Genomic DNA, 461373 nt, shown 5'->3' with positions numbered 1-461373 from the left:
GGCCGCCGACGTGCCGGTGTCACGGGCGACGTCACCGAGCGCGGGCTGAATCGCGTAGTTGTTGGCCAGAGCGATGCCCGCCGTGCAGGCGAGCAGGGGGACGGGGCCACGGGGCGGGCCGCTCACGGCGCATCCCCACGCACCAGGACGACCGCGTAACGGCATTTGTCGCTGGTGGAGTTGATGAAGACGCAGGGTGAGGGAGGGCCCAGCTCGACGGTGTCGCCGGCGTCCAGCTCGTGCACCGACTCGCCCTCACGGAAGGTGAGATGACCTTCGAGCACCCAGATGAGCTGCCGGTGGAACGCGAACGCGGCTGCGGGGTAGGGGACTTCGGCCCCTGCGGGCAGCAGGATCTCCGCCATCTCGGCCGGGAATCCGGGCCCCGAGATCTGCCGTCGCGCGTAGCCGGTGCCCGGGTCGAGCCATTGGGGCGCCTCGTCGGCGCGCCGCACCCTCCCCGCTCCCGTCTCCGGGTCGAGCAGGGTGGCGACGCTCAGCTGGAACGCCGCTGACAGCTTGCCCAGGACCACTGCGGTCGGGTTGCTCTCGCCGCGCTCGATCCGGTTGATCATCGCCCGCGAGACCCCCGATTCCTGCGCCAGCTCGACGAGCGTCCAGCGGCGCCGGTCCCGCTCCGCGCGGATGCGTGCGCCGATGCGCTCCACCAGGGGGTCTACGATATTAGACATGCATCCACTATACGAGAATGACGTGCGGGCGGTGACGGTCCGCCCTGCACTGCCCAGCGACCTGGACACCGTCCTGGCTATCCGCAACCACGCCATCGAGCACGGCACGGCACTGTGGACAGACACGCCGCAGTCCCGCGACGAAGGAGCGGCCTGGCTCGGCGCGCACCTGGAGCGCAGTTCGGCGTACGTGGCCGAGCGGGGCGGAGCAGTCGTGGGATTCGGCGTCTACGGCCCCTGGAAGGACTACTCCGGCTTCCGGCACACCATCGAGAACTCGGTGTACGTCACCGAGGGCCACCACGGCCACGGCATCGGCTCCGCGCTCCTGGGCACACTGGTCACCTCCGCCACGACAGCGGGCCTGCACGTCATGATCGCGGGTATCGAGGCGGGGAACACGCCGTCCGTCCGCCTCCACGAGCGCCACGGTTTCAAGCACGCCGGCACGGTGCGCGAGGTGGGCACGAAGTTCGGCCGCTGGCTCGATCTCACGCTGATGCGCCTGCAACTGAACTGACCGCATCCCGTCTGGTCGCACGTTGATACGCCTCGTGGGCATTCTCGAGGTCCGGTGGGAGTCTGCCATGGGCAGGATTGCGGCCTTCCCCTCATCGCGGGCCTCTCCCGTCACACCCCAACAGTGCTCCGAGAGGGGACCCGGATCAACGACTTCGTCAAGCGCCTGCCCTACTCCACGAAGGACGCCTGGGACAGGGCCCGCGACAAGGCCATCGCCCTCGGGCAGGGCCGTAGTGGTAGCCGGATATGTGGGTGCGCTCCAGCACCAGGGGCAGGACGCCCGGCAGCTACGACGCCGCGGGCCGCGTAGTGGAGACGGTAGGTCCCGACGGCGCGCTGTCCTCGCCCCTGGCCCCCGGGCGTCTCGACGTCGAGGGCCGTGACCCGGTAGCCGCCGGAGGAACGCCTCGCAGCGCTCTGGCCGCACTGCGACGCTCCAGGTAGACGAGGCCTCCGACCAGCGCAGACCCTGCACCCGCCATAACGGTCTGCACGAGAACGACATGCGCCTTCGTCACTCATGTCAGTACCGGATCGGCACCGCACGTCAGTGCCAACCACCAGGTCACCTGGCTTGTGCCACTGACACCTAAATGACGATCTCCGACCTCCTGCAGACCATCAGTGCCGCATCAGGCAACGTTCGCCCTGCCGATGGCTACTCTGACGACGTGGCCGATGAAAAGGACAGTGGGAGCGGCTCGATCCGACGCCCCTCGTGGGACCACCCGGTAGTGGCCACCGTCGCGCTGGAACTGGGCGGCCTTGCCGTCTCCGGGTTGATCGCTCTGGTGGGATGGCCGTTCGGGTGGCTGCCCGACACTGATGTCGTCCTCTTCGTGACGGGCTTCATCGCGATCGGGCCTGCGGCTGAGTTGTACAGCGGGGCGGGCCCGCCGCGTCGGCTTGCTGTTGTCGCCGCTCTCCTTGCGCTGGCAGCGGTGAGACTGCTCGTGACTGCAGCAGTGAACTGGGCCTTTCCTGCGCTGGCTGATCCGGGCCTCGGTATCCTCGTCGGCTACCTTGTTGCGTTGCCCATCGGCGTGGCTGTGTTGGCTTGGTTCCTCACCAGGGCGAACGCTGCCTGATGCGGCACTAGAAGAGGTTGGCCGAGGTGCCCTGCGTGAGGTTCTCGAGGATCGTGCGCAGCCACGGGCTGCGCACGGCTGGTAGCCGGACCAGGGTGTGCTGAAACGTTCCCCGGTCGGCCTGGAACAGGGAGTTGGGGAGCAGCGGGAGCGGGTCGTCGCGAAGGACGTCTTGGGGTATGCGGCCCGACGCGGGAACTGGCAAGTACGGCTGGGGCGAGACCAGCCACAGCCACACCCCCAGCGGCAGAGGCACCAGGTATGCCGACGCAGTCGGGTCGGCAGGGGTCCAGGTCCGACCCGTCTGGGGATGGACCGGCACGAGGAGAATGTCGACGCCCGCGTCAGGGGAGGGCAGTCCCGGTCCCGCCAGGACGGCGCGCCGCTTTGGGGGACCTGCGGGCAGCAGGGCGTCGAGCGGGCGTTGGAACATGTCGGCGGTCAGAGCGCCCGGGACCCTCAGCGGCTGCCCTTGGGAGGCCGCAAGCAGGTGGGCGAGGGCATGGCCGGCTGCCGCCTCCCACTGCGGGCTCCACGACCAGCGGTGGTTCGACTCCAGCTGTCCCCACCTGGCGATCGGCTCGAGCAGGGGCGTTTTCTCCCCCTCCTCTGTCAGCTCCGCCCAGGAGAGGGGCGCAGCGTGGATGCCGTCGATGGGGACACGGTGCACGGCGTTTGGGCTGAGCCGCACCGCCTGCCAGAGCGAGCAGTCGTCGACCCTGGTCGCCACGGGGAGGTCACATGCCTGGCAGGCCATGTTGGGCCCGTCGGCTCCGTCGAGACCACAGCAGGCACCGCCGCGCTTCTCCGGAATCAGCCGGGTTCCGCGGATGTCGCCGGGCGCGATGACACTCGCCCCGGGCGTGCTGTCGGACAGGGCGTAGACGGATGCGTAGATGCCGCGTGCTTCTGCCTCGCCCGGATCGATCTCGTCCCACATCCGCCACGGTCCTCCCCAGGGGTCCGGGTCCACGGCAAACGTCCCTGACTGCATGAGCACCGGAAGCTGGATCCCGTTCCCGTACACCTGACGGGCATGGACTGGCAGTGCGACCTGGGACAGCGGGGTGGTCAACTCGGCACCGCAACCCGCACACACGAAAACGAACAAATGTCCTCCGCCTGGGAAACAGGCGCATCGTCTCAGCTCGCCGGCGGCCCGGCCAACAGGATTTCTCATCCGCTGCGGGAACGGCGCCTGCCACCGGCGTGGAGTATCAACGCAGTGCGGGCAAGTGCCAGCCGCTGCCTCTGACTGCGGCGAGCGGCTCACTCGGTGTTCGAATTCCCGGGGTGCTGTGGCGTCTCCCGAAGTGGTGGACATCTGTTGCCGATTCTCGTGAACGAACCCTCCGGGCCGATCACTTGCCGAGCTGCTGATCCAGGCGAAGGAGTCTCCTGTGACACCGGTGGGCGGTGCAGGTTCTTGCTCGAGCAGGGTGACCGGGACGCCCCGACGTGCCAGGTGGTAGGCCACTGAGGAACTGACGATTCCTGCCCGCGACAGCAACGGCGGCTGGCATGAGGTCTTTTCGGCAGGGAAGCGATCGTTGCGGCTGTGGCTGCATCTTTCCTGGTCGAGGCGGCGCAGTGGCTGATCAGCGTTGCGAAGGTGCCCGCGGGGCTGCCCGACGTCGTCGAGGCGGCCTGGGAAGGACGCTTCGCCCGTCCTCTCCTGCAGGTGGAGCTACGCCGTCTTGCAGGGCGTGCAGAACGGCTGTCGGTCAGAGGTCGAGGACGGCGCGTAGGGCCTGGTCGACGCGGGCCATGGTGGCGGCCTCGACGGTGCCGCGGTGGGTCGCCTCGGCGAGGTGGACGGTGCGCAGTTGCTGGAGGTTCACGGCGACGGCGGTACAGGGGATCGGGGTGTCGATGACGACGGACATCGCGGTGTCGGGGTAGCGGCCGGCGGGGTCCAGAACGAGTCCGAGGACCGCCCCGTACGCCTCGTCGAGGCCGGACAGGGAGACCACCAGGACGTGACGGTCATCGGGCAGGGTCCAGAGGTCCCCGCGCTTGATCTCTCGGGTCACAGACTGTCGCCCTCGCCCGCCAGGTCCTGGGCGAGGCCGAGGGCTGCGAGCTGGTGGCCGGCGTCCAGGGTTGCGGCGCGGCGGGCGGCCCGCACGATGTAGGCGGCGCACCAACAAGGAAGGGCGCCGATCGAAGTCGATGCGAAATCCTCAACAACACCCCGATACGGAAACAGAAAAGGCCCGGCAATGGCCTACCTCTTAGGATGCACTTTCGGCATGATCCGGATCTCCGCATTCCCCGGCGCCATTATAGGAAGCGGCGGAGTCATTCACTCCGAATGGGCGCGCGGAGGCAGGAGTTGAAAAACTGCTCCCTGCGGACGTGCGACAGCGGTCGGCACTGGCGGTCTGTCGCGAGGTGGGTCTCGGTGGCCAAACTTCCGCGGAAGCGGCCCAGTTCGACCACGCGGAACCTGGCACCGCGGCGCCAGGCGCGTGCGGCGGCGTATTTCGCACGCTGCCCGAGGCCGAAAATGCTCTGCCTTGACATGCCGATCGATGCAAGAATCCGTCCGTCGGCAGATGTTGATCAATTCAGCCTTTAAAGCTAGGAGATTTCATGTCCGCACGCTCATTTCTCCGTCTCGGCGCCCTGGCTGCTGCCACGCTGGGTGTGGTCGGTGCCGTGGCGACCCCCGCAGCTGCCGACTACAACTACGGCAAGGTTTTGGACGGTGGAAACTACATCGGGACGGTTTACTGGAACCGTGACCCGTGGAACTCCACTCCGGGCGACTCAATGCAGATGTGCGACACCTACAAAGACGGCTTTGGTCTCGAAGCACGCCTGATCGTCAACGGTGCGGTCGATCGTGTCGCCACTACCGCTGGCCACAACTCCCCCTACTGCAGCCCGTGGAAGTCCGGCGACCTGCCCGAGGGGCACTGGTACACAGTGAAGGTGTACAAGGTCAAAGGTGGTGTCTACACCTACCTAGATGACTACCTCTTCATGAGCTGAGGTCAAGCCGTATGTCTTCTACGGCACCCAGCACCTGAGCGCGTCAGGCCCTACGGCGGCAGGGGTGTTCTCACTCCCGCACGGCATCAACGACGGTGACGCCGTCGTACTCATGCAGCATGTCGGGCAACAGGGCCGCACAGAACCGGGTCCGTCCGGCGATCTACGTCGGGATAAGGACGGTAAGCCATTCCGCTTCACGTGGCCGATATCCGTAACGATCCCACAGCCCCGACACGATCGCCGGGACGTGGCCGGCTCCGTAGACGATGGCCACCCGGATCGGCTCGTCGCTGCGCTCCGCGTGGATCTCGCCGAGCGCGTCGAGCAACCGCTGGTCGCGCCGACCAGTCATCGCGTGCTCCACAGGACCGTCGGCCATCATCTCCGCCCGCAGCGTCGACGGCAGATCCTCGACCACCAGGTCTTCATCGAGGAAGGCGCGCGGACCGCGCAGCGCGAACACCAGGCCCATAACAGGAGCCGCGATCATGAGCAGCAAGTACATCCACCGCGGCAGTGACTTCAGGTCCGCGATCGCCTCCGCCGCGGTCACATCCGGGTTGATAACCTGCACGGCCTCGGGAAGCAGCAACTCTTCGCGCTGCTCCTGCAGGCCGTTGCGCCGCCAACGTGGGGCGAACCGGTAAGCAAGCGTGAGTGCACTCACTCCGACCGAATTCCCTCGGATTCCCTCGATGACTATGAGGTCGCATTCCCTGAGCCTGATGCGGACCTGGGAGTAGAACGTCGGCGAAGCCACATGCAGCATCGGGAAGATCACGAATTCAAGTGGCGTCCCTGTCCGTCTCATGGTGATCACAGCAGATCGGACGGCATACCCGGTCACCTCGATGATCTGCATGATTCCCCCGCGAACCTCGCCCGGCTTACCTTCCACCCATACCAGGACACGAGCCCACCCAGGGCCGTGGTTCCCTCCCGGCGCAACCCGTCGGCGGACTGCGCAGACACTCCCCCGACACCACCCGGCCGCCAACCACCCTCGGCATCACGTGATCAAACCGGCCACAACGCGAAAACGACGCAGCCCTGGGCAGCTGACGGAGAGTCGATGTTCCAACCGTGCTGTATTCCCCGCTGCCGGGGCATCAGCCCCGGACGTGGTTCCGACGACGAGCGGGCGGCATGGTGCGACCGGCCGCAGCTGTGCCATCTTGAATGCCTGTTCTTGACGGTCCGTCATAGGGGTGGTGGATGGGTTCGTTGGAAGTGCCGTCGGGGGGACGTCACGTGCGAGACGTCGTCCGTGATGTTGTCGTGCAGGTGGCGCCGGACGAGATCGTCCTTGTGGAGGGATTGCTGCTGCTCGACGACGCATCGGTCGTACGACGACTGTCGGGGCGCGACAGGCAGGAGCCGCTGGGGTTCGGTCTGGCCGAGGCGGCCGCGCTGGTCACGCCCGTGGTGTGGCTGGTGCTGAACCAGGTCGCGTCGACGCTCGCCGGTGCGGCCGCAGAGGGCGCCGTACGGCGGTCGGGCCGCTGGCTCAAGCGGGTGGTAGGCCGGCCTCTGCCTCCGGCCGTCCTGCCGCCACTGGACCGGGACCAGCTGGCGGAGATCCATCGGCATGTCCTCGATGCGGCCGTCCAGCGAGGTGCTGCCGTCGAACGCGCGCAAGAGCTCGCGGACGCCGTTGTTGCCGCGCTGGTGCTGGCGGAGCCGGACCCGTCCCCGCCCGACGCGCCGGAGGAGGACGATCCGACCGTCGGCTCCCTGCCGTGAAAACCGCCGTTCCCCAACCCGGCATCGACGAAAGGGCGTTGGGGCCCGGTACGGGTGCGCGCTTCGCCGTGCTGGTCGTTGTGATGCTGGTCGCCACCGGTGCGATGGCCCTGACGGTCGTGTCGGCCCTGCACGCCGCCGACGGAACCGGCTGTCTGCTCGCCGCCGGGATGGACCCGGACCGGGCCGGCACGGCAGGCGAGACACTGCGCCTGTTCGCCCAGTGGATCCCCTTCTGGGCTTGCATGGACCGGTCCGTGCCCATCCCGCCCTGGTGGCAGATCGCCCTCGTGCCGGGGTTGCTCGCGGTCACGGCTGCGCTGATCTTCCTGCTCCTTCCCGTATGGAAGGTGCGACGCCACCGCCTGGTCGACCTGCGCACCGTCGATTCCGACGGCACCGTCCTTCGGCTGGTCGAGGAAGCGGCCGCGGCATCAGGGTTGGCCGGTGTCCCGCGAGTCGTCGTCGACCGGGCCACGCCGACGGCCGGAGCCGTGGTCTTCGGCCGTACCAGCCGACCGGTCGTCAGCCTGCACGGCGGTCTGATCGCCTGCCGAAGCACCGATCCCGGACACCTTCGCACCGTGCTGCTGCACGAGTTCGCCCACATCTCCAACCGTGACGTCACCGTCACCTACGCCACCGTCGCCCTGTGGCGGGCCTTCGCAACCCTCGTCCTGCTCCCCTACCAGGTGTGGGCGGTGTTTCAGGTCGGCGGCTTCGGAGCACCGGCCTGGCTCGAGCTGTCGCCGTTTCAGATCCGCACGCTCGTGCTGCCCCTGGTCCTGGCGGCCCTCGTCCACCTGGCGCGGTCCGACGTGCTGCGGGTCCGGGAGATCCATGCCGACCTCACGGCCGCCCGCAGCTGCGCGGACGTGCACCGTGCCGTCGCCGCGGCTTCGGCACCCAGGGGCCTTCGTGGCGCCGCCAACTCGCTGAAGGTGCTGTGGAGTACACATCCTGCGGCGCAGGTCCGCCGTTCCGCCCTGACCGATCCGGCACCGGTCTTCGGGCTGCACGCGTTGCCGGCCCTGCTCACGGGCGCGAGTGCGGTGCTGATCCACGGCCATCTTCTGGGCTACCTCGGCACGTACCGCCGGCTCAGCCCCTGGATTTTCCAGGGCACGGCGCTGCTCCCCGCTGTGCTGGTGTGCGGGGTGATCGGAACGGCGCTGTGGCGGTCGGTGGCCTACGCGGTGGTGACGGGCAGGCCGGCCCCGACCGGAGTGCGCACCGGCCTGTGGCTGGGGGCGGGGCTCGGAGCGGGAGCTCTCGTGGCCGGTTTCGGCTCCGGAGTGTCGCAGTGGTGGATCGGCGGACTGGTCGGGCTACTGCTGGTCGTGGCCTCCGGTGTCGCCTTCACCGTGTGGCTCACCCTGTGTGCCCGCCTGTGGGCCGGCACGTGGCGCGGAAGATCCCTGCGGCCCGCTCTCACCCTGTGCCTGGCCGCCGCCCTGGTCGTCTCGACAGTCTGGTTCGCCTGGCTGACGACCCAAGGGCTCTACGGGGTGTTCTGGCAGATGGTCACGCCCGGTTCGCGCCGGCTGATCCAGCAGGCGAGCGGCACCGGCGTGGGGCAGTCCACCGTCTCGGCCGTTGCGGCGGTGCTCCCCGCGCTCCTGGGCTCGATGAGGTGGCCCCTGTTCACCGCTGCGGCCGCCGCCGCCTGGATCGTTCCGGCCCTGGCCCTCGCCCTCGGGCCGCCCGGCGGTCATGCTCCCCGCTGGGTGGTCCGCGCCCGACTCGCCGGCACTGACCGGCCCTGCGGCCGGGAGGCTCCTCCTGCGCTACGCCGGGCCCTGGCGCCCGGGTTGCTCGGCGGTGCAGTGAGCTGGCTCGCAGTCGCCGGTGCTCTCGCGTACCTGCACACCGGGCGGGGATGGCAGGCGGGCGCCGGCGGGAGTGGAGGACTGCGCCTCGAGGTCTGGGTGTTCCTGGCGTCGGCCGGGGCGGTGGCCGTCGCGGCGCTGGCGGCGATCGGCGGCCGGCACCCTCTCGTCCCCCTCGTCGCGGCCCAGACCGCGGCCACGGTCGGCCTCGCCGGCACAAGCCTGCTCACTTCCGTCGACGGCTGCATCACACCGCTGAGCGTCCGCACCAGCACCTGCGGCTGGCACCCCGTGTGGCAAGCCTTCTCCGCCTTCGACGTGTTCGCCTTCGTCAACGCCGTCCTCATGTTCGCATTCCTCGCCGCGGCGGCGGCTGTACTCCTGCAGCAGGTGGCGAGGAAGGCCCGCCGCAGCAATGGGGCCGGGGACGGGCAGCCGTCCGCCGCGCGGCCGGCCGCCCGCTGGTCCGCAGTGGCCCTGCCCGCGGCGCTGGTGCTCGTCCTGGCCGTCGCGGAGCCCCTGGCCCTGGCCACCTACCAGGCCGCCGTCCCAAACTACGCGGCTGGTCAGCGCAACTTCCAGCACCTTCTCGCCGACCCGCCGACGGCATCCGCAGCCACGAGAGCCAAGCAGGTCCGCGCCTGGTACCGCCATGGCGGCCAGTACCTCCTGACCAACGCTGTCCGCTCCACCGGCCAACTGCATGCCCTCAACGTCTCGCCGGACGACGATCCGGTGGCGCGTGCCGCTGTGCTGGCCCAAATCCGCACGCTCTGCACGGACATTGCGTCACTCGGCTCGTGGGAGGACGGCTACTACTTCCGCGTCCCCGACCCCCAGGCCCAGTCCGACTGGCACGAGTTCGGCACCGGTGCCCGTGACGGCAGCCGCAAGTGCCTGGCAGCCGTGGACCGGCGGCCCTTCGACGTCGACGCCTTTCTCGGTCTCGCGACCGCCAGGTACGACCTGGACGTCGCCGGATCCTACGCCGCCAGCACCGACCGCGCCGTCACCAACATCCTGACGGAGGCGGGCTACCGGATCCACTGAACCCCCGGCTCAGGACCCGCGCCGCAGGGCGTGCCCGACCAGAGCCCAGGAACACATCAACGAGGTCATGGAGGACCGCGCCGTGACAGGACGGTTCGTGGTCCGACTCAAGGGCGATGACCCGTACCTGTTCGGTTGTGGCTTCGAGGAAGTGTCCGCCTGCGCCAAGGCGGGCGTGCCGGTGACCGTCGTGCCGGGAGTGAGCAGTGCGCCGGCTGCACCGGCGCTCGCCGGAATTCCGGTAGCCCAAAAGGGCATGGCCCAGGAAGTGACCATCGTGTCCGGGCACGTACCCCCCGATCACGCCGGCGGCCTCGTCGACCGGTCCGCTCTCGGCCGGCTCAAGGGCACGCTGGTGATCCTCATGGACGTCACGCACGTGGCCAAGAGCAGCGAGTTGCTGATACGAGCGGGCCGGGACGCGGCAACACCGGTACTCGCCGTCCAGGACACGGCCACCCGATTCCAACGCGTACTGCGGTCCACCCTGACCGACCTCGCCCAGGACTGCGCTACTCACCGCGTCGTGCCGCCCGCCGTGTTCGTCATCGGCCCGACGGCAGGCTGGAGTTACCCCGGGCAGCTGCCACGGCCGAAGCCACACACACACGCGCGTGTCCTGAGCCCAGATCCGACCGTGAGCCGCGAGACACCCTCTGCGGATGAAGGAGCGGCGGCCGCGCCGGTTCGACGACGTCGCCCTGGTCCTGGTCGTGCTCACCCATGCCCCCATCGTCCTGCGCACCGGCAGACCAGGCCAGGGCATACGCACGCATCCGGCGTGAGGTCAGCGGTCGGTGGCCTTGGGGTGGCCGGTGCAGGCGCGGTCGATCCAGACCGTGCGGCGCTCGACGTCGAGCAGGTACCAGACGCGACCGCCGGCGGTGACCTCGATCTGCCGGCGGTCCATCGTCTCGCCGCGGTGCTCGCCGCGGGCCAGCTCACCCTTGAGCCGATGATGATGGCGCTCGGTGCGGGCAGCCGGGGCCGGGGCGGTCCGCATCAAGTGCCAGGCGGCGCGGGTGTTGCCCACGGCCTGGGCACCCAACTGCTCCCATCCCTTGGCGGCCTCGCCGCCTGCGAAGCGGATGCCCCACTCGTCGGGGCCCGGCGGCGAGGCGGCGCGGTCTTGGCGCTTTGGGCTCACGCGGCACTTCCGGGCTCGGTCACCGGTCCGTAGTCCTCGCCTGGCTTTGCTCACGGGTAGCGACAGCAGTTGTTCACGGGTTCGGGCTCTGGCTCACTTTCCGTGGAGGGCTGACTGAGTGTGATGTCAGTGGGTTGTGGTGGGATGGCCCGACTCTGCTGCCGTGACCTGCTGGGAGTCCGCCTTGATGTCCGTGTACTCGTCTCTGACCCATGCCCTGGCCGAGGCCCTAGTCGACGTCCTGTGGTTCATCGAGGGCAGTGAAGACGAGCAGATGGATCCGGACGACGCCGTCAAGGTCCTGGAGGGTGTCGCTCACCTGGTCAGCAAGCTGTCGAAAGGCCAGCGGAGCGAATTGATCGACCTGCTCGGGGCGATGGCCGAGGCCGAGTCCGACCCCGCTCGGCGGGAGTTCCTGGAAGGGTTCCCGGAAGGCTTCGGGCTCCATGACGACGCGGTCTGACCTGCGCTTCACGAGTAGAGCAGGACGCGCTTGCGGAGGAGATGAAAGCCGGCCCGGCCGAACATCTGGCGTTTGAGCATCTTGATCCGGTTGACGTGGCCTTCAACGACGCCGGAGCTCCAGGGCAGGGTGAGGCCGGCGATGACTGCATCGCGGTCACGGTCGATGCCTGCGGCGAGCGTGTGGAGGCTGGGGAGGTCGTCCCGCCGGACGGCGTCGAGCCACTGCGGCAGCCGTTCGCCCTGGCGCTCGGTGAGCATCTGGCCGAATGAGCGAACGTGGCCGGTGAGGGCGTCCAGTTCAGGGCAGTGGACCAGAACGGCTTTGAGCCGAAGGCGCTCGGTCTCGGTGAGGGTCTCGGGCCGGCGGAGGATCCATCCGGCGACGACGCGGGGTGACGGTGGCCGAGCTGTGACGGGGCCCGGCGAGAGCCGCTTCTCCCGGAAGTAGGCACGAACCCGCTGGTAGCTGCCCTGATAGCCGAGCGGCGCGATCTCCTCCCACACCCTCCAGGCGTTCGTGCAGCCTTGGTTCCAGCGGTCATCCAGGTAGGGCTTGAAGGCGTCGAGTTTGGATGGCCGGCCCTGCCACTGTCCGTGGAACAGGTCCTCCGGGGTGGCTGCGTCGGCGAAGAGCTTGACGGGTCCGGGAGGTCATACGAAGTTGGCGGCCGATCGCTCTCCGGCTGAGCCCGGCTGCTAGTAATTCGTGGACCGTCGCGTGGTGGGCACGGGTGCGGTCAGCGAAGCGGTGTCCCCTTGGCCAGGGCGAGCCGGAGAGGTCCTCCGACTTCTCCGGTTCGGGGGCAGGCTGCGCTGGATCTGGCACCAGGACCTGCAGACATCCGCGGTGGTCTGCGACGCACCGCTCGGCGGCCTCGCTCAGGTTGTGCCAAAGATGCCACCTGTCCGCGACCTGCACTGCCTGCGGGGCCCCGGCCGTGGCACCTTCGGCGAAGAACGGTGCCCGATCGCGGCAGACCACCTCCACCCCGGGCCGTTTCGCGAGCCAAGCTGCGAGGCTGGATGCCTCCCGGTCGGGCAGCAGGTCCAGTGGACGCCGGCTTTCGACGTCGACCAGGACAGTCCCGTAGTGACGCCCTTTGCGGGTCGCGTACTCATCGACGCCGACCACCCTCGGGGCTGGAACTTCGGGGTCGGGTAACGCTTCGACCAGCCGCAGCACCGTGCTGCGGCTCACGGACACGCCGAAGACGCGCGCCAGGCGGGCACCTGCCCGACCGGCGAGCGCGAGGCCGACCGCAGCCAGTGTCGACCGCAGGCGTTCGGTCCGTCGGCCGTACCGACGGGTCAACCCTGGCAGCTGTTCGGCGAGGGTCCGCCTTCCGCACGAGCTGACCGGGCAGAGGAACCTGCGGACGCGCAAGCAGAGAGCGACCCGTCTGCCTCCGCTGGGCACATCAGCGGGAAACCGCAGGTAGGAGCTGTGAATCCGCCGTGACCAGCTCCCGCATCCGGGACAGAGGGCCCCAGCCGCTGTGCTTCGGGCCTCTATGCGTACCGCCTCGTCGTTCACGGCGACCGAGAGCACCGCCACGTCGGCGATCGACGGGAACAGCAACTCGTCCAGCCGGAGCACCACTTCTTCCACGGGCCGCACTGTCGGCCACACTGCGCCCGGTACGGGCCAATTCCAGGCAACTTACCCAAGGCCGACTCGCCCGAGACCCGTCACTCAGCGTGCATGCTCCACGGAAAATGAGCCAGAACCCGAGCTTTGACAGCACTGCGGTTCTTGCCAGGGCAGCAGTGGGATGCTCATGGTGAAAGGTGCTGTTCATGCCCGCAGATGTCGAAAGTCGTGCTCGAGCCGAGGCCGGGGCCGGCTAGCTCTCGCCACGACAGTCAGCCACCTCACCAGAACTCACGGGGAGCTGGCCGCCGGTCCGTCAGATCGCAGCGCGGACCGCACCTCATCGAGGGTCGGGGGGCCGGGATCAAGAACGGGCTGACCGACCTCAGATGGCCAATTGGGACGGAAACGTGTCTCGGAATCTGCGAAGTCATTCCGCTGATACCGAGAGTCCAACGGCCGCAGCCGGATCTGTTGACGGCTGTCTGCCCACCAGATCTCGAAATCCGCAACCGTGCCTTCCGCCGGCCAGTCATCGCTCTGTTCCGGAAGCCACAGGACGTCGACGAAGCCTCCGACGCTCAGGCCGATGTCCACGAAGATCCCAATCGCACCGGGCCGGGGAACCTTCACCACGGTGCCCTCGAAGACCTGCCCGAAGCACAACCCCCGGCGAATCCCAGCCCACTCGGCATCTGTCACCACGAACGCATCTTCGCACTCTCGTCCGGGTCATGAGCAACTACACCCGAGCGGCAGGGTCCAGTCACGGACGTCGATCACCCGCCCGTCTGGGCGACACAGCACTGTCGTCACTTCTCGTGACCATACCCCGACAGGCGAACGCTCGACTGCTGCTGAAACTCATCGACAAACGCTGTCGCTGACAGTGAACGAAGCCACTCGCCCTCAGGCGACGGCCGAACCAACGAACCTGAACACCCGTCAACCCGCTCTGACCAGCTGATCAGCAACTCCCCAGCAACGGGGGAACCTCAACCAGCACGTCCAGCGTCGCGTATCACCTGCGACGGCTCAGGGAGCGAGGCCTGGTGGTACAGACGCGGGGCCGGCTCAGCGGCCGGTGCCCGCACTGCGGGCAGTGACGGCTCTGGGTCGTTGCGCCCGACGCACCAGGCAGTTCACCGGGCCGGCGCGTTGTGGCAGGCACAGATGCACTGGGCTTCGCAGAACTTGCAGCGTCCTGGCCGCTTTTCGCCCTGGTACCCCGTCATCGACTGGCAGTAGGCGTGTTCCTCGTGCAGGGGATGAGGTTCCAGCATGCGATCTGAGCTCTCCAGGCGGCACGTTCGGTTCTCCTTGAGCAAGACGAGTCGCAGCAAATCCCGTTGCGCCTTCCCGGCAGCGGCCTGACTGTGGTTCTACGGCTGCCGCCACAGCCTGAACGGTCGTTGGCCTATCGAAGAGGGACCTCATGTCAGCCGTTGTTGTTGTCGGTGCGGGAATCGTCGGCTCCTCAGTGGCCTACCACCTGGCCCGTCGGGGTGTCCCGGTGACGCTGCTGGAACAAGGACCTTCACCGGCCACCGGGGTCACAGGAGACTCCTTCGCCTGGATCGGCGGTGCGGGAGGCGACTGGCCCGGCGGAGCGCAGGACCTTCGCGAGTACGTCCTGGCCGACTACCAACGCCTGCAGAACGAACTGCCGCATATCACCGTCCGCCGGACCGGCTCGCTGTCCTGGGCCAGCACACAGGCTGAGGACTCACGGCCGGGGCCGGGCCAGTTCCGCATCGGACGAAGTGACATCGCAGCCCTGGAGCCCCACCTCCGACACCCACCCGACCAGGCCATTCACATCCCGAGCGACGCAGGCGTCGACCCAGCGGCACTGACCCACGCACTCGTGGCAGCCGCCGTCGCTCACGGAGCAACCGTGCTCCACAACACCGCGGTCACTTCCTTGCAGGTGGCAGGCGGACGCGTCGAGGGAGTGCTGACCTCGACCGGCTTCCACGCCGCCGCAACCGTCGTACTCGCTGCCGGAACACGGGTCCCCAAGCTCTGCGAGCCGCTCTCGGCCGACCTGGCCATTGCCGCCTCCCCCGCCACCCTCGCGCGGGTCACTGCACCGCCTGGCCTGGTCAAGACGATCGTGGCCGGCCCTGATTTCGAGGTCCGAGAAGTTCGGGAAGGCGACTTCTTGCTGGTCGTGCCGCATGTCGAAGGCACAGCAGCACTTGAACGGTCCGTTCAAGACGCGTTCCAGCGCATGAAGGCGGCCTTCCAAGGAAGCGACCAGTGCCGCCTGCTGGGCTACCACACCGGCCAACGCCCCATGCCCGCGCACGGACCCGTCATCGGATACGCGACAAACGATCGATCCGTCTACGTCGCCGTCATGCACTCCGCCATCACCCTGGCACCCACCGTCGGACGGCTCATCGCAGACGAACTCGTGACCGGCAGGCCGGCCCCCGAGCTACGGCGTTGCCGCCTCCGCACCCACTGACACCACTTCTCCACGACGTTGATCAAGAACATCGGAGCTCAGCGACTGGCGAAGTCATCGCGAAACAGCACCCGCACCCGCAGTCACAGTCACAGTCCGCGCCTTCGTTCACCGCTTCGAGAAGGGCGGGCTGGACGGGCTGCCGGATGCTCCCCGAGCAGGTCGGCCCGCCCGGATCCCGGGCCCCGAGGACCGCGCCGAGCCGGCCGACCTGCTGGACGCCTCGGCGGCCACGGGTATCACCTGGACCGCCCCCGCCCTGCGCAACTGGCTCCGAGCCCGCACCGCGGACCCCGGCCAAGCCCATCACCAAGCGGACCCGCCACGTCAAGGCCGTCCCCGTACCCGCCGGCCGACCCCACCTGACCCACTTCGGTCGGCAAGCACCGAGACCTCTCGCCGCGGCGTCGACCCGGTCGCCGGCGTCGCACCCAGCCCCATATTGGGGCCAGTAGTACCATCGGTACCATGGCGAAGAATCCGAAGGCCCTGAACCTGCGGTTCCCCGACCCGGCGCAGCGCGCAGCAATCGAAGCGGCGGCCCGGCAGGAAGGGATGAGCCTGCAGGAGTACATCCTCTCCGCCGCCGTTGATAAGGCGACTGCAGTCGAGCGGAAGTTCCTGGCGGCATTCGAGGAGTCCATGGCCCGCAGCGGTGACGCTTTTCGCGCCGCGTCCGACAGCTTGGATCCGAGCCCGGAGCACCGGGCGGCCGAACAGCGCGCGCGGCGTGATCTCGATGGGCACGGGCAGGAGCACGCCGCGTGACCCAGCCCGTCCCCGTGCATCCGCTCGACGTGACCTTCCTGCTCCACGCCGCCGAGCTCCTCGATGGCGACCCCCAGGTCGACGACTACGGGCCGCTGTACGCGGCCGTCGCACGCGTCAATGCGCGCGCCCTGGAGCACGACATCTACGCAACGCTGAACCTGAAGGCGGGCGCACTCCTTCAGACCCTGGCACGGCTCCCCTGCCTCGAGCACTCGAATGCTGCTTTCGCCTGGCACGCCACTGAGGCGTATCTGATCCTCAACGGAAACCGCCTCGACTACCCCGTCAAGGCTGCAGTCGATCTCGTCCGCGACGCCGCTTCCACACAGCTGAGTGTGGCCGGCATCGCTCGCTGGCTCCGCGACTGGACTGTCAGCTGATCCCCCACAGGGCGTCGCAGCGGGCGCCCCGTCCTCGGCCCAAAGGCGCGCCCTTGTCTCTGCGCCGGCGGGCTGACCAGAGTCCCAAAGCGGCCGGCCGCAGAAAGCCGGCAGGTTGCGGGCTGCGGGTGGGGCTGGAGGACCGGCACTGGCGGGGAGCGAGCCGAGTGGGCTCACTCCCCGGGGACAGTGTTGGCGCGTGCCGGTACTACTAACGACGTGGTGCGCGATTGCGCGGTTGAGGGTGGGGTGTGCTGGCCTGGCGGTTCGGCTTGGGGTGGTCACCTCTAGGCCCTGCGGTCGGAGACCAGGCCGGCGATGGCGAGGTGGGTCTGGTCGTAGTAGTCGCGGCGGCCGAGGTAGCGCTGGAGGGGGCGCCACTGCTTGTGCTCGGCGTTCGCGTGCTCCACGCAGATACGCTCGCAGGACTGCCGGTGGCGTTCCTTCTCGTACGCTGCCCATTCCTGGGCCGGGGCGTTCTTCTTCGGCTTCAGCGGCGGGGCGCTGACCTGGTCGGGGAACTGCTTGGCCAGGCCTCGGTAGCCGGAGTCGACCTTTGCCTTGACGTCGGGGAACTGTTCCAACAGGTCGGCGATCCCTTCCGTTCTCACGGCGCTCTGGTCGTGCATCCGGCCGCGACACGGGTCGGGCTCGGAGAGGTGACCGGCTGGGTGGTGCCGGACACGCGAGTTGTACCAACCGTTTGACACAAGCTCCCACTGGGCCGCATCTTGTACTCACCGCTTGATACAAGCGGTGAGTACAAGTGCGAGCACACGGGGGTTTCTCATGCACGAACTCGGCACCGTCCCACGCCCGACCGCCACCGACCGCTATGCGCGCTGGGCCGGGCTGCTCGTCGGACTCGTCGCCGCCCGCCTGGTCGGCTCGAACGACGGCCTCGGCGTCGGCATCCTGTACGCCATCCTGGTGTTCGGGCTCTGCGCGGTCGCCGGCGTCCTGGTGGGCGACGCGCTGACACCGCCGCCGCGGGGAACCGTCCGCACGGCCGGTCTCGCGCCGCGCCGCATTCGCGACTACGCGCCACCGCGCATGACCCTGCTGCTCCTCGCCGAGGCCGCCGTCCTCGTCGTCCTGCTGGCGGTGGCCGCCGTGGCCGCCTCGCCCGACGACATGGGCCGCGCCGGGCGCTCCCTGACCGTGACCTGCCCGGACGGAAGCACGGCGAGCACGAGCCCCTGGCCGGGCCTCTTCTACGGCCTGCCCATCCTCGCCGCCCTCGCCGTCTCCACCACCGCGTGCGTCTGGTCCCTGACCCGGATCGCCCGCCGCCCCGGCGACGAGCAGACCCGCCGCGACCGGTCGCTGGCGATCGTCGCCGCATGGGGGCTGCTGGTCTCCGCGCCCCTTCTCGGCGCCGCCTCGACGGCGTCGGGCGCGCTGATGGACATCGGCTGCGACGGCACGGTGGGGCGCCTCGCGAACTGGGCACTGTGGCCCACGGCCCTGGTCGCCCTCGTCACCGTGCCGTGGTGTCTGTTCACGGTGATCGCGCCCAAGGCCGGGGTGCGCCGGTGAACGGTCCCGCCGTCCACGTCGACACCGCGAGCCCCGTCCCGCCCTACGAACAGATCCGCGCCCAGCTGGCCGCACTCATCACCACGGGCCGCATGCCGGAGGGGGAACGCCTACCGACGGTGCGCCAGCTGGCGGCCGACCTGGGCCTGGCGGCGGGCACGGTGGCGAGGGCCTACCGCGAACTGGAGGCGGCGTCCCTGATCCGCACCCGCCGTGGGGCGGGGACACGGGTGGCCCCGCTTCCGGCACTGACCCGGACACCAGACCCGGCCAAACTGGCGGAACTGGCCCTCCGCTTCGTGACCGAGGCCCGGGGCCTGGGCGCGGACAGGGAGACGGTGCAGCGGGCGGTACGGGACGCGCTGGACGAGTAGCGGCTGTACGGGGGGGCGGGCCCTGCAACCGCCGGCGCGGAGGGACGACGGTGCCGCCGCGGCCCTCGTCCCGCGTACGACGTTGTGCGCGATGGTCGCGGAGTCGGCCCGGGAAGATGACAACAGCCGTGCGAGTTGGGGCTCTTGTGAGACAACTCCCCCACGGCCTTGTCGCATCGGATCTGCACCGGCATCTCCCGCAAGCACCTGGGCAAGCTGCTCGCCGAGCTGACCGCTCCGTGGACGGCAGCCGAGGAGGGCCGGTTGCACAACCGGCGAGGTCACAGCCGGCTCCGCGCCGCGGGAGCGGGCCCGGACCACCAGCTGGTGTTCACCGATCGAGTGATCGCGACACTGGTCATCCTGCGTTTCCAACTGCCCCACGCGGCCCTGGCCGTCTTCTACGGTGCGGACCGCTCCACGATCACCCGCGCGGTCCACGAGGTGCGCCCGCTGCTGGCCGCCCGCGGCTTCGCCGTCCCCGGCGAGCCCCACGTGCGCCTGCACACCCTGGCCGACGTCTTCGCCTACGCCCGCGCCAAGGTCGTCGAACTGCGGCTGGACGGCACCGAGGTGAAGGTGCGCCGCCCCAAGGCCAACAAGCCGGGACGGCGCGCCTTCGTCTCGGGGAAACTGCGGCAGAACACCAAGAAGGCCACCGTGGTCAGCGACGAGGCGGGCCGGACCCTGTGGACCGGCGCGATCCGTGTCGCGGCCGGATGCACGACCAGAGCACCGTGAGAACGGAAGGGATCGCCGACCTCGTGCCTGCTCGGCGCCCCGGTGTCGGTGACGGTGTTGTCGTGCTGGGAGCTGTACCGGCTGCGGAAGTACCACAACCTGACGGTGCGACAGGCCCTCGGCCGCCAGGTCGTCTCCGCGTCGCTTACGCCGTCCTCCTCAACGACCGGGGAACGGTCACGGGAGACGGCGTTCCGGACCGTTCGGCACGGGCCCGGCGAAGGGCGGCGACCTCGGTCGCCGCGCCCTGGCGGCGGCGCTGGACGCGGGCCGCCAGGGCGCGGCCGGCGCATCGTCTGGCACGGTCTCGGGTTCGGGGAACGCTCGACGGCTGAGCTCGCGCATCGCGGTGGTCTGCCGCTCGACTGCCTGCGCGATGGCCGGGTCCACCCGGGACGGCGGCGCGGCCCGGCGATGCGCTTCGAGGGCTCGGCGGCAGCCGTCCGATGGGGCGGGGCACACACTGGGCGCGGTCGCTCGCGGGGCCGGGGCAGCCGCCGGGGCAGTGGCTGTGGCCGTGGCCGGACATGCCTTCACGGGGGCGGACGCCAGGACGTGCACGACGCCCAGCCCACGGTCAACCCGACTCCGAACCCGACCCCGGACGACCAGCCCGCCACCGACCCGATCCCCGCCCCCACCGGCGACGCGGTCACCGTGGTCACCCAGGATGCCGGTACGCAGTGAGACGGTTACGCGGAGCACATCCAGGTACTCGGTTCCAGACAGCGCACAGCCCAGGCAACCCGGAGAACCCGGAATGAGGAGGTATCGACGTGCACTCGATCAGGATGAGAAGGATTGCGGTCCTCTTGGGCGCCGCCGTCTTCTGCCTCGCCGCTGCGGCCCAGTCGTTCGCCGATTCCGGCACGGCCCCCAAGGCCGCCTACTGCGGGACGGATAAGGCCACCGGGCTCGCGGTGTCAGCGACCGGGAACGTGCCCTGCCGGGCCGCACTGCAGGCGGCGGCCGCCTACACCAAAGCCTGGCACGGCACAGCGGCCAAACCCGTCCAGGTCCGCAGGGCGGGCACCACGTGGCAGTGCCAGGAGCGGCCGGGCGACCCCAACCCCTACCAGGCCTGCGTCGACACACAGGACCACACCCGGCTGGTCACACTGTCGTCCTGACCCGACCGGCTCCGCCACCGAAAAGCCCTCCCCCATGATGGCCCCGCGACTGCCGTCGATCACGGCCGGCGCCCTGGTGGTGCTCGCGCTCGCGGAACGTTCGGCGGTACTGCCGGTGGGGTGCGGTGGTCTTGCCGGTGTTGTTGGCGGCGGGGGCGTTCTTCTTGAGCGGAGACAGCAGTGACCGGCCGGGGGCCTCTCGCGTGCCCGGAGAGCCACGCGGGTCGACCCCCGGCCGGTGTCTATGCTCGGCTACCGGTGGGACGACACCGTCGGGTCGGTGTCCGGCGTGCGCGTACCGCCTGCGTGCTCGCTCTGCGCCTTGAGGTGGCGGGCCTGGTCCTTCAGGCGCTGACGCTCCTGCGGGTCAGTGGCGCGTTCCGCGGCCTGCTCGAGGTCCTTAGCCCGGGCACGCATCTGCTGGGCACGACCGGACTCGCCTGCAACGCTCATGATCACTCCTTGGGTGATGAGGAAGAGCGGGCCACATCAGCGAAACAGGCCTCGCCACCCCTGGCATCTCGATCAATCACCCACTGTTATCTGCGCAGTTGGGAACGCTCTCGCGGAACGACTTGTGTGCCGGACCCTGCTCACGTCGTGGGGTGCCTCGCTCAGTGGCCCTTGTCCCACAAGATCGGATACGAGATGGTCGGCGTCGGCCGCGGCCTGTCCCAACCCGGGAACCTCACTGGATGCACGGCCGTCGACCGTGGCCGGGGCCTCTGCTTGATGAAGCCGTCTGCGCTGGGGCTGCCTGTGGTGCCGGCGAAGCCGATGGCTTCGTTCACGTTCAGCAGCAGCGTTTGCCGATGAGTTTCAACGGCAGCCGACGATCAACACGCTCGCAGATGTTCACGGGAAATGACGGCACTGTCGTCAGTGAGGGCGTTCGCTTCGATCACGGAAATATTCGGCGCCTCCAGGGGATCAGGCGCAGTAACGTCGGGCCATGCCCGAGATATCGGTGGCGCACTTCTACGACGAACTGGCTGACAACTACCACCTGATCTATTCAGACTGGGACGCGAGCATTCGTCGGCAGGGGGACGCCCTGGACACCCTGATCGGCCAGGATCGTGCGGCGGTACTCGACTGCTCCTGCGGCATCGGCACGCAGGCCATCGGCCTGGCGCTGCGCGGGCACCGAGTCACCGGGACCGACCTCAGCCCCCGCGCCACCGCCCGCGCTGCCCGCGAGGCCACCCGCCGAAGCCTGCGTATACGCACGGCCGCCGCCGACATGCGACACCTCCCGTTTCCTGACGGCCGGTTCGACACCGTCGTCTGCGCCGACAACTCGCTGCCTCACCTGCTGACCGAGCAGGATGTGCTCGCCGCCCTGGCCGAGATGCGCCGCGTGCTGCGTCCCGACGGACTGCTGCTGGTCAGCACACGCGACTACGACAACCTGCTGCGCGACCGCCCGGCTTCGACCTCTCCACAAGTTCACCAGAGCGCGGACAGCAAGGAACGAACCGTCACCTTCCAGCTCTGGCACTGGCACGACGACGGCGAGCACTACGACTTGGAGCACTTCCAGCTCCTTCCGGCAGGCAGAAAATGGCGCGTCCAGGTCCGCCGGACCACCTATTGGGCGCTCAGCCACGACCGGTTGGCCGGCCTCGCGGTGGAGGCCGGGCTTGTCGACCCCGAGTGGCGGACGCCGCAGGAGACTGGCTTCTTCCAGCCGCTGCTCGTGGCCCGCGCCTGCCAGTAGGTGACTCCATTTCTCGGCGTGGGAGAGCAGGCATCAGCCGGCCTTGGCCGCCTCCTCGGCACGATCGAGAACACACCTCGCCGGATTCTCAACAGACTTGGCTTCGGGGGAATCCCTGATGACCGTCACTCGCCCTCGGCTGGGCCGGGCACCATGGTGGGGTGATGAGTACCGAAGCTGAGCCGGTTGAACACCATGACCGGTGGATCTTGAATCTCCGAGGGTGGGGCGTTGCTGGGATCACTGTCGACTACCGCCTCACGCTGGCCCTCGACGAAGGTTGGGAAGTCGTACTCGAAACGCCTGCTCGGCTCTCATCCGGGGCGGCCCACACCAATCCCGGTGTGCTTCTGGTGCCGGAGACTCAGGACGTGGCCGCAGCCCTCCCGCTCTTCGGGACGAAGGTCGTCTCTGCGGTCGCCTTCAAGTCCGGCACGCTTCGGATGGTGTTCGAGGATGGCACGCATCTGACGTGTCCAACCGATGAGGCGTTCGAGGCATGGCAGATCACAGGACCTGGAGGATGGCGGTTCGTGTCCCTGCCGGGAGGCGACCTCGGCGTCTGGTCTGCCTCCGCGGCGAATGAGAATCCGCAAGGTCGGTCTGCAGAGCATTGAGAATCTGCCAGCCGGAGTGCGACGGGACAGGCATGGTCGCCGGGCGCGAGCCGCTGACCTGCGGAGTCTCACGAGCGGACACCGATTAGGACATCCGCCGTGAGATTAGGACACGGTTCGTGAGACGCCACAATGGTGTCAGGCGCCGATGCCGACGGAGGACACCTATGCGTAGGCGGCGTAGTCGCTGTCGAGGTCGGTGATGATGTCGTCCCAGATCTCATCCATCAGGCTGGCGTCCTGGTCGGCCCAGGCATCGACCATGTCGGCCCACACGTATCGGACCGTGATCGAGCGTGCGGTGATGTTCGTCCGGGCGCGGCTGGGGGTGACGGCAGACTGGTCGACGGGGTAGATCTCCATGCGGCGACCCTGGCCGTCGTTGTCGAGGTGGCGCTTGAGCCAGCCGGAGCGGATCAGGTTCTCGCGGCGGCGGACCCAGTACGCACTGTCGAGACCAACAGGGTGAGCAGCAGGACGCTCTGCCCGGTCCCAGGCACAGGCACAGGCGAAGGGACCATCTACACAGTGGTCCCCCTTCCTCATGCGAGAACGCGCAGCGACCGGACTGGCTCTATTCACGTGTTGTGAAGCCGGTTGTTCATGGGTTTGGAAGGCACCAGATTCTCGGTCGGGTGATGTTCACGAGTTTCGAAGTCACTGGGGTGCTTGCCAGGGCAGCATCGGGATGCTCCTGGTGAAAGGTCCTGGTCATGCCGCAGATGTCGAAGGTCGAGTTGTACGCGGCGATCCGGCGTGATCACCGCAGCGGCATGAAGATCCGGGAGATCGAGCGCAAGTACAACGTGTCGTGGCGGACGGTCCGCAATGCCGTGGACTCGGTCTGGCCCGCGCCGAGGAAGCAGCTTCCGCCGAGGCAGAGCGCGCTGGATCCGTACAAGCCGGTGATCGACGGGATGCTCCGGGCGGATCTGGACGCGCCTCGCCGGCACCCGAGCCCGCGCCGAGCAGGCAGCCAAGGCTGGCTGATCCCTCCCACTACCCGACGGCCTGCCGCGTGGGCCGGCCGTCCTCGCGGGCCCCAGTCGCTCCACCCGGCAGGCTCACTTAATCCACCGCCCGTGAAGCGGCCGCTTCGATGCCTGATGCCCGCAGCTTCCGGGCCAGGAGCTCCATCTCGGGCATAGTCCCTGAGTACTGCCCGGCCAGGACCTGCTCCAGCACGGCCCGGACGCCGTCCAGGCCGATGCCGAGTTCCGCCCGCAGCACCCGCATGATGGCGGCGTTCCTCGTCGGCGGGGCTACCTGCAACCTTGCCCGCCCGTGCTCGGAGAGCAGTCGGCCCCGCAGTTCCTCCGGCAGATCACCACCACAAACAGCCAGGGCAAACCCGCAGGCCGGACACGTCGACTCAACATCCCACCGCAGTTCCTCACCCACCAGCGCCTGGACACCGCACCACTCTGCTTCGGCGCCGCATCCCTGGCACACAGCGGAGTACCTGATGGAGTCGACCAAGATCGAATTTTCCATAATCCCACCCCCAAGAGGAAAGGTTAGAGGGCAAGCGGCGAACGTCTTTCCGGAGCGCCAACATCGCGCAGAGGGGTGGCAACAGGGCAGTGGCGAGGCGCCGGGCGCGGGCAGCCGCCAGGATGCCGCCCCGAGTGTGAGGACCGGGGTAACAAACCACCAGATCGCGCTGGTGTGGCGTCTCCAGGGCACTGTGCAGGGGCGGCACAGTTCGGGGCCGCCTGCCAGTGTGCGCAGTTGGTGGCCGACCGCGACATGCCAGCCGATGCCGCCCTCGATGGTGCTGGCGCGGTGCAGCCGTGCGGCCACGCCGCCGTAGGACAGGTACGCCTCGCCGACCCACTGCGCGCCGCCCAGCGCGAGTCCGGCGACGAGGGCGGCAAGCAGTGCCGGGCGCCGCCAGCTGCGTACCCCCAGCCCGGCGGCCGCCATCGGCAGGGACAGCCGCAGTGCATCCGTGGGGCGAAAGAGCGCCGCGGCTGCGAGGGCGAGACAGAGCCCGATGAGTGCCCGCCGATCGCTGTGGTTCGCGGCAGCACGCAGGAAGCAGCCGACCGCGGTGAGTGCGCTGAGGGCCGTCCATAGGTTCGGCATGGCCTGCGGTCCGTAGAGCTGGGTCACCCACAGGCCGGCGAAGAGTGTTCCGGCCAGCGCGAGCACTGGCATGGGACGCGGCCGCCGCCACACCCATAGGGCGACGAAGAGCCCGGTGCCGGACAGCACGGCGAGATAGACCCGCAGCGCGAGTGTGGACGAGGTAAGGAGGGTGAGAGGTGCGATCAGCACGGGCAAGCCGCGGGCGCGCGGCGCGCTGAAGTACGCGGAGGGGACGTGCGGGGCGACCTGGCTGGTGTACACCGACTCGTCCCAGGCCAGATGCAATCCGGGGCCACGAACAGTAGTTGGGACAGCAGGAAGGCGAGTGCGACCGCCGCCAGCGGCAGAGCGCTGCCGGCCGCGATCCCTTCCCGGGTGGGGCGGGGCCGCGGCCGCAGCGGCACGTCCGAGAGCACGGCGGAGGCTACTTCCCGGCGCCCGACGTGGCGGCGGCGTTTTGGAAGTAGTCGCCGACGAGGTCGCCGACCAGCGTGCCGGCAGTGATGTCACTGTTCACGTGACCGGCCATGTAGAGGCGGGAGTAGAGGACCTGGGCGGCCATCGCCTTGTAGTCCTCGGCGCGGTGCGGGGCCCAGTCGCCGAGGAGGGTGACGGCGGCGGCGGACTTGGCGGCGTGCCGCGAGGGGTAGGAGTAGGGGCCCTTTTGCCCGGCCGTCACGTGCTTGTCGGGGCGCAGGGACGGGTCGAGGACGTAAGGAGCGGGCTGCTTGTCGCGGGCGGCCACCTTCTCGGTGATTGCCTTGGCCAGCTTGAGGGCGGTCTTCAGCTCGGTCTTGTTAGCGGCCCCTTGCTCCTTGGGCAGCAGCTCACGCTGGTCGTGGCCGTAGAGCTTCCAGATGTCGCTCTTGCCGTGGGTTTCGAGCCAGGTCGCTGCCTTCTTGCCGGCGGCGGTACGGGTCTTGGCGAGAGCTTGCACCTGGTGCAGTTCGGCGGTGCGCTCCGCCTTGCCCGGAGGGGCCGGGACCTGCTGCGTGGCCCAGGTCAGGAACGCTTTGTCGTCGCGGGTGGAGCCGTGCGCGGCCTTCCACTTGGCGAACAGCGCGTCCGCGGTGTGCTTCTGCGCCGCCTGCTGCTTGGCGACATCGGCGACCTGGGCGTCGGTGAAGAGCACGGGCGGCGGGTCGGCCTTGATCAGGTCGGTCGCGCCGGGCTTCTTCTTCGCCGAGGCGGAGGAGGCGGCCGGGGCTGCGTCGGTGGCGTGGACCAGGCCGAAGGCGGCGGCGCCGGCGGCGACGACGGCGATCAGGGGGTACTGCCACTTCAGTCGGCGGGGGCTGTTCATGCGGGGGAGTTCCTTCCGGCGCGGGACGCTTCGGTGTGCGGGAGGGTGTGGAAGCGGGTGCGGGCGAGGCGGCGGACGTCGTTGTCGGGCAGTCCCGGTACGAGCAGAGACAGGCCGACGATGTACTTGCTGATGGACACCGGCCTGGCGCCCAGGCCGAGCAGGAGCCGGTCGGCGCGGGCGGGACGGGCTGTGCCCTTGGTCTCGACCAGGAAGTAGCCGGGGTCCAGCTCGGCGGTGCGGTCGTCGCGGTGGCAGGAGAGGGCGCCGTCCAGCGTGAGGCGGGTGCCGGCTTCGAGGTCGGCGAGGGCGGCCCTCAGGTAGCGGATCTCGCCGGCCGGGGTGAGTTCGGCGGCGGTGACCTCTATCCCGCTGTCGCAGAGCACGCGGTCGACGAAGGCGGCGGCCTCGGTGCCGGCCTCCAGGCGCCCGTAGGCGCCCGCGTCGACGGTATGGGCGTGCTTGACGGTGGCGCCGCGGCCGTCCTTGGTCTTGACCTCCGTGCGGCACAGCCGGTCCTCGGCATACAGCCGGGTGCGCACCTTCCACCGCCGGCGGCGCCCCTGCATGTGGGCGCGCCACGCGGCCAGGTGCTCGGTGTCGAAATAGGTGGTGCGGTAGGCAGTGGTACGGCGTCCGTGGATGTCCAGGACATGGTGGGTCTCGGCCAGTTGGGACATCAGCTGCTCCGCCGAGTAGGCCGGTATCAGGTACTTGCGGTCCACCCGGTGCTGGAGGGCGGCCGCGCCATCGATCTCGGCGAGTGAGGCCGGTCGCAGCCCTTCCAGGTGCAGCAGCTCGGTGATCCGTGCGCGGGGCAGGACCGCCACCCCGGTATCCGATGCCACGGTGGGCGTCATGGTCACAGCGACTTCCCTCCACCGGCCGCCGGATCGACCGGAGCCGGCGAGAAATCCTGCCCGTCCCGCTGCCCGGGGACGAAGACCCGCTCGCTGTCCTCCACGACGTAGCGGGCGGAGACGCGGGTCGTCTCCCGTACGTAGTCGATCTCGTCGACCTCGACGGCGAGTGGTGTGGTGCCGAGCCGTGCCGTCAGGTCGGCGCGGATGTCCTCGGCGTTGCGGTAGACCCGGTCGAGGGTGACCTTCGTGACGCGGGTGGGCTGGTGCGAGGCAGGGGAGTCGATCACCAGGACCGCGAGGAGCAGGACAGCGTCGATGCCGATGATCATCCAGGTTTCGCGCTGCGGCAGTCCGTTGCTCAGCGCGATCACCAGCGCAATGAAGGCGTAGGCGACGTCGCGGACCGTGAAGGCGGCGCTGCGCAGCCGGACCAGGGAGAGAATGCCGAACAGACCGAACCCGACACCGGAGGGGAACTTGCCGGCGCTGATTGCGGTCATCGCGGCGAACAGACCGAGGTTGAGCGCAGCCAGGGCCAGCGGCATCTCCGGCACAGACCGGCGGCGCCGGTAGAGCCAACCGACCAGCACCAGCAGCACCAGGACATCCAGGCCGGCGCGGGCCATCAGGTCTGCCGGCGTGAGTGCCGAGGCGAGGGACTTGTCGGCGAGCAGAAGGGTCGCGGCGTGCATGATTATGGTCTCCGTTCCTGGCAGTGGCCGCCCTGATGGCGGTCGAAGCCGGCTGCTGCCGTAAGGCGACGCACGCTAGAGAAGTTGCATTAACAGACCATGAAGCCTTGGCGGTGCCCTGGAGTGCCGACGAGCGCGCGGCGGCTGACGCCGACCGGGTTACCCTTCGGCGTGCACTTTCTGGTTGTCGAGGACGAGGTTCGGCTGGCCGACCTGATCGTCCAATACCTGCGTGAATCCGGACATACCGCCGAGGGGTGTTATGACGGGCCCAGCGGGCTCGACGCGGCCCGCGATCCGCGGGTGGACGCCGTCGTCATGGACGTGATGCTGCCCGGCATGGACGGCGTCGAGGTGTGCCGCACGCTGCGCCGAGAGGCCAACGACGTCCCCCTGGTGCTTTTGACGGCCCGCAGCGCGATCACCGAACGCGTCGCAGGACTGGATGCCGGCGCCGACGACTATCTCGTCAAACCCTTCGCTCTGGAGGAACTGAGCGCGCGGCTGCGCGCGATCTCCCGCCGCCGGCCCGCCCTCGGCGCCCGGCTCGAGGTCGGCGACCTGGTCCTCGATCCCGATGAACGGCGCGCGTGGCGGGCCGGCATCGAGCTGGATCTGTCCCGGCGCGAGTTCGCCGTCCTGGAAATCCTCATGGAGAACGCCGGCTGGGTGGTGAGCCGGACACGGCTGCTGGAAGAGGCATGGGACGGCGAGGCCGACCTCACCAGCAACTCCGTCGACGTCCACATCTCCAAACTCCGCGCGAAGATCGACAAGCCGTTCGGCCGGGACACCATCACCACCCTGCGCGGCACCGGCTACCGCCTGGAGACCCGGACGTGAGCGCGCCGCCGCCTGCGACACCGCACGTGGTGGCCGCCCCGGCCGGCCGACCACGAGGCCTGCGGCGCTGGCAGCGGCTGCCGATCGTGCAGCGCCTGGTCCTGGCTGTCGCCGTCACCATGTCCGTCGTCCTGGGCGGAGCGACCGGCCTGGTGTACTGGCGAGTCCAGCACGCCCTGGACGAACAGCTTGACGCGGACCTGGCCACCTACAACCACGACCTCCTCAACGACCTCCATGCCGGGCGGAAACTTGGCGGCCCGGACGGCAGCGCCTACCAGATCCTGGACAGCCACGGGCGGATCGTCGAGGCCAGCAGCCTCGTCCGTACGAAGCAACTGCTCTCCCCCGCCGACATCACCTCCGTCACGGACGGCGCCACCATTCGCCGTGACATCGGAGGGCTGCTGCCACTCGACCCGCACACGCTGCGGATCAAAGCCCAGCAGGTGCAGCTGCCCGACCACCGCAGGGTGATCGCCGTCGCCGCGTTGCGCCGCGGGCACCGCGACGAAGCTCTGCGCGAACTGCTCGCCCAGCTGGCCATCGCCGCGGGCCTCACCCTGATCGCTGCCTCCTACGTCGGCTACCGCACGGCCCGCGCGGCCCTGGACCCCGTGGAGCGCTACCGTCGGCACGCCGCGAGCCTGGCCGACGGCACCTCCGGCCTACGGCTGCCCGTTCCCGAGGACCGCGACGACGAACTCACCCGGCTCGGGCACACCCTGAACCACATGCTCGCAAGCCTCGAAGCCGCCGCCGAACGCGAACGCCGCTTCCTCGCCGACGCCAGCCACGAACTGCGCACCCCGCTCTCCCTGCTGCGTGCCGAACTCGACGTCGCCCTGCACCGCCCCCGCTCCGCCACCGAACTGACCGGGACCCTCCGCTCGGTGGACACCGAGGTCCAGCGCCTCATCGACCTCACCAACGCCCTGCTCGACCTCGAACAGCTCGGCGCCACCGACGACGTCACCCGCGCCCCCGTGGACCTGGACGAACTCATCGCCTCCGCCGTCAACCCCCACCGACCGGCCGCCGCACGCGACCGCCGCACCATCACCGTCAACGCCGCCCCCGCGACCGTCGCCGTGGACGCCTCATGGATCCGTCCGGCCATCGGCAACCTTGTCGACAACGCCCTGCGCCACAGCCGCGGCGACGTCCACATCACCGCGACCGCCCACGACGGACACCTGCGTGTCACCGTCACCGATGAAGGCCCAGGATTCCCGGCCGACTTCCTGCCCAAAGCCTTCGAACGCTTCACCCGTGCCGAGGCCAGCCGCACCAGCCCCGGATCCGGCCTCGGCCTCGCCTTCGTCGCCGCAGTCGCCTCCTCCCACGCCGGCACAGCCCACGCCGAGAACACCCCGAACGGTGCCGCCGTCACCCTCGACATCCCCTGTTGACCCCAGGGCAGCCGCAGCTGCACACAAGCCCTGTACGGCCCCGCCCTCTCCCCCTAGTGACAGCCATACCTTCACGTGATGTAACGGATGTTACTTTTGTCTGGTGACTGGCGAATCGCTGACGCAGTGGGTGGTGCTGGTGCTGCGGCTTCCCTCGCAGCCTTCGAGACACCGGGTCGCGGTGTGGCGGGAACTGCGCCGGGTCGGCGCACTCTCGCTGGGCCAGGGCGTGTGGGCGGTGCCCGAGGTGCCCGTATTCGCCGACGGAGTGCAGCGGGCGCTGGAACTGACCGAACGCGCGAACGGCGAGGCCCTCGTGCTGCGGGCCAGCGGACGCGAGGCAGATGATGCGGCCCGTTTCCAGGCCCTGTTCACCGCCGCCCGCGAGGAGGACTGGGCGGAGTTCGTGGCGGACTGCGGCAAGTACGAGGCGGAGATCGACAAGGAGATCCGCACCGCCAAGTTCACCCTCGCCGAACTCGAAGAGGAGGAGCAGAGCCTGGAGCGGCTGCGGCGCTGGCACCGCGACCTCAAAGCCCGCGACGTGTTCGGGGCCCCTGGCGCCGCCGCCGCCGAGCAGCGGCTTGCCGAGTGCACGCGGCGGTGCGAGGACTACACCGAGCGGGTCTTCACGGCCCTGCACGCCTTCGGGCCGGGCACGGACGGCGGCCGGCCATGACCACGCCCTCAATGAGCAGGGACAGCGGAGAGATACCCGCACCCGGGGCATCGCGGAGGATGTGGCCGCTGTACGCGGCCGGGTTCACCACTGCCTTCGGAGCCCACGGGATCGCCGCCAGCCTCGGTCAGGCGGACGCCGACCTGACCCGCTCACTGCTGTACCTAGGACTGCTGCTGGCCCTGTACGACGGGGCGGAGGTGATCCTCAAGCCAGTGTTCGGCACGCTGGCCGACCGTATCGGCGCCCGGCTCGTCCTGCTCGGCGGGCTGGCCGCATTCGCCGCCGCCTCCGTGGTCTTCGTGATCGTGCGGGATCCGAGCTGGCTGTGGGCTGCCCGACTGGGACAGGGAGCGGCCGCCTCCGCGTTCTCCCCGGCCGCCTCCGCCCTGGTCGCCAGGCTCAACCCGCAGGCCAAGCACGGCCGCGCGTTCGGCACCTACGGCTTCTACAAGAGCCTCGGCTACACCGCAGGCCCCCTGCTGGGCGGCCTCCTGGTCTGGGCCGGCGGCCTGACGCTGCTGTTCGCTGTCCTGGCGGTGCTCGCGGCCACAGTTGCAGGGTGGGCGGCCCTCGCGGTCCCTTCCCTACCGCCCCTGCCTCGCGCCCGCCAGACCGTCCTCGACCTGGCCCGACGCCTGGCCGATCTCGCCTTCCTGCGGCCCACCATGGCGCTGGCCGCCGCCACCGCCGCCCTGTCCATCGGCGTGGGCTTCCTGCCCGTCTCCGGAGCCGCCGCCGGTCTGGGCCCACTCGCCACCGGCGCCGCCGTATCCGTCCTCGCAGCCTGCGCCGCACTCGTCCAGCCCCGCGCCGGCCGGGCACTGGACGCAGGACGACTAACCTCCCGCACGGGCCTGCCCCTGGGCCTGCTCATCACCGCCGCCGGACTGGCCGCCGCGATGCTCCCGGGCCTGACCGGCGTCCTGCTGGCCGCCGCCCTGATCGGAACCGGCACCGGACTGATCACCCCGCTCGGCTTCGCTTCCCTGGCCGCGGCAACCCCGCCCGAACGCCTCGGGCAGACCATGGGCGCAGCCGAACTCGGCCGCGAACTCGGAGACGCCGGCGGCCCCCTGCTCGTCGCCACCATCGCCACCGCCGCTTCCCTCACCAGCGGCTACGCCACACTCGCCCTCCTCATCGCTGCACCCGCTCTCATCACGACCATAAGGATCACCGTCCGCCCCGCAAGAGGCGAAAGCCGCTGACCAACACTCAGCTCACAGCGTCCTCGGTCGTAGCCATCGCCAGGACGGTTAAGGCTTGTCCCGTAAATGATCTTCGACGTGGTCGGAGTGTGGTTGGCTCCTGTTGAAACCTGTCGGCTATCCGGCGAGGTTGAGGTTGTGCAGGCGGGCGATGCCGAGCATGGCGTGGTGGACGCCGTCGCCTTCGAGGCGGCAGTCGCGGAGGATTTTCCAGGTCTTCATGCGGGCGAAGACGTGCTCGACTCGGGCCCGGACCTGTTTGTGTGAGCGGTTGTGTTCCCGCTTCCAGTCGGGCAACTCCTCTCCAGGAGTGCGGCGGTGGAGCATGAGAAGACCGGTGCCGGGATAGCCGCCGTCGGCCATGACCAGAGCTCTGCCCACGGCGGCCTTCGCGCCGTATTCCGACCATGCCTTGCAGTCGTTGCGGTTGCCGGGCAGGGGGTCGCCGACCACGACGACCAGGCGGGTGTCGGCGTCGATGACGATCTGGTGGTTGGTGGAGTAGCGGTAGTTCTTGGATTGCTCGGCGATCCTGTGGTCGCGGGTGGGGACCAGGGCGCCGTCCACGATCAGCACAGCGTCTCTCGCGAACCGGTGCCGGGGCGGGAACGCGAGGAGTGGGCCGAGCTCGTCGATGATCCGGTCGGCCGCTGACTTCGATACCCCGAAGAGCGGCGCGAGTTGGCGCATGGTCAGGTTGGTTCGCCAGTACGCGGCGACCAGCAGTACCCGGTCTTCCAGCGATAGTCCCCACGGCCGGCCGCGCCGCACCCGATCCGCGCCCTCCCGGCGCAGCACGGTCACCAACTTCTGGCGTGGCACTGAGCTGGTGGCGCGATTGCCATTGCCGAGCTGGCCGTGAATGCCGCGGCCCCAGGCGTAGACCTTGCCGCTCTCCCCCGTCGAGGTCAGGGCGGCGCCCAGCCTGACCGTCGCCACCTCGGGCACGTCGAGATCGTCAAGAAGGGGCAAGGCCAGCAGGAGGCGGGCGGCCGGGTCTTCGACACCTCCGGCCGAAGGGGAGGGGCTGTCAGCGAGGCGCACCAGCTCGCGCCATGACAGTCCGCTCCCCGACAGGTCCCCCTCCCAACCGGCGACCTGCTGGGCGTGGCTCCGTGCTGACCGACTACCGCAGACTCAGCCCCCGCTTCGAACACCAACCCGCCAACTACCTGGCCTTTTTCGGACTTGCAACCGCGCTCTGCTGCAAACGACTCTCGAAGCTCACCATGTAGGACGCCGTCCACATGACGATGCCCAACCGGCTCTCCCGCAGACCATCAGCTGGTGAATACGTGGAGGAGGCTTCAGGCCGAATGAGGCAGGCCGCTGATGCGAGGGCGGGCCGCGTCGGCCCGTCGCGCAAAGGGGCTTCGGATCTGGGTTGCATGGCCCCGCTGCGGACCCATCCTCTCGGCGCGCCCCGTGCCTTTCGCGGTGCTCCGCTACGGCACCTGATCCCAACGCCAGCCGTCGGTCGGCAGTAACGGGCCACGGGTGACCGTGGCCGATGTCACGAGATCAAAACGGACATTTGATGCCATCATCAAAGTCATGCAAGATTCAACCATTCGGCTGGGGCGCACTCCGGTGCCGGCAGCGGGGCCGCTACGCCGCCTCGCCGGCCGGCTGAGCACCAAGCGGGCCGGCCATGTGGTGCACGGCGCCAAAACCCTCATCGCGGCAATGCTCACCTGGAGCATCGTGGCCCCCTGGTCCCCCGAGGGCCGGCCCTACCTGGCGGTCGCCACGGCTCTGCTCATGGTCAACGCGTCCACGGTGTACCAGTCCGTGACCAAGGCGGCACAAAATGTGGTGGCCAGGGTCGCCGGGCTGATCCTCGCCCTCGCGACGGCCCGGCTGCTGGGACCGACCGCGGGCGCCGTCGCGGTCATCGCGGTCCTCGCGGTCATCGTGGGCCCGCGCCGCACCGCTGACGACCGTCTCCAGGTCGCCTCCACCGCAGTCATCGCTCTGGCCGCCACCGCAACCGACCCCATGGGCAGTCTCATATCCCCCGCACTGCAGACACTCACGGGCGCGGCGGTGGGCATCGCGGTCAACGCCCTGGTCCTGCCACCGCTCTACCTGAACGAGTCCGATTCCGCCGTACGCGACCTCGCCCGCTCGATAGGAACACTGCTGCACGACATGGGTACCGGCCTCTCCGGGCGACAGCTCGCCCCCAAGGCCCACACCTGGCTCCACCAGGCGCGCAGCCTGGACAAACGCCTCACTCGTGCAGAGGAACAGGTACAGCAGGCCGGCGAGAGCCTGCGGTGGAACACACGCTGCGTCGCGCACACGCGACGCAAGGAGACGACCTTCGACGACACATTCAGGGTCTTGCGCGGGGTGTCGATCCAGGTGCGCGGAATCGCACGGACCCTCGCCGACAACGCGCACGACAACCACTCCGACCACCACCTGGGACACCAGTTCCTCGACCAGTACGCCGAAACCCTCCAACTGGCGGGAGCAGCCGTCCAGGCATTCGCCGAACCCGGCCGGGCAACCGGCTCACCGGACACATCCCCCCGCGAACGCTTGCGCGCAGCGATCGACGGCACGCTGGCCTGGCACGACACCATGACCGACACCATCGCCCGCGGCACCCTCACCAAGCCCGGCGCCTGGCACGTCTACGGCTCACTCATGACCGACGCGGAAAGGCTGCTCGCCGACCTCGACCGCACGGATACGCACTGACCCACGACGCAGGCGGCCACGTGGTGTGGTGCGCGGCGCGTGAGCACCATCACCCCGCCCGTGCCGGTCACCGGGCAGTGGTGCGCGGCCTTGCCGGCACACGCCCCCTCCAGAGCCCGGCCACTGGCGCCTGCCTTGTCAATCGTTTGGCCGGCCCTGCACACGGCCGCACCCTCGTGCGCCCTTGACCACCGCACAGTGGCCCCAGGAATCATGAACCGGGGGCTGGCGACACACACCGGCGGCCGAGGCCACCGGTGCGCACCGTGACGTGCCCGAGCAGGCGGGCGGGGCCGTGAACGCCATCCAGCCGCAGACCGTCACGCAGACCTGCATCGCCCTTGGGAGCCGTGAGGAATCACGGCGTTGCCTCCGGCCGCGGCCGTCAGTTGATCCGGCATGGCGCGTGCGACGTAATCCGCGGTCAACCGGCCGCGCGTTCGATGGCGTTGCGTTGCTGCCTCCCTTGAGCGAACGACAGTGCCGGCCGGAGCCGGCGACCGGAGTAGGGCGGCCGGGGCGCGGCGGTGTACGAACCGTTGCCCGCGCCACTGGGGCGAGCACCGCTGTCCGCACCGACAAGAAGAGGGAGCCGCTGCGCCAACTCCCCAGCCCCAGGCAACCGATACGGGCCACCGGAACATCCGACGTAACGACTTCCGGGACATGACGCACCTCACCCCCCAAGTAGTTCATCGTTCAACCACTTCGGGGTACTGTCGTCAGTGCCTGATCAAAGGCAAGCCCTCGCGGCCTGTTATGCAGGTCACGGGATAAGCAAGGAGGAAAAGATCATGGTTTTCACCATTGCGCAGCGTGCTGCTCTCGGGGCCGCTTCCGTCACGTTCGCAGCCGCGGGACTCCTCGCGTCGGCCGGTCCCGCGTCGGCAGCGACCCACCCGGCCAACGACCGGACAGCCATCGTTTCCCACCACGTTCAGCTCCTGGACACCCATGACGACGGCCGCAGCCAGGACGCGGTACGAAACAGCAACGACGACGACCGCCGCCGCTGGGTCAGCGACCAGATCGCATGGACCCTGCACCACGACCAGGCCAATCACCCGATGAACAACGACGACAGCCTCCGCCGCTGGGTCAGCGACCAGATCGCATGGACCCTGCACCACGACGGACCTCACCACTGGACACCGCAGTACGAGGGGCCCTCATACCGCTGAGGCGGCTACCTCCGCTTCCCCGGAACACCACGGACGCAGACTTCGATCACACATGGCCGCAGACGCCGCAAGCACTGCAACGGGCTTCGGCGCGGCCGGTCCGCTCGGGCCGCCGGCATCAAGGACACGGTCGCCTTCGAGACGAAAGCGGTCACCGCCAAGACGACGGTCCGCCGGGCAATCGCACACAACGCCCCGTTCAGGCGGGTGACCGTGGACGACGCCGCCCATGGGCTTCCCCACAGGCCGGCGGACCGAGCTCGAACGGGCCGATACCTTCCACCTCATGGCCACACCTGCCACGACACCGCCGTCACTCCGGGCCATCGCCCCTCCCGCACGACCTGTTTCCCGGGCTGCCCCGGCAGAAGCAGAAACGCCGTTCCTGCGGCAACGGCGCCCATGGGCCGCGTGTCCACAACCGGGAGAGGGCGCAGATCCGTCCCTGGCGCCGCGAAGACCGCCGCCATGCAGCGATCGCCCGCAGCAGCGTCAGCCAGCCCCAACAGATCTCCTACTACGCCGCCTGCTACCCGGCAGCCACCACGCTCGACGGCCTGATCCACGTCGCCGACAGCCGCTGGGCCACCGACAAACGCTTCCGGACCACGAAACAGGGCTGCGGCCTGGACGACTACCAGGTCCGCCGCTACCCCGGCTGGCACCGCCACCTCACCCTCGCCATGACGGCCCACGCCTGCCCTATCGCCCTGCCGGACCACTCACTCGATGCCGGAAAAGCAAAACGGATCCTCCCAGCAAGAGTTGAGCCACGCCGAGCCCGGCATGAGTGGCCCAGAGAGCACGCGCCATACCACGCTTGGACAGCGGGCCCTGCCGGGCTGCCCGGGGAAGCAGGAGACCGGTTCCCGAGTCCCGGTCCTTGAGCAGGTCGTCCGCCGGATCCGGCAACCGAATGGTCAGCAGGGCCAATTGGACCCGCGCCCCGTCGTGGGTCAATGCCTGCCAGGAACGGGTGATCTTCTGCAGGATCGACGGACCGCCATCGCCGCTCAGTTCGAACAGGTACTCCTCCCCCACCGCGACCGACGCGTCCACCGCGTACTTGACCTGCGCGTAGCGGGTCGGTCCCCATCCGCGCGGTAGTAGACGACATCGTCCACGCCGCCGGCCGCGGTGACCTCGACACCGATCGCCACCGCTGCTGCGGGGACACCCTCCATCGAGTCCTTGTATGCCTGGATGCACCCCTCCCACACGAAAAGCCACGGGCAGGTGTCCCTGGCCACGCGCACACCCGTAGCACGGGGAGGAGGAAGAGCCGGCACCCGCACCCCTTACGAAGGAACCCGCACCCCTTACGAAGGAACCCGCCCCGACAGCGGAACCCTCAAAGCCCACAAGGTCTCACCGACATGCGATATCAGCTCACACCATCACCCTCCCCCGCACAGGCATCCCCAGGCCAGGCCGCCGGATTCCCTGTAGTAGACGGTGACAGCCCTTACGTACGCCGGAGCGGTCCTCTCGCGAAAGACGGCCAGGAAATCGAGGGCGCCGTGTCGCTGGTGCGTGGAGGAGACGGTTCCAATGAACCCCTGCAGCTCCATCGCGGCGCTGGCTTCCTCGTGACTCATGCCGAATCGGAGCGGGCCTACGCTGTCGAAGGGGGTGTAGTGCCACTGCACTCGATCGGAGTCGTTCACGACAGACCACATAGTCCGGCCATCTCACCACACGCCACTGACGTCACGCTCAGTCAGCCATCCACTGGAAGTGAGCCAGAACCACTACTCGTGAATAGAGCCGCCGATCGCCTCGTCGAACTTCTGGCGGGTCGTCAAGCAGTGGTGGAGCCGGCCGAGCATGCGGTTGAACAGGCGGCGGAGGGCGGCGTAGTGGCGATCCCCTGCGTCTCGTCTGCGCTTGTAGTGAGCGTGGGCTCCGCATGAAGCGGTATGCGCTGCATACAGACCAGACGTCTCACCCGGCACCTGCCAGGACTGACCCAATGGCCAACCCACGACGCCTATGAGCCGTATCAAGGCGCCGGCGGACCCGTCCGCGTACCGTTTCGAGGCCGCCGCCTCAAGCGATGGAAGCGCCGTCACGACACCACTCACGCCAAGATCCGCTGCATCGGCGAGCAGGCCATGACCACACTCAAGCGCTGGCGCCTCCTGCGAAATCTCCGCTGCAGCATCAACCGAATCACCGACGTGGTGAAGGCCGTCCTCGTCCTTCACCACGCATCAGCGTGAGATTGGAAAACGCTCACTGTTTCGCTGTCGTAAATAAGCGACTGCGTTTTCGATCACGCTTCGGACACTTCGTGAAAGCCCGAGGCTAACGCCCAGTCAGGAAGACACACAGGCGGCTCCACCGCTACTGGGCTATCACGCTCCCAACCCTTGCCATACATCCCCCGGAAAGGTTCTCACCGCGCCCGACGCCCCTCATGACTGGATGCTTCGAACGCCTTCTCGAGCCGACACCGCTGGCGATAATTTATGCGAGCAGAGTCAAGTCCGAACCCCAACCGACAACCATGCCGCAATTATCCCCCTTACCATACAGACATACTACGGAATACCCATACCCACCACAGGAAACCATGCGGTACGATCCGACCATGGCTCAAAAGACAATCATCATTTACACGGACGACCTCACCAACCAGGAATCTGAGGAGGTATCGACTCATACGTTCTCACTGAACGGAGTGAATTACGAGATCGACCTCTCCCCGGAGAGCTACGACAAGCTCGCCGACGCATTGGGCCCATTCATTCAGGCCGGCCACAAGACCGGCCGCACCACCAAGAGCGGGGGCGGGAAGTCTCACGGCAGGACCACCCAGGATGGAGCGAGCGCCGAAGAGATCCGCAGGTGGGCCAGGTCGAAGGGCATTGAGGTCAATGACCGCGGACGCGTGCCGGCCACCATTCGCACGCAGTACGAGGCTGCCCATTAGACATCATTCCGGTCGGTGAGACTTTTCCAACCTGCTGCAAGGCGCACCGCGGTCGTCGCGAGCGCGGTGCTCGACTGTTTCATGCACCTTCGGTATCCAGTCGCTCCGCGGACTGGAGCAGGTACTCGGGCAGTTTTGAACTGGCAGCCAACACCTCGATGCCGATGAGGCGGCCCCGCTCGTCAAAGTCGAGGTTGATCATGCCGTCGACGTCCACTGGATCGCAGGGATACACGCGCGCCGACTTCACGCGGGCCTGCGGTTCGGTGAGGTATATGTACGCCGCGTCCACGGTCCTGTCGTAGGTGACTCTGACGTCTGCCACGGTGAGCGAGCTCCCTTGCTGTCGTTGATGGCGGCACTTTCCTTGTCCTGCCTCCGGCCGCAGCGACCTCAGGCTGCCGTGGCGAGGCGCAAGACCAGCACGGCCTTGACGATGTCGGTGATACGGACGGTGCTGCAACGCAATTTGCGCCGGAGGCGCCAACTCTTCAGGGTGGCGTTGGCCTGTTCTCCGACGGCTCGGATCTTGGCGTGGGAGGAGTTCACCGCCCGCTTCCCGGCTGGGAGCGTGCTCCAGCGGCCCCGGTAAGGCACCCGGATCGTCCCCCGAGCTCCCTGATATCCCCTGTCTGCCCACGCCCCGATGCCGGCTTGGGTGAGTGCTTCGATGATGCCGCGGGTGCGTGCGGCCTTGATGTCGTGGACGGCACCCGGCAGGGCAGGTGAGACCCACAGCAGGCGTCCGAACGCATCGGCGATGACCTGGACATTCATGCCGTGGCGCTTGTGCTTGCCAGAGTAGTAGGGGCGGTCGGCGGCAATGCGGTCGATGTGCAGCAGGGTGCCGTCCAGGATCACGAACGCCTTGTTGGCGGCGACGGTCATGGCCTGCTTAAGGGTGGGGGCGAGGGCGGCCAGGACCTCAACCGCCTCGGCGATGTATCGGTAGACGGTGGCCGGCCCGATCCCGAAGCCGGCCGCGAGCTGGGCGTACGTGTGCCCGCAGCACAGGCGGGCCAGCGCGAGCAGGGCCTGTCGGTCAGCAGTCAGTCGGCGCCAGCGCGTGCCGCGCTCACGGCGCCGAGCTGTCAGCAGGTCGGACAGGTAGCGCAGGGTCGAGCCGGACAGATCGATCCCCGATGGGTAGACAAGCACGTGAAGCTCCGGGCGGACAGGCTGATCTTGGTCGACAACTCATCTACCAGGAACTTCGCCTTCCCTCAACGCCGCCCTGGGCCAACCGCCTTGCTGCGCAGCCAGGTTGGAAAGGCCTCATTGCCGCCGGGCGTCAGGCGGAGTCAACTCGGCCGCCTGTGACGCGCTTGGGAGCTCTGGCGGCGCAGATCGCAGGGGAACCGCAGCTTAGGAGTCCTTCGAGACGAACACACTTTGCGAGGCCATCGGTCGCAGTTTGAGGCCCCGCATGGCCAGGATCGTCGCGAGCCCCCACGCGATTGTGGCGAGGCCAGCTGCGACCTGGCGGGCTTCCCCGGGCGTGCCGGACCACACCATGACGACGGTGGCGGCGGTGACCGCCTCCCCGACCGCGGAGGCGGCCCGGAGGTGAAGGATGGAAAAGGCCGGCGTGCGTGGGGCAGAATCCCGGGCATATGAGCCCACGGCAGTCCCGTCCCACGCACCTCGCGAACCTCGATCTCAACCTCCTGGTGGCGCTGCGAGCGCTGCTGCGCGAGCGGAACGTCACCCGGGCCGCCCGGAACCTCGGCGTCACCCAGCCCGCCGTCAGCGCCGCGCTGTCCCGGCTGCGCCGGCATTTCGGGGACGAGCTGCTCGCCCGGGTGCAGGGTGCCTACGTCCTGACGCCGCTCGCCGCGCAGCTGGCTGGGCAGGTCGAGACCGTGTGCGCGGCCGCCGAGAGGCTCTTCGCGACAGGCAGGGCGTTCGACCCCGACACCACCGAGCGGGAGTTCACGCTGCTGATGGCCGACTACCAGGCGACGGTCCTCGGCCCTGCGCTGTCACGGCTGTTCGACCGTGAGGCGCCGCATGCGGCGCTCCATGTTCAGCTCATCAGGGAGACCCTGGGCAGTGGCGCGGGCGACGCGATCCGGCTCGTCGACGCCATGGTCTCCCCGCCGCTGGGCCACTTCCGCACCCCAGGTGTCCACTCGGCTCCGCTCTTCCAGGACCGGTGGGTCTGTCTGGTGTCCGCCGACCACCCGCTGTGTGGGACCGAGTCGTTCGGCATCGAGGACCTGGCACGGCTGCCGTGGGTGGTGCCCTACCACCGGGACGAGGGCTACCCGTCGGCCGCTCCGGCGACCCGGCAGCTGAGCACCCTGGGCATCCGGCCACGGATCGCCGTACGCGTGGAGAGCTACCGGGCCGTGCCCGACTTCATCTCCGGAACGCGGCGGGTGGCGCTCGTTCCGGAGCGGCTCGCCGCGCCGCTGAGGTCCGCGCACGGGCTGCGCACGCTCGCCTGCCCGGTACCGCTCGATCCGCTGGAAGAGCATCTCTGGTGGGACGCGAGCCACGACGAGGACCCGGCGCACAGCTGGCTGCGTGACCTGGTGGCCCGGGCGGCGGCCTGCCTCGGACCATAAACGGAATTGATACCTCCCAGTCGAACGCTCTATTGACCTGGGCATTCCCTCCGGCGAGACGGTCCGCCTACGGTGCGGGGCATGCAGTGAGAGCCGCGTTCGCGGCACAACCCCCTTCCACAGGAGCCCTCGATGCCCCATGCCCTGACCGTGGCGCAGGTCACATCTGATCGACGGCCTGCCCATGCTCGGCGAGCATGTGGGGAGCTCCCTGATCGGCCCGTTCTTCCGGAGCGGCGGGCTTCTTCCAGGCGACCCGGCTCGCCGGCGCCGCACCCCTCGGCATGGCTCTTCGCGGCCATGACCGGAACAGCCGCGCTCGGCGCGGTCGTCACCCGTGTCCCCACCGTGACCGGTCCGGACCGGGACCCGCTGACCGTCATCCGAACCGGGGACCGGGGCAGCGTCGACGCCGGCCAGGGCATCGCCACGGCCCGCATTGACCCCGCACCCCGCCCCGCCCTCCCCTCAACGATGAGGAGACGTCCATGAGCGCCACACCACACCTCGTGGAACTGGCCCCGATCATCGAGCGTCAGCGAGCGAACCGCCGCTGGCTGTTGATGTACGCGGTCTGCTGTCTGATCACTTTCCTCGACGGCTTCGACTTCCAGATCCTGTCGTTCGCCGCCACCTACCTCAAGAAGGACTTCGGGCTCACCGAGACCCAGCTCGGCACCCTGGGCACGGTCGGCCTCTTCGGCACCATGATCGGTGCGCTGATCATGGGTTATCTGGCGGACCGGATGGGACGCCGTCCCACCATCATCGTGTCGGTCGCCGGATTCGGCGTCTTCATGCTCGGTTTCGCCCAGGCGGACACCTATGCACACCTGTTCGCCCTGCGCTTCATATCCGGGCTCTTCCTCGGCGGCGTACTCCCGCTGACCTGGGCGCTGGCGGCCGAGTACGCGCCGAAGCGGTTCCGGGTGACCGCCGTCTCCATCATCATGTGCGGCTACACGCTCGGCGGCGCTGCCGGCGGTCCCGTCTCCAACTGGCTGATCCCCGACTACGGCTGGCGATCGGTGTTCGTCGTCGGTGGTGTCTGCTCCCTGCTCACCGTCCTCGCGGTGCTGCCGCTGCTGCCCGAGTCGGTGAAGTTCCTGGCGCTGAAGGCCCGCCCCGACAGCGACGAGCGCATCTCCCGCATCCTGAGCCGCTTCCAGCCGGGCCTGTCCATCGAGCCCGGGACCCGCTTCACCACCGAGGCCCAGGAGCAGGCGCACTCGGGCAAGCGGTTCACCCCCGTCCAGCTCTTCCGCGGCCACCTCGCCGCCATCACTCCTCTGCTGTGGGTCGTCTACCTCCTTTCCTCGGCGCTGATCTACTTCCTGGTCTTCTGGGCCCCGATGATCAACGAGCGGATGGGCTTCAGCGTGAGCGCGGCCGCCACCATCGCCGCCCTGGCGAGCGTCGCGGGCGCCGTCGCGCAGCTGTTCATCAGCCGGTTCGTCGACCGCAAGGGCGCGGGCATCATCCTGTGGATGCCGCTCGCAGCCGTTGTCTGCATGGTGACGCTGGGCAGCGGAGCTCTCGCCCCGGCCGTCTACGTCGCCTTCGTCATCGGCGCCAAGATGTTCGTCAACGGCGGTCATGGCGGTATCACCAGCATCGCCGGCACCTTCTACCCGACGGCGATCCGTGCCAACGGCGCCGCCTGGGCGTCCTCGGTCGCCAAGATCGGCGCGATGGTCGGTCCCTGGCTCGGCGGTGTCATCCTCGACGCCGGTCTCGGGGCACAAGGCGCGTTCACCGTGTTCGCGGTCTGCCCGGCCGTGATGGTGGTGGTGCTGTTCGTGTTCGGCCGGGTCCAGCGTCGGCTGCCGGCCGAGGCCGAGGGAGCGATCTTGGTGGAGACACCCACGACCGGCGTGGCGCCGGTGAAGACGGCGGCCGCCTCCTGATGACGGACGCCCGCCTCAGCCACTTCGCACAAAAGCACCAGCAACAACCAGGAAAGAGTCGAGCGGTGTCCACCAAGCTGCGGAGCAACCATCCGATCGGGTCCTCCCGCTGGGCGACGACCCGCACGCAGTGGAAGGCGCTGGGTTACAACGACGAGGAGATCCGTCGGCCCAAGATCGCCATCGTCAACTCCTCCTCCGGGCTGGCGCCGTGCTTCGCCCACCTCGACAAGGTCGCGGAGGCCGTCCGCCAGTCGGTGTACGACGCCGGCGGGCTGGGCTTCGAGATCCGCACCGTCGCGCCGACGGACTTCAGCATGGCCGCCGGCCGGGGCGGCGGATATGTGCTCTCGGGCCGCGACCTGGTGTCCTACGACATCGAGTCGGTGGTCGAGGGCGCGCAGCTCGACGCAATGATCTGCCTGGCGTCGTGCGACAAGACGACGCCCGGCCAGCTGATGGCGGCCGCACGGACCGACGTCCCCACTGTGATCGTCGCCTGCGGATACCAGAGCTGCGGTGTCCTCGACAACGGTCGCCGTGTCGACATCGAGGAGGTCTTCGTCGACGCCGGCAAGCTCGCCGCGGGCGCCATCAGCTTCGACGACCTCTGCCAGATGTCCGACCGCGCCATCACCGGCCCCGGCGTCTGCCAGGGGATGGGCACCGCCAACACCATGCACATCGTCGCCGAGGCGCTCGGGATGGCGCTGCCCGGCTCCGCCCCGACCCAGGCCAACAGCGAGACGATGTGGGCGGCCGCGAAGGCCGCCGGCCCGGTCGTCATGGCGGCGATCGAGGCGGACCGGCGCCCCAGCACGGTGATGACCCCCGCCGCGTTCCGCAACGCGGTGACGGCGGTCATCGCGGTCAGCGGCTCGATCAACGCGGTCAAGCATCTGGAGGCGATCGCCGCGGAGTCGCCGTACGACATCGATGTCCACCGGCTCTTCGAGGAGATCGGGCGGGAGGTCGGGCCGATCGCGGCGGTCCAGCCCAACGGGCCCACGACGATCGACGAGTTCGACGCCGCGGGCGGCGCTCGCGGCGTGCTCCTCCAGCTCGGCGACAGGATCGACGGCTCGGCCATGACGGTCACGGGCAAGCCGATGGCCGAGGCCGTCGCCGGCGCCCCCGTCGACGCGGAGGTGATCCACGCCGAGCCGATGCGCGCCGAGTCCACCATCGTCTTGATGCGCGGCAACCTGTGCCCCGACTCCGGCATCGTGAAACTGTCGGTGACGGAGAACCGGGCCCGCACCTTCCGCGGCGCAGCGCGTGTCTTCGAGGCAGCGCCCGAGGCCACCGAGGCGATCGAGCGCGGCGAGGTGCTGCCGGGCGAGGTCCTCGTGCTGCGGGGGCTTGGCGTCACCGGAACACCGGGGATGGGGATGGCCTCCAACGTGGTCTTCGCGCTGAACGGCGCCGGCCTGAGCGAGCAGGTGGCGTTCGTGACCGACGGGCAGCTCTCGGGGCTCGTCAACAAGGGCATCGTCGTCGGCGAGATCTCGCCCGAGGCAGGCGTGCCCGGCCCGCTGGGCGTCGTCCGCACCGGTGACGAGATCGCGATCGACGTCCCGAACCGGACCGTCGACCTGCTGATCGACGACGAAGAGCTGAACCGCCGGATCGAGGCGTACGCCGAAACACGCGCGCCGCAAACCTGGCCGGCGCGGCCCGGCTCCTGGCTCGGCGTGTACGCCGACGCCGTTCAGCCGCTCGACCGGGGCGCCACGCTGCGCCGGACCGCCGCCAACTGACCAACGCTCTCAAGAAAGACGAACGACACCATGCCCCACGCCCTTTCCGATCTCGTCGTCCACACGGTCACCAAGCCGGCCGACCATCCGGCCGAACGGCTCGACGCCGACATCCTCGTCGTCGGTGCCGGCATCGCCGGGCTCTCGGCGGCCATCCAGGCGCGCCGCCTCGGCCGCGACGTCGTCCTCGTCGACGCGCTCCCGGTCCTCGGCGGCCAGTGCGTCAACTCGATGATCGGGCTCTTCTGCGGGATCTACGGCAACGCGCCCGACTACCGCCAGCTGACCTACGGGATCTTCGGCGAGCTCTTCGAGGCGATGGAGAAGACCAACGACATCTACTACCGCCGTACCCACACCCAGACGGTGGTCTACGACGAGGTGGCCCTCGGCCGCTGGTTCGAGAACATCGTCCAGGAGCTCGGCATCCGGGTGGTCCTCGGCGCCTGCGTCAGCGGCGTGGGGATCGAGGGCGGCGTCATCGAGCGGGTCGACTTCGCCACCCGCTTCGGCCCCGTGAGCGTCACCGCCCGCGGTGTCGTCGACGCGACCGGCGACGCTGCGCTCGCCTGGGAGGCGGGGCTGCCCTGCCAGGTCCCCGACCGTACCGTCTGGGGCTCCCAGCAGATCCGCCTGGAGGCACTCGACGAGTCCGGCAATCCGGAGCCCGCCGAGCTGGTGGCCCGGGTCGACGAGAAGGCCGGCGAGTACGGCCTCGTCCGCCGCGACGGGCTCGCGTTCTTCTTCCCAGGCCGCAACACCGCGGTGATGAACATGACCCACGTCGAGGCTCCCCTGACCGCCGTCGAGGCCGCCGACGCGCAGCTGCGGGGCCGCGCCCAGGCGGACCGGGTCGTGAAGTTCCTCCGGCAGGAGTTCCCGAAGGCGTTCAAGAACGCCAAGGTCCAGGCCTACGGATTCCCGGGGCGGCGCCAAGCCCGCTGGCTCGCCGCCTCCCACCAGCTGACCCTCGACGAGGTACGGCAGGAGACGAAGTTCGACGACGCCATCGCCCGGACGGCCTGGCCGGTCGAGCTGCACGACCGGGTCGAGGGCTACGTATGGGAGACCTTCGGCCCCGACCACGTCCACTACGTCCCGCTGCGCAGCATGCTCTCGCCGCAGGCGCACAACCTCGTGGCCGCGGGCCGCTGTGTCGACGGGGACGCCGCCGCCCTCTCCAGCGTCCGGGTGATGGGCCCTTGCTCGGCGATGGGCCTCGCCGCCGCGCACGCCCTCGACCTGACCCTGGGCGAGGACGTCCACCAGGTCGACCTCGGGGCGCTGCGCGACCGCGTCCGTGTGAACGTCCAGGACTGAGGAGGAGCCGATGGTCGCTCTGACCGACGAAGAAAAGGCCATGCGCGACGGCCGTGACGGCGACGCCGTCGCGGCGGCGATGGACCTGCTCATCAGGTACGCCGGCGCCCTGGGCGCCGAGCACCTGTGCGAGACACGCAATGTGGCGGGGACCAACACCCAGCCCTCGCCCGCCAAGACGAAGCTGTTCGAGGAGGGCGGCTGGTCGAAGGCGTTCGCGGTGATCAGCCTCGACTGCGACGACGACATCACGGTGCCGCAGATGAAGGTGCCGACCTGCCAGCTCCAGCACGGCTTCGGCAACGACGCGCTGGGGATCATGCCGTACTCCGAGCGCAACATCGAGCTGCAGGCCGACGCCGAGTCGTTCTACAGCTCCAAGGGCGTCAACGTCCTGGCCACGTGCACTCCGTACCAGGTGGGCAACCTGCCGACCTACGGCGAGCACGTCGCCTGGATGGAGTCCTCGGCGGTGGTGTACGCCAACTCGGTCCTCGGCGCGCGCACCAACTGCGAAGGGGGCGCCTCGACCGGGTCGGCGAGCATCACCGGCCGGATCCCCTGCTGGGGCAACCACCTGGTGGAGAACCGGTACGGCACCCATCTGATCGAGTCCGGGCTGCGGATGACCGGCTTCCAGGACTGGGGCATGTTCGGCTACTTCGTCGGCGACGCGGTCATGGAGGCGCGGCCGGTCATGGTCGGCGACCTCGGCCAGCCCGACCTGGCGGACCTGAAGCACTTCGGTGCGGCCGCCGCCTCCTCGGGCGGCGTCGAGATGTACCACATCCCTGGACGCACCCCCGACGCGCCGACCCTGGAGGCCGCCTTCGGCGGCGCCGCCGAGCCCGAGCCGCTGCACTACGGCGAGGCGGAGCGCCGCGCGATGTACGACTCGCTCAACTCCATCGGGAACAGCGAGGACGTCGACTTCGTGCTGATCGGCTGCCCGCACGCCTCGCTCGAGCAGATCGGCCGGGTCGCGCGGGCGCTCGAGGGCCGCACCCTGTCGGCCGGGACCGAACTGTGGGTCATGACGCCGCGCGCGCTGCGTTCCGTCGCGGACCGCAACGGGTGGACGGCCACCATCGAGGGCGCCGGGGGACGGGTCCTGACCGACTCCTGCCCGGCCATGTCGCGGGTGGCGCCGGCGGGCACCAAGGTGTTCGCCACGGACTCGGCCAAGCAGGCCCACTACCTGCCGGCGATCCTCGGCATCGAGGCCTGGTTCGGCACCACCGAGGAGTGCGTCGACGCCGCCGTGACCGGCCGCTGGCGCGGCTCGCTGGCCCCCGCGGCGGTGGTCCGATGACCAGCGTCGCAGAACCTGGGCGGCTTGTGCTCCGCGGCCGCGGCATCGTGCCGGGGCGCGTCGAGGGCGAGGCCCTGGTCTCCCACGAGACCATCTCCGGCTGGGGCGGGATCGATCCGGCCACCGGCACCATCGTCGAGCGCAGGCACGAGCTCTACGGCGTCTGCTTCACCGGCAAGGTGCTGGTCTTCCCGGGGGCGAAGGGCTCCTCGGGCTGGTCCGGCTTCTTCCAGTCGACCCGCCTCATGGGCACCGCGCCGCTGGCGATGGTCTTCACCCACCTGACCACCAAGGCCGCCCTGGGCGCGATCGTGACCCGCGTCCCCACGGTGACCGAGCTCGACGACGACCCGGTCGCCAGGATCGCGACTGGCGACCGCGTCGAGGTCGACGCCGACAACGGGCTGGTGGTGGTGCACGGCCCGTGGCCGCGGGCAGATCATCCGCGGTGACGAGTCCGCGCCCCGCCCGCGGCTCGGGGTCGTCACCGACTTCACCGGTGACGGCCCCCGAGGCGCGGGTGACCGGTCGGACACCCTCGGCCCAGGCCGCCCGGCGACCTGGGCGGGGCCGTACGGTAGCCCTCATATCGCCCCGCGCCCGCCGGTACACGATCGGGCGCGCCTTGCTCCCGGCCCTCTCCCGCCAGGAGCCCGAGCATCCCGGAGCCGCAAGGTGCCTGGTAAAAGCGCAGCGACGGGCGGGCGCGACGCCCGTTCCCTCAGCGTCCGCACACTCGACGTGCTGGGCGCTTTCGGCGCCGCCCGCCCGCGGCTCACCCTCTCCGAGCTGTCCCGGGCGAGCGGCCTCTCCCTCACGACCACCCACCGCATCGCCACCGACCTCATCGAGTGGGGCGCGCTGGAAGAGGCCGACGGTGGCTACCAGATCGGACTCCGGCTCTGGGAGGCGGCGTGCGCGGCGCCCCGCGGGCTCGCCCTGCGGGAGACCGCGCTGCCCGCGCTGGAGGACCTCTACGAGGCGACCCACGAGAACGTGCAGCTGGCCGTGCGCGAGGGGCTCGAGGTCGTCTACGTGGAGCGCATCACCGGCCGTGGCGCGATCCGGGTCCTCACCAAGGTCGGCGGGCGCTTCGCCCTGCCGGCCACCGGCGTCGGACTCGTCCTGCTGGCACACGCTCCTCGGGAGGTCCAGGAGCGGGTGCTGGCCGAGCCGTTGCGGCGCTGGACGCCGTACACCGTCACCGACCCCGCGGTGCTGCGCAAGATGCTCGCCGAAGTGCGTGGCGCCGGGTCGGCCCTCAGCGACCGTCAGGTGACCGAGGACGCGTTGTCGGTCGCCTGCCCCGTGCGTGGCGCGGGCGGCGAGGTGGTGGCGGCCCTCTCCGTCGTGGTCCGCTCCGACGGCCCCCTCACCCCGACGGCGCTGACCCCCGCGGTACAGGCGGCGAGCCGCAGCATCTCCCGCGCCCTGGGCTGGGAACCGACCCGGCCGACCCGTGGCCGGCGTCTGCTGGACGCGGGCTGAGGTCCGTGGGCGTGGGCTGAGGGCCCGCGCGACGCGAGCTGAGAGCCCGTCGGGCGCGAGGTCACATTCCTCGCCGGGCGCTGCGGCCCGGTTTCTTGCGTGCGCTCCGCGCCCGTTCCCGTGGCGATGCTCCGCTTCGCTACCACAGGATGCGATTCCTCCCGGGGGTGAACCCCGGGGTTCCTCACAAGAGCACGCTCAAATTCCTTTCCTTCCGTACATCGGAAGTGCCCTGGGCCGCAGAGGGCCGCGTCGGTCAACGTGAGGCAACCCGGTCGTCGCACCGGACCCCGGACGGGGTTCAGCCGGGCGAGAGACCGACAAGGAGACACCGATGCCCAGTTGGCCTGTGAACCAGTGGTACGTCGCCGCCTACAGTGAAGAGATCGGCGACGGCCTGCTCGGACGCACGATCTGCGCAGAGCCGCTCGTCTTCTACCGGACCGGCGAGGGCGAGGTCGTCGCGCTGGCCGACCGGTGCGTGCACCGCCGGTACCCGCTGTCGCTCAGCCACCTCAAGGACGACCAGATCGTCTGCGGCTACCACGGCTTCACCTACGACAAGACCGGCGCCTGCGTCGCCGCACCGGCCCAGAAGCGGATCCCGCGCACGGCCCGCGTCCCCGCCTGGACGGTCCGCGAGCAGGACTCGCTGGTGTGGGTCTGGATCGGTGACCAGGAGCTGGCCGACGAGGCGCTGATCCCGCGGGCGCCGTGGCTGGACTCGCCCAACTACACGGTCGTCCGCGGCATGGAGCCGCTCAAGGCGCGCTACAGCCTGCTGGTCGACAACCTGATGGACCTCTCCCACGAGACCTACCTCCACGGCGGCTACATCGGCACGCCGGAGGTCGCCCAGACGCCGATCACGACCGAGGTCGACGAGGACGCCAACGTCGTCTACGTGAGCCGCCACATGGACGACGCCGAGTGCCCGCCGTTCTACTCCAAGTCCACGGGCATCGATGGCCGGATCACCCGCTGGCAGGACGTCGAGTACCACGCGCCGTGCCTCTACCTGCTGCACAGTCGGATCGCCCCGGCCGGCGTCCTGCCGCCGCAGGAGGGCCCGGACGACAAGGCCTTCCACGTCGAGGTGACCTACGGGATCACCCCGTCGACCGAGCACGAGACCCTGGACTTCTGGATGGTCTCGCGTGACTTCGCGCTCGACGACGAGGAGGTCACCGAGTTCCTCGCGACCAACAACCACACGGTGGTCATGCAGGACGTCGTCGCGCTCGACCTGCTCGAAAAGGTCGTCGAGGGCGAGAAGGAGAACTACCAGGAGCTGTCGATCAACATCGACACCGGCGCCCTGGCCGCCCGCCGGATCCTCACCAAGCTCCTCGCCCAGGGCGAGGAGAGGACGGCCGCGGCGAAGGCGGTGACCGCGCCATGAGCAGCCCCGACCAGGCCGCTCCCGCCGCCCCCGTGCGCGCGGACCTGCCGGCGCCGACCAAGATGCTCAAGGGGCGGACCGTCTACCGGGTGGTGTGGAAGCTCAACACCGACGTGCTCGTCGGCTACTGCTGGTGCGGCACCACCCACGAGGACACCGACCCCATCGCCCTGTGGGAGTGGCTCCTGGCGCACCCCGACACGCACGGCGGCGGCCGGACCGACTCCGCCGTACCCGACCCCGAGCCGGAGCTGGTGGACGCGTGAACACTGAGATCGAGCTGGAACTGGTCGTCGCAGCCGCCACGGAGCCCGCCGCGGACGTCCGGCTACTCGAACTGCGCAGCCCCGACGGGGCCGAGCTGCCTGCCTGGTGTGCCGGGGCCCACATCGACCTGCTGCTCGACGACGGGCTGGTGCGGCAGTACTCGCTGTGCGGCGATCCGGACGACCGCAGCAGCTGGCAGGTCGCCGTGCTGCGCGAACCGGAAAGCCGCGGCGGTTCGGCGCACGTCCACGACAAGCTCGGCGTGGGCGATCCGATCAAGACACGCGGTCCGCGCAACAACTTCGAGCTGGAGCCGGCGGCGGCATACGTCTTCGTGGCGGGCGGCATCGGCATCACGCCGATCCTCCCGATGCTCGCCTCGGCCGACGCAGCCGGTGCCGACTGGCGGCTCTACTACGGTGGCCGCACCCGGGGCTCGATGGCCTTCGTGGACGACCTTGTGGCGCGCCACGGCGACCGCGTCGTCGTCCGCCCGCAGGACGAGACCGGACTCCTCGACCTGGCCGGGATCGTCGCAGGCCGTCCGGACGGCGCGCCGATCTACTGCTGCGGGCCGGCGCCGCTCCTCAACGCCCTGGAGTCCGTGTGCACGCCCCTGCCGTCCGGCACGCTGCGCACCGAACGGTTCACGGCACTCGAGGCCGACCCGGACGCCGTCTTCGAGGGTTTCGAGGTCGAGCTGACCGACTCCGGACAGGTTCTACAGGTGCCTGCCGACAAAACGATCCTCGACGTGATGGAGGAGGCCGACATCGAGGTCCTCTCCTCCTGCCGGGAAGGCACCTGCGGCACCTGCGAGACCGGCGTCCGCTCGGGCACGATCGATCACCGCGACGTCCTGCTGACACCCGACGAGCGAGCGGCCAACGATGTGATGTTCGTCTGCGTCTCCCGGGCCGCCCCCGGCTGCTCGAGACTGGTCCTCGAACGCTGACGGCAGTCACCGCAGCCACACAACGACGAAGGTCCCGCCCGATACCGGCCGGGACCTTCCGCCGCGCGCAGCCAGGAGCAGGCCACCCGCTGAACCCGCCCCAAAAACCGCGCTTACCGCGTTCATCAACCTGCGCGCCCTCAATCCCGAACACGAGCACTGGCGCCGCGGCATCGAAGCGGCTGTCATCTATCGCCGGGGAACACGGCGACCTGCGCGTGCCGTTCACGTACCGCGTCCCGGGCCGGGCAGGACGCGGCGGCACAAGAATGGCCGGCCTCGCTCACGAACTTCCCACGGGGCCAGCGGACCGCCGACACCCGTCGGTTCCACGCCCGCGGCACCATGGACCAAGACCGCGCCATGCAGCTGGAGAACCCCGGCATGATCTGGTCCCACTTCGACGTCGCCTGGGAAGAAGGCCTCACAGCCGCACGCGGATGGGCCGCCGAACACGGGCATCCCCTGGCCCCGCTCGACGCCACCCACCAGGGCTACAGGGGCCGTCCACGCTGGATCTCGACAGACAGCTCGCGCCGCACTGCGGTCACCAACTTGCCGAAGCAGCGCGGGCTCAGTCCGGTGAACGGGCCTATCCAAGACGGCTCTGACGCCGTGATCACACCAGCCACATCAAGATCATCCCAGTTGCCCACGCTGCCCCATGCCATCGATCCTGTGTGCACGTAAACAGGGAGGGCGCATGGGGCTGGTTCTTTTCCCGGGCGACGGAGACAACAGCAGTCCGGATGTCTCCTGGTCCTACAGCGGCTTTGCCGCGTTCCGGCGGCGTCTGGCTGAGACCGAGGGGTTCGCCCTCTCCGAGATGTGGGGCTTCGGAGGCGAGCGCCCGTGGAGCGACGTGTCCACCGCTTTGGAGCCACTCCTCGATCATCCAGATGACAGCGGTGACGATCTCTCGCCCGCCGAGTGCGCGTCGATTCTGCTTCGTCTGGAGGCGATCACTGACCAGTGGGCACGAGACGGCGGCGATGAGCTCCTTCAGCAACATATCGAGGACGCCCGTCAGCTGGCGGACGTCCTGCGGCTCTGCATCGACAAGGACGTCCCGCTGGCCTTCCTTTGACGCGGACCGAGCACGGAACCCACTTACGGGACAACTCTTAAAGACAGACGAAGCCAAACTCGGCACGGTCAGCTGTCCGCAGCCCCGTCCGGCCCGGAGCTTGTCAGCCGCGCCATGAAGCGTTCCACGTCGTCGAGCTCTTCGTCCATGACGTGGGAGCCGAAGTGTCGCTGTACTCCGGCGAGATGGGTGGCCGATGCCTTCCTCAGCAGCGCGAGACCCTGGCGGGTGAGTACGGCATACATGACCCGTCGATCCGACGGGGACGGCTCACGCTCCACCAGCCCGGCCTCCACCATGCGGTCGAGCAGCCGGGTAATGCCGCTGGTCGTGTACAGGACGGCCTGTGACAGTTCTCGCATGCGTAGGCGGCGGCCACGCGCCTGGGCCAGATGGTGCAGCACGTCGTACTCGGCCAGCGACATGGCGTGCGCCTCACGCAGCTCTTGTTCCAGTGCTGCCATGATCCGGCTGTGCCCTACCAGAAAATCGGTCCACACCGCCAGTCGCCGCTCGTCGGGCCGCAGGCCGGGTGACCTGGTGGATCGGGAACGCTTCGTCACACGGGCAGCATAGGCTCTTCCTCGGATGCCCTGGCCCTCCCTCTTGTTCCGGCCCCGGGCTCTCCTCGTGCTATTCAGCGCCGCGGCGGCCGCTCTGGTGTCAACGGTGCGTGGTGGGGATCGGCCCGAACTTGCCGCTCTGGTAGTCCTCGATGGCCTTTGCCACGCCTGAACGGTCGTTCATGACGAACGGTCCGTAGGCGAATGCCGGCTCGCGGATGGGCAAGCCGGAGTAGAAGACCAGCTGCGTGACCTGCGTCGCATGCACCTCGATGCCGGTCAGCCCCGGCTCGCCGGGCGGGAACCAAGCGGTATGGCCGTTCTCCACCGGCATGCGATCCGGACCGACGAGTACCGAACCTGAGACCACGTACAAGAAGCCGTTGTGGTCTCCGGGGATCTCGTGGGTGAAGCTCCCACCCTCCTCGTAGTGGGCGTGTGCCACCGTGACGGGGTGGTGCAGTTCCGCTGGGCCGTGCACTCCATTGATGTCCCCAGCGAAGATGCGCACTCGCGAGCCGGGGCCCTCCACCAAAGGGGCGCTGGCCGCTCGCAGGTTCTGGTAACGCGGCTGGGACATCTTCTTCCTCCGGGGCAAGTTGACCCAAAGCTGGAGGGTCTGCACGGGCCGGCGCCGGTAGGCGAGTTCGGCGTGGATGACACCGCTGCCTGCCGTCACCCACTGCAGGTCGCCGGGGTCTAGCACGCCGTGACCGCCCGCGTTGTCGTGGTGTTCGAGCTGACCTTCGACAACCAGAGTGACGGTCTCGAAGCCACGGTGCGGGTGCCAGTCAAAGCCGACTTTGGAGAACCATGCCTGGTCGAGCAGGACGAAGGGATCGGACTCTTTGAGGTCGTCTGGAGCGAGTACGAACGCCGAGTCATCGACCTGTTCTCCCGCCCCCTTGTGCAGGACACCTCCGATCCGCTGCGGGGAGCAGCGACGGTCGGTGCTGCTCGTGGGCTCGATGGCGGTGTCTGATCCAGTGCTGTCGCGGAAGCGGTCCACGGGATTACCTCTCTGTCAATATCTGAGACCTTAATAGTTGTTGTAACAACATCTGAAGCGATCTATTTCTGGCAGTCGGAGTGTTGTGTGTCACTCGGCATGAGCGGAGGAAAAAGAGCTGCTCACAAGGCCTTTTCAGGGAGAGTGTCAGCGACGGTGGGGCCTGCTGGGACGAGGTGCGGCAGCGCGCACGGAACGCCAGCGGCATCGATAATGCTCGCGCCCAGTGTTACGTTTCTGAGCGTTGAGCGCACCTATTCGGTTGGCTTCCGACGGCCGGTGGCGGAACCCGGAGCCGGCGTGTGCAGCCGCTATGGCGCTCACCCGTCATACCTCGAGGTGCATCCGCGCCAATGGCACGCTCCCGTCGGACGAGGGCGAACCACGGGGACTACGGGAAAGTTGCCGTTGACGCACGAGAGGACCGACCATGACCACCCCTGCGCCGCCGAGCACTTGGGATACCACTGACTTCCTGCCCGTTGAGCCCAGTGGGCTCGATGTGCCGGAGCAGGAGATCTGGCATGCGTACCGCGATGCCACGGCGCTGATTGAGGACACCCTGGATCACCAGATGCAGCGCTCGGCAGGGGTGCCGCACCTGTACTACCGGATACTCGCGCGACTGTCGCAGGCCCCTGTTCGCCAGCTGCGCATGCTGGACCTGGCAGCCGACACCAAAATCACCCGGCCTCGGCTCACACATGCCATCAAGCGACTGGAGAAGCTCGGCTGGGTGCGCCGCGACGTGTACCCCACCGACAAGCGCGGCCGGATCGCGGTCCTGACCGACACGGGATACGAGGTGTTGCAGCGAGCCACTCCCGGGCATGTTGCAGCCCTGCAGCACGGAATCTTCGATCGCCTCACGCCTGAGCAGGCCGCGCAGTTCGGCGAGTTGTGCCGGATCATCGCGCAAGGGCTTGAGTCGGCCAGCGGCGGGGCCGGGCTGCCCTGGCAGCGGCGGTGAGCCACTGTAGCGACGCCGCCCACTGCCTAAAAAGGTTGTCCGCAACTGGTGCGGCTGCTGATGCGTCGGCCAGCTTTCGGCGGGGTGTTCTCAGCGGCTGATACGAAGTGGATCGGGCCGGTGAGTGTGTCGCAGCGAGGTACTGGTGGCGCTGGTTCGCCGTCGGGACGGTGATTGCAGCGGGGCCGGCCGTGGGGCTTGCGGCTTGCGGACCAGATGCTGCCCGTGGCCACATGCTGGCGCACGAACCTTACGTGGCGACAGAGCCCGCTTTTCGGCATCTCGAAGTCGGCTGTCGCAGGGCATGTCCGAAGTGGTGGTCAAGAACCACGTAGCAGAGCACGATGTCGACGCTCGCATTGGACTCGCGGCCCTCGCACGGCGTGGCAAACGAACTCTCGCTCCCGGAGTTTGTCACCAAAGACGCCAAACGCTCACTCACGCTTCCGCAACACTCTCGCGGGTCCGTGCGCACAGATACGAGGCAATGCGGCGGGCCGCAGGCGAGGCCGCCAGACCGGCAGGGAGCACCAGGGCCAGTTCCCGCTCGATCTCCGCGCCCGCCAGCGGAACCAGACGAAGTTTCTGCCCCGGTTCCTCGTCGGTGGCGCCGACCTGACTCGGGGGGGCCAAGGCGATGCCGAGTCCGGCACGGACCAGGTCGAGCAGAAGCCGCCAATCGGCGACTTCGCAGGCGATGCGCCTGGTCAAGCCAGCTGCGGCGAAGGCTCTGTCGGTGCGGTGGCGGGTTGTCCAGGTGGGGTCGGTCTCGACAAAGGGCTCACGTGCCAGTCGGCGCAGGGTGACTGACTTCGTCCCAGCCAAGGGATGCCCGGCCGGGACTGCCGCCATGAGACGCTCGGAAACCATGGGCAGAACCTGCAACCCGGACAGGGAAGTGTCCAGTGGGTCGAGCAGAGCACAGTCGAGGCGGCCGTCGGCCACCATCTGTGTCATGGCCGGTCCGCCGGTCTGCCGCACCGTGATCTCCAGCGCTGGATGGGCACGGGCGAACCCGGCCAACCATGTCGGGAGCGGCAGGAAGTTGGGGTTGACCGGGTAGGTTCCGATGCGCAGGTGACCGGACAGCAGGCCACGTACGTCCTGGACGGCTTGGCGGGCCGCAGCGGCGGACTCCAGGGTGTGGCGGGCGACGGGCAGCAGGGCTTGGCCCTCGGCGGTCAGCCGCACAGGGCGGCTCCCGCGTACGAACAGCTCGGCTCCCACTTCCTTCTCCAGAGCGCGCACGGATGAGGAGAGGCCTGACTGGACGATCAGCTCCCGGGCGGCTGCCTGCGTGAAGCTGCCCTCCTCGGCGAGAGCGACGAAGTGCCGCAGATGACGGAGTTCCATGGAGACATCATCTCCCGGAGAGATGAACTGTATCTCTACCTGCTGCCTCAGAGTGGAAATGGCAGTGGCGCCAGAAGAGGTTGAGAGCAGGTGTACCGACCAGTCTCGGTCGGCACAGCTCGTTGTTTCTGTTTCCCGTACCAGCGGAAAGTAGTTTCCGATGCCCTCCCTCCTTTCGGCCCGCGATCCTGGTCTGGGGACCACGGCACCAGGTCCAGCCGCGCCGACGCGCAGCTTCTGGATCGTGGCCTTCGCCTTCGCCATACTTATGGCCTTCGGCACGCTGCCGACGCCTCTGTGGCCGTTGTTCGCCGCCCGCGATGATTTCGGCTCCACGATGGTCACTGTGGCCTTCGCAGCGATGGTTGTCGGCGCCGCCGCAAGCTTCCTGTTGCTGGGACACCTCTCTGACCGTCTCGGGCGCCGGCACATCATCGTCCCGGCGCTGCTCACCTCGGCCACCGCGGCTCTGCTGCTGATGGTGTGGCACGGCACGGCCGGCCTGCTGGTCGCCCGCATGGTGACGGGGCTCGGGACGGGGCTGATGGCCTCGACCGCCACGGCCTACCTGAGCGACCTCTACGTCCGGTCCCACCCGGAGCGGGCGGGCTCGCCTGTGCCCGGGCTGGTGGCCGCCGTTGCCAACCTTGGCGGACTGGCTCTGGGACCGCTGGCCGCCGGGGCACTGGCTCAGTGGGCGCCCGCACCGCTGACGACCCCATTTGTACTGTTCGGCGTCGTGCTGGTCGTGCTGTCGGTGCTGGTGCTGACCGGCCCGGAGACCGTGAACCGGCAGGCTGCGGGGGCGGCGCCCGCCCGCTTCGGGCTGCGCCCGGGAGGCGGCACTGCCTTCGCCGCCGCAGCCGGTATCGGCTTCTTCTCGTTCGCTGTAATGGGTTTCTTCTCCTCGCTCGGCGCGGTGATGGTCCGCGGCGTGCTGGGAATCTCCTCACCGTTCATTGCGGGCCTCGCCCCCTTCGCAGTGTTCGCGGCTTCTGCTGTGGCCCAGTTGGCGCTGGCCCGGCTGTCCGCTTCCCGGATGCTGATGACCGGCACAGTGCTCTTCCCGGTCGGCCTGGCCCTGACAGCTCTCGCGCTCTTCCACCCGGCACTGGCGCTCTTCCTCACCGCCGCGGCGATCACCGGCGCCGGAGCAGGACTGCTGTTCAAGGCATCTGTGGGCCAGAGCGTGGCGGCAGCCCTGCCCTCGTCCCGGGCAGGCGTGCTCGCGGTGTTCTTCGCCATCGCCTACGCCGGCATGGGGCTGCCCTCGATCGGATTCAGCCTCGTCTCCCACCAGCTAGGACTACGTCCGTCGATGATCGGCTTTGCCGTCGCCCTCTCCTTGGGTGCTCTGACCTCGGTCATCATCTCGCGCCGGCTCGAGGCACGCACGGGCGGAAGACACCGAGCTATGACGGCGTAATCCGCGTCCCCACACCGCCCGGCCGCGGCGGTGCATTCCAGTCACACATCATCTCTGCCGTAAGGAAGAACAACTGATCATGACCACAGACACCTCGCCTGCCGCCGACTCCGCGCACCGAAACGCCGCACGCGCGCAGGGCTTCAGTCCCGGCCGCCCCGTCGTCTTCCGTCACGCTACGGTGCTGACCGTGGATTCCCATGGTGTCATCGAGAACGGGGACGTACTGGTCATGGGAGACCGCATCGAGGCGATCGGCCGCGACCTGGCCGTTCCCGAGGGGACGGTCGAAGTCGACGCCACCGGCGGCATCCTGATGCCCGGCATGATCGACTCCCACCGTCACATGTACCAGACAGCACTGCGCGGCATCGGTGCAGACTGGACTCTCAGCCAGTACTTCGTCTTCTGCTATCTCAACTGGGGTCGGCTCTTCCGGCCTCAGGACGTCTACGCGGGCAACCTCCTCGGCGCCGTCGAGGCACTCGACGCCGGTGTGACCACCACGCTGGACTGGTCGCACGGGTTGCAGACCCTGGACCATGCCGACGCAGCAGTGGACGCCCTCCAAGCAACGCCCGGCCGCTTCGTGTTGGCTTATGGGAACCTGCTTGGAGCCCCTTGGGAATGGGCCACCAGCGCCGACTTCAAAGCATTCGCAAGTCGCCGATTCACTCCGGGCGACGACATGCTCGGCCTGCAGCTGGCCTTCGACGTCACCGCCGACCCGTCCTTCCCCGAGCGGAAGGCATTTGAAGTGGCACGCGAGCTGGAACTACGCGTGACCACGCACGCGGGCGTGTGGGGCGCCACCACTGACGACAGCATTCGGCTGATGTGGGAAAACGGCTTCATGACCCCCGACGTGACCTACGTCCACGCCACATCGCTCTCCCAGGACTCCTATCACCGGATCGCGGCCACCGGCGGGAGTGTCTCCGTCTCCTCCGAAAGCGAGCTCAACGCGGGCCAGGGCTACCCGCCCACCTGGCAGCTGCGCAAGCACGGCATACCGGTGTCCCTGTCCATGGACTCCAGCATGTGGTGGAGCGCCGACCTGTTCTCCGCGATGCGCTCCACTCTGAGCTCCGACCGGGCACGGGAGCACCTGGCAGCCCACAACCGCGACGAAACGATCGTCCACAACCATCTGCGCGCTGAAGACGTCGTACGGTGGGCAACGCTGGGCGGTGCGCAGGCCCTTGGCCTCGACTCGGTGATCGGCAGCATCACGCCGGGAAAAAAGGCTGACCTCGTCCTGATCAAGAACGACCGGTCACCCGCCATGCACCCGATCATCCACCCCTATGGACACGTCGTCTTCCAAGCCGGCCGCGGGGACGTCCACACCGTCATGGTCAACGGAAAGATCGTCAAGTACGACCATGCGCTGCTCCAGGACACCCTCACAACCGCCCGCGCGGCCACAGCGGAGACCGTCGAACACTTCCGCACCGCCATGGGCGAGAAGGAGTGGCAGGCAGCCCGCGAGCCTGAACTCCCGGACAGCGAGCGAATCTCCAACCCCTACACCTACACCTCATGGGACGGCGGCGACGACCGCCACCGGCCGGAGGTGTAGTGCCGCACTCGTGAGGTGACAGAGCAAAGACCAGGCTATGACAGAACTACGGCACCACAGGAACCTGCGCGTGCCGTAGAGGGCCGGTGGCGGGGCGATCCTGCCCCACCACCGGCCCTCCGGTCTGTTCGCGAGGATTGCAGATGAGAGCACCCCCTCTCGTTCTCGATCACGCCTCGGACAACCTCTCGACACCATCCGTGCAGCAGCGAGCCCCAACACAGCAAGGCACTCGCGCTGCCTGCACAGACCGGATCACAACACCGACCCGACTCAACACAGCCTCACGCCAACCACACACCAGGCCGTAAGCGCGACTGTCTGGACGGCAACGAGAAGCTGCGCACCTGACCCCAGCTGGCCTTACGGGCGAGTGGCCGTGGTCTACCGGGAGTCGATGGCGAAGCCCGTAATCGCCGACTACCGCGAAGTCACCAATGGCATGCGCTGCCGCGTCTGAACTGGCGGCCTGTCATGCCCGCCTGCCGTCCTATGGTTCCGGGATGAGCAACTCACCTGCTGCTGCCATCCTCACGACTGCAGATCTGGCCGAGGCAATACGCGCGGTGCGTACCTTGCTGGGCATCGCGGATGTCAGTGAGGGCGAGGTGGACTTCGAAGCCGTCATCAGGCCGCCCGATTGTCCTCGCGCACGGCACAAGGTCGCAGGCGGCTCTGACAGTGCCCGGTGCCGCGGGGGCTCAGTTGGTGGTGTCGGGGAGCCGGTATTCGTACTTGCGGGGCCTCAGGTCCTCCTCAGCCGGCTCCCAGTCGGTGAAGAGGGTGACCTTGTTGCCGCTGGCGGTGTAGGGGTCGGTGCAGGTGTCGACCTTGATGTCGCTGACGACATAGAGGTCGACGGTGTTGTCCTTGTCCCTGGCGTGCAGGACCTCGTTGATCGTCAGCTCCACGCTCGTCGCGGCCCCCGTGGTCCCTTTGACCTCGACATGGAGTTCCTCCGCGCCGCGGGTGCAGCGCAGGTCGTAGGGCTTGCCCAGCCTCTCGACCGTCCAGCCCTTCTCCTCGTAGTGGGCAACTGCGTGGTTCTCGGCGTGCAGTTCGATGGCTTTGCGCTTCTTGGGGTCGGAGATGTAGCCGGCGCCGCGGCGGCGCCGCTGGGGCTTCTTCTGGCCCTCAACCTGTTCCGCCGTGAAGCCCGGCGACTTGTCCAGGGGAACGTCTTCGGGCTTGTCGGGGTCGAAGGGGATCCCGGCGAGCTCCAGGAGACGTTGGGCGGGCATCTGGACGAGCTTGCCCATGCCCCGGTCGGTCCCTGAGCGGCGGATGGCATCGCTGCCGGCTTCGGTGAGCGGTCCCTTGGGACCCAGGGGGATGTTCTCGAGCCGGGCAAGGGGTTCGATGCCGAAGCGCTGGGGGTACTTCAAGCGCCGCTCGGCCTCTTCGTCGGGCCAGTGCCAGGACCGGCCCTCATAGAAGCCGCCGCGGACCTGGAAGAGGTAGAGCGTTGCGGTGTCCTGAAGCCAGCTCTCGAGCTGGACGCGCGGCGAAGCTCCAGTGGCCAGGAGCGCGAACTGCGGGTGGGCGTCCCTGTATTCGGGCTTCTCCTCGGGAAAGCCCCAGGACAGTGTCTCGATGCCGTGGATGAGATTGCGCTGCGCCTCGGTGCTCTGGCCCACGTGGACCATGACGAACGTCGAACTCTTCATGCAGGGCATCATAAGCATGCCCTTATCGAGGGGTCGATAGAGTTTGCGATTTGGTAGTGTGCTCTGGGTCAGGATCCAGCAGATGCCGTCAACTCGCAGACTAGGGACGGCCGCTGACAAACCGGCAGGTCCACAACCTCAAGCAGGTCAGGAACCAGGCCGGGCCTGGCAGGCGTGCGGTACAGGTGGCTGTGGGGGCGTGGAAACCCGGGGAAAGAGCGTGTCCGACCAGACGGCGACCATCCGAGCCCGACAGCCTCACCGTCCCCTCCCCCACGCCACGCGCCGGGCGCATCGGCCACGGGGGCGGCCGGGGTGGTGGCGTGTGCGGCGGCTGGCTGGGTGGGTGAGATCGCGGCCCGTGTCCGTGACGCTGCGTTCCTTCAGGCGTGCGCGGCCCGGTAGATGGCGGCCGGGTTCGGGATGCCGGAACCCCGCGGGGCAGCGAGCGGGCGCGGGCAGCAGGCGCGAGGACGTGATCTTTCGGGTGTCGGGGGTGCTACCTCTACCTCGTATCAGGCGCTCAGCCAGTCGTCCGTCTCGAACTGGTCCGGCTCGGCGACGTGCAGCTGGACCGGCAGCTCGTCCACCGAGGCGCTCTCCGCGATGTCCGAAGTGCCGTGCAGGAGCAGCAGTCCCCGGGCCTGTCGTCGCCCAGAGCGAGGGTCTGCGCGATCGACGCGCCGAGGGAGAAGCCCACGTACACCAGGCCTCGCTCGGAGTAGGGCGCAGCGGCGAGGACGGCGCGCTTGAGGAGCTCGTCCTTGCCGATCTCCTCGTTGAAGGCCATTGCCTCCTCCACGGTGTCGAAGGTGCGGCCCTCGAAGAGGTCGGGCGTTCACACCTCGTGCCCCGCGGCACGCAGCCGGTCCGCCGCGGCGCGCACCGCCGGCCGCAGCCCGTAGGTGGAGTGAAGAGCATGACGTTCGTGGGCTCCATGGTGCCAGCCTGGACCGACGACGCCGCACGGGCCCGCGTACGGACGGCTTCCGGCTCCAGGTTTGGACTGCGGCGGGCCGGTAACGGTCGGGTGCATGGAGAACGTACTGCGCCCGGTGATCGTCGTCGGCGGCTCGGTCATGCTCACGCTGCTCGTCGGGTGGGCCGTGGACCGGCTGCTGCGACGCGCGGACGGCCGGCACCACGAGACCCCGCTGTGGGGGCTGCTCCGTCGCGGCCGTATCCCCTTCCAACTCGTTCTGTGCACCGCCATGCTCAGAGGGTCCTACGCGCAGGCCAAGCTGCTGGAGGAGCACTCCATCGGCATCGGCCGGATCCTGACGCTGACCCTCATCGGCTCCACGGCCTGGCTGGTGGTGCGCATCGCCGCCGCCGCCGTGGAGACCTCGTACACCCGCTACGCGACCGCGCACCGCGACCCCGCCCGGGTCCGCCGGGTCCGCACCCAGGTGTCGCTGATCCAGCGGGTGGTGTCCGCGATCGTCGGTGTGGTCGCGGCCGCCGCGATGCTGCTCACCTTCCCGGCGATGCGGGCGGCCGGCGCCTCGCTGCTCGCCTCGGCCGGCGTCCTCGGCATCGTCGCCGGTGTCGCCGCACAGTCCACCCTGTCGAACCTCTTCGCCGGGCTGCAGATCGCCTTCGGCGACATGGTGCGCCTCGGCGACACGGTCGTGGTGGACGGCGAGTGGGGCACCGTCGACGAGATCACCCTGACCTTTCTGACGGTACGGACCTGGGACGAGCGGCGAATCACGATGCCCGTCTCGTACTTCACCTCGAAGCCGTTCGAGAACTGGTCGCGTGGCAGCGCCCAGATGACCGGCATCGTCTTCTTCCACGTCGACCACTCCGCGCCGGTGGAGGCCATGCGCGAGAAGCTGCGCGACATCCTGCGCGAGTGCCCGGCCTGGGACGGACGCGACTACAAGCTCGCCGTCACGGACTCCACTCCCAACACCATCCAGGTGCGCGCCCTGGTCACGGCCAAGGACGCGGACGACATATGGACGGTGCGGGTCACGGTCCGTGAGCGGATGATGCGCTGGCTGACCGAGGACCACCCCTACGCACTCCCCCGCGTCAACACGGCCGGCGCGGCACCGCCTCCGGGCAGGACCCTGCGGGGCCCGCGCCGCGACCAGGACGGCGCCGCGACCCACTCCTTCGAGCCTTCACGCACAGGCACAGGCCGCGGCTAGCCCCATGCCGAGGCCGCCACTGCCCCGCCACATCGCCGACTGCGCACCCCACGGCAGAGTCCAGCCGCCCGGCGAAGGGCCACGGCTGCTGCACACCCACCACGGCCAGAGCCCACCCGAGACCACCGACGGCGCGCACACCAGCAGCCGCAGCCTGCGCAGCGCATCTCGCGGCAGCCGGTGCAGCAGCGCAGCGAGGAACGCCCGGTCGGCGGCGTGAGCCGGACCCGCTCCCCGTCCAGTTGGCGCTCAAGTACTGTGATCTGGTGGCGCAGCGCCAGGATCTCGACGACCTGCCCCGGTCGCTCATCGAACGCAAGCGCAGCATCGCGAACGCGTTCGTCACACCGAAGTAGACCAGTCGCAGCAGCGTAGCGAATCATCATGCCGCGCTGATCGCCAACCTCGCGAGGGCTCCGGTGCCATCAGCCACAGCTGGCATGCCCCCGACCCCGCACACGGCTCCCATCAGGATGGATGAGTTTTCGGCAAGGGCAGGGCTGCGGTGCAGCGGTGGCACCTGCGCGGTTCGCGTCGTGCCACCACGGCGGGGTGACGGCTTCCGGGGAGAGCACCGACCAGCCGAGCGGCAGGGTTTCGGCTGAGGGCAGCAGCGCCAGCACCGGCACGGTCATTTCCGCCAGGGCCGCGCCGCCGTGGTAGCCGGCCTTGCGGGGGGGGTGTAGCGCTGGTCTTCGCGCCACAGCGCGGTGATGCTGCCGCCGCCCTCGAGTACGCGTGGGCCGGCCAGGTGGACCTCGTCGTCGCTGGGCTGATCTTGTGGAGGGCCGATGCGCCAGCGTGCCGACTCCACGCCCTGTGCGGGCAGCGGCCCTTCGGTGGTGCGGTCCAAGACGTGGCCTTGGTCGGCGACCAGCACGACGGGGCGGCCTTGGCCGCGGGTCGCGTCCAGTAGCTCGGACAGGTAGCGGACGCTGCCTACCGTCCAGTCGCCCTTGGAGCTCTCCTGGCCATGGTCGAGCGCGTCGTCAATGGTGTTGAGGACCACGCCGACGACGCCGTCGCCTGCACTGGCACGACGTCCCCCTCGCCGACCGCCGTCTCCATGTGCGCTGGTCCCTCACCGCCATCGGCAACAGCCTCCTCCACCTCGGCCCGCCGAAGACCCGGGCCAGCCGCGCCTGGTTCGCACTGTCACCCCGCGTCGCCGCGGCCCTGCCGTTGTCGCTGATGGGAGAGGGACATCGCGTACTCCTTCGTACCGAAATACATCCCTTGGTTGTCACGGAGGGGTCGCTGCTATACCCAGCCCCGTTGGGAAGCCCGCATCCCCAGCTGGAACCTGCTCGCCGCACCCAGCCGCTCCTGCAGCTCACTTACGCGCCGCCGCAGGGTCCGCAGGCTCACGCCCAGGTGGCGAGCCACCGCCTCCTCCTTCATTCCGGCCGCCAGCAGCCGGGTCAGCGTCCGCTCGCTCTCGGTGAGCCCACCGCCGTCGACCGCCTGACCCAGCGGAGCGGCCTGCTGCCAGGCCATGTCGAAGAGCTTCTGCAGGGCCTCGGTCACCGCCGAGTGCCACACCACGACGGCGCAGTAGCCGCCGGCCGCGGAGGCGGTCAGCGGCAGCAGCGCCCGGCATCCGTCGACCACAAGGAGTTTGAGGGGCACGGACGGCAACACGCGTGCCTGCTCGCCGAGTTCGACCATCCTGAAGGCGCGGGACAAGACCTTCGGATCCTCCAGGCCGGTCGCCGAGTAGATCCCTCGGGAGACGATTCCGCGACTGAGCAGATCGGCCTGGAGGTCTACCTGCGGACCGGCCGGGGCTAGATACGGCGGTGTGTCGAACAGGCACACCTCGTGCTCCGCGCGCGCATACATCTCCTCCAGGCGTGCCGCGATGGCGCCCTCGCCGGAGGCCACCTCGACCAGCCGGGACGGTTCCTCGCGCAGCAGCCCCGCCTCGAACACGCTCGCCATCTCCTCGGCGGTCGCGGCCAGCAGCTCGGACTCCGTCTCACGCCGCCTGATCAGCCCCCGGATCGCCACCCTGGGGTCGACGGCCCGTATCCCGCCCATGGAGTCCGGTGGTTGCAGCAGCCCGAGCGCGAGCAGCCGGTCGCACACCTCACGGACCCGGGCCGGGGAGGAACCCGTCAGCAGGGCCCAGCCGGTCACGCCGGCGTCGGGCTGGTTGAGGATGGCCTGGTACAGCCGCTCGTCGAATGCGGAGACCCCCACCGCGGCCCAGGGGCTCGCGGCGAGGGTCTGCCCGTCCTTGTCGTACGCCGTGGTCTCCATGACCCGGCACGGTAGACGATCTTTGTTAAGGCTGGGCCACTACTTCAGACCGAACGCCCGCAGCGCGGTCTGTTCGACCGCGTTGCCGTCCTGGTCGGCGGCGCGCACGCGCAGCGACACGGACTCGGCGCCCTTGGGGTGCTTGAGTTCCACCTCGCCGTGATCCACCTTCACCACCTTCCAGGACGTGCCGTCGTCGTAGGAGACCCATGCCTTCAGGTCCCCGGCCACAACGCCGCCCGACTGGTCCCGTACGGAGAGTGCGAGCTGCGATGTGTGCTTGCGGTCGGCGCGGTTGAGGAGGTCGAGCCCGTGCACGCCGTAGTCGACGGAGAGCACCGGCAGCGCCGTCCGCTGGTCCGTGTGGGCCGAGGCGAAGGACCATTCGGTGTGGGTGCTGGTGGAGTACGCGGCCCAGTCGGCGGTACGCCGCGTGTCGAGCACGAGACGGTACGAGGCCTTCGCCGCGGGGACGTCGAAGGTGCCGAGTCCACCGAGTTTGGTCTCGCCGACCAGCTGTCCGTCCGCGTACAGCTTGCCCTTCGCGGTGTCCTGGACGTTGTCCACCGACCCGTAGTGCCCCGGCGTGGAGTCGCTCAACTCCGGTATCGCGAAGGTGAGTTTGTCTCCGGTGCGCTGGGAGAGGCCGTAGCCCTCATTGGCCGCCGGGCGCACGACCTGGCGCAGCCAGTCCTCGGAGGGCACCGTGCCCGCCGTGTCGAAGGTCTGCACGGAATCCCACTGGGGCTTGGTCGCGTTCGAGTCGGGATAGACGGCGTGCCAGATCCGGTTGGCGGTGACGTTGTAGTACTCGGTGCGCTCCGTGCCGAGTTGAACGTTGTTGCTGGTCGCGATGTCGACGTTCTGCCAGGGACGGTACTGGTACACGGAGTCCTTGCCGACCTGGCCGGCTCGGCCCCCGTGGTAGCGAACCGTCTGCTTCACCGTGTTGGAGCGGTTCAGGTTGTACGTCTGGTCGGCCGATACGGCGCCCGTCTGCGGGAACATCACGCTGTACACGTACGGGCTGACCGCGGTGCCCGTCAGCTTCAGCCTGACCTGCTTCCCGCTCTTGAACAGGGCGCCGAGCTTCGCGCCGTCCTCGCCGGTCGCGGTCATCAGCGGGATGGACGCGCTGTTCACCCAGGAGATCCAGTAGCCAGGCGTCTCGTGGTAGGCGAGGACGTAGCCGGCCCCGGCCTCCGTCGCGTTGGCCAGCGCCTCGTCCGCCGTCTCACCGGCGCCCACCCGGACGACCGCTACCTTGCCCTTGACGTCGAGGCCGTCGAAGTCGGCCGTGGTGCCGCCGCCCGCGTCCACTGCCACGACCGTGCGGTTGCCGCTGATCTTCACCGGGAAACCGGTGTCGGTCTGCGCGTAGTCGAGGGGCAGCGCGTACTTCTCGGGGCTGGTGACGCTCGCCGTCAGCTCCTTGGCGTACAGACGGAACTTCGAGGAGAACTCGAACGTGCCCTGGGTGACCTTCTCGGTGGGCGCCACGTAGACGTGGTCGGTCCACCAGCCCTGGCTGTAGGTCAGCCCCCACGAGCTGCCCGGGCCCTCCCGGTGCCAGTTAGTGGTGAATCCCTGGAACTCGGAGTCCTCCTTGGTCTTTGGCTTGATCTCGACCGCCTTGCGGGCGTCGAGGACGACCTCGGTGTTCTTGTCGACCTTGACCTCCGGATCGCCGACGATCGAGGTGGCGACCTCAAGGCCGGCCGCGTCCCGCTGCGAAATCCACGACGCCATGTTGTACGTACCGGCCGGCACCTTGAACGTGTAGCCGCTGCCGAGGAACCCGTGCGTCTCCGGATACGCTCCGTTCAGTTCCGAGAGCATGAAGAGCGACGCCGAGGTGGACGGCTTGCCGTCCCGGCCCACCAGCGACACCTTGAGATCGTAGGTCTTCGCCAGCTTCTCGAAGCCGATGGCTGTGGTGACCTGGACGCCGTCGGCGCTCGCGGTGATGTGGCCCGTGTACCGGCCCGTCGCCAGGTCGGCAGGGTCGACCGCCGCCTCGACGGTGGCGGTGCCCTGCGCCGGGACGGTCACGGTGTCCGCGTTCAGGGCGGCATCGGGGAGGGACGAGGCGACCTTCAACTCCACCGCTTTGTCGGTGGTGTTGGTGTAGGTGACGTCCTTGGTGTCGATGTCGGCGTCGGTCTCCTCGTACTTGCCGAAGCTCAGGGTCGGTGTCGCGAAGACGCCCTGGTTGACGGCCCGTACGGCGTCGACCCGGCCGTCTCCCTGCTCGAACACGGAGTTGACGCTGTTCGTCTTCGCGGTGGCCGCCAGCGCCTGCTTGATCTGCCGTCCCGTCCAGTCCGGATGGGCCTGCGCGACCAGCGCGGCGGCGCCCGCGACGTGCGGGGTCGCCATCGACGTACCGCTCGACGTCGTGTAGTACTCGTCGACCGGCGTGCCCATGGTGGTGCCGGCCGCGCGGGCCGCGGTGATGGCCGCGCCCGGTGCGGTGATCTCCGGCTTGACCGCGTAGTCGCCGATGCGGGGGCCCCGGCTGGAGAACGAGGCCAGCGTGTCGGACTTGTCGACCGCGCCGACCGTCAGCGCCGAGTCGGCGATGCCCGGAGTGCCGACGGTCTGCTCGGACGGTCCTGAGTTGCCCGCCGCGATCACGAAGAGGGTGCCGGTGGACGCGGACAGCTCGTCGACGGTCTCGCTCAGGACGTCCGAGGGCCCGGACGCGTCACCGCCCAACGACATCGACACGATCTTCGCGCCGGAGTGGGCCGCCCACTCCATGCCCGCGATGATCCAGGAGTCCTGGCCGCGGCCGTCATTGCCGAGGACCTTGCCGACCAGCAGCTCCGCGCCCGGCGCCACACCCTTGCGCTTGCCGTCCGAGGCCGCGCCCGAGCCGACGATCGTGGACGCCACATGGGTGCCGTGACCGTGGCCGTCCTGCACCGCCTGGTCCGGCACGAAGCTCTTCGACTCGGCGATCTTCCCGGCGAGATCCGGATGACCGGCGTCCACGCCCGTGTCCAGGACGGCCACCTTGACGCCCTTCCCGTCGTAGCCCGACTTCCACACCTCGGGCGCGCCGATCTGCGGAACGCTGACATCGAGGGACGCCTCGACCTTGCCGTCGAGCCAGATCTTGTCGATCCCCTCGCCGAGCTGCCGTGCGGCCTTCGTGGTCGGTCCCGTGCCGAGCGCGGGGGCGATGTCCTTCCAGAAGGCAGTCGACTTCGCCGCACTGAGCGAGGCGCCGTCGATCGTGGGCAGCTTGAGCATCCGGCGAGCGCCGTCGGGAGTCGCGCTGCCCTTCGTGTACGTCGCGATCACCGGGATGTCACCGGTCCTCGCGTCGGCGTACCCCTGCTTCACCAACTGGGTGACATTGAAGAGGGACGGATCGAGGCGACCCGCGTTCACGAGCGGGATCGCGTCCGACGGCAGGACACTGACCTCACCGTCCTTCTCACTGGACACGAAGGTAGCGGCCTCGCGGCCCTTGCCGCGCTGCACGTCGACGGCGTACTTGCCGTCCGGCCCGGCGCTGAGGGTCACGGTGTCACCGGTGATGAGGGTGACGGTCTGCGTACGCGTCGCACCGGCCTGAGCGCCGCTGTGCACGGGCGTGGATTCCTGTACGGTGACCTGCGCCCCGGCACCGGCCGCGGCGGGTGTGATCGCACTCGTGAGCAGTCCGGCCGCTCCTGCCAGGGCCCAGAAGGCGTGGTGTCTTCGCATGGGTGGCGTCCTCCCCTGAACTGTGACGACGCATCCGGCCTGGTGACCGGAAGCCAGTGATCAGAGTGAGCTCCGCGCGGAAAGCGACTCAAGAGAATCCCGTGGCCGAGGAGTGCCAATGCTCTCTTCGGCCACGGACGGCGGCGGTCGCCGTCCGTGGCCCCTGCCGTCAACTCCCTTGCTGGGCCCACTCGGTGACCGCGCCCCGGTGCCCCTGCCCCTCGCGCCCGGCCCGCGGGTCGCTTCCGAGCGCCCACCACTGCCTGCCGTGAATTCCGAGGAAGAACACGGTGTGGTATTCCAGGCCTTGCTGCGGTGGGTGGTGAGCAAGACGACGGCATCGGCGGACTCAAACTCGTCGAGCACCACACCCCAGTCGTCTGCCCCGTCGAGCACCGTCTCAAGGCGCGCCTCGAATGCGTCGGTGACGAGATCGAACTCCTCACCGGGTGCCGAGGCCTTTACGTAGCGGCGCAGGGCCGCGCTGTCCACGAGATCGAGCACCTTTCGGACGGCGTCGGCCGCGGACGTGGTCGACGGAGGGTGGGCCTGAAGCCAGGCACGGAGCCGCCGGGTGGTCAGGTCACTCGCAGGACGCCGGTGATCCCGGAACGCGAAGAGCGAGGCGAGCGGTGGCATCCGGAGACGGCTCGCTGGATACTCACCATTGCCACCGGTCGGCCGCCGACCCTGCGGAAGCGCACTGCGTAGACCTGGACGACTAAACCTACCGATCGATGCAGCACGTTGGGCCGGACAGCTCGGCGAGCGTGTAGGGCGGGCCGCCCCCACTGCTCGCCATCGGGCGGCCCGCCCTGTCCCGCCGCCGGTCAGCTTCAAGCACCCGGCGGCGGGGGTCTCAGTCGGCTTGAGTCTCGCCCTCTCTGCGCGGCCACGTCGTGCCGACGCGGAAGCCGTTGCGGAGTTCGCCGCTGTAGAAGTGCTGGTGATCGCTGTAGTGCCCGGCGGACAGGGTGCAGCGCAGTACGCTCTCGGGCTGACGGATGAAGCAGATGCCAGGAATCTCCACGTGCTCCTGCAACGTCTTCCGCCTGGCGCTCATCGCCGTGCCTGCCGCATCACGAGTCGCACCCACGTGCCGTGCGCGCAGACCATCGGGTCGTCGGTGCACTGTTCGCAGTTCTGTGTGTGGTCGAACTGTGCGGGATAGACGTGCCGGAGAGCGCAGGGACGGCAGCCGCGGGGGAACCAGCGGGCCACCGTGCCGCGAAAGGAGGCCACGCGTTCACCGAGGTCGATGGCCGAGCCGGCGCCGAGGGTGACGGCACACCATACGCAGTCCCGCCCCCGGATCTGGGGTTCGGTGAGCCCTTCGGTGTCGGGCAGCAGAGGCGAAAGCGGATCCTCGACGAGGACTGTTCCGCCTTTTGCCGAAAGAGTGTGGCCCGTACTCTCGTCCATGTCGACGCTCCCAGGGTGTCGGCCGACCCCGGGGCCGTTCGCGCGGCTGCCGGGGTGCTTTCTTCGCGTGGCTACGCGATCGTCACGCCGGTCCCAGGACGTAGGAACCTCACGCAACGGGCACTTAGGGACGTCCCAAGAGGGGTAGAACGTCCCCAAGCGCAGTCGAGTTGGGGGCGGTACGGCGAACGAGAGACTACGAGCAGCCATGACGGCTAGAGGCTGGACCCACGAGACGCTCGCGGAGAAGGTCGAGGTCGACCCCAAGTCCGTTGAGCGGTGGGTCAACTTGGGGCGTGTTCCTCGCCAGGCAACCGCCCTGCGCGCGGCGGAGGCCGTGGGGGAAGACGTCTACGCCCTGTGGCCGGCGCTTCGGCAGCCCCGTAAGGCGCGCAGCATGAGCCCCGAACTCGTGGCTCTCTATCCTCAGCGCGCCGACCTCCCCGTGTCCGCGTTCGTGGACCTGCTGCGGCAGGCACGCGAGCGTATCGACGTCCTCGTGTACGCCGCGGTCTTCCTCCATGAGGCGTATCCCCGGTTCAACGAGCTGCTGGAGGAACGAGTGGCGGACGGCTGCCGAGTCCGGATCGCGCTTGGCGACGCCGACAGTGCGAACGTTCAGGCGCGTGGCCGCGAGGAGAGGTTCGGCCACGGCATCGAGTCACGCTGCCGCCTCGCCCTCCTGCACTACCGCAGTTTGGTGAAGTCGCCGGGCGTTGAGCTCCGCACTCATGGCACGACGTTGTACAACTCGCTTTACCGGGCGGATGACCAGCTCCTTGTGAACGCGCACGTCTGGGGCATGAACGCCTACGGCGCCCCGGTGTGGCATCTTCGGCGTACCGAGAACGGCGGCATGTTCGACACCTACGCGGACAGCTTCAACGCCGTGTGGGACACGGCCCGCCCGGTGGAGGAGTAAGCGATGGCACGCACTGAGTACTACGACGATCCGGAAGCTCCCAAGCCCAACAGCCTTGTCGTTGCGGCCTCTGCTGTAGTGACCGATGCGCAGGGACGCATCCTGCTGCAGCGGCGCCGCGACAACGATCTGTGGGCGCTGCCGGGCGGCGGCATGGACATGAGCGACTCCCTGCCAGGCACCGCCGTGCGGGAAGTGAAGGAGGAGACCGGCCTCGACGTCGAGATCACAGGACTCGTCGGCACGTACACCGACCCGCGGCACGTGATCGCCTACACGGACGGCGAAGTGCGCCGCCAGTTCAACATCTGCTTCACGGCCCGCGTCACCGGCGGGCACCTGGCCATCTCCGACGAGTCGACAGAGCTGCGGTTCGTGGCCCCCGACGAACTGGAGTCACTACCAATGCACCACACCCAACGCCTGCGGCTGCAGCACTTCCTGGAGAAGCGGCCGACGCCATACCTCGGGTAGATACGGACATGACGAAACGCTCCTGCATGGCCGCGATGACCACAGAGAGCGGCCGCCGTCTGGTGGTGCGCAACGGCTTCGGCTTCTGAGCCCACGTCGGGGGTTGTTCCTGACACAGCACGCCGCCCCCAAGGTGATCGCACGCCTCTGAAGCTGGCACCCTTGTCCGTCGTCGTGCTCATCGTCGTCCTGTGCGTGCAGGCCAGCTACAGCCCTCAGGACCTTCAGACGATCCTGATCACGCTGATATCCGTTCTGGCATCGTCGCCGTGACCACCCCCGCGGGCAATTCGGTCTAGCCGCGGCACCCGTGGCATAACAGCGCTGGCCCCTCGGATGATCACCGAGGGGCCAGCGCTGATGTGACCATGCAAAGGGCGAGCACGACTCGGTGGGCGGCTTCGGCTACAGGCCGCAGGAGCCGCGGTCCAGGTGGAAGTAGCGGGCATTGGCCCAGCGGCACAGTCGGATACCGACGATGACGCCGACGATGGTGACAAGCGCGGGCACGTAACCGCTGGCGACCTGGATGATCGGGATCGCCGGGCACCCGCCCGAGATCGCCCAGCCGGTTCCGAACAGCACGGCGCCGGGGATTACGCCCGCGTGGATGCGTCCCGGAGTACGGCGGATCCGCAGCAGAGCGAACGCGCACACGATGATCCCGACGGCACCCGCGAAGGAGAAGAACATCCGCAGGTCCTGGAAGGTGAACATGCGGTTCAGCTCGGTGTAGTCGCCGAAGCCGATACGGGAGACGGTGTAACCGAGAGCCAGTCCCGTGATGATGTTGGCCAGCAAAATCGCGCCTCGGGTACGCATCAGATCACCTTCCACAGAAGGAACGAGACCGCGACGGCGGTGCCGAAGAACACGGCGGTCGCGACCAGGCTGACCGGGCGCAGACGGCCGCAGCCGTTGAGTCCGTGGCCGGAACTGCAGCCACCGGCCAGCCGAGTTCCGAAGCCGACCAGCACGCCTCCGATGAACAGCAGGACGATCATGGTGGTCGGATTCGCGGTGACCACGTCCCGGAATCCCGGGCCCATGTCGAAGCGGAGGTGAAACTGGCCGGAGGTGAGCGCAGCGATCAACCCGCCGAGGAAGATCGACACCAGCAGGGCGGCCTGGGTGACCAGCGGGGCCGGGGCTAGGGCCGAGGTGTCCTCATTCACCGTTGGTTCGACGTCCGTCTGGACCGGCTGTGACGTGCCGTACGGAACCGGTGGCACGGTGGGCGCGGCGTAGTCGGTGCCGAAGTGCTCCGCCGTCGCTACGGCGAGAGCCTCGGCGAGCGCTCGCTCGTCGGTGAACTCCTCGTCCATGCGCTCGAGCCGACGCTCCCTGCGCCAGTGCAGGACGCGATCCCACGCGGACGACACCCCGAACGACCGATCCGTGGTGAGGGCGTAGTTGATGGTGATCAGAGCGAGCCCGGCAGCGCCGGCCCACCAGGGCCAGTAGCCACTCATGCGGGGCCTCCCATCCATTCGGTGAATCGAGCCCAGAGGCCGCGTTTCGATCTGGAGCTCTGCCCAGCGCGTCTGGACGGACGGTCTGCGGGCTGCGGAGCCCATGCGGACGATGACGGCGTGTAATGCGACGCCGAGATCGTCGGGGACGCCGGCCCGAACTGAGCCGCAGCATCCGATGCCGTGGTCACAGGTTCTGACGGCTCTGCCGGCCAAGCCGGTGCCGGCTGCGACCGGGACGGGTTCTCCTGCTGCCAAGGATTGGGCTGGGGGGGACGAGCCTGCTGGGACCCCTGCTCAGGTCCGGCGGCGCTGGACCGGTCCGCGCCCTCGGCCGTGTCTTCAAGGTGGCGTGCGCGGGCTCCATTGGGCAGGAGGCTGATCGGCACGCGCTCGCCGGTGAGTGACATCTGGTAGCGCGCACAGCCGAGCCATTGATCCTCGCTGTCGCAGTAATAGTCGCGCCACCCCTGCAAACTCGCCTTAAGCAAGGGGAAAAGGGGGCATCCTGCGGTGTGCGAGCAACCCACGTCGCTCCCTTCTGACCGGCGCGCACCACCCGTTTTATGAGGGGCGGCTGCCGTTCTCGGTCTCTTGCCCCGACGCGCCCACGTCGACGATGCCGAAAGCGCGTTGATGGCCTGTCACGGTGCGGAGCAGTGCCTTCCTGCCTCGACCGGGCGTGATGCAACCACTGTTTCGGTATCGCAAGCAATTCCGGACACGGCCGGACTCACTTGACACCGCCGAGCGCGAAATATCATGCAATATCGGGTGTACCGCGCCCACATGGTCGGCCTTTCTGCGTACAGAAGTAATGCTCCCGTGGAGCCTGTGCACACATGGGCTCCACTTATGACGAAAGCATGAATTGGGCTGTGACGAAACTGTTGATATTACTGGTCGTTAACGAGGGCGCGAAGGAAGGAGACCCATGTGCCAACGTGCTGTCTGCCAGTCATGCCGGAAGGTGACCTACGAGGGCTGCGGAGGGCATGTGGAGCAAGTGCTCGCCGGTGTGCCGACACCGCAGCGGTGCATGTGTGAGCCAGGGAAGCGCAAACCGGTACGCGCACGGGAGTTGATGACTCCGTCGGGGCCGAATCCGGGCAGGCCGAAGGATGGCCGGTGGGCCCGGCTCATCGCATGGATGAAAAGCGCTGCCTAGGGCCGGTCGGACGGCCCCTTCGAGGAAATCGGAAGACGCCGTGCGTGCAGGAATGGTCGATCCAAGCCACCTCCCCGCCGGGCTCGGGTGCTGGTGGTGGATGAGGCTCAGCGGTTGCCGGTGCAGAGGTCACGGCCGGGGGTGAGATCGGCATCCGCGACGCCGGACATGCCATCGCTCTCGAACGCGCGACGCTGACCCCCTTCTCCGGCAAAGCCCTCTGCTGTACCAACGACGAACGCGTGACCCGGTCCTCCTTTTCTGACCGCCTCCAGCGGATCTCTGCTCCACGGCCGCTGTCACTCCTGCCGACCCGGATCTGGTCAGACGAGGAATGGGAGCGCATTCAGCTGGGCTGCTGCTCCCGGGACATGGACGAGAAGTGGGACGTCTTCGCCGAGGAAACGTCGTCTTCTTGCACCGGAGCTGGACGGGCAATGGGTTCGTCGAGGCCATCTTTGGTTCCGTCGATGACGGTGGCTGGCGGGTTGCCCAGGCCCTGGTGGAACGTGATCAGGACCGCTGTCGGGGCAAGGACGACGAGTACGACTGCCTGATGCTGGAGCTGGTGCTCAGCGCGATCGTGCTTGGCCAGCCAGCGCAGGAACTCCGTTCGAAGCTTGTGGAGTTGACCCGAAAGGCGGCGGGTGCCGCAGACGTTCCCGCTGGGATTGTGCAGCACAGCGCCTTGGGCTGCGTCCGGGATCGTAGTTTCCGCCCGCCAATCAGGTGGGATCGCGTCGTGGGTACAGTGCGAGAACGTCGAGGCTCTCGCCACCGGCCACGCCAGGCAACGCCGCTCCTGGCGCCGGGGTGGTACGCCGCCTCCGGCGACCGCGCCGACCGGCACTTACTTCGGGCGCCCTGGTGTCGGAGAACTGAGTGTCTCTGTCTCCTTACAGGTGGGAGCGTCGCCCCCCACGGACATCCGCCGAGGACGATATCCGGACAGGGGCAGTGAGGAAGGGGTCCGAGGCTGCCTCGGCCCCCTTCCCTGGGTGTGGCGGGGCCGTCGCGCGAACGCGGCCTTGTCCGGACATCGTCCTCGGCGGGGCTGGCTTCCGCGAGCCACCGAAGTGCTCCTCGAGACCGGGGGCTCAGCGCCAGTCGACTCCGCCCGCGCCCGTGCCCTGGGTCAGTCTTGCCTCGATCTCCTCGCGCACCTTCTGCATCACGGTCACAATCCGCCGCTCGCGCTCCTCGGTGAGCCGTGCCACCGGGACTGAGCAGCTGATCGCGTCCCCTGCCGGCGCTTCGTCGTTCACGCGCAGCGCGAAGCCGAATCCGACGATGCCGGTGACCCCCTCCTCGCGGTCGATCGAGTAGCCGCGCGCCCGCACCTGCGCGAGGTCGGCAACGAGCGCGGCCTTGGTGGTGTGGGTGCGTGGGGTCAGTGCCTCGTACGGTGCGTCCGGCAGTGCCGCGTCCGGGTGTTCGGCCAGCAGCGCCTTGCCGAGTGCGCCCGCGTGGGCGGGCAGCCAGCGCCCCACTCGGCTGATGGTGCGCAGATACTCGTGCGACTCGCGGGTCGCGAGGTAGGCGATGTCCATGCCGTCGAGGCGGGCCAGATGGATCGTCTCGCCGAGTTGCTCCGAGGCATCGTCCAGGTATGGGCGCACCACGCGGACCACGGGGTCGGTGTCCAGATAGGTGGTGCCGGTGAGCAGTGTGCGCAGGCCGATTCCGTACAGCGAGGCGGTGGCGTCGGTGCGCACCCAGCCGCGTGCGATCAGGGTCTGCAGCAGCGCGTACATGGAGCTGCGCGGCACGCCCAACTCGTCGGCGAGTTCCTGCAGTCGGGCGGGCCGGTCACCACGGGCGGCGAGGAGTTCGAGCAGTTCGACCGTGCGAGCGGACGATTTCACCTCGCGCACTCCGGTTTCAGACGGCCGGACGGGCTCAACAGATTCGGACATGGGTTGATCGTACGTACTGTCACGACCTGCGCGTCCGCGTCCCCACTCCATGCCGAATCGCTTCCGCGAACCCATTGACGGGGTGGTTTCCCGAGCCTAGTGTCCATCCCCATGCGCGAACGCCATCTACATACGGAGACAGCATCGTGACTCGGACCCCCCTCACCGACACTGTGGCGCGGCTGCGCGACGGCATGGCCCAGGGCGTGCTGTCGTTCCCGCTCACCAGCTTTCACGCCGACGGGGCGCTCGACCTCGACGGCTTCCGCAGCTATCTGGCCGGGCAACTGAAGACAAACCCCGGCGCGCTCTTTCCGGCCTGCGGCACGGGGGAGTTCAGCGCTCTCGACGAGGACGAGTACGGTCAAGTCGTCGCCGCCGCCGTGGAGGTGACAGCGGGCCGCGTCCCGGTCGTGGCCGGTACCGGCTACGGCTACGCCCAGGCTCTGCGCTTCGCCCGTATCGCTGAAAAGGCCGGAGCCGACGCACTCCTCGTCCTGCCGCACTACCTCAACAAGGCCCCGCAGGACGGCCTGGTCGAGCAGCTCCGCAGGATCGCCGACCGCACCCCGCTGCCTCTCATCGCCTATCAGCGCGACCACGTGACGTACGACGCGGAGACCGTGCGCCGGATCGCCGCGATCCCCGGCGTCATCGGCCTCAAGGACGGCCACAGCGACCTCGACCGGCTTCAGCGCAGCACCCTCGCCGCCCCCGACGACTTCCTCTTCTTCAACGGCGCCCCGACAGCCGAGCTCCAGGCCCGCGCCTATGCCACAGTCGGCATCCCGGCCTATTCCTCAGCCGTCCACGCCTTCGCACCGGAGATCGCCAACGCCTTCTTCCAGGCCCTGTCGGCAGGCGACGACAGTCGCGTCGACAAGCTGCTCGCCGACTTCTACGTCCCCTTCGTGGAACTGCGCGACCGGCGCCCGGGCTATGCGGTGTCCCTGGTCAAGGCGGCAGCCCGGCTGCGCGGCCGCCCGGTCGGACCGGTCCGCGCACCCCTCACCGACCCGACCCCCGCAGATCTCGCAGACCTCGAAGCGTTGCTCACCACCGGCCTGAACCTCGTTGGAGCCCCCCGATGAACGACCTGACGATCACCGACGTCCGGCTGACCCCGATCCTCGTCGCCGACCCGCCGCTCCTCAACGCCCAGGGCGTGCACCAGCCGTACACCCCCCGCCTGATCATCGAAGTCACCACGGCGGACGGGATCACCGGCCTCGGCGAGACCTACGGCGACACCAAGTACCTGGAGCTGGCCCGCCCGTATGCCGAGAAGCTGGTCGGCCGGTCCGTCGCAGACCTCAACGGCCTGTTCACCCTCGCCAACGAGGTCGTGGTGGCCGAGGAGCGGGTGACGAACCAGGTGGACGTGGGCGGCCTGCGAGGCGTCCAGACCGCCGACAAGCTGCGGCTGTCCGTGGTCTGCGGCTTCGAGGTCGCCTGCCTGGACGCGCTCGGCAAGGCACAGGGCCTGCCGGTTCACGCCCTGCTCGGCGGCAAGGTGCGCGACGCCGTCGAGTACAGCGGCTACCTCTTCTACAAGTGGGGCGAGCACCCGAAGGGCGTCGAGTCCGAGGTGGACGACTGGGGCGAGGCTGTCGACCCGGCCGGCATCGTCGACCAGGCACGCAAGTTCACCGAGCGCTACGGCTTCCGCTCGTTCAAGCTCAAGGGCGGCGTCTTCGAGCCCGATCAGGAGATCGCGGCAATACGCGCCCTCGCCGAGGCGTTCCCCGGAAGCCCGCTGCGACTCGATCCCAATGGCGCCTGGTCCGTCGAGACCTCCGTCAGGGTCATCGAGGCGCTGCAGGACGTCCTCGAGTACATGGAGGACCCCACTCTCGGTACGCCCAACATGGCCGCCGTCGCCGCCCGTACCGACGTGCCGCTCGCCACCAACATGTGTGTGACGACCTTCGACGAGGTCAAGGAGGCGTTCCTTCGCGACGCCGTCCAGGTCGTCCTGTCCGACCACCACTACTGGGGCGGCCTGCGAAACACCCGCGAACTCGCTGCCATTTGCCGTACGTTCGGCGTCGGAGTGTCGATGCACTCCAATACCCACCTGGGCATCTCACTCGCCGCGATGACACACGTGGCATCCACGGTCCCGAACCTCCACCACGCCTGCGACTCGCACTACCCCTGGCAGTCCGAGGACGTGCTGGACGAGCGGATCACCTTCGCGGACGGCAAGATGACCGTCTCCGACGCCCCGGGCCTCGGCGTCACCCTCGACCGTGACAGGCTCGCCGTCCTGCACCAGCGCTGGCTGGACGACGACGGCACGATGCGCGAGCGCGACGACGCGGCCGCGATGCGCGTCGCCGACCCGGCCTGGGAAACCCCGGCCGTGCCCCGCTGGTGACACCAACTGCTCGACGGAAGCCGGGCGTTCGAACGTCCCGGCCCCCGGCTCTGGTTGCGGGAGTTCCCCCTGCCGGCGGCCCCCCGCCCCCGGTGACTCCCGCTCCTGCCGTACCCCGCATTCACGATCGGAGCCGCTCGTGTCCGCAGTACCCCAGAGCGCCGTCAACGGCGCAGTGCAGCACCCCCCGGCAGTCGAGTCCGCCATCAAGAAGATCTTCAAGCGCGTCATACCGCTGTTCTTCATCATGTTCGTCGTGAACTACATGGACCGGGTCAACATCGGCTTCGCCAAGGACGAACTGAGCGCCGACACCGGTCTGTCGGCCGCCGCGTTCGGCGTCGGCGCCGGCATCTTCTTCATCGCCTACGCGATCTTCGAAGTGCCCTCCAACATCCTCATGGAGCGATTCGGCGCACGTATCTGGCTCACCCGGATCATGGTCAGCTGGGGGGTCGTGGCCACCGCCATGGCCTTCGTGAACAGCGCCGAGATGTTCTACGTGCTGCGCTTCCTCCTCGGCGTCGCGGAAGCGGGCTTCTTCCCCGCGGTCATCTACTACTTCTCCCGCTGGCTCCCCGACTCCCACCGAGGCCGCGCCACCTCCATCTTCCTGATGGGCTCCGGCACGGCGACCGTCATCGTCGGCCCGATCTCCGGCGCCCTCATGGAAATGCATGGCCTCCTCGGTCACGCCGGCTGGCAGTGGATGTTCTTCATCGAGGGCCTCTTCTCGGTCGTCCTCGGCTTCGTCGTCTATCGCTTCCTGGACAACAGCGTCGAGAGCGCCGACTGGCTCACCGACGAGGAGAAGCAGGGCCTTGTAGCCACGATCGACGCCGAACAGGCCGCCCGCGAAAGCAAGCGCGGCACCGCGAAGGTCTCCCGCTGGAAGCTGCTCGCCGACCCCCAGATGCTGCTCTTCCTCTGGATCTACTTCGCGATCAACGTCGCCTTGTACGCGGTGACGTTCTGGCTCCCCTCGATCGTCGAGGACATCGGCGACCTCTCCGAGTTCCAGGTCGGCCTCCTCACCTCCATCCCCTGGCTGTTCGCGATCGCCGCCGTCTGGGTCTCCGGCCGGATCTCCGACCGCATGGGCAAGCGTCGCCCCCTGCTGATCACGCTGCTGCTCATCGGCAGCCTCGGCACACTCCTCGCCGTCTACGTCTCGCCATGGCTCGGCCTCGGCGCTCTCTGCATCGCCGCGGTCGGATTCAAGCCGGCTTCCCCCATCTTCTGGACCATTCCGCAGAACTACCTGGACGCCCGCGCCGCTGCCCCGGGCATCGCGCTCATCAACTCCATCGGCAACCTGGGCGGCTTCGTCGCTCCGACCGCCTTCGGCATCCTGGAGACCACGACGGGTTCCACCAAGGGGGGCTTGGTCGGCCTGACAGTGGTCGGAATTCTGGCCGCACTCAGCGTCCTTCTCGTACGAGGGGGCGGCCGGAACGACAGCGCAGGAGGCAGGGCGGCAGACTCGGCAGCCGATCCCAAACCCGCGTCCGCCTGACAGCAAGGATCGACCGCCGCATCGCCCGGAAGCCAGACTCTGCGCCTGACTGACGCTTCGACAGTCCCGGGCGGGAACCGCGAGGCTTCCGGTCCGTGCGCCATCCGGACGCGATTCCGCAACGCGGACTTCTTCACCGACCCGAGGCCCGCCTCGGCGACCCCAGACCTTGAGTGCGACTGGACAGACTAAAGGGTCGACGGTGTCGGCTCCGGCGCCCAGCCGCTGTCCATCAGGAAATCGAACCCATCCCGCCCGACCTGCTCGGCCCATTCCCGACGGACGTCTTCCCCTTTCGGGAAGCGGTAGTTGTCGACCTTGGCTCCATACCGCTCCACCCACGCTGGGCTGATCAACGGCGTCAGCCAGTTGGGGCGGCCGCGGCCAGCACCTCCAGCGCCGCCCGCAGAGTCTCGCCAACGAACTCCATCCGGTTCAGCGTGATCAACGAGTGGCTGTGATCGCTTCAGCCCCCTGCACAGACATCGAGGAAGCGAGCAGTTCCCGCACGAGTTCCACGATGAGTTGGGGCCGTCCGACGAACGGGGAGTGCCCCGTCTGCCACTCACGCACGTAGGTGCAGCGCGTGGCCAACGTCCGCTGCAGGCCCGGGTCGATCGCTCGGTCCTGAGCGCAGACGACGTAGGTCGAGGGAGTCTGCTTCCAACTCTGTTGCTCCGGGATGCCTCGCCCGCAGCCGGGAGCCTGCGCACGCAACAGGCCAACCGCCTGGGCTGTGAGGGGTTCGGAGCTGTCGCCGTAGAGAACGTCGGCAGCCCGGTCGGGGTGCAGACGCGTCGATCCGCCGGGCCCGGGGCAGATCGCTTCCTGGAGCTGCCGGGACGCCCCACCCAGACTGGCGGCGCTCTCGCCGACATCCGGCACGAAAGCCGCCAGATAGACCAAGTGTCCCGCTCCTCGCAACCCGGTGATCACTGACCCGCCGTAGGAATGACCGAGCACAATCGGAGGTTCCTGCAGCCCGTCGACGACCGCCTGAACCGCGGCGGTGTCAGCGGTCAATGATCCCCGGTGCAACTCGGGAACGACCACGCTGGTTCCTGTGGCTCGCAAGCCTTCGGCCACCACAGCGAAGTGCTCGGGGCGGTGATACAGGCCGTGAACGAGCAGTACAACTGCCACTTCGCCCACCCCTCAGGTCGACATCAAGGCAATGATCCTAGTTCCTGGCGGCATCCGGTGGTCATCCACAGCCTTTGATCCACTTTCGCAACGCGCCCTAGAGCGCTCCGGCAGACAGCGCCGACTTGACGGTCGCCATTGCTGCAGATGGGGCCCTATCTTCGGGCTCAGGTCGAGCGCCGGGAGGCTCAGGACGCCTGAGTGATCGATAATGGTTTGCTGCGTTGCTCCGCAATCGAAAGACTTCCGCTCATGCCCACGACTGCACGGGACCTGACGCTGGAACACTTCCGATGGATCGGTGGTCACGCGGATGTGTGGGCGATCTTTCGGGATGCCAAGACACTGGCCGCGATCGTCGCTGCTCTCGTTGAACCGTTCCGGGACGAGCGGATCACAGCCGTCTGCGGGATTGAGTCGCGGGGGTTCCTGCTGGGTGGTGCCGTGGCCGTTGAGCTCGGCGTCGGGTTTGTTCCTGTCCGGAAGGGCGAGGGCGTCTTCCCAGGAGACAAGGTCGCCCGTCAGTCGCCTCCCGATTACAGGCGCCTTCGTCACACGCTGCGGCTCCAGCGTTCCTCGCTGGGGTCGGGAGACCGCGTGTTGTTGGTGGACGACTGGATTGAGACCGGAAGCCAGGCTGCAGCTGTCCGGAGCATGGTCGAGGAGTGCGGGTCCACCTGGATGGGTTGCAGCGTCATCGTGGATCAGCTCACCGATGTGCCGAAGAACGCTCTCGGCACCGTTCGAGGCCTGCTGACCGCGCAAGATCTCCCACCGTGCGAATCCTGAGTTCAGCCTCTCGGCTTCGAACCGACCTCGAACAGGAGGCGAGTTTTCACAGTTCAGGGGACATGGGGGCGGCCTTCGTCTGATCCCACCGCGATCTGATCTGCCACGCTGGGAACTGCTGTCTTTCCGTGCAATACGCGAGGAATCGCACGGGCCGGTAGGGCGTCAGGACAACACTGTGATGGGACCTTTGGCCGGGCTATGAGGTCACAGGCGCTCGACCGGCCGCGTGCAGAGCGGCACCGCCCAGACCGCCGACGATTCCTGGAAAAGACAGCCCGAAGCGTCAATCGTTCGGTGGGTCAGGCCGCCGAACGGTGCCATGACCGATCCTCACAGTCGTTCGTACAGTGGCGCGCTCCACCTGGACGCCCGACACCGCGCCCGCTCCACGGTGTGTGGGTCGACGGCGGACGGGATGGGAGCTGGGGAGAGTGATGGGTGAGGTTGTGTCAAAAGCTGGCCTGGACCTATTGGCCGAGAGGCAACGCCCTGCTTTACTTCGCGCATGTTTTCGGCGATCTGCGCAGGCCTCGGCGCGCTACTCGGGACTGTGCTCGTCCGTAGGCGAGCGAAGCAGGCTATGGCTCGGGCCAATGCTGGGCAGGCAGTCCACTTCCCGATCGGGGCCAAGCGGCCGGACGTGGGTCACCGATGGAACTTGGGCCGAGTGCAAGCCAGTGCTGAAGAGTTCCGATGGGAACCTCGCTGGCCGTGGACGCGGCTGCGTGAACTCCCGGCAGACCTGCAGTGTGTCCGCACACGTGAAATGACCGTCCGCGAGATGCTGTGGCTCCCGGACGGCGCCTTGGTGATCGAGTGCGAATCGTCTGATGGACCCGTGTGGCTGTGGGTCATGTCCGTGCAGGTGAAGCACGTAATAGCGATGATCCGGCGTGGCTGGTGACTGTGCCACTCCCGTGCCAGAACGAGCGGGGACTCACGGGAACTCAGGAGCAACCCCGGTGTTGGTCAGCGGACTTGGCCCAGGTAGGACTCCGCAGGTCACGCCAGTGATCGCCCCACCTCGCTCCTAAAGCGGGTGTCGCAGGTTCGAATCCTGCCGGGGGCACCGACAGAAGGGCCAGTTCGGAGGCTTGATCCTCTCGAACTGGCCCTTCGTCATGATCGCAGCCGTGCCACAACGTGCGCTACGAGTCCGCGTCACCTCGCGCCTTGCGGATCATCGATCCGAGCCGATCGGCGATCTCCCAGTCACGGCCGCTGACCATGCAGGAGGTAGCGATCTTCGCGTTGATGTTGCTCGTCTACCTGCTCGGGTTCGCTGGCGGAAGTCGGACGTACACTGCGAGTGCCCCCAGGGCGCCTGACTGGTGCGACCGAAGATCCGTTGGCCTGAGCTGGCATTTCGTCAAGACCATTGCTGCAACGAGGCCGATCACCAGTTCACATCGAGAAGGGCAAGGGCTCGGCAGGCCCTTCAGCGACGTCGGCACCGCGGCTCGGGCTGTTCAGGTCACGAACAATTCGTCGTGCAGCGCCTCGGGCCACCCGACTCTGATCACGCCGTCACCGGCAGCCCGGACCGTGAGGCCAGTCCCAACGAAGCCGCGCGGCACTGTCATGTCCGGCAACCGCAGCCTGTGGAGCAGGTCTCCGCTGTGGGCGTCCAGGACGAGCAGATCGGCATGGAGGACCCGGCTCTCGTCCCCTTCGCAGATCGTCGAGTTCTGGACGACGTAGACCCGGCCGTCGGCGAACTTGGCGAAGCCGAACGAATGGCCTGCCGGAGCCCGGCGCTCCCAGGCACGCTTGCCGACCTGCGTGTCGTAGCCGGTCAGGACGGAGGCGCCGGCGCTTCCCGGCGATTCGGGGTTCCCGCCGGAGATGATGATGCCATCTCCTGCGTCGTCCGGGGCCCAGGAGTCGCTGGAGAATTCGGCCCGCAGTCTGGCGCCCTTCCTATCGACGTCCAGTACTTGGACGCGGGCCCTTTCGCGCAGCTGGCTGGTGGTGATCGGGGAGACTGTGACCAGGGTGTGATTGTCGGTCTTGTCAAGCTCTCGCCGGACAGCGCGCTTCCATAGCTCGGCGCCCGTACGGTTGTCGACGCCGATCGCCACGCCGTTCTGGTCGTCCGAAGACTCGCAGCCCAGTTCGACCGCGGTCAGATGCTCCGGCAGATCGTGCACAGCCCAGGGGTACTTGCAGGAACGGGGAAGTCGGAGCGTCCACAGCTTCTTCCCGCTGCGCTCCGAGAAGGCGGCAACACCACCCGGGGTGCGCGCGACGACCTGCCCCGCGCCCATGTGAATGTGCTGGAAGCCGCCGCGTGGGAATTCCGTACGCCATCGCACGTTGCCCGTGCGCAGGTCGATGCCCACCAGCTTGCCGTCATCGAACCAGGCCACCACCGTGGCGGCCGACACCTCGTCTGAGGGCATGTCGGCGCCCGCATCGCGCCGCTCGTAGCGCCAGTACTCCTTGCCCGTGCGCAAGTTCAGGGCCCGCACCCCGGAGTCAGTGGGGACGATGGACAGACCGTGGACGAGCGCTTCAGGGCGATAGGACTGGCGTGAGACGTGGGACGGCGCGACTGGAGCCTCACTCCCCAACGCCGCAGGGAAAGGTCCCTGGTTGCCGGTGATCACGTCCCGCTCCATGTACCACTCGACCAGCAAGCTCGACATCAGAACGACCAGAGCGGCCACCCAAAACACCATGCGCTTGCGCATCGCCGCCGGGTCCGGTTCCGTCAGCAGACGCGGTATTTGTGTCACAACACTTCCCCACCAGCCAACCCCCTGATCCTCGCGATCCGGAGGCGCAGCGATCTTCCCGCCCCTCTGCCGGAGAAACAAGGGTGAGGCAGATGACCGATCCACAGCAGGTCACAGCGTTGATCGATGACGTGACCGCAGGTCGGGAACCCGGCGTGTCACTTCTTGGGCTAGTGGTGGAAGTGGCCCGCCCGTCAACACGCGTGCCGTGCCCATGCCCATGCATGCTCTTACCCGGCCGGGACCGTGCCCGTTCCGGCGGGAGAGGCAGCGGGGACACACGGGGGGGCAGCGGTACCGACCACGCTCCGGCCCAGGTCAGGGACTCGCAGGTCAGCCGCCGCCCGCATACGGGGTCTTCCAAGGTTGCGTCCAGGGAAGTGGTGTATGGGTTCGACCTGATCCGGGGGTTTGCTCCGGCATCGGGATGGTGCCCGCATAGATGAACGGCCACCGGCTGATCTTCGAAGTGTCGAAGCCTCGAAGGAGATCAGCACGATGACCGCACCTGACAGTGTGCCCCTGCACGCCCTCGCGGAAGACAACCTCGCCGCGGCGAGTCCCGATCTGCTGCGCGCGATGGTCAAGACGTTCGCCGACGCACTCATGTCCGCAGAGGCCGACGCCCTGTGCAACGCCGAATACGGGCAGGTCAGCGACGAGCGCGTCAACCACCGCAACGGCTACCGCCCGCGCGAGTGGGACACCCGCGCCGGCACCGTCGAACTGGCCATTCCCAAGCTGCGCCAAGGCAGTTACTTCCCGCACTGGCTCCTCGAACGGCGCCGGCGGGCCGAACAGGCCCTCATCTCGGTGGTCGCCACCGCCTACCTGCTCGGCGTCTCCACCCGCAGGGTCGAGAAACTCGCCGGCTCCCTCGGCGTCACCCAGCTGTCCAAGTCCCAGGTCAGCGCGATGGCCAAGCACCTGGACGAGCAGGTCGCCGCGTTCCGCAACCGGCCGCTCGACGCCGGGCCCTACGCGTTCGTCTGGGTCGACGCACTGACCCAGAAGGTCCGCGAGGGCGGCCGCATCATCAACGTCCACGCACTGATCGCGGTCGGCGTGAATGCCGACGGGCACCGCGAAATCCTCGGCATCGACGTCGCCACCTGCGAGGACGGCGCCGACTGGCTCGCCTTCCTGCGCTCACTGATCGCCCGCGGACTGTCCGGCGTCCAGCTCGTCATCTCCGACGCCCACACCGGCCTCGTCGCCGCGATCGGCGCGGTCCTGCCCGGCTCGTCATGGCAAAGGTGCCGCACCCATTACGCCCGAAATTTGCTGAGCCAGGTTCCGAAATCGGCCCAGCCCTGGGTGGCGACGCTGCTGAGGACTGTCTTCGAACAGCCCGACACGGAGGCGGTCCAGGCCCAGATGCGGCACGTCCTGGATGCACTGGAGGCCAAGTTCCCCAAAGCTGCCGCCCACTTGGACGCTGCCCAACACGACCTGCTGGCGTTCGCCGCGTTTCCACGTGAGATCTGGCGGCAGATCTGGTCGAACAATCCGCAGGAGAGGCTGAACAAGGAGATCCGCCGTCGCACCGACGTGGTCGGGATCTTCCCCGACCGCACGGCCCTGATCCGGCTGGTCGGCGCGGTGCTGGCCGAGCAGAACGACGAATGGACCGAAGCCCGCCGATACATGGGCCTCGATCTGCTGGCCAAGGCCCGCCTCCACCCGATCGAGTCAGAAAATGACGACACCGCCCTGCCCACCGAACTCACCGCGTAGCCTCAAAACGAGATCACCGAGTGGCCGTCAGTACACCACTCCAGCGGACGTGACCTCTTCCAAACTGGTGCTCCAGGCTTGAAAGAATGGCCGCGCTTGTCAAGGCTGCGTGCGGCGGCTGACACCAGTGGCTGACACCAACAAGCACGAACAGCAGCGGTCGGCGCCGGACCTCAGTGGCCGATCGGCCGAGGCACAGGCCCGGTTGACCGACGTCGACGGTCCCCTGTGATCGACCTGATAAGGATGAGGCCACAGCTTCAAATCCTGCGGCTGGCCAGGGTCCCTCAACCCGACGGAAGAGAGCCTCTGCCTTGACCCCCTGTTGAGACTCCACCGACCTTCGCATCAACCCAGCCGCGTGTGAGACTGCTGTTCATGGCTCCCAGCCGAAAGGGCTATGCCGCGTAGTACTCCAGTCGGACTTCGTGACCTGGCATCCTGTCACGCGGCAGTGCCGCGCAGGCCCACACGCGAGCGACACACCCCGGCGACGTGACAGCCTCGTGAATGCGGATACGCGCGACAGGGGAGGTAGACGATATGACCACTGATGAGACCGGCCGGCGCAACCTCGAGCCGCGGCAGGACCTGGTGCAGCGCTCGGCACCGTTCCTGCCCGCCGGCAGCGAGATTCGCCAGGTGTTCATCTGCCAGAGCGCGCCGAACTTCTGGTTCTTCGTCATCACTTATCTCACCGGTCTGACGATGTTCTGGAACAAGTACCGGTGCTTGGCGGTCGCCCAGGACGCCATCTACGTGTTGGACAGCAGCAAGTTGTCCGGCGGCGCCAGTCCACAGCGTCTGGCGGGAACGATGCCACGCCATACCCGACTTGGTCCGGTATCCGGCCGATGGGGGCAGGTGATCCTCCTCGGCGAGCGTCATTGGGTCCACAAACGCTTCCACGACCAGATCGCTGCCGCAGACCGGGAGACCGGCTTCGCCTCATAGGTCACGACCTCGGATGGCGACCTGCTGTCACGGTCTGACGCGGCCGACGCGGGCTGCCGCAAGCACCGAATTCCGCATCGCCCGCAGTGGACCACGATTAAACTGGCTCACCGAATTCGCTGCCCGCCTGCCGGAGTTGCTCACCGAACGCCGGTAGGTCGTGATCTCGGTGGTGGGGGCTGGTGCGGGAATGGCTGCGGCCACCGGTGATCATCGTGAGTTGTGTGGACTGACGAAGAGACGGTGGCCGCAGGTAACAGCATAGAACCCGCTTGGTGGCGGGACGCGTTCGAGGGCCTGATGGGCCGGATCGCGGGGCGCTTCGCCCGGGTCGAACCCCGGGGCAGGGCGGCGCGGTTGGTGCTCGGTCTCTTGGCCGACCTGCCGCGCAAGAACTGCTGGACCATCGCGGAGTGGGCCGGCGAGACCACTCCGGACGGCATGCAGCACCTGCTGGGCAGGCCAAGTGGGATGCCGATCAGGTCCGCGACGACGTGTGCGGCTACGTGGTGGAACACCTGCAGGACGACCGGGCGGTCCTGGTCGTCGACGAGACCGGCGACGTGAAGAAGGGCACCGGCACGGTCGGCGTCCAGCGCCAGTACACCGGCACCGCCGGCCGGATCGCGAACTCCCAAGTCGCCGTCTACCTGGTCTACGCAGGTCAGCGCGGGCACGCCGCAGTGGACCGGGAACTCTACGTGCCGCGCTCCTGGACCTCCGACTCCGACCGCTGCCGCGCCGCAGGCCTTGCCGAGGAAACCACCTTCGCTACCAAGCCGGAGCTGGCCACTCGTATGGTCGCCCGGTTCCTGGACGCCGGCCATCAAGCTGCCTGGGTTGCCGGCGACGAGGTCTACGGCGGCAACCCGAAGCTGCGAACCGCACTGGAGGAACGCGGCACCGGCTACGTCCTCGCGGTGGCCTGCTCGCACGAAGTCACCACCGGTGCAGGGAAGTTGGGTCTGCTGCACGATCGGGTGACATCTGAACTGGCTTGCCCTGTAGGGCGGGTGGGAAGGATGTCGCTGTGCCCAAGCCTCGGAAGAGAGCGCGGGCGCGGGGGCGGCAGCGCCATGGCCTCTGCCGAGGCGAAGCCGTGCGGACCATCCCCGCAGGCACGGGGGCGACGCCGTCTTGGTCAGTGCCTTCATGGTCACGCTCGGACCATCCCCGCAGGCGCAGGGGCGACCGGCGACCTCAGGCCGCGCCAGATCATGTCCCGGGGATCGACCCCGCGGGCGCGGGGGCGACTGGCGGCCGGCGCCAGCCCCAACGGTGACGTTCGGACCATCCCCGCGGGCACGGGGCGACTCCAGGAGGATCCGGTACCGGGGGTCCCTTCGGGCGCGGGGACAACAGGACGATGCCGCCTGCGGTGAATCCGGCTGTCGGACCATCCCCGCAGGCACGGGGGCGACCTCACGCCCGCGTTGAAGACCCAGACCGGGCGGGGACCATCCCCGCAGGCACGGGGGGCGCCCGCGGGCTCAGTTCCATCAGGTGCTTGAGGCGCCGCTGTACGGTCCTGGCGCCGAGGCCCAGTTCACGCGCGATGCTCACATCAGTGAGCCCGATCAGGATCAGCGAGAGGATCTGCAGGTCCATGGCGGCCGGGCAGGGGTCCGGTTCCTGCTTCACACGGTCGCCCTCACCGAGCCGGAGGGGCAGCCCTTGGCGCCACAGCGACTCGAAGAGGGCCACGAGGGACACCAGCAGACCGCTGGAGTGGGCCACCACGGCGGCCGGCTCCGGCGCGGGGCCGGAGTGCACGAAAAGCAGCGCACGGGCTCCGTCGGCGATGACGAGTTTGGTGGGGACGGTGTCCACGACCCGGACTTGTGTGTCGCGCTGCAAGGCCGCGGTCAGGTACGCAGTCAGGTCCGCCACACGGTTACCGCTGCGGACACCACCGTGGTGATGGCCGCGAGCGATACCATCACCGTCCGCATGCGCTCAGCGAGACGGGCTGTCGAGTGTCGCCGGCACGGAGGATTGTTCCTTCCCGGTGGTCGGATCCTCCCGTCACGTTGAGGGCGCTCGGTGCCTGGAAGTAGGAGCTGTCGGCACCATGGGCAGTCGTTCTCGGGACTGCCCAGCCAGTAGGCGCCCCGCAGTAGTTGCGGGTGGGGCGCCGGGCGTCTGTCGTCGTCGCCTCTCATGTCACTCCATCGCGGTTTCCACCGAGTCATAGATCTGCAAGGACCGGTGCAGGTTGGTGATGTGGAAGATCTTGAGGACATTGGGGTTCGTGATCGCCAGCCGCAGGTCACCGGCTTGTGTACGGATCAGCTTGCCGATGTGGACGAAGAGCCCCAGGCCCGTTGAGTCCATGAACGGCACCCCCACGAGGTCCACGATGAGGTGATGCCGGCCCGCTTCGATACAGGCGCTCACGTACTCCCTGATTCGCGGGCCGATGGAGGCGTCGACCTCGCCACGGACCTCCACGACGGTCCAGCCCTTCTCGTCATGGTGGCTGATGGCAAATTCGGGATGCATGGACCGCCTAACGGCGATGCCCTGGGGAGAAGTTTCGGGCCGTGCCTGCCGCACGCTCGTTCCGCACATGCACGAACGACTGGCCATGACCTCACCCAGCAGCACACCCGTGCCCAAGGCCCCTCCTCCGCGAAGGCCCGACATGCCAACCGCGGATGCGCTACTGGGCGCGGTGCTCGGGCGAGCACTGCGAGCCGACGTGTTAGTCGTCCTCCTCGCAGTCGTGGCCGGACTCGACGACGGACCGGCCCAGGACCCGCGTATCTACCGGCGGCGGAACTCCAGGAGAAGGAGCGCGCGGAGGCTGAGGAGAGGCAGCGCCAGGCGGCGGAAGCGAACCGGCCCCGTAGTGACCACAACTGGCGTCCCGGTGTGTGCGCATCATGCGAGGCCGATGTGAGGCTCCGGGAACGTCTCCGTCATACGCCACCGGTCGTCCGTCAGCTTCTGTCCGCACCGCGTGCAGGACGGGCGCCGCGCCTCGCGCTGCGCCGCCTGCCGCGCCTGCTGCCGCTTTTCCTGCGCCTGCCGCTCCCTGTGTGCCTGAGCGCGCTGTCGAAGCGTGGCCTCCTCGCGGGGATTGCCGACCGCACTCCACAGGTCCTCACGGTGCTTCCTGCCGAATCGCCAGAACACCGGCCCGTGGGGCTCGTGCTCACGCAGCAGGTCCAGCCGGGTCTCCACGATCGGGATCTTCCCGCGGTAGGAGTGGAAGGCGCCCTCACGGTCGGGCCGGCCCTCCCAGTGATGGCGGGTCAGGGCCGCGATATTGCGGATCTGTGTGCGCGGAGCGGGCGCCGATCTCGTTGAACACCAGCAGAATGGGCGGCAGCGGATCTCTGTAAGGGCCGTGTCGTAGTTCCAGCGTATGGACCACAGCCGGGCTCCGCCGACAATGTCCTTGGCGGTGCGCTGGTAGAAGCGCGCGTACCGGTCGAACTTGGCGGCGATCGTCACATGGTCAGGGCGCCGTTCGCGGTGCCGGCGGTTTTGTAGTGAGCGTTGTGGGCTCCCATCCCGACCACCTTCGACCCAGGCAGAGCCGAGCAGTCGTGGCCCAGGGCGTCAAGGTCGTTCGTACAGTGGTGGGTTGAGGCAGTGGGGCGGTGTCGGCGATCTTCCAAACTGGTGACGTGACCATTACGCTCCGGAGGTCGAAGCGGTGGTCAGAGTGGGGGCATGGAGATGAGCCGTGGGCGGGCGTTACAATACATCCCCGCCGTGGTCGGCGGGAGCATATTGATCGGCTCTCTCGCTCGGCGCTTGGACAACTCGCAGGACCGGGGATTCGCGGCTGCGTTCCTTCTCGGCTCGTGCAGTGTCATCTTTCTCTTCGTCCAGTGGCGCAGCGAGGGCAACCGCGCTGCCAGCGCGTGGTGCCTCGCAGCCTTCGGTGTATGGGTGCTCGCGGTGATCGTGGACTCGGTCACCCGCGCTGCAGGACGCATCATTTTTGGGCTGTCGCTGGGTATTGGATTCGTCGGAGCCCTCACCACGCTCTTCCGAATGGCTCGCCAACGCAGGAAGTCGCGGGCTGCGACGCTCGATAGCAATCAAACCGACGACGGCTGACCGGGCGTGCCTCCCGGTGATTCTGTCGTCTCGCCCCCCATGGCAGCCAGCGAGTTGCTCTGGCAAGTCCGCATACGGCGGCTGACATCAGCGGCTGACACCAACACGCACGAACAACGGCAGTTGACGCCGAGCCTCAGCGAACTATCAGCCGAGGCGCACAGCCAGTTGGTCGACGTCGCGGGTCCGGCAGGATCGACCTGATAAAGATGAGGCCACACGTTCAAGTCCTGCGCTCCTCGCCATTGGGCCGCGCCTGAAGTGCACGCGCATCTGGTGGAGGACGCAAGCGTCTGCCAGGATCAAGCAGTGAACAAGCCTTCGATTCCCGCGAGATTGAACAGGGCCCTCGACTGGGCAGGGCTGCCTCTGTCCGCCCTTTTTCTTGCGATCGGCATCAGGGACTATCGCGATGGAGAGTCCGTGGGCTGGCCAATCGGCGGAGCGGTGCTTGTTCTGGTCAGCCTCTGGGTGATCTACCGCAGGATGCCTCGCCGGCGCTGACCGATCCGGCTTGAGCTACGGATCAGAAGTGCCCCGTGCCACAACCGCGCCAGATCGGGCGGGGACTCACGGGGAACCGCGGCTGCTGACAGTAGTCGAAGCCAGCAGATGCCGAAGTCGGCATCCCGCAGGTCAGACCTCAACTCGCCCCACCACGCTCCTAAAGCGGTACTCCCGCGTGACGCGAGGCCAGGGCCAGCACGCGCTACCCTCCGATCCCGAGCGACAGCCCCCTGTGATCACCGCCGAGTTCCGGCGGGGGCGCTCAGGCTCCAGGATGGCGGGGGCGCCATTCGCGAGTGCCGGCCGATTGGTGGCGTGTGCGGGGAGCTTCCCATCCCATCTGCCATCGACCCAGGCAGAGCCGAGCAGACGCGGCCCAGGGGGCCGTCTCCGTTTCCGGGAAGGCCCTGCGACCGCTGAACCAATCTGACGCACCGCACTGACAGTAGGTGCCCCTCGGGGTTTCAACTCACCCAAGGGCGCGGAGGCTTGACGGCAACACCTGCGCCGTGGCCATCAACCCATCCCGTCGCGGCACTAAGGTGCCGCAATGAGGCTACGCGGAGTGTTCATCGCATTTTTCCTGGTCCCGCTGGCGTGGGGGGTGATCACCCTGCTGAGGGCCGGGGCGGCCCACGGCGTCCCGGACTGCCCGGGGCTCCAGCTGGGCGAGGACGGCGAGGACCACCCCGGCCCCATGCGTCAGGGCTACACCTGCGCGCTCGACTACAGCGTCCGCGGCGGCGATTCGACCGGCACGGCCACATACGACCAGCTCAAGTACGCCCAGGAGGTGAAGCGCGGCGACCTCCTGGGCCAGGGCCTGCTGTACACGCTGTACGGAACGGCGGGCACGGCCGCCACCGTGATCGCCACCCGGAAGCGCGCCGACGGCTTGAGGCGATGAGGCGATCACCGCAGAGTGAGGCCGCGCTCCGGAGCGCCATCGAGGCGAGTGGACTAGCTTGATCTTTAACGTGCGGCGTCGAATGGTCCGTCGAACTTGATCACTCGGTTTGGTATCTGCCGGACATGAAGGCGGCCTTCGTCTGAACATGTGCTCCGACTAAGGAACACACACATTCAGCACGAAGGCCGTGAGGATGAGTCTGCCGCATCACGACGCCCGGCGAGAGTCGCTCGCACAACTGTCATGCTTCCGGGGCGAGTTCTATGCCTGCCTGACCTCCCGTTCGGACGTGTTGTTCGAGCTGGCTGATGCTGTTCTGTGGGGCGACGGGCCGGTGAGGTCGCTGGCCGAACTGTCTTCCACGGTCAGGTCTTGGCGCCGGCCGGTGGCCGGATCGTCTGCGTAGACGCGGGCCGATACTCCCGCTCGGCGGAGGAGGGCCTCGCCCGCCGGGGTGGTGAACGGGGCCCCGGCTGGGGCTTCGCGTCCCGTGGTGAGACACGCCTGGGCATCCTTGAGTTGGCGCTTGATGGCTTTGACCAGGGCTGGGAGTGCGGGAAGCAGGGTGCGGGTGCGCTGGTCCATAGCCGCTTTGCGGCGGGCGCGGTTCTTGCTGTGGTCGGTGTCGCTGTCGCGGATTGGGCATGGCGCCACCCATGGGCCCCAGCGGGCTGGCTCGTCGGCGGCCCAGCGGGCGAGGTCCTGCCAGAACGTCCGGACCCAGCTGAACACGGTGTGCGCGTTGACCCGCGTCCGGGTGGGGATGCCGTGCCGGTCACGGACCATGCGGACCCGCTTCCGCCAGGCGGTGACGGTGTCGGCGTCCAGCCGCAACGAGTCGTTGCCCGGGTGGTGTTTCTCCAGGTCACGCCAGAACAGTCCGGCCAGCGAGCGGGCCAGGTCCTCCAGCGTGGTGTAGTCGACGTCCACCGCGCGTTGGGTGAGGAAGTCGACCAGGAGGCCGCGTACCGGGGTGCAGGTGATGCCCTGGACACCACACCTGCCGAACCTTGCCCGCCACCACCACCGCGGGCCCCGCTCCCCCGGCCGCAACACCCCGTCCAGGACGCCCTCTTCGACTGACCCGACCACTCAGGCACGCAGGCAGACCGGCGCCGGTTCGGGCAGCACTGCTGACCAGCACACGGCTGGCCGCCAGCCGGCGCTTGCCGCCAGCCTCACAGCACTACCGGCCCCGGTGCCGCCGCCGTGCGATCACGGTCCTGTAGCACCAGGGCGTCTTTCGGATCTTGCATGATGGCTGGCATGAACACAGAAAGATGCGACCCGGTCGAGCTGGCCGCCCTCCGCGAGATCTTCGCGTCCCGTCCCGAGGCGGCGCCGCCCGCAGGCTGGGAGGCGGTGCGGTCCTTCGAGGCGGAGCACGGCATCGTGCTTCCGGAGCCGTACCGCACGTTCGTGGCGGAGATCTGCGACGGACTGCGCGCCGGACCGCCCTACTACGGTCTGCTGCCCCTCGCGCAAACGCCTCCGGACTGGGGCTCGGATCGCCCCGAACGCCTGCTTGCCAAGCCTTTTCCGCTCACGGAGGCATGGCTGTGGGAGGCGGAGGGAGACGAGGAAGCGCTGCCCCAGCAGGAGTTCGAGGCCCGGACGGACCCCGTGTTCGACCACGGCTCACTGCTGCTGGGCACCGATGGCTGCGGCATGTACTGGCACCTGATCGTCACCGGCCCGCAGCGTGGTCACGTCTGGCAGATCGCCGGCGAGGGCGCGATGCCCTTCGGTACCCAGTCGGCCAACGCTCTGATGCCCGGCGTCCCCGGTTTCACGGGTTGGGCGACCAAATGGGCCCAGGGCCGCGACTGGTTCGCGGACACCAAGGGGGACGGTCCAAAAGAAACGGCCTAAGCATGTGACGGGCGCAACTCAAGATCGAGCGTCTAGGGTCACGGCATGACCAGAACATTCATATGGTTTCTCGCGTGCGCCGGGTTCAGTGAGACCCTTTGGCTGCTGACCAGCGCACCCGACATCAGCTCGGGCTACCCCCTCTCCAAGTGCCACTCCGTCCTCGGCACCGAATGGACCCCCAATTACGGGTCGATGGAGAAGGGGGCGGAGACGACGTGCGCCTCTTTCCAGACACGACGCCTGGGATGGGCTGTGTTGGTGTCGGTGCCGACGGGGGTACTGGCGGCCGCGGGGCTGCGCAAGCGCGGCACCTGAGCCTGTTCATACTCACCTGGAAACCATAAGAGCGGGTGCCGTGCGGGGCAGTGCTGCGCCATGGTGTTCCGGCGAGGGCCGACACGCGGTACCGCGCGGGCGGTAGGAGCCACCCACACATCCGCGTTGCCTCCCCGTGTTCGGACGTCGCCTCATTGTGCTGCGCACTCAGGCGCGCAACCGCCCACGCGCCTGGCCGAGTTCGCCGGCCTTGCCCCGGCCCCTTGGGAGTCCGGGAATGTCAGCAGGAACCTGCGCAATGCCCCGCTGATACCCCCGCAGCCTCTACCTCTCCGCTCATGTCAGCTTGCTTCTTCTGCCCGGTCTCGAAGGCGTACTACGACCAGAACAGGAAGAAGGCAAAGGGCACAAGCAAGCCGTACTCGCCCTCGCACGCCGACGCGTCAACGTCCTAATTCCCGTGTACCGAGCGCATTTGTAAGGAAACTGATTTGCAGTAGGGGCCGCCAGGCGGCACCGCTGTCGAGCCGGCCGACCACGGTCTCGGCCCCTCCCGCGGCGGGCTGACCAGTACGAACGTTCTTGCTGTCGAGCAATTTCGGGGTCCGCGCCGGGCCGACGGTCGGATTGTCGGATCGCTGCGGCAACGATCACCGGCACCCCCTGCTCCGTTCGGATGTCATTCACGTTTCGCGGCAGGGAAACGGTGCGATTTTCCTGTGCACTTGCCAATGGCAATCCGACGCACAGGAGGAGGACGGCTGTGGCTCCAGGCGCAAAAGGGGGTGCTCTCCCCCTCATCTCAGGACCCGCGCAGTTCGCCGTTCGGTCGCGGACACTGCCCGGCGGGGAGGTGTGGTTCACGTGCGGACAAGCATGGGAATACGACTCCGAGGACGGTCCGGCCTACGCGATCAGCATGACGATGACACCGGTGAACTGGGACGGGAACCTGCTCTTGATTCCCATCGCGGAAGACCTCAGGTCGCATTCACATGACTGACCTGCCCACTTCTTGAAGGCCGGAAGGAATCACGTGCACGCCAGCGAGACCACTCACCTCACGGAAACCAGAACACCCGATGATGTCGACGGAGTCCTGGAATTCCTCTGGCTCGAACTGACGAACCGCTGCAATCTCAAGTGTGTCCATTGCTACACGGAGTCACATCCGCACAGTGGCGACCGCGACATCCTGACCGCCGACGACTACGAGGCGGTCATGGCCCAGGCCTACGACCTCGGCTGCCGCAAGGTGCAGCTCATCGGCGGCGAACCCCAGCTCAACCCGGAATTCCGGCGTCTGCTGCGCCGCAGCGTGGAACTCGGATTCGAGTTCGTCGAAGTGTTCAGCAACCTCACGATGCTCGACGAGGACACCATCACGTTTTCGTCCGAGAACGGAGTGCATTTCGCCACCTCGGTCTACGCCGACGAACCGGCCGCACACGATGCCGTCACCACCGTACGGGGCAGTCACCGGCGCACCATCGAGAACCTGCGTCGCCTCGTCCAGCGTGGGGTCCGCACCAGGGCCGCCGTCATCGACGTGAACCAGGACGCGGAGTCCGCGGAACGCACCGTGAAATTCCTGACCGACCTCGGCGTCAGCGGATCCACCCGGTCGTCCGAGGTGCGGGAGTTCGGTCGCGCGAAGGAACTCCTCGGGCAGGAATCGAGTCTGTCCGGCCTGTGCGGATACTGCTGGAGCGGAAAGCTCGCCGTCGCTCCGGACGGAAAGGTCTTCACGTGCGTCATGGCGCGGGACTGGCCGGTCGGAGACGTCCCCAGCCAATCGCTCGGCGAGATTCTGCACGGTGGCGAACTCGCCCGGATCCGCCGCGAGATCCACGAGACGGTGTGGCTGCCCGCTACCGCCGACAAGGAGCGCTGCCCCCAGACCTGCGGGCCGGACCTCGTCTGCCCGTGCGACCCCCTGCTCTGTCCCAAGTGCTGCGGCCCCACGCGCCTGAGGTGACCGACATGGCCCGTAGCGAAGACGAACCCCAGAGCAACCCCGTTCCCCCGTACGGCCCGCCTGTCCACGACGCGATCGCCACCAACAAGAGCGGGTGAAGGCAGTCGCCGAGGCTGCCAGAAAGGCCCTCTACGGGGTCGTTTTCACACCTCCCAGTGGAGCAGTACGACGAGGTGAAGGGCTGGCCGCCTCCGTACCGTCGGCCGCGCCGTACCCCTGTTCCCCGACGCGGCCCGCCAGCTCGCCGAGCACACCGCCGCCAGCCCCGGCCATCCATGGACCGGCGCGAAGTTCGCCTCGGCATGGGGCACTCGCGACGTCCTCGACACAACCCTGGTCCGCCCCGACCTCGTCGCGGAGATCAGTGCCGACACCGCCTCTCCCCGCGGAGAGTCGAGTTCGGGTGCGTGCCGACGGTTCAGCTCGACGCGAGTGTGCGCTGATGATCCCGGTCAGCGGCGGCCGGTGGCCAGGATGACGAGGAACTGCCCGCCGCCCGCCTCGATGTCGGCGGTCACCGGCAGCCCCGGTACCAGTCGGGAGAACCGGTCCACCAGCCAATTGGCCGCTTCTTGGGCGTCCTGCCTGGTCGGACAACGGCCCACCACCTCGCGGCCTCCCTTGCGCTCCAGCCGCGCGGCAACGGTGATCAGCGGCGCGGGTTCGGCCACGTACGGGCGGTCCGGCCAGGCGATGACCACCTTGACCGCGCCCTTGCGGGTGTTGCACCCACGGTGCGCGAGCCGCTCGGCGACCTTGGTCTTCCGGTCGGCGGTCCGGCTGTCAACGCTGGGCCCCCGCGGGTCGTTCACCGACTCGTCGGGGTCGACCGGTTCGTCACACACCCAGCACCGCCAGCCGTCACGCTCGGCCACATCATCAAGGAGACTCATCCGAGCAAACTAGCCTGCCCGGCCACCACCCCGCACACCAGGTGCTCGAGGAATGGGGCAGCCTGCCAGCACCCTGCACCGGCACCACGCCCAGATCTTTTGGCTGCCCGCTCCACGACGGTGGCACCCAGGCCAGGACACCACCGGACCGACGGCCCGGCCGCACGGGCCCGGCGGGCGCCGCCCGGCGGGCCTTCACCGTGAGCGTGGTGGCGCAGCAGGGCGGGCGGCGGAGTCCGGGTCCAGGGGCGAGGTCGGCTTCACCGCTCAGATGCACCGGTCTGGAAACGACTGCAGCCGGCAGACCCCACGGGCGTGATCCGATCACTGCGACCCAGCTCAGTACTTTCCCTGGAGCCCATCCGACCCGCGCGGCTCACCTCAGCACACGTCGGCGGGCAGATCCGCGGGAGGCGTAGCGGCGTAGAACCGGCGCAGCGGCTCCTCGATCTTGTTGCTGGCTACCTGGCGGGAGATCAAGGACCGGTCCAGTAGTTGGTGCTGCTGCTGGTGCGGTTGGGGCTGGTCCCGCTCCAGCAACCGCCGGCCAAGATTCCGACAACGCAGTGCAGCCCAGAGTCCATCGGCCAAACGGGAGATGGGCGCTGATCAACCTGCGCGAACACCAAGCAGAGGATCCGGAAGCAGGCGGGATACCACGCATGGTCGTCCGCGCCCGCCCGAGGCCGACGCCGAGGGGTGGCCAGCCTCGCTGATTGGACAGCGCTGCCCCCCGGCCCTGGAATCAGGTACTGCCGTGCGGGCCCGTCCACAACCTCCCGGTCAAAGGTTCGTTGAGCTCTCCGAACGTCCAGCCCATGAGCGGAAGGTGTCGTCGTGACCAGTGCCATCTCAGTGGAAGACCGCTGCATCGACGCCTTCAACGAGCTCAAAACCAGCCGGCACATCACCACCGTGCTCTATCGGCTCAACGACAACCTGGACACCCTCATCCTGGACTTCGAGGGGAACCTGACCCACGACGAACTCCTCAAAGCCCTGCCCTCCGATCCACGCCTCGTGGTCTATGAACTGCACTTCGCCGACCGGGACGGCAGTCGCAGAGCGGTTATCGTCCTGATCTCCTGGTCGCCCCAAGGCACCAGTCCCGAGCAGATGGCAGCGCACGCAGCGGTGTACGTCGCTCTCAGAAATCAGCTGGACGGCATCGACCTTTCCATCGAGGCCATGAGCCGCCCCGACCTGGAGTACGACCGGCTCGTACGCGCCGCCCGGACATAGCCCGGCTCCAGGAGGCTCAACCTGCGCCTGGTGAGCCGACTTCGCGGCGCCGGCCGCCCGCTGGAGCGCCCAGGGGCGTGTCGTGCCCGGACAGGTGGACCGGGAATGGGCCAAGCTGGCAGGCAGCTGCCCGTGGCCCAGCTCATAGACCAGCGCGGTGCGTGCCCGTCCATCCCGTGCCCGCACCCGCTGTACCGGCCAGCAGTATCGACCGCCTGCCCGGCCACCGAGGCTGCTGGACCGGCGCTTCAGCGTGCTCTTGCGGGGAACCCCGGGGGTTCACCCCCGGGAGGAATCGCATCCTGTGGTGGCGATGCGCAGCATCGCCGCGGCAACGGGCGCGGAGCGCACGCAAGAAACCGGGCCGCAGCGCCCGGCGAAAAATGTGCACTGTTCGAATGCCGGTACGTCAGGCGGCAGGTAGCGTCACGGTCGTGAAGTTGACCGTGCAGGTGAAACTGCTGCCGACGCCCGTGCAGGCGGCGGCACTTGAGGAAACCCTGCACGCCTGCAATCAGGCCGCCACCTGGGTGTCCCAGGTGGCGTTCGAGAAGGACATCAAGCGCAACTTCCCCCTGCGCGAGCACACCTACACGGCGGTCAAGGACCGGTGGGGGCTCGGCGCTCAAGCGGCCCAGCACGTCATCAAGAAGACCTGCGACGCCTACCGCACCCTCAAGGCGAACCTAAAGGCAGGAAACCTAGGCAAGCCCTCCTCCAAGCGCTACCGGCGGGCCGTCGAGAAACCGATCGCCTTTCGGCGGGAGGGCGCGCAGCCGTATGACGACCGGATGCTGTCCTGGCAGTACACGCAGAGCACGGTGTCCATCTGGACCCTGTCGGGCCGCATGAAGCAAGTGGCGTTCACCGCCGCCCCCGAACATTTGGCCCGCCTGGCCCTGTACCGCAAGGGCGAGTCAGACCTGCTGTACCGCGACGGCATGTGGTTCCTGACCGCCACCTGCGAGGTCCCCGAGGCCGAACTCAACACCAACCTGGTGGAGTTCCTCGGGATCGATCTGGGAATCGTGAACATCGCGACCACCTCGGACGGTCAGATCATGGCCGGACACCGACTGAACCGCGGACGCCTGCGCGAACGCACCCTGCGTCAGAAACTCCAGCGCAAGAACACCCCCTCCGCCAAACGACGCCTGAAGAAGCGGCGCCGCAAGGAGGCGCGGCGGGTTAAGGACATCAACCACAAGATCGCGAAACATGTGGTGGCCGAGGCAGAACGCACCGGTCGCGGAATCGCCCTGGAAGACCTCACCGGCATCCGCGCACGGGTACGGCTTCGCAAGCCCCAACGGGCCACCCACTCCTCCTGGGCCTTTGCCCAGCTCGGAGATTTCATTACGTACAAGGCCCGCAAGGCCGGGGTACCGGTGGTACACGTCAATCCGGCGTACACCTCCCGCACCTGCGCCGAATGCGGGCACATCGACAAAGCGAACCGGGCCAGTCAGGCCCGCTTCGTATGCCGGTCCTGCGGATTCGTTGATCACGCAGACCGCAACGGCTCCCGCAACATCCGCCACCGTGCGGAAGAGTTGTGGCGACGCGGGGCGCAGTCAACCGCCCCAGACCCACCCCCGAACACCGGGCGCGGGACAGGACGCAAACGCAGCACCACAGCCAGTGGCGCCCATTGCGCAAGCCCGGGACTTTCCAGTCCCGGGTGATTGACTTGGCCGGCCTGAGCGCGATGTCAGCCTCGGGTCGGTGGGCGACTGCCTCGTCGACTGCCTTGGTCAGCGGTCGGGCCCGTTACGCTCCCGACTCCGTCCTCATCCGGGTGGGCCAGCTACCCGCAACGGGCATCCGGTGCCGACGCGCTCGGTAAGTTCGGCGCGCAGGGTGGCGAGTTCGGCCATGCTTGCGTCGACGAGCTGGATCTTTTCCTCGAACAGCGTGGACAGCGCTTCCGCGGCGTCCGGCGCCCCACGCAGTTCCTCGCCGGTCCGCGCGATCTCCGCCAGAGAGAATCCGAGTGTCTGTGCCGTGCGGACATAGTGCAGCCAGGCCACTGCCTCGGGTGGGAAGTCGCGATAGCCGTTGGCCAGGCGCCGACCTGCGATGAGGCCGACCTTCTCGTAGAACCGAATCGTGTCCCTGGTCATCCCCGTCTGCGCGGCCAGCTCTCCGATGCGCATACCCCAGCGCCACCCCCTTCGGATGATGAACTTGACCTTGGACCGTACTCCACTGTTTAGCGTGAGGCGTCACTGACACCAGACCAGCCGGAGCCTCATCATGATCCGTCTCTCCGCCCCCGCACGTCCCGCCTATCTTCATGTCGTACGCGCGAGCGCATGGTACGACCTCGCGGTCACCGCGGGGTTCGTGACACCGTGGACGTACGCGCTGGTGCACGACGTGCTGTCCTCATTGGGCGACGCACTCGGGTGGGGCGTCCTGCCCGAACTCGACCCGTGGCAGACCCTGTACGCGAATCTGATGGGTTCGGTCGTGGTCGTCTGGGCCACCCTGCGCATCGTCCGGCCGCTGCCGGTGCATGGACTGTTCGACGGCATCGCGCGCATCCTGTTCTCAGCGTGGATGGCGTACGCACTGGCCCAGGGTGCCTCGCGGATACTGTGGCTGTTCTTCACCGTCGAGGTCGCGTGGGGCATTGTCCAGCTTGTGCCGTGGCGGCGGAACCGACACAGCAACGCCAGCTTTGAGCACCAGGCCGGCCAACTGGAACGCTCAGCAGCCAACTGAAGCGCTCAGTGTGCGACACGAAGTCGCACCACGTAAGTAAGGACAGCCACGTGAAGGCGCTGCTGTTCGCCCTCGGCCCCGTCGCCGCGGCCGAGCCCGACGCGGCCGTCACCGTGACCACTCCAGCTGCGAACTCCGTGCACCTGGCAGGCGGCAGCCTGTTCGTGGGCTGGGACAACAGCACCGGGCGGGAGGTGGACATGTGGCTCGTCCGGGGCGAGGCGGCCCGCGTGGTCCAGCTCGCCGCGAAGCTCACCGACGCCCCGTCGGGCGAGACGGCCAACGTCCTGCCGGACGTGCCCGAGGGCGCGGGCTACACGATCGAGATCGTCGCCCGCGACGGCGGCGAGCAGGGCTACAGCGCGCCCCTCACTGTGGGACAGGAGCCGCAGGGCGCGGCAGGCCCTGCAGCTCCTGCCGCGTTCTAGGAACGCAGCTCGACGTCGTGCCGCACCGTCCCCGACGGCCCGTCCACGCTGACCAGTTCGGCGCGCGGTGTGTGCCGGGAGGCGGAGATCACCAGCGTGTGCGTGCCCGGCGGGAGGGCTTCCACGGCGTAACTGCCCGCTGTCACCTGTGACTTGGCGAGCCGCTTGCCGCGGGCGCTGATCACCGTCACCCAGGCGGGGCAGCCTTCGGGGTGTGCGGCGCAGTGCACGCGGCCTTCGACGCGGGCCGTCCCGGTGGGCGCGGTGGCGCGGCGCTGCTGCGGTTCGTTCCAGGCCGCCATCAGGGCGCGGGTGCGCCGCTGCATGGGCGAGGCGGGTGTCTGCGCGGTGCGACCCTCTGCGGCGACCGGGAGGCCGGCCTGTTCGGCGTAGGCGGCGAGGGTCTCGTCGAGGGCGTCGAGTTCGCGCAGTGCGGTCCCCAGGCTGCGGGCGCGCGGTCCCTGCGGGGCCGGGGCGAGCTCTGCCTCCAGCTCGCGGATGAGCGGGCTCACCCGCCGCCAGGCGCCGGTGCCCTCCGCCTCGCCGCTCGCGAAGAACTGGTCGAGTTCCCTGAGGGACGCGGTCAGGGTGGCGGTGACCAGGCGGGTCCGTTCCGCCAGGCGCGGCGACAGGTCGACGTCGATGTCGGCGGCCACGGCCAGCGCGCGGGCGTGCCCCGTCGCCGTGGCGAGGAGCGCGACCCGGTGGTCGGCGGCGGGCCCGCGGACGCCGACCGGCATCCGCACCAGCGGCCGTACGACGCTCTGCACCTGGCTCAGCGCGGCGTCCACGGCGCGGGCCGCGCCACGCAGCCGCACGGGCTCGTCCGGGCTGGACCAGCGCTGTTCGACCTGCATGACGACCTGGGCGAGCGCGTCGACGTAGCCGCGTTCGGCCTCCTTGACGACGGTGCGACGGGACAGCGGGAAGATCAGCGCGGCGCAGGCGGTGGCGACGAAGATGCCGAGGCCGTTGTCGATGATCCGCTCCCCCAGCAGATGGTTCATGCCGTTGTCGGGCGTGGACAGGGCGTAGAGCTGGACGAGGGCGACGACCAGGCCGACCACCCAGCAGGCGTAGGCGCGTTGCATGCCCCAGGCGCCGAGGGTGAGTCCAGCGATGATGACGGCGAGCGTCGCGTACACGTGGTCGCGACCGATGAGGTGCAGGATGACGAGGCCGAGGACCGCGCCGACGGCCGTGCCCACCATGCGGTGCCCGAACTTGCGCAGGCGTTCATGCGTGGTGTTGGTGCCGAACAGTGTGATCATGACGCCGACCAGGCCCCAGTAGAAGCGGCCCGGGTCGATGGCGTCGGCGATCGGGCAGACGATGGCGGCGGCCACGGCGGCGTGCACGGGGATGCGGACGAACGGGATCACGCGGCGCCAGCCGGACTCCGAGCCCGCGGCGAGGACGCGCCGCGCGGGGCCGGCCGAGCCGGGCAGCCGGTTGTTCTCCAGGACGACGGTCGGCTGGAACGGGACGTCGCCCGGGCCGGTCGCCGTGGTGTGGCCGAGGGTGAGCCAGCTGCCCAGGGACGCGGCGAGCGAGTCGAGGAGGTGCCCGACGCGGCGGGCGAGGACGGCGGCCTCGACGTAGTCGGCCGGGGCGGTCGCGTCGCGCAGGATCGTCTCGGCGCGCTCCTGGATGTGGGCCTCGGCCGGACGGAGTCCCTCCGCCTGGCCGAGGGGGGTGTCGCGGGCCAGCACGAGGCCGACGGCGAGGGCCTCGCGCAGCGGCTCGGGGACGGGCAGCCGGGTCAGGTCGGCGGCGGCCTGGCCGATGCCGCGCAGGGCGAGTTCGGCGTCGAACAGGTGCCGGTGCAGCAGTTCGGCGGCGGCCGGGTCGGCGGCGACCTCGGGCTGGGCGAGGCGCCCGTCGATGGTGACGGTGGTGATGTTGAGGCGGCGCAGGGCGCGGTTCGTGCGGCGCACCGCGCGCTTTCGGTCGGCGTCGGGGTCGAGCGCGTCGACGGCGGCGTCGGCCACCCGCCGGGCCTCCACGACGAAGGCGCGCTGCGTGCGCAGAAAGTCCTCGCGGGGCATCGGGTAGCAGAGCAGCAGCCGGGTCACGAGAACGGCTGCGGCGGAGACCAGGGCGACGGCGAACGCCTTGCCGACGAGTGCCGCCGGGATGCCCGCGAGCATGCCGACCATCAGGCCGTTGAACAGCATCATGCCGGTGAGCAGGGCCATCGGCCCGAACCTGGCGAGGAAGAACGTCAGCGCGAGCGCCGCGATCATCAGCACCATCTGCGGCACGTGCTCGCCGTTCAGGGTCGCGCAGAGCCACAGCACGGCTGTGTAGGGGAACGGCATCCACAAAATGGCCCGGGCGAGCCGGTCCCAGCTGTTCTCGGCGACCGCGAAGGCGCTCATCAGGCCCATCATCCCGGCGACCATCATGCCGATCATGACCGGGATCGACAGGGCCTGGGCCATCCCGTAGCCGACGGCGAGGGAGGTGACCATGGCGACCAACGACCGCCAGCCCGCCTGGAGTTGACCGAGTCCGGGGTCGGCCGCGAGCACCCAGTCCCACCATCTGCGCGGTCCGGCGACCCGGTGGGGCGCGAGATCCGCGGCGGCGGTCTCGAATGCGGTGGAGGTGTCCGGCAGAGTGTCCGGGGTGGTCAACTGGTCTCCGATTCCATGGCGTTCGCAAGTACGGCGATGGCGTCCCGCGCGGCACCTACCGCACGCTCTGAGTCCTCGACGCCGCCGTCGAGAGCGGCGAGCAGCACGGCGGCCATGCGTCGGCGCCCGCCCTCGAGCAGATCGCGCCCGGCGGGCGTCAGGGTCGTCTCCACCGCGCGCCGGTCGGCGGCGCAGCGCTGCCGCTCGACGAGTCCGGCCTCTTCGAGCTTCTGCAGCATCACTGTGACCCGAGGCTGCACCATGCCTGTCGCGGCAGCGAGCTCGGTGACCCGGCGCGGCCCCGGTTCGAGCGCGTCGAGCAGGGCTGCCTGGCTGCGCGTGATCCCGAACTCCCCTGCCCGGAAGAGGGCTTGAGTCAGGTGCCCGAGCCCCCGCAACAGGCCGCGGGCGACGCCTTCGATGCGCTGGGCCTCGACGGCGTCGGGCGCCCCCGAGGATAGATGCATACTGAAAATATATACATGTCGCCGGCAACCATCCGACCGGGGCCCTGCTCCCGGCGACCGCGTGGCCCTACTCCCCCGACCCGCCCGTCTCCGCGTAGATCACCAGCGTCCGCTCCGGCTGTCCGGCCACGTGGAACGCGGTGTAGTCGTACGTGACCACGCCGCGCCCCGGACTCCGCAGCCGCTTGCGCCCGCCCCGGCGCGCCTCGACCTCGAACCGGGGCCACCAGTCCCGTACTTCGGGGCTGCCCTCGTGGAGTTCGTCGACGAGTCGCGCGTAGCGGGGATCGCCCGGATGCCCGCCGGCCAGCGTGCGCACCCGGGCGAGCAGGCCCCGCGCCTCGGGCTCCCAGTCGACCAGCACCTCCCGCGCCAGGGGCTCCAGAAAGACCCAGCGCACGAAGTTGGGCCGCCTGCCGTCCTCGGTGACCAGGCGCGGGAACACCTCTTCCGTCGCTCCGTTGTGGCTGAGCACGTCGTACGTGCCGTCGATGACGTACGCGGGATGCGGCTGGAGCAGCAGCGGGACGGCTGCGACCTCCGGGGCGAGCGGCTCCACGTCGGGGATGTCGGCCGCCGGCGCGCGCCCGGCGAGCTGGAACAGGTGGGCGCGCTCGTGCGGTGCGAGCCGCAGGGCCGTGGCGAGCGCGTCCAGGACCTGGTCGGAGGCGCGGATCTCGCGGCCCTGTTCCAGGTACGTGTACCAAGTGGCGCTCATCCCTGCGAGCAGGGCCAGCTCCTCCCGCCGCAGCCCCGGGGTCCGGCGCCGGCCGGTCGACGGCAGTCCCGCCTCGACCGGCGTGATCCGCGCCCGGCGGCTGCGCAGGAACGCACCGAGTTCACGCCGTCGCTCCGCCGTCTCGGACATGGTCCTACCACCTCTGGTTCCAGAATAAATGGGCTCTGGATACCAGGCTAAAGCCGGACCACACTGACAGAGAAGCCGGAGGAGAACCGGCGAGAAGTGAGGAGAAGGCGATGTCAGGCATCACGGGCAAGGTCGTGGCCATCACGGGGGCGAGCAGCGGCATCGGCGAGGCGACCGCACTGCTGCTCGCCGAGCGCGGAGCGCGCCTCGTCCTCGGAGCGCGCCGCTCGGAGCGGCTGGAGGAACTGGTCGCACGCATCGAGAAGGCCGGCGGCGAGGCCGTGCAGATCCGTACGGACGTGACCCGCCTCGACGACGTACGCGCCCTGGTCGGGCTCGCGGGCGAGCGGTTCGGCCGGCTCGACGTGCTCATCAGCAATGCCGGGGTGGGCACCATTTCGCCCCTGGACGATTTGCGCACCGCCGAGTGGGACCACATGGTCGACGTCAACATCAAGGGCGTCCTGCACGGCATCGGCGCCGCACTGCCCGTCTTCCGGGCCCAGGGCGGCGGCCACTTCGTCACGACGGCGTCCACGGCCGCGTTCCGCGTCGCACCGGCGATGGCCGTCTACGCAGGAACGAAGATCGCGGTGCGGGCCATCTGCGAGGGCCTGCGCCAGGAGGCGGGTCCCACGGTACGGGTGAGCACCGTCTCGCCCGGGGTGATCGACACGGACTTCCCCGAGGCGTCGACGAACGAGCGGGTCCGCGCCGAGATCGCCGGGATGCGGGACCGGGTCGCGATCCCGCCCTCGGCGATCGCCCGGGCCATCGCATTCGCGATCGAGCAGCCCGCCGACGTGGACGTCAACGAGATCGTCGTCCGGCCGACCGCGCAGACCTGAGCGGCGCACCCCTGCCGAAGACGTGCTGCGGGTCTCGGGCGATCGACGTATCCGACCCGCCCGACGCACCCGCCGGCTCCGACGCGGCGGGAGAATCCGGACGTGGGACGGGGGATCCTCGAGCGTGTCAATCCCGTGTTCTGCTCGGCCCTGCCGGTCGCCTCCCGCTCCGAGGGTGGTCGGCGTCGACGAGTACGCCAGCGCGTTTCCCCTTGCGCTCCGGTCGTACGCGCCGCCAGGTCGGCCCGCCAGGGCGAGACCGATCGCCTCCAGGGTCGAGCGGAGCCGCTCGGTCCGCTGGCCGTGCCTTCGGGTCAGGCCGGGTATCTGTTCGACGAACGTGCGGCGCGGGCACTCTGCGGTCCGACAGGCGAACCGGCGGACCCGCAGCTGGAGTACGACCCTTTGCCCCGCACTCGGGACGTTTCGCGTGGCGCTGTTCACGCCGGTTGCGCTTCTTCCGAGCAGGCTGGCGCGCTGTCGGTGACGCTGCGCACGGTCAACGAGGCCGGCATCCTGGCCAACACGGGGGTTGTGGTCACCAAGAACCGCCTCATCGGCAGGAGCGAGCAGTTCCTTGTCCTCGTCATCACAGGCGAGGGCACCGCTATCGATCATCAAGGAGTACGTCGACAACTAGAAACGTCCAGGCTGAGGTCCACCGTGCGGACCCGTGGGAACCTCACTGTCAGTGCAGTCCAGAGAAGCGCTTCCTCCCGGGCGTGAACGCCCAGGGTTCCGCGCTAGATCCTGCTGAAGAGTGCGGCGGTTGTGGCAGCGGTCGGCGGCGCGATGCTGGCCGGCGCGGGTGCCGCGTCCGCGGACGCCAGCGCTCAGGGCGTCGCGTGGGGCTCGCCGGGCGTCCTGTCCGGCGACGTCGTCCAGGTCCCGGTGCACATCCCTGTAAACGCCTGCGGCAACACCATCAACGCCATCGGCCTGCTCAACCCGGCCTTCGGCAACAGCTGTTCCAACGGCTTCGGCAGCCGGGTAGCCCGCTCCTGGGACGAACGCCGCATGGGCCAGCACGGCTCCATGAACCACCGTGGCCACATGGGCCGGCACGGCTCCATCAACCACGATGCCGACATGGGTTACGGCGACGACATGGGCATGTGAAAGCAGCCCTCCCTCCCCCGCTGAGCATCGCGTGATGCTCTGCGCTCAATGGAGTCCTGGCACCCCAGCGAACGGTGCCAGGGCTTCGCGCTCCCCGGCCGCATCCAGATGCACCCGGTTGGCCGGCAAGAGGATCACACCGTGGCCAAGGCCGGTCCCCGCCGCCGTAGTGGTCATGTCCCGAGTGGCCGTCGTGGTGCCGGCCCTGTCCTGGTCGGACGGCAGATTCTGGACGGCACGGTCGTGTGCTGCGGGGAGGCGGCCTGGGCCGCACCGGTCAGTGGCACAGAAGGGTGCAAGCAGTCCTGCGAGGATGGTGTGCACAGGCCACCGCCGCATGCAGCTGTCGTCCGCCCCGATCACCGTTGCCTCGGGCGGTACCCGTCCCGGCCGGGCCGCAGCCACATGTTGGGTTCCCGCCCGACCCCACGCGGGCAGACCGTGCGCACCGGGCGGCTTTCCGACGGATCCGCAGTGGGCGTAGTCGTGTCCGAGTCGCAGAACGAGGCAGCGTTCATCGCCGACAGCCTCCCTGCACCGCCCAAGGGCAAAGACTACGAATTGTGGTACGCGGAGAAGTCGGACGACCTGCGGCCAGCGGGCCTGCTGCCTCCCGCCGAAGACCGCTCCGCACGCCTGCTTGCTTGCCGGTCCTTTGGGTAAGGCGGTCGCCCTCGGTATCACTGTCGAGCCGGCTGGTGGATCTCTGCAGCCCACCACCAAACCACTCGGCATCATTTCCATCGATTCCTAATACGGTCCAGCAACTCCCCGAGTAGCTGAGTGCTCACGCCGCGGACCGGCAGCTTCATGCCCGGCATGACAAGATCCATAAAGCAGTGCTCTGGCTACAGACTGTCTCTGCCTTCGCCGCCTCCGCCGGTTCATAGGAACTGATGGACAAATTAACCCGCGCGATGCGTGTCTGGGACGGCGCCCGGAGCCCAATCGAGCACGCCCGTCGCTTCGTAACTGCTCGCCCTGCGCGGCCGGGGGACAGTCGTCGTTGCGCCAGCCTTGGAAGGCCACTCCCGCTGCGCACCCCTCAACCGCTCCCTGATCAACGGACCGGCTGGCGGCACGACAGATCCGCTCGGCCATCGGCCAGGAGAACCACAAGAGGTCCAGCGCTGGGCACTGAGCGGTCTGCGTCGTCGCGAGCGGTGCCGGCTGCTGTGCGGCACGGTGAGGCCGCCGGGGCACATCATGATCATGGATTCCGGCTCACAAAGCGGCCGCAAGACCAGAAGAACGTGCCGGACGGGGACTCACCCAAATACTTCCGCGCTCTCGAAGGATGAACGTTATCTGCCCATTCGCGTCGTTATATTCCTAAAGAGACGATTCGAGGGAGGCGTCATGGACGCCAGGCAGGCCGGCGAGGGGGAACCCCGTGACGACGGAGCATCCGAACCGCACCGTAGGGCCGAACCGCTCGACGCCTCGGACCAACCCGGCACAGCCCGTCCGGCGCGATCACAAGACACTCGCCCGGTCGGCTCCCAGCCGGCTTCCGGCCAAAGCGGTCCTCGGGTGAAGCGGCCGCCAGAGCGTAATCCGGCGCTTTCGGACTTTCTGCGCGATGGGCCGCCTGTAGGTCCGACCCGCCGGGGATTTTGGCGCAGTCCGCTGCGCGGGCCCTGGCTGACGTCGGTGCTCGGGGCGGTACTGCTGGTAGGCATCGTCGTGATGTTTGTGACGGGGCTGCTCTCGTACGCCGCCTACAACCCGGATCTCGGGGCCAACGACAAGACCCCGGACCGGGGCTGGCTCGGCTTCTATCTGTTCTCCTGGCCCACACACCCCTATTGGCTGTACCGGGTCACCCAGGGCGTCCACGTCACGCTCGGCATCGTCCTGATCCCGGTGCTGCTGGCGAAGCTGTGGTCGGTGATTCCCAAGCTGTTCTCATGGCCCCCCATCAAGTCGGCCAGTCATGCACTCGAACGAATCTCGGTGCTGCTGCTCGTGGGAGGCGTGCTCTTCGAGTTCGCGACCGGCGTGCTCAACATCCAGTTGGACTACATCTTCCCGGGCTCGTTCTACCCCCTGCACTTCTACGGTGCCTGGATCTTCATCGGTGCCTTCGTCGTCCACATCTGCTTCCGCATCCCACTCATGGTCCGGATGCTGCGCAGCGGCGATCTTCGCGACGAACTGCGCAGCCCGGCCAGAGCCGCGCAGAAGGACATGGCCAGTCTCACGGACTTGGTCACCCCGCGCCCTGCCGCCCCGACCATCTCGCGCCGAGGCGCGCTGGGCATGGTGGGGGCAGGCTCCCTCGTCCTGCTCGGCGTGACAGCGGGACAGAGCATCGGGGGATGGCTGCGGCCCACCGCACTGCTCGCGCCGCGCGGGCAGGATCCCGGGCCGGGCCCCAACGGATTCCAGATCAACAAGACCGCTGCCGGGGTGGGCATCAGGGCGCGCGATGTGGGGCCGGCCTGGCGTCTCATCGTCCGGGGACCAGGCCGGAAGAGGATCTTGACCCGGGACCAGGTTCTGGCGCTGCCGCAGCACCGGGCCGCGCTACCGATCGCCTGTGTGGAGGGGTGGTCCACCGAGGACCAGGAGTGGGGCGGAGTACGCCTCGCGGACCTGGCGGCCCTTGTCGGATTCACGGGAGAAGCGCCGGGCGTGTTCGTCCAGTCCGCCCAGCGGGCGGGGTCATTCCGTTCGACGACGTTGCGTGACAACCAGGTCAGGGACCCGCGCTCGTTGCTGGCGCTGCGGGTCAACGGGGCCGATCTGTCTCCGGACCACGGCTACCCCGCGCGGATCATCGTCCCGGCCAACCCAGGTGTCCACAACACCAAGTGGGTCACACAGCTGACCTTCGGGGAGAACGCGTGAACCGCTTCCGCACAGTCTACGGGGCCTCGCCGCTGCATCTGCTGCTGGTGCTCTGCTCGTTCGCCCTGACCGGCTACGCCGGCGTCCGGCTGCTGAGCGACGGCGAGCCCTGGAGGATCGTCATCTGGTTCGTCGGCGCCGCGCTCCTGCACGACCTCGTGCTGCTCCCCCTGTACACGGTGACCGATCGTGCCGCCCAGACCGTCCTCGGCGAGCGTCGTGAACCTGTCGACTCCGGCGGAGCCGCAACCACCCACCCGAGCCAGGGGTGGATCAACTACATCCGAGTTCCGGTCTTCCTCTCCGGCGTCCTGCTCCTCACGTACTTTCCGCTGATCCTGGGGCGGGTCAGCCACCGCTTCACCCTGTACACCACGCTCTCCGCCGACGTGTTCCTCGGCCGCTGGCTGCTCATCACCGCCGTCTTCTTCGCCCTTTCCGCCGTGGCCCTGCTGATCCGCATGCGGCGGTCCCGCTCTCGCAAGCAACCCCCGCCCGCGCCCCGCCCGCGCATAAATCTGCGTAAGCCGGACAAGAGCGGGCCGGACCCAGAGCCATCGCCGTAAGGGGCGGCGAGATGCCCGCGGCCGTACGGGGGACTTCGGCCCCCACCCGGCGGGGCAGGCGGATGGGGCGGCTGTGAGTACACGACCGATCGGCGACTACGCCCTGCTGTCGGACTGCCGTTCGGCGGGCCTGGTCTCCACCGACGGCTCACTCGACTGGCTCTGCCTTCCCTGATTCGACAGTCCTGCCGTCTTCGGCCGCCTGCTCGACGAGCAGGCCGGGCACTGGTCGATCCGCCCCAGCGCACCGAGTGAGGCGGTCCGCCGCTGATCGGGGAACGCTGGTGCTGGAGACCACCTTCCGGACCCCCTCCGGCACGGCCGTGCTCCTCGACCCCCTGGTGATGGGGCGCCGCGAACGCGGCCACGCACTGGGAAAGTCCTCACCCGGTGTCGTATTGCGTCAGATCACCTGCACCAGCGGCTCGATGGCCGTGGAGACCACCTTGGCGCCGCGGCCCGAGTACGGCCTCATCCGCCCGGCGATGTCCGCCGTGCGGGGCGGGCTCAGCGCGAACGGCGGCAGTCAACGCCTCACCCTGTCCGCACCGCTGCCCCTGCGCATCGATGGCTCGACCGCACACGACGGGACCGAGCGACAAGCCGGCCAGCGGCTCGACTTCGCCCTGTCCTCCACTGTCATAGGAGGCGAGGCAGCACCGGAACCCTGGCCAGGCAGGCGCATCCGTCGCCGGCTGAAAGACACCATGAATGGATGGCGCTCGTGGACACAGATCCACCAGGGCTACCGCGGCCCGTGGCAGAAGGAGGTCAGCCACAGCGGACGTGTCCTGCAGGCACTGACCTTCACCCCCACCGGGGCCATCGTCGCAGCGGCCACCACATCCCTGCCCGAGTGCATCGGAGCCGACCGCAACTGGGACTACCGCTACACCTGGGTCCGTGATGCCAGCTTCACCCTCCAGGCACTGTCCACTTCAGCCTGCGAGAAGGAGAAGGCCGCCTACTTCGGATTCCTCGCCCAGGCCGCGGCGACCCAGCTCGACCGCGGCGTCGACCTCCTGATCATGTTCGGTATCGGCAGTGAAAGGGACCTCAGCGAACGCACCCTCACCCACCTCTCAGGCTGGCGCGGCAGCACCCCGGTCCGCACCGGCAACGACGCGTGGCGCCAACGCCAGCTCGACGTCTACGGCGAGCTCCTCGACGCCGCCCACCGGACCCACCCACGCGACAGATGGTTCGAACAGCCCGTCCGCACCTTCCTCCTCCAGGAGGCCGAAACCGCCGCCCGCCGCTGGAACGAACCTGACCAGGGCATCTGGGAAGTACGGGGCCCCAGCCGCCACTTCCTCACTCCAAGCTCATGTGCTGAGTCGCGCTCGACCGCGCCATCGACCCTCGCATCCGGTCCACCGTGACAGCGATCGCGAACCGGCTGACTAACGCACGAGGCCAGGTACGCCGCTACCTGGGCGACGACTTCGCCTCCGACGAGGGCGCGTTCCTGCTCTGCATCCACTGGGCGACCCGTGGAGACAGTGGAGCCAGCCCTTCTCCCTCAGGGCCTCGTGCTTGACCCCGAGCTTGAGCAGCTCGGTGACCGTGGGGGCTTCGCGGCCGTAGGCGAGCAGGACCATCCTCAACGCTGCTGCCACACGCCCGGCTCTGGAGCATCTGGCCCGACCGCTTCCCCAACCTTGCTCTGGCACAGAAAGAGACAGCGGTCCCTCAGCATCCACGACTGGTACGACCCCGTCTCCTGAAGGGTGAGGAGCGTGCTGAGTTGGTCGGCGAGCGGCACCTCGGACCCCGGCACCTGCAGGCCATTGCAGAAGCGGTCGACGACCGGCCGTCGAACGGCTGGCCACGGTGCGCGCCGCCCGCCAGTCACAGGACGCGTGGTCGGTCACGCTCACCCGCGCGATCTGCGCGGTCAGAGACGGGACTTGCTCACCGGAAAGCGGACGGAGCGACAACGAACACCTCGACAACTGCATCGGCCTTCGGAACAGCCCCGAGCATGCCCGGTGATCACGCTGGCGCACCGGGAAATCCAAGATCCCCGACAGAGCTAAGCTCATGGACGGAGCCGCACCGATTGGCATTTCGGCGGCACGCTCGGACAGGATGACCCCGTGAAAACGATCTCCTTCCCCCAAACCGAACTTCGGGCTTCGAACGTCGTCCTGGGGCTGATGCGCATCGCCGGACTCGGTGACGAGGACATCCGCACCTTGTACGACAGTGCCCGGGACGCCGGGATCAATGCGTTCGACCATGCCGACATCTACGGCCCCACCCGCCACGCATGCGAGGAGCGCTTCGGACAGGCCGTCAAGCTCACCGCCACGGAGCGCGAATCGATCGTCATCCAGAGCAAGGTCGGCATCCGGCCCGGCTTCTTCGACTTCTCCAAAGAGCACATCGTGCGCACCGTCGACGAGTCGCTGGCAGCCCTGCGCACCGACTACCTCGACACACTGCTGCTGCACCGGCCCGACACCCTCGTCGAGCCGGAGGAGGTGGCTGCGGCGTTCGATGAGCTCCACTCGGCGGGAAAGGTCGTGAACTTCGGCGTCTCCAACCACACGCCGGGCCAGATCGAACTGCTGAAGACCGCGGTTCGCCAGCCGCTGGTGGCCAACCAGGTGCAGCTCAGCATCACCCACTGCCCGATGATCGCCTCGGGGATCGCCGCGAACATGGCGGGTCTCGACCAGTCGGTCAGCCGTGACAACGGACTGCTCGAATATTCGCGGCTCCACGGGATGATCTTGCAGGCGTGGTCGCCGTTCCAGAAGGGGTTCTTCGACGGGGTCTTCATCGGGGACATCGAGAATTACTCGGAACTGAACTCCGTGCTGGAGGAGCTGGCCGCCAAGTACGAGGTGACGCCGACCGGGATCGCGGTCGCGTGGATCACTCGTCACCCAGCGAACATGCAGGTGGTACTCGGCACCACCAACCCGGGCCGGGTCACCGAGTCGGCGGCGGGCTCGGCCCTACCACTCACCCGAGAAGAGTGGTACCGCCTCTTCCGCGCAGCCGGCCACACCCTTCCCTAGCACGCCACGCCTCCCGACCAGCCCTACCGGCGGTCGGACTCCTGCCGGGTCCGGCCCGATACGAGATGGGGCCGCGCAGTTGGCGGGACGCGACCCCAGGTGGCGGGGAGGGCCGACTCGGCTTGGCTGTCGACCCCAGCAAGATCATTTCCCGGTGGGGTCGACAGTAAGGCTAAACGGTGCCGTTCTCCCACCACCACGCCCGGCCTAGGTCCGCCCGACTGTCGACGTGCTGGTGGTCCGCGGTGTACGTCTCCAGGCCCGAGAAACCGCAGGTCTCCGCTCTCTGGTAGACGGTCTTGTTGGACACCCCAGAGACGGCGAGGTCGGCTGCCGTGCCGTAGAGATGCATGCTGTCGCTGGCCCCGCCGACGTCGGCGTTGTGCGCGATGCTGCGGAAACCGGAATTGACCGTGATCGGAACGTTGCCGAGCTTCTTGCGCAGCGCCTCCAGCTTGTACATCGCACGGCGGACGTTCTCCTTGACGTCGGCCGCGCTCAGTTTGCCGCCCGAGAAGGTGCCGCTGATCCGGTCGGTGAACTCGCCGAAGTCGAAATGCGCGGTCGAACTGTCCGACTGCTCAAGTGCGTTGAGCTGCACCTGGGTCGCGGGCCCGGCGCTGCCGTCGGCGGCGAGTCCGTAGGCGGCCTGGAAGCGGCGCACCGCCGCTGCGGTGCCGGAGCCGAAGTCGCCGTCCACGGCCACACGGCTCTGGCTCGCGCTGTCCGCAGCCCACCCAGCAACTCTGATCTGCAGCTCGGTCACGTCGGCACCGGTGGCCCCCTGGCTCAGGGTTCGCGACCAGGAGTAGGCCTGCGCGGCACCCGTCACCAGAACGGGGCCCAGTACGACGCCGATGCCGGCGGCCAGCGTCCCGCGCAGTGCCGTACGGCGGTCGAACGGGCGCGGAGCGGAAGAAGAGAGGAACGCGGAAGCCATCGTCGTCCTTTCACGGACCTGTCGCAGCAGTGTTGATGCGTGCTGATGGATGTCAGTGTCATGGACATGGAAACCAAAGGGAAGAGTGCAGGATCCGCCCCCAACCCCTCGGGATGCCGGCACCCACCGGAGCGATGAGTGCGGGCATCGGACCGTCCAGGACAGCTGGGTCCGCCTTGGACCTTGGTCTTCGCCGACATCGCGATCAAGGAGCGGGTATTCCCCGGTCGTTGGCGTTGGCCTTCCCGTTCCACCCGTGACGCCCCCCGAGCCGTACGACTGGACGTGCACCTGCGGCGCGGCCCAGTCCCTCCCCACGACGCACGGCGTGTTCCCCACCGCCTGGCGGCACACCCACCCCACCCGCTTCGACCAGCTGCGGCATTGGGCCGCCCGCCGGTTCCCCACCCGCACCACCCGCACCACCCGCACCACCCGCTGAGACTCCATCCGCTTTCCGAACGTGATCTTTTGATTCTGGCTGATGGCGCGTGAACTTCCTTCTCTGGCACGTTGGTTCGGGTGGTTCGTCTGCTCGTGTCGTTCGCGGAGGTGGCTATGCCGTCGGTGCCCGGATTGCTGGAGACCCGGGAGCGGAACGTCCGGGAGGAGGTGGCCTGGCTGCGGGAGGAGGCCGAGCGGGTGCAGGCCGCGCTCGGGGCGACTCAGGCGGAGTTGTCGCGGTTGGCCGACGCCCGGGCCACGGTTGCGGAGGTGCTGTCCCGGGACGGCTCCGCGGGGGCGGGCCCTGCGCCCGGTGCCGTGGCCGGTTCCATGGTGCCCGAGCGGATTGAGGGCATGGGGGCGCAGGTCCTCGCGGCGGAGTACCAGCAGATTCTGTCGGTGCTCGCCGATCCGGCGCCCGCGCAGAAGCGCCGCAGATTCGAAATCACCGCACCCCCGCCCCCTACCGCACTGGGCTGAACACTCACGGCAGGTCACCAGCCAGGCTTGACAACCACATTGGGAATCGTTTGGTGCCCCCCGACCATGGGCTTCAGCGCGAGGCTGTCGTGTGTGTTGGCGGCCGAGATGCCGACGATGAGGGTCAGTCCGTGCGCGTCCGACAGGACGTGCATCTTGGAACCCGGTTCTCCCCGGTCCATGGGGCTCGGACCTGTGAGTTCGCCCCTTTAGCGCGTACGTGGGCGGAGTCGAGGACGGCGCGTGACAGGTCGAGGAGGTCGGCGTCGCCAGGCGGTGCAGGATCTCCTCGTGCAGCCGGCCCCACACGCCGGCCCGCGACCAGATCAGGATCCGTCGGTGTGCCGTCGACTTCGATATCCCGAAGCACGGCGGCAATGCCCGCCAGGCACATCCACTCACCAGAGCGTAGATGATCGCGGCGAACAGCGTCTCGTCTGCACCGTCTGCGGCGAACCGACAAAAGAGCACCCGCGGGAGTTCGACTTCCTCACCGGAGAGCGCCACTAGGCCCCGGACGACCCGTGGGCTCGGTTCGCCGGCTGACCGCGCCCGGCTAGGCATGACCCACGCGTGATGTGGTCGAGAACGCGCCCGTATGCCTCAAGGAGTCTCACATCGCCTGGGCCGACTACCGACGGGCCCTTTGAGCCATCCTGAGGACTGACACAAATCAGGCCGTGCCGTGGCGAGTTGCCTTCACCGATATGCTCGATGCGTATGTGGAGGGCGGGTTGACGCAAGAATCGGGGTGCCGGTGGTGGACGACGCGGTGGAACTGGCAGACATGATCGCCCAGTTGCGGGGCGAGCTGAGCCGGGCCATGTCGGACGGCGACGGCGACGATTTGCGGTTCCGGGCGGAGCGTGTCGAACTCGAGCTCACCGTGGGGGTGGAGCGCAGCCGTGAGACCGGGGCGAAAGTGCGGTTCTGGGTGCTCGACGCCCAGCACGCCGCACGTTCGGCGCACACGTCCCTGCAACGGCTCACGCTGACCCTCCAGCCGGTGGACGGCGCCGACCCCGAGCGCTCCGCGCTGATCTCGGGCGATGAGCTGCCCGATGAGCTCTGAGCCCGGGCCCGCCGGGGCCGGACTCGATCCACACCGCATAGCCGAGATCATCGTGGAGGGCCGCGGCGGGCGGCGGCGGGGTTCCGGGTACCTGATCGCCGACGGCACCGTGCTGACGGCGGCTCACGTCGTGGCGGATGCGATCGACTTGGCCGTACGTTGCGATGCCGACCGGCCCACCCAGTGGTCGGCGCAGGCGACCGTGGCATGGTCGAACGCGGGCATCGACCTCGCCGTGCTGACCGTCGCGACACCCGCCGCACAGCAGTGGGCACCGGTGGGGTTCGGGCGGATCACCGACGACGAGGCCGTCGTCGTCGATGTGCACACGACCGGCTTCCCGTTGTTCAAGCGGCGCAGTCGCAACGGTGTCCCCTTCCGTGAACTGCACCATGCGGTGGGGACCGTCGCGGCGCTCTCCAACCTTCGTACGGGGACGCTGGAACTGACCGTGGCCCCGGCCGGGTCCGATCCCGACCCGGCCGCGTCGCCGTGGTCGGGGATGTCCGGTGCAGCGGTCTGGGCTGGACACCGCATCATCGGCGTGGTTGCCGAGCACCACCGGTGGGAAGGCGCGGGCCGGCTCACCGCGGTCCGCCTCGACCATGCACTGCGCGAGGTCGACGCCGACGAGCGGACCCGCCTCACCCGGCTGCTGGGCACGCCCGGCACCGGGCCCCTGCCTCTGGCCGTCCCCGGTGCCCCCGACCCCGCACAGGCCCCGGGCACACGGGTCGTGGGAGTCCCCGTCTCGTACGGCATCGAGCTGTTCAAGAACCGGACCGCCGAACGCGACGCCGTCGTCGGCTACTTGAGCGATCCCACTATCCGCATGGTGACGATCCTCGGGCGCCGTGGCATCGGCAAGAGTGCCCTCGCGGCGAAGGTCATGGACCTCCTCCACCGCGGGGAGTGGCCCATGGGCGCCGAGGGGCGGGCCCCGGTCGGACTGGTCAATCTCTCGACCCGGACCTCCGGGATCTCCCTGGAGCGGCTCTACTTCGACTGCGCACGGCTGCTCGACACCGACGGGGAGGAGCACCTGCGGAGGGTCTGGTCCGCGGGCGGATCCACCCAGCACCGGCTGGCGGAGCTGTTGCAGGCCCTCGGCGAGCGGCCCGTCGTCATCCTGATGGACAACGTGGAGGATCTGCTCCTCGACGACGGTGGCATCGCCGACCCGGACCTGGCGGTCCTGCTCGACTGGCTGTTTCGCGCGGGCAGCGGTCCACGGCTGCTCGTCACCAGCCAGATCCCGGTTCGCCTCGCACCCGAACTGCGGCGCTTCGCTGCTCAGGTGACCCTCTCCAAAGGTCTCAGTCCACCGGAGGCCGCGACGCTGCTGCGTGAGCTGGACCGGGACGGCAGTCTCGGCATATCCGACCTGTCCGACCGCGAGCTGCTCGACGCCGCCGTCCACGTCCACGGTGTTCCCCGCGCCCTCGAACTCCTCGTCGGCGCGCTCGCCGACGACGCGGTGCCCCTGCCCTCCTTGCACGACGTCCTGCAGGACTTCACCCGCCGTAAGGACGTGGTGGCCGCCCTCGCCCAGGACCGCTACGATCAGTTGGACGAGCAGGCGCGCACCGTCCTCGACGTCCTCGCGGTGCTCCGCAGGCCCGTGGAGCCGCACGCGGTCGAAGAGATCGTGCACGTCATCGACCCCCGCCTGCCCGTGCCCGCCGTGCTCGGCACTCTCGTGCGCGCCCGGCTGGTCGCCGCGGACCGGGCCACCCGCACCCTCGCTCTCCATCCGCTGGACGCGGACATCGCCCGCGATCAGATGCCCTGGGACGGCCCGCTCGGGAGGCAGACCATGGAACGACGCATCGCCGACTGGTACGGGGACCAGACGACGCCCGACGGCACCTGGCGTACCCCGGATGACCTCGAACCGCACCGGCGGCAGTTCGACCATCTCGTACGTGCCGGGGACCACGACGCCGCGGCGCGGGTCCTGACCGGGATCAGCAACTGGCTGGTCTGGCACGGGTCGGTACTGACGGCCCTGTCCATGCACCTCACCGTGGAGCCGCACATCACCGACGAGCGCGTACGCCTCGCCCACACCGTCGCGTTCGGCCACGCACGGTTGAGCGCGGGCCCCATGGAACAGGCGGTCACGCTGTTCACCACAGCGGCCGCGCTCGCCGAACGCCTCGGAGAACGGGCAGCGCTGCAGAACGCGCTCTTCGGTCTGGGCGATGCCCACCGGCAGCGCGGCGACCTTCCGGCCACCGTGGAAACCCTCACCCGCGCCGCCGAGTTGGCTCACGACCTCGGCGACACCGAGAACGAGGTCCACGCCTGGCTCTCGGTCAGCCTCACCCACAGCTACCTGCGCGACGGCGAGCAGGCCTTGGACGTCGCCGACCGGCTCGCCGCCCTCGCCGGTACGACGCGTGACCCGCTCACCCTCGCCCGCGCCGGCAACGCGCGCACAATCGCCCTTCTCACCCTGGGGCGCTGGAGCGAGACCATCTCCACGGGCGCCGATACGGTCCTCGCCTACCGCGCCGCGGGCAGTCAGGAGGCGATCGCGTACGCCCTCAATGCCCAGGGCATCGCCCACCTCGCCCTCGACGAACCGGCACGCGCGATCAGCGCACTGGAGGAGGCACGCAGGGAGGCGTCACAGATGCAGAACCCCAGGGCCGAGGGCGTATGCCTGCTCAATCTCGCCTGGGCGTACTGGTGCGACGACCGGATGGACGATTGCGCAGCCACCGCCGGACGCGCTGTGACCGCTCTGGAGATCGCCGGTGCCACACAGGCGGCAGCGGCCCAGGCCCTGGCCGAAGCAGCCCGCACCGTGAGCGCCTCTCCCCTGGCCGCGGCCGGCGCCCTGCGGCGCGCGGCCACCGCTCTCGACGGAAACGCCGAGGTCGTGTCCGCGGCATGGTTGCAGGAGCGGGCTCGCGGGTTGGGGGCCTGACTCCAGCCCTGGTGCTCCTGCTCCAGCGCGACCGTGGGCGGCTCCACGTCGGCGACATAGTCACCCGGATCCTGCGTCTGGCGAAGCACAGCGAACCAATGGCTCGGAGGCATCTGCGTGAGCTCCCCAGCAGCGGGCTCAACGGCCTGCTGATCCAGTTGCGGCGGCTGCGAACGAGGGAGCAGCAACTGCGGGTCGATGCCCGCGGCGACGAGCCCGGCCGGAGCCGTCTGTGCGAGGGGGACGCCGTAGCACGCGAGGCGCAGCGGCATCAGGGACTCGACGGGGGCTTTGCGGCGCCAGGCGCGGCCGAAACGGGACCGCAGCCGCGCCTGGTAGACCAGGCGCTCCTGCTCCAGCTTGATGACGGCCTCGTAGGAGCGCAGCTCCCACAGCTTCGTGCGGCGCCACAGCAGGAACGTGGGCAGCGGGGAGAGCAGCCAGCGCGTGAGGCGCACGCCCTCCATGTGCTTGTCGGCCGTGATGTCCGCGATCCGGCCCACCGCGTGCCGCGCCGCCTCGACCGAGACGACGAACAGGATCGGGATGACGGCGTGCATGCCGACGCCGAGGGGGTCCGGCCAGGCGGCCGCGCCGTTGAACGCGATCGTCGCCGCGGTCAGCAGCCACGCCGTCTGGCGCAGCAGCGGGAACGGTATGCGGATCCAGGTCAGCAGCAGGTCCAGGGCGAGGAGCACGCAGATACCCGCGTCGATGCCGATCGGGAACACGTAGCTGAAGTTCCCGAACCCCTTCTGGAGCGCGAGTGAGCGAACGGCCGCGTACGAACCCGCGAAACCGATGCCGGCGACGACCACACCGATGAGTATGAGGTGCGTCCGCGTCAGCTGTGGCGCGGCCACACCATCCTCCCGCCCTGCCGCATCGTCTCCCCGCCCCCGCACGCCCCGCAGTCCCCCGCCATCACTTGGTCAACTCACCCATCACGCTTCACTTTTGCGCACTCGGTCAGGTCACGACACAGGGAATCAACAACTGCCCCACTGCACACCGGTTGTTCCAGATACCAGCGCGCCTCCGGCGCAGGCCAGACATGCCTCGGCGTGTGCAAGACGAGGGCGCCTGATCGCGAGTGTGGGTGAGGTGGCTGGCATGGCAGGGCTGATGCGTTCTCAGGCTGTGAGATGAAGCTGGTCGAGCGCGTGCTCGGTCCGTGACCGATAGTGGTCGGCGGCAGCGATGAGGTTCGCCCAGTCGGCTTGGTGAAACCGCCCAGCAGCCGCCGGTCAGCGGAGCGCGGTGGCGGTACGGCGGCCACCTGTGACGCGAAGAAGGTCCAGTTTCCCCGCGTCGCTGCTTCCGGTCGCTGCCGTGTAGGTAACCATGCGCAAGTCGGCGCCGGGGACAATGAGGACGTCGCAGTCGAGCAGGATGTCGCCGATCTCCGGATGCCGGATCGTCTTACGGTCAGTCGTGTGCTGGGCGGCGGCCGTCCGCATGGCCCAGTGATGAGCGAAGGCGTCGGATATTTCTCGCAGTTCCTGCACGAGACGATCGAGCTGGGCGTCCGCAGGATAGCGGGACACGGCGTCCTTGAGGTCGGCGACGATCGACGCCTCGAAAGCATCCGGCCCGCGCTCGGACTGGACGGGAAGCATCGAGGCGTGGGCGGCGCCGTTGCCGAAGAGTGCGCGGGCAAGGTTGCGTTCGGCGGTCGGGAGGACGGCGGGGTCGCCGTGCAGGGCGCTCCACGTGGTGTTCCACCACACCAGGGTCCAGTCGGCGGTGAACACGCCGATCGGGACGTCGCCCAGGCGCGCGGCAAGCCGTTGGATGCCCGGGGGCACGTGGGTGCTGACCGTCCCGTCCCGTGGCGGCAGGAGCCCGACGCTTCGGTACAGCTGGTCGCGCTCGGCGCGGGAGAGCTGAAGGGCCCGGGCGAGGGCGCTGACAACCTGGGCCGAGGGGTTCTTCGCGCGTCCCTGTTCCAGGCGCAGGACGTAGTCGACGGAAAGCCCGGCCAGCTGCGCCAGCTCCTCGCGGCGCAGTCCCGGGGCCCGACGGCCGTCCGTCACGGTGAAGCCGGCGTCGGCCGGGGAGAGGCGGTCGCGCCAGGCGCGCAGGAGTGCGGCGAAATCGGAGCGGGAGGCAGCCATGGGTTCATTCTCGCAGTGCGGCGCCGCATCAGCCTGGGTACTGCCGGTCCTAGTGACGGGGACGGCACTGGTTGGCGGTGGCGCAAGCGGCGAACGTGGAGGGGCGCCCAAGCCGGGCGCCATCGGCTGACCAGTGAAGGAGCCTTCCATGAAGCACACCATCGTGATGACGGGCGCGAGCCGCGGGATCGGCCGCGTCGCCGCGGAGCACATCCTGCGCCAGTCGCCGGACGTGCACCTCCTGGTCGTTGCCCGCGGATCCTCCGGCGCGCAGCTCGCTGCGGACCTCGCCACGGGCGGGCACACGGTCTCGCACATCTCGGCGGACCTCGGCTCGCTGGAGAGCGTCCGCTCGGCCGGCACCGAGATCCGTGACCGGCTCGATCGCGGTGACCTGCCGCCGCTGCGCGGCTTCGTGGGCAACGCGGGCATGCAGTACACGAACGCGCTCACCGAGGGACCCGACGGGTTCGAGTCCACCTTCACGGTCAACGTGCTCGCCAATCACCTGTTCGTCCGCCTGCTCCAGGACCGCTTCGCCGCTCCCGCCCGGATCGTGATCACCGCCAGCGACACCCACTTCGGCGACTTCAAGCACAACATGGGCATGGTGCCCGGCCCGGCCTGGAAGTCCCCGGACGTCCTCGCCCGCACGGGCGCCTTCCCCAAGCCGGACACCGCAGCAGGCGGGCGCACCGCGTACTCGACGAGCAAGCTGGCCGCCATCTACCTCGTGCACGAGTACGCGCGCCGCCTGCCGGCTGGAATCGACGCCATCGCCTACAACCCGGGCTTCGTACCCGGCACCGGCCTCGCCCGCAACGCAGACCCCGTCTCCCGGTTCGCGATGCGCCGCATCCTGCCGGCGATGACCCTCACCCCGTTCGCCACCAGCCGCAACGCGGCGGGCCGCTACCTCGCCGACGTCGTCCTTGGCACGACCCACGCGCCGACCGGCTCCTACGTCGACCGCAGCCGTGCGGACCGCTCGTCGGAGGAGTCCTACAACCCGCGGCGTGAAGGCGAACTCTGGGATGCCGCTGAACGGTTCACCGCGGCGTGAGCAGCCAGGGCGGATGCGCTCTCAGGCGACGTGATGGGCGGTTCACCCCGATAGATCGAGCAGTGACCGAATGGCCCGGCTGGCAGCAGTGAACGCAGGGGCGGCGCGGACCACCGCCGTCCGGCGGGCGAAGTCTGCTGCTCCAGGTGTGCATCGCGCGGACGTGACAGGACGCGCTGGAACCCGGTTGTGAGGACCGGGCCCGGCCAATCTCGTCCTGCTCACCCCGCGCGCCGCCCCGGTGTGGCGCGCCCACCCGGAAAGACCACCTCCATGTTCGCTTCTTCTCGTTCCACCGTGCGCCGTCGGGCCCTCGCGGCGACCGGCACCGCCGCCGCTCTCGCGCTGACGCTGGCTGCGTGGGGCTCCTCCGGCGACTCCTCGATGCCTGGCATGGACCACGGCGCCAAGTCCTCCGCGTCCGCCTCGGCGAGCGCGTCGTCCTCGATGAGCGACATGCCCGGCATGGATCACAAGGCCGCCGGCAACGGTCTGTCCGACACCCAGGACGGCTACCGCCTCACCAGCCGGGACGCCAGCCTGCCGACGGGCAAGCAGAGTGCCTACCGTTTCACGGTCACCGGTCCCGACGGCAAGCCGGTGACCGACTTCGCGCTCGACCAGACCAAGCGGATGCACTTCTACGCCATCCGCTCGGACCTGACCGGCTTCCAGCACATCCACCCGACCATGGCCGCCGACGGCACCTGGACCGCCGACCTCGCCTCCCCCGCACCCGGCTCGTGGCGCATGTTCGCCTCCTTCACCCCCGACAGCGGCAACGGCAGCGGCAAGGACTTCGTCCTCAGCCGCACCGTCACCGTCCCCGGCACGGCGGCCAAGACCCCGCTGCCGGCGACAGCGGACTCCACCGAGGTCGACGGGTACGACGTCACCGTAAAGGGCAAGCCGATGGCCGGCATGGCCCACCCGCTGACCATCACCATCACCAAGGACGGCAAGCCCGTCACCGCCCTCCAGCCCTACCTGGACACCTACGCCCACCTGACCGCCTTCCACGAGGGCGACCAGGCATTCGCGCACCTGCACCCCACCACGAAGGTCAACGGCGACCACGGCGGCCAGGAACTGTCCTTCCACGCCGAACTGCCCACCTCGGGGAACTGGCGGCTGTTCCTGCAGTTCCAGACCGGCGGAACACTCCACACCGCAGCCCTCACCCTGAACGTCGGCTGACCCTGGCGGGGCACCCCCATCCGGGCGGAGCCCCGCATCTCCGGCCACCACGACACCAGCCGGGCTGGCCCTGTCGGCGCCCCAGGCTGCCGGAAGGCTTCCGCTAGGCACGCCGTACTGCACGCACTGTCCATCACCGGTTCCATGACCTGGGAGATCACCTGGGCCCTGATCCTCGGCTTCACCCTGTCCGCCCTCGTCCAGGCCGTCATCCGCAAAACGACCGTCGTCTCCCTGCTCGGCGACGACCGCCCCCACACCCTCACCATCGCCGCAGGCCTCGGCGCGGCCTCCTCCTCGTGTTCCTACGCCGCCGTCGCCCTGGCCCGCTCCCTCTTCCGCAAAGGCGCGAACTTCACCGCCGCCATGGCCTTCGAGATCGCCTCCACCAACCTCGTCGTCGAGCTCGGCGTAATCCTCGCCCTGTTGATGGGCCGGCAGTTCACCGCGGCCGAGTTCATCAGCGGCCCCATCATGATCATCGTGCTGCGAGAGTGCCTCACAGGCCCATTGACCAGGTGACAGGACCGATCCCTACACCCCAGGGGCGACAAGGTCACCCACTTCACCGACTGGGAACCGGCCGATCACCGGCCCGTCCCACAGTGGCCCCATGCCCCTGGTCCCGGGCGTGGAGTACCTCGTTGATGGTCAGTTCGACGCTGGTCGCGGCCCCGGTGGTGCCCTTGACCTCGACGTGGCGTTCCTCGGTGCCACGGGTGCAGCGCAGGTCGTAGGGCTTACCCAGTTTCTTGACCATCCAGCCGGCCTTCTCGTAGTGGGCGACCGTGTGGTCTTCGGCGTGCAGTTCGATGGCCTTGCGCTTTTTTGCGTCGGAGATGTGGCTGGCGGCGCTGGGGTTTCTTCAACTCTTCGCCTCGGCGACAAGGGAGGCACTGGCGCCCCGGAACAGGACGACTCTGCCGGACCCGGCCTCGTTCGCCCCCGGCCCTGGCGGCCGGGGGCGGTTCGGTACTACCAGTGGATGACGGCGTACCCAATGCCGCTGTCCTGGCCGTCAGTCCTCTTCCCTCCAGGGGACTTCCACCCCAAGCAATCTCCCATGCCGGGCATATTGAAGAGGGCGCGGGCGTTCCCGCCCGCGCCTTTTCTCAGCAGCCTCCTACGTAGCCGGCGGCGCTCAGGCGGCCATCACGCGCGCGTGCAGCTTGCTCACTGCCCGCCGCGCGGACGTGAACGCGCCGTGCTGCCACGCGTCTGTGTAGCTGAGCCAGTCACCGGCGAAGTAGACGCGCCCGCCGGGCTCGTTGAGGGACTTGTAGCGCGGGTCGTCGGGGCCGCCCGGGGTGTCGTGCCAGGCGGCTTCCAGGTGCGGGGTCTGGCGCCAGTGGTGCGAGAACGACGACGCCAGCTCCGTGCGGTACTTCTCGCCGTAGATCTTCACTCCCTGGGAGACCGCTCGTGCCTCGCGCGCGGCGGGGCCGAGCTTCGCGTACGCGTCGGCGTCACCGTCGTAGTTGTAATAGCCGATCATGACGCCGCGCTCGTCGTGGAATCCGTGCGACGGGTGCCAGATGTGGCTGAGGTCCATGTCGGTTTCGGTGATGCCGCCGTAGATCCGGTGATCCAGCTCCCACCAGCGGGACTTGTACTCCAGACCGATCTTCCCCGCGGACTGCGGGGTGATGGCCTCCAGTGCGCCCTGCACGCCGGAGCCGAGGTTGTTCGGGATCTTGGCGAGGATGTTGGGCGGCAGCGCGCCGACGCAGAAGTCCGCCTCGGCGACCTTGGTGCGCCCGCCCTGCTGGTAGGTGACGACGACCCCGTCGCCCTTGTCCGTGATCTTGCTGACGACGGCGCCCGTCTGTATGCTGCGCGCCCCTATCGCCTTGGTCAGCGCCTTCGGTATCTGATCCATGCCGCCGACCGGCTGGAACATCAACATGGCCTGGTCGAAGCCGAATTCGAAGGAGAAGTAGCGCCCGACGCCGCTGGCGAACACCTCGGACGCGGACGGCACGTCACCGAGCAGCACACCCGGGGTGCCGGTGGCGGCCGGCACGGTGGTGTACCCGCGCCGCTCCCCGCCTGCGTATGTCAGCTTGTCTCCCAGGTCGCCGAAGTCCTTCAGGAACTCGACGAGCCGGTCCTGGTCGGCGGCGGTCAACTCCTTGTCCAGCGCTCCCTTGCCGGAGGCCTTGGCGAGCAGCTCGGACAGGTACCCGTACACATCGGCCTTGGCGGTGCGGTACCGCATCGGCTTCGTCATGCCGGCCGACTCGTTGAAGAGGTAGGCGTCGGCGTTCGTGTTGGTGAACACCTCGATGGGGACGCCGAGTTCACGGCAGTATTCGAGCGTCACCATCCACTGCGGAAGCCGGGCCGGGCCCGCGTTCATGTACTGGCCGTCGCTGAAGCGCGCGGTCTGCGCGTTGCCGTACAGGTCGACGGTCGAATCCCCGCCCCGTACGGTGAAGTTGCGTCCACCGGTGCGGTCTCTGGCCTCAAGGACCGTACAGTCGTAACCCGCCTTGCCCAGCTCGTACGCGGTGGCGAGCCCGGCGATGCCACCGCCCACGATCACCACCTTCGCGGCGGCCCGCCCGCTGAGCGTGAAGTCCCCCGACTGCGGTGCACGGTAGGGGAGTTCACGCTGCGCGGCCTGCGCCGTGGGGGCGAGCCCGAGGGCGCCCATGGTGGCGAACATGGCGCCCGCGCCACCGGTGAGCCCCACATTGCGCAGGAAGCCCCGCCGACTGGTCCCCGTACCTGCCATCTGCTGCTGTGCTGCCATGTGCCCGGCTCCCCTCAGATCATGCGCGATCTCAACTGACCCGGGGATGGTGGCAACGCCGTGTTACGGCACGGCAGCAACTGTTGTATCGGCCACGTTTCCACTCCCCAAAGGGGCGCGGAAAACGGCGCGAGCAGCCACAACGAAAAAGCTACAAGAACGCCGGGCGTCAGTGGCGGCCCGAGGGCGAGCCGGTACCGGTCAAGACGCACGACCTCTTGGACCGGCAGCGACCAGGCAAGGCGATCCCGTACGGGATGTACGACATCGCCACGAACAGCGGAAGGGCCAGCATCAGCACCGACCACGACACCGCTACCTTCGCCGTTGCGAGGCGCTGGACCTGCCGCTGCTGCTCGTCGGCACGGTCCGTGAGATCGCGGACCAGGTGCGCGCAGCGCGACCGCTATGGTGGCAGACACGACTACCCGCAGGCCACACGTCTGCTGATCACCGCCGATGCAAGCGGCTCCAACGGCCACCGCACCCGCGCCCGGAAAACCGAACCCACAGCCCCGGCCTCCGAGACAGGCTCGGACATCACGGTCTGCCACATGCCGCCGGGCACCTCGAAGCGGAACCACATCGAGCACCGGCTGTTCTCCCACACCTCCATGAACCGGCGAGGCCGCCCGCTGACCAGCCACGACTTGCCTGGCCTCACTGCGGTCACGGAGCTGCCCCGAAAGCACACCACCACCGCACGCTCATGGCCCGCTACAGGCAGGCCATGAGGGTGCATAAAGGACAGCCACAAGCGCCCGACCGTCTCCCGCCTGGCCTACGCCCTGGCCGGGGCCGGTCCCCGTGCGCGCTGCTGCGATCCGGCGCGCGCACGCCGAAGTCCGGAAGCGAGTGATTCCGCCATCATCCGCGGCGGCACGATCGGCGGCGCCGACTGACCCAGCACGCCCCGATCGTGTGAAGCGCCCATCCGGCCCGAACCAGCAGCCGGGCGGGGCCTACAACGGCGCGCGCCGCCTGCCGGTGGTGCGCTGCGAGACCTACGCCGACCTGATGCGCCGGGATCTGCGGTAGCGGCGCAGCCGGCCGAGCCGGGCTAGCCTCAATGCCGCGTAGTCAGGGCCTGCCGCGGATCAAAGCCTTGCTTCCCGTTCTGGGCATCGCTGTTGTGGTGTGGGCACATCTGTGGAGGCCGAGGCGTCGTTGACGGCGAAGCTCGAGGTGCTGCGAAGTTCGAGGTTCTGTTCCCGCACTTGGACGAGCGACAACACCGTCTGAGAGCCGGGGCCGAGGCGGCAGCGCAACTCTGCTGAGTCACGCGCGGGAGCGATTGGGTGACCGGGCCGAACCGCGCATGCACGACGCGGAGAAGCCGCTGGACTTCATCGACGACGCGTCGTTCGAAGGGGTCGTGTGCGCATTGATGCTCCATCACCTCGCCGATCGGCCGCGTTGTAGTCCTGGGCGCGGGCGCGGCGATCCTGCCGGCCGCACTCACACACCTCGCGGCGGCCGACCCGCAGATCACGGTCACCACCAGCGAGGGCACCACGCCCACTCTGATCCGGGCGCTGCGCGCGGGCTCGCTCGACCTCGCCGTGCTGACGTCCCGCCCACCCCACCGCCCCTTCGACGGCGACTCGCCGCGCCTGCACGTCGAGACCGTCGCGGACACCGAACTGGTCGTGGCAGTGCCCTCGACCGGAGAGTTCGCAGGACGCACCACGGTGCACGTCGACGAGCTGGTCGACGCCGCGTGGATCGCCACCCCGTCATCGAGCTCCGAGCCGCTGCTCGGCGTCTGGCCCGGCCTGCCCGGCCGGCCGCGCATCATCCACTCCACGCGCGACTGGCTGACGAAGCTCCAGCTGGTCGCCGGCGGCTTCGACGTGACGACGGTGCCGTCCGGGCTCTCACCGGTGCTGCCGCCCGGGGTGAGCCTGCTGCGCGTCGACGGCGCACCCCCCGAGATCCGCAGGGTGCTCGTGGCACGCCTCCCCGGCCAATCCGCCCCGGCGATCACGACCGTCACCCGAGCGATCACTTCGACCGCCTGCACCGCCGCCAAGGCCGCGCACGATCGCGTGTACCCCTTTCCCCTCACGGATGGGGCACCGCGGTCACTGTCGGCCTGTTCTCCGCGGTACTGGCCCTCAGCCTCGCCGTCGTCACAGCCCTGCACGAACTCCTCGCGCCCCGCCGCCGCGCACAACGGCCGCCGGCAGCCGGCCTTCCGCCGAGGCAAGCGGCGCGCGCGTACCACGACTCGATCCGGCCGGTACCGATCAGCAACGACCACGACGGATGACACCCCGCCGGCGCCGCCGCAGCAGCCTTCACATACGCGCCCAGCACCACACCCGGTAGCCGTGGACCGTGCTCAACGATGTGCATGTGCCGGCGAGACGGGCTCGGCGATCGCATCATCGCAATCGTCGAGCCCGCGACGCACGTCAGCGTCTCATGGGCAGCCGCCGGAAACGGCTCGTCGGCTACGACACCTCAACGATGGTCTCGCGGGAGCCGCCGGTCGTGATCGAATCCGTGCACGGGAGCGTCGGACCGCCGTTGGTGTGTTGCCGTCCGCGGCCGTTTCGTCGTGTTGAGCAGCACCGACGCGTCCTTGACGAACGTCGCCGAGCTGTTGCTGTTGGCCGTGACGACATCGGGACGCCCGTCACCGTCGAGGTCGGCCAGCGCTGCGGCATACGGGTTGCTGCCGCCGTTGAGCCCGAATGCGAGCGGGCTGCCGAACGCACCCGTGCCGTCGCCCTCGAGCACCACGACTTCGTTCGAGCCGGAGCTGGAGACGACCAGGTCGACGTGGCCATCGCCATTCAGGTCGGACACCGACGCGGAGGTGAGGTTCGACCCCGCCGACAGGAGGCTCGCGGTGCCGAACCCGCCCGCGCCATCGCCGAGCAGGACGGCGACGCGCCCCGGCGTGCCGGGCGCCACGATGACGGCGTCCAGCTTGCCGTCCTCGTTGACGTCGGCGAGCTTGAGCTTGGACGGCAGTGTCATGCCGGCCGAGACGCTCGACGCCGCGCCGAAGCCCCCGTCTCCGTCGCCCAGCAGCACGGAGAGAGTCCCGGCCGATGAGTTCGACGTGACGAGATCCAGATGGCCGTCGCCGTCGAGATCGGCGGCCGCGGTGCCCTGCGGGCCGGTGCCGCCGCCCAGTGCGAACCGCGTCGCCGCGCCGAACGTGCCGTCCCCGTTGCCGAGCACTACCGCGACGTTGTTCGTGTTCGTGTTGGACGTCGCGAGATCCGGCTTGCCGTCCTCGTCGAAGTCACCGACGGCGACGTCGTTCGGCCAGCGCACGACACACGGGTTGTCGCCCGTGGTGTCGCACCCGGGCCTCGGGTTGAGTTGCACCGCCGCTCCCGCGCCGAGAGCGCCGGAGCCGTCGCCGAGCCAGACCAGAGCGACGTTGCCGCGCGCGTCCTGGCTGATGACGTCCTTGTGGCCGTCGCCGTTGACGTCGCGGATCACTGCCGAGTTGATAAAGAGGCTCGACCAGGAGGTGCGCGGCGCCGCGTACTTCGTTACGGCGCCGTAGCTGCCGCCGCCCGAGCCGAGGAACACGCCGAGGCCCTCGGTGCGGATCGCCGTCACGAGGTCCGGCGTCCCGTCGTTGTTGAGATCGCCGATCGCGACGGCGGAGCTGCCGCGGCCGTTGTCGTTGAGGTTCACCGCGGTACCGAACCTGGTCGTGTGGGCGACGGCCGCCGAGGCCGGGCTGCCGGCCGTCACGACGGTCGCTACCGCGAAGATGAGCGTCAGGACTCGGCGTGACCGACCGCGCGTGAACGCAACTGAGCGGCCGTCCGGCGTGAGGTGCCGACGTGGTGATCTGTACATGGGCGAGGCCCCTCCTCAGGGCCTGACGAACAAGAGTTGGTGACGCACTTCGGCAGTACGACTGCCGATTGGCAAAGTGCTGTGCCGGTCGTTACCGATCCGGCCCGTGCCGCCGGCGATGTCTCGATCGAGTGATCTCCGGTGGTGAAGGTGGCGGTCCGGTCGTGCGGCGGCCCGCCGGGCAAGGGGCCGCTGGGCGCTGGACCGGAGTGACCGCGCGGCACCGTACTCGTCGGCTGTGCCCCCTCAAGATCGCAAAAGTGGCCGCCTCCGGGCTACGTACGATCCAATAAAAAAGACCGTGAATTTCCGCCCGCATTTGTGGTCGGAACCTATGCCGGAACGGATAGGCGCACACCCCCAAGGGGCGGCCGTCATTCGTCGAACTGGCTTGAGATTTCCGGTCCTTGACTGAACGTTGAAAGCGTGAGGGACTGACTCGGCTCGGTGAGAGCGGAGCCGCGCCGATCCCGTGGATACCACGGCCGTGCGGCTTCTCCGGTCGATCGGCACAGCCCGGTACACCATCACCGTTCCGGCCGCCGATCCACTTTCCGGGCGTACGCCGGATTCCCGCTGCATCAGGCCCCGCCGGGGGCTCCGGTCAGGGAGTCCTGTCGACGCCCCGCGCAGCCGCGCGCCACCGAAGCCCGAACCCCCACCGGTACACCCGGCACCTTCGGCACGCCCGCAGCCGTGCCCCTGCCACTTCGCATCCGACCGCACACCGCACGGCCGGCCCCTCACGCACGCCCCTGGCTGCGTGTGCGGTGCCGATCACGCCACCGAACATGCCCACTCCAGGAGCGACCTGACCATGAACGAACCCCAGACACCCGAGGACGGGGCGGCCAAGCACCCCGTCGACCAGACCCTGCCCCCGGTCAAGTTGATCGGCGCCGGACTGCAGCACGTGGCCGCGATGTACGCGGGCGTCGTCGCGCCGCCCCTCGTCGTCGGCATCGGAGTCGGCCTGTCCACCGCCGACATCGCCTTCCTCATGAGTGCGAGCCTGTTCGCCGCCGGCATCGCCACGCTGCTACAGACCCTCGGGTTCTGGAAGGTGGGCTCCCGCCTCCCCTTCGTCAACGGCGTCTCCTTCGCGGGCATCGCACCCATGCTCGCGATCGCCAAGACACAGAGTCCCGAGGATGCGCTACCGATCATCTACGGAGCTGTCATCGTTGCCGGGGTCCTGGGATTCCTCCTGGCGCCCTGGTTCTGCAAGCTGGTCCGCTTCTTCCCCCCGATCGTCACCGGTACGATCATCACCCTCATCGGTGTCTCGCCGCTGCCCATCGCCTTCAACTGGGCCCAGGGCGGCAACCACAAGGCCGACGACTACGGAAGCCTCACCAACATCGGCCTGGCCGCCGCCAGCCTCCTGATCACGGTCGTCCTCCGCCGAGTGCGGGGCTTGCTGAAGCAGCTCTCGATACTCCTCGGCCTGCTCGCCGGCACCCTGATCTCCCTGCCCCTGGGCGCGGCCGACTTCAGCGGCGTCACCGACGCCGACCTGATCGGGCTCCCCACCCCCTTCCACTTCGGAGCCCCGCAGTTCTCCACCGCCGCGGTGATTTCCATGTGCATCGTCACGCTGGCGCAAGACTCCGCGATTGTCGACGCGCACCGCTGCCGCCCAACGGCAAACGCGTCGTGTTCGACCTGATTCACCAAGGCCCTGCGGACCGGACGGGCCCGCCGGCGGCCCCAGCGTCAGGCATACAAGCGTCAGCCCCGCTTCACCACACCCATGGTGATGATCAGCGACCGCGCCGTTCCCGGCCACTGGGAAGGCGACTGCATCGTCGGGACCAACCACGGCTCCGCCATCGGCACACTGGTCGAACGGACGACCCGCTTCACCGTGCTGGTGCACCTGCCCCACGGTCACCGGGCAGAGCACTTCCACCAGGCTCTCACCGTCACGATCAGTGAACTTCCGCCTCACCTGCGGCGGTCACTGACCTGGGACCAGGGCAACGAGATTGCAGGCCACCACCTCTTCTCCACCGCTACGGATATGCCGGTCTACTTCTGCAATCCCGGCAGCCCCTGGCAACGCGGCTCCAACGAGAACACGAAGGGCCTGCTTCGGCAGTACTTCCCGACTTGTATTGGGGCTAAGGCTTGTCCCGCAATGATCTTCGGATGAGTGTGAGCCGGTTGTGACGACCGACCTATCTGGAGAGGTTGAGGTTGTGCAGGCGGGCGACGCCGAGCATGGCGTGGTGAACGCCATTGCCCTTGAGACGGCAGTCGCGGAGGATCTTCCAGGTCTTCATTCGGGCGAAGGTATGCTCGACGCGGGCGCGTACCTGCTTGTGGGAGCGGTTGTGGTCCTGTTTCCAGTCGGGCAGTTCCTCGCCGGCCCGGCGGCGGTGCGGCATCAGGAGTCCGGTTCCTGGATAGCCGCCGTCGGCGATCGTCATGGTGTTGCCGACGGCGGCCTTCGCTCCCGATTCCTCCCAGGCTCTGCAGCCGTTGCGGTTGCCCGGCAGAGGCCGGCCGACCACGACGACGCGACGGGTGTCGGCGTCGATGACAACTTGGTGATTGGTGGAGTACCGGTAATTCTTGGATTGCTCGGCGATCGCGTGGTCTCGGGTGGGCACCAGAGTGCCGTCCACGATGAGGACGGTGTCCTTGGCGAAACGCTGTCTGGGCTGAAGCGCGAGAAGCGGGCCGAGATGGCCAATGATCCGGTCGGCCGAGGACTTCGAGACGCCGAATAGCGGGGCGAGTTGACGCATCGTCAAGTTCGTGCGCCAGTACGCCGTCACGAGCAGCACTCGATTCTCCAGTGTCAGGCCCCACGGCCGGCCCCGTCGTACCGTTTCCGCACCCTCGCGCCGCAGCGCGGTCACCAACCTGCCGAAGCAGCGCGGGCTCAGCCCGGTGAAGGGGGTTATCCAGGACGGCTCGGACGCCGTGATCACACCAGCCACACCAAGATCATCACATTGTGGCCAGGTGAGACTGCACGCGAAGCCTCACTCAGAAAGACGGAGGGCCCCGGCCCAACTGCCGCAACGAACCCGGCCGGAGGCGAAGGTGACCTCGAGTGCGATGCGCCCGGTCTTCGGCTCGAACTGTTCCCGCACCGCCAGGACGTCCTCCCCCAAGTGGGCGGCAAACGGCGTCCGGACCCCGACTGGAGCCACCTCTACGCGCCCCCAGCTGTCCATGTCGTATCCCTCATGCGGGCTCGAGGACTCCACAATCAGGCACCAGTCCGAGCCGGTTGTGATGTGCACGGAACTGCCTTGGCTGTCGATCAGCCACACGTCCAGCGGTTCTTCTTCCCCTTCCTCATCTCCGCTCCGATGCCACGCGGCGACGACCTCCTCCAGCCGGCACCCGACCAGGATCTCAGGACGTGCGCCGGACCCGTGCAACGGACACTGAGTCACCTTCTCGAACTCCACGCAACGACCGTACCGTCACTCAACGTCCCAGCTCACGCGTATAAACGGGACAACCCTTAGGGCCTGCCGATCATCAAGGTGTTGCTTTCAGCGCTGGGGCTCGTTGGTGTCGTATGCGCATCCCGGACGAGACTTGTGATCAACTTGCCGTGAAGTTTGCGGTGTTGTTCCCGCACCTGGACGAACGACAGCGGCGGCTACTGATGGCCGCGGAGGCCCGAGCGCTGGGACATGGCGGCATTCGGGCCGTGGCTCGGGCGGCCGGGGTGAGCGGGACAACGGTTCGCAAAGGCACGTCCGACCTGGAGGCAGGCGATCCTCTGGTGGGGCGAGTGCGGCAGCCGGGCGGCGGACGCAAACGCGTCGTGGACCTCGACCCTGGATTACGGACGGCACTGCTGAGTCTGGTCGAGCCGGGCGAACGCGGTGATCCGATGTCGCCGTTGCGGTGGACGACGAAGTCGACTCGCACGCTGGCGGCCGAGCTGACCCGTCAGGGGCACCGGGTCGGTGCGGACACCGTCGCCGGTCTGCTGCGGCAGGAGGGGTTCCGGCTGCAGGCCAACGCCAAGACGCTTGAGGGCAGTCAGCATGCCGACCGAGACGCCCAGTTCTGCTACCTCAACGAGCAAGCACGCGATCACCGGGACGCCAGCCAGCCGGTGATCAGCGTGGATACCAAGAAGAAGGAGCTGGTCGGCGACTTCCACAACCATGGCCGTTCCTGGCGGCCCACGGGCGATCCGGTGCCGGTCCGCGTCCACGACTTCGTCGATCCGCAGCTGGGCAAGGCCATTCCTTATGGCGTCTACGACTTGGCGGCCAACACCGGCTGGGTCAATGTCGGCACCGACCACGACACCGCTGCTTTCGCAGTGGAGTCGATCCGCCGCTGGTGGCACGGTCAGGGCCGGGGCGACTACCCGCAAGCTTCCCGGCTGCTGATCACCGCGGATGCGGGAGGCTCCAACGGCTATCGCACGCGGGCCTGGAAACTCCACCTCGCTCGCCTGGCCGCAGAAACGGGGCTGGTCATCACGGTCTGCCACCTGCCGCCGGGCACGTCGAAGTGGAACAAGATCGAACACCGGCTCTTCTCCCACATCACGATCAACTGGCGCGGTCGCCCTCTGACCAGCCACGAGGTCATCCTCGAATCGATCACCGCGACCACCACTCGCACCGGACTGCGGGTGAAGGCCGAGTTGGACACCAACACCTATCCCACCGGCACCGGTGTCGGCGACGCGGAAATGGCGGCCCTGCCACTGACCCGGCACACCTTCCACGGCGAGTGGAACTATGCCCTGCATCCCCAGCCGAGCCCGGCCATCCCGGCAGCCCGCAGCGGCCGAACATCGACATCGCAGTGGGATCCGGCGCTGTTATCCGATCCCGCCCTGACTGGCCTGGCCCCGCACCAGCTGCAGCACCTCATCCACACCCTGGCACCGGCAGGAGACACCCGGCGCGGTCGCCCACCCCGGCTCACCTTCGCCGACCAGGTCCTGGCCACCGTGCTCCACCTGCGCGTCAACCTAGCCGCAGAACCTCTTGCCGTGCTGTTCAACAGCAGCCGCACCGCCATGCACCGCACCCTGCTGAAGATCAGGCAACTGCTTGAAGAACAGAGCATCACCATCTCGCCGGCCGCCACCCCACCGGCCGTCCTGGCAGCCCTTCGAGCCAGAGTGGTCAGCCAAATCAGCAGCCCCAACTGCAAGATCAAGACGGCAGGTTAATGATCGGCAGGCCCTTAGCGGTGTTGTGATCGGGTTGGCCGCCCGTAACGTGCCGCAGGACGCCAGCTTTCGCGGGGCGCAGGCCGCAAGAACGACCGCATCGACGCGGCTGCGGCGGCATGCGTCGCCGCTCTCCAAGGCGACGCGAGGGCCGTCCAGCCTGAGGGCTCAACGGTTGCACTGGCACTGTTGGACGAGCGGCGCAGCAATCTCGCCCGGGCCAGAGTCCGCGCGGTGAACCAGCTCCACGCGCTGCTGCGGGCTCTCCTGCCTGGCGGCGCACCGCGCGACCTGTCCGCGGCCAAAGCCGAGCAGTTGCTGGAGTCTGTTGTCGCTGCCGGTCCGGCCGAGCTCACCCGCCACGCCCTCGCCGCCGACCTGATCGCCGAGGTCCGGACCTGGGACGTGAAGCTGAAGGACAACGCCAAGGCCATGGCCTCGCTGGTCTCAGAGTCCGACAGCCGGCTGACTGACACGCCGGGAATCGGGGCCGTGACTGCCGCCCGCCTCCTGGGCCGGACCGGGAACCCCACCCGCTTCCCTACCGCCAGCGTTTTCGCCCAGTACAGCGGCACCGCTCCCATTGAGATCGCCAGTGCGGAACGTGCACGTCACCGCCTGTCCCGGCGGGGCGACCGCCAGATCAACGCGGCGCTCCACACTGTGGCGATCACGCAGATACGCATGCCCGGCACACGGGGCCACGCCTACTACCAGGCCAAACTCACAGAAGGAAAGACGTCGCGTGAAGCCCAACGCTGTCTCAAACGCCGACTCGCTGACCACGTCTGGCGCACCATGATGGCCGACGAGCGCCGTCGCACCTGGACGACGGGCCCAGGAGGACAAGCGGGGGCGACTACAGCATCCAGCGCGGCCAGCCCAACCCCGACGGCCAGCTCTTCGGACAAGTCACTTCCCGGACCCGTCAGAAGCGAGCCTACGCCACCACCCCATGCAGCTTGACAAACACAGAGGCACCCAAAGGCACCGACCTGTCCCACTACAGCCACGAGGACCTGGACGCAGCCGCCGCCGAACTCAACAGCCGCCCACGCAAGACGCTCGGCTGGGAAACCCCAGCCGAGCGTCTCTCTAGACTTCTCGTCACCACACGTCAGTGATCACGTGTTGCGACGACCCTTGGAATTCGCCCCCCAAGGGGCGGGGGCCCTCAGCAAGTCCTATCGTTGCAGGTCAGGAGCACTTTCTGCTTTCCTGGTCGCCTACCGGACACCACTCGTGGTGAAAGCTCGAGGTTAAACAGCTCATCCTGCGCCTGACCCGGAAGAACAGCAGCTGGGGCCACCGCCGGATACAGGGCGAACTCGCCCGCCTCGGCTACCCGATCGCCCCGTCCACAGTCTGGGAGATCCTCCACGCAGCCGGCATCGACCCCGCCCCGCAGCACTCCGGCCCCACCTGGCGGCAGTTCCTGACCGCCCAGGCCCACGGCATCATCGCCGCCGACTTCCTGCACCTGGACACCATCTCGCTCAAGCGCCTGTACGCCCTGATCTTCATCGAACACGGCACCCGCCGCGTCCACCTCGCTGGCGTCACCGCCCCCCGCCGCCTCGTGGACCGTTCAGCAGGCCAGGAACCTTGCCATAGCGCAGGGGCGCCGGTTGGAGTCGCTGCGCTTCCTCCTCCGGGACCGGGACACCAAGTACACCCGTTCCTCGGAGGCCTGATCAACCAGTACGAGAGAACCGCCTGACCGAACGGCCTCGCCGCAGCTCACAGCACCGAATCGTATTTTCGAGCGGCACACGGTACTGGTGATGCCGGGGGCGGCGTCTCTCCTGCCCTACGGTCACCCCCCCGACGCGGCACGCCAGCCGTGCCACCGGCGGACGGCGATCACGAGCGCCGGACCGGTCGGCGGTCGCTGCCGGTACGGCGCGTACTTCTCCCGCAACAGGGCGACGGCCGCCGGGTATTCGCCCTGGGTGCCGGGCGGCAGCACGCGGGCGTCACCGTCCGCGCGGACCCACCACAGCCGCTCCCAGTCCTCGTCGTACGCGTCGACGAGCAGGCAGACAGCCGGGTGGGCCGCGATGTTGTCCAACCGTTTCAGCTGCTGCGACCTCTTCGGCTTCCAGTCGACGGCGGTGACGATCTCCTCGCCGTGGGCCGCGAAGACGACCGGCACCAGATGCGGGCGCAGGCCCGCATCCACCGTCGCCAGGCGCGCCACCCGCGCGGTCATGAACCGGCGGCGCGCCTCGTCCCCGGCCATATCCGGCACGGTCAGCTCCTATTCAGCGGCAGCCGCGAGCTGTCACCGGTGGCCGGACGTGGCCTCGGCCAGTTCGTCCAGGGTGCGCAGTGTCTCGTTCTCCGGCAGGGTCGGCAGATACAGCAGGACGCGTTCGACGCCGAGTTCGGCGTAGGTGTCGAGCGCCTTCCGGTCGTGCCGGCCCGCGTACACCACGACGGACGGGCGGTCACCGGCGGTCCGCCGCATACGCGCGATGCGTTCACCCAGCTTCTCGAGCGGCAGAGCGCTCGGCATCCACGCCGCACCGTACGCGGCGACGCGTTCGAAAGCGCGCTCGCTGTCGCCCCCGACCCAGATGGGCGGATGGGGCTTCTGGACCGGCTTGGGCCAGGCGTAGACGGGATCGAAGTCGACGAAGTCGCCATGGAACTCGGCCTCCTCCTTGGTCCACAGCTCGATCATCGCGCGGATGCGTTCGTCCATGAGCCGCCCACGGACGGCTGGATCCGTCCCGTGGTTGCGCATCTCCTCGCGGTTCCAGCCCGCGCCGACCCCGAACACGGCCCGGCCGCCGGAGATCAGATCGAGGGAGGCGACCTCCTTCGCGGTGTGGATCGGATCGCGCTGGATCACCAGAGCGATGCCGGTGCCCAGGAGCAGGTCACGGGTCACCGAGGCGGCCGCGGCGAGCGCCACGAACGGGTCGAGCGTCCGGTAGTAGATCCGCGGCAGCTCACCGCCCCCCGGGTACGGGGACTCCCGCTTGACCGGAATATGCGAGTGCTCGGCCAGCAGCAGGGAGTCGAACCCACGCTCCTCCAGGGCGGGTCCCAACGCCTTGGGGCCAATGCCCTCATCGGTGACAAATGTCGATACTCCGAACTTCATCCGCGACCACCTCGTCTCGTCGGCACACCTGCTGTCAGTGTGTCGCGGTCGGTCGCTCCTCGTCGGGCAGGACCTCCCGCGGCGTGGCGTCCGGACCCTATGCCCACTGTCACTGCCCGACCCACGCCTCCGCTGGCCGCTGCAGGGCCACCTCGCGCAGCGCCGCAGTGGTGAGGCGAGAACGCCGGCGATCGCACGCGGGTCGTGGTGAGGAGTTGGACGGCCGCGGTGAACAGGCGGAACCGCAGGCGGCGGGGCTCCCAGAGCCGGGCCTTGCCGGTCAGGGCGAGCATGGGCATCCAGGCCAGCAGGTCGAGAGCGATCTGGGACGATCTCCAGCCAGACCTTGTTCTGGGCTGTGTCGTGGAGGGGAAGGTTGCGCAGGCCGGTGGCCCGGGCGGCCCGGATGCGGTCTTCCGCGCGGGCCCGCAGCCGGTGACGAAGCTCGAGTTCGGCGATCGGCTGGCCGGCGGTGTTGGTCGCGAAGCAGGTAAGCCGCATGCTGTCGGCATCCGTGAACCTCAACTGGGCCCCGGGATGCGGCCGTTCCCTGCGGACGATCAGTCGCGATGGCCGGCAGCCCGTTGTCTGCCAACGTGCTCTGGGAGGTCCGGCTGCGCGACGGATCTCTCGCCGTTCTGAAGCTGATCGGCGAACCGCGGTCCGCAGAGGCGGCGACGTTGGCGGCCTGGACCGTGCACCGGGTGCCGTGCGCGCCGCTCCTCGACCACGGCGTCGGTACCCACGCCCCTGACGTCACACACCTGTTGCTGGGGAAGGTGCCGGGCGCCGCGTTGCCGCATGCCGAGATGGCCGCGGCCACGGCACAGGTTGTCGGGTTGTTCCGGCGGGCGCATCTGAAACCGCCGGCCGAAGTGGAGACCTTGCACGGCTTCCTCAGTCCCCGGCTCCATGAGGCCGTACAGATCTGGCGCGAGAGCGGACTGCCCTCACCCGATGACGCCTTGCGGGTTCTCACGGATCCGGACATCGAGCCCGTTCTGCTTCACGGTGACGCGGTCGGATTCAATCTTCTGAGATCCGGGGACGAGTTGGCGCTCATCGACCCCGCAGGCGTGTGTGGACCGGCGGAGTTCGACGCCGCACGCTGGGTGGCCCGATCTCTGGCCGTCACCGGCCCGGGCGCCCTTCACGGGCTGACCGAGGCCGCACTGTCCGCCGACCCGCTGCTGCAGCAGCCCCGGTTCGACGCGTGCGTCGCAGTCGAGCTGGTGATCGAGGTGCGGCATCGGATCACGAGCCCGCACGTGTTTCTCATCATCGGAGCACCGGCACAAACCTTCACCACCGACACCCGTCAGCTCGCTGAAGCAGCGACCCGTCGTCTGGCAGCCGCCGCTTAAAGCTTTAGGGAAGGAGCAGAGGAGGGCTGGCGCAGCGTACTCAAGGCCTACGACGACAACCTCGTGCTGTACAACCACGAACCCGGATCCCTGCTGGCCCTCGAGCAGTTGCTCCATGAGCGACCCGGCGGCTACATGGACACCCTCGACCAGCTGATCTGTCAGACGGCCCAGCAGTCCATCGAGGACGGCACCGAGGCCATCACCGAGGAGGGCCTCAACGACATGCTCGTGGGCCGGCAGGACTCCGAGGACGACTGGGCGTAGCGCCCGGCTCTCCAACACAGCCTCTACCAGGTTTCGCAGGTACGCACCGGGGCGCAGCTGCCGATCTGGGCTGTTTGCGCGGGCTGTTCTGCCGAGGCATCCCTCGGTCTACGCACGGCCGAATCCAAAATTCTTCGGGCGGCGGGGCGGTGCCACCTGGTTGAACATGATCAATGACCAGGCGGCCGGGCTCGGCGGGAAGGTCGTGGCGGGCACCCCGCGCGACTCACGGTATGTGCTGTACGACCGGGACGGCGGCAAGCGTCCCGACATGATAGTGACCGATACCGCCTCGTACTCCGACATTGTCTTCGGGCTCCTGACCTTGGCAGGGTTCACCTACGCGCCGCAGTTGGCGGACCTGCCGGATCAGAAGATGTGGCGCATCGACCGGACGGCGGACTACGGCGCGTTCCAGGACGCGGCCCGCGGCCGGGTCGGCCTGGCCCGCATCGAGCGCCACTGGGAGGACATTCTGCGGATCATCGACTCCATCCACAGCGGGGCCGTGCGGGCCTACGACGTGATCCGCATGCTGTCGCGCGACGACCGGCCGACCCCGCTCGGTGACGCGATCGCCCACTACGGGCGGATCGCCAAGACCCTGCACATCCTGCGCCTGGCCGACGAACCGGCCTACCGGCGGAAGATCAAAGTGCAGGCCAACCTCCAGGAGGGCCGCCACGCGCTCGCCCGGAAGATCTTCCCAGGACGGCATGGAGGAGCAGATCGGCGCGCTCGACCTGGTCCTCAACGCCCTGGTCCCATTCAACACCCGCTACATGGACGCCGCGGGCACCCAGCTCCGCGCCGACCGCTTCGGCGTCCGGGAGGCGGACGTGGCCCGGCTCTCGCCGTTCGTGCGGCACAACATCAACATGCTCGGCCGGTACTCCTTCCAGCTGCCGGAACTGCCCGGGGGCCTGCGGCCCCTGCGGGATCCGGGCGCCGACGACGACCGGTAAGTCGATCCGGCTACGGGCGCGTTGGTGCTGAGGCGCAAGAACTCTCGCGGGTTTCGGCGTTCACCGGTGTGCGCGGAAGAACTCGGTGAGGTCGTGCGCGAGGAGTTCGGGTTCTTCGTGGGCGGCGAAGTGTCCGCCACGGGGCATGAGGGTGTACCTCGTGATGTTGTACGTGCGCTCGGCCCAGCTGCGGGGCGGCTGGGTGAGGTCGGCCGGGAACAGAGCGAGGGCCGTGGGCACGTTGACCCGCTCCACCCGCCTCGTCAGCCGCTGGGCGTATTCGTAGTAGGGCCGGAAGGAGGTCGAGATGGTGCCCGTGAACCAGTAGAGCGACGCCTGCGTGAGGAGGAAGTCGTCGCTGAACCGAGACGACAGGTCACCACCGCAGTCGCTCCACGCACGGTATTTCTCGACGATCCAGGCAAGCAACCCGGTCGGCGAGTCGGCCAGACCATAGCTCAGCGTGAAAGGGCGGGTGCTCTGTTGGTGCTGGTACCCGCCCTCTTCCGCGGACCACACCGCGACGGAATCGAGGTACTCCTGCTCCTCGGGGGTGACACCGGCCGCGTCATAGGCGACTGGGCTGGCGATCGCCATCAGATGGATGCCCACCACGGCCTCGGGGTGAGCTTCGCCGAGCCTGGAGGTGATGCCGGCGCCCAGGTCGCCCCCGTGCGCGGCGTAGCGCTCGAAGCCGAGTTCGTCGTGCATGAGCCGGTGCCAGATCTCATGTGTCTGCGGTGGCTGAGCGAGCGAGGGCCGCTGAGGTGAGAAGGCGAATCCGGGCAGCGAGGGGACAATGACGGTGAACGCGTCGGCGGCGTCACCCCCGTACCGCGACGGCGTGGCTAGCCGGCGGGCGAGGGTGGTCAGTTCGAGGAAGGAACTGGGCCACCCGTTGGTCAGGACGATCGGCAGGGCGCCGGGGTGTTCGCCGTCGAAGCGGAGGTAGTGGACGGGGGTTCCGTCGATATCTGCGAGATGGGACGGCAGGGCGTTGATGGTGGCTTCGTGGGCACGCCAGTCGTATTCGGAGGCCCAGTAGGTGACGAGGCGTCGCAGTTCGCCGGAGTCGGTGCCGGCCTCCCAGCCGGTGGCGGGCCAGGGGGTCGGCCAGCGTGTGTTGAGCAGCCGTGAGCGCAGCTCGTTCAGTTCGGCCTCGGGGACTGCGATCGCGGGCGCGTGGCGGGTCATGGGGGTCTCCAAGGGGTTCGTTCTCACGTGACAGCGGTGCGTGCCTGGGTGTCGGAGCCGCTCTGTGTGCGGTTGTCGGGGGACCGGCGGGTGGTCCCGGCGATCACAGCGGACAGGGTCATGAGGATCGCGATGACGAGCAGGGCATGCCCGACAGTGGTCTGGTTTCCGAGGAAGCCGATGAGAGGCGGTCCGCCGACGAAGCCGCAGTATCCGATCGAGGTGATGACGCTGACGCGGCCGGCGGCACGAGCGGGCTCGTCGGCCCCGGCGCTCATGCTGACCGAGAAGCCAAGCGCCGCGCCCATCCCCCAGAGCAGACTTCCCGCGAACGCCAGTCCAGTGGACGGCCCAAGCGCGAAAAGGGCGACGCCGGTGGTGGTGACGGCGGCGGCTGTCCGAAGGACAGTGACTCGTCCGAACCGGTGGAGGACCGCTGGCCCGAGCCAGCGGCCGGCGGTGAGCGCGGTGAGGAAGGAGGCGTAGGCCAGCGTGCCGATCGTGGCGGTGACGTGGTGACGGTCGATGACCGAGACGCTGACCCAGTTACTGCCCGCCCCTTCCGCGACCGCGAAGGCCAGTGCGACGAGCCCGACCGCCACGGTGCGCGGTTCTCGCCACGCGCCCAGACCCGGGCGGGACATTCTCACCGGCGGTGGCACTGCGATGGGGCGCGCGGCGTGCTCAGGAAGGAAGTGCCGTGCCGCCGCGGGTACCGCCCCGGCGATGATCGTTGCGATCACGGCCACATGGATGCTTACCGGGACCCGCAGTGCGGTCATCAGCACACCGACCGCGGCACCGGCGACCGTACCGAGGCTGAACGCGGCAAAGAAGCGCGGCATGACGGGACGGCCGAGCTGTCGTTCGACCGCTGCGGCGTGCACGGTCATCGCGACGTCCCAGAAACCCGTAGCCGCGCCGAGCAGGAACAGCCCGGCCACCAGCAGGGATGCTGAGAGGGCGTATCCGAGTGAGATGACGCCGAGGCTCGCGCTGACGAACAGGACGACGACGGTGACGGCCCGGCGGGGGCCGATGCGTGTGCGGGGCGTGTCGCCTCAACCGACGCGCGCCGCCAACACTCCACCGACGAATACAGGTACGCGACGTCCGTCGGGGGCGCAGCCGTCGCGATCTCAGCGAGCAGCGGGGCGACTTCCTCGTTCACGCGGGCCTCTGCTACCCGCTCCCAGGACTGTTCGGCCCCGGCATAGTGCGTCGCCCAGCCCACGGGCGGACGCTCTCGGACAAGTGCGTGATGCCGCCGGACTCGGCGATACAGGCCGACGGGGTCAGGACGCTGACCAACTGGCTGCGGGTGTTGGCGGTGGGCGCGCTCATCACGGGGCCTTCTCGGGGTACGTTTTGGGCGCGGCGGGGGGGCCACTCCCCCGCCACAAGGGGGCCGGAGAAGCTGTCACCCCCGTCGACTACACCGCCGTCGGCGGGTCGATCGTCTGCGACAGCTCGCGGTCGATCGTGGCCGCCGCCGTGCGCAGGACCGCGACCGCCTGGTCGAGGAACGGGTTCGGGTCTCCCGCGCGGCGCACGGCGAACACCCGGCGCACGTGGGTGGGGTTGGCGAGGCGGATGAGGTGTACGTCGTCCGACTTGCTCAGGGCGAGTTCGGGCACGATGGCAACGCCGAGCCCGTTCCGTACGAGTTCGAAGGGCAGGTTGTAGTCGTTCGTGCGGAAGATGACTTCGGGGCGGAAGCCTCCCTCGGCGCAGATGTGGAACAAGGAGCGGGCCGCGTCGGTGTCTTCGCGGTAACAGATCCAGCGCTCGGCCGAGAGGTCTCCGACCCGGATGCGTTTGCGGCGGGCGAGGCGGTGTTTCTTGGGGATGAGGACGTACAGCGGCTCCTCGAGGATGAGGGTGCGCTCCAGGTCGGGTGGGTCGTTGCGGGGCACCGTGCCGTATTCGAAGATCACCGCCAGGTCGAGTCGGCCCTCGGCGACGGCGGGCAGGGTGACGGGTGGGTCGCCCTCCTCGTAGCGGACGTCGACGTGCGGGCGGTCGCGCAGGAAGTCGGTGAGGACCGCGGGCATCAGACGGAAGCCTGCCGACCAGAAGCTCCCGAGGTGCAGTCGTCCGCGCTCGGCCGCCGCGAAGGACCGCATCTCGTCCTCGGCTGCCTCCAGATCGGCGAGCAATCTGACGGCTCTGCGGGCGAGTTGGGCACCCGCGGCGGTCGGCCGGACACTGCGCGGCGACCGCTCGAAGAGGGGCACACCGAGGGCCCGTTCGACCGAGGCGATCTGCTGCGAGATCGCGGACGGTGAGTAGCCGAGGCGGCGGGCGGCGGTGCGCAGCGAGCCGGTGGCGACCACGTCTCGGATCGCCTGCAACTGCGTCGGGGTCAGCATCAGGTGAACTTAACAACCGGCCTGGTGCCGCCGCCAGAGTTCGATCCAGGAAGGTTCCCTGTGGGCAGGTGGAGGCCACGCTTCCACTGATTCTCCGCAGGTCGGAACGGAGATCGTCTCCCCTACGAGCAACAGTTCAGCTGAACGACGTGTGCGGCAACGTTCATTCTGCTTCATCTTGTATTGCCGTCCCCGCTGCCGCAGATTGAGCGGCATTGACCGGCCAGGACATGGCCGGCCGACCCAGGGAAGGGCACTGCCATGGAAATACGGCTCCCGGGGCTCCGAGCCCGCCGGTCGAAGCGCGCCGCATCCGCCGGTGTGGCGCTGGCCGGACTTCTTCCACTGCTCGCGGCGTGTGGTGGATCGCCCTCGGCCGACGCGGGAGGCAAAGGGCCCGCTGCCGACTCCGGCCCGGCCGCGCAGCGCAAGGACGCGAAGCTCGCGGCGCTCCTGCCGCAGAAGGTGCGCGACTCCGGTGAGCTGGTTGTGGCGGAGGGCGACGACTATCCGCCCCTGGTGTCCCTCGGCTCCGACAACAAGACGCTGATCGGCATGGAACCGGAGCTGATGACGGCGGTCGGCCAGATCCTCGGTGTCAAGGTGAAGTTTTCCAAGGCCAGCTTCGACAGCATCATCGGCGGTGTACAGTCGCGCCGCTACGACCTCGCCATCCAGGCCATGCTGGACAAGCCCGAACGGCAGCAGCACGTCACGTTCGTCGACTACTTCAAGACCAGCAGTGCCATCCTCGTCCAGCAGAAGAACGCCGAGTCCATCGGCTCGCTCGGCGACCTGTGCGGGCGGACGGCCGCCGTGGAGAACGGCACCGCCCAGGTCGACGACGTGGACGCGCAGGCCAAGAAGTGCAAGGCCGCGGGCAAGCCGGCCGCGAAGCCGCTCGTCTTCCCCGACTCCGTCGGCTGCTTCCAGGCCCTGTCCACCGGTCGCGCAGACGCCTTCGTCGGCGGAACGCCCACCGTCGCCTACCAGGCCGAGCAGTCCCACGGCCAGATGAAGCAGGTCGGCAAGCCCTACCGCTTCCTACCGTACGGAATCCTGGTGAACAAGCAGGACAAGAAGCTGGTCGAGGCGGTGCGGCAGGCCCTCCAGAAGGTGATGGACAACGGTACCTACGGGAAGATCCTCAAGCGCTGGGACGTCGAGTCCGGCGCCCTGGACCGCGCCACGGTGAACGGCGGCGCCACCGCATGAGCGAGTCCACTCTCCGCGGCACCGGCATCGCGAAGATGCCCGCGGTCCGCAAGGAGATCGACGCGGTGCCGCTGCGCCGTCCGGGCCGCTGGGTCGCGTCGGCCGCCCTGGCCTTCGTCCTCGTGTTCCTGCTCCAAGGGTGGGCCGCCAACCCGCGCATGCAGTGGGCGACCGTCGGCGACCACCTTTTCGCGCCCGTCGTCCTCGAGGGTCTGGGCACCACGCTCTGGCTGACGGCGGCCTCGATGGCGATCGGCATCGTCGGCGGTGTCGTCCTGGCTGTGATGCGCAGGTCGGACAACCCTCTCCTGTCCCGCCTGAGCTGGCTCTACATCTGGGTCTTCCGCGGCACACCCCTCCTGGTCCAGCTGCTGTTCTGGTACTTCCTCGCCGCGGTCGTGCCCCAGGTCGGGCTCGGCGTGCCGTGGGGGCCGACGTTCGTGGAGTTCGACACGAACCAGCTGGTGACCCAGACGTCGGCGGCCCTGCTCGGTCTCGGACTGCACGAGGCCGCCTACATGGCGGAGATCGTCCGCTCCGGCATCGCCTCCGTGGACGACGGGCAGTCGGAGGCGGCGAACGCCCTTGGCATGACGCATCGTCAGACCCTGCGCCGGATCGTGCTGCCGCAGGCCCTGCGCATCATCATTCCGCCCACCGGCAACCAAGTGATCTCCATGCTCAAGACCACGTCACTGGTCTCGGTGATCGCCGTGCCCGAGCTGCTGACCTCCATCCAGGCCATCTACTCGCGCAACTTCCAGCAGATCCCTCTGCTGACCGTTGCCTGCGCCTGGTATCTGCTGGCCGTGTCGGTCCTGAGCGTCGGCCAGTACTACCTGGAGCGCCGATACGGGCGCGGGGCGAGCCGTGACCTGCCGCCCACCCCGCTCCAGCGCATGCGCGCCACCTTCGCCGCGCGCCGGCCCGCACCTCTGGAGGAGCGATGAAGACAAGCACCGCGACGATGGTGCGCGCCAAGGGCGTGCACAAGAGTTTCGGCAGGACCGAGGTGCTCAAGGGGATCGACCTGAGCGTCATGGCGGGCGAGGTGATGTGCCTGGTCGGCCCGTCCGGCTCCGGCAAGTCCACGTTCCTGCGCTGCATCAATCGCTTGGAGACCATCGACGCGGGGCGTCTGTACGTACGCGACGAACTGATCGGTTACGAGGAGCGCGACGGTCGTGTGCACGAACTGAACGACGCGGCGGTGGCCCGCCAGAGGCGCGGCATCGGCATGGTCTTCCAGCGGTTCAACCTGTTCCCGCACATGACGGCGCTGCAGAACGTGATGGAGGCGCCGGTGCAGGTCAGGAAGGCGTCCAAGGTTGAGGCCAGGGAGCGGGCCCAGGCGCTCCTCGCCAGGGTCGGACTCGCCGACCGCGCGCACTCCTACCCCTCGCAGTTGTCGGGCGGTCAGCAACAGCGCGTGGCGATCGCCCGGGCTCTGGCGATGCGGCCCGAGCTGATGCTGTTCGACGAGCCCACCTCCGCCCTCGACCCCGAGCTCGTGGGCGAGGTCCTCGACGTGATGCGCGCCCTCGCCGACGAGGGCATGACGATGATCGTCGTCACGCACGAGATGGGCTTCGCGCGGGAGGTCGGCGACTCCCTCGTGTTCATGGACGGCGGTGTCGTCGTCGAGTCCGGCACGCCGTCGGACGTGCTCGGCTCCCCCCGCCACGGGCGCACTCGGGCGTTCCTCGGCAAGGTCCGCTGACCGGTCCCACGCCACGCCTCCCCCACTCTTCATCCACGCACCGCAAAGGAAGACCCATGCCCCGTGTCCTCGTCATCGGAGCCGGCGTGCTCGGCGCCTCCGTCGCGCACCATCTGGCGGCCGCCGGCGCCCACGTCACAGTGATCGAGGCAGGCGGTCCGGCCGCCGGCACATCCAGCGCCACCTTCTCCATCGACGTCACCCACCTCAAGACCCCGCACACCTACTACGCGTTGAACCGGCGCAGCGCCGAACTGCATGTGCGGCTCGGCGACGAGCTGGGCGGAGCCGACTGGCGTCACCCCGTGCCGCTCGTACAGTGGGGCCACACCGAGCGGGAGCAGCTCGTCATCCGCGAGCGCGCCGAGCGCCTGCGCGGCTGGGGTCACGCCTGCCAGGCCGCCGATCCGTCCGAACTGGCCGAGCTGGCCCCGGGCGTGAACCCTGACGCATGCCGGGCGGACGAGCTCGTCGTCCACGAGCACGCGTCCTGGTACGACGCGCCCCTGTTCGCCCGGCGCCTCTTGGACCGGGCGGCGCTCAACGGCGCGGACATCCGTTACGGGCTGCGGGTCACCGGGGTGCTGCGCACCGCTGACCGCGTCACCGGAGTGGTGGCCGAGGGTCGCCGTTTCGAGGCGGACTGGGTGGTCAACTGCGCTGGTCCGCAAGCAGGGCGTATTGCCGCGCTGGCCGGCGGGTCGCTGCCGCTCAACCGGGTGCCCGGGCTCGTGGGCGAGAGCACGCGGCTGCCGGATCAGGACCGCCTAGGCGCGATCCTGGCGACTCCTGGTGTCGATCTGAGGCCCGCACCCGACGGCCGCGTGGTGTCCATCTCCTGGCCGGTGGACGCCGTACTGCCGCCGGATGTCGAGGGAGCGTCGGACACGGCACGGCAGGCCGACCCGGCACTGGAACAGGAGCTGCACCGCCTGGGCCGCGAGGTGTACGCCCCCTTGCGCGCAGCCGAGATGGCCGGCGTCCGGCTGGGAATGCGTCCGGTCCCGGCGGACGGGCTGCCGCTGGTGGGCTGTTCGGCGGCAACGCCCGGTCTCTACACGGTCGTCACGCACAGCGGGGTGACGCTGGCGCCGGCGCTCGGCCTCCTCGCCGCGCAGGAACTCATCAGCGGCTCCAGCGTCCCGGACCTGGCGGGCTACAGCCCGGACCGCACCCCGGCCACGGACGTCCTCGACGAGAGCGTGCAGGTCATGAGCAACGCGGGGGCGATCACGGCCGCGTGAGGCGGATCCGACACTGCGCCGATCATGTCAGCGCGGACTGCGGGTGCGCTTCGGGTTCCCGACGTCGCCGCCAAGCTATACGAGACCAGGGCCGTAAACCGGCGTCGGGACCAACGGAACAGCCAGTAACGCTAAGCCGGTTTCCGCAGGTCGCGGCACGCCGACCGCGTCTCTCAGAACGGCTTCGCAGAACTCGGCGGTTGTGAGAGGGGTTCTGCGAGAACCGGCCTGGGCAAACGTGCTTGGCGCTGGCCAGCAGGAACGGTTCTCACAACCGGTCGTATCTGCGAGACCCACAAGCGGAACCGTCCCTACCGACAACCACTGTTCCGTTGGTCCCCACGGCCGCTGACGAACAGGTACGTCACGTACGCGACCTGCTCGCCCGCCCGGAGATCACTTAAGCCGCTTGGCGGACTGGCGCATCTGCGCCGTGCCCTCGCTTCAGATGCAGATCACGATCTTTCCGCGTGTGCGTCCGCGCTCAGCATGCGCGTGGGCGTCGGCGATCCGCTCCAGGGGGTAGGTCTGTTCGATACGGGGTGTGTAGCGGCCTTGCTGGCCCAGTTCCGCGGCCGCGGACAGGAGGGTGGAGTCGTTCTCCGCGTTGACCACATGCGTGCCCAGGCGCTGCCCGCCTGCGTGGTCGGCGACCGTCGCGACGTGTGTCGGGTCGCCCGTGATCGCGACGAGGTCGTCCAGGGATCCGGAGGCCGCGGTGTCGAGCGCGATGTCGACGCCGTGCGGAGCGAGAGCGGAGAGGCGCTGCGCGAGGCCGGGGCCGTAGGTGGTGGGAACGGCGCCTAGAGAGGTGAGGAACTCGTGGTTGCGTTCGCTGGCTGTCCCGATCACGGTGGCACCTTGTGCCACAGCGATCTCGACTGCCGCGCCGCCCACGCCTCCGGCGGCGCCCTCGACGAGAAGGGTGCGCCCCGCCAGGGAGCCGAGCGCGTTCAGGCCACGCATCGCGGTCACGGATGCGAGGCCGGCGCCCGCGGCCTGCTCGTCGTTCCACGTGTCGGGGGCGTGGGCCCAGGCTGAGAGGATGACCAGCTCTGCGGTTGCGCCGGTGACACCGCCCAGCCCGAAGACGCGGTCGCCGATGCTCACCCCCTGCACTCCGTCACCGATTTCGTCGACCACGCCGGCGGCGTCGCGCCCGGGGATGGCGGGTAGCTCCAGGGGAATCAGCTGGTGCAGGGCGCCGGCGCGCAGCTTCCAGTCGATGGGATTGACGCTGGCCGCCGCGACGCGGACACGGATCTCACCAAGTCCGGGGTGGGGGTCGGGGGCCTGCTCGATCACCAGGCTCTCCGCTCCGCCGTATTCATGGAAGCGGGCTGCACGCATAATGTCCTGCCTTACCTTTATAGGTCGAAATAATGGTGTTCATTCGACGCCTGTTACTGCACATCTGACGTTGCCTTGAGGTGCGGCAAGCCGACTGCCTTCCGGCCAGAGGAGGACGGATCGGTGAGGTTGTCGAGCAGTCGGGCAGCCACCCGCCCCGACAACCACGATCCTGCCCATCGTCGGAATACCTCCCGTTGAGTCGATGCTCCGGAAGATATCCAGAAGGTCGGTTACCAGCTGGATACCAAGACCTGAGACGGGAGACCCTCAATGACGCAACGGCCACCGCTGCCACCCGACTTGTTCGACGAGCTGTGCCCGTCCTCGCTGCTGCCTTTCCGCTTCGGTGACAAATGGGCATCCATGGTCCTCCGCTGCCTGGAGGACGGCCCGCGCAGATACTCCGAACTCCGCGTACCACTGAGTCGCGTCACCCCGAAGGCGCTCACCCAGTCGCTCCGCGGCTTGGAGCGGAACGGGTTCGTGTCACGCACCGTGCACGCCGACCCGAGACTGCGGGTGGAGTACGCGCTGACACCGCTAGGCCGCAGCACGCTGGAGCCGCTGGCCGCCGCGTGCCAATGGGCGGCCGAGCACTGGGACGAGCTACTCGACGCCCGCGAGGGCGGCATCTCCTCCATCGGCTGACTCGAACCTGCGTTGACGCGTGCCGCACCGGACGAGCCGCACCTCTGTGTTGACTCGGGGAATCGCCAACATCGGTGTCCGCGGCACCGGGGAGCTGCTGTCCACCGTGAAGTTCATGGTGCAGACCCTCAGCGCCGCCGGGGAGCTCCAGCGTGACCTCCAGCGCGAGCTGACTTACGACGGGCTGAGGGCGGCCGAGGCCAAGGGCAACAAGGGCGGCCGCCGCCCGGCCGTAGCGGTATGGAAGGTGGACGCCGTGCGCGCCGCATATCTGGAAGGCCGCTCCATCGCCGCCCTCGCCCGCGACCACGACGTCAGCCGCGGCGCCATCCGAACCGCCGTCGCCGACCTCCTGCCCCAGTACACGGCCGCTGCTCCGGACGCCCTCGACATGCCCGGCAAGGTCGCCGACTTCCTCCGCGCGGCCGACCTGGAGCCCGCCGAGCGTGCCACGCTCGACCAGGGCATCACCGTACGGCGTGGCCAGTGCGGCAAGGCGGTGGAAAGCCGTGGCCAGTTCGTGTCTCCAGGGCCAGGTCGCCGAGATCCGCAGGCGGAGGCGGCGTCCACCGCGGGTGAGGCGGGCGGCAACGTGCAGCAGTCGGTAGTGATGTTTCTTGGGTTCGGCAGCGGCCAGTTCGCCATCCAACAGAAGGACTCGGGCCCAGGCGAGGAGATCGATCGCTGCGAGGCTGAGTTCGAGCCAGGTGGCGTTGACGTCGAAATGGCGGGAGGGGATGCGTCCGAAGCCAGTGGTCTTACCGCACCGGATGTGGTCCCCGACGGTGGCGTGTCCGCGCTGGCGGACCTCAAGGAACCGTGCGGAGCCGCTGCCGGCGTAGGGGGTATCGGTCAGGAATGCCTGATGGTGCAGGCCCGCGTCGTGGTCGAACAGGGACAGTTGGGCGCCGGGGTGCGGTCGTTCGCGCCGCACGGTGATGCGGGTGCTGGCCGGGTGACCGGCGAGGTCGACCATGCCGGTCAGTTCGGCGACTTCGGCGCCGTCTCGCAGTGTCCCGTTCTGGTCCAAGGCGGGATGCCAGAGAGTTTCGGGCAGTGAGCGGATTGCACGACGGACCGGCTTGCTGACCGCGTATCCGTTCAACCCGTGCTCGCGCAAGTCCGGATGTGGGTGAGGAAGGTTTTCGCGGATCCGGCCACGGACTGATCATCAAGACGGTCGGCGTGCCCGGAGATACCTCGCCGGCAGGCCGGACACAGGCGTGCGCCGCGCTCCGGCGCACGTGGGAAAAGGTTCTCCCCGGCACGCTAAGGCCGCGGTTAACGCATACGGTCACCGCCCTGAAACCGGCCTCCGGCCAGGCTGACCACCATCAAGTTGTCGTCCACATAGGACTACCTGGAGGCTGACGGTGCTGGATTCCGCGATTGCACCCCTCACAAGTGAGGAGAGCCCACCGCCGCAGCGCCGCCGCGGTGGCAGACGGCGGACGCTGCTGGCCGGGACCGCCGTGCTGGCGATCGGCGGCGCAGGCGTGGCGGTGTAGGCGCTGCGGGACGGCAAAGAGGCCAACCACGAGACCGACACGACGCTGCCGACCGTGGCCGTGATCCGCGGCGCTCTGGCCAGCACGACGGAGGCGGACGGCACACTCGGCTACGCCGGGAGTTACACCGTGCTGGCGGGCGGCGGCGGCCGGGTCACCTGGCTCCCGCAGGCCGGCGACGTGATCCGGCGCGGCCACCAGGCCTACGGCGTCGACGGTCACCGAGTCCCCCTGTTCTACGGTTCGATGCCGTTCTGGCGTGAGTTGCAGCAGGGCATGTCGGACGGGTACGACGTACTGGAGCTGGAGCGCAATCTGAAGGCGCTCGGCTACGGCGACAACCTGGCCGTCGACCGGACGTTCACCTGGGCGACCGCCGAGGCCGTCGGGGGCCTTCAGGAGGCACAGGACGTGACCCGGACCGGGACGCTGTCGCCCGGCAGCGTGGTGGTCCAGCCGGGCGCGATCCAGGTGAAGACGCTCCAGGCGGCTCTGGGCGACGGCGCGGGCGGCGCCGCGTACGAGGCGACCGGCACCCAGCGGCGGGTCACGGTCAGCCTGCCGGTCGGTCAGCAGAACATCGCCAAGAAGAATGCCGTGGTGAGGGTCACCGTGCCCGGCGGGAAGACCGTGTCGGGGTACGTCAGCTCCGTCTCCACGGTGGCCACCTCGTCCGCCAAGTCCCAGTCGCAGACCGGCTCGGGGGCCGAGAACGCCAGGTTCCAGGTCGCCATCACGCTCGACAAGTCCGCCGACGTGGGCAGCCTCACGGGCGCCCCGGTCACCGTCGGATTCACCGGCAACGAACTCAAGAACGTGCTGACCGTGCCGGTCAATGCGCTGCTAGCCTCCGCCGACGGCGACTACTCGGTGAACGTCGTCGACGCGGCCGGGAAGGTCCGCTCCGTACCGGTGAAGCTCGGCGTCTTCGACGGCGCACTGCTCGGGGACTGATGCGGAGACGTCGGCCGGGCATCGGGCGGGCCAGAACCGCTCGGCCGATGGCGCCGACGAGGTCGATGGTGCTGTCCTCGATGATGCCGGCGGCCTGGATGAGCTGGTCGCGGGCGGTCTGTAGAGCGATGCTGAAACTGGCTCTGTCCGGGTCGGCACCTGCGCTGTCGGCCGCGTCGGTGATGGCAATTCGGATGGCCTGATAGGTAGTCAGGAGAGCGTAGATCTCCTGAGTGATCCCGGCCCAGGTCCTTGCACGAAGGACCCGCCGCCCCAGCATCGACTTCTTGATCTCGAAGTAGGCCGACTCGACCTCCCACCGCTCGTGATACAGCTTGACCAGGTCGAATGCCGGGTAGCGGCGGGCGTCGAGCAGGGTGGTGGCCAACCGGTAGACACCGGTGTTGCGTCCGCCGGATGTGGCGATGGTGATCTCGCACTCGATGATCCGGACTTCGAGCGGGCCGAACCGGGACAGGAAGGATCCGTCTTCGAGCCGACGCAGGCAGGGCGGCTTGCGGATGGCGCTGAGGCGGGCCAGGAAGTCGGCCCCGGTGGCGGCGACGGAGGCCAGGAACGCGTTGGTGGCGAAGCCGCGGTCCAAGAGCACGATCATGCGGTGGTGAAGAGAACGCGTGAGTTGTTGGCCGTAGACGGTCTCACCGCTGCTGCGGGGGCCGAAAGCCGCGTCGATGATGGCCCGGGTGCCGCAGGCGACCAGCGCAGTCAGGCAGATCTGCGGATAGCCGGAAGCCGCGGCGTACTGGTTGGAGACCTTCCCCAAATGGGCCCGGTGGGTTGGGCTGTCGGGAACATCGAGGTAGGTGCCGTCGATCGCGACGGTCAGCATTCCCCTCCAGCGGGCGCCACCTGTCCGGATCGCGGACGCTGGTCCACGAAGCAGATCGAACAGGTGCCGCACCGGCCCAGGTCCGAGGCGGGTTCGGGCATCCCATAGCGCTGTCGCTGTGACGGTGGGAATCGACGCAGCCTCCAGGCCGGCCGTGAGTTTGCGCCAGACGGCAAAGATAGCCACAGTCCTCGAACAAGGTGGCGGCCATCAGCAGGTAGACCACGACGCGGGCAGGCAGTTTTCGCAGCCGGCGCTGGCCGGCGCTGGTCTCGGCGAGGACGGCATCGACCATCTCGAACGGCACGATCCGGGTTAGTTCCCCCACATGTCCAGGCGCGAACACGCCCTCGGATACCACGATTTCACGAGTGATGACACACTGGCCTGACAGCGGAGCCTCCGGTGCTGTGAACGGCTTGTCTTGGCGGACCAGTCAGTTCTACCGGGGCTCCGCTTCCTGCGTTAGGCCATCACGCAGAACACCTTCCCACCAGCGCAAACACCCTTAACTTCATGGCCTTGCCCTAAAGGGCCGGGGCTCCTCGCTAGATCCCGCTGAAAACCGAGCTCGGCAACATCGGCAGCACGATTCTGAAGGAACTGAAGACCGGGTCCCCCGGCCCCACCGCAACATGGACGGCACCATGAACCTCCCCACCAACGGCACACTCGACGTCTTCCGCGTCATGCCGGACTTCGGCGACCGCTACAAGGGACTCCTCGTCGACGCACTCCCCCTCATCCGATGGGAGATCGACAGCAGCTCCCATCCGCTGCCCGGCTCGCTCGTCGCCGATTGGCACGGAAATGCCAGCGCCTCGGTGTCGGACTACCCCAGCGGGCACGTCGTCGCGCCGGTGTTCAGCCGGAAACTGGCCGACGAGACCCGCGCCGCCTTCCAGCCGTTCGGTACGTACATCCCTGTCCATGTGCCGGATGGCGGGCCTGACGACTTCTGTGCCTACATCCCCGAGGTCGTGGCCGACTGCCTCGACCACGAGGCGTCGTCGGCGCCGGACGAGGCCGGTGAGATCTGGCACGCCGTGTTCGTCCCTGACCGGATCCCCTCCGACGCTCCGTGCTTCCGTCTGACGGACAACAAGACGTTCGTCTACTGGAACGGCTGGGCGGCGCGCCTGATCCAGTCCCTCGCCGGCCCGGACAACGTCGAACTCCGCCTCGTCTGGTCGGCCGACCCCACCGCCGAGCCCCACCCCCGCCCGATGGGATTCTGACCGGCAGCCGACCCGGCCGACACACCACGACGCCGTTCGGTAACTGCGCGCCAGTTGACCTCTCGCAGCGAAGGTTGAGCGTTTCTGGCACCGGCGCCGAGAAGGGTCGTTGGTCGCGCCGCCCGTCGCCCCATTCATTCCGTCACCCCGGGTGGGCCATTTCGTCGGTCCCCCTGTCTCGGGGCGTGGGTTCGGGCGCAGCGATTGGGGTGGGACAAGCTCGGGCCTGTGCAGCAGTGGCTACTGGAAAGCAAGCTCGGTATCGAATAGGCCGGCGAAGAGGAGCGGCCGGTACGGCGCACGCAGAACGACAAGTGGGCATTTGACCTCGCCGCAGCCCGCCAGTTCCACGCCCGTGATGGGCATCTGCAGGTGTCCAGGAATCACGTAGGGACAGTCCCGGTCTTCTGCCGAACACCAGCGGCAGGACGGGAGAATGGCACTGACAGTGTCCCGGTGTAGCTCGGCATGTGGCTCGCCAACACCCTCCGCAGAGCCGACAGACTCACCGACGCCCGCCGCACCGACCTGAACCAACTCGGCATGCGCTGATAGGCGGCAGCACCGGGTACTCACTGCAGTCGCAGGCATGGCAGCAGTACCAGCGCGAGCTGATCAACTCGGGGCGGATCACCGACGCCATGCGCATGGACATCGACGACATCAAGCGGCGCTTCCCTGGCACCTACGATCAGCACATCAAGGACATGGTCGCCAGCCTGGATGACAACAAGCCCCTTCAGGACATGCTCAAGACGCGAGGATGGAACATCGACAAGGCCGCTCTTCTCGCATGAGGTCCGCGGCACGTCACTAGGGCATCGAGGAAGGCGAAGGACGGAACATGGCACTGGAACTACTGCCGCTGGTCGGTGTCGGGCCGCTGCGGCTCGGCATGTCGGCGCAGGAGGCGCGCGACGCGGTCCAGGCGTGGGGGCTGCTGCGGGTCGCCTCCAGTGATCTGGAGCCCGGGCAGATCCTGCTCAAGCACGACGCGTCCGGCCTGAACGTGATGCTCGGCTTCACCAAGGGCGCGCTGAGCGGCGTGGAGCTGTTCCGGTTCTTCGACGAGGACGCCGACGTACGGGTGCTCCTCGACGGTCTCGACGTCTTCCGCACCCCGAGTGTGGACCTCTTCGAGCTGTTCGCGGAGCGGGGCCACGAGATCACCGAGAACGGCCTCGGTTTCGACGAATTGCCGGAGCTGAAGATCGTCCTCGCCAACCAGAGCAGCTACGAGTACCCGGTGGACGAGGACGGGGACCCTCTCTACTACGACTACGTGCGCCTCGCGGACCAGATCTGACGCACGGTAGACCCACGGCAGAGCCCCGCTCGGCGCAGGCTCCGCGAGCCCCGAGCGCGACGTCCGTGCGCCGGTGGTCTCCTGCGCAGCGCGGGTCGTCCGCGGCGGCGTCGCCAACTTGCAGGTCGACTGCCTGGCTGCGGGCTGCCGCACCTAACACCTGCTGCTCCGCGCCGTCAGATCGTCGGCGGTCAGCATCGTCCCCTTCCCAGGCATCAACTCCCGCCGGTGAGCCTGTCGATACGCGGCGAGAGTGATCCTCTCCTCGTCATGCCCGCCGGGGACGAGGCGCCCCCGCTCTGCCACCGTTGGGCGATCTCGGTGACGATCGGCTCCGGACCAGGGCAGGGGACCGTTTCGCCATCGTCTCGCGGTCCGTCGATGACGGGCGTCGTCCTCGTGGTCGTACGGGTGGGTTACGTGGGGTGGCGGCGGCCATCGGATTGATCGCAAACACCCGCCGCCTGCCAACCTGACAGCGGGGTTGGCAGGTAGGCCCACTGCCATGTGTGTTCCCCGAGCCGCACGGGTCTAATGTGACGTAGCCGATGTTCCGCGGGCCAGGATTCAGGTTCGCCGACCAGGAGATTCCCCATGCCGCACCGTCCCGTTGCCCCGCCGGCCGCGCTGATCTGCCGCCGTATGCCGCCTCACGAGCAGCGCTGCCACGGCCTCGCACGCCGGCCGCGCACCGCGAGTGCGCTGTCCGGCGTCAAAGCCGACGGGCCCGTGCTGCTCCTGCGTGGCGCGTGCACGGCGGTCGCCCGATGAGGGCCGTCCTGGTGACCGGCGGCTCGCGGGGTATCGGCCGGGCCGTCGCGCTGGCGTTCGCTCATGGTGGTGACCGGGTTGCGGTGCAGTACGCGGGCAACCGGGCGGGCGCCGAGGAGACGCTGCGGCAACTGCCCGGCGAGGGACACGTGCTGCTGCAGGCCGACCTCGGCGAGCCGGACGCCGCCGAGCAGCTCGTCTCTCGGGCGGTTGCCGCTATGGGTTCGGTTGACGTCCTGGTCAACAATGCCGGTGTGGCGCCGACACAAGCCAACCGCCACCCGGTCGCCGACACTCCGATCGCTGACTGGCAGCGCGTGTGGCGGCGCATGGTCGACGTGAACCTGCTCGCTCCGGCTGATCTGTGCTGGTCTGTTGCCCGGCACCTGATCGGCCGTGGGGCAGGGGGCGCCATCGTCAACGTCGGCTCGCGTGGCGCGTTTCGGGGGGAGCCGGACTTTCCGGCTTACGGGACGACCAAGGCCGCCCTGCACGCACTCGGCCAGTCACTGGCTGTTGCACTGGCACCGCACCGTATCGCGGTCGCCTCGGTCGCGCCCGGGTTCGTGGCGACCGAGCGTCAGGCGGCCAAACTGGCGGGGCCGGAGGGCGGACGCCTGCGTGCGGAGAGTCCGTTCGGCAGGGTCGGCACACCGGACGAAGTCGCCGCCACCGTGCACTTTTTGGCCTCGCCCGCGGCGATGTGGGCATCGGGGACCATCGTGGACCTCAACGGCGCGTCCCACCTGCGTACCTGACAATGGGAGGGCACGCGCTCATGCGCACTCTTTACGTCGTCACCCATCCCGAGGCGACGCACCACGTCGAGGGCGTCGTCGGCGGATGGCACGACGCGCAGCTGACGCCCGCCGGCGTCCGTGCGGCGCTCTCCATCGCCCAGGCGCTGCGGGCTCGGATCCCGGACGGCGCCGGGGTGGAAGTGTTCTCCTCGGATCTGCAGCGCACCTCGCGGACTGCCGAGGAAGTAGCCGAACTGTTCGGCGTGAAGCCGATCCTGGATCGCAGACTGCGGGAGAAGTCTTACGGTGAGGCAGAGGGAAAGCCGCAGGAGTGGCTGGACCGGCGCTTCGTCCCTCCGCCGGCTGTCGGGGAGCGGATGGACCACGACGAGGGCGTGGAGGGTTCCGAGACCAAGGCCGCGTGGGCGCAGCGCGTCTACGCGGCCATGGACGAGATCCTGCAGAGCCCTTGCGCACACCAGATCATCGTGACGCACGGCGGGTCCCTGACGTTCGTCGTGGCGTCCTGGATCAAGATGCCGATCGAGTCGGCCGGCTACGCCAGTTTCCGGGCGCCCTCGGGCAGCATCACCACGCTGCACGAGGACGACTTCTTCCACAACCGCCACGTCGTCAGCCTCGGTGACACCCTTCACCTCGACTCCGCCCAAGCCCACTGACCCCAACTTGGCCCACCCCGCCGCCCCCACGGGGCCGCGCACCGGGCCTTGCAACCGCTCCCCCGGTCCGCCCCTGCGATGCTGCCCGGCGCCGCTCAGCTCGCCGCGCTCACCGTCGCCCCACACACCCGCCCCTGACAGCACCGCCAGCACCGACCTGGCCCCCCTCATGCACCGGTGCGGACAGACTCCCCAGCAACTGACCTGCCTGCCCGATCAACCGGCAGGTTCACACCTGCCGGCCTCCTGGCCCCAGAAAAGGGAAATCCTGTGACAACTTCCAGGCCGCGGACGAGCCCCACACCGCGCAAGCCTGTGAAATTACAGCGCTCCAGACTCTCGACGTCACATCGAAGGATCACTCGTGCCGCGCAAGAGGGTTCCCTCCAGAGCGGGCAGCGACCCACTCGAGCGGACCGCAGAGGTTGCGCAGCAGGTTCCGCCCCGCTGGAGATCATCCAGCGGAGCGCTGCGAAAGGGGAACACGGTACGAGCGGACCCACGCTTCACAGGTGGTGACTGTCGACATGCCAATCCTGGAGTACGGGTTGCCGGGCCGCGGCATGGAACCCAAAAGGGCCGCGGACCGGCCGATCGCCTTGCACCCGGGCGCCGTTTGGCAGCCCCTCGCGGTCACCGACGTGGACATGCGGGAACGGCACTCGCCGCAGTCCGCTCCCAACTGATGGTTTCAGAATGACTTGTGGTGTCTCGGGCGCAGACGGGCTTGTTCCGTATGGAGGGTGGCCCGACATTCGTAACGGATGTGGGGTGCGCCATCCATGGCGGACGCGCTGTTCGCCCGGGGCCTTGCGTGTCAGCCGCACTCGCTATCGTCCCTGCCATGACCTCAAGTGATCATCTGCTGGGCCTGATCAAGAACATCCCGGAGATCGACCTGCTGCTGCGGTCATCGTTCGGCTTCGACATCTGGCGGACGCACTACGGCGATGGCTTGAGGCTTGCCTCGGGTTCGCCGCTCGAGCCAATCGCCGGGGAGTCCGCCGGTGGGGCGTACTTCCTGTGTGCCGAGCAGGACGGTCGCCGGCCGGTAGTGTTCGCGAGTTCCGAAGGGGAGGGCGGGCTGATCGCCGATGACCTGGCGGACGCGCTGGAGATCATCATCGGCCTGGAATGGCAGGACTGCCTTGGGTTTTCCGGCGGCGGCGACGTGGAGGTCATGCAGGTCTCCGCCCAACACTTCGAACGGTCCCGTGACAAGCACAATCCGGAGATCTTCAAGGAAGGTGCCCGTGTGGCCGCAGCCCTGTCGCTACGTGTTCTTCCACTCCCCGAACTCGTCATCCGACTACACGAAGCCGCCTCAAGAACCGAACCGGACTACGTCGTGACCACCGACGATGGGGACGTCTACGACCCGCCGTTTGGCGAGCACTCGGAACCGCGCCACGGTGGCTGGCGCTGAGCCGGATGGATCTGGCTCGCCGTGGCCGACGGGCCACCGCTTCGCCGACAGAACCCGGCGTGACGAGTCCCGGGAGAAAATGCTAGGCGGGCTGGGCCTCGACGTCGGCGACGAGCCGCCCCGATTCCCCCTCCGACAAGCAGCGCCGCTGCGCCGGCCAGGACGGCGGAGCCGAACAAGGGGCGCCGATTGCGGCCGGTGATCCGCAGGGCCTCGGCCACAACGGGGGTGTCGACTGTCATTCCGGCAGCGTACGGAAGCCTTCCAGGGCAGGTCCCCGTACGCCACCGTCAGCGTGCCGTTCTTCTGCGTCACCGTCACGCGCAGCGCTGATGTGTCCTCGGTGAGAACCGTACGGCGGAGCGACGGTAACCCGTACGACTGGCCGCTCGACCGCCGGTGCGCCCGGCAGGGCACCGCCCTGCCGGGTAACCGGGTCGCGATCATCGATCCGCAGACCGGTCGAGTGCAGCCGCCCGGTGAACTCTGGGAGATCGTCGTCTCCGGGTGCGCGTCGCCGGGCTACCTCGGCCAGCCGGACGAGACCGCGGCGTCCTTCGATCCGGACGGCACGTTCTGCACGGGCGATCTGGGGCACCTCGACGCGGACGGTGAGCTGCACTTCGCCGGACGGGCGTCGGAGATGATCCGGACCGGCGGGATCAACGTCTCACCCCTCGAGGTCGAGGACTTCCTCCTCACGCACAGTGCGGTGGAGGAAGCGGTGGTGGTCGGCGTCGCGGACCCGAAGGCCGACCAGGTGCCGATCGCGTTCGTCAGGACAGCCTCGCCGCACGACACCGACGAGGCGACGCTGCTCGCCTTCTGCCGGGACCGGATCGCCGCCTACAAGGTTCCGCGACGCATCGTCCTGCGGACCGCCGCACTCCCGCGCACCGACCGGGAACCTGGTCCGCACCGCGCTTACGGAAGAGGCGCAAGCCCTCGGAAGGGCGCGGAGGGCTGACGCCGAGCCAGCCGAGGGCTGCCAAGTTAGCCGTGAGGCCTGCGGGTAAGGGTGTGTCAGGGCATGCTGGGGTTGGTGGTAGCCACCCCAACGCTTCCTGTCCGCAGTGCCTGGGCGTCGTGGACGACGACCACAGCGCCGTATACGGCGCTGCAGATCGGACTCGATCAGGTCTTCGGCGGCGATGCGCCGCGGCGGCACTGCCGAGTTCCCTGACACCCACGCGACTTGGCAACGCCACAGCCGGACGCGTCGGTGAGACGGCTCTTCCCTAAGCGACCGTAAGCACAATCTTGCCCTGGATGTGCCCCCGGGCGATGCGCTCGTGCGCCGCCCGGGCATCCGCGAGCGGGAACGTGCTGTCGATCGCGACGCGAATCTTCCCCGCGTCAACCAAGCTCTCCAGTTCTGCGAGCTGCGCGCCGCTCGAGCGGACCGACACGGCCGTGACCGTGACACCCAGCTCCGCGTTCTCCTCGTCGTCGAACTGGCCGAAGTACACCGGGTAGAGGGACCCGCCGCGCTTGAGGGTGCGCAGGAAGCGCCTGCTGCCTGGACCCCCGACGGTGTCCAGGACCAGGTCGACGTCACGGACGACCTCCTCGGGCCGCTCCTTGGTGTAGTCGATGAACTCGTCGGCGCCGAGCTCGCGCAGGAACGTCTCGTGGGCGCCGGAGGCCACGGCGATGACGCGGGCCCCCTTCCACTTGGCCAGCTGGAGAGCGAGGTGCCCCACGCCACCGGCAGCGCCGTTGATGAGCACCGTGCTCTCGCTGTCGAGTTCCCTCGGGCGGTGCTGGGCCTCTTGGAACGGCGAGGGATGATCGTGCCCGAGCTCGATCAAGAACTGCCACGCCGTCAACCCCGACATGACCAGGGCGGCGGCGTGCACGTGGTCGATGCCAGCCAGCTTGCGGGCGAGGTCGGATGCCGGCGCGGTGACGTACTCGGCGTAAGCGCTGCTCTGGAGAACGGTGGGGAAGCGCAGAAGGCCGATCACCTCATCTCCGACCGCGAAGCCCTTGACGCCAGCGGCGACGGCTTCCACGACGCCTGAGACGTCGGTCCCCGGAATCAGGGGGAGATGGAACTGAGGCCTGATCTCGGGGGGTATGTCGGGCATCCCCTCGCGCGCGTACCGGTCAGGAGGGTTGACGCCGACCGCGTGCACGCGCACGAGCACCTCACCCGGCCCCGGCACGGGAACCGGCACCTCCTCATGACGCAGCACCTCAGGGCCGCCGAACTCGTGCAGCCGGATCGCCTTCATGGTCTGTTTTGGCACAGCGCTCTCTCCTTCGTCTCTCGCGGGGGTAAAGTAAGTGAACCAATGGTCCGTTTTACCGGACCACTGATCCGAATATATGGACCACTGATCCGGTTAGTCAAGGGGGACAGATGCGGGCCGACGCCAAGAAGAACCGCGATCACCTGCTCGCAGTAGCGGGCACCGCCATCGCCGAGCAAGGCGTCGACGTGTCACTGCGCGACATCGCGCGCAGGGCCGATGTCGGACTCGCGACGCTGCTGCGTCACTTCCCGACGCGCGAGGCGCTGCTCGATGCCCTGCTCCACACGAGCTTCGACGAGCTGACCGCCAAGGCGGGCGCTCTCGAAACGTCCAGCTCGGCCGGCGATGCTCTCGTTTCGTGGCTACGCGACTGCGTCGCGTGGACGACGGAGTATCGGGGCGCGATCGTGCTGATGGCAGCCGCCATCGATGACACCGAGTCCGCACTCCACGCTTCGTGCGTCACTCTGCGCGCCGCCGGTACGCGGCTCCTCACCCGCGCCCAGGCCGCGGGCATGGCGCGGACCGACATAGACGGCGCCGACATGTTCGCGCTGGTAATGGCGCTCGCTTGGCTCGGCGATCAACGCTCGCTCGCGCCACGCGCCGATCACCTCTTCGATGTTGTCGCAAGCGCGATCCTGACCAGCACAGCGAGCAGCGATGCCGACGGGGAACGCCGCCCTCGCGCCCACTAGCTGAAACCGTCGCGCACGCGAACCAGCGAACTCGGCCGCGCGCTCGGCAAGAGCGGATCGACGCCGAGTTCGCCAAGGCGGTCAAGGTCACCGACATCGAACCGCGCGCTCCCCGGGGAGCGGACCGCGACCGGCGCGAAGCGGCCGACGAAGGCGGCGCGCACGAACAGTTCGAGGCCCAGGGCATCTTGTCCGGGACGGATGCGGACAATCCCGTCATCCACCAGTTCGTCGAGCCGGTTCGGCGCTGGTGCATCGAGTGCCGAGCCGTGCGCGGTCAAGCTCGCCTCCCGTCCCGCAGCGCGAGCATCGGCAGGACATCATGAGGCCCGCGCAGCCTGAGTCGAAACGGACTGCCGGCCCCTCGATGTGCGTCCACGCCCACGCCCGCCCGTACCGGAGATGGCCGGGAACTCCCGCGACCACTTCCGGTCGCCGTAATCCCGGCACCCGAACAAGTCGACGGACACGGCGATGCCCGTGCGATGGAGCGGGTGGAGGAGATCTCCGCGTTCGGACCGGGGCGGGTGAATCTGTCGCGGGTGCCGGTGAACCGGCTGAACACGCCGGCACAGTACGGGCAGCCGAGCCAGGCCCAGACGATCGAACGGGCGCCGCAGCCTCGGCACGGGGCCGGGCGACGGCGCCGCGCACAGGGTGACGTACGACGCGCGGAGTGCGGATTCGGTGTCATCGATGGCGGCTGCCATCAGCACGGCCACGCCCCGGCACTCGGTTGTCCGGTTGTCCACACGGCGCAGTCGCGTAGCCACGAGACGAGAGCACCTTCGGGCGAGCTCGACGTCTCGAACCCACCTGCCTTTGCCGCCAGTTCGTGCGGAGCAGGGCATCGAGCAGCGCCTCGCGCGTCGGGAAGTGACGCAGCAGTGTCGCGAGTCCGACATCGGCCCGGCGCGCGATGTCGCGCAGTGACACGTCGACGCCCTGCTCGCTCATGGCGGTGCCCGCTACGGCGAGCAGGTGGTCGCGGTTCTTCCTGGCGGCCCGCATCTGCCCCTCTTGACTATTCGGATCAGTGGTCCATATATTCGGATCAGTGGTCCGGCAAAACGGATCATTGGTTCAGATCGGACCGCGGTGGATGGGCCTCCCTCCTCCGGCCGTCATCGCCGGCCGCCGCAGCGGCTGAGGGCAACGAGGCGCCCCGGCCGCGATCACTGCCTGTTGAACCGGTAACGCATTGGATGCGGATTCACCGACGTCAAGACAAGGACAATCCCCATGAATCTGAAGCTTGAAATGATCGTGCTGCCCGTCTCCGACATCGACCGGGCCAAGGCCTTCTACGAGAAGGTCGGATTCCGCCTGGACGTCGACTACACGGCCAACGAGAACGTCCGGGTTGTGCACTTCACGCCGCCCGGTTCCGAGTGCTCGATCACCTTCGGCGAGGGGATGACCCCCATCGCACCCGGCTCGTTCCAGGGCCTGTACCTCATCGTCTCCGACATCGAGGAGGGCCACGCGGAGCTCGTCGGCCGCGGCATCGAGGTCAGCGAGATCTTCCACGACGCAGGCGGCCTCTTCCACGGCCACGAGGGCGGGGACGTCACCCACCACAGCCCCGGCCAGGAGCGGCTGGCCGGCCTGCACCCCGAGCGCGCCTCCTACGGCTCCTTCCTCACCTTCAGCGACCCCGACGGCAACGGCTGGGTGCTCCAGGAGGTCACACAGCGCCTCCCCGGCCGCTGACACCCCCCAAGCCGCCGTCCAAGGGCTGCAACGGGCCGTGTCCGGCCCGGATGGCAGCCCGTCCGGCCCAGCGGTTCTCGCGGGCCGGGCCGAAACGCGGGCACCGTGCCGCCGGGCGAGCGCAAGGGTGCCCTCCGCCGCCCGACGGTCCGGCTGCCACGGGCCGAGCGGCCGCCGCAGGCGCCGAGAGACGGCTTTGCCGCCGGGGCCGTCCCATCCCGTGTCCGACCGAGTCACAAAAGCAATGAGGAACGAAACAGTGATGAACGCAGCAGTGATGAACGAGACCACCCGCACCTACGACGTCATCGTCATCGGCGCAGGGCCGGTCGGCGAGAACGTGGCCGAACGCGCCCGCGCCGCAGGGCTCAGCACCGTGATCATCGAGCGCGACCTCCTCGGCGGCGAGTGCTCGTTCTGGGCCTGCGACCCGAGCAAGGCGCTGCTGCGGCCGGTGGTGGCACGTGCCGACGCGAGCCGCATACCCGGACTCAACCCGGCGGTGGCCGGCCCGCTGGACGTCGAGGCGGTCCTCGCACACCGCGACAAGATGTCCTCGTACTGGAAGGACGAGGACCAGGTCGACTGGCTGGACTCGGTCTGCGTCGACCTCATCCGCGGCCACGGCCGCCTCACCGGCCCCAAGCAGGTGGCCGTGCAGACTCCTGAGGGCGACACCATCGCCCTGACCGCCCGGCACGCCGTCGCCGTCTCCACCGGCACCCGCGCCGCCCTGCCCCCCATCCCCGGATTCGACACCGTGCGCCCCTGGACCAGCCGGGAGGCCACCAGTGCCGACAAGGTTCCCGGACGCCTCGCCGTCGTCGGCGGCGGTGTGGTCGCCGTCGAGATGGCCACCGCCTGGCAAGCCCTCGGCTCCCAGGTCACCATGCTCGTCCTCGAGAACGGACTCCTCGAGCGAATGGAACCGTTCGCCGGCGAACTGGTCACTGACGGACTGCGCGAAGCAGGCGTCGACATCCGCTTCAACACCAGCGTCACCTCCATGGCCCGCGAGGACGGCGAGGTACGGATCACGCTGTCTGACGGCGGACAACTGGCCGCGGACGAGATCCTGCTGGCGACCGGCCGCGCCCCGCAGACCCGCGATGTCGGGCTGGAGAGCGTCGGTCTCACCCCCGGCGACTGGCTGACCGTCGACGACACCTTCCGGGTCACCGACGTCGACGGCGGCTGGCTCTACGCCGTCGGCGACGTCAACCGCCGCGCCCTGATGACGCATCAGGGCAAGTACCAGGCCCGGATCGCGGGCGCGGTCATCGGCGCCCGCGCCAAGGGAGAGCCCATCGACGACGCCCCCTGGGGCGCGCATGCCGCCACCGCCGACCACTCGGCCGTCCCCCAGGTCGTCTTCACCACCCCCGAGGTCGCCTCCGTCGGCCTGACCAGCCGCGAGGCCGAGCACAGCGGGCGCAGCATCGAAATCGTCGACTACAACCTCGCCCACGTCGCCGGCGCCCACCAGTACGGCGAGGACTACCGCGGCCGGGCCCGCATGCTCATCGACACCGACCGCAACACCGTCGTGGGCGTCACCTTCGCCGGCCCCGGCGTCGGGGAACTGGTGCACTCGGCCACCATCGCAGTGGCCGGCGAGGTGCCCATCGACCGGCTCTGGCACGCCGTCCCCGCCTTCCCCACCCTCGGCGAAGTCTGGCTGCGGCTGCTGGAGACCTACCGCGGCTGAGCATGCTCCCGGCGGGGTGCGGGGCGGTCCCGGACCCCGGCGGCGCATCGACCGAGCCTGCACCTGCCCGTGCAGCTACAGGCCGATCCAGACCATGCGCCCTGATGGACAGACCGACGAGACATTCGCGGCTGTGTCCTGCGACGGCCCTGGCGGCCACTGTCTGCCTGTCCGCTTGCGCGGACGCGGACGCCGCCGTCATCTTCGCCCGAACACGCCCTTCGTTGCTGCCTCGAGGCAGCAACGAAGGGCGTGCACAGCAACGAGCCTCAGCCGTGCGGAGGGTCAGCCGTTGCGCGCCGGGGTCTGCTTCATGCCGTCAACGATCGCGCGCTGGGTGATGGCGCTGGTGAAGCGGACGGTACCGGGCTTCATCACAACGCCGTACTCGGTGACCTTCTTCACCTGCACGGTGCGCACACCGAGGAATGCATGGCTCTTCTTGTCGAAGATCCATTCCTCGCGTGCACCGCTGGTCTCATCCAGCCGTGCCACCGCAACCCCGCGCCGGCCGATTGCATCCCGAGCATCGTTGACCACGACCACGCCAGGGATCTTCGCCGCCGCCTTGAACAGAGCCGAGTTGAGCTCCGCGGGCGCATAGCTCTCCACGACCAGGTCCCCGATCGTGGCGAACGCCTGCTGGTCAGGGGAGTTCCCCTGCCCCTTGGTCTCCTTGTAGATCTTGGCCAGCAGCGCGTCGGGGTCCGTGGTGAGCTTGGACAGGTAGTCGTAGGACGGGCTTCCCAGGTGAGCCTTCGGGGTGTTGCCTTGTTCGTCGGGCAGGCTCAGCGTCTCGCCCTCGGGGCTACTGTTGACGGCCGGGTCGACGAGCCATCCCTTGGTACCGTCCGGGGACTCCCAGATCTGACGCTGGTGCAGTACGTGGCTGGCAAGGCCACTCTTGCCGTCCACGGTCTTCACGAAGGTGTTGGCCGTCTTGGAGGCGATGTAGACGTACTGGCCCGGCTTGACGACCGGGTGGGTGCTCTCCGCGGCCGCCAGCGAGATCTGGTCGAGCAGCTGCGGTACCCCCTCGGTGGTCGACGAACCAAGTGAAGTGGTCAGCGCCGGCCCGGTGGCAACGTCGGCCGATCCCCCGTCACCATCGATCAGCACCGACCCGACAGCCACCGCTCCAGCCAAGGTCAGTGCCATCGCGGGCAGCGTGAACGCCGGGCGCAGCAACCGAGCCCTACGGATCTTCGGACGGGCGGGGGAAACCACGGTGGTGCTTTCGTCCTGCTGAATGTGGGCCATCAGACGCTCCTTGTGGAACTGGTGACGGCCCGCAGGGAGATCACGCTCGGGCTGTGGGAGGAGCGAGGCACTCTCCTCCCACTCAGCCGGATTCTGCCGAGTCGCTTTCATCGGTTTCCCTCCGATACGGGCCGGATCGCGTGGATACGCTCATCTCTTGTCTGTCGCCCTGCCCGGCCGAGTTCCCGCATTTCTCGTACGAGTTCTTCCGCCTGCTCTGCGGCACATGGCGCCGACGTCGCTGCGTGTGTCGCGCGGAGTTCGGCTTCGGTGTGTTTGCGCAGCTTGGCGCGGGCGCGCGCGAGACGTGAGCGGACCGTCCCGACAGCGATGCCGAGCGCCTGGGCCGCAGCTGTGTACTCCAGCCCCTCCCACAGGCATAGAGCCAGAACCTCGCGCTCCGGCCGGCGCAGTGCGGCAAGGGCGCGCAGGGCAGCAGCGATGCGCCGCTGGTCATCGAGCCGCCCTGCGACCGTGTTTGCGTGGTCGGGCAGGGTCATTTCGGCCTGCGCAGCAGCCTGTGCAGCGGCCCGGTAGCGCCTGTTGCTGCGGTAATGGGAGCGGGCTACGTTGGTCGCCACACCCAGCAGCCAGGGCCGCAGGGAGCCGCCCTCGGCCTCGATCTGCTCACGCAGTCGCCAGGCTTGCGTGAAGGTCTCGGCCATCACGTCCTCGGCCGCATGCCAGTCGGGAGCCAGGCGGAAGGCATGGTTGTAGACCGTGCGGGCGTATCTGTCGTACAGCTCGGCGAACGCGCTCGGATCCCCGGCCCGCACCCGGGTACGGATGTCAGTGCTCACATGCATTACCTGCCGGACCGCTTCTACGGGTTCCCGTGAAACACATCACATAGCGGGAACGTGGCGGAGCGGTAGGGAGGCAGGGCCTGGCCGCGCCTGCCGGCAGCGCGAGCAGGTCGCGCTGATCACCTTTCATGGAGACAGTCCTCATCCAGGGATCCTCGATTCCGTCTGCCAGGTCCGGCGGCTTGTTGAGGCCGGGGTTGTGCCTGTCGTTGCGGTGCCAGGCCGTGGCAGGGGTCGGCATCGCACGTCGCGCAATGGCCGTCCGTGCCCGGCGGCGCACGAGGCTGGCCCGCGCCGCCGTCGCCTGGCGCCACGGCGGCGAGGCAGCACTCGCCACCCTGGACGGCGCCCACATGCCGAGCCCCGAGGCCGAAGCAGCCGCATGCCACCAGCTCCGCACGGTACGGCTATCGGAACGCTCCGCCCCGCCGCGCATCCGCCGGACCCGCGGCCGCCTGCAGCTCACCGGCGAGGGCATCGAACTGCGCTGGGGTCCCGACGAACGCTGGTACCCCTACCGCAAGGACCGCGGCCAGTGGTGGGCTGCCGGTCCACCCGCACACGACGCGGCCGAGGCACTGCGCGGCACGTTTGCCGCAGGGCGAACGTGGCGTTCCCCATTAATTTCTCGTACGCCGCGGTGCTCCGTGCGGCCTCGCCTGCTGGAAGAAGGGCGACGGCGAGATCCGGTGACCGGGCGCCAAAGCCCCCGTAAACGCTGGGCGCACGGTGGCGACGAGCACGAACCGACGAGCTGGGCGGGCCCTCCCTCCGGACCGCAGGGAGGGAGCAGGTGAACGGGGCGGAGGTCAACCGCCGTTCGACCTGAGGCGGTAGCGGATGTCGCGGTCGGAAACCAGGAGTTCGTCGGGGATGCCCTCGACGCGCCCGGGGTGCTCATCGCGGTCGGTGAGCGTGATCGTCACGTTGCAGCGCATCGCCTCCGCGATGCGTTCCAGCAAGGGCAGCGTGGGCACGTCGGTTCCCTTCTCGATGCGGGAGACGGAGGCTTGCTGCGTGCCCGCGGCGGCTGCCAACTCGGCCTGCGTGAGGCCGCGCCGGCGCCGCCATACGCGGACCTGCTCGCCCGGCGTCACCGCTCACTCCCGGCGTCGTAGCGCGGAAGGTCCGTCGTGTCGATCTTCCATTCGCCCACGGTGATCGTGTCGCCGTAGCGGTAGTGCTCCTCGTTCTCGTACGCAGGCTGTCCGCTCTGGGTGCTGATGCCCCAGTGGCGCACGGCGCTGCCCTGATCGCGCGGGTCCACGATCACGTAATGGGGCACGCCCATGCGGGGGTAGTCGGCGACCTTCTCGCGGTAGTCGTTCGAGGCATTCCAGCGCGAGACGATCTCGATGATCAGGTGAACGCTCCGCGGGTCGAGTGCCTCACGGTGAGCGAGGTCGGCCGTCTCGTCGACGACGACCAGGTCGGGAGTACGCAAGATGCCCAGCGATGCGTCTTCGACATCGGTCTCGACCATGAGGATGACGCCGTCCGGAAGCTGCGGCTCGAGCTGCTTGCGCAGGCGGTGACCGACGAACTGATGCCGGGCACGGGGGCTCATCATCATGATGAGCCGGCCGTCGGAGATCTCAGGCCATCGCGCACCGTGCTGCTCGGCCTGGGCCCCGAGCACGTCGCGGTAGTCACGCAGGTGCCGGTAAATATCCGTCTCGGTCATACCCTCACCGTACATGCGGATTTCGACATATGCGCGGTCCGATGCGGGGCGCCGCCCGCGCCGAGGGTGTCGAGCAAGGAAGGGGTATGCCGAGAAGAGCCGACTGCGGACTGATCGAATCAAGTCTTGCGCCAGTCCGAGATACGGGCTGACCACCCACCAGGGTTGGCACCCCCATGACGCGCCTTCGAATCGCCGTGGGCGATCCTGCGCGCAGCCTCGAATCAGTAGGCGACAGTACCCCCGGCCGGAGCGAGCCAGCGGGGGTTCTGCATCGCCTGTTCTGTCACACGCGTATCACGAACACCATCGACGCACCGGGATCACAAGGCCCGCACCTGCGCAAACGATGCGGCTCCGACCGCGGCCAGCTTGGCGACGAGCTGTTCGTAGCCACGCTCCAGATAGCGGGTTTCGGCGATGGTGCTCGTGCCTTCGGCGACGAGTGCGGCGAGGACGTAGCCGAAGCCGGCCCGAAGGTCAGGGATGACGAGGTCGGCGCCGCGTAGGCGTCGAGGGCCGCCGATCTTGGCGGTGTGCTGGAAGTCCCGTCCGTGGAAGCGGCAGGCGACCGCTCCCAGGCACCTGGTGGTGATCCTGACGAGGGCTCCACATGAGCACTCAAAACAGAACGTGAACGAACAATGGCGCCCCATGAGAGCCGTTCGACTGGTCGAACGTCAAGGGTTTTGGCGCTCCTCCCTTGGCGAATGGGCAGCGCGGGAGATCGGAAGAATCGACCCCGCTTCGCCCTACGGCCACCCAACCTGATCGACCCTCCTCTCGGAAAGCGCTTTCCTCAAACAGCCTTGGTTTGCGGCGAGTTGGCGCCGTGGTGGACGGAAGTCCAAGGCTGTTCGAGATTCGTCCATGGCGTCACCTGAGTCGCAGGGATAGAACTCAGCGGGGTCAAGCTCTGTCGGTTCGTAGCTTGACGCGGGCTTGGATGGCGTTGTCCACAGCCTCGTAATCCACCACAACCGAACATCGCAGTCGGTGTCTGACTTAACGATCACGTACTCCCTTCCATCTCGGAGTCGACATGACCTGGACAAGCAAATGGAGGCCGGCGCTGTTCGCCGCACTCCTGGCACTGCTCCTCGGTGCCGTGACGGGCTGGGGCGCACCGCGCGCCCAAGCGGCCACCAGTACGGCCGTCACTGTCGACGGCACCCAGCCCGGCCGCACCTTCGACGGCATCGGCGCGATCAGCGGCGGCGGGGGGAACTCGCGGCTGCTGATCGACTATCCCGAGCCGCAGCGCAGCCGGATCCTCGACTATCTCTTCAAGCCCGGTTACGGCGCGTCCTTGCAGTTCCTGAAGCTGGAAGTGGGCGGCGACACCAACTCCACCGACGGCGCTGAACCCAGCCATATGCACACCCGCGGCAAGGTGGACTGCAACAGCGGCTACGAGTGGTGGCTCGCCGAACAGGCCAAGGCCCGCAACCCCCACATCAAGCTGCAGGCCCTGTCCTGGGGGGCGCCGGGGTGGATCGGTAACGGCGAATTCTGGTCCCAGGACATGATCGACTATCTGATGTCGTGGTTCGGCTGCGCGAAGAAGCACGGGCTGACGATCGACTACGTGGGCGGCTGGAACGAGCGGGGCTGGGACGCCGACTGGTTCAAGCAGCTCAAGTCGACGCTCGTGGCGAAGGGTTACCGCACCAAGGTCGTCGCGGCCGAGAGCTTCGGCTGGGACGTCGCCGACGCGATGGCCAAGGACAGTGAGTTGAAGGACGCCGTCGACGTCATCGGGTCGCACTACCCCTGCGGCTACCAGAGCGCCTTTACCTCGTGCCCCTCCAGCGACGTGGCCCAGTCCATGGGCAAGCCGTTGTGGGCCAGCGAGAACGGGTCCCTCGACACCGACGGCGGCGCCGAGGCCGTGGCCCGCGCGATCAACCGCGACTACATCGACGGCAGGATGACGGCGTTCGTCAACTGGCCGGTGATCGCGTCGCTCTACCCGAACCTCTCTTTCTCCACGGACGGCATGTCGATCGCCAACCAGCCCTGGTCCGGCGCCTACCACATCGGCGCGACGACCTGGGTGAGTGCGCACACCGCCCAGTTCACCCGGCCCGGCTGGAGCTACATCGACTCGGCGAGCGGCTATCTGGGCGGTGACCGCTCCAACGGCAGCTACGTGTCGCTGAAGTCGCACGACGGCTCCGACTACTCCACCGTCATCGAGACGATGGACGCCACTGCGGAGCAGACGGTAAACCTCACCGTCCGGGGCGGACTGTCGACCGGAAGGGTCCATGTCTGGTCCACCGATGTGAAGTCGTCCGGTACCGATGACGACTTCGTCCGGGGCGCGGACATCACGCCCGTGGACGGCTCGTACTCGCTGTCCCTGGAGCCCGGGCACGTCTACACCCTCACGACGACCAGCGGCCAGGGCAAGGGCACGGCGACGTCGCCGGCCAAGGCCGCGCTGCAGCTGCCCTACTCCGACAACTTCGACAAGCGAGCCGCCTCGAAGAGCCCCCGGTACTTCACCGACATGAACGGCGCCTTCGAGACCACGGCGTGTGCCGGCCGCCGCTCCGGCACCTGTCTGCGGCAGATGGCGCCGACCAGCCCGATTCGGTGGACCGACGAGCCGTACAATGCCCCGTACTCGATCATGGGCGATGGGTCCTGGTCCAACTACACCGTCACCGCGGACGCCCTGTTCAGTGAGAAGGGCACGGTGGAACTCCTCGGCCGGGTCGGTCAGCAGGGCCGCAACAACAACGGCCTGAACGCGTACCACCTCCGCGTGAGCAACAACGGCACCTGGTCGATCGACAAGAGCGACACCACGTGGAAGTTCACCCGGCTCACCGGGGGACGGACCAGCACCCTCGGCCTGAACACATGGCACACCGTCGCTTTCACCCTGCAGGACACGAAGCTGACCGCCTCCGTGGACGGCAAGAAGCTCGGCAGCGTGACCGACTACTCGTTCAGCAGCGGCCAGGCCGGGCTCGGAGTGACGGGCTATCAGACCCAGCAGTTCGACAACTTCGACCTCACCCCGGGCGCGCCGTCGCCGCAGCACCTCGGCCCCGTCACCTCGGGTCTGACCGACACCTGTCTCGAAGCGGACAACGGCGCCGACGGCACCCGGGTCCTGGCGGGCGACTGCAACGGCAGCGCCGGGCAGACGTGGTGGTGGGGCAACGGCCAGCTGCGCCTGGGCAGTTCGACCGGCAAGTGCCTGGACGTCACCGGCGCGGGCACCGAGGCCGGCTCCCCGGTCGAACTGTGGGAGTGCAACGGCGGCGGCAACCAGCAGTGGGTGCCCCAGGCCGACGGCACGCTGCAAGGCCAGCAGTCGGGGCGCTGCCTTACGGCGCCCGGAGCCGAGACAGCGCAGCAGCTGGTGATCCAGGACTGCGACGGCGCGGCGGCCGACCAGCGCTGGACCCTGCCGTAGCGGGGCACGGGGCGCTCCTCTGCGCCTGACCCGATCGGCGTGGTGCGACGGCGGTAAGACGGTCCGGTCGTCGTCGCACCGCACCTCACCTTCTCCGGACCGCGCAGCAGAGGAGCAGACCCGTGATCGACAACTTGGATGGTGTGGGACGCCGGGGTGTGCTCGCCGCCGGCCTGGCCGGTGTGGGCGCCGCGCTGGCGCCGGCCGGGTGGGCCTCTGCCGAGCCGGGCGCAGGGGCGTCGTCCGAGCCCGACGGTGCCGGCCGGGGCGGGCGCCGGGTGCTGAACTTCAACACTGGCTGGGCCTTCTGGCGGGAGGACGTCACCGGCGCCCACAAGCCCGGCTTCGACGACGCGCAGTGGGCCGCGGTGTCGCTGCCGCACACGATGCGTCTGGAGCGCAAAAACCCGTCGGTGTACGACGCCTTCGCGGGGGTCGGTTGGTACCGGCGGTACTTCCGCCTCGATCCGCAGGACGAGGGACGACGGCTGACCGTGGTCTTCGACGGCGTTCAGACGGACTGCGTGGTCTATCTGAACGGTGAGAAGGTTGCCGAGCATCAAGGCGGCTACATGGGCTTCGTCGTGGACATCACCGGCAAGGCCCGCTTCGACGGTGACAACGTTCTGGCGGTCCGGGTGTCGAACGTGGACGATCTGCTCACCCCGCCCGGCAAACCCCGCACCCAGCTGGGCTTCCTCACCTTCGGCGGCATCTACCGAGGCGTCACGCTCCGGATGACGGAACCGGTGCACATCTCCGACCCGCTGCAGGAGGACCTGGTCGCCGGGGGCGGCGTCTTCGTCTCGTACCCGATGGCGACCACGCTCCGGGCGACCGCCCAGGTCAAGACGCACGTGGTCAACAAGACGGCCGATGCCGCCCGGATCAGACTCACCACGGTCCTGTACGACGCCCAAGGCACCACCGTCGCACACGCCACAGACACCGGGACGGTCTCAGAGAAGGACGGCCGCGCGTTCACCCAGACCCTGAGCGTGGCCAGGCCGCACCTGTGGCATCCCGACTCCCCCTATCTGTACCGGCTTGTCAGTCAAGTCTTCGTCGACGACCACCTGGTCGACACGGTCACCACGCGGACCGGAATCCGGCGTATCGACTACAAGGCGGACGGGTTCTACCTCAACGGCGAGCGCCTGTACCTGCGTGGCGCCAACTGCCACCAGAACTACGCCTACATCGGCGACGCCGCCCCGGCCTCGATGAAGTACCGCGAGGCGCTGCGCCTCAAGCTCGGCGGGTTCAACGCCGTACGGGCCGCGCACTACCCGCACGATGTGTCTTTCCTCGACGCCTGCGACGAACTCGGTCTCCTCGTCGTGGCCTGCGAGCCTGGCTGGCAGTACTGGAACGGTGACCAGACCTTCGTCTCCCGTACGTATCGCGACATCACCACGATGATCCGGCGGGACCGCAACCGGCCCTCGATGATCCTGTGGGAGACCTCGCTCAACGAGACCCACTACCCCCAGTGGTGGGCCAAGGAGGCCGACTTTGTCGCGCATGCCGAGATGCCGGGCGACCAGATGTTCACCTCGGCGGACTACGGCATCTGGGGCGGCGAGTACGACGTCGACTACAAGGTCGTCAACACCGACGGCTCGGATCCCGCACCGAACGTGCCTTTCCTCACCCGCGAATGGGGGGACTGGGAAGATCCCAGCCGCACCGACCGGGCGGCCGGCGAGAGCGCGATGGTGGACCAGGTCGTCACCCGCCAGCGTTACTTGAACGGCGACGGCTACTGGGACTGGGGCGGCCTCGACGCCAACCAACGCATCGGCGGCTACTTCCTGTGGGTCTTCGAGGACTACGGCACCAACGACGTGTACCAGAAGTCCGGCGCCGTCGACATCGACCGCTACCCCAAGTACTGCTACCACTGGCTCAAGTCCATGCAGTCGGCACACAATTCGAACCACGGTGGCCCGATGGTCTTCGTCGCCAGCGCCCACACCGCCGACTCCGAGAAGAAGGTGCGGGTCTTCAGTAACACCGACCGCGTCCTGCTGTACCGGAACGGCCGGCTCGTCGGCGAGCAGACCCGTGCCGACAACGCCGAGACCGCGCCGAACGTGGCAGCCAAGGGCGGCAGCCCGTACTACACGTTCACTCTGCCGCAGTTCGCCGCCGGCGAACTCAGCGCCGAGGGCTACCTGGGCGACAAGCTCGTCGCAACCCATCGTGTCAACACCCCCGGCGAAGCACACCACTTGGAGGTCGTCGCCGACGACGCGGGCGGTCGGGCCGCACTCACCGACCTGCTGGCCCTCGCCCTGGGCGACAGTTCGCAGGACGGGAAGAAGGCCGCCCGCAAGCTGCTGGACAAGGTCGAGCCCGGGCAGGCGGAGGCGCTCGTCGACCTGGCCGGTGCGCAGCGCCGCCGCGCCCTGTCAGCGAAGGAGGCCGCGAGCCTGCGCATGGTCGCCGGGCTGCTTGACCGCATCCGGCCCGTAGCCGACGGCTCCGACGTGATCCCTGTGTACATCAAAGTCGTCGACGCCGACGGCACCCTCGTCGCCGGCTCCTCCGCCACCCTCGACATCGAGGTGACCGGGGCCGGCACGCTGATCGGCGCGAACATCCCGCGGATCGCGGTTCAGACGCAGAAGGCGCGGGGCGGCATCGGCTACGCCCTGATCGCCACCGGCACCGCGAGCGGCGCCGTCACGCTCACCGCCACCTCGACCGGCCTGCACAGCGGCCACTACACCGTACGGACCAAGCCCTACAAGGGTGCGTACGTCACCGACGGCACGCACGCCACCTGGAAGAACATCGCCACCCTGGAGAGCCAGGGCGCCCAGAACCTGGCCCTGTTCAAGGAGGCGACCGCCGCCACCGCCCAGTCGGGACACGCGCCGGCCGACGCGGTGGACGACGCTTCGCAGTCCAAGTGGGTGGCGGACGGCCCCGACCCGGCCTGGTGGCAGGTCGACCTCGGGGCGCCGGCCGAGCTCGAGCAGTTCCAGATCCTCTGGGAGACCGATGAGACCGCGTACCAGTACCGGATCCTGACGTCCGACGACGGCGCCACCTGGACGACGTCGGTCGACGCGCACGACAACACCACGGCGGTCACGACCGCCGTCCATCAAGTGCAGGTCACGACGCGGTACATACGCGTCGACATCCTCGGCGCCGGTGACTGGTGGCCGTCCATCCGTGAGTTCCGCGCGGTCCCACCAGGCGGCAGCGGCGGCGTCCCTCCGGCCGACCCGGGGCCCAGGGTCGCCCGCGACCGGATCAAGACGGTCACGGCGTCCAGCACCGCCACCGGCTTCGAACCCGACAAGGTCTTCGACGGGACCATCACCTTCGGCACCGGATGGAGCGCCGCCTCCCCGGCAGTCCCCCAGACGCTCACCACGGAACTGACCGACGCCCACGACCTCGCCGGAGTGCGTATCCACTGGGGCAAGGACAGCAGCTGGTACACCTTCGACCTGCAGACCTCAACGGACGGCAACACCTGGGACACAGCGCTCTCCGGCCTGACACGGAGCGGCCAGTACACCCTCCCCGAGGTCTTCAAGGCACCGAACGTGCGCCAGATCCGTATCACCGTCACCCAAGTCAGCGGCGGGGGCGCGCAGACCGTCGCGGGGATCGCGGAGGTGATCCTTTACGGGGCGCCGGCCTGAGAGGGCGTCTGATGGCCCGCCTCCCCTGTTACACCTTCAGCCTTCTTGCGGGCGACGCGGTTCGGTGTCAGTGAGGCGGGCCGAAGTGTCCGTCGTCGTTCTCGCAGTCGTGGTCAGATGTGGCCACAGCGCCGTCCTCGCACGGGGCGTCGCCGCGCCGTCCGCAGCCGCCACACTGCGCCTGGGCCCAGCGCCCAGCGCCCACCGCTCCTGGCTCCTGCCGTGTGCTCTAGGTTCTTAAAGTTGGCGCCCTACGGCGGCGCTGTGGCCTGCGGCTACATCCGGTGTCGCACGCCATGTCCCAGCGGGTCTGTCACACGGTCGTGTCCGAATTCTCGGGTCGCTGGGGTCAAGCGGCTGACCGGCGGAAGGACAGCGGTCGTGCCCTTTCCTGACGCGGTGCCGTTGCCTGCGGCGTCACAGGGTGTCTCGCTCCTCGGCCAGATGAGCCTGTCTGGGCGCCGCGTCATCTCACTGGATGGGTGTTTGCTCATGCGTTGATCAGCCGGGTCCAGCCGGTACTCGCGCTGGCGGGGTTGAAGGGTCTGAGGGGCCGTGGACCATGAGGAGGATCATGTGAGCCACGCGGTACGCGCGAGCTCCTGAGGGGTGAAGTGAGGGGCTGCTACGCGTCCTGTTCGCCGCTGGCGACCGCATGGTCCGGTTGGCCGTCCTGGTCGAGGGTGGCGGCCCAACTGGCCAGGAGTCTGAGGCTGTCGTGGGCGGGGGTTCCGGGTTCGGCGCTGAGGGCGGTGAGGGTGAGGCCGGGGTCCGTGGGGATGGGCATGGCCTCGAAGGGGAGGACGAGTTCACCAACCGCGGGGTGGCGGAAGTGCTTGACGCCGGTCTGGTGCAGGCGTACGTCGTGGGCGGCCCAGAGGGTGCGGAACTTCTCGCTGCGGGTGGAGAGTTCGCCGACGAGGTCGGTCAGGTCCCGGTTGTACGGGTCGCGTCCTGCCTCGGTGCGCAGGAGCGCCACCGCGCCGGCCGCCTGGGACTCCAGCTGGGGCAGGAAGTCGGCCGCGGTCGGGTTGAGGAACTCGTACCTTGCAAGGTTCACGGGCCGAGCCGGGTCGGCGAAGACTGGGTCGTACAGAGCGCGGCCGAGCCGGTTGGTGGCGAGGATGTCGAGGCGGCCGTTGCGGATGAAGGCCGGGGCCTCGGTCATCGCGTCGAGCAGGTGCTGCAGGCTCGCACGGATCGGCTGCGGCGCACGTCGGCGGGGCGGGCGTCGGGTGGTGTTCGCGGTGCGCGCGAGGTCGTCGAGGTGGGCGCGCTCGGCCTCGTCGAGCTGGAGGGCGCGGGCGAGCGAGTCGATGACGGTTTCGGAGACGCCGGAGAGGTTGCCGCGCTCCAGGCGGGCGTAGTACTCGGCGCTGACGCCGGCGAGTAGCGCGACTTCTTCCCTGCGCAGCCCCTTGACGCGCCGGTTGCCCGTATAGGCGGGCAGCCCCGCCTGCTGCGGTGTGATCTTGGCGCGGCGGCTGGTCAGAAACTCGCGTACCTCGCTTCGGTTGTCCATGGCTTCGAGGCTACGTCGGCTTGTCCGGCCGTGTCTCCGGCCGTGGGGTGTACTGGCAGTACACGTATCAACGAGTCCTTCCATGCGCGTGTGACCTGCAGTTTCATCGGTAGTGACGCAAGCGGCAGCAAACTGGCTGGCCCGGTGGGCCAGAGCGGCGTCTGGTTGCCGGCGGCCGCTGCTTGCGGGCCGAACGAAACCCCTGGCACCGCGCTGCCGCCCCTGTGACGGGCGACCGCCGAGCGCCGCCGCGGCACGTGAAAGGACATGAACGATGACGGAGAAGACCCAGCCGGGCCCGCGCGACCTGTTCGGAGACGTCGCTCCCGCACTGGCCGGCTACAGCGAGGACGTGCTGTTCGGGCAGGAGTGGAAGAGCCAGGAGCTGTCCCCGAGGGACCGCAGCCTGGTGACCGTGGCCAGCCTGATCACCAGCGGCAGCAGCGAGCAGCTCACCTTCCACATCCCCTTGGCCAAACAGAACGGCGTCACCGAAGAGGAACTCATCGGGACGATCACCCACATGGCGTTCTACGCCGGATGGCCCAGGGCGATGTCCGCCCTGAACGTGGCCCGGGAACTGTTCCGCAAGGCATGACCCCCTCCTCACTCGCAGGTTCACCCACTACGGCCGCCCCGCGGCGGCCGACGCAAGGAGCACGTACCACCATGGAGATCCTCAAGCAGCCCGCCACCATGAAGCTGCCTCCCCACATGTTCGCCGGCGATGTCTGGGCGGATGTGATCTACCGGGGCGAGGAGCCCTCCCGGGCGCGGGCCAACATGGTCCGCTTCGCCCCCGGTGCCCGCACCGCCTGGCACAGCCACGGTCTGGGCCAGACCCTGCACGTCGTGTCCGGCCTCGCCCTGGTCGGCACCCGGGACGGTGTGATCATCGAGGCCCACCCTGGGGACGCCATCGGCTGCCCGCCCGGCGAGGAGCACTGGCACGGCGCGACGCCGGATCAGTTCATGGAGCACATCGCCCTGTGGGAGGGCGACGAGGTCAACTGGCTGGAGCACGTCACCGACGCTGAGTACGGCGGCCCGCGGACCAGCACTCGTGACTCGCACTGATCACAGCTGACAGGAGCGTGAGCTTCGGCGCCAGCTGCGAACGGGGACGACAGCCCCACACGACGGCGGTGATCACGCACGCGGGAGATCGCCAAGCGGAACCGCCACCCGCCTCCTCGACAACGCCGTGACGGCCGATTCGACGATGAGCGCCGCCGACCGATGACCTCGATGCGCCGCTCACGCCGCCCGGCGAGCTGACGGAACGCCGACTCGTTCCCCTCGTCGAGCTCCGGCAGCCGACGCCCACCCCGTTCAACCGTCCCCTCACTCTGGAATGAGCCATGCGCGCAACCGTGATCCACGCCCCCGGTGACATCCGGGTGGAGAACCTGCCCGAACCGAAGATCCTCGCCCCCACCGACGCGATCATCCGCACCGTCGCCGCCTGTGTGTGCGGCTCCGACCTGTGGGACTACCGCGGCATCAACGAAGTCGCCCGGCCCACACCGATCGGCCACGAGTACGTCGGCGTGGTCGAGGAGACCGGCGCCGAGGTGAAGGACATCAAGCCGGGGCAGTTCGTCATCGGCTCCTTCTTCGCCTCCGACAACACCTGTCCGATCTGTCGTGCCGGATACCAGACCTCCTGCCCGCACCGGGAGTTCGTCGGTGGCTGCCAGGCGGAGTACATCCGTATCCCGCTTGCCGACGGCACCCTGGTCGCCCTCGACGGGCAGCCCGACGAGAAGTTCGTCCCGAGCCTGCTCACCCTCTCCGACGTCATGGGCACCGGCTGGTACGCAGCCGTCGCCGCAGAGGTGAAGCCCGGCTCCACGGCTGTCGTGGTCGGCGACGGTGCAGTCGGCCTTTCCGCCGTCATCGCCGCCCGGGAACTCGGCGCCGAGCGGATCATCGCGATGAGCCGGCACGCCTCCCGGCAGCAGCTCGCGACCGAGTTCGGTGCCACCGACATCGTCGCCGAGCGCGGCGAGGACGGCGTGGCCCATATCAAGGAACTCATTGGCGGCATCGGCGCCGACTCCGTTCTGGAGTGCGTCGGCACGCAGGAGTCGATGCGTCAGGCCATCCAGGCCACCCGTCCCGGCGGCAACGTCGGCTTCGTCGGCGTCCCACATGATGTGGCCATCGACGGCCAGGAGCTGTTCTTCTCCCACGTTGCCCTGCGCGGCGGTCCGGCGCCGGTCCGGCGCTTCCTGACCGATCTGGTCGACCGCGTTCTCGACGGCCGTATCGAGCCCGGCAAGGTCTTCGACCTGACGCTGCCGTTGGACGAGGCCGCCGAGGGCTACCGGGCCATGGACGAGCGCCGCGCCATCAAGACGCTGTTGCGCCCCTGACACGCCGGCCGGTCACCGTCCACGTACACGATTGGAACCACACCCCATGAACCCGACGTACAACTTCGAGCAGCAGGTGGCCCTCGTCACCGGCGCGGCCTCCGGCATGGGCCTGGCTACCGCCCGCGCCTTCGCGAAGGCCGGTGCCGCAGTCGTCCTGGCCGACATCGACGAGAAGGCCGTCCAGCGTGCGGCCGAGGAGCTGACGGCGGCCGGTCACCGGGCGACCGGTGTCGTCTGCGACGTTACGGACGAGGAGCAGGCGGCCGCGATGGTCGACCGTGCGGTTACGACATACGGCCGTCTCGACATGGCGTTCAACAACGCCGGCATCCAGGTCCCGCCCAGTGACGCGGCCGACGAGACGGCCGAGAACTTCGACCGCGTCAACACCGTCAACCTGCGTGGCGTCTGGGCCGCACAGAAGCACGAACTGCGCCAGATGCGGCAGCAGGGCAGCGGCGCCATCGTCAACTGCTCCTCGCTGGGCGGTCTGGTGGGCCTGCCGGAACGTGCCGCCTACCACGCGTCCAAGCACGGCGTCATCGGCCTGACCAAGAGCGCCGCAGTCGAGTACGCCCCCAAGGGCATCCGCATCAACGCGGTATGCCCCGGGGTGATCGACACCCCGATGGTCGCGGACATGCTGGAAGGGCAGGCCGAGGCCATGGCCGAGATCATGAAGCAGCAGCCGATCGGGCGGCTCGGCCGGGCCGAGGAAATTGCCGCGGCCGTGCTGTGGCTGTGCAGCCCCGCCGCGAGCCTCGTCGTCGGTGTCGCCCTGCCAGTCGACGGCGGCTACACCACGAGCTGATCAGCCGACGTTCCGTGCAGCCGACACCAGAACGGCACGGACCTCACGCACTCGCAAAGGAGCGTCACCATGGAGTACACCCGTCTCGGCACCACCGGTCTGAAGGTGAGCCGGCTCGCTCTCGGCTGCATGAGCTACGGCGACCCGACCGTCCCCCGTGCCCACCCGTGGGCACTGACCGAGGACAAGGCCGCGCCGTTCTTCCGCCAGGCCGTCGAGCTGGGCATCACCTTCTGGGACACCGCCAACGTCTACCAGGCCGGCACCTGCGAGGAGATCGTCGGCCGTGCGATCCGCGAGTACTCCCGGCGCGAGGACATCGTCCTCGCCACCAAGGTCCGCGGCCCGATGCACGACGGTCCCGGCGGCGAGGGGTTGTCTCGCAAAGCGATCCTCGAACAGGTCGACGCGTCCCTGACCCGGCTGGGCACGGACTACATCGACCTCTACCAGATCCACCGCTTCGACGACGATGTCCCGGTCGAGGAGACGATGGAGGCACTGCAAGACGTCGTCAAAGCCGGAAAGGTCCGCTACATCGGTGCCTCGTCGATGTACGGCTGGCAGTTCGCCAAGCTCCAGCACGCCGCCGACCTCGGCGGCTGGACCCGCTTCGTGTCCATGCAGAACCAGTACAACCTCCTGCGCCGCCAGGACGAGCCCGAACTCATGGCCATGTGCGGCGACATGGGCGTGGGCTTGGTCCCGTACTCCCCGAACGGCAAGGGCCGCCTCGCCCGCCCCGTCGGCGAACAGAGCACCCGCTCCAGCACCGACCCCGTCGTGCAGGCTTTCGACAGTGAGTACGACGGGCCGGTCATCAACGCCGTACAGCGGCTCGCCGAAGCCCGCGGCGTCCCCATGGCCCAGATCGCCCTCGCCTGGGTGCTGCGCAACCCGCTGGTCTCGGCGCCCATCGTCGGAGCCACCAAGCCCCACCACCTCCAGCAGGCCGTGGACGCGCTCGCCGTTCACCTATCGGACGAGGAAGTGACAGCGCTGCAGGCGCCCTACACCAACATCGGGCCCTCCTGGTACTGACCACGGCCGAACTCCGAACTCCTCAGCCAGTCGCCCGGCTCTGCTACCACCCGCAACAGAAAGGCTCAGAAAGCCATGCAGTACCGCACCCTCGGCAACTCCGGCCTCGCCGTCTCCAAGCTGGCGTTCGGCACGATGAACTTCGGTACCGAGAACACGGAGGAAGAGTCCTTCGCCCTGCTCGATGCCTTCATCGAGGCCGGCGGCAACATGATCGACACCTCCGACGTCTACGGCGGCGGCCTCTCCGAGCAGACCATCGGCCGCTGGCTCGCCGCCCGCCCCCGCGAGATCACCGACCGCGTCGTGCTCACGACCAAGGGCCGTTTCACCACCGGCCCCGACGTCAACGACCTCGGCCTGTCCCGCCGCCACCTCCACCGCGCCCTGGACGCCTCCCTGAGCCGACTCGGCGTGGAGACCATCGACCTCTACCAGATGCACGGCTGGGACGCCCACACCCCCGTCGAGGAGACCCTGTCCTTCCTCGACGACGCCGTCCGCGCCGGAAAGATCCACTACGCGGGCCTGTCCAACTTCACAGGCTGGCAGCTCCAGCTGACCGTCTCCACCGCCAAGGCGATGGGCGTCCACGCCCCGCTCACCCTCCAGCAGCAGTACAGCCTGCTGTCCCGCGAGAGCGAATTCGAGATGGTCCCCGCGGCCCTGCACAACAACATCGGCCTGCTGCCCTGGTCGCCGCTGGCCGGCGGTTTCCTCACCGGGAAGTACCAACGAGGCGCCACCCCGGCCTCGGACACCCGCGCCGGTTCCGCGAACGAGCTGTACCAGTGGGTGTCCGCCGAGTACGCGGCCTCGGACCGAAACTGGGCCACCATCGACGAGGTCGTCCGCATCGCCAAGGAAACCGGCGCCACCCCCGCCCAGGTCGCCCTGAGCTGGATCGCCGACCGCCCGGGCGTGGTCGCCCCGATCTTCGGCGCCCGCACCCTGAAGCAGCTCCACGACGGCCTCGGCGCTGTCGCCCTCACCCTGGACGGCAGCGCCACCGCTGCCCTCGACAAGGTCAGCACCTCCACCCCAGGCGGCTACCCCTACGGCGCGTTCGGCACCAGTCAACGCGACCGCCGGCTCCAAGGCGGCGCCCAAGCCCTCGGCGACCTCGTCGGCAACGGCGCCGACCACCCCACCGGCCGCCGGTAGTTGGAGAATCTCGGCTTCGAGGACGACTGGCTCTCGGCGAAGCGCAGGACCGAATGCGGCGGCCCAGGCAGCCCGCGCTCCTCGGTGCCCCGACTCGTCGAGACTGATCCATCTGATGGTGGTCAATCACCCGGGACTAAAAGGTCCCGGGCTTGCGCAACGGGCGCCACTGGCTGTGGTGCTGCGTTTGCGTCCTGTCCCACGCCCGGTGTTCGGGGGTGGGTCTGGGACGGTTGACTGCGCCCCGCGTCGCCACAACTCTTCCGCACGGTGGCGGATGTTGCGGGAGCCGTTGCGGTCTGCGTGATCAACGAATCCGCAGGACCGGCATGCAAATCGGGCCTGACTGGCCCGGTTCGCCTTGCCGATGTGACCGCATTCGGCGCAGGTGCGGGAGGTGTACGCCGGATCGACGTGTACCACCGGTACCCCTGCCTTGCGGGCCTTGTACGCGATGAAATCTCCGAGCTGGGCGAACGCCCAGGAGGAGTGGGTGGCCCGTTGGGGCTTGCGAAGCCGTACCCGTGCGCGGATGCCCGTGAGGTCTTCCAGGGCGATTCCGCGACCGGTGCGTTCTGCCTCGGCCACCACATGCTTCGCGATCTTGTGGTTGATGTCCCGCGCCCGCCGCGCCTCCTTACCGCGCCGCTTCTTCAGGCGCCGTTTGGCGGACGGGGTGTTCTTGCGCTGGAGTTTCTGACGCAGGGTGCGCTCGCGCAGACGCCCACGGTTCAGGCGGCGTCCGGCCATGATCTGACCGTCCGAGGTGGTCGCGATGTTCACGATCCCCAGATCGACCCCCAGGAACTGAGTGACGCTGGTGTTGAGTTCGGCCTCGGGGACCTCGCAGGTGGCGATCAAGAACCACATGCCGTCGCGGAACAACAGATCGGACTCGCCCCTGCGGCACAGGGCCAAGCGCGCCAAATGCTCGGGGGCGGCGGTGAACGCCACTTGCTTCATCCGGCCCGACAGGGTCCAGATGGACACCGTGCTCTGCGTGTACTGCCAGGACAGCATCCGGTCGTCATACGGCTGCGCACCCTCCCGCCGAAAGGCGATCGGTTTCTCGACGGCCCGCCGGTAGCGCTTGGAGGAGGGCTTGCCGAGATTTCCGGCCTTCAAGTTGGCCTTGAGCGTGGTGTAGGCGTCGCAGGTCTTCTTGATGACGTGCTGGGCCGCTTGAGCGCCGAGCCCCCACCGGTCCTTGGCCTGGCCGTAGGTGTGCTCACGCAGGGCGAAGTTGCGCTTGATGTCCTTCTCGAACGCCACCTGAGAGACCCAGGTCGCGGCCTGATTGCAGGCATGCAGAGTTTCCTCAAGTGCCGCCGCCTGCACGGGCGTCGGCAGGAGCTTCACCTACACGGTCAACTTCACGACCGTGACGCTACCCGCCGCCCGACGGACCGGCATTCGAACAGGCACATTCCTCGCCGGGCGCTGCGGCCCGGTTTCTTGCGGGCGCGCCGCGCCCGTTGCCGCGGCGATGCTGCGCATCGCCATCACCGGATGCGATTCCTCCCGGGGGTGACCCCCGGGGTTCCTCGCAAGAGCACGCTGAAACCCTCGCGCAGCTCGTTCACGTGCTTAGCGCCCTCGCCGCCATCATCGAGATCCCTGCGGCCTGAGCCCTGTGCCTGAGGCATGATTCGGGTGCACGACAGGAGCGGGTCATCTCCTCCTTGGCCGGCCCGGATAGGACCCGGCGGGGCGGAGCGGGACGTCGTTCTTGAGGAAGGCCAGGCGCACAGTGGCGAGGCTGGTGCCTTCGCGGTCGGCGATGTCCTGGAGTGAGAGATGGCCTTGTTCGTAACAGGTGCACCACTGCCGGATACGGGTGGCGGTGTGCTGGGTGCGGCGGAACCGCGGAGGGCTTCGGGTGTCCGGACAACAGGTACATGACGTGGGCGGGTGTTGGTGTTCAACCCGCTACGTAACCCTGCGAGGAATCGGATGTTCTCAAGGAGCTGTGCTGACGGCCCGCTCCATACCTCGTAGCGCCACCAGCGTGCCTCCACTGCCCGTCGGGTCCATGCAAAGGTCGCGGCAACCTCGGACAGCGTCAGGCGTCGATACGGCCTGACGTCCACCAGAGTGCACCATGCAGAAGTTCGCCACCCCCTCCCCCGTCACCGCCGTCCTGGACATACCCGCGGGACGTATCCAGTTCATCGCCGCCGACCGGGCCGGCACCACCGTCGAGATCCGGCCCGCCGACACCTCCAAGGGCCGTGACGTGAAGGCCGCAAAACAGGTCACGGTCTCCTGCAGTGACGGTGTTCTGCGCATCGAGGCGGCCACCGCGAAGAACCGGATCCTGGGCAACTCCGGCTCCGTCGAAGTGACCGTCCAACTGCCCGCCGGCTCCCAAGTCGAAGCGAAGACCGCCGCCGAACTCCGCGGCGTCGGACGCCTCGGCGACATCACCTTCGACAGCGCAAAAGCCTCGGTCAAGCTCGACGAAACCACCAGCGCCCGCCTCACCCTCCAGGCCGGAGACATCCTCATCGGCCGCCTGAACGGCCCCGCACACATCAGCACCCAAAAGGGCGACCTCAACATCACCGAAGCCACCAGCGGCACCGTCGAACTGCGCACCGAGTCCGGCGACATCACCATCGGCGCCGCCCACGGAGTCTCCGCCACCCTCGACGCCGGCACCACCTACGGCCGCATCCACAACACCCTCAAGAACACCGACGGAGCCGACACCGGCCTGAACATCCAGGCGACCACCTCCTACGGCGACATCACCGCCCGCAGCCTCTGACCCACCCACAGGCCTTGACGGAGCGCCTTTCATGAGTGCTGTGGCCATCGATGCGAACGGGCTGCGCACGTCCTACAGAGGCAAGTCCGCGCTTCAGACGGCCCCGGACTCCTCCCTCGCACCAGGCGCACAGTAAGTGCGTCTTCGCTTCGTTGGTCAGCGGTTCGGCCGACGGTGAGGGAAGAACACCGTCACCAGCATCGGTGATCCAGCGCACCGCCTCGACGGCGGCCCGCTGTCCCGGTCAAGACCGGCGAGCGCCTTCTCGGCCACGTCACTGCAGACGGCGCGGGTGCGTACTCATGACTTCGTTGCATGCCGGCCGGGCCGGCCCAAGCCCGTGCGCATCTGACTAAACGGGCGGTGAGGCGGAGGGTTGTCCGGAAGGGGCCGGATTCTCCGGGTGACGTACGTCGCCACTGCCGAGCAGGACGCGGGCCCGGACCCGCATCGGCTCGTCCCCGCGCCGGGAGAGCACGACCAGCTCGTCGACCCCGGCCGTCATGGAGCCCAGGAGGGCCTCCACCTTGCGTGCCAGGAGGCGCGGGTTCGGGGTACGGCCGAGGGACAGGTGCGGGGTGAAACCGTGCGCGTGCGATCCGCACAGCGGGAAGCGGAGCGCCAGGCACTCCCGCAGCCGCGCCCAGGGCTCCTGGTCGGCGGCGGCCGGGTCGAGCCAGACGGTGGCGTCCTCGCGGTGTTCGAACCAGTGGACACCCGCCAGACGGGCAGGGAACGGCGGCGTCTCGGCAAGCGCTACGGCGACCAGCGGCAGGGCCCGGGCGAACTCGGCCTCGGGGACGAAACCGAAGAGCACGTTGACGTGCGGCGGCCAGCGGCGGATCTGCCGGTCGTGTTCGCGGCGAATGTGCTGGATCGGCGGCCACAACTCCGCTGGTGGCAGCCAGGCGACGGCGGTGCGGTTCGTCGACGGGACGGCAAGGACGTCGCCGGGGGCCGGGGCCGGCACGGGACACGGGGCCGGCACGGGACCGACCGGCCCGACGAGGGTCTCCTCGAGCCGGTCGACGCCCGAGGCGCGGTCCCAGACGACCTGGCCGTCCGCTTCGAAGAACACCACCCGGTGCCACGGGATCTCCCCGCCCGGCACGAAGTCGCCGAGCAGGACCCGCTTCGGCGGGGCCCCGCGCTCGGCGACCCCCATCACGAACCGCTCCGGGTCCAAGCGCGGATCCCACAGCACCCGGTGATAGATCTCGTCACTGGTACGCACGTCAGCACCTGCCCTCAACCACCAGGGTGACGCGCGCCCGACCGACCCTGCAAATCAACACCCGGCCCGCCCACCACGCCGCGGATACGGCACGAGAGCGGAAGACAGCAGCGGTCTTCGCCCCGGACTCCCACCTCGGACAGGGGACAGGTAACCCGCGAGTAGGACTGTCGACGCCCGCCGCTTGCCGACACTGCCGGCCTGCGGAAACTCTCTGGCCGGCTGAGTGTCGACAGACCCCTGTTTCCCGGTACTTGCCCATTGCGGCTGATGCCGGCGCTCCTCCCTCACCGTCGGCTGAACCGACGACCAGCGAAGCGAAGACGCACCTACCTTTGCGCCTGATATCCGAGACAGGAGTCCGGGGCCGTGTCGTCGAGGGCAGAGTCACGGACATCAAGGCGATCAAGCACCAAATGGCAGGCCGGGCCGGCTTCCCACCCCTCCGGAAACCCCGGGGGGCGCGGACGCGTGGGGCCAGGCAAGCGGCTGGCTCGGTTCCCGCACCCCTCGCCGAGGCTTTACCCGATCGGGGCACCGGACGGCACCCGGGCCTCTCCCGCGCCGCCATCGAGCCGCTCACGCAGGCACGCGAGCAGGACGCCCATCGGCGCCAGCGCCAAGGGCAGGAGCACAAGCGCTACCGCAACCGGGGTGATGATGACGAGGACGCCGGTAACCCACTGGTTGTCCCCGGTGGTGGCCAGCATGAACAGCCCCGCCCAGTGCGCCACGTACGTCCCGAGCCACTTCAGCACCATGAAGGCGACGGCGACCGCGACCGTACTCAGCAGGCAGATCCCGGTAGTGCGCAGACGTGCCGTACGGGTCAGCGTCCAGGAACGGCGCATCGCTGCCGTCGCCGAGAAACTGTCCGCCACCCGCACTGTGGTGGCCAGTGAGAAGCGGGCCAAGAGGACGAACCCGAGCGCCCAGATCACGACAGGCAGGATCCGGCCCACCAGGATGAACTGCACGGTCGCGGAATCGTGATACGTGGGCCACACGACCCCGGGCACCATCTCCAACTCGACGGCAACCAGGACGAGCAGGCCCGCTAGTCCCGGGACGAGCGCGCACACCAGGGTCAGCAACTGGACGCGGAGGGCGACCCCGAGGTGCGGACGGGAGCGGCGCCACAGCGCACGGAGGGTGAGAGCACCGGGGGCCGTGGCAGCGCCCGTGCCCGCCGCCGCGCGTTCCCGCGCGTACGCGACGGTGACGGCCTGGGCCGTGAGCAGCCAGGCGATCGAGACCATGGCGACGAGGAGCAGCAGCGGATACACGCAGAACGCGACCTTGACGAGGCCGTCCCACTGGTCGGCGTACGCAACGTAGGAGTCCTCGTCTTCGATGGCGAGCTCGGCGGCTCTTCCGGCTTCCAGGAAGAGGCCCCACGACGCGGCGAACGCGCCTGCCACAATCCCCCCTCCGACAAGCAGCGCCGCCGCGCTGGCCAGGACAGCGGAGCCGAACACGGGGCGCCGATTGCGGCCGGTGATCCGCAGGGCCTCGGCCACAATGGGGGTGTCGTCTGTCATTGGGGCAGCGTACGGATTTACTGCTGGTCCGGTGTCGGGGCCCGAGGATCCGAGAGGTCTGGCCCGTCGGCTCCTGTTGGTCGGCCGGCCCCGGAACCGTTCACGCGGTTGCCGGGGCACTGTACGACTCATGGAATCGGCGCGCTACTCAGGGTGACAGTGACGGGGCGCGCTAGTTTCTCGACGCTATGCGTCGACCCCCAGGAACTCGGCCAACGGCCGAAGCCCTGCAGGGTGGTTGGGCAGCGCCCACAGGTCGCGCACGATGGCTACCGCCAGGGTGTGATGCTGCATCCAGGTCGGCGCCACCCGGCGCAGTGACTCCAGGGCCTGCACCGCCCCCTGCGCGTCGCCCAGATCTGTATGGGCTCGGGCCACGTCCAGCAGCAGCCACGTCCGCCACGACGGCGGGATGTCCTTGCTCAGCCGCATCCCCTTCGCCAGCGTCAGGGCCTGATCGGGGTGCCCGTACTGCACGGCCAGCCGAACGCGCTCGATGCGCACCGACGACAGGCTAAAGACACTGACCATTCGGCTGTCGCTGCCCTGCGGCAGCTTGGCCACACGAGCGGCGTCCTCTCTGCGTGCTCCATCAACGCAGCGGCCGACGTGTAGTCGTTGCTGCGCGCGGCCGATGTGGCGGCCGACATCGTCAGCGCGCCCCAGACTTTCAGGCCGTCAGCGGTGCCCGTCAGTCCGCTCTCTTTCGTGTCGTCCGCGGCATGCAGGCGATGCTCAGGGCGTCACCGAGGCGCCCCTGCCGCTGGTAGGTCCACGCAACGGAGTTGATCATCATGGGGCGTAGCAGCGGGTCGGACGAGTGCCCCGCGGCATCTATGGCGCGCTCCAGGCCGATCAGGGCGAGATCGGTCTTCCCCATCCGTACGGCGACGTGCCCGGCCAACTGTAGGGCCTTGGCCAGCACCGCGAAACCGGCTCACCTCTCCGCACGGTCGGGCGACGCCGTGGCGGTGCGCGCGTCCGAAATCATGTCGGGAAGCGTCTTCATCACGGTGTCGAACTCGGCCGCGTGGTACTGCGTCCAGCCGTCCGCGATCTGCTCGCGCAAGTCGGACAGTGAGAAGCCGGGTCCGGGCGCCTCCGGCTCGGCCACCCAGAGCACCGGCATGATGGCGCGCCGCACGGCCACGAACCGTGGCCCGTCGTTCTCCCCCGTCGAAACGGCAGGAGGATCCCCCAACAGGGTCGTCAGCTCCACGCCGAGACCGTTCGCCAGCGCGCGCGTGGAGCGTGGGCAGACGTGCCGAGTGCTTACGCCCCTGCTCAAGCTGCCGGATCACGTCCACCGACACATCGGAACGCTCGGCCAACTCCTCCTGGGTCAAGGACGCCAGGCGCCACAGCCGACGCAGAGTTCGCCCCAGATCGTCGTTTGCCACGCAGCCACCGTAACGCCGACCCTGCGGCCAGAGAGAGTGCCCGTCTGGTGCCAGGTCACACCGTCCCGCACTACTGGGAGGCTGTTCTTGATCCTCCTGCTTGTGGAACGTCGTCGCAACGGTCACGCGGAGAGATCGAGGCGGCTCGCCTGGACTTGACGGAGGGTTCCCGCTTCCCACTCTCATGCCAAAAGCTGTGGGCAGGGTTGCGGGTGCCAGGTCAGAGCTGTTGTGGTCCGGGCGCGGAGGGGCCCAGGGCCTGTTGGAGTGCGGCCGGAAGCTGTTCGGACACCTCATCCCCCAACCGCTCGAACTCCCCTTTCAGGAGGGGCGTTGCCAGTCGCGCGATTCCGTGGAACTCGACATGCGCGCGGTAGGTGATCCGGGTGCCGCCTGAATGCGGCTCGAAGCGCAGATCGTCCGTCGAGGTAGCCGTCTTGTTGCGCCCGACGAAAGTGAGCCGGTCGTCGCTCATCCGCGTCAGTTCGTAGCGAAGCTCGGTGCGGCGTCCACGGAACGAGGAAACATTCAGCCACTTTGTGCCCACCCCCACCGGAGCGCCGGCGCTGAGGGGCCGACAGCTGATGGTGCCGGGGTCCCACTGTTCGGCGTGGGAGAAGTCGGCCATGTAAGCCACGATCTCGTCGCGCGGACGACCCGAGTACATGACACGTTCGACCTTGATCACTACGACTCCTGGGGGCACATCGTGTTCCGTGCCCGGCTGGGCACGACAGTCTTCCTTCCCCGTACACGATCATCGGACGCAGGTCATCTCGGCCGACCAGTGACGGCGGCCTCGCGCCGTAAGGACCATGAGGTGAGGGTGCGGTTCCGTCTCGGCTGCATCTGCCCAGCCGACTGGGCAATCAGGCCGGCAGAACCGCGTGGAGCACCTACGGCCGTTCTCCCGACGTGTGCGGCGGCTTCGCTCTGGCAACGCGCTCCACGTCGCCACCGGCATCCGCTTCCGCGCGCTGCCCCTGACGCCGGAGCGCATCTACAGCCGGCTCAGGGAAAACCGGTCGATACGGACGGCGCGTTGACGCCCCGGACCGGCGCGCCGGTCACCTGGCCCGGTCGCACGTCCCGTCACACGATGCCGGTCACCGTGATGGTGATCTGTGATGTCGCGGCCGGATCCCTGGCTTCCAGGAAGGTCTCGATGGCGGTGCGGGTGGCTCGGGTGACCTCAACGGCCCGCGCTTCGGCGCGTGTGACGATCTGGACCTCGATACTCCAGGGTTCACTGCCGCCGGTCCGGCTGACCCGCAGCCCGCCGGGCGGCGAGGCATGGCCGAGCCGGGGTACTGACAGCGCCGACCGCAGCCGCTGCGCCACGTCGGGCTTGAGGAAGGCAACACCGGGCACCCCCTGCACCGTCCTGGCAAGTGCCTCCGCCAAAGCGGCCTGCGCCTGCTGGTTCATCCTTCCCGGCCTCTCTCCGTGGGTGGCGGACGCATCCTGACCTGCCGGTGCGTCATCGCCGCTGGGCGCATGGCCGGCGGCGACGTCGCCGGCAGATGCTTCATCGCCGGGCGAGGAACTTGTCGAACAGCTCGAAGAACACCTTGAGGACGTGTGCTTCCTGCTCCGGTGTAAGGTCCCAGCCGCCCTCCCACCCCGGCGAGGCGACCTGCCGAATCTGGGCTTCCCAGACGAGGTTGCCGCTGACCTGGTAGTTCGCGATCAGCCATTCGCGCCAACCATCCAGGCCCGGCCCGCCATACCGTTGGGCTGCCTGGTCATAGCCCACCATGAAGGCCGTCGCACCGATGAGGGACATGCGGCCGATGAACATGCCGGTCCGCTTCGCGAACTGGGAGAAGTACTCGCGTTCGCTCATGTCGATCAGATTCGTCACCTCCGAATCCTTCCGCCCCGACTCCCCGTTGTCGATGAACATCTGGCACCTCGCCAGGACCTCAACATCAGCCCGGTCACTCACGCAGCTGGCGGCACTCGGACTGACATGGGCCGCAGCATGACATCGGTGAGGGACACAAAGCGACGGCTAACCGCACCGGGGCCGCGCCGAGGCAGGTTTCGAAGAGCGCACCAGTGAAAGCAAGTTCGAATCCGAGCAGCCGCGAGGCAGGCGGGGGCGGACTCCGGTGGCGACCTCAGTGCTGCGGGCGGCCGGGCAGTCGGCTCAGGAGTGCCACAGCGCACAGCACGGGGATGAGTGCGGCCAGCGTCCAGGTCAGGCCGGCGAGCTCGGCGGCCCAGCCGATCGCGGCGGGACCGAGCAGGGTCCCCGCGTAGGTGAAGGTAGTGAACCGGGAGATCAGCGTCGCGGCTTCCGGGCTGTCCGCCTTCGCCTGCCCGACCGCGCTGTAGGCCAGCGGGATCAGGACCGACGCGCCCGCGCCCGCGACGGCGAACCCTCCGATGGCCGCGATCGGGTTCGGCGAAAGAAGCGCCATCGCCAGGCCGCACGCCGCGACGAGACCGCCGGCACGGAACAGGACCGGGGCGCCGTAGCGCAAGGTCAGGCGGTCGCCGACCACCCGACCGACCGCCTGAGCGCCGGTGTACGCGGTCACCGCCGTGGCCGCAAGACCGAGCGACGCGCCCCGGGAGTCGTGCAGGAAGATCGCGCTCCAGCCGAGGGCGGCGCCCTCGCAGACCATGAGGGCCGTGCCGGTCAGGCCGAGTGCCACGACCTCGCGGCTCCAGCCGCCGCGCAGGCCCAGGCAGCGCGGCTCGGGCGAGGACGCGCGGGCGCGGTCCCCTGTGCCGGTCTCCACCAGAAGCGGCCCCAGCAGCAGGCCCCCGGCCATGAGCACGGCGGCGGCTGCCACAAGGTGCGTGGCGAACGAGATACCTGCACGTTCCAGGACAGCCGTGGCGAGTGAGGCTACGACAGCGCTGACGCTCCATGCGGCGTGGCAGCCGTTGAGGATGGGACGTCCCAGGCGCCGCTCGATCGCGACAGCATGGGTGTTCATGACTGTGTCGGTGGTGCCGTGCACGGCACCGAGGGCCGCGACCACCACCACGAGTTCCACGGCTCCTCCGACCACGCCGACGAGCGCCAGCAGTACGGGCATGACGAGGAGTGAGGTGCGCAGCACCGGCCGCGTCCCGACCCGTGCCGTCAGCAGTCCCACACCCTGCATGCAGGCGAGGGCCGCCACGGCAAAAACCATGCCGATGAGCCCGAGTTGACCGTCGCTCAGATGATGCTTGTCCTTCAGTGATCCGAGCCGGACGACGTACGTCGACAGCGCGAGCCCGTTGAGAAAGAAAACGGCTGTCGCCGGCCACCGTCCGGCGCTCGCCGCCCTGCCCGGCGGTGCCGACCCGGTCGAACCGCCCCCGGCCTGGTCGGCAGCCGTTGTCGTCTTGTGCGCCGCAGTCTGGTCCTCGGCAGTCATCGTGCGCGCTCCGTCGCGTTCCACCCGTGCTCCGAGGGTGCCCGGACGACAGATGAAATCTAATCAACTCTAGCCGCAGACCGCTGACATCGCCCGCCTGCGGGCGAGATAAACCCATGGGAAGATCACTTCCCGCACAGATGCCGCTCCTTACTGTTGCGCCAGCATCCCAGGCAGACGGTCGGTGGGTCGCCGCGGCGGCCGGCCTCCCGTGTTGCGGCGCGGATTCAGCAGCCTTCACCTCAGCGTCGTCACACCCCCAAGCCGAATCGAAGACGCCTTGCCCGTCGCCGCCGAGCACTTCGCCTTCTGCCCCGACAACATCTGGCAGGGCTCACACCCGGACCTGGCCTCCTATGCACAGGACCTCATCGACCTCAACTGCTGGGAATTTGGGCGGGACTCAACCCGCAGGGAACGGCGCGCGCAACGATCACCTCCTCAACGGGCAGCGACCTTCCCGATCTTCGCAACGCAGCACGTCAGCACTACTCGTGAACACGCCACCGCGTCATGGACAGCACGATGCTGCCTCCTTCTGCGGCGGTGCGGGCCGGGATCTCGGTGGAGATCTTCTCCACCGCCCCGTTGTTGACGGATGCGACCACCATCTCGAAGCCGGTGAGGTCCGCCCGCAGCGCACAGATGGCCGAAAGTCGTCCGCAAGGGTGAGCGGCCAGGTGGCCAGTCACTCGGATGAGGCAGTTCCAGCAACCCTTTCACGTACGGGACTTGGGCCGCTGTCCAGATTCGAACTTGCTTTTACTGGTGCGCCCTTCGAAACCTGCTTCGGCGCGGCCCAGGTGCGGTTAGCTGTCGCTCTGTGTCCCTCACCCACACCCCGCTGGAGGCCTCCATGCCGGTACTTTGCCCTGCCCCCGTACGGACCGCTCTCCTCGAACGTTGCCCTGCTCACGCCGTCCGTTCGACGTGCAGCTCGATGAGATTCGGCCGCGCCTCAGAGCGATCAGGCAGTGGCCGATGAGTCTGTGGCGTGCGCGGATGACGGAGCCGACCGTGTCGGCGGCCGAGGAGGAGCTGTTCGGCGGCGCGCTGCGGTACGACACGGCGTGGTCGGAGCACGAGCGGTCTCGTGTCGAGGTGACGCTGCTGTCGGCGTTGCGGTCGATGCCGCGACTGGTCGGGGCGACGGTGAGGCGGGCGTGGCGGGCGGACCGGTCGGGTCTGGTGGTGCTGGGGATCGCGGAGATCGGCCAGGGCATCGCAGCGGCGGCCGGGCTGCTGATCGTGAACGCAGTGATGCACGCACTGCTGGGCAGCGGGAACGCGTCCGAGCGGCTGCATCAGGCACTGCCGGCGATCGTGGCGGGGGCCTGCGCCGCGGTGGTGCGGTCGCTGCTCGCAGGGTTGTCCACATCGCGGGCGGGGCGGCTGGAGCCGCTGGTGGAGCGGATCGCGACGGTCCAGTATCTGATGGCTGCGGCCGAGGTAGAGCTGGAGGCGATCGAAGATCCGCAGTTCAAACGGCTCATGGATGTGGCCCAGTTCGGGGTGGATGCCTCCCGGAGGATGATCTCGGCGTGCGTCGCGGCCCTGAACGGGGTGATCTCCCTGGTGTCGGCGGCGGGTGTGCTGAGCATCTTGGACGTGCGGCTCTTGCCGATGCTGCTGTTGATCGCCGCTCCGCGTGGATGGGGGGCGATGCGTGTCGCGCAGGAGCGCTACGTCTCCCGGCTGACATGGGTCGAGCATGTCCGCGCATCCCGGCTGATCGGCAACCTGCTGACCGAGCGGACGGCGGCGCAGGAGGTCCGGGTGCACCAGGTCGGCCCATACCTGCTGGCCAAGTACGAGGAGATGGCCGCGACCGCCGAGTCGGAGCAGCGGCGTCTGGCGACCCGCAAGGCCATGATCGAGCTGGTGGCGGCCGGCTTGTCCGGGCTGGCGACGGCCCTGACCTATGCAGCGGTGTACGGCATGATCACGGCCGGGTGGATGAGCCTCGCGGTGGCGGGCACCGCGGTTGTGGCCATTCGGTCCGGATCGGCGTCCCTGGGCTCCCTGGTCATGAATCTGAACCAATTGAACGAGGAGGCCCTGTACGTCCGCGATCACGAGACTTTCGTGACCGGTGCCGCCCTGCGCGCGCTTCCCTCCGGCGGTGAGCCACTGGCCCATCGGCTCGGCGCGGTAGAGCTGGAGAAGGTCAGCTACCGGTATCCCGACCGTGACCACTCGGCGCTCCACGAGGTGTCGCTGCGCCTGGAGATGGGCCGGGTGATCGCGGTGGTCGGCGAGAACGGCTCGGGCAAGTCCACCTTGATGAAGGTCCTTTCGGGGCTGGTGAGTCCCGAGGCCGGGACGGTCCGATTCGGTCTGCAGGATCTGAGCGACGTCCATCGGCGCGATATCTTCGCGCGGGTCGCCGTGCTCACCCAGGACTTCCAACGGTGGCCATTGACTGCGGCGATGAACCTGCGCATCGGGCGGCCCGAGCACCGGCACACCGAAGACGGGCTGATGCAGTCGCTGCGGCACGCGGACGCCGACAGGCTGTGGGAGAAATTTCCCTCCGGTTGGCAGTCCTTGCTCGGACGGATGTTCCGGGGCGCCGCAGACCTGTCGGGAGGCGAGTGGCAGCGCATCGGCCTGGCTCGCACCCACCGGCGAACCGTCACGCAGGACGCGGACAGCATTCTGATCGTCGACGAGCCGACCTCTGCCCTCGATCCGGAGACCGAGATCGAGGCATTCCGGCGCGTACGGGCCCTGGCCTCGCCCCACCGGGTGGTGGTCCTGGTCACCCACCGCATGTCCGGAGTGCGGCACGCCGATGTGATCCATGTCCTGCACCAGGGGCGCCTGGTGGAGTCCGGCAGCCACACGACCCTGATGGATCGCCCTGACGGGCGCTACCGGGCGATGTTCTTAGCCCAAGCCGCCGAGTACACAAACGCCCCGAACGATGACTGCGTACCCGGCCCGCGCGGGACCGCGCCCTCCTCTCACGAGCAGCCTCAGTAGCCCGGACCCAGGTGCCAGGCTCGGCGCGCCACCAACACCTCCCCCACCGAAGGCGAGAACGACGTGCCGCTGGGCCACACTCACATCCGCAAGACCGTCGACGCGTACCTCGCCCGTCACCCTGACGAACGGGGCTCTCTTTCTGCCCTTCTGGATGTCTCAAGACCGCCCCCGAAAATGCTTCCAGCCGGACGACCCTGCCCGGCCACGTCACGTGCAGCGCGTGGTCATCGACCACGACCGGCGCGTCCTACGCATCCGGCATCCGTTTATTCGCCCCTGGAGGACATGTCGAGTCAGAGGATCGGACCCTGCCGGCGGCAGCGCTTTGTAAACTGGCCGAGGAGGCTGGCATCCCGCCGGGCGCGTTGTGCCTGACGCCTCGGTACCTGGGCGCCCCGATCGGCAGCGACGTTCACGACATCGAGGCCTCGCAGGCCAACGGCGAGCCAGGCACCGGCATTTCGACGTCCGCTACCTGTTCTTTCTCGTCGACGAGGGGACGCCGGATGTGACTTTGCAGGAGCAGGAGGTGTCTGGTGCCCGCTGGTTGGCATTGTCTGACGCCACCTCGCCGACCTTGCGCGCCATACTTCTGGACAGCGGCCTCGACGGCGGTCCGGAGCCGGTGAACGCCTCCGCGTTGATCCACAACGGGGCCGGGGCGTGCCTCCTCCATCTGCGCGATGCCCGCCCCGACATCCGGGAGCCCTGGACCACGGCTGGCCAGTCGGGTGCCAAGGTCTGCTGGCCCCACCTGCGGATGCGGCCTGTGGCGGGCTGTCGGGCAAGAGTCGTCCCTGTCAACCAGCCGAACTCCGCGTGACGGTCCGGCCTCGCAGACGGTAGAACCCGACGTGTGACCTTGTTCTATTGCGCCAAGTGCGGGACCGCGCTCACCGGGGACCTGGTGGCGCTCCCGGTCGTTCCGGACGTCGATGACCCAGATCAGGGCCGGGACAAGAAGACCGGTCGGGCTCGCTCCACCGTCCCCCTCGGGCGCTACGCCATCGACCCCGACCCGTGGGGCGCCCCGTTCGTCGTCGCCGCTGCATCCCGCCGCCGCGCCCGCAGCAGCGGGCGCGAGTTGCTGCGAGCCGGCACTGGGGTCACCGTGTCCGCCGGATGGCGTGACAGCTTCGTTGTCCACCCAGACGATGCCCTGCCACACCTCGAACCCTTCACACTCGGGGACAACTGGCTCGGGTGCTGCGGCCCTACCGGCGCGCACGGCCCCAACCTGGCCTGCTTCTGCGGCTCTCGCCTGGCCACCTGGGCCGCCGACTGCATGGGCCCCAATGAACTCCACCTCGACCGCGTCCGTGTCTACGCCTGGCATCAGGGCGGACCAGCAGACGGCCATTGACGAAGGTGTGCCCCCACCGTCCCCGGGCGGTCCGCTCCACTCCACGGTTGAACTATCAATGAAGTGGGGAACGAAGATCGAGCCTGGGCATTTTCACGATCGCCATCAGCACGCCAGGATCATGCTTGGCTGCATGCCGGCCCTCACCCGGTCCGCGCCCTCCTAGGTCTGCCCGCGCACGGATGCTGCTCCCTCATCCAGCCCCCACCCGGTCCCAGCTGACAGCCGTTGGCGTGAGAAGCCCGTCTCCGGCGTGAAACACAGTTGCGGAATCGCTCCCGCACCCCCAAAGATCGGCGTCATGACTGCCTCGCCGGCTTCCCAGACCACCCTGCGCCCGTACCGCCCCGAGGACCGCGATGCCCTCTTCGACATCTGTGTACGGACCGGGCACGAGGGCGGCGATGCACGCCACCTCTACCCGGACCCGGCGCTCCTGCCGAACATCTTCGCCGCTCCCTACGTGGTCCTCGAACCGGACCTGGCCTTCGTCGTGGAGGACGGCGGACGGGCCGTCGGCTACATCGTCGGTACGGCCGACACCGCATCCTTCGTCGCCCGCTACCGTTCCCAGTGGCTCCCCGGCCTGACGGACCGCTACCCGGCCCCCATACAGCCCCCGTCCACCCCGGCCGAGGTGATGACCGACTTGATGCACCGCCCGGAACGGATGGTGCTCCCGGAGCTGGAGGCATACCCGGCCCATCTCCACATCGACCTGCTGCCCTCCCACCAGCGCAACGGGTACGGGCGGCAGCTCATGAATGCTTTCCTCGCCGCCCTGCACGCCAAGGGTGTCGCGGCGGTCCACCTCTCCATGGTCACCAACAACACCCCCGCCCGCGCCTTCTACGACCGCGTCGGCTTCCACGAGATCGCCGTCCCGGACCCGGGGCCTGTCACCTACCTCGGCCGGACCACGACCAGCCCCTGACCCGACGGCCTGGAGAGCTCAACTAAAGACCGAGTCCGCCACGCTGATCAGTATCAGCGCATGTACGAACCGTTCCGGCTGCGCCGACGGGTGCCGCCACGCCAGCGGGGCAGGTCCGGCCGCCCAGCCCCCGGCGCAGATACGCAACTCATCCGGTTCTTCGTCGAGTTCAGGATCGTGGCCCCGGGCGCGTCCTCCCAGAAGCCGACCATCCGCCTAGGCGACATCGGCGACATCGGCGACATCGGCGACATCGGCGACATCGGCGACCAGATCCTCTCCCCCACCGCAGAAGCTGCACAATCTCGCCGGCTTGACCGGCCTGGGGCGAGTGGAGGACTGCGGCAGCTCGTTCACAACGAGCGTCGGCGTTCCGCTTCTTATGAGGAAACGGTAGCTGCGGTCAACGCGCGCTTACTCCGGGGAGTTTGGAGCCGGCGCAGGTGCGATCTGGCGATCGCACCTTGCCCGGCGGCCACCACGGCGGCAGACCCGCCTGGAGGATCACCAATTCACCAAGGGATACGCCGTGGCCGCGACAGCGGACACCGGGTCGGTCGGTGCGAACTCCACTCGTTCGGGCTCTGGTGCACAGAACGGGAGCAGCCCCGTCCAGCGGCCCGCCGATGAGCGTGGCGTAGGTCCGGTGCGGGAGCGGGCCCGGGTTGGGGTCGTCGTGGTCGTGGCCGTAGACCCGAACGCGCCGGCGAGGAGGAATGACCTTGCGGTCACTGTCGTGTGAGAGCGGCCGAGGGTCGGTCTGTGCGCACTGACGATCTCTGCGCAGTGGCGATGGTGGTTGTCACATTCGCGGGCCCGGCGGTGTCTTCATGCCGAACAGGCAAACGTCTAAGGAGAACACGATGGCGCTACGCGTCCCGAAGGCCGAGCTCCCCGCCGAGCTCCGCGAAAACCTGATCAAGCAGCTCGGCTCCGTGCCCGAGCCCAACGAGGTGCTGTGGAACAACCCCAAGCTCGCCGAGGCCAATCAGGAGTTCGCTGCGAAAGTGGGCACCTGGGACGCGGCCGACGCGGGCCTCAAGACGTTCGCGCACATGGCTGTCGCGGCGCAGGTCGGCTGCAGCTGGTGCCTCGACATCAACTACTTCGCGGCACTGAACCAGAACCTGGACCTGGCCAAGGCGAGCCAGGTGCCGCGCTGGCGGGAGTCGCAGGTGTTCACGCCGTTGGAGCGGGAGGTGATGGAGTACGCCGAGGCCATGACGAACACGCCGACGACCGTCACCGATGAGCTGTCGGCAACTCTGCTCGGCCGGCTCGGCCCGGCGGCGCTGGTCGAGCTCACCGTGTTCATCGGCTTCGCCAACCTGGCAGCCAGGTGCAACACGGCGCATGGGATCACCTCGCAGGGCTACTCCGATGCCTGCGAGATCCCGCTGGCTGCGCGTGGTGAGACGTCCGACGTAGCCTCGACGGCATGACTCAGGACCCGTTCGTCGCCCATCGCAGCCTGCTGTTCACGGTCGCCTACGAGATGCTCGGCTCCGCGGCCGACGCGGAGGACGTGCTGCAGGAGTCCTGGCTGCGGTGGGCCGAGGTCGACCAGTCGCGGGTGATCGACGCGCGGGCGTACCTCGTCAGGACCGTCACGCGGCAGGCGCTCAACCGGCTGCGGACGCTGGCGCGCAGCCGGGAGGACTATGTCGGCGAGTGGCTGCCGGAACCGTTGCTGACCAGCCCTGATGTCGCCGAGGACGTAGAGCTCGCGGAGAGCGTCTCGATCGCGATGCTGACCGTCCTTGAAACACTCGGGCCGACGGAGCGGGCAGTGTTCGTGCTCCGCGAAGTCTTCGAGCTGCCCTATGGCGAGATTGCCGAGGCCATCGGGAAGTCCGCGGCCGCAGTGCGGCAGATCGCGCGGCGAGCACGCGAGCACGTGGCGGCCCGGCGACCGCGGGTGCAGGTGAGCCGCTCGGAGCAGCAGGCCGTGGTGGACCGGTTCCTACTCGCTTTGCGCACCGGGCAGTTGCAGGAGCTGGTGGACGTCATGGCGCCGGACGTGGTGTTGATCGCCGATGGTGGCGGGCTCGCGGCCGCCGCTCTGGCTCCGATCCACGGGGTCGAGCTCGTAGCGAAGGTACTCGCACGCACGAACCAGGCGGAAAGGGTCGCGTTCGCGACAACGGCCGTGTGGCTCAACGGCGCACCTGCGGGCCGGATCGAGATCGACGGCGAGCTGGCCACGGCGGTGAGCCTCGTGGTGGAGAACGGGCAGGTCACCCGGGTCTACCTGGTGAGAAACCCGCGGAAACTGACGAGACTGGACGAACCGGCTGAACTCGCCAGGTAAGTCAGCTGCCGCTCTGATGGCGTGAGTGGTCCGGGCGAAACCGCCCGGACCACTCACCACCGCAAGCCGGGCCAGAGCCCGACGGCGGCCAGGACCAAGGATCCAGGACGGACACGGACCCCAAAACGCCCGAGTATCACCTCAGATGCGTGAGACGCCGCCCAGCCAAGCGAGAGCGGACGCACGAGTCCTGACGGACCGAACCATCTGGGCCGAGTCGGCTCAGATCACTTGAGACCGGGACCACCTCGCCAGGGACGGGACAGAGATCACGTGACACGCACAGATGCAGTCTGTCTCAACGAACCAGTCCACGCGTCTCACACAATCCAGTCCGCGCAGGTCAGCGCCACGCAGGCGACTGACTTCGATGAGACAGGACATCATCCGACATCAGCTGAGCCGGTACTCCCGCGAGCCAGCACCAGCACGCCGAAGGACGCCCGCCTCTTCCAGACGACGCAGTTGATACAGGACCGATGATGGGCTGGACAGGCCCACCGCCGCAGCGATCTCCTGGACCGTAGGCGCCTCAGCGCGATCGGCGATGTGGGCGCGCATTGCCGCGACAACCGACCGCTGCCGCTCCGGGACCGTGACCTCCCAGGACCACCGGACCCGCGTCATGACTCCTCCCGCCCGGCCCGGCACCGAGCCGTCCAGGGGATCACAGACCCACGGAAGGGCAAGGGCGCCGGGGTCCGGGATGTGGGGGCTCTGGCCGAATCAGGAACTCGAACCACTCACGCAAGATGCAGTCATCCATGCATCCAAGGGGCCCGTCTCGGGCGAAGTAGGCGTGTGGGAAGCAGCAGGACCAGCCCCGTCCCGTCCGCACTGCAGAGGTGAAACTCATGAATGTGACCGTCAGCCAGCCCCCGACGGCACTTTCACGGACAAGTTGGCAGGTCACCTCCCTGGGGCAGGGGATTCCTTCCAGATGAACGACGTCGGTGGTCTGCTCGCCACAAGAGCGCAATCGTCCGGCTCAATCGACTCCGTGCTGCTGCCCGAGCCCTGACAGGGACGCCGGTGAAAAGAGAACACGGTGACGCTGTCCTTCGGTAGAACTCGCGTCGCTACTGCCATTCCAGCAGTCCTGCCGCATGGCAGTCCGGACTCCAACCGGCACCTGCACCACTGGGCCGCTGCAGCGGCCGGAGCGACAGCCTCCACCCAACGGATCGCAAGACCTAGGAGCAGCCATGATCGTCAAGAAGCTCTTCGATGCCGGCCTGAGGAGCGAGCATGCCTACACGGCGGCGTTCGCCTCGATCGGCCTGTCCGCCGCCTCGTGGTTCGTCTCCGTCAAGGCCGAAGCCCGCGGCATCGAGCGGGCCGACCGCTGGGGCATCTTCGTGGGCGAATGGGCACCCACGTTCTTCGCCCTCGGTCTCGCGCTCGCCAACTACGAGCGCGACAACATAATCACCCCCGAGAAATTCACCGAGCGCGCCTACTCCTCATCCACCTCGGACGCGTAAGTCAGCCACGGGCCTCCTCACGGAGGCCCTGTACCCGCAAGGGAACGCCCTCCACCCGTCGGCGCCCGCTCGTTCAGCAACTGCAGCACGGCCTCTATCGGCCCCTGCGCGGGCAGCAGACCTGATCCGACCGCGAACATCCAAGCTCCGCAACCACGGCTTCGACAACGCGCCCTCGTCGAACAGTTCCCACAGGCCTCGGGTTGACACCCAAGGCACGGCACTCGGCCGGTCAGCTTCCACCTCGGCGGACAGACGCGTGGAGCTGTTCCGCGGCCGCCGGGAGCGGTCCGACAGGCCGGGCATGCCCTCCTGCTCGAACCGCAGCCGCCAAGTGGGCAGAGTCTGAAGCGAGGTGCCGTGCCGAGCCGCGCCCTCACCGATCGGAGACCCGCCAAGCACCTCACGGACGGCCCGGTAGCGGTACTCGGCCAACTGGTACACATCCACAACCACCGAACGGAAGCACCCCTGCCTCACCGGTGGCTGCGAAATGACGGAGTTCAGCCGAACGTGTCAACCATGTCCACAGCACGAACGGTCAAGCATGTCCTGAGACCTCACACCGACACCGTAGCCGGTGTCGTTGGCGGCGGAAGCGTTGTTCTTGAGTGGAGACAGCAGTGACCGGCCGGGGGCCTCTCGCGTGCCAAAAAGGCCACGGAGGTCGGCCCCCGGCCGGTGGTCTGTGCTCGGAACTGCCGGGACTACATCGGGTGGATGTCCGGCTTGCCCGCACTGCCTGCCTGCTCGCTCTGCTCCTTGAGGTGGCGTGCCTTGTCCTTCAGGCGCTGACGCTCCTGCGGGTCAGTGGCGCGCTCCGCGGCCTGTTCCAGGTCCTGGGCCTTGGCACGGATCTGCTGGGCACGACCGGACTCGCCTGCAGCGCTCATGATCACTCCTTGGGGGATGAGGAAGAGCGGGCCACATCAGCGAAACAGGCCCCGCCACCCCTTGCATCTCGATCAATCACCCACTGTTATCTGCGCAGTTGGGAACGCTCTCGCGGAACGACTTGCGTGCCGGATCCTGCTCACGTGGTGAGGTGCTCTCGCTCAGTGGCTCCGGTCCCACGGGATCAGATACGAGCCCGTCGGCGTCGGCCGGGGCCGCGGCCTGTCCAGCCTGGAAACTTCACCGGATACACGGCGGTCGACCGGGGCCGGGGCACCTTCTTTGTGGAGCCGTCTGCGCTGCCGCTCCCTGTGGTGCCGGCGAAGCCGACAACCACCGGGGCAATGGCGGCCAGGACACTCATCTCCCGCCGCGCACCGGCCGCCCACCGCGAGTGCGCCCGAACCTTCGTACCGTCCGCACGAACGTACTCCCTCACGTGCACCGCTAGCTGCTCCCCCATCCAGACCGGTGCGCCCCTCACGCACGGGACCCACCAGGAAAGCAGCCACCAGTGACAACACATCCGGCAATTGTGGGGAGTTGTGATTCTCAGGCACCAGATCCGGTCACGGCCTGATCCCGCGCACCCGCCACGCCTGACCTCCCCGGAAAACGCGGGGAGTTTCCGCGGAGTCGATCCGCGCGTACTACGCGCCAGAGGTGACCTAAGAAAGTAGCGGCACACGCATAAGGTGCTCTGCCGAGTAGCCGAGGGGGATCTCGCCCCTCGGCTCTCACAGAACCGTGCGTAACAGTCGCCCGTTACACGGCTCTTGCCGTTCTGATCATCAAGCCGATACGGCACCCGTGGTCAGGCGCCAGTGCGCGAACATGCGGGGGTATCGCCGGGCGATCTCCTGCATCTTCGCGAGGGCCTTCCGCTTGGCCGCGAGCCGTTTGTACTTCTGGCGGATCCAGCGCACCAGGTAGGCGTTGATGCGCATCACGAAGGGGATCAGCTCCCACGGCCTGAAGCGGCTGTAGTAGTTGAGCCAGCCCGCCACCACAGGGTTGATCCTGCGGGCGAGCTCATGGAAGGAGAGTTCCGAGCGGGTGTGCAGGTGCCAGGACCGCAGCTCCCGCCCCATCTTCGTCAGAGCGTCCCTGCTGATCGCCGGCTCGAAGGACAGGAACAGGTTCCCGTGTCGAGCCCGGTTCTTCCTGGCGCGGAACGTGTACCCGAGGAAGGTGAACGCCGTGTGCTCGTAGGAGCCGCGGCGGCTGCCGTCCTTGCAGTAGACGATCCGGGTCTTGTCCGGGTGTAGCTGCAACCCGACTTCAACCATCCTGTCCGTGAGCGCGGCCAGGACCTGGCGGGCCTGGCGCTCGGTGACGCAGTGCAGCACCGCATCGTCCGCATAGCGTTCGAACCAGATCGACGGGAACTCCCGTGACATCCAGACGTCGAACGCGTAATGCAGGAACAGGTTCGCCAGGACGGGAGACACCGGGGCCCCTTGCGGGGTCCCGCGTTCCCGTTCCAGCAGGGAGCCGTCGGGCATGACGAGCGGGGCGGCAAGCCACCGCCGCACGTACAACTTCACCCAGACGGCGTCGGTGTGCGCCTCCACCGCGTTGACCAGCAGGTCCCAGGGCACGCTGTCGAAGAACTTGGCGATGTCGAACTCCACCACCCAGTCCCGCTTCCAACAACGCTCCCGGCATTTTCCTACCGCGTCCAAAGCGGACCTCCCAGGCCGGTATCCAAAACTGTCCGGATGGAAAACAGGCTCCACCCTTCGCATCAGATGCCGGGCCACCACGGTCTGAGCCACACGGTCAGCGACAGCGGGAATGCCGAGCATTCTCTCACCCCCGCCATGTGGCTTGGGAATCGCCACCGCGCGCACCGGAGGCGGAAAGTACGAGCCCGACGACATCCGGTTCCAGACCTTGTAGAGATTGTTCCTCAGGTCTTTCTCGAAGTCGGCGATACTCTGTCCGTCCACACCGGGTGCACCCTTGTTACCCCTGACTTCCTCCCATGCCTCCTTGACTTCCCACTTCGAAATCTCAAACGGCTTGGTCGATGACTTCAACTGGCCCATCGGACTCCTCCCGGACATTGTCCGGTTGATGCGATCAACTCAGTCACGAACGGCCCGGCTCCTTCGCTCCACGCCTGTTACAGGGGCTTCATCACTACTACGAGCCGGTCCGCCAGCAGGACCCGCGTCGGTACTCGACCCCTTGCAGTGTCTGCTGCTTGGGGCACTCCCTCTCGCCCGCCGCTACGCGGCGGGCGGTATCGGGTCCTGCCTTCTCCTGTTCCATGCGGAAGCCGCAGACCGGACTCACGTCGCCTACATGCCGGACACCACCTGGCCAATAAGCGGGCACCCGCCAGGCTCATCCCGAAGTTCTGGTCACACCCCGGTTTCGATGTCGTCTGTTTTCCTTGCGACACGTCAGCAGCGATTCACTTGCGTTCGTCTTCCCGGTCCCCACCTGACGCCTCTTACGACGCCTTTTCCTCATCGCTCACCACGACGGTCTTCAGCCAACGCAGCATGAGGCGGTTTGAAGCCTCCCCCCGCAGGGCGGCTCCGAAGGGCCAAAACCTTCATCTTCCGCACAGCACCACGTCCAGAAGTTGCCCTACAACCAACTCCCTTTCATGTTCAGGACACAAGACCAGGGAAAACCCATGGGCGGCCCCCTCTGCGGAGGGGGTTTTCCCATGCCTAAGGCCACTCACGTACGCGCCCGGGCAGGACGAGGACGGCGATGGCCGCGAGGACTGACGCACCCTACGGCTGAGCCGGGAAAAGGGTGAGACGGGTGCCGCGGTCCAGCCGGCTGCTGAACGGCGCCACAGTGACTTCACTGATGTGCTCGACCAGTCATTCGCCGTCACCGATCTGGACGCAGCGCACCCGTCGATCTCCACGAGCAGTGCGGCGGGCTCCAGTCGCCTGTGGACGTGATCAGCGAAGGCGAGCTCACCGGCCTCCCAAGACCACGGGGGCCACGGCCCCGGGCTGGACCATGACCAACGATCGGCCCGGCGTGGGTCCGTTCTCGCCACCCATGGATCCATCAGGATCATCAATTACACGAGGAACAACCGACAGCATGTCGTTCCTCTCGGCTTGGAGGAGCTTTCCATGACTGCAGAACTGGACGGATCCACCGCTCTTGTCACCGGCGCCACCGCTGGCATCGGCCGGGCCATTGCCCTTCGCCTGGCAGCGTTGGGGGCCTCGGTTATCGTCCACGGGCGGGACGAGCAGCGAGGTGCTGAGACCGTCAAAGAGATCGCTGCCGCAGGCGGGAAGGCCCGGTTCGTTGCTGCGGATCTGAGTAGCTCTGAAGATGTCCTGCGTCTTGCCGCTGAAGCAGGCGAAGTGGACATTCTGATCAACAATGCCGGTATCTACCGGTTCGCCAGTACGCCGGACACTACCGCCGAGATGTTCGACGCTCACATGGCCGTCAACTCACGCGCGCCGATGCTCCTGGTCGGTGCCCTCGCCCCGGGAATGGCTGCGCGGGGGCGTGGCGCCATCGTGAGTGTGAGTACAGGGGCGGCTACCACGCCGGTGCGGGAGTCGGGCGCTTACGGGGCCTCCAAGGCTGCACTCGAACTTCTCACACGAGTATGGGCTGACGAGTTCGGCGCCCAGGGCGTCCGCGTGAACGCCGTGGCCCCGGGCCCCGTCTATACCCCCGGGACGGAGGAGATGGGAGGTGAATCCCTCCAGGCGATCGGGCGAACCACCGTACTGGGGCGGGTCGCAGACCCTGAAGAAATCGCGGAAGCGGTTCTGTTCCTTGCCTCCTCCCGCGCCAGCTACATCACCGGCGCGATTCTCGAGGCACGCGGCGGACAGCTCGCGATCGGCTGACTCTGGGCTGGACCACGGTGGACATGCCAAACCTGACACCCATGCCCATGATGTCCATGGACTGGTCGGCGCGCCCGACGGGAGAGGCCCCGGTGCTGACCGTGTTGCTCAGACCGTGTCCTCCCTGGCTATGGGCCGTTTTGAGATGAGAGAACAGGTGACCGCGAACGCTGGGGTGTACACGACGTCCACTTCCCCTCATCGGGAGCCGATCCGCATCGGCGTCGTAGGTCTGAGCGCGAGCGGCGGGTGGGCGGCCACCGCCCATGTGCCGGCACTGGCCGAGCTCGATGGATACGAGTTGCGGGCGCTGAGCGCCAGCAGCGCCGAATCCGCGCGTGCGGCCGGCGAGAAGTATGCAGTGCCGCTGGCCTACGGCAGCGTGGAGGAGTTGGCCCGCAGTGAGGAAGTCGATCTCGTGGTGGTGACGGTGAAGGTTCCTCATCACCTGGAACTCATCCGACCCGCGCTGGAAGCGGGAAAGATGGTATTCAGCGAATGGCCGCTCGGTGCCGACCTCGCGCAGGCCGAAGAGCTGGCCGACCTCGCGCACGGCAGGGGTGTGCTCACGGCCGTCGGCCTGCAGGCCCGGTCGGCTCCGCCGCTCCGGTACCTGCGGGACCTGGTCGCCGAGGGCTACGTGGGGCGGGTGCTGTCCCGGCACAAGAAGCCGGAGAACGTCCGCCGCTACTTCAAGCCCTTCCCGGAGGCGATCGCCGAGCTGACCAGCCTGCCCGCCCCCGGCGACGCCCGCCGTTGACCGCCTGCGCGCCGGGCAGGGCTGGCCGCAAGGGCGGGGAGCCGTTCAGCGCGGAGTCACCCAGCCTGGTGCCCAGGTCCCGGCAGCGTCTTGGCCGGCCGTCGTGGCGGCGAGGTGGGCGCGGAGGGCGGCCAGCGCCGGGTGGGGGTTGTCTCGGTGCCACAGGAGCGAGTGCGGGTACACGGGCGTCGGGTCGGTCACCGGGATGCGGCGCAGGCCGTGGCCGGCGGGCCAGACGAGGCGGGTCCGCGCGGTCGTGAGGGTGGCCAGGGCCGGGGTGTCGGCGACGGTATCGAGGAGTGCGTCGGAGCCGAAGTTGGGGCCGGTTGCCTCGATGGTGAGGCCGAACTCGGCGACGAGGTCGTCGTAGTAGGCGGCCCACTCGGTTCCGGGGGCGATGCCGGGCATCCAGATCCGGTGCCCGGTGAGCTGGGCGACGGTCACCGACCGGGCGCCCGCCAGCGCGTGGGCGGGACCGGTGAGGAGCTGGTGCGGCTCGTCGAGCACCCGGACGGACTCGACGTCCTCGGGCAGGGGGTGGCCTGGCATGGCGACGGCGCGGAAGGACGCGTCGATCGCACCGGACCGGATGGCGCCGACGGCCGTCTCGACGTCGAACAGCATCACCACGTCGAGGTCGATCTCCGGGTGCGCCTGGTGGAAGCCGCGCATCAGGGCCGACGGCGCGACGCGCGAAGCGATCACGTCGACACGCAGCGGACGGCGGCCGGGGCGCACGGACGCGCCCGCACGCTCTGCGACGCGCAGCAGCTCGCGTGCGTGAGGCAGAAACGCCTGACCATCGATGGTGAGCTCAGCGCCGCGTGGGGCACGGGTGAACAGCCGCACGCCGAGGGTGCGCTCCAGTGCGGCGATGCGTTTGGAGACGGCCTGCTGGGTGATCGACAGGTCGGCGGCGGCTTTCTGGAACTGGCCCGCTTCCGCGACGGCGACAAAGGTACGTACTGCTTCGAGGTCCACACGACTCACCTTAGTGAACAACTACTGGTTGTGGATTGTCGACGGGTCAGTTGTTTGACCTGCTGTTGTCCTTCCCGCTTACTTCTCATTGGTCAACGTCAGTTTGTTCAGATGGGATTTCAAGGGGAGTGCGCTGAGCATGGTGGGCAGGAGACGGCTGGGCCGGCAGTTCGGCTGGCTGTGGGCGTCATATGCGGTGAGCGCGTACGGGTCCGGGCTGGGGTTCGGGGCGTTGCCGCTGATCGCCGTGCTGGTGTTGCATGCCGGTCCCGCTGAGGTGTCCGCGCTGTCCGCGATGGGGCCCGCGGCGGGTGCGCTGATCGCGCTGCCGCTCGCGCCGTGGGTGGAGTTCCGGCGCAAGCGCCCGGTCATGATCATGATGGACCTGGCCCGGTTTGCGGCCATGGCGACGGTCCCCGTCGCCTACGCCTTCGGATGGCTCAGTTTCGTCCAACTGCTCGTGGTCTCGGCCGTGGCCTCCGCAGCCAAGATCGCCTTCAACGCGGCCAGCGGCGCCTACCTCAAGACCCTCGTGCGGCCGGAGGACCTGCTCGTCGCCAACGCGCGGTTCGAGTCCACGAACTGGAGCTCCATCGCGGTGGGGCCACCGCTGGGCGGGGCGGCGATCGGCCTGTTCGGGCCGGTCACCACCGTGGTGGCCGACGCGCTCAGCTACCTGCTCTCCGCGCTGGGCATCACCGCGATCCGCGGCCAGGAAGAAGCCTCGCAGGCGGCCGACAAGAGCCCGGTCCGGGCGGGCGCACTGCTCGACGGCTGGCGACACATCATGGGCCACCCCGGTCTGCGGGCGCTCTACCTCAACCAAATGCTCGTCGCCGGTCTGATCATGGCCACCGAACCGCTGCTGGCCGTGCTGCTCCTTCGTCAGCTCGGGTTCCCACCCTGGCAGTACGCCCTCGCCTTCGCCGCCCCCTGTCTCGGCGGACTCATCGGCTCCCGGCTGGCCCGTCGTGTCGTGGCCCGGTTCGGCCGGCACTGGGTCTTCCGGACCGTCGGCACCCTGCGCGCCATCTGGCTGATCGGCCTGGCCTTTGTCCGTCCCGGCGTCGTCGGCCTCGTCACCGTGATGGCCGTCGAGCTGGCAATCATCATCAACATGAGCCTGTACAGCCCGGTGCTCGCCACCTACCGGCTCGAACACACCCCCAAGCATCTCGTATCCCGCACCCTGTCGGCCTGGTCGATCGGCCAACAGGCATCCATCGCCATCCTCACCGCGCTCGCGGGGCTGCTCGCCGACGTCACCAGCCCACGCACCGCTCTCACGGTCGCAGGACTGCTCATCCTGACCACACCACTCCTGCTTCCCATACAGGACCAGACGTCGCAGCACGAGCCGGAACTGTCCCGCAGCCACTCATGAAGCACCACAACTTCCCACCCGCAGGCCGCGGCCAGTCCGCCGATGCGCGTCCGCGTCGACCTGGCACACCACCAGTTAAGGAGAACACTCGCGTGAGCACCGCCCCCACGCTTGACCCCACCCACACCGCGCTTCTCGTCATGGACTACCAGCCTGCAATCCTGGCCTCTGTGCCCGAAGGTGAGGACCGCAACGCCCTGCTCGGTCGCATGGAAGGGGCCATCGCCGACGTACGCGCAAACGGCGGCACCATCGCCTACGTACGCGTCGGCTTCACGGATGCCGACTGGGATGCGATCCCGGCCTCCAACAAGTCCTTCGCCCCGCTGGCCCAACACCGCCTCATGCACCACGAGGACTCTGCCGCTGCCATCCACGAGCGCCTGGCTCCCCAGGATGGCGACATCATCGTGCGCAAGATCCGCTACGGCGGCATGTCCACCACCGACCTCGACCAGCAGCTCCGCGAGCGTGGCATCACCACTCTGGTCGTCTCCGGCTTCAGCACCAGCGGCGCCGTCCTGTCCACCGTCACCGACGCGGCCGACCGCGACTACCAGCTCTACGTCCTGTCCGACGGCGTCGCCGACCCAGACACGGAAGTCCACAACGTCCTGCTCCACCATGTCTTTCCCTCACGGGCCCACATCATCGACACCGCTGAGCTGCACACCCTGCTCCGGGCTGACTGACTCGAACCAGGAGCCGGTTGTGCGAACGCCGCTTGGCGTGCACTTTCTCCAGATCCGAGTCATCCAGGAAAAGTACCGCTCCAGCTCCGCACGTGACGGCGCTCCATTGAACGCCGCGTACTGGGCTGCCTGTTGATCCGACAGAAACTCGACCGCCACCAGGTCCTCCGAAGATCGAAAACAGTGACCCACGAAGGCTGCGCCGCACGATCAGCAGGTCAAAGCGCCATTGGGGGCCGTGAGGGCTTAGCTTGACTCTGTCGGGGATCTTGGAACCGCCGAGGTCAACTGCCCAGGGTTCGCCAGGACTTCGGCCGGGGTATCTCGCGCTGGTCGAGGTAGTTCTGGAAGGCAGTCGGTCGGCGGGGTGTGAGGGCTTCTTCGGTTGCTGGCAGTCCGCTAAGGCGTTCGATGTTGACGGCGATGGCCGTCAGGACGTGCTGAATGTGGGCTTTTCCCTGTCCGCGGTAGCGGCAGCGTCGCATGCCGTATCCGTGGGCGAACTCGTTGACCGTGCCATCCACTCCGGAGCGGACCGCGAAGCGGGTCTTCCACTCGGGTGTCTGTTGCTCGGTGCGGACGCGAAGTTGCAGGTCGCGGAGTTCTCGTGGGGGAAAGCCCACGGTGCGGGTGCTTTCGCGGGAGGTGGTGCACTGGGTGCGGGCCGGGCAGGGCTGGCCCTGGCTTTTGGTGAACCTGGCCACGATCAGCGGGGCCGCAGTGGGTGAGGATGTCGGGTAGGGGCCGTGCCAGCCCTGGCTGACCTGGCCCTGGGGACAGGTGACCTGCTGGCGGTCGTAGTCGATGTGGAAGTCGCCCCGGGCGAAGCCCTCGTCCCGGCGGTGTTGCCGGGTGGGGTCGTCGGATCAGGATGCCGCCGCCCCGGACGGGGCGGCGGCATTGAGCTTCACACCTTGTTACAGGGTGTCATGCCCGTGGTTGTGCCTGGCGCTCGCGAAGGATGGCAACGCCGTCTCCATCGAGCGCATCGAGGTAGGACGCGCGACCGGCCATCGCCATGATCAGGGCCAGGGTCGTGCCGGACACGCGTGGCCCCTCGCCGGTGGTGAAGGGGCTGTCGGTGGCGGTCAGGCGCAGTTCGCGGATGCGGGTCTTGGTGAAGACGGGCAGATCGGTGCGCTGGTAGTAGTCGGCCAGGGTGGTCAATGTGCGGACGGGGTAGTCGCGTTCGATGCCGAGCGGCCGGCGGATGTCCTCGCCGTGCACGATGGTCTCGCCGAGCATGGCCACGGTCGAGGGGATCGGCTTCGTCGTGCGGGTGGCCACTCGGCTAAACCGGTCGAGCGTCTCGGCCGGGGTGGCGCCCAGCTGTTCGGCCAGCCGCATGGCGACCTGCTTGTCGAAGTCGAAGCGGCAGCGGATCACGCCCGCCATCCACCGCACCGGGTTGAGGCCGGCCGCCGAGGTCAGGTGCGCGAGCACCTCACGAGTGGTGAGCCCCTCGCACAGCGACGGGGTGGCCCACTGATGGTCGGTCAGCTGCGCGAGGTCGGCGGCCAGGGCGGTCCGCTCGGTGTGGATCAGTGGCCAGGTTCCGGTGGCGGATGTCGTCATGGGGGTGATGCTCCTGTGCGGTGGTCGGGCGGGCAGGGGACCGGTCAGCGGCTGATTAGGCCGACGTGGTTGCCGTCGAGATCGGTGAAGACGGCTATGCGGCTGGCGGGCGTGTCGGTCGGCGAGAGGATTCGGGTGGCGCCGAGCCGCTCGGCGCGGGCGAGCGCGGCAGCGACGTCGTCGACCGGGAAGTAAGCGACGAGCCCGGTGTACGGGCTGTCCGGGCCCGCCTGCCCGACCCCGCCGGTCGGTCGGCCGTCCTCGTCGCCGACCAGGGCGTAGGTGTCGTCCATCACGTGGACCGGCCAGCCGAACAGCTCCTGGTAGAAGCGGCGGGCGCGCAGCGCGTCGGGAGTGGAGATGTCGAACCAGGCGGCACTGCTCATCGGGGTCTCCTCGGGGTGTCGGAAACGATCGGTCGAAGAGGTGACTCCCGGAGTGGGGCAGAATCGTCCCTCGTGGGCGAGGAAATTTCGGCGGGATCCGCGACGGGCGACCTGGCCAGGGCGCGCAAGGGGGACGACGCCGCGTTCACCCGCCTGGTGGCGCCGCTGCGCCGGGAGCTGCACGCGCACTGCTACCGGATGCTCGGGTCGACCCACGACGCGGACGATGCACTGCAGGAGGCGCTGCTGCGGGCCTGGCGGGGCCTGGACCGCTTCGAGGGGCGTAGTTCACTGCGCGCCTGGCTGTACACCGTGGCCACCCGCACCTGCCTGGACGCCGTCGACCGGCGCGGCAGGCGGGCGATGCCCATCGACCTCGGCCCGGCCAGCGACCACGCGGTGGTCGACGCCACCCCGCTGACCGAGGTCGCCTGGCTGGGCCCCTACCCCGACGCGGGCCTGCCCGCCGGACCGGCCGGACCGGCCGCGCGGTACGAGCAGCGTGAGGCCGTCGAACTCGCCTTCGTCGCGGCGATGCAGCACCTGTCAGGCAACCAGCGGGCCGCGCTGCTCCTGTTCGACGTGCTCGGCTTCTCCGCCGCCGAGATCGCCACCATGATGGACACGTCCACCACCTCGGTGAACTCCGCCCTGGCCCGCGCCCGTCGGCTGCTCGCCGAGCGGGTCCCGGCGCGCTCGCAGCAGCAGACCCTGCGCAAGCTCGGCGACGCCCGGGTCCGCGAGACCGTCACCGCCTTCGCCACCGCCCTGGAAAGCGGCGACGCCGACGCCCTGGTCGCCCTGCTCACCGAGGACGTCGCCTGGTCGATGCCGCCGCTGGCCCAGTGGTACCGGGGCCGGGCCGCCGTCATGGACTTCGCCGTTGAGGTCCCGCTCACCCGCTGCCCGAGCTGGCGCTACCACCTCACTTCGGCGAACGGCCAACCGGCAGTGGCCTTCTACGTGGGCGCGAGCCGGTCGGCCCCGCACCTCGCGTGGTCGATCACGGTGCTGACCCTGCGCGGCGAGCTCGTCGAAGGCCTCACCTCGTTCCTGGGCGCGGAGCACGTGCAGCGGTTCGGGCTGCAGACGGAGTGGGCTTGAGCCAGCGTTAGCCCCCGAGGCCCCCAGGGTGTGGCTACGGCCGGGACCATTGACCATGCTGTCGCACCGCGAAACTCCAAGATCCCCGACAGAGTCAAGCTTAGTGGCAGGTGCCGCTGCCGGAGTCTTTGTACTGCAGTGCCGTGGAGTCGAAGCCTGGGCCGGGCAGGACGGGCTTGTAGTCCCAGCTGTAGCTGTGGGACTTGAGGGTGAGCTTCATGACGCCGAAGGCGCTGGCCTGGGCTGTGACCACGTTGGGGTTGTCGTAGTTGCCCGGCGTGCCGGCGAGGGTGTCGATGGCCTCGCCGCCAGAACCGACGATGAACTCCGGGATGCCGCGGCTCGGGTCGTACTGGCCGGCCGGGTTCATCGAGCGCAGCCGGGCGTACGCGTGCTCGTGACCGTTGAGGATGAGCGTGGCGTGGCGCTGGTATAGGAGTTTCCACCACGCATCGGTCGCTGCACCCTCGGTGCCGCCGGCACCCGGCGCGGACGCGGCCACCGTAGCGGTCGAGGCGGTCGTGGCGCTGAAGGTCGCCTGGTGCCAGTACGCGATCGTGCACGGACGCTTGTTGGCGGCCAGGTCCTGCGAGAGCCACTGGGTCTCTCGGCCGAGGAGGCCGTTGTCCGTCGTGGAGCAGTCGTGCTTGAACGCGTCGGAGTCGCATTCAGCATTGAGCGAGATGATGTGCCAGTTGCCGAGGTTGTAGGAGTACCACCCCTGGTTGTCGTCGGTGTCGTCGCCGGCCTGGCCCTGGGTGACCGGCGTGCCGGCCTGGTCGTGGCCGTTGAAGTAGCCGAAGTATCCAACACCGTTCTGCCCGGCCTCGTTGTCGCCCTTCTTGGCGTACGGGTAGTACTCGTGGTTGCCCGGCGCCGGACGCTCGAGCATCTTCAGTCCGCCCCAGGCCTGCTCGAAGGACTTCTCGAAGTCGGTCAGCTTGCCGACCTGGTACTGCTCGTCGCCCAGCAGCGCCACAGCATCGGGGTGCATGTCCGTGGCCTGCTTCGCGGTGGCGAACTCGGCGCTCATGCCGCCCAGAGTGGGGCTGCCGCACTTGAGCGACGTCGGGGTGGTGGCGTTCTCGTCGTCGTCGGGCTCACAGGCGATGTCTCCCACAGCCGCCAGGGTGTACGACGCCGCGCTGTGCTGGGCGTAGGGCCAGTGGTTGTCGCTGTGGTTCGCGGCGGCGACGGCGGTGCCGGTGGCCGCGAGGACGGCCAGGCCGGCAGCTGCGGCGGAGATCTTGGTGGCGCGTCTCATGTGCGGTGTCCTTCGACGGGTGGCGTGGCCAACGCACGTTATGCAGTCGATCTATCAATTGCCACAAACACGTCCTGACGGCTCGGTGAACTCCTTCCGAGGCTGGGCAGTTGCGTCATCTGCTGAGACATGAGGCACGACTGGCCGTGGGTACGGGGGGTCTGCTGCACGATCGGCTGACATCTTGAACTGGCTTGCCCTGTGGGGCGGGTGGGAAGGGGCCTTGACCCACGGCCCCGTCCCACACCCATCTGGGCATGCCCACCCTCGGAGCCGAGTCGAAGGACCGCGCGCCTCGCGCTGAGGTACAGGCTCTTACGGTGTCCGAGCTGGTGGCGTGACCTGTGAGGATGGATGAGTGAGCGGCTGCCGCGGGCGGCCAGCAGGAGAACGAGGGAGCAGTCAGGGTGTCGCAGCAGGGACCGCAGAGCCTGGTCGAGCGGATGGAACACCACCAGGTCGCGGTCCACCTGGGCGGCGAGACTGGCCGGGGCCGTTTGCGGGCCCCACTGGATCTATGCGGCCCAGGCGTGCTCCAGCTGGGTGCGGAAGGTGATGGGCTCTCGCCCGATCAGCTCGGCCAGCGTCGAGTCGACGGCGGTGAACTCGCCATTGCGCGCCGCGGTGAAGATGCTCAGTATCAGGTCGGCGATCGGGGCCGGGGTGCCGTGCGCCAGGGCCTGCTCGCGGAAGGCGTCGTCGGTGACGACCGTGCGAGTGAATGGCCGTCCGGTGGTCTGGGACGCGATCTCGGCGATGGTGTCGAAGTCGAGGGCTGCCGGGCCGGTGAGCGGCGGGGTGGGCCCCTCGAAGCGGCCCTCCTCGGTGAGGATCACCGCGGTGGCGTCGGCGAGGTCGTCATGGCCGGTCCAGGCGACGGGGCCGTCGGTGGGGAGGGCGATGTCGCCGGTGTGGCGGGCGGACTCCAGGAACTGCAGGGCGCTGAAGGTGTAGAAGCCGTTGCGCAGTGCGGTCCAGGGCAGGCCGGTGGCGCGCAGCAGGTCCTCGGTCTGGGCATGGTCGCGGCATGCCTGGAAGCGGGCGTCGTGGGCGGCGCCCATCTGGCTGGTGTAGAGGATGCGGCCGACGCCGGCCCGCACAGCGGCGTCGATGGCGGTGCGATGGCCGCTGACGCACTCCTCGCCCGTGCGGTCGAGGGAGACGAGAAGCAGTTGCTCGGCACCTTCGAAGGCATGCACGAGCGAGTCGGGGTCGTCGAAGCTGCCCTGCCGGACACGGACGCCTCGGTCGGCGAGGTCCTGGGCCTTGCGGGGATCGCGGACGCTGACGCCGACGCAGTCGGCGGGGACGCGCTCGAGGAGGCGCTCGACAGTGCGGCGGCCGAGCTTTCCGGTGGCTCCGGTCACGATGATCATTGGATTCTCCCGACACTTGTTTCCAGTGGAATCACTTCGACGGTAACACCGTAATATCGGTGGAATCAAATTTTTGATATCATCGATTCATGACTGCGCGCGACACCACCGACAGCCCTCGTCACCGCATCGTCGAGGCGGCCGTCGAGCTGCTGGAGAACGGCGGCCCGGACGCGGTGAGCACCCGCGCGGTCGCCGCCGCGGCCGGAATGCAGCCGCCGGCGATCTACCGACTCTTCGGCGACAAGGAGGGGCTCCTGGAAGCCGTCGCCGAGCACGGCTACGCGCAGTTCCTGGAGAGCAAGCGCGCGCAGCTCGACCCCGAGCCGCAGGGTGCGGTGGAGGACCTGCGCCGCGGCTGGGACACGGTGGTCGAGTTCGGTATCTCCCGCCCCGAGCTGTTCGCGGTGATGAACCGGGCCACCGGCCGGGGCGCGGACATGGCGCACCGCGCGGGCCTGGAAATCCTCCACGGCCGGGTGCGCCGTCTGGCGGCCGGGGGATGGCTGCGGGTCGACGAGGAACTGGCAGCCCAGATCATCCAGGCCACCGGCCGCGGCGCGGTCACCACCTGGCACTCCACCCCGGCAGAACGCCGCAATCCGGCGCTGCTGACCGCCCTCCGCGAGGCCATGGTCTCCGCCACCACCCGCGTCGAACCAACACTGCCCGCCGAGGAGACCGGCGCCGCTGCGGCAGCCCGCGCGCTGCGCGCCGCCCTGCCCGACGACGCCGACGTCCTGAGCGACGCCGAGCAGCACCTGCTGCGCGAGTGGCTCACCCGCTTGGCGGAGGACGGTGGCGCACAACATGACTGATTGCGCGTCAGGCACCCTCGTACGGGTTGCGCTCCCGCGCGGGGATCGTGCGGTGAGCGACGTTCACCGAGATAGGACAGTGGGCAACCGCACGGCTTCAGCTGGGCTTCTCCTTGTCCATGACACGCCGCCAACCTTGATCACGTCTCCGCCGCCCACTGTTAACAACGCTCGTGGCTAATACAGGGGTGTATTGCCCTGAAGCGTTGTTTGCGCGGCTGATGGGGGGCTTGCCTGCGAGCGCGGTGTGGCATCGGTGGTGGTTGTAGGTGTGGAGAAAGGGCGGGTGCCTCATCGGAGGAACCGGATCTGCGGGTAGCGGGGTCGGCGAGTCCGCGGCGGGTCGCGGCTGGACAGATGCCGCGGTGGCTATCGGGACGGAGCCCCCCGTTGCTGCGGTGCTCGGCCGGTCGCGCCGGACAGTCGCGGCTTCATGGCAGGGCAGGGGCGTGCGACACCATCGGACTGCTCCCGATCGTCAGGCGGCTGACCAGGGCAGATGGAGAACTGGAACGAGAGTATCTAGGGTCAGCACGTGGCTTTCATCATGGTGTGCGAAGACGACGCGGCGGTCCGCGGCGTCCTCAAGCGTGCCCTGGAGTACGACGGCCACACCGTTACCGTCGCCGCCACGGCCGAGAGCCTGCTGCGGCAGCTCGTACCGGCGCCCCAGCTGGTCGTACTGGATCTCGGGCTGCCGGACGCCGACGGCCGCGACGTCTGCCTGGCCCTGCGGGCTCGCGGCGTCGACGTGCCGGTGTTGATGCTCACCGCCTTGGACGGCCTCCATCACAAGGTGGGCGGTTTCGAGGCCGGCGCCGACGACTACATGACCAAACCCTTCGACGTCCCGGAACTGCTGGTCCGCGTCCGGGCGCTGCTGCGCCGGGCCACCGTGGCGCCCGCACCATGCGAGGTCGTCCTCGATCCTGCGAAGCACGTGGTGACCTACGATTCGGTGAACATGAGCCTGACCCCGACCGAGTTCCGGCTCTTGGGCCGCCTGATCGCCTCGCAGGGCGACGCGGTACGCCGCCACGCCCTCATCGCTGCCGGCTGGCCGCACGGGGCGCAGGTCAGCGACAACACCCTCGACTCCTATGTGCGCCGGCTGCGGACCAAGCTCGGTCCGCTGGGTGTGGCCGAGCGTCTGGCGACCGTCCGCGGCGTGGGCTACCGATGGCAGTGACGGGATTCCGTAAGCGGGTCGTCGCACTCACCGTGCTGATCGCCACCGCCGTGGTCGCGATCCTGGTCGTGGTCTCGCACGTGCTGCTGAGCCGGGTGACGGACGCCGACGCGCACGACCTGGCACATGCCCGTGCCGAGGCGGTCGCGGCAAACGTCACCGCCAAGGGCGGCCGGGTCGTGCTCATGGAGAACGGCAGCGAGGCACAGGACGAGGTCGCCTGGGTGTACGCCGACGGCCGCCTGCTCGACGGGAACGTGCCGCCGAGCCTGGTCGATCGCGTCGAGGAGCTGGCGGCCTCGGGACGATCGCAGACCGCGTCGGTCGGCGATTACCTCCTGTACGCGCGAGAGGTCCCCGTCGACGGCCACCACGTCGTGGTGATCGTCCGGGTGGACCTCACGCCCTACGAGACATCCGAACAGCGCAGCCTGACCTTGTCCCTGATACTGGGCGGCCTCACGATCCTCCTCGCCGGCGGCGTCGCACACCTCGTGGTGCACCGCGCGCTGCGGGTCGTGCACGAGATGGCCGCCCTCGCCGACGACTGGGGCCATCACGAACCCGGGCGCCGCTTCAACCTCGGAGTGCCCCGCGACGAGTTCGGGGAACTGGGACAGACCCTGGACCGCCTCCTGGAGCGCGTCGACAACGCGCTGGCGGACGAGCGCCGGCTCACCGATGAGATCGCCCACGAGCTGCGGACACCGCTCACGGTGCTGCGGGGCGAGGCGCAGCTGGCGCAGCTGGCCGGCGAGCCGGTGGCGCCTGAGGCGGTCTTGAGCGAGGTCGAGCGCCTCGATACGGCGATCACGACGCTTCTGCGTGCCGCGCGCGCACGGACGGACGAGGGGACCCGGTGTGATCTGCGCTCCGCCGCGCGGCAGGCAATCGCCGGCCGCGCGGTCGAGGTCGCCTACTTCTCGAAGATCGAGGTGGCCGTGGCGCCCGACGTCGCGGTGTCACTGCTGTCGCCCCTGCTGGAGAACGGCCTGCGGCATGCGCGGTCGCGTGTGTGGATCACCGCGCGCAACCAGGGCGAGGCGATCGTGGTCGATGTCCTGGACGACGGCCCCGGATTCGATCCCGCGGACGTCGACCGGGTCTTCGAGGCGGGTGTGACCGGCGGCGACGGATACGGGCTCGGGCTGCCGGTGGTCCGGCGCATCGCCGCCTCGGCCGGTGTGGAGGTCCGCGCGATCGCGGACGGCCTCGGTCACGTCGAGGTGACGCTCCCAGCCGCGCGTGCGGTCACGTAGTCAGGTTGCTTGCAGGTTCCCCGCGTAAACCTCCCTGCATGACAACGACAACGGAAGCACGCACGCGCAGCGGGCGCCTCATGCTCAACAAGGTCCCCGAGGTCACCATCTGGTTCTGGGTGATCAAGATCCTGTGCACCACCGTGGGCGAGAGCTTCGCCGACTGGATCAACATGAAGCTGGGCGTCGGCCTGGTGAACACGGCCTGGATCTTCACCGCGGTGTTCGTGGTCGTCCTGGTCGTGCAGTTGCGGCTGAAGCGGTACGTCCCGTTTCCCTACTGGCTGACCGTGGTCGTCGTCAGTGTCACGGGCACCCTGTACACCGACATCCTCACCGACCAGCTCAACGTGCCGCTGTGGATCAGCTCCGCCGTGTTCTCGGTCCTGCTCGCCGTGGTCTTCGGCACCTGGTGGCTGCGCGAGCGCACGCTGTCGATCCACTCCGTCACCACGCTGCCACGGGAGTCGTTCTACTGGCTCGCCGTTCTCGTCACCTTCGCGCTCGGCACCGCGACCGGCGACTGGACGCTGGAACTGACCGGCTGGAGCCCGGGCGCATCGGTGCTGCTGCCGCTCGGTCTCATCGCGGCGATCACGGCCCTGTGGCGGTTCGGTGCGAACCCGGTGCTGTCCTTCTGGTTCGCCTACATCCTGACCCGCCCGCTGGGCGCGAACATCGGTGACTGGCTCGCCTCCCCCAAGGTCGCCCAGAGCCCGGGCGAACCGACCGGTCTCGCGCTGGGCACGTTCACCACCAGCCTGATCTTCCTCGGCCTCATCCTGGCGACGGTCGTCTACCTGACTGTGACGCGCTCGGACGTGGCCGAGACCTACGAGGCGGCCCACGCCGCCCACGCCACCGGCGACCCGCGCAAGGAGCGCGTCGCGCTGGCCGGCTTCGGACTGCTCGCCGTCGCCACCGCGGGCCTGCTGGTCTGGGCCCACGCCCAGCCACACGTCGGCCCGGCGCCGGAAGAAGACAACACCTCCGCCGTCCAGATGGCTCCCGGCGAGGCAGTGAAGCAGTTCCCGCCCGCCAAGGTCGCCGCACTGAAGGCCCTCGCCTCCACCTCACTCAAGGACGCCCGCTCGGGGAACGCGACCGGCGCGCACGCGGAGGCACAGTCGCTGCGTGACCTGTGGGACGCCGACCAGGCCTCGCTGCAGCCGCTGGATCAGACCGGCTGGACATCCATCGACGCCCAGATGGACAAAGTGCTCAAGACCTTCGGCATCGACCACTCGAACCCGCCGATGTCTCCTGCGCAGCAGGAAAAGGAACTGAACGCTCTCCTGACGGACATGGGCTGACAGACCACCCAGCGCCCCGTCGGCCCAACCGGCCGACGGGCTCAGTGTGCCGGGCTGCGCCGAAACCCGCGCCGTCTCGGCACACCCCGTCGAGCCCCGGACCGCGCGGGCCGGGCCCGCCTGTGGCAGCCCGGGCATGTCCGCAGACCCCAGAGCGGAGCCATGGCCCATACTCACCGTCAGTCGTAATGGCGGCGAATGCGCCTGAAGCCGGTGACCACTCAGAACCGGGCCCTGCACGCCTGACTGCGCTGGCGCAACACCGAGGCCCGCCACCCCGACGTGGCGGAGGAGTTCGGTCAGGCTGCAGCATCTGCGCAGGGCCCGGTGGGGGGCACCACCCCTGCGGGGGCGCGCAGCCGGTAGCCCGCGCCACGGACCGTCTCCAGATGCGAGTGCTCGTCCGGCCCGTCGACCTTGCGCCGCAGATAGGCCACGTATTGGTCGACGACGTTGGACACCCCGTCGCAGGGAAAGTCCCACACGTGTTCCAAGATCCGGGTCCGGGTCGGCACGTCACCCGGGTGCCGCATGAACAGCTCCAGCAACGCGAACTCCTTCGGCGACAGCTGGACCTCGGTCTCCCCGCGCCACACCCGCCGGGTCCATGCGCAGATCGCCCACGGTGACAAGCGCAGGCCTCGGGGGGGCGCCGCGGCGGACGAGCGCCCGAAGCCGGGCGAACAGTTCGGAGAAGCTGAACGGTTTCGCCAGATAGTCGTCGGCACCGGCGTCCAAGCCCTGTACTCGTTCACCGACCGAGCCCAGCGCGGTGAACGACGAGAACAGGGGTCCAACGGCCGTCGGCCCGGAGGCGCCGGCAGACCTCGAATCCGTGGAACCCCGGCAGCATTACGTCCAGAACGATCAGGTCGTAGACCACCTCTCTGGCCTGCCAGACGGCGTCCGGCCCATCCGCGGCCACGTCGACGGCGTATCCCTCCTCCGTCAGTCCGCGCCGCAGCAGCTCCGCCGTGCGGACCTCGTCCTCGACCACCAGCACCCGCATGTCGCCACGGTAGGAGCATCACGGACGCACCACACGTCGTAGGACACCGCCCCGACGTGGACAACAAGTTGAGGGCTCTGCTCGCGGTCCGTCATGCTCTTCGGCAAGGCGCTACGAGGGGAAGGTCTGATTAGCGCGATGCCCTGACCTGACAGTCTGCCTCCGGCGCCCGACGAGCGGTATACAGCACCGGCACCGCCCCGCCCAGCCGTCACGAGTTCGGTGCAGGTGCGGTGGACTAAGCTGCGATGGCCGACTCGCGCGGCCAGGGGCTGAGGGCGGTGTTTCAGCGGGATCCTCCCGGGCCTGAAGGCCCGGGGATTTAGGGCCGGGTCAAGTTGACTGCGGTGCGAGTGGCCCTCATGGCTCACCCGTTTTGAGTTGGCCTGTGCTGCCGAAGGCGACGTGCCTCATCGCGGTCGGGTGTCGAAACATGGGGATTCTGGCTGCTCTTCTGCGGAATCACCGCATGACGGCTCGTCAGCGCGCGCAGAGCGGCGGGAGCGGACCGACGGAACGTCCGGGCTCCCGGCGCACGACTCGGTTCGCCGCCGTCTTTTGCAGCAGCCCGTATGCGAGGACCGGCAGGAGCAAGTGCGGTCTGTCGGGCAGCGTGGTGGTGATCAGGACGGCGCTCGCACTGCTGTTGTTCATGCCACAGGCGAGAGTGAGTGATGACGCCGCGGAGGCATCCAGCCTCAGCAGGCGCGCGGCGCCGCGGCCGACCGCGAACGACAGCACGCAGACCAGTGTCGCCACGGCCATCGCGGCGGCGAGCAGCAGCGGACGGGGGTGGGACAGGAAGGACCCCAGGGCGCCGCTGGCGTTGATGTAGGTCAGGACGAGCGAGCCGGCCAGGGCGACCGGTGCGACGACGCCGAGTACGCGACCTAGCCACGGCGCGGGCACTGCCAGGCGGCACAGAATGCCAGCCGCACATGGCAGGACCACGCCTACCAGGGCGAATCCGCTGTGGGTGGTGTGCGCGACCTGGGCGAGCGTGCCCGCGTAGCCTCCGCTGAGCAGCGGCAGCAGGACGCTGATGATCAGCGGGATGGTGAGCGGGCTGAGGAGGGTGGAGGCGAGAACGAGTCCCACCATGGTCGGTTGGTCACCGTCGCCCTTGCCGGTCCATACGGTGGCTCCGGCGGCTACGGGCATGGCCACGATGAGGATCATCGCGGTGACCAGGCCGCTGCCGCCGTCGGTGTCGGGGGTTTGGCGCAGCAGAAACGCGACGGCGGGGATGGCTAGCAAAGGGATCGCCAGGTGCAGGACGAGCCCGGCCAACAGGGCGATCGGGCGTCGCAGCAGGGTACCCAGGGCGCGTATGGGCACCTGTAGTCCGGCCGAGAAGAGCACCAGGGAGAGCAGGAGCGGTGCGGTGACCACGGGCAGGTTGCCAGCCTCGCCGAGCGGCAGCGAGTGGGCCTGGCGCAGCCACAGCCCGGGTCCGGGCAGGAGCAGGGCGGCGGCGTAGGCCAGGACGACCGCGCGGCCGAGCCGGTCTCGCAGCCAGCTCATTGTCCGCTCAGTCGGCGGTTGGACGGCAGTTCGGGTACTCAAGGCGGCCTTCCTCCGTCACAGGGGCAGGGCGGGAAAGGAACCCCGGTATGCGGAGGCGCAGGAAGTTGTTCATGGGCTCATGCTGCGGGTGCGCGACGAGCGGTGCACCCTGTGCCGCGCGGCACTCAGGATGCATTCAGGTGTCCGGTGGCACAGTCGCTGTTCATGACCTATGAAACGTCTGAGACATCCGCGAGCCCCGAGGCGGGCGGGCCTGCTGCTCCGGCGCGCCACCGGATGCGCTGGAACAAGGTGCCCGAGATCACCGTCTACTTCTGGGTCATCAAGGTGCTGTGCACGACGGTCGGGGAAACCGCGGCCGATCTACTGAACGAGAAGGCGGGCCTCGGCCTGACCGGTGTGTCGGTGCTGATGAGCGCGCTGCTGGCCATGGTGCTGGTCGTGCAGTTCCGCACCAGCACGTACCGGCCGGGCGTGTACTGGCTCGCCGTGGCCCTGATCAGCGTCGTCGGCACCCTGATCAGCGACAACCTCACCGACAACATGGGCGTGCCGTTGGAGACGAGTACGACGGTGTTCGCGATCGTTCTCGCGGTCGTCTTCGTGGTCTGGTACCGCCGGGAGCGGACACTGTCCATCCACCACATCGACACCACGAGCCGTGAGTCGTACTACTGGCTCGCGGTGCTGTTCACCTTCGCCCTCGGCACAGCCGCTGGTGACCTTGTCTCCGAGCGCATGGACCTCGGCTACTGGCTGTCCGCTGTCCTGTTCGCCGCCACCATCGCCGCGGTGGCCATCGCCCATTTCGCGCTGGGCCTGGACGCGGTGTGGAGCTTCTGGATTGCCTACATCCTCACCCGTCCGCTCGGCGCCTCGATCGGCGACTACCTCTCCCAGCCGACCGGAGACGGCGGCCTGGGCCTGGGCACCGTGATCACGAGCGCGCTGTTCCTGGCGGTCATCCTCGGCCTGGTCGTGTACCTGGGCGTGACGCGCAAGGACGTCGCCGATCCGGAGAGTGCCGCCCGACACACGGCCTGACCTGCCGAACGGTCGGCATTCAGGAAGCTTGCAGGCACCGCCGGACTCGGCCACACGGGCCGCGGCCGTGCCGACTACCCTCCTGGTGATCGTGCTGATCGACTGGCGGGCGACCGGGCAGACCATGGACGTGGAACGGATAGCCACTATCCAGGCTGAGAGCGCCACATGCAGGACGTCATCGCCGATATCAGCCTGTTCCGGCCCGGTCCGGTCCAGTCAAGGGCGGCATGCCCGCGAGAGTCGCGGCATTGGCCGTGTCCCCCGCCGATCTGTCGCATTACAAGCGGGCTGGAAGCACTGCGCGCGAGATCGTGGTCAAGGGTCGGAGAGTCGCTTTCCGGTCGCGTTCATGTGACGGAGGACACAACCGATTTGGGACGTGGGCCACCGTCCCTTCGAGGGTCTCAGACCTGGATCTCCGCGGCCATGCCGGAAGGGACACCGTCACCAGATCCAGGCGTACGTGGAGCGGCTCATGCATCTCCACGTAGCGTCCGGCTATTCCATGCGCTACGGCGCATCCCATCCCGAGGCCTTGGTGCGGAGAGCCGCCGAGCGGGGCATGGAGTGGCTCGCTCTGACGGATCGCGACAACGTCACCGGGGCCGTTCGGTAAGCGAAGTCGTGCGCAGCGCATGGAGTGCGCCCGATCTTCGGCGTTGACCTGGCGGTTGCTTCCACGAGGATTGGCGGAGGTTCGCGCCTGTCCCCGGCGCTCGACCGAGCCACGGCGACCTCGTGACCCGGCGGTCCCGCCCCGCCTCCGAGGATCCGAGGCGGGGCGTCAGTCCGCGGAGTCCCTCTCCGGCGTCCCGTCGTCCACGGTGTCCGGATGTGAGACGCGACTGGCGGACTGGTCGTCGGTGGGGTCCGCCCCTTGCGGGTCGATCGTGGCCGCCCAGCGTTCCGCCCAGCGGGCGAGGGGGTTCAGGGCGTGGCGCGCCTCCTGTCCCAGCGGGGTGAGCTCGTAGCGGCTGTCCGGTAGTTGGTGAATCACCTGGGCATCCAGCAGTTCGGTCAGGCGCTGCCGCATCACACTGGAGGACATGTCGTCGCACCGCTTCTGCAAGGGGCGGAATCCAAGCGGACCCGCGCGAAGCTCCCACAGGATGCGCAGACTCCACCGCCGGCCGAACAGATCGAGTGCGGCCATGAGGGGGCGGCCGGTGGTCGAGCCGCGAACAGGGTTGCCAGGTCTGGGTGTTGCCATGTTGGGATGTCCAGCTCTCCAGGGTTGATGCTTCGAATTCCGACACGCTAGCATCGGTGACCGATTCGGAAATCGAATCGGAGGCGGCTGTTGTGGCACCTGCCCTGCCGACCTGGGTGAGAGGCGTTCTTGAAGGCCCGGGTCGAGCGAGACCGGCCGGGAGGACTGGTACATGCGCATGGTCCCCCGAGTTCGACGCTGGCGCCGAGTCGCACGGACGGCTCACCCGGAACCTGTTCGTGGCGGGGGACGGGTGACCGGCATATGGGAGATCGAGTACAGGATCCACCAGGTCCTGCAAACCGGCCCAGCGGAACTTCAGTGCTGCCTCGTCAGCGGTTGCCGCCACCAAGCCGAAGTCCACTCAGAGATGGAGTCCAGATGACCACGACCGAGTTTCCCTCGGCGGCAGCACGGGCCGCCGCCGCTGCCGCCCTGGTCGAGGACGCGTCAGGGAAGGACATCACCACCGTGTGGAGCGTTCCCGAGGACCTGGCGGCCACGGCCGAGATCCGCACCCGGCAAAGCGGCATCGCCGCAGGCCTCCCCGTGGTCGCCGAGGTCTTCGCGCAGGTCGACCCCGAGGTCAAGGTCGAGCCGGCCGTCGCCGACGGCGCCCGACTGGCCGACGGCCAGGTCCTGGTGCACCTGTCCGGTTCGGCACGCAGCCTGATCACCGGGGAGCGTACGGCGCTGAACTTCCTGCAGCGCATGTGCGGCATCGCGACGCTGACCGACCGCTACGTCCAAGCTGTGGCAGGGACCAGGGCGCGCATCCTGGACACGCGCAAGACGGCGCCGGGCCTGCGCGCCCTGGACAAGTACGCGGTCACCGCCGGCGGCGGCCACAACCACCGCCTCGATCTCGCGGCGATGGTCCTGCTCAAGGAGAACCACATCGCCGCGGCGGACGGGGTGACCGCCGCGATTGAGGCGGTCAGGCGCGGGATGGCGCGCACCGGGCAGACCGTGGAGAGCGATGTCGAGGTGCAGACCGTCACCCAGGCCGTCGAGGCCCTCGACGCCGGAGCCCGCTGGATCATGCTCGACAACATGCCGGTGGCCGACATCGAGCAGGTCGTGAAGGTCCGGGCCGGGCGGGCCGACGCTTCCCGGATCCTGCTGGAGGCCTCGGGCGTCATCAGCCTGGACACAGTTCTCGCCATCGCCGGGACGGGCGTCGACCTCATCTCGGTCGGGGCGTTGACGCACAGCGCGCCCGCACTGGACCTGACCATGCTGCTGACCACCGGCCCGGTGCCATGTCCGAGGTAGCGGTCGTCGACGCGTGTCAGCGAGACGGCGCGGGTGGCAGCCCGACCGCCGTTCTGGATGATGTGCCGTTCACCGACGAGGAGCGATGCCGCATTCCCATGAAGTTGGGAACATCGCACGCCGTCTTCCTCCGCGCGACCGGAATCGAGCGTCGTCGGCCCGCGTACACACTGCGGTTCTTCACCGCCCAGGACGAACTGCCCGCCTGCGGCCACGGCACCGTCGCCGCCCTCGCCGTGCTCGCCGTACGGGAAGGCGGCGACCACGACTACCGCGCCGTCCTGCGTACGGCCCACCGCAGCTTCGACGGTCGGGCAAGCCGAAACGGTGACGGCCTCACGGCGTCGTTCGACCTGGGCCCGGTCAGCCTGCGTAGCGCCGGTGGACCCGAACTGAGGGCAGTCGTAGGCGGCCTCGGACTGACGGAGGACGCGGTCGCCGGCGACGCCTGCGTGGCGTCGAACGGGCGGCCGAGGCTTCTGCTGCCTATCCGATCCCGCGCCGCGCTGGCCGAACTCACGCCGGATTTAACCCTGTTACGCGCAGCCTGTGACCGCTATGGTCTGCTGGGCTGCTACGCCTACTCGCCCCCGGACCGACACGGCCGAGCAGCAGCCCGGATGTTCGCCCCGTCGATCGGCGTCCCCGAGGACATCGCCAACGCCAACAGCACGGCCTGCCTGGCGGCGCATGCTGCCGGGTTCGGCACATACCGCCTCGCTGTCGACATGGGTGACCACCTTGGCAGCCCGTCCACCATCACAGCGACCGTCCACCGCGACCGCACGGGACACCGGATCCGAGTCGGCGGCCAGGCAGCGATCGTGCGCACGGTCATGCGCTGAGGCCTGCGCGCTCAAGGCGAGGGTGCCGGTGCGCAGCAGGTCCAACTGCTCCTGTGAGAGCCCGGCCAGTTCTGGCGGCATCTGTGGCAGGGGCTCAGGGTTGATGGCCGATCACGTCGTACTGGTGCGACTCGTACCTACTTGTCGGCTCCTCTTCGTTCTAGTTCGGGTCGCCGCCCTTCCGGCGAGGCCGGTCGTCGACTCGACCGGCGCTGGCTCGTCCTCGCCCGCCGACGCTCACCCGAGACCAATCCGATCGCAGCCCCAGTCGGTTGATCGAAGCCGTCCGACTTCGACGCCGTCTCTGTCGGCTCGCTGGCCCACAGCGCGCCGGCCATGGATCTGAGCATGCTTCTGATCATCAATTCCGAACACAGGAGGTACCGTGGCCAAGGGCTACTGGGTCAGTGTCTACCGCACCATCGCAGACCCTGAGAGGGTTGCTGCCTACGACAAGCTGGCCGGTCCAGCCGTCAAGGCCGCGGGCGGGCGGCTGCTCTCCCGCGGCAGCCGGGTCGTCGCACACGACGCCGGAATCGCCGAGCGCACCGTCCTGATCGAGTTCGACAGCTTCGAACAGGCGGTCGCCGCACGCGCGAGTGCGGCCTACCAGGAGGCGCTGGCCGTACTTGCTGACGGCGTCGAGCGCGACTTCCGCATCATCGAAGGCCTCGACTGACGACCGATGCCGCGTCAGGGAGGAACACGATGCCGGCTGAGGGGATCACCCCGGCTCGTCAGCGCGCCGCACCGTCGCGAAAAGCGTCAGGCCGGTGGCATCGGCGGTGATGTCCGGTCCGGCGACGGTTCCTTCCCGGCGGCGCGGCGGCTCGGACGTCGGCCTCGATGTCGGCGGGGGTGCGTTCGACGAGGTTCCAGCGGCCGATGTGGGTCATCAGGGCGGCGTACGGGTTCGGGGTCGCGATGTTGGAGAAGTAGAACGTCTCTCCGGGGCGGCACAGGCGGGACAGGGTGGTGCGGATCAGGGCTCGCGTGAAGCGTTCTTCGAGGTAGTCGAAGAGTCCTCCGGCCAGGACCAGATCGAAGGGGCCGTGGTCGGCGGCCAGATGGGCGGCGGTGCGCAGGACGTTGCCAGGGGGCCGTGGCGGTCGGCGCGGGTCGCGGGCGGCAGGTGTGTGAGGGCGTACTGGAGGGCGTTGGGGTTGACGTCGTTGAGGACCAGGCGGTCGGCGGGGTGCAGGAGAGCCGGGTCGACTTGGCGCAGGTCGGCGGCGCCTCCGGACGCGATCAGCAGGATGCGGCGGCCGGTGGCGCGCGCGGGGGGGCGTGCTCGGAACGTCCGCCGGGTCGCTCCCGAGTGCGGACTCGATGAGCGCGGTGGTGCATCCATGGTGTCGGGGTCGGTGACGAGGATGGCGGCGTCGGCGCCGGTGAGGGCTTCTTGGACCTCAGCGTCGGACGCCCCACCACAGTTCCCGACATGGCAGGCTGACCCGTCACAGGGTTGGCACTGTGAATCCCTTCGGGAAGGGCCGCGTCGTCCGCCATGTCCGTGGAGCAGGAGGACGACGCGGGAGTGCGTCAGACGGACTGGGTGGTGATGCGGGCTCCGACCGCGGCCAGCTTGGCGACGGGCTGTTCGGGGTCACGAGGGGCGAGGGCCTCGGCGCGTGGGTGCAGGCGCAGCGGCTGGGCCGGGACAAGGTCGAGGCGGCGGCGCGAACGCTCATCCCTGGCCGTGGCTCAGCCAGTGGGCGATGTCGGCGATGACGGCGGGGTCGACATGCTGCGGAGTTCCATATTCGGCGGGGGTGGATGGTCCTGCGCCGGGGAAGAACAGGTGGTTGTCGGCTTCGTAGACTCGGATATCGGCTTCCGGCCTGCCGGCCAGGCCCGTCCGCCATCGCACGAGGTCGTTAGCGACGGTGACCTGGTAGTCGCGTCCTCCTTGGAGGATGAGCATCGGCTTGTTAAGTCCGGCCGCGATCGCGACCGGGTCGTAGTCACGCAGTTCGAGCCAGTACGGCGCGGACAGGCCGAACGGCAGATCCGCTGCGGGGGTCGAGGGCGTGAGCTCCGCGCTGTCGACCAGGGCGGCCTGCCGCTGGAAGGTCTCGATGACCGCGGGTGGGACCTGGTCGGGAAGCACGGTGGCGAGGTAGCTGACGACGCGGACGGCGGCGTGGTGCATCGGCTGCGTGTCACCGGCCATGATCACCAGGCCCGCCACCGTAGGTGCGGCGACGGCGACGGCGGGGGCGACCTTGCCGCCCATGCTGTGGCCGAGGACGAAGACCCGCTTGGGGTCCACCGAGCGGTGGCGACCGAGCAGGTCTACCGCGTCGACGGCATGCGGCACGTATTCCTGCGTCATCGTCAGGTCTGATGCCGCGGCCACATCACGGTGGGCGTAGGTCGCCTTGTCGAAGCGCAGCACTGTCGTCCCGCGGCTGGCGAGCCCCCAGGCAAGGTCCTTGAGCGGTTTGTTCGGCCCGCTGGTCTCGTCGCGGTCGAACGGCCCACCACCGGCGAGCAGCACCACGCCGGGGCCGGGAGCCTGCCCGCGGGGGACGCTCAGCGTGCCTGACACCGCGAGTGGACCGGTGCCGACGGTGACCTCGTGCTCGCTGAAGCGGCCGGGCTCGGCATAGGGCGGTGGCATCCAAGCGAGTTCTGAGCCGGTCATGGACTCTGTCGCAGCGGCGTCAGGCATCCCATCACAACCTTTCTCAATGAATGCGAACGGTAGCATGGCGTGAGATCATTGAGGGATGGATGCTTTCGAACTCTTGGCCCACCCGGTGCGGTTGCGAGTGGTTCATGCGATGTGCGGCGGTAGGGAGCTGACCACCGCCGAGCTGTGCGACCGCATTCGGGACGTCTCGAAGGCCACGGTCTACCGGCACGTCGACCTGCTCGCAGCCGGCGGGGTCCTGGAAGTCGCCCTGGAGCGACGCGTGCGCGGCGCGGTCGAGCGCCGCTACCGGCTGCGCCGCGACCGCGCGGGGATCAATACGGACACGGTCAATTCGCTCTCGCTCGACGACCATCGCAGCGCATTCGCCGCCGCTCTGGCGGTCCTGGCTGCCGAATTCACCGCGTACCTCGACCGCGACACCGCCGACCCGGTAGCCGACCTGGTCGGCTACCGGCAGCATGCCGTCTGGCTCAGCCCTGGGGAACTGCGCGGGATGATCAACGGGATGCGGGAGGCCATCGCCCCCCACCTGGCCAACAAGCCATCACCCGACCGCACGCAGTACCTGATCAGCCCGATCCTCTTCCCCGTCGAAGCGCCGCCGACCGAGACCGGCGCCGACAACACCGCCACAGGCAGCCAGAGCCCGGGACCCTGTAGCTGAGCAAAGTCCACCACTGTCCCCGTGCCCGATTCGCCCCGAGGCCCAAGCCGAACAACCAATTCCGCCACTAAAGAGGTCGCACGGATAGGGGTGGTGGAGGGCCTCGGCTGCAGAACGGGCGCAGGCCATGGCGATCATGAAGTTGCAACGCTCTGTGATCATTGAGGGGACCTGTGCCCGCCCTGCCATCATGGCTCACTGAACCACTGTGGGAGCACTTCACGGCGCTGCTGCCCGCGAGGCCGGAGTTCCACCCGGAGCATCCGCTCGGCTGCCACCGTCGGCGTGTCAACGACCGGGTCGTCTTCGACAAGATGCTGCAACTGCTGCGCTTCGGCTGTTCTTACGAGGCGATCGCCGACACGACCTGCTCGGGGCGACCAGAGACGGGGTGGGCGCCACCGCGGGCGCCGTCCGGGCCGCCGGGGCTCTGGCAGAGGCCGTCCTCCGATGCGGCACGGCCGTCACTCGGTGTGCAGAACTCGGGCGATGGTCTGCCGTGCCGCCGTACGCGCCGGTATCACCGCGCCCAGTGCAGCGATCGCCACCCCGGCCAGCGCCAGCAGCGTCATCGACCCGGGGTGCCACACGTCCAGCATCCGTGCGGGGAAGGCGAGATGGGCGCTGTGCTCGGTCATCGGGATCACCACGCGGTAGGCCGCGACTCCCAGCGGCAGCCCGAGGAGCCCGCCGACCAGACCCAGCGCGGCCATGGACACCACCATCATCGCGGTGACCTGCCGCGGCGTCATGCCGATCGATTTCAGCATCCCCAGGTCGCGCCGCCGCTCCCGACTGCTCAGCACGACCGTGTTGAACACCCCCATCGCAGCGACCACGGTCAGCATCAGGGTCAGCACGGACGCGGAACTGATCACCGTCAGGGCCCCGGCGTTCACCGATGTCTTCGCGTTCGGGTAGAGCCCGGGGTCGGCGGCCCGAGCGGCCTTCATATAGGCGCTGACATCGGCTCCGGGGGTGAGCCGCACCCAGTACTGGTTTGCCTGCGCGCGCGGTGCCAGGGCGGTCACCGTCGTCCAGTCCGCGCGCATCCAGTCCGCCGGCCCGGACATGACCTCCCCGACCAGGGTGACGCGCTCCTGCCGGCTGTTCGCCGCGCTCAGCACGAAGGAGTCACCGAGCCGCAGACCGTGCTTGGACAGGAACCTGCCGGAGGCCACCACCTCGCCGGGTCCGCGCATCCAGCGGCCCCTGGCCAGGTCGTCCTGGAGAGCCGACCGGCCCCCGCGATCGCCCTCGAGTGACACGTCCTGGCTTTGGCCGATCAGCCGTACGTTGGCGTAGCCCACGGCGGATACGTCCGCTGCGTGCGGCAGTCCGCGCAACAGCGCCTGGGTCGCGGTGTCGCCGTGCTTGGGGGCGGTCTGCCCGAACCTGGTTTCCCCTCGCCCGACGATCACCTGAACCTTGCCGGCGCCCTCGACCGCGTTGCCGTAGGAGATCATGGTGGTCGACAGGCCGGTGGCGAAGGTCACCGTCGCCACCCCGAGCAGTACTGCGCAGACGGTGAGCAGGGCCCGTCCGGGCCGGGCGAAGGGCAGGCCCAGGCCCAGGGTCACCGGGCGCGGCAGCCGCACCCCGGTCAGCCACCGCTGTACGGCGAGCCCCCGTCCGCCACTGGGCGCGCTGCCGGCGCTGATCGCCTGTGCCGCGGACAGGCGGTGCGCGCGCAGCGCCGGGACCAACGCGGCCAGCAGTACCACGGTCGGCATGCCGAGGGCCGTGGTCGCGTACACCCAGGAGCTGATCGTCGGCGTGACGTTCACCGTGGCGAGGTCCGCGCCTTGAAAGACCTGGTGGAGCAGTGGCCGCGCCGCCACTGCGCCCAGGGCGGTGCCGGCCAGCGCGCCCGCCGTCGCCGGGACGCAGACCATCACCAGGTAGACCGCGACCACCTGGTTGGGCGTGAATCCAAGGGACTTGAGCACCCCGATGTGCCGGAAGCCGGACACCACGGCACCGCTCACCACATTGGCCACGATGAGGACCGCCACCAGCAGGCCGAGGATGCCGAAGGCCATAAGGAACGGCACGAAGGCATCGGGATTGGCTGCGAGTTGTGCCTTCAGCGTCAGATAGGACTGTTCGGCGAGTAGCGATCCGGACGGCAGGCCGGCGGTCACCGCGGCGGTGTCCGCGGTGATCTGCCGGGCTGTCGCAGCTTGGTCGAACCGGTACAGCATCTGGTACGTCGTGGGGTGCAGGGCCGTGATCTGCTGCGGGGAGACCCATGCCTGCGCTGTTCCACTCACGCTGGACGCGAGACCGACGACGGTCAGCGGCTGCAGTCCGGGCAGCTGGATCCGCTTGCCGATCGGCGAGTGCGGGCCCTTGCCCATCCCGGGTGCGTCCGGCAATGCCAGGACGATCTGTCCGGGGCCGGTGGCCCAGTGCCCGGCGAAGAGGTCAAGGCGGTCGACTGGACCACCGGGCTTCGCCCGCCCCACCACGGTCAGGGGGCCGGGCCCCATCCCGGGCATCTCGGACGCCGCGTTCTGCGGTATGTCGACCACGGCCTGCGGGAACGGCCCGGCCGAGGCCCGCACGCCCGAGCCCGAACGGTGCGCGGTCCGCGCCAGCTCCGCGCCGGAGACCTTCGCCGCGTCGAAGGTGGCGACGACGTGCGCGCCGTGCGCCTGGCCGAAGAGCCGGTCGAACGGTCCGGACGCGACGTCCAGCAGGCCCAGGGCGACCACGAGGGCCATGCTGGAGACGAGGACCACCACCCCGATCACGGAGGTCTGCAGCCGGCGGCGGCGCACGGCCGCGCGCGAGGCTCGCCACACCGCGCTCATGCCGACCGCTCCAGGGTCCGCTCGCCGGTGATCCGGCCGTCCGCCATCGTCACCAGGCGGCTGGCACAGCGCGTGGCCAGCCGCTGGTCGTGCGTCACCAGCAGGAGGGTCTGGCCCAGTTCGTTGAGGTCGATGAGCAGGTCCATCACCTGCTCGCCCGCGTGGCTGTCCAGCGCGCCGGTCGGCTCGTCCGCCAGCAGCAGCGCGGGGCGGTTCATCAGAGCGCGGGCCACCGCGACACGCTGGCGCTCGCCGCCGCTGAGCGCGGCGGGGTAGACGTTCCTGCGGTCGGCGATGCCGAGCTCGTCCAGCAACTCCAGTGCCCGGCGCCGGGCCTGACGGGCGGTCGTTCCGGTGAGCTGGGCGGACAGGGCGACGTTGTCGATCGCGGGCAGGTCGTCGATGAGGTTGAAGAACTGGAAGATCATGCCGATCCGGCGGCGCCGGAAGAGCGCAAGCCCGGTCTCGCTGACCCGGCCCAGGTCCTCGCCGTGCACGCGGACCGAGCCCGCAGTCGGCCGGTCGAGGCCGGCGATCATGTTGAGCAGGGTGGACTTGCCACAGCCGGACGGCCCCATCACCGCCACCGCCTCCCCGGCGCCGATCTCCAGCGACACCCCGTTCAGGGCGACGGTGTCGCCGTATTCCTTGCGCAGGCCGCTCACCCGCACGACTTCCGGGTCGCGCACGGCGGCGGGGCCGGCCCCCGGGGCCGTGTCGCTGATGTCTTCGGTGGTCATGACAGGGACGCTAGGCGGCGTGGACCGTCCGGGCGTCAGCCCTCGGAAGTAACCCGCGGCGGTAATCATCCTTGGGATGTACGGGGTGGACCCACAGATGGACGTCCGCTCGCCGGCTGCCTGGCACGATGTACGACGTGTGGACATCGGGGACGGGCCGGCTACTCATCGCCCTCGCGACGGTGGGCCTGGCGGTGGCCGGGAGCTCTGCCGTGCTGCTGACGCGCGCGCGCCGCCGCTACCGCAGGGTCCTGGAGGACCGGGGCTGGCTGCTGGAGCGCGAACGGGAGGCCGCCGCCCGCACGGCGGTCGCGGCTGAACGGGCTCGCATCGCCCGCGAGCTGCACGACATCGTCAGCCACAAGGTCAGCCTGATGGTCGTATCGGCGAGCGCCGCGCGCGAGGTGCTGGCCACCCTGCCGGACGAGGCGGAGACCGCACTGCGGGCCGTCGAGGGTGCCGGACGCGACGCGATGACCGAACTGCGCCACCTGCTGGGCCTGTTGGCGCCGTCACCCAACGGCGACGACGATGACCAGGCCGAGCGCTACGGCGAAGGAGAACTCTCCGGGCTCACACCGCAGCCGAGCCTGAGTCACCTGGGCACCCTCGTCGACCGGATCGCTTTCACCGGCCTCCCGGTCGAGGTGCGGATCTCCGGTGAACCGCGCCCGCTGCCGCCCGGCATCGACGTCACCGCCTACCGGATCGTCCAGGAGGCGCTGACCAACGCGCTCAAGTACGGCGACGGCGGCAAGGCGGCGGTGACCGTGCGTTATGCCGACCACAGTCTGCGGGTCGAAGTGCTCAACAGCGGACCGAGCGTGCTGACCGCCGACCGCGCGAGCACGGATGCCGGACCGGGTGCCCGCAAGCGCCGGGACGACGGTGCCGGGCGCGGCCTGATCGGTCTGCGCGAGCGCGTCGCCGTCTATGACGGCCGCTTCGACGCCCGGCGCCGCATAGGCGGCGGCTACCGCGTCCGCGCCCGCATCCCCCTGGAGCGCCCGTGACTGAGTCCACCGCCGACCGCCGCGCCCACCACGCCCCGGAATCGAACCAGAGCGGAGACACCGGCGCCCCGCGCGTCCTCATAGCCGACGACGAGGAACTCATCCGAACCGGCTTCCGCCTCATCCTCACCTCGCGCGGCATCGACGTCGTCGGCGAGGCCGCCGACGGCATGCAGGCCGTCACGGAAGCCGAACGACTGCGCCCGGACGTCCTGCTGATGGACATCCGAATGCCCCACCTTGACGGCCTTCAAGCCGCCAAGCGCGTCCTTGGGCTGCTCCCGCACTGCCGGGTACTCATGCTCACCACCTTCGACCTCGACGACTACGTCTACGCGGCGCTCGCCGCCGGAGCCAGCGGCTTTCTGCTCAAGGACGTCACCGCCGCACACCTCGCGGCAGCCGTACGACTGGTGAACACCGGAGACGCACTGCTCGCCCCCTCGATCACCCGCCGCCTCATCGAGCGCTACGCGACGACCCACGGCGCGGGCCGGACCGAGCCGGCCCACGTCCCCGCCGCTGCGGCGGCCGCGGCCCGCACCTCCGCGATCCACCGCGACCTGGCTCCGTTGACCCCCCGTGAACTCGAAGTGCTGGCCCTGATGGGCCGGGGCTTGTCGAACACCGAGCTCGCCGCGGCCTTCACCCTCAGCGAGTCCACCGTGAAGACCCACGTCGCCCGGATCTTCGCCAAGCTCGCCCTCCGCGACCGCGCCCAGGCCGTCGTCCTCGCCTACGAGACAGGCCTGATCACCCCCGACGGCCTGACTGCCGACTGACACTGCTTCCACGGCACGCTGCATAGGCCCGCCCCGGGTCGGTTGCCCCCGTTCCTAGGGACATCCCGTGAGATCTTCGGGCACTATCACTGTTTCGGGTTGGCGCGCTTGTCCCACACCTGTTCCGCCGCGGCCGAACTGCTCCAGAGGCTGTGGCCGGCCCCGGACGAGTAGTTTCCGGGAGATCCATCAGCCAAGCCGCGTGACGGCCTCCGTGGCAATGCGCGGAAAAACGCCCTCGTCCATGGCGAAGTCCGAGTCCGGGACAGGCCAGTGGATGACAATCTCGGTTAAGAGATCCTTGGGTAGGCGTGTGGTTATGGTCGGCGGTTGGGGCGTTCGTCCCAGCGATGCGTCGTCCATGCACATCGGATCAGGCTGCGCACGCGGGGCGTCATGCCGACCGGCGGGCGCCACGGCGCCAGGTCGGGATGCTCCTTCAGCATGTCGTCGGTCGTCGCATAGGGTGCTGTCGCGAGGGTGTCCACGTCGTTCGTCACAAAACGATCTTGGATTCCCTCGTTCTCGTCTCCGCAGGCACCCCTTGGAGCACACCACCAGGAGGAATCAGTGTCATACCCGCAACTGCTCACCCCCGAGGAGAAGCTCGCCGACGCGAAGAAGCTGTTGAGCCTCCCGCGTATCGTCGTGATCTGCGGCTCCACCCGCTTCATGACCGAGATGAACGAGGCCGATCTGCGGGAGACCAAAGTCGGAAAGATTGTCGTCAAACCGGGCTGTGACATGAAGTCGCCGCACGAACTTTGGTCCGATCCTGTCGAGGCCGAGGCGCTGAAGGTTCGACTCGACGATCTGCACCGGGCGAAGATCCGGCTCGCTGATGAGGTGTTCGTAGTCGGCGACTACATCGGAGACAGCACCCGAGCCGAAATCGCCTACGCCCGGTCGCTGGGCAAGCCCGTGCGGTTCACGCACCCCGAAGTCGACCCTGACGCCTGACCGCCCGCTGCCACCTCGACAACCAGGGCCGGCAGCCCGCCGCCTGACCGTCTCGCAGTGGCTTCGGCCATCACTCGCGCGCCGACTCGATCTGCGACTGACGCGGATCGAAGGCGCTGGCCACGAACCCTGGTTGGAGGAGCCCGACGCCGTGCGGGCGCACCTTCGGCGGTTCGTGCAACGCGCGGCCGGTGCCTAGAGGATCAATTCCAAGGGATGCCTGCGGAGGGTGTGGGGTGGGCGGCCCCAGGTCAGTGCCGTAGGAGTGCCCAATCAGCACGGCCTTGGCAACGTCCCACGCGTCGAGCAGCTCGGCGAGGTCGTCGACATGCCGCGCCAGGGAATGGCGCCCCCTCCACGAGGACCGGCCTGTGCCACGCTGGTCGTACCGGTACACGGGCGCAAGGTCCTCGACCATAGCTGCGACATCGCCCAGATAATCCGGCAGCCCCGGACCACCATGGACCATGACTACGGGCAGCTTCCGGGACGTGTCTCCCAGCGCTATCCAGCGCAACTGGGCCCCGTCGGTCATCGATGTGCGGCCTTGTGTCTCCATCAAAGTCACCACGGAGAACTTACCGATCTCGCTGAAGCTCCGCCAAAGGTTGAAGAACAAGCTGAGCACAGACACCACTCGATTCAGCGACGGCACGACACATGTTGCGATCGACAGAGTTCCCACCACTGGCGCTGAGCTGCATCAACTCTTAGTTCGCACTACTACGACAGCTCTGGCCCCCAGAGAACCTGCGAGGACCTCCACTACGAGACCCTGGCTGGTCGTCACGTAAGCCTCACCGGCTGACGTTCGCGCCCTGCGCCCCGGTCACGCGTCGAGGACGTGCCGGGGCACCTCCGCAGCGACGGGAGCCGTCAGCGCCTGCGACAGCACGCGGCTTCCGTCCGGTAGTACGCCTTGCCGGTGGGGCCGACGCGGCGAGCGGAAAGCAGTACGTCGATGCCGCCGCCGGAGCCGAGGTCCAGGACGCGTTCGCCCTCGTGGAGGTCGGCCACCGCGGTCGGGTTGCCGCAGCCGAGGGAGGCGGCGAGGGCCTCAGCGGGCAGGGTGTCGCGCTCGTCTTCGGCGTACAGGGTGGAGCCGAAGTTGTCGTCGATCTCGATCGGTCCGCAACAGGGGGTGTGAGAGATACGCGCCAAAGGGGCAACGACATGATCTTGAAGCCCTGATGCGCTCGGACTCACCTGCGACGCGGGTGGCAGGGTCGCGTTCGGCGACATGCCGGGCGACCGCGTCGACGCCGGGGCGGGCGTAGCGCTCCAGGGAACGGACGGAGGCGTGGCGGGAGCGGGCCAGCAGCATTGGGGTGGAGGTGCCGTCCTCGGCGTCGTGTGAGGGCAGTGTGGCGGAGCCGGTGGAGTGTGAAGCCGTCCAGGTCCTCGATGTCCCCGGGTGAGGCGAGCGGGTTGGCCAGCAGCCGGGTGTTCTCCTCGAAGATTTCCTCAGCCCGGCGGTAGGAGAGCCGGGCCCGGCCGGTCTCCGGGCACACGTCAAGCGTCGGCGTTCCGGCCGAGGCCTTGCGGTCGGTGAGGAACAGCGTGCCACGTGTACGGCGTGCGATCACTTGAGGGAGGGGACTGTCAGTGCCCGACGCCGACCAGGCCCGGCGCCAGCATGCTTACCGAGGTCATGCCCCCAGATCCTCCGTCACGGGCAGGCACTCGGCGAGCAGGTCGACGACGTCGCGCCAGGCTCGCTGCGCGTGCCGTGGGTGGTAGCCGACGCCGGAGACCACGGGGTGGTCGACCGGCGGGTGGTGGAAGGCGTGCAAGGCGCCGCCGTAGACCGTGAGGCGCCAGTCGACGCCCGCGGCCTGCATCTCAGCGGTGAACGCTTTCCGTTGCGCGGGCGGCATGATCGGGTCTTCCGACCCGACCCCGGCCCACACCGGGCAGCGAATGCGCGCCGCCTCGCCCGGTCGGCCCGTGGTCAGTGCGTTGACTGTCCCGATCGCGCGCAGGCTGACGCCGTCGCGCCCGAGTTCCAGCCCGATGGCACCCCCGGTGCCGTAGCCGACGGCGGCGATCCGGTCGGGGTCGGTCCGCGGTTCGGTGCGCAACACATCGAGCGCCGCATGGCCGATGCCTCGCATCCGCTCGGGATCAGCGAGCAGCGGCAGGCAACGGGCCAGCATCTCCTCGGGGTCGCCCAAATAGCGCCCGCCGTGAAGGTCGAAGGCCAGCGCTACATATCCCAGTTCGGCGAGAGCATCGGCCCGGCGGCGCTCGACGTCGCTGAGCCCCATGCCCTCCGGTCCGAGCAGCACCGCGGGCCGGCGGTCGACACCGGCCGGGAGCGCGAGGTGCCCGATCATCGTCAAACCGTCGGCCGGGTACTCGACCGTACGCGTCGTAATCGTCGTCATGAGACTGGACTGTAGTGATCGTCGAGCCCGGTCCGGCCGGTGTTCTGCCGCGGGCAGAACAGCGCGGGTGTCCCTCTCAAATACGGCGAGGGCTCACAAGAGCCGTCACAAACCCCGTCCCCACGGCAGCGCTGGCGGCACCGTGCCGAATAGGTGACAGCCGAGGGGCGCTCAGGAGCTGCAAGATCATCTCGTTGCCCCTTTGGCGCGCATCTCGGTCACACCCCAACAGGCGGTTCCGCCCACGCCAGTTGGGATTTCCATAAACTATGAATATAAAAATGCTATGCTCCGAGCATGAGTCGTCAAGACACCGCTCCTGGCGCGTCCGCCGCCATCGGGGCAGCCCTCTACGGCCTGGCCACCAGGGCCGCGAGACGCTTGCCCCGGGACATGAGCCTGACGTCCGCCGCCACCCTGGCCACCCTGGACCGGACCGGCCCGCGGCGCATCACCGATCTGGCCGCGGTCGAGGGCGTCACCCAGCCCGCGATGACCACCCTGGTCCGGGTGATAGAGGAGTCCGGCCTGGTCGAGCGGCGGGGCGACGCGTCCGACAAGCGGGTCACGCTGGTGTGCCTGACCGAGGCCGGCGCCTCCTATGTCCGCACGCGGCGCCAGGCGGGTGTCCACGCGTTCGAGCGGTTGATCGGCGAGCTCACCGGCGACGAGGTCGAGGCGCTGGTGGCGGCCCTTCCGGCACTGAAGCATCTGGCAGAGCTCGAAAGCCAGGACCGCGAAGGGCCGAAGCAGTGACCGGGCAGCCAGTCGGCGGGATCGTGGTGAAGGCGTCCGCGGTGGCGCGTTCCGAGGCGCGCCTGCTGGCCCCCGCCCTGATGTTCATCGCTCTGGTCGTGGCGGCGGTCGCCAGCCTCGGGACACCGCTCATCACCAGCGTGGCGACCTCGTTCCACGTCTCGCTCGGCAGCGCGCAGTGGACGCTGACCGTCGCACTGCTCAGCGGCGCCGTCGCCACACCCGTCCTCGGCCGGCTCGGAGCCGGCCCGCACCGGCGGGCCACGATCCTCGCCACGCTGGCGGTCGTCGTCGCCGGCAGCGCGCTCACCGTGCTGCCGCTGCCGTTCGCGTGGCTGCTGGCCGGCAGGGCGGCCCAAGGCGTCGGGCTCGGGCTGACGGCGCTGATGATGGGCGTGGCCCGGGACCACCTCCCCGAGGAGCGCAGCACGGCCGTGATCGCCCTGATCTCGGTGGTCTCGATCATCGGGGCCGGCGTCGGCTACCCGCTGACCGCACTGCTCGCCGAGCTCGGCGGGGTACGGGCCGCCTACGGCCTCGGCCTGGTCGTCACCGCCGCCGCCCTCCTGACCGCGTGGCGCTCCATGCCCGAAGCCCCCGAAGGCCGCTCCGCCCACGTGGACGTGGCAGGCGCGGTCGTCCTGGCCGCTGCGCTGCTCCTGGTGCTGTTCCTCGCCGGCGAACGGAATCTGTGGAGCCGGCACCTCGCCGTGGCGGCGGGCCTCGCCGTCGTCGCGGTGGTGCTGCTCTGCGTCTGGGCCGTCATCGAGCTGCGCAGCACGACGCCCCTGGTCGATTTGCGGGCGGTGCGGCACCCGGCGGTCGCCGGGGCGAACCTCGCCATGTTCGTCGGCGGGATCGGCATGTACCTCCTGCTCACGCTCATCACCCGGTACGCGCAGACGCCGCACGGCGCCGGCTACGGCTTCGGGCTGACGACCTTCGTCGCCGGGCTGGTCCTCATCCCGTTCTCGGTGCTGGGGTTCGTCGCCGGCAAGCTCACGCCGCGGGTCCGGACGCGGATCGCCGACCCCCTGCTCCTGGCCGGCGGCGCCGTCGTGGTCGGCGGCGGGTTCGCCCTGTTCGCTGCGGCCCGGTCGGACCTGGCCGAACTGTTCGCGGCGATGGGCGTGCTCGGCTTCGGCGTCGGCGGCTTCTCGGCCGCGATGCCCGGCGTCATCCTGGCCGTCACCCCCAAGAGCGAGACGTCGAGCGCCATGAGCGTCAACTACGTCGTCCGCAGCGTCGGGTACTCCCTGGGCAGCGCCATCGGCGGCCTGATCCTCGCCGCGGGCACCGGCCCCGGCCACCTCTTCCCCGACGACAGCGCCTACACCACCGCGGCGCTGGTCGGCATCGGCGCCATGGCGATCACGACGCTGACAAGCCTCGCTCTCGCCCGCCGACGCTCGTCCGAGACCAACCCGTAAGTGAGATGCACTCATCCCCACACTGGAGGTTCCATGCCCAAGGGCTACTGGGTCAGCGCCTACCGCACCATTTCAAACCCTGAGAAGCTGGATGCTTACAACAAGCTGGCCCCTCCGGCCGTCGAGGCCGGAGGCGGTCGGATCCTCGCCCGTGGCGGTCGGGTCGTGGCGCATGACGCCGGAATCGCCGAGCGCACCGTCCTGATCGAGTTCGACAGCTTCGAGCAGGCCGTCGCGGCGCACGAGAGTGCGGCCTACCAGGAGGCGCTGGTCGCCCTCTCCGACGGCGTCGAGCGCGACTTCCGCATCGTCGAAGGCATCGACTGACCGAGGTCCGGTCGGATCTTCGGTCAACTTGACCCGGCCCTGAAGGACTCCGTTGGGAAAGTTGTGAACGCCCGGGGTTCCGCGCTAGATCCTGCTGAACCAATACCGGGAATCAGGCCGCGATGAGCTCCTGCTCGCGGTCCGGCGTCTTGACCTTGGACTTCTTGTTCGGCAGCGAGAGCCGGAAGACCTTGTGCCACGCGGAGAACACCTGCTTGGGCAGCGGCCCGGTGACGTACTCCAGCTCGTACTTTTCGAACAGCGCGCGCACCTTCACCGCGACCTCGGCGTACCGGTTGCTCGGCAGGTCCGGGAACAGGTGGTGCTCGATCTGGTGCGACAGGTTGCCGGTCATGAAGTGCATAGCCTTGCTGCCGCTGATGTTCGCCGAGCCCATCATCTGGCGCAGGTACCACTGGCCGCGCGTCTCGCCCTTGATCGACCGGCGCTCGAAGACCTGCACGCCCTCGGGGAAGTGCCCGCACATGATCACCGAGTGGGTCCAGATGTTGCGGACCAGGTTCGCGGTGAACGTGGCGGCAAGCGTGGTGAGGAACGACGGGCCCGACAGCAGCGGGTGGATCACGTAGTCCTTGAGCACCTGCTTGCGGATCTTGCGGCCCACGGCCCTGGCCCGCGCGCGGAACTCCGGGTTCTTGCGGCGGCGCTTGTGCAGGTTCTTGCCGAGTTCCAGGTCGTACGCTGCGATGCCGTACTCGAAGAAGCAGGCGTTGATGAAGTTCCACAGCGGCTGGCCGAGGTGGAACGGGTGCCACTTCTGGTCCTCGTCGACGCGCATGATGCCGTAGCCGAGGTCGTTGTCCTTGCCGATCACGTTGGTGTACGTGTGGTGCAGCTCGTTGTGCGAGTGCTTCCACTGCTCGGACGGCGAGACGTGATCCCACTCCCAGGTGGTGGAGTGAATCTTCGGGTCTCGCATCCAGTCCCACTGGCCGTGCAGGATGTTGTGGCCGATCTCCATGTTGTCCATGATCTTCGCCACGGACAGACCGGCGGTGCCGAGCAGCCACGCGGGCGGGAAGAACGAGAACAGCAGCACGCCCCTGCTGACCAGCTCGAGCTTGCGCTGCGCCGAGATGACCTTGCGGATGTAGGCGGCGTCTTTCTCGCCGCGGCCGGCGATCACCTCGTCGCGGATCGCGTCCAGCTCGCGGCCAAGCTCCTCGATCTGCTCCGCGGTCAGGTGGGCGGTGGGGTCGATGGCGGTCAAGGTGCTCCTACCGTTCGATGTCGCAGGGGCCCGCCGCGGCGGACACGCAGGTCTGGATGAGGACGCCCGGCTCGGCCTCGGTGATCTCGCCGGTGCGCAGGTCGCGGACGGCGCCCGCCTTGAGCGGCGTGATGCAGCCGAAGCAGATGCCCATGCGGCACCCGGAGGGCATGAGCACGCCGGCCTCCTCGCCGATGTCCAGCAACGGCGTGGCCCCGTCCGCGTCGACGGTCTTGCCGGTGGCGCTGAACGTGACCTCGCCGCCGTCGCCGGCGACGACGATGCTGGGGCGGAAGCGTTCGGTGTGCAGGCGCTCTTGTACGCCGTGCTCGGTCCAGCGCTCTTCGGCGGCGTCGAGCAGGCCCGCGGGCCCGCAGGCCCAGGTCTCGCGCTCGGCCCAGTCGGGCACGAGTTCGTCGAGACGGGCGATGTCGAGCATGCCGTCTGTGTCGGTGTGCACCTCGGCGAGCCGCAGCTTCTTGTCCGCGACCAGGTCGTGCAGTTCGTTGCGGAAGATCACGTCTTGCGGCTGTGGCGCGCAGTGGACCATGACGACGTCGTCGAACTCGGTGTCGCGCAGCATGCCCATCACGGGCGTGATGCCGCTGCCGGCCGTCAGGTAGAGCACCTTGGCGGGCTTGGCCTGCGGCAGCACGAAGTCACCGGTCGGCTGGTCGAGCTGGATCAGCGTGCCCGGTTTGGCCCTGCGGACCAGGTGGTTGCTGACCTTGCCGTCCGGGATCGCCTTCACGGTGATCGTGACGCGGCCGTCCTGGCAGTTTGTCGGCGAGGTAATGGAGTAGGCACGCCACAGGCGCACCCCGTCGACGTCGACCCCGATCCGCACGTACTGACCGGCTGTGTGGCCGCGCCAGCCCCGTCCCGGCCTGATCACGATGGTCGCGGCGTCACCCGTCTCGGGGTGCACGGCCTCGATGCGCCCACGCAGGTCAGCGCTCGCACGCAGCGGACTGACCAGGTCGAGGTAGTCCGACGGCAGCAGCGGCGTCGTGACCATCTCCAGCAGTTTCCACGCCCTGCTGCGGAGGGCTGCACTCGTCATGACTCCAGCTTGATGCGCCTCAAGGCGTAAAGTCCTGACCGCAGGACGTAAATCTGGTCGGCTGAATTGTTCGCAGGGAACAAAAACGTGAACCATGCAATCCGGAGGGCCAGCGAACTGGCCCTGGACGAGACGACGGTCACCGCACTTCGGGCCGCGCTGAAGAGCACCGCCGACGAGATCGTCCAGGCGATCATCGACGAGGTCCCTCCCTACGCCAACGCCCTTTCGGGCCGTATGGGCGGCACCATCCGCCGAGCCGTCCGCACCGCCCTGGGGCACTACCTGGACCTCGCGAGCGGGAACGCCACAGGCGGCGACGGCGGCGACGCAGCCTACGAGCTGGGCCGCGGCGAGGTCCGCGACGGCCGTTCGATGGATGCCCTACTCGGCGCCTACCGCGTCGGCGCCCGTGTGGCCTGGCGATGCCTGGCAGCAGGTGCCGTACCCGCAGGTCTGCCCGCCGCCGAGGTCGCCAAGTTCGCCGAGCTGACCTTCGCCTACATCGACGAGCTCTCCGCCGCGAGCGCCGCGGGCCACGCCGACGAACTGGCCGCCCAGGGCAGGGCCCACGAGCGCCATCTGGAACACCTGGCCCGCGACCTCCTCGCCGGCGCGAGCCCGGACGTGCTGCTGGCCTCCGTTCAACGGGCCGGGTGGCAGCCTCCGGTTTCGCTGACCGCGGTCCTGCTGCCCGCTGCCCAGGCCCGGCCCGCCTACCGCACGCTCGACCCGAACACCCTCGTCCTCGACGATCTGCCCGACGCCACCGGTGTGCTGCTCGTCCCCGATGCCGACCGATCACACCTCTTGCGGCAGCTGACCGACCGCACCGCCGTCGTCGGCCCGGCCCGGCCATGGACTCGTGCGTCCGCCTCGTACGCACGAGCGGTACGCGCGCGCTCCCTCTCCTCTGAAATCCGCGACACCGAGGACCACCTGCCCGAGCTGGTGCTGAGCGCCGACGCGGACGCGTTCGCAGACCTGCGCGCCCGAGCCCTCGCACCGTTGCGGACCCTGCCTGCCGCGACCGCACAGAGGCTGGAGGGGACGCTGCGGGCGTGGCTGCTGCACCAGGGCAGACGGGACGAGGTGGCGGCGGAATTGTTCGTCCATCCCCAGACGGTTCGGTACCGGATGTCGCAGTTGCGGGAGCTGTTTCCGGATCTCGCATCGCCACACCGGGTCCTTGAACTGACGCTGGCGGTCGGTCTTCGGGTCAGCTGACGCGCACTTCGACCGTCCACGACCGCGTCCGCGAGCGGTCCAGGAATCGTGCCTCGTTCTCGGTGCCATCAGCTGGCTCATGCGACCCGGGGAAGAGCGATATTAGCCAGCTGAGACCGGGGGTTGATTTGAAACCTCCCCCAGCCTAGGGCGCATTCCCACCGTCGTAGCAACACCACAGGTAGATAGGTGTGTTGCATGTTCGAGTACCACCGTGGCAGCAAGCCAGGGGGGACAGCCCGTGTACAAGCGCGACGAAAGTTCGTCGAGCTCGTTCGAGAGGGCATGGGAATCAAAGAAGCTAGTCACACTGTCGGGGTCAGCTACAGAACGGGGAAGGTCTGGGTCAATGGCAGGGCAGCCAGCAGCAGTAATGGGGCCCGGCTCCCGCTGCCCGAGTTCAGGGAACCCGTCACATGTGACCTTGCGTCCGGGAATTCTCGCTATCTGAACGAGGAGGAACGTGGCCACATCAGTGATTTGCTGCGAGAGGGCCGTTCCGTCCGTGCCATCGCTGCTGCGCTCGGTCGGAGCCCATCGACCGTCAGCCGGGAGATCCGACGTAACAGGAATGCGAATGGCACCTACCGGCCCCACTCGGCACAAAGGCGTGCGGCTGCGCGTCGACCACGCCCCAAAGCTCGGAAGATTGAGAGCTATGGGGAACTGAGGACTGTCATCCAGTCCCTCCTGGACAAGAAGTGGAGCCCTCGACAGATCGTGCAGTGGCTGCGCCTCAAGTATCCAGACAGAGAAGATATGTGCATCGGCGTGGAGACCATCTATCGGTCCCTCTATGCCCGCGGGAACCTGCTCGAGCGCGAAGCGAAGAGGGTGCTGCGGACGCGTCGACACCGCCGCCGGCCTCGCTCGATGGCACGCCACCATCGGGCCTCCGTCTCCATCACCGGGATGGTCATGATCAAGCAGCGTCCGACGGAAGCTGATGACCGCCTTGTTGCGGGACATTGGGAAGGCGACCTGATCACCGGGCCGAACCTTGGGGGCTCTGCCATCGGCACGCTGGTGGAACGAACGACTCGCTACACAAAACTCCTGCATCTGCCCGGCAAGGGTGCGGTCGCCGTGAGGGAGGCTCTGACGTCCGCCATGATGGAATTTCCCGCGCAATTGCGGCGATCGGTCACATGGGACCAAGGTGGGGAGATGGCGCATCATCAGCAGTTCACCAAGGCCACTGGAGTTCCGGTCTTCTTCTGCGACCCTGCCAGCCCTTGGCAGCGAGGCACCAATGAGAACACCAACGGCCTTCTGAGGCAGTACTTTCCGAAGAGCACCGACCTATCCGTCTTCACTCGCATCGACCTCGATTCCGTTTCTGCTGAACTCAACGAACGACCCCGCGAAGTGCTGGATTGGGCGACGCCGGCTGACCGGATGGCCGCTCTTCTAGCCGCGAGCTGACACGCGGTGGCGCGGTAGCATGCTCCACCGTCATGTCTCGATGAGAAGCCAAGACTGAACGTCTAAGTCCACCGCCGTTCGAATAGAAGAGCGGCACGGAAAGCATCACGTGTTGCAACGATCTATGGAATGCGCCTAGAGCAGGGGGATTCCTAGCTCACGTCGCCTGATCCCTGGCGGGGATGCAGGTCTTACACGATCAGCACTAGCCGGGACAGAGACCAGCCCGGACGAGCATCACACGGGCTGAGTTCTTGTCCCGAGGTCGGGACACCCCGCACGTGGTGCACGTATACGTTCGTTCTGAGAGAGGCAGCGCGTGCTTGGTTCTCGCTCCGCAGTCTGCGCAGTCCATCGTGGTGTACGCCGGGTGCACCAGGTGCACGGACCGGCCGTGCTTACGGCCCATCTCGACCAGGGCTGACTTCGTCGCGCCGATCGCCGCGTCAGCGGCCTTCTTCGCCATGGTGGACTTCGCAAGGAACTTCGGCCGGAAGTCCTCCACGGCCAGGGCGTCATGGTCGCGGACGACCTTCTTGGCCCACTTGCGGGCGGTGTCCTGACGCTGCCGGGCCACCTTCTTGTGCAGCTTCGCCGCCTGCCGCTTCGCCTCGCGATAGCCCTTCGACCCGGCCTGTCCACGCTTCGGCTTACGCCGGGACATCATCCGCTGATAGCGCGCCAAGCGCTGGGCAGCACTCTTCCCGTGCTGCGGGTGGGCAAGGTCATGGTCGTCGCTGGTAGTGGTCGCAATCTCCTTCACACCCCAGTCGATCCCGATCACCCGGCCAGTTCCCGGCAGCGTCTCGGTCACACTCGCCACGACGAAAGACGCGTACCAAGCCCCGGTGCTGTCGCGGTAGACGCGGACGCTGGAGGGTGGCTTGGAAAGGGCACGCGACCACACGACCGTCACGACGATGCCGCCTGCCAGGTGCAGGCGGCCGTCCTTGAGCCGAAAACCCCGCTGGGTGTAGTTCAGCGACGGATCGTCCTGATGCTTCTTCTTGTACTTGGGCATCCCGGCCCGCTGCCGCATCGGCAAAGCGGCCTTGATGTCCTTCAGCGCCTTCGCCCGCGACTTCGCGAAATCGCGTATCAACTGCTGCTGAGGAACGCTGGAGCCTTCGCGCAGCCAGCCCATGCAGGCACGCGCCTCGGTCAGCATCCTGTCCAGCCGGGCCGGACCGCACTTCTCGTTCTCGGCGTGCGCCTTCTTCGAGCGGGCGCAGCACTCATTCCACAGCCACCGGCACCGCGCCCATTCCGCTTCGAGAGCGCCAGTTGCGGTGGACGACACGCGAAGGCGGAAGGTGTAGCGGGCATGCCCGACACCTTTCGTTTCCTGCGCCGCGGTCGTCATGAACAGCAACCTACCCGGGAGGACTGACAGTTGAGAATTCTGATCCAACGGGGGCTGGCTCACCACCACGGCAGGGGAAGCCGATCCGCCCTGCCAGCGAATCAGCTTCCCCTGCCCCGCTCCGCAGGAATCCGGTGAACCAAACAAGGCCTCGGCAAGCCCGTCGGGGGCGCTGTCTCTGAGAAGCGGGGTGGCGAATACGACTCGACTGGACTCGGTGGACGGCTGGACTCGGTGGACGATGCACACCGGCCCTCGCTCGTCGACGCGCTCATCGAGCATCTGGTCGGTGATCTGGGCAGCTATGCCATGGAAAACGTCTTTCATGTGGTCGTGGAGGGCGCTGTCCTGGCACGAGCTGACCCACGGGCGCGCGGCGGGCAGGCCGGGGTCACCAGGGGCGGGGGGCCAGGCCGCTCGCGCCGGGGACCACCGTGGTTCTGCGACGGCTCCGTGCCTCCCTTCCGACAGGTCAACCGGACGACCGACCGGGCCGGCCTGGCACACCGCGCGAGGGATGATGGGGATGGAATGACGGAACGTAAGGTCAGGAGCTTCCATGGCGAAGCGGGTTCACCGACCCCGTGAGGACGCGGAGTTTAATTTCATCCTCGGGATGAGCGGAGTTCCGGTCCTCGCATACTTCACCGGGACATGGCCCAAGGCAATCGAGCCCTGCCGGGTGATGGACCTCGTCGTGGGTGGCATCGCCGACGACTACACGGGCCGCCTGACGGCCGTCCGCGCCGACATCACGCGTTGTCCGGCCGCAACCGAGCGATACGGGATCACCGGAGCCCCGTCCTACGTCCTGCTGAAGGAGGGAGAGGTGGTGGCGCACGGCACGGGGCCTATGACCATCGCCGAGGTACGGAACTTCCTGGACGGCCACCTCTGAGCGGCCGCTGCGGCACGTGGCCGCGACGCCCGTCTCGTCTCGTCTCGTCTCGTCTCGTCTCGTCTCGTCTCGTCTCGTCTATGGGAGCTGCGCCGGCCGCGGGAGCCAAGACACGGAAATTCGTCAGCACCTGACCCGCGACGACAGGCGCCGCGGCCGTCCCATGGACCCCCTGGGTGCTACTGCCGGTCCGGCTGCGGCAGCTCCTGCTCGGTCCAGATGGTCTTGCCGGTGGACGTGTAGCGCGTGCCCCAGTGGTGGGTCATCTGGGCGATGATGAACAGGCCCCGGCCTCCCTCGTCGTCGCTCGCGGCGTGCCGCAGATTGGGCGCGGTGTGGCCGGTGTCGGACACCTCGCAGGTCAGGGTCCGGTCGCGGATCAGGCGCACCTGGATCGGGCCGCCACCTGCGTAGCGGATGGCGTTGGTGACCAGTTCGCTGACGATGAGCTCCGTGGTGAACGCCGCGTCGTCCAGTCCCCAGTCGCCGAGCTGTTTCCCGACGGCGGAGCGGATGGTGGCCACGGCCGCCGGGTCCGGGGCCAGTGCCCATTGGGCGAACCGGTTTTGGGCGAGCAGGCGCGTGCGGACCAGGAGCATCGTCGCGTCCACGTCCACCGCCCCGGGCAGCATGGTGGCCACCGCCCGGTCGCACAGCTCTTCCAGGGATCTTCGGTCGTCGCAGAGGACCTGTGAGAGCTGCGCGAGCCCGGCTTCGCGGTCGTCGGCCGTCTGGAGGAGGCCGTTTGTGAAGAGGGCGACAACAGTGCCCGGCGCGAGTTCCAGTTCCGTGCTCTGGTAGGGCAGGCCGCCGATTCCCAGCGGTGGTCCTGGCGGCAGCTGTGGATAGTCGACGACGCCCGTGTGCGGTTCGACGAGTGCCAGCACCGGCTCCCCGGCTCGCGCCATGCTGCACTGCCCCGAGACGGGGTCGTACACCGCGTACAGGCAGCTCACGCCCAGAGCCGCGTCGGCGTGCGCTTTCAGGTGGCCCGGGCCGCGGCCGGTTTCGTCCTCATGCGTGGTCTGCTCGACCAGGTCGGCCAGGCGGGACAGCAGCTCGTCCGGGCTAAGGTCCAGCCGGGCCAGGACGCGCACCCCCGTGCGCAGGCGTCCCGCGGTGGCCGCGGCGCGTATGCCGTGACCGAGCACATCCCCGACGACCAGGCCGACCCGGGTACCGGAGAGAGGGATGATGTCGTACCAGTCGCCGCCCACCCCGGAGCCGCTGTCGGCGGGCAGGTAGCGGCTCGCCGAGTCGACGGCGGCGTGCGGCGGCAGGCGGCGTGGAAGCAGACTCCGCTGGAGCTTGAGGGCCACGCTGTGGCCACGGGTGACCACCGGCATCAGCAGGAAACCGATCAGCAGGGCGCCCAGGCCCAGGACGGTGACCCCGCCCGTCCTGCCGATCAGCGGCAGGTCGACGGCGGTCGTGCCGTACCGGGGATCCGCGTAGACGACGAAGGTGGCGTAGAGGAACAGCAAGAGCATGAACAGCGCGCCGAGCCCGGGTAGCACGCCCTTGAAGACCAGATCCTTGACGCTGCGGGTGAGGATCTTGCGGTGGTACCAGACGCAGGCGAAGCCGGTCAGTCCGTACTGGAACGCGATCGCGAGACCGACCGAGTCGATCGAGTCGGCCAGGACGTTCTGGCTGAGCGAGGTCAGCAGGACGAACAGGGCGATCGAGGCCACTCCCATGCCGATGGTCCCCCAGGTGGGGGTGAGAAACCTGCGGTGGACCCGGGCGAAGCGAGAAGGGACGGCCTTGTGGACCGCCATGGAGAAGACAGTCCTGGCCAGGGGCAGGATGGTGGTCTGCGCGGAGGCCAACGCGGAGGTCAGCACCATCAGGATCAGCAGTCTCGACAGGAACAGCCCCGTACCGTGACTTCCGAACACGGCCTCACCCAGCCCGGAGAACACATCGTCCGCGTTGTCCGCGTTGCCGAGTCCGATGCCCGAGGTGCCGACTCCCGCGAACGCCTGCGCCGACGTGGACACCAGCCCGTACATGACCAGGAGCAGCACGGTGGACAAGACCGCGGCACGGCCCGGGATGCGCGTGCTGTCGACGGTTTCCTCGTTGACCGAGAACGCGGTGTCCCAGCCCCAGTAGATGAAGACCCCCGCGAGGATGCCCGAGGTCATGGCCGTCACCGAGGGCACCGCGAAGGGGTTGAACCAGGACGCGGACACATGGATCGCCGTCGGCGGAGGGCTGGTGTACACCCTGACCAGCGCGGCGACGGCGAGCAGGATCAGCATCACCACTTCCAGGCACAGCAGCCAGCGCTGTACAACCACCGAGAGCGAGATGCCGACATAGCAGATCACTGTCAGCACGGCGATCCAGCCGACGCCTGCCGCGGTGGTCCACAGCCGGTTTTCCGCCAGTGCGTCAAGGCCCATCAACCGGAAGCCGTAGGCAGCGGCGATCTGCGCGAGGCTGGCCATGACGATGATGTTGGCGACGATGAGACCCCAGCCGCCCATCCAGCCGGTGCGCGGTCCGAAGGCGCGGGTGGCCCAGGTGAAGGTGGTCCCGCAGTCGGCGTTGCTCGCGTTGAGCTCCCGGAAGGCGTACGCGACCAGCAGCATCGGGACGAAAGCCAGCATGGTGACGATCGGAGCCTGCAAGCCGACTCCGGCCACGATGATGCCCAGCGTGGCGGCGAGGCTGTACGCCGGGCCGGTGGAGGCCAGGCCCATGACGACCGAGGAGAACATGCCCAGGGCATCGTTCTTGAGCCCCTTGTGGCCGGACCCTGTGCCCGGAGCGGGGAGACCAGCCGACACGGCACCGCCGAAGAGCCTCACACTTGATTCCAACGCAGGGCCGCTTCCCTTCGCAACAGCGCAGGGACAGCCAGAGTGGCTGCCACCGTGCACGACGGCGATGCGGCCGTTGTGTGCCGCTCGCAGAGAAAGCCGCCGATGGCTCTGAGCTGCACCGGCGTCGCACCTCGGGTCTCTCAGCGTCACAGGCGGACGACGACCAGGGCGATGTCGTCGCGGGCCTGGCTGGTGACTGGCAGCCGGGCCGGCAATGCGTCCGCCAACTCGTCGAGGGGAGGGCGGTGTCCTGGGCGAGGGCTGAGATCAGGCGGGCCAGGCCGGCATCGATGTCCTCGTCACAGCGTTCGATGAGCCCGTCGGTGCAGAGCACGAGGGCGTCGCCCGGCATGTAGGACAGACCGACCTGGGGCGGGCGACGTGGTACGGGCGGGGGGCTCGGTCATGTCGCCGACCAGCCGCGTCCCGGGACGCGAAGCGGTGAAGTCCCCCCGGACGAGGACGCTGAGTGTGGCGGGCGTCGGTTCCCCGGCGGGGACCTGGACGGTGACGCGACTGGGCCGGTGGGTGTGGACGAGTGCCTCGATCTCCACGGCGGCCGCGACCCGGGTGTTGACGTCGACGTTGTGGTGCAGCGTCACGTGCAGGGCGTCGCCATCGACGCTGTGGCTGTGGCTGTGGCTGTGGCTGATCAGCATGATGGCCTCCGCTCGCCGTGTCCTTGGGCCGTACTCCGTCCGGCGGGCAGGAGGGATGGAGAACGGCCTTCCAGGAGGACAGTCGGGCGGCGTTACCGCAGCTCACGGCCGGTCCCGGGCCGGTCACGTCGCACTTCCAGGCCACGCTGGGGCCGGTGATCGGGGCGCCGAGAGGGCGGCTGTTCGGTCGCGTGTGCGGCGATGTACTGGTCCGCGCGGTGTGCGGGCCCCCACCGCGCCCGCACCGCACCCCCAGGAGGCCGCAGGCGCCACCCCCGTCGGCGCCGCGCTCCAGGCTGCCCGTTGGTGGCACCGAGGTTGGGGCCCCGCCGCTCTGGCAGCCCCACCAGCCCGTCACCTCGGCCGGTTCGCCAGAACCCCGCCCCCAGCATGAAGCCCTGGCCGCGCACCCAAAGGGACGCGGCCAGGGCTGTCGGTCACGCGGTCCGGGGAAGGGGAACCGGGGCCGTTGTCGCGCACCATCTCAACGCCCGGCCCGCCCCGCGGACGACACGCTCCGGGGCCACGCGGCGCCTGCGTCTGTCTCCTGGGAGGATGCTTGTCATGACCCGCTCCGCGTACAAGCCGAGATACCAGGCGAGATCGGCCGGGTGCATCATCGGCAGCTGCGGGTCGTCCTTGCGGTCCCATTCCCGGGCGTCCAGCGCGTTCCAGGGCAGGATGCACAGCTGGACGCACAGCGCCAGCACGGTGGATTGGACGAGCTCGGCGGCGGTGAGGAGGTTGGGGATGCCGCCGCAGCGTCCCCCAGTAGGTGGTTGGGGGTTACCGGATACGGGGGCTGGCGGGTCGAGTGTCCCAGCGCTGGGTGCACCAGGCCCGGCGAATGAGGCTACGGACGGTGATGATCGCGGCGGCCAGGGCTAGGCAGAGCTCCACGCATGCGCGGCGGCGTTCGGTGTTGCGGCGGAGTCTGCCGAAGTTGTTCATCCACGAGTTCGTGCGCTCTACCACCCAGCGGCCGTCAGTCTGGATCGGGCCCTGCGGACGGCGGATCGGGTTTAGTCGGTGATGTACCAATTGCTCTTGAGGTACTCCAGGGTGCTGCTGCCGAGCTCGCTCTCGGAGAAGGTGACGGAGGCCCTGATCGCTTCGGTTGGGATCTCGACCTTGTCGGGGGCCAGCACAGCGACGCGCTGCGGGTCGACCGTCGCGGTTCGCAGGGCCTTCTTCTGCGCTGGCGAGATCATCTGGAACGTGACGACGAACGTCGACGTGCACGGGCCGAACCCCTGGTCCTCTGCTTGCTTCGCGGCGGGCCCGGCCACTTCGCAGACAGTGTTGATGTCCTCACGGCCCACAGCATGGAGGTACTGCTCGTACCGCTGGATCGCGCCCTCCTTCGTCCTGGGTGCGGGTTGGTCCCCGGTCGGCTCGGCTGACGGCTTCTCGGTCCGAGGGGACGAGGACGGTGTGGCCGACGGTTCTTCGGGCCGTGCCGATTCGGACGACTGCGAAGGCTTCGCGGCCGTGGAGGTGTCTTCTTCCGACTTCTCCGGACCACACGCGCACGCCGCCAGCGCCACGCAAGTCGATACCGCCACGCTTATTAGTGTCCGAACTCGCATCCAGTCCCCCTCAGCAACAGTCGGCAGCAAAGGAGGACACGCGAGATCTGGGGGAACGGTTCCTGAGCCGGTCCGTATGACATTCGATCGTGGTCGCCCCAGCCGGCACCGAGTCGTTTCATGTCAGGAACTCCGAGCAGAGCCTGAATTCGGGATCGGCATCAACGTCCTCGGCCGGGCTCACGGGCAGGGGCAATGCTGCGGGTGGAGCAGTGCTGAGATGAACATCGCCTGGACCGGCTGCCCGAGGCACAGCGAATCGCTCCGACGCCGAGGTGTCCGGTCGCACCGAGCTGTGGCGCGAGCAACAATTCGTGGCTTGCGGCGTCTTCGGCAGGCCTTGACTTGCCGAAGACGCCGACCCGGCCCTGCAGCTCAACCGGAGAGACCAGCGGAGACCAACTCTCCTGACCACCCGGAACCCAGCCGATGGAACAGCCGGGTGTTCCCCGTTCATGGCTTTCCTGTCAACGTGACGACAGATGCGTCGAGTTGAGCACAGGGGCGTCCGGCAGGGGGTCCCGACTGCCGGAAGTCGGGACTGCTCGGTACGGCATCGCGCCTCTACAAAGTCACAGTCGGCGGCCCATCTGGAGGAGGAGAGCCAGCCGGGCCGTCACGGGCATTCGCATGCGCGCTGCGTGCCCTGTGTCCGTCCGAGCCGGTGCCGACCGGCTGTTGGGCTACTTCAAGGCGGCGCTATCCCCAGTGGCGGTCACTGCGCTGGTGGTGCTCGTACCAGCGAATTTCCAGCGCCAGGTACCTGCGGAATTCGCAGTGACCGTCGTCTTCAGCTTGCCCGTGCTGTCGGTGGTCACGGTCTTGACGGTGGAGTACGTCGAGGCGCCTGACTTCTTGAACTGCAGGGCGACGCGCTGGGCGCTGTAGCCGGCGTAGACGTTCGTGTTCCAGTTGGCCCGGGTCAGGGTGCCGGTCACGGTCAGGGTGCGCCCCTTGACCACGGGTTCTGGGCTCGCCTGGGTGGCGGTCAGCTTGGCGTAGCGCTTCACCTTGACCGACTTGCTGGTGTCGAGCGTGTAGAAGTCGTGGTCGTTGGCCGCGGCCTCGGCGTCGAGGTGCCAGGTGCCGGCGTTGCTGTTGTTGAGGTCGGCGTAGTCGTCGGTGTCGTTCGCGTCCAGGGTGTACTTCCAAGTGCACTTCATCGTCGTGGACGAGGGCCGGGTGCACGAGGCGGAGTCGGGGAAGGCGATGCGGGCGTCGGGGCTGACCAGCTTGCCTCCGTAGATGCCGCTGATTCCGGAGCCGTCCTTGGCGGTCGCGACGACGGTCAGGGACTGGGCGGCGCTGACGCCGACGTTCACGGTGGTCTTGCTGAACGTCACCGACGTGAAAGTGGTGTCGCCCTTGTGGCTGTCCGCCTGCGCGGCGGGGGCGAGGACGGTGAGCAGCGCCAGGGTGCCGCCCGCGGCGGTGGCGGCCGTTCGGATTCGCATGGTTCTCCAGGCATGATGAGCCGGATCTTGGTCCGGGCGTGGAGAAGACACGCACCAGGGCAGGTTGGTTGTACGGAAGACGCTTCGCATGCTGGGCGCTGACCGGAGCGCGGGCGGTAAGTGCCCGCCGCAAGGGCACGATGCCGTGTGGGTGCAGCTCCTCTCCAGTGAGCCCCTTCGGTATGGATCGGGTGCTCGTCTGATGCGGACGGGTAACGCTGGGCAGGATCGCCCTCTGGTGCCCTCACACCTTCTCGAAGACCATGCGAACGACGGTGAAGCGGCCCTCGCGCAGGAACCTGAGCGCGGTCTTCTGCTCCCTGATGATGTCTGACACCGCGCTTTCGCCGATGAGTTCCGCTCCGCGTACGTGGTTGGCCTCTGCCTTTTCCAACCAGCTGCGGACTGTGGCGACGCCGTCGTCAGGGTCGGTGCGCGCCTCCACGATGTTGAACAAGCCGCGGCTGGCTTCGATTAGTTCGTCCCAGGTCGGAAGAAAGCACTCGGGGTACACCTTTCGCGACGCGTGAAGGCCCTCGCGTACGTTCTTGATGCCGCCGAGGATGTCCTTGAGGCCGAGGCGTTCGCGGGCGCGGCCACTGCGATGCGGGTCCAGTTGCTGGGGTGGTAGGAGCAGGGAGGCGAGCCATCCGCGCTCATTCCAGGCGTTGACCTGTACGGAAAGGTGTCCGCCCAGCCGCAGCCAGGAATGGCAGTGCTGGAAGAACTCCCGGTATCGGGCGACGCGCTTCGCTCGCCACATGGTGGTTCCCGCGCAGTGCTCGATTACCTCGATCGCGATGATGGCGTCGTAAGGTCTGTCCGGTTCGTGATCGAACCAGTTCTCGGCCCGGACCTCGCAGCCTGGCCAGTGCTGGTCTCGGGCCCAGGCGGCCTGGCCGGGGCTCATGGTGATCCCTACGGCGTGCTTGACATGATGTTTTTTCACCAGCCGGTGCAGGAGACTGCCGTATCCGCAGCCGATGTCGAGCACACGGTCCGCGCCCACGGCGTGCGCTGCCTCGGCGTGGTAGTCGAGCTTTCGGATCTGAGCCGAGTCGAGTGTGTCGCCCTCCTCCCACATGCCGTAGGAAAAGACGAGCTCGGGGCCCAGCGTCAGCCGGTAGAAGTCACCCAAGAAATCGTATTGATGAAGAATCGCCTTCGACGATGTCCCCTTGTAGGACGATCCCTTCTTCGATTCGTGTCCCACAGTGCCCACCAGTTCATTTCGGCGACGAAGGTCACTCGGCCAGCGACCATCGCTCCAGATAACTGGGTCCGAGGGCAGAACCTTCGGCTACACACCGGCCGCGGTCTGCAGCCCGCTCGATCGGCGGTGGACTTGCCCCTGAGGAAGGGGTACGCCGCTCGGCTCCTCCGTCCACGCCGTGCAACGTGGCACGCCCTGGCCGACCTGCTGGATTTTGACCTGATGCCCAGGATCACCCGATCGCGGGTGCTGGTTCATGCTGTCCTCTCCGGTCAGCACCATCCTGCTTGATAGCCGGTCCTGCTTTTGAAACCTCCCCCAGCTAAAGGACTCCGTTGGGGAATCCGTAAACCGGTGATGACGAGTGTGCCGGGCTGCCATGATCGGCCTGTTCGCCGATCGAGGGTGGGGCTGGATGTCGCTGGAGCCGCGGGCCGATCGCGGAGTGCCGGAGCTGACTGCGCGGGTGGTGCGGGCTTCGTTCCCGAAGGGGACGCTTGCGGTCCGTGTTCGTGAGGCGCTCGGTCTGCTGTTCGAGGACGAGTCGTTCGCCGAGGCGTTCCCCGGACGGGGGCGACCGGCGGTCTCGCCCGGGGCATTGGCGCTGGTGTCGGTGCTGCAGTATGCCGAGGGGCTCACCGACCGGCAGGCCGCTGACCAGGTCCGCGCCCGGATGGACTGGAAGTTCCTCCTCGGTCTTGAGCTGGACGACCCGGGGTTCGACTTCTCCGTCCTTTGCAACTTCCGTGCCCGGCTGATCGAGCACGGTCTGGAGGAGAAGGTCCTGGACCTGGTCCTTGAGCGAATCTCCGGACTCGGGCTGCTGCGTGCGGGGGGCCGTCAGCGGACCGACTCCACCCATGTGCTCGCGGCGGTGCGGACGTTGAACCGGATGGAGTTCGTGGGCGAGAGCCTGCGGGCTGCCCTGGAAGCCCTGTCAGTGGCGGCCCCGCAGTGGCTGTCCGCGCTGGTCACCGCAGACTGGGTCAGACGATACGGCGCCCGGATCGACTCCTACCGCTTCCCCAGGGGGGAGAACGTGCGCCAGGAGTGGGCCGAACAGGTAGGCCGTGACGGCTTCACGATCCTTGAGGCTGCCTTCGCTCCCGGCTCTCCGGGCTGGCTGCGGGAGATCCCCGCCGTCCAGGTCCTGCGCCGGGCTTGGGTTGAGCAGTACCACCGCGATGGCGAGGGGGTGCGCTGGCGGGAGGGCAAGGACCTCCCGCCAGGCAGACGCCGGCTCTGTTCGCCCTACGACCCCGACGCCCGCTACAGCGTCGAGCGGGGCTCGGGCTGGTGCGGCTACAAGACCCACCTGTCCGAGACCTGCGAGCCGGACGCCCCGCACCTGATCACCCAGGTGATCACCACGGACGCGACGGTCGCCGACACCGAGGTCACCGAGACCCTCCATCAGGGCCTGGCCGCACGGGAGTTACTGCCTGCCGAGCACGACGTCGATGCCGGCTACGTGACCGCCGCACACATAGTCGCAGCCCAGGACCGGTACGGAATCGAGCTGCTGGGGCCGGTCGGGCTGGACACACACCACGAGAACCATCAGGGCGAACATTTTGCGCAGAGCACGTTCACCGTCGACTGGCAGGCCCGCACAGTCACCTGTCCCCAGGGGAAGACCAGCGCCAGCTGGTCTTCCCAGCGCAAGAGCAGCGGAACTCCCCTCGCACGGGTGCACTTCACAGCCCAGGACTGCGGCAGTTGCCCCGTGCATGAGAAGTGCACCAAGGCGGCGAACGGCAAGTGGGGCCGCAGCCTGACCCTGCTCCCCCAAGACCAGCAGGAGGCGCTGGAAACCCGGCGCCGTGAGCAGCTGACCGACCAATGGCAGCAGCGTTACAACATCCGCGCCGGCGTGGAGGGCACGATCTCCCAGGCCGTCCGCCGCACCCAGATCCGCCGCACCCGCTTCACCGGCCTGCCCAAGACCCACCTCGGACACATCTTCGCCGCCACCGCGATCAACATCATCCGGCTCGACGCCTGGCTCACCGAAACACCCCTCGGCCCAACCCGGACCTCACACCTGGCCCGGCTCGGCCTCGCCGCATAAACACCGCCCATGCGGCCGTTTCACGGATTTCCCAACGGAGTCCTAAAGCAGGGGGATTCCTAGCTCACGTCGCCTGATCCCCGGCGGGGATGCAGGTCTTACACGATCAGCACTAGCCGGGACAGAGACCAGCCCGGACGAGCATCACACGGGCTGAGTTCTTGTCCCGAGGTCGGGACACCCCGCACGTGGTGCACGTATACGTTCGTTCTGAGAGAGGCAGCGCGTGCTTGGTTCTCGCTCCGCAGTCTGCGCAGTCCATCGTGGTGTGCGCCGGGTGCACCAGGTGCACGGACCGGCCGTGCTTACGGCCCATATCGACCAGTGCTGTCTTCGTCGCGCCGATCGCCGCGTCAGCGGCCTTCTTGGCCATGGTGGACTTCGCGAGGAACTTCGGCCGGAGGTCCTCCACGGCCAGGGCGTCATGGTCGCGGACGACCTTCTTGGCCCACTTGCGGGCGGTGTCCTGACGCTGCCGGGCCACCTTCTTGTGCAGCTTCGCCGCCTGCCGCTTCGCCTCGCGATAGCCCTTCGACCCGGCGCATCCACGCTTCGGCTTACGCCGGGACATCATCCGCTGATAGTGCGCCAAGCGCTGGGCAGCACTCTTCCCGTGCTCCGGGTGGGCAAGGTCATGGTCGTCGCTGGTAGTGGTCGCAATCTCCTTCACACCCCAGTCGATCCCAATCACCCGGCCAGTTCCCGGCAGCGTCTCAGTCACACTCGCCACGACGAAAGACGCATACCAAGCCCCGGTGCTGTCGCGGTAGACGCGGACGCTGGAAGGTGGCTCGGGAAGGGCACGCGACCACACGACCGTCACGACGATGCCGCCCGCCAGGTGCAGGCGGCCGTCCTTGAGCCGAAAACCCCGCTGGGTGTAGTTCAGCGACGGATCGTCCTGATGCTTCTTCTTGTACTTGGGCATCCCGGCCCGCTGCCGCATCGGCACAGCGGCCTTGATGTCCTTCAGCGCCTTCGCCCGCAACTTCGCGAAATCGCGAATCACCTGCTGCTGAGGAACGCTGGAGCCCTCGCGCAGCCACCCCATGCAGGCACGCGCCTCGGTCAGCATCCTGTCCAGCCGGGCCGGACCGCACTCCTCATTCTCCGCGTGCGCCCTCTTCGAGCGGGCGCAGCACTCATTCCACAGCCACCGGCACCGCGCCCATTCCGCTTCAAGGGCGCCAGTTGCGGTGGACGACACACGAAGACGGAACGTGTAACGGGCATGCCCGACACCTTTCGTTTCCTGCGCCGCGGTCGTCATGAACAGCAACCTACCCGGGAGGACTGACAGTTGAGGATTCTGATCCAACGGGGGCTGGCTCACCACCACGGCAGGTGCACGCCGATCCGCCCTGGCGGCGAATCGGCTTCCCCTGCCCCGCTCCGCAGGAGTCCGATTCCTCCCCGACCTGAAGGCCGGGGCGTCCTCGGAGGAATCCGGTGAAGGCTCATGCTCCGCCGTCCGCTGACGCACGGAGTGCAGAGAAATGTCGGCGACTCCGACACCTGCCGCAGGCCCGTCTTCGCCTGGCTGACCCGCTACAACACCCGCTGCCGGCAATCCGCCAACGGCCACCTCAGCCCCAACGAATACCAACACCGACACCACACCGCGAAACTCGCGCTCGCCGCGTGATCAATAACCGCGTGCCCACCTTTACGGGGGTGGGGAAGTCCCGCAGCGCCGTCTGCCGGCACCTGCCAACAACCACCAACCCGCCGGGTCCACCCGCATCGGCCCCAGCCCCAAAGGGCCGCCCTGCGCAAAGGCTCAACCCTCAATGCAGCGTGGAACCATCACTCGATGGGAACATGAGCCATCACTCATGCGTACTATCACTACGCCGCCACACCACCGTTCGCCGCGAAAGTACACGAACAGGCGGGCGCACCTACTCCGGTTATGCACTCACGGCGGTGCGCTATTACTCCCGAATTGAAGGCCAACACCATGACTGACCACGCCGTCACCGTCACCAGCGTGACATCTCAGTACGCCACTCAGGTCGCACAGGACCTCGAGCTCAATGCCAAAGAGCAGGAACGTATCGGCGCGGAGCTCTCCGCCCTGCAGGCGCAGTTGGTTGTCCTGCAGGACGACCAGAGTGTGCTGCACCGCATCCACAAGACGCTCGGCAGCCGGCCGGCATCCGCGCCGAGCACCCCGGAGCCCTCGACGTCCCTCCCGCAGCAGGCATCCGGCAAGAACACCACTGCCCGGCGTGCCCCGTCCAAGACCGCAGCCAAGACCCCTGCCCCGTCCAAGACTGCGGCCAAGACCCCGAGCGCGAAGAAGACCACTGCGCAGGCCAAGAAGGACAAGACCCAGGCCGCGGAGCCCAAGGCGGCTACGGCATCGGCGCAGCCCACGCTGATCGCGCTCATCCGCACCCACCTCGACCAGCAGAAAGAACCCCGCTCCGCAGCCGAGGTCACCTCGGCGCTGGCAAAGGCCCACCCCCAGCGCACCATCAAGTCGACCGTCGTACGTACCACCCTCGAGAACCTTGTCGCCAAGAGCCAGGCTCACCGCTCGAAGCAGGGCGCCTCGGTCCTCTACACCTCAGGTGCCGTGCAGGCCACAACCCACAAGGCCCCGGCTCCCGCGCTGCCCAAAACCGAGCAGGACAGCAACAAGCGCGAGAAGGCCGGCGCGGTCAGCTCGTAGCCGCCCAGGACATCCGAAGAAAATTCCCGGCGAGCAGCCAAACGAAGTGTCCGGCCATGCGGCCGCGGCCTGTGCCGGTGGCGCCGGCCCGGTGCGGGGGCATTCAGCCACGCGGCCACCACGTCGCATAGGCAGGGGCAGCGGCCGGCGTCACGATGCCAGGGGGCGCCGGCCCGCATAACCTGCCGCGACCCTCTCGGGGCGTCCCTCGAGCCGGTGTCATGCCTTTCTGCAGGCGTCTGGTGCAGCTTGCGGTGCTGGTCGACTGGCGGCGTTGTCAGTGAGGGTCTTTAGGGACGGACCAGCTTCGCCCGGGGGTCAACTGGCGGGTCTACGCGGACCGACTCCCACCACCCCCACCACACCGTCCAGATCCGAGCCCTGCACGCATACCTGCGCTAGCGCAACCAGAACGCCCGGCGCGCCGACGTCCTGGCCGCGCAATGTCGCGAACGCGCCCGCGTCCGCAGCCAGAAGGGCATCTGCTGGGGAGGTCGCCCCGTCGCTGCAGCCGCCTGACCAGAACCGGAGCGCTAGGAGGTCTCCTTGTGGACGGCTTCGATGTTGTTGCCGTCCGAGTCGCTGACGAACGCACAGGGGCCTGCTGGACGAGTGTCAGGCTGTCGAAGCCCTGGCTCTCGGCGGCGAGGGCGGCCTGTTCGGTGCGCTGGGTGCATTCTGCACAGCGATCGCGGATCGCCGTTCCGGTCGCGGATTTTGTCCGGGCGCTCGACCGCCACCGGGTCGCCGGATCCATATGGAGGGTTGGGGCGGCAGGCGACAACGCGGCTATGGAGTCCTTCATCAGCCTGCTGCACAAGAACGTCCTCAACCGCCGTTCCTGGGCCACCCGTCAGGAACGGCGGAACGCGATCGTGACCTGGATCGAACGGACCTACCACCGACGCCGCCGACAAGCCTCGCTCGGCCGGCTGACCCACGTCGAATTCAACCGTCATAACCACACCAGCCCTCGAAGCCGCGCGAACGAACCTGTCACCCCAACTTGCATCAGCCCCCTGCTGGAATCACAACGGCACTCCACACAGGGGGCACATAGACCAGCTGGAAGGCGGGACCGAGGTCAGGCTCGGAGTGTGGCTGCCCAACACCAAAACCCGGCGCGCCAGACTCACCGCCGGCAAACTCCAGCAGCTCGCAGGCCTCGGGCCGACCTGGGCGGTTGATGGAAGGGACGCGTCTTGACCGGTGACAGCTTTGAAAAGCAGCGGGTACAGGCGGCCGTATGACGGCACGGCCCGATGTAGATCACCACCCCGTTCCTGCCATGCCTGCCTGGCCTTCCGTCGCGCCCCGGTACGCCGCGATAGCCGTCGTGTCCGTGCCGGCCCGGCACGCCCGTCGGGCCGGTAGGGCCGGCCGGGCCGGAAGGGCCGGAGGGGCCAGGCGGGCCGGGCAGACCCTGCCGGATGCTGTTCCCCTGGAGGGCGATGCGCCGTGCCTGGAGTTCGCCGATCTGCTGCTGGTGGGCGACGAGGACAGCTGCCTGCGCGACGAGGATGACGGTCAGCGCCGCGCCGAGTGCAAGGCGGCGCTGGGGGCTACGCCACGCCTCTTTCATACTTCCCACATCATTCCTCACGTTATGCGATGACAAGGAGCAAAGAGCAAGGGCGCGACAGAGGCCGATCCCTACGCCGAGCGTCCCTCCCGGGCGACCGGACACCCGCTTGTGCCGATCACTGCGGGAAGGGTCCGAAGCACGTCACGGCCGCGGCGCAGGCGGGCGTGCACCACCATGTTCACCAACTTCGGGCCCCCTTCGGCGCGCACACAAGCCCAAGAGGTGTCACGAGCTTCAGCGTCTGCCTTCAGGCCACAACCGCTATGAATACGACGTTCCGAAAACGGCACCTGACGGCCAGTTGACGATCCCGCACCGTGCCATCGGTGCGGCCGGGGGCCTAACTCGAAGCCGGCGCCGGCGGAGCGACAGCATCCTTGCCGTCCTTCCCGCTCGTGCCGTCCTTCCCGTTCGTACCGTCCTTGCCGTCCTTCCCGTTCGTGCCGTCCTGGCCCGCCGGGCCGATAGGACCACCGGGACCAGCGGGACCAGGGGGACCGGACGGCCCCGAAGGACCAGGCTCAACGCTCGCCTGGACATCCACAGGCTGCATCCGCAGGTCGTCGATCTGCACCTGCTGGGCGACGATCAGAGCTGACTGTGCGGCAAGCGCGACGGTCAGCACCGCGCCGAGCACGAGGGGGCGCCGCGGACTACGCAGCACTTCAATCACTCTTCTCACATCATTCCTCACGCTATGTGACGGCGAAAGTGTAAAGGGCAAGGCCATGACGGGAGCGGACCTGCGCATCGAGTGTTTCCCAGGACCGCCACGAACGCCCCACTCCCGCCGCTCACGGCACGAAGACGCTCAAACACAACACCCGCCAAGCACACGGGAGAACCCGGCACCCTTCACCGCCGCAAGCGCGACCGGATACACACAGCACGCCCGGACACCGCGCGCGCTGACCAGGCCACGCGAACCAGCACCCCGTCACTGCATGCCCGGACACGGCGCGTGCGTTGACGAGGCCGCGGGCAGCGATACCCCGCCGGTGCGCCACCACCAGGACCACTTCGATGCTGCGCACCATCAAGCCGCTGAGCGCGCGGGCCTCCCCATGCACCTCCCCCGGCCGCACAGCAGGAGACGCGCCACCAAAAACATGCCTATACCCCGACCCAGCGGGCCGTGTTGAACATGGACCCGTGAACGAGAATGAGCGTGCGCCGAGCCGGACAGCGGTGCTAATCCGCCAGGGGCGGGCAGCAGCCGACGCAAGCGTCGCTGCCGGCCGGTTCTCGGATCCGGTGGCGATGCAGCTGCTGCGCGCCGAGGAACGCACACCCATAGACGCGGTGCGGGCGGGAGTGCCGCCGCAAGGCCGGCCAGCGCGCACGAGGTACGAGAGCGTACGAGCGTGCGCCGAGGTCATGGTGGCGCGGACCGGCGCGATCGATGAGGCCCTGTGCGCCTGCCCACCCCGCCAACTCCTGATCCTCGGAGCCGGTCTGGACTCGCGTGCATGGCGTCTGCCCCAGCTGGCGCGAACCGACGTGTGGGAAGCCGACCATCCAGCCTGTCCAGAAGGCCGGAGGCCCACGTTCTCCAGCCGAAGTCACGCGCACTACAACCATTACGCAGCGGTGGTGGTCAACATGAACGTTCGATGTACCAGGAACCGATACCGGGAGTCTCCGTGCCCAACCGCATCCGCCGTCGTTCCGCCGTGAGCTGTGCCGCGCTCGTCGCGCTGCTGACCGCCCCGGTGGTTCTGGCCGCACCGGCCTCCGCAACGACGACGACGCCGCCGGTGATCGACTTCAACGGCGACGGGTTCGCCGACCTGGCGATCAGCGCGCCCAACGCCACAGTGTCGGGCGTCGGCGACGCAGGCTACTTGTCGGTCGTGTACGGCTCCTCCGCCGGCGCCGACACCGCGCACCCCGAGCTCATCACGCGCGCCACCGAGGGTGTACCCGGGGACGTCATGGAGTACGACTACTTCGGCACCTGGACGGCGGCCCGCGACCTCGACGAGGACGGCTACACCGACCTCGTGGTCGGCGGTTACCACACGCCCGTGGTGCTGTGGGGCTCCGCACAGGGACTCCGCGGCGGCGCCGCAATCGCCGGTACGACGTACCAGGTGGGTGCCGGTGACATCAACGGCGACGGTCACGCCGACCTCGTGGCCAACACCGGTGGCTCGCTGGAGGTGCGCTTCGGTCCCTTCACCCGCGCCGGGGCGCCCACGTCGACCGACACGCTCGCCTTCGGCGACGAGGACGGCCCGCAGGGCTTCACGGTCGGCGACGTCACCGGGGACGGCAAGGACGATGTCGTCACCCAGCACGGTTTCGAGGAGATGCAAGGCATGTCCCGCCTGTGGAAAGGCACGTCCACAGGACTGAGCAGAACCTTCCAGTCCTCCGGCTACTACACGGTCGGCGGAGTCATCGCCGACGTGAACAATGACGGCTACGGCGACTTCATCGCCCGTCAGGTCGACCACGTCTCCGAGATGATGGAGTACGACGCCGGTGACATCCGCGTCATCTACGGCTCGGCATCCGGCTTCTCCACCCGTACGACGAAGATCAACCAGGACACTGCGGGCGTCCCGGGCGTCGGCGAGGCAGGCGACAACGACGCGGACTACGGCGACCAGTTCGGCTACTCGCTCGCCGCCGGTGACGTGACCGGCGACGGCTACCCGGACATCGCGGTGGGTGTACCGGGAGAGGACATCGGCTCCATCCGCGAGGCAGGCGCAGTGGTTCTGCTCAAGGGCGGCGCGTCAGGCCTCACCGGAACCGGGTCACAGGCCTTCAACCAGTCCACGTCCGGCGTGCCGGGAGCATCCGAGAAGGGCGACAACTTCGGCGCCTCGGTACTGCTCGCGGACGTCAACGCAAACAATCGCGCGGACCTCGCCGTGGGCACGCCCCAGGAGGACGGCACCTACCAGAACTCGGGCGCGGCCTGGCTTCTGCGCGGCTCGAAGACCGGCCTGACCACCACCAACATCGCCTCCTTCAGCCCCAGCACACTGAACGAGCCGGAAAAGGGTTCCCGATTCGGAGCCAACTTCGCACGCTGAGCCCGTGGAGCCGTCTCCATGGCCAGAACGTTGACCGCAGGGTCGCCCAACGACCAGCATCGAACGGCACGCCGGCCGGGTCACCGAGGCGTCAACTTGACCCGGCCCTAAGGACCGGGCTTGGAGGTAGTTCCCAACTGGCTGCTGGGTTGGCTCCTCCGTCCAGACACCCCGTTATGGGGTGGCAGGGACGCGTGACTCACGCCCCGCAGTCCACATAGCAGCGCCACGTGCGGCGATGTTGTGGGAAGCATTCCGGTCGGCGTGGGCAACGACCCCGCACCCCCGGCAGATGAAAAGCCCCTGGTCCACACGGTTGCGCTTGTCGATGTGCTGGCACTGCGAGCACATCTGCGACGTGTACGCGGGATCGACGAAGACCAGGGGCACGCCTGCCCGCTTGGCCTTGTAGACGATGAAGTCTCCGAGCTGGGCGAAGGCCCAGGAGTGGAGTGTGACCCGTTGGGGCTTGCGAAGCCGTACCCGCCGGCGGATGCCCCTGAGTTCTTCCAGGGCTATGCCGTGTGCGGTGCGTTCAGCCTCGGTCACGATCGTCTTCGCGATGATGTGGTTGGTGTTCTTGACGTGCCGCTGTTCACGGCGGGAGCGTTCTTTCAACCGACGCTTGGCGGACTTGGTGCGCTTCTTCTGCAACTTCCGCCGCAGGGCAAGCTGGCGTTTGCGGTACCGGCCCAGTCCGCGCCCGGCGGCCTGGTAGCCGGTGGACGTAGTAGCGATGTTGACGATGCCAAGGTCCACGCCGATGAAGCCGTCCGGCTCGTACGCCTCAGCCTCGGGCACATCACAGGTGGCGATCAGGTAGAACACGCCGTCGCGCTCGATCAGGTCGGACTCGCCCTTGCGATACTGCTGGAGCACCTCGAGCGCGTCGGCCAAGCACACGAACGAGACGTTCTTGATGCGCCCGGCCATCGTCCAGATGGACACCGTCTGCTGGTCGTACTGCCAGCTCAGACACCGGTCGTCATACGGCTGCGCGGCCTCGGCGCGGAACGCGATCGGCTTGGACTCCGCCTTGACCCGGCGCCTCGACTTCGGCTTGCCGAGATTTCCGGCGCGCAGGTTGGCGTGCAGCGTCGTGTACGCGTCACGCACCTTCTTGATCACATGCTGCGCGGCCTGCGCCCCAAGCCCCTGCGCCTTGAGGTGCGGATACGTGTGCTTACGCAGCTCATACTCACGCGGCACGCCGCGAGCGAACGCCACCTGGGACACCCAGCACGCCAGATCATTGACCGTGCGCAGCGTGGAGCGCAGCGCGGCAGCCTGTTCGGCCCCCGGCATCAGCTTCACCTGCACCACAATCTTCATACCGGAACCCTATGCGGGGGCACTGACAACAATGCAGACCCGTGCGTACGCGCAGGTCACCCCTATTTTGAGAAGTGATTCCTCCCGGGCCTCTGAAGGCCCAGGGATCCTCACCAGATCCCGCTGAACGCCATCTCAGGACGACAAGAGTGCACAAGCAGCTGACACGCGCGGGACCTGCGGCCACACTGTTGACCGGTTCAGCGTCCTCACCTCAGGAGACCGGATGACCGCGAAGGACGACGCGCCAAGCCGTCCGTTGTTGATACCCAAGGCGCGGGTCGCGATCGGCTCGGTCACAGCTGTGGTCGTAGTCTTCGCGGCTGGCTACGGCGTCGGCACAGCCACAGCGACCAGCGGGAACAGCAAGGGCACCCAGCGCGAGAGCCGGGCCGACGTCTACCGGGACGGATATTTGGCGGGGCAGAAGATTCCGGGCGCCGGGGAGGAGATCACAGCCGATGCCGCCCGGGAAAACTGCCGTGAACTCTTTTACCAAGCCCCGTACCTGGACGAATGGCAGAGTGGTTGCCTCGCAGGAGCACAGCACCTGGCACCGTATCCACCCTCGAAGTGAACTGCGCAACTGCCCCGCCCGACTTCGGACAACCGGCCCGACGATCCACCCGCACAAGGGTCCTGCGGACATCAGGACCGCTTCCACACGATCGCGGCGCGTCGCCCCGGACATCGGAACAGGGTTGGTCCCTGCACACCAGGGACAGCCTCTTGTTCACGAGTTCGGGTTCTGGCTCAATTTCCGGGCTCTGTCGCCAATTTGGGGACAGTTGGGCATCGGTTCTGTGTGACGGGTGGGGTTCGCGTCGCGGACGTTCTGCTGCCGGGTGTCGGGGTAGTCGAAACCCATGCTCTTGCGGGTAGTCCGGCCGGCCCGGCGGCCCAGGACCCGGTGGCCGCCGCCGTCCGGGATCCGGCCGAGTTTCTTCACGTCGACGTGGACGAGCTCAGCGGGCTGGTCGCGTTCGTAGCGGCGGATGACCTGTCCGGTAGGCCGGTCCATGAACGCCAGGCGGTTCAGGCCGTGCCGCACCAGGACACGGTGCACCGTCGAGGCCGGCATGCCCTGGATCGGGCCGATCCGGGTGGGACCGAGCTTGCGGCTGCGGCGCAGTTCACAGACCTCTTCCTCGCGTGCCGGCGGGGTCGTCCGCAGCGGTGTTGCGTAGGGGCGACTGGAGCGGTCGTAAAGCCCGGCCTCTCCCTCCGCTCGCCAGCGTCGCACCCACTTGCAGGCGGTGGGGCGGGAAATGCCCATTTCCTTTGCGACATGCGCAATTGGCCGTCCGGCCTGAACTCGTTCGACCAGGATCCGCCTCACGCCTCCTGGCCGAGGGCGCCACCGTGACGTGCTGGGACGCCATGGCCCGCCCCCAGCCCAGCACGCACTCCTGGGACCAGGCCCACTGCCGCCCCACCATCGAAGAAACCCTCACCGACGCCGAGGCCACCATCCTCGTCACCGAGTGGCCCGAACTGACCACCACCGACTGGACTGCCGCACGCCAGGCCATGAACGGCACAGCTCCCGTCCTCTACAACGGCCGCAACCACCTCGACCCCAACAACAAGCCCGCGACCTGCAGGCTCGACCGGAAGAGTGCCGCCGACCAGGCAAAACCACCTTCAGTAGTTCGCGCTGGTCGGCGGCACTTTTGGCTCCCATGTGCCCCGGATGTCCCTGCGAGCCGTCATCCGGACGGGTTCCATGCGCGGCGGTTCTCGACAGGCGGCCAACTGGCGCATTTCTGATCACCTCTTGGTGGCAATGAAACGTTTCTACTCAAACTCGGTCGTGTCCTGTTCTGTCATCGTCCAACCGCCACCTCCGCTGCCGTCACGGCCAACGCCCATCCATGCACCGGAGGACTCCCGCCGACCGCCTCCGGTCCCGACACCTGCTACAGAGCAGTCAGGCCCGGCTCCCGGTCGCCTCACCCGACACCCCGCACCGATGACCTCCGGACAAGGAAGATCAGCATGCGCCGAATGCCCCTCACCCTTCTGATGGCAGCCGCGGCGACCGTGGCGCTGGCCTCACCTGCGGTGGCCGACCCGACCCCGATCTACGCCCCGTACGCGCAGGCCGCGGCAAGCGTGTCCGCCTCCGGGGAGCTCCTCCGGTCCAAGAACGTCGACACAGTGACGCAGCCTCTCCCCAGTGTCTACTGCGTCCACATCTCCGACCCCAACATCAGCCTCGCCGAGAGCGTCATCACGGCCACCCTCGACTGGCAGCAAGCCAAAGACGCCACCATTCGCGCCACCGTCCAGCCGTCGTCATGGTGCGACAACGACAATCGCACGATCGCCGTTGCCATCTTCAGCGGCGTCCAGGCCGCCCCCAACGACTTCTTCGTCACGGTCCAGTAGCTCACAGCGCAGGTCCGGCCGCCCCGACATGTCGGGGCGGCCTGGCGCTCTGGGGCGTCAACGCCTCCCATGCCTCCATGCCCCGCCTGATGCCGCCCCACGACGACCGGGGGCCTTCCGGGGGTGTTGAACGGCGGCGCGGGTCCGGGAGGCACAGGGCCTCGGTGAAATGTCCGTTCAACTGCCCTACCGCGGCATGAACTTGGACGGACAGTTCTTCTTCGTCCAGGATCTCGCCGAGTTCTTCGACGATACGCAGGCAGGAGCGCAGCGTGTCCACCAGGTCCCGCGGCCAGTACCTGTGTGCAAGTTGCTGTGCTTGGCTGCGGTACTCCAAGCGTAGGCCGGGGGCGGTTGGCCAGTGTGCCGGCTGCGGTGAAAGGCGCGTCAGGCGGTGAGGTGGGCGCCGCCGTCTGTTTCGAGGATGGTGCCGGTGATGTTGGGGTTGGTGGCCAGCAGCACGACGGCCTCGGCGATGTCGGGGGCGTCCGCGATGCGCTTGGCGGGCAGGGAAGCGGCTGCCGACGCGAAGACGCCCTCTCGCTCCTCGGCGGCGAGCCCGTCCCACCACGGCGTGTCGACGTAGCCCGGGGAGACGGCGTTTATCCGGATGGGCGCGAGTTCGGCGGCCAGCGGCTGGACGAGCCCTTCGACGGCGGCGTTGAGCGAGCCGATGCCGGGCATGGCGGCCCGGGCGGTGACCGCCCCGACGAGGGTGACCGAGGCGTCCTTGCTGAGGTGAGCGAGGCCGGCCTGGAGTGCGGTGACCGTGGGCCAGTACTTCTCCTCGAACGCCTGCCGCAGGCCGTCTATGGGCAACTCCCTGAACGGGCCCGCCCCGCCGTTGCCGGTGAGGGTTATGATCAGACGTTGGATCGGGGCGATCTGCGCGGCGAGCGCCGCGACCGCCCGCGCGTCGGCGGCATCGCGCCTGCGCGCCACCGACCTCGCGACGCCCTCAGCGCAACCTCCCGCATGCACGCCCCATTGCCGACGCCATCGACCAGGCCCTCCGGAGCAGGTCACGTTCCTCGATGACGGATGTCCGTGACGCAGCCCCGTTACTGCTTCTCCTCCATGCGGATGACACGCCGTAGCTCGTCGGCCGCTGTGTGGCTCGCGCCCTCGCGCTGCTCCAGCATCGCCGCCGCGATGGCGTCCAGCTTGCGCTGAACCGCGTGCGCATCACGCCGTTCGGTGTTCGTCAGCAGAGCGAGCAAGAGCAGGTTGACGGCCGCCACGACGTCCCCCGCGAAGATCAGCCAGGGCAGCGGCAGGTGCGCAAGGTGTATGGCGGCCATGCCGAGGACCAGGAGCACGCACAGGGCGGAGAACAGCGGCGAGCTGGTGACGTTCGATGCCCGCTCGGAGAAGGAGGCGAACACGTCGCGCCCGGTGCCGCCCCGCTCGGCGGGATGCTCAGTGGTCATGCCCTCCATGCTCCCTGCCCGGCACCCGCCGGTGCGGGACCCTGGCCGGACTTGCCGACGATGCCCCCACACGCGAGTTGCGCCAAACCTGCATCGAACATGACGTGCGTCGCCCGGGTGACATGCGGCATGTCGGGCATTTGCCTCTCCCCCGGTTACTACAAGATGCACGGCATGATTCCCTCCGTCCCGTCCTTCGTGCCGCGCCGCAGCGCCCGGCTCGCGTCGGCCCTGGGTGCCGTACTGGCACTCGCCCTGACATCCACTCAGCCGGCTCAGGCCGCCGCGGAGGAAGACACCAGCGGACCCACTCGCGCCGAGGCGAGCGTCTCGGCATACCTGCGAGGCGTACGCGACCGCCCCGAAAAGCTGACCGCCTTCTTCAGGGCCCTTCCCAAGGGCGCAGACCTCCACAACCACCTCTCGGGCGCGGCGACCACCGAACTGCTGCTGCGCATCGCCGTCGAGGCCGACTACTGCATCGACACGACCACCCTCACCGCGAGCGCGCCGCCCTGCACGGGAAACACCCGCCCCGCAGCCGACACCCTCACCGACCTCGCGTTCCGGCGTCAGGTCATCCGCGCCTGGTCCATGCAGGACTTCACGCCCAACCAGGGCGAGAGCAGCCACGACCACTTCTTCGCCACCTTCGGAAAGTTCGGCGCCGTCAGCGGACTCCATCCCGGCCGGCTGCTGGCCCAGGTGGCCACCTCGGCCGCGAAGCAACACCAGTTCTACCTCGAGACCATGTGGACGCCCGCCTGGTACGCCGCTGACGCCCTTGCCACCAAGGTCGGGTACCACAGTGACCTGGCCCTGATGCGCGACAAGATGCTGGCCGACGGCGGCATGGACGCCGTCGTCCAAGAGGCGATGAGCGAGACGGACTCGATGATCGCGGAGTTCCGTACCGACGCGCACTGCGATACCGACCACCCCGACGCCGGGTGCGCGCTGCCGGTACGGTTCATCGCCCAGGTCGACCGGGGCGGACCGCCCGAGCTGGTTTTCGCCCAGATGCTGCTCGGCGTGGAACTGGCCCGGCGCGACCCCCGCTTCGTCTCGCTGAACCTCGTGGGCCCCGAGGAGAATCCGGTGGCGGTCGCCAACTACCGCCTGCACATGCGCATGCTGAAGTACCTGCGCGGTGTGTACCCCGATGTTCCCCTCACCCTGCACGCGGGAGAGCTCGTACCCGGCCTGGTCAAGCCCGAGGACCTGCGCTTCCACGTCCGCGACGCCGTGCTCACCGCCCGCTCCGACCGCATCGGCCACGGCGTCGATATCCGCCGCGAGGACGACTACCGGGAACTGCTGCGCCTGATGGCCCGGCGGCATGTGCTTGTGGAGGTCCCGCTCACCAGCAACGCGCAGGTCCTGGGCGTCACAGGCCCGGCTCACCCCTTCCCGCTGTACCGGGCATACGACGTTCCGGTCGCCCTGGCCACCGACGACCAAGGCGTCGAGCGAACCGACATCAGCCGCGAATACCAACGAGCCGCACTCACCTACCAGCTGGACTACCCGGTGCTGAAGGACCTGGCCCGCACCTCCCTGGAGTACGCCTTCCTGAAGGGCCACAGCCTGTGGCGCGACCGCAACGGCCACCAGACCGTCCCCGAATGCGCCGGAGACCGCCTCGGCGACCCGACCCCCGGCAAGCGGTGCGCCCACTTCCTCGCCTCCAGCGCCAAGGCCACAGTTCAGTGGAAACAGGAAGACGCCTTCCACGCCTTTGAACGCACCTTCGCCGCCAGGACGCCACAGGCCACAGACCGCATCCCGCACTACCAACACGCACGCCGAGACCACGAAAATCCGGCACCCCCGCGACGCACCAGCACATCTGCCCTGATCCCCTGACGCCCTGTCCGGGAACTTCCCCGGACCTACAGCCCAAGTGGTTCACGAGCCGCAACCGGACGGGACAGGCCGGGGGCGTCCCCCACGGACACGGGGCATACGCCTGCCCGTCGTGAGGGAAGTCTCGCACGACTCCGCGCGGCGCTGTTGCTCTTCCCGGGCGGCTTGACGGCTGCGGGCGAGGGCAGCGTCCCGGCGGGGGTGCCGATCGCGTCCAGCAGCGACTGTCGTTCCTTACGGCCGAAAGACCAGAACGCGGGCCCGGCCGGCCCGTGCTCATGCAGCAGCTCCAACGTGGTTGCCACGACGGGGATGCAGCCGTCGTAGGAGTGGAAGCCGCCCTCGCGATGCCACCGGCCCTGCCAGTGGTGGCGGGTGAGGTCGGCGACCTTCTCCATCTGGCTCTTCGCGGAACGCTTGCCGACCTGGTGGAAGACGAGCAGGACCGGCGGGTGCACACGCTCGTACCCCTCCCAGGCGGGTGCGCCACACCGGTTTCTCGATGCCGTCAGTGACCTTCTCCTTCCGCCTAAAGAACCGGGCGCACTTGTCGAACTTCGCGGCGATAAGGACGGCTTCCTCGGTGCAGTTGTCCACCTCGATGAACAGCAGCGGCACACCGTCGTCCGGAGCAATCACGACGACATCGGCACGGGCGCTACCGATCGCGGGGTTCTTCCAGGTGCCCTTCACCGGGAGCGCGACCTCGGTGGCGTACGAGGTGAGGTGCCGATCCCCTTGGGTGCATCGACGGCGGCCTGCGCGGCAGCGACCGCTTCGGCCGACTCCCCCACGACCAGGTCGCGGTCGGGCTTCGGTTCACCGTCCTGGGGTGACTTGAGTGCGGATTTGGTCTCAGGTCGGCTGAAGGCGGGCGAAGGATGGGATGAGCGGTGGACTGCAACGTGGAAGACAGCCCGGCCGATACGCCCACTGCCCGGTCCGCGCAGTGGGCGTATCGAAGTCACGCCCAACGTAGCCTGTTCCTGTGCCTGCACCCCGCCTGCATCGCGTCGCCGTCCTCGTGCTCGAGGGTGCGAAGCCGCTCGATGTCGGAATTCCTGCGCAGGTTTTCACGACCCGCGCGAGCATGCCGTATGAGGTGCGGGTGTGCGGGGCGACACCCGGTCTCGTGACCGGCGGCGATGGCCTCGCGTACTACGTCGCCCACGGCCTCGACGCCCTTGCGTGGGCCGACATCGTCTTCATCCCCGGCTATCGGTTCCCGGACCGCGACGACCCGCCGCAGACCGTCGTCGACGCACTGATCGCCGCCCACGACCGGGGCGCGCGGCTCGCCGCCATCTCGACGGGCGCCTTCGCGCTCGCCGCTACGGGCCTGCTCGACGGCAGGCGCGCCACAACGCACTGGCACTACACGCGGGCACTCGTGGCCAGGCATCCGCTCGTTCAGGTCGACGAGAACGTGCTGTTCGTCGACGAGGGCAGCGTGCTCACCTCGGCCGGCGCCGCCTCCGGCATCGACCTGTGCCTGCACATCCTGCGCGGCGACCTCGGAGTGGCCGCGTCCAACCACGCGGCCCGGCGTCTGGTTGCGGCCCCCTACCGCAGCGGCGGCCAGGCCCAGTACGTGCCGCGCAGCGTCCCCGAGCCGCTCGGCGAGCGGTTCGCCGCCACCCGCGAGTGGGCACTGCACCGGCTCGGCGAGCCGCTCACGCTCGACATACTGGCGCGGCAGGCGGGGGTCTCGCCCCGCACGTTGTCCCGGCGCTTCGTCGAGGAGACCGGCTACACGCCGATGCAGTGGGTGATGCGCGCCCGCATCGATCTGGCCCGCGAACTGCTCGAGCGCTCGCAGCGCAGCGTCGAACAGGTCGCCGCCGACATCGGGCTCGGCACCGGCGCGAACCTGCGCCTGCACTTCCACCGCATCCTCGGCACCACACCGAGCGAGTACCGGCGCACCTTCACCCAGGGCGAGTAACCCGTTCAGCACCGCGTGGCGGGATCCTTTTGAACCATGGCGATCCCGCCACTGTCAGCGACGCCGGCCGCGGGCGAGCCTGGTGGCGAAGGGAAGGGACATCACTCATGACTCGCATCGCCATCAACGGATTCGGCCGCATCGGACGCAATGTGCTGCGCGCACTGCTGGAACGCGACAGCGCCCTCGAGATCGTCGCCGTCAACGACCTGACGGAGCCCGCCACTCTCGCCCGGCTGCTCGCCTACGACAGCACGGCCGGCCGGCTCGGGCGCCCGGTGACCGTCGACGGGGACGCCCTCGTCGTCGACGGCCGTCGGATCACGGTGCTGGCAGAGCGCGAACCGGCGCTGCTGCCGTGGGCCGAACTCGGCGTCGACATCGTCCTGGAAGCCACCGGCCGCTTCACCTCGGCGAAGGCCGCCCGCGCCCACCTCGACGCGGGCGCGAAGAAGGTACTCGTCAGCGCGCCGTCGGACGGCGCCGACGTCACGCTCGCGTTCGGGGTCAACACCGACGCCTACGACCCGGCCGTGCACACGATCGTCTCGAACGCCTCATGCACCACCAACGCGCTCGCGCCGCTGGCCGCAGTCCTCGACGAACTCGCTGGTATCGAGCACGGGTTCATGACTACCGTGCACGCCTACACGCAGGAGCAGAACCTGCAGGACGGTCCGCATCGCGACGCCCGTCGCGCCCGAGCCGCCGGCGTGAACATCGTGCCGACCACGACCGGCGCCGCCAAGGCGATCGGCCTGGTGCTGCCGAACCTCGACGGCAAGTTGTCGGGCGACTCGATCCGCGTACCGGTGCCGGTGGGTTCGATCGTCGAACTCAACACGACCGTCACCCGCGACGTGACGCGCGACGAGGTGCTGGCGGCGTACCGCGCCGCAGCGGAGGGGCCGCTGGCCGGAATTCTCGAGTACTCGGACGACCCGCTCGTGTCGTCCGACATCACGGGCAATCCCGCCTCGGCGATCTTTGACTCGGCCCTCACCCGCGTCGACGGCCGCCACGTCAAGGTGGCCGCGTGGTACGACAACGAGTGGGGCTTCTCGAACCGCGTGATCGACACGCTCGAGTTCCTCGCCACCCGCTGACCGGACACCGGGGTGGTACCCCGCCTCCGGCGACCGCGCCGACCAGCACTTCCTTTGGGCGCCCTGGTTGACCAGTCGGGCAACCAGAGCGCCCAGTCACAGAGGCGGGACGTGCCGGGGCCAGTGGTCTTGTTCGACTCGGCTTGGCCTGGTGACGAGTTGGAGTCAGAGAACCATCTGCGGGTCGAACTGGGGGCAGGACGCTATTCGGTTCGTGCCGCGTATGTGGAACCGAATCCGAAGACCTCGCTCAACCTGGTTCAGCTTCGGCGTCTTCCTCAGCGATCGGCCAAGCCTGTGGCCTGCAATGCCCACAGTTGCGTGAGACACCAGGTGGAGCGATGTCTCGAAAGACTGTGGGCACGTCACTGTGCGCAGCCCCGGGCGGGCCAAGGTCAGGAGAACCAGACGATGAGCCTCACGTTGGACGCGCCGTGCAGCTCGCTCAGCGTGCGCATCACGCTCCACGCGGGCCCCCAGTGCGAGGCGTCGCCGGCCACCTGCGCCCGGCTCCGTTGGCCGCAGACGTCGGTCTCCTGCCAGTCGGCAGCAAGCAGCTCTGCCCGGGTGATCCACGTACGGCCGTGCACGTTGATGAGCCCCCAGGAAGCGTGGTCGCCGGCCAGGGCCTCGGAGGCATCCACCGGGATCCCACGGTCCGCTGCAAGGGGCTGAAAGCCGTAGGTGTTGCGAATACCGAAGAGGCAGGCCAGCGCGTCGTAGGCGTTGCCGGTGTTCAGCAGCCACAGCCCAATGGCGGCGTGCCAGACGGAGTCCTCGTCGTCAGGGCCCCACAGGAGAGCGCCCGGACGGCACTCGATCATCCCCTCGATCTCGGTAGCCATGCCGAGATCCTGCCTCCTCGCTGGTAGCGAAGCACCCACTTCTTCTGACGCACCGTGATGCAGATCTTGCTTGCAGTCGCTCGGCGCCGGCTGGCTGCCCTGCAGGCCGAGCTCGCCCGAGGCGCGGGTGCCATACCGGTCTCGCAGCCCGTGCAGATGGGACGACCGGGCCTGTTCGCCCAGCGCCGCCCGTAGCTGCCCTCCGCTCCGGACCACCCGTCCATCACGGCCCCCGCATTCGTCCTCCGGCTCACGACGCGATCGCTAGTGACCCGTCCTGCGGAGCCACAGCATCGTTGTGACAAGCTCTTCGCCGAAGTCCTCGCAAAGCGCGAGCAACTCCCGACCGGTGGACGAGTCCAGCAGCCCTGCGGAATCGGGGAGAGCCCGGAGAACACCGTGGCAGGCGGACTCGACAGCGAAATTTCGTGACCCGAAATAGCCCTCGCTCGCCAGGTCGGCGAGGTACTGGCGGTGGGCCTCCTGCGAGGGGTGGGAGTAAAACGAGCCCTCGACGAGGTCGTCCAGGTAGTTCGCCAGGCCGGCCGAGGATTCGACCACTCGCTCTGCTTCGTCCACGCCAGGCCTGTCCAGCAACTCTCCGAAAGCCAGCAGGCTGCTGATGGTCTCCAGTTGGAAGAGCTGGACCGTGTCCGGGTCCACTTCAGACATGAAGAGCGGGGCGGTGCACAGCTCGGCGATTGCTCGCCGGTATGCGTGATCCGACTGTTCACCAGCAGGTGATGCTGCCAGTCGGAACAGCGACTCCAGCGCAGCCTGGTCGACGCCCCACTCTGCATCGAGCTCGAACGCGAGTACTGGCGCACGCCACCGCCACAGGGCCAGGACGGCAGCCTGACGCTGGTAGGCGGGCTTGAGGTCCACCAACCGCTCGATCTGCACCACGTCCTTGAGCCGACCCTTCTGATCTACCGATCCTCACCCGCCCCCTTCACCACCGGACATGGTAGAAGCTGCCGAAGGACCAAGCGATCACATGGAAAGCGCCTCACCTCCGAGCCAACGCCAAAATCGGGCATACCGGTTCAGAATGCCCTCTCGAATCCGTGGCATTTCCTCGCGAGGGCGAGGTCGAGATCAGGCGGCTTGTCCGAGTACACCACGCTGAGCCCTGAGTATGAGGGCTACCGGCGAGCCCAGGTTGCGCACCGATGATTTTCCCGCGCCGCGCTGGTCTATACGCCGTACCCCACGGACGGAAGGCTGGGCCATGCGGAAACTGATCTACGGGATGAACCTGACCCTGGACGGCTACATCGCCGCGGCCGGCGACGACATCGGCTGGAGCGGACCGCCGAGCGACGAGCTGTTCCAGTGGTGGCTCGAACACGAGCAGGCGAGTGGCCTGTCGCTGTATGGGCGCAAGCTGTGGGAGACGATGAGCTCCTACTGGCCGACCGGCGACCAGCAGCCGGGCGCCACCCCGGCGGAGATCGAGTTCGCGCGGAACTGGCGGGACACGCCGAAGGTGGTGTTCTCCTCGACGATCGACAAGGTCGACTGGAACACCCGCCTGGTCACCGGCGACTCGATCGCCGAGATCACCCGGCTCAAGGCCGAGGACGGCGGCCCAATGAACATCGGCGGCGCAACGCTCGCCGGGGCGGTCATGCGCGCCGGGCTAATCGACGAGTACGCGATCGCCGCCCATCCGGTCCTGGTGGGCGGCGGCACGCCGTTCTTCACCGCGCTGGACAGCTGGGTGAACCTGAACCTGGTGGAGACGCGGACGTTTCCCGGCGGCGTGGTCCTGACCCGGTACGAGACGAGGCGCTGAACAGAGTATTTTGGGCCGGACAGGCGCAGCAGGAGGCGCACGGTGGGTTCGGTGACCCACCGGGGGCCGGGTTCGTCCCGATGCCCCGACCAGCCCGGACCTGCTGTTCTGGCACGTCTACGGGCGAGGCTGCAGCGCCGACCAATTCAGGCTGGCGGCCCCACTCCTCGTCGCCGTCCTGGAGACTGGGCGCACGCCGTGGACCGCCGTGCTGGACACGATCCGGCTGGGGCTGGCCGACGACGCCACCGCAGTGACCGCCGCACCGCAGCACATGGACCCGCGGGGGGAGCGAGTGGTCCACCCCGCCCGGCCCATGCGCTTCGTGGCTGCTACCCGCCGGTCACCGTCGTGATTCCCGTGCCGCTGATGGAGTAACTCGCCTTGCCCTTGCACGGGCCGAGCAGGACCGCGCTGCTGTAACTCCCGCTATGCGTACTGCCGTTGCCCTGTGGGTTAGGGAAATAGGCTTGGGTGCGCGGGATCGAGTTGCAGTCGGCGACGCGCAGGAAGTACTCGACGAACAGGGTGCCGGTGGGCTTCAGCAGGCCCGCGGACGAGGAGACCGTCCAGCTGCCGATGTGCGTGACTGTGCCCGTCACCGTGTCGTAGACGATGCCCTCCCACGTACTGCCCCCGATGTTCTGGACCTTGAGCCGGTACTGCCGCCCCGCCTGGTACGGGTAGGTGATGGCGCAGCTGACGCCCTCTCCGCCGTCGGCTCCCGGAGTGCGGTTGGGGTCGGTCGTGGACATGCCGGCTCCGAAGATGCTGAACAGCGCGAGGTCGGCGGCGCCGGGGCGCGGCTGCAGACCCATGTAGCCGACCTGGCCGTTCTTCAGGTAGAAGGCCTGGGCGAAGAAGACGGACTTCGTGTCGGGCTGGCTGTTCACGGTGATGTGGTAGCTGATGTCGGACAGTCCTGCGGACGGAGCACCCGCGATGCTGTGGTACGCGTTGATCATGTGCCCTGGCGTGACCGCCGCCGAGGCCGGCGCCGCGGCTTGCAGCAAAGTCGCCAGGGCTCCCAGGAGGACCCCCGCCCCGAATCTCCAGCGGTGCGACGAGAACAACCGGGGCACCTTCTGGCAGGTACTGCAGTTCGGCGTCCAGAACCTCTACGACCCCGAGCTGGACGAATGGCTGGTCATGGACACGTTCGAGCACCGCCCCGGAATCGTCACGCTCCCCCAGCGATGCGCACCGCCCCACTGAGCACGGCCCCGATCCATCAAAGGCGCCACGCCGCAGCACCGCAGGCGGTCTGATCGGCAGCCGTGCCACCACCATTCAGCAGCAGGTACGGACGGGGCCACCGGAGGCGGGGTGCTCATGAGGGGGCGGCCTCCGAACCGAGTGTCGGTCTCGTCAGCGGTGGTGGCGTCTAGACCGTCCATGAGGGCGGCGACCCTGCAGCAGTGGTCGTGCCCTACACCTTCTACGAACCCCAGCCGTTGGCCGCAGTCACCTAACCTGCGGCTCCGCGAGAAGAACGACTCGATCAGCCTCGACATCAAAGCCGAGCACTGGATGGCCATAGTCACCCTCCGGATCCATCAGCACCGGCTTACCCAACCGCCGCCCGATCTCCCGAAGGAAGCCACAGAACACATCAAGTCGCTCCTGACCCTGCAACTCCCGCAGGTCGATGTCGAAGTCGACCTCATCGTCAGCATGGAAGCGAAAGATCGCCAGCACATCGGCAATCGGCCAGACTCGCAGGTCCGGGCGCTCGGCATCCGCCGGGCGGGACAGCACGGCCTCCGCTCGGGGCACCGGAAGCACCATCTCGCCTTCGGAGTACTGGCACGTCCACCCTCTCTCAGAGACAAGATCGAGGACTGCCTGCCAGTCCTTCACCGACGCATCTGGGACACGCACGTCCGGCAGCGACCCCATCAAGTCCGGGTCGAAGAAGCAGCTCACGTCATCCCACAGCAGATCAGCCACACCGCCATGCTGCCTGTCCCCAGGGTTCAGCGCAGTCCCGTTTCCCTTGACCAAAGACATAGGGGCACCACCGCTGGCTCGACAACGAGCAGGCCACGCGCACCCAGTGGCGGGACCTCGTCGTCAGGCCGCAAAAACCTGCTGCGCGACGCGCAATAGCGAGCGCGCGAAGAGCAGCATCCTGCACGACCGTCCCATCGCGCTCAATGGCTGCGGCCCCGTTCCGTCGCACGCGCGCCATCCCTCCAACCCCAAGTCGACGACCACGAAAGCCCGTTACCGGCCCGTGCTCCCCGCCGCGGGTGGCCGCGGCCATGTTCAGGGCGGCGACGACCAGGCCGGCGTCGTGTCGCTCTCCCATCGCATAGCCGACCAGGCGGCGGGAGAACAGGTCGATGACCGTGGCCATATACAGCTTGCCCTCGCCGGTCTCGATCTCGGTCATGTCCCCGGACCACACGAGGTCGGGCGCCTCCACGGTGAAGTCGCGGCGCACGAAGTCCGGGCTGGCCGGGCGCCTGCCCGGCCTGGTCAGCCCACGCCGTCTGCGGACCGTGCGGCCCGCCAGGCCGAGCTCGGCCATGATCTTCGCGATGGTGTTCACCGCGGCGCGCCGGCCCTTGCGAACCAGCGTGATCCAAAACCCGACTGGAAGGCCGAACCGCGTGCCGAGAAGCGGGCCCGCCTCATCGCAGAGACGGCAGGAGCCAAATGAACTACACGGATCCTCTGGAGGGCACCTCGGTTTGCGACCGGGCACGTCAGTGACAGGCCCCGGGGCCACCCCGCGCGAGCGGTGCTGCTCTGGGCGAAGTGGCGCCGGGGATGCGGGCGTCAGGTGGCGGTGGGCCAGGTCCGTAGCAACTCGGCGATCTTCCCGGCAGTGCAGGCGGGCTCGAGGAGCAGGTCTTTGAGGGCGATGGCGTCCTCGCGCGCGGGCTTGACGGGAATTCCGACGGCGTCGAGGTACATGACTCCCGTAGCTGCGGCGACAGCCAGGTTGGAGCGCTCCAGCCAGCGGCACCGGCCCAGGCTGTGGACCAGGGCGGCGGCTTTGGCGTAGGGGCCTTCGTAGACGGCCTGCTCGAACAGCTCGGCCCGGTGACGGGCCACCGCCGAAACGGGAACGCCATAGTCATCGGGGGCCGGATCGTTCACTCCGGCGGCCTCGGCGACCTGCAGGATCCACGGAACGTCGATGTGGAGCTCCATCGGCCCAAGGCAGACACCGTTCCGCCAGTCGTCTTGCCACGAGCACCGAGAAGGGAACGTCCGACACCTCCGCACAGTCCGTCACAGTGGCTGGCCGAATCAACGCGCCTCGCTGCATCACCATGACCACGGACCTCGAGCCTGGCTTCAGCCCGCACGCATCCACGCGCCGCGGGTCACCTATACCTCGGTGCACTTCGGCCACCCGGTCACCACGCTCGACGCGTCGGGAAAGCGGCAGTGCGCACTGGCATCATCGAAGCGGCTCAAGATGCCGGGACGTGGCTATCGAACTTCCTGACGATTTGATTGAGCAGCAGCGGGCGGCGAACGAAGAGCATGTGAAGCTCCTCGAACTGCAGGAACGATTCACGCGCCCGGAAGGCGCCGAGACCTCGGTCCCCGCCACCTACTGCCGGGTCTGCATGCTGCGGTCACTGCCCACGCGGAGGCGTCCGGCCAGTCGCGGTACGACGTCGAGATGGCACTCAAGAAGCAGGTCGGCACACGCAACTGGCCGGCGAGCCCCGCCGCAGCACCTCCCACCTTGGCTGGGGTTACGTCCCCTTGCCCGTCCCACTCTCCGCGCGCGGATCATTGGTGAGCTATCCTCCGCGCATGCGCGGACAGTTCACCGGCTGGCCGGAGCAGGCCATGGACGTGTTGTGGCAGCTCCAGGGCGAACCTACCCACGCGACCCGCGAGCGCTACCGCGCGGACCGCGAACGCCTGGTCCGGCAGCCGATGATCGCCCTGCTCAACGAGATCGCGGACACCGATCCCCGGTACGAGGACTTCTCCGTCTGGCACTACCGCACCGACTCCTGGTGGTGGCAACACCAGGGCGCGGTGATCCGACTCGGCCGCAAGATCGAGATCAGTCTCCGATTCGCCCTGGACGGCTTGCGGATCCAGGGCGCCTGGTGGTACCCCGATCCCGGCCAGGTGGACATGTTCCGCAAAGCCGTGGCCTCTGAGGGGAGCGGCCGTGAACTGTTCGCCATCGTCGAGGACGTGCGGAAGAAGGGCTACGACATCTCCGGGGACGTGATGAAACGCCCCCCGCGCGGCTATCCGACGGACCACTCCCGTACCAACCTGCTGCGCCACCGTTCGCTGATCGCTGCCCGCCCCCTCGGCTGCGAGGAGTGGCTGCACACCCCCGAGGCAGTCGACCGGGTCCTCTCGGCTGCCGCCGACCTGGACGCCCTGCTGATGTGGCTGGTCCGCCACGTGAAGCGCGCCGCCTGACATCACCTGGGGCACGATCGAAGACGGGCCCCGGACCGAGAGCCCGGGAGATCACATCCAGCAGGAGTTTGGGAATGCAGGCGCGGACCGGGGCAGTGCCCCCGCGCAGTGCGATGTAGCGGTCGAACATCCGGCGGCAGGCCCCCGCGTTTCCCGCCATACGGCACCGCCACACAGCCGACCGCACCGCCGTCCCAGATGATATTGGGCCGTGAGACCTCGCAGGTCAGCGATCTGTCCACCCGGAGCGGCCTCAGTAAACCTGGCGGGAATGCACCGAGAGCCGAGACAACCAGCAGATGAAGCAGCGTGAGACACCGCGAGAAGTCGCAGGTCACAGCCTCGGCGTATGCAGCAAAGCGCGACACCCTACAACCAGGCCATGGCGAATGAGGCCGGGCGGCATGCGAGCACGCCAGCATGTAGTCCCCTGACGTACGCATGGCCCGGCCTCACGGGAGGACCGGGCCATGGCCGGCTGTTCGCGCACGGCTGCAGGGGCCGTGAACGCCGTCACGCCGGGAATACTCTGCAGCCTTGCACGCCCGCGGCCTCAGCGTGGCCGGTTCGGGGAATCGTTCAGGTCTGGCCTGACGAGGACCATCTCGCTGAACTCCTCAGTGAGGCCACCGAGATCCAGGACGCGTAACCCGGTCTGCCCAAGGTCTGAGGTTCCCCCCGTTGCTCGGGAGTTGCTGATCAGCTGGTCAGAGCGGGGATCACCTGGCTGGACGCGCAGAGGGTCTGAGCACCCGCATGGTGCTCGAACTCGCTGGCGGCCGCCCGGCTCACCCCGATCGGCGGACCACCGTCCCCGGCACTGACTTGCAAGAATTGACGGGTTCGCCCTCCCCGTACGGTCGTTCGACGTGAGGGGGCTTTCGTGCCACTGGGGGGCACCCGACCCTCGCGCAGTCACCCCACCGACGCCTCGAAGACCGCCTTCGGCCCGGCTGGTCGCGTCGGTGCGGGAGGCGGCGAACCATCGACTGTGGGACAGCCTCTACGTGCTGCTGAGTACCGGAGAGCGGGCGGTGCTCGATTCCCTGTTGACCGTGCTGCCGGGGGCGCGGGGTGTCGGAGCTGGACTCGACGCCGACCAGCTGTTCACCTTCGTCTAAACACCCACCCGGAAACCAAAACCCACAACACATACGAGGAAGAGGACCATCTCAATGAAAGCCATTGTGGTAACCGACCAGGCCGCGGGAACGGCCGGGATGACGCTGACGGAGCGGCCTGAGCCGCGCGCATCGATCAACGACGTCATCGTTCAGATTCATGCATCGGGCTTCGTCCCGACTGAGATGGAGTGGCCATCGACCTGGACCGATCGTGCCGGCCGTGACAAGACACCGTCGATCCCCGGCCACGAGCTGGCCGGAGTGGTCACCGCCCTCGGCTACGGCACGACGGGACTGTCGGTCGGGCAGCGGGTGTTCGGCCTCGCCGACTGGCACCGTGACGGCACGCTGGCGGAGTACGTGGCGATCGAAGCACGCAACCTCGCACCGCTGCCCGGCGACGTCGACTTCACGGTAGGCGCGTCCCTGCCTATCTCAGGTCTGACCGCGTGGCAGGGGCTGTTCCAGCACGGCCGCCTTCAGTCTGGCCAGACCGTCCTCGTCCATGGCGCGGCCGGGGCAGTCGGGACGATGGTGACCCAGCTCGCACGTGAGGCCGGCGCTTACGTCATCGGCACCGGACGCGCCGCCGACCGTGAGAAGGCACTCGACTTCGGCGTGTATGAGTTCGTCGACCTCGAGAATGACGCGCTGAAAGATGTCGGCGCCGTCGATCTGGTCTTCGATGTCATCGGTGGCGACGTTCAGAAGCGGTCCGCTGCCCTGATCAAGGCTGGAGGAACGCTGGTGTCCATCGTCGGCCCGGTCGAGGCGCGACCCGCTGACGGTCTGGCGGTGGACTTCGTTGTCGAGGCCGATCGTGCCGAACTGGGTGAGATCGTGCAGCGGGTGCGGGACGGACGGTTGCGGACCAACATCGGTGACATCGCGAGCTTGGATGATGCCGTTGGTGCCCTTAACCCGACCACGCGACGCAGAGGGAAGACAGTCATCCGCGTACGCCCGTAGGCAGTGATGGCCACAGTCCGACGACGTGGCCGTCACCCTCGGCGCCATCGAGGCCAAACAGGAGCGGCCTCCAGCGCGTCAGTGTTTGACCCGGTTGCGGACGGCCAGGAGCGCCAGGCCCAGAAGGACGGGCTCGGTCACACGGGACGCCATCTCGATGTAGGCGCCGGTCGTGGTCAATTCCTGGCCGGAGGAGCGGAACACCACTGAGTTGAGGGTGGCGTTCAGCGCCTTGTCGAAGCGCTCGCCGGTGAACCGGTCCTCGGTGGGGTTGGTGCGAAGTTCTTCGTGGCCACGGGAGTGCCCTGGTCTCACGCAGTGTCGCCCGGCCTACAACCAGGTGGCTGCACGCAGATCGAGGTCGAGGACCGTGACACCGGCCATCTGCCCGGCGATGTGGCACATCCGGGTGTGAGTGGCAGCGGACTGGGGCCGGGCGAACATGGGCTGCAGTTCATCGAGGTCGGCGACCAGGTCGGCCAGTACGTCAATGGGGGCCCGGCTGCGGTAGCCGTAGGCGTACTCTTCCGCGGCCGCCTCCGGGTCGGAGAGGTCGGCGTGCGGCGGCCGAGGTGTGGTCGAAGGCGGGTCGGGTGTCGTTGAGTGCGGCGAGCGCCGGGCCGGGAATCCGACTCGGGGGACCTTCGGCGTGATCCTCACCGACGAGGTACGCCAGCGAGGGTCTCTCCTCCGCTCGACTACGAGAGGCCACGACGACACCACTGGGCTCTACGGTCAGTGGAAGCCGAGCATGCCAGGCGAGTTGATGTCGACGGTGACGACGCCGGGCGGATATCGGTGTTCGTCCTCGGTGAGCAGGATCGACATGCCGGTGAACTCCGCGCGGGGCAGGGCGCAGTACAGGGCGTGGCAGGTGTCGGGGCTGCCGTAGCCGTCGCGGATCATCGTTCCGACGGTGGCGGCGGCCATGGTGTCGAGCGGGTCGACGACGACGGAGGAGAACGCCAGGACGCGGCGGTGCATGTGTTCCTCGTCGGCTTCGGCCTGCATCAGGCTGTCACGAGTCAGGACGGGGGCTGGAGAACTGAGTCAATGACGTAGATGGTGGCGTTCGCGGCCTTGATGTTGCCGCAGACGATGTTCGCCTTGCCGTTGACCTTGAAGTCGGTACCTGAGCCCGACGTGGTCAGTTTGCTGCCTTCCACCGTCGTGAAGGAGCCCTTGGAGAGTTCGTTCGGGGTGATCTGCTTGTCCACGACGTGGTAGGTCAGCACCTTCTTCAGCTGCCCCTGATTGCTGAGGAGCGCGCCAACCTGCGACACGGTCACCTTTTGGAAGGCCTGGTCGTTGGGAGCGAAGATAGTGACGTCGGGTTTTCCGTCGAGGGTGACGCCCAGCTTTGCTCTGACCGTGGCTGAGACCAGCTGGCTGAGCTGTGGATATGCGGCCGCAGCCTCTACGACCTTGTCCCTGGCCGTGTTGGCCGTCTGGGAGAGCGCCGAACAGCCGGGACCGAACGTCCCAGACGGGCTGGGCGGCGCATCCTGTGCGTGGCTCGGCGACGCCAGACCTCCAAGCGCGAGCGGGATGGCGACCAGAGCTGCCTCGGTGGCCTTTGCTGTACGCATGCGGATAAACCTCATCGCAACCTTCCTCCCGTGGAGGCGTGAGCACTGCAGAGGTTTGGACTGCGGAAGTCTTCGTTTCCGCGGGCGGGGTGGGGCAGCTGCTGCCTCACGGCCTTGGGCCATAATCACCCGGGCTATCACCCAGCCACCCCGCGAGCATATCCGGCGGGTGCCGGTGACCGCATCTCGAAGCCCGGACGCGGTGAACGTCCCGCCCTGCTGGACCTCGGCCTACCCGGGCTCGCCGAATGGGCCGCCACGGCCTGTACAACGCCTGCGGCAAAGTCTGGGAGTAGTGCGCCGACTCGTACGCCCCGAACTATTACGCCTTCGAGAACCCCACCGGCCCCTCGCTCGGCACCACCCGGATGATTCGCGGCGGCTCGTACCTGTGTCACGCCTCCTGTTGCCGCCGTTACCGGGTGGCCGCCCGCAGCTCCAGCACCCCGGACAGCAGCACCAGCTGCCAGGGCTTCCGCCAATCAGAGGTCGGAGCGTCCCAGAGGACCGGGCGGCCATTCCTTCCGAGCCCTCGAGGGCAACGTGCCATCAGCCATACCCGGTCCTCCCGGACCACCTCACATTCTTAGGGACGTGCCATGACTCGATCCTCTCAACCGATCGAGTGATATGCCCCGGTTCTAACGGAGTCGGGTTGATGGACAATTGACGATCCAGCAGCCTTCGGAGGCCGTCATGCCCCCGCAGCTATCCGCCCGAGTTCCGCCGCAAGGTCCTCGATCTCGGCGCATCCGGAAGGAAGATCGCCGAGGTTGCCCAGCTCCTCGGCAGCAGCGACCAGACGATCTATGTCTGGCGTCGCCAACACCTCATCGATACGGGACAGTTGACCGGCACGAACAGCACCGACCTGTCCGACTCGCTGCGGCCCGCAAGCGCATCGCCGAATTGGAGGCCGAGTCGACTCCACCTAACTCGGGACAGTTCGGAGTCTCTACCGAATCCGGAACCGTTCACTGCAGAGAGTCAGATTTTGGGCTGCTCACGTCGTCCTGCGAACGGTGACGACGGGGCAGTGTGCGTGGGCCATCACGGCCTGGCTCACCGACCCCAAGAGCAGACCGGCAATGCCGCTGCGCCCACGGGCGCCGACAATCAGCAGCTGAGCCGCCTTGCTCGCCTCGAGCAGGACCTCATGCGCTTTGCCACCCACCAGGTCGCGTCTAACGGTGATGTCCGGATAAGCCTCCGTGCGGCCGGCAATCGCCTGAGCCAGCAATAGCTCTGCAGACTCAGGGGCTGTACCGGGCGAGGCCTTGTCCGGCTGCCATGCGTGAACAGCCAGGAGGTCAGCCCGGCGCTGCGCGGCTTCGGCGAAGGCGACGTTGACGGCCTCATCGCTGTCTGGCGAGCCGTCGACTCCCAGTACCACAGGCCCTGCGTCAGCGGATGTCCGGTGTTTTTCGCGGACCGTCATCACCGGGCAATGGCTGCGGGCGGCCAAGGACACCGGTGTGGATCCCAGCAGCAGGCCCGTGATGCGCCCCATACCTCTGGAGCCGACAACGATCAGGTCCGCAGCCTGCGACTCGGCCTCCAGCACATGCACCACATCACCCGTCACCACGGCCCTGGTCACCACGACCTCAGGCGCCACAACGAGGGCATGGGCCGCCGCTTCGTGGACCAGCGTCCTGGAAGCCGGGTCCGGCACCATGAGCCTCGGCTTGATCGGAACCTCAGCATGCACCACACGCAACGCCGCACCGCGCCGTGCTGCTGCTGTGGCGGCTGCTTCCACGGCGGTGAAACTCATTGACGAGCCATCCACCCCGACAACGACCAGACTGCCCATAGCCGGTTGCTCCACTTCAAGCTGTGGATTCTCAGCGTCACCCCATCAGCATGTCGCTGCAATTCTTGCGCGCCCCCACGAACCGCACGATGGTCCCCATCCGAGCCCGGCCACATCCCCACACCGAGAGCCCACGGCTCATAATCGGGCGACCTCGAGCGCCTCCCGAAGACGCGCAGCCAACAATCGGGGTTGCGACCTGGCATTCAGACGTCGGCAAGCTCTGCCTGCTGCGGCACGGGCCCGGTGAGTCTGTCGCCATTGAGTTGCGCGCCTGCACTGCCCACCGGCTTGTCGAAGCGCGTCCGGCCAGTACTACGAGGGCACCGCAGCTGGCGATGACGACCCAGGCGGAGTGGGCTGAGGTGACGAACCCAGCCCCGGATCCGGCGGTAATGATCGACCCGGTCACGGCGACGCCGACGGCCGCACCGAACTGGCGGCTGGTTGAGGCCAGTGCCCCGGCCATGCCTGCTTGGTCGGTCGGCATGCCTCACATTGCGGTGTGGTGACGGGGCCGGTCACCAGTCCGGATCCGGCCCCGAGGACGACGTAGCCGATAGTGAAGTACCAGAGCGGTGCGTGCGTCGATTCGTAGGAGCGGGCATTGACCGGATCAAGGCCCGTTGTGTCCATTTTTCAGGCAAAACAATGCCCGGCTGACCGGCCAGTTCCTGCTGTAATGAGTGGGGCAAAGAGGGTCGGAAAGGCAATCATGCGGGTGCTAGTGGTCGAGGACGAACGCGGGCTTGCCGCAGGACTCGCACACGGCCTTGCCACCGAGGGCTTCGTCACCAACATCGCCTACGACGGTGTAGACGGGCTCTGGCGTGCTGTCAACGAGCCGCACGACGTCATCGTGCTGGACATCATGCTGCCAGGACTGTCTGGATACGAGGTCCTCAAGCGGCTGCGGAAAGCCGGCGTGTGGACCCCGGTACTGATGCTCACAGCCAAGGACGGCGAGTACGACGAGGCGGACGCCCTCGACCTAGGAGCCGACGACTACCTGGCGAAGCCGTTCTCCTATGTGGTGCTCGTCGCCCATCTCCGGGCCCTGCTGCGCCGGGGGGCACCGGCCAGGCCCGCTGTGCTCACAGCCGACGACCTCACCTTGGACCCTGCATCCCGACGGTGTCACCGCGCGGGACGGGAGATCGCTCTGACAGCTCGGGAGTTCGCACTGCTGGAATTCCTGCTCCGTCACCGCGACGAGGCGGTCAGCAAGACCGACATCCTCACCCACGTTTGGGACGAGAACTATGACGGCGACACCAACATCGTCGAGGTCTACGTCGGCTATTTGCGGCGCAAGATCGACGTGCCCTTCGACCGCCAGTCGATCGACACCATCCGCGGGGCCGGCTACCGGCTGCGCGGCACGGGCCAGTGACACGATGGCCCGCCCGTTCCTGGGCCTGGTGGGGCCGCCGATCACTGCGACTGCGGCTCACCGCGGCGGCAGCATTCGTGACCACGGTGGCACTGGCGGGTGCCGCCGTGGTGCTGGTCGCCTGGCTCCGCACCAGCCTCATCAGCGGACTCGACCAGACCGCCTGGCAGCGGGCCCAAGCCGTCGCGGAGATCGTCAACTCCGGAAACCTCCATGCCAGACTGCCCTCACCCGGCGATCGTGACATCGCCGCCCAAGTCGTCGACAGCAAAGGCACGGTACGGTCCAGCTCACCGAATCTCGAAGGCAATCGGAGAGTCTTCACCTTCGCCCCATCCGCCTCGGATGAACCGCATGCCCGCAGCGTGCAGCACCCTCCCCATAGTGAGAACGGAATCTGGCGTGCTGTGGCCATCCGCGCCGGTACCCCAAGTGCCCCGATGACCGTGTACGCCGCTGTGCTCACCGAGGACGTCGACAACAGCCTCGCCAAGCTCACCAGGGGTCTGGCCATTGGCGTGCCGATGGCCGTTACCGCGCTCACCAGCGTCGCATGGCTGCTCACAGGGCGCGCTTTGCGGCCCGTGGAGATGCTGCGCGCCCAAACCGCCGAGATTACCGTCTCCGACCTCAGCCGTCGTCTCGATGTGCCCCCATCAGCCGACGCGCTGGGCCGGCTCGCCACCACGCTCAACGATTTGCTCGCCCGATTGGAGGCCTCCACGCAAAAGCAGCGCCAGTTCATCGCGGACGCGAGCCATGAGCTGCGCAGCCCCCTGAGCAGCCTGCGCACACAACTGGAGGTCGCTGCCCGGCACCCCGACTCCGCGGACTGGCGTTGCCTGGGCCCGGTACTCGTGGAGGACAGTGAACGGCTCTCCCGCCTCGTCGACGACCTGGTGCGCCTGGCCCGCCTCGACGCCCACCCACGATTCCGCAGACGGCCCGTGGATTTGGACGAGATCGTCTTCGCTGAAGTCCAACGTGCCCGTCAGCGCACGAATCTCACCATTGATCAGCACACAGTCAGTGCCGCACGTGTGGACGGCGATGTTGACGCCCTCACCCGCGTGGTGAGGAACCTGTTGGACAACGCCATCCGGTACGCCACCCTACGGATCGACGTGAACCTCGGCGCCTGCGACGGCACCGCGCAGCTTGTCGTCTCCGACGACGGACTCGGCATCCCCGGACCCGACCGACAGCGGGTTTTCGACCGCTTCACACGCCTGGACGACGCACGCGCCAGAGACACCGGCGGCAGCGGACTGGGACTGGCTATCGTCCGCGACATCATCACCGTCCACCGCGGCACCGTCCACGTCGAGGACAACGCCCCCGGCGCCCGCCTCGTCGTCCGCCTCCCCCTCACACGCCTCTGAATCGGCGCCGTCCGACGGAGCAGCATCAACGAGGTGCCTCCTTTCAACTTCGACGATCTGGTCGGGATGCGGGCCGTGGGCCAGGACCACCAGCCCGTTGGGCTGCTGTGGTTGCCCAGTGATCCTGTGGGTCGGAGCCGGCAGCATGTCGAGCGGGTGACGGCGGATGTGCCACGTCTGATAGGCAACCAATGCAGCCAGCACGCCCACCAGCACCACCGAACCCCACAGCGTGCCCAGTCCGAGTCCCCCCTCACTGACAGGCTTGGTGATCGAATCACCAGCGGCCGCGCTCAGTGGGCGGGTCAGGATGAACGCCAGCCAGAACAGCACCATCGTGTTGATGCTGGTCAAGTAGTGAGCGGCGAGCAAGAGCAGCATGACTCCGGCGATGGCGAAGAAGGCATTGCGGAATCCCAGGCCAGTGCCGTGGGACAGCCAGTCGCCGCTGGCGGTGCCGAGGGTGTTGGACACGAGAATCGCAGCCCAGTACAGAACCTCGCCCTTACGCGTGGCGATCTTCTCCACGTCGTAGGTCTGCCCGGTACGCCACCACACCAGGAAGATGATGGCCAGGAGGCTGGTCAGGATGACGGCGCCAGCTCCGTAGCCGATCCCGTTTCTGGTCACAGTCCCGGAATGGCCGACCCCGCGGTCCATGAGGTCCGAGATTGCGGTACCAACGATGCTGGTGCTGAAGATTACCGTCCAGAAAATTCCCGGATAGAAACGCTTGGCCCGCAACTGGACACCCACGATGATCACGAAGAAGGCGAAGAACACGATCGCGCAGGCGACGTATCCAAATTTGAGTTCGATCGCAAATTCATCACTGCCGGTCTCTCCGAGAGTCACAGCGACGATCTTCAGCGCCCAGAACAACGCTGTAACCAGTGGGAGCTTCCGCAGCACATACTTGGCCGAGCCTGCCACTTTAGGGGGCCGGGATGCGGTGACAGTCATGATTTCACCTGTCTCCAAATGTTCCGTTTCCGCACGCACGGATCTGATCCGGCTCACGCACCGATGCGCACAGCCTGAGAACGCTGATGTCGAAGGGGCATGAAACGGGACTGGCTAGTGTCCGACGATTCATCTCGCCGACCTCGAGTGACGCGAAACAACTCTTCCATAGCCCCGCTGAGAGCTCGCTGAATGGTCTGTACGCGAGGGCCTTCACGCGTCGCGAAAGGTGTACCCCGAGTGTTGCCTTCCGACCCAGGACGAACTGAACGAAGCCAGCCGCGGGTTGTTCGGCATCGTGGAGGCGCGCAGGGACCCTGGCGACGGCGTCGCCACAGTCCGCAGCTGGTTGGAAAGGGCAGAGGCCAATCGTGCACGCGGAGCGGAACTCATCGGCGAAGAAGCGGTGTCCGACATCATCAGGGAGCAGAGAACAGCGCTCTCAGGTTCCTGGTTGAGGGCCGCTTCACCGTCTTCCGCATGGTCTTCGAGAAGGTGTGAGGGCGCCAAGTCCGCGATCTGGCGAAGCGATACCCGCCCGCATTAGCTGACGATGCCCACGGCGGTCCCGCCGGATCGCAGGGAACCACGTGCTGGCGGTGCTGGTCCTGGATGTCTCGGTCGGTCTGGCCGCGGCCTGCCGCCCAGGACGCCGGTGTGTTCCTGGTCAGGGGCCGGAGCGCACCACGGTGACCGGACAGTGGGCGTGATGGAGGGCAGCCTGGCTGACCGATCCCAGCAGCAGGCTGGTATACCCGCCGTGTCCCCGTGCCCCGACCACCATCAGCTGGGCACCGCGCTCGCTTCGATCAGTGCCGGGCGGGTGCGCCCGCGGACCAGGCGGGGCCTCACGGTTACGCCGGGGTACCGCTCGCGGTGGTGTGCCAGGACCTCAGTGTCGTCCCAGAAAATCCGGAAGTCGGATGCGGCGGTCGTCATCCGGGCCAGCCGCTCGACGGTCTCTTCGGCGTAGACCGTGCCGTCCGGGTTGCTGTACCGTGCCCGGCGCAGGCCGCCAGCACGTCGCAGACGACGACCTCCTCCTCGGTGAGGTGGTGGACGGCGTAGGCGTTCGGCGGACGGCTTGCCGCGCGTCAGGTCCAGCGACAGACCCGATCTGCGGGGTGGCCTCTGGGGGTTTGGCAAGACACCGGCGGCCCCGATGGCCTTGGTTTCGTCGAACCCTGCCATATCTGCTTGTCGGTCAGTTCGGCGGACCACTGCTCGACGAGGTTGACTCAGGATGAACCGGTTGATGTGAAGTGCAAGTGGAATCTGGGGTGGGCCAACAGCCACCTCTTGATGAGGGGCATCAGTCCGATGCCGCGCCGTCATGCACGGCGGAGCAGTCGGCCGGTGGACACGGACTGACCGAAGGCAGGGACCTCCACCCCCGGCGGCCGGACCGGCCGCTGCGCCAGGTCGACCAAACAGCTACCCGGGTTCCGCGGCCGGCTGAGGAACACCGGTGCAGAGTTGCCCTTCCCTCAGGGCTCGCCACGAGGGAGGTCGTGTCTCGTGAGGTGCTGCGCCGCGGCGCGTCCTACGGTGCCGCGGCGCAGCAGTGATGTTCAGGAGGGGCTGGTGTGCTTCTCTTCCCCCTGGTGGTCGCTGATCGCTTCACTCGCGTCGAGCATGTGCTCGGGGGCGTTGGAGCGGTGACGGGTCAGGGCGTAGTAGGCGGCGCCTGTGAACAGCAGGCCGATGATCCAGGAGATGTCGGCCCCGCCCAGTGCTTTGGTGACCGGCCCGGTGTAGAGCGTCTGGGCGAGGAAAGGTATCTGGGCCGCCACGCCGGCGAGGTAGCAGCCGAGGGCGATGACGTTCCAGCGCCCGTACCGGCCCGAGGGGTCGTACAGTGCCGGGATGTCGACGCGTTCGCGTGAGACCAGGTAGTAGTCGACGAGGTTGATGGCGCTCCAGGGCGTGAACACCATCAGGATGGTCAGGACGAAGTTCTTGAAGTTGGTGAGGAAGTCGTCACTGGCCAGTAGGGCGACCAGGAGTGAAACGGTGATGAACGCGACGATGTAGGTGATGCGGGCCCGCTGGGAGACTTGCCGTTCCCGGGTGAAGGCGGACACGGTGGTGAGCGCCGACATGAAACCGCCGTAGGCGTTCAGGCAGTTGACGGTGAGTTTCCCAACGACGATCACCAGGTAGATCAGCAGAGCGATCACCCCGCCGCCGCTGAGGTCTCCGAGGTAGCCGACCTGGTTGTCGAGGAAACCCTGCCCTGTTGCCGCGGGAAGAGCTGCGACGACGACGCCCAGCGTCATGGACCACTGGGAACCGAGCACACTGCCCCACAGGGTGCAGTGGAACGTGGTGCGGGCCGATGTCGTGCGGGGCAGGTAGCGGGAGTAGTCGGCCACGTAAGGGCCGTAGGTGAGCTGCCAGCCCGCTCCCAGCGAGATGGCCAGCAGGAAAGTGGCGCCGTCGAACGGTTTGGCGCCGAACAGGGTGGCGACGTCCTGTGTGGCGATGAGGCGCACCGCCAGATACAGGAAGCCGATGATTCCCAGCACGGTTGCGGCACGGCCGAGGACGTGGATGTGGCGGTAGCCCAGCAGGGCGACGACCGTGGTGAGCACACCGAAGACAACGACACCGACCCATGGCGTGCCGGTGTGCAGGATCCCGTCCACGGCCTGCCCGGCCAACACGGTGCCGGTGGCCGCGAACCCGAGGTACATCACGATGACCAGGCACAGCGGCAGGACAGCGCCGAGCACGCCGAACTGAGCTCGGCTGGAGATCATCTGAGGCAGCCCCAGCCGCGGCCCCTGCGCCGAATGCAGTGCCATGACGGCACCGCCGAGAAGGTTGCCGGCGAGCAGCCCGATGACCGCCCACAGGGGATCGGCTCCGAACACGACGGCCAGCGAGCCGTTGACGATGGCCGTGATCTGCATGTTGGCGCCGAACCACAGGGTGAACTGGCTACGTGGCGTGCCGTGCCGTTCCTCGTCGGGTACGACTTCGATGGTGCGGGTCTCCAGACGCGTGGTGGGTCTGGCAGGTGGATCGAGGTGTTCCACGGGACTCCTAGCAGGAGAGAGTAATTTCCGGACCGGGGCATGCTTGACCTCGTCGTGCGCGGCCAGGGGGCGCTGCGCGACGGGGATCTTGGGCGGGAGACGTGCGACGAGTTATGCCTTTGGTCCCCAGCCGTCAGGCTGTGGCGAGAGCTTGCTCAACCAGGGCCATGCCGGGGCGTGAGGGCACACTGATCCGGACGGTGCCGGGGGCGCCGAGGGCGCTGCCCGGCCGGACCGAGACGCCGTGCTCGGCGAGTCGTGCGACGAGGTGGTCCTCGTCCTCGGTCCGGACGAGGACGAAATTGGCCTGAGAGGGTACGACGTCGTAGCCGGCGGATGTGAACAGGCCTGTCAGCGCAGCACGGTGCTGCACCGTGTGCCGTCGGACGGCCTGGTAATGCGTGTGGTCCTCCAGGGCAGCGAGAGCAGCGGCCTGGGCCAGGCCGCCAACGGAGAACGGGGCGCGGACCGTGCGCAGCGTGTGGATGATCGCGGGGTCCGCCACGAGGTAGCCGATACGCAGGCCGGCCAGACCGTAGACCTTGGAGAAGGTGCGCAGCACAGCCGCCTTGCCCTGGCGGGCGAGCGGGATGGCGCTTGTGGCGGCCGGGTCGTCGGTGAAGTCGATATATGCCTCGTCTATCACGACGAGGCGGCTCTGCGCGCGCGCGACGAACGATTCGATCTCTTGCCGTCCCAGCGTTGTTCCGGTGGGATTGTGCGGGTTGACCACGTAGGCGATGTCAGCCGCCACATCGGCCATGGCCTGCAGGTCGTGGGTCCAGTTCCGCAGGGGGATCTTGGTGAGACGCGCGTCGACGACCTGGCTGCTGATCTCGTCCACGCGGTAGGCCGGGTCGGCGCACACGACCTGTCCCCCGTGAGCCAGGTAGGCCCAGGCCAATAGGAAGATCAACTCGTCGGATCCATTGCCGACGAGAATGTGCTCGACGCTGACTTCGTGCAACTCGGCCAGCCGCTGCCGCAGGTCCGTCGCCAGCGGGTCCGGATAGTGATGGGCTCCGGTCATCGCCTTCGCCACCGCCGCGGCCACCCTGGGGCTGGCCCCGATAGGCGACTCATTGGAGGCCATCGATCCTGCTGCGGTCAGTGCCTGGCGGCCGGGCCGGTAGGGGGTGATCCGGTCCAGCCAGGGCCTGGGGCGGATCACCGCTGCACTCCGCCCAGTTTGGCGGTCAGGCGAGCCGCGGATTCCCGCACGGCCTCTGTTGCGGTGTTCAAGTCGGGGAAGCCTCCCTTGAGAAAACTGATTCCGACAGCGCCCCTGAGGCCCGCCGGATCGAAGACCGGAGCAGCGATGCACTGCACGCCGGAGGCGACCTGTCCGTCGTCAGTGGCGTGACCGTGTTCCCTGACCCGTAGCAACTCTTCTCGCAGGCGGCCCAGGTCTTCGGCCCTCGTGGTGTGCACGTGCTCCGGCACGTCTTCGGAACGGAGCCAGGCAAGACAGCACTTGCCCACCGCGGTCAGGTGGGAGGGCAGGCGCGCACCCACGGAACTGGCCAGTTGTATACCTGCGTTAACCGGGTCCTGTTTGTAGAGGTACACGGCCTCGGTGCCGTCCAGGACCGCGTAGTGCGCTGTGAGGTCCAACGTGCGGCTCAGGTCGACCAGTTCGGAGGAGATGACTCCGCTGACTCCGGCGATGCGCAGGTGCGCGGCTCCGACCTCGAATGCCTTCAGGCCGACGGTGTAACCCACGGGTTCGCACGCGTCGATGAATCGCTCCTGTGTGAGGTCGCGCAGGATGCCGTGGGCCGTGCTCTTGGGGATCTCGAGGTCTTCGGCGATCTGTTTCAGCGTGACCGGTCTATCTGCATGCGCGACCAGGGTCAGAATCCGCAGGGCTCGGGTGACCGATGTACTCGCCACAACACTCCGTTCGTATATACGAATTGAGATCGCTTATATGAATAGCGGGACCTTAGAGCGACAGGCGCATCGGCGTCAACGCACGGAGGAGTGCGGGCTCGCCAGGGCGAGCCCGCAGGAGCAAGGGCGCAAGCAGCGCCGTGGCACATGGACTGCCGCGACCGACACCCGGCTCGACCGAGGCGACGATGCCAACGCGAGCGCACCGCCAGGCAAGAAGTACCAATATGTTCGTATTGTGCATTGACTTTCGTCGTATTACTTCTCGGCGTGGGGGGGTGAACAGTCATGGCCGAGGACCGGACCGATCAACAACAACGTCCCGTGCGCGAGCCGTCCCTGACGGACACGATCCTCCCCCTGGCCGGGCTCGCCATCCTGATCGCGGGCCCCCCTGGCACTGTTCGACCTCGACGCGCTGGACGGCCCCATCCAGGTCGCGCTGATCCTCTGCGCGATGACGGCGGCCCTGGTGGCGATGAAGAACGGGCACAGCTGGACGGCGGTACAGAAGGCCGGACAGGGCGGCCCTGTCCTCCATCACGAGTGGCGATGTTCATCCTGCCCGCCGTCGGGACGCTTATCGGCGTGTGGAATCTGTCAGGCACAATCCCGAAGCTGGTCTACTACGGCATCCAGGTGCTCACCCCGAACTGGTACTACGCGGCAACAGCCGTCATCTGCGGCCTGATCGGGATGAACATCGGAAGCTCCTGGCCGACGGCCGGCACCATCGGGGTCGGACTGGTCAGTGTCGCCGACATGTTGGGAGTGTCCACCGTCGGCGCCGTGAGTTCTTCAGCCTGCGGTCAACGTTCTGGCCATGGAGAAGGTGCCGGGGCTGTGCCCGGAGCGGCCGAGGTGCGCATCGCCGCCGGCACGCTGCTCCAGACCCTCGCAGGCCCGGCATAATCCGGCACTCCGCAGGCCTCTACAGCGCGGCTGCAGGGGCGGTCCGGCTGGATCCTAGCCCGGCATCTCGTCGCTTTCGTCCTTGTCCTGGGGGCTGACGCTGACACTGCCGCTCGCCTCGTACGACGTCGACGTCGGTATGCGGATCCTGGTGGTACCTGACATGGGCCTCGTGTTCGTGGGGCTCGCACGGTGTTGACCGTGCGGGACCTGCGAGCCGGTCGATGGCCAAGAGCGGGCGCAGCCCCTGGATGCCCCGGCACGCCGTCGCCGGCGAGCAGCCGAACAGCGGCGCGAGACCTGACGCCGTCGGGAAGCATCTCCGATGCCGAGCACAAACACTCAAGCACGCCGATCCGGGCCCGGCCGTATGCCTCTGCCTCGTCCCGCGCCCGGGGGTCCAGCACAATCATCGGGACCGAGGCGATCTCTACGAGAGGTTCGCCGCAGTCCTGCACCGGGATATTGCTTCGCCCCGCTCAACGCGCGTAACTGCGACCAGTACCTGCTGGAGACCTATATCCGGCCGGCCGCGACCACCACCCCCATCTCAAGGACCTCTCGGAAACGGACCGTTCGGTGTACCTGGCTGCCAACGCCTTCCTCACGTGGAAGAACGACCGGGCGACCTTCACCTGGGCGGACCACCTCACCAAGGTGGGCGCGCGGAAGAAGACCGCTGCGACCTTCGACCCGTTCGACCTGTCCGCCGGTGAGAACAACGAGTTCTGCACCGGTACGACAGAGGCCCGCCACTTCACCGAGTACGGGCAGCGCAACGACAGCACCGGACTCACCGGCACGCGCGTGAACAGTGACATCCACGCGCTGCTGAACCTGATGTACTACGTCGCGCGCCACAACCCCGGCCGCGCGAAGCACTGGTGGATACGCGTGGGTACCAAGGACTCCGACAACGCGCTGACCGTCGTCGGCAACGTCGCCGGGAGCCTCCACGGTCTCGGTGACGACGTGAACTCGCTGGTGTACTGGGACCAGGGCCACGGCTCCAACACCGACGCTGCCGACTTCATCACGGGGGTCGGTCGGGTGACCGGGCGCCGCAGGTAACCACCGCGCCAACGACACGACAGGCTCCCGGGCGTGTGCCCGGGAGCCTGTCGTGTCTTCCGTACCGCTCTGCCTGTCCGCTCGACGGGTCAGACGGGCCGGTACTGTCCCAGCTCCGCTCCCGAGGAGACCAGGTCCGCGATCTGCTCGCAGGTGACGAACTCGACGCCCCGCGAGGCGACTTCGTCGAGCCAGTGCTCTAGGGCGAGGAGGCGGTGGCCACGGCCGATCACCTCGGGGTGCATGGTGACGGTCAGGACACCATCCTCGAAGTCCCGCACCATGTAGTCCAGGTCCGCCGTCCAGTTGGCGAACATCTCGGCCGGGTCGCGCAGCCCGGGCATGAGGCCGGACGGGGTCCGCAGGAACTCCAGGTACGGGAAGTCGTCCAGGCTCCAGGCGACCGGGATCTCCAGCAGACCGGCGGGTTCGCCCCAGCGGACCCCTGAATCGTCCAGGGAGTCCGGCGTGCGGCAGGGGTAGGGGGCGTAGTCGTGGCCCATCAGGCTGCTGTCGTAGGCCAGCCCGTGCTCGACGAGCAGGTCGGCCGAGGCGTCGGACAGGTCCCAGGCCGGGGCCCGGAAGCCGCGCGGGAGGGTGCCGGTAACCTCCTTCAGGGCGTCCAATGACCGCTGGAGCACGGCGCGTTCCTCGGCCGGCTCCAGTGCGGCGACGTTCTCGTGGGCGTGCCCGTGCACCGCCACCTCGTGGCCCCGCTCGATGAGTTCGCGCGTGAGCTCGGGGTACGTGAGGGCGGTGTGCCCCGGAACGAACCAGGTCGCGGTGATGCCCCGGGTCTCCAGGATGTGCAGCAGCCGGGGTACGGCGACGGCCGCGAACTCCCCTCGGGAGCGCGGGGTCGCGGTCAGCATGCCCCGGGCCATCCAGGAGGAGAGGGCGTCGAAGTCGAAGGTGACGCAGACGTATCCGCGCCGCGACGTCGACGAATCCACCTGATCGGTAACGGCGTTACGGCTCGGCGGAGTAGTCGGAGTCGTCATCGTTGCTCTCCTCCGTTCAGCTCAGTGGCAGCGCGGCGTTGCCGGTGCCCGCGCCGCCGTCCACGGACAGCGACGCTCCGGTGATCCACTCGGCGTCCGGACCGCACAGGTAGGCGACCGCGCCCGCGATGTCCTCGGGGACACCCGCGCGGGGCCAGGGCTGTCCGCCGCGGATCGAGCGGACGTAGTCCACGCCGAGCGGGTTCACCTCGCTGTCGACCTCGATGAAACCCGGCGAGACCGCGTTGACGTGGATACGGTGCTCCGCCAGTTCCAGGGCGAACGCCTTGGTGAGCATGTCCAGACCAGCCTTGGACGTGCAGTAGTGGGCGGCGCCCCGGCGGGCCCGGGCGGAGGCGCCCGAGCTGATGTTGACGATGTGGCCGCCCGTACCGGCGTCGACCACACGCCGCGCGAAGGCCCGCGACAGGGAGAAGACTGCGGACAGGTTGACGTCCATGACCTGGTCCCACTGGTCGTCGCGCATCTCCAGGAGCGGGGCGCTCGGGTAGAGGCCTGCGGCGTTGATCAGGGTGTCCAGGCCGCCGAACACCTCCCAGGCGCGGTCGACGAAGTCGGGCAGCGAGGCGCGGTCGGTGAGGTCGACCTCCAGCGCGGCGAACGGCCCGGAGTTCTCGGCGACGAGGGCGGTGAGGTGGTCGGCGCGGAGATCCGCGAGGACCACCTTGACGCCTTCCTTGCTCAGCCGCCTCGCGATGGCCGCCCCGATGCCTCCGGCCGCTCCGGTGACGAGCGCGATCCTCGGCTGTTTCCGCTCGGGGGTGCTCACAGTTCTCCTTCTGTCCCACGCACCGTGTCGTGGGTTCCGTCGTAATGGGTCAGGCCGTCGAATCCGGCCCGCAAGTCGCTGTACCGGTCGGCGGCGGGCCGCTCGTCCGGTGGTGCCATACGCCGTGCGCGCCGTGCGAGGACGTCGTGCGCCTGGGCGGCGCCGTCGGCCAGCAGGTCGATGACGCACCAGGCCATCAGCACGGCCGGTTCCAGTGCGGCGAGGACGTGGTCGGTGACCGCGTAGTCGACGCTGTGCGCGTCTCCGGTGGCGCCCGCGGTGAAGGGGTGCAGCACCGGCATCACCGCGCCGAGGTCGCCCATGTCGGTGGAGGCGCCCAGGTGCCTGCCGGGGGCCACGGCGCCCGGGCCGAAGAGCGCGGTCCCGTTGGTCCGGGCCACCTCCACCAGGGCCGGGTCCTGGTGGTGCGGAAGGTAGTTCAGGGTGGTTTCGGTGGTTGCCCTGGCGCCCAGTGCCATCGCACCCGCCCATGCGGCACGGTCGACAGCCGCACAGGCGCCGCGCAGGGCGTCCAGCGTGCGCGCCCGGATCACGACTTCGAGTTCGGCGCGGTCCGGTACTGCGGTGGGCGCGTCACCCCCGTGCGGCAGTACGGCGTTGACGCGTACCGCGTCCTCGTCGCGGAAGGTGTCGCGCTGGGCGTCGATGGCGCTGATCGCCAGCGTCGCCGCCTTCAGGGCGTTCACTCCGTGCCAGGGGGATGAACCGGCGTGGCTGGCCCGGCCGGTGAAGGCGATCCGCTTCACCACCGAGCCGTTGTGGCTGTCCCCGACGCTGAGGCGGGCGGGCTGCCCCGACGTGTGGCAGAGCATCGCCATGTCCACATCGTCGAAGGCGCCCCGGGCGAGCAGGTCGGCTTTGCCGACCAGGTGCTTCAGCTCACCGGCCCGTACCTGCTCGCGTCGCCATTCCAGCTCCACGCTCTCCTCGGCCGGTACGGCGAGGAATGCCACGTCCCCGTCCAGGTGCTGCCGGACGGCGGCCAGGCCGACCGCCGCGCCGATCATCGACGCCACCTGGGCGTGGTGGCCGCAGGCGTGGGCGGCACCGGTTTCCGGGTCGGCGAGCGGGTGCCGGGGCAGTACCAGGGCGTCCAGTTCGCCGAGCACGGCGACGGTGGGCCCCGGTGTGCGCCCCGGCATGCGCGCCTTCACCCCGGTGAGGGAGAGGCCGCTCTCGAAGGGGAGCCCCAGCTCCGTGAACCACCCGGCCACCGTCGCGGCGGCCCGGTGCTCACGGAAACCGGTCTCCGGGTGGCGCTGCAGGTCCTCGCTGAGGTCCAGCAGTCGCTCCCGGCAGGCCTCGATCGCCGCGCGCGCCCGCTCCTTGAGCTGCGCGGCCGGTACGGGGCCGGGTACGGAGGCAGTCACGCAGCACTCACCGCGACGGCCGGGGCGGACTTCTTCTCCGACAGGTCCAGGTGGCGGCCGAGGCCGGCCCGGAACGCCTCCGGGGTCTGCGGGGTGACCAGCGCGCCGACGATTGCCAGGACGCAGCCGACACCGAGGAAGGAGAAGGCCACACCGTAGGAGAAGTGCTCGGCGAGGAAGCCCATCACGAACGGGGAGATGGCCCCGGCCAGTTGGCCGCCGAAGTTCACCATGCCGCCGCCGACACCCGCGTACTCGGGCGGCAGCATGCGCAGCGGCAGACCGAAGATCTGCATGTAGGCGAGGTACATCACGAGGGTCCCGCAGGTCTCCCACGCGATGAATTCGGTGGCCGACCCGGCGCGCACCATCATCACGAGCAGACCGGCCGTGACCAGCATGACGGGGATGACCACGCGACGGTGGTTGCCCTGGAAGAAGCGGTCGAAGAGGTAGCCGCCGACCATCATGCTGATCGCCGCGGCGACCCACGGGACACCGGACATCAGGCCGACGCCGGTGAGCGAGACGTGCTTGTTCTCGCGCAGGTAGGACGGCACCCAGGAGACCAGGCCCCAGCCGATGATGTTGAATCCGCAGAACATCAGGGTGAAGCGCCACATCATCGAGGACTTGAGCAGTCCCATCGCCTGCCGCAGCGACACCTGGGCGACCGGCTCCGGGACGGTCTTCTTCCCGGACGCGGCGGCCAGCTCCTCGGTCGTCAGCGGCTTGGGCATCCCCTTCCACAGCACGAACACGATCATCAGGCCGAGGATGGACACCGCCCAGAACGCCCCGCGCCAGCCGAAGGCGACGATGAGCGGCGCGGCGACGATGGGGGCGATCGCGGAGCCCAGAGGGTTGGACGCGGACATGATGCCGTTGGCGGTCAGCCGCTGCTTTGGGGTGGTTCGCTCGCTCAGCGCCTTGATGGATGCCGCCGGGTACATGCCCTGGAAGATGCCGAAGACGGCCCGGATCGCGATCATCGACGTCAGGCCCACGGCCAGTCCGCTGGTGGCGGTAAAGATCGTCCAGCCGCCGGCGGCCAGCAGCATGGTGCGGCGGGCCCCCTTGGTGTCGGCGAGGATGCCTCCGGGGATCTGCATCAGCGCGTAGGTGATGAAGAAGGCGGTGAGGATCAGGCCCTGCATCGTGGTGCCGAGGCCGAACTCGTCACCGATGTCAGGCAGGGCAAGCGTAATCACCAGCCGGTCGATGTAATCGATCAGCCAGGTCATGAAAAGCACGGCGACGGCGGCCACGGCCACTCGCTTGGCTGAGCGTGCCCTGGAGCTCTTGCCCTCTGTCATCTTCCACCTCCACGCAGATTCCGGTCGTTCACAACCCGGTACCGGTCACCGGGTGGTGGTCAGTAGTGTGCAAACCCGGCGTACCCCCACGGTTTGTGGGAGGCGAAGAGGTTTTCGGGATTTTCTCGTGCTCGACAACAAGTACGTCCGGTCCGAGGGCGAAGAGCTGTACGGCGGCGTTCAACCGCTCGTAAGGATCGCCCAGATCGAGCCCGGTCAGCTCACGGATACGACCCAACCGGTAACGCAAGGTGTTGGTGTGGACGTTCAGCTCCCGCGAGGCCGCCGCGGTGTCCCCGAAGGCGTCCAGGTACGCCGCCAGGGTCTCGGTGTACGCGGTGCCGCGCCGCTGATCGTGCGCGCGCAGCCGGTGCACGGGACCATCCTGGAGCCGCCGGTCGGCGGTGACGGCCTCGCCCAGCAGCAGCAGGTTGGCCGTGCCGCGTACGTCCTCCAGGCAGGCGCTGCGGACCTCGCCCCGCCTGGCCAGGGCCCGTACCACCAGCTCCGCCTCCATCCGGCTGGCGGGCAGCTCCCCCAGGTGGGGCACGCAGGGGCCGATCCCGATACGCGGCGGGGCCCCGACGGCCTCCGCGACGGCGGCGCCGACCCCGTCCGCTGCCCGCCGCATCCCATCCCGGTCGGCCGGACCCACCAGGGCGAGGACGACCCGGGAGGGCCCGGTGGTGGCCAGCGCGCGCCACCGGTAGCCGGCGAGATGGCGCAGCGCCTCCTCGCGGGCCCGGTACAGGTCGGCGGCACCGAGACGGGCGTCATGCGAGGACAGGTCCGCGATCATCACGGAGACCGGCGTGCCGGGTTCGACGGCCAGATGGGACGCGGCCAGGCGCGGGTCGACGTCCCCGAGCAGGGCCCGGCCGAACAGTTCCTCGTCCAGCCGGCGCCGGGCCACCTCTTCCTGGTCGAGGCCGAGCAGCACACCGACAGCGACCGTCGCGGCTTCCGCGAGCAGCACAGTGGCGTTCCCGGCCAACGGTTCGGCACCCTCGGCCACCCAGATCGAGCCGAGGTTCTCCGTCCCTGCGCGCACCGCCGCCGCGATCCTGCGTCCCGCGCCCATCTCGGGCACGGCCGCCACGTCGACCACCTCGGAGCCGGACCAGAGACGCCGGTACACACCGAGTTCGACCAGCCGGGCCCGGTACCCGACCGGGCCGTGCTGGTCGAGCACGGCGGCCCGGCGCATCTCGTCGTCCCCGGGGCCCAGGCGGGAGGCGGCGAGCAGTTCCTGACCGGGCGTGAAGATCATCACCGAGCCGTTGACGAGCCGGGAGAGGGAGTTGGCGAGGCTCACCAGGTCGTGCCGGCGGCCGAACATCGCGGCCCGCCCGGTCCCGGGGCCCATGCGTACGGCCAGCAGGGCGCGCAGCCGTCCGATCAGGTCGGTCCAGTCCTGGTCGGCCGCCAGGGCCAGGACTGCCACCCCGTGCTCCCTACCGAGAGCGCCCGCGTCGCGGAGCCCCGTACCGTCCCCGCCGTTTTTGACGATCACCGCGCTCGCGCCGCTCCCGGCCGCCGCGCGGATCAGTTCCCGCGCGTCGCCGCCGGTCCCGATGCCCAGCAGCAGTCCCCCGGGCCTGTCCGGTCCGCTGTGGCCCGGACCAGCCGGGCTCTCGTGCACGGCCAGGGTGCGGACGGGTACTCCCAGACCGTGCGGGGCGGCCCACATGGCGACGGTTCCGGGGCCCAGGCAGTCCACCACGGTGGCCAGGGTCACAGGGGCGTCGGCACCCGTCTGCCCGGCAGCGCCGGAGTTCTCCGGGTTGTGGTCAGACACGGCCGATCAGCTCCAAAACTTGGGGGGTCGCACAAACCATCGCATGCCGCGGCGGGGCAATCATGCAGAGGCGTATCCCCACGGAAGCCGCGCCAAAGGAGTCCCGCCGTGCCCGCACCCCATGCTCTCGATCCGCGTGATCTGCTCCACCGGCTCACCGCCGAGACCCCGTCCATGATCGCGGATCTGGAACGGCTGGTGGCCGCCGAGTCGCCGTCCTCGGACGGGGATGCCCTGCGTGCGTGCCGTGACGTCCTGGCCGAGATCGGCACCCGTCTCCTCGGCACCGCCCCCTCGGTCCTGCCGGACGACCCCACCGACGGGCGCCCCGGCGGGCTGCTGTGGCGCTTGGGCCCGGCCGACGCGCGACCCGTACTGCTGGTGGGGCACTTCGACACGGTGTGGCCGCTCAATACACTGCAGCGCCGCCCGTTCCGGGTGGACGGCGCCCGGGCGACGGGCCCCGGCGTCTTCGACATGAAGGCCGGCCTGATCCAGGGCCTGTACGGGGTGGCGCGGCTGCGCGAGATGTCCGGCGAGGACTCCCCCGTCGCGTTCCTGGTGACCGCCGACGAGGAGATCGGCTCCCCGGCCGGCGGCCGCGTCGTGACCGAGTGGGCGCGCAAGTCCCGTGCGGCGCTGGTGCTGGAGGGCGCGGCGGACGACGGCGCGCTGAAGCACGCCCGCAAGGGCTGGTCGTTCTACGACATCCGCGTTGAGGGTGTCGCCGCGCACGCGGGCCTGGAGCCCGGGAAGGGCCGCAACGCCCTGACCGACCTCGCCCGGATCGTCGTCGCGCTGGAGTCCCTCGCCGCGGACGACGACCGGATCACCGTCACACCGACGATGGCCCACGCGGGCACGACACAGAACACCGTTCCCGACCGCGCGTACGTCACCGTCGACGTCCGCGTCCCCGATGTCGTGGCCCAGAAAGAGATCGACGCCGAGCTGCGCCGTCTCGTGGCCGCAACGGCGCAGCTCCCGTACGAGATCACGGGCGGCCCCAACCGCCCGCCCCTGGAGGAGGCCTCAGCCACGGACCTGCTGGAGACGGCCCGTATCTGCGCCGACGACCTGGGCCTGGACTGGCCCGGCTCGGCGGCGGTGGGCGGCATCTCCGACGGCAACCTGTGCGCGGCGGCGGGCACCCCCACCCTGGACGGCCTCGGCGCCGTGGGCGGCGGACCGCACGCTGAGCACGAGTGGGTCGACGTGAGCTGCATGGCGGAGCGGGCGGCCCTGGTCGGGCGGATGCTGGGGATCCTGCCGGAGGAGTGAGCCCTGGGCGGGTGCGGGTTACGGGTCCGTACGGTCTCCGGTGTAATTGATGATCGCGGCAGCACCTGACCGGCGTAGACGAGATGATCTCCCGCTGTCCGCGAAGGGCCTCACGCACGGCGAGATCTCCGCGCATCTGGCCGAGGTCTACGGCGCGAACGTGTCCAAGACGACCATCACCGCGATCACCGGCAAGGTGATGGACGGCATGGCGGGATGGCCGAGTCAAGGCCGCTCGACCGCGTCTACCCGGTCGTCTTCATTGACGCCATCAACGTCAATCCGGGTTCTGTCGACGATCTTGTGATCCGGGTGGGCTGGACTCATCGCGCGAGCAGGACGCGTTTGCGAAGGAGATCGAGGCTGGCCCGGCCGAACATTTGGCGTTTCAGCATCTTCAGCCGGTTGATGTTGCCTTCGACTGCGCCGGAACTGTGGGGCATGGACAGGCCGTTGCGGACGGCGTCGAAGTCACGGCGGAGGTTGTGGGCGAAGCGCGCGAGTGGGGCCAAGGAGTCTCGTTCGACCTCGGTGATCCAGTCCTCGAGGCGGTCGCCGTGGCGTGCGGTCATCATGACGGCGAACTTCCTGACGTGCCCGGTGAGCCGGTCCAGTTCGGGATCGCGTTCACGCAGCCGGCGGAGCTTGCAGGCGTCCTCGTCCCGCAGGTGTTCGGGGTGGGTCATGATCCATGAGACACTCCCGACGAACCGCAGGTAGTCCAGCCGCAGACGGAGCTGAAGATTGTGACTCGGCTCCGTGAACAGCATGCCGCTGCCCACGAGCTGTGGCAGCAGGGGATGTCGAAGGCGGGGATCGGTCGGAAACTCGGACTGCACCAGGCCACCGCCCGCAAACTGGTCAATGCCCCTTCCGCGGACGACATCGTCGCCAGGAGCCTGCAGCGGGTGCACATCCTCGACCCGTATGCCGGCTACCTGCATCTGCGCTGGAATGAAGGCGTCAGAAACGCCGCCCAAGGTCGAGTACGTCCACCGGCACACCTTCGCAACCCGGGCCGAGGCCCGCATCAAGATCGCCACCTGGATCGCCGACTTCTACAACGCCCGGCGGCTCCACAGCATTTGTGGCTTCAAGAGCCCGATCGACTACGAACGCGAGCACCGGACCGGCCTCACCGTGGGGCTGGCCGCATAGAGGAAGTCTCCACGTTCCCGGGGGATTGACACACTGCGGTTGCCGGCGCTCGGAGGCGATGCGGTGGGCTGACCGCTCGGAGCGGCCCTTCCCGGGGGCGGCTCAGTTCCGGTGGTAGGCGGCGAGGAGGAAGAGCCAGATCTCACTGAGGTCGGGAAGCAGGCGACCGCGTGCCGCAGCCGCTTGAGCGGGACCTCGCCGGCGATGGCGATCGTCGCGGAGTGCAGCAGCTCGGTGATTCCGTAGCCGACGAAGGTCACCCCGAGAAGGACCTCCCGGTCGAGGTCGACCACCATCCGGGCGTGGCCCTGGTAGCCGTCGGCGTAGAGGTTGGCGCCCTGGGCGGCGTTGAAATCGAGATCGACGACCTTGGTACGGTGCCCTGCCCGGGCGGCTTCCTCGGCAGACAGACCCACCGCGCCCGCCTCGGGGTCGGTGAAGAAGGCCTGCGGCACGGCGTGCTGGTCGGCGGTCGTGGCGTGGTCGCCCCAGGGGGCGTCATCCAGCGGGAGGCCCGCGGCACGTGCGCCGATCGCGTCGCCGGCTGTCCGGGCCTGGTACTTGCCCTGGTGGGTGAGGAGAGCTCGGTGGTTGACGTCGCCGAGGGCGTAGAGCCAGTCACCTTCGACGCCGCGGACGACGCAGGTCGTGTCCACGTCCAGCCAGGAACCCGGAGTGAGGCCGACTGTGTCCAGGCCGATGTCGTCGGTGTGGGGTGCGCGGCCGGTGGCGAAGATGACTTCGTCGGCCTCCAGCTCGCTGCCGTCGTCGAGGGTGAGGCTGACCGGTCCGGCGGGGTCGGGGCGGCGCAGGGCAGTCACCTGCACTCCGATCCGTACGTCCGCGCCCGCCTGGGTCAGGCCGCGTGCGATGAGCTCGCCCGCGAAGGGTTCCATCCGGGTCAGCAGGGAGCGGCGGGCGAGCAGGGTGGTCTGGGAGCCGAGGCCCTGCCAGAGGGTTGCCATCTCGACGCCGACCCCGCCGCCGACGATGACGAGCCGGGCGGGGACGGTGCTGGAATCGGTGCCGTGCCGGTTCGTCCAGGGGCTGGCCTCGTTGATGCCCGGGATGTCGGGCAGCACCGGGCGACTGCCGGTGGCGATGGCCACGGCGTGCCGGGCGATGAGGGTGTGGCATGTGCCGTCGTCCCGGGTGACGGTGACCCGGCAGGGGCCGTCGATCCGGCCGTGGCCGCGGAAGAGGTCGGCGCCGATGGACTCGACCCACTCGGCCTGTCCGGTGTCGTCCCAATCGGTGACGTAGCGGTTGCGGCGGGCGAAGACCTGGGCGGTGTCGAGTCGGCCGGTGACGGCCTGCCGGGCGCCGTCCACCCGCTGAGTGTCGGCGACGGCGACTACCGGTCGCAGCAGTGCTTTGCTGGGGACACATGCCCAGTAGGAGCATTCACCGCCAACGAGTTCACGCTCCACGACGGCGACGCTGAGGCCGGCGGCACGGGCGCGGTCGGCGACGTTCTGTCCGACCGGGCCTGCGCCCAGGACGACCACGTCATGTGTACTATTTATGCGATTTTCTAGCGATTCATTCATTTTTCCACCGCATCACGTTCCCCGGCGGATCGCTCACCCGCGGGGGTTGCTGAACGAAAGCCCTTCGTCCGGGCCGGCGACTTTGAACCCTTTGACGCCGGGGTTGCGTTGGACGACCTCGATGTCGATGCCGAGAGTGGCGCCGTGGTCGATGGCTTTGGTGCGGTAGCCGGAGTCTGCCCACGCCTTGGTCACCCGGGGGTTGGTGGTGGCGATGTGAGACATCAGGTGTATGCCGCCGACGTTGTCGGAGACGCTCACTGCCGTGACTCAGACGGCCAGGAGCAGGCCGAGGGCGTCCACCCCGATATGGCGCTCGGGGCCTGCGATTTTCGTCGTGGTCGGCGCCCTACAGGAGGTCCGCAGCGGTCAGAGCGAACAGCGACTGCGGTCCGTGCAGGAACGCGGAGGCGCCGACATCTCCACTGGCCTCTGGAGCGGGTTCCGTCTCGGTGTCGGCGACAAGATTCCCTCGACAGTGCGATAGGACGGATCACCGACCGCGACGGCTTTCGCGCAGGCGGCCTCGAGCCGGGCGCCTAGGACTGCAATCAAAATGACGCTTTGAGGCGTCGCCAGTAGATGATCGCGCAGCCGAGTGCGAGGAACGCCTGATGGATGTCGGCGCGGACCTCCCAGCGGATGCCTAGGCGGCGGAACCAGTGGAGCAGGGCGAAGGCCTGCGCCCAAGGGACACCAGGCGTTCACCTTCTTCTCGCCGACGGCTCCCGCTCGTCTACCTACTGTGCGTCGCATCGCATCATTCAACACCGCGTCCCATCGAACAGTCGTGTCGAAAGGATCACTCGACACTCGGATTCGACGAGTCTAGGACACCCAAATACAACGAAATGCGGACGTAGTGCCCATACACCTTAGGCTCGCCAACTTCCCGCAGAGGTCTTTCGATATCGTTCGAAGCTATGTCACCATGCAGCTGACGACGACGCCCCCACATCGGCTCAAGTGATGTCGTTCAACCTTGCGGGTTACATCTGCATCGTGTGGCTGTGCTGGGCGTCTGCCGTCTGGGCACTCTGTTCGTGGCGGGGCGGTCGGCACCTCTCTCGCCGTGTGCTGCGGGCTACCCGCGTCATTGGCCCGACGCGGCCCGAAATCGTGTGCCCAGCGGAGCCCAAGTCGGACGTGGAGAAAGCCTGCTCGACCGACTTCACCTGTAGTTCGATGATGTCGAAGGGTTGAAATGATCAAGCTTCGCATGGTTACAACGACGCTCTGCGCTGGAGCGCTGGCGGTTCCTTTCCTGCTGTCACAGGCCCCTGAGGCTGACGCGGAAATGACCTCGCAGGTCAGGTCGGGCACCGCGCAGGCTGCCGAAGAAGCTCTCCGAGTGGATTACGAGAGCGGAAACCTGAACTCGGGAGTGGAAGGCCTAAGCACCACCCACGCCACAGCGCCAGACGCTTCCGCCGTCGTGAGGCCCGGGCACGGGGGCTCGTACGCGGTCCAGCACAAGGTGACGCTGGGCGATCCGGCGTACGAGTCCAACGGCGCGCCGCGCAGCGAGAGTGCGACGGACCTGCTTGAAGCAGGGCAGTTCAACGTGGGCGACGTTCAGCGCTACGAGTTCAGTGTGCTCCTCAAGGACTGGAAGCCGTACGAGCCGGGAGACAGCGAGTCGGGCGACATCATCTTCCAGGGCAAGTACGCGGGCGGCAATGTCCCGGCGTTCTACCTCATGACGAAGCGCAATGAGGTGGCGTTCCGGTCGCCGCACCTGAACAAGCAGACGACGGTCGTGCCGGATCTCCGTCCCTACATCAACAAGTGGATGAACTTCCGCGTGGACGCGCGCTGGACCACCGACGAGACGGGCTACTTCAAGGTGTCCGCGCAGCTCCCGGGGCAGGCGGACTACACGCAGATTATCTCGTACAACAACGTGCGCACCTATCAGCCGGAGAACCCTGCCGAGCACGGCTACATCAAGTGGGGGCTCTACCGCCCCTCGGAGTCGATCGCGAACGGTGACGTATCCACGCGGATCGTTCAGCACGACGACATCCGCATCTTCGACCTGTCCTGACGCGAACCCGCAGACGCTACTTCAAGGAGTAATGATGACCAACCATTCTTCCCTGAGCAGGCGCAGGCTGCTCCAGGCCGGTGGCGCGCTGGGACTGGCAGCGGTCACCGAACCCCTGCTTGCCTCCCAGGCTCATGCCGCGGACGCTGCGAAGCCCACGACGGTGGTGACCGATCTGGGACCAGGTCTGGTCCAGTTCTCGCTGATGAGCGGGCTCTTGGTCGGTGACACCGTCTACATAGGGTCACGCAACCTGAACCCGCCCAGCGTGATCGGGTTCCATCTCCCGAGCCGGAAGGTGGTGTCGCACACCAACTTCGACGCGGGGCCCGAGCCCTCCATCCAGGCGCTCGCCGCGGACCCCACCGGCAGGTATCTCTACATCGGCTTCCTGGTCAAATCCGATCAGGGCAAGCCGAACCTCTTCCGATGGGATCTGAAGACCCCGGACAAGCCTGCCGTGGCCATAGGCAGGACCGAGGACCGCGACATCCGCGATCTGGCGGTCGCCCCCGACGGCATGGTCTACGCCGTGGGCGGCGCGCCTGGGAAGGCGCCCGTTCTGTGGGAGTACGACCCCGCCACCGGTACCGTCACCGACCGGGGCACCCCCGACCCGAAGGCGACCCTGGCCAGGGCAGTCGCAGCCTCCGACACCACCGTCTTCTTCGGGGCGGGCAGCGTCCTCGCCGGCGGAGGTGGCGCGAGCAAGGCGTCTCTGTTCGCCTTCGACCGAGAGACACACGCGTTCGCCTCGGTCGTGCCCAAGGAGATGGAGAAGGACCCCAGTCTGCGCGAACTCGCCGTCATGGACGGGAACTTGGTCGTCGGGACTTCGGGCTCGGTCGATCCCGCGAAGTTCGCCGTGATGGACCTGAAGGACCTCTCCTCGTACACCGTGGTGCCCACGGACGGCACGACGGTCAAGTCCTTCGCCGCGGACGAAGACCGCATCTATTTCGCCTCGGACACGGGTGTGAAGGCCTACTCGAAGGCCGACAAGACGATCTCCGCGGTGGAGTTCGACGGGCCCGACCTCGGCGAGATCTGGGGTGTGGACCATGTCGACGGGAAGCTGGCGGTCGTTTCGGGCTACGGTTTCGTCGCTGAGATCGATGTGTCGGCCCGTACGTCGGTGGTCACCGACCTGCACGACGCGGGTGCGGTCGCCGGGGCGCAGGCGGGCATGGGGATCGCCGCCGGCCGCGGGTACGTCTACCTCGGCGGCAACGGCGCCATCGCCCGGCACAATCTGAAGACCGGCGAGGTCGTCAACCTCCAGGCACCCGGCGAGGCCAAGGACGCCGAAGTGATAGAAGGCATCCTGTACACCGGCCAGTACAACGCGCAGGGCATCTGGAAGTACGACCCTGCCCAGCGACAGCAACCGAAGCAGGTCGCGCACTTCCCCCATGAACAGAACCGGCCGCTGGACACGTCGTGGGACCCGGACAACAAGCTGCTCCTCGTCGGTGTGCAGTCCGACACCGAGGGCGGCGGCGCCTTGTGGACGTACTCCCCGAAGACCGGGAAGTCGGCTTCCTACGCCAATCCGATCGACGGCGTCCAGCTTGTCCGGGCCGTGGTCAACCGGTCCGGCGTTGCCTACCTGGGCGGGGACAACGCCTCCAAGGAGGGGCCCCGTGCCACGATCGTCGCTCTCGATCCGGTCACCGGCATGGAGAAGTGGCGCGTCGATCCGCAGCAGACCGCGGGGGTGGCGGCCTTGGCGGTGCAAGGCCGGAACCTCTATGGACTCACTACGGCGGGCAAGTTGTTCGTCATCGATGTGAAGACGCGGAAGGTGGTGCACACCGCCGATGTGAGCAGCGTCTCCAGGGGCTTCGCCGCCATGGTCGTCAACCGTGGCGTGGTCTACGGCGTCTCGGACACCACGCTCTTCCGCTTCCACCCGAAGACGTTCGCCGTCAGTGCCGTCGTTGCCGGTATCAACGGTGCTTGGTACAGCGGCCCGCACGTCAACGTCCACGGAGGGCGGCTGTACACGCTCCGCGCCCACAATCTCGTCGAAGTCGACGACAGGCCGTCGCACTGAACCACCTGCCGCTGTCCCCTCATGAAACCCGTGATCCAAGCCGAGGTTGACCTTTGATTGATATCTTTCGGTTATCGAGTGAAGGAGGATGACTCACTCGTTACTGAGAGGGGACCGAAGGTGTTGGCTGACGAGCGGCGGCAAGCGATCCTGCATGCGGTGGAGCGCGAGGGCTCGATCACAGTGAAGGAACTGGCGGCGGAGGTGGGCGTCTCCGCCGTCACCTTGCGCCAGGACGTACGGGAGTTGGCCAGCCAAGGACTGCTCACTCGAGTACACGGCGGTGCGAGGGCCCTGCCCCCAGCGGCCGACGTCGCCGCAGTCGAGACCCCTCTGCCCGCCCCGCCGGTCGTGAGGGAGCGGTACGTCGTCGGGTTGGTGGTTCCTCCTGGCGGCTACTACTACGCTGAGGTGATCCGCGGCGTTCAGGACGCGGCCCGCTCCCTCGGCGTCCGCGTCGTGCTGGCCGTGTCCGGGGAGTCCCTGGCGGAGAACCAGGAGCAGGTCCGCCACCTCATGGCCGGCGGCATCGACAGCCTGCTGTTGATGCTGCACCCGGGCCTGCGCCCTCTGGAGAAGGCCGAGCAGTGGTTGAGCAGCCTCGAGGTACCCGCCGTCCTGGTGGAGCGCCGGGCGGGGCTACGGGCCGGCCCGCTGGAGCAGGTGGCTTCCGACCATGCCTACGGTGCGGCGCTGGCGGTGCGTCACCTCGCTGGGCTGGGGCACGAAAAGGTGGCCCTGGTCGCCAGGGTCGAGAGCCCGAACACCGCTCTCCTCAGCGCCGGATATGCCGAAGCCGTGGAGGCCCTGGGCCTTACGCCGGGGCCGGAGTACCGCATCAACACCTCAGATGATGCGGCTCCGGCCGACACGCGTTTCGAAGAGGTGGTCCAAGCCGTGGAAGCCGGTGAGGTCCAGGCGGCGCTGGTGCACAACGACATCGACGCCATCGCCCTCGTCGGCATCCTGCGCGCACGGGGACTGCGTGTGCCGGAGGATATGGCCCTCGTCACCTACGACGACGAGGTCGCCGAGCTGAGCGAGGTCCCCCTCACCGCGGTGGCACCCCCCAAGCAGGCGGTGGGGGCGTGGGCCCTGGACCTGGCGGTACGCCGGCTGTCAGATCCCTCCATGCCGCTGGCAGAGATCCTGCTGCGCCCTGAACTGCGGGTGCGCGCGTCCTGTGGCGCCGGTCGTCGGGACGACGCTTGATCATGTGATGCCATGTTGCTTCGTTTCTAACGAACGAAAGCAAATCCCATTGACTCGCTGTCGTATGTAACGAATGATTGCGGTGACACCCAAGCGAACGATCGGTGGCACATCATGCTTCGTAGACGTCTGACAGCGATGGTCTTTGCCGTCGCGGCACTCGGCCTGGTAGCCACGGGATGTGGCGGCTCGGACACAGACAACGGGGGGTCCGCGGCGGAGAAGAAGACCGGTGAGGTCACCTTCTGGTCCTTCGTCAAGGGCTCCGACACTGTGGCCGAGGCCTTCAACCGGACCCATCCCGGCATAAAGGTGAACTTCGAGTCGGTTCCGTCGGGCCAGGAGTACTACTCCAAGCTCGCGAACGCCGTGAAAGCCGGTACCGTCCCCGACGTCGCGGTGGTCGAATACCCGCAGCTTCCGGAGTTCGCCACTCAGGGCAAGCTGGAGAGTCTTGACGAAACGCTCGGTCCGCTGGTGAACAAGCACTTTCCGGAGTCGGTAAGGAAGTTGGTCCAGCTGGGGGGCCGGACGTGGGGTGTTCCCCGCGACGCCGCACCGCTGATGCTGTACTACCGCAACGACGTCTTCAAGACGAACAAGATCGACGTCCCCAAGACGTGGGACGAGTACCGGAACATGACCGAGCAGGTGAAGAAGGCCGACCCGAAAGCCCGCGGCGGTGTCCTGTACACAGACAACCCGGGACTCCTGAGCGCCCTCACCTGGCAGGCCGGAGCGCAGTGGTTCTCCACGCAGAAGGACGCCTGGAAGGTATCGCTCGATGACGATCCCTCCCGGAAGGTGGCCGACTTCTGGGGCGACCTCGCCCGGAAGGACCTCGTCAGCTCGCTGAGCTCGCTCGACCCGTTCTGGACGAGCGTCCAGCAGAACCGGACCGTCGCCTACGTCTGTGCGAGTTGGTGTGCGGGAGCGCAGCAGGCGACCGTCGCCGACCAGAAAGGCAAGTGGTCGGTGGCTCCGGTCCCGACCTGGGACGGCAAGCCGGCCTCCGCGATGTACGGCGGTTCGTCCTTCGTCGTCCCGAAGGGCGCCAAGAACAGCGGAGCCGCCGCGGAGTTCATCAAGTGGATCACCACCGACCCCGCGGGAATGAAGGCGTGGGTCTCCTCCGGCACGAGCAGCATGTTCCCGGCCGACCCTGGGCTGGTGCCGGTCACCAAGGCCGCCTTCCCCACTGACTACTTCGGTGACCAGGACGTGTACGCCGTGGGCAGCAAGTCCTATGACGCGGTCGTGCCGGGCTGGACGTGGGGCCCCGTCATGGGAACCACGAACACGGCCATCGTCGACCAGCTTCCGAAGGTCGCCGAGGGCAACGTGAAGCTCGTCGACGTCCTCACAGGTGCACAGAAGGCCACAGTCAGAGACATCGAGCACCGCGGTATGAAGCTCGCCCCGTAGGGCGCGAACCCCTCTTCCTGAGCAAGATTCCCGCCCCGCCGTGTGGGGCCGGAATCCGGCTCACCCACGCCCTTTCCCGTTCTCATTGAGGAAGGCCGGTATGGCAAGCCTGTCAGCCCGTGCCCAGCGCCGCGCCGCCGCGCTGCTCCTGGCACCGTTCTTCGTCCTTTTCAGCGCTGTCACCCTCGCTCCGTTGATCTACGCGGGCTGGATGAGCCTGTTCACCACCCGCACTTCCGGCCTTGGCTTCGGCGGTACCGAAGAGGTCTTCGCCGGCCTGGACAACTACGTGCGCGCGTTGTCGGATCCGGCGTTCCGCGACGGCTTCATCACCATCGCCGCGTACGTCGCGGTCTATATCCCGGTGATGATCGGCGGCGCGCTCGTCCTGGCCCTGCTGCTCGACTCGGCGCTGGTCAAGGCACGGGCCTTCTTCCAGCTGGCCCTGTTCCTCCCGCACGCGGTGCCCGGCCTGATCGCGGCGCTCATCTGGGTCTACCTGTACACGCCGGGGCTGAGCCCGGTGATCGACTTCCTCAGCTCCGGCGGCCTCGACATCAGTTTCCTTTCGGCGGACAACGCGGTGTTCTCTGCCGCGAACATCGCCGTCTGGGAGTGGATCGGTTACAACATGGTCATCTTCTACGCCGCGCTTCAGGCGGTGCCGGGAGAGACCCTCGACGCGGCGAAGATCGACGGGGCGGGCGGCATCCGTACCGCTCTGTCGATCAAGGTGCCGATGATCCGTCCGGCCATCGCACTGTCTGTACTGTTCACCGTCATCGGGTCGGTCCAGCTCTTCACGGAGCCGAAGGTCATCTACAGCGCCTCCAGCTCGATCGGCAGCAGCTGGACGCCCAACATGTACGTCCAGGCCGCCGCCTTCACCCACAACGACTTCGGTCTGGCAGCAGCGGCCTCGCTGCTCATCGCGCTGTTCGCTGCGGTGCTGTCATTCGTCGTCACCCGCATTTCGCGCAGCAGGAGCCAGTCGTGACCAAAACACCGACACTCAGTGTCCCGGCGCCCACCGCGGTGGCCCCGGACCGGCAAAGGGGAAGCAGGCCGACCAGGCCCAGTCCGCGGAGCCCACGAAATAGTTCCTCCGCCCTGCTGTCCAAGACCGGCGTGACCGCGATGCTGGGCCTGGCCACGCTCTACACACTCCTGCCGATGCTCTGGCTGGTCCTGTCATCCACCAAGAGCCGCAGGGACCTCTTCGCCACGAACGGTTTCGCACCGGGCAAAGACTTCGCACTCTTCGACAACCTCGGCTACCTGTTCAAGGTAGACAACGGCATCTACCTGCGCTGGATGGCCAATACGGTCCTGTATGCGGGTGTCGGCGCGCTGCTGGCCACGGTGTTCAGCGTGGCCGCCGGGTACGCGTTCGACAAACTCGCCTTCCCTGTCAAGGAGAAGCTCTTCTCCTTCGTTCTGCTGGGCGTCATGGTCCCCGGCACGGCCATGGCGATTCCGCTGTACCTGATAGCTGCCAAGGCCGGTCTGGTGAACACCTTCTGGGCCGTGTTCGTCCCCGGCCTAGTGTTCCCGTTCGGGGTCTACCTGGCCCGGGTGTTCAGCGCGGCCTATGTACCCGACGAGGTCCTGGAGGCTGCCCGGATGGACGGCGCCGGCGAGTTCAAGGCCTTCTGCCGCATCGCCTTCCCCATGTTGGCACCCGCCTTCGTGACCATCTTCCTCTTCCAGTTCACGCAGATCTGGAACAGCTTCTTCCTGCCTTTGGTGATGCTCTCCGACAAGAACCTCTACCCGGTCAACCTCGGGTTGTACGTCTGGTACTCATCCGCACTCTCGCAAGGACACCCGCAGGACTACCTCCTGGCCGTCGTCGGATCGCTGGTGTCCGTCGTTCCACTGGTCGTCCTCTTCCTGATGCTCCAGCGGCACTGGAAGTCCGGCATGACAGCCGGCGCGGTCAAGTAGGACGCCCGTCATGAGGATCCCCATGCCACGCACTCAGTCCCGCCCACGCGCCTTGTTCGCCATGGGCCGCCCACATCGCGATGCCCTGTTCCCGCCACCCGCCATGCAGAGGCTGACCCATCACGTCGACATCGATCCGCGGCTCGTTGCCGAAGACTTCGACCAAGTTCCGGACCTAGCGACCGTCGAACTCCTGATCACGTCCTGGGGATGCCCCCCGCTCGACGACGTCGTGCTGGCCCGCATGCCGCACCTGAGAGCGGTCGTGCACTCTGCGGGCAGCGTCAAACACCATGTGACGCAGGCGTGTTGGGACCGCGGACTGCTCGTCTCCACCGCGGCCGCTGCCAACGCCGTACCTGTCGCCGAGTACACGATCGCCGCCGTCCTCTTCGCAAACAAGCGAGTGCTGGAGATCGGTGGTCTCTACCGCGAACATCGAGCCGCCCTGGACTGGGCGGTGCACTTTCCCGGCCTCGGCAATTACCGCAGGACGGTAGGCGTCGTGGGCGCATCCCTGGTGGGGCGCAGGGTGCTGGAGTTGCTGCGTCCCTACGACTTCGACGTCCTGGTGACGGATCCCCACATCGACGAGGCGACGGCCCTGTCATTGGGGGCCCGACTCGTCGACCTCGAGGAGATGCTCGCTGTCTGCGACGTCGTCTCGCTGCACGCCCCCGCTCTGCCCGAGACCTACCACCTGATGGATGCCCGCAGACTGTCGCTCCTGCGGGACGGCGCCACACTCATCAACACCGGGCGGGGCTCGCTCATCGACACCCATGCCCTGACCGCCGAGACCTCGTCAGGACGCATCCACGCCGTCCTCGACGTCACCGATCCCGAGGTGCTGCCGGAGACATCACCGCTGTACTCGCTGCCCAACGTGCTCCTCACCCCGCACATCGCCGGCTCGCTCGGCGGCGAGCTCGAGCGCATCACCCACAGCGCCCTGAACGAGATCGAACGCTACTGCGCCGGGCGGGAGTTCAACCATCCCGTGACCCGCGCGGACCTGACCACTTCGGCCTGAGCACCCGGGCAGCTGCCGAGCTGCCCCAAGCTCTTTGAGTCGGCGACTCTCCACATGTGCCTGTCACCGGCGGGAAATCGCCCCCGACACAGGGCGGTGCCGATCACCGCAACCGTCATGCGTGCCAGATACCCGGAGTGCCAGCATGCCCTAAACCGGCCACCTATCGGACGTTCTCGTCTACACCCGCACCACGGGCTACCGCCACGACTCCATCCTGGCTGGGAGGGCCGCTCTGCGCGAGCTGGGCGAGGAGCACGGCTTCAAGGTGGAAACCTCCGAGAACCCCGCTGTCTTCACAGACGCCTTCCTGGCGGGCCGTAGTGGCGGACAAGGATGGCACGGTTACCGTCACCGCGCCCTCAGCGGTGCACTGGTCCATGACGATTGGGCGCGGTAAGCCGCCGAAGGAAGAGCGGTAAGGCAACCCACAGCATGTTGCCCCCTCAGCATGGAGTGAGTGCGGCACGGTCACCGTCTGGTCCCAGATCCCGGGATCGGGCGGTGGCCGTTTGCGTCACTCCGGCACTCCGTCACTCCGGCACCCCGAGCGCCGCGTCCGTGCGCCAGTGGTCTCCTACGGCGGGCGCTGTGGAAGAACTCCAGCTCGGTGATCGAGCACATTGCGATGAGTCCTGCCGCGGCGGCCTGGTCCCATCCGTACACACGCGCGGCGGTCATCGCCCATTGGGGCGCGGCGCACACCCATTCGGGCACATCGCCCGCGTCGTCACTCCCTCTCGCTCTCCCAAGTGGTTTGAGTCATCTTCCGCACGTCGTCATCCGTCCTTCCGGGGCTGGTCCGCACGGCCCCTCTTCCCGTGCCACCCCACACGGTGACGGCGTCCCAGAGACGATCACCAGGCGTTGTAGTGACATCACCACGGCGGTGTGCCGGGATTGCCGGCGCGGCTGCCCTGCTGGGCTCTCTGTTTCTCGGCACTCCGGCCGCCCAAGCGGCGCCGATCGCAACGGACGCCAATGACACGCACCGGCCAACCGTCTCCCGGGGCCTGGTACCGGACCCCCGACCAGGACGGGACGCCGCGTGATAGCGCCGAGGTCGCCGAGCTGACCGGCATGGTCGATCTAGCCGGCTACCCGGCCCACTCGCATCATCGTGCGCCGCGAGCGGCCGCTCCCCGGAGCCCAACTGTCCCTGTTCGACCAGGACGAGGGCCTGCGACACCAGGTATTCGTCACCGACACCTCTTACTCCAGGGGCGGATCCGCCCAGTTCCTGGAGGTCCGCCACCGCGGGCATGCCACCGTCGACGACCACACCAGGTGCGGCAAGACCACCGGCTTCGGCCGCTTTCCCTCCCGCCACTTCGCCGTCAACGCCGTCTGGCTCGAACTCAGCCTCACGGCGATCGACCTGCTGGCCTGGAAGCGCGTCCTACTGCTGGACGTGGAGCCGGCCACGGCCGAGCCGATGAAGCTCCGCTACCGGCTGCTGCACGTCGCCGCACGCCTCACTCACGGCGGCCGACGCCTGCGCTTGCGGATATCGGCGACCTGGCCCTGGAGAAACGAACTGGCCACGGCCTTCCACCGCCTCGCCGCACTGCCCCGTCCCGCCGGCTGACCCGCAAACCCCTGACCGCCCACGACCCGAAAGACCCCGGAGAACCCGGCCTCGCGCCGGGTCTTCGCCATGTCTGAACACCGAAATCGCGTCGACCACCCGACAGTTACCCCTCAACCACGCGTCATCGCCCCAACCGAAATGGCGAGGCTAGCTTTGTTCTATGTGCAGGTGGATGGGGCCTCGCAGGATGGGGCTGGGCCGGTAGGGCGGTGGGTCGGTGACCAGTGTCGGTCGTTCCAGGCGGCGTACGAGCGCGGTCAGTGCGGTTTGGGTCTCCAGTCGAGCCATCGGGCCGCCGAAGCACAGGTGGATGCCGCTGCCGAAGCCCAGGTGCTGGTTGTCCTGTCGGTCGGGATTGAAGTGGTCGGGGTCGTGGAAGCGGTCCGGGTCGCGGCTGCCTGAGGCGAGCATGAGCATGATCTGCGAGCCCTTGGGGATGACGGTGTCGGCGACGGTGATGTCGCTGTATGCCGCTCGCCAGGGAATGATGTGCACGGGGGGCTCGTAGCGCAGCAGTTCCTCGACGAGCGGCACGATCAGGCCCGGTTCGTCGCGCAGCCGCTGCAGTATCTGCGGGTGGCGCAGCAGGGTGAGCATGCCGTTGGTGATGAGGTTGACGGTGGTCTCGTGGCCGGCGATGAGCAGCAGGTTGGCTGTGCTGATGATCTCGTCGTCGGTCATGCGTCCGTCGGGTCCGTCGTCGTTGGCCATCCGTGTCAGGAGGTCGTCGCCGGGCCGGCCGTGGCGTTGTTCCAGCAGTCCGCCGAGGTACTCGCGAAGGTCTTTGGTGGCCTGTACGCCGTTGTCGAGTTTCTCCTTCGGGTCGGTCTTGGGGTTGTAGTCGAGCGAGTCGACGATGGCGTTCACCCACAGGTGGAACCGTGGTTCGTCCTCGCGTGGCACGCCGAGCAGGTGGCAGATCACGGTGACGGGGAACGGGTAGGCGAAGTCGTCGACGATGTCGATCCGCTCCTTGCCCGCGAAGTCGTCGATCAGACCTGAGACGATGGCCGTCAGGTCGGGTTCCATGCCGGTCACGAGGCCCGGGGTGTGCGGGGGGCCGAAGTGACGCATCGCCAGGCGCCGCAGACGGTCGTGCTCGGGCGGGTCGAGGTTGATGAACGACGGCGTGGCGCGTTCCTGCATCGCGGGCATCGGATGCGTCAGATTGCGGACGTCGGAGCTCAGGTGCGGGTCGTGCAGGATGCCGCTGAGTTCGCGGTAGGTACTGATGACGTAGCTGCCGTCCTCCTGCAGGGCCACCGGTGTCTTGCGCAGCTCTGCGTAGAGCGGGTAGGGGTCGGCGCGGGAGGAGTAATCGAGGATCCGGTGCAGGGTGTCGGGCGTCTGGGTCGCGGTCATGTCGCTTTTCCTCCTGCTTCCTTCCTACCGGTGGTGCTGCCACGCAGCGGTGACGCGCCGCTCTCCTGGGTCGTGGCCGGTGACAACCACGGTGGCGCCCTGGGCGAGCAGGGTGGGGCCGGGGAAGTCGACGGGCACCGGTTTCGCGTCGGCGGGCTGGTCGGGCGTGGGGCAGGGGGGCGGGAAGGGCGCGGCCGTCTCGATCAGCTGCCGGTAGTGGTCGAGCCACTTGGCGTTGTTGAAGCTGACGGCCGCGGTGACGCGGCCCTGGTAGCCGTATGTGGCGACGAAGCGGTGGTCGGGCACGGATCCCTGGGTGACGACGACCTCGTCGGCGTAGGTCGGTACACCGACGGTCTTGATGTTGACGCCGAACTGGATCGACCAGAACGTCGGGATGGACAGATGGGGCCAGCGGTCCGCCTGGGCGCTGAGCATGTTGTGCGCCGCGACTTTGGCTTGCTCCACGGCGTTGGCCCAGTGTTCCAGTGAGATGAGCCGGTATTCATAGATCGGGTTCGGGCAGCGTGCCACGTCTCCGGCGACGAAGATGTCGTCGGTGATCAGGCCGTTGAGGTCGAGGGCGCGGCAGCCGGTGTCGCAGGCGATGCCCCATGGGCCTGCCGCCAGTCCCGAGCCACGCAGCCACTCGGTGTTGCGGATACCGCCGAGTGCCACCACCGCCACGTCGGCGTCGAGCGTGCTGCCGTCGTCAAAGTGGGCACGGCGAAGCCGCCCCTGCGCGTCGCCCTCCAGCCGGGTGACCTTGACACCGCACCGCAGGTCGACACCATGGGCGCGCTGCATGTCCGCCGCCACCTCGCCGATCATGGCGCCGAGCGCCCCGACCAGCGGGGCCGGCGCGAGTTCGGCGACGGTCACCGGGATGTCCCGCTCGCGGCAAATGGAGGCGATCTCGGAGCCGGTGAATCCCGCACCGATGACCAGTACACGGGAGGGCCCGGCGGCGAGGGCTCGCTGCAGACCTTCGGCATGCTCGCGAGTACGTACGACGAACACTCCATCGAGCGCTGCCTCGCTCTCCACGAACCAAGGACGGGCCCGCACCCCGGTGGAGATCAGTACCCGGTCGAAGGGGACCTCGCGTCCGTCGGCGAGGTGTACGTGGTTGGTGGCCAGGTCCAGCCCGTCGGCGGGTACGCCCAGCAGCCACTGCGCATCGATGTCACGGCGTCGAGGCAGCGTGGTGTTCCCGGCCGGCACCCACCCGGTCAGTACCTGCTTGGACAGCGGGGGCCGGTCGTAGGGTTCGCCCAGCTCGTCACCGATCATGGTCAGCGTTCCGGTGAAACCCTCCTCGCGCAGAGCCTCCGCGGCCCGCAGTCCCGCCAGTGACGCCCCGACGATCACGATGCGGCCGTCGCGCCTGAACGCTTGCAAGGTGTCGGAGCTGCTCATCACGGCGACGCCTCCACCGGTGCATCCTGCCCCTCCAGTTGGTCGACCAGAATGGCCTGGAGCGGGCAGGCCGCCGCCGCGCGCAGAACCTGTTCGCGCTGGACGTCGTCGGGCTTCGGGTTGTACATCAGCGCTTCCTCGCCGTGCATCCGGAAAGCGTCCGGAGCAAGGAACGCACACTGCGCATATCCCTGACATCGGGAAAGATCAACGACAACTTTCATCCCGAACTCCGTTTCAGGACTGCAAAACTGCGGGCCCTGAGGCAGCACCGTACGGCGCCCGAAGCGTGAGGCACACCTTCGAAGAGGGGATTCGGCTGTTGCTCACCCCTGCGCATACGAAAGGGGGACCACCACGCACGTCAAGGTCTCCGCAGAAAGAACGGGCGTCTACAAAACCGCTCGGAGAACCTGACCTTGCAGTCAAAAGTGTATCCCGCACACACGCCGGCTGCACCCCGGGAAAGGGACGTGCGGGCGGCGGCAACTCCGGCGTCTGGGGGCTGAACCGAATAGGAGAAATGTGCCTCTGAACTGGGGTAATAGGGTGCCGAACGGGCTGTCCACCGCGCTTCGGTAAGCACTCCCGGCGGCCTCTGACGTATCCGACATGATTCGCGCGAGGCCGTGCGGCGGGACGCTCTGTCGTTCACACCGTGGCGGGTCAGCGCCGAGCACGTACTGGCATACGCCGGGATTGGGAGAGAACTTCGAACGCACCTGGTACACCCCGCCGCCGATACCACCTCGGTACTGGCCTGTCGCAGACAATGCTCGCTACAGCCACCCGGACCCGGATGCCCGGCTCGCCGGGGAGCAGCAGCTGCGGCTGCCCGCCAAGTACCGTGGCGACGTCCTCATGGCCCGCCATCCTTGACCAGGCCAGGTCTCAGACTCAGGGCGTCAGGCCCGGGCATGCGGTGACGCGGGTCACAGGATGAACTGCTCGACCGCGTTCGCGAAGCCCTCCTCCTCGTTGCTCGTTGTAACCCGCCTCGCCGCGCGCTGGACCTCGTGACTGGCGTTGCCCATCGCGATGGACAGTCCCGAGTGGGCGAACATCAGTACGTCGTTGGGCATGTCGCCGATCGTGGCGATCTGTTCGGGGGGAATCTGGAGCTTGGCGGACCAGTACTTGACGACACCCCCTTTGTTGGCCTGCGGATGGGTCACATCGAGGTAGTAGGGCTGCGAGCGCGCGGCCGAGACATGCTCGCCGAACTGCGCGCGAGCTGCGACCGCGGCCGCCTCGACGACCTGGTGGTCATCGCTGACCCCGACGACCTTGGCGGTGTCCTGCTCGAGCCCGTCGAAGCCGGGAACGAGCGTGGGCGCGAACTGCACCGTCCAGCTCTCGCGATCCACGTGCGGCCCCTTCACGTCGCGGACGTACCAGTCGGCACCCCGGTAGATCCAGACGCTGAGGCCGAACGACTCCATCAGCGCGACGACCGGGGCCACCACCTCCGCGGGAATGACCTGCTGCTCGACCACGGTCAAATCCGGGTTGACGATGAGACCGCCATTGAAGGCGGCGAGTTCAGTGGCCAGTGCCAGGGGCTCGATGAGCATGGACATGCCACGGGGCGGTCTCCCGCTCGTCACCGCGAAGAGGACGCCGGCGTCGTAGAGCTTGTGGACCGCACGGACGGCGCGGTCGGTGAGGGCCTTGTCGCTCGTGACCAGAGTGCCGTCGACGTCGGCAAGAAGCAGGCGGATCGAGCGGGTTGGCATCACGCCTCCGTAAGCTCTGGTCGTGGCCGGTCCGGGTGGGGAGAGGCAACGGCTCATGGATGCGGGGGACCTGTGGGACGGGTTCCCGGTCGGCTTGATTTCCGAAAGTTGCTGAAAGATACCGTCGCGGCCGGCACGAGTCCCAGTCGCGTTCCTCTCGAACAGAAAGGGGAAGGTCAATGCCATTGAGGGGGCGCAATGTTTAGATGTACCCCTCGAGCTTCGGCATAACCCTATAAGAGTGATGTGGCGAACATAAGGGACATGTGCGAGCGTTGAGAATTATATGGCGAAGCTCATGCGGGGCCTGACGTCCAGAATTCACAACACATTTTGGGCCAGCCCCCTGAGGGGAGCGGGCAGTGGCGCAGGCAAGTCCGGACAAGACGGCCCACGTGCTGGGGGTCGACATCGGCGGGACCGGTATCAAGGGAGCGCCGGTCGACCTGGAGCTCGGCAGCCTCATTGGTGAGCGGGTCCGGATCCCGACCCCGCATCCGGCGACCCCGGGGGCAGTCGCGGACGTGGTCGTGCAGGTGCTCTCCCAGATCAGCGTCCCAGGACCGGTCGGGCTGACGCTCCCGGCAGTCATCCGGGGCGGCAAAGTCCAGACAACGTCCAATATCGACCCGGCCTGGATGGAGACGGACGCGGCCCAGCTCTTCGCACGAGCGACCGGCCGCGACGTGAGGGTGGTGAACGACGCCGACGCGGCCGGGATCGCCGAGATGCGCTTCGGCGCCGGCAAGGGACGCAAGGGCGTCGTCGTGATGGTGACGCTCGGCACCGGTATCGGCAGCGCCGTCTTCTCCGACGGGTTCCTGGTGCCCAACAGCGAGCTGGGGCACCTGCCGCTGCACCACGGGGATGCCGAGGACTGGGCCGCGGAGTCGGTGCGCGAGCACGACGACCTGTCCTGGAAGAAATGGGCGCACCGTCTGGAGAGGTACCTCGAGCTCGTCCAGCGGCTGTTGTGGCCCGACCTGATTGTCATCGGCGGTGGCGTCAGCAAGAAGGCCGCCAAGTTCCTGCCGTACATCGAGCTCAGGACCGAGATCGTGCCGGCGCAGCTGTTGAACGATGCGGGCATTGTCGGCGCGGCGCTCTTCGCCCCTGCCGGGAAAGCTCAAACCTAGTCTGCCGCGCTCGATATGGCGCAGGTGCAGCACCTTCAGGGAGGCTCGCATTGAGCAACAACGACCTGGAAACACTTTCCGTCAACACGATCCGCACTCTGTGCATGGACGCCATCCAGGCGGCCAACTCCGGCCATCCGGGGACACCGATGGGAATCGCCCCGGTCGCGTACACACTCTGGCAACGCTTCCTGCGCTTCGACCCGACCGACCCGATCTGGCCCAACCGCGACCGCTTCGTGCTGTCGGAAGGACACGCCTCCGCGTTGCTCTGGTCGCTGCTCCACCTCGCCGGCGTGCAGGCTGTCGACCCCGACTACGAGATCCTCGGCCGACACGCCGTGACCCTCGACGACCTCAGGACGTTCCGCCAGCTCGGCTCGCGCTGCCCCGGGCACCCGGAGTACCGGTGGACCAGCGGCGTGGAGACCACGACCGGCCCGCTCGGCCAGGGCGTTGCGACCTCGGTCGGGATGGCGATCGCCGGGCAGTGGCTCGCCGCCCGGTACAACCGCGACGACTTCACCGTCTTCGACTTCGACGTGTACGCGATGGCCGGCGACGGCTGCATGATGGAGGGGATCTCCTCGGAGGCTGCCTCGCTCGCGGCTCACCAGAGGCTGTCGAACGTTTGCTGGATCTACGACTCCAACCGGGTGACGATCGAGGGCCACACCGACATCGCGTTCACCGAGGATGTGGCGGCCCGGTTCATCGGCTACGGCTGGAACGTCACCACCGTGGCCGACGCCAACGACCTCGACTCCGTGGCCCGCGCACTGCACACCTTCAAGTCCGAGAATGAGCGCCCGACGCTCATCGTGGTGCACAGCCACATCGGCTACGGGTCACCGGTCGAGGACACCCCGAAGGCGCACGGCGCGCCGTTCGGCATGGAGGGCGTCAAGTCAACCAAGCGATTCCTCGGGATGCCGGAAGACAAGGACTTCTTCGTTCCCGACGGCATCTACGAGCACTTCGCCGCAGGCGTCGGCGCCCGCGGTCGCGAAGCCCGGACGAGCTGGGAGGCTCGAATCGAGGCTTACTCAACCACCCATCCCGAGCTCGCCGACGAGCTGGGGCGCATCCAGCGGCGTGACCTGCCGGAGGACTGGGAGTCGGCGCTGCCGACCTTCCCCGCCGACTCCAAGGGCATCGCAAGCCGTGACTCCAGCGGCCAGGTGCTCAATGCGCTTGCCCAAGCCGTGCCGTGGGTGCTTGGCGGGTCGGCGGACCTTTCGCCGTCGACCAAGACCAACCTCGCGTTCCCCGGCGCCGGCGACTTCCAGGCCGATGACCGCTCGGGGCGCAACCTCCACTTCGGGATCCGCGAGCATGCCGCCACCGCGATCACGAACGGGATGGCACTGACCAAGCTGCGCCCGTACTGGTCGGGGTTCCTGATCTTCTCGGACTACGCGCGCGGCGCGATCCGGCTTTCAGCGCTGATGGAGATCCCGGTCGTGCACATCTTCACCCACGACTCGATCGGGGTCGGCGAGGACGGTCCCACCCACCAGCCAGTCGAGCAGCTCGCGTCGCTGCGCGCGATGCCGGGGCTGCTGGTGTTCCGCCCTGCCGACGCGAACGAGGTCGTCGAGACTTGGCGGATCGTCGCCGCGCTCAGACACGAGCCGGCGGTGCTGGTCCTTTCCCGTCAGGCACTGCCGACCCTCGACCGCTCCGAGATGGGGGCCGCAACCGGGGTGGCCAGGGGAGCCTATGTTCTGGTCGACGCGGCGGACGGCAAGCCCGACGTCATCCTGCTCGCCACCGGGTCGGAGGTGCAACTCGCGCTCGCGGCCCGTGACGAGCTCGCCGCCGAGGGCCTCGCGGCCCGCGTGGTTAGCATGCCCTGCTGGGAATTGTTCGACCGCCAGCCCAAGGAATACCGCGACTCGGTCATCCCGCCCAGGGTCAGGGCCCGGGTCGCCATCGAGCAGGCTGCGACCCTCGGCTGGGACCGTTACGTCGGCGACGGTGGCGCGGTCGTGGGCATGTACACGTTCGGGGCATCGGCGCCGCTCAAGATGCTGCTGCCCAAATTCGGCTTCACTCCCGAGAAGGTCACCCAGGTTGTCCGCGAGTGCGTGGCCGCCAGTAGGGAGCAGGCGTGAACGTAACCCAGGCGCTTCATGAGCAGGGCCAGAGCAACTGGCTGGACAACATCACCTATTCGATGCTCGATACGGGCCAGATCCAGCACTACATCGACCAGTACTCGGTGACAGGACTCACCTCCAACCCCTCGATCTTCGACAAGGTGATCGGCTCCGGTGACTACGACGACGCGATCCGCGCGAAGGCGGCGCGCGGACCCAAGGGCGAGGAGCTGTTCTTCGAGCTGGCCATCGAGGACCTGCAGCGGGCCGCCGACCTGTTCCTGCCCATCCACGAACGCACCGACGGCGTCGACGGCTGGGTCTCGCTGGAGGTCTCGCCGCTGCTCGCCTACGACACGCAGCGAACGGTGGCGGCCGCCAAGGCGCTGTACGCCAGGGTCGACCGGCGCAACCTCTTCCTCAAGATCCCCGGCACGCCCGAGGGGCTGCCGGCGATCGAGGAGGTCATCGCCTCGGGCGTTCCGGTGAACGTGACCAGTGGGGCGTCGAGCTCGGCAAGGTGCTTGCTGTCGCGATCATCCCGAGCTCGAGAACGTGACCGAACCTGAGCTCGACCACGACTCGTCGACGAACGCGCTGATCCGGCACAACCGCACGCTCAAGGACTAGGAGGCACCACATGGCGACAGACAAGCCCATGCAGCTCGGGATGATCGGGCTCGGCCGGATGGGGGCGAACCTGGTGCGTCGGCTGATGCGAGACGGCCACCAATGCGTCGTGTCCGACGTCAACGCGGCCGCCGTCGCGGAACTGGCCGGCGAGGGCGCGACGGGCGCGGACTCACCCCTGGATCTCGTTGCCAAACTGGACAAGCCACGGGCCCTATGGCTCATGCTTCCGGCTGCGATCGTCGACTCCATCCTCGACCAGCTCGAGCCGCTGCTGGAGCCCGGCGACATCCTGATCGACGGCGGCAATTCCTACTACCGCGACGACATCACACGCGCCAAGCGTCTTGCCGAAAAGTCGCTGCACTACGTTGACTGCGGGACCAGTGGTGGTGTCTGGGGCCTGGAGCGCGGCTACTGTTTGATGATCGGCGGCGAGGACGAGGTCGTGGCCCATCTGGACCCGATCTTCAAGACGATCGCTCCCGGCGAGGGCTGCGCCGAGCCGACGCCGAGCCGGACCCGGACCGACGGCACCGCCCCGCTCGGGTACCTGCACTGCGGGCCGAACGGCGCCGGGCACTTCGTGAAGATGGTCCACAACGGGGTCGAGTACGGGATGATGGCCGCGATCGCCGAGGGTCTCAGCATCATCAAGCGCGCGAACGCCGGCAAAAGCCGGCAAGAAGTCGACGCGGAGACGACGCCCCTGCGCGATGCGTGGGCCTACCAGTACGACATCGACGTCGCAGAGGTGGCCGAGGTCTGGCGGCGCGGCTCGGTCGTCGGCTCGTGGCTGGTCGACCTGATCGCCGACGCCTTCGCCGGCTCGCCCTCCCTCGACGGCTTCGCCGGGCGGGTCTCCGACTCCGGGGAAGGCCGCTGGACCGTCCTCGCCGCGGTAGACGAAGGCGTTCCGGCACCGGTCATCACCACCTCGCTCTACGAGCGCTTCGAGTCCAGGCAGGCCGGGGAGTTCACCGACAAGATCCTCTCGGCAATGCGCTCGGAGTTCGGCGGACACGCCGAAAAGAAGGGCTGAGGGCTGTGCATCACGAACTCCAAGTCGTCGCCGACCCCGATGCGGTCGCCGGCACCGCGGCGGCGTTCGTGGCGCGGCTGGCCCGCTCCTGCGCGCAAGCCCACGGCCGATTCACGTTCGCCGTCAGCGGGGGGCACACGCCATGGGCGATGTTCGCTCAGCTCGCACATGAGCACGTCCCCTGGGAGCACGTGGCGGTGTTCCAGGTCGACGAGCGTGTCGCGCCCGACGGCGACCAGGACCGCAACCTCACCCACCTGAGGGAGAGCCTCGGGGCGGCCCCGGCCGAGGTCATCGCGATGCCCGTGAACGACGCCGACCTTGACGCGGCGGCCGCCGCGTACGGGCGGTCGCTGCCCGGGCGTTTCGACCTCGTTCACCTGGGCCTCGGCCCGGACGGGCACACCGCCTCGCTGGTGCCACGGGACCCGGTACTCGAAGTCTCGGACCGGCTGGTGGCCCTGACGACGCCCTACATGGGCCACCAGCGCATGACACTCACCTATCCTGCGCTCGCCCGCGCCCAGCAAGTGCTCTGGCTCATCACCGGAGCGGACAAGCGCGAACCGCTCTCAAGGCTCGTTGCAGGAGACCGGTCGATTCCCGCCGGCCGGGTCGAGGCGGCGGCGTCGCTCGTCCTCGCGGACGCGGCGGCCGGCCAGGGCCCGGCTCGCGTCGACGCCCAGTCACCAGCATGACCTTGATGCCCGACCCTATTGCCGTGCCGACCCCGTAAGGGGGATCAGATGGCTCTGAACTCGTCGAACCTTCCCGCAGACGTGCTGGTCATTTTCGGGATCACCGGCGACCTCGCGCGAAAGATGACGTTTCGCTCGCTCTATCGGCTTGAGCGGCGCAAGCTGCTGACCTGCCCGATCGTCGGAGTGGCGCGCGACGGCTGGTCCGACGACGCGCTGCGTGACCACGCCCGCGCGGCGATCAAGGCAGCGGGCGAGCCGCTCGACGACAGCGTCTTTGCCCGGTTCGCCGCCCGACTCAGCTATGTGCAGGGCGATTACGCCGACGAGGAGACGTTCCATCGCCTCGCCCGGGCGGTCAACGGCAGGCGGCGCCCGGTCTTCTACCTGGAGATCCCGCCGTCGCTGTTTGCCCGGGTGGTCGGTGGCCTGGCAGGCGCAGGGCTGACCAAGGGCGCCCGGGTTGTCGTGGAGAAACCGTTCGGGCATGACCTCGCGTCGGCGCGCGCCCTCAACGCCGAGCTGCGTCAGCTCCTAGATGAGGATCAGCTGCTGAGGATCGACCACTTCCTCGGCAAAGAGCCGGCGATGGACATCCAGTTCCTGCGGTTCGCCAACTCCGTGTTCGAGCCGGTGTGGAACCGCGACCACATCTCCTGCGTGCAGATCACCATGGCCGAGGACTTCGGGGTCGAGGACCGCGGCCACTTCTACGACCCGGTCGGCGCGCTCCGAGACGTCGTGCAGAACCACCTGCTGCAGCTGCTCGCCCTGATGGCGTCCGAGCCGCCATCAGCCGCCGATGCGGACGCGCTCCGGGACCGCCGGGTTGATGTGTTCCGGGCGATCCCCGACGCCGACCCGGCCCACTACGTCCGCGGGCAGTACCAGGGGTACCTGCAGGTTCCCGGCGTGCGGCCGCGCTCGCGCACCGAGACCTTCGTCGGGTTGCGGCTGGAGGTCGAGAACTGGCGCTGGTCCGGGGTGCCCTTCTTCATCCGCGCCGGCAAGTCGCTCCCCGAGCGAGTGACCGAGATCCGGATCGTGTTCAAGCGCCCGCCGCGGCTTGCGTTCGCGGAGCGGTTCGCGCCCGAGCCCGACCAGTGGATCCTACGGATCGATCCGAGCCCTGGCGTGAACTTCCGCATCCAGGCCAAGCAGCCGGGCAAGCAGGACACGCAGCTGGTGGATCTCGACCTCCTCTTCGCGGCCGAGCTCGGTGAGGCACCCGAGCCGTACGAGCGTCTGCTCAGTGATGCAATGCAAGGCAACGCGAGCCTGTTCACCCGGGAGGACTCGGTGGAGGAGACGTGGCGAATCGTCCAGCCCCTGCTGGAGGCGCCCGGCGACCCCGAGCGCTACCCGCAGGGGACCTGGGGACCGGCGGGCGCGAGCAAGCTCGTCGCCGGATATCCGCGATGGCACGAACCGTGGCTTCCGGCGAGGTCTCCCGACTGACACAGTCGCGCATCGCCCCGGACCCGGTGAACCGCAGGTTGCGCCCCTGGAGATGGTGGGACAACCGCCACGACTGAACCTCCCCCTTGATCGTGGACACCTGGAAACTGGGACATGAGGTTCCAGAGGAAGCAGTGCCAGGTGGGAGGCAAAGGCAACCGCAGCAGGCGGTACACGGAGGAGTTCCAACGGGAAGCGGTCGCACTCATCCGCTCTTCCGGGAAGACCGCGAACTGGCCCGCCATGTCGGCGAGCTTCTGCTCGTCCAACTTTCTCCGACCTCCCTCTGCCCGGCGCCGCTCGGCGGCCGGCCCCCAGCAACTTCCACAAGTACTTCACCCAGCAGACCGGTGCCGGGCTCGACCCCACCGACGCCGCCAAGGGGTGGCGCCGGTATCGCGGGCGGCGTTGCGGGACACCTATACGAGCCACCAGGCAGCCGAATGTGGTGGCTGTTTGCCTTCCTCGAGATCCTCTGCGGAGGACAGCAACAGCGCCGCTGCCTCTGGTGCCGGGACAGGCGCGGGACCGCAGTTGACTGTGCACAGCAGTCGTCCCCGTCGGAAGGAGACGACGCCGTCCGGGCTGTCCGGTGGCCGGTGCCAGACCAGTTCACCGTGGCGGAAGTCCGGGACTGCCGAGCGCAGAGCTAGCGCGGCCCGGTACAGGTGCAGGGTGGATTCGCCCCTGCGTTGCTGTTCATCGGCTCCGTAGGACGAGAACCACCGCGGTTGGGGAAGCCATGCAGCTGATGCCGAGGTGAATCCGTACGACGGTGTATCCGTCTGCCAGGGCAGTGGGACCCGGCAGCCGTCGCGGCCCCGGCGTGCACCGGCCGAGCGGTGGTACATCGGGTCCTGCAGTGCTGACACCGGGAGGTCGACCACCTCGGCCAGGCCCAACTCCTCGCCCTGGTACAGGTACACAGAGCCGGGCAGGGCCAGCATCATGAGCAGCGCGGCGCGCGCCCGGCGCTCGCCCAGAGCCACATCCCCGGGACCGCCGCCGGGCTCACCGCCCGCGTAGCGCGTCACGACGCGCGGCATGTCGTGGTTGTTGAGGACCCAGCTCACCGCGGAGCCGGAGGCCGTGACGGCGTTCATGCCGCGGCGGATGACGTCGTGGAAGGCCGTTGCGTCCCAGTCGGTGCGCAGGAACTCGAAGAGGAAGCTCTGGTGGAGCTCGTCGGGGCGTTGGTAGAGCGCCACTTGGCGGGGGTCGAGCACGCCTATCTCCCCGACCAGGACGCGGGCACGGCCGTCCCGCTCCTCGTACGCGTCGGTGAGCGCGCGCCAGCGACGCCAGACGTCGTGGACCTCGGGGCGGTTCCAGGCCGCGGAGTTGACGGGGTCGCCGGTGGTCTCGTCGAGCGCTGCCTGCGGGTCGTCCGGCAGACCGGGCTGCTTGTGCAGGCCGTGGGCGACGTCGATCCGGAAGCCGTCCACGCCCAGGTCGAGCCAGAACCGCAGGATCGACTCGAAGTAGTCGCCGACGCGTGGGTCGGCCCAGTTGAAGTCAGCCTGTTCGGGGGCGAAGGAGTGCAGGTAGTACTGGCCGGGCGTACCGTCGGCCGTCGTCGTGCGGGCCCACGAGGAGCCTCCGAAGATGGAGCGCCAGTTGTTGGGAGGTTCGGCACCGTCCGGGCCACGGCCGTCGGCGAAGTGGAACAGGGCGCGCTCGGGGCTTTCGGGAGCGGCTGCCAGTGCCGCCCGGAACCAGGGATGGTCGGTGGAGCAATGGTTGGGAACAATGTCGATCATGACGCGCAGGCCCAACGCATGTGCGTGGTCGATGACTTGACGCATCAGGTCCAGATCGCCGAAGCGGGGGTCCACGCCCTCGTAGTCGGCGACGTCGTACCCGTGGTCGTGCTGGGGCGAGGGATAGAACGGGCTGAGCCAGATCGCGTCCACGCCGAGGCGGCGCAGGTACGGCAGGCGCTCGAGGACGCCGCCAAGGTCGCCGGTTCCTGTGCCGGTGGAGTCACGGAAGCTGCGGATGTAGATCTGGTAGACGACCGCTGTGCGCCACCAGGGGTCGTCGCGCGGGGCGGACGGCGCGAGTCCGGCGAGTTCCGGGGTGGCGGGAGCAGGTGCGGTGGTACTCATGTGGGTTTCGCGTGGCTCTCTGGAAAAAAGGGGCGGCAGTACCGGGGGGTGGTTGGGCACGATGGCGGCGGGTCGCTGTCCGCCACCGTGTCGTGCGCTCACTCCTTGAGCGCTCCCGCGTTTCCGCCGCGTACGAAGTGACGTTGGAAGACGAAGAAGACGATCGCGACCGGAATCGTGGCGAGCAGGGCGGCGGTGAGCTTCAGTGGGTACTGGGTGCCGGATCCGAGGCCGCCCGAGACGAACTGGGCGAGACCGGTGGTCAGCGTGGCGTGGTCGGCGGACTGGGCGGTGACCACGAAGTGGGTGAACTCGTTCCACGAGCCCTGGAAGGACAGGATCGTGAGGGTGATCAGCGCGGGCCTGGCCATCGGCAGGACCACCGACCAGTAGGTGCGCAGGATGCCGGCGCCGTCGACGCGGGCCGCCTCCTCGATCTCCCGTGGAACGGACTCGAAGAACTGCTTCATGACGAAGACACCGACGGCGTCCACCAGCAGCGGCACGATCATCGCCGTGTAGGTGTCGTAGATGCCCAGGTACTGCACCACCAGGAACTTGGGGATCATCAGGACGACGCCGGGCACGGCCATCACCGAGATGAGCAGCACGGTCAGCAGTCCGCGGCCGCGAAAGCGCAGGCGGGCGAGCGCGTAGCCGGCCAGCGAGTCGAAGAAGACCCGTCCCGCCGTGACGACCACCGCGATGAACACGGAGTTGCCCAGCCAGGTCGGGAACGCCACGCCCTCGGAGCCGCTGAACAGCTGCCGGTAGGACGCCAGTGAGAGCGGGTCCGGTACGAGGCCGAGGGGCGAGGCGGCGGCCTGGGGATCGGTCTTGAACGTCGTGGCCACCTGGATGACGAACGGCATGAGGTAGACCAGTGCCACCGCCGACATCACCAGTGTGCCCACGAGTTGCGCGTTGCGCCGCCGCTCACGCGGCCGGCTCCGCGCCGTGGCCGATGCGTGCTTTGTCACCGTCGCAGTGGTCATCGGGTGGTCCTCCTCGTGCGACGCCATCCACGGCCGTCGCGCTCGCGCAGCGCGAAGCGCTGGATCCCCGTCATGACGAGGATGATCGCCAGCAGAACGAAGGAGATCGCGGCGCCGGTCCCGTACTGCGCGTCCTTGAAACTCAGGCTGTACGAGAGGAAGGCGGGGGTCAGGGTGGTGTTCGCGGGCTGGCCCTGGCTCATCACGTACACCTGGTCGAATACCTGCCAGGTGCCGATCAGACCGAGCGTGATCACCAGGAAGAGGACGGGGCGCAGCGCCGGCAGGATGACGTGGCGCAGCGTCTGCCAGCGGTTGGCGCCGTCGAGGCGGGCGGACTCCAGCTGGGCCTCGGGGATGTCCTGCAGGGCGGCGAGGAACATCAGCATGAAGGTGCCGGACGTTGTCCAGATCACCAGCAGGATGATGGTGCACATCGCGACGGACGGTCCGGAGAGCCAGTCCCACCATGACAGGCCGAGCACACCGTGGTCGGCGAGTGCGGCGGGCGGGCGGTCCGGGTCGACGAGACCGACCCCGCCGAGCGCCACCCACACGAGACCCCGTGCGTCGGTGAACCAGTTCGGTCCCTGGATGCCGACCCACTTCAGCAGGTTGTTGACGGCTCCGCTGCTCTGGAACAGGAAGAGGAACACCGTGGACACGGCGATGGAGCTGGTGACGGACGGGAAATAGAACGCCGTGCGGAAGGCGCCCTTGCCTTTGAGGCGCCGCTGGTTGACGGCGAGAGCCAGGCCCAGCGCGAGCGCCGTCTGCAGCGGGACGACCAGCAGGACGTAGTAGAGGTTGTTGCGCAGGGACGTCATGAACAGCGTCCGCGTCAGCCCCTGGTCGGCGAACAGACCCTTGTAGTTGGCGAGTCCGACGAAGTCGGCCGCTCCCGAGAACGGGTTCGACTGGCCGTCCCAGTCCAGCAGGCTCACCCACAGGGCCATGACGACGGGGAGCGCCAGGAACAGCCCGAGCACCACGACCATGGGGCTGACGAAGGCCCAGCCCCACAGCCCCTGGCGGCCCTCACGGCGCGGCCTGCGGCGCACGGCCGCGGGGGTCTGAGACCCGGAGCCGGTACCTGACGTGCTGGTGGCGGTGACGGTGCTCATCGAGCGTTACCGTCCAGGACGCTCGCGCCGTTCTTCTGCAGGTCGCTCAGCAGCTTCTTCGGGTCGCTGTCCGCCAGTTGGGCCAAGGAGGTGTTGAACTCGGCCATGACCTGCCGCATTCCGGGTGCGGTCACGGGCAGTTGGGCGTAGGCGGCGCCGTCGGCCCATGCGGTCGACCCGGGGTTCTGCTGCTTGTAGGTGTCGAACAGGGTCGTCTTCGACGGCATGACTCCGAGTGTTTTGGCGAACTTCAACTGGGCGGAGTCGGCGGTGAGTTGCTTGATCAGGTCGACGGCAGCGTCGTGGTGCTTACTCTTGGCGGCGACGCCCCAGCAGTTGGTGAAGGCCATCGTGCCCTTGCCCCCGGGGCCTTTTGGCAGGGAGAGCACCTTGTACGCGGTGTCGGGATAGTCCTTCTTCATCGCCCCGGCCAGCCAGTTGCCCTCGACGGTCATCGCGGCCTTGCCCTTGCCGAAGGCCTCGCCGCCCCACCCGGACCCCAGGTCCTTCGGGTACTTCAGGACGCCTTCGTTAAGCAGCTTCTTGACGAACGTCAGTGCCTTGACGTTGGCAGCGTCGGTCGCGGTCATCCTGGTCTGCCCGGGGTTCGTCAGCCATGACCCGGACTGCTTGAAGAAGGGGCCGATCTCGGCATAGTCGGGGTTGAAGGAGAGACCGGTGACACCCTTGCCGGTGAGCTTCTTGGCGACGGCTTCGAGCTCTTCCCACGTCTTGGGGTAGTCGGCCTCGGTGAGCCCGGCCTTCTTCCACAAGGTGGTGTTCACGGCGAGCCCGAGGGTCGACTGGTCCTTCGGCGCGCAGTACAGCTTGTCGTCGTAGGTGAAGGCCCGGGTGAGGACGGGACTGAAGTCGTCGCGGTCGTCGAGCTTGTCCCCGTAGGCGTACAGCGCGCCGCGCTGGGCGTATGTGGAGAACTGGTCGCCCGATGTGTAGAACACGTCCGGCGGGTTGCTGCCCGCGAAGGCCTGGCCGAGCTGCTGGTCGATGTTCTGCGCGACGTCCACCGTGACGGAGTTGCCCGAGTCCTTCGCCCAGGCAGCGGCCACCTCCTTCACGGCACTGGTCTCGGCGGGGCCGGAGGTGGCTATCAGGACCCTGATGTCCTGCTTACCCGAGTTCTCCTGCCCGGCGTCCTTGTCGAACCCCGATGAGCAGGCCGTGGACAGCAGCGAGACCGACAGAAAGCAGGCGACGAGAGGCAGTTGGGTGCGGCTCATGATCGTTCCTTTGATGAAGGCGAATGCCGTGTTGCGGGGATGGAAGGGGCTGCGGGGTCAGGCGCCCGCGGCAGCGGGTCCGGAGCTGTCCCTGACCACGAGCCGGGGCGTCAACAGCCGCTGCTCATAGGGGCGTCGGGGGTCCGCGATTCGCTCGACGAGCATCCGCACGCATTCCGTGGCGGCCTCTTCGAGCGGCTGCTCCACGGAGGTCAGGGGCGGGTCGAGGAGCTCCGCGAAGGGCGAGTCGTCGAAACCGGTCACCGCGACGTCCGTGCCCGGCCGTTGCCCGCGCTCGCGCAGCGCGTCGTAGCAACCCAGCGCCAGCGCGTCGCTCACGGCCACGATCGCGGTCACGCCCTTGTCCAGCAGCGTGCCCGCGGCCCGGCGGGCGGCGTCGGGCCGGTTGGCGGTCGCCGCGGTGAGCCCGCGCGCGGGCAGGGCGTGCCGCTTCATGGTGCGCCGCCAGCCCTGTGTACGGTCGTCACCGGTCCCACTGCCGGCGGGCCAGCTCAGCAGGCCGATCTTCCGGTGCCCGGCGGCGACCAGGTGCTCGGTCGCGGCCTCGATGCCCGCCGCGCCGTCGACGTCCACCCAGTCGCCGAAGTCCTCGTCGCTCCAGGAGCGGCCGAACGCGGCGAAGGGCACGGACCGGTCGTGGAGCCAGCGGTGGCGTGGGTCGTCGGTGGCGGTGCGGTCGAGGACGAACGCGTCGACGGCCTGCTCCCCCAGCAGTTCGTCGTAGCGCTCGATCTCCTGCTCGCGGGAGTCGACCGAGAACACGAGGAGCCGGTACCCGGCCGCGGCCGCCAGCGCGTGCAGGAAGCGGTCGTTCACCGCGTTGGAGCGCCCGGCGACGCTGCGTTCGAGGGCGAAGCCGATCGTCCGCGACTCACGGCGGCGCAGCGAGCGGGCCGCGGTGTGGGGCCGGTATCCGAGCTCCTCGATGGCGGCCTTCACCCGGGCCAGCGTCTCGGGCCGCAGCAGTTCCGGCTTGTTGAGCGCATTGGACACCGTCTGCTTGCCCACCTCGGCACGGCGGGCGACATCGGCCATCGTCGGCGGCCGCGCCGCCGGTCCTGAACTCCCGCCGGGAACATCTTTGTTCATTTCAATCCATACAGAACGTCGGGTACGGTGTGGACACGAACCGGCTTGGATCGATCCAATGCCTGATTGGATCGATCCAAGCACGAATTTCCGTCACTGTACATGCCGCACACGGCAGCAACGAAGGCCAAAGGTCCCGTCTCGATGACGCAGCAGATCCCTCAGCAAACGCAGTCCCCGGCGCAGTCGCCCGACCTTCCCGCGCCCGTCTCCGCGTCCGGCGGCCAGCCGTTCGTCCACGATGCGGTGCTCGTCCTGTCGGCGCCTTCTTTCGTGGCCTCACGCCCCGACGGCGACCTCGCGGCGCCGGTCGACGGCTTCTACCACGGCGACCGCCGCTTTCTGCGCTCCTTGCACATCACCGTCGACGGCGGCCGCCTGGCCCCCACCAACTCCGTTCTGCAGAGCGCCGACCGGGCCACGTTCGACGCGGTTCTGCGCGGAACAGCGCAGCAGACCGCCGACCCGGCAGTGACCTTGCTGAGGGAACGCACCGTCGCACCCGGCCAGTTCACCGAGACGCTGTCCCTCACCAACCACGGCTCTCTGCACGCCCGGCTGACCGTTACCGTCACCGCCGAGAGCGACTTCGCCGCCATGGACGCCGTCAAGAGCGGGGCCACCACTGACCCGTGCGCACCGCGAGGCGAGGACGACCGTCTGACGTGGTCCGCGCACGACGCGCGGATGACGCTCACCGCCCGCACCGACGACACCGCCGCACGGACCGGCGTCTCGGCCCTCGGCCCCCGCGGCGCCTTCACCTTCGAGGTCTGCCTCACTCCGGGCGAGAACTGGACCTGCGCCCTCGAAGGCCGCGCCGCCACCGACACCCCGACCCCCTTCGGCCCGGCGGCGCACCAGGACCGCCCCTGGGCGGAGCTGCGACTCGACAGCGCGGACGGCGACTTCACCCGCCTCGTCGGCCGGGCCGAGCAGGACCTCTCCCGGCTCCTGCTCTGCGACCCCGAGGCTCCCGGTGACCTGTTCACCGGCGCGGGCGCGCCCTGGTACCTGACCTTGTTCGGCCGTGACTCCCTGTGGACGGCGCGCATGCTTCTGCCGCTGGGGACAAAACTCGCGGCCGGCACACTGCGCACGCTCGCGCGCCGACAGGGCCGTAACGTCGTTCCCTCCACGGAGGAACAGCCCGGCAAGATCCTCCATGAGGTACGCGCCGAGACGCAGGAAATCGGCGACGGCACCCGCCTGCCCGCGCAGTACTACGGCACCATCGACGCCACCCCGCTGTGGATCTGCCTGCTGCACGACGCCTGGCGCTGGGGCATGCCGTCCACGGAGGTCGCCGCCCTGCTGCCACACCTCGAAGCCGCCCTCAACTGGCTCGTGGAGTACGGCGATCCGGACGGCGACGGCCTGCTGGAGTACATCGACTCCACCGGCACCGGCCTCGCCAACCAGGGCTGGAAGGACTCCGGCGACTCGGTGCGCTTCAGGGACGGCTCCCTCGCGACCGCGCCCATCGCGCTGTGCGAGGTGCAGGCCTACGCGTACGAGGCAGCCGTCGCCGGTGCCGAGCTCCTCGACGCCTTCGCCCGGCCTGGCGCAGACCGCTACCGGGCCTGGGCCACACGCCTCCAGGAGGCCTTCCGGCGCACCTTCTGGGTCTCTGACGAACACGGCCCCTACGTGGCCATCGCGCTCGACGCCGACAAGCGGCCGGTCGACGCCGTCACCTCCGGCATGGGGCATCTGCTCGGCACCGGCCTGCTCAACCCCGAAGAGGAAGCCACCCTCGCAGAACGGCTCCTCTCCCCCGCTCTGGCCGACGCGTTCGGTCTGCGCACCTACGCGACGAGCAACGGCGGCTACAACCCGCTCGGTTACCACATCGGCAGCGTCTGGCCGCACGACACCGCCATCGCCGTGCAGGGACTCGCTCGCGCCGGATTCCCGGACCACGCCCGGCGCCTCGCCGAGAACCTGATCGCGGCCGGGCCCGCCTTCGACTCCCGCCTTCCCGAACTCTTCGCGGGCACGGCCCGTTCCGCGTCCGCCCGCCCGGCGCCATATCCGGCGTCGTGCCGCCCCCAGGCCTGGGCCGCCGCGTCATCCGTCGCCCTGCTCCAGGCGCTCCTCGGCCTCCAGGCGAACGCACCGGAAGGAGCCCTGACCATCCGCCCGGTCGAAAGCCGCCTGCTGCCGCTCACCGTCTCCGGTCTGAACGTGGCCGGGCACGAGCTGACGGTGTCCGTCGCGGCGGACGGCACGGTGCGTGCGCGCACGTCGGCGCCCGTCGAGGTGACCGCCTGACCGCGCCGCCCGAGCGGCTGCCCCCCGAACCAGGCACGAAGCACACCGCCCATGTCCAAGTACCCACCGGCGGTGTGCTTCCTGCCTGCCCTCCGATCCCTGATGTGACGTCAAGGACGTCCCCGCCCGGACGGCTTGAATCATCGCTGTCAGTTCTCCGAGGGGATACGCGCGGCAATCTCCCGGGCGAACCACTCGGCTTCTTCACTCAGCTCGTCCAGGCCCTCCGCAGCAATCAGTTGAAGAAGTCGCAGCAGGTCGTGAGCTTCGTCGAGGGTGAGCATTTCCAGACGGTGCGCCGTGGTGTCCTGCACCGGGACCAGGCTGGTGGCATCCGAGTTCATGTCCTGGGTAACGACCGCCAGGACCAGGAGCATCTGGAAGAGCTGTCCGAGCACCCGCACGGACCTATCCATATCCGTGCACCTGCCGGGCTGGGCCCTGACGGCGAGGGGCAGCGGTCGATCGGCTGAACCTGGTCCAGCCCGGTCTCGCGCACGATGCGCGCCACGGTCCCCCTCCAGAGTGCTGCTCGCGTCAATGTGGCGTCGGTGACCAGGTGGTGTTTGCTGCCCGTCTTGCCTCGGTCGACAGTGCTTCGTTCGCGCCGCGGAGCCCGGCAAGGAGAACCTCGTCAAGCCGGGGCCACATGCCGGCCTCGGTCCACGCGGCCACGCGGCGCCAGCAGGTCATACCCGAGCCGAAGCCGAGTTCCTGCGGCAGGTGTTCCCCGGCGCTCTCGCGCGCCCAGCGCCCTCGACACTCGCGATTCGATTGTTCACAAACTTGATTCGAGCGTGACGATCGGACATTGTGCTTGAAACAAGCGCAGCGCCTGCTGTTTGGGGAAGAGTGAGAGGTGCTTCATGGACGACATCGATCGGGCCATCCTGCGGGAGCTACAGGTCGACGGCCGGATTCCCTATGCAGATCTGGGACCGAAGGTGGGATTGTCGCCCTCGGCTGCGAGGCTCCGGCTGCAGCGAATGATCGACGCCAAGGCCGTCCAGGTCGTCGGGGTGACCGATCCGATGACGATGGGCCAGCAGGCGATGGCGCTCCTGGGGCTGCGTGTCGACGGCGATCCCCGGGCTGTGGCCGATGAGCTGTCCCGGCATGAGGAGGTCGTGTACACGGTCCTGACGTCCGGCGGCTTCGATCTGTTCGCGGAGGTTGTGTGCGCTCAGCCTCGGGATCTTCTGGACTTCATCAACGATGTCGTGCGGCCCGTCGAGGGGGTCGCATCCGTGGAGAACTTCCCCTACTTCGCGATCCACACCCACCGTTTCCTGTGGCACGTCGACTGAGGGCACCGGAGCGTTGCAGCCCAGCCCGCCCGTACGAGCCGAGGAACTCCGCATGTCGCACGACGAGCACCGCACCATCGACTTCTTCACCGAGGACGCCCTTCCCGCACCGCGGGTGACGCGGGCCGACGCCGAGCGCATCGCTGCTCAGCACCTTGGGTTCGACGCACACGCGGAAGCGCTGGGAAGCCAGCAGGACGCCAACTTCCTGCTGCGCGACGAGAACGGGGCGGACCTGGCCGTTCTGAAGATCGCCAACCCCGCCTTCGGCGCTGTGGAGATCGAAGCCCAGGACGCTGCCGCCGACCTGGTCTCCTCGGCGCACCCGGAACTGCGCGTCGCCACCGTCCTGCGGCGTCCTGACGGCTCCCCGCATCGTACGGCGGTGGACACCGAGAGCGGGCCGGCCGTCGCAAGACTGCTGCGGCATCTGCCCGGCGGGACGCTCTCGGGACCCCGGCACCTCTCCCCCAGCACCGTGGCGGCCATGGGCACGATCGCCGCAAAAGTCAGCACCGCGCTGCGGGACTTCCGGCACCCGGGCCTCGATCGTGTACTCCAATGGGACCTGCAGTACGCCGACCGCGTCGTCACCAAGCTCGCCGGGCACATCGGCGAGCCCGAGCGGCGCGCCGCCGTCCGCGCCGCGACCGCCGAAGCGTGGGCACGGGTGCAGCAGGTTGCCGATGTACTGCCGTCCCAGGCCGTGCACCTGGACCTCACCGACGACAATCTGATCCGTACGCCCGGCAGTCGGCCCCCCATGCCGGACGGTGTCATCGACTTCGGTGACGTGACCACCAGCTGGGCGGTCGGCGAACTCGCCGTGTCGCTCTCCTCGATGCTCCACCACGACGGGGTCGAACCCCACCACGTACTGCCGGCCATCCGCGCCTTCCACACCGTCCGGCCGCTCTCCCCGCAGGAGGCGGAGGCGTTGTGGCCACTCGTGGTCCTGCGCGCCGCCGGCCTGGTCGCCAGCGGGCGTCACCAGGCCGCCATCGACGGGGACAACGCCTATGCCAAAGCGGCGCTCGACCGCGAGTGGCGCATATTCGAGCAGGCCACCTGCCTGCCCCTTCCGGTGATGATCCACCTCGTCAAGGACGCGACCGGTCTGGCCGGCGTACCCGCTCGGGCCGATTCACCGCCGCAGCCGCTTCTCCGGGACCTCGCCGCCGCCGACATCGTCCTCGTCGACCTGTCCACCGACGCCGATGCCATGGACGACGGAGCCTGGATCGACTCCGGCACCGAAGCCCGGCTGGTGACCACCGCGCTCGCGGACGGCGCGGCCGCAGTCGCCACACGGTATGCCCAGGCGCGAATCACCCAGGCCCCGGCACTGTCAGCCGTTTCCGCGGCCACAGTGCCCACCGGCATCGACCTGTGGCTCGGTCGGGCCACCGTGGCACAGGCTCCCGCTGCGGGGGAGGTCCTCGTGGCGGACTGGGGCCAGGTCGAGATCGCCCACGGCTCACGGGTGCTGACCCTGTCCTTCCCGTCTACGGTGCGACCTCTCCTCTCTGTCGGCGCATCGGTCCAGGCCCGTGAGGACATCGCGCACCTCCCCTCTGGGGCCTCGATCCACGTCGCGCTGCGTGCCGCTGCCCATCCCGCGGTCCCTGCGCTGGTACGTCCCGAGTACGCCTCAGGCTGGCTGGCCCTCACCACCGACCCCGCACCGCTCCTCGGCCTCGCGGCCACCGGCCTGACTGAGGGGACGGACCTGCTCGACCGGCGCGACGCCGTGTTCGCGACCGTGCAGGAGCACTACTACGCCAACCCTCCCCGCATCGAGCGTGGTTGGCGCCATCACCTCTTGTCCACCGACGGCCGCGCGTACCTCGACATCGTCAACAACGTCACCCCCTTGGGCCACGCCCATCCCCGCGTCGAGCGAGCGGTCTCCCGGCAGCTGCGACGGCTCAACACCAACTCCCGTTTCCACTACGCCTCAGTGGTGAAGTTCACCGAACGTCTCGCCGGCCTCCTTCCCGAACCTCTGGACACGGTGTTCCTGGTCAACTCCGGTTCCGAGGCGGTGGATCTGGGCCTCCGGCTGGCCATCGGCGCCTCCGGACAGCACGATGTCGTCGCACTGCGCGAGGCATACCACGGCTGGACATACGCCTCCGACGCGGTCTCCACCTCGCTCCAGGACAACCCCAACGCCCTGGCCACCCGCCCCAGCTGGGTCCACACCGTGGACTCGCCCAACTCCTACCGCGGTCGGCACCGCGGCGCCGACGCCATGCGCTACGGGCCCGAAGCCGCCGCCGTCATCGACGAGCTGGCCGCCGCGGGCCGACCGGCAGGAGCGTTCATCGGCGAGACGTTCTACGGCAACGCCGGAGGAGTCGCCCTTCCCGACGGCTACCTCGCCCAGGTGTACGCGGCGGTGCGCCGTCACGGCGGCCTCGCCGTCGCCGACGAGGTCCAAGTCGGTTACGGCCGCCTGGGGAACTGGTTCTGGGGCTTCGAACAGCAGGGGGTCATCCCCGACATCGTGTGTGTGGCCAAGGCAATGGGCAACGGGCACCCCCTCGGTGCCGTCATCACCTCCAAGACGGTCGCCGAACGCTACCGCGAGCAGGGCTACTTCTTCTCCTCCACCGGCGGCAGTCCCGTCTCCAGCATCGTCGGCCTCACCGTCCTGGACACCCTGCGCGACGAGGACCTCCAGGGCAACGCCGTCCGCGTCGGCGGCCATCTGAAGCGCCGCATGGAGGCACTGGCCGACCGCTACGGCATCATCGGTGCCGTCCACGGCTCGGGCCTCTACCTCGGCCTCGAACTCGTCAGGGGCCGCACCACCCTGGAACCGGCCACCGAAGAGACCGCCGAGCTCTGCAACCGCATGCTCGACCTCGGCGTCATCGTCCAGCCCACCGGAGACCACCTCAACATCCTCAAGATCAAGCCGCCGCTGTGCATCGACACCACCGCCGCCGACTTCTTCGCCGACATGCTCGACCAGGCCCTCACCCAACTCGACCACGGCCAAACCCACTGACACCGGGCTCGGCGTCGGCGCTTCGCGATTCGGCGCCGAGGTGAAGCTCGATCTGCCGGCCGGCCACCGCACCGCCCTCGACCCCGTACGCCGCAAACCGCCGCCCTTTTTGGCCCAAGCCAACCGCACCGTCGACGGCACGCCTGCCTCCGACGCCCGACATACAGATCCGACCTCGAGATCCCTGGAGAAGAGAGAAGATGATGGACACGATCGTCGTCGGCGCGGGAATCGCCGGCATCACCGCAGCTCGACTGCTTCACGCCGCAGGACAACGTGTGGTCGTGCTTGAGGCGCGGGACCGTGTCGGTGGGCGGATCTGGACCGACCGCACAGCAGGGTTCTCCGTCGACCGCGGCGCCTCATGGATCCACGGCCTCACCGGCAACCCGCTCACGGAACTTGTCACCGCGCTCGAGATGGAGACACACGAGTTCACGGTCGGAAGCTTCCAGGCCGGCGGGCGGCCCATCGCCGACTACGACGAATCGCGGCGCCTGCTGGACGACGATGCAACGCGGCAGTGGACCATCGACGTCGACACGGCAGATGACCTTTTCCAGCGGACCGTCGCGGCGTCCGGCCCCGACGAGAGCTACGCCACCGCAGCCGAACGCGCCCTCGCCGCAACCGGCTGGGAACCCGAACGCGCCGAACGGGTCCGCGCGTTCTATCGGCATCGCACGGAGGAACAATGCGGCGCAGACATCGAACAGGTCGCCGCTCACGCCCTCGACGAGGACACCATCGAAGGCGACGAAGTGATCTTCCCGGGTGGCTACGACGCGCTTCCCCAGGCACTCGCGGAAGGCCTCGACGTGCGTTTGGGCATGACCGTGACCGCCATCACCAGGTCGGCTGCAGGGGTACGAGTCGACACGCAGGACGAGTCTTTCGAGGCCACCCACGTGATCGTCACAGTGCCGTTGGGCATACTCAAAGCAGGGGCGATCGAGTTCGCGCCCGCTCTGCCCGAAGCCGTTGCGGGACCGATCGCTCGACTCGGAATGGGCGTGTTCAACAAGGTCTTCCTTCAGTTTCCAGACCGGTTCTGGCAGGACGACGTCTACGCGATCCGGCAGCACGGCCGGGCCGGCGTCCCCTGGCATTCCTGGTACGACGTCTCCGCCGTAAGCAGCAAGCCGATGCTGCTGACCTTCGCCGGCGGCGCTTGGGGGCGGGAGATCGAGCAGAAGACCGATGAAGAGGTGGTCTCGTCGGTGCTCAGGTCCCTCCGCGAGATCTACGGCGACTCCGTCCCCGAGCCCGTGGCGCACTGGATCACACGCTGGGGCGTCGACCCTCTTGCCCTCGGCTCATACTCCTACGTCGCCGTCGGCTCCTCGCACGACGATCACGATGCGATGGCAGGACCCATCGACGGCGTTCTCCACTTCGCGGGAGAAGCAACCTGCGGGCGCGAACCAGCTACTGTCCACGGCGCGCTCCAATCAGGGCATCGCGCGGCCGAGCGGATCCTCGGCTCTCCGATCTCCCCGGCCGAGCTCACACGGGGCGTGATCCCTTCGAGGTGACGCAGCCAAATCCAGCCATCGCGTCGCGCAGCAGTTCGGGCAGGTGCCACTCACAGGCGAGAACCTGAGACGTCGCGGGGCCGGTGATCACGAACGCCGGGCGGCAGAAACTGAAAAAGGCCCAGCACGCGGATTGCGTACCGGACCCTTCTGCCAAACCGGCGGCGGGACCGGGGAATCCCACCCCCGCCCCGCCACTCTCGGCCTCATCCCCTCCCAACCGAAACGACGAGGCTAGACAGACAGTGATTCATCACGGATGTTCCAGACAGCCTTCACTCCCAACTGGTGCTCACATCCGGCACCTTCCCAGAGCTGTGTGAAGTCCTCAACTTCTTGCACGGAAGAAGTCTGCTCTGTCCGCCTACGTAGGACAGTCGGCTCGATACCCCCGAGCCGTTGCTGAAAGTCGGTCTGCAGTCGGTCCAATGTATTGAGAAAGTCCTTCAGATAAGGCAATTCCTGATGCACTCTTTCTTGTTGCAAGCTGCTCTCCTGGGGAGCGTTCAGGTGGGTACGCGTTGAAGTGGGTGCGCTGGGGTGCGCTGGGGGCACGGTCGGGCTGGTAGCGCAGGCACAGCTTCGATGGGCGCTGGTCTCGGCGAAAGGAAACGACGTATCTGCTGTCACGCCCTCACAACGATCTTCCTCCGTGCCAGAAACGAGGCATTCGAGTGACTTGCCGCAAATGTCCGTCGCCCTGACCGCAGCCAGGGCGGCCTCAAGTTCCCGGTAGGAGCGGACCGTCGGTGATGCCCCAGATCGAGATGGCGCGTTCGGGTGCGTCTCGGATCGCTCGGATGGTCTTGGCGATGCCGCTGCCAGCAGCCGCATTCTGCCGATGGCCAGCAACCTGCGGAACTCCATCCCGGAACCCAACCCACAAAACCTTCAAAACATAAGACGCACCAACAAGAAAGAAGGGGAGCGAGCCCGAGGGTTCTCTCGCTCAGTGGCTCCGGTCCCACGGGATCGGATACGAGACGGTCGGCCGGGGTCGCAGCCTGCCCCAGGTCCGGGAACTTCACCGGATACATGGCCGTCGACCCGGGCCTGGGCGCCCGCTTCCCCACGCCGCCTACGCTGCCGGAACCAGAGGTGCCGGCGAAGCCGACGGCCACCAGGGCGATGGCGACCAGGACACTCATCCCCCGCCGCGCGCCAGCCGCCCATCGCGAGTGCGCCCGGACCTTCGTGCCGTCCGCGCGGACATATCCCTTCACGTGCACCACTGGCCGCTCCCCGTCCAGACCCGGTACGCCCCTGCGCGCCCGGGACCCACTAGGGACGCACCCGCCACTGACAACACATCCGGAACTGTGGGGAGTTGTGGTTCTCAGGGACCCGATCCGGCCACGGCCTGAGCCCTCGCACCCGCCGCACCTGACCTCCCAAAAGCGCTTGCCCCATAACCATCGTCGCAGGTGAGGCTGCCGGTCCATTTTTCAGCCGTCGCCGACACAGCCCCCACCTCAGGTCAGAGGAGATTTCACACTGGTCGCGACGGGTGCACTGTCCTACTTGCGGTTCCCGTTGATGTTTCCGGTGCGGCCCGGTCCCGTGACGCAGAAGCGTCTTCCTCGCACGGCAACGGGCCATGCAACGGCGTCGAAGCACGGGGCATCCGTGTCGTCCTGTCCGTCTACCAGACGGTGGGCGGGTCCTGATCCCCGTTGAGCAGTTGGTCGAGTTCCGCGTCGGCCTGTCTCGACTGCGCCTCGCTACCGAACGGCATCATGGCGTGGCTGTACTCCAGGTAGAGCAGCAGCGCCTGGTGGTCGATGTGGATGCGGGCCTCGCCCTCCTCATTGCGGACTCGCAGCAGGACCGCGAGCGGCTTGCCCTGCTCGGCCACGGGCTCCACCGTGACGTCTCCTATGCCCGCTGTACCGGTGAGGCCGGCGGACAACAGGTCCCGCGAGATGACCCAGCAGGCACTGCCGCGGCCGGGCCGGGACACAATCAGGCCCACGACGAGCGGGTCATCGGTGGAGTACCTGAGCATGATGTCGCACCGCTCGCGTTCTCCGCCGGACAGGGCGACCAACCCCCGCGCGACGCCTTCGAGTTGACTGTCGCCGTCAGGACTCACCCTGCCCATCCTCTCCCCCGATGCAGCCGCACGCCGACAATCCGTGGGCCATCGCACGTACGTCTCGAAGACCGAACATAGCCATGCCGCCGGGCATGTACCCGACACCGCCCGGGTTGGGCGTCAACCCTTCGCAACGCATTCGGAAGAGCTCGCACACCAATCGGCTCACCATGCGGCGGTGAAACCGTTTCGTCGCCTCCCATGTCACTCCATCGCGACTCTTGCCGAGTCATGGATCTGTAAGGACTGGTGCAGGTTCGTGATGTGGAAGATCTGGAGGACATTCGGGTTCGTGATCACCAGCCTCAGATCACCGGCGTGAGTACGAATCCGCTTGCCGATGTGGACGAAGAGCCCCAGGCCCGTCGAGTCCATGAACGAAACCCCCACCAGGTCCACGATGAGGTGATACCGGCCCGCTTCGATACAGGCGCTGATGTACTCCCTGATCCGGGGCACGGTGGAGACATCGACCTCGCCGTGGACCTCGACGACGGTCCAGCCCTTCTCGTCACGGTGGCTGATGGCAAATTCGGGATGCATGGTCCGCCTAACGGCGATGCCCTGGAGAGAGGTTTCGGGTCGTGCCTGCCGCACACTCGTTCCGCATATGCACGAACGACTGGCCATGACCTCACCCCACCAGCACACCGTGTCCAAGGCCCCCCTCCGCGAAGGCGAGACATGCCAACCGCGTGCCGCTGCGGGCGCGGTGCTCATCGACCGTCCGATGCCGAACCGACTCGAGGCCTTCCGCGCCGAGGCCGCCGAACCTTCCGCTCGTTGTCGAGGACGGGAACTGCGCCTACCGCCGCGGACGCACTGCTGCACTTCCTCCTCAGGAATCGATCAGAGTGGAAGCGTTATGCCCAGCTCCCTCATCGCCGTGGAGAGCGGTCCCAGGACGCTTCTGGTTCTCGATGTACTCCTTGATGATCGACAGCGGGGCGCCCCCGCACGAGGCGGCAAAGTACGAGGGCGACCAGAAGCGGTCACCCCACAGGTACTTGTGGTTATGTCCGGGAAACTCCTGACGGAGCCTGCGGGCACAGACGCCCTTGAGGGAGCCGACCAGCCGGGACAGGGAGACCTTCGGCGACTTTCTGCATCTGCGTGCGCGCCGGACGGGCGCCGATCTGGTGGAAGACGAGCAGCACCGGCGGCATGGCCAGCGAGAACTTCCGCTGGGCTTGGGGGCGCTCCAGCGGGTGCGCCACATCGGCCGCTCCCGGCCGTCGGTGTCCTTCACGGTGCGCTGGTAGAACCGCATCTACTTGTCAAATTTCGCGGCGATCGTCGCCGCGTCCTCGTGGCAGTTGTCGGGCCTCGATGAACAACAGCGGCACCCCGTTCTCTGGGGCCACCACAGCGGCATGAGCCCGGGCGCTACCCACGCCCGGTTTCTTCCACGTCCCCGTTGCCGGGAGCGCGACCTCGGTCGCGTACGAGGCGATGGAGCCAATCCCGCCGGTGCGTCCACGACGGCCTGGGCCGCGGCGATTGTTCGGCCACCGTGTGGTCGCGGGCGGGAGGCCGTAGCCAGCGGGTGAGGGCGCGATCGAACTGCGGCGCTGAGGCGCTGGAGGAGCATCAGCGCCTGTCGGCCACGATCGTCACCGAGGGGGACATCTGGCGCGCGGCGTACGCGACGGGCATCCGCACCGCACTCGAACGCCAAAGGGCTGCGGCGCTGGATGCCGGCGCTGACCGGTCGCTGTCGACGTTTGTGCACGGCATGGCAATCCTGACGATTCCTCACGATTGAGGGAGACTTGTCCCGCCGGAGCCGTATGCCGCTGCGGCCGGTGCCGCGAGTCGGTGCCGTGGGACATCACGAAGGATCAACAACGATGGCAACTGGCCGCGTGAAGTGGTTCAACGCCGAAAAGGGATTCGGCTTCATCGAGCAGGACGGCGGCGGAAGTGACGTATTCGTGCACTACTCCGCAATCCAAGGCACCGGCTACAAGGAGCTGGCCGAGGGCGAGGCGGTCGAGTTCGAAGTCACTCAGGGCCAAAGGGGACCGCAGGCCGAGAACGTCAACCGGATCAGTTGATCACTTCCCCGACGGGTGCTGACGCGACGTAGGGCGCGTGCCCCGTCCACCCTCCCCGCCTCGCCCCGGACGCGATCCCTGGGCCGCGCTCTCTGCGGCCCGGCGCTCGGGGCAGGCGAGGAGACCAGAGCGGTGGCTGAGATGCCCAGAGTTGAGTGAGACGTCGGTCGTGCACTTCGTCTCAGAGAACTGTGGGCATCCTGACGTGGGGTGCGCAGGCAGCAGAGGGTCACTCGTAGAGGCGCGCGGCGCTCAAAGCCCGCGCCATGAATGTCCAGTCGCCGTCGGCCGGCAACTCATGGCCGTGGCTTGCGTACCAGCCTGGAGGGGAGCCAGCCAGCAGCGTTGGTGGGCCAGGAACTGGTGCTCTTGCTGGTGGCGCGGCTAGCCGGCGTTCGTCGGGGTCCAGGCGGTACGGCGCCCGGGGCGTCAGCCGTTGATGATGTCGGTGAACCGCTGGGTGTCGATGTTTCCTCCGGAGGCGATGATGCCGATCCGCCGGGGGCGGTTGTCGATGTGTCCAGCGAGGAGGGCGGCTAGTGCGGTGGCGCCGCTGGGTTCGAGGACGATCTTGAGCCGTTCGAAGGCGAAGCGCATGGCGCTGCGGATCTCGTCATCGCTGACGAGGGCGATGCCGTCCACGAGCTGCTGGTTGATGGCGAAGGTGATCTCGCCGGGGGTGGGCAGGGCCTGTCCGTCGGCGAGGGTCCGCGGGACGGGGATGGTGATGCGCTCACCGGCTTCCAGGGAGCGTTTGGTGTCGTCGCCGGTGTCGGGTTCGACACCGATGACGTGGATGCCGGGGTGCAGGGTCTTGGCGGTGATGGCGCTTCCGGCCATGAGGCCCCCGCCTCCGACTGGTGCGATGAGAGTGTCCAGTTCTCCGGCTTCCTCGAGGAGTTCGAGGGCTGCGGTGCCCTGGCCCGCGATGACGTGCGGGTGGTCGTAGGGAGGGATGAGTGCCAGGCCGCGTTCGGCGGCGAGTGCCTCGCCGAGCGCGGTGCGGTCCTGGGTGTAGCGGTCGTAGGTGACGACTTCCGCGCCGTAGCCGATGGTCGCCTCCTTCTTTGACTGGGGGGCGTCCTCGGGCATCAGGATGACGGCGCTGGTGCCCAGTTCCCGGGCGGCCAGTGCGGTGGCCTGGGCATGATTGCCGGAGGAGTAGGCGGCGATGCCCTTGGTCAGCTGTTCGGGGGGCAATTGCGCGGCGGCGTTGTAGGCACCGCGGAACTTGAACGCTCCGATGCGCTGGAAGTTCTCGCACTTGATGAACACCTGCGCGCCGACGAGGGCGTTGAGGGTGCGGGAGGTCAGCACGGGGGTGTGGTGGGCGATGCCGTTGAGGCGTGCAGCGGCGTCGCGGATGTCGTCGAAGGTCACGGGCAAGGCGGTGGTCATGGTGTGTCCTCGAGTGGGTTGGGGCTCAGGGGGCAGGTCAGGTGGCGGGGTGGAGAGTGGTCCTGCTGTTGGGTCACCAGCCGGTGATGCGTTGCCAGTTGGCCTGGATTGCGGGTGCGGAGTCCGTGGGCTGGGTGCTGTCGATGACGTGGTAGCCGCGGTGCTGGGCCGCGGTGGCGCAGGCGTGGTTGGGCAGGATGCGCAGCCGGGTGCCGACGGGGAGGTCGGGCAGGTCGGCTCCGTCACGGGCGGTGAGGGTGCCGTGCTCCTGGCTCGCCGCGCTCATGACCAGGTTCGGGATCGGGTTTCCGGCCAGGTCGAGGACGAGGCCGTAGCCCTGGTCGTGGGCCTGGCCGGCGGTTCCGCGGTCGCGGGACATGGCCATCCAGCCGCCGTCGGTGACGATCCAGCCGTATTCGGGGCGGTGACCGATGACGGTGACGACGACCGACAGGGCCAGGTCTTCCAGCTGACAGACGCCCAGGCCGGCCATGACGAGGTCGAAGAAGACGTAGTTGCCGGCGCGGAGTTCGGTGACGCCGGTGAGATCGTGTGCCGCGTGTGCGGTCGGTGTGGAGCCGACGCTGACCGTGTGGACGGGCAGCCCGGCGGCGCGCAGTCGCTCCGCCGCGGTGACCGCGGTGTCGCGTTCGTTTTTGGCTGCCAGGCGCTGGTCTTGCGGGGTGTAGGCGAAGTAGGACTCGCCCGCGTGGGTCAGCACGCCGTCGAGGCATCCGGCCTCGTGCAGGATGCGGCCGATGTCGGTGAGTCCGGGGGCGTCGGCCTTGAGGCCGCCGCGGTGGCCGTCGCAGTCGATCTCGATCTGCGTGGGGATGGCGACACCGGCTTCGCGTGCGGCCTCGGCGACGAGGGCGGCCTGTTCGCGACTGTCGAGCAGGATGCGCAGGGTGACGCCGCGGCGCAGCAGGGCGATGACTCGGGGCAGCTTGTGCGGGTCGATGCCGACGGCATAGGTGATGTCGGTGTAGCCGCCGTCGGCGAACGCCTCGGCCTCGGCCAGCGTGGAGGTGGTGACGGGACAGGGGGCGCCGCCGTGCATCAGGGCGGCGATGTCGAGGCTCTTGGCCGTCTTTACGTGCGGCCGCAGGGTGACGCCAAGCCGGTCGGCCCGGCTCGCCAGTCGTTCGATGTTGTGCAGGGACTTGTGCACGTCGACGACGGCGAACGGGGTGTCGGGGTCGGCCAGGGTCTTCGCGGCGGTAGGGGGCGGGTTGGTGTTCACAGGGCTACGTCCATTTTCTTGAGGAGGGCCAGGCCCAGGTAGAGGTTCTGCAGTCCGATCCCGGAGCTGTCGAAGACCGTGACGTCGTCGCCGCCGTCCCGCCCTGGGGTGCGAGCGGTGAGGATGTCGCCGAGCGCGGTGAGTACGGCGTCTGCCGGGGCGTGCTGGCTCTCGCCCATGCGGCGGGCCTGCTCCGGGAGGTCGCAGAAGAGGCTGGCGCTCGTGAGGAGTTCGGGCAGTAGTTCCCGCTTGCCGGGTGCGTCAGCGCCCATGCAGGAGATGTGGGTGCCGGGACGGACCCATGGGGCTTGGAGCAAGGGCGGCGTCTCGGCTTGGGCGGTGGTGGTGGCGGTGACGGTGACATCGGCCTGTGCGCAGGCTTCCTCGGCGTCCGCGGCCCGTGCGTCGTGCCCTTGTGCGGTCAGCAGGTCGGCCAGCTGCCCGGCGCGGGCCTTGTCCCGCCCTACGACCATCACTTGGTCGATGGGCCGGACACGGCTGACCGCGCGTACTTCATAGGCGGCCTGGTGTCCGGTACCGAAGACGGCCAGAGTGGCGGCGTCTTTGCGGGCGAGGAGGTCCACGGCCAGGGCATCGGCGTCCGGTAGGCGTTGGCGGCGCCGAGCTCCAGGAGGGCAGCGATCCGGCCGATGGTCTGGTCGAAGAGCAGCAGGGTGAAGTGGTGGCGGGGCAGACCCTGCTCGGGGTTGTCCGGCCAGTAGGTGCCGATCTTCACGCCCGCGTGGGTCGCGGAGGCGGACGGCTTGAGGGTGAAGCGATTCCGCGGGTCGGATCCATGCACCACCAGGCTGGGGAACACGGCGCCGTCCACCGTCGCGACAAACGCGGCGCGGGCCGCCTCACAGGCGAGAGACTCGTCCACCAGCGCGGCGGTCTGCTCCTCGGTGATGTACAGCAGACCGGGGGGTCCCGGCTTGCGGTCTGCGGGCTGCACAGGGTGTTCAGTCGAGGGCGGCAATGGCGTGCACCTCCACCGCGGACCCGTAGTGCAGCTCCTTGGCGCCGGCGACGGCTCGTGCGGGCCTGCTCGCGCCGAGCCAGTGCGTGTACAGCTGGTCGAAGGCCGGCCAGTCGCCTATGTCGGTCACGTAGACGGTGACCGAGAGCAGCCGCTCGCGGCTGGTGCCGGCCGTGGCCAGGCAGGCGTCGAGGTTGCTGAGTACCTGCCGTGCCTGGATGTCGAACGGCTCGTCGGCCAGGTGGGACCCGTCGGGCGCCACAGGCAGCTGGCCGGAGATGTAGGCCACGCCGCGGTGGGTGGTGATGTGCGAGTAGTGGCCCGCCGGCGGGGCCAGCTGTGCGCTGTCGAGTGTGGTGATCGAGGTGTTCTCAACTGCGGTCATCGTCTCGCCTTGCGTAAGTGTAGACACTGGCACGGGAGATGCCCAGGAGGTCGCCGATGGTCTGGGCGGCGTTGCGGGTGTCGAAGTAGCCGTCGTCGTGCAGGCGGCGCACGAGGTCCTTCTTCGCGTCCCGGGGCAGGGCCCGCGGGGTGGTGGAGCGCTCGGCGGCCGTGGTCTCGATGACTTCGCGCAGTTCCCGGCGGCTTCGGTCGCTCAGCTTCTCGAGCTGGGCATCCCGGTTCTCGGGATCGGTCGCGACCAAGTTCGACAGGGTCAGCGTGATGGGCGAGAGCGTGGAGATGTCCAGGTTCAGGCACAGCGCAGCGATGTACTGCCCGGCGGCGTTCTTGATCCCGATCGAGGTGCTCTTCGCGGGGCGTCCGTCGGGGAACTGGTTGGCGTAGTTCTGGATGACGCTGGGGTACTGCGGGTCCCGGATACGGGCCAGGCCCAGCTCCGTGGCGGACTCGCCCACCTGACGTCCCGACAGGTTGTTCTCGATGAAGCGGATGGCGTGGTCCGGATCTCGCAGATCGTGGAGCACGACCTCACAGATTCCGGGGAACATGCGGCCCAGCGCCTGAGCGATCTTCTCGGCCTCGGCCAAGAGGTGCTCGTCCTCCTGCACCCCGGACGCCGCCAGCCCGAGAAGCTGCGCGTCCCGGTCCTGCGTGTCATTCCGGCCGCTCGCGTGGCTCGTGTCGTCCGAGGTCATCGCCCGCCTCCGTTGCGTGGTGTCGTCACTGCGGCTCATTCCTTGCTTCCTGCGTCCGTTCAACGCTCTGCTCGGCACCCACGCCTGGCGAGGGCTCGCCTTCGCCGGGGTGCCGTCGTGCGTGAGGGCGGGAATCCAGAAACGCGTTGATTTTTCGTCTACCTCTATACAGACAATCTATCCATCTCTAGAGTTCCCGTCCAGCGCTTGGATCGATCAGCGTGTCCGACCAGGACGTAGGCAGAGCGATGCAAGCACCACGTTCACAGCCGGCGGGTTTACCCCCGCACCAACTCCACCAGCGGCCGGCTTCTCGAACCGTGCACCTCGGTGCGGACAGGACAACCGCCACCCAGCGGTCCAGCGGCACCGCACCGCTCACGCACCCCACGGCAAATCACCCGTCGCCATCGACTTCGGCCGACTACCAGCCGTACAGGCATCGGGCAGACCACCACATCGGGGCGCTCCCCCAGCCCCGCAGAACTCAATCCATCCGCAGGCACATCGTGACTGCTCCACCACCCCAGGGATCCGCCTGGCCGCAGACAGCCGGCGCCGGCCCCTGCGCTTTCACCTCACGCCCGGCCAGGCAGGAGACGCGCCCGCGTTCGACCAGGTCATGGCCAGCAATCGGGTGCCACGCCGAGTCGGCCAACCCAGGACCCGGCCCAACGTCGTGCTGGCGGACAAGGCCCATTCGTCCCGGGCCATCCGCGACCACCTTCGCCGACGCCGAATCCGCGCCGTCATCCCCGAACCTGCTGACCAGATCGCCAACCGCAAACGCAAGGGACGCAACAGTGGCCGACCACCCAGCTTTGACCGCGACGCCTACAAGCGGCGCAACACCGTCGAACGGTGCATCAACCCCTGTAGGAGACGTGGAACTTCCTCCCGATCAGCGTGGCCACCCGGGCCGCGGTCCACACCTGGTCCTCCACCCAGCCATGCGCAGCCGGTCCCTGCTCCAGATACGCGGCCAAGTTTCTCCAGGCAGCGCGGCGACAGGCGACAACGACTCCCGCCCGCACCACGTGAGGCCAGGGCCGCCGTCCCGCCCTCGCGCCACACCTCATGCCACTGGTAGGCCGACTTCCGGCTCACACGAAGCCGCCGCGAGACCTCCGGCGGCTTGATGCCCTGCTCGAACAACTCGGCCGCCTGCAACCGCACCGACTCCCGGCGCTGACGCCCCATCGCGGTCAGCCCGCCCCCATCCGCATACCTCACACACCACGGAATACAACCAACACACCACCCCCAGCGGGGACTTCGCGAAAGATCACCCTGACGAGCCGAAGTCAGTAGCGAACTTGCAGGTCATGCAAGGGATCCGTCACTGTGTGATGCCGAGTAGCGGCCGGTGCGGACCCTCTTGATCATTCCTCTCTCGGTCCAGCAGGCGAGTTGTCGATAGGTTCGGGCGGCCGGGCCCGGGGCATTGCCCGCAGCGCCACGTATGGCACCGGAACAGCAAGCACGATGAGGAGGGTTCCCGCGAACGGATGCGCCCCGGCCCAGTGGTCGAAGCGCACGAAGAGCAACAGGCCAGCGCAGAACACAGACCCGATCAGTGCGCGGGCGACCACCAGCACGCTCAGACGTTCGCTCCCGCCACGGGCGGTGGCGCGCAATCGGCCATGGGAGGCACACCTGTCACGCTGTCGGGCTCGCGTATCACCAGCGAATCTCCTCGTCCGCAAGTAGACGTCGTGGGAAGACAGGTGCTCCAGGAAGCCCCAACCATGATCGACTACTAGCGAGTGCACTTCCCCGCGTAAGACCGGGGCGTGAACACTTGTTCAGCGTCGACGCGACGTTCTGGTACGCGCCCAGCCACCGGCTCCCGCCAGATGGAGAGCCAGAGCGGTGAAGCCGAGGAGCATGACGTTCACGGACGAGAAGACGTCGTTCGTCGAGATGTCGGCGGCATTGATCAGGAATGCCAGGAAGAACAGCACGGCAGAGGCGATGGCAAACACGGGAACTCCTGTTCCTTGTCGTTGTCGCCCGTGTGCCCGCTTTCGTGTCCCGTACTGCTCCCCGGGTAGTCGCAACGTGAGCGGTGACTCGATGTGGCGGCTCTTGGCGAACGACACCTTGGAGGCGTCATGCCCGGCATTCTCGACCGGATCAAGCAGTACAGCCGCAGTCCGCAGGGCCGGCGGGCCATCGCGACGGCGCGCCGGACGTCCGCGGACCCCCGCAAGCAGGCTCAGGCTCGCGCGTGGCTCGACCGACTGCGGCGTCGCTGAGCGATGACGATGTCGCGCTTCGGGAACGGGCCGCTCCCAGTGTCCGAGTCGCCTGCGCTGCCGCGGCCCCGCGTGCGCCACCGCGAGGGTCTGGGTGCAGCCGGTCAGGTGTGGCCGTGCGCCATCGGTCTCCAGTCGGCCTCGTTCCTGGCATGGTGCGGCGGCCCGGCTCGGGGGCCGGCGTCGTCGCATCCCGGGTCGGCAAGCGCACGCACCCGGGCGGCCCTTGGCCACCCACCCGCCCCCTCGCCGAGGAGATGCCGGTGCCGACCACCAGCCGCTCGGTGCCACCAAGCAGGGCAGCGGTCTGGGTGAAGGGCTCCTTGCCTCCGGCTACGCATCGCCGTGGAACAGCGATACGTAGCCGAGGTCCTCGATCTCGCGGGCGCGTGCCATCACGTCGCTGATCGACCACCGGTCGCTCGTCCACCAGGCGTCGTCAGGAGAGCTGAAGTTGATATCGGCGTCATGCTTCGAGGGAGTCGGCGCCGGCGAGGGGGAACCGACGCCCCCAGAAAACGCGTTGAGGCGCACGGGGCAGCGGACACATCTGGCCGTACGACGTGTGCGGCGCCAGTGTCCGGGTACTTGGCGCCGCATGGAACCCGAACCTCGTCTGCGGCAGCACTCATTGGGCTGGAATCTGGTACGCGCCCTTGTCATGGCAGTTGGTTTCGTCTGCATGGTGGCGTTCGCCGTCGCGCTGGCGAAGGTCACACTCGTCCCGTCACCAGCGTCAGTACCGCTGACCCACACAAACCTGCACCCCGGCAGCTCGATTCGGCTGTACTTCGACCAGCCTGACTGGCGAGACACGATCAAGCAGGTCGGAGGAAATGTCGTTCTGGGAGTGCCGTTCGGATTTCTGTTGCCGGTGATCTTCCCACGCACACGGGGCTTCGTTCGAGTGGTGCTCATGACGGCGTTCGTGATGCTCACCGTAGAGATCGCTCAAGGACTGCTGGTCGCCGGCCGGGCCTTCGACATCGACGATGTGATCCTCAATGCGGCGGGCGCCTTCCTCGGGTATCTCGTCCTTGGCCGCAGGCTCGGCCGAGCGTTGCATCCGCGCCGTGTCCACTGGTGGCGCCCGCGCACCGAGTCAGCCGACGAGCCAGCTCGGGTCGCTGCCGTCAAGAAGAGCCGGGAACGCTGGATGTGGGCCTGGCGTAAAAGCGATGCTCGCCCCACTTCGGCCGCCAAAACAAACGCCAAGACAAAGACCAAGACAACGGCCAGGAAAAAAACTACTCCGAAGTCTCTCCGCAAGAGGATTCCCGCGTTGCTGCGGGCCAAGCGCCCCTGATTTTCTACGCTGCCTGCCGCGATAGGAGCATCCTTCCTGAGGCACTGGTGAAGCTTCTCTTGATTGCGGAGACCTGGAGGCTGGGAGGTGTGAGCCCGGAAGCGGCGCCAGGTGGGAAGCAATTACACGAAGCGGTACTCGGACGAGTTGAAGCGGGATGCGATTGCGTTCGTGGCCTCCTCGGGCGGAACGGTGACCTGCGTGGCGCGGAAACTCGGCATCAGCTCACAGAGTCTGCGGGGCTGAGCGAAGAGGGCGAACGGCACCGGACAGGCCGGCACGGGGGCATTGGTGACCGCCGGTAGGGGGCTAGGGGCGGCCGAGCGGGAGGAACTCAAGCGGCTGCACAAGATCACCGCCGACCAGGCCAAGACGATCGAGATCCTGAAAGAGGCGACGGCCTTCTTCGCGAAGGAGAGCGACCGGTGAGCGAAATATACCGGTTCATCCGTACGGAGAAGGCTCACTTCACCATCCTGCTGCTGTGCGCCGTCCTCGGCGTGGCCCGCTCCTCGTACTACGCACGGGAGGCGAGAGAGCAGGCCCGTTCCGTGCGCGAGCGGGAAGACCTCGCCCTGGTCCACGAGATCACAGTCATCATCCACGTCGCGTCGAAGAGTACGTACGGCGTCCCTCGCATCCACGCCCAACTGCGCCGCCAGGGCCGCCTGGTGAACCGCAAGCGCGTCGAGTGGCTGATGCGTGAACACGGCATCGCCGGGCACAGCCGCCGCGCCGGGCATCGCACCCTGACCCGTGCCGACCGCAGGGCCGCACCGGCCCCGAACCAGCTCACTGCGCTGGTGAAGACCGACTCAAACGGATGCAGTACCGCCCTGGCCTCATCGACGGCCTCGCCGCCAAGGTCGGCCTCGACTTCCAACCGCGGTAACCCCAACTGTCGAAGATCTCTAGCCGACGTATCGTACGGTCATTGCGGCGCGGGATACGATAGGAATCCGCCGCAGGATAATGTTCTGCATGTGGGCGCTAGAATTCCTCTCAAGGCTCTCTGTGGCCACACCGCGAGATTGCCGCACCATTGACTGCCTCGCGTGCCGTCTCTCCCTGACCGCTTAAGACGAATGGCGCTCACCGTGACACACTTTCAGGCCGTTGAGCGCGCTGTACGCACGGGCGCTCCTCATGAACTCCTCAGCACGGTGCGTGACGCGCTGATTGAGCACTTCGAGGCCACCGAAGTCGATCTGCTCGTGGCGGACTACGGTTCCACCGTCCTCCAGCCGGTGACCGCTCTTCCGCACACTGCTCAGCCCTTGGCAATAAAGGCCAGTCCGGAGGGCCGCGCTTTCATCAGCCAGGAGCCTTACGGCAAGTACATCGCTGAGGACGGGACGGTGGAGCTGCATCTGCCGGTGACCGTTCGCGGCGACAGGATCGGGATTCTGACCGTACGCCTTCCTGAACACAGATGCACCCCCCAGGCAGTTGACGAAATGACGGGGCTCGCCGAACTCCTGGGTCACGAGATCCTTGTGGCTGAGCGTGACACCGATCTCTATCTCCAGGCCCGCCGCCGCCAGCGACTTACCCTCGCCGCGGAGATGCAGTGGCAGCTCCTGCCCGCTCGTTCCTGTGCACGCCAGGAATACGCTATCGGGGGGCAGTTGGAGCCCGCCTACGACATCCATGGGGACAATTTCGACTGGGCCACTACGGCCGACACTCTCACTCTCACCGTCACCAACGGAATGGGTGAGGGAATCCATGCCTCTCTGCTGACGAATCTGGCTGTCAACGCTCTCCGTAATGCCCGCAGAGCCGGGATTGGCATCGCCGATCAGGCTGCACTCGCCGATCAGGCCATCTACGCCCAGTACCAGGGCACGCAATACGTATCGACCTTGCTTCTGTTCTTCGAAATCGCCACAGGACGTGGGCAGGTGGTGGACGCCGGATCGCCTCAGCTGTGGCGTCAACGCGACAAAATTGTGGAACGCGTCGTTTTCGAGGCACAGCAGCCGCTGGGGATGTTCGACGAGACCCTCTACGAGGCACAGGAGTTCCAAGCTCTGCCCGGAGACCGTCTGATCTTCGTCAGCGATGGAGTCTATGGCGCCACATCCGGAGCGGGGGAAGTCTATGAGGAGCGGGCGCTCGCACGAGCCATCCAAGCCGTCAGCTTCCTGCCCGCCGCCGCAGTCCCCCGGGCGGTACTGGAGGAGCTGAGGGCGTACCGCGACGCGGACCCCGACGATGACGCCCTGGTTGTCTGCCTTGACTGGTTCGGCCGCAGCTCAGCACAGTCGCACTGACGGTAGCCGACGCGAACCCGGACCTGCGCACCGCGTAGAGGCCTATCGACCCCTGAGGCGATCACGGGCATGTTCGCTGATCGTGCTGGCGACCGGGAAACGCGGAGAACCCCCGACAGAGTCGGGGCCAGGGCTTGATTTCAAGGCTCTGGTCAGTGATGGCCCTGCTCAGGATTCGCATGGTCTCGGCATTGGCGACGCGTAGGAGCAGTTCATGCCGCGGAGTGGGCGCCGGGTCTGTTGTCTTCCGCGTCGGTGGCGCTGAGCTGGGCGGTGAGCCCTGCGAGTCCTTTGGCCAATGCACGGCGTTCGGTGGAGGGCATGTTGTTGATGGCCTGGTGCAGCATGCTGTCGCGCTGCTCTCGGATGCGCTGCAGATGCCGTTTCCCTGCGGCGGTCAGTCGCAGGACGATCTCGCGGCCGCTGTCGGGGGATGGCATCCGTTCGAGGAAGCCGATGGCTTGCAGCCGGTCGCACATGCGGGTGACGGTCGGCGGTGCGGCGGCGAGCTGGTGGCACAACGTGCGCATCCGGATGCTGTCCTCGCGGTCGACGACGTACATCAGGCGCAGTTGGGATGCCGAGCCGGGCGCGGTGGCATCGGCGGTGGAGTTTCTGGCGTGCTCCCACATCACGTCAAGGAGTTCGGCGATTGAACTGGCTGACTGGGTCGCCTCGTGAACGATCCCGCTGGGGGCGGCGTCTGGTGCGGTCATCATTGCCCCGTCAGTGTGTGGTTCTGCCCGGTGAACGGCCGGGCAGTGGCTCAGGTGCCGGCGCCCGGCCGGGTGGGGCGGAGCGCCGTGTCCTCTTCTTCGTGCGTCGAGCGCTTTGCGGCGCCGACAGTGGGAGGTGCCGTGAGGTGGTCGAGGGTACCGGTGAGGTGCAGGAGTCGGTCCAGGTTCGCGGGCCGGTCCTCCAGGTGCAAACGTACCCCGACGGCGGCGGTGCGGCGGTTGATCATCAGCAGCGCGGACAGGCCCGTGGAGTCGATCACTCCGAGCCCTCCACAGTGCAGGTGCAGGTTTCTCAGTCCGGGCCGGGTGGAGAGCTGTGCGGTGGCCTCGTTCACGAGGTGGTCTGCGGTGTAGTGGTCGAGATCGCCGTCGAGTTCTATGCGGACTCGGTCCTCGGTGTCGACCCTGGTCAGGCGCAGGTGGTCAGGGGGCGGAGTGGTCATGCGGTGTTCCCGGCTTCAAAGGAGTGGTGGGTGGTGACAGCGCGCGTCGCGACGTGGAGGATCCGGGTGGCCCTCGGGAAGTCCTTGAGCTCCAGGGCAAGTAGGTCCAGGGCCGGCGGCAGACTTTGCGCGGGTACGCCCCGCGACGTGAGGACCTGCACGGTCCAGGCGATGAACCTGGTGAAGAGTTCCTCGTCATCGAGGTAGAGGGCGGTGGCAAGGAACTCGACGATGGACGCGAGGTCTTCCGCTGTGCGCTCGCGTTGCAGTTCGCTGTAGGTGCGCATGGACGGGAGCGCATCTTGCAGAGCGGTGAAGACCGTGCGTACCAGGGAGTCACTGTTGCGGGTGACCAGGGTGTACTCCTGGTCGGTCAGGTGGGGCAGGTCGTCGATCTGCTGGTGGTCGAGATGGGGGCGGGGCAGGGGACCGCGGGCGAGGTGGTCGGCGGCGGCGCGGGCGTCGGGGGCCCAGGCGTCGGCCCCGAGAAGTTTCGCGTACTGGCCCGCGGGTCCGAATGCGGCGCCGCCGACGAGGACGGGGACGCCGATGGCCTGGCATGCGGTGACGGCCGCGTGTGCGGTGGGCAGCCTCGTGGCGATCGAGCTGGAGAGGGCGACCGCGTCGGCGCCGGTGGTGTGGAGGTGGGTGATGAGGTGCGGGGTGGGGAGCTGGGCGCCGAGGAAGTCGATCTGCCAGCCGCGCAGTTTCAGGACCTCGGCCAGCAGACGGGGTGGCAGCGCATGCCATTCACCGTCGACGCAGGCCACTGTGATGCGGCCTCGGGTGACCGTCGTACGAACGGAGGGGTGGGCGCTGAGGGCGGTGATGGCCCTTTCGTTGATGGCGGTCGCGGCGTGCTCTTGGGCGACGCTGAGCCGGTTCGCCACCCATTCCTCGCCGACCTTGCCCTGGACCACTGCGATCACATCGAGCAGGACGCTCTCCGGGTCCTCCCCTTCGTCGAGGGCGCGCACCACCAGCCCGGTGGCGGAGTACTCGTCTCCTGCCGAGACGGTGTTCCACAGTTGGTCGGCCAGCTGCTCCAGGCGGTCGCTGCGCGGGAGGCGGGGCGGCGTGCTCGTGCTCATCCGGTGAACCTTCCCCGGGTGTGCCCGTTCACCGCACTCAGATGATGGGTGCGGGGCGCCGCGATCACGACGATGGCCATGTCGTCGTGATACCGGTTGCTGAGCCACTGGGCGGCCAGCATCTGCACATGCTCGACGATGCCTTCGGCGGGCATGCCCGCACATGCGGAAAGGGCGCGCTTGAGGCGCTCGTCGCCGAACAGGACGTTGCCCATCGGCCCGCCCTTGGCTTCGGTGATTCCGTCGGTGTACAAGACGCAGCACTCCCCTGGCTCGAGGGTGACGGCGGTGGTGCGGGCGGAGACGTCGGGGATGGCTCCGACCAGGGTGCCGCGGGTGTCGGCTTCTTCGACGGTGCCGTCCGCGCGGATGATCAGTGGCGTCGGGTGGCCGGCGCTGGTCAGCTTGAGGTCCACCTCGTTGCCCCGGCGCGCGGCGGAGGCCAGGACCAGGGTCGCGAACCGTGTGTGATGGGAGTTGAGGAGTGAGGTGTTCAGCAGGGAGAGCATGCGCTGGTGGTCGTCCGCCAGGGGCAGCAGGGCGTGCAGCGTGCTGCGGATCTTGCCCGTGAGGACGGCGGCTTCCAGACCCTTTCCGCAGACATCCCCGAGAGAGACGAAGGAGGCGTCGCCCTCGGTGGCGGGGTGTACGTCGTAGAAATCCCCGCCGATACGCTCGTGGTCCGCGGACGGCCGGTAGCCTCCGGCGAAGTCCACCCCGGAGATCTGGTGCAGGGTCGGGGGCATCAGCTCCCGCATCAGCACGTCGGTGATGGCGGTCTGCTCCGCGTAGAGGCGGGCGGCCGACATCGCGGCACCTGCGCGGGTGGCGAACAGCCGGGCGAAGACCTCCTCCTCGTCGCTGAAGGAGTCACTCTTCTCCTTGCGCAGCAGGACCAGAGCCCCGGCAGGGACACCGTGCCCGGGCAACGGGGTGATCACTATCGAGCCGACCGGCCCGAAGCTCTCGGGCACCAACCACTGCGGCGCCGTCAATGGATCGATCCACCGGGAGGGCACCGGCGGAAATCCACGCAACGCCTCACCGAGACCTGGCACCTCGTCCGGATCCACCGACTGGTGCGAAAGCTCGGGCACGCCGCCCCGCACGCAAGTGACCACCGGCAGCCGGTGCGCACGGGACGGCGCGATCGCGAGCGCCGCATCCGCGAGGCTCTCCGCAGCCATCTGCGAGGTCACATCCATGCAGCGCCCCAGATTGAGAGTGGAGAGCAGGGCGCTGGACGCCTTGGCGAGGAACGCGGTCCGCTCCCGTTCCATGTGCAGGGCGTCCCGGACGAGTTGGTGATCGGTGTCATCGACAAGCCACCAGGCCACCGTGCCGTCATCCCGCACACTGGGGTGCGCCTCGAAACGGCGCCCGCCGATCATGCCGGAAAGCGGTGTATCCGTCTCCGTCGCGGAGTTACGGCCAGTGAGCTGCAGGGTGCGGTGCTTCGCGGCGAGCCAGGCCGGGGCTACCTCAGCGAGAGGTGTCCCGGGCGTCGCTTCCGGCAGGAGTCCGGCAGCCGCGTCGTTGCGCTGTAGGAGGGTGCCATCGATGTCAGCGACCAGGACCGGGTAGGGAGCCGTGCCCCACGGGAAGTCAGATCCCGGCTCTGCGGCGATTTGCGCTCGGGTGTGATCCAAATATGTAGGATCCGCCGTGCGGATCCCTCACCTCATCGACTCGACGGAAACGTTGCTCGAAGGCAACGATCCCTCACGTCGTCACTCTCTGGCAACCAGCTACCTCCTCGTGACCGACTCGGCACAGAATGCGAAAGCGAGACGCGCTCGCAGAGCAGACTCAGGAAGCCGTGACGATTCGCACCGACATCAACCCGCCACCACCCGATCCCGGGCTTGGTGGCCGACCAGACTCTGTCGGGCCCCGCTTGCCCGAACGCCGCTTCAGTCAGCCGCCACAGAGTCATCCCCACCAGCGATATGCCGGGCAGCCACAGCAGAACCGCGCCAAAAGGCTTCTCAGCGATCTCGGCGATGGCACCACCCCTGTCTGCCTGCTCACCACCTCCGTCCGAGAAGGCGACCCGGGGCGAGAGCACGCCAATGAGTAGTTGAAGTGCTCTCCTCCCTTCGCAGGCTCAGGAAGGAGATTCCTGCTTACCTTGCAGCAGCGGGCTTGACGCCACGGGTGCGCCTGACGACTGCCCTCCCGGCAGCCGGGATCGCCACGAGGCCGATCCGGTACAGGTGCAAGACGTTCCGGGCCGCGTTCCAGTCGGCATTCGCCGACCATCCGCAGTCCGGGTTCTTGCATACGAACGTGGCCTGGTCTTCGCGGCTGCCGGGCGTGACGAATCCGCACGCGGAGCAGCGCAGGGAGGTGTTCGGGGCGGGTACCTTGACCAGGGTTCCGCCGTTTCGGGCGGTTTTGTACGTCAGCAGTGTCACGGTGCGGCCCCACGCCTCCTGGCTGATGGAACGGTTCAGGCCGGACTTCTGCGCGACGTTCCTCCCCGGGTTCTCGATGGTTCCCTTGGCGGACTTGACCATGTTCGTGATCTGCAACTGCTCCACCACGACCGTGCCGTACTGCTGGGCGATGGCGGTGGTGGACTTGTGCTGCCAGTCGATTGCTCGGCGCGTGGCTCTTGCGCGGAGCTGCCTGATCTGGTCGTAGGTGACGTGCAGCCGGTTGGAGCTGCGCTCTTTCGGCTTGCGGAAGCTCTTGCGGTGCGCGGCGCGCTGTTCCAGGCGGAGCAGCTTGGCCTTCTCCTGCGGGTTCAGCCACTTGTCCCGGTCGGCGGTGCCGTCCGGGAGCCGGGCAGGTCGTCCGTGGTCCTGGTGGTTGCCGTCGGACAGCGCAAGCGGCAGTTTCACCCCGGCGTCGATACCGACCTCGGGACCCTGGTGGGGCTCCGGCTTGAGCTCAAGGGTCTGGATACGGAAGGCGATGTGCCAGCCGAGCCCGTCTTTGACCAGCCGTGCCCCGGTGATCCGATTCTCCCTGTCGGCGAGCTTGCCGACGGGGAGATCCTTGGTCCAGCGGAACCGGACACGGCCCACCTTGGGGATGTTGACCATGCCCCACCGTCGGTGTACTCGCTTGATCTGCAAGTCCCGGCCCTGCGGGATGTCCACCGACAATGCCGTGCGGAAGCGGGCCTTGAAGTTCGGCTCGTCCGCACGCCCGTCCCAGCAGTTCCGCCACGCCTGGAAGTACGTCTTGAGTACCGCCTGCGCGGCCTGCGCGGGCAGCACCGCGTACCAGTCGATCTCCTTGCGGGCCTGCCGCAACGCCTGATCCATGCGCGTCAGAGCGCGCTGACACTTCGGCGTCATCTGCCACAGGTCGTGGAGCTGATTCCACATCGCGCGTGCCGCGTGCGCCTGGTCATCCATGAGCCGGACCTGTGCGGGCGTCAGCGCCAGCCGGGCGCGGTGCCCGAACTGCCGCTTCTCCCACACGAGTTCACCCATGACCATCACCCTACTACAGTTGGCTTATGTCACCACGATGGAACCCAAATCCTGACGTACGCACCGGCCGTCACGTCGTCTATAACCTTCACGTCCACTTGGTATTCGTCACCAAGTATCGGCGCAAGGCATTCACCGACGCCATGCTGACGCGCACCGAGGAGATCATGCGCGACGTCTGCACCGACTTCGAGGCCGAACTCAAGCAGTTCAACGGCGAGCAGGACCATGTGCATCTGCTCGTGCACTATCCGCCCAAGGTCCAGCTCTCCAAACTGGTCAACTCCCTCAAGGGCGTCAGCTCCCGCAGGCTTCGCCAGGAATACGACAGCCACGTCCGCCGCTACCTGTGGGGCGGACACTTCTGGTCCGGCTCCTACTTCGCCGGATCCTGCGGCGGCGCACCGCTGACCGTCGTCAAGCAGTACATCGAAAACCAGCAGCGCCCCACCGGCTGAGGACAACACTGCGGACCCGTGCGAACGTGCGGCTCAGAGCAGCCCTGAGATGGCCTTCACCCCCGCCGTAAACGGCGGAGCACTGGCCAAGATCAAAGGTAGATGACCCCAGGGGCCACGAAGCCCGCACGAGCTGCGCCCGAAACTGCCGTGCTGTTCGCCGTGCGCCGGGCCTGCCTGCGCCCGCGTGCCGTTACTGATCCAGTTGCCATGCCGCCTTCTGTCCATCGCGGGGTATGCGATCCCTGGATCAGGCCCTTTGCTTTTATCGTCCCGCTCATCGTCAAGGAAGGTACATCCATGACACACATGCAGAACGCTCCCGCAGGCCCCACCGGAACGGCCGAAATCGTCGGATCATCTTCCTCTGGCAGCGCGGAAGAGGAGGAGATCAACGCCATCCTCGATGAGCGGGCCCGGCGCGCCAGACGTCGGTTGGAGAGGCTCATAGGGGTAGCGGCGACCGAAGGTAACGCGCTCGTCCCGCTGCGCAACGGCGACGAGATCTTCACGGCGATGCTGGACGGCATCCGCTCCGCGCGGCACACCGTAGACATGATGACGTTCGTGTACTGGAAGGGCGAGATCGCCCAGCGGTTCGCCTGCGCACTGGCGGACCGGGCGCGGGAGGGGGTGCGCGTGCGCCTCCTGCTGGACGGTTTTGGCAGCCGGCTCATCGAGAAGGATCAGCTGGAGGTGATGGAGCGGGCCGGTGTTCAGGTGGCCTGGTTCCGCAAGCCGCTCTATCTGTCACCGCTGAAGCAGAACCACCGCTGTCACCGCAAGGTCCTGGTCGTCGATGAGGAGACCGCGTTCACCGGCGGGGTAGGGATCGCCGAGGAGTGGTGCGGCGACGCCCGCACCCCGGACGAGTGGCGCGACACCCACGTACAGGTGCGCGGTCCCGCCGTGGACGGGCTGGCCGCAGCTTTCGCTCAGAACTGGGCCGAGTGCCACGACGAACTCTTCGATGACCGCGACCGGTTCATCAACCACGCCCCGCAGGGCAAAGCCGTCGTGCAAGTGGTGCGCGGCTCGGCCAGTTTCGGCTGGCAAGACATGCAGACACTGCTGCGCGTGGTGATCGAGTCTGCGGAGGAACGGATTCGGCTGGCCACCGCCTACTTCGCACCTGATGCCTACTTCATCGAGCTGCTGTGCGCCGCCGCACGCCGCGGCGTCGAGATCGAGATCCTTCTCCCAGGCCCGCACACCGACAAGAGGGTCTGCCAACTGGCCGGCCAGCGCTACTACGAAGACCTCACCGCCTGCGGCGTAAAGGTCTTCCAATATCAGCCCACGATGCTGCACACCAAGGTCATCACCATCGACAGAACCATGGCACTGACCGGTTCGACGAACTTCAACCGCCGCTCCCTCGACCACGACGAAGAGGTCATGCTCGCCGTCCTGGACCAGACGTTCACCGCCACGCTCGATGGCCATTTCACCGAGGATCTCGAGCGCAGCGAGCTCATCAGGCCCGGACGCTGGAAGCGCCGTTCGGCCCTCCAACGCGCCAAGGAAGCAGCCGTCGTACCCATCCGGCGCTTCCTCTGACCCGCCAGACCCGTCACCGCGGCAGTCCCACGGCGGCCAACTGCACCACCCGTGAGCGCTGAAGCCCCTTTTCCCGGCACATGGGCCTCAGCGTGGTCAGCCCCGGCCGCGGGGCTGTTGACGCCACGAGCGAAAATCCGGAAGGGACCACACAGCATTCTCCCGACTCGGGAGCCGGTCAAAGCCTTGCAGACTTCGCCCACAAGGGCGCCGAGGTCCCTCGGCGCCACAGCCCATTGGTCCCCGACACCGAGGGTCGCATCAGCAGCGTCTGAACTGAAACGTGCGAGGACCTTTTCCTCCTGGCCGAGAGGAATTCCTCGTTCTCAATGGTCACCCCGCAGAGAGTCGCGGGGACCGAATGACGCGACAGCGGTGGGGCGGACTCCTTGGGAGAGTCCGCCCCACCGCTGTCGCGTCATTCGGCCGGCTAATGTTTGCCGACATCCTTGATCTTCTCCTTCGCCTCCCGGGCGTCGCCCTTCTTGCGCTCGGCGCGGCCTTCGACGGTCAGACGTTCGTTGCCGACAGCACGTCCCGCGGTCTGCTTGGCGGCGCCCGTGACCTGCTCGGTCTTCGCCTTGGCCTTCTCGTTGGCAGTCAAGTCCGCTCACACTCCCTTGGCTTGGACATCATGTGCTGTCAGTTCGTGTGGCCACGGATCAACAGCGCAAACATGAGTGGCAGCGAATTCCCGGATGAATAACCACGGTATCCGATGCATGACCAGTGCGGGCACGGGCGTTCAGTGAGCTGCCATGGCGCGATCAAATACCCTTGCCGCTAAAAACCAAACGCATCTTTCACGCGTTTGCGTGAGTGAGACGAGGACACATGGCGGTCAGGAGGTTGATAACGATGGTTCCCCTGATTCTTGTTCTTCTTCTGGCTCTGATCCTCTTCGGCGCGGGCTTCGCGTTGAAGGCCCTGTGGTGGATCGCGGTCATCGTCTTGGTGCTGTGGCTGCTCGGCTTCGTGATCCGCCCGGCGGCGAGCGGCGGCCGCAAGGGCCGCTGGTACCGATGGTGATCACCGCCGACTGAAGACGGCCCACGGCGGATGCAGCACTGCCGCCAGGGCGATGGGCTGAGGGGTGGACCCGACCTGGGACGGTCAGGTCCACCCCTCTTCTGCGCACCTGCGAAGGATTACCCGCCCGCCAGGCCGACGTGCTCAAGCAGCAAATCGAAATTCCGCGGCAAGCGCGTTGGATCGATCGCGTGCAGAAGTGCCGTGCACGGAAGGCGGAACACAGCCCATGGGGACCAGCATTGGCAGAGTGTCCGAGGTGCCGTCCTTGTACTGGATAGCGTTGACGCTCTGCCTTTGGGTGGGTAGGGGGGAGTGTTGTGCGACGGGTCGGGCAGGTGGGATAACGGGGCGGCGCACCTTCCGATTGACGAGTTCGCAGAACGACGCAGAGAGGGGCTGAGGTCTTCATGACCACTCACACGGCGCCCGAGATCAAGGAGATGGGTTGTCACGACGCGCGCACCGAGGTCAGGGCAGTTGTGGAAACCGCCTGCCGGCTGCGCTCGGACCAGACCAGACGCTTTCGTGAGGATGCCCTGCTGGTGACCAGCGAGTTGACCTCCAACGCGATCCTGCACGGCGGCGGGCTCACCCGGTTCAACGCCCGCATAGAAGACGGATCCCTACTGGTGCAGGTGAGCGACCGGAGCATGACGGCGCCTCACCTCGTACGCCACAACCCCGGACTGCCCGGCGGCTTCGGCTGGATGATCACCCAGCGCCTCGCCTCACACGTCTCTGTTGACATCCAGCCCGACGGCAAGACCATCACAGCCATCCTCGCCCTGCCGTAGAGCACAGGTCGCTGATCACCGGACCCTCGGAAGGATCTTCCGGCTTCTGCATGCATGTTCGCCTCCATGCCGGGTAGTGGCGCCGGAACGGGGAGCAGCAGGCAAGCTCGGAACAAGCAGAAGGGGCGGGCGCATGATCACCGTAACGACGCAGGAGAAAATCCAGGTCGCTCAGGCTCAGGAGGACCTCGTCGAGCAGGCTTACGCCGACCCCTCTTCCATCGCGCCGAAGGATGCGCGCGAGATCGGCAAGCGGTTCTTCGGCCGGCTCGGGCAGCTGGAGGAAGGCACGCACGAATATCAGTACGTGCGCAACTGCCTGATCGAGATGAACCTCTCCCTGGTGCGGTACGCGGCTTCCCGGTTCCGTCACCGTGGCCAGGAAGAGATGGAAGACATCGTTCAGGTCGGCACGATCGGCCTGATCAAGGCGATCGACCGGTTCGAACTGACCCGTGAGGTCGAGTTCGCGACGTTCGCCGTCCCCTACATCACCGGTGAGATCAAGCGGTTCTTCCGCGACACCAGCTGGGCCGTGCACGTGCCGCGCCGCCTCCAGGAAGCCCGCATCGAGCTGTCCAAGGCCACCGAGGAGCTGCGCACCCGTCTGGGCCGCAATCCCTCCACGGCTGAGCTGGCGGAGCTGATGCAGTTGGAGCCGTCCGAGGTCGCTCAGGCGCAGATGGCGTCCAACGGCTACAACGCCTCGTCCCTGGATGCCTCGGTGATGAGCGCAGGTGAGGAGTCCGACGCCGCGCTGGCCGATTTCATCGGCTTCGAAGAGGACTCCTACGAGCTCATCGAGAACTTCCACTCCCTGGCCCCGCTCATCGCCGGCCTCGACGAGCGTGAACGCACGCTGATCCATCTCCGCTTCGTCGAGGAGCAGACCCAGTCGCAGATCGGCGAAGCACTCGGTGTCTCGCAGATGCACGTCTCCCGCCTGATCGCCCGCGTGGTGGCGAAGCTCCGCACCGGCCTGATGACCACCAACTAGTCCAGCCTGGCTCCTCGTGAACGCACCCCGCCTCCGGCACCACAAGTGCCGGAGGCGGGGTGCGTTCGGGGCACGCTGTGTGTCAGGGTGCTGCGCATGACATCAGGCAGAGCGAAAGTGCGTCTTGACCGGCGGGAACGTGTGACGGTGATCACGCCGTTCGGTGACGTGGACCTGCACAATCTCGCCGAGGTCGAGGAAGTCCTCGCACAGGTACTGTCCGACACGTCGACGGACGCAACGCTCCTCGATCTGTCGGAAGTGACCTTCGCCGACAGCACCTTCCTCAACCAGCTCCTCCAGACGCTCTCCGACCACACCTCGATTGCCAGGCCGCTCGTCCTCACCGGGCCCCTGCAGTCGGCAGTGCGACGACTGCTGGAAATCACCGGCACCGACACCATCCTGCCCCTCGCCGACACCGCACACGAGGGACTGCAGCAACTCCGCGCAGTCGATGCGTCCGCAACGAGGGGCCAAACACCCGCCGCTGGCATCTGACCATCATCTGGCCGAAAGCACGTGACTGCTGCTCAGGGCAGGATCAGTGAGTGACGGAACTGCTAGGCGGTGGCCGTCGCGGCGTCCGGGTGGATGGTGAAGACCTGATCCAGACCGACGATGCCCAGGATGCGGGGGGGTGTTGGCGGGTACCGCGGCGAGGGCCATGCCGCCGCCTTGTTTCATCCAGGCTCCTGGCCGACGGCATCCCGCCATCGCGAACCCGGCCACCATCCAGCCGGCGAAGAAGACCAGCGTCACCCAAGCCGCCTGGGACCTTGGCCTCGGCGGCGCCGGCCAGACCCTCGGCCGCACCCTCTACGCCGCTCTCGCCCGCCGCACCGCAGTAACCGCCCGCACCACGGCCTCATCGCACTGGGCGGTGCCACCACCGCCGCACTCGCAGCAGTCCTCGGTCCGTACGCCCTTCTGGCCGTGCTGTCTGTTGCCGCCGGGATGGTCCGCGGCAAGTGACCGTCCCCAGGAGCCACGTAGAACAGCTGCAGGACGGGACGGAGATCGAACTCGGAGTATGGCTGTCGAACACCAAGAACAGACGGGCGAAGCTCACCACCGGCAAACTCCGGCAACTCGCCGAACTCGGACTCCACTGGGCAGCATGACGCGGCTATGAGCGAGCGCCGCTGGCCGCCCTCGGCGTCCCGCGAGTTCCTGGACGTCGCCCTGCGCGCGGTGACGGACGACGAGCGCGATGGGTACGTGGCGCTCCTACGGTCCAGGCAACAGGCCTGCGGAGTTGGGCCGGTACGCACTGGCCGGGCCGCGGGCGACTGAGCACAGACAGCAGACGCCGGCCGGGGGCCTCTCGCGTGCCAAAAAGGCCACGGAGGCCGGCCACCGGCCGGCGTCTGCGCTCGGAACTACCGGGACTACATCGGGTCGATGCCCGGCTTGCCCGTACCGCCTGCGTGCTCGCTCTGCTCCTTGAGCTGGCGGGCCTTGTCCTTCAGACGCTGACGCTCCTGCGGGTCAGTGGCGCGTTCCGCGGCCTGCTCGAGGTCCTTAGCCTGGGCACGCATCTGCTGGATACGACCGGACTCACCTGCAGCGCTCATGATCACTCCTTGGGTGATGGGGAAGAGCTGGCCACACCAGAGAAACAGGCCTCGTCACCCCCTGCATCCCGTGCGGTCACCCACTGCTATCTACGCAGCTGGAACGCCCTCGCGGTGTCGGCAGGCAACAGCCTGAGGCGCGGCGGTGCCTCCGTGCACTGCGCATCCGTCAGATCGCCACGAGACATCTGAAGATCGATTCACGGGCTTGATCGATGCCCGTGTCCGGGTGGCAGCCTTGAGTCGCAACAGTCAGCAGATCTTGCCCGCCCTGGCCGCCGTGGCCCGCAGCAGATCCCGGAGGAGCGCGAAGTCGATCTTCTCCGGCCTACGGAAGCGCAGGCAGCCCTTGCCCATGTCCTGGCTCGCCAACTGCTCAGCGAATGCCTCGCGGACATCGCTCCGCAGCAGATAGATGGAGATGTACTGCTTCTGGCTCGCGAAGGCGATCTCCCCGTTCCCGTCCCGCTCATAGGCAGGCATCCCGTACGCCATCACCTCGGTAAATCCCTGCAGCTCGGCACGGCACAGCTCACGCAGTCGAGTCAGAGCCTCTTTGCGTTCCTCGGGCAGCTCGGCGAGGTAGCCGTCGACATCTTCCGCCTGGCTTTGCACCATGGCCCGAGCGTAAGCGACACGAGACATCGATCCACATCTCAAACACGTCCTACGCGGCCCGGTGTGGCCACCGCCTCCAGGAGCCCTGGGGCTCGCGTTCGGGCATGCGACCGGGGTGGGCGAGTCGGCCGGCCGCCGCCTGGGCAAGCCAGTCGGCCCACCGGCTGATGAGCTCGTCCAGGTCCCCGATGACTAGTAGGGTCAGGGACTGGCGCGGTGGCTGATGCTCCGTTTCCAGTCCCCGACCCTACTAGTGGGGCCAGTCCTGCCTGGCTGTCACCTCGCGTGCGATGCGACGCCACTGCCTTTCCCCGCCGGGCAGGGGCCAGGCCCAGGTGGGCTGCTGCACGGTGTTCAGGTCGTGGAGGCGGCTGACGAGCTGAGGGCCGGCGGTGGCGGCACCGTCCGGGACGGTGGGGCCGTGGACGACGCGGAGCTGCGCGAAGCGTGCCAGTTCGTACTCGTAGAAGCCCACGGCCTCATCAGTGCGCGCAGCCAGGTCAGCGCGCAGCATCGTGCGGTGCAATTGCAGCAACGGAGGATCGACGGACTCGGCGATCGCTGCGGCGAGCCGCGCGTGACCATCCAGGATGAGGTGGCAGTCCAGGCCACTGACCCACCACAACAGAACGGGTGGGAGCGTTCCGTCACGGGCTTGCTTGCGGTACGCCTTGACCCGGCTGTCGTCGGCAGCGGGCATCGGCCGCAGCGGGAGGATCTCCCAAGAGATGGAATGGTCGAACCAGTCGAGGTATCCGTCCGGGTGACCGCCGACGAGCATCGACCTCCAGTACTCGGCATGCGAGGTGTCGGTGTGGCGCCAGCGTCGAAGCGGACTCTCGCACGAGAGCAGCCAGCGGCCCTCGTGCAGCGGGCTGTCCGGTGCGTCGATGAGGTACTGCGCGAAGCGGTGAGCCCACCGTTCCGGGCTGCCCGCCAGAGCGCGCGCCACATCAGCACGCAGCGGCGGGACGAAGGTGCGGTACTCATCGGTGCGCCAGAAGTCCACGCCGTGGACGTGCTCGTCGACAACAGCGAGCAGCACAGGCCGCGACAGCTGGGAGACCAGCAACTGCGGCCCGGCACTGAACACACACAGCCCCGGCCGGTGGCGGTCTTGTACGTCCAGGGACACGCCCACCCACGTGCCGTCGTCCCGCGTGGCATCGCTGCGTTGCATGCCGAGAGCGTAGACGGCTGCTTCAGACGGACGCGCAGCTGGCCCCATTGGCAAGCCGACATGCTCCCCACACTCCACGAGCGGGTAACACCGGCGGACGTAGGCGCGGTGCTCGTTGGAGTCCCCACCCCGTTGAATGCCGGCGGGCGAGGAGCAGCCCTGGGCGATTTCAGCGGGCTCTTGCGAGGAACCCAGGGGCTTCGGCCCCGGGAGGAATCGCATCCTGTGGTGGCGATGCGCAGCATCGCAGTATCTGTGGTTTCGGCCGTGGGGCTGCCCGGCGGAGCCGGCCGGAGGCCGGCTGGTCAGGGCGTTTGCGCTGCTCGATGTACTGCTTGATGAGGGCGAGCGGCGCGCCGCCCGCGGAGGCGGTGAGGTAGGAGGGGTACCAGGAGGAATGTGCGCTGTTCGAATGCCGGTGCGTCAGGCGGCAGGTAGCGTCACGGTCGTGAAGTTAACCGTGCAGGTGAAGCTCCTGCCGACGCCCGTGCAGGCGGCGGCACTTGAGGAAACCCTGCACGCCTGCAATCAGGCCGCGACCTGGGTGTCCCAGGTGGCGTTCGAGAAGGACATCAAGCGCAACTTCGCCCTGCGTGAGCACACCTATACGGCGGTCAAGGACCGGTGGGGGCTCGGAGCTCAAGCGGCCCAGCACGTCATCAAGAAGACCTGCGACGCGTACACGACGCTCAAGGCGAACCTGAAGGCAGGAAACCTCGGCAAGCCCTCCTCCAAGCGCTACCGGCGCGCCGTCGAGAAACCGATCGCTTTCCGGCCGGAGGGTGCCCAGCCGTATGACGACCGGATGCTGTCCTGGCAGTACACGCAGAGCACGGTGTCCATCTGGACCCTGTCGGGCCGCATGAAAGAGGTGGCGTTCACCGCCGCCCCCGAACATTTGGCGCGCCTGGCCCTGTACCGCAAGGGCGAGTCCGACCTGCTGTACCGCGACGGCATGTGGTTCCTGATCGCGACCTGCGAGGTCCCCGAGGCCGAACTCAACACCAGCGTCACTCAGTTCCTGGGGGTCGATCTGGGGATCGTGAACATCGCGACCACCTCGGACGGTCAGATCATGGCCGGGCGCCGGCTCAACCGCGGGCGTCTGCGCGAACGCACCTTGCGGCAGAAACTCCAGAAGAAGAACACCCCGTCCGCCAAACGGCGCCTGAAGAAGCGGCGTCGTAAGGAGACGCGGCGGGGGCGGGACATCAACCACAAGATCGCGAAGCATGTGGTGGCCGAGGCAGAACGCACCGGTCGCGGAATCGCCCTGGAAGACCTCACGGGCATCCGCGCACGGGTACGGCTTCGCAAGCCCCAACGGGCCACCCTCCACTCCTGGGCCTTTGCCCAGCTCGGAGCGTTCATTACGTACAAGGCCCGCAAGGCAGGGGTACCGGTGGTACACGTCGATCCGGCGTACACCTCCCGCACCTGCGCCGAATGCGGGCACATCGACAAAGCGAACCGGGCCTCCCAGGCCCGCTTTGCATGCCGGTCCTGCGGTGTCGTTGCACACGCGGACTGGAACGGCTCCCGCAACATCCGTCACCGTGCGGAAGAGTTGTGGCGACGCGGGGTGCAGTCAACTGCCCCAGACCCACCCCCGAACACCGGGCGTGGGACAGGACGCAAACGCAGCACCACAGCCCGTGGTGCCCGTTGCGCAAGGCCCGGGACCTTTCAGTCCCGGGTCGTTGACCGAGTGAACAGCTCGGGGTTCTTGCGGACGAAATCGGCTACTCCTGCAGCGGACCGCCCGGTTACCTCTGCCATGCCGTCTGCCTGGCGGTCATAGCGGCCGGCCACGTGCAGGCGAGCCATGGTGGAGATGTGCTGGAGGATATGGTCCGGCAGTCCCAGCGCGCCGAGATCGTTGTCGAGCCATTCCTGCAACGGGACGTCGGTGTAGCCGACCGTGCGGTGCAAAGCATCGGAAATCTCCGTGGCCAAAGCGGCGATGTCCTGCGATCGGGGACCCGTCAGCTCATAGGTCCGGCCGATGCGCCCGGCCGGATTGGCCAGAATCTCCTCGACGACCGCGGCAACGTCACCGGCCGCGATCGGGGAGGTTTTCGCCTTGCCGAAGGGCCACCTGATGGTGCCGTCCTTGGTGATCGAGGAAAACACGGTCTGGAAGAGCGGGTTCTCCATGAAGACGGTGGGCCTGACCTGGACCACGGGCAGGCCTGACCAGTCGAGAACCTGCTCGACCAGCCACTGCTGACGATGCTGATGCGACTCGGAGCCGCTGGTGGCGTCCATCTCGGAGACGGTCAGCTGCGACATGTTCACGAACGCCTCCAGCCTTCCGTGGGCGCGCGCGACCGCCGCCGTGGTCACGGCGGCCAGCAGATACTGCGCCGACACGGCCATGCCGAAATACATCCGACCGCAGCCGTCGAGGGCGTCGGCGACATCACGGGCACGCGTCAGATCTCCGACCACGACTTCGGCACCCGTCGCGCGCAGCGCCTGGGCACGGTCGTCATCCCGGTGCACCAGAGCACGGACCTGGAGGCCCCGGCGCCGTAGACCTTGGACCACGGTCCTGCCGACGGCCCCGACGCTGCCCGCAGCACCGGTCACCAGAATGGGCTGCATGCCTGCTTCCGGGCTGTAGTCCATAAGGGGCAGCCTGCGGCCCGCATGACCAGGGCGCAACCGGGGTGACGTCCAGCCCTGGCGAAGAGATCGGCATGCGTCCAAGGCCTGACCCGCTGGCCCATCCTCTCGCCCGCCGCCACTCCCGGGCACGCGGGGCAATGAGCCCGACGCATGCGCGGCAGCGCCGCAATCAGCGGCTTGGAGCGCAGCTCATACCGTGACGCCAGAGGTATCACCCAAATACAATTCATCTAACTATGCCCGCTATTGTTGGCAAAAGAGAGGTCTGACCATGGATGGTATTGCCGACATGGGAGGAGCCCCAGGCTGGGGCACCATGCATCCGCCGAGACAGGATGAACCTGTTTTCGCAGAACCCTGGGAGAGCCGGGCATTCGCGCTCGCGATCCTCTCGAACAGGGTGTCCGGGGGAAACCTGGACTCCTTCCGGCACGCGCTGGAGCGCCTGGACCGAGCGCACTACATCGACGACGGCTACTACGGGCGCTGGCTCAACGCCGGAGAGCTGAGACTCCTCGACAGCGCCATCCTGGCTCCTGGTGCGGTCGACGCCCGCGCCCGCAACCTCCGCGGCGAGCACGTGGAGGAGCCCCCGATCCCGGAGCCGGCCAAGCCCGACTACGCGCCGACCGCCGAAGGCACACTGCGCTTCCTCGGCACCGCGCCCGCCTTCGCCGTCGGCGAGCGCGTGCGCGCCAAGGACATGGCGCCGTCCGGACACACCAGACTGCCGCGCTATGTGCGAGGGCATGTCGGCGTTGTCGACATCATTCAGCCCGCCGGCGTGCTGCCGGACACCAACGCGCACTTCCTGGGTGAGAACCCGCAGTACGTCTACTCGGTGCGCTTCGACTCACATGACTTGTGGGGCGCCGACGCCGAGCCGTTCGAGCTCACCGTAGAAATGTTCGAGAGCTACCTGGAGACCACGTCATGACCACCACCGCCGGATCGGCCGAGCATCTTCCCCCGGCCCTGCGCACCGAGGCGCTCGAGCAATTGCTCACCGAGCGGGGCCTGATCGACCCGAAGGTGATGAACGGGCTCGTCACCACCTATGAGACCAACATCGGACCGCTCAACGGCGCAAAGGTCGTCGCCAGGGCCTGGACGGACCCCGAGTACCGTCGCCGACTGCTCGAGGACGGCACGGCCGCCATCAAGGAACTGGGCTTCGGAGGGTTCCAGGGCGAGCACATCGTCGTGGTGGAGAACACCGCGACCACGCACAACGTGGTGGTCTGCACGCTGTGCTCGTGCTACCCCTGGCCGGTGCTCGGCCTGCCGCCGAGCTGGTACAAGGATCCCGCCTACCGCGCCCGGGTGGTGAAGGAACCGCGCGCGGTGCTGTCTGAGTTGGGACTCGAGCTGGCCGACGATGTACGGATCACCGTCCGCGACTCCACCAGCGAGGTGCGCTGGCTGGTACTGCCCGAGCAGCCGTCCGGCACCGAGCATCTGGCCGAGGAAGAACTCGTGCCTCTGGTGACGAGGGACGCAATGGTTGGCGTGGCCAAGGTGGCGGCACCATGACCGCACCTCTGGACATCGAGGGCCCCGCCGCACCGCCCCGCTCCAACGGCGAGCTGGTGTTCGCCGAGCCGTGGGAGAGCCGTGCCTTCGGGATGGCCGTCACCCTGTACGACGCGGGAGCGTTCAGCTGGCCGGAATTCCAGGCCGCACTGATCGCCCGGATCGCCGCCTGGGAAGCCTCGGCGGAGCGGGACGAACCGTACAACTACTACGGGCTCTGGCTGGCCGCCCTGGAGGATGTGCTCACGGGCTTGTGCGCAGTGTCCACGGACGAGGTCATCACACGTGCCCAATCCCTGGCCCAACGCCTCCCTGGCCACGACCACCGTGACCACACCGGCCACCACGACCACCCGCACTGACCGCAGCGCACTCCCGGTGTTCTCCCCGCCGACTTGTCGGCGCGCCCTTGGGAGGCCGGCCAAGCAACCGAGCGCAGGAAGTCTCAACTCCCCTGCCCGTCCACCAGATTCCGCACTTCGCCCGAGCTGGCAGATTCCCAGCTCGCCAGCGTCGTCTCGTTGATCCCCAGGTCCTCCGCGGCCTCGGGGACCGGCTTCCCGGCCTCCGTCACGATGCGTACCGCCCCCTCACGAGACTCCGCCGTGAACACTCGACGCTCCTGCGCCATGACAACCAACATCCCCTGCTGTCACGGACTCCACGCTGCGAGGGGAACCTCAGCTGGATGTCTCCCCTCGCAGTACCCGAACCGCGTCCTCGCACGCCGGGGAGCCTGGACACACGAGCGGTACCGACCGGGCGTGCTTGGATGGACCCGTGGCCCAGACAATCGATACACCGTTCGTCGGCCGGGCAGACGAACTCGCCCGGCTCACCGGCGTGCTGGAGCGGGCCGCGGCCGGCGACCCGCGCGCCGTCCTCGTGGCCGGGGACGCTGGCGTCGGTAAGACCCGCACGCTGACGGTGGCTGCGGCGCACGCCGCAGCCACCGGCATGACCGTCTTGACCGGCCGCTGCGTGGACCTCGGGGACGTCGGCCTGCCATACCTCCCGTTCACGGAGATCCTCGGCGCTGCGGCCGCCGACGAACGGTTTGCCCCGGCCTTCGCCGCGTACCCGGCGGTGGAGCGCCTGATCGGCACAGATGCGGCTGCCGGCCCCGCGGCCGACGCAGGCAGCCGCCTCCAGCTCTTTGAGGGCATCGCTGGACTCCTCGCCGACCTAACGGCCCTGACCCCGCTTCTCCTGGTCATCGAGGACCTCCACTGGGCGGATCAGTCTTCTCGCGACCTGCTCCGCTTTCTGCTCAGCCGGGGTGTCCTGCAGCGGCCCACGCCTGGCGGCCCGCGCCACCGGCTCGCGGTCTTCGCCTCGTACCGCGCGGACGATCTGCACCGCCGTCACCCGCTGCGGCCTCTGCTCGCCGAGTTGGTCAGGCTGCCCGCCGTCGACCGGATGGAACTGCACCCGCTGGCTGACGCGGACGTGGCCCGGCTCGTGTACGCGCAACGTTCCGGCCCTGTCTCCGACAGCACGGTTCGCCGCATCGTCGAGCGCGCCGAGGGAAACGCCTTCTACGCCGAGGAGTTGCTCGCCGCGCTGCCCGAGGACGACGAGGGCGCGGACTCAGCCGCGCTGCCCAGCGGCCTGGCCGACGTCCTGCTCATCCGGATCGAGCAGCTGACCGAGACTGCCCAGCAGGTGCTGCGCACGGCGGCTGTGGCGGGGCGCCGGGTCGGGCACGACCTTCTGCGTGACGCCGTGCAACTGCCGCAGGAGGAGCTGGAGTCGGCGCTGCGCGAGGCGGCCGGGCACCAGCTGCTGGTGACCGACGACGACGCGACGTACTCTTTCCGGCACGCCCTCACCCGCGAGGCCGTGTACGCGGATCTGTTGCCCGGCGAACGGGTCAGGCTGCATGGGGTGTTCGCGGCGCTCCTCGCTGGCGAAGGCCGTTCGACGAACAGCGCGGCAGAGCGGGCCCATCACTCACGCGCGAGCCACGACCTGCCCGACGCGCTGGCAGCCTCCCTCGAAGCCGCCGACCACGCCCAGCGCCTCCGCGCACCCGCCGAAGAACTGCGGCACCTGGAGACCGCGCTCGAACTGTGGGCAGTGGTGGACGCCTCCGCGCACCCCGAGCACAGCGACCCGGTCACTCTCACCCTGCGTGCCTCGGCCGCCGCCGCACACGCCGGCGAACCCCATCGCGCGGTCCAGCTCACCCGCTCCGCGCTCGCGCGGGCGGGCTCGGAGGCAGACTCCGAACTTGCCGCCCGGGTGCGCTACACCCTCGCGGGCAACCTGATGCGGATCGACAATCTTCAGGCTGCGTTCGCGTACAGCAGCGAGGCGCTCGGGCTGATCCCGGCCGAGCCGCCCTCGCGCACCTGGGTGTGGGCGGCCGCGACGCACGTCATGGCGGCCCGTTACGTGGGCTGTGACGAGGACGCCGAACGTGTCGCCCGCCAGGCCCTGGACATCGCCGAGAGGCTCCGGCTTGCTGACGCCCAGGCCGATTTGGTGATATCGCTGGTCGGTCTCGAGGCGCACAACCGGCGTACTCCGCAGGGTCGGGAGCAGCTCCTCAGAGCCCGTGAGCTGGCCCGCACCGCCGGGAATCTCCAGGTGGAGATGCGGGCGCTGTACAACCTGGCGATCGGTTGCTACGAGTGCGGCGAAATGGACCCGTGCCTGACCTGGATCAGCGACGGACTCGACCGCGCCCGCCGTGCCGGCCTCCTCTCCTCGCCGTACGCCGTGGAGTTGCGCTATCTGCAATCCCTGCTGCTCTACACGCTGGGCCGCTGGGACGAGTGCACGCGAACGGCCGCCGACGACGTCACCCTCCTCACGGCCACGTCCGGGTTCGCGACCGCACCCGCGCTGTACGTCGCCCTGGCGCGCGGCGAGTTCGACGTGGCGGTCGGTGGCTCCCGTGCACTGCTCGACGGCCCCCCGGACTGGATGGCCTCGCTCGTCGCGAGCATCGTGCTGACCGACGCCGCGGCGCTGCGTGGTGACGCCGAGGACTGTGTACGGCAGATGGGCACCGCGGTCGACGCACTCACGGAGGGCTCGGGCTCCGACAGGCCCGACGCCGTGGTCCGGCTGGCCGCGCTCACCTTGTCGGCCGTCGCGGACGCGGCGGAGGAGTCCCGACTGGCTGGCGACGCGCCGAGCACCAGTCGCTGGACGGACACCGCGGCCGAGCTCGTGGAGCTGGCCCGGACCACGGCGGCCCACGGCGAAGACGGCACTGAGCAGGGACCCGAGGGCCTGGCCTGGCTGGCCCGCGCCCAAGCCGAGGGAGTACGCGCCGCCACCGGCCCGGACGTCGCCGCCTGGGAGCGGGCCGTGACCGCGTTCGGCTACGGCGAACCATACGAACTCGCCCGGTGCCGACGGCGGCTCGCGGAGGCCCTGCTCACCGCCGGCCGCCGCGAAGAGGCGGCCGAGCAGGCGCATGCGGCCCGGGACACGGCCGTGCGGCTCGGCGCCGTCCCGCTGCGCGAGGCGCTCGACACCTTGGTACGACGCGGCCGTCTCGCCAAAACACCGGCCGCCGGGGAGCGGATCGCCGACCTGACCGCCCGGGAGAGCGAGGTGCTGCGGCTGCTCGGCCAGGGGCGCACCAACCGCCAGATCGGCGAAGAGTTGTACATCAGCGGCAAGACGGCAAGCGTCCACGTCTCCAACATCCTCGCCAAGCTGGGTGCCGCGAGCCGTACCGAGGCCGTCGGCATCGCATACCGCGAGGGCCTGATCGAGCCGGAGACCAGCGCGTCGGGCTGAGTAGCCACAGCGCGATGCGCGATGCCCGGTACAGCCCACGCACATCCGGGCCACCTGGGCGGGACCGGGAGAAACAGGAAGCCAGGGATACTCGACCGAACCCCGTGCCGCTTAGCGGCTCAGGGTTCGGTCGAGAAGGCCAGGATCCTAGGCCTTCAGCCCGAGGTGCAAGTCGACGACACCACCGTCGCGCGCCGGTGGCAGAGCGTGCCTGGCGCGGCCACTTGTGGCACCGTTCAAGAGCCGCAGAGTGTCGTCTGGTGCGGCAGGCCGGGGTGGGGAAAACTGGCTGCCGGGGACAACCACCGGGCGAAAGAGACCGCAGGATGACCATGGACGCTCAGTCGGCTCCCGTTCGGGTCCTGGTATTCGGCGCTGCACGGCGCGCCGGGTCCACCAACGCACAGCTCGCCTCGCTGGCGTCGAACCTGATCGCCGAGACCGGTGCCGAGGTCGACCTGGCCAGGATGCGGGATTTCGACATGCCGCTGTACGACGGGGATGTGGAGGATTCCGAAGGGCTGCCCGCCGGTGCCCTGGCCCTGTGCGAAAGGATCAAGCGCTGCGATGCGTTCGTGATCTCGTCGCCCGAGTACAACGCCTCCGTTCCAGGACTGCTGAAGAACGCCATCGACTGGGTCTCCCGAGTCCGGCCGCAGCCGTTCAAGACCAAGCACGCGCTGCTGGTCTCGTCTTCCCCGTCGATGATCGGCGGCAACCGCGGCCTGTGGGCGCTGCGGGTCCCGCTGGAACACCTGGGGACACGGGTCTACCCCGATATGTTCAGCCTGCCGCGCGCGTACGAGGCTTTCACCGAAGATGGCCGCCTCGCCCACCCCGGCTCCCACGAGCGGCTCGCCGACACCATCTGCGGGTTCATGCGGCTGGTACGCGCCGACGTGGAGTTCGTGTGCCTGCAGCGTCGCTGGTACGAGTTCCCCGGCGATCGCACCGACGCTCCGGTCACCCACCGGAGCGAGGACTGACGCACGGCGGCACGACGGAGCCGGCGGTCACCAAGGACCAGACGGCGAGCACGGGGATGTGGGTGCCGCTGGGCAGCTACAGCCTCAAGCAGGGTTCCAAGCTCAAGCTCGACCAGTCCGGCACGGGCGTCGCGGTGGCGGACGGCGTCAAGCTGGTCCGTTTCCACAGCCGGTGACCCGGCCTACGACGAGCAGCACCCCGACTGGGCAGCAGATCGGAGACGTTCTTCGTCAGGACCTCAGCCGTGCCCGAGGGCTGCCGGGCCTGGGGGTACCGGGCCTCCTGGGACGTTGCGCGGGAGCGTCTGCCCGGCTCACGGTGCAGCCCTCACATGGGAGTTGACGCCGCCTCGTGCGGTGGCCCGTCAGCCTGACTCGGCCACACAGCGCGGATTGTGGGCCTTGGGAGGGCCTATCGCCCCGGAGGACTCGGCTGCGGCGTTGTTGCAGCTCCTGAGGGAGGGCACGCTCGGTCGACTGCGTCGATACCTGGATCTGGATGAGCTTGCGGAGCTGGTGCAGCCGGGTCCATACGCCGGCCTCGGCCTACTCGGCCAAGCGCCGCCAGCAGGTCATGCCCGAGCCGAAGCCGAGCTCCTGCGGCAGGTGTTCCCAGGCAACCCCGCTATGCAGCACGAACAGGATGCCCTGGAACACCAGCCGGCCCGGATGGCGCTTTCGTCCCGGATGCCGCGACCGCCGTTCCACCTTCGGCAGCAACAGCTCGATCACCGCCCACAGCGCGTCATCGACTTCTCACAGCTTCGGCCGAGCCACGTCCGTGGGCTGAGCCGTCCCAGGAGCACCCCCTGAGCCCGGAGGGCGTTGCGCCGGAGGGAACCCCTTGCGCCTGAAGCCCGTCGAGGAGGCGTGGGACCTGCTGCCCGGGCCGGTGACGGTCGACTCCGGCGGCAGCGGCGCGGAACTCTGGGTCTACCAACGGCCCTCCGCCGCCCGGCACCACCGGCTCCGGCCGATGAGCGTCGGCTCCCTGCGCGGACAACAGGCCTCAGCTGGCTGATACAGCCACGCGTGCCGAGGCGGTGGGGCGGGTGGTGTGGTTCTACAGTGCGCAGGTGTCCTTGGAATCCTCTTCGCCGGGTGGGCGGCCGTCTGTGTGGAGCCGCGGGTGGGTGTGGTGGCTCCCGTTCGCGGCAGTGGGCTTGGACTTGATCTCGGAGGCCGCCCTGGGCGGGCGGGAGCCGGTCAGTTTCCTGCTCACGGGCGTTCCCCCGCTGGTCGCCGCGACGCGCGGGCCCAGAGGCACCGCCGCTTCGGTGGTGATGTGTCTAGGACTGCAGATGCTGATGGCGTGGCGACGTCCAGGCCACTTCGACGAGCAGCACCATGTGGCGCTGTATGTGGCGACATTCCTCATCGGCGTCGTCAGCGTCCTGCTCTCTGTGCAGCGGGAGCGCGCGCAGAGGCATCTGATCCGGGCGAATTCGGTGGCCGAGGCCTTGCAGCGAACCCTGCTGCGGCCCGTGCCGCCCCGGATCGGGCATGTGCGCGCCGCCGCCTACTACACAGCCGGGGAGGGAGGCACGCTGGTCGGCGGTGATCTCTACGACGTGTGTGAGACGCCGTTCGGAGTGCGGGCGATCATCGGCGACGTGCGAGGCAAGGGACTGGACGCGGTGCAGGCGGTGGCCGCGGTCCTGGGGGGTTTCCGGGTGTCCGCGCACGAATGGAAAGATCTCCCCCTCCTGACGGACCGGCTGGAGCTGAGCATCGACCGCAACGTGACACGCAGAACGGTCGGCGACCCCGAGCTGTTCGTGACCGCACTGATCCTGGAACTCGACCAGGACACCGTACGCATCATGGACCGCGGCCACCCGCCGCCGATCGCCGTCGGCCCCCACGGCGCCCGCATCCTGGCGACAGCCCCCGCACTCCCCCTCGGACTCAAAGAGCTCTCTCCCGTCCCGGGGCTGACGACCTTGCACAGACTGCAGTCCAGCGAAGTCCTCGTCCTCTACACGGACGGCATCAGCGAGGCCCGCAACTCCGACGGCGACTTCTACCCCGTCCTGGAACGGCTCACCGAACACTTCCGCGGCACACAGAGGACGGATCCGGAGGCGGTCGTGGCGTTCCTGGAGACTGACACCAGGAACTGGTCGGCCACCTCCGAGGGAGACGACCAGGCCGTACTCGCCATAGCCCTCATCTGAAACGGCAAGGCCGCACACCGCACTTCCTCTCGCGGCCACCGCCGTCTTCTTCTGACCGCCACACCGGCTTCCTGTTCCTTCTGAGCACGGGCCCGGACGATGCTGCGCTGAACCCGCCCGCCCGGCTTCCGCCTGAGTCACGTCGTCAGGCGACGGAAGTACAGTCGAGCAGCAGGGAATCGAGTAGCTTGGCAGTGGCCTCCGGGTCCGGTGCCGCCGCTGCCATCAGACTTGTCGCCGTCCATGCCGCGCAGGAGGTAGTAGTCGGTCTGGGTCCTCATACCGACCGGGTCCTGGCCACCGGTCTGCACACGGACGTGACCGTACCTCCGGTAGGAGGACCAGGTCTTGTACTTCTGCTTGGTCAGTCCATCGTCGTCGTAGTGCCAGGCCGCTCCCCCGAGTTAGGAGTAGCGGGTGACCATGTCCAGGGAGGACCTGGTGCGGTCTGTCTGGATGACCTGGTCGACGACGTACTTGTTGAACCACTGCCGACTCGGGTCGGCGTCGCCCTCCTTGATGAAGTACACCGGGTAACAGCGGGTGGTATTAGTCTCCGGGGTGGGCAAGTTGGCCGCGGTGGAGTAGGTGACATCCGTCTGGCCACCGAATTCGTCGGCGATGGTGGACAGGCGTTCCTTGATGAACGGCGACGTGTCACCTGCGATGTCGAGGCGGTTAGCCCGCTGGTCGTAAGACCGGCGGTGGCGCCCAGCGGGTGGGTGAGGACGAAGGCGGACCGAGAGACGATCGCCTCTCGCCTGTCGGTGACCCATTCGAGCGTTGTTTGACGGCCGTGCCTTCGCCCTCGATGGTCGGACTGCTGTGGCGGCTAGCGTGGATGCACCGCCCAGGTGTGGGTGTACCTCACGCGCCCGAGAACGACCGTTCGAGCGTTCTAGCGGTTTTCCGGCGGGCGAGCAATTGGAAGGGCCTGACATGTCCAACCACTTCACCGGCCTCAGCCTTGGGCCACCACTCGGCGACCAGCGTCTAGATCTGTGCGACCTCTATGCCTTCGAGGTACCCGGCGATCCGAGCAGGACCGTTCTCATCCTCAATGCCAATCCCAACGCAGATGCCATGCACCCCGACGCCGTATACCGCCTGAACATTGACACCGACGGCGATTACCTGACCGACGGCGCCTTCAGCTGGGTCTTCAGTCCGCCGGCATCCGACGGCTCGCAGACCTACAGCGTCTTCATGGCAACCGGTGCGGAGTCCCGCAGGCCCGAGGCTGTCGGCACCAAGATCGTTTCAGACGCCGCCGTCTCCTTCAGCCCGCAGGCCAACGTGGTCAGCAGCGGCGACTACAAGGTGGCCGCAGGTAGCCGCAGCGATGCCTTTTTCTTCGACTTCGACGGAATCAAGAATCTGTTCGACACCAGCGGCAACCGGAATTTCACCGCGCCGCATCTGGGCGGAAAGTCCCCGTGGACCGGCGTTGACTCCAACAGCACGGCCAACGTCTTCTCCATGGCCATCGAACTGCCGACCGCTGAGCTGGCCCCCAAGCCCGAGCTGCACATCTGGGGCCGGTGCAGTGTCCAACGCGACGGCGAACTCGTCCACGCGGACCGGGCCGGGCACCCGTCAATGAGCAGCTTCTTCAATACCGACGACACGAAGGAGGAGTACAACGCCAGCGAGCCGGTCAACGACCGAGCCAGGTGGACAGACCAGTTCGTCCACCTGTTGGGCCACACCGGCGGCTACTCGCGTGAGGAGGCGATCACCGCGCTCGACGAGCACGGCCTCCTGCCGGACGTGCTGCACTTCGACCCGTCCAAGCCTGCCGCGTACCCGAATGGCCGGACATTCACGGAAGACGTCATTGACATCCGCGTCGCGTTCCTCACCAAGAACGAGGCGCCGTCTACCGGTCTGACACCGCACACCGACACCCTGGACCGGTTCCCGTACCTCGGCAACCCGCACCCGGCAACCACCTCCTGACGGATCCCTGCGGGACGCACCCGGGGCTCCGACGGCCGAGCCGGGACAGGCCGATCGATCAGTAATTCGGACTGGCCTCGCTGTTTCGGTTGAGGTGTTGAGGCATCGGAAATCGTCAACTGTCGGCTGGCCGAGGTGTTTTCTCAGTTCGGGCATGGTGAGGTCCCGGCGCGATGATCGGGTTCTCCGGGGTCCTTCGGGTCGTGGGCGGGCAGGGGTTCACCGGTCAGGTGCCGGGACGAGGCAGTTCGGCAAGGCGGTGGAAGGCCATGGCCAGTTCGTGTCCCCATGGCCAGGACGCCGAGATCCGCAAGCGCGGGCGTCGCCTGAGGCGTCGTCCTCGGGATCCAGACCGGCGCCGAAAGCTCCACTCGTCGCGTTGGGTGACATCGGCCTGGAGATGGTTCCTCTGCCCCCAAGGGCAAACGGCCGCCGATGAAGGCATTCAAGCTGCTGGCGACATACGCCGACGAGGTCGGACTGGAACGCGAGACATTCGAAGCGTACCGACTCGTATCCGGAGCATGGCCGAAGTAGCAGCGCGTCAAGGATGTCTGCTGGACCGTCCATTCGAAGGGCGGGAAGTTGGAGTGCGCGTAACGGCCACCGACCCGGGAGCGCTCGAACAACGCCATCACATCAGGAAGACGAGGACCACGACCGCGGTGTCCAGCACCCACGGACAGGCCCGGTCGGCTGCCGAAGCCGCTGGCCGCCCTGGGACAGACGGGCGACCAGCGGTCCCATCCCGCTGATGTCGTCGGTGGTCACGGACGTCACCTGTCCATGGTGCGGGTGTCAGGCGTCGGTGCGTGCGAGCCGGCACGCCGCGCCCGCCAGCGCCAGTGCCGTCCAGCCGAGGAAGACCAGCAGTCCGGCGCCCGGTGACAGGGTCGTGGAGTCGTGCGTCAGAGCGAACATCGACTCTCCCGCATTGGACGGCAGGTAGGGGCTGATGTTGTCCTGCCAGGAGCTCGGCAGCAGGGAGATCAGTCCCGGGATCAGCATCAGGGCGGCCACCAGCACCGAGATTCCGCCGGCTACCGACCGCAGCAGCGCGCCCAGGGCGGCGCCGATCACGCCGACCAGACCGAGGTAGAGCCCGGCGCCCAGCAGGCTTCGTACGACTCCGGCGTGCGTCAGGCTCATCGCGGCGGGCGTGCCGGAGACGATGCCGCTGCCGAAGCCGAAGGCGACGAACGCGCCGATCGTCCCCACCACCAGCGCGACCAACCCGAACACGGCCGCCTTGGACCACAGCACGGGCAGCCGTCGGGGGACCGCCGCGAGCGTCGAGCGGATCATGCCGGTCGAGTACTCCCCCGCCGTGACCAGCACGCCGAGCACGCCCAGGGCCAGCTGGGCGAAGTTCGTACCGAAGAGGGACAGACTGACGGCCGTCGAATCGGCGAAATCCCGGTCCATGTGACCGGAGTTGATCCCCGACTTGTAGCGGCTCGCGGAGATCAGGCCGAAGGCCACCAGGAACAGCAGGCCGAGGCCCAGGGTGATCCAGGTCGAGCGCAGGGACCACAGCTTGGCCCATTCGGAGGAGAGCACGCGCCGTCCGGTCACCCGGTAGAAGGGGCGGGCGGGGGTGGTCCGGGGTTCCTCGGTGGTTGCGGTGAGGGTGCTCATGCGGGCCTCCCGGCTGCCTCGAGGGTCTCGATCCCGGTCGTGGAGCCGTGGTACTCCACGGCATCCCTGGTCAGGTCCATGAACGCCTCCTCCAGTGACACGGTTCGCGTGCTCAACTCGAACAGCGCGATCCCGTGCTCGGCGGCCTTCAGTCCGATCTCCCGGGCTGTCAGCCCGGTCACCTGCAGCTCCTCGGAGCCGATCCGTCCGGTGACGTCGACGCCCGGGCCGGCCAGAACGTCCCGCAGCCGCGCCGGGTCCTGTGTCGCGACGTTCACCGTGTCGCCGCCCGCCTCGCGGATCAGGTCCGCCACGGTCGTGTCGGCCAGCAGCCGGCCGCGTCCCACGATGATCAGGTGGTCCGCCACCAGGGCCATCTCGCTCATCAGGTGCGAGGACACGAACACCGTCCGGCCCTCGTCGGCGAGCCCCTTCAGCAGGTTGCGGATCCAGAGCACACCCTCCGGGTCCAGCCCGTTGACCGGCTCGTCGAGCATCACCGTCTGCGGATCGCCCAGCAGCGCCGCCGCGATGCCCAGCCGCTGGCCCATCCCGAGGGAGAAGGCGCCGGCCCGCTTCTTCGCCACGCTGCCAAGGCCGGCGAGGTCGATGACCTCGTCGACCCGGCGGCCCGGAATGCCGTGAGTCAGCGCGAGGGACCTGAGGTGGTTGTAGGCGGAGCGGCCCGGGTGGATCGACTTCGCCTCCAGGAGGGCGCCGACCTCCTGGAGCGGTGCCCGGTGGCGGGCGTAGTGGTGGCCGTTCACGGTGACGGAGCCGCTCGTCGGAGCGTCGAGGCCGACGATCATGCGCATGGTCGTGGACTTGCCCGCGCCGTTGGGTCCCAGAAAGCCCGTCACCGTGCCCGGCTTCACGACGAAGTCCAGTCCGTCCACAGCCGTCTTCTCGCCGTACCGCTTGGTCAACTGCCGTGCGTCGATCATTCGCACTCTTCCTTTCGGCCTGTGGCGTCCGTCGCCTGCGACGCCTCACCGGCAACGCTAGGCACCGAATCACCCCGATCCTGTGGTACCAGGAGGCTGGAACCCGAGGGGCACGTGGTACCGCGGTACTACGCGTCTACCTGCGGTGTCTTCCGTGTTCGCCGGCTCCGCGGTGGTCGCAGCAGGCGTCCGGCCGCTGCGGGGAGTGGCTCGTCCGCGCTGCGCCCTGCGTCCCTGCGTCGACGGCGCACTGGGCCCGCTCCGCGCTCTCGACCAGGCTCTCGCTGTCCGAGGCGGCGTTGGCCAGGCTGGCGCAGCACAGGGTGAGCAGGAGGGCGCCCGCCACGAACGGCAGGGTGCGGCGCGGGGGCGGTGGGGTCAGCAGGGCCCGCACCCGCTGGGGCACCTCCCCGCCGGTCGCGGCCAGGGCAGCGGGGCGGGATGCGCCGGCGGAGGCGAGAGCCGCCCGTCCAACGGCGCGGGCGACGACCGTACGGCTGCCGACGTGGGTCGCGGCCTCCTCGTCAGCCCATCGCTCCAGTACGAACCCGCCTGCCTCGGCCAGCGGTTGCAACAGCGGATTGACGGCAGCCGTGAGTCGCCAGACAGCCTGGAAGAGGTGGTGGCGGCGACGGAGATGGGCTCGCTCGTGCGCCAGGAGGGCCTCGCGTTCTCCGTCGCCGAGGCAGCGCAGCATTCCGCGGGAGACCACGATCCGTCCGGGGACGCCGGGCAGCGCGAACGCCTGCGGAGTCTCGTCGTCGAGCACGGCCAGCTCGGAGTCTCCGGGCATCCGGCCGCATTCCCGCCGGGCCCACAGGACATGGCGGATCTGTCGTACGGCCGCGACTGGCAGCGACACGACTCCCGCCGCCAGAGCCAGGGCACTGATGGCCGCGACAGCCAAGGAGACCGGGTCCTCGGCACGCAGGGCAGTCACCGACCAGTGGCCCTCCTCCGCGACCTCGGGGATCTGCGCGAACCCGGTGAACGCCAGCAGGGCCAGTGAACCGAGCCAGCCGGCCGCCGTCACGAGCGCCGCACACGCCAGGGACCAGGCCGCGTGCCTCGGTGCCGGTCGCCGTGCCGCCCGGGGCGCGAGCACCGCGAGGACCACGGTCACCAGGAGGGGAATGTAGACGCTGATCGTCACCGGTCTACCGCCCGTCTGCGCCGCGCTCGGCGTCCTGCTCGCCCAGCAGGCGGTGCAGCAACTGCTCGTCCTCCTGGGACAGTTCGGACACGAAGCGGGTGAGTACCGCCTCCCGGTCCGAGCCGCGCTCCAGAAGGCTGTGCATCCGCACAGCGGTCTCGGATGCCTCGTCCCGGACGGGCGCGTAGGCATATCCACGGCCCGCGGGGTGCCGTACGAGCATGCCCTTGTCGTGCAGGCGCGACAGGATCGTCAGCACCGTCGTGTAGGCGAGGTCCCCAGGGAGCCGTTCTAGGACCTGCCGTGCGGTCAGCGGCCGGTCGACGGCCCACAGGGCGGCGAGCACGCCACTCTCCAGCTCCCCGCGTGCCCTTCTGCCGGTCATCCCGCCGCTTTCCTCGCTCTTCCGGTCGTGCACCGTCCACCGCCTTCCCGCTCGGCACACCAGCCTACCGGGAGCTACTACGGCTTGTAGAAAGCGGGGCGGGACCTCTGCCACTGGAACTACTACATCTCGTACGAGCCAACCTACTACATGTTGTAGAGTTCGTCCGCCCCACTCCACCTGCGGAGAAACGAGCCCCATGCCCCACCTCGGAAGTTCGGCGCATCTGCGTGCCCTGGCGGCCGCCACCCTGCGCCCCGAACCGGCGTCGGCCACGGCACAAGCCGAGCGCATCGCGATCGTCTCGGCGAGCATCGGCGCTGGCCACGACGGTGCCGCCGCCGAACTAGCCCGTCGGCTCACCGCCCACGGCCTCACCGTCGACCGGTTCGACCTGCTGGATCTGTTGCCCGCCCGGATGGGACCGCTCGTCCGGGACGGATACCACCGGATGCTGGTCCTGGCCCCCTGGGCCTACCAGTGGGTCTACCGCAGCACCGAACGCGCGGGTGGTGGCGGACCGTTGGCGAGGGCGCTGCTGCGCACCGCCGAGGACCGCATGCTGCAGACGCTGCACCCCGGCACAGGTGCGATCGTCTCCACCTATCCGGGAGCCAGCCGTGTCCTGGGCGGGCTGCGGCTCCGCGGGAGGCTGGCCGTGCCCGTCCTCACATATCTCACCGACTTCTCCGTGCACCCGCTGTGGGTGGCGGACGGTGTCGACGTCCATCTCGCCGCACACTCCGTGCCCGCCAGACAGGCGCGCGCCGCCGGGGCGCGGGACGTCCGGGTGTGCGGTCCGGTAGTGGATTCGCGATTCCGCCCCGGCAGCGCGAGGGAGCGCGTCGCGGCCCGTACCCGCTTCGGGTTGCCGGAGCAGGCACCGCTGGCGCTCCTGGTCGCCGGCTCCTGGGGCGTCGGACCGGTCCGGCAGGTCGCCCTGGAGCTGCGCGACTGCGGTGCCGCCGTCCCCGTGGTCGTCTGCGGCCGCAACGAGGCGCTGGCCGGGCAGTTGCGGGCGGACGGCATCGAGCACACCTACGGCTGGGTCGACGACATGCCCGCCCTGATGCACGCCGCCGATGTCCTGGTCCAGAACGCGGGCGGGCTGAGCTCCCTGGAGGCGTTCGCCACCGGCCTGCCCGTCGCGAGCTACCGGTGCATACCGGGTCACGGGCTGACCAACGCCGCCGCACTGGAGGAGGCCGGCGCGGCGGTATGGATACGTGACCCGGCCCGCCTCAAGGCCGTCCTGTGCGACCTGATCGACGGCCCGCTCGGACTACGCCAACGCGAGTCCGGCCTCGCCCTGTTCGCCACCGAGCCCAACGGCGGACCCGTCGCAGAGACAGCACGCGTCCACCGCGCGGGGCCGCCTCCGCGGCGCGCGGCGGGGCGGCGGCGCCCCGCGATGCGGCGGCTCGCCGTCACCACTGCGGCGGCGTGCGCCGTATGGGCGTGCGCGGTCGGCACGGGGGTCGCCACCGAGTACGACCGCCCAGGCGTGATCCACGCCATCGGACACGGCCTCGACCTGGACGACCCCTCTTCAGGCCACGCGCCCCGCCCGGAACGCCACCACTCGTGACCGCCGCCCGGCTGATCCTCAAAGCAGCCCTCGCCGCCCTGCCCACCCTCCTGACGGCCCATGCCGCGCCTGCCGTCTCCACCTTTGGGCCGTTGCGCAACCGCGCCATGCCCCGCCTCTCGGGCCGGGGCCGCCCCGATCACATCGCCCTCACCTTCGACGACGGCCCCGATCCGCTGTCCACCCCGCTCTTCCTGCGCCTCCTCGCCGAGCGCCACATCCGGGCGACCTTCTTCCTGCTGGGCCGCGAGGCGCAACGCTCGCCTGGCCTGGTCCGCGAGATCGCCGCGGCGGGACACGAGATCGGCGTCCATGGCTGGCTGCATCGCCCGCTGGTCCTGCGCGGCCCGCGCGCCACGTACGCCGACCTCGCCCGTGCCCGCGACACCGTCGCCGACATCACCGGGCTCCGACCCACGCTCTTCCGGCCCCCTTACGGCGTCATGTCGACCGCCGCGCATCTGGCCACCCACCGCCTCGGTCTCACCCCGGTGCTCTGGACCTGCTGGGGCGAGGACTGGACCGCCCGCGCCACACCGGAGTCCGTCCACCGCACCGTCACGTCCGACCTGGACGGCGGCGGCACCATCCTGCTCCACGACTCCGACTGCACCTCGGCTCCGGGTGCGTGGCGCTCGGCTCTGGGCGCTCTTCCCCTCATCCTCGACACTTGCGAGCAACGCGGCTACGAGGTCGGCCGGCTGCACGACCACGGATGATCCCCACCTCGTGCCACATCGAGGCCGGCGATGCCATGCGTGCCCCTTGACCCTCACTGGTTACGGGACAGGGGCCCGGACGCTCAAGATCCCCACACCCCGTCGGCAGCCGATCAGGTCACCATCGCCGGTCGCAGCCAGTATGTTCAGCCTGCTTGGCAGCAACCACCGGACGTCGGCGCCCGGACATCGCTGCCCGGAGTGAGAAGCGCATCCTCAGAGGGCGTTGAATCTAGACATATTGCCCTTTACGTCCTAGTAGGTCCCTAGCCAGGTTGGTGTGGTCTCATCCGTTGTGCGCATGGCGAGGTTGCCGATCGACGCGACATGGAGCATGGCTTCGGAGCTGACGGCGACGTAGATGAGGCGTGCGGCGACTGGGCGCACGGTGCACGGTGCACGGGGAGCCTTCGTCGGGCGGAGTGAAGCCAGCTCCGATCCGTACGCGCTTCCACTCACGGCCCTTGGCCATGTGCACCGCGGAGACGGCGACGCGGGCCCGTGCTTCGTCGCTCATACGCTGGACTGTGCGGATGATCTGCTGGGGGCCGTAGGCGTCCACCAGTTCCACGATGGCAGGTCGGCGGCGGAGTCCCGTTCGGCGTACTCCTCAACCTCGCCCCAGGAGGAGAAGAGCGACGACCGAACCACCGAACCTCAACACCCGTCAAACGACTCTGCCCAGCTGATCAGCAGTCCGGACGCGGTTGGGCCGACTGCACCGTCAGCGGCCACCAGACGGAAGTCGAAGCCACGGCTTCCTACATCTCCGCCGCCCCCGAAGATCTCTTGACGGCTGCAACCCGGCTGATCGTCGGCGAGACCGACGTGGCCGGTCGGCGGGTTCCGCGTCGCCCGTCGCCCACGGCGGCCGGTCAGAGGTCGAAGACAGCGCGTAGGGCTTGGTCGACAACGCACGGCCTTCTCGAACATCGACTCCCTGGCCGATGCGATCGGGGCGCCCCGGGACCGGTCCATCACACAGCGGCTCGACTCCATCGAGGTGAACTGGGCAACGTGAAGCAGCTGTTGCGGGCGCTCGCGCGGGCTCAGGGCATCTCCCCCCACGCCGAATAGATTCCGGCCGGCGCACGGCCGCTCGGAACAACGGCTCAGAACGACGACCAGGGCTGGCCCGGTCCCGCAAGGCAACGTAGGGAACGTTGAGCGCGTGCCACCGACGATTGAGCGGTACGAGAGGGGCCTGGCGATCAGGCCCGGGGCGTAGCGGTGCGCTCTATGACGATCATGGCGGCGTCGTCGTTCAGGTGCCCGCCGACGTGGTGCAGCAGGTCACGGCGGAGGCGGTCGAGGAAGGCGTCGGGGTCGTTCTCGGTCCAGCCTGTGATGCGCTCGGCGAGCGGGTAGAAGGTGCCGGTGGAGTCGCGGGCCTCGGTGACACCGTCTGTGTACAGCAGCAGAAGGTCTCCCGGCTCGAACTGGAAGCTGTCCACGTGGTAGCGCGGATGCGCCAGTTCGCCCAGGCCCAGCGGAGGTGCGGGATGAAGGGTGTCCATCGTCGTCGGTCGGCCGTTGCGCTGGACGATGGGCGGGGGGTGTCCGCAGGCGACCATCTGGACTAGGCCGCCGTGGTCGGGGATGTCCAGGATGGTGGCGGTGATGAAGGTTTCGCCGTAGCGGCCCGTCTCGCCCGGCTCCGTCAGGTCCCAGCACACGCTTTGGTCGAGGTAGGTCACCAGCTCGCCCAGGCTCGCCGGGCGGTGGGCAGCGATGCGGAACGCTCCGAGCAGCAGGGCTGCGTCATTGACCGCGGTCATCCCCTTGCCTTGGACGTCGCCGACGATCAGCCGGGTGCCGGAGGTGGTGCGCGTCGCCGCGTACAGATCCCCGCCGATCTGGGCCTCGGCCTCCGCGGCAAGGTAGAGGGAGGCCACACGCAGCGGCCCGATCTCCTTGGGCAGCGGCGGCAGGACCACACGCTGAGCGGCCTCGGACACGTACCGCACTTGCGCCAGCACTTTTGCGCGACGCTCCCGCACTACGCAGAAGATCACCAGGGCCGTGCCGACCAGCACCAGGGCGATGATCTGTGCCTGGTCGTTGGACGAGAGCAACTGCTCAGGATCGCGCAGCACCCCGATGGCCGTCTGCGCGATCACCGCCAGTGCAGCGATCAGGCCCACCGACCAGGGCCCGCCGAACAACGGCGTGATCGCCGGGGCCGCGACGAGCAGCGCACCCAGATGAATGTTGGGCGGAGCAAGGTCGTCGATCACGGACACCGCAACAATCCACGCGATCGGGATGGCGAGCAACGCCCGGCCCGCTCGCACCGGCCGTCGAAGTCCTTCGGGGCGCTGCGGCATGACTCCTGTCTACACCGCCCTTGCTCGGCTCGCACCGACGGAGACCGGCAGTTCGGTCGCCTGCCGCCGGCCCTGACGACCAGGAACCCGTGCCACTTCAAACCTCACTGGCACGATTCCGATGGCCGTCAAATTTCGGTGACACGGATCAACGTTCGATGGCACAGAAGAGCACGCACCACGCGTGCTGGGCCCCGGTCTGTGGGCTCACCCAGAAAATCGAAGTCGGGTCGCCCGGAGGGATCTCACCTCCGGGCTCCCACAGAACCGTGCGTGAACCTCTCGGTTCACACGGCTCTTGTCATCCTGATCACCAGGCTCTCGGGTTCAACGCCCAGTGGGCGAAGAGCCTCGGGTGCTGGCGGGTGATGCGCTGCCAGCACGCGTGAGCCTTCTTGAACGAACTGAACCGTCTGTACTTCTTCCTGATCCAGCGCAGCAGGTAGGCATTGATGCGCAGGAGGAGGGGAATCAGCTTGGAGCCGTAGAAGGCTCCGTAGTACTGGATCCAGCCCCGCACGACGGGGTTGACCTGTCGCGCGAGCTCGTGGAACGTCGCTTTGACCTGCTTGTGGAGCCGCCAGGAGCGAACTTCACTGCTGATCTTGTTCAGGGCGTCCTTGCTGATCGCAGGCAGGAAGCTGGTGTACCTCGTCTTCCTGCGTTGCGACCACGCTTCGCGGGCCTGAAAGGTGTACCCGAGGAACGTGAACGACGTGTGCTCATACGAGCCGCGCCGTTTCCAGTCCTTGCAGTACACGATTCGGGTCTTGTCGGGATGCAATCGCAGCCCGACCTCTTCCATCCTGTTCTCCAGCGCCGCCAGGACCTCGCGGGCCTGGCGGAGGGTGACGCAGTGCACGACTGCGTCATCCGCATAGCGTTCGAACTCGAGCCCCGGGTACTCCCGAGTGAGCCAGGTGTCGAACGCGTAGTGCATGAACAGGTTCGCGAGCACGGGCGAGACCGCCGAACCCTGAGGGGTCCCCCGATCCCGCACCTGCAAGGAGCCGTCGGGCAGTTGGAGCGGTGCACGCAGCCACCGTTCTACATACAACTTCACCCAAACGGCGTCGGTATGAGCCTGCACAGCCTTGACAACCAGGTCCCAACGCACGCTGTCGAAGAACTTCTGGATATCCAGATCGATAACCCAGGCATGCTTCCAACAACGCTGCCGGCACGTCTCGATCGCGTGCAGGGCTGACCTTCGCGGCCGGTACCCGTACGAGTCCTCATGGAAAATCGGATCCACTCGGATTCCCAGATGCCTCGCCACTACAGTCTGCGCGACCCTGTCGGCCACGGTAGGAATGCCGAGCATTCTCGTCCCGCCGCCATGCTGCTTCGGAATCTCAACCGCACGCACCGGAGGAGGGAAGTAAGTCCCCGACGACATCCGATTCCAGAGCTTGTACAGGTTTCCCCGCAAGTCTTTCTCGAACTCGTCGATGGACTGCCCGTCCACTCCCGGCGCACCCTTATTCTTTTTGACGTCCCGATACGCCTCCATGACTTCCCATTTGGAAATATCAAACGGCTTGTTCGGTGACTTCAGCTTGTTCATCGGCTCCTCCCGGAAAATATCCGGTTGACCAGACATACACAGCTACGAATGACCCGGCCCCTTCGCTCCACCCCCATTACAGGGGCTTCGTCACTACTACGAGCCGGTCCGCCAGCGCCTTCCCGCATCGGTACTCCACCCCTCACGGGACCTCCGCTTGAGGCTCTCCCTCTCGCCCCCGACCGGGGGCAGTATCGAGACGCGCCTTCCCACGTTCCTCACAAGAGCAGCAGATTAGGCTCACGCCGCCTTCATGCCGGACACCACCTGGCCAGTAAACGGGTTTCCACCAGGCTCATCCCGGAGGACACGTGTTCCCCCCGGTTTTGATGCCACTTTAGTAGATAACGACACTTCGTCGGCGGTTCACTTGCGTTCGTCTTCCTAATCCCTACCTGACGCCTTGAGGCGCCTTTTCCACATCGCTCACCACGGTTGCGTTACCACTCCCGCAGCATGTGGCGGTTTGAAGCCTCCCCCCCGTAGGGCGGCTCCGAAGGGCCAGATCCTTCATCTCCCGTGAAGCATTGCTTCCAGAATTCCGCCTACATTTCGAATTCCTTTCCACATTCGTGGCACACCACGCGCTCTACTGGGTGGTGTGCGACGAGCCGACCGGCCAAGCACAGCCTCGACCAGCTCACCGTGCTGGTGAAGACCCGGCTCAAACGGATGCAGTACCGGCCCAGCCTCATCGACGGCCTCATCGCCAAGACCGGCCTCGACTCCCAACTGCCGCAACTTCAGCCATTGAAGATCTCTAGCCGATGCTGGGGTCGTCCTGTTTCGTCTCGGCAGGACTGTTGGGATCCATTCCCGCGGTGCCAGCCGGCCGCCGACCGGAGTTGATGGCCCAGCGGGCGAGGAGGAAGGAGACCGGGGTGACGAGGACTCCGGCGACGAGTGCGGCGACATTCTTTTCCATCTCGAGTCGGCTGACAGCTACATAGAGAAGCGCGCCGGAGGCCACGAGGTTGAAGCCGCTGGACAGCGGATACCGCAGAAACGCGCGCCAGGTCGGACGAGTCCGGCAGGTGAAGTGGGAATTGAGCAAGAAGGAGCAGACGGTACTGACCGCGTATCCCAGGGTATGCGCGATGAGATACGGGATCCACGGGTTCAGGACGGCATAAGTGGTCAGATATACGGCGGTGTTGACGAATCCGATCGCCACGAAGGTCGCGAACTGCCGTTTCGTTGTCGGACGGCCTGTCGGATCAGTGATCGATCCGTGCCGTTGAGGGCGGGGCCTCGGGGCGGGACTTTCGTCCGTTTCCCGGATTACGAAGGATGGACGGCGTTTGACCTCGTGGTAGATGCGCCCTACGTACTCACCGATGATGCCCAGGGTGATCAGCTGGATTCCACCCAGCCCTACCGCCACCATCAGAAGTGTCGCGTAGCCGGGGACAGTGGCCCCGTGAAGTGCCACGTCGAAGCCCACCCACGCCGCATAGACGACTGCGGCCAGAAAGCACCAGAAGCCCGTGTAGATGGCCATTCGCAGCGGCCGGTTATTGAAGGACAGCAGCCCGTCGATGCCGTAGTTGAGCAGACGGCGGCTTCCCCACTTCGAGTCGCCGGCCAGCCGCTGCGCGTTTTGGTAGGTGAAGGTGGCCGTCGTAAAACCGATCCAGGAGAAGATGCCCTTAGAAAATCGGTTGGTCTCCGGCAGTGACAGCACCGTGTCCACTGCCTGGCGGGACAGCAGTCTGAAGTCCCCGGCGCCATCGAGTACCTCCACATCCATCAGGTGGCGCACCAGGGCGTAGTAGCTGCGGCTCAGCACGGTGCGCGCCGCACCCTCACCCTCACGGTCCCTCCGGGGGATCACCTGGTCGTACCCCAGCCTGTGGAGTTCAAGCATCCGGGGAATGAGATCCGGGGGGTGCTGCAGGTCCGCGTCCATGAGGACCACCGCCCGCCCCCGGGACATACGCAGGCCGGCGAGCATTGCGGCCTCCTTGCCGAAGTTCCTGCTGAGCACCGCGTATCTGACGCGCCGGTCCGCGGCCCCGAGCCCGCAGATAATGTCCCGCGTGTGGTCGGTGCTGCCGTCGTCCACGTAGCAAATCTCGTAGTCGAGACCGGACGGGCCGAGAGCATCCCCGACAGCCGAGTGGAACCTCTCAATGACTGCAGCCTCGTTGAAGCACGGAACAACTACGGAGAGCTGAGAAGTCGTCACATCTGTCTCCTGACCCACACGCGGAGGCGGCGTCGCTGTCCCCGGCCGTAGCAAGGGGGCGAACCCCACGGGCATTCGATCCGTATTTACCGGCGGAGTGAAGGAATCACATGCCTACGCGCCTGTGGATACCCCGTTTGGCCTCAACCTGGCTCTGTCGGAGATCTTGGATGGGCGGCCGCAGCTCCCGAGGGTTCGCCAGGACCTTGGCTGGGGAATCTCGTTCTGATCCAGGAAGCTCTGGGGGGCGGTCGGCGGTCTCGGTGGGATAGGGAGCCTCGGCCACTGACCGGCTGCAGAGGCACTCGATATTCACGGCGATATCCGTGAATACGTGGTGCAGGTGGGCGGTAGCAGCGCGGCGTATGCCACCGTGCCCCTGAGCGAAGTCGTTGATGGCGCCCTCCGCCCCTCAGCGCCGCCCACCTGACCTCCCAAGTAGGCCTCGCCTCCACGACGAATTCGTCGGATACCTCGACCCACCGCGAACACGCACCACGAGGCGGCAACCGGCAACTCAAACGCGATGCTCCCCTGCACGATCCCGCCTCCCGCACCTCCTACGACCGATGCCGAGCCAGAGGAGAGCCCCACACGCAGCTCTCCTCCGCCCGGCCCGACAACGCATCAGCGTGGTCTTCGCGATGCAGCAGCCCGCGTGTCAACCAGGTGGTGGAACCCCGTGCAGGTGGTCTACCTGCCCTCCGGTAACGACGGGCGTCGCGCCGGTGCCGGCAGTTTCACCGCCCGCCGCGAGGCGGCGTGCAACGCGCATACGCGTGGCTGGCGCGAGCAGCGAAGAGCTGGGCTCCGGACCCCTGCGGGTGGTCCCTGGGATTCGGCGCAGTCACCTGACGTACGGGCCTGTGATGAAGTGTCAGTTCGGTGGTGTTCCGGGAACGTGACGGGCATGGGCTTGCACAATCATGGATTTCCCTACGCACCGTGACCTGCGCGCAGGAGCGGAGCGTGCCTGCCGATGCATCATCGCCGAGCCCGCCTGTCCTTGGCCAACTCTGCAAGCATCCTGAGGTCGTACCCAAGGAGATGTCGGGGCTGCTGGAGCGGCTGGCCGAGATGCCCGAACCCGAGCGTGGCGCTGGCCGGGGCGCGCACTACATCGTGATCGTGAAAGCAACCAAATGACGCACCGCAAGGAGCTCAAGTCCCTTCCGTGGAAGCAGTTTCCGCTGCAGAACCGTACCCACGGCGCGGGCACGGCCGGGCGAGATCCGCAGGATCAAGGTGTACACCGTGAACAACCCGCTCTTCCCGTGTGATCGCCAGGCCGTCCAGCTCAAGGCGTCGCCGAGTAGACCGCGAGTCCGATCATCAGCCTCACCGCCGAACAGACCACACTTGCCGAGCTCGCCCGGCTGATCATGGGCACTGGAAGATCGAGGCCCGGCACCACGTACGAGACGTGACGCTCGCCGAGGACGCCCCCAGCTGCGGACCAGCCCCGCACCCCGCGCACTGCCGCCTGCCACAACCTCGCCATCGGCGCCTTCCGCCGCGCAAGGAAGGCCAACATCGCGGCTGGCCTCCGGCACAACGCCCGCGGCGCCGAAGACGTCCTCCTGTGGCTCACGTGATCACGCGACTACGCCGAAGCCCTGTTCATCGGGGCAGTGACTCGGTGGCTGTGTGCCTGTAGCCGTGTGGACATCTGCGGAGAGGTTCGTGTGCCGGACCGACGCATCCGACCGCCCCTCCACTGCGGTGAACCGGCGAAGCTGTGGATCTAGCCAGACCGGACGCCGCGCTGCTTGTGTCGCCGCCGGGTCACGGCCGCCAGAGCCAGGTGTTCTCCGGTCCTACAGGCAGGCACAACCCGAGGTGGAGACGGGGGGCGCTCCGTGCCGCGTCGTCCTGAATCAGACAATGGTCGCCCGAGAGGAGCTGTCCGCCGGGATTCATTCGCCACCGCTGGTCAGGGGCCTTGCTGTCGCATGGCGAGACACGCGGGGATGGCGCGGCGGTCAGGCAGCCACCGTGAGCCGTTCTGGACTGCCACTGGCCTGGGGGGACATGGCGCCATGACTGTGCGGAACTGCCGTTGCAGCGTGATGTCCGCACGGCGTCTTCTGCTGTCCCCGGCAGCTTGTTCGTAACCTCGAGGCAGAGCTCCGCGCCGCCCGTCTGGGAGATGATTGCGCCGGGGCGGGCATGCTGCTGGGGGCGGGGGTACTGCCGGTGCATCCAGTTCTGGTAATTGGGGGTAATCGAGTGGGGCTCGTGGCAGCGTGGCGGATCACAGCGCACCGTGTGTAGGTACGTCGCAAAGATCCGCTGCTTGTCCCTGGCCTGCTCCGGTGCGAGGTTGTCCGGCAGGAGCGACATAGGGTATCCGCGGTAGGCGATGATGCCACCGCGAGGATGCAGAGGGAAACCCGCCATCCGGAAATAGCGCGCTGCCACTCCGTGGTCGCTGTGGTCCTCACTTCTTGTGTGCGAGGGGCCGAAGGAAGCGTTGTCGAAGTCCAGGGTACGAATGCGCTCGATTTTCCATCGCCTGGCCAGATCGGTGATTGTTGCGATGAGAGATTGCTCTGTGTACCGCGCCGGGGAGTCGACCGTGGTGATGCTGGAGATTTCGCCACGGAAAAGCCTCAGGAGGCTCTCGTGCCGGTAGACAGAGCTTCCTTTCCCTGTCGGAAGTCCGTCGGGCAGCCGGAAGAAGGACAGTCGAATTTCAGGTCGTTCACGCAAGGAGAAGGAGGTGATGTTGTGGTTGTTGACTGTGAGGGTCTCGGTGACGGTATGCCGCCCGACTCCCGCCATGGCCGCATAGGCGGCGATCACGCCGGATTCGCGGCTCTTTGCGTAGGGACTGCGGTTGTATGACTGGCCAGCGTCCCCTGAGGTCAGGTAGACCACGTCGAGGGGGCATCGGGCAGTGATGAGCTCCTGGATCTGGGGGTTGATGAAGAGGAGGTCATCGTCCTCGTGGGCCACGCCGATCATTTCCCGCAGGCAGGAGCCCGATGGCTTTCTGTGCGCATCGCGCCGGGCGGCATCTGCGGAGTGACCGGTTTGTCGAGGCGGCTGGAAGGACGGCGCTCCGAGAAGGGCTGGCGCTGCGACGAAAAAGAGGCAAAGGACGGCCGCGGAAAGTGCTGTTGGCGCGGACATCGCACTTTTCCTTCCGGGGCTTTTACTCACGTGCTCATCCTCTCCTGGGCATGGGCGCCCCCGCCCTCTCTGGCACCCGCACTGACACTCGGTCGTGAGGCCCTCCCGTTCAGGCGCTCCCCAGCCGCTCAAGGCTTGCCGGTCGCGTTGGTGATGTCCTGGACCCTGTAGTAGCGGGCAACGCAGAGCGCCGGCCACGTCTTGTTAGCACCGTGGCCGAACGGCTCGGTCATCTTTCTGATCGGGAGCCGCCTGTACGGAAGAACTCGGGCTCCCGCCGCGGCCTGGGACCGCATCCGCGTGTCCTGCTGGTCCCATGCGCTGGCGCGTGCGGCCATGTCGGAGTCCAGGACCGCGAGCGATGCCGCCAGGCCGAGACAGACGACGGAGTACACAGCCGCTCCTGCGGCGAGGGCCGTTGCGACCTGTCGGCCACGGCGGTGCCATGCGCAGGCGGCGAGTGCACCTGCATAGACGAGGAACAAGATGTACAGCAGCAGGTAGTCGTTCCACAGCCGTGTCGATGTCATCACGCCGGTACGGAAGGCGGGGTAAGTGATGACGGTGCACGCGTAGCCGGCGACCACGAGGACCACGATGCATGTCCCGATCAGCAGCGCCGCGTTCTTCGCGCGGACGACACGTTCCGGAGAGGCACGCACGAGGAGACAGCCCAGGATGACGCCGCCAGCGAACGCTCCTAGGTACGGCCAGGCCGTGAGACACCTCAAAGCGATATACGCGAATCCGTAAAGGGACTCCCACAGGGACTTAGGGGCGAGCATGATTGATGAGTTCTTCGATTGGCGCCGGTGTAGTGCACCGGGCGACGTGTACAGGATGAGCATTCCGGTCACGAGGCCAGTAGTTGCCGCCGCGCACCACAAGTGGACGAAGCGTCGCCGCGCGGCGGGGATGACACGGCCGCTGATCACCACTGTGCATCCCAAGGCGACCAGTGCAACCACGGTGGTTTCCTCCGACAGCAGCCCCAGCGCTGCTCCCGTCGCGGCCGCTGTGCACAAGGCGAAGGCACGGCCCCGCAGTGAGGTGGCCCTCAGGACCGGGACGATGGCTGCGCAGGCGAAAACCGGGGGCAGCGTGTGCGAGACGGATGCCGCCGGCCAGTAGAACGTCTTGTACGTATTTAGGGAGCCGAAGAGGAAGACGGCGGTCACCGTGGCCGCCATGAACAGCGCTGTTCCGCGCGGCGGCCTTCTTTCCGCGGCAGGCAGTGCGGCGGCACAGAACGCCCACAGCAACAGAAGAATCAGCACTCCGCTGGCCGGCCCGAACCACTGCTGCCCGGCGACGCCGAAGCGCGCGTAAGACCAAACGAGCACGGCGTTAACGACGCGCCCGTTGTCCCTGAAATAGAACTTGTCCACCATGGCGGTCAGCCCGCCGTCACGGACCACGGGCAGGAAGCACCAGTCGTCCCCGCCGGGCCGCACCCAACGGGCGGCCCAGGCCGCGTAGGCGAGCAGAGCCAGTGACATGACACAGAGCAGTACCGGCCACCAGCGGGCCCGTTCCACCAGCATGTCCGTATGCAGGGCATCTTCGGTCTGCTGTCCCCGGACGGCTCTTTTCGGTAGGCGTTCCACGCCCTTTCTCCCTTTCGGAGGGTGTCGCCAGTGGCACCTGCGGCGGCATTTTCGGAAGGTTACAAAAAGAGGAGCACGGCAGGGAATACAGCTTGAAATTTACCCGCTCGACCTCAAACGGGCGGGTCGGGCTCGCCCGGCTCGAGGTGTCCGTACACCTGGACGCGGACGCCGTGCCGACTGAGGATCGCCACCTGGATCACCGGGTTCTACAACGCTCATCGACTACACAGCGTGTGTGGGTACAGGAGCCCGATCAACTACGAACGAGACCATCCTCCCCTCTGGGATTGGCCGCTCAGCAGATCTCCACAGTTCGATTCGAGGGGATTGACATCATCTCCACTCCCCAGCTCACAGGGACGCGCTCCGCTTCAACGCAAGGCGCCCTGCGCTCCGGAGGCTGCTCCCCACGCGGCCGCTGTTCTCACATTGGACGGCGGAACCGCGCGGTGCGCTGTGTCCGTGTGCATATGTGTCTACGTACCGGTTCCGTCTGCTGTGTGTCCGTAGACGTTCCGCACGTTGTCGTGCGCTGTCGCCATGCTTTTCGTGGCAGGACCGACCGCGAAGGCGCGGAGCACGTTCTCGGTCGTACGGGTGACGAAGGCTCCGGTGCGTGCGTTCATGCCGTGGTTACGGCCGTTCTCCCTCGTTCCAGCCATGAGAGCCTCTACCCACCGCATCGTCCCCGCGGCGAAGACGCCCGCGCCGCTCGGCACGGTGTAGTACGCGGAGTCGGAGTAGCTGCTCCGGCCCTTGCAGACCAGCGGGGAGTGGGCGACGATCTCCATCGGCCCGGGGGAAGGCGCCTCCGGCATGACGCGGTCGTATTCCACCCCGACGAGGTGGTTGAAGGAGTCCCCCCTCTTCACCCCTGTCCCCGCGAAGATCCAGTGGTCCGCACCGTGGACGACATACGGAGCGTCCGTGGGATAGCCCTCGTACAGAAGTCCGGTCATGGAGGATTCCGGCTGGGCCGCGGGCGGCGACCTGAAGTCGTTGGTCGGCATGGAGGGATGGTCCACGAGGTACGGATCGTCCTGGTAGTCGGTTTTGTAGCAGACAACCCTGCGGGCGGCGCCGGTCTCCATCGGCTCCAGCCTGACCCGCCGGAAGCAGCTGTTGGATCCCAGAAAAACCAGATTGGTCCCCGCGTCGCGCGCCCGGGTGACGTACCACCGCTGCTCCGGAGTCCAGTACTCGTCGTGGCCGAGCGAGACCACTGTGGTGGCATCCCTCAGCACCGACGGGGCGAGGTGGATGTCCACGCCCGTGGTGTACGCCAGGGGGATGCGCAGTCGCTCCGCAAGAACCACCGCAGCCCGCTCGTAGGCCAGGAACTTCTCGGCGCCGTTCTTGTCATACGGCCGGTCGAAAGAGACTGCCAGCGAGCGATTCCCGTACGCTCCGTCCTTGCCCTCGTAGAGGCTGTAGCCGCCCCACTGGTTGTACGCCTGCCAGGTCGCGGCGGCGTGCATCAGGAGGGTTGCGCCCGAGGCGCTCGCGGAGCGGACGATCATCGGCACGTACCGCTGGTGTCCGCTCTCCGCGTCCAACCGCAGGAGATACGCGCCTTCCGGCCAGCCGTCAGTGCGCACCACCGTTGTTCGTTCCCAGTCGGCCTGTACGGTCCGGGTGCCGCTTTCCAGTCGCGGCGGGTGCTGGTGTCGGCCCGCCACCTGGCCGGATCTCCAGACGAGCCGGGCCTGAGCACCGCCGTACCAGCCGATCCGATACGCCGAGACACGGAAGCCGGGCGCGATGGTCGAGACGTGCAGCCCGAATGCCTCGCCCGGCAGAACGCTCACCTTGTCGGCATAACCTTCGATCGCATCGGGAGGTCCCAAGGACCGGATACGCCAGTCAGGGCTCCCGGATCGGCGCCCCTCCTCGGCGGCCGACCGCTCGGATTCAGTGCGGCCCTGCCCGGCGCCAGGACTCACGTTCGCAGTGGAGTCACAGCCGGTCATCCCGCAGGCGGCGAGAGAGAAAGCCCCTGCCGCCGCAACCCCGAGGAACCCCCGGCGGTCGAAGCCGCCCAGAGCAACGCCGCTTCCAGCGCGGTCACGGCCCTCCACGCCGTCATCCATCAAGTCCCTCCCGTGCTGCCCGCCGTGCTGCCAGGACGATCCTGATGCGGCGTCCGTTGACAGGCGACCGCAAGAGGGCCAATCGCGGGTATAGGGCACCGCTCCCGGGCCCCCTTGTGCACTTGGTCGAGGTGGCCGGCCATGACTTTCCTTGCGCGCGGATGTTCGCCGTAGTGGCCGCCCAATCTGGCGGCCGGGTCGTCGCGGGACGCCAGGCGGCCAAGCCCACGCAGCCACAGATGGCAGCCCGCTAGAAGCCACACCCGGCGCCCCCGGGCGGCCCAGCCATACAAAGGGCTCGGCCGTCCCATCCCAGGAACGTAAGGCCAACTATCGCGCTCAGGGGTCAGTTAGGGCGCTCAACCCCGGCTCAACCGGGCGGATGCCTCGATCAGCGCTGCTCCGCCGCTGCCGTCTGCGGATACAGCACCGCGAAGATTCGCTCGAAGCGGGCCGTCATATCGTCTGCGCTCTGTTCGGGGTGGTGCCTCCACCAGGCGACCGCAGCGCTGACGGTCCCGTACCACAGGTGGGTGGCAAAGTCGGTGTCGAGGGGCTCGCCCGCCTGCGACGAGTCGAGGAACTCAGCCACACCGACCGCTCCGAGACGGTTGAGCTCCTGCCGGTAGACGGCAGCGGCCGCATGAAGGGGCCCGTCGGCCGGCAGTGTCGTGTCGTAAACAAGCGCCCAGTCGTGCACGCGTGACTCCAGCGCGCGGAAGATGGCCTCCAGGGTACGAGCGGCACGCGTGAGATCCGACGGGCCCTTCTGTGCCTTGGCCACTGCCTCGACAAGGCGGGAGCCGGCGTGCTCCAGGCAGGTCAGGTAGAGGCCGTCCTTGGACCCGAAGTACTCGTAGATCATGGGCTTGCTGATCCCCGCCTGCGCCGCCACCACAGCGGTCGACCCGCGCGCATACCCTTTGGCACCGAACTCCTGTGCCGCCGCGTCCAGGATGAGCTTCTCCCTTTCCGCTCGGGGCATCCCCTTCGTCCCGACCGCGCGGGCGGCCTTCTTCTGCTTGCTCATGGTCCGCATCCTATGCCAATGTGACTGCAAGGTAACTTACCCAGTGTTCAGATCGGTGGGCGGCGGCAATGAGCAGCAAGACGCGTTCGTGGTGGGGATGGGGAAACGTCGAAGACGCGGTGACGGGTGCGGAGCGGGCGGAGATCACCCGACGTACCGCTGAAATGCTGCCGGGCGCCGACCTGACGGTGCACCAGGCCCCGCCGGTCGAGTCGTTCGAGGTGGGCCCGAGCCGCGTCCGGCCGCCGCAGGGCCTGGTGTCGCTCGCGTCCGCCGATGTGCCTGACCGGCTTGCGCACAGTCACGGGCAGGCATTCCGCGACATCGTGCGAGCGCTACTGGGACAACTGCCCCACGTGCCCGACCTCGTGATGCGCCCCACCTCGGAGGACCAGGTCGTCCGCGTCCTGGACTGGTGCAGTGATGCCGGTATCGCGGTCGTCCCCTTCGGCGGCGGCTCCTCTGTGGTGGGCGGCGTCGAACCGAGGGTGGGCGACAACTACGCCGGTGTGGTCAGCCTGGACATGGGCTCGATGGACCAGGTTCTGGAGATCGACCGCACCAGCCGGGCCGCGCTCGTGCAGGCCGGAGTCTTCGGCCCACAGCTGGAGGACCAACTGCGGCCTCAGGGGTACAGCTTGCGGTTCTTCCCCCAGTCCTTCGAGTTCTCCACCCTCGGCGGCTGGCTGGCCACCCGGGCGGGAGGCCATTTCGCCACCAACCTCACCCACATCGACGACCTCACTGAATCGATGCGCGTCATCGCTCCCAGCGGGGTCATCGAGTCCCGCCGACTCCCGGGCTCGGGCGCCGGGCCCTCCCCCGACCGGATGTTCCTCGGCTCGGAGGGTTCCCTCGGCGTCATCACCCAAGCGTGGGTCCGCCTCCAGGACCGGCCGCGGTGGCGCGCGGGGGCCTCGGTGGCCTTCGCCGACTACGACGCCGGCGTGCGCGCGGTGCGCGCCCTGTCCCAGTCCGGGCTGAACCCGGCGAACTGCCGTCTCCTGGACCCCACGGAGGCATTCATCAACGCCGGTGCGCCGACGGCTGTGCTGGTGCTGGGCTTCGAGTCCGCCGACCACCCCGTCAACGCGCCGACGGAACGGGCACTGGAACTGTGCCGAGACCACGGCGGCACCCTGACCGAGGAGCCGCGCTACACCGACACCGCCGGCCGGGCCGCTCGGACCGGGGCTGCCGACACCTGGCGCAACTCCTTCGTGCGCATGCCCTACCAGCGTGACGCCCTCGCCTCCCAGGGCATGATCGTGGAGACGTTCGAGACGGCCTGCACGTGGGACCGGTTCGACGCCCTGCGAGCCGCTGTCAACGCCGCGGCTCAGGACGCCATGCGCCAGCTCGGCACCCCAGGCGTCGTGACCTGCCGCTTCACCCACGTATACCCCGACGGCCCGGCCCCTTACTTCGGTATCTATGCCGCGGGAACATGGGGCAGGACCGTGGAGCAGTGGGACGAGATCAAGGCCGCAGTGTCCGATGCGCTGATCAGCAACGGGGCCACCATCACCCACCATCACGCGGTGGGCCGCGACCACCGCCCCTGGTACGACCGCCAGCGCCCCGACCTCTTCGCCGCAGCCCTCCAGGCCGGCAAGACCGTCCTCGACCCGTCCGGAATCCTCAACCCCGGCGTAGTCATCGACCCCCTGCGCACCAGCTGACCCGGCACCGCCCCCCTGCTCAGCCCCGACGGCCCGAGCGCGCCTGCGCCACACGCCTGGCAAACGTGTAGTCGGGGATTGCCTCCACCTCGTGTGCGTCCACCGTGAACTCAAGGAGGGGGCTGACGTCACCGCCTCCTTCTGGAAACACCTCGGCAGCTAGGCCATGACGTTCACTTCAACAGCGCGCATCGACCTGTTCCTGGCCCTGGAGCTTACGCTCGGACCTCAGGAACTGACCGACAGCGAACAGGACTTCAAACTCGACTGGTGACCTCTCGACGCTGTGTTCACAGCGGCAGCGCAAGGCCGATTTGTACTGCCCGCAGGCCCGCTCGCTCCCCTGCTCGCAACTCGAGTCGCCTCCTGATCTCCCGCACCTGCCGCCGTGAACAGCACAACGGCCGCGTCGAGGACGAGCCAGGTTTTGGTGTCCATGCCTCATCGTGTACCCGCTGAGCGCGGGTGCCAGAGCCGAGAGCCCTCACCCCGATGCGGGGAGGTGTACGACTTGGTGTCCGCGGCCTTCGACGGCGGACGCGACGGCGAGTTCCTGGCTCACGTGTGTGACCGGCGCCGCCGCGGCCACCGAGGCGCAGGGGCCGCCCTGGTCGGTCCGGCCTTCGCGGTGCTCTGCCCGGTCGTCGGCCGCGAGAGCCGGAGGCGACGTCGGCGCACCACAGATGTGGGGGTGCACCCCTGTGTGCAGCTGCACACAGGGGTGCTCCATGGCGAGCACCTCAGTGAGTCCTCAAGAACGTCAGGGGAGCAGGCAGAAGCGTACGGCTGCGCATTTCGAAACCTCGACCCAGCCGTACGATGGCCCCGGCTGACTCCTGTCGCGCATCCGATGCCGTGATGCGAGGTGCCCGGCCGAGACACCTGCGGACGGTGGCGACTGCGGGCGGGCACCCCGACTCGCCTGATCGCCCAAGACGGCCTGGGTATACGGCACTTCCCTTTGCCCCTCGACTCGCCGGTCCCGCACTCTGGCATCCGACCGGCCGCTTGCCGGAACGCGCCGCCCACGTGGGGCTGAAACCCGCTGGTACCCGGGCAAACATCGCGTGGGCGTGATCATCGGATCGAGTTAATGTCGCCGACTTCCCATGGTCCACGGGGCGGAGCGGCCATTAGCGTTCACCTGGTTCCAGACGGATTCCCCGCCAATGCCCCCCTTTCCTCCTGTTGCCCGATGACGCCCGCATACGTGCCATCACCGCCCTGAACAAGGAGAGCTCGCCCGATGACTGTTGACTCGAGTCAGGAAGCGCGACCGGAGTCGCCCCAGCAATCCAGCCTCGGCACGGCAGCCGCCCGCAACCTCGCCACCACCACCAAGTCCGCCCCGCAGATGCAGGAGATCACCTCCCGCTGGCTGCTGCGAATGCTCCCCTGGGTAGAGACCAAAGGCGGGGTCTACCGGGTGAACCGTCGCCTGACCTACACCGTCGGCGACGGGCGCGTGGAGTTCGTCCAGGACGGCGCCGACGTCCGGGTGATCCCCCGTGAGCTCGGTGAACTGGCCCTGCTGCGCGGCTTCGACGACGTGGAGGTGCTCACTGCCCTCGCCGATCGGTGCGTCCAACGCGACTTCCGCGCCGGCGAGACGCTGGTGGAACGCGGTACTCCCGCGGAGCACCTCCACCTCATCGCCCACGGCCGCATCAGCCGGACCTCCGTCGGCGAGTACGGCGACGAGGTCGCCCTGGACGTACTGGCCGATGGCGACCGGTTCGGGGACAACGCCCTGCTGGACGGGAACGCCCCTTGGGAGCACACCGCCACCGCCTCGACCTCGGGCACCCTGCTCACCCTGTCTCGCGCCGACTTCGAGGCCGTACTGTCCACGGCGCCGGGTCTGCGGGGCCACATCGAACAGTTCACGTCACTTCCCCGCCAACGGCAGAACCACCGCGGCGAGGCGGAGATCGCGATGTCGGCCGGCCACACCGGCGAGCATGAGCTGCCCGGCGCGTTCGTCGACTACGAACTGAATCCGCGCGAGTACGAACTCTCGGTCGCCCAGACCATTCTGCGGATCCACACGAGGGTCGCCGACCTCTACAACGAGCCGATGAACCAGACCAAGGAGCAACTGAGGCTGACCATCGAGGCGTTGCGCGAGCGTCAGGAGCACGAGCTGGTCAACAACAAGGAGTTCGGCCTGCTCAACAACGCCGACTTCAAGCAGCGCATCCAGACGCACTGCGGCCCGCCAACCCCGGACGACCTGGACGAGCTCCTCTGCCGCCGCCGCGGGTCGAAGTTCTTCCTCGCCCACCCGAAGACCATCGCGGCGATCGGGCGTGAGTTCAACGCCCGCGGGCTCTATCCGGACCACGTCGACCTGGGTGGTCAGCAGGTCCCGGCCTGGCGGGGGGTTCCGATCCTTCCCTGCAACAAGATCCCCATCACGAAGGAGAAGACCAGCTCGATCCTCTGCATGCGGACCGGCGAGGACAACCAGGGCGTCATCGGTCTTCATCAGACGGGTCTGCCGGACGAGTACGAACCGGGTCTGTCGGTCCGGTTCATGGGCGTCAACGAGCAGGCCATCACCTCCTATCTCGTCAGCACCTACTACTCCGCCGCCATCCTCGTGCCGGACGCGGTCGGCGTGCTGGAGAACGTGCAGATCGCCCGCTGGCCCAGGTAGCGGGCCCGGCCTGCAAGGCCCGGTGCGACACCTCGGACCGTCCGAGTCGGTCACCCATCCCCGAAAGGCCCCGGGACAACCGCCCACCCCACGAAGGAGCCATCGATGCCCGCGCCTGAGCCGACACCTCCGCAGTCGAGCCTGCCGGCGACCGCTGCCCACTTCGGGGCGCACGTCCTCACTGAAGCCCAAGCCCGTGCCTGCGATATCAAGGCTGCCACCGGCGGCCCACCCTGTCTGCCGTCCGTGCCCGCTCCGCCGGCGGTTTCCGCGCCGGCATCACCTCCGCCCGACGCCCCGACAGCGGTGGTGACGACACCGATCCCCGACCTGGAACGGATCCTGCGCCCCAACGGCCTGGGCACGGCGGGCCTGCGCCTGATCCCGCGGGAGCAGCTGCCGACGCCTTCCAAACCGTCGGCAGCTACAGCGGGAGGCAGGCCGATCCCGGGCCTCTACCACCACCAGGTGGCTGAGCCCGACCCGGTGCGGGTCGAAGAGGTGAGCCGAAGAGTCAAGTCCTGGGCGCTGGACGAGGTCTCCCTCTATCCCGAGGACTGGGAGGAGCAGTTCGACGGCTTCTCCGTGGGCCGCTACATGGTCGGCTGCCATCCGGACGCACCCACCATCGACCACCTGATGATCGCCACACGCCTGATGGTGGCCGAGAACGCGGTGGACGACTGCTACTGCGAGGACCACGGAGGCTCGCCCGTCGGCCTCGGCGAACGTCTTCTGCTGGCACACACCGCACTCGACCCCGTGTACACGACGCAGGAGTACCAGGCGCCATGGGAGAAGTCGCTCCATGCGGACGCGCCTCGGCGCGCCTACCGCTCCGCCATGAGCTACTTCGACCAGGCCGCCAGCGCCTCCCAGACCGATCGATACCGGCATGACATGGCCCGGCTTCACCTGGGGTACCTCGCCGAAGCCGCCTGGGCCCAGATGGACCACGTACCCGAGGTGTGGGAGTACCTGGCGATGCGCCAGTTCAACAACTTCCGCCCCTGCCCGACCATCACCGACACCGTCGGCGGCTACGAACTGCCGGCGGACCTGCATGCCCAGAGCGCTATGCAGAAGGTCATCGCGCTCGCGGGAAACGCGACGACCATCGTGAACGACCTGTACTCGTACACCAAGGAACTCGACGCTCCCGGCCGGCACCTGAACCTGCCCGTCGTGATCGCCGCGCGTGAGGGCCTCTCCGACCGGGACGCCTATCTGAAGTCGGTCGACGTCCACAACGACCTCATGCACGACTTCGAGAGCAACACCGCGGCCTTGGCCGCCGATTGCCCCGTCCCAACCGTGCTGCGCTTCCTGCGAGGCGTGGCCGCCTGGGTCGACGGAAACCACCACTGGCACCAGACCAACACCTTTCGCTACAGCCTGCCCGACTTCTGGTAGGAAGAATGGACTCATCTGTGACCAGCACGACCAGCACCGAGCTCACCGCCACCGACGCCGCTCCGCTCATCCCCGGCCCGGCGACTCCGTACCAGGGGGACATCGCCCGCTACTGGGACGGCGAGGCCAGGCCCGTGAACCTGCGTCTCGGCGATGTCGACGGTCTCTACCACCACCACTACGGCATCGGTGAAGTCGACCACTCTTCACTCGGCGACACCGAAGACAGCGAGAGCGAGAAGAAGTTGATCGCCGAGCTCCACCGGCTGGAGTCGGCGCAGGCCGATGTCCTCCTGGGGCACCTCGGCGACATCGGGCGTGACGACACTCTGGTGGACGCCGGCTGCGGGCGCGGGGGGTCGATGGTGATGGCGCACCAACGCTTCGGATGCAAGGTCGAAGGTGTCACGCTGTCGGCCAAGCAGGCCGACTTCGCCAACCGGCGCGCCCACGAACTCCGCATCCAGGACCACGTACGCGCCCGCGTCTGCAACATGCTCTCCACGCCCTTCGAGACCGGGCAGGCCGCGGCCTCATGGAACAACGAGTCCAGCATGTACGTCGACCTGCAGGACCTCTTCGCGGAACACTCCCGCATCCTCGAGGTCGGCGGTCGCTACGTGACCATCACCGGCTGCTGGAACCCCCGGTACGGCCAGCCCTCGAAGTGGGTCTCCCAGATCAACGCGCACTTCGAGTGCAACATCCACTCGCGCCGGGAGTACCTGCGTGCCATGGCCGACAATCGCCTGGTGCCCCAGGCCGTCGTCGACCTCACCCCCGCCACTCTGCCCTACTGGGAGCTGCGGGCAACGTCTTCGCTGGTCACGGGAATTGAGGACGCGTTCATCAACTCCTACAAGGACGGCTCCTTCCAGTACCTCCTCATCGCCGCCGACCGAGTCTGACCTACTACTGCTGCCAGGGAGGGCCTGTCCCTGACGTAACGGGCCCTCCCTACCGACTGATTCTCGGATCTCCTTACGTGAGTGGAGTGTTGGGGGCAGGCTGGTGACATGGGCCGCTGCGCACCTGCCGCTCACCCATGTCGCCACGCCCCAGGAGTGCGGCAAGCACAGGCGGTGAAGGAGCGGATCGCCCGCAGCACGGTACGGACTGGACGTGGAGACCGAAGCACGGTCCGAGGACGGGCGGGTGACCACTGATGTGCTCGTGGCCAGCGCCGGCATCGAGTGGGAAGCCCGGTACTCCCCCATCAGCGCCAGCACCGTACGCCGCTGCTCGGCCAAGGCCCGCGCTCGCAACATCGCACCTCTGTGGGTCACCGCGGACGCGCCCTCCGCCCTGATAAACCGTGCTCCCTGTGCCCGCGTCGACGATGTTCCCTGGCAGCCCATCGTCTCCCCGCTCGCCCTGATCGTCCGAGGCGGTGTCAGGCACCTGCAGATCTGGAAATGCACCCCTCTGCCGTCAGAGCCGGAAGCGATGGCTGCCCGAGTGATCTCCTGGTGGACAGCGGTCGCAGGGCCGATGGTGCTCATCGGACATCCTCCTCGGACAGGACGGTGGGCTGGTAGGCCGGCAACAGCCAGCGGTCACGGTCGTGCGCCCGTACGGCCACGGAGCGGTTCGCCAGGGCCTTGCGAGCTCCGCCGGCGGTGATGTCGGCATGCATCTCACCGACCACCACGGCGGTCTCCCCGGAGACGATGATCCGGTCCACGGGATGGTCCTTGCGGTCGATCAGGTGCCCGTTGCTCTCACGGACCCGCTGTGCCGTGCCGATGACGTCTGGTAACGGAGCTGCTGTGCCCACAAGATCTATGGAATTCCCGGGCGTGCGGTGCCCGGGCCCGTCGGGGTGGATGCGCCTGGCCGACGGGCACGAGCATGCGCCGGCCTCATGGAAATAGCGGTCCGTCAGTTGCGCCTGCCGGGCCAGCCGGCAAGCCCCTCTGCACCGGGGGGCTGCGCGACGGCTTGCTCGACGGAGTCGTGGAACGAGTAGATGTGACGCAGGCCGCCGAGAAAGAAGACACGCAGTAGCCACTTGTTGGAGCAGGCAATCCGCAGCGACCCGTGATGGGTCTTGATGCGTTTGGTGACAGCGACGATCATGCCGAGCCCCATGGAGTCCAGGAAGGGGGTACTGCACAAATCGAGAACAAAGTGGCGGTGGCCCTCGGCGAGGCTCCGGATCACTGCGGCTTGCACGAGGGGAGCGAAGACAATGTCGATCTCTTCGTTGGCTGCGACGACCGTCCAGCCGTTCGTCAGGTGGCAATCGACTGACTCATTCGGTCCTACGACGCCCTGATCACACACGTCCCTGCTCCTCTGCACCCTTGCCCGGTTTATCCCACTAATCCATGAAACGGGCCATAGCTGCGGAGTCGCAAGGACTCGGTTTTCAGATGGTGAGCGAGAGTCTGCACGACACCCGCTCCGCTGCGGCGACCAGCGTCGACACAGCACCTTCGAGACGGTCGGTGCGGTTGGCACGCAGGGAGACACCAAGCGCTCCCAGGGTGTCGCCTTGGCGGATGGGCACTGCGACGCACGCGGTGCCCAGGGAGTACTCCTCGATATCGGTGACGGCAGACCCATGGGGCGTGGCGTCGAGACGCCGTAGCAGTTCGGCACGGTGAGTGATGGTGCGAGGGGTGAGATCATTCAGCGCGTGACGGGAGAGGTAGTCGGCGCGGGCATCGCCGTCCAGCTCACGCAGAACGCACTTGCCGAGCGCCGTGGCGTGCCCTGCGTCTTCGAAGCCGACCCACAGATCGACACGGGGCGCCTTCGGCCCGTCCACGATTTCCGCGACCCGGATCTCGCCGTCCTCGTAGAAGGTCAGATAAGCCGCGGCCGACAGGCCGTCCCGCAGCTCCGTGAGCGTCGGACGGACTCTGCTGAGCGCTACCTGATCGCGGCTTCCTCCATGCAGCGCGCCCAGCTTCTCCCCCAGGACGTACGTGCTGTCGTCGAGTTTGCGCACGTAGCCCTCGTGCACCATCGTGCGCAGCAAGTGGTAGGTCGTGGCCAAAGCCAGCCCAGTCTCGCGCGCGAGCTGCTTGGCCGGCACGCCGCCTTCGTGCGCGCCCACAGCTTCCATCAACCGGAAGGCTCGCTGCACCGACGCAATGAGCGTGGGGCCCTCTTTGCCACCCATGCCTCCACATTGCTCCATTCAGACAATGCGGGGCAAATCCGACGTGCGGCATGCTACCTGCCTCGACCACCCGACCCGGTGGCTTGATGCCTGGGTCGACGACTCGGACGGCACATCTCCGCGACGTCAAGCCTCAGGGGGTTCCCAACAGCGTGAGCGATGCGCGGCGATGCCGAGGCCGCGTTCCGCTCGTGGTCGATCAGCCGGCCCTCCACGGGGGCCTGGCGCGCGTGGTCGCCCGTTCAACACCGTCACCGAGCACGCTGAGGGCCCCCCTGGGCGAGGCCCAGGGGGGCCCTGGGTTCTGACTAATACGTCAGGACAGGGTGTAGGTGGCCATCTGGTGGATACCCGTGTCGTGGCCAAGCTGCCACCGCCGATCAGCTCGCCGTTCGGTCGACGCTGGTGTCGTCGAAGTTGAGCAAGACCGGGTCGGTGACCCCGTCGCCGTCGAGATCGGCGGCGAGATAGTTGCGTCCGCCGGTCTCGACGGCACCACCGAGGTTGTCGGCGCCCATCACTAGATCCCCTCCAGAGCCGCCCGCACCTACTCCCCCACCCCTCGGCCTCTCGATGGGCCGGGTTGCGGGGGCCGGCGAGAAGCGAACCATGGCAGCGCCGAAGGTTCCCCAAGCGTGAAGCACCCTCTACGCGCTAGTTGTCCGACGGGATGCGTGAGGCGATCTCGCGGGCGAACCAGTCCGCCTCCTGCGACAACTCGTCCGCCCCTTCGCGTGCGATGAGTTGGAGCAGGCGCAGCAGGTCGTGGGCTTCGTCGAGAGTAAGAATCGCCAGACGCCGCGCTGCGTCGTCCTGGGGCGGGATGAGGCCGGCGACAGCGGTGTGCTCGTTTGCATCCATGCTCTCTTCAACGCGTACCAACGTTCAAGGGATACATCGGGCGCGGCGGACCACCCGAAGGGCAGACAACGGCGCAGCGCATGAGGGGGCTGTGAGAGTCGCCCGGGGTGTGGGACGAATGCCGGCCGCCGACGGCCGTGTCGGCGTCGAGCAGGTCGCCTGACCTCGCGACGTGGCTGACACTGCTCCGCGGGGAGGGCACAGCCAGTCCCTGTCCCAGAGCCCTCACCGACGAACGCGGATGATGGTCTTCCCCTTGGTCCGCTCGGTCGGATTGAAAGCGGAGACGGCATCGTCGAGGGGCGAGACGTTGCCGATGTTCGTCCGCAGCCGTCCGTCCCGTACCCTCTGGACGACCTCACTCAATTGAGCGCGATCGGCCTCGACGACGAAATCGACCGCCAGGCCGTCGGCCGACTGGGCCTCGGGAGGCCCAGCGATGGTCACCAGCATTCCTCCGGCCCGGACCAGGCCTGCGGACCGCTTCCCGATGTCTCCACCGATAACGTCGAAAACCAGATCGACTCCGTTGGCGTCTGACAGGGCGTCGTTGTCGAGGTCGACGAACTCCTGCGCGCCGAAGTCGAGCGGCGTCTGCCGATCGGCAGCACGACCGGTACCGATGACATAGGCGCCCACCTCACGGGCGAGCTGCGTCACCATCGATCCGACTCCACCAGCCGCACCATGCACGAGGACGCTCTGTCCCACCTGGAAGCGGCCGTGCACGAACAGTTCCTGCCACGCGGTCAGGCCCGAGATCGGCAGGCTGGCACCCACTGTGAAGTCGACGTCGCCCGGCAGCGGCGCGAGGATACGCGCCTCGACAGCCACGTACTCCGCCAGGGTGCCGTCGCGGGTCCAGTCCGCAAGTCCGAATACTCGTTGCCCTACCGACAGCCCCCTCGTGCCGTAGCCGAGCGCGCTGACCACTCCGGCCAGCTCGTGGCCGGGGATCGACGGCGCCCGGTCCCGGCCGAGGCGATCGGTCCAGGTTCCGGGCCACGACAGCTCGCCCGGGGTGAATCCCGCCACATGAACCTGGACGACGACATCGTTCACCGCCGCCCCGGCCCGCAGTGCGCGGTGCTCGACGTCGCCGTACGACAGCGTGTGGTCGGGATCGCCGTATACCGCGAGACGGAACGGCTGCCGGTCCGCTGGATGAACCTCCAGGGCCTCGCCGAGCAGGAGACACGGATCGACACTTCAAGGAAGGCCACGGCAGCACGGCTGGATCCCAAGATGTCCGGCCGGTTCTTGTTGGACCCCCTGCGCAGCGGTCCTCCCCGACCTTGCCTCGATGCCTTGGTCGTCCCCCGCCAGGAGACGCCGCGGGTATGCCGATCATCAGCCCAATGAGTGGATGGCCTACTACAAGGTTGACCGAGGCGTGGCCCATGAGGCGCCTCCGGCGTTAGGTGGACATGAACCCGCACGGTGCGCCGCATCCCCAGTACGTCCAGCTCACCAGCGCGTACTGGCTCGACTCCCCGGACCGCTGCTCCGCATTGTGTGCCTGCAGCCTCGACTCCCAGCCCCCGCGGCCCCACCCCGGCCCGGTAGTCCGTTACGCGCTGCTAGGACTCGCTTCAGCCGCCATCATCGCCGCCCTGGCCCTCGTAGGTCTCAGGTAACCCCGGTGGGCTGAGCCCTCCCAGCCTGCCTCGGCTACGTCGGAGGCGCCGGCACGCGCGCCCCTGGGTCGTCAACCAGTCGGCCCAGCGGCACGATGGGTATGACAGCTCTCGGACCATCGGAGAGGGAGCTGGCGAGATGAGCTCAGGCGAATCACCTCGGGACGAGATGCCGGCGCGCGATGCATGGCGTGTGCCTCCGGGAGAGCTCCTCGATCTACTCAGTGTGTCTGCGGTCGTCCTGGACGATGGCGGACGAATCGTGTTCTGGAGCCCTCAGGCAAGCGAGGTGTTCGGATACTCCGCCGCCGAGGCTCTGGGCCGGTACGCAGCCGACCTACTGGTCCAAGATGAGCACCGTGAACTGGTGATCAAGCTGTTCGCCGAGGTGATGGGCACGGGGGCGAGCTGGGCCGGGGCCTTCCCCATCCGGCACAAGGACGGCAGCGTCCGCCTGGTGGAGTTCCGGAATATGCGGCTGCTGGACGATCGCGGTGACGTGTACGCACTGGCTATCGCCGCCGATCAGTCCATGCTGCAGCAGGTCGAGACTCAGCTGGCGCTGTCGGACCATCTGGTGTCGCAGTCCCCCGTCGGCATCGCGCTCCTGGACGCCGATCTGCGCTACCTTTTCGTCAATCCTGCGCTGGAACGTATCGATGGTGTCGCGGCAGCGGACCACATCGGCCGCCGGCCGCGGGAAGTTCTCACGCTGCTGGACGTCGACACCGTCGAGTCCGCATTGCAGCAGGTATTGATTACTGGCACTGCGTTGATCGACCAATACCACGTCGGCCGTACCGTGATCGATCCCGACAACGATCATGCGTGGTCTGTGTCGTACTACCGCATCGACGGGCCCGGCAGGCGGGTGATCGGGGTGGCGATCTCGGTCATCGATGTCAGCGAACGCCATCGAGCCGCCGCCGAGGCCGACCGGGCACGACGCCGTCTGGCCACCATCGCCGACGCCTCCGCACGTGTGGGAACCAGCCTGGACGTGGAGCGGACCGCGCAGGAGCTGGCAAAGGTCGCGGTCTCCGATCTCGCCGATGTCGCGGCAGTGGACCTCCTCGACGCCGTCCTGGCCTTCCGCCGGACAGCAGGCACTCATGAAGGCGCTGAGCTGTTCCGCGCTCTCGCCGTGGCCTCCGCCTACCCCACCGAGGCCACCTCGGCCGCGGACGAGGTCGGGCACATCGCCGCCTACGGCGCGAACAGACTGGTCACTCAGTGCGTCCACTCCGGACAGCCCATCGTTGTGGCCCACACCAGCAGAGCTGATCTTCTGCGGATCGCGCGCGACCGCGCAGCCGCAGTCGCCCTCGCCCGGGCAGGTGTCCACTCCTACCTTGCAGTGCCTTTGATAGCCCGCAACGAGGTCCTGGGCGCCTTCGATCTGCTGCGCGCACGCAACCCGCTCCCCTTCGACGAGGCCGACGTGATCCTTGCCGGGGAACTCGCCGCCCGGGCAGCGATCGCCATCGACAACGCCCGCTGGCACGAAAGCGTGCGCAACTCCGCCGAAAGCCTCCAGCGCAGCCTGCTGCCAGGCCTCCCTCCCCAACTGACCGGCCTGGAGGTCGACGCGTGCTACCAGCCCGCTCAAGCGTCCAGCGAGGTCGGAGGCGACTGGTACGACGTCATACCCCTGGCCGGCGACCGGACCGCTCTCGTGGTCGGCGATGTGATGGGCAACGGCATCGACGCGGCCGCAACCATGGGACGCCTGCGCACCGCCACGTGCGCCTACGCCGACCTCGACCTCGCCCCCGACGAGGTGCTCCGACACCTCGACAAGATCACACGCGGGCTCGAGCACTACATCGCCACGTGCCTGTACCTCGTCTACGACCCCCACCGGCATGAGTGCCGCATCGCCAACGCCGGGCACATGCCGCCCGTCCTCATTCCCGGCGGGCACCATCCGCAACTGCTGAGCCTCCCCACCGGCGTACCCCTCGGCGTCGGCGAAGACCACTTCCGCACGACGTCATTCGCCCTGGCCCCGGGCGACCGCCTCGTTCTCTACACCGACGGCCTCGTCGAAACCCGCCACCACCCCATCGACGAGCGTCTCCAGACGCTCCTAGAGATCCTCGAAGAGCAACACCCGCTTGAATCCACCGGGCAATGGCTCCTGAACGCACTGAGACACCCCGACGACCACGACGACGTCGCCCTCCTGATCGCAGAGGCACGGCCCACCACCCCAGCCGGCCGGTAACAGCTCGGTGGCGCCGAATTGAACCCAGCGTCGGTGATGCTGGTCTTCTTTCCGGACACGCGAGGTATAGGCGAGGAGCTGGCGGAGGCCTTCAGGCAACGGGCGTCGGCGAAGGGTGTGTGGTCGTTCCCGATCTCAGCCAGGATCCAGGCGGCGAGTTGGACGCAGAGCCCGGGGAAACTCAGCAGCACTTCGGCGTCCGGATGCTGATGAGGGAACGCCTCTTCCACCACCTCGGCGAAGTCGTCGGCGGCGGTGCAGGCGGCTCCCAGGTGGACCAGGAGGGCGAGCATGTGCTTGCCGAGAGCGACCTCGACCGGGTCGCGGCTGCTACCGGCGAGTGACGGCGCCAAGGACGCCGAGATCCTGTCCCTGAGCCATCAGGTCACCGTCGTGGAGCGGCAACTCGGCCCGGAGAAAGGGGGTCAGGCCGGCTCTCCTTCCCAGTGCTGGCGCACGGGAGCGTGCGGTGACGCTGTGGCGGCGGGCCTTGGTCGTCCCAACGACACCAGCCTTGACGACGCCGAACTGGAAGGCGCCGTGGCCCGCGGCGCCTTCCAGTTCACAGCCATCGCCGACGTCCTTCGTGCCATCGGCGGCGCCATCGCCACCGTCGTCACTCTGTCCTTCCGAACCGTTGCCCGCCTCTTCGGCGAGGCCGCCAGACAGCGCACGCGGCCGGCACTGAAGATTCCGACGGAACATGCGTGCCTTACGCGGCAGAGTCCAGGGTTTGATCGCGGACCGCGGCGCAGCCTCCGGCCGGGGACCTACATCCAGGGCGCAGACCCGGGGAAGGACACCGAACGGGCCGAGCTATTCCGCAAGACGCAAGCCGACAGCACTCATCAAGCCTTCGCCGGCGCTTGCACGATGTCCTGGAGCGCTGTCATGCACTCCAGGCAGTGCCGGTCGGTCGAGTCGTATCCGGCGTCACCCTCACGCTGCCTGCGCTGTCCGCACAGCGTGGTGGCCGTGTCGGCCGCCACTACGTGCCACACCAGCCCACCGCCCGCGGTGTCCGCTCCGACCCACATCTCGTGCATGACCAGCTCCCTGGTAGACGACACCCCCGTTTTCCATCGCACCACCTGTCCTCTGATACGGCCTCTCGCGGTGGTGCGGACGGGTGAGACGTTCTCCCAGCCGTTTGAGCTTCCCCCCACAGCGGGAAGAAATGTGCCGGCTGTGCGGCTGTCACGATGCCCCGCCGTGTCGCGAACGGACCAAAGCGGTGCACGGCAGGGAAGGCGTTCACAACCGGCTGCGCGAGTGGCCAGCTGACGGCACCAGGAAGAGAGCGTTCACCGCCCTGCTCGACCAGGCCCACGCGTGCCGACGCGGTCGACTCCACAATCCCCCATGCCCACCATCCCCGACAGGTCGCTCGGCCGGAGGCGAGTTCGCCAACTGTCCGCGTACGACGGGCAACCATTACTCCTCCCGGCCTGCGGGGCACTCGGTCGGCCTGCCCCGCTCGCAGTGACGGCGTCAGGCCTGCACGATCAAGGCGCGGGAGGTCACCGAGCCGGAACGGCCCGCTTCTCCCAGCACCTAGTCGTCCCGGCGCGAAGGTGAAGCGAGCTGTGCCTACCGGTCCCGCAGTAGCCAAGCCCCTATCCGGCGAAGAACGCGTCACGCGCCTGCCCCACAGGGTGCGCGGAGCGCTGCGCAGAGCGGCTCCGGCCCTGGTGCTCTATGCGACGGCGCGCCTGGTGGGCCTCGCCGTGGCGGCTGCCGTTGCCTCAAGGGCGCACAGGCCCCTGTGGATCACGCTGGGCGATTCCTGGGACAGCAAGTGGTACGCGGGCATCGCGCAGCATGGCTACGGGACGACGATCGCCGGACGGACCCCCGGTTTCACCTATAACGACATGGCGTTCTTCCCGCTCTATCCCGCTCTGCAGCGCACCCTTGCCACGCTCATTCCCCTCCACATGACTGTTGCCGGTCTCGTCGCGGCCTGGCTCTCGGCATTCGCTGCCGCCTGGGGCATCTACGCCGTCGGAGAGAGCCTCCACGGTCGCAGGACCGGCATCGTCCTCGCCCTCCTGTGGGGGATACTCCCGCATGCCGTTGTGGAGACCATGGCCTACAGCGAGTCACTGATGACTGCTCTGTCCGCATGGTCGCTCTACGCTGTGCTCACCCGTCGTTGGCTCTGGGCAGGGGCCCTGGCTCTGCTCACCGGGCTCACACGCCCCAACGCCGTCGCAGTCGCCATGGCAGTCCTGTGCGCTGCGGGGCTTGCATTGCGGCGGAGTCGACGCGACCGCCGCGACTGGCGTATCTGGGCGAGTGCGGCCCTTGCACCGCTTGGCTGGCTCGGGTACCTGTCATGGGTGGGCAGTCGCTCCGGCGGCCCGCTCGGTTACTTCAAGATCCAGCAGGGTTGGGGCTCCCACTTCGATTTCGGAGTGAGCGAACTCCGGTTCCTCAAAGGTGTCTTCACGGACCGGGATACTCCCCCGCATCTCGCCTACTACATGGGAGCCGCCGTCATTTTCGCCGGCCTGGCCGCGCTCGTTCTACTCGTCCTCGACCGCCCGCCGCTGCCCGTGCTCGTGTACTCGATCGTGCTGGTAGCCATCGCCATCGGCGGATCCAAGTTCTACGCCTGCAAACCGCGCTTCCTTCTCCCCGCGTTCCCCTTGATGCTCCCTGCCGCTATCGCTTTGGCCAGAGCGCGGCCGCGCACCACAGCAGTGCTTCTTCCCGCTATCGCCGTGGTCTCTGCCGCGTACGGCGCGTACTCACTTTTCTACGCCGACACCGCACCCTGACAGGCCCTGAGGAAAGCGCACGCCGACGGTGAGGTTTCTTGTTCTGCGGACGGGACGATTCGCACTGGCTGCGGGATTTGGTCCATGCACAAGCAACGCACCCCAGGTCATCTTCAACGTGTTCCTGTATCTGCTCTGCGGTCGCGACCTTGAGCACCCCGAACACGCACAACACGTCGCCGCGCAGCCCGTTGGGAACGGAAGCTCACCTTCGTGATGACCTCGCCCTTGCCGTAGCCCTTGCAGCAGGCCGGGCAGGTGTCTGGGTACGCGGCCCGCAGCGCTCCGCGCGGCAGTGGCACCACCACAGTCGGCGTCGCACAGGTGCGCATCAGGCGCGCACGGTGCGATGAGTTGTGCACGATGCGGCGAACTCCCCCAGGGTGTGCATCAGATGTCGTTATCTCTGCCGTCGATGCGCGCGATGTCGGGCCCTCCCATCCGGTGGTGCGCACCCCGGTGCGCCCTCCCACCGCACCGACAGAGAACACCGTTGCGACCCGGACGACACGCGCCCGGCCGTCAAGCGTCACCGTGGCGGAGGCGCCAGCCCGCCCACGCCGAGGAGATCATCTCGTCGACATCGTGCCGCGCGGACCACCCCAGTTCCTTGACGATCAGGTCGGCAGAGGCGACGACCCGCGCGGGGTCGCCGGGGCGGCGGGGCTCCGTCTTCGGGAGAAGGCCGGCGCGGCCGGTGTGGGCGCGGATGCGGTCGACCATTTCGGCGACGGAGACCCCTTCACCGCGGCCGATGTTCACTGTCAGGTCCCCCGCGAAGCCGCTCGTGCAGTCCGTGGCGAGACGGCGCGCGGCGGCGAGGTGGGCGGAGGCGATGTCCTGGACGTGGATGAAGTCGCGTACGCACGTGCCGTCGGGGGTGGCGTAGTCGTCACCGAAGATCCGCGGTGACTCGCCCGCGTCCAACTTTTCGAAGACCATCGGAACCAGGTTGAAGACGCCGACGTCGGCGAGCTCGGGCGCGGCCGCCCCGGCCACGTTGAAGTAGCGCAGGCAGACCGTGTTGATGCCGTACGCCGCACCGGCCGCGCGGACCAGCCACTCGCCGGCGAGCTTGGTCTCGCCGTACGGATTGATCGGCACGCAGGGAGTGTCCTCCGTGATGAGGTCCACATCCGGCATGCCGTACACCGCCGCGGAGGAGGAGAAGACGAAGTGCTGGACGCCCGCCGCCGCGCAGGCGCCCAGCAGGACCTCCAGGCCCTGCACGTTCTCCCGGTAGTAGAAGAGTGGCTGCGCGACCGACTCGGGCACCTGCTTCTTCGCGGCGAGGTGGACCATACCGGTCACGCCGTGCTCCGTGATCGCTGCATCAAGCGCCGCGCGGTCCAGCGTGGAGCCCTTCACCAGCGGTATCTCCCGCGGCAGCCGCTCGGGGATGCCGGTGGAGAGGTCGTCGAAGACGACCACCCGCTCTCCGGCTTCCGCCATGGCACGCGCGACGTGCGCCCCGATGTAGCCCGCTCCGCCTGTGATCAACCACGTCGTCATGAGCGCCACCCTAACGACGGGGAGCGACGTGGTCCGGGGCCGCGTGACGTATCTCGTTGATCTCCTGCCTTTCGCTTCCCCTTTTCTTTCCTCTCTCTCACCTGGTCTTTGTGGGGTGTTGCGTAGCGTGTTCAGGACGGTGTGCGCCGCGCGGCACACAGGTGTGTCCATGGGCATACGCGGCTGCAGGATTTCAGCACTTGAACATTCAAGATCTCATTGTTTGTCGCAACATCACCCGTATTGGTCCCGTCTTCATCAGGGAAAGTCACTTCATGACCATGTTCAGCGTCGTCGTCACCGCCCTCGATGCGCAGGGCTACCTCCGGGAGTGTCTCGAAAGCGCCCTGAACGGGGCGGCTGCTGACACCGAGGTCGAGGTCGTCGTCGTCGACAACGCCTCGACAGACGCCAGCAGAGCCATCATCGACGAGTACGCCGAACGGGACGAGCGGGTGCGGGCCGTGTGCCTGCCACGTCGCCTGCCGGCCGGTGCCGCGCGGGTCGCCGGAGCCCAGCAGGTCAGCGGCGACTACGTGTTGTTCCTGGAGGGACACGACTCCCTCATGCCGGATGCGCTCGTGGCGCTGGCCCGCCGCGCCGACGAGACCGGACGGCCCGACGTGATCGTCTTCGACCACGTGCGTTCGACCTGGTCCGACTCCGCGATCGGCAGCGGCGACGGGCGGTTGTTCATCGCCCCCGGCAGCGAGGTCTTCACTATCGAGACGCAGCAGAAGACGCTGAACCTGACGCCGACGCTCGCCAATCGCGTGCTGCGCGCCGACTTCTACGCCGCGCACCAGGAGTTGTTCGGCCAGGACGAATACACCGAGGTGCTCCCGGCGATCGGCTCGCTGCTCGCCGCCGAACGGATCGCGATCACCGATGCGGTGCTGGTCCGCCGCAATGCGCGCGAGGTACCACTGGGCGAGGAAGGACACTTCAACCTCTTCCCGCAGTACGAGGCGCTGTGGAAGCTGCTCGGCTCCGGGCCCGCGATGGCCGAGGCCGCTCGGATCGTCTTCAGCGGCATGGTCCGCCGCTACCTGAAGGTGCTCACCCTGCCGGGGGCATCCGACCGGCACCAGGCGAAGTTCTTCCACTGCGCCTCCGCGCACTTCCTGCGCTACAAGCCCGCCGACTACCAGCGGCCCGCCAACCTCAACGGCGTGCGCCACGCCATGCTGGAGCGCGACTCCTACTCCGGCTACCGGGCATTGCAGCTCGCCAACCGCAAGCGCCGTAGTGTGCGCACCCTCGCAGCCAAGGCGAGGAAGAAGGCCGCCGAGGTGGCGAAGGAGGGCGCGTACCGCGAGCAGTTGCGCCACCCGATCGAGGAAGACCTCGCCGTCTTCTCTGCCTACTGGGACCGCGGCGTCACCTGCAACCCTGGCGCGATCTCCGCCAAGCTCGCCGAACTCGCCCCGCAAATCCGCCAGGTGTGGGTGGTCCGGCGCGACGACGTGCCGCTGGTTCCGGCCGGGCTCGACTACGTGGTGCCCGGCTCGCACAGGTACTGGAGCGTGCTGGCGCGCGCCAAGTACCTGGTCAACAACGTCAACTTCCCTGACTCGGTGATCAAGCGACCGGGCCAGATCCATGTGCAGACCCACCACGGCACGCCACTGAAGAGGATGGGCACCGACCAGATCCCGTACCGGGCCACCTCCCGTGGCGTGGACTACGAGGCGTTGCTGGAGCGGTGCGCCCGCTGGGACTACAGCGTCTCCGCCAACCGGCATTCCACCGAGACCTGGTCGCGTGCCTACCCGGTACCGTTCGCCTCGCTCGACTACGGCTACCCGCGCAACGACCTCTACTACACCGCGACCGCCGAGGACGTGCTGGGCATCCGCGAACGGCTCGGCATCGCGCCCGGCAAGAAGGCACTGCTGTACGCGCCGACGCACCGGGACTACGAGGCCGCCTGGACTCCGCGGCTCGACCTGGAGCGGCTGGCGAAGACCCTCGGCGACGATTTCGTCCTGCTGGTGCGCGGCCACTACTTCTACGACCGCGGCCTCTCCCCGCTGCAGGAGCTGCACCGGCGCGAACTGATCATTGACGTCTCCGGGTACGACTCCGTCGAGGAGTTGTGCCTGGCGTCCGACGCGCTGATCACCGACTACTCCTCGGTGATGTTCGACTACGCCAACCTGGACCGACCGATCGTGGTGTTCGCCGACGACTGGGTGACCTATTCCGTCACCCGTGGCGTCTACTTCGACCTCACCGAGCAAGCCCCCGGCGCGGTCGCCCTGAGCCAGGCCGATATCGAGCGGTTCTTCCTGGACGGCGGCTGGCGGGACGCTGCCGCAGCGGCCAAGCGGGCCGAATTCCGCCGCAGGTTCTGCGAGTTCGACGACGGGAATGCCGCCGAGCGGGTCGCGCGCCACGTCTTCCTCGGGCAGGAGGCCGTCCCTCCGGTCATTCCGCTCGACCAGCGCGTGCCTGCCCCGACCCCCGAGGCGGCCGCCGCCCCGTACCGTCCACATAGGTGACGCCCGTGACCAACTTCGCCCACGACTCCACTCACCGAGCAGTTCCCACCGGAGGATCCATGGCCAAGGCGGCCCCCGACGTCACCGTCACAGTGATCGGGTACAACGACGCCGAGCGACTGCCGCGCGCGGTGGAGTCATTGCGCCGCCAGAGCCTGCGCAACATCGAGATCATCATCAGTGACGACCATTCCACTGACAACACCCCCGAAGTGGCACGGGCATTGGCGGCTCAGGACGACCGCATCACCTACCACCGCCTGCCGGAGAACAGCGGTGGGTGCAGTGCCCCGCGCAACGCGGCGATGGAGATCGCCAGGGCGCCGTACCTGATGTTCCTCGACAGCGACGACACACTCCCCGAGCGGGCCTGCGAGACCCTGCTGGAGGCGCTGCGCGCCGACAGTGAGGTTGACTTCGCGATGGGTGCCGTCGAGCGGGTCCGCACCGACACCGGGGCCCTTTCCTACTGGCACCCGCACCTGTTCGAGCGCAAGCGCACGGTGCGTGGCATCCGGCGCGAGCCCAGCGTGCTGTTTGAGCACCTGTCGACCAACAAGATGTACCGCCGGGAGTTCATCGACCAGCACACACTGCGCTTCCCGCTCGGCATCCATTACGAGGACCAGCTGTTCTCGGCGCAGGCGTACTGCCTCGCCCGCGCCTTCACCATCGTCCCGGACCCGGTCTACCGCTGGTACATATCACCGTTCGACGCCGCTGACGCGCTGTCCATCTCGAACCAGCGCCACCGCATCGAGAATGTCCGCGACCGGGTCGATGTCGCCAAGCTCATCGACGACTTCCTGGTCGACAGCGGTCACCAGGAGATCAAAGCCGACAAGGACTTCAAGTTCCTCAGGCACGACCTGCGGATGTACACCGGCGACCTGCCGTACCGCACGCAGGACTGGATCAAGCAGTTCAGCGACGAGGTCTCCCCGTACCTCGATACCCTCGCCCCCGAGGCGTTCCAACGCCTGCCGCGAGATCAGCGGGTCGTCATCCAGCTGGTGCGCGAAGGACGGTACGAGGAGGCTCAGCTGGCGGCCCGCGGCATGGACCGGGCGGCCGGACCGCGTGACGTCACGGAGGACGCCGCAGGGCGCGTCTACTGGGGTTCGGTTATCCCCGCCGACCCGGATTCCGCCCGCGAGCTGGAGATCACCGATCTGGCGCTGCGTAGCCGGCCGTTCCGCAACGCCCTGCTGCGACACGAGATCACCCGGGTCACGCCGGCCTCCGGATCCCGCATCACCTTGGACGTGCGCACCTACGACCCGGGAAACCAGTTGCCGATGGGCCCGGTCGTGGCGACGGTCCACCTCGCGCCCGCAAGGAAACGACTCAGCACCTCCTTCCGCCTCGACCCGGTCCACCCGGGGCTCTTCGAGGGCACCGTCACCCTCGATCTCGGTGCAGTCCCGTTTCCGCTGCAAGGCTTCTCCGGGGTGCGCCATCCGGTGCTCACCATCTCCCGGCACCGCCAGCAGAACACCGGCGTGCTGCTCGCCCCGCTGAACTTTCTCCGGCTGAGCAAGAAGGTCACCCACCGCCGCGGCATGGCCGAGCACCACGTCACCATCGAGCCCGAGGGCCACGGCGGCGGCCGCCTCAAGATCACATGGGAGCGCGCGGGACTGCTGGCGAAGGCGGAACCGCACCTGCCAACGCTGCGCAAAGTCGCGGGTCCCGGCCTGCGCCAAGCGCGCGGTGTGATCCGCGGTCTGGCGAAATAAGAAGCCGGTCTCCTTCCGAGTGTGATCACCCGCAGCAGCCCCAGGCACGGTGAAGACCTGCCGCTTCGCGCCGTCGAACCCGTGTGAAGCGGTCGGCGCCGCTGGGACACAGCGGCCTCCCGTGCCCCTCGGCAACACCCCCGAGCTCCGCAATATGCGAGAGGCTGGGGCGTACGACGTCTCAGGAGCCGCTGACCCGGAGCAGGACCTCGCCACTGGGGCTGGTTGCGACCTGCCGGACCGCGAGGTCCGCGCGCCGCACTTCGTTCGGCAGGAAGTATTCGGGGTGGCCCGCGGCGACGGGGTACGAGCCGTACGCGGCGCCACCGCGAGCGCGATCTGTACAAGGACGAAGACCGCGGGCAGTGCTCGGCCCCATGACCAGTGGTCCGTGACACCGCCCGCCACGTGGACCACCGCGCCGAGGGCGCAGAAGATCACCAGCGGATCGCGCCGGTCACGCCGGATCCGCACCGCGAGTGCGGCATCACCCAGGCCCGGCCGAGCCCATTCTCGGCGGTGCGGAGGAGCACCGATATCCGCGGGCGGCCCGGCTCGTTGAACCGCTCGGCCGGCCCTCGGCGACGTCTCCGGTCCCGTCCGGGCTGTTGTCGTCCGCCACCAGTGGCCGCGGCCCCGGCAGCTCCAGCGCCATCAGCGCCCTGCCCTCTTCGTCAGGTTCTCGGCCGCGTTGTACTTCGGCATCACCACGGTGAGGGCGATGCGGTCCACAGCGTGGGGAGCGGACGAGGACGGCGCAAGGCTGCGGCCCCATCGTCGGAATCTGGTCTCGCCAACGCCCTCATCAGTGCCATCTCTCCTCTCGGTCGGTTGGACCGCTGCCATCAGGACTTCGACGAGAAGCGGATAGTGCCGTCCGGAATCGACGCGCGGCCCCTCACACGCACTCCGGCGAGCAGTTCGTTGTCCCCACCGATCTCGGCCTGGTCTCCGATCACGGCGTTCTCCAGCACGGTGCGCGAACCGACGCGCGCTCCCGCACCGACCAGGCTGGAGCGTACGTACGCACCGGCCTCGATCCGTGCGCCGTCGAGCACGATCGAACCATCGACCACCGCATCGGCGGCGATGTGCACCCCCTCGCCGACCACCGTGCCGCCCAAGAGCTTGGCACCGTCGTCGACGTGCGCTCCAGGCAGAATCAGGTACTCGCCCACCCGGCCGGGCAGCGCCGGGGAGGGGACAACTCCGCGCACCAGGTCGGCGGAGGCCTGGATCAGCGCCGCAGGCCGGCCCAGGTCGAGCCAGTACGTCTGGTCGACCACCCCGTGCAGCAGCGCCCCGGAGGCGAGCAGCCCGGGAAAGGTCTCCCGCTCCACCGAGACCGGCCGGCCGGCCGGGATGGTGGCGATGACCGAGCGACGGAAGACGTAGCACCCGGCGTTGACCTGGTCGGTGACGATCTCCTCGGGGCGATCGGGCTTCTCGGTGAAGGCCAGCACACGCCCGGCCGCGTCGGTCGGGACCAGGCCGAACGCACTGGGGTCCTCGACCCGGGTGAGGTGGAGCGAGACATCGGCGCGCGCGACGCGGTGGTGCTCCACCAGAGCAGCGATGTCGAGCCCGGTGAGGATGTCACCGTTGAAGACCAGCACCGGCTCGTCGGGGCCGCAGCTCAGCGCCGTGGCGGCGTTGCGGATCGCACCGCCGGTGCCAAGCGGTTCAGTCTCGTGCACGTACGTGATGCGAAGGCCGAAGTCCGCGCCGTCACCGAAGTACGGCTCGAAGACCTCTGCCAGATAGGAGGTGGCGAGCACCACGTGGCCGACGCCCGCGGCCCGCGCCCGGCCGAGTTGGTGTGCGAGGAAGGGCACTCCGGCGGTCGGGACCATCGGCTTCGGGGTGTGTTCCGTGACGGGGTACAGGCGCGACCCCTTCCCACCGACCAAGAGGATGGCTTCCACTGATTATCACCTGTCTTGCGAAGACTTTGGAGTGCTACGGAGGTTGACGGAAGGTGCGGTGATGCGCGCCATGACTGATCAGCGCGGAGACGGCCGCGTAAGGGGTGCTGGTGGGCCGGTGGGCCCCATGGCGCAGAGGAAGCAGGCTCTGCCGCAGCGGGAGCTTCGTCCTACGTGGCCGTGCGCCGGCGACGCGTACCGCGTGAGCTACTGGAACCGCCGGATCAGCCTGCGGGCTCGCCCGCCGGCGATGCGGCCCAGCCCACGGGCACTGTCCGCCACGCGTAGCCTGAGGGCCGATCCCGGCGTCACATGTGCCTGCACAAACAGTGGTCGTCCCAGACGTAGGACGGTCCGGCGCCATGCCTGCTCGGCCCCCGACGCGCGCACCTCGGCCTGCACGGCCTCGCCTCCGGCACACCGTACTTCGGCCGTAATGCCCCAGGCCATCAGGTCCGCCGGACCGGTCAGTTCACTGGTGCGCAGCCGTGCCTCCGCGGCCCAGCCCTCTTCGCCCGGGACCAGGGGAACCTCGGTGATGTGATCGGCACGTGTCCCGGACCGTTCCCGAAAGACGACGCGTACGGTCTGCGGGGCGAGAGGGGCAAGCCTGCCGTACAGGTCATGCACCCGCAGGGTGAGCCGGGTGTCCCGACCTGTCGTCACCTGCCCGTCGATCGCTATCGGCAGTTCGCGGGGGGCCAGTTGGTCAAGTCCTTCCAGGGGAACGGACGCCGGGCCCGGTCCGAACACAGGCGTGGCGCCGTCGGTGCTGTACGGCGGCGCCAGGCGCGGCGGCCGGGCCGCCAGCTCCACCAGGCGGCCGATCTCCGCGGGCTCGGGCAGTGCCTCCAGGACACGGCCGAGCCACTGGGAGGGCACGTGTGCGGCGGCGTAGCCGGCGGCGTCGAAGGTCCTGAGGTATCCGCCGGTCACCCTCCACCAGTTCTCCTGATACTCCCTGGTGCGCAGGGGCAGTTCTCTTGTGTACATGGCCACGTCGTAGTCGAGGAACTTGCCTTGCGCGGCGGCCACCAGATCCGGGTGTCCGGCTGTCCGCAAAACCTCCACGGCCTGCCGGTGGGCAGCCACCCGGTGCTCCCAGTTGGAGATCACCGCGCGGCGCAAAGAGATGGACAGACTCGGCGCCTGCCTGCGGACGTGCCAGACGTAGACCGGGGTGTCCACGATCGCGAGCCGCGGCTGCGCGGCGTAGAGCCGGGCGGTGAAGACGAAGTCCTCGTAGTGGAAGGCACCACTCGGAAACCTGACGTTGTGTTCGGCGAGAAAATCCCGGCGGTAGAGCTTGTTCACCGACAGGGTGTCCCACAGGAGCCCAGGCTGCTGTCCTATTCCTTCGAGTACCTGCCCCGGCAGTTCGGCGCCGGCGGACCGGTCGAAGAGCTGGGGCTGCCATCCCGTGGTCCCACCGTCGGGGAGTTCACGGCGCAGGCACTGGCCCGCCACGACATCGGCGTCATGAGCGTCCGCGGCCGCCAGCAGCGCGTCGACGGCGCCGGGCAGGAATGTGTCGTCGCTGTCGAGGAACATCACGTACTCGGAACGTGCGGTAGCCATGCCGTCGTTGCGCGGGGTTCCACAGCCTCCACTGTTGCGCTCCCTTGACAGCACCCGCACCCGGTCGTCGTCGGCGAAGACGAGCAATGCGTCCCGTGTCCCGTCGACCGACGCGTCGTCCACGACGATGACCTCGGCCACCGTCTCTCCCTGAGCGAGCGCCGAACGCACCGCGTCGGATACGTGCTCCGCGTCGTTGTAAACGATCACCACGACACTGACGTGCCCGGTGGTCGTGCCTGCTCGGCCGGAACGGTTCCGTACGGGGACCTCAGCGCCACGCGCTGTGCCGTCGCGCATCACGATGAAACCGCCGAGAAAGCTGCGAGGCTGATGTCGGTGCTGATCGCGCCACTGGCGCCGAGGGCGTGGCGCGGCTGGAAATCGAGCTTCATGCGGACCCCGGGGTCGGGTGAATGCGAGACCTCGTGGCCGGAGAGGGCGACGTCATACGCCAACGGTCCGCAGGTACTCGCCAGGACTCGCCCAGCTTTGCCTCGCGATGTAAGAGGAGGACGCGAAACAAACTAGAGCGCGGTGGGAACGCGACCGTGTGGCGTGCCGGCACCGGAACCAGCCCGCGCAACGAGCTGCTGGCGTGCTGTCCGTGGGGCGGGCCCAGTTGAATGCCGCCGGTTCCTGGCTCAGTTGCGGGCGCGAGCGGTCAGCGGCGGCGGGCCGTCTCCAGAAAGCGGCGCAGCCACCTGCCCGCCGGCTGCTCCACCCATCGGGCCACCGCGTGGGACAGCACCAGCAGGGCGATCAGCAGCGCGATCAGCAGCGGCCACCGCGGAACGTCGTGGCGGAACGCCCGGATCGCGGTGTACCCGATCTCGTCGTGGAGCACGTACAGCGGGTACGTCATGGCGCCCGCCGTGCTGAGCCAGCGCACATCGAGGCGGGCGAGCGGGCCGATGACGGAGAGCACGAGCAACGTCAGCAGCACGGTGAAGACCGCGACCGAGCCGAGCCAGGAGACGTGCCAGCCCAGGGCGTTGGACGTCCACGTGGAGCGGCGGGCCAGCTCGTGGACCTCGACCAGCCAGGAGAAGCCGAAGACTGCCCACGTCTCGACACGCGAACCGAAGCGATGGATGAGATACAGGCAGACGCCCATGATGAACGGCTGGCTGTACGACGGCTCGAAGACCGCGTCCCACAACGCGGAGCCGGAGAGCTCTGCCGGGATCGACACCAGCGTCCACACCAGGCAGAACAACAGCACCCGCCGGTACGTCGCCCCGAAGAAGAGCACCACTGCGAACAGCAGGTAGAACCGCATCTCCGACCACAGCGTCCAATACACGCCGCTGACCTCGGAAACTCCCAGAGGTCTTTCGAACATGGTCAGGTTGACCAGAACAGCCCGGTGCGACTTCGGCCTGTTGACGGTGGGGGACAGCGTAAGCACGGCCGTGGTGACCAGCACGCCCAGCCAGTACGCCGGATAAAGGCGCGAGACGCGAGAGGCAGTGAACTGGCGTATGGAACGCCCCCACCCCGACAAGCAGATCGCGAACCCGCTGACGGCGAAGAAGATCTCGACGCCGAGGTACCCGTACTGCGCAAGGTGGTGCGCTGCCGGGAACACCTTGGTGGTGGGCATCTCCCAGGCGCCCCGTGTGCTCCCGGCGCCGGAGGCGACAAAGTGGTATGCGACCACCAGCAAAGCAGCGACCAGTCGAAGACCGTCCACCGCACGCAGGCGGCGGGCGACCGGAGAGACATAGTCCGGTGGGTCGAGATAGTGGTGGAGGCGCCGGGCGATGCGGGCGGGCGGTGCGTGGCCGTAGTCCGCTGTACTCATACGCGAGCTGTGCTCTTCTCCTCGACTGCAACGTGCTCGTTACGACCGCACTCTTCGCCACGCCTACTCGAAGTAGGCTCGCACCGTCTCGACGAGGGACGCCTCAGCGTCGTCGTCCGCGTCCCCGTCCGGACCCTCATCCTCATTCCCTGGCAGTGCATCCGTCAGGTCACTCAGAGCGTCGTCGGACTCGTCACCGTCACGTGTGATGGACGTCAAGCCTGATCATCTCTCCCTTCGGGGCAGCGTCTCTGACATGCCGCTCACCCAGACGTATTACTCGGGGCCACGCGGCCGCGGCAGCCGGTCCCTGAGGGCTGCCAACGAAACCAGCGCACCGCGCGCCGGAAACGGCAAGGCGGCGGCCGTCACTACGCTGACGAACGGAGGTAAGCCGACGCCGTGGTGACAGTGAGAGCTCAGTGAGAAGCGTCGGTCCCGTTGTCGGCAACGCTGCACGACCGTGCTCACGGCCTTGCCGGCCACGGCCCCGGACAGCTGGTGGCTCGCAAGACGTATCATCGGCGGCTCGGACTGGCCGTGCCGGTCTGCGGCCCGGACGAGGTGAGACGGTGCGGGCGCGCTTCCGAAGACATACTGGGCAGGCCGGCCCGCGCCGGGGACGGGCCGCGGCTGCCGGCCGGCACACCGGGCACGAGCTGCGCACCCCTCTCACCTCACCACGGACGAACATCGCCCTGCTCCGCCGACTGGACGAACTGTCGACGCAGACCAGAGCGGAGCCCAGCTGGTTCGGTCGTCGCCTGCCGGCGTAGTACTTCTCCCCGAACTCGATGTGGCTCAGGCAGCCGAGTCGTTGCCGGACGCGCCGGCTGTTGTAGAAGCCGTCGATGTCAGTGAAGAGTGCAAGGTTCGCCTCGGCATGCGTGACGAAGACCGACTCACGCGTCAGCCGTTCGACCCGCTCGCGGCCGACGTGGACGTCCTCGCCTTCAGGGCGGCGTGCACGCGCGGTGAGCCATAGGTGCCGCCGGAGTCGGTGTGGATCCGCCGGATCTGCTCGGCCAGTTCCGTGCCCCGTCGGCGCCGTTCGCACGGCCCGGTGACCGCGTGGCGCCAGAGATAGTTGGTGGAGGAGTGGATGTGCAGTTCCCGCAGCACGGACTCAGCCCCCCGCCGCGGGTGCTCATCCCGACATCGCCATCGTGGAACTCCTGCAACGCCGGTGCCCTGACCCCAACATGGCCAGCACTCTGGCCGGCCATAAGACCTACCTGGTCGCCGCCTACACCGACACCGTGCACATCCCGGAAGACGGACAACTCATCGCGTACGGACCCACCACAGCTCACGTGTCGACCTGAGCGGCCAGCAGTGCCTGCGCTCTCACACCTCGCGGTCAGGAACCGCTGAGAGCGCACTACCGCCAGCGGCCACCTATCACCTCGCCTGCGCCGGCCTTCACGCTCCCTTCCGCACCTCGACAGGGCCGGTGAAAGGAGCCGGAAAACACGCGTGGGGATCATTCGAGTTCGAGCCGGTACCCGTGCCCACGCAAGGTGGTGATGCGCGGCATCCGGTACGGGGGTGACACCCCGTTCGGCCGCACCATCACGTCGGTCAGACGTCGGCGGAGCCCCGCCATGGTGACGTCGAGTGTCTTCGTCGAGCCGAACCAGTTCTCGTCCCACACCTCGGCCATCAGCGTCTCGCGGGACACGGCCTCGCCGGCGTTCCGGGCGAGCACGGCAAGCAGCTCGAACTCCTTGGGACGCAGCTCAATTTCCTGGTCCTGCACTGTGCACCGGCGCGCGATCACGTCGATGACGACATCGCCTGCCCGGACCGGCTCCTGGGGAGGTGAGGCGATGGTCCGGCGTCGCAGATGGGCTCGCAGCCTGGCCAGCAGCACGGTCAGGCTGAAGGGTTTGACCAGGTAGTCGTCGGCTCCGGCGTCGAGCCCCGCAATGACGTCGATGTCGTCGGTGCGTGCGGTGAGGATGAGGATCAGCAGGTCGGGAAAGCGGGCTCGCAACTGGCGGGCAACGTCGAGTCCGTCCATGTCGGGCAGACCGAGATCCAAGAGCAGCACGTCGTACCGGGACTGCGTGGCCTCGGTGAGCGCGCCCGCTCCGGTCCGGCTCCACGCCGGCGCGTAGCCGTTGCCGCGCAGACCGGATTCCAGGTGACGGCCGATGGTGTCGTCGTCTTCGACGACAAGGATCCGGAACGGGGCGGGTGCGGCGTGCGTGCGCATGAGGGGCAGCGTAGAGCGGGAGCGGGTGTTCACAGATCCCGGAGTTCCTCGACGGCGGGTCGGGCGGCCCGGCGTACACCGTTCAGGGCCGCGGCCAAGATGGCGACCGTCGCCGCGAGCGCAGTCAGCACCAGATAGCCGCCGGGCACCGACAGGGCTGCAGGTGGCGGATCAAACACCCCGGTCAGGACCTTGACCAGCATCTCCGACAGCGCCCAGCCGATGAGCGCGCCACCGGCGAGGCCGCCCACGGTCAGCAGGAGGGCCTCCGTGAGGACCATGCCGCGCAGCTGACGTGGTGCGGCGCCCAGCACGCTGGCGATGGCGAAGGTGCGCCGTCGTTCCGCGAGCCCGAGCGCGAGGACGAGTCCGCCCGCTCCGGCCGCGAGGAGTACCGCGAAGGCCAGCTCGATCCGGGTGAGTCCGGCCAGGTCGACGGAGGTGAGGCTGGTACCGACGGTGCCGCGGGTCTGGGTCAGGTCGGTGACGGTGGCGCTGGTGCCAATCCGGGTACGCAGTTGTGCGGCGATCTGCTTCTGGTGGGTGCCGCCGGTGTCGAGGAGAAACGCGCCAACCGCGTCGCTGCCGGTCGCCTTGGCCACGTAGGCGGCGTTGGTGACGAAGAAGCTGTCCTTCGGCGCGGTCGGGAATTCCTTGACGATGCCGGCGTAGTGGAACGGCACCGTGCGCAGTGCCTTGGTACGGGCGTCCTGGACGCGGAGGTTGACGGTGTCGCCGGGAGAGAGCTGGAAGTCCTTGACGGTTTCCGCGCTGACGAGCAGATTGTCGGGACGTTGGGCGAGCCGCTGCATGAGCTGACTGGCGGTGCCGCCGGCGAAGTAGGCGTCCTGGAGCGAGGTGGCCCGTGCGATGGTGTCGGGGCGGACACCGTAGAGGTCCTGCAGATCGGAGCCGACGTAGGCGAAGCGGTGCTGGACGGGCTCGACGTGGGATACGCCGGGGACCCGCAGCGTGCTTCCCGCGCCCGGGGGAACGTGGGCGCCAGGGGGTTCGGTGACGGTGACGTCAGCTCCATTGGTCAGCCGGGCGTCGACCTCGGCCTGCTGGCGGTAGGTGGAGTTGAAGACGGCGGTGGAGATGGCGAAGGACACCGCGAGCGCGAGCAGGACCACGGAGCGGGCCAGCGGGCGCCGTCGGCGGGACATCACGGCCGCCGTGGTCCCCGCGAGGGTCGCCGTGAACGGGCGGGCGAGGCGGGCCAGCGCCGGGCGGCCGTGCGCCAGGGCCAGCAGAGTCACACGCCACACCAGCAGCGCGGCGCCGATCCACAGCAGGGCCGGGCCGAGGAAGGCCCAGTACGACACGGAGAGGGTGGGTACACCCTCGGGCGCGAGCACAAGGGCGTACTGGTTGCCGGAGGACGCCCGGAAGACCAGCCAGGAGCCGATCAGCAGCGCGAAGTCGACGCCGTAGCGCATCCACCAGGGCGAGCGGCTGCGCAGCACGCCGGCCTCCTTGCGCGTGTCGGCGACGGTGACCGAGCGCAGGTCGCGCAGGGCGGGGACGAGGACCGCGCCGGCGGCCACGGCCGCGCCGAGGACGAAGGCGAGGACATACCAGAGGGCCCAGGCCCCGGTACTCGCGCCGAAGGACACGGCGCCGAAGGCGAGCCGTCCGGTCAGTGCGGCAATTGCGAGACCGGCGAGCCCGCCCCCGACGGCGACTATGGCTGCCTCCAGCCCGGCGAGGCCGGTGATCTGACGAGGGCTCAGGCCGCGCAGCCGCAGCAGGCCCTGTTCCTGGCGGCGGCGCTGTCCGCCGGCCGAGGCGACGGCGGCGGTCAGGGCAGCGGCCAGGAGGGCGCCGGGAACACCGAGGAAAAGGAAGAGGATCTGGGCGTAGAGGGCGTCCTGGCGGGCGGAGTCGAGGGCGGCGCCGAGGTTGTTGCCGACCAGGGCGGCGCCCGCCGACTTGGCCTCCAGGTTGTGGGCCGCGCCTGTTGCGCTGGTGAAGGCGGCGGCCGGGTCGGAGGGCAGGTTGGCGTCGCGGGCGACGTGGATCTGGGTGATGACGTTCGGGGCACCGTGGGTGAGGGAGTCGAAGCGGGCGGCCGGCAGCAGGACGACGTTGTCGGGAGGCGCGGTCGGCTGTGACTGGGCAGGGGCGCCGACCTTCTGGAACAGGGAGTCCGCCTGGGGCAGGTCGACCACGCCGTCCACCCGCACCTGGCGCACCCCGACACCCGGTAGTTGGATGCCGACGGTGTCACCGGGAGCCGCATGCAGGTTGGACGCGGTCTGCTGGGCCAGCAGGACGCCGGTGGAGGCCCCGGACAGAGGACGGATCTCGTCGGGGAACTGGGCGCGGTAACCGGCGGGCAGGCCCAACACCATGCCGGGGCCGGTGGTCTGCGTGCTGCCTTGCACGCGCGCGGTGAAGCCGGTGGTGCGATCGAATCCGACCGGGAGGGCGGCCCCGGTGCCGGGCGCCTTGCGCACAAGAGACAGGACAGCGTTCGGGTCGGCGCCGGGCTGCACCTCGACCTGCCAGGCGACGGCGACCGAGCGCACGGCGCGCTGCGTCATCGTCGCCTTGGAGGCGGTGAGGAAAGATCCGAGCGCGGCGACGAGAGCTACGGCGAGAGCAATCCCAGCCACGGCGGCCACGAGCCGTCCGGTGCGGTGACGGGCCAGGCCACCCGTCCACGAGGTGATCATGACGCCTCCTCCGGTGCGAGCAGCCGCCCATCGCGCATGGACCTCCGGATGGTGAGCCGGGCGGCGATGGCCGGATCATGGGTGGTGACGACGAGAGCCGCTCCCGTGCGGTCGGCGGCCGTCAGCAGGGCGTCCAGGACGCGAGCGCCGGTGGCGTGGTCCAGGCGGCCGGTGGGCTCGTCGGCGAGGATCAGGCACGGTGCCTGCGCCAGGACACGGGCCACCGCGACGCGCTGGGCCTGACCGCCAGAGATCTCCTCGGGCAGCCGGTCGGCCAGGTCGGCCGCGTCGACCAGGCCGAGAGCCTCGCTGACCGGTAGGCGGGTCTCCGCCGGCGTGCGGCCGGCGAGCACCAGCGGCAGAGCGGTGTTCTCGGCGACGTCGAGCGCGGGGATGAGGCTGTCGGCCTGGAAGACCAGACCGATGGCGGACGGCCCGTCGAGGCCAGGTCGGCTGACGGTCCCGCTGGTGGGGCGCTCGAGCCCGGCCATCAGGTGCAGCAGCGACGACTTTCCCGACCCGGAGGGGCCGACAATGGCCAGCCGGTCCCCCGGCCGGACAGTCAAGTTGGCGCCGTGGACCGCGACCACGGCCAGCGCGCCCCGACCGAAGGTCAGCGCGGCATCCTGGCAGGCGACGAGCACTTCACCGGAAGGCATGGCTGGACTCCTTCCCGCCCCGCTCCTGGGCCCGACCATCGTCCAGCGCGACCACCCGGTCGGCGATACGGACGGCCTCCGCGCTATGCGTCACGATGAGCACCGCACTGCCGTCCGCGGCAAGGTCCCGCAGCATGCGCAACACCAACTGCTCGGATTCTCCGTCGAGTTCACCGGTCGGTTCGTCGGCCAACAAGACGGCGGGAGAGTTGGCGAGCGCCACGGCGAGCCCGGCGCGCGCCAGCTCGCCGCCGGACAGCTGTCGCGGCAGCGCGCGCCCTCGCTGCCCGATCCCCACCTGCTCCAAGAGGGCCTCGGCGGTCAGGGCGGGACGGCCACGCACGGCACGCTGGGCAAGGAGGATGTTGTCGCGCACGCTCAGGTGCGGCAGCAGGTTGCGGGTCTGCAAAAGGACGCCGACGTGCCGGGCGCGCAGCCGGGCCCGCTCGGTCTCCGGCCGGTGGCTGATCCGCACCCCGTCCACCCGGACCTCACCGCCGGACGGCTCGTCCAGCCCGGCCAGGCACGCCAGCAACGTGGACTTGCCCGCCCCGGAAGGCCCGACGACAGCCACCGTCTCGCCCCGCCCCACGCGCAACGACACACCGCGCAGGGCCAGGGTCTCCTCCTCACCCGCCCGGTAGAAGCGGTACAGCTCACGGGCGGTGAGGACGTCCTCGTCGTGCGACGGCACGGCCGGCATCACGCTCACCTCCACATGAAGGAGTCGCTGACGATGCGCCACGGGTCGACGTTGTCGGCGCCCGCCGGGCCGGACAGCGTCAGATCCACCTCATGGCCCTGGCGGTAGAACGCATAGCGCTCGAAGGCGTCGCGCACCACCTTTCCGGTGACTGGGTCTTTGGCGGAGTCGCCCTGGTAGGTGAGCCGGACGACGCGACCGCTGTGCCGCTGCACCTCCGAGACCTTCGGGTGGGCGAACTTCGGCACCTGGGACCTGAGCTGCGGTACAACCGTGCTGGTGACCGAACCGGTCGTGGGCGCGGCCGGGGTACTGGTCGTGGTGACGCGGACGGTGTTCAGTTTGTCCGTGAACACGGTCGCAGGCCCCTTCTCAGTACGCGCCCAGCCCTCAGGCACCTTCACCGTGAAACTGCTGAACCCGCTGGCCGGGCGGAACAGCACGTACACCTGGTTATCGGGAATGTCGCCGGGCGGATTGGACTCCGTGGGCGCCGGGTTCGGCTGCGCACCACCACCACTGCCGGACGTGACGGAGGACCCTGTCGAGGCCGAGCCGGCGCGCGAACCGCCGCCGGAACATCCGCCGACGGTCACCGCCGCGACCAGCGCCAGACCGGCTGCTGCCGCCGCGCGTGCATGTGCCATGGCCACTGCCCTCCTCGGAGGCCTGAAACCGACTGGGGGCCGGTCATGACACCGACGCTAGGAGGCGGCCGGTTAACGCCCCGCACGCCGACGGTTAGACGACGGCAAAAACGCGTGGCGTATCCGGCCCACACGGGCCGGGTGCACGCAGGATGACGGCATGAGACAGCGCGTGGTGCGAGTCGCCCTCACCGCCGCCCTGGTCGCCGTGGTCCTCCTCGCCGTGCCCCTGGCCCTGGCCATCAGGTCCTCCCTGTACGCCGACCAGCGCGACACCCTGGAACGGGCGGCACTGTCCGGTGCCATCCGGGTCAACCCCGACTACATGACCGGCGACCCGGTAGAGCTGCCGGCACCCCCGGCCGGCGGACGCCTCGGCCTGTATGACCCGCAGTTGCGGCTCCGGGCGGGCAGCGGCCCCCTGACCGGTGATGTGGCTGTCCGGAGGGCGCTCGGGGCCGAGGTGGTGCGCGGCCGCTCCGGCGGTGACCTGGTAGTCACCGTGCCGGTCTCCCACGCCGAGCAGGTGATCGGGGTCGTGCGTGCCTCCTCGCCCTCCGCCGCCGTACGTGACCGTGTCCTCGCCATGTGGGCGGTCCTGGCGGGCGCGTGCGTCCTCGCGCTGACCGTGGCGGTCCTGATCGCGCGCCGCCAGGCACGACGTCTGGCTGCCCCGCTGGAGGACCTCTCCCGCCACAGCCGGGCGGTCACCGCCGGCGACCTCGGAGCCCGGGCCGCCCCCAGCAGCATCGCTGAGATCGACCAGGTCGCTCACGCCCACAATGAGATGCTGCAGAGCCTGACGGAACTCCTTCGCCACGAGCGCGACTTCACTGCCAACGCCTCCCACCAGTTGCGCACCCCGCTGACCGGACTGCAGCTCACCCTGGAGGCGGGCCTGGAGCAGTCGGACGAGGGCCGCCTGCGGGGCGTCCTGGAGGCGGCTCTGGCCACCACACGCCGCCTGCACACCACCGTCGAGGAGGTGCTGCGGCTGTCCCGCTCCCATGGTCTGCCCCGCTCCGCCGTCCCGGACACGCCCGTACCGCGGGTCCTGCACGAGGCCGAGGAACGCTGGCACGGGCCGCTCGCCCGCGACGGTCGACGCCTGGAGTGCGATTTCCGTGACGCGCCGGGCGACGTCCATGTCCCCGGCACCCCCGTCGCCGAGATCCTCGGCATCCTGCTGGACAACGCGAGCGTCCACGGGCGCGGCACTGTCCGCCTCGGGGTGCGCGATCTCGACAACGCGCTCGCCTTCGACGTCAGTGACGAAGGCACCGTGCACGACGAGGCGGCCAGGCTGTTCGACCGCGGTCACAGCGGCAGCGGCACAGGAACGGGAATCGGCCTCGCACTCGCCCGCGACCTGGCCGTCTCCCTCGGCGGGAGGCTCTCCCTGTCCAGCAGCCACCCGGCCACCTTCACCCTCCTCGTCCCGGCCCGTCAGGCTGAGACCACGCACAACGGGGGCACGGAGGGCGACGGCTGAAGCTCCGCGGAAATTCGACTGCGTCCGGGCCTTTGCAGCATGTGCGGGGCTGCCGAGGTCCACCGCAGTTCCGCTCTGCGGCCGGTGGGCACATCCTCAGCTTGATTCTCCAGGCCAGGGCGGTGTCCTACGACATGTGATGCGCCCGTGATGCTCCTACGGTGGAGGCATGCGGGTGCTGGTGGTGGAGGACGAAATCCGCACGGCCGAGCTGCTGCGGCGCGGTCTGACGGAGGAGGGCTACGCCGTCGACGTGGCCGTGGACGGTCCGGAGGCAGTCTGGCAAGCCGCCGAGGTGCCCTACGACCTGATCGTCCTGGACGTGATGCTGCCGGGCTTCGACGGTTTCGAGGTCTGCCGGCGGCTGCGTGCCGACGACTGCTGGGCCCCTGTTCTCGTCCTCACCGCGCTGGGCTCGGTCGGCGAGCGGGTGCAGGGCCTGGACGCCGGCGCCGACGACTACCTCGCGAAACCGTTCAGCTTCGCCGAGCTGTTCGCCCGGCTACGAGCGCTGATCCGCCGCGGCGCCCACCCCAGACCGGCGCTCATCACTGTGGGTGATCTACGGATGGACCCAGCGAGCCGACGGGTGTGGCGCGACGAGGCCGAACTCCAGCTGTCGCCCAAGGAGTTCGCGCTCCTGGAGCTGTTCCTTCGGCACCCCGGCGATGTGCTGACCCGGACCAGGATCCTGGAACACGTGTGGGACTTCCCCTGCGACGGGGTGTCCAACGTCGTCGACCAGTACGTGGCCTATCTGCGGCGCAAGGTCGACGGCCCCAACGAGCCCTCCCACCTGGAAACGGTCCGCGGCGCGGGCTACCGGCTGCGCGCCCCCGACGGGGCGACGCCCCCGCCACGCCCAGCGCAGCCACCCGTCAGGCCCACGTCACCGGGCCCCGGGTCCGAGCCGGGAGGCTGAACCGGGATGCCCCTGCGGTGGCGCCTGGCCCTGATCTTCGCCCTCGGCACGGCCCTGGTGATCGCGGCCGCGGGGCTCGTCTTCCTGCAACGGCTGACGGCCGGACTCGACGACTCCCTGGGGGCGATCCTGCGGGCACAGGCCGACGCGGAGGTGGTCCGGCTTGCCGTCACTGGCCCGCTCCCTCCTTTGCGACCCCCGTCCGCGCGGGACCCGGACGGGGGTCTCGGCACCGGCGCCGGAGCCGAGAGGGTGGCCCAGGTGCTCGCGCCCGACGGCCGACTGCTCGCCTTCACCGACGGCGCCGGCAGAAGCCCCTTGGCCGACGCGGCGCAGACCCGGGCGGCAACCCGCAAGGACATCGAGTTCACCGCCTCGGTGCAGGACCAGCACTACCGGATGCTCGCCGTACCGGCCACGAACGACGACAACAAGGTCGTCGTCGTGGTGGGCGCCAGCACCCGGGTCGCAGACGCCGCGACCGCGCACACGCGCGACGCCCTGCTGCTCGGCGGCCCGCCCGCCGTCCTCGCCGCCGGTCTCGGCGCGTACTGGCTGGCGGGGTCAGCGCTGCGCCCGGTGGACCGCATGCGCAGACGGCTTGCGGAGATCACCGAGCAGGACACCGGAGCACGGCTCGAGGCACCCGCCACGCACGACGAGATCGCCACGCTCGCGGCCACCATGAACGACGTACTCGACCGGCTCGCAGAAGCCCTGGCCCAGCAGCGCGGATTCGCCGCCGACGCGGGCCACGAACTGCGCACCCCGCTGACGGCCCTCAAAGCCGAGCTGGAACTGGCCGGGCAGCCCGGACGCACCAAGGAGGAACTCATCGCCGCGGTCGCCGCCACCGCCCAGGACACCGACCGGCTGATCCGGCTGTCCGAGGATCTGCTGCTGCTGAGCAGGACCGACCAGGGGCGGCCCCTCGTGCGGCCGGAGCCGCTGGCACCCGCCGAACTGCTCGCCGCCGCCGCGCGGTCAGCCGCGTCGCGCGCGGCAACCCGGAGTGTGCGGGTGCGCCTGCGGACCGACGACGGCGTACGGCTGCTGGCCGATCCGGACCGGCTGCGGCAGGCCGTCGACAACCTGCTCGACAACGCGCTGCGCTACGCCCCCCAAGGCAGCGACGTCGACGTCAGCCTCACGGTCCATGGCTCGCAGGCGGACGCACACGCCGTGATCGAGGTCCGCGACCACGGCCCCGGCTTCCCGCCCGCCTTCCTGCCACACGCCTTCGAACGGTTTCGCCGAGCCGACGCCGCTCGGAGCCGGCCCGGGGGCGGCGCGGGACTGGGCCTGGCCATCGTGCGTTCTATCGCGCAGGCGCACGGCGGCACCGCCGCCGCCGACAACGCACCGGGCGGCGGCGCCCGCGTACGCATGGAGCTCCCCCTCGCACCAGGCTCTGACGAGCCCTGACGGGTACGCACGACCGAGCGATCCCAACCCGCAGGCCGCACAACCTCAGAGCCCGCAACAGGCTGGAAGCCCCCAGAACCGGGCGCACCGGCCGCACATGTCAGTGCTCACATCGGGCGTACACGGTCGCCTCACCAACGGTTTCGCACCATGGGGGCATCGGCACATCAGCAGCGCACCCAGTGCGAGGTGAGCATTCATGAACACGACACTCACAAAGAAGACCGGGAAAGGTCCGCGGATACGCACAGCGGCCATCGGAGCGGTGTGCGCGGCCATGCTCGCAGGCGGGGCCGGGGTCGCGATCGCCGGCCCGGCTACCGCACCCGCCGTACACGCGGCAACGGTCGCAGCAGCAACACCGTCCGCGTCCATCACCGCTCACGCCAACCACACCTCGGTCAAGACCGGCTCGAGCGTCGCCATCACCGGCAAGGTGACCCACATCAAGACCGGCAGCAAACTCACCGTCCGCCACCTCAACAGCAGCGGCAAGTGGACCGCCCTGCACGCGAGCACCACGGTCAAGAAGGGCGGAGTCTACGGCGTGCACGTCAAGCTCAGCTCCAAGGGCGCCCAGCAACTGCGCGTCGCACACCACAACACCCTGTCGCCCATCGTCCACGTGACAGTCACCTGACGCCAACGAGTGAGGAACGCACGCCCAAGCCGTCGCGACCTCGACCTCTATGGTTCAGGTCGCGAGGCCTTGCAACTGACGGGCATTTAGGTTTCTCGCTGACGTGCGGCGTGGCATGTCGAGGGCGCTGAACTCTGAGCCATCGCCACGACGCGGTGAACGGGGCTGCTGCACGATCGGGTGACGTCTGAACTGGCTCGCCCTGGCGGGCAGGTGGGAAGTATGTCGCTGTGCCCATCCCTATCCGGAAGAGTTCCGCGAGGATGTAGTGCAGGTCGCGAGGAACCGCGGTCCCGGCGTGAGACTTGAGCAGGTGGCCGCCGACTTCGGTGTCCATGTGATGACGCTGTCGAAGTGGATGCGCCGCGCGGACATCGACGACGGAGTGAAACCCGGGGCGACCACGCAGGAGAACGCGGAACTGCGGGACGTGCGTCGGCGGATCCGGCTGCTGGAGCAGGAGAACGAGGTCCTGCGCCGGACTGCCGCCTACCTCTCCCAGGCGCATCTGCCGGGAAAAGGATCTACCCGCTCGTGAAGGAGCTGGCCGCAGGCGGGATTCCCGTCACGGTCACGTGCCGGGTTCTCCAGCTCGCGAGACAGCCCTACCACCGCTGGCTCAGCCAGCCAGTGACTGACGCCGTGCTTGAGGAGGCCTCTCGCACGAACGTGTTGTCCGACGCCCACCGTGACGACTCAGAGTTCGGCTACCGCTTCCTGGCCGATGAAGCCCGCAGCGCGGAGGCCGGCATGGCTGACCGGACCGCCGGGCGGATCTGCCGGGACAACCGGTGGTGGAGCGTGTTCGGGAAGAAACCCGGTAGATCCAAGAAGGCCGGCCCGTCGGTGCGCGACGACCTGATCCGCCGTGATGTCACCGCCGACGCCACCGACAACGCGGGCTTGCTGCCGCCGGAGCAAATGGCAGTCGGCCCGGGCTAGAGAGTGAGGAGTCGGACGAGCAGCACTACCAGAGTCCCCACGGTGAGCACCGACCCCACCACGGTGAAGAGCTTGTCGACGGTGGTTGAGTCCCAGCCTTGAATGGCAAACCGGCGCGGGTCTTCGGGGTCGTATTGGACGGTGACAGTGGTCCCCACGCCCAAGCGCTTTCCGAGGGACCCGCGGCCGAACCTGGATGAGTACTCACACGCTCGGCCGTCCTGGGTCGTCCACGCTGCGACCGGGTGAACGAATTTGGCGCCTTCGTCGCTTCGTGTGACGTCGTGGCGGACGATGCGGCCCTGTGCCTCGACGCCCGTGCGCCGGATAGCACTGGCGCGGCGGAGGCCGTACACGCCGAAGCAGAGGTTGGCCACGCCAATCGTCAGCGGGATGAGCGAGAAGAGCCATTCGCGTTCCATGTGGAGTGCGACGCGTGCGGTGGGGTGTCGGTTGCGTATGGGCTGGGTTGGTTACCGCCGTTGAATCTGTGAAACGCGCAGGCAGAGGGCCGAGGCACCGATGGATGCTGCCGGGGGCCGAAGGATCAGAAGAGCGCGCTGACCGTACTGGACGCCCATGAGCTGGCCTCGCGGCTCGGACTGTGCGAGACGCAGTGGCTCGATGCGAAGGTGGCCCCGTACAACATCACCCGCGCCCGGCGCCTTAACCCTCAACCCTCAACCCTCAACCCTCAACGGCTAGCCGAGCGCATCGCCGGACATGAGACTGTCGAGGCCGGACCCGCCCTCACCATCCAGGAGGCGTCCAGCATGGTCGACCTCGCGCAGATCTACTGTGCCGGCCGCAGCGGCCAAAGTGGCACCTGGTCGTTCAACGTGGAGAGCGGAGGCAGCGCAGGCTGGGCCCCCTCGCCGACGGCGAGTAACAACTGCACTTCGCGTTGGGGTTCGGCTACGACCCTGCCGACACCCAGCCCGACGTGCTGCACCCAGCGCTGGAAGCGGCCGCAGTCATCCCGCCGGAAGACTCCATCGACGACATGCTCGGCGCGGACGAGGAAGTGCCAAAGAGTGAACAGCACCGCCGGGTGCTGAAGGTCGTCGGTGAGTATTTCGGGCTGTCACTGCCACATCAGACGATCGCGAGCGAGCGCCTTCCTGCCGCGGTCACCCGCAGGCATCCTCCGGCCTCCTGGTAGGTGAGCGGCCTCGGTCTCCGTGAAGCCGCCCCTCACCCCGACGTCGAAACCGTCATTGCGGGCACTGACATCCATGAGGTCTCCGGGACCATCCCCCAGGCGCTGGGCGACACTTGCAGTCGCTCAGGGCGAATCGGCATGATGGGATCACCACCGCAGGCGCAGGGAGCACCGGCGCTGGCAGCGCGGCCTGCCGCCGACCACGGCGGGACCATCCCCGCGGGCGCGGAGAGCACGGCCTTCGCGGTGGCCCGCTCCTGCCGAACGGACGTGCGAGCCTGCTGTCGATATAGCCTCAGCGGATACCCGTTTCGCAGCGGGTCTGCGGCCCGCGAACAGTGCGTAACTGAGATGGGAAGTCGATGGCTCTCAAGGAAGGCCAGCGGGTGGAGCTGGCAGCCGACACCAGGCTGACCGATTCGGTTGAGGTGTCGGGGCTCGTCATCGGGTTCCTGTCCCTGGCGGCGGGCACCAGCGGGACCATCGAGCGGGTGACCGACCACCAGGACGAGAGCGAGGACGTGCGCGAGTACGAGCGGCTCAAGTCGCTGCTCGACGCCTTCGGACTCGACATGCCCACGGAGAGCCGGAGGCAGCTCGAAGAGAAGGTGGCCTCTCTGGAACCCGCGTGGACCGCCTTCCAGGAACGGGCGCCTCACGTGAGCGTACGGGTCCGCTTCGACAACGGGTTCATCCTCGACGGGGCCGACGAGGCCGTCTTCGTCCCTGCGTCAACCACCCAGGAGTCAACTTGACCCGGCCCTAAAGGAACCGGGCTTGGAGGTAGTTCCCAACTGGCTGCTGGGTTGGCTCCTCCGTCCAGACACCCGCTATGGGGTGGCAGGGACGCGTGACTCACGCCCCGCAGTCCACACAGCAGCGCCACGTGCGGCGATGTTGTGGGAAGCATTCCGGTCGGCGTGGGCAACGACCCCGCACCCCCGGCAGATGAAAAGCCCCTGGTCCACACGGTTGCGCTTGTCGATGTGCCGGCACTGCGAGCACATCTGCGACGTGTACGCGGGATCGACGAAGACCAGGGGCACGCCTGCCCGCTTGGCCTTGTAGACGATGAAGTCTCCGAGCTGGGAAAACGCCCAGGAGTGGAATGTGACCCGTTGGGGCTTGCGAAGCCGTACCCGCCGGCGGATGCCCCTGAGTTCTTCCAGGGCTATGCCGTGTGCGGTGCGTTCAGCCTCGGTCACGATCGTCTTCGCGATGATGTGGTTGGTGTTCTTGACGTGCCGCTGCTCGCGGCGGGAGCGTTCTTTCAACCGACGCTTGGCAGACTTGGTGCGCTTCTTCTGGAGCTTGGCGCGCAGGGCAAGCTGACGTTTGCGGTACCGGCCCAGTCCGCGCCCGGCGGCCTGGTAACCGGTGGACGTAGTAGCGATGTTGACGATGCCAAGGTCCACGCCGATGAAGCCGTCCGGCTCGTACGCCTCAGCCTCGGGCACATCACAGGTGGCGATCAGGTAGAACACGCCGTCGCGCTCGACCAGGTCGGACTCGCCCTTGCGATACTGCTGGAGCACCTTGAACGCGTCGGCCAAGCACACGAACGAGACGTTCTTGATGCGCCCGGCCATCGTCCAGATGGACACCGTCTGCTGGTCGTACTGCCAGCTCAAACACCGGTCGTCATACGGCTGCGCGGCCTCGGGGCGGAACGCGATCGGCTTGGACTCCGCCCTGACCCGGCGCCTCGACTTCGGCTTGCCGAGATTTCCGGCGCGCAGGTTGGCGTGCAGCGTGGTGTACGCGTCACGCACCTTCTTGATCACATGCTGCGCGGCCTGCGCCCCGAGCCCCTGCGCCTTGAGGCGCGGATACGTGTGCTTACGCAACTCATACTCACGCGGCACGCCGCGAGCGAACGCCACCTGGGACACCCAGCACGCCAGATCATTGACCGTGCGCAGCGTGGAGCGCAGCGCGGCAGCCTGTTCGGCCTCCGGCATCAGCTTCACCTGCACCACGATCTTCATACCGGAACCCTATGCGGGGGCACTGACAACAATGCAGACCCGTGCGTACGCGCAGGTCACCCCTATCTCGAGAAGTGATCCCTCCCGGGCCTGAAGGCCCGGGGATCCTCACTAGATCCCGCTGAAAGTTCCGGTGTTCGGGGGTGGGTCTGGGGCGGTTGACCGCGCCCCGCGTCGCCACAACTCTTCCGCACGGTGACGGATGTTGCGGGAGCCGTTCCAGTCCGCGTGTGCAACGACACCACAGGACCGGCATACGAAACGGGCCGGACTGACGCGGTTCGCCTTGTCGATGTGCCCACATTCGGCGCAGGTGCGGGAGGTGTACGCCGCATCGACGTGCACCACCGGTACCCCCGCCTTGCGGGCCTTGTACGCGATGAACTCTCCGAGTTGGGCAAAAGCCCTCGGCTGCCATCAGCTGCAGTTTCAGCGGGAGGCGTTTTTGACTTGGAGACGGTGCCGTTCGGGCCGTCTGCCTACTTGGTGGGCGTGCAGCAGGCGGTGAGCCGCAGCAGGAATCGCTGGCCGCGCTTGCCCTGGCTTGTGGATGGTGGCGGGCTGGTGGCACGGAGGACGGCACCAACGCCGTTAGATCCCGTCTCTACCACCCCGTTGGGTCCCCGCAGTCCGTCGCCGCCTCGGCGAGTGCGCGTACCAGGGAGGGTCGCGCGGTCCGTGGGCCAGATGAGGGCCCACTGGACGGGCGGGGCATCGTAGAGGGAAAGGAAGACGACATCAGGCTACGCGTTGTAGCGCTGCCCCTCGTCGGGGACTGTGCACACCGCGTCGCCTGCGTCGACGAGGGCAAGGATCTCGTAGAAGGTGGAGGCGGCAAGGCCGCGGCGGACAGGACGTCCGGCCGGTGTGCGGGTCGGCAAGACCGCGCTCTCCCAGTAGGCGGGAAGAGGGCCGTTCAGGCGCGGCACGATGTGGTCGCCGAGCACTTCCATGCTCACCGACTCCTGCCCGGCGAGCGGGTGGTCCGAGGCCACCATCAAGTGGAGCGGTTCCTCGCGCAGCACCGCTCCGACGACTGGTTCGTGCTGGAGGTGTCCGACCACGCTGAGGCCATCGAGCTGACCCGCGGCTTCCCCACCCCGGAGGCGCTCGAAATCCGCCCGCTCCTCGAATCGGCTTGATCAGCAGGTGTCCCGCGCCGCCATCTGCCCGGACATCCGGCGCGCCTGACCGGCACGTCCTGCCGGGTCCCGAGCGCTGCACCCCTTCACAGGAGTTGACTTGATACCGACATCGGTGACCTACGGGATTCATTCGCAGTGCATCGGGCTTCAGCCAGGTGGTGAAGCGAATGAATCCCGGTAGCGGGAAAGCATGGACAGCGCGTACAACACCGCCCACTAGGCCATCAGCGGGTGCAGCTCCCGCTTCCCGGGGGACGACCAAGCCAACCACCGTGACATCCGCTGAGGTTGGTCGCCCGACGGCCTCCACCGGACGTTCAACCAGACCCCGCGCGTGCGGCACTCGGACCTGGTACCCGCTACATGGCGTACGAGGCGGGCGAAGCCCTCGCCTAAGCCATCGCGCTTGCACAAGCGTGGAGCATGCTCGACGCCCGGGGTACACGAGATCCGTGGTGGCAATGGGGCTGGAGGTTCTGATTGGGTGGGTGCTCCGGCGCCACACGAGAAAGTTGCCCGACATGACATTGCCTAGTGAGCTGACCGAGGTCTTGGGCGGCCCAGCCATCTGTTTCCTGACGACGCTCATGCCGGACGGTTCGCCGCAGATCACCCAGACCTGGGTCGACACCGACGGGGACCATGTAGTCATCAACACGGTGACGACCCATCAGAAGGTAAAGAACATCCACCGTGATCCGCGCGTCGCCGTCGCAATCGCAGATCCGGCGGAGCCCTCCCGCTACTGGGCAATCCGCGGCCGCGTCATTTCCTCCACGACGGAGGGCGCCGAGACGCACATCGACAAAGTGGCGCACAAGTACCTCGGCGGACCCTATCCCTGGTTCGGTGGGCGCGACCAGGAGCGCGTCATGCTGACCATCAGCACAGACAAGGTGCACTCACCACACGGTTAAGCGACTCACGGACCGCATCCGACCTCGCACACGCGCCCAACCCGCCCGAATCGCTCCGGGCTCCCCGCCCCGACCGGCCGAACGGCAGGACACCCGGGCAAACAGTAGGCTTCACCGGTTCGCGGAGTTGTCCTCCTCGAGGATCTCACCTGTATGGGCGTCGAGCTCGATCCACCACACGCCCCCGGCGGCGTCTTCGACCTCGACGGCGAATCGGTAGCGACCGGGCACGGTCTCGTCCTCGCCGTACTCGAACCCGAGGACGTCCTTCCTTGCCGGGTGCCGTGCGGCGGCGATCCGCTCGAGTTCGTCGCGCGGCATGACCTGGCCGGCTTCGACGATTTGCCGCGCCTGTTCGCTGTCGATGCGTCTCATGTCGCCACGGTATGGCGGCGTCCGTTGCCCGGCGACCGGTGCACGCCCCTTGGTCTACGGGGTGGGGCGGCGGCCGTGGTCGGCGCGCTCGCGGTCGCTGGGGAACTGGCCGCGTCTGTCCGGCAGGAGGACGTGCCAGGTGGTCACGTCGGGCCGTGCAGGGCGTGGGCGCGGGTCAGGCCGGGCTTGTCGCCGGCCGACGGGCCGCGTGCGGATGCGGTAGCTCTCGGGGGCTACTGGCGGCCGGGGGCTTTGCGCCGTCGGTGAGAGCCTGGGCGGCGTTGTTGTGGATCGGGTGGGAGAAGCGGGCGGGCGCGCCGGTGACGGGAGCTCCGCGCCGTGGGGCGCGGTCTGGGCGTGCCCGGCGGTGTGTGCGTGCGGCGGCTTGTGGTCGTCGAGGTCGAACGCGCAGCCCCTTCGGGCCGGCGGCAGTGCCCGGCCGACGCCTGCCGGGGCCGGGCGCGCGACCGGGAGCACCAGTCGAGTGTCTCGGTCTCGTGGATAGATGCCGCGTGTACGGCGTACCCCGGTGGGTGGGCTGGAAGCGATCACCCTTGCGCTCATAGCGACGACGGAGACGGCGACAGCCGGCGCCAGCAGGCGAGCCAGGACATGGTGCCCTCGATCGTCCAACGGTGACGCCCCAGTCGCTGCGAAGGCTCAACTCCTCTGCGGACAATGCGATGCCGAATGCCTCGGCCGGCTAACCAACGACCCGGTGATCCGAAGGGGGGCGGCCTCGGTGCAAGATGGGCGCGTGCTCCCTCCCCGACTCCTGTGGCGTGATCCCCGGCCCATCCCCCGGTTCAATCGGCAGGAGCCGGTGACCCAGATCGTCCGTGATCCCAGCTTCTACGAGCCGAGCGATGAGGACGACTGCTCAAGGTACGGGTACTTCTGCCAGGCGCATGACCGCCACTACTGGCACGAGTCCTGCGGGGAAGGGCCGCACTTCATCGCCCTGCACTGCCAAGAGCACGGGCCGGAGAGCATGTGGCCGCAACCACTCATGCTGATGTTCCCCGAAGGGTTCGACCCCCCGCTGAACGACGCGCAGCTGGCCTGGGTGCGGGCGGAGGATGACGCTGTCTAGTGCTTGACCGGGAAGGTCTGCCGGGTCGGTGAGTGCCGGACGACGCGGCGTTGATCGGCTTCGATGACTCGCCGATCGCGCGGCACCAACCGACCGCTGACCAGCGTGCGGCAGCGGAGATGGACCGCACGCCTGCGCGAGGCTCAAAGGAGATCGCCGCGGCACCCGACGGCATGTGGTGCCGACGGCAGACCCGGTTCGGCGGGAGGGCGCGCAGGGTGGGGATCGTACGTGCCCGGCCAGGCGTTGTCGTACCTCCGCTGTAGCGTCCAGGCCAAAGTCAGGGTCATGCTCTGCGGTTGACGGAGGCGCGCGGATGACGAGTACGACAGGCGAGGCCGTAGTAGCGGTGTCCCGGCACATCAAGGCCCCGGCACAGGCCATCTTCAGGATCCTGGCCGACCCCGGACGGCACCTGGACCTCGACGGCTCCGGGATGCTGCGCGGTGGCGTCTTTGACTTCGTGGTCTCGGGCGTCGGGGACGTCTTCGTGATGCGGATGCACTATGAGCCCTACGGCGACTACGAGATGAAGAACCACGTCGTCGAGTACGCGCCGGACCGCCGCATCGGCTGGGAACCCAGGCCCGGTCGTGGGCACCCGGACGCCACCGAGCCCGGGGCCGCGTGGGGCCATCGGTGGATCTTCGACCTGCTGCCCAACGGGGCCGGGGCGACGGTGGTGACCGAGATCTTCGACGGCTCGCGCATGCCGGAGGACAAACGTGCGGAAGTCGACAGTGGGCGCGCCTGGTGGCAGACGCAGATGGCGAGCACCCTGGAACGCCTCGCCGAACTGTGCGCCGTCCGGTGAACGCCGAACTCGACGCCCTCAAGAGCGCCCTGGACCACCAGCGCGAGCACATCGTCGGGATCCTCACAGGGCTCTCGGAGGACGACCTGCGGCGGCCGGTGCTGCCCAGTGGCTGGAGCTGCCTGGCATTGGTGCGCCATCTCACCCTGGATGTCGAACGCTTCTGGTTCCCCGGGGTGATCGCGGGCGAGCCGGATGTGGCCGGACAGCTCACGACGGGCGCGGAGGCACACTGGTACATACCCGAGGCGATGAGCG

General features: G+C 68.3%; 400 protein-coding genes and 78 pseudogenes (2 of these 478 running past the window's edge). 252 read left to right on the top strand and 226 right to left on the bottom strand.

Translation table 11 applies throughout. The features are described from left to right. Positions 1–126 carry the beginning of an MFS transporter gene (locus OG758_RS48070; protein WP_326715683.1) on the bottom strand. Its footprint begins 1122 nt before the window's first position, so the window shows 126 of its 1248 coding nt (coding positions 1–126); the start codon lies at positions 124–126; the stop codon falls past the left edge of the window. Further along, positions 123–692 (bottom strand): helix-turn-helix domain-containing protein, encoded by a 570-nt coding sequence (locus OG758_RS48065; RefSeq protein ID WP_326715682.1) that lies wholly within the window; start codon positions 690–692, stop codon positions 123–125. The genes OG758_RS48070 and OG758_RS48065 overlap by 4 nt, the downstream gene beginning before the upstream one ends. On the opposite strand from OG758_RS48065, the gene OG758_RS48060 reads away from it, so the two are divergent. Both OG758_RS48060 and OG758_RS48055 read left to right on the top strand, forming a co-directional pair. Then, a complete protein-coding gene (locus tag OG758_RS48060; protein ID WP_326715681.1) occupies positions 691–1212 on the top strand; it encodes a GNAT family N-acetyltransferase in 522 nt (173 codons plus the stop codon). The genes OG758_RS48065 and OG758_RS48060 overlap by 2 nt on opposite strands. A gap of 595 nt (positions 1213–1807) precedes the next feature. Then, positions 1808–2302: a hypothetical protein gene (locus OG758_RS48055; protein ID WP_326715680.1), complete on the top strand. Its 495-nt coding sequence runs from the start codon at positions 1808–1810 to the stop codon at positions 2300–2302. A 7-nt stretch (positions 2303–2309) separates the two neighbouring features. On the opposite strand, the gene OG758_RS48050 is transcribed toward OG758_RS48055, so the two are convergent. The 3 genes and pseudogenes from OG758_RS48050 to OG758_RS48040 form a co-directional block, all read right to left on the bottom strand. Then, a complete protein-coding gene (locus OG758_RS48050; protein WP_326716282.1) occupies positions 2310–3413 on the bottom strand; it encodes a hypothetical protein in 1104 nt (367 codons plus the stop codon). A 249-nt stretch (positions 3414–3662) separates the two neighbouring features. Then, positions 3663–3812 (bottom strand): annotated as a pseudogene (locus tag OG758_RS48045) (FAD-dependent oxidoreductase); the annotation flags it as partial. 214 nt (positions 3813–4026) lie between these two features. Beyond that, positions 4027–4335 (bottom strand): type II toxin-antitoxin system PemK/MazF family toxin, encoded by a 309-nt coding sequence (locus OG758_RS48040; RefSeq protein ID WP_326715679.1) that lies wholly within the window; start codon positions 4333–4335, stop codon positions 4027–4029. Positions 4336–4897: 562 nt separating this feature from the next. Here OG758_RS48040 and OG758_RS48035 point away from each other — a divergent pair. Further along, on the top strand, positions 4898–5299 hold the full coding sequence (locus OG758_RS48035; protein ID WP_326715678.1) for a hypothetical protein: 402 nt from the start codon (positions 4898–4900) through the stop codon (positions 5297–5299). Positions 5300–5462: 163 nt separating this feature from the next. Here OG758_RS48035 and OG758_RS48030 read toward each other — a convergent pair whose 3' ends face one another. After that, complete coding sequence (locus tag OG758_RS48030; protein ID WP_326715677.1) at positions 5463–6164, bottom strand: hypothetical protein; 702 nt, start codon at positions 6162–6164, stop codon at positions 5463–5465. A 389-nt stretch (positions 6165–6553) separates the two neighbouring features. Between OG758_RS48030 and OG758_RS48025 the strand changes: the two genes are divergently transcribed. From OG758_RS48025 to OG758_RS48015, 4 genes and pseudogenes are all read left to right on the top strand, one after another. Next, complete coding sequence (locus OG758_RS48025) at positions 6554–7045, top strand: hypothetical protein (protein WP_326715676.1); 492 nt, start codon at positions 6554–6556, stop codon at positions 7043–7045. After that, complete coding sequence (locus tag OG758_RS48020) at positions 7042–9924, top strand: M48 family metalloprotease (protein ID WP_326715675.1); 2883 nt, start codon at positions 7042–7044, stop codon at positions 9922–9924. Before OG758_RS48025 ends, OG758_RS48020 begins: the two co-directional genes overlap by 4 nt. 31 nt (positions 9925–9955) lie before the next feature. Then, a pseudogene (locus OG758_RS49320) lies at positions 9956–10414 on the top strand (uroporphyrinogen-III C-methyltransferase); the annotation flags it as partial. 172 nt (positions 10415–10586) lie between these two features. Beyond that, complete coding sequence (locus OG758_RS48015; RefSeq protein WP_326715674.1) at positions 10587–10709, top strand: hypothetical protein; 123 nt, start codon at positions 10587–10589, stop codon at positions 10707–10709. Positions 10710–10711: 2 nt separating this feature from the next. On the opposite strand, the gene OG758_RS48010 is transcribed toward OG758_RS48015, so the two are convergent. Next, positions 10712–11071 carry a hypothetical protein gene (locus tag OG758_RS48010; protein ID WP_326715673.1) on the bottom strand — a complete coding sequence of 120 codons (360 nt, stop codon included), beginning with the start codon at positions 11069–11071 and terminating at the stop codon, positions 10712–10714. A 163-nt stretch (positions 11072–11234) separates the two neighbouring features. Here OG758_RS48010 and OG758_RS48005 point away from each other — a divergent pair, with 163 nt between their 5' ends. After that, complete coding sequence (locus tag OG758_RS48005) at positions 11235–11534, top strand: hypothetical protein (RefSeq protein WP_382060878.1); 300 nt, start codon at positions 11235–11237, stop codon at positions 11532–11534. 8 nt (positions 11535–11542) lie between these two features. Here OG758_RS48005 and OG758_RS49315 read toward each other — a convergent pair. Continuing rightward, positions 11543–13145 (bottom strand): annotated as a pseudogene (locus OG758_RS49315) (ISL3 family transposase). Positions 13146–13418: 273 nt separating this feature from the next. After that, entirely contained in the window at positions 13419–13832 is a 414-nt protein-coding gene (locus tag OG758_RS47990; RefSeq protein WP_326715671.1) for a hypothetical protein, read from the bottom strand. 730 nt (positions 13833–14562) lie between these two features. Here OG758_RS47990 and OG758_RS47985 point away from each other — a divergent pair. The 4 genes and pseudogenes from OG758_RS47985 (at position 14563) to OG758_RS47975 (ending at position 16751) form a co-directional block, all read left to right on the top strand. After that, a complete protein-coding gene (locus OG758_RS47985) occupies positions 14563–15600 on the top strand; it encodes an NAD(P)/FAD-dependent oxidoreductase (RefSeq protein ID WP_326715670.1) in 1038 nt (345 codons plus the stop codon). 103 nt (positions 15601–15703) lie between these two features. Continuing rightward, positions 15704–16093, top strand: a pseudogene (locus OG758_RS49310) (hypothetical protein); the annotation flags it as partial. Continuing rightward, positions 16069–16368: a type II toxin -antitoxin system TacA 1-like antitoxin gene (locus OG758_RS47980; protein ID WP_326715669.1), complete on the top strand. Its 300-nt coding sequence runs from the start codon at positions 16069–16071 to the stop codon at positions 16366–16368. The pseudogene OG758_RS49310 and the gene OG758_RS47980, both read left to right, overlap by 25 nt. Next, entirely contained in the window at positions 16365–16751 is a 387-nt protein-coding gene (locus OG758_RS47975; protein ID WP_326715668.1) for a fic family toxin-antitoxin system, toxin component, read from the top strand. Before OG758_RS47980 ends, OG758_RS47975 begins: the two co-directional genes overlap by 4 nt. 287 nt (positions 16752–17038) lie before the next feature. Here OG758_RS47975 and OG758_RS47970 read toward each other — a convergent pair whose 3' ends face one another. After that, positions 17039–17380, bottom strand: a complete 342-nt coding sequence (locus tag OG758_RS47970; protein WP_326715667.1) for a transposase family protein — start codon at positions 17378–17380, stop codon at positions 17039–17041. A 160-nt stretch (positions 17381–17540) separates the two neighbouring features. On the opposite strand from OG758_RS47970, the gene OG758_RS47965 reads away from it, so the two are divergent. The 5 genes and pseudogenes from OG758_RS47965 to OG758_RS47945 all read left to right on the top strand — a co-directional run bounded on the left by OG758_RS47965 (position 17541) and on the right by OG758_RS47945 (position 20535). Next, positions 17541–18290, top strand: coding sequence for a hypothetical protein (locus OG758_RS47965; protein WP_326715666.1), 750 nt, complete (start codon positions 17541–17543; stop codon positions 18288–18290). After that, the gene (locus tag OG758_RS47960) at positions 18287–18664 is read left to right on the top strand and encodes a GntR family transcriptional regulator (RefSeq protein ID WP_326715664.1); all 378 of its coding nucleotides are present in this window, start codon (positions 18287–18289) and stop codon (positions 18662–18664) included. Before OG758_RS47965 ends, OG758_RS47960 begins: the two co-directional genes overlap by 4 nt. A gap of 168 nt (positions 18665–18832) precedes the next feature. Then, positions 18833–19422: pseudogene (locus tag OG758_RS47955) on the top strand (transposase family protein); the annotation flags it as partial. A gap of 538 nt (positions 19423–19960) precedes the next feature. Beyond that, positions 19961–20092: a hypothetical protein gene (locus OG758_RS47950; protein ID WP_326715663.1), complete on the top strand. Its 132-nt coding sequence runs from the start codon at positions 19961–19963 to the stop codon at positions 20090–20092. A 104-nt stretch (positions 20093–20196) separates the two neighbouring features. Next, a complete protein-coding gene (locus OG758_RS47945; RefSeq protein WP_326715662.1) occupies positions 20197–20535 on the top strand; it encodes a hypothetical protein in 339 nt (112 codons plus the stop codon). Between the two features lie 252 nt (positions 20536–20787). Here OG758_RS47945 and OG758_RS47940 read toward each other — a convergent pair whose 3' ends face one another. Next, positions 20788–20988, bottom strand: coding sequence for a DUF6381 family protein (locus OG758_RS47940; protein WP_326715661.1), 201 nt, complete (start codon positions 20986–20988; stop codon positions 20788–20790). Positions 20989–21487: 499 nt separating this feature from the next. Here OG758_RS47940 and OG758_RS47935 point away from each other — a divergent pair, with 499 nt between their 5' ends. Then, positions 21488–22255 carry a class I SAM-dependent methyltransferase gene (locus OG758_RS47935; RefSeq protein ID WP_326715660.1) on the top strand — a complete coding sequence of 256 codons (768 nt, stop codon included), beginning with the start codon at positions 21488–21490 and terminating at the stop codon, positions 22253–22255. A gap of 164 nt (positions 22256–22419) precedes the next feature. Next, a complete protein-coding gene (locus tag OG758_RS47930) occupies positions 22420–22872 on the top strand; it encodes a DUF6188 family protein (protein ID WP_326715659.1) in 453 nt (150 codons plus the stop codon). A 165-nt stretch (positions 22873–23037) separates the two neighbouring features. On the opposite strand, the gene OG758_RS47925 is transcribed toward OG758_RS47930, so the two are convergent. The 6 genes from OG758_RS47925 to OG758_RS47900 all read right to left on the bottom strand — a co-directional run bounded on the left by OG758_RS47925 (position 23038) and on the right by OG758_RS47900 (position 27821). Next, the gene (locus OG758_RS47925; protein WP_326715658.1) at positions 23038–23235 is read right to left on the bottom strand and encodes a hypothetical protein; all 198 of its coding nucleotides are present in this window, start codon (positions 23233–23235) and stop codon (positions 23038–23040) included. A 397-nt stretch (positions 23236–23632) separates the two neighbouring features. Then, on the bottom strand, positions 23633–23773 hold the full coding sequence (locus tag OG758_RS47920; RefSeq protein WP_326715657.1) for a hypothetical protein: 141 nt from the start codon (positions 23771–23773) through the stop codon (positions 23633–23635). A 167-nt stretch (positions 23774–23940) separates the two neighbouring features. After that, positions 23941–25224: a hypothetical protein gene (locus OG758_RS47915; RefSeq protein WP_326715656.1), complete on the bottom strand. Its 1284-nt coding sequence runs from the start codon at positions 25222–25224 to the stop codon at positions 23941–23943. A gap of 163 nt (positions 25225–25387) precedes the next feature. Next, a complete protein-coding gene (locus OG758_RS47910) occupies positions 25388–26266 on the bottom strand; it encodes a phosphatase PAP2 family protein (RefSeq protein ID WP_326715655.1) in 879 nt (292 codons plus the stop codon). Continuing rightward, entirely contained in the window at positions 26263–27126 is an 864-nt protein-coding gene (locus OG758_RS47905; protein WP_326715654.1) for a VTC domain-containing protein, read from the bottom strand. Before OG758_RS47905 ends, OG758_RS47910 begins: the two co-directional genes overlap by 4 nt. Positions 27127–27128: 2 nt before the next feature. Continuing rightward, positions 27129–27821, bottom strand: coding sequence for a DUF4956 domain-containing protein (locus tag OG758_RS47900; protein WP_326715653.1), 693 nt, complete (start codon positions 27819–27821; stop codon positions 27129–27131). Between the two features lie 171 nt (positions 27822–27992). Between OG758_RS47900 and OG758_RS47895 the strand changes: the two genes are divergently transcribed. The 4 genes from OG758_RS47895 (at position 27993) to OG758_RS47880 (ending at position 31966) form a co-directional block, all read left to right on the top strand. Next, complete coding sequence (locus OG758_RS47895; protein ID WP_326715652.1) at positions 27993–28664, top strand: response regulator transcription factor; 672 nt, start codon at positions 27993–27995, stop codon at positions 28662–28664. Beyond that, the gene (locus tag OG758_RS47890) at positions 28661–30076 is read left to right on the top strand and encodes a sensor histidine kinase (protein WP_326715651.1); all 1416 of its coding nucleotides are present in this window, start codon (positions 28661–28663) and stop codon (positions 30074–30076) included. The genes OG758_RS47895 and OG758_RS47890 overlap by 4 nt, the downstream gene beginning before the upstream one ends. A 103-nt stretch (positions 30077–30179) precedes the next feature. After that, complete coding sequence (locus OG758_RS47885) at positions 30180–30755, top strand: Chromate resistance protein ChrB (RefSeq protein WP_326715650.1); 576 nt, start codon at positions 30180–30182, stop codon at positions 30753–30755. A gap of 59 nt (positions 30756–30814) precedes the next feature. Next, on the top strand, positions 30815–31966 hold the full coding sequence (locus OG758_RS47880) for an MFS transporter (RefSeq protein ID WP_326716279.1): 1152 nt from the start codon (positions 30815–30817) through the stop codon (positions 31964–31966). Positions 31967–32083: 117 nt separating this feature from the next. On the opposite strand, the gene OG758_RS47875 is transcribed toward OG758_RS47880, so the two are convergent. Next, entirely contained in the window at positions 32084–32830 is a 747-nt protein-coding gene (locus OG758_RS47875) for a transposase (RefSeq protein ID WP_326716278.1), read from the bottom strand. Between the two features lie 248 nt (positions 32831–33078). On the opposite strand from OG758_RS47875, the pseudogene OG758_RS47870 reads away from it, so the two are divergent. From OG758_RS47870 to OG758_RS47840, 6 genes and pseudogenes are all read left to right on the top strand, one after another. Next, positions 33079–33201: pseudogene (locus tag OG758_RS47870) on the top strand (IS5/IS1182 family transposase); the annotation flags it as partial. 319 nt (positions 33202–33520) lie between these two features. After that, positions 33521–34675: an FUSC family protein gene (locus tag OG758_RS47865; RefSeq protein ID WP_326715649.1), complete on the top strand. Its 1155-nt coding sequence runs from the start codon at positions 33521–33523 to the stop codon at positions 34673–34675. Positions 34676–35469: 794 nt separating this feature from the next. Next, a complete protein-coding gene (locus tag OG758_RS47860) occupies positions 35470–35856 on the top strand; it encodes a hypothetical protein (RefSeq protein WP_326715648.1) in 387 nt (128 codons plus the stop codon). A gap of 105 nt (positions 35857–35961) precedes the next feature. Beyond that, positions 35962–36625: pseudogene (locus OG758_RS49305) on the top strand (IS701 family transposase); the annotation flags it as partial. Positions 36626–37817: 1192 nt separating this feature from the next. After that, positions 37818–38078 (top strand): annotated as a pseudogene (locus tag OG758_RS47845) (transposase family protein); the annotation flags it as partial. A gap of 371 nt (positions 38079–38449) precedes the next feature. Then, entirely contained in the window at positions 38450–38791 is a 342-nt protein-coding gene (locus OG758_RS47840) for a histone-like nucleoid-structuring protein Lsr2 (RefSeq protein ID WP_326715646.1), read from the top strand. A gap of 79 nt (positions 38792–38870) precedes the next feature. Here the strand turns inward: OG758_RS47840 and OG758_RS47835 are convergent, their stop codons facing one another. Continuing rightward, on the bottom strand, positions 38871–39116 hold the full coding sequence (locus OG758_RS47835; RefSeq protein ID WP_326715645.1) for a DUF2283 domain-containing protein: 246 nt from the start codon (positions 39114–39116) through the stop codon (positions 38871–38873). A gap of 68 nt (positions 39117–39184) precedes the next feature. Further along, a complete protein-coding gene (locus OG758_RS47830; protein ID WP_326715644.1) occupies positions 39185–39949 on the bottom strand; it encodes a transposase family protein in 765 nt (254 codons plus the stop codon). A 455-nt stretch (positions 39950–40404) separates the two neighbouring features. On the opposite strand from OG758_RS47830, the gene OG758_RS47825 reads away from it, so the two are divergent. From OG758_RS47825 to OG758_RS47775, 11 genes are all read left to right on the top strand, one after another. Beyond that, a complete protein-coding gene (locus tag OG758_RS47825; RefSeq protein ID WP_326715643.1) occupies positions 40405–41361 on the top strand; it encodes a LysR family transcriptional regulator in 957 nt (318 codons plus the stop codon). A 300-nt stretch (positions 41362–41661) separates the two neighbouring features. Beyond that, positions 41662–41853 carry a hypothetical protein gene (locus OG758_RS47820; RefSeq protein ID WP_326715642.1) on the top strand — a complete coding sequence of 64 codons (192 nt, stop codon included), beginning with the start codon at positions 41662–41664 and terminating at the stop codon, positions 41851–41853. Continuing rightward, the gene (locus tag OG758_RS47815; RefSeq protein WP_326715641.1) at positions 41850–43268 is read left to right on the top strand and encodes an MFS transporter; all 1419 of its coding nucleotides are present in this window, start codon (positions 41850–41852) and stop codon (positions 43266–43268) included. Before OG758_RS47820 ends, OG758_RS47815 begins: the two co-directional genes overlap by 4 nt. A 65-nt stretch (positions 43269–43333) precedes the next feature. Further along, positions 43334–45028: a dihydroxy-acid dehydratase domain-containing protein gene (locus OG758_RS47810; RefSeq protein WP_326715640.1), complete on the top strand. Its 1695-nt coding sequence runs from the start codon at positions 43334–43336 to the stop codon at positions 45026–45028. Positions 45029–45058: 30 nt separating this feature from the next. Then, positions 45059–46348 (top strand): FAD-dependent oxidoreductase, encoded by a 1290-nt coding sequence (locus OG758_RS47805; RefSeq protein ID WP_326715639.1) that lies wholly within the window; start codon positions 45059–45061, stop codon positions 46346–46348. A gap of 10 nt (positions 46349–46358) precedes the next feature. Further along, the gene (locus OG758_RS47800) at positions 46359–47660 is read left to right on the top strand and encodes an aconitase X catalytic domain-containing protein (protein WP_326715638.1); all 1302 of its coding nucleotides are present in this window, start codon (positions 46359–46361) and stop codon (positions 47658–47660) included. Continuing rightward, positions 47657–48112, top strand: a complete 456-nt coding sequence (locus tag OG758_RS47795) for an aconitase X swivel domain-containing protein (RefSeq protein WP_326715637.1) — start codon at positions 47657–47659, stop codon at positions 48110–48112. The genes OG758_RS47800 and OG758_RS47795 overlap by 4 nt, the downstream gene beginning before the upstream one ends. Positions 48113–48335: 223 nt before the next feature. Continuing rightward, entirely contained in the window at positions 48336–49148 is an 813-nt protein-coding gene (locus tag OG758_RS47790; protein WP_326715636.1) for an IclR family transcriptional regulator, read from the top strand. A gap of 334 nt (positions 49149–49482) precedes the next feature. Then, on the top strand, positions 49483–50550 hold the full coding sequence (locus tag OG758_RS47785; protein WP_326715635.1) for an aromatic ring-hydroxylating dioxygenase subunit alpha: 1068 nt from the start codon (positions 49483–49485) through the stop codon (positions 50548–50550). After that, positions 50547–50816, top strand: coding sequence for a hypothetical protein (locus OG758_RS47780; protein ID WP_326715634.1), 270 nt, complete (start codon positions 50547–50549; stop codon positions 50814–50816). The genes OG758_RS47785 and OG758_RS47780 overlap by 4 nt, the downstream gene beginning before the upstream one ends. Next, a complete protein-coding gene (locus OG758_RS47775) occupies positions 50813–51772 on the top strand; it encodes a PDR/VanB family oxidoreductase (RefSeq protein ID WP_326715633.1) in 960 nt (319 codons plus the stop codon). Before OG758_RS47780 ends, OG758_RS47775 begins: the two co-directional genes overlap by 4 nt. Positions 51773–52272: 500 nt before the next feature. Here the strand turns inward: OG758_RS47775 and OG758_RS47765 are convergent. Next, a pseudogene (locus OG758_RS47765) lies at positions 52273–52404 on the bottom strand (IS5/IS1182 family transposase); the annotation flags it as partial. 71 nt (positions 52405–52475) lie between these two features. Here OG758_RS47765 and OG758_RS47760 point away from each other — a divergent pair. Further along, the gene (locus OG758_RS47760) at positions 52476–52859 is read left to right on the top strand and encodes a hypothetical protein (protein WP_326715632.1); all 384 of its coding nucleotides are present in this window, start codon (positions 52476–52478) and stop codon (positions 52857–52859) included. A 68-nt stretch (positions 52860–52927) separates the two neighbouring features. On the opposite strand, the gene OG758_RS47755 is transcribed toward OG758_RS47760, so the two are convergent. Both OG758_RS47755 and OG758_RS47750 read right to left on the bottom strand, forming a co-directional pair. Continuing rightward, on the bottom strand, positions 52928–53422 hold the full coding sequence (locus tag OG758_RS47755) for a MarR family winged helix-turn-helix transcriptional regulator (RefSeq protein WP_326715631.1): 495 nt from the start codon (positions 53420–53422) through the stop codon (positions 52928–52930). Positions 53423–53522: 100 nt separating this feature from the next. Then, positions 53523–54431, bottom strand: coding sequence for a pirin family protein (locus tag OG758_RS47750; RefSeq protein ID WP_326715630.1), 909 nt, complete (start codon positions 54429–54431; stop codon positions 53523–53525). A gap of 430 nt (positions 54432–54861) precedes the next feature. Here OG758_RS47750 and OG758_RS47745 point away from each other — a divergent pair, with 430 nt between their 5' ends. Both OG758_RS47745 and OG758_RS47740 read left to right on the top strand, forming a co-directional pair. Then, positions 54862–55401: a MarR family winged helix-turn-helix transcriptional regulator gene (locus OG758_RS47745; RefSeq protein WP_326715629.1), complete on the top strand. Its 540-nt coding sequence runs from the start codon at positions 54862–54864 to the stop codon at positions 55399–55401. 174 nt (positions 55402–55575) lie between these two features. Next, positions 55576–55710 (top strand): annotated as a pseudogene (locus tag OG758_RS47740) (IS5/IS1182 family transposase); the annotation flags it as partial. A 129-nt stretch (positions 55711–55839) separates the two neighbouring features. On the opposite strand, the gene OG758_RS47735 reads toward OG758_RS47740, so the two are convergent. Further along, a complete protein-coding gene (locus tag OG758_RS47735; RefSeq protein WP_326715628.1) occupies positions 55840–57018 on the bottom strand; it encodes a LysR family transcriptional regulator in 1179 nt (392 codons plus the stop codon). On the opposite strand from OG758_RS47735, the gene OG758_RS47730 reads away from it, so the two are divergent. Continuing rightward, positions 56999–58180 carry an MFS transporter gene (locus tag OG758_RS47730; protein ID WP_326715627.1) on the top strand — a complete coding sequence of 394 codons (1182 nt, stop codon included), beginning with the start codon at positions 56999–57001 and terminating at the stop codon, positions 58178–58180. The two genes, OG758_RS47735 and OG758_RS47730, sit on opposite strands and share 20 nt — an antisense overlap. 79 nt (positions 58181–58259) lie before the next feature. Next, positions 58260–59762: an amidohydrolase family protein gene (locus OG758_RS47725; RefSeq protein ID WP_326715626.1), complete on the top strand. Its 1503-nt coding sequence runs from the start codon at positions 58260–58262 to the stop codon at positions 59760–59762. A 701-nt stretch (positions 59763–60463) separates the two neighbouring features. Here OG758_RS47725 and OG758_RS47720 read toward each other — a convergent pair. Together OG758_RS47720 and OG758_RS47715 are read right to left on the bottom strand one after the other, a co-directional pair. Next, a complete protein-coding gene (locus OG758_RS47720) occupies positions 60464–61429 on the bottom strand; it encodes a protein NO VEIN domain-containing protein (RefSeq protein ID WP_326715625.1) in 966 nt (321 codons plus the stop codon). A gap of 518 nt (positions 61430–61947) precedes the next feature. Then, positions 61948–62327 (bottom strand): annotated as a pseudogene (locus OG758_RS47715) (dienelactone hydrolase family protein); the annotation flags it as partial. 136 nt (positions 62328–62463) lie between these two features. Here OG758_RS47715 and OG758_RS47710 point away from each other — a divergent pair. Then, entirely contained in the window at positions 62464–63588 is a 1125-nt protein-coding gene (locus tag OG758_RS47710; RefSeq protein ID WP_326715624.1) for a mechanosensitive ion channel family protein, read from the top strand. A 631-nt stretch (positions 63589–64219) separates the two neighbouring features. Here OG758_RS47710 and OG758_RS47705 read toward each other — a convergent pair. The 5 genes from OG758_RS47705 to OG758_RS47685 all read right to left on the bottom strand — a co-directional run bounded on the left by OG758_RS47705 (position 64220) and on the right by OG758_RS47685 (position 70989). Further along, positions 64220–64597 carry a hypothetical protein gene (locus OG758_RS47705; protein WP_326715623.1) on the bottom strand — a complete coding sequence of 126 codons (378 nt, stop codon included), beginning with the start codon at positions 64595–64597 and terminating at the stop codon, positions 64220–64222. A gap of 251 nt (positions 64598–64848) precedes the next feature. Then, positions 64849–65850 (bottom strand): LuxR C-terminal-related transcriptional regulator, encoded by a 1002-nt coding sequence (locus OG758_RS47700; protein ID WP_326715622.1) that lies wholly within the window; start codon positions 65848–65850, stop codon positions 64849–64851. Positions 65851–65889: 39 nt separating this feature from the next. Further along, positions 65890–69567, bottom strand: a complete 3678-nt coding sequence (locus OG758_RS47695; RefSeq protein WP_326715621.1) for a S8 family serine peptidase — start codon at positions 69565–69567, stop codon at positions 65890–65892. A gap of 859 nt (positions 69568–70426) precedes the next feature. Next, a complete protein-coding gene (locus tag OG758_RS47690) occupies positions 70427–70630 on the bottom strand; it encodes a hypothetical protein (protein ID WP_326715620.1) in 204 nt (67 codons plus the stop codon). Then, a complete protein-coding gene (locus tag OG758_RS47685) occupies positions 70627–70989 on the bottom strand; it encodes a hypothetical protein (protein WP_326715619.1) in 363 nt (120 codons plus the stop codon). The genes OG758_RS47690 and OG758_RS47685 overlap by 4 nt, the downstream gene beginning before the upstream one ends. 208 nt (positions 70990–71197) lie before the next feature. On the opposite strand from OG758_RS47685, the gene OG758_RS47680 reads away from it, so the two are divergent. Further along, entirely contained in the window at positions 71198–71911 is a 714-nt protein-coding gene (locus OG758_RS47680; RefSeq protein ID WP_326715618.1) for an XRE family transcriptional regulator, read from the top strand. 3 nt (positions 71912–71914) lie between these two features. Continuing rightward, complete coding sequence (locus tag OG758_RS47675; RefSeq protein ID WP_326715617.1) at positions 71915–72385, top strand: NUDIX domain-containing protein; 471 nt, start codon at positions 71915–71917, stop codon at positions 72383–72385. A 405-nt stretch (positions 72386–72790) separates the two neighbouring features. On the opposite strand, the gene OG758_RS47670 is transcribed toward OG758_RS47675, so the two are convergent. From OG758_RS47670 to OG758_RS47655, 4 genes are all read right to left on the bottom strand, one after another. After that, positions 72791–73207 carry a YeeE/YedE thiosulfate transporter family protein gene (locus OG758_RS47670; RefSeq protein ID WP_326715616.1) on the bottom strand — a complete coding sequence of 139 codons (417 nt, stop codon included), beginning with the start codon at positions 73205–73207 and terminating at the stop codon, positions 72791–72793. Next, entirely contained in the window at positions 73207–73857 is a 651-nt protein-coding gene (locus OG758_RS47665; RefSeq protein WP_326715615.1) for a YeeE/YedE family protein, read from the bottom strand. Before OG758_RS47665 ends, OG758_RS47670 begins: the two co-directional genes overlap by 1 nt. A gap of 1514 nt (positions 73858–75371) precedes the next feature. Continuing rightward, on the bottom strand, positions 75372–75707 hold the full coding sequence (locus tag OG758_RS47660; RefSeq protein ID WP_326715614.1) for a hypothetical protein: 336 nt from the start codon (positions 75705–75707) through the stop codon (positions 75372–75374). Positions 75708–76122: 415 nt separating this feature from the next. Further along, on the bottom strand, positions 76123–76941 hold the full coding sequence (locus OG758_RS47655) for an IclR family transcriptional regulator (protein ID WP_326715613.1): 819 nt from the start codon (positions 76939–76941) through the stop codon (positions 76123–76125). A 146-nt stretch (positions 76942–77087) separates the two neighbouring features. Between OG758_RS47655 and OG758_RS47650 the strand changes: the two genes are divergently transcribed. The 3 genes from OG758_RS47650 to OG758_RS47640 all read left to right on the top strand — a co-directional run bounded on the left by OG758_RS47650 (position 77088) and on the right by OG758_RS47640 (position 80837). Further along, complete coding sequence (locus OG758_RS47650; protein WP_326715612.1) at positions 77088–78032, top strand: 5-dehydro-4-deoxyglucarate dehydratase; 945 nt, start codon at positions 77088–77090, stop codon at positions 78030–78032. Next, complete coding sequence (locus tag OG758_RS47645) at positions 78029–79321, top strand: glucarate dehydratase family protein (protein ID WP_326715611.1); 1293 nt, start codon at positions 78029–78031, stop codon at positions 79319–79321. Before OG758_RS47650 ends, OG758_RS47645 begins: the two co-directional genes overlap by 4 nt. Positions 79322–79460: 139 nt before the next feature. Beyond that, complete coding sequence (locus tag OG758_RS47640; protein WP_382629359.1) at positions 79461–80837, top strand: MFS transporter; 1377 nt, start codon at positions 79461–79463, stop codon at positions 80835–80837. A gap of 444 nt (positions 80838–81281) precedes the next feature. Here the strand turns inward: OG758_RS47640 and OG758_RS47635 are convergent, their stop codons facing one another. Next, on the bottom strand, positions 81282–81980 hold the full coding sequence (locus OG758_RS47635; protein ID WP_326715610.1) for an alpha/beta hydrolase: 699 nt from the start codon (positions 81978–81980) through the stop codon (positions 81282–81284). Between the two features lie 252 nt (positions 81981–82232). On the opposite strand from OG758_RS47635, the gene OG758_RS47630 reads away from it, so the two are divergent. Beyond that, positions 82233–82769: a phosphoribosyltransferase family protein gene (locus OG758_RS47630; RefSeq protein ID WP_326715609.1), complete on the top strand. Its 537-nt coding sequence runs from the start codon at positions 82233–82235 to the stop codon at positions 82767–82769. 1472 nt (positions 82770–84241) lie between these two features. On the opposite strand, the gene OG758_RS47625 is transcribed toward OG758_RS47630, so the two are convergent. Continuing rightward, on the bottom strand, positions 84242–85465 hold the full coding sequence (locus OG758_RS47625; RefSeq protein ID WP_326715608.1) for an outer membrane protein assembly factor BamB family protein: 1224 nt from the start codon (positions 85463–85465) through the stop codon (positions 84242–84244). 543 nt (positions 85466–86008) lie between these two features. Between OG758_RS47625 and OG758_RS47620 the strand changes: the two genes are divergently transcribed. The 3 genes and pseudogenes from OG758_RS47620 to OG758_RS47610 form a co-directional block, all read left to right on the top strand. Then, a complete protein-coding gene (locus tag OG758_RS47620) occupies positions 86009–87247 on the top strand; it encodes an IS256 family transposase (RefSeq protein ID WP_326715607.1) in 1239 nt (412 codons plus the stop codon). 543 nt (positions 87248–87790) lie between these two features. Continuing rightward, the gene (locus OG758_RS47615; RefSeq protein WP_326715606.1) at positions 87791–88201 is read left to right on the top strand and encodes a hypothetical protein; all 411 of its coding nucleotides are present in this window, start codon (positions 87791–87793) and stop codon (positions 88199–88201) included. A 300-nt stretch (positions 88202–88501) separates the two neighbouring features. Next, positions 88502–89157: pseudogene (locus tag OG758_RS47610) on the top strand (IS701 family transposase); the annotation flags it as partial. Positions 89158–89623: 466 nt separating this feature from the next. Here OG758_RS47610 and OG758_RS47605 read toward each other — a convergent pair. The 3 genes from OG758_RS47605 to OG758_RS47595 all read right to left on the bottom strand — a co-directional run bounded on the left by OG758_RS47605 (position 89624) and on the right by OG758_RS47595 (position 91660). After that, positions 89624–90091 (bottom strand): hypothetical protein, encoded by a 468-nt coding sequence (locus tag OG758_RS47605; RefSeq protein ID WP_326715605.1) that lies wholly within the window; start codon positions 90089–90091, stop codon positions 89624–89626. 273 nt (positions 90092–90364) lie between these two features. Next, positions 90365–90820 carry an STAS domain-containing protein gene (locus OG758_RS47600; RefSeq protein WP_326715604.1) on the bottom strand — a complete coding sequence of 152 codons (456 nt, stop codon included), beginning with the start codon at positions 90818–90820 and terminating at the stop codon, positions 90365–90367. 264 nt (positions 90821–91084) lie between these two features. Beyond that, positions 91085–91660, bottom strand: coding sequence for a hypothetical protein (locus OG758_RS47595; protein WP_326715603.1), 576 nt, complete (start codon positions 91658–91660; stop codon positions 91085–91087). Between the two features lie 222 nt (positions 91661–91882). On the opposite strand from OG758_RS47595, the gene OG758_RS47590 reads away from it, so the two are divergent. The 6 genes and pseudogenes from OG758_RS47590 to OG758_RS47565 all read left to right on the top strand — a co-directional run bounded on the left by OG758_RS47590 (position 91883) and on the right by OG758_RS47565 (position 97821). Next, positions 91883–92275: a hypothetical protein gene (locus tag OG758_RS47590; protein ID WP_326715602.1), complete on the top strand. Its 393-nt coding sequence runs from the start codon at positions 91883–91885 to the stop codon at positions 92273–92275. A gap of 1057 nt (positions 92276–93332) precedes the next feature. Continuing rightward, a complete protein-coding gene (locus OG758_RS47585; RefSeq protein ID WP_326715601.1) occupies positions 93333–93689 on the top strand; it encodes a hypothetical protein in 357 nt (118 codons plus the stop codon). A 196-nt stretch (positions 93690–93885) separates the two neighbouring features. Then, positions 93886–94050, top strand: a pseudogene (locus OG758_RS47580) (NF041680 family putative transposase); the annotation flags it as partial. Positions 94051–94946: 896 nt separating this feature from the next. Continuing rightward, positions 94947–95564, top strand: coding sequence for an SMI1/KNR4 family protein (locus tag OG758_RS47575; RefSeq protein WP_326715600.1), 618 nt, complete (start codon positions 94947–94949; stop codon positions 95562–95564). Positions 95565–95609: 45 nt separating this feature from the next. Continuing rightward, complete coding sequence (locus OG758_RS47570) at positions 95610–95882, top strand: hypothetical protein (RefSeq protein ID WP_326715599.1); 273 nt, start codon at positions 95610–95612, stop codon at positions 95880–95882. Between the two features lie 997 nt (positions 95883–96879). After that, on the top strand, positions 96880–97821 hold the full coding sequence (locus OG758_RS47565; protein ID WP_326715598.1) for a radical SAM/SPASM domain-containing protein: 942 nt from the start codon (positions 96880–96882) through the stop codon (positions 97819–97821). A gap of 452 nt (positions 97822–98273) precedes the next feature. On the opposite strand, the gene OG758_RS47560 is transcribed toward OG758_RS47565, so the two are convergent. Further along, positions 98274–98714 (bottom strand): hypothetical protein, encoded by a 441-nt coding sequence (locus tag OG758_RS47560; protein ID WP_326715597.1) that lies wholly within the window; start codon positions 98712–98714, stop codon positions 98274–98276. An 837-nt stretch (positions 98715–99551) separates the two neighbouring features. Between OG758_RS47560 and OG758_RS47555 the strand changes: the two genes are divergently transcribed. Both OG758_RS47555 and OG758_RS47550 read left to right on the top strand, forming a co-directional pair. Next, positions 99552–99956, top strand: coding sequence for a hypothetical protein (locus tag OG758_RS47555; RefSeq protein WP_326715596.1), 405 nt, complete (start codon positions 99552–99554; stop codon positions 99954–99956). A 434-nt stretch (positions 99957–100390) separates the two neighbouring features. Continuing rightward, positions 100391–101641 (top strand): RNA-guided endonuclease InsQ/TnpB family protein, encoded by a 1251-nt coding sequence (locus OG758_RS47550; RefSeq protein ID WP_326715595.1) that lies wholly within the window; start codon positions 100391–100393, stop codon positions 101639–101641. 105 nt (positions 101642–101746) lie between these two features. On the opposite strand, the gene OG758_RS47545 is transcribed toward OG758_RS47550, so the two are convergent. Continuing rightward, positions 101747–102112: a MerR family transcriptional regulator gene (locus tag OG758_RS47545; protein WP_326715594.1), complete on the bottom strand. Its 366-nt coding sequence runs from the start codon at positions 102110–102112 to the stop codon at positions 101747–101749. A gap of 100 nt (positions 102113–102212) precedes the next feature. Here OG758_RS47545 and OG758_RS47540 point away from each other — a divergent pair, with 100 nt between their 5' ends. Both OG758_RS47540 and OG758_RS47535 read left to right on the top strand, forming a co-directional pair. Next, positions 102213–102683, top strand: coding sequence for a hypothetical protein (locus tag OG758_RS47540; protein WP_326715593.1), 471 nt, complete (start codon positions 102213–102215; stop codon positions 102681–102683). Positions 102684–102733: 50 nt separating this feature from the next. After that, positions 102734–103111 (top strand): Ser-Thr-rich GPI-anchored membrane family protein, encoded by a 378-nt coding sequence (locus tag OG758_RS47535; RefSeq protein ID WP_326715592.1) that lies wholly within the window; start codon positions 102734–102736, stop codon positions 103109–103111. Here OG758_RS47535 and OG758_RS47530 read toward each other — a convergent pair. The 3 genes from OG758_RS47530 to OG758_RS47520 all read right to left on the bottom strand — a co-directional run bounded on the left by OG758_RS47530 (position 103108) and on the right by OG758_RS47520 (position 107085). Further along, the gene (locus OG758_RS47530) at positions 103108–105750 is read right to left on the bottom strand and encodes an FUSC family protein (protein WP_326715591.1); all 2643 of its coding nucleotides are present in this window, start codon (positions 105748–105750) and stop codon (positions 103108–103110) included. The genes OG758_RS47535 and OG758_RS47530 overlap by 4 nt on opposite strands. Further along, positions 105747–106217: a MarR family winged helix-turn-helix transcriptional regulator gene (locus OG758_RS47525; protein ID WP_326715590.1), complete on the bottom strand. Its 471-nt coding sequence runs from the start codon at positions 106215–106217 to the stop codon at positions 105747–105749. Before OG758_RS47525 ends, OG758_RS47530 begins: the two co-directional genes overlap by 4 nt. Positions 106218–106284: 67 nt before the next feature. Further along, positions 106285–107085, bottom strand: a complete 801-nt coding sequence (locus tag OG758_RS47520) for a helix-turn-helix transcriptional regulator (protein WP_326715589.1) — start codon at positions 107083–107085, stop codon at positions 106285–106287. A gap of 110 nt (positions 107086–107195) precedes the next feature. Here OG758_RS47520 and OG758_RS47515 point away from each other — a divergent pair, with 110 nt between their 5' ends. After that, entirely contained in the window at positions 107196–107933 is a 738-nt protein-coding gene (locus OG758_RS47515; protein WP_326715588.1) for an SDR family oxidoreductase, read from the top strand. A gap of 234 nt (positions 107934–108167) precedes the next feature. On the opposite strand, the pseudogene OG758_RS49300 reads toward OG758_RS47515, so the two are convergent. Beyond that, positions 108168–108359: pseudogene (locus tag OG758_RS49300) on the bottom strand (ISL3 family transposase); the annotation flags it as partial. A gap of 366 nt (positions 108360–108725) precedes the next feature. Between OG758_RS49300 and OG758_RS47510 the strand changes: the two are divergent. The 6 genes and pseudogenes from OG758_RS47510 to OG758_RS47490 all read left to right on the top strand — a co-directional run. Then, a pseudogene (locus tag OG758_RS47510) lies at positions 108726–108908 on the top strand (chaplin); the annotation flags it as partial. A gap of 192 nt (positions 108909–109100) precedes the next feature. Then, entirely contained in the window at positions 109101–109715 is a 615-nt protein-coding gene (locus OG758_RS49295) for an anti-sigma factor domain-containing protein (RefSeq protein ID WP_442810401.1), read from the top strand. Between the two features lie 912 nt (positions 109716–110627). Then, positions 110628–111905, top strand: coding sequence for a molybdopterin-dependent oxidoreductase (locus OG758_RS47505; protein WP_326716276.1), 1278 nt, complete (start codon positions 110628–110630; stop codon positions 111903–111905). After that, positions 111902–112471, top strand: coding sequence for a hypothetical protein (locus tag OG758_RS47500; protein ID WP_326715587.1), 570 nt, complete (start codon positions 111902–111904; stop codon positions 112469–112471). The genes OG758_RS47505 and OG758_RS47500 overlap by 4 nt, the downstream gene beginning before the upstream one ends. Before the next feature lie 284 nt (positions 112472–112755). Continuing rightward, entirely contained in the window at positions 112756–113853 is a 1098-nt protein-coding gene (locus tag OG758_RS47495; protein ID WP_326715586.1) for a glycoside hydrolase family 15 protein, read from the top strand. Between the two features lie 717 nt (positions 113854–114570). Then, on the top strand, positions 114571–115500 hold the full coding sequence (locus OG758_RS47490) for an aldo/keto reductase (RefSeq protein ID WP_326715585.1): 930 nt from the start codon (positions 114571–114573) through the stop codon (positions 115498–115500). Positions 115501–115672: 172 nt separating this feature from the next. Here OG758_RS47490 and OG758_RS47485 read toward each other — a convergent pair whose 3' ends face one another. After that, the gene (locus tag OG758_RS47485; RefSeq protein WP_326715584.1) at positions 115673–116440 is read right to left on the bottom strand and encodes a D-Ala-D-Ala carboxypeptidase family metallohydrolase; all 768 of its coding nucleotides are present in this window, start codon (positions 116438–116440) and stop codon (positions 115673–115675) included. Between the two features lie 256 nt (positions 116441–116696). Between OG758_RS47485 and OG758_RS47480 the strand changes: the two genes are divergently transcribed. Both OG758_RS47480 and OG758_RS47475 read left to right on the top strand, forming a co-directional pair. After that, complete coding sequence (locus OG758_RS47480; protein ID WP_326708128.1) at positions 116697–116882, top strand: hypothetical protein; 186 nt, start codon at positions 116697–116699, stop codon at positions 116880–116882. 80 nt (positions 116883–116962) lie between these two features. Continuing rightward, positions 116963–117364 carry a hypothetical protein gene (locus OG758_RS47475; RefSeq protein ID WP_326715583.1) on the top strand — a complete coding sequence of 134 codons (402 nt, stop codon included), beginning with the start codon at positions 116963–116965 and terminating at the stop codon, positions 117362–117364. Positions 117365–117411: 47 nt separating this feature from the next. Here the strand turns inward: OG758_RS47475 and OG758_RS47470 are convergent. Beyond that, positions 117412–117811, bottom strand: a pseudogene (locus tag OG758_RS47470) (transposase); the annotation flags it as partial. A gap of 313 nt (positions 117812–118124) precedes the next feature. Here OG758_RS47470 and OG758_RS47465 point away from each other — a divergent pair. Both OG758_RS47465 and OG758_RS47460 read left to right on the top strand, forming a co-directional pair. Beyond that, positions 118125–118436: a trypco2 family protein gene (locus OG758_RS47465; protein ID WP_326715582.1), complete on the top strand. Its 312-nt coding sequence runs from the start codon at positions 118125–118127 to the stop codon at positions 118434–118436. Then, complete coding sequence (locus OG758_RS47460) at positions 118426–121371, top strand: trypsin-like peptidase domain-containing protein (protein ID WP_326715581.1); 2946 nt, start codon at positions 118426–118428, stop codon at positions 121369–121371. The genes OG758_RS47465 and OG758_RS47460 overlap by 11 nt, the downstream gene beginning before the upstream one ends. Positions 121372–121543: 172 nt before the next feature. Here the strand turns inward: OG758_RS47460 and OG758_RS47455 are convergent. Continuing rightward, a pseudogene (locus tag OG758_RS47455) lies at positions 121544–122234 on the bottom strand (DUF2637 domain-containing protein); the annotation flags it as partial. 384 nt (positions 122235–122618) lie between these two features. Continuing rightward, positions 122619–123488, bottom strand: coding sequence for a helix-turn-helix transcriptional regulator (locus OG758_RS47450; RefSeq protein WP_326715580.1), 870 nt, complete (start codon positions 123486–123488; stop codon positions 122619–122621). Between the two features lie 148 nt (positions 123489–123636). On the opposite strand from OG758_RS47450, the gene OG758_RS47445 reads away from it, so the two are divergent. The 3 genes and pseudogenes from OG758_RS47445 to OG758_RS47435 all read left to right on the top strand — a co-directional run. Continuing rightward, on the top strand, positions 123637–124551 hold the full coding sequence (locus OG758_RS47445; protein ID WP_326715579.1) for an SDR family NAD(P)-dependent oxidoreductase: 915 nt from the start codon (positions 123637–123639) through the stop codon (positions 124549–124551). Positions 124552–124824: 273 nt separating this feature from the next. Further along, positions 124825–125748, top strand: coding sequence for a hypothetical protein (locus tag OG758_RS47440; protein ID WP_326715578.1), 924 nt, complete (start codon positions 124825–124827; stop codon positions 125746–125748). A gap of 117 nt (positions 125749–125865) precedes the next feature. Further along, positions 125866–126237 (top strand): annotated as a pseudogene (locus OG758_RS47435) (permease); the annotation flags it as partial. Positions 126238–126313: 76 nt separating this feature from the next. On the opposite strand, the gene OG758_RS47430 reads toward OG758_RS47435, so the two are convergent. Then, entirely contained in the window at positions 126314–126556 is a 243-nt protein-coding gene (locus tag OG758_RS47430) for a protein NO VEIN domain-containing protein (RefSeq protein ID WP_326716275.1), read from the bottom strand. Between the two features lie 333 nt (positions 126557–126889). Beyond that, positions 126890–128416: a flavin monoamine oxidase family protein gene (locus tag OG758_RS47425; protein ID WP_326716274.1), complete on the bottom strand. Its 1527-nt coding sequence runs from the start codon at positions 128414–128416 to the stop codon at positions 126890–126892. A gap of 239 nt (positions 128417–128655) precedes the next feature. Between OG758_RS47425 and OG758_RS47420 the strand changes: the two are divergent. Then, a pseudogene (locus tag OG758_RS47420) lies at positions 128656–129156 on the top strand (ISAzo13-like element transposase-related protein); the annotation flags it as partial. A gap of 771 nt (positions 129157–129927) precedes the next feature. Continuing rightward, a pseudogene (locus OG758_RS47415) lies at positions 129928–130518 on the top strand (LysR substrate-binding domain-containing protein); the annotation flags it as partial. Positions 130519–130969: 451 nt separating this feature from the next. Here the strand turns inward: OG758_RS47415 and OG758_RS47410 are convergent. Continuing rightward, a complete protein-coding gene (locus tag OG758_RS47410; protein ID WP_326715577.1) occupies positions 130970–132334 on the bottom strand; it encodes an FG-GAP repeat domain-containing protein in 1365 nt (454 codons plus the stop codon). 817 nt (positions 132335–133151) lie between these two features. Between OG758_RS47410 and OG758_RS47405 the strand changes: the two are divergent. Next, a pseudogene (locus OG758_RS47405) lies at positions 133152–133934 on the top strand (solute carrier family 23 protein); the annotation flags it as partial. A 75-nt stretch (positions 133935–134009) separates the two neighbouring features. Beyond that, a pseudogene (locus OG758_RS47400) lies at positions 134010–134444 on the top strand (IS30 family transposase); the annotation flags it as partial. A 70-nt stretch (positions 134445–134514) separates the two neighbouring features. Here the strand turns inward: OG758_RS47400 and OG758_RS47395 are convergent. Together OG758_RS47395 and OG758_RS47390 are read right to left on the bottom strand one after the other, a co-directional pair. Continuing rightward, complete coding sequence (locus OG758_RS47395) at positions 134515–135282, bottom strand: transposase (protein ID WP_326715576.1); 768 nt, start codon at positions 135280–135282, stop codon at positions 134515–134517. A gap of 45 nt (positions 135283–135327) precedes the next feature. Beyond that, complete coding sequence (locus OG758_RS47390; RefSeq protein ID WP_326715575.1) at positions 135328–135762, bottom strand: hypothetical protein; 435 nt, start codon at positions 135760–135762, stop codon at positions 135328–135330. Between the two features lie 113 nt (positions 135763–135875). Here OG758_RS47390 and OG758_RS47385 point away from each other — a divergent pair, with 113 nt between their 5' ends. From OG758_RS47385 to OG758_RS47365, 5 genes and pseudogenes are all read left to right on the top strand, one after another. After that, positions 135876–137504 carry an ISAzo13 family transposase gene (locus OG758_RS47385; protein WP_326715574.1) on the top strand — a complete coding sequence of 543 codons (1629 nt, stop codon included), beginning with the start codon at positions 135876–135878 and terminating at the stop codon, positions 137502–137504. A 90-nt stretch (positions 137505–137594) separates the two neighbouring features. Then, positions 137595–137765: pseudogene (locus OG758_RS47380) on the top strand (IS110 family transposase); the annotation flags it as partial. Positions 137766–137936: 171 nt separating this feature from the next. After that, positions 137937–138470 (top strand): IS110 family transposase, encoded by a 534-nt coding sequence (locus OG758_RS47375; RefSeq protein WP_326716273.1) that lies wholly within the window; start codon positions 137937–137939, stop codon positions 138468–138470. Positions 138471–138484: 14 nt separating this feature from the next. Continuing rightward, positions 138485–138628 (top strand): annotated as a pseudogene (locus OG758_RS47370) (IS30 family transposase); the annotation flags it as partial. Positions 138629–138762: 134 nt separating this feature from the next. Continuing rightward, positions 138763–139195, top strand: a pseudogene (locus tag OG758_RS47365) (integrase core domain-containing protein); the annotation flags it as partial. Between the two features lie 125 nt (positions 139196–139320). Here the strand turns inward: OG758_RS47365 and OG758_RS47360 are convergent. The 3 genes and pseudogenes from OG758_RS47360 to OG758_RS47350 all read right to left on the bottom strand — a co-directional run. Then, positions 139321–139755 carry a TIGR03668 family PPOX class F420-dependent oxidoreductase gene (locus tag OG758_RS47360; RefSeq protein WP_199842036.1) on the bottom strand — a complete coding sequence of 145 codons (435 nt, stop codon included), beginning with the start codon at positions 139753–139755 and terminating at the stop codon, positions 139321–139323. 33 nt (positions 139756–139788) lie between these two features. Next, positions 139789–140616 (bottom strand): LLM class F420-dependent oxidoreductase, encoded by an 828-nt coding sequence (locus tag OG758_RS47355; RefSeq protein ID WP_326715573.1) that lies wholly within the window; start codon positions 140614–140616, stop codon positions 139789–139791. A 170-nt stretch (positions 140617–140786) separates the two neighbouring features. Further along, a pseudogene (locus tag OG758_RS47350) lies at positions 140787–141183 on the bottom strand (transposase); the annotation flags it as partial. 2 nt (positions 141184–141185) lie between these two features. Here OG758_RS47350 and OG758_RS47345 point away from each other — a divergent pair. From OG758_RS47345 to OG758_RS49290, 3 genes and pseudogenes are all read left to right on the top strand, one after another. Then, the gene (locus OG758_RS47345; RefSeq protein ID WP_326715572.1) at positions 141186–141980 is read left to right on the top strand and encodes a hypothetical protein; all 795 of its coding nucleotides are present in this window, start codon (positions 141186–141188) and stop codon (positions 141978–141980) included. 63 nt (positions 141981–142043) lie between these two features. Then, a complete protein-coding gene (locus OG758_RS47340) occupies positions 142044–142247 on the top strand; it encodes a hypothetical protein (RefSeq protein WP_326715571.1) in 204 nt (67 codons plus the stop codon). A 160-nt stretch (positions 142248–142407) separates the two neighbouring features. Continuing rightward, a pseudogene (locus OG758_RS49290) lies at positions 142408–143212 on the top strand (Tn3 family transposase). Positions 143213–143272: 60 nt separating this feature from the next. Here OG758_RS49290 and OG758_RS47325 read toward each other — a convergent pair. The 3 genes from OG758_RS47325 to OG758_RS47315 all read right to left on the bottom strand — a co-directional run bounded on the left by OG758_RS47325 (position 143273) and on the right by OG758_RS47315 (position 146778). Next, positions 143273–144406, bottom strand: coding sequence for an epoxide hydrolase family protein (locus OG758_RS47325; protein WP_326715569.1), 1134 nt, complete (start codon positions 144404–144406; stop codon positions 143273–143275). A 23-nt stretch (positions 144407–144429) separates the two neighbouring features. Continuing rightward, on the bottom strand, positions 144430–145446 hold the full coding sequence (locus OG758_RS47320) for an MFS transporter (protein ID WP_326716272.1): 1017 nt from the start codon (positions 145444–145446) through the stop codon (positions 144430–144432). Between the two features lie 393 nt (positions 145447–145839). Then, the gene (locus OG758_RS47315) at positions 145840–146778 is read right to left on the bottom strand and encodes a LysR family transcriptional regulator (protein WP_326715568.1); all 939 of its coding nucleotides are present in this window, start codon (positions 146776–146778) and stop codon (positions 145840–145842) included. A gap of 261 nt (positions 146779–147039) precedes the next feature. Here OG758_RS47315 and OG758_RS47310 point away from each other — a divergent pair, with 261 nt between their 5' ends. Genes OG758_RS47310 through OG758_RS47295 form a run of 4 tightly spaced genes read left to right on the top strand, consistent with a single transcriptional unit; the run spans position 147040 to position 150957 of the window. Next, positions 147040–147993 (top strand): ABC transporter substrate-binding protein, encoded by a 954-nt coding sequence (locus OG758_RS47310; protein WP_326715567.1) that lies wholly within the window; start codon positions 147040–147042, stop codon positions 147991–147993. Beyond that, the gene (locus tag OG758_RS47305) at positions 147990–148943 is read left to right on the top strand and encodes an amino acid ABC transporter permease (protein WP_326715566.1); all 954 of its coding nucleotides are present in this window, start codon (positions 147990–147992) and stop codon (positions 148941–148943) included. Before OG758_RS47310 ends, OG758_RS47305 begins: the two co-directional genes overlap by 4 nt. Beyond that, entirely contained in the window at positions 148940–149713 is a 774-nt protein-coding gene (locus OG758_RS47300; RefSeq protein ID WP_326715565.1) for an amino acid ABC transporter ATP-binding protein, read from the top strand. The genes OG758_RS47305 and OG758_RS47300 overlap by 4 nt, the downstream gene beginning before the upstream one ends. A 56-nt stretch (positions 149714–149769) precedes the next feature. Beyond that, positions 149770–150957, top strand: a complete 1188-nt coding sequence (locus OG758_RS47295; protein ID WP_326715564.1) for an NAD(P)/FAD-dependent oxidoreductase — start codon at positions 149770–149772, stop codon at positions 150955–150957. Between the two features lie 444 nt (positions 150958–151401). Here OG758_RS47295 and OG758_RS47290 read toward each other — a convergent pair whose 3' ends face one another. Beyond that, positions 151402–152307: an NADP-dependent oxidoreductase gene (locus tag OG758_RS47290; protein ID WP_326715563.1), complete on the bottom strand. Its 906-nt coding sequence runs from the start codon at positions 152305–152307 to the stop codon at positions 151402–151404. Positions 152308–152580: 273 nt separating this feature from the next. Here OG758_RS47290 and OG758_RS47285 point away from each other — a divergent pair, with 273 nt between their 5' ends. Next, positions 152581–152958, top strand: a complete 378-nt coding sequence (locus OG758_RS47285) for a winged helix-turn-helix transcriptional regulator (RefSeq protein WP_326715562.1) — start codon at positions 152581–152583, stop codon at positions 152956–152958. 469 nt (positions 152959–153427) lie between these two features. Here OG758_RS47285 and OG758_RS47280 read toward each other — a convergent pair. Further along, positions 153428–154116, bottom strand: a pseudogene (locus tag OG758_RS47280) (transposase); the annotation flags it as partial. A 404-nt stretch (positions 154117–154520) separates the two neighbouring features. On the opposite strand from OG758_RS47280, the gene OG758_RS47275 reads away from it, so the two are divergent. After that, positions 154521–155420, top strand: coding sequence for a peptidoglycan-binding protein (locus tag OG758_RS47275; protein ID WP_326715561.1), 900 nt, complete (start codon positions 154521–154523; stop codon positions 155418–155420). Between the two features lie 214 nt (positions 155421–155634). Here OG758_RS47275 and OG758_RS47270 read toward each other — a convergent pair. Continuing rightward, positions 155635–156456 (bottom strand): annotated as a pseudogene (locus OG758_RS47270) (IS4 family transposase); the annotation flags it as partial. A gap of 52 nt (positions 156457–156508) precedes the next feature. Beyond that, positions 156509–156565: pseudogene (locus tag OG758_RS49285) on the bottom strand (hypothetical protein); the annotation flags it as partial. Between the two features lie 352 nt (positions 156566–156917). Between OG758_RS49285 and OG758_RS47260 the strand changes: the two are divergent. The 9 genes from OG758_RS47260 (at position 156918) to OG758_RS47220 (ending at position 163398) form a co-directional block, all read left to right on the top strand. Then, positions 156918–157508, top strand: a complete 591-nt coding sequence (locus OG758_RS47260; RefSeq protein ID WP_326715560.1) for a hypothetical protein — start codon at positions 156918–156920, stop codon at positions 157506–157508. Between the two features lie 647 nt (positions 157509–158155). Next, entirely contained in the window at positions 158156–158305 is a 150-nt protein-coding gene (locus OG758_RS47255) for a hypothetical protein (RefSeq protein WP_326715559.1), read from the top strand. A 47-nt stretch (positions 158306–158352) separates the two neighbouring features. Further along, a complete protein-coding gene (locus OG758_RS47250; protein ID WP_326715558.1) occupies positions 158353–158814 on the top strand; it encodes a hypothetical protein in 462 nt (153 codons plus the stop codon). Positions 158815–159408: 594 nt separating this feature from the next. Further along, on the top strand, positions 159409–159585 hold the full coding sequence (locus tag OG758_RS47245; RefSeq protein ID WP_326715557.1) for a hypothetical protein: 177 nt from the start codon (positions 159409–159411) through the stop codon (positions 159583–159585). Beyond that, a complete protein-coding gene (locus OG758_RS47240; RefSeq protein ID WP_326715556.1) occupies positions 159582–160343 on the top strand; it encodes an SDR family NAD(P)-dependent oxidoreductase in 762 nt (253 codons plus the stop codon). The genes OG758_RS47245 and OG758_RS47240 overlap by 4 nt, the downstream gene beginning before the upstream one ends. Positions 160344–160363: 20 nt before the next feature. Beyond that, positions 160364–161005 carry a histidine phosphatase family protein gene (locus OG758_RS47235; protein ID WP_326715555.1) on the top strand — a complete coding sequence of 214 codons (642 nt, stop codon included), beginning with the start codon at positions 160364–160366 and terminating at the stop codon, positions 161003–161005. A 512-nt stretch (positions 161006–161517) separates the two neighbouring features. Further along, a complete protein-coding gene (locus OG758_RS47230; RefSeq protein ID WP_326715554.1) occupies positions 161518–161691 on the top strand; it encodes a hypothetical protein in 174 nt (57 codons plus the stop codon). A gap of 158 nt (positions 161692–161849) precedes the next feature. Then, positions 161850–162431, top strand: a complete 582-nt coding sequence (locus OG758_RS47225) for a hypothetical protein (RefSeq protein ID WP_326715553.1) — start codon at positions 161850–161852, stop codon at positions 162429–162431. Between the two features lie 343 nt (positions 162432–162774). Continuing rightward, a complete protein-coding gene (locus OG758_RS47220) occupies positions 162775–163398 on the top strand; it encodes a class I adenylate-forming enzyme family protein (protein WP_326715552.1) in 624 nt (207 codons plus the stop codon). 271 nt (positions 163399–163669) lie between these two features. On the opposite strand, the gene OG758_RS47215 is transcribed toward OG758_RS47220, so the two are convergent. Next, on the bottom strand, positions 163670–164668 hold the full coding sequence (locus OG758_RS47215; protein WP_372566582.1) for an NADP-dependent oxidoreductase: 999 nt from the start codon (positions 164666–164668) through the stop codon (positions 163670–163672). Between the two features lie 128 nt (positions 164669–164796). On the opposite strand from OG758_RS47215, the gene OG758_RS47210 reads away from it, so the two are divergent. Further along, positions 164797–165387: a TetR/AcrR family transcriptional regulator gene (locus tag OG758_RS47210; RefSeq protein ID WP_326709513.1), complete on the top strand. Its 591-nt coding sequence runs from the start codon at positions 164797–164799 to the stop codon at positions 165385–165387. Here OG758_RS47210 and OG758_RS47205 read toward each other — a convergent pair. Both OG758_RS47205 and OG758_RS47200 read right to left on the bottom strand, forming a co-directional pair. Continuing rightward, a complete protein-coding gene (locus OG758_RS47205) occupies positions 165384–165668 on the bottom strand; it encodes a hypothetical protein (protein WP_326715550.1) in 285 nt (94 codons plus the stop codon). The two genes, OG758_RS47210 and OG758_RS47205, sit on opposite strands and share 4 nt — an antisense overlap. Positions 165669–166031: 363 nt before the next feature. Beyond that, positions 166032–166398 (bottom strand): annotated as a pseudogene (locus OG758_RS47200) (TetR/AcrR family transcriptional regulator); the annotation flags it as partial. Positions 166399–166629: 231 nt separating this feature from the next. Here OG758_RS47200 and OG758_RS47195 point away from each other — a divergent pair. After that, the gene (locus OG758_RS47195) at positions 166630–167100 is read left to right on the top strand and encodes a VOC family protein (protein ID WP_326715549.1); all 471 of its coding nucleotides are present in this window, start codon (positions 166630–166632) and stop codon (positions 167098–167100) included. 277 nt (positions 167101–167377) lie between these two features. Then, entirely contained in the window at positions 167378–168808 is a 1431-nt protein-coding gene (locus tag OG758_RS47190) for a dihydrolipoyl dehydrogenase family protein (RefSeq protein WP_326716271.1), read from the top strand. A 285-nt stretch (positions 168809–169093) separates the two neighbouring features. Here OG758_RS47190 and OG758_RS47185 read toward each other — a convergent pair whose 3' ends face one another. The 5 genes from OG758_RS47185 to OG758_RS47165 all read right to left on the bottom strand — a co-directional run bounded on the left by OG758_RS47185 (position 169094) and on the right by OG758_RS47165 (position 173214). Then, positions 169094–170179, bottom strand: a complete 1086-nt coding sequence (locus OG758_RS47185; RefSeq protein ID WP_326715548.1) for a CU044_5270 family protein — start codon at positions 170177–170179, stop codon at positions 169094–169096. Continuing rightward, positions 170176–170868: an RNA polymerase sigma factor gene (locus tag OG758_RS47180; protein ID WP_326715547.1), complete on the bottom strand. Its 693-nt coding sequence runs from the start codon at positions 170866–170868 to the stop codon at positions 170176–170178. The genes OG758_RS47185 and OG758_RS47180 overlap by 4 nt, the downstream gene beginning before the upstream one ends. Positions 170869–171683: 815 nt before the next feature. Then, positions 171684–171971 (bottom strand): helix-turn-helix domain-containing protein, encoded by a 288-nt coding sequence (locus OG758_RS47175; RefSeq protein WP_326715546.1) that lies wholly within the window; start codon positions 171969–171971, stop codon positions 171684–171686. Continuing rightward, entirely contained in the window at positions 171968–172558 is a 591-nt protein-coding gene (locus tag OG758_RS47170; protein WP_266570895.1) for a Uma2 family endonuclease, read from the bottom strand. The genes OG758_RS47175 and OG758_RS47170 overlap by 4 nt, the downstream gene beginning before the upstream one ends. Positions 172559–172881: 323 nt before the next feature. Next, on the bottom strand, positions 172882–173214 hold the full coding sequence (locus OG758_RS47165) for a hypothetical protein (protein WP_326715545.1): 333 nt from the start codon (positions 173212–173214) through the stop codon (positions 172882–172884). Positions 173215–173600: 386 nt separating this feature from the next. Here OG758_RS47165 and OG758_RS47160 point away from each other — a divergent pair, with 386 nt between their 5' ends. Together OG758_RS47160 and OG758_RS47155 are read left to right on the top strand one after the other, a co-directional pair. Continuing rightward, a complete protein-coding gene (locus OG758_RS47160; protein ID WP_326715544.1) occupies positions 173601–175991 on the top strand; it encodes a ricin-type beta-trefoil lectin domain protein in 2391 nt (796 codons plus the stop codon). Positions 175992–176113: 122 nt separating this feature from the next. Then, complete coding sequence (locus tag OG758_RS47155) at positions 176114–179656, top strand: glycoside hydrolase family 2 protein (RefSeq protein WP_326715543.1); 3543 nt, start codon at positions 176114–176116, stop codon at positions 179654–179656. 625 nt (positions 179657–180281) lie between these two features. Here the strand turns inward: OG758_RS47155 and OG758_RS47150 are convergent. Further along, positions 180282–181178, bottom strand: coding sequence for a helix-turn-helix transcriptional regulator (locus tag OG758_RS47150; RefSeq protein WP_326715542.1), 897 nt, complete (start codon positions 181176–181178; stop codon positions 180282–180284). Positions 181179–181452: 274 nt separating this feature from the next. On the opposite strand from OG758_RS47150, the gene OG758_RS47145 reads away from it, so the two are divergent. From OG758_RS47145 to OG758_RS47120, 6 genes are all read left to right on the top strand, one after another. After that, positions 181453–181776, top strand: coding sequence for a carboxymuconolactone decarboxylase family protein (locus OG758_RS47145; protein WP_326715541.1), 324 nt, complete (start codon positions 181453–181455; stop codon positions 181774–181776). Positions 181777–181847: 71 nt separating this feature from the next. Then, on the top strand, positions 181848–182255 hold the full coding sequence (locus OG758_RS47140; protein ID WP_326715540.1) for a (R)-mandelonitrile lyase: 408 nt from the start codon (positions 181848–181850) through the stop codon (positions 182253–182255). A gap of 284 nt (positions 182256–182539) precedes the next feature. After that, a complete protein-coding gene (locus tag OG758_RS47135) occupies positions 182540–183556 on the top strand; it encodes a zinc-dependent alcohol dehydrogenase family protein (RefSeq protein WP_326715539.1) in 1017 nt (338 codons plus the stop codon). A gap of 46 nt (positions 183557–183602) precedes the next feature. Then, complete coding sequence (locus tag OG758_RS47130; protein ID WP_326715538.1) at positions 183603–184370, top strand: glucose 1-dehydrogenase; 768 nt, start codon at positions 183603–183605, stop codon at positions 184368–184370. A gap of 69 nt (positions 184371–184439) precedes the next feature. Then, complete coding sequence (locus tag OG758_RS47125) at positions 184440–185411, top strand: aldo/keto reductase (protein ID WP_326715537.1); 972 nt, start codon at positions 184440–184442, stop codon at positions 185409–185411. Positions 185412–185486: 75 nt separating this feature from the next. Continuing rightward, complete coding sequence (locus tag OG758_RS47120; protein ID WP_326715536.1) at positions 185487–186575, top strand: aldo/keto reductase; 1089 nt, start codon at positions 185487–185489, stop codon at positions 186573–186575. Between the two features lie 126 nt (positions 186576–186701). On the opposite strand, the gene OG758_RS47115 is transcribed toward OG758_RS47120, so the two are convergent. Then, entirely contained in the window at positions 186702–187934 is a 1233-nt protein-coding gene (locus tag OG758_RS47115) for an RNA-guided endonuclease InsQ/TnpB family protein (RefSeq protein ID WP_326715535.1), read from the bottom strand. A 742-nt stretch (positions 187935–188676) separates the two neighbouring features. Between OG758_RS47115 and OG758_RS47110 the strand changes: the two genes are divergently transcribed. Next, the gene (locus OG758_RS47110; protein WP_326715534.1) at positions 188677–189345 is read left to right on the top strand and encodes a DUF4097 family beta strand repeat-containing protein; all 669 of its coding nucleotides are present in this window, start codon (positions 188677–188679) and stop codon (positions 189343–189345) included. Between the two features lie 352 nt (positions 189346–189697). Here OG758_RS47110 and OG758_RS47105 read toward each other — a convergent pair whose 3' ends face one another. From OG758_RS47105 to OG758_RS47075, 7 genes and pseudogenes are all read right to left on the bottom strand, one after another. Further along, a complete protein-coding gene (locus OG758_RS47105) occupies positions 189698–190579 on the bottom strand; it encodes an RNA repair domain-containing protein (RefSeq protein WP_442810400.1) in 882 nt (293 codons plus the stop codon). A gap of 521 nt (positions 190580–191100) precedes the next feature. Continuing rightward, positions 191101–192120: a hypothetical protein gene (locus OG758_RS47100; protein ID WP_326715533.1), complete on the bottom strand. Its 1020-nt coding sequence runs from the start codon at positions 192118–192120 to the stop codon at positions 191101–191103. Between the two features lie 186 nt (positions 192121–192306). Beyond that, a pseudogene (locus tag OG758_RS47095) lies at positions 192307–193520 on the bottom strand (helix-turn-helix domain-containing protein). A gap of 220 nt (positions 193521–193740) precedes the next feature. Then, positions 193741–194208, bottom strand: coding sequence for an SRPBCC family protein (locus OG758_RS47090; RefSeq protein ID WP_326715532.1), 468 nt, complete (start codon positions 194206–194208; stop codon positions 193741–193743). Between the two features lie 404 nt (positions 194209–194612). Then, positions 194613–194948, bottom strand: a complete 336-nt coding sequence (locus OG758_RS47085) for a hypothetical protein (RefSeq protein WP_326715531.1) — start codon at positions 194946–194948, stop codon at positions 194613–194615. A 100-nt stretch (positions 194949–195048) separates the two neighbouring features. After that, positions 195049–195426 carry a hypothetical protein gene (locus OG758_RS47080; RefSeq protein WP_326715530.1) on the bottom strand — a complete coding sequence of 126 codons (378 nt, stop codon included), beginning with the start codon at positions 195424–195426 and terminating at the stop codon, positions 195049–195051. 217 nt (positions 195427–195643) lie between these two features. Further along, a complete protein-coding gene (locus OG758_RS47075) occupies positions 195644–196900 on the bottom strand; it encodes an MFS transporter (protein WP_326715529.1) in 1257 nt (418 codons plus the stop codon). A gap of 184 nt (positions 196901–197084) precedes the next feature. On the opposite strand from OG758_RS47075, the pseudogene OG758_RS47070 reads away from it, so the two are divergent. After that, positions 197085–197282, top strand: a pseudogene (locus OG758_RS47070) (DUF4253 domain-containing protein); the annotation flags it as partial. A 106-nt stretch (positions 197283–197388) separates the two neighbouring features. Here OG758_RS47070 and OG758_RS47065 read toward each other — a convergent pair. Next, positions 197389–197511, bottom strand: coding sequence for a hypothetical protein (locus OG758_RS47065; RefSeq protein ID WP_326716310.1), 123 nt, complete (start codon positions 197509–197511; stop codon positions 197389–197391). 391 nt (positions 197512–197902) lie between these two features. Between OG758_RS47065 and OG758_RS47060 the strand changes: the two genes are divergently transcribed. The 5 genes from OG758_RS47060 to OG758_RS47040 all read left to right on the top strand — a co-directional run bounded on the left by OG758_RS47060 (position 197903) and on the right by OG758_RS47040 (position 204496). Next, a complete protein-coding gene (locus OG758_RS47060; RefSeq protein WP_326716270.1) occupies positions 197903–199885 on the top strand; it encodes an ABC transporter ATP-binding protein in 1983 nt (660 codons plus the stop codon). Between the two features lie 859 nt (positions 199886–200744). Beyond that, positions 200745–201251 carry a hypothetical protein gene (locus OG758_RS47055; protein WP_326715528.1) on the top strand — a complete coding sequence of 169 codons (507 nt, stop codon included), beginning with the start codon at positions 200745–200747 and terminating at the stop codon, positions 201249–201251. Between the two features lie 301 nt (positions 201252–201552). After that, positions 201553–202185: a GNAT family N-acetyltransferase gene (locus tag OG758_RS47050; RefSeq protein ID WP_326715527.1), complete on the top strand. Its 633-nt coding sequence runs from the start codon at positions 201553–201555 to the stop codon at positions 202183–202185. A gap of 863 nt (positions 202186–203048) precedes the next feature. Further along, positions 203049–203627: a carboxymuconolactone decarboxylase family protein gene (locus tag OG758_RS47045; protein ID WP_326715526.1), complete on the top strand. Its 579-nt coding sequence runs from the start codon at positions 203049–203051 to the stop codon at positions 203625–203627. Beyond that, entirely contained in the window at positions 203624–204496 is an 873-nt protein-coding gene (locus tag OG758_RS47040) for an RNA polymerase sigma-70 factor (protein WP_326715525.1), read from the top strand. Before OG758_RS47045 ends, OG758_RS47040 begins: the two co-directional genes overlap by 4 nt. 393 nt (positions 204497–204889) lie before the next feature. On the opposite strand, the gene OG758_RS47035 is transcribed toward OG758_RS47040, so the two are convergent. Continuing rightward, positions 204890–205123: a helix-turn-helix domain-containing protein gene (locus tag OG758_RS47035; protein ID WP_326715524.1), complete on the bottom strand. Its 234-nt coding sequence runs from the start codon at positions 205121–205123 to the stop codon at positions 204890–204892. A 578-nt stretch (positions 205124–205701) separates the two neighbouring features. Between OG758_RS47035 and OG758_RS47030 the strand changes: the two genes are divergently transcribed. Next, positions 205702–205980 (top strand): hypothetical protein, encoded by a 279-nt coding sequence (locus tag OG758_RS47030; RefSeq protein WP_326715523.1) that lies wholly within the window; start codon positions 205702–205704, stop codon positions 205978–205980. Here the strand turns inward: OG758_RS47030 and OG758_RS47025 are convergent. From OG758_RS47025 to ltrA (OG758_RS47015), 3 genes are all read right to left on the bottom strand, one after another. Continuing rightward, positions 205960–206424: a helix-turn-helix domain-containing protein gene (locus OG758_RS47025; protein ID WP_326716269.1), complete on the bottom strand. Its 465-nt coding sequence runs from the start codon at positions 206422–206424 to the stop codon at positions 205960–205962. The genes OG758_RS47030 and OG758_RS47025 overlap by 21 nt on opposite strands. Positions 206425–206687: 263 nt before the next feature. Beyond that, positions 206688–206873, bottom strand: coding sequence for a DUF6381 family protein (locus OG758_RS47020; protein ID WP_326715522.1), 186 nt, complete (start codon positions 206871–206873; stop codon positions 206688–206690). 792 nt (positions 206874–207665) lie between these two features. After that, the gene (gene ltrA, locus OG758_RS47015) at positions 207666–208925 is read right to left on the bottom strand and encodes a group II intron reverse transcriptase/maturase (protein ID WP_326715521.1); all 1260 of its coding nucleotides are present in this window, start codon (positions 208923–208925) and stop codon (positions 207666–207668) included. A 1059-nt stretch (positions 208926–209984) separates the two neighbouring features. Between ltrA (OG758_RS47015) and OG758_RS47010 the strand changes: the two genes are divergently transcribed. Continuing rightward, the gene (locus tag OG758_RS47010; RefSeq protein WP_326715520.1) at positions 209985–210725 is read left to right on the top strand and encodes an SDR family NAD(P)-dependent oxidoreductase; all 741 of its coding nucleotides are present in this window, start codon (positions 209985–209987) and stop codon (positions 210723–210725) included. 175 nt (positions 210726–210900) lie between these two features. Further along, complete coding sequence (locus OG758_RS47005) at positions 210901–211485, top strand: Gfo/Idh/MocA family protein (RefSeq protein WP_326715519.1); 585 nt, start codon at positions 210901–210903, stop codon at positions 211483–211485. A 45-nt stretch (positions 211486–211530) separates the two neighbouring features. Here the strand turns inward: OG758_RS47005 and OG758_RS47000 are convergent, their stop codons facing one another. Further along, positions 211531–212466: a LysR family transcriptional regulator gene (locus OG758_RS47000; protein WP_326715518.1), complete on the bottom strand. Its 936-nt coding sequence runs from the start codon at positions 212464–212466 to the stop codon at positions 211531–211533. 139 nt (positions 212467–212605) lie between these two features. Between OG758_RS47000 and OG758_RS46995 the strand changes: the two genes are divergently transcribed. After that, a complete protein-coding gene (locus OG758_RS46995; RefSeq protein WP_326715517.1) occupies positions 212606–213850 on the top strand; it encodes an MFS transporter in 1245 nt (414 codons plus the stop codon). A gap of 92 nt (positions 213851–213942) precedes the next feature. Next, on the top strand, positions 213943–214542 hold the full coding sequence (locus tag OG758_RS46990) for a cysteine hydrolase family protein (protein WP_326715516.1): 600 nt from the start codon (positions 213943–213945) through the stop codon (positions 214540–214542). 10 nt (positions 214543–214552) lie between these two features. Here the strand turns inward: OG758_RS46990 and OG758_RS49280 are convergent. The 4 genes and pseudogenes from OG758_RS49280 to OG758_RS46975 all read right to left on the bottom strand — a co-directional run. Then, positions 214553–214701 (bottom strand): annotated as a pseudogene (locus tag OG758_RS49280) (DUF4158 domain-containing protein); the annotation flags it as partial. 125 nt (positions 214702–214826) lie between these two features. Beyond that, on the bottom strand, positions 214827–215348 hold the full coding sequence (locus tag OG758_RS46985; RefSeq protein ID WP_326716268.1) for a transposase: 522 nt from the start codon (positions 215346–215348) through the stop codon (positions 214827–214829). 121 nt (positions 215349–215469) lie between these two features. Continuing rightward, positions 215470–216117 carry a maleylpyruvate isomerase family mycothiol-dependent enzyme gene (locus OG758_RS46980; RefSeq protein WP_326715515.1) on the bottom strand — a complete coding sequence of 216 codons (648 nt, stop codon included), beginning with the start codon at positions 216115–216117 and terminating at the stop codon, positions 215470–215472. Positions 216118–216161: 44 nt separating this feature from the next. Continuing rightward, complete coding sequence (locus tag OG758_RS46975) at positions 216162–216503, bottom strand: VOC family protein (protein ID WP_326715514.1); 342 nt, start codon at positions 216501–216503, stop codon at positions 216162–216164. Positions 216504–216575: 72 nt separating this feature from the next. On the opposite strand from OG758_RS46975, the gene OG758_RS46970 reads away from it, so the two are divergent. Continuing rightward, positions 216576–217607, top strand: a complete 1032-nt coding sequence (locus OG758_RS46970) for a sigma-70 family RNA polymerase sigma factor (RefSeq protein WP_326715513.1) — start codon at positions 216576–216578, stop codon at positions 217605–217607. 100 nt (positions 217608–217707) lie between these two features. Here OG758_RS46970 and OG758_RS46965 read toward each other — a convergent pair whose 3' ends face one another. Then, positions 217708–218871, bottom strand: coding sequence for a metallophosphoesterase family protein (locus OG758_RS46965; RefSeq protein WP_326715512.1), 1164 nt, complete (start codon positions 218869–218871; stop codon positions 217708–217710). A 515-nt stretch (positions 218872–219386) separates the two neighbouring features. Next, entirely contained in the window at positions 219387–220247 is an 861-nt protein-coding gene (locus OG758_RS46960; RefSeq protein ID WP_326715511.1) for an SDR family oxidoreductase, read from the bottom strand. Between the two features lie 89 nt (positions 220248–220336). Between OG758_RS46960 and OG758_RS46955 the strand changes: the two genes are divergently transcribed. From OG758_RS46955 to OG758_RS46940, 4 genes are all read left to right on the top strand, one after another. Then, positions 220337–221065, top strand: coding sequence for a TetR/AcrR family transcriptional regulator (locus OG758_RS46955; protein ID WP_326715510.1), 729 nt, complete (start codon positions 220337–220339; stop codon positions 221063–221065). A 535-nt stretch (positions 221066–221600) separates the two neighbouring features. Continuing rightward, a complete protein-coding gene (locus OG758_RS46950) occupies positions 221601–222254 on the top strand; it encodes a response regulator transcription factor (protein ID WP_326715509.1) in 654 nt (217 codons plus the stop codon). Beyond that, complete coding sequence (locus OG758_RS46945) at positions 222245–223513, top strand: sensor histidine kinase (protein WP_326715508.1); 1269 nt, start codon at positions 222245–222247, stop codon at positions 223511–223513. The genes OG758_RS46950 and OG758_RS46945 overlap by 10 nt, the downstream gene beginning before the upstream one ends. 38 nt (positions 223514–223551) lie before the next feature. Continuing rightward, the gene (locus tag OG758_RS46940; RefSeq protein WP_326715507.1) at positions 223552–224826 is read left to right on the top strand and encodes a COG4705 family protein; all 1275 of its coding nucleotides are present in this window, start codon (positions 223552–223554) and stop codon (positions 224824–224826) included. A 299-nt stretch (positions 224827–225125) separates the two neighbouring features. Here the strand turns inward: OG758_RS46940 and OG758_RS46935 are convergent. Both OG758_RS46935 and OG758_RS46930 read right to left on the bottom strand, forming a co-directional pair. Further along, positions 225126–225835 (bottom strand): annotated as a pseudogene (locus OG758_RS46935) (response regulator transcription factor). 480 nt (positions 225836–226315) lie between these two features. Beyond that, positions 226316–227359, bottom strand: a complete 1044-nt coding sequence (locus OG758_RS46930; protein ID WP_326715506.1) for a sodium-dependent transporter — start codon at positions 227357–227359, stop codon at positions 226316–226318. 207 nt (positions 227360–227566) lie between these two features. Between OG758_RS46930 and OG758_RS46925 the strand changes: the two genes are divergently transcribed. Both OG758_RS46925 and OG758_RS46920 read left to right on the top strand, forming a co-directional pair. Beyond that, the gene (locus tag OG758_RS46925) at positions 227567–228406 is read left to right on the top strand and encodes a COG4705 family protein (RefSeq protein ID WP_326715505.1); all 840 of its coding nucleotides are present in this window, start codon (positions 227567–227569) and stop codon (positions 228404–228406) included. A gap of 478 nt (positions 228407–228884) precedes the next feature. After that, positions 228885–229022: pseudogene (locus OG758_RS46920) on the top strand (PHP domain-containing protein); the annotation flags it as partial. 171 nt (positions 229023–229193) lie between these two features. Here the strand turns inward: OG758_RS46920 and OG758_RS46915 are convergent. Continuing rightward, positions 229194–229562 carry a winged helix-turn-helix transcriptional regulator gene (locus OG758_RS46915; RefSeq protein WP_326716267.1) on the bottom strand — a complete coding sequence of 123 codons (369 nt, stop codon included), beginning with the start codon at positions 229560–229562 and terminating at the stop codon, positions 229194–229196. 438 nt (positions 229563–230000) lie between these two features. Here OG758_RS46915 and nadC point away from each other — a divergent pair, with 438 nt between their 5' ends. The 3 genes from nadC to OG758_RS46900 all read left to right on the top strand — a co-directional run bounded on the left by nadC (position 230001) and on the right by OG758_RS46900 (position 232418). Next, on the top strand, positions 230001–230894 hold the full coding sequence (nadC, locus tag OG758_RS46910) for a carboxylating nicotinate-nucleotide diphosphorylase (RefSeq protein ID WP_326715504.1): 894 nt from the start codon (positions 230001–230003) through the stop codon (positions 230892–230894). Beyond that, positions 230882–231739, top strand: coding sequence for a PhzF family phenazine biosynthesis protein (locus OG758_RS46905; RefSeq protein WP_326715503.1), 858 nt, complete (start codon positions 230882–230884; stop codon positions 231737–231739). Before nadC ends, OG758_RS46905 begins: the two co-directional genes overlap by 13 nt. A 385-nt stretch (positions 231740–232124) precedes the next feature. Then, a complete protein-coding gene (locus tag OG758_RS46900; RefSeq protein ID WP_326715502.1) occupies positions 232125–232418 on the top strand; it encodes a DUF1330 domain-containing protein in 294 nt (97 codons plus the stop codon). 303 nt (positions 232419–232721) lie between these two features. Here OG758_RS46900 and OG758_RS46895 read toward each other — a convergent pair whose 3' ends face one another. Both OG758_RS46895 and OG758_RS46890 read right to left on the bottom strand, forming a co-directional pair. Beyond that, positions 232722–233090, bottom strand: a complete 369-nt coding sequence (locus tag OG758_RS46895) for a hypothetical protein (protein WP_326715501.1) — start codon at positions 233088–233090, stop codon at positions 232722–232724. Between the two features lie 336 nt (positions 233091–233426). Beyond that, the gene (locus OG758_RS46890; protein ID WP_326715500.1) at positions 233427–234386 is read right to left on the bottom strand and encodes an alpha/beta hydrolase family protein; all 960 of its coding nucleotides are present in this window, start codon (positions 234384–234386) and stop codon (positions 233427–233429) included. Positions 234387–234471: 85 nt separating this feature from the next. Here OG758_RS46890 and OG758_RS46885 point away from each other — a divergent pair, with 85 nt between their 5' ends. Both OG758_RS46885 and OG758_RS46880 read left to right on the top strand, forming a co-directional pair. Further along, complete coding sequence (locus OG758_RS46885) at positions 234472–235062, top strand: helix-turn-helix domain-containing protein (RefSeq protein WP_326715499.1); 591 nt, start codon at positions 234472–234474, stop codon at positions 235060–235062. Positions 235063–235235: 173 nt separating this feature from the next. Next, positions 235236–235436, top strand: a pseudogene (locus tag OG758_RS46880) (IS5/IS1182 family transposase); the annotation flags it as partial. A gap of 90 nt (positions 235437–235526) precedes the next feature. On the opposite strand, the gene OG758_RS46875 reads toward OG758_RS46880, so the two are convergent. Both OG758_RS46875 and OG758_RS46870 read right to left on the bottom strand, forming a co-directional pair. After that, a complete protein-coding gene (locus OG758_RS46875; protein WP_326715498.1) occupies positions 235527–237878 on the bottom strand; it encodes an ABC transporter permease in 2352 nt (783 codons plus the stop codon). Next, positions 237875–238618, bottom strand: coding sequence for an ABC transporter ATP-binding protein (locus tag OG758_RS46870; protein ID WP_326715497.1), 744 nt, complete (start codon positions 238616–238618; stop codon positions 237875–237877). Before OG758_RS46870 ends, OG758_RS46875 begins: the two co-directional genes overlap by 4 nt. 137 nt (positions 238619–238755) lie before the next feature. Between OG758_RS46870 and OG758_RS46865 the strand changes: the two genes are divergently transcribed. Together OG758_RS46865 and OG758_RS46860 are read left to right on the top strand one after the other, a co-directional pair. Continuing rightward, entirely contained in the window at positions 238756–239631 is an 876-nt protein-coding gene (locus tag OG758_RS46865) for a sensor histidine kinase (protein WP_326715496.1), read from the top strand. 80 nt (positions 239632–239711) lie between these two features. Beyond that, a complete protein-coding gene (locus OG758_RS46860; RefSeq protein WP_326716266.1) occupies positions 239712–240413 on the top strand; it encodes a response regulator transcription factor in 702 nt (233 codons plus the stop codon). Positions 240414–240602: 189 nt separating this feature from the next. Here the strand turns inward: OG758_RS46860 and OG758_RS46855 are convergent. Together OG758_RS46855 and OG758_RS49275 are read right to left on the bottom strand one after the other, a co-directional pair. Beyond that, a pseudogene (locus OG758_RS46855) lies at positions 240603–240704 on the bottom strand (LLM class flavin-dependent oxidoreductase); the annotation flags it as partial. Between the two features lie 92 nt (positions 240705–240796). Further along, positions 240797–240901: pseudogene (locus tag OG758_RS49275) on the bottom strand (IS982 family transposase); the annotation flags it as partial. An 82-nt stretch (positions 240902–240983) separates the two neighbouring features. Between OG758_RS49275 and OG758_RS46845 the strand changes: the two are divergent. After that, on the top strand, positions 240984–241373 hold the full coding sequence (locus OG758_RS46845; RefSeq protein WP_326715495.1) for a hypothetical protein: 390 nt from the start codon (positions 240984–240986) through the stop codon (positions 241371–241373). A 70-nt stretch (positions 241374–241443) separates the two neighbouring features. Here OG758_RS46845 and OG758_RS46840 read toward each other — a convergent pair whose 3' ends face one another. From OG758_RS46840 to OG758_RS46830, 3 genes and pseudogenes are all read right to left on the bottom strand, one after another. Beyond that, positions 241444–242007 (bottom strand): alpha/beta fold hydrolase, encoded by a 564-nt coding sequence (locus OG758_RS46840; protein WP_326715494.1) that lies wholly within the window; start codon positions 242005–242007, stop codon positions 241444–241446. A gap of 278 nt (positions 242008–242285) precedes the next feature. Next, positions 242286–242516, bottom strand: a pseudogene (locus OG758_RS46835) (arsenite S-adenosylmethyltransferase); the annotation flags it as partial. 506 nt (positions 242517–243022) lie between these two features. Then, complete coding sequence (locus tag OG758_RS46830; RefSeq protein WP_326715493.1) at positions 243023–243760, bottom strand: dienelactone hydrolase family protein; 738 nt, start codon at positions 243758–243760, stop codon at positions 243023–243025. A gap of 393 nt (positions 243761–244153) precedes the next feature. Between OG758_RS46830 and OG758_RS46825 the strand changes: the two genes are divergently transcribed. Genes OG758_RS46825 through OG758_RS46815 form a run of 3 tightly spaced genes read left to right on the top strand, consistent with a single transcriptional unit; the run spans position 244154 to position 246273 of the window. Then, positions 244154–244516: a MarR family winged helix-turn-helix transcriptional regulator gene (locus OG758_RS46825; protein WP_326716265.1), complete on the top strand. Its 363-nt coding sequence runs from the start codon at positions 244154–244156 to the stop codon at positions 244514–244516. Then, positions 244513–245946: an MFS transporter gene (locus tag OG758_RS46820; RefSeq protein ID WP_326715492.1), complete on the top strand. Its 1434-nt coding sequence runs from the start codon at positions 244513–244515 to the stop codon at positions 245944–245946. Before OG758_RS46825 ends, OG758_RS46820 begins: the two co-directional genes overlap by 4 nt. A 33-nt stretch (positions 245947–245979) precedes the next feature. Further along, positions 245980–246273 (top strand): DUF1330 domain-containing protein, encoded by a 294-nt coding sequence (locus OG758_RS46815; protein ID WP_326715491.1) that lies wholly within the window; start codon positions 245980–245982, stop codon positions 246271–246273. A 112-nt stretch (positions 246274–246385) separates the two neighbouring features. Here OG758_RS46815 and OG758_RS46810 read toward each other — a convergent pair whose 3' ends face one another. Beyond that, a complete protein-coding gene (locus tag OG758_RS46810; protein WP_326715490.1) occupies positions 246386–247504 on the bottom strand; it encodes a fatty acid desaturase family protein in 1119 nt (372 codons plus the stop codon). A 7-nt stretch (positions 247505–247511) separates the two neighbouring features. After that, the gene (locus OG758_RS46805; RefSeq protein ID WP_326715489.1) at positions 247512–248567 is read right to left on the bottom strand and encodes a ferredoxin reductase; all 1056 of its coding nucleotides are present in this window, start codon (positions 248565–248567) and stop codon (positions 247512–247514) included. Between the two features lie 87 nt (positions 248568–248654). Between OG758_RS46805 and OG758_RS46800 the strand changes: the two genes are divergently transcribed. Then, positions 248655–249794, top strand: coding sequence for a PucR family transcriptional regulator (locus OG758_RS46800; protein WP_326715488.1), 1140 nt, complete (start codon positions 248655–248657; stop codon positions 249792–249794). 198 nt (positions 249795–249992) lie between these two features. Continuing rightward, complete coding sequence (locus OG758_RS46795) at positions 249993–251219, top strand: IS30 family transposase (RefSeq protein WP_326708625.1); 1227 nt, start codon at positions 249993–249995, stop codon at positions 251217–251219. 135 nt (positions 251220–251354) lie between these two features. Here OG758_RS46795 and OG758_RS46790 read toward each other — a convergent pair. Then, positions 251355–252582: pseudogene (locus OG758_RS46790) on the bottom strand (RNA-guided endonuclease InsQ/TnpB family protein). 559 nt (positions 252583–253141) lie between these two features. Between OG758_RS46790 and OG758_RS46785 the strand changes: the two are divergent. Continuing rightward, positions 253142–253480, top strand: a complete 339-nt coding sequence (locus tag OG758_RS46785; protein WP_326715487.1) for a thioredoxin family protein — start codon at positions 253142–253144, stop codon at positions 253478–253480. Positions 253481–253659: 179 nt separating this feature from the next. Here OG758_RS46785 and OG758_RS46780 read toward each other — a convergent pair whose 3' ends face one another. The 6 genes and pseudogenes from OG758_RS46780 to OG758_RS46750 all read right to left on the bottom strand — a co-directional run bounded on the left by OG758_RS46780 (position 253660) and on the right by OG758_RS46750 (position 261229). After that, the gene (locus tag OG758_RS46780; protein WP_326716264.1) at positions 253660–256209 is read right to left on the bottom strand and encodes an amino acid permease; all 2550 of its coding nucleotides are present in this window, start codon (positions 256207–256209) and stop codon (positions 253660–253662) included. Between the two features lie 404 nt (positions 256210–256613). Continuing rightward, positions 256614–256973: a hypothetical protein gene (locus tag OG758_RS46770; protein WP_326715486.1), complete on the bottom strand. Its 360-nt coding sequence runs from the start codon at positions 256971–256973 to the stop codon at positions 256614–256616. Positions 256974–257759: 786 nt separating this feature from the next. Continuing rightward, positions 257760–257975 (bottom strand): annotated as a pseudogene (locus OG758_RS46765) (transposase); the annotation flags it as partial. A 20-nt stretch (positions 257976–257995) separates the two neighbouring features. Continuing rightward, positions 257996–258538 carry a hypothetical protein gene (locus OG758_RS46760; protein WP_326715485.1) on the bottom strand — a complete coding sequence of 181 codons (543 nt, stop codon included), beginning with the start codon at positions 258536–258538 and terminating at the stop codon, positions 257996–257998. Between the two features lie 707 nt (positions 258539–259245). After that, the gene (locus OG758_RS46755; RefSeq protein WP_326715484.1) at positions 259246–260016 is read right to left on the bottom strand and encodes a calcium-binding protein; all 771 of its coding nucleotides are present in this window, start codon (positions 260014–260016) and stop codon (positions 259246–259248) included. Between the two features lie 244 nt (positions 260017–260260). Continuing rightward, positions 260261–261229: an SAM-dependent methyltransferase gene (locus tag OG758_RS46750; protein WP_326715483.1), complete on the bottom strand. Its 969-nt coding sequence runs from the start codon at positions 261227–261229 to the stop codon at positions 260261–260263. Positions 261230–261644: 415 nt separating this feature from the next. On the opposite strand from OG758_RS46750, the gene OG758_RS46745 reads away from it, so the two are divergent. Next, positions 261645–263300 (top strand): IS1182 family transposase, encoded by a 1656-nt coding sequence (locus OG758_RS46745; RefSeq protein WP_326715482.1) that lies wholly within the window; start codon positions 261645–261647, stop codon positions 263298–263300. Between the two features lie 42 nt (positions 263301–263342). On the opposite strand, the pseudogene OG758_RS46740 reads toward OG758_RS46745, so the two are convergent. Next, positions 263343–264570: pseudogene (locus OG758_RS46740) on the bottom strand (RNA-guided endonuclease InsQ/TnpB family protein). 189 nt (positions 264571–264759) lie between these two features. Between OG758_RS46740 and OG758_RS46735 the strand changes: the two are divergent. The 4 genes and pseudogenes from OG758_RS46735 to OG758_RS46720 form a co-directional block, all read left to right on the top strand. Continuing rightward, the gene (locus OG758_RS46735; RefSeq protein WP_326716308.1) at positions 264760–264945 is read left to right on the top strand and encodes a hypothetical protein; all 186 of its coding nucleotides are present in this window, start codon (positions 264760–264762) and stop codon (positions 264943–264945) included. A 315-nt stretch (positions 264946–265260) separates the two neighbouring features. Further along, entirely contained in the window at positions 265261–265977 is a 717-nt protein-coding gene (locus OG758_RS46730; RefSeq protein ID WP_326715481.1) for a hypothetical protein, read from the top strand. Between the two features lie 333 nt (positions 265978–266310). Next, positions 266311–266496, top strand: a pseudogene (locus tag OG758_RS46725) (IS630 family transposase); the annotation flags it as partial. Positions 266497–266652: 156 nt separating this feature from the next. Then, positions 266653–266961: pseudogene (locus OG758_RS46720) on the top strand (integrase core domain-containing protein); the annotation flags it as partial. A 941-nt stretch (positions 266962–267902) separates the two neighbouring features. On the opposite strand, the gene OG758_RS46715 reads toward OG758_RS46720, so the two are convergent. Beyond that, positions 267903–268226 carry a hypothetical protein gene (locus tag OG758_RS46715; protein WP_326708200.1) on the bottom strand — a complete coding sequence of 108 codons (324 nt, stop codon included), beginning with the start codon at positions 268224–268226 and terminating at the stop codon, positions 267903–267905. A gap of 359 nt (positions 268227–268585) precedes the next feature. Here OG758_RS46715 and OG758_RS46710 point away from each other — a divergent pair, with 359 nt between their 5' ends. Beyond that, positions 268586–269239: a class I SAM-dependent methyltransferase gene (locus OG758_RS46710; protein WP_326715480.1), complete on the top strand. Its 654-nt coding sequence runs from the start codon at positions 268586–268588 to the stop codon at positions 269237–269239. Continuing rightward, complete coding sequence (locus OG758_RS46705) at positions 269206–270609, top strand: FG-GAP-like repeat-containing protein (protein ID WP_326715479.1); 1404 nt, start codon at positions 269206–269208, stop codon at positions 270607–270609. Before OG758_RS46710 ends, OG758_RS46705 begins: the two co-directional genes overlap by 34 nt. Before the next feature lie 174 nt (positions 270610–270783). Here OG758_RS46705 and OG758_RS46700 read toward each other — a convergent pair whose 3' ends face one another. After that, on the bottom strand, positions 270784–271941 hold the full coding sequence (locus OG758_RS46700; protein ID WP_326715478.1) for an RNA-guided endonuclease InsQ/TnpB family protein: 1158 nt from the start codon (positions 271939–271941) through the stop codon (positions 270784–270786). A 226-nt stretch (positions 271942–272167) separates the two neighbouring features. Here OG758_RS46700 and OG758_RS46695 point away from each other — a divergent pair, with 226 nt between their 5' ends. Further along, positions 272168–272518, top strand: a complete 351-nt coding sequence (locus tag OG758_RS46695) for a hypothetical protein (protein WP_326715477.1) — start codon at positions 272168–272170, stop codon at positions 272516–272518. A 291-nt stretch (positions 272519–272809) separates the two neighbouring features. Here OG758_RS46695 and OG758_RS46690 read toward each other — a convergent pair. Further along, a pseudogene (locus OG758_RS46690) lies at positions 272810–273280 on the bottom strand (helix-turn-helix domain-containing protein); the annotation flags it as partial. A 23-nt stretch (positions 273281–273303) separates the two neighbouring features. Between OG758_RS46690 and OG758_RS46685 the strand changes: the two are divergent. Both OG758_RS46685 and OG758_RS46680 read left to right on the top strand, forming a co-directional pair. Continuing rightward, positions 273304–273711 (top strand): UDP binding domain-containing protein, encoded by a 408-nt coding sequence (locus OG758_RS46685; RefSeq protein WP_326715476.1) that lies wholly within the window; start codon positions 273304–273306, stop codon positions 273709–273711. Between the two features lie 228 nt (positions 273712–273939). Next, complete coding sequence (locus OG758_RS46680; protein WP_326715475.1) at positions 273940–274332, top strand: hypothetical protein; 393 nt, start codon at positions 273940–273942, stop codon at positions 274330–274332. A gap of 387 nt (positions 274333–274719) precedes the next feature. Here OG758_RS46680 and OG758_RS46675 read toward each other — a convergent pair whose 3' ends face one another. Both OG758_RS46675 and OG758_RS46670 read right to left on the bottom strand, forming a co-directional pair. Next, complete coding sequence (locus tag OG758_RS46675; RefSeq protein ID WP_326715474.1) at positions 274720–275274, bottom strand: SDR family oxidoreductase; 555 nt, start codon at positions 275272–275274, stop codon at positions 274720–274722. A 119-nt stretch (positions 275275–275393) separates the two neighbouring features. Continuing rightward, complete coding sequence (locus OG758_RS46670) at positions 275394–275762, bottom strand: hypothetical protein (protein ID WP_326715473.1); 369 nt, start codon at positions 275760–275762, stop codon at positions 275394–275396. Between the two features lie 174 nt (positions 275763–275936). Between OG758_RS46670 and OG758_RS46665 the strand changes: the two genes are divergently transcribed. Beyond that, complete coding sequence (locus OG758_RS46665; protein ID WP_442810441.1) at positions 275937–277628, top strand: adenosine deaminase family protein; 1692 nt, start codon at positions 275937–275939, stop codon at positions 277626–277628. A gap of 26 nt (positions 277629–277654) precedes the next feature. Here the strand turns inward: OG758_RS46665 and OG758_RS46660 are convergent, their stop codons facing one another. Continuing rightward, positions 277655–278086, bottom strand: a complete 432-nt coding sequence (locus OG758_RS46660; RefSeq protein ID WP_326715471.1) for a hypothetical protein — start codon at positions 278084–278086, stop codon at positions 277655–277657. Positions 278087–278616: 530 nt separating this feature from the next. Between OG758_RS46660 and OG758_RS46655 the strand changes: the two genes are divergently transcribed. From OG758_RS46655 to OG758_RS49270, 3 genes and pseudogenes are all read left to right on the top strand, one after another. Then, positions 278617–279573, top strand: a complete 957-nt coding sequence (locus OG758_RS46655) for a GlxA family transcriptional regulator (protein WP_326715470.1) — start codon at positions 278617–278619, stop codon at positions 279571–279573. A 107-nt stretch (positions 279574–279680) separates the two neighbouring features. After that, a complete protein-coding gene (gene gap, locus OG758_RS46650) occupies positions 279681–280679 on the top strand; it encodes a type I glyceraldehyde-3-phosphate dehydrogenase (protein ID WP_326715469.1) in 999 nt (332 codons plus the stop codon). A 12-nt stretch (positions 280680–280691) separates the two neighbouring features. Further along, a pseudogene (locus tag OG758_RS49270) lies at positions 280692–280913 on the top strand (Imm21 family immunity protein); the annotation flags it as partial. A 161-nt stretch (positions 280914–281074) separates the two neighbouring features. On the opposite strand, the gene OG758_RS46640 reads toward OG758_RS49270, so the two are convergent. Together OG758_RS46640 and OG758_RS46635 are read right to left on the bottom strand one after the other, a co-directional pair. Then, positions 281075–281524, bottom strand: a complete 450-nt coding sequence (locus OG758_RS46640) for a hypothetical protein (RefSeq protein WP_326715468.1) — start codon at positions 281522–281524, stop codon at positions 281075–281077. A 264-nt stretch (positions 281525–281788) separates the two neighbouring features. Continuing rightward, complete coding sequence (locus OG758_RS46635) at positions 281789–282430, bottom strand: hypothetical protein (RefSeq protein ID WP_326715467.1); 642 nt, start codon at positions 282428–282430, stop codon at positions 281789–281791. Positions 282431–282755: 325 nt separating this feature from the next. On the opposite strand from OG758_RS46635, the gene OG758_RS46630 reads away from it, so the two are divergent. After that, on the top strand, positions 282756–283322 hold the full coding sequence (locus OG758_RS46630) for a dihydrofolate reductase family protein (RefSeq protein WP_326715466.1): 567 nt from the start codon (positions 282756–282758) through the stop codon (positions 283320–283322). Between the two features lie 332 nt (positions 283323–283654). Here OG758_RS46630 and OG758_RS46620 read toward each other — a convergent pair whose 3' ends face one another. Next, positions 283655–284287 (bottom strand): DUF3472 domain-containing protein, encoded by a 633-nt coding sequence (locus OG758_RS46620; RefSeq protein ID WP_326715465.1) that lies wholly within the window; start codon positions 284285–284287, stop codon positions 283655–283657. Between the two features lie 10 nt (positions 284288–284297). On the opposite strand from OG758_RS46620, the gene OG758_RS46615 reads away from it, so the two are divergent. Then, a complete protein-coding gene (locus OG758_RS46615; RefSeq protein ID WP_326715464.1) occupies positions 284298–284537 on the top strand; it encodes a hypothetical protein in 240 nt (79 codons plus the stop codon). A 249-nt stretch (positions 284538–284786) separates the two neighbouring features. Here the strand turns inward: OG758_RS46615 and OG758_RS46610 are convergent, their stop codons facing one another. The 3 genes from OG758_RS46610 to OG758_RS46600 form a co-directional block, all read right to left on the bottom strand. Beyond that, the gene (locus OG758_RS46610) at positions 284787–285272 is read right to left on the bottom strand and encodes a hypothetical protein (RefSeq protein ID WP_326715463.1); all 486 of its coding nucleotides are present in this window, start codon (positions 285270–285272) and stop codon (positions 284787–284789) included. Then, positions 285265–285876, bottom strand: coding sequence for a DDE-type integrase/transposase/recombinase (locus OG758_RS46605; RefSeq protein WP_326715462.1), 612 nt, complete (start codon positions 285874–285876; stop codon positions 285265–285267). Before OG758_RS46605 ends, OG758_RS46610 begins: the two co-directional genes overlap by 8 nt. A 230-nt stretch (positions 285877–286106) precedes the next feature. Further along, positions 286107–286484 (bottom strand): fic family toxin-antitoxin system, toxin component, encoded by a 378-nt coding sequence (locus OG758_RS46600; protein ID WP_326715461.1) that lies wholly within the window; start codon positions 286482–286484, stop codon positions 286107–286109. 618 nt (positions 286485–287102) lie between these two features. On the opposite strand from OG758_RS46600, the gene OG758_RS46595 reads away from it, so the two are divergent. Together OG758_RS46595 and OG758_RS46590 are read left to right on the top strand one after the other, a co-directional pair. Then, positions 287103–287735, top strand: coding sequence for a DUF2461 family protein (locus tag OG758_RS46595; RefSeq protein WP_326715460.1), 633 nt, complete (start codon positions 287103–287105; stop codon positions 287733–287735). Between the two features lie 1175 nt (positions 287736–288910). Further along, on the top strand, positions 288911–289828 hold the full coding sequence (locus OG758_RS46590; RefSeq protein WP_326715459.1) for an NADP-dependent oxidoreductase: 918 nt from the start codon (positions 288911–288913) through the stop codon (positions 289826–289828). A gap of 78 nt (positions 289829–289906) precedes the next feature. Here the strand turns inward: OG758_RS46590 and OG758_RS46585 are convergent. The 4 genes and pseudogenes from OG758_RS46585 to OG758_RS46570 all read right to left on the bottom strand — a co-directional run. Continuing rightward, positions 289907–290101, bottom strand: a pseudogene (locus OG758_RS46585) (pentapeptide repeat-containing protein); the annotation flags it as partial. Positions 290102–290158: 57 nt separating this feature from the next. Beyond that, positions 290159–290488 carry a hypothetical protein gene (locus OG758_RS46580; RefSeq protein ID WP_326715458.1) on the bottom strand — a complete coding sequence of 110 codons (330 nt, stop codon included), beginning with the start codon at positions 290486–290488 and terminating at the stop codon, positions 290159–290161. A 75-nt stretch (positions 290489–290563) separates the two neighbouring features. After that, positions 290564–290839, bottom strand: coding sequence for a hypothetical protein (locus OG758_RS46575; RefSeq protein ID WP_326715457.1), 276 nt, complete (start codon positions 290837–290839; stop codon positions 290564–290566). Positions 290840–290853: 14 nt separating this feature from the next. After that, complete coding sequence (locus OG758_RS46570; RefSeq protein ID WP_326715456.1) at positions 290854–291417, bottom strand: fasciclin domain-containing protein; 564 nt, start codon at positions 291415–291417, stop codon at positions 290854–290856. 260 nt (positions 291418–291677) lie between these two features. On the opposite strand from OG758_RS46570, the pseudogene OG758_RS49340 reads away from it, so the two are divergent. Further along, positions 291678–291896, top strand: a pseudogene (locus tag OG758_RS49340) (formylglycine-generating enzyme family protein); the annotation flags it as partial. Between the two features lie 236 nt (positions 291897–292132). Then, positions 292133–292285 (top strand): annotated as a pseudogene (locus OG758_RS46560) (helix-turn-helix domain-containing protein); the annotation flags it as partial. 135 nt (positions 292286–292420) lie between these two features. Here the strand turns inward: OG758_RS46560 and OG758_RS46555 are convergent. Continuing rightward, positions 292421–293233, bottom strand: a complete 813-nt coding sequence (locus OG758_RS46555; RefSeq protein ID WP_326715455.1) for a universal stress protein — start codon at positions 293231–293233, stop codon at positions 292421–292423. 715 nt (positions 293234–293948) lie between these two features. Here OG758_RS46555 and OG758_RS46550 point away from each other — a divergent pair. Next, positions 293949–294626, top strand: a complete 678-nt coding sequence (locus OG758_RS46550; RefSeq protein WP_326715454.1) for a response regulator transcription factor — start codon at positions 293949–293951, stop codon at positions 294624–294626. A 77-nt stretch (positions 294627–294703) separates the two neighbouring features. Continuing rightward, entirely contained in the window at positions 294704–296008 is a 1305-nt protein-coding gene (locus OG758_RS46545; RefSeq protein ID WP_326715453.1) for a HAMP domain-containing sensor histidine kinase, read from the top strand. Positions 296009–296191: 183 nt separating this feature from the next. Here OG758_RS46545 and OG758_RS46540 read toward each other — a convergent pair. The 6 genes and pseudogenes from OG758_RS46540 to OG758_RS46520 form a co-directional block, all read right to left on the bottom strand. Further along, positions 296192–296971 (bottom strand): annotated as a pseudogene (locus tag OG758_RS46540) (COG4705 family protein); the annotation flags it as partial. Positions 296972–297638: 667 nt separating this feature from the next. Beyond that, positions 297639–297967, bottom strand: a pseudogene (locus OG758_RS46535) (universal stress protein); the annotation flags it as partial. Positions 297968–298152: 185 nt separating this feature from the next. Further along, a pseudogene (locus OG758_RS49265) lies at positions 298153–298266 on the bottom strand (IS630 family transposase); the annotation flags it as partial. Between the two features lie 276 nt (positions 298267–298542). After that, positions 298543–300012, bottom strand: coding sequence for a purine-cytosine permease family protein (locus OG758_RS46530; protein ID WP_326715452.1), 1470 nt, complete (start codon positions 300010–300012; stop codon positions 298543–298545). 133 nt (positions 300013–300145) lie between these two features. Further along, on the bottom strand, positions 300146–301183 hold the full coding sequence (hisC, locus tag OG758_RS46525) for a histidinol-phosphate transaminase (protein WP_326715451.1): 1038 nt from the start codon (positions 301181–301183) through the stop codon (positions 300146–300148). Further along, the gene (locus tag OG758_RS46520; RefSeq protein WP_326715450.1) at positions 301180–301905 is read right to left on the bottom strand and encodes an IclR family transcriptional regulator; all 726 of its coding nucleotides are present in this window, start codon (positions 301903–301905) and stop codon (positions 301180–301182) included. The genes hisC and OG758_RS46520 overlap by 4 nt, the downstream gene beginning before the upstream one ends. A 552-nt stretch (positions 301906–302457) precedes the next feature. On the opposite strand from OG758_RS46520, the gene OG758_RS46515 reads away from it, so the two are divergent. Further along, positions 302458–302817, top strand: coding sequence for a hypothetical protein (locus OG758_RS46515; RefSeq protein ID WP_326715449.1), 360 nt, complete (start codon positions 302458–302460; stop codon positions 302815–302817). Between the two features lie 579 nt (positions 302818–303396). Beyond that, positions 303397–303888, top strand: a complete 492-nt coding sequence (locus OG758_RS46510; protein ID WP_326715448.1) for a hypothetical protein — start codon at positions 303397–303399, stop codon at positions 303886–303888. An 89-nt stretch (positions 303889–303977) separates the two neighbouring features. On the opposite strand, the gene OG758_RS46505 is transcribed toward OG758_RS46510, so the two are convergent. The 5 genes from OG758_RS46505 to OG758_RS46485 are packed head-to-tail and all read right to left on the bottom strand — an operon-like array spanning position 303978 to position 310184. Beyond that, the gene (locus OG758_RS46505) at positions 303978–304889 is read right to left on the bottom strand and encodes a polysaccharide deacetylase family protein (RefSeq protein ID WP_326715447.1); all 912 of its coding nucleotides are present in this window, start codon (positions 304887–304889) and stop codon (positions 303978–303980) included. 16 nt (positions 304890–304905) lie between these two features. Beyond that, on the bottom strand, positions 304906–305679 hold the full coding sequence (locus OG758_RS46500) for an SDR family NAD(P)-dependent oxidoreductase (RefSeq protein WP_326715446.1): 774 nt from the start codon (positions 305677–305679) through the stop codon (positions 304906–304908). Then, complete coding sequence (locus OG758_RS46495) at positions 305676–307070, bottom strand: amidohydrolase (protein WP_326715445.1); 1395 nt, start codon at positions 307068–307070, stop codon at positions 305676–305678. The genes OG758_RS46500 and OG758_RS46495 overlap by 4 nt, the downstream gene beginning before the upstream one ends. Beyond that, a complete protein-coding gene (locus OG758_RS46490; protein ID WP_326715444.1) occupies positions 307067–308386 on the bottom strand; it encodes an MFS transporter in 1320 nt (439 codons plus the stop codon). The genes OG758_RS46495 and OG758_RS46490 overlap by 4 nt, the downstream gene beginning before the upstream one ends. Before the next feature lie 28 nt (positions 308387–308414). Then, positions 308415–310184, bottom strand: coding sequence for a PucR family transcriptional regulator (locus OG758_RS46485; protein WP_326715443.1), 1770 nt, complete (start codon positions 310182–310184; stop codon positions 308415–308417). A 108-nt stretch (positions 310185–310292) separates the two neighbouring features. Between OG758_RS46485 and OG758_RS46480 the strand changes: the two genes are divergently transcribed. Next, complete coding sequence (locus OG758_RS46480) at positions 310293–311465, top strand: M20/M25/M40 family metallo-hydrolase (RefSeq protein WP_326715442.1); 1173 nt, start codon at positions 310293–310295, stop codon at positions 311463–311465. A gap of 56 nt (positions 311466–311521) precedes the next feature. Continuing rightward, positions 311522–311744: pseudogene (locus OG758_RS46475) on the top strand (transposase); the annotation flags it as partial. Between the two features lie 44 nt (positions 311745–311788). Here OG758_RS46475 and OG758_RS46470 read toward each other — a convergent pair. Further along, the gene (locus tag OG758_RS46470; RefSeq protein ID WP_442810440.1) at positions 311789–312235 is read right to left on the bottom strand and encodes an ISL3 family transposase; all 447 of its coding nucleotides are present in this window, start codon (positions 312233–312235) and stop codon (positions 311789–311791) included. 184 nt (positions 312236–312419) lie between these two features. Here OG758_RS46470 and OG758_RS46465 point away from each other — a divergent pair, with 184 nt between their 5' ends. Next, the gene (locus OG758_RS46465; protein ID WP_326715440.1) at positions 312420–312623 is read left to right on the top strand and encodes an IS3 family transposase; all 204 of its coding nucleotides are present in this window, start codon (positions 312420–312422) and stop codon (positions 312621–312623) included. A 102-nt stretch (positions 312624–312725) separates the two neighbouring features. Here OG758_RS46465 and OG758_RS46460 read toward each other — a convergent pair. From OG758_RS46460 to OG758_RS46450, 4 pseudogenes are all read right to left on the bottom strand, one after another. Beyond that, positions 312726–314173 (bottom strand): annotated as a pseudogene (locus tag OG758_RS46460) (dihydrolipoyl dehydrogenase family protein). 78 nt (positions 314174–314251) lie between these two features. After that, positions 314252–314509, bottom strand: a pseudogene (locus OG758_RS46455) (transposase); the annotation flags it as partial. 13 nt (positions 314510–314522) lie between these two features. After that, a pseudogene (locus OG758_RS49260) lies at positions 314523–314707 on the bottom strand (IS21 family transposase); the annotation flags it as partial. A gap of 17 nt (positions 314708–314724) precedes the next feature. Then, positions 314725–314841 (bottom strand): annotated as a pseudogene (locus tag OG758_RS46450) (IS5/IS1182 family transposase); the annotation flags it as partial. Between the two features lie 536 nt (positions 314842–315377). Between OG758_RS46450 and OG758_RS46445 the strand changes: the two are divergent. The 8 genes and pseudogenes from OG758_RS46445 to OG758_RS46410 all read left to right on the top strand — a co-directional run. Further along, positions 315378–316220 carry a heparin lyase I family protein gene (locus OG758_RS46445; RefSeq protein ID WP_326715439.1) on the top strand — a complete coding sequence of 281 codons (843 nt, stop codon included), beginning with the start codon at positions 315378–315380 and terminating at the stop codon, positions 316218–316220. 34 nt (positions 316221–316254) lie between these two features. Further along, positions 316255–318276, top strand: a complete 2022-nt coding sequence (locus tag OG758_RS46440) for an outer membrane protein assembly factor BamB family protein (protein ID WP_326715438.1) — start codon at positions 316255–316257, stop codon at positions 318274–318276. A 120-nt stretch (positions 318277–318396) separates the two neighbouring features. Next, on the top strand, positions 318397–319488 hold the full coding sequence (locus OG758_RS46435; RefSeq protein WP_326715437.1) for a LacI family DNA-binding transcriptional regulator: 1092 nt from the start codon (positions 318397–318399) through the stop codon (positions 319486–319488). Between the two features lie 114 nt (positions 319489–319602). Next, entirely contained in the window at positions 319603–320913 is a 1311-nt protein-coding gene (locus tag OG758_RS46430; protein WP_326715436.1) for an ABC transporter substrate-binding protein, read from the top strand. A 100-nt stretch (positions 320914–321013) separates the two neighbouring features. Continuing rightward, positions 321014–321910, top strand: coding sequence for a carbohydrate ABC transporter permease (locus OG758_RS46425; protein WP_326715435.1), 897 nt, complete (start codon positions 321014–321016; stop codon positions 321908–321910). A gap of 131 nt (positions 321911–322041) precedes the next feature. Then, entirely contained in the window at positions 322042–322860 is an 819-nt protein-coding gene (locus OG758_RS46420) for a carbohydrate ABC transporter permease (RefSeq protein ID WP_442810399.1), read from the top strand. Positions 322861–322882: 22 nt separating this feature from the next. Then, positions 322883–323893, top strand: a complete 1011-nt coding sequence (locus OG758_RS46415) for a hydroxyacid dehydrogenase (RefSeq protein ID WP_442810398.1) — start codon at positions 322883–322885, stop codon at positions 323891–323893. Between the two features lie 184 nt (positions 323894–324077). Beyond that, positions 324078–324293, top strand: a pseudogene (locus OG758_RS46410) (hypothetical protein); the annotation flags it as partial. Positions 324294–324451: 158 nt separating this feature from the next. Here OG758_RS46410 and OG758_RS46405 read toward each other — a convergent pair. After that, positions 324452–324574 (bottom strand): annotated as a pseudogene (locus OG758_RS46405) (PIN domain nuclease); the annotation flags it as partial. Positions 324575–324940: 366 nt separating this feature from the next. On the opposite strand from OG758_RS46405, the pseudogene OG758_RS46400 reads away from it, so the two are divergent. After that, positions 324941–325481, top strand: a pseudogene (locus OG758_RS46400) (transposase); the annotation flags it as partial. A 150-nt stretch (positions 325482–325631) separates the two neighbouring features. Here the strand turns inward: OG758_RS46400 and OG758_RS46395 are convergent. The 4 genes from OG758_RS46395 to OG758_RS46380 all read right to left on the bottom strand — a co-directional run bounded on the left by OG758_RS46395 (position 325632) and on the right by OG758_RS46380 (position 330001). Continuing rightward, positions 325632–326846, bottom strand: a complete 1215-nt coding sequence (locus tag OG758_RS46395; protein WP_326715434.1) for a cytochrome P450 — start codon at positions 326844–326846, stop codon at positions 325632–325634. A gap of 24 nt (positions 326847–326870) precedes the next feature. Beyond that, entirely contained in the window at positions 326871–328265 is a 1395-nt protein-coding gene (locus OG758_RS46390) for an NAD(P)/FAD-dependent oxidoreductase (protein ID WP_326715433.1), read from the bottom strand. Then, positions 328265–328489: a ferredoxin gene (locus OG758_RS46385; RefSeq protein WP_326715432.1), complete on the bottom strand. Its 225-nt coding sequence runs from the start codon at positions 328487–328489 to the stop codon at positions 328265–328267. Before OG758_RS46385 ends, OG758_RS46390 begins: the two co-directional genes overlap by 1 nt. A gap of 708 nt (positions 328490–329197) precedes the next feature. Beyond that, a complete protein-coding gene (locus OG758_RS46380) occupies positions 329198–330001 on the bottom strand; it encodes a Cof-type HAD-IIB family hydrolase (RefSeq protein WP_326715431.1) in 804 nt (267 codons plus the stop codon). Positions 330002–330363: 362 nt separating this feature from the next. Between OG758_RS46380 and ppgK the strand changes: the two genes are divergently transcribed. The 6 genes from ppgK (at position 330364) to zwf (ending at position 337067) form a co-directional block, all read left to right on the top strand. Further along, positions 330364–331137, top strand: a complete 774-nt coding sequence (ppgK, locus tag OG758_RS46375) for a polyphosphate--glucose phosphotransferase (RefSeq protein WP_326715430.1) — start codon at positions 330364–330366, stop codon at positions 331135–331137. 50 nt (positions 331138–331187) lie between these two features. Then, positions 331188–333254, top strand: a complete 2067-nt coding sequence (gene tkt, locus OG758_RS46370; RefSeq protein WP_326715429.1) for a transketolase — start codon at positions 331188–331190, stop codon at positions 333252–333254. Beyond that, positions 333251–333808: a transaldolase family protein gene (locus OG758_RS46365; RefSeq protein WP_326715428.1), complete on the top strand. Its 558-nt coding sequence runs from the start codon at positions 333251–333253 to the stop codon at positions 333806–333808. The genes tkt and OG758_RS46365 overlap by 4 nt, the downstream gene beginning before the upstream one ends. A 71-nt stretch (positions 333809–333879) precedes the next feature. Then, positions 333880–334911: a phosphogluconate dehydrogenase (NAD(+)-dependent, decarboxylating) gene (gene gnd / locus OG758_RS46360; protein ID WP_442810397.1), complete on the top strand. Its 1032-nt coding sequence runs from the start codon at positions 333880–333882 to the stop codon at positions 334909–334911. Positions 334912–334916: 5 nt separating this feature from the next. Next, positions 334917–335609: a 6-phosphogluconolactonase gene (gene pgl / locus OG758_RS46355; protein WP_326715427.1), complete on the top strand. Its 693-nt coding sequence runs from the start codon at positions 334917–334919 to the stop codon at positions 335607–335609. A gap of 48 nt (positions 335610–335657) precedes the next feature. Continuing rightward, the gene (gene zwf / locus OG758_RS46350) at positions 335658–337067 is read left to right on the top strand and encodes a glucose-6-phosphate dehydrogenase (RefSeq protein ID WP_326715426.1); all 1410 of its coding nucleotides are present in this window, start codon (positions 335658–335660) and stop codon (positions 337065–337067) included. A 419-nt stretch (positions 337068–337486) separates the two neighbouring features. On the opposite strand, the gene OG758_RS46345 is transcribed toward zwf, so the two are convergent. From OG758_RS46345 to OG758_RS46325, 5 genes are all read right to left on the bottom strand, one after another. Continuing rightward, positions 337487–339175, bottom strand: a complete 1689-nt coding sequence (locus OG758_RS46345) for a glycoside hydrolase family 13 protein (protein WP_326715425.1) — start codon at positions 339173–339175, stop codon at positions 337487–337489. Between the two features lie 98 nt (positions 339176–339273). Next, the gene (locus tag OG758_RS46340; protein ID WP_326715424.1) at positions 339274–340170 is read right to left on the bottom strand and encodes a carbohydrate ABC transporter permease; all 897 of its coding nucleotides are present in this window, start codon (positions 340168–340170) and stop codon (positions 339274–339276) included. Next, the gene (locus tag OG758_RS46335) at positions 340167–341294 is read right to left on the bottom strand and encodes a carbohydrate ABC transporter permease (protein WP_326715423.1); all 1128 of its coding nucleotides are present in this window, start codon (positions 341292–341294) and stop codon (positions 340167–340169) included. Before OG758_RS46335 ends, OG758_RS46340 begins: the two co-directional genes overlap by 4 nt. Beyond that, complete coding sequence (locus OG758_RS46330; RefSeq protein ID WP_326715422.1) at positions 341291–342532, bottom strand: sugar ABC transporter substrate-binding protein; 1242 nt, start codon at positions 342530–342532, stop codon at positions 341291–341293. Before OG758_RS46330 ends, OG758_RS46335 begins: the two co-directional genes overlap by 4 nt. 57 nt (positions 342533–342589) lie before the next feature. After that, positions 342590–343642, bottom strand: a complete 1053-nt coding sequence (locus OG758_RS46325; RefSeq protein WP_326715421.1) for a LacI family DNA-binding transcriptional regulator — start codon at positions 343640–343642, stop codon at positions 342590–342592. A 144-nt stretch (positions 343643–343786) separates the two neighbouring features. On the opposite strand from OG758_RS46325, the gene OG758_RS46320 reads away from it, so the two are divergent. Continuing rightward, on the top strand, positions 343787–345916 hold the full coding sequence (locus OG758_RS46320) for an amylo-alpha-1,6-glucosidase (RefSeq protein ID WP_326715420.1): 2130 nt from the start codon (positions 343787–343789) through the stop codon (positions 345914–345916). 149 nt (positions 345917–346065) lie between these two features. Here the strand turns inward: OG758_RS46320 and OG758_RS46315 are convergent, their stop codons facing one another. Next, entirely contained in the window at positions 346066–346320 is a 255-nt protein-coding gene (locus OG758_RS46315) for a DUF6417 family protein (protein WP_326715419.1), read from the bottom strand. Between the two features lie 140 nt (positions 346321–346460). Continuing rightward, positions 346461–346642: pseudogene (locus OG758_RS46310) on the bottom strand (IS5/IS1182 family transposase); the annotation flags it as partial. A gap of 140 nt (positions 346643–346782) precedes the next feature. Here OG758_RS46310 and OG758_RS46305 point away from each other — a divergent pair. The 3 genes from OG758_RS46305 (at position 346783) to OG758_RS46295 (ending at position 351774) form a co-directional block, all read left to right on the top strand. Beyond that, positions 346783–347223 (top strand): Lrp/AsnC family transcriptional regulator, encoded by a 441-nt coding sequence (locus OG758_RS46305; protein ID WP_326715418.1) that lies wholly within the window; start codon positions 346783–346785, stop codon positions 347221–347223. A gap of 52 nt (positions 347224–347275) precedes the next feature. Then, positions 347276–350239, top strand: coding sequence for an aminotransferase (locus OG758_RS46300; protein ID WP_326715417.1), 2964 nt, complete (start codon positions 347276–347278; stop codon positions 350237–350239). Positions 350240–350439: 200 nt separating this feature from the next. Next, the gene (locus tag OG758_RS46295; protein WP_326715416.1) at positions 350440–351774 is read left to right on the top strand and encodes a flavin monoamine oxidase family protein; all 1335 of its coding nucleotides are present in this window, start codon (positions 350440–350442) and stop codon (positions 351772–351774) included. Positions 351775–353416: 1642 nt separating this feature from the next. On the opposite strand, the gene OG758_RS46290 is transcribed toward OG758_RS46295, so the two are convergent. From OG758_RS46290 to tnpA (OG758_RS46280), 3 genes and pseudogenes are all read right to left on the bottom strand, one after another. Continuing rightward, positions 353417–353866 carry an SsgA family sporulation/cell division regulator gene (locus OG758_RS46290; RefSeq protein WP_326715415.1) on the bottom strand — a complete coding sequence of 150 codons (450 nt, stop codon included), beginning with the start codon at positions 353864–353866 and terminating at the stop codon, positions 353417–353419. Positions 353867–354073: 207 nt separating this feature from the next. Further along, positions 354074–354412, bottom strand: a complete 339-nt coding sequence (locus OG758_RS46285; RefSeq protein ID WP_326715414.1) for an STAS domain-containing protein — start codon at positions 354410–354412, stop codon at positions 354074–354076. A gap of 295 nt (positions 354413–354707) precedes the next feature. Beyond that, a pseudogene (gene tnpA / locus OG758_RS46280) lies at positions 354708–354965 on the bottom strand (IS200/IS605 family transposase); the annotation flags it as partial. Positions 354966–355415: 450 nt separating this feature from the next. Between tnpA (OG758_RS46280) and OG758_RS46275 the strand changes: the two are divergent. Then, positions 355416–355634, top strand: a complete 219-nt coding sequence (locus tag OG758_RS46275) for a hypothetical protein (protein WP_326715413.1) — start codon at positions 355416–355418, stop codon at positions 355632–355634. Positions 355635–355719: 85 nt separating this feature from the next. Beyond that, positions 355720–355926: a cold-shock protein gene (locus tag OG758_RS46270; protein ID WP_326715412.1), complete on the top strand. Its 207-nt coding sequence runs from the start codon at positions 355720–355722 to the stop codon at positions 355924–355926. A gap of 429 nt (positions 355927–356355) precedes the next feature. Here the strand turns inward: OG758_RS46270 and OG758_RS46265 are convergent, their stop codons facing one another. The 5 genes and pseudogenes from OG758_RS46265 to OG758_RS46245 form a co-directional block, all read right to left on the bottom strand. Beyond that, the gene (locus tag OG758_RS46265) at positions 356356–357324 is read right to left on the bottom strand and encodes a threo-3-hydroxy-L-aspartate ammonia-lyase (protein WP_326715411.1); all 969 of its coding nucleotides are present in this window, start codon (positions 357322–357324) and stop codon (positions 356356–356358) included. A gap of 73 nt (positions 357325–357397) precedes the next feature. Further along, the gene (locus OG758_RS46260) at positions 357398–358567 is read right to left on the bottom strand and encodes a DSD1 family PLP-dependent enzyme (protein ID WP_326715410.1); all 1170 of its coding nucleotides are present in this window, start codon (positions 358565–358567) and stop codon (positions 357398–357400) included. Further along, positions 358564–359372, bottom strand: a pseudogene (locus OG758_RS46255) (ornithine cyclodeaminase family protein). Before OG758_RS46255 ends, OG758_RS46260 begins: the two are co-directional and overlap by 4 nt. Before the next feature lie 157 nt (positions 359373–359529). After that, complete coding sequence (locus tag OG758_RS46250; protein WP_326715409.1) at positions 359530–359931, bottom strand: RidA family protein; 402 nt, start codon at positions 359929–359931, stop codon at positions 359530–359532. Continuing rightward, positions 359918–360646, bottom strand: a complete 729-nt coding sequence (locus OG758_RS46245; protein ID WP_326715408.1) for a helix-turn-helix transcriptional regulator — start codon at positions 360644–360646, stop codon at positions 359918–359920. Before OG758_RS46245 ends, OG758_RS46250 begins: the two co-directional genes overlap by 14 nt. Here OG758_RS46245 and OG758_RS49255 point away from each other — a divergent pair. After that, positions 360603–361499, top strand: a pseudogene (locus tag OG758_RS49255) (transposase); the annotation flags it as partial. The gene OG758_RS46245 and the pseudogene OG758_RS49255 sit on opposite strands and share 44 nt — an antisense overlap. Positions 361500–361521: 22 nt before the next feature. Here OG758_RS49255 and OG758_RS46235 read toward each other — a convergent pair. Beyond that, a pseudogene (locus OG758_RS46235) lies at positions 361522–361879 on the bottom strand (helix-turn-helix domain-containing protein); the annotation flags it as partial. A gap of 572 nt (positions 361880–362451) precedes the next feature. Continuing rightward, complete coding sequence (locus tag OG758_RS46230; RefSeq protein WP_326715407.1) at positions 362452–362631, bottom strand: hypothetical protein; 180 nt, start codon at positions 362629–362631, stop codon at positions 362452–362454. A gap of 129 nt (positions 362632–362760) precedes the next feature. On the opposite strand from OG758_RS46230, the gene OG758_RS46225 reads away from it, so the two are divergent. Next, entirely contained in the window at positions 362761–362904 is a 144-nt protein-coding gene (locus OG758_RS46225; RefSeq protein WP_326715406.1) for a hypothetical protein, read from the top strand. 333 nt (positions 362905–363237) lie between these two features. Here OG758_RS46225 and OG758_RS46220 read toward each other — a convergent pair whose 3' ends face one another. Beyond that, on the bottom strand, positions 363238–363438 hold the full coding sequence (locus OG758_RS46220; protein ID WP_326715405.1) for a hypothetical protein: 201 nt from the start codon (positions 363436–363438) through the stop codon (positions 363238–363240). Between the two features lie 64 nt (positions 363439–363502). Here OG758_RS46220 and OG758_RS46215 point away from each other — a divergent pair, with 64 nt between their 5' ends. The 5 genes and pseudogenes from OG758_RS46215 (at position 363503) to OG758_RS46200 (ending at position 366486) form a co-directional block, all read left to right on the top strand. Then, positions 363503–364210, top strand: a complete 708-nt coding sequence (locus OG758_RS46215; RefSeq protein WP_442810396.1) for a VanZ family protein — start codon at positions 363503–363505, stop codon at positions 364208–364210. 111 nt (positions 364211–364321) lie between these two features. Beyond that, on the top strand, positions 364322–364456 hold the full coding sequence (locus tag OG758_RS49250; RefSeq protein WP_442810395.1) for a transposase: 135 nt from the start codon (positions 364322–364324) through the stop codon (positions 364454–364456). Between the two features lie 45 nt (positions 364457–364501). Further along, on the top strand, positions 364502–364639 hold the full coding sequence (locus tag OG758_RS46210) for a hypothetical protein (RefSeq protein ID WP_326715404.1): 138 nt from the start codon (positions 364502–364504) through the stop codon (positions 364637–364639). Beyond that, a pseudogene (locus OG758_RS49245) lies at positions 364636–364935 on the top strand (IS3 family transposase); the annotation flags it as partial. The gene OG758_RS46210 and the pseudogene OG758_RS49245, both read left to right, overlap by 4 nt. Before the next feature lie 360 nt (positions 364936–365295). Next, positions 365296–366486, top strand: a complete 1191-nt coding sequence (locus OG758_RS46200; protein WP_326715402.1) for a PP2C family protein-serine/threonine phosphatase — start codon at positions 365296–365298, stop codon at positions 366484–366486. 212 nt (positions 366487–366698) lie between these two features. On the opposite strand, the gene OG758_RS46195 is transcribed toward OG758_RS46200, so the two are convergent. The 6 genes from OG758_RS46195 to OG758_RS46170 form a co-directional block, all read right to left on the bottom strand. Continuing rightward, complete coding sequence (locus OG758_RS46195) at positions 366699–367202, bottom strand: MarR family winged helix-turn-helix transcriptional regulator (protein WP_326716258.1); 504 nt, start codon at positions 367200–367202, stop codon at positions 366699–366701. A 50-nt stretch (positions 367203–367252) separates the two neighbouring features. Next, positions 367253–367666, bottom strand: coding sequence for an STAS domain-containing protein (locus tag OG758_RS46190; protein WP_326715401.1), 414 nt, complete (start codon positions 367664–367666; stop codon positions 367253–367255). Then, the gene (locus tag OG758_RS46185; protein WP_326715400.1) at positions 367663–368757 is read right to left on the bottom strand and encodes a cobalamin B12-binding domain-containing protein; all 1095 of its coding nucleotides are present in this window, start codon (positions 368755–368757) and stop codon (positions 367663–367665) included. The genes OG758_RS46190 and OG758_RS46185 overlap by 4 nt, the downstream gene beginning before the upstream one ends. Continuing rightward, complete coding sequence (locus OG758_RS46180) at positions 368754–370331, bottom strand: PP2C family protein-serine/threonine phosphatase (protein WP_326716257.1); 1578 nt, start codon at positions 370329–370331, stop codon at positions 368754–368756. The genes OG758_RS46185 and OG758_RS46180 overlap by 4 nt, the downstream gene beginning before the upstream one ends. 107 nt (positions 370332–370438) lie before the next feature. Continuing rightward, complete coding sequence (locus tag OG758_RS46175; protein ID WP_326715399.1) at positions 370439–370825, bottom strand: DUF1206 domain-containing protein; 387 nt, start codon at positions 370823–370825, stop codon at positions 370439–370441. 58 nt (positions 370826–370883) lie between these two features. After that, complete coding sequence (locus tag OG758_RS46170) at positions 370884–372203, bottom strand: RNA-guided endonuclease InsQ/TnpB family protein (protein WP_326709690.1); 1320 nt, start codon at positions 372201–372203, stop codon at positions 370884–370886. Between the two features lie 26 nt (positions 372204–372229). Between OG758_RS46170 and tnpA (OG758_RS46165) the strand changes: the two genes are divergently transcribed. Then, positions 372230–372661 (top strand): IS200/IS605 family transposase, encoded by a 432-nt coding sequence (gene tnpA, locus OG758_RS46165; RefSeq protein WP_266558385.1) that lies wholly within the window; start codon positions 372230–372232, stop codon positions 372659–372661. A gap of 300 nt (positions 372662–372961) precedes the next feature. Continuing rightward, positions 372962–374221, top strand: a complete 1260-nt coding sequence (locus OG758_RS46160; protein ID WP_382060994.1) for a phospholipase D-like domain-containing protein — start codon at positions 372962–372964, stop codon at positions 374219–374221. Positions 374222–374651: 430 nt separating this feature from the next. Here OG758_RS46160 and OG758_RS46155 read toward each other — a convergent pair whose 3' ends face one another. Next, entirely contained in the window at positions 374652–374825 is a 174-nt protein-coding gene (locus OG758_RS46155; protein ID WP_326715397.1) for a CsbD family protein, read from the bottom strand. 254 nt (positions 374826–375079) lie between these two features. Between OG758_RS46155 and OG758_RS46150 the strand changes: the two genes are divergently transcribed. The 7 genes and pseudogenes from OG758_RS46150 to OG758_RS46120 all read left to right on the top strand — a co-directional run bounded on the left by OG758_RS46150 (position 375080) and on the right by OG758_RS46120 (position 378340). Further along, positions 375080–375250: a hydrophobic protein gene (locus OG758_RS46150; RefSeq protein ID WP_266567468.1), complete on the top strand. Its 171-nt coding sequence runs from the start codon at positions 375080–375082 to the stop codon at positions 375248–375250. 410 nt (positions 375251–375660) lie between these two features. Further along, positions 375661–376047 carry an ATP-binding protein gene (locus OG758_RS46145; protein ID WP_326715396.1) on the top strand — a complete coding sequence of 129 codons (387 nt, stop codon included), beginning with the start codon at positions 375661–375663 and terminating at the stop codon, positions 376045–376047. 133 nt (positions 376048–376180) lie between these two features. Continuing rightward, positions 376181–377044, top strand: a complete 864-nt coding sequence (locus OG758_RS46140; RefSeq protein ID WP_326715395.1) for an RNA polymerase sigma factor SigF — start codon at positions 376181–376183, stop codon at positions 377042–377044. A 96-nt stretch (positions 377045–377140) separates the two neighbouring features. After that, positions 377141–377545, top strand: a complete 405-nt coding sequence (locus OG758_RS46135; RefSeq protein WP_326716256.1) for an STAS domain-containing protein — start codon at positions 377141–377143, stop codon at positions 377543–377545. Between the two features lie 253 nt (positions 377546–377798). Next, positions 377799–378013, top strand: a pseudogene (locus OG758_RS46130) (MFS transporter); the annotation flags it as partial. A gap of 2 nt (positions 378014–378015) precedes the next feature. Then, positions 378016–378168, top strand: coding sequence for a helicase (locus OG758_RS46125; protein WP_326715394.1), 153 nt, complete (start codon positions 378016–378018; stop codon positions 378166–378168). Positions 378169–378175: 7 nt separating this feature from the next. Next, positions 378176–378340 carry a hypothetical protein gene (locus OG758_RS46120; protein WP_326715393.1) on the top strand — a complete coding sequence of 55 codons (165 nt, stop codon included), beginning with the start codon at positions 378176–378178 and terminating at the stop codon, positions 378338–378340. 95 nt (positions 378341–378435) lie between these two features. Here OG758_RS46120 and OG758_RS46115 read toward each other — a convergent pair whose 3' ends face one another. From OG758_RS46115 to OG758_RS49240, 4 genes and pseudogenes are all read right to left on the bottom strand, one after another. Further along, positions 378436–378621 (bottom strand): DUF6381 family protein, encoded by a 186-nt coding sequence (locus OG758_RS46115; protein ID WP_326715392.1) that lies wholly within the window; start codon positions 378619–378621, stop codon positions 378436–378438. A 252-nt stretch (positions 378622–378873) separates the two neighbouring features. Then, a complete protein-coding gene (locus OG758_RS46110) occupies positions 378874–379239 on the bottom strand; it encodes an iron chaperone (RefSeq protein WP_326715391.1) in 366 nt (121 codons plus the stop codon). 250 nt (positions 379240–379489) lie between these two features. Further along, positions 379490–380419, bottom strand: a complete 930-nt coding sequence (locus OG758_RS46105) for a hypothetical protein (RefSeq protein ID WP_326715390.1) — start codon at positions 380417–380419, stop codon at positions 379490–379492. A 304-nt stretch (positions 380420–380723) separates the two neighbouring features. Further along, a pseudogene (locus OG758_RS49240) lies at positions 380724–380810 on the bottom strand (IS200/IS605 family transposase); the annotation flags it as partial. Positions 380811–380831: 21 nt separating this feature from the next. On the opposite strand from OG758_RS49240, the gene OG758_RS46100 reads away from it, so the two are divergent. Beyond that, positions 380832–382220 carry an RNA-guided endonuclease InsQ/TnpB family protein gene (locus tag OG758_RS46100; RefSeq protein WP_442810394.1) on the top strand — a complete coding sequence of 463 codons (1389 nt, stop codon included), beginning with the start codon at positions 380832–380834 and terminating at the stop codon, positions 382218–382220. On the opposite strand, the gene OG758_RS46095 is transcribed toward OG758_RS46100, so the two are convergent. Beyond that, a complete protein-coding gene (locus OG758_RS46095; RefSeq protein ID WP_326715389.1) occupies positions 382106–383050 on the bottom strand; it encodes an NmrA family NAD(P)-binding protein in 945 nt (314 codons plus the stop codon). The genes OG758_RS46100 and OG758_RS46095 overlap by 115 nt on opposite strands. A 271-nt stretch (positions 383051–383321) precedes the next feature. Between OG758_RS46095 and nthB the strand changes: the two genes are divergently transcribed. Genes nthB through OG758_RS46080 form a run of 3 tightly spaced genes read left to right on the top strand, consistent with a single transcriptional unit; the run spans position 383322 to position 384945 of the window. Continuing rightward, a complete protein-coding gene (nthB, locus tag OG758_RS46090) occupies positions 383322–383987 on the top strand; it encodes a nitrile hydratase subunit beta (RefSeq protein WP_326715388.1) in 666 nt (221 codons plus the stop codon). Continuing rightward, positions 383984–384583, top strand: coding sequence for a nitrile hydratase subunit alpha (gene nthA / locus OG758_RS46085; protein WP_326715387.1), 600 nt, complete (start codon positions 383984–383986; stop codon positions 384581–384583). The genes nthB and nthA overlap by 4 nt, the downstream gene beginning before the upstream one ends. Then, positions 384580–384945, top strand: coding sequence for a nitrile hydratase accessory protein (locus OG758_RS46080; RefSeq protein WP_326715386.1), 366 nt, complete (start codon positions 384580–384582; stop codon positions 384943–384945). Before nthA ends, OG758_RS46080 begins: the two co-directional genes overlap by 4 nt. 83 nt (positions 384946–385028) lie before the next feature. On the opposite strand, the gene OG758_RS46075 is transcribed toward OG758_RS46080, so the two are convergent. After that, positions 385029–385214 carry a transposase gene (locus OG758_RS46075; RefSeq protein ID WP_326715385.1) on the bottom strand — a complete coding sequence of 62 codons (186 nt, stop codon included), beginning with the start codon at positions 385212–385214 and terminating at the stop codon, positions 385029–385031. A 149-nt stretch (positions 385215–385363) separates the two neighbouring features. Here OG758_RS46075 and OG758_RS46070 point away from each other — a divergent pair, with 149 nt between their 5' ends. Both OG758_RS46070 and OG758_RS46065 read left to right on the top strand, forming a co-directional pair. After that, positions 385364–388342, top strand: a complete 2979-nt coding sequence (locus OG758_RS46070; protein WP_326715384.1) for a helix-turn-helix transcriptional regulator — start codon at positions 385364–385366, stop codon at positions 388340–388342. 326 nt (positions 388343–388668) lie between these two features. Further along, positions 388669–389328, top strand: a complete 660-nt coding sequence (locus tag OG758_RS46065) for an NADPH-dependent FMN reductase (protein WP_382059439.1) — start codon at positions 388669–388671, stop codon at positions 389326–389328. A gap of 549 nt (positions 389329–389877) precedes the next feature. Here the strand turns inward: OG758_RS46065 and OG758_RS46060 are convergent. Next, positions 389878–390069: pseudogene (locus tag OG758_RS46060) on the bottom strand (transposase); the annotation flags it as partial. 103 nt (positions 390070–390172) lie between these two features. On the opposite strand from OG758_RS46060, the gene OG758_RS46055 reads away from it, so the two are divergent. Both OG758_RS46055 and OG758_RS46050 read left to right on the top strand, forming a co-directional pair. Beyond that, on the top strand, positions 390173–390349 hold the full coding sequence (locus tag OG758_RS46055; RefSeq protein WP_326715383.1) for a hypothetical protein: 177 nt from the start codon (positions 390173–390175) through the stop codon (positions 390347–390349). Between the two features lie 136 nt (positions 390350–390485). Further along, entirely contained in the window at positions 390486–391505 is a 1020-nt protein-coding gene (locus OG758_RS46050; RefSeq protein WP_326715382.1) for a PP2C family protein-serine/threonine phosphatase, read from the top strand. Positions 391506–391909: 404 nt separating this feature from the next. On the opposite strand, the gene OG758_RS46045 is transcribed toward OG758_RS46050, so the two are convergent. Continuing rightward, positions 391910–392035 carry a hypothetical protein gene (locus OG758_RS46045; protein ID WP_326715381.1) on the bottom strand — a complete coding sequence of 42 codons (126 nt, stop codon included), beginning with the start codon at positions 392033–392035 and terminating at the stop codon, positions 391910–391912. A 409-nt stretch (positions 392036–392444) separates the two neighbouring features. Here OG758_RS46045 and OG758_RS46040 point away from each other — a divergent pair, with 409 nt between their 5' ends. After that, positions 392445–393464 (top strand): DUF4331 family protein, encoded by a 1020-nt coding sequence (locus OG758_RS46040; protein ID WP_326715380.1) that lies wholly within the window; start codon positions 392445–392447, stop codon positions 393462–393464. Positions 393465–394262: 798 nt separating this feature from the next. Here OG758_RS46040 and OG758_RS46035 read toward each other — a convergent pair. The 4 genes from OG758_RS46035 to OG758_RS46020 all read right to left on the bottom strand — a co-directional run bounded on the left by OG758_RS46035 (position 394263) and on the right by OG758_RS46020 (position 397584). After that, complete coding sequence (locus tag OG758_RS46035; RefSeq protein ID WP_326715379.1) at positions 394263–395102, bottom strand: ABC transporter permease; 840 nt, start codon at positions 395100–395102, stop codon at positions 394263–394265. Continuing rightward, the gene (locus OG758_RS46030; RefSeq protein ID WP_326715378.1) at positions 395099–396046 is read right to left on the bottom strand and encodes an ABC transporter ATP-binding protein; all 948 of its coding nucleotides are present in this window, start codon (positions 396044–396046) and stop codon (positions 395099–395101) included. The genes OG758_RS46035 and OG758_RS46030 overlap by 4 nt, the downstream gene beginning before the upstream one ends. A gap of 136 nt (positions 396047–396182) precedes the next feature. Next, positions 396183–397199, bottom strand: coding sequence for a M56 family metallopeptidase (locus tag OG758_RS46025; RefSeq protein ID WP_326715377.1), 1017 nt, complete (start codon positions 397197–397199; stop codon positions 396183–396185). Between the two features lie 4 nt (positions 397200–397203). Beyond that, positions 397204–397584: a BlaI/MecI/CopY family transcriptional regulator gene (locus tag OG758_RS46020; protein ID WP_326715376.1), complete on the bottom strand. Its 381-nt coding sequence runs from the start codon at positions 397582–397584 to the stop codon at positions 397204–397206. A gap of 199 nt (positions 397585–397783) precedes the next feature. On the opposite strand from OG758_RS46020, the gene OG758_RS46015 reads away from it, so the two are divergent. Together OG758_RS46015 and OG758_RS46010 are read left to right on the top strand one after the other, a co-directional pair. Further along, positions 397784–399172, top strand: coding sequence for an MGDG synthase family glycosyltransferase (locus OG758_RS46015; protein ID WP_326715375.1), 1389 nt, complete (start codon positions 397784–397786; stop codon positions 399170–399172). Beyond that, positions 399169–399891: a polysaccharide deacetylase family protein gene (locus tag OG758_RS46010; RefSeq protein ID WP_326715374.1), complete on the top strand. Its 723-nt coding sequence runs from the start codon at positions 399169–399171 to the stop codon at positions 399889–399891. The genes OG758_RS46015 and OG758_RS46010 overlap by 4 nt, the downstream gene beginning before the upstream one ends. A 255-nt stretch (positions 399892–400146) precedes the next feature. On the opposite strand, the pseudogene OG758_RS46005 reads toward OG758_RS46010, so the two are convergent. From OG758_RS46005 to ltrA (OG758_RS45995), 3 genes and pseudogenes are all read right to left on the bottom strand, one after another. Further along, positions 400147–400248: pseudogene (locus OG758_RS46005) on the bottom strand (IS5/IS1182 family transposase); the annotation flags it as partial. Between the two features lie 854 nt (positions 400249–401102). Further along, positions 401103–402218, bottom strand: coding sequence for a PP2C family protein-serine/threonine phosphatase (locus OG758_RS46000; RefSeq protein ID WP_326715373.1), 1116 nt, complete (start codon positions 402216–402218; stop codon positions 401103–401105). A 310-nt stretch (positions 402219–402528) separates the two neighbouring features. Then, a complete protein-coding gene (ltrA, locus tag OG758_RS45995) occupies positions 402529–403785 on the bottom strand; it encodes a group II intron reverse transcriptase/maturase (protein WP_326715372.1) in 1257 nt (418 codons plus the stop codon). 621 nt (positions 403786–404406) lie between these two features. On the opposite strand from ltrA (OG758_RS45995), the pseudogene OG758_RS49235 reads away from it, so the two are divergent. After that, a pseudogene (locus tag OG758_RS49235) lies at positions 404407–404523 on the top strand (IS630 family transposase); the annotation flags it as partial. Between the two features lie 22 nt (positions 404524–404545). Here the strand turns inward: OG758_RS49235 and OG758_RS45990 are convergent. Further along, positions 404546–405973 carry a glycosyltransferase gene (locus OG758_RS45990; protein ID WP_326715371.1) on the bottom strand — a complete coding sequence of 476 codons (1428 nt, stop codon included), beginning with the start codon at positions 405971–405973 and terminating at the stop codon, positions 404546–404548. 414 nt (positions 405974–406387) lie between these two features. Here OG758_RS45990 and OG758_RS49230 point away from each other — a divergent pair. After that, positions 406388–406620, top strand: a pseudogene (locus OG758_RS49230) (IS110 family transposase); the annotation flags it as partial. A gap of 322 nt (positions 406621–406942) precedes the next feature. Next, entirely contained in the window at positions 406943–407119 is a 177-nt protein-coding gene (locus OG758_RS45980; RefSeq protein ID WP_326715370.1) for a hypothetical protein, read from the top strand. Positions 407120–407758: 639 nt separating this feature from the next. Here OG758_RS45980 and OG758_RS45975 read toward each other — a convergent pair. The 4 genes from OG758_RS45975 to OG758_RS45960 form a co-directional block, all read right to left on the bottom strand. Beyond that, on the bottom strand, positions 407759–409108 hold the full coding sequence (locus OG758_RS45975) for a ricin-type beta-trefoil lectin domain protein (protein ID WP_326715369.1): 1350 nt from the start codon (positions 409106–409108) through the stop codon (positions 407759–407761). A 128-nt stretch (positions 409109–409236) separates the two neighbouring features. Continuing rightward, a complete protein-coding gene (locus OG758_RS45970) occupies positions 409237–410499 on the bottom strand; it encodes a DUF6056 family protein (RefSeq protein WP_326715368.1) in 1263 nt (420 codons plus the stop codon). Between the two features lie 695 nt (positions 410500–411194). Beyond that, the gene (locus OG758_RS45965) at positions 411195–412526 is read right to left on the bottom strand and encodes a N,N-dimethylformamidase beta subunit family domain-containing protein (RefSeq protein WP_326715367.1); all 1332 of its coding nucleotides are present in this window, start codon (positions 412524–412526) and stop codon (positions 411195–411197) included. Between the two features lie 673 nt (positions 412527–413199). Further along, positions 413200–413838, bottom strand: a complete 639-nt coding sequence (locus OG758_RS45960; RefSeq protein ID WP_326715366.1) for a TetR/AcrR family transcriptional regulator — start codon at positions 413836–413838, stop codon at positions 413200–413202. Between the two features lie 68 nt (positions 413839–413906). Between OG758_RS45960 and OG758_RS45955 the strand changes: the two genes are divergently transcribed. Beyond that, the gene (locus tag OG758_RS45955; RefSeq protein WP_326715365.1) at positions 413907–415520 is read left to right on the top strand and encodes an FAD-binding oxidoreductase; all 1614 of its coding nucleotides are present in this window, start codon (positions 413907–413909) and stop codon (positions 415518–415520) included. 484 nt (positions 415521–416004) lie between these two features. Here OG758_RS45955 and OG758_RS45950 read toward each other — a convergent pair whose 3' ends face one another. Continuing rightward, a complete protein-coding gene (locus OG758_RS45950; protein WP_326715364.1) occupies positions 416005–416235 on the bottom strand; it encodes a hypothetical protein in 231 nt (76 codons plus the stop codon). 531 nt (positions 416236–416766) lie between these two features. Between OG758_RS45950 and OG758_RS45945 the strand changes: the two genes are divergently transcribed. The 3 genes from OG758_RS45945 to OG758_RS45935 all read left to right on the top strand — a co-directional run bounded on the left by OG758_RS45945 (position 416767) and on the right by OG758_RS45935 (position 420500). Further along, a complete protein-coding gene (locus OG758_RS45945) occupies positions 416767–418179 on the top strand; it encodes a family 2B encapsulin nanocompartment shell protein (RefSeq protein ID WP_326715363.1) in 1413 nt (470 codons plus the stop codon). A gap of 105 nt (positions 418180–418284) precedes the next feature. Beyond that, positions 418285–419592 (top strand): family 2 encapsulin nanocompartment cargo protein terpene cyclase, encoded by a 1308-nt coding sequence (locus OG758_RS45940; protein ID WP_326715362.1) that lies wholly within the window; start codon positions 418285–418287, stop codon positions 419590–419592. Positions 419593–419597: 5 nt separating this feature from the next. After that, a complete protein-coding gene (locus OG758_RS45935; protein WP_326715361.1) occupies positions 419598–420500 on the top strand; it encodes a geranyl diphosphate 2-C-methyltransferase in 903 nt (300 codons plus the stop codon). A 590-nt stretch (positions 420501–421090) separates the two neighbouring features. On the opposite strand, the gene OG758_RS45930 is transcribed toward OG758_RS45935, so the two are convergent. From OG758_RS45930 to OG758_RS45905, 6 genes and pseudogenes are all read right to left on the bottom strand, one after another. Next, positions 421091–421276, bottom strand: a complete 186-nt coding sequence (locus tag OG758_RS45930) for a hypothetical protein (RefSeq protein WP_326715360.1) — start codon at positions 421274–421276, stop codon at positions 421091–421093. 197 nt (positions 421277–421473) lie between these two features. Further along, positions 421474–421878, bottom strand: a complete 405-nt coding sequence (locus OG758_RS45925; protein ID WP_326715359.1) for an STAS domain-containing protein — start codon at positions 421876–421878, stop codon at positions 421474–421476. An 85-nt stretch (positions 421879–421963) separates the two neighbouring features. Beyond that, positions 421964–422722 carry an IclR family transcriptional regulator gene (locus OG758_RS45920; protein WP_326715358.1) on the bottom strand — a complete coding sequence of 253 codons (759 nt, stop codon included), beginning with the start codon at positions 422720–422722 and terminating at the stop codon, positions 421964–421966. Positions 422723–423102: 380 nt separating this feature from the next. Next, on the bottom strand, positions 423103–423240 hold the full coding sequence (locus OG758_RS45915) for a hypothetical protein (protein ID WP_326715357.1): 138 nt from the start codon (positions 423238–423240) through the stop codon (positions 423103–423105). Positions 423241–423376: 136 nt separating this feature from the next. Further along, a complete protein-coding gene (locus tag OG758_RS45910) occupies positions 423377–423583 on the bottom strand; it encodes a DUF6417 family protein (RefSeq protein WP_326715356.1) in 207 nt (68 codons plus the stop codon). A 225-nt stretch (positions 423584–423808) separates the two neighbouring features. Next, positions 423809–424648: pseudogene (locus OG758_RS45905) on the bottom strand (NADP-dependent oxidoreductase); the annotation flags it as partial. Here OG758_RS45905 and OG758_RS45900 point away from each other — a divergent pair. Beyond that, on the top strand, positions 424619–424945 hold the full coding sequence (locus OG758_RS45900) for a hypothetical protein (RefSeq protein ID WP_326715355.1): 327 nt from the start codon (positions 424619–424621) through the stop codon (positions 424943–424945). The pseudogene OG758_RS45905 and the gene OG758_RS45900 sit on opposite strands and share 30 nt — an antisense overlap. A 444-nt stretch (positions 424946–425389) precedes the next feature. Then, a complete protein-coding gene (locus OG758_RS45895; RefSeq protein ID WP_326716253.1) occupies positions 425390–427447 on the top strand; it encodes a SpoIIE family protein phosphatase in 2058 nt (685 codons plus the stop codon). A 32-nt stretch (positions 427448–427479) separates the two neighbouring features. On the opposite strand, the pseudogene OG758_RS49225 reads toward OG758_RS45895, so the two are convergent. Next, positions 427480–427764 (bottom strand): annotated as a pseudogene (locus OG758_RS49225) (transposase); the annotation flags it as partial. A gap of 223 nt (positions 427765–427987) precedes the next feature. On the opposite strand from OG758_RS49225, the pseudogene OG758_RS45880 reads away from it, so the two are divergent. Beyond that, a pseudogene (locus OG758_RS45880) lies at positions 427988–428125 on the top strand (LPFR motif small protein); the annotation flags it as partial. Positions 428126–428295: 170 nt separating this feature from the next. On the opposite strand, the gene OG758_RS45875 reads toward OG758_RS45880, so the two are convergent. Next, complete coding sequence (locus OG758_RS45875) at positions 428296–428493, bottom strand: hypothetical protein (protein ID WP_326715354.1); 198 nt, start codon at positions 428491–428493, stop codon at positions 428296–428298. Positions 428494–429033: 540 nt separating this feature from the next. On the opposite strand from OG758_RS45875, the gene OG758_RS45870 reads away from it, so the two are divergent. Beyond that, positions 429034–430230 (top strand): hypothetical protein, encoded by a 1197-nt coding sequence (locus OG758_RS45870; protein WP_326715353.1) that lies wholly within the window; start codon positions 429034–429036, stop codon positions 430228–430230. Positions 430231–430752: 522 nt separating this feature from the next. Here the strand turns inward: OG758_RS45870 and galE are convergent. Beyond that, positions 430753–431742 carry a UDP-glucose 4-epimerase GalE gene (gene galE, locus OG758_RS45865; RefSeq protein ID WP_326715352.1) on the bottom strand — a complete coding sequence of 330 codons (990 nt, stop codon included), beginning with the start codon at positions 431740–431742 and terminating at the stop codon, positions 430753–430755. Between the two features lie 275 nt (positions 431743–432017). Between galE and OG758_RS45860 the strand changes: the two genes are divergently transcribed. Together OG758_RS45860 and OG758_RS45855 are read left to right on the top strand one after the other, a co-directional pair. Next, entirely contained in the window at positions 432018–434246 is a 2229-nt protein-coding gene (locus tag OG758_RS45860) for a bifunctional glycosyltransferase/CDP-glycerol:glycerophosphate glycerophosphotransferase (RefSeq protein WP_326715351.1), read from the top strand. 59 nt (positions 434247–434305) lie between these two features. Then, positions 434306–435985, top strand: coding sequence for a glycosyltransferase family 2 protein (locus OG758_RS45855; protein WP_326716252.1), 1680 nt, complete (start codon positions 434306–434308; stop codon positions 435983–435985). Positions 435986–436166: 181 nt separating this feature from the next. Here the strand turns inward: OG758_RS45855 and OG758_RS45850 are convergent, their stop codons facing one another. From OG758_RS45850 to OG758_RS45825, 6 genes are all read right to left on the bottom strand, one after another. Continuing rightward, positions 436167–436364, bottom strand: coding sequence for a hypothetical protein (locus OG758_RS45850; protein ID WP_326715350.1), 198 nt, complete (start codon positions 436362–436364; stop codon positions 436167–436169). A 466-nt stretch (positions 436365–436830) separates the two neighbouring features. Continuing rightward, positions 436831–437910, bottom strand: a complete 1080-nt coding sequence (locus OG758_RS45845; protein ID WP_326715349.1) for an NDP-sugar synthase — start codon at positions 437908–437910, stop codon at positions 436831–436833. A 207-nt stretch (positions 437911–438117) separates the two neighbouring features. Continuing rightward, the gene (locus OG758_RS45840) at positions 438118–439701 is read right to left on the bottom strand and encodes a glycosyltransferase family 2 protein (protein WP_326715348.1); all 1584 of its coding nucleotides are present in this window, start codon (positions 439699–439701) and stop codon (positions 438118–438120) included. A gap of 451 nt (positions 439702–440152) precedes the next feature. After that, positions 440153–441295 (bottom strand): acyltransferase family protein, encoded by a 1143-nt coding sequence (locus tag OG758_RS45835; RefSeq protein WP_326715347.1) that lies wholly within the window; start codon positions 441293–441295, stop codon positions 440153–440155. Between the two features lie 63 nt (positions 441296–441358). Then, positions 441359–441514, bottom strand: a complete 156-nt coding sequence (locus OG758_RS45830; RefSeq protein ID WP_326715346.1) for a hypothetical protein — start codon at positions 441512–441514, stop codon at positions 441359–441361. A 690-nt stretch (positions 441515–442204) separates the two neighbouring features. Beyond that, entirely contained in the window at positions 442205–442417 is a 213-nt protein-coding gene (locus tag OG758_RS45825; protein WP_326715345.1) for a transposase, read from the bottom strand. An 80-nt stretch (positions 442418–442497) separates the two neighbouring features. Between OG758_RS45825 and OG758_RS45820 the strand changes: the two genes are divergently transcribed. Then, positions 442498–442620 (top strand): hypothetical protein, encoded by a 123-nt coding sequence (locus OG758_RS45820; protein ID WP_326715344.1) that lies wholly within the window; start codon positions 442498–442500, stop codon positions 442618–442620. Positions 442621–442778: 158 nt separating this feature from the next. Here OG758_RS45820 and OG758_RS45815 read toward each other — a convergent pair whose 3' ends face one another. From OG758_RS45815 to OG758_RS45795, 5 genes are read right to left on the bottom strand one after another with little or no spacing between them, the layout of a single operon-like run. Then, complete coding sequence (locus OG758_RS45815; RefSeq protein ID WP_326715343.1) at positions 442779–443513, bottom strand: response regulator transcription factor; 735 nt, start codon at positions 443511–443513, stop codon at positions 442779–442781. A gap of 29 nt (positions 443514–443542) precedes the next feature. Then, positions 443543–446191, bottom strand: a complete 2649-nt coding sequence (locus OG758_RS45810; protein ID WP_326715342.1) for an ABC transporter permease — start codon at positions 446189–446191, stop codon at positions 443543–443545. After that, positions 446188–446850 carry an ABC transporter ATP-binding protein gene (locus OG758_RS45805; protein ID WP_326715341.1) on the bottom strand — a complete coding sequence of 221 codons (663 nt, stop codon included), beginning with the start codon at positions 446848–446850 and terminating at the stop codon, positions 446188–446190. Before OG758_RS45805 ends, OG758_RS45810 begins: the two co-directional genes overlap by 4 nt. After that, entirely contained in the window at positions 446837–447553 is a 717-nt protein-coding gene (locus tag OG758_RS45800; RefSeq protein ID WP_326715340.1) for an ABC transporter ATP-binding protein, read from the bottom strand. Before OG758_RS45800 ends, OG758_RS45805 begins: the two co-directional genes overlap by 14 nt. 5 nt (positions 447554–447558) lie before the next feature. Beyond that, the gene (locus OG758_RS45795; RefSeq protein WP_326715339.1) at positions 447559–448200 is read right to left on the bottom strand and encodes a hypothetical protein; all 642 of its coding nucleotides are present in this window, start codon (positions 448198–448200) and stop codon (positions 447559–447561) included. 160 nt (positions 448201–448360) lie between these two features. Here OG758_RS45795 and OG758_RS45790 point away from each other — a divergent pair, with 160 nt between their 5' ends. The 6 genes from OG758_RS45790 to OG758_RS45765 all read left to right on the top strand — a co-directional run bounded on the left by OG758_RS45790 (position 448361) and on the right by OG758_RS45765 (position 453621). Beyond that, entirely contained in the window at positions 448361–449692 is a 1332-nt protein-coding gene (locus tag OG758_RS45790) for a HAMP domain-containing sensor histidine kinase (protein ID WP_326715338.1), read from the top strand. A gap of 169 nt (positions 449693–449861) precedes the next feature. After that, the gene (locus OG758_RS45785) at positions 449862–450614 is read left to right on the top strand and encodes a response regulator transcription factor (protein ID WP_326715337.1); all 753 of its coding nucleotides are present in this window, start codon (positions 449862–449864) and stop codon (positions 450612–450614) included. Positions 450615–450620: 6 nt separating this feature from the next. Further along, positions 450621–452039 (top strand): sensor histidine kinase, encoded by a 1419-nt coding sequence (locus tag OG758_RS45780; protein ID WP_326715336.1) that lies wholly within the window; start codon positions 450621–450623, stop codon positions 452037–452039. 199 nt (positions 452040–452238) lie between these two features. Continuing rightward, positions 452239–452679 (top strand): hypothetical protein, encoded by a 441-nt coding sequence (locus OG758_RS45775; RefSeq protein WP_326715335.1) that lies wholly within the window; start codon positions 452239–452241, stop codon positions 452677–452679. A 187-nt stretch (positions 452680–452866) separates the two neighbouring features. Next, the gene (locus OG758_RS45770) at positions 452867–453217 is read left to right on the top strand and encodes a transposase (RefSeq protein ID WP_326716251.1); all 351 of its coding nucleotides are present in this window, start codon (positions 452867–452869) and stop codon (positions 453215–453217) included. After that, positions 453214–453621, top strand: a complete 408-nt coding sequence (locus OG758_RS45765; RefSeq protein WP_326715334.1) for a hypothetical protein — start codon at positions 453214–453216, stop codon at positions 453619–453621. Before OG758_RS45770 ends, OG758_RS45765 begins: the two co-directional genes overlap by 4 nt. Here the strand turns inward: OG758_RS45765 and OG758_RS45760 are convergent. Beyond that, positions 453618–454043, bottom strand: coding sequence for a DUF3592 domain-containing protein (locus OG758_RS45760; protein WP_326715333.1), 426 nt, complete (start codon positions 454041–454043; stop codon positions 453618–453620). The genes OG758_RS45765 and OG758_RS45760 overlap by 4 nt on opposite strands. 482 nt (positions 454044–454525) lie before the next feature. On the opposite strand from OG758_RS45760, the gene OG758_RS45755 reads away from it, so the two are divergent. Then, the gene (locus tag OG758_RS45755) at positions 454526–454783 is read left to right on the top strand and encodes a hypothetical protein (RefSeq protein ID WP_326715332.1); all 258 of its coding nucleotides are present in this window, start codon (positions 454526–454528) and stop codon (positions 454781–454783) included. A 362-nt stretch (positions 454784–455145) separates the two neighbouring features. Then, complete coding sequence (locus OG758_RS45750) at positions 455146–455538, top strand: hypothetical protein (RefSeq protein WP_326715331.1); 393 nt, start codon at positions 455146–455148, stop codon at positions 455536–455538. Positions 455539–455613: 75 nt separating this feature from the next. Here the strand turns inward: OG758_RS45750 and OG758_RS45745 are convergent, their stop codons facing one another. The 3 genes and pseudogenes from OG758_RS45745 to OG758_RS45735 form a co-directional block, all read right to left on the bottom strand. Beyond that, positions 455614–456771 (bottom strand): RNA-guided endonuclease InsQ/TnpB family protein, encoded by a 1158-nt coding sequence (locus OG758_RS45745; protein WP_326715330.1) that lies wholly within the window; start codon positions 456769–456771, stop codon positions 455614–455616. 111 nt (positions 456772–456882) lie between these two features. Continuing rightward, a pseudogene (locus OG758_RS45740) lies at positions 456883–457176 on the bottom strand (zinc ribbon domain-containing protein); the annotation flags it as partial. A gap of 338 nt (positions 457177–457514) precedes the next feature. Next, the gene (locus OG758_RS45735; RefSeq protein ID WP_326715329.1) at positions 457515–457835 is read right to left on the bottom strand and encodes a LysR substrate-binding domain-containing protein; all 321 of its coding nucleotides are present in this window, start codon (positions 457833–457835) and stop codon (positions 457515–457517) included. Here OG758_RS45735 and OG758_RS45730 point away from each other — a divergent pair. Continuing rightward, positions 457773–457913, top strand: coding sequence for a hypothetical protein (locus OG758_RS45730; protein ID WP_326716306.1), 141 nt, complete (start codon positions 457773–457775; stop codon positions 457911–457913). The two genes, OG758_RS45735 and OG758_RS45730, sit on opposite strands and share 63 nt — an antisense overlap. 524 nt (positions 457914–458437) lie before the next feature. Further along, a complete protein-coding gene (locus OG758_RS45725) occupies positions 458438–458833 on the top strand; it encodes a PPOX class F420-dependent oxidoreductase (protein ID WP_326716250.1) in 396 nt (131 codons plus the stop codon). Between the two features lie 111 nt (positions 458834–458944). Here OG758_RS45725 and OG758_RS45720 read toward each other — a convergent pair whose 3' ends face one another. Together OG758_RS45720 and OG758_RS45715 are read right to left on the bottom strand one after the other, a co-directional pair. Further along, positions 458945–459208 (bottom strand): PepSY domain-containing protein, encoded by a 264-nt coding sequence (locus OG758_RS45720; protein WP_326715328.1) that lies wholly within the window; start codon positions 459206–459208, stop codon positions 458945–458947. Positions 459209–459789: 581 nt separating this feature from the next. Beyond that, positions 459790–459915: pseudogene (locus OG758_RS45715) on the bottom strand (IS5/IS1182 family transposase); the annotation flags it as partial. A 116-nt stretch (positions 459916–460031) separates the two neighbouring features. Here OG758_RS45715 and OG758_RS45710 point away from each other — a divergent pair. The 3 genes from OG758_RS45710 to OG758_RS45700 form a co-directional block, all read left to right on the top strand. Beyond that, positions 460032–460301, top strand: a complete 270-nt coding sequence (locus OG758_RS45710; protein WP_326715327.1) for a hypothetical protein — start codon at positions 460032–460034, stop codon at positions 460299–460301. Positions 460302–460617: 316 nt separating this feature from the next. Beyond that, the gene (locus tag OG758_RS45705) at positions 460618–461115 is read left to right on the top strand and encodes a hypothetical protein (protein ID WP_326715326.1); all 498 of its coding nucleotides are present in this window, start codon (positions 460618–460620) and stop codon (positions 461113–461115) included. Further along, positions 461112–461373, top strand: the 5' portion of a protein-coding gene (locus OG758_RS45700) for a DinB family protein (RefSeq protein WP_326715325.1). Its footprint extends 248 nt past the window's final position; only the first 262 of its 510 coding nucleotides appear in the window; it begins with the start codon at positions 461112–461114; its stop codon lies beyond the right edge, outside the window. Before OG758_RS45705 ends, OG758_RS45700 begins: the two co-directional genes overlap by 4 nt.

The sequence above is a fragment of the Streptomyces sp. NBC_01474 genome, assembly GCF_035918215.1.
GTDB classification, from domain to species: Bacteria; Actinomycetota; Actinomycetes; order Streptomycetales; family Streptomycetaceae; genus Streptomyces; species Streptomyces aureus.
Note: the sequence above shows the minus strand (reverse complement) of the source record. Positions and strands in the feature narration are given on the sequence as shown.

What these genes read in the sequence shown, in the direction of transcription:
- OG758_RS48060 (WP_326715681.1), top strand. Translation starts at nt 691, where the DNA reads ATGCATCCACTATACGAGAATGACGTGCGGGCGGTGACGGTCCGCCCT.
- OG758_RS48065 (WP_326715682.1), bottom strand. Translation starts at nt 692, where the DNA reads ATGTCTAATATCGTAGACCCCCTGGTGGAGCGCATCGGCGCACGCATC.
- OG758_RS48055 (WP_326715680.1), top strand. Translation starts at nt 1,808, where the DNA reads ATGACGATCTCCGACCTCCTGCAGACCATCAGTGCCGCATCAGGCAAC.
- OG758_RS48035 (WP_326715678.1), top strand. Translation starts at nt 4,898, where the DNA reads ATGTCCGCACGCTCATTTCTCCGTCTCGGCGCCCTGGCTGCTGCCACG.
- OG758_RS48030 (WP_326715677.1), bottom strand. Translation starts at nt 6,164, where the DNA reads ATGCAGATCATCGAGGTGACCGGGTATGCCGTCCGATCTGCTGTGATC.
- OG758_RS48015 (WP_326715674.1), top strand. Translation starts at nt 10,587, where the DNA reads ATGAAGGAGCGGCGGCCGCGCCGGTTCGACGACGTCGCCCTGGTCCTG.
- OG758_RS47985 (WP_326715670.1), top strand. Translation starts at nt 14,563, where the DNA reads ATGTCAGCCGTTGTTGTTGTCGGTGCGGGAATCGTCGGCTCCTCAGTG.
- OG758_RS47980 (WP_326715669.1), top strand. Translation starts at nt 16,069, where the DNA reads ATGGCGAAGAATCCGAAGGCCCTGAACCTGCGGTTCCCCGACCCGGCG.
- OG758_RS47970 (WP_326715667.1), bottom strand. Translation starts at nt 17,380, where the DNA reads ATGCACGACCAGAGCGCCGTGAGAACGGAAGGGATCGCCGACCTGTTG.
- OG758_RS47965 (WP_326715666.1), top strand. Translation starts at nt 17,541, where the DNA reads ATGCACGAACTCGGCACCGTCCCACGCCCGACCGCCACCGACCGCTAT.
- OG758_RS47945 (WP_326715662.1), top strand. Translation starts at nt 20,197, where the DNA reads ATGAGAAGGATTGCGGTCCTCTTGGGCGCCGCCGTCTTCTGCCTCGCC.
- OG758_RS47940 (WP_326715661.1), bottom strand. Translation starts at nt 20,988, where the DNA reads ATGAGCGTTGCAGGCGAGTCCGGTCGTGCCCAGCAGATGCGTGCCCGG.
- OG758_RS47935 (WP_326715660.1), top strand. Translation starts at nt 21,488, where the DNA reads ATGCCCGAGATATCGGTGGCGCACTTCTACGACGAACTGGCTGACAAC.
- OG758_RS47930 (WP_326715659.1), top strand. Translation starts at nt 22,420, where the DNA reads ATGAGTACCGAAGCTGAGCCGGTTGAACACCATGACCGGTGGATCTTG.
- OG758_RS47925 (WP_326715658.1), bottom strand. Translation starts at nt 23,235, where the DNA reads ATGGAGATCTACCCCGTCGACCAGTCTGCCGTCACCCCCAGCCGCGCC.
- OG758_RS47910 (WP_326715655.1), bottom strand. Translation starts at nt 26,266, where the DNA reads ATGAACAGCCCCCGCCGACTGAAGTGGCAGTACCCCCTGATCGCCGTC.
- OG758_RS47905 (WP_326715654.1), bottom strand. Translation starts at nt 27,126, where the DNA reads ATGACGCCCACCGTGGCATCGGATACCGGGGTGGCGGTCCTGCCCCGC.
- OG758_RS47900 (WP_326715653.1), bottom strand. Translation starts at nt 27,821, where the DNA reads ATGCACGCCGCGACCCTTCTGCTCGCCGACAAGTCCCTCGCCTCGGCA.
- OG758_RS47880 (WP_326716279.1), top strand. Translation starts at nt 30,815, where the DNA reads ATGTGGCCGCTGTACGCGGCCGGGTTCACCACTGCCTTCGGAGCCCAC.
- OG758_RS47865 (WP_326715649.1), top strand. Translation starts at nt 33,521, where the DNA reads ATGCAAGATTCAACCATTCGGCTGGGGCGCACTCCGGTGCCGGCAGCG.
- OG758_RS47860 (WP_326715648.1), top strand. Translation starts at nt 35,470, where the DNA reads ATGGTTTTCACCATTGCGCAGCGTGCTGCTCTCGGGGCCGCTTCCGTC.
- OG758_RS47840 (WP_326715646.1), top strand. Translation starts at nt 38,450, where the DNA reads ATGGCTCAAAAGACAATCATCATTTACACGGACGACCTCACCAACCAG.
- OG758_RS47825 (WP_326715643.1), top strand. Translation starts at nt 40,405, where the DNA reads ATGAGCCCACGGCAGTCCCGTCCCACGCACCTCGCGAACCTCGATCTC.
- OG758_RS47820 (WP_326715642.1), top strand. Translation starts at nt 41,662, where the DNA reads ATGACCGGAACAGCCGCGCTCGGCGCGGTCGTCACCCGTGTCCCCACC.
- OG758_RS47815 (WP_326715641.1), top strand. Translation starts at nt 41,850, where the DNA reads ATGAGCGCCACACCACACCTCGTGGAACTGGCCCCGATCATCGAGCGT.
- OG758_RS47805 (WP_326715639.1), top strand. Translation starts at nt 45,059, where the DNA reads ATGCCCCACGCCCTTTCCGATCTCGTCGTCCACACGGTCACCAAGCCG.
- OG758_RS47800 (WP_326715638.1), top strand. Translation starts at nt 46,359, where the DNA reads ATGGTCGCTCTGACCGACGAAGAAAAGGCCATGCGCGACGGCCGTGAC.
- OG758_RS47795 (WP_326715637.1), top strand. Translation starts at nt 47,657, where the DNA reads ATGACCAGCGTCGCAGAACCTGGGCGGCTTGTGCTCCGCGGCCGCGGC.
- OG758_RS47785 (WP_326715635.1), top strand. Translation starts at nt 49,483, where the DNA reads ATGCCCAGTTGGCCTGTGAACCAGTGGTACGTCGCCGCCTACAGTGAA.
- OG758_RS47780 (WP_326715634.1), top strand. Translation starts at nt 50,547, where the DNA reads ATGAGCAGCCCCGACCAGGCCGCTCCCGCCGCCCCCGTGCGCGCGGAC.
- OG758_RS47760 (WP_326715632.1), top strand. Translation starts at nt 52,476, where the DNA reads ATGGGGCTGGTTCTTTTCCCGGGCGACGGAGACAACAGCAGTCCGGAT.
- OG758_RS47745 (WP_326715629.1), top strand. Translation starts at nt 54,862, where the DNA reads ATGACCACCCCTGCGCCGCCGAGCACTTGGGATACCACTGACTTCCTG.
- OG758_RS47735 (WP_326715628.1), bottom strand. Translation starts at nt 57,018, where the DNA reads ATGGCGAAGGCGAAGGCCACGATCCAGAAGCTGCGCGTCGGCGCGGCT.
- OG758_RS47725 (WP_326715626.1), top strand. Translation starts at nt 58,260, where the DNA reads ATGACCACAGACACCTCGCCTGCCGCCGACTCCGCGCACCGAAACGCC.
- OG758_RS47720 (WP_326715625.1), bottom strand. Translation starts at nt 61,429, where the DNA reads ATGAAGAGTTCGACGTTCGTCATGGTCCACGTGGGCCAGAGCACCGAG.
- OG758_RS47710 (WP_326715624.1), top strand. Translation starts at nt 62,464, where the DNA reads ATGGAGAACGTACTGCGCCCGGTGATCGTCGTCGGCGGCTCGGTCATG.
- OG758_RS47700 (WP_326715622.1), bottom strand. Translation starts at nt 65,850, where the DNA reads ATGGAGACCACGGCGTACGACAAGGACGGGCAGACCCTCGCCGCGAGC.
- OG758_RS47695 (WP_326715621.1), bottom strand. Translation starts at nt 69,567, where the DNA reads ATGCGAAGACACCACGCCTTCTGGGCCCTGGCAGGAGCGGCCGGACTG.
- OG758_RS47690 (WP_326715620.1), bottom strand. Translation starts at nt 70,630, where the DNA reads ATGAGCGCCAGGCGGAAGACGTTGCAGGAGCACGTGGAGATTCCTGGC.
- OG758_RS47685 (WP_326715619.1), bottom strand. Translation starts at nt 70,989, where the DNA reads ATGGACGAGAGTACGGGCCACACTCTTTCGGCAAAAGGCGGAACAGTC.
- OG758_RS47680 (WP_326715618.1), top strand. Translation starts at nt 71,198, where the DNA reads ATGACGGCTAGAGGCTGGACCCACGAGACGCTCGCGGAGAAGGTCGAG.
- OG758_RS47675 (WP_326715617.1), top strand. Translation starts at nt 71,915, where the DNA reads ATGGCACGCACTGAGTACTACGACGATCCGGAAGCTCCCAAGCCCAAC.
- OG758_RS47670 (WP_326715616.1), bottom strand. Translation starts at nt 73,207, where the DNA reads ATGCGTACCCGAGGCGCGATTTTGCTGGCCAACATCATCACGGGACTG.
- OG758_RS47665 (WP_326715615.1), bottom strand. Translation starts at nt 73,857, where the DNA reads ATGAGTGGCTACTGGCCCTGGTGGGCCGGCGCTGCCGGGCTCGCTCTG.
- OG758_RS47655 (WP_326715613.1), bottom strand. Translation starts at nt 76,941, where the DNA reads ATGTCCGAATCTGTTGAGCCCGTCCGGCCGTCTGAAACCGGAGTGCGC.
- OG758_RS47645 (WP_326715611.1), top strand. Translation starts at nt 78,029, where the DNA reads ATGAACGACCTGACGATCACCGACGTCCGGCTGACCCCGATCCTCGTC.
- OG758_RS47630 (WP_326715609.1), top strand. Translation starts at nt 82,233, where the DNA reads ATGCCCACGACTGCACGGGACCTGACGCTGGAACACTTCCGATGGATC.
- OG758_RS47625 (WP_326715608.1), bottom strand. Translation starts at nt 85,465, where the DNA reads ATGCGCAAGCGCATGGTGTTTTGGGTGGCCGCTCTGGTCGTTCTGATG.
- OG758_RS47620 (WP_326715607.1), top strand. Translation starts at nt 86,009, where the DNA reads ATGACCGCACCTGACAGTGTGCCCCTGCACGCCCTCGCGGAAGACAAC.
- OG758_RS47615 (WP_326715606.1), top strand. Translation starts at nt 87,791, where the DNA reads ATGACCACTGATGAGACCGGCCGGCGCAACCTCGAGCCGCGGCAGGAC.
- OG758_RS47590 (WP_326715602.1), top strand. Translation starts at nt 91,883, where the DNA reads ATGGAGATGAGCCGTGGGCGGGCGTTACAATACATCCCCGCCGTGGTC.
- OG758_RS47585 (WP_326715601.1), top strand. Translation starts at nt 93,333, where the DNA reads ATGAGGCTACGCGGAGTGTTCATCGCATTTTTCCTGGTCCCGCTGGCG.
- OG758_RS47575 (WP_326715600.1), top strand. Translation starts at nt 94,947, where the DNA reads ATGATGGCTGGCATGAACACAGAAAGATGCGACCCGGTCGAGCTGGCC.
- OG758_RS47570 (WP_326715599.1), top strand. Translation starts at nt 95,610, where the DNA reads ATGACCAGAACATTCATATGGTTTCTCGCGTGCGCCGGGTTCAGTGAG.
- OG758_RS47560 (WP_326715597.1), bottom strand. Translation starts at nt 98,714, where the DNA reads ATGAGTCTCCTTGATGATGTGGCCGAGCGTGACGGCTGGCGGTGCTGG.
- OG758_RS47545 (WP_326715594.1), bottom strand. Translation starts at nt 102,112, where the DNA reads ATGCGCATCGGAGAGCTGGCCGCGCAGACGGGGATGACCAGGGACACG.
- OG758_RS47540 (WP_326715593.1), top strand. Translation starts at nt 102,213, where the DNA reads ATGATCCGTCTCTCCGCCCCCGCACGTCCCGCCTATCTTCATGTCGTA.
- OG758_RS47525 (WP_326715590.1), bottom strand. Translation starts at nt 106,217, where the DNA reads ATGCATCTATCCTCGGGGGCGCCCGACGCCGTCGAGGCCCAGCGCATC.
- OG758_RS47520 (WP_326715589.1), bottom strand. Translation starts at nt 107,085, where the DNA reads ATGTCCGAGACGGCGGAGCGACGGCGTGAACTCGGTGCGTTCCTGCGC.
- OG758_RS47515 (WP_326715588.1), top strand. Translation starts at nt 107,196, where the DNA reads ATGTCAGGCATCACGGGCAAGGTCGTGGCCATCACGGGGGCGAGCAGC.
- OG758_RS49295 (WP_442810401.1), top strand. Translation starts at nt 109,101, where the DNA reads ATGGAGTCCTGGCACCCCAGCGAACGGTGCCAGGGCTTCGCGCTCCCC.
- OG758_RS47485 (WP_326715584.1), bottom strand. Translation starts at nt 116,440, where the DNA reads ATGGCTTCCGCGTTCCTCTCTTCTTCCGCTCCGCGCCCGTTCGACCGC.
- OG758_RS47460 (WP_326715581.1), top strand. Translation starts at nt 118,426, where the DNA reads ATGAGCTCTGAGCCCGGGCCCGCCGGGGCCGGACTCGATCCACACCGC.
- OG758_RS47450 (WP_326715580.1), bottom strand. Translation starts at nt 123,488, where the DNA reads ATGGCTGCCTCCCGCTCCGATTTCGCCGCACTCCTGCGCGCCTGGCGC.
- OG758_RS47445 (WP_326715579.1), top strand. Translation starts at nt 123,637, where the DNA reads ATGAAGCACACCATCGTGATGACGGGCGCGAGCCGCGGGATCGGCCGC.
- OG758_RS47440 (WP_326715578.1), top strand. Translation starts at nt 124,825, where the DNA reads ATGTTCGCTTCTTCTCGTTCCACCGTGCGCCGTCGGGCCCTCGCGGCG.
- OG758_RS47425 (WP_326716274.1), bottom strand. Translation starts at nt 128,416, where the DNA reads ATGTTCGCCACCATGGGCGCCCTCGGGCTCGCCCCCACGGCGCAGGCC.
- OG758_RS47410 (WP_326715577.1), bottom strand. Translation starts at nt 132,334, where the DNA reads ATGTACAGATCACCACGTCGGCACCTCACGCCGGACGGCCGCTCAGTT.
- OG758_RS47385 (WP_326715574.1), top strand. Translation starts at nt 135,876, where the DNA reads ATGCGCATCCCGGACGAGACTTGTGATCAACTTGCCGTGAAGTTTGCG.
- OG758_RS47375 (WP_326716273.1), top strand. Translation starts at nt 137,937, where the DNA reads ATGGCCTCGCTGGTCTCAGAGTCCGACAGCCGGCTGACTGACACGCCG.
- OG758_RS47355 (WP_326715573.1), bottom strand. Translation starts at nt 140,616, where the DNA reads ATGAAGTTCGGAGTATCGACATTTGTCACCGATGAGGGCATTGGCCCC.
- OG758_RS47345 (WP_326715572.1), top strand. Translation starts at nt 141,186, where the DNA reads ATGGCCGGCAGCCCGTTGTCTGCCAACGTGCTCTGGGAGGTCCGGCTG.
- OG758_RS47325 (WP_326715569.1), bottom strand. Translation starts at nt 144,406, where the DNA reads ATGACCCGCCACGCGCCCGCGATCGCAGTCCCCGAGGCCGAACTGAAC.
- OG758_RS47315 (WP_326715568.1), bottom strand. Translation starts at nt 146,778, where the DNA reads ATGCTGACCCCGACGCAGTTGCAGGCGATCCGAGACGTGGTCGCCACC.
- OG758_RS47310 (WP_326715567.1), top strand. Translation starts at nt 147,040, where the DNA reads ATGGAAATACGGCTCCCGGGGCTCCGAGCCCGCCGGTCGAAGCGCGCC.
- OG758_RS47305 (WP_326715566.1), top strand. Translation starts at nt 147,990, where the DNA reads ATGAGCGAGTCCACTCTCCGCGGCACCGGCATCGCGAAGATGCCCGCG.
- OG758_RS47300 (WP_326715565.1), top strand. Translation starts at nt 148,940, where the DNA reads ATGAAGACAAGCACCGCGACGATGGTGCGCGCCAAGGGCGTGCACAAG.
- OG758_RS47295 (WP_326715564.1), top strand. Translation starts at nt 149,770, where the DNA reads ATGCCCCGTGTCCTCGTCATCGGAGCCGGCGTGCTCGGCGCCTCCGTC.
- OG758_RS47290 (WP_326715563.1), bottom strand. Translation starts at nt 152,307, where the DNA reads ATGCGTGCAGCCCGCTTCCATGAATACGGCGGAGCGGAGAGCCTGGTG.
- OG758_RS47285 (WP_326715562.1), top strand. Translation starts at nt 152,581, where the DNA reads ATGACGCAACGGCCACCGCTGCCACCCGACTTGTTCGACGAGCTGTGC.
- OG758_RS47260 (WP_326715560.1), top strand. Translation starts at nt 156,918, where the DNA reads ATGAACCTCCCCACCAACGGCACACTCGACGTCTTCCGCGTCATGCCG.
- OG758_RS47255 (WP_326715559.1), top strand. Translation starts at nt 158,156, where the DNA reads ATGGACATCGACGACATCAAGCGGCGCTTCCCTGGCACCTACGATCAG.
- OG758_RS47250 (WP_326715558.1), top strand. Translation starts at nt 158,353, where the DNA reads ATGGCACTGGAACTACTGCCGCTGGTCGGTGTCGGGCCGCTGCGGCTC.
- OG758_RS47245 (WP_326715557.1), top strand. Translation starts at nt 159,409, where the DNA reads ATGCCGCACCGTCCCGTTGCCCCGCCGGCCGCGCTGATCTGCCGCCGT.
- OG758_RS47240 (WP_326715556.1), top strand. Translation starts at nt 159,582, where the DNA reads ATGAGGGCCGTCCTGGTGACCGGCGGCTCGCGGGGTATCGGCCGGGCC.
- OG758_RS47235 (WP_326715555.1), top strand. Translation starts at nt 160,364, where the DNA reads ATGCGCACTCTTTACGTCGTCACCCATCCCGAGGCGACGCACCACGTC.
- OG758_RS47225 (WP_326715553.1), top strand. Translation starts at nt 161,850, where the DNA reads ATGACCTCAAGTGATCATCTGCTGGGCCTGATCAAGAACATCCCGGAG.
- OG758_RS47215 (WP_372566582.1), bottom strand. Translation starts at nt 164,668, where the DNA reads ATGAAGGCGATCCGGCTGCACGAGTTCGGCGGCCCTGAGGTGCTGCGT.
- OG758_RS47210 (WP_326709513.1), top strand. Translation starts at nt 164,797, where the DNA reads ATGCGGGCCGACGCCAAGAAGAACCGCGATCACCTGCTCGCAGTAGCG.
- OG758_RS47195 (WP_326715549.1), top strand. Translation starts at nt 166,630, where the DNA reads ATGAATCTGAAGCTTGAAATGATCGTGCTGCCCGTCTCCGACATCGAC.
- OG758_RS47190 (WP_326716271.1), top strand. Translation starts at nt 167,378, where the DNA reads ATGAACGAGACCACCCGCACCTACGACGTCATCGTCATCGGCGCAGGG.
- OG758_RS47185 (WP_326715548.1), bottom strand. Translation starts at nt 170,179, where the DNA reads ATGAAAGCGACTCGGCAGAATCCGGCTGAGTGGGAGGAGAGTGCCTCG.
- OG758_RS47170 (WP_266570895.1), bottom strand. Translation starts at nt 172,558, where the DNA reads ATGACCGAGACGGATATTTACCGGCACCTGCGTGACTACCGCGACGTG.
- OG758_RS47165 (WP_326715545.1), bottom strand. Translation starts at nt 173,214, where the DNA reads ATGGGGCGCCATTGTTCGTTCACGTTCTGTTTTGAGTGCTCATGTGGA.
- OG758_RS47160 (WP_326715544.1), top strand. Translation starts at nt 173,601, where the DNA reads ATGACCTGGACAAGCAAATGGAGGCCGGCGCTGTTCGCCGCACTCCTG.
- OG758_RS47150 (WP_326715542.1), bottom strand. Translation starts at nt 181,178, where the DNA reads ATGGACAACCGAAGCGAGGTACGCGAGTTTCTGACCAGCCGCCGCGCC.
- OG758_RS47145 (WP_326715541.1), top strand. Translation starts at nt 181,453, where the DNA reads ATGACGGAGAAGACCCAGCCGGGCCCGCGCGACCTGTTCGGAGACGTC.
- OG758_RS47140 (WP_326715540.1), top strand. Translation starts at nt 181,848, where the DNA reads ATGGAGATCCTCAAGCAGCCCGCCACCATGAAGCTGCCTCCCCACATG.
- OG758_RS47135 (WP_326715539.1), top strand. Translation starts at nt 182,540, where the DNA reads ATGCGCGCAACCGTGATCCACGCCCCCGGTGACATCCGGGTGGAGAAC.
- OG758_RS47130 (WP_326715538.1), top strand. Translation starts at nt 183,603, where the DNA reads ATGAACCCGACGTACAACTTCGAGCAGCAGGTGGCCCTCGTCACCGGC.
- OG758_RS47125 (WP_326715537.1), top strand. Translation starts at nt 184,440, where the DNA reads ATGGAGTACACCCGTCTCGGCACCACCGGTCTGAAGGTGAGCCGGCTC.
- OG758_RS47120 (WP_326715536.1), top strand. Translation starts at nt 185,487, where the DNA reads ATGCAGTACCGCACCCTCGGCAACTCCGGCCTCGCCGTCTCCAAGCTG.
- OG758_RS47110 (WP_326715534.1), top strand. Translation starts at nt 188,677, where the DNA reads ATGCAGAAGTTCGCCACCCCCTCCCCCGTCACCGCCGTCCTGGACATA.
- OG758_RS47100 (WP_326715533.1), bottom strand. Translation starts at nt 192,120, where the DNA reads ATGACAGACGACACCCCCATTGTGGCCGAGGCCCTGCGGATCACCGGC.
- OG758_RS47085 (WP_326715531.1), bottom strand. Translation starts at nt 194,948, where the DNA reads ATGAACCAGCAGGCGCAGGCCGCTTTGGCGGAGGCACTTGCCAGGACG.
- OG758_RS47080 (WP_326715530.1), bottom strand. Translation starts at nt 195,426, where the DNA reads ATGTTCATCGACAACGGGGAGTCGGGGCGGAAGGATTCGGAGGTGACG.
- OG758_RS47075 (WP_326715529.1), bottom strand. Translation starts at nt 196,900, where the DNA reads ATGACTGCCGAGGACCAGACTGCGGCGCACAAGACGACAACGGCTGCC.
- OG758_RS47065 (WP_326716310.1), bottom strand. Translation starts at nt 197,511, where the DNA reads ATGGTGGTCGCATCCGTCAACAACGGGGCGGTGGAGAAGATCTCCACC.
- OG758_RS47060 (WP_326716270.1), top strand. Translation starts at nt 197,903, where the DNA reads ATGACGGAGCCGACCGTGTCGGCGGCCGAGGAGGAGCTGTTCGGCGGC.
- OG758_RS47050 (WP_326715527.1), top strand. Translation starts at nt 201,553, where the DNA reads ATGACTGCCTCGCCGGCTTCCCAGACCACCCTGCGCCCGTACCGCCCC.
- OG758_RS47045 (WP_326715526.1), top strand. Translation starts at nt 203,049, where the DNA reads ATGGCGCTACGCGTCCCGAAGGCCGAGCTCCCCGCCGAGCTCCGCGAA.
- OG758_RS47040 (WP_326715525.1), top strand. Translation starts at nt 203,624, where the DNA reads ATGACTCAGGACCCGTTCGTCGCCCATCGCAGCCTGCTGTTCACGGTC.
- OG758_RS47035 (WP_326715524.1), bottom strand. Translation starts at nt 205,123, where the DNA reads ATGACGCGGGTCCGGTGGTCCTGGGAGGTCACGGTCCCGGAGCGGCAG.
- OG758_RS47030 (WP_326715523.1), top strand. Translation starts at nt 205,702, where the DNA reads ATGATCGTCAAGAAGCTCTTCGATGCCGGCCTGAGGAGCGAGCATGCC.
- OG758_RS47020 (WP_326715522.1), bottom strand. Translation starts at nt 206,873, where the DNA reads ATGAGCGCTGCAGGCGAGTCCGGTCGTGCCCAGCAGATCCGTGCCAAG.
- ltrA (WP_326715521.1), bottom strand. Translation starts at nt 208,925, where the DNA reads ATGGGCCAGTTGAAGTCATCGACCAAGCCGTTTGAGATTTCGAAGTGG.
- OG758_RS47010 (WP_326715520.1), top strand. Translation starts at nt 209,985, where the DNA reads ATGACTGCAGAACTGGACGGATCCACCGCTCTTGTCACCGGCGCCACC.
- OG758_RS46995 (WP_326715517.1), top strand. Translation starts at nt 212,606, where the DNA reads ATGGTGGGCAGGAGACGGCTGGGCCGGCAGTTCGGCTGGCTGTGGGCG.
- OG758_RS46980 (WP_326715515.1), bottom strand. Translation starts at nt 216,117, where the DNA reads ATGACGACATCCGCCACCGGAACCTGGCCACTGATCCACACCGAGCGG.
- OG758_RS46975 (WP_326715514.1), bottom strand. Translation starts at nt 216,503, where the DNA reads ATGAGCAGTGCCGCCTGGTTCGACATCTCCACTCCCGACGCGCTGCGC.
- OG758_RS46965 (WP_326715512.1), bottom strand. Translation starts at nt 218,871, where the DNA reads ATGAGACGCGCCACCAAGATCTCCGCCGCAGCTGCCGGCCTGGCCGTC.
- OG758_RS46960 (WP_326715511.1), bottom strand. Translation starts at nt 220,247, where the DNA reads ATGATCATCGTGACCGGAGCCACCGGAAAGCTCGGCCGCCGCACTGTC.
- OG758_RS46955 (WP_326715510.1), top strand. Translation starts at nt 220,337, where the DNA reads ATGACTGCGCGCGACACCACCGACAGCCCTCGTCACCGCATCGTCGAG.
- OG758_RS46945 (WP_326715508.1), top strand. Translation starts at nt 222,245, where the DNA reads ATGGCAGTGACGGGATTCCGTAAGCGGGTCGTCGCACTCACCGTGCTG.
- OG758_RS46940 (WP_326715507.1), top strand. Translation starts at nt 223,552, where the DNA reads ATGACAACGACAACGGAAGCACGCACGCGCAGCGGGCGCCTCATGCTC.
- OG758_RS46930 (WP_326715506.1), bottom strand. Translation starts at nt 227,359, where the DNA reads ATGAGCTGGCTGCGAGACCGGCTCGGCCGCGCGGTCGTCCTGGCCTAC.
- OG758_RS46925 (WP_326715505.1), top strand. Translation starts at nt 227,567, where the DNA reads ATGACCTATGAAACGTCTGAGACATCCGCGAGCCCCGAGGCGGGCGGG.
- OG758_RS46915 (WP_326716267.1), bottom strand. Translation starts at nt 229,562, where the DNA reads ATGGCCGCACTCGATCTGTTCGGCCGGCGGTGGAGTCTGCGCATCCTG.
- nadC (WP_326715504.1), top strand. Translation starts at nt 230,001, where the DNA reads ATGACCACGACCGAGTTTCCCTCGGCGGCAGCACGGGCCGCCGCCGCT.
- OG758_RS46905 (WP_326715503.1), top strand. Translation starts at nt 230,882, where the DNA reads ATGTCCGAGGTAGCGGTCGTCGACGCGTGTCAGCGAGACGGCGCGGGT.
- OG758_RS46895 (WP_326715501.1), bottom strand. Translation starts at nt 233,090, where the DNA reads ATGGATGCACCACCGCGCTCATCGAGTCCGCACTCGGGAGCGACCCGG.
- OG758_RS46890 (WP_326715500.1), bottom strand. Translation starts at nt 234,386, where the DNA reads ATGACCGGCTCAGAACTCGCTTGGATGCCACCGCCCTATGCCGAGCCC.
- OG758_RS46885 (WP_326715499.1), top strand. Translation starts at nt 234,472, where the DNA reads ATGGATGCTTTCGAACTCTTGGCCCACCCGGTGCGGTTGCGAGTGGTT.
- OG758_RS46875 (WP_326715498.1), bottom strand. Translation starts at nt 237,878, where the DNA reads ATGAGCGCGGTGTGGCGAGCCTCGCGCGCGGCCGTGCGCCGCCGCCGG.
- OG758_RS46870 (WP_326715497.1), bottom strand. Translation starts at nt 238,618, where the DNA reads ATGACCACCGAAGACATCAGCGACACGGCCCCGGGGGCCGGCCCCGCC.
- OG758_RS46830 (WP_326715493.1), bottom strand. Translation starts at nt 243,760, where the DNA reads ATGACGACGATTACGACGCGTACGGTCGAGTACCCGGCCGACGGTTTG.
- OG758_RS46825 (WP_326716265.1), top strand. Translation starts at nt 244,154, where the DNA reads ATGAGCCTGACGTCCGCCGCCACCCTGGCCACCCTGGACCGGACCGGC.
- OG758_RS46815 (WP_326715491.1), top strand. Translation starts at nt 245,980, where the DNA reads ATGCCCAAGGGCTACTGGGTCAGCGCCTACCGCACCATTTCAAACCCT.
- OG758_RS46805 (WP_326715489.1), bottom strand. Translation starts at nt 248,567, where the DNA reads ATGACGAGTGCAGCCCTCCGCAGCAGGGCGTGGAAACTGCTGGAGATG.
- OG758_RS46795 (WP_326708625.1), top strand. Translation starts at nt 249,993, where the DNA reads ATGTTCGAGTACCACCGTGGCAGCAAGCCAGGGGGGACAGCCCGTGTA.
- OG758_RS46785 (WP_326715487.1), top strand. Translation starts at nt 253,142, where the DNA reads ATGGCGAAGCGGGTTCACCGACCCCGTGAGGACGCGGAGTTTAATTTC.
- OG758_RS46780 (WP_326716264.1), bottom strand. Translation starts at nt 256,209, where the DNA reads ATGTTCTCCTCGGTCGTCATGGGCCTGGCCTCCACCGGCCCGGCGTAC.
- OG758_RS46770 (WP_326715486.1), bottom strand. Translation starts at nt 256,973, where the DNA reads ATGCTGATCAGCCACAGCCACAGCCACAGCCACAGCGTCGATGGCGAC.
- OG758_RS46755 (WP_326715484.1), bottom strand. Translation starts at nt 260,016, where the DNA reads ATGCGAATCCGAACGGCCGCCACCGCCGCGGGCGGCACCCTGGCGCTG.
- OG758_RS46745 (WP_326715482.1), top strand. Translation starts at nt 261,645, where the DNA reads ATGTCGCTGGAGCCGCGGGCCGATCGCGGAGTGCCGGAGCTGACTGCG.
- OG758_RS46735 (WP_326716308.1), top strand. Translation starts at nt 264,760, where the DNA reads ATGCTCCGCCGTCCGCTGACGCACGGAGTGCAGAGAAATGTCGGCGAC.
- OG758_RS46730 (WP_326715481.1), top strand. Translation starts at nt 265,261, where the DNA reads ATGACTGACCACGCCGTCACCGTCACCAGCGTGACATCTCAGTACGCC.
- OG758_RS46710 (WP_326715480.1), top strand. Translation starts at nt 268,586, where the DNA reads ATGCTGCGCACCATCAAGCCGCTGAGCGCGCGGGCCTCCCCATGCACC.
- OG758_RS46700 (WP_326715478.1), bottom strand. Translation starts at nt 271,941, where the DNA reads ATGAAGATTGTGGTGCAGGTGAAGCTGATGCCGGGGGCCGAACAGGCT.
- OG758_RS46695 (WP_326715477.1), top strand. Translation starts at nt 272,168, where the DNA reads ATGACCGCGAAGGACGACGCGCCAAGCCGTCCGTTGTTGATACCCAAG.
- OG758_RS46680 (WP_326715475.1), top strand. Translation starts at nt 273,940, where the DNA reads ATGCGCCGAATGCCCCTCACCCTTCTGATGGCAGCCGCGGCGACCGTG.
- OG758_RS46670 (WP_326715473.1), bottom strand. Translation starts at nt 275,762, where the DNA reads ATGACCACTGAGCATCCCGCCGAGCGGGGCGGCACCGGGCGCGACGTG.
- OG758_RS46665 (WP_442810441.1), top strand. Translation starts at nt 275,937, where the DNA reads ATGATTCCCTCCGTCCCGTCCTTCGTGCCGCGCCGCAGCGCCCGGCTC.
- gap (WP_326715469.1), top strand. Translation starts at nt 279,681, where the DNA reads ATGACTCGCATCGCCATCAACGGATTCGGCCGCATCGGACGCAATGTG.
- OG758_RS46640 (WP_326715468.1), bottom strand. Translation starts at nt 281,524, where the DNA reads ATGGCTACCGAGATCGAGGGGATGATCGAGTGCCGTCCGGGCGCTCTC.
- OG758_RS46630 (WP_326715466.1), top strand. Translation starts at nt 282,756, where the DNA reads ATGCGGAAACTGATCTACGGGATGAACCTGACCCTGGACGGCTACATC.
- OG758_RS46620 (WP_326715465.1), bottom strand. Translation starts at nt 284,287, where the DNA reads ATGATCAACGCGTACCACAGCATCGCGGGTGCTCCGTCCGCAGGACTG.
- OG758_RS46600 (WP_326715461.1), bottom strand. Translation starts at nt 286,484, where the DNA reads ATGGAGCTCCACATCGACGTTCCGTGGATCCTGCAGGTCGCCGAGGCC.
- OG758_RS46595 (WP_326715460.1), top strand. Translation starts at nt 287,103, where the DNA reads ATGCGCGGACAGTTCACCGGCTGGCCGGAGCAGGCCATGGACGTGTTG.
- OG758_RS46590 (WP_326715459.1), top strand. Translation starts at nt 288,911, where the DNA reads ATGAAAGCCATTGTGGTAACCGACCAGGCCGCGGGAACGGCCGGGATG.
- OG758_RS46575 (WP_326715457.1), bottom strand. Translation starts at nt 290,839, where the DNA reads ATGCAGGCCGAAGCCGACGAGGAACACATGCACCGCCGCGTCCTGGCG.
- OG758_RS46570 (WP_326715456.1), bottom strand. Translation starts at nt 291,417, where the DNA reads ATGCGTACAGCAAAGGCCACCGAGGCAGCTCTGGTCGCCATCCCGCTC.
- OG758_RS46555 (WP_326715455.1), bottom strand. Translation starts at nt 293,233, where the DNA reads ATGGGCAGTCTGGTCGTTGTCGGGGTGGATGGCTCGTCAATGAGTTTC.
- OG758_RS46550 (WP_326715454.1), top strand. Translation starts at nt 293,949, where the DNA reads ATGCGGGTGCTAGTGGTCGAGGACGAACGCGGGCTTGCCGCAGGACTC.
- OG758_RS46515 (WP_326715449.1), top strand. Translation starts at nt 302,458, where the DNA reads ATGTTCATCCTGCCCGCCGTCGGGACGCTTATCGGCGTGTGGAATCTG.
- OG758_RS46505 (WP_326715447.1), bottom strand. Translation starts at nt 304,889, where the DNA reads ATGACGACTCCGACTACTCCGCCGAGCCGTAACGCCGTTACCGATCAG.
- OG758_RS46490 (WP_326715444.1), bottom strand. Translation starts at nt 308,386, where the DNA reads ATGACAGAGGGCAAGAGCTCCAGGGCACGCTCAGCCAAGCGAGTGGCC.
- OG758_RS46470 (WP_442810440.1), bottom strand. Translation starts at nt 312,235, where the DNA reads ATGCTGTTCACGGAGCCGAGTCACAATCTTCAGCTCCGTCTGCGGCTG.
- OG758_RS46465 (WP_326715440.1), top strand. Translation starts at nt 312,420, where the DNA reads ATGAAGGCGTCAGAAACGCCGCCCAAGGTCGAGTACGTCCACCGGCAC.
- OG758_RS46445 (WP_326715439.1), top strand. Translation starts at nt 315,378, where the DNA reads ATGATCAAGCTTCGCATGGTTACAACGACGCTCTGCGCTGGAGCGCTG.
- OG758_RS46440 (WP_326715438.1), top strand. Translation starts at nt 316,255, where the DNA reads ATGACCAACCATTCTTCCCTGAGCAGGCGCAGGCTGCTCCAGGCCGGT.
- OG758_RS46430 (WP_326715436.1), top strand. Translation starts at nt 319,603, where the DNA reads ATGCTTCGTAGACGTCTGACAGCGATGGTCTTTGCCGTCGCGGCACTC.
- OG758_RS46425 (WP_326715435.1), top strand. Translation starts at nt 321,014, where the DNA reads ATGGCAAGCCTGTCAGCCCGTGCCCAGCGCCGCGCCGCCGCGCTGCTC.
- OG758_RS46415 (WP_442810398.1), top strand. Translation starts at nt 322,883, where the DNA reads ATGCCACGCACTCAGTCCCGCCCACGCGCCTTGTTCGCCATGGGCCGC.
- OG758_RS46395 (WP_326715434.1), bottom strand. Translation starts at nt 326,846, where the DNA reads ATGACCGCGACCCAGACGCCCGACACCCTGCACCGGATCCTCGATTAC.
- OG758_RS46390 (WP_326715433.1), bottom strand. Translation starts at nt 328,265, where the DNA reads ATGAGCAGCTCCGACACCTTGCAAGCGTTCAGGCGCGACGGCCGCATC.
- OG758_RS46385 (WP_326715432.1), bottom strand. Translation starts at nt 328,489, where the DNA reads ATGAAAGTTGTCGTTGATCTTTCCCGATGTCAGGGATATGCGCAGTGT.
- OG758_RS46380 (WP_326715431.1), bottom strand. Translation starts at nt 330,001, where the DNA reads ATGCCAACCCGCTCGATCCGCCTGCTTCTTGCCGACGTCGACGGCACT.
- gnd (WP_442810397.1), top strand. Translation starts at nt 333,880, where the DNA reads ATGGCGACAGACAAGCCCATGCAGCTCGGGATGATCGGGCTCGGCCGG.
- zwf (WP_326715426.1), top strand. Translation starts at nt 335,658, where the DNA reads ATGGCTCTGAACTCGTCGAACCTTCCCGCAGACGTGCTGGTCATTTTC.
- OG758_RS46345 (WP_326715425.1), bottom strand. Translation starts at nt 339,175, where the DNA reads ATGAGTACCACCGCACCTGCTCCCGCCACCCCGGAACTCGCCGGACTC.
- OG758_RS46340 (WP_326715424.1), bottom strand. Translation starts at nt 340,170, where the DNA reads ATGACCACTGCGACGGTGACAAAGCACGCATCGGCCACGGCGCGGAGC.
- OG758_RS46335 (WP_326715423.1), bottom strand. Translation starts at nt 341,294, where the DNA reads ATGAGCACCGTCACCGCCACCAGCACGTCAGGTACCGGCTCCGGGTCT.
- OG758_RS46330 (WP_326715422.1), bottom strand. Translation starts at nt 342,532, where the DNA reads ATGAGCCGCACCCAACTGCCTCTCGTCGCCTGCTTTCTGTCGGTCTCG.
- OG758_RS46325 (WP_326715421.1), bottom strand. Translation starts at nt 343,642, where the DNA reads ATGAACAAAGATGTTCCCGGCGGGAGTTCAGGACCGGCGGCGCGGCCG.
- OG758_RS46320 (WP_326715420.1), top strand. Translation starts at nt 343,787, where the DNA reads ATGACGCAGCAGATCCCTCAGCAAACGCAGTCCCCGGCGCAGTCGCCC.
- OG758_RS46305 (WP_326715418.1), top strand. Translation starts at nt 346,783, where the DNA reads ATGGACGACATCGATCGGGCCATCCTGCGGGAGCTACAGGTCGACGGC.
- OG758_RS46300 (WP_326715417.1), top strand. Translation starts at nt 347,276, where the DNA reads ATGTCGCACGACGAGCACCGCACCATCGACTTCTTCACCGAGGACGCC.
- OG758_RS46295 (WP_326715416.1), top strand. Translation starts at nt 350,440, where the DNA reads ATGATGGACACGATCGTCGTCGGCGCGGGAATCGCCGGCATCACCGCA.
- OG758_RS46285 (WP_326715414.1), bottom strand. Translation starts at nt 354,412, where the DNA reads ATGCATCCCGAATTTGCCATCAGCCACCGTGACGAGAAGGGCTGGACC.
- OG758_RS46270 (WP_326715412.1), top strand. Translation starts at nt 355,720, where the DNA reads ATGGCAACTGGCCGCGTGAAGTGGTTCAACGCCGAAAAGGGATTCGGC.
- OG758_RS46265 (WP_326715411.1), bottom strand. Translation starts at nt 357,324, where the DNA reads ATGACCACCGCCTTGCCCGTGACCTTCGACGACATCCGCGACGCCGCT.
- OG758_RS46250 (WP_326715409.1), bottom strand. Translation starts at nt 359,931, where the DNA reads ATGACCGCAGTTGAGAACACCTCGATCACCACACTCGACAGCGCACAG.
- OG758_RS46245 (WP_326715408.1), bottom strand. Translation starts at nt 360,646, where the DNA reads ATGACCTCGGACGACACGAGCCACGCGAGCGGCCGGAATGACACGCAG.
- OG758_RS46225 (WP_326715406.1), top strand. Translation starts at nt 362,761, where the DNA reads ATGCCCGGCATTCTCGACCGGATCAAGCAGTACAGCCGCAGTCCGCAG.
- OG758_RS46215 (WP_442810396.1), top strand. Translation starts at nt 363,503, where the DNA reads ATGGAACCCGAACCTCGTCTGCGGCAGCACTCATTGGGCTGGAATCTG.
- OG758_RS46200 (WP_326715402.1), top strand. Translation starts at nt 365,296, where the DNA reads ATGGCGCTCACCGTGACACACTTTCAGGCCGTTGAGCGCGCTGTACGC.
- OG758_RS46195 (WP_326716258.1), bottom strand. Translation starts at nt 367,202, where the DNA reads ATGACCGCACCAGACGCCGCCCCCAGCGGGATCGTTCACGAGGCGACC.
- OG758_RS46190 (WP_326715401.1), bottom strand. Translation starts at nt 367,666, where the DNA reads ATGACCACTCCGCCCCCTGACCACCTGCGCCTGACCAGGGTCGACACC.
- OG758_RS46185 (WP_326715400.1), bottom strand. Translation starts at nt 368,757, where the DNA reads ATGAGCACGAGCACGCCGCCCCGCCTCCCGCGCAGCGACCGCCTGGAG.
- OG758_RS46170 (WP_326709690.1), bottom strand. Translation starts at nt 372,203, where the DNA reads ATGGGTGAACTCGTGTGGGAGAAGCGGCAGTTCGGGCACCGCGCCCGG.
- tnpA (WP_266558385.1), top strand. Translation starts at nt 372,230, where the DNA reads ATGTCACCACGATGGAACCCAAATCCTGACGTACGCACCGGCCGTCAC.
- OG758_RS46160 (WP_382060994.1), top strand. Translation starts at nt 372,962, where the DNA reads ATGACACACATGCAGAACGCTCCCGCAGGCCCCACCGGAACGGCCGAA.
- OG758_RS46150 (WP_266567468.1), top strand. Translation starts at nt 375,080, where the DNA reads ATGGTTCCCCTGATTCTTGTTCTTCTTCTGGCTCTGATCCTCTTCGGC.
- OG758_RS46145 (WP_326715396.1), top strand. Translation starts at nt 375,661, where the DNA reads ATGACCACTCACACGGCGCCCGAGATCAAGGAGATGGGTTGTCACGAC.
- OG758_RS46140 (WP_326715395.1), top strand. Translation starts at nt 376,181, where the DNA reads ATGATCACCGTAACGACGCAGGAGAAAATCCAGGTCGCTCAGGCTCAG.
- OG758_RS46135 (WP_326716256.1), top strand. Translation starts at nt 377,141, where the DNA reads ATGACATCAGGCAGAGCGAAAGTGCGTCTTGACCGGCGGGAACGTGTG.
- OG758_RS46120 (WP_326715393.1), top strand. Translation starts at nt 378,176, where the DNA reads ATGAGCGAGCGCCGCTGGCCGCCCTCGGCGTCCCGCGAGTTCCTGGAC.
- OG758_RS46115 (WP_326715392.1), bottom strand. Translation starts at nt 378,621, where the DNA reads ATGAGCGCTGCAGGTGAGTCCGGTCGTATCCAGCAGATGCGTGCCCAG.
- OG758_RS46110 (WP_326715391.1), bottom strand. Translation starts at nt 379,239, where the DNA reads ATGGTGCAAAGCCAGGCGGAAGATGTCGACGGCTACCTCGCCGAGCTG.
- OG758_RS46105 (WP_326715390.1), bottom strand. Translation starts at nt 380,419, where the DNA reads ATGCAACGCAGCGATGCCACGCGGGACGACGGCACGTGGGTGGGCGTG.
- OG758_RS46100 (WP_442810394.1), top strand. Translation starts at nt 380,832, where the DNA reads ATGCCGGTGCGTCAGGCGGCAGGTAGCGTCACGGTCGTGAAGTTAACC.
- OG758_RS46095 (WP_326715389.1), bottom strand. Translation starts at nt 383,050, where the DNA reads ATGGACTACAGCCCGGAAGCAGGCATGCAGCCCATTCTGGTGACCGGT.
- nthB (WP_326715388.1), top strand. Translation starts at nt 383,322, where the DNA reads ATGGATGGTATTGCCGACATGGGAGGAGCCCCAGGCTGGGGCACCATG.
- nthA (WP_326715387.1), top strand. Translation starts at nt 383,984, where the DNA reads ATGACCACCACCGCCGGATCGGCCGAGCATCTTCCCCCGGCCCTGCGC.
- OG758_RS46080 (WP_326715386.1), top strand. Translation starts at nt 384,580, where the DNA reads ATGACCGCACCTCTGGACATCGAGGGCCCCGCCGCACCGCCCCGCTCC.
- OG758_RS46075 (WP_326715385.1), bottom strand. Translation starts at nt 385,214, where the DNA reads ATGGCGCAGGAGCGTCGAGTGTTCACGGCGGAGTCTCGTGAGGGGGCG.
- OG758_RS46065 (WP_382059439.1), top strand. Translation starts at nt 388,669, where the DNA reads ATGACCATGGACGCTCAGTCGGCTCCCGTTCGGGTCCTGGTATTCGGC.
- OG758_RS46040 (WP_326715380.1), top strand. Translation starts at nt 392,445, where the DNA reads ATGTCCAACCACTTCACCGGCCTCAGCCTTGGGCCACCACTCGGCGAC.
- OG758_RS46035 (WP_326715379.1), bottom strand. Translation starts at nt 395,102, where the DNA reads ATGAGCACCCTCACCGCAACCACCGAGGAACCCCGGACCACCCCCGCC.
- OG758_RS46030 (WP_326715378.1), bottom strand. Translation starts at nt 396,046, where the DNA reads ATGATCGACGCACGGCAGTTGACCAAGCGGTACGGCGAGAAGACGGCT.
- OG758_RS46020 (WP_326715376.1), bottom strand. Translation starts at nt 397,584, where the DNA reads ATGACCGGCAGAAGGGCACGCGGGGAGCTGGAGAGTGGCGTGCTCGCC.
- OG758_RS46015 (WP_326715375.1), top strand. Translation starts at nt 397,784, where the DNA reads ATGCCCCACCTCGGAAGTTCGGCGCATCTGCGTGCCCTGGCGGCCGCC.
- OG758_RS46000 (WP_326715373.1), bottom strand. Translation starts at nt 402,218, where the DNA reads ATGCCGCAGCGCCCCGAAGGACTTCGACGGCCGGTGCGAGCGGGCCGG.
- ltrA (WP_326715372.1), bottom strand. Translation starts at nt 403,785, where the DNA reads ATGAACAAGCTGAAGTCACCGAACAAGCCGTTTGATATTTCCAAATGG.
- OG758_RS45975 (WP_326715369.1), bottom strand. Translation starts at nt 409,108, where the DNA reads ATGTCCGCGCCAACAGCACTTTCCGCGGCCGTCCTTTGCCTCTTTTTC.
- OG758_RS45970 (WP_326715368.1), bottom strand. Translation starts at nt 410,499, where the DNA reads ATGGTGGACAAGTTCTATTTCAGGGACAACGGGCGCGTCGTTAACGCC.
- OG758_RS45960 (WP_326715366.1), bottom strand. Translation starts at nt 413,838, where the DNA reads ATGAGCAAGCAGAAGAAGGCCGCCCGCGCGGTCGGGACGAAGGGGATG.
- OG758_RS45955 (WP_326715365.1), top strand. Translation starts at nt 413,907, where the DNA reads ATGAGCAGCAAGACGCGTTCGTGGTGGGGATGGGGAAACGTCGAAGAC.
- OG758_RS45945 (WP_326715363.1), top strand. Translation starts at nt 416,767, where the DNA reads ATGACTGTTGACTCGAGTCAGGAAGCGCGACCGGAGTCGCCCCAGCAA.
- OG758_RS45940 (WP_326715362.1), top strand. Translation starts at nt 418,285, where the DNA reads ATGCCCGCGCCTGAGCCGACACCTCCGCAGTCGAGCCTGCCGGCGACC.
- OG758_RS45935 (WP_326715361.1), top strand. Translation starts at nt 419,598, where the DNA reads ATGGACTCATCTGTGACCAGCACGACCAGCACCGAGCTCACCGCCACC.
- OG758_RS45920 (WP_326715358.1), bottom strand. Translation starts at nt 422,722, where the DNA reads ATGGGTGGCAAAGAGGGCCCCACGCTCATTGCGTCGGTGCAGCGAGCC.
- OG758_RS45915 (WP_326715357.1), bottom strand. Translation starts at nt 423,240, where the DNA reads ATGGGCGCCGACAACCTCGGTGGTGCCGTCGAGACCGGCGGACGCAAC.
- OG758_RS45910 (WP_326715356.1), bottom strand. Translation starts at nt 423,583, where the DNA reads ATGGATGCAAACGAGCACACCGCTGTCGCCGGCCTCATCCCGCCCCAG.
- OG758_RS45900 (WP_326715355.1), top strand. Translation starts at nt 424,619, where the DNA reads ATGAACCTGGACGACGACATCGTTCACCGCCGCCCCGGCCCGCAGTGC.
- OG758_RS45895 (WP_326716253.1), top strand. Translation starts at nt 425,390, where the DNA reads ATGCCGGCGCGCGATGCATGGCGTGTGCCTCCGGGAGAGCTCCTCGAT.
- OG758_RS45875 (WP_326715354.1), bottom strand. Translation starts at nt 428,493, where the DNA reads ATGCACGAGATGTGGGTCGGAGCGGACACCGCGGGCGGTGGGCTGGTG.
- galE (WP_326715352.1), bottom strand. Translation starts at nt 431,742, where the DNA reads ATGACGACGTGGTTGATCACAGGCGGAGCGGGCTACATCGGGGCGCAC.
- OG758_RS45860 (WP_326715351.1), top strand. Translation starts at nt 432,018, where the DNA reads ATGACCATGTTCAGCGTCGTCGTCACCGCCCTCGATGCGCAGGGCTAC.
- OG758_RS45855 (WP_326716252.1), top strand. Translation starts at nt 434,306, where the DNA reads ATGGCCAAGGCGGCCCCCGACGTCACCGTCACAGTGATCGGGTACAAC.
- OG758_RS45850 (WP_326715350.1), bottom strand. Translation starts at nt 436,364, where the DNA reads ATGGGGCCGAGCACTGCCCGCGGTCTTCGTCCTTGTACAGATCGCGCT.
- OG758_RS45835 (WP_326715347.1), bottom strand. Translation starts at nt 441,295, where the DNA reads ATGAGTACAGCGGACTACGGCCACGCACCGCCCGCCCGCATCGCCCGG.
- OG758_RS45820 (WP_326715344.1), top strand. Translation starts at nt 442,498, where the DNA reads ATGGCCAGCACTCTGGCCGGCCATAAGACCTACCTGGTCGCCGCCTAC.
- OG758_RS45815 (WP_326715343.1), bottom strand. Translation starts at nt 443,513, where the DNA reads ATGCGCACGCACGCCGCACCCGCCCCGTTCCGGATCCTTGTCGTCGAA.
- OG758_RS45810 (WP_326715342.1), bottom strand. Translation starts at nt 446,191, where the DNA reads ATGATCACCTCGTGGACGGGTGGCCTGGCCCGTCACCGCACCGGACGG.
- OG758_RS45805 (WP_326715341.1), bottom strand. Translation starts at nt 446,850, where the DNA reads ATGCCTTCCGGTGAAGTGCTCGTCGCCTGCCAGGATGCCGCGCTGACC.
- OG758_RS45800 (WP_326715340.1), bottom strand. Translation starts at nt 447,553, where the DNA reads ATGCCGGCCGTGCCGTCGCACGACGAGGACGTCCTCACCGCCCGTGAG.
- OG758_RS45795 (WP_326715339.1), bottom strand. Translation starts at nt 448,200, where the DNA reads ATGGCACATGCACGCGCGGCGGCAGCAGCCGGTCTGGCGCTGGTCGCG.
- OG758_RS45790 (WP_326715338.1), top strand. Translation starts at nt 448,361, where the DNA reads ATGAGACAGCGCGTGGTGCGAGTCGCCCTCACCGCCGCCCTGGTCGCC.
- OG758_RS45785 (WP_326715337.1), top strand. Translation starts at nt 449,862, where the DNA reads ATGCGGGTGCTGGTGGTGGAGGACGAAATCCGCACGGCCGAGCTGCTG.
- OG758_RS45780 (WP_326715336.1), top strand. Translation starts at nt 450,621, where the DNA reads ATGCCCCTGCGGTGGCGCCTGGCCCTGATCTTCGCCCTCGGCACGGCC.
- OG758_RS45775 (WP_326715335.1), top strand. Translation starts at nt 452,239, where the DNA reads ATGAACACGACACTCACAAAGAAGACCGGGAAAGGTCCGCGGATACGC.
- OG758_RS45760 (WP_326715333.1), bottom strand. Translation starts at nt 454,043, where the DNA reads ATGGAACGCGAATGGCTCTTCTCGCTCATCCCGCTGACGATTGGCGTG.
- OG758_RS45750 (WP_326715331.1), top strand. Translation starts at nt 455,146, where the DNA reads ATGGCTCTCAAGGAAGGCCAGCGGGTGGAGCTGGCAGCCGACACCAGG.
- OG758_RS45745 (WP_326715330.1), bottom strand. Translation starts at nt 456,771, where the DNA reads ATGAAGATCGTGGTGCAGGTGAAGCTGATGCCGGAGGCCGAACAGGCT.
- OG758_RS45725 (WP_326716250.1), top strand. Translation starts at nt 458,438, where the DNA reads ATGACATTGCCTAGTGAGCTGACCGAGGTCTTGGGCGGCCCAGCCATC.
- OG758_RS45720 (WP_326715328.1), bottom strand. Translation starts at nt 459,208, where the DNA reads ATGAGACGCATCGACAGCGAACAGGCGCGGCAAATCGTCGAAGCCGGC.
- OG758_RS45705 (WP_326715326.1), top strand. Translation starts at nt 460,618, where the DNA reads ATGACGAGTACGACAGGCGAGGCCGTAGTAGCGGTGTCCCGGCACATC.